Origin of the sequence: Streptomyces sp. NPDC088923, from assembly GCF_044749745.1 — a bacterium.
In the GTDB taxonomy this organism is placed as follows: Bacteria; Actinomycetota; Actinomycetes; order Streptomycetales; family Streptomycetaceae; genus Streptomyces.
Window position 1 is genome coordinate 860995 of the sequence record NZ_JBIVIO010000001.1, and the last position, 444091, is coordinate 1305085.

Consider the following 444091-nt stretch of genomic DNA (forward strand, 5'->3'; position numbering starts at 1 on the left):
TGCCGAAGGGCACCGCCGCGCCGGGGTAGGTGTTCCCCTCGTTCTCGGTGCCGATGAACGGGTTGACGAGGTCGGTGAGGTGGTCCCGCCCCGGCGCGTGCCCGGCGACCGCCTGCGCGGAGGGCGCGAGCAGCACCCCGCCCACGAGCGTTCCGGCGAGCAGCGCGACCGCGCCCCGCCTGCGGAATCGATGAGGCCATGACATGTGGGGAATGCCCTCCAGCCGCTGAGACAACGTTGTCAGCGGGTCATTCTTCGACGGGGCGGGGGAGGGGTCAAGGGGGCGTGCCGAAGCGGGAGTTGCGGGAGCGGAACCGGCGTTCGAGGAGCGGGGCCCGGTCAATCCCAGCGGGGCCGATCAATCCAGCGGGGCGCGATCAATCCAGCGGGGCGCGGTCAATCCCAGCGGGGCGCGATCAATCCAGCGGGGCGCGATCAATCCAGCGGGGCGCGGTCAATCCCAGCGGGGCCGATCAATCCAGCCCCTCCGGCGTTTGAGGAGCGGGGGCTCGGGGGCGGAGCCCCCGAACAGGGCACCCCCGCCGGACGGCGAACCCGCCCCCGCCCCCACCAGGAGCTTCGCTACCGTCTCCGTATGCCCTGCCCCCGCACCCCCCTCCCCGCCGAAGCCCCCCTCCCGCACGCCCCCGCCCTCTTCTCCCGGGAGTTCGCCGCCCACCCGTACCCCTCCTACGCCTGGCTGCGCGCGCACGAGCCCCTCGCGTGGACGCGGCTGCCCAGCGGGGTCGAGGCGTGGCTCGTGACGCGGTACGAGGACGCGCGGCGGGCGCTCGCCGAGCCCCGGCTCTCCAAGAACCCGGCGCACCACGCGGAGGGCGCCGGGGCGCGCGGGAAGACCGGGATTCCCGGGGAGCGCAAGGCCGAGCTGATGACGCACCTGCTCAACATCGACCCGCCCGACCACACCCGGCTGCGCCGTCTCGTCTCGAAGGCGTTCACGCCGCGCCGCGTCGCCGCCTTCGCGCCGCGCGTCACGGAGCTGACGGACCACCTCATCGACGGCTTCGCCGCGCGCGGCAGCGCGGACCTCATCCACGAGTTCGCCTTCCCGCTCCCCATCTACGCCATCTGCGACCTCCTCGGCGTCCCGCGCGAGGACCAGGACGACTTCCGCGACTGGGCGGGCATGATGATCCGGCACGGGCAGGGCCCGCGCGGGGGAGTGGGACGCGCCGTCGGCAAGATGCGCGGCTACCTCGCCGAACTCATCCACAGGAAGCGCCGCGACCTAGGCGACGACCTCATCTCGGCCCTCATCCAGGCCGCTGACGAGGGCGAGCACCTCACCGAGAACGAAGCCGCCGCCATGGCGTTCATCCTCCTGTTCGCGGGCTTCGAGACGACCGTGAACTTGGTGGGAAATGGGTGCTTTGCCCTACTTCGGCACCCCGGGCAGCGTGCCATGCTCCACGACGCCCTCCAGGGCCCCGACCACGGCGAAGCCCTCCTCACCACCGGCATCGAGGAACTCCTCCGCTTCGACGGCCCCGTCGAACTCGCCACCTGGCGCTACGCCACCGAGTCCTTCGACCTCGCGGGCCGGCACATCCGCTCCGGCGACCCGGTCCTCGTCGTCCTCGCCGCCGCCGACCACGATCCCGCGCGCTTCCCCGACCCCACCACGCTCGACCTCACCCGCCGCGACAACCAGCACCTCGGCTACGGCCACGGCATCCACTACTGCCTCGGCGCCCCGCTCGCCCGCCTGGAGGGAAAGACCGCCCTCACCCGCCTCTTCACGCGCCTCCCCGGCCTCGCCCTCGACGCCGACCCCGAAGAACTGCGCTGGCGCGGCGGCCTCATCATGCGAGGCCTGCGCACCCTTCCCGTCCGTTTCACCCCCTCTGCGCAGGGATGTGAGCAGTCGTGAACTGAATGCGCGTCAATAATGTGATGTTCGCGTGATCAGTGCTGCATCGACTTGTGACGAGCGTTCGAATCCCGCTACGTTCACGTCGGATCATCTGTCCCACCAGCTGACCCTCAGCTCTTGCGAAAGGCACCGCATGCTCTCCGGGAACGGTCGCCACCGACGCCCCCGCCAGGCCCCGGCCCTTGTCGTCGCGGCCGGGGTCACCGGCTCCGCCATCGCCATCCCCCTCCTCGGCGCGGGGACCGCGAGCGCCGACCAGGGTCCCTGGGACCGCCTCGTGGAGTGCGAGACGGGCGGTGACTGGGCGGCCGACAGCGGCAACGACTACTACGGCGGCCTCCAGCTCTCCGACGAGGAGTGGGAGGCGCACGGCGGTCTCGACCTCGCGCCCCGCGCCGACATGGCGACGCCCGCCCAGCAGATACAGGTGGGTCAGCGCATCCTCGCGGCCCAGGGTCCCTCCGCCTGGCCCGGCTGCGCCCTGACCGCCGGGCTCACCACGGAGGACGGCTCGACGGCCTCCGCGCCCGCCCCCGAGGGCACGCCGAGCGCCACCGCGCCGGGCGAGAAGCAGACGGACAAGAAGGACAAGAAGGAGAAGAAGGGCGAGGGGAGTTCGTCCTCGGCGAGCGCCGACCCCTCCGCCTCGAAGACACCCGACGCGGAAGCCTCCACCGGGACCCCGTCCTCCGACGCCTCCGCGAGCCCGTCCGGCAAGGACGAGGACGCGGCCGCGGGCGCGGGCGCGGACGCCACCACGGGCGAGAGCGGCGCCACGGGGCACAGCCGCGGCAAGCACGCGAAGCCCGCCCCCTCCGGCTCGCCCTCCGAGGCCGCGGAACCCTCCGGCTCCGCCTCGCCCTCCGAGTCGACCACCGTCCCCGGCAGTGACCTCTCCGGCGAGACATCCGCCACTCCCGGCGACGGCCGCGACTCCGGAGCCGACCGTTCCGCTCCCGGCGGCCGCCACGCGGCCACGGACACGGAGGGTCAGAAGGGTGCGGACGGGGCGGACAAGGCCGATCCGTACAAGGTGCGCGAAGGGGACAATCTCTGGAGTATCGCCGAGGCGCACAAGCTGGCCGACGGCTGGACCGGGCTCTACGAGCAGAACAAGAAGATCGTCGGCGCCGACCCGGACCTCATTCTTCCTGGCCAGAGCCTGGATCTTGGTGCGGAATCAGGGCGATAACCGGACAAGCGGTTGACCGCATCTGTCCGTTATTGTCCGGTAGGGGTCGAGTGAGACATGAGTCTCAACCGCCCTGATCGTCTTTGAAGTTCCGCTGATTTCTTGCTTAACGTCGTGCTCGCTTCCCCACCGGGAGGCCCCGACGGTCGTCACGCCGAATCCTGCCGGCGCCCGTTTCGGGACAGTCGTCGCGTCACGCGCCGAAGGCAGGAGCGGGGGACCCAAGGTTTGCGTCCCAGCCGGCGTCCGGGAGACCGGGCGCCGGCCCGGGGCTAGGGGTGAAGCCGGGCGGCAGCCGCCGTCCGGCCGGGCAACTCACGGGCCCGAACCCGACAGCTCACCTCGCAGGCGTCGGTGAGGAGATACTCCATGCTGTTTTCCGGCAAGGCCAAGCACCGTCGCCGTCGTACCACCCGCATCGTCGCGTTCGCCGGTGTCACCGGCGCCGCGATCGCCGTCCCGCTGATGGCGAGCGGCAGCGCCTCCGCCGCCTCGACCGCCACCTGGGACGCCGTCGCCCAGTGCGAGTCCGGCGGCAACTGGTCCATCAACACGGGCAACGGCTACTACGGTGGCCTCCAGTTCAACCAGTCCTCCTGGGCCGCCGCCGGTGGCACCCAGTACGCCCCGCGCGCCGACCTGGCCACCAAGGACCAGCAGATCGCCACCGCCGAGCGTCTCCTCGACATGCAGGGCCCGGGTGCCTGGTCCTGCGCCGGCGCCGGCAACCTCACCAACGACGGTGTCGACCCGGGCGTCAACCCCAATGGTGGCGGCCAGCAGACGCAGGAGCGCTCCTCCAGCGACCAGAGCGCCTCGCGCAGCCAGCAGCGCCAGGCCCCCCAGCAGCAGCACACCACCCCGAAGTCGACCACCGGCACGGTCAAGACCGACACCGGCATCACCGTCCCCAAGGGCGACGGCGAGTACAAGGTCGTCAAGGGCGACAGCCTCAGCGAGATCGCCCAGAAGCACCACGTCTCCGGCGGCTGGAACAAGCTCTTCGAGCTGAACAAGGACATCGTCAAGGACGCCGACCTCATCTACCCGGGCCAGCAGCTCCACCTCAGCTGACCCCCTCCGGGACGACCGGGCCCCGCGCCCGTGGCGTTCCCCCGCAGGACCGCCCCGCCCCGCCGCGTTCTCCCCCGTACGCGGCGGGGCGGGGCTTTTCCCTGCCGGACGGGACTCCCGCCCCGCACCTCACCCGCGCACACCCCCGCTCACCAGCGCGGCTCACCTGTCACCCCCTCGGCTCAGATGCCCCGTTCGGCCCCGTTCCGCCCACCCGATTCGCCCTATTCACCGGCTCTGTCCCCCTGATTCCGACCGAGTCCCGGGCGTAGGCCGACCCCGGCCCCCCGGCCGGTTAGGCTCATGCAGCGGAAGGCCCCGCAAGGGCCCCCGCAGACCTGCTCCACATCCCAGAAGGAGATGCTCGTGCCGTCCATCGACGTCGTCGTAGCCCGGGAAATCCTGGACTCCCGAGGCAACCCCACGGTCGAGGTCGAGGTCGGCCTCGACGACGGCAGCACCGGCCGTGCTGCCGTGCCCTCCGGTGCGTCCACCGGTGCCTTCGAAGCCATCGAGCTGCGTGACGGTGACGCCAACCGTTACCAGGGCAAGGGCGTCGAGAAGGCCGTCCTCGCCGTGATCGAGCAGATCGGCCCGGAGCTCGTCGGCTACGACGCGACCGAGCAGCGCCTGATCGACCAGGCGATGTCCGACCTCGACGCCACGCCCGACAAGTCCTCGCTCGGCGCCAACGCCATCCTCGGCGTCTCGCTCGCCGTCGCGCACGCCGCCTCCGAGGCGAGCGACCTCCCGCTCTTCCGCTACCTCGGCGGCCCCAACGCGCACCTGCTCCCGGTGCCGATGATGAACATCCTCAACGGCGGCTCGCACGCCGACTCCAACGTGGACATCCAGGAGTTCATGATCGCGCCGATCGGCGCCGAGTCGTTCTCCGAGGCCGTCCGCTGGGGCGCCGAGGTCTACCACACCCTCAAGAAGGTGCTCAAGGAGCGCGGCCTGTCCACCGGCCTCGGCGACGAGGGCGGCTTCGCGCCCAACCTCGACTCCAACCGCGCCGCGCTCGACCTCATCGTCGAGGCGATCAAGGAGGCCGGTTACGTCCCCGGGCGTGACGTGGCGCTCGCGCTCGACTGCGCCGCCTCCGAGTTCTACAAGGACGGCAAGTACCGCTTCGAGGGCCAGGACCGCACGGCCGCCGAGATGACCTCCTACTACGAGGAGCTCGTCGGCGCCTACCCGCTCGTCTCCATCGAGGACCCGCTCTTCGAGGACGACTGGGAGGGCTGGGCGACCGTCACCGAGCGCCTCGGCGACAAGGTCCAGCTCGTCGGCGACGACCTCTTCGTCACCAACCCCGAGCGCCTCCAGCGCGGCATCGACGAGAAGTCCGCGAACGCCCTGCTCGTCAAGGTCAACCAGATCGGCTCGCTCACCGAGACGCTGGACGCCGTCGAGCTGGCCCAGCGCAACGGCTTCAAGTGCATGATGTCCCACCGCTCCGGCGAGACCGAGGACGTCACGATCGCCGACCTCGCCGTCGCCACCAACTGCGGCCAGATCAAGAGCGGCGCCCCGGCCCGCTCCGAGCGCGTCGCCAAGTACAACCAGCTCCTGCGCATCGAGGAGATCCTCGACGACGCGGCGGTGTACGCGGGCCGCTCGGCGTTCCCGCGCTTCAAGGGCTGAGCCGCCGCTCGAAGGGCTGACGCCCGCACGGGCTGAGCCTCCGCACGCCCCCGCACCCGGTCCCGTACCGTGTGCGGGGGCGTACGCGTGTGTGCCGTACGCCTGTGCGCACCACCCGTACGAGGGGGAGAGCCGGGATGGCACGGAAGAACGACGGCGAGCGTTTCTCGACCGCGACCCGCCTGCGCGTCCTCGGCGAGCAGACGGCGGCCCGCGTCTACCGCTCCCAGTCCCGCCGCCAGGCCCGCCGTTCCCGCCTCACCGGGCGCGCCGCGATCCTCGTCCTCGTGCTGTGCGCGCTGATCGTCGCGCTCGCGTACCCGATGCGGCAGTACATCGCCCAGCGCGACGAGATCGCGGAACTCCAGCGCGAGCTGAAGACCCACCAGAACGACGTCGAGCGGCTGCGCGACGAGAAGGCCCGCTGGCAGGACCCCGCCTTCGCCCGCCAGCGCATCCGCGAGCGCCTGCACTACGTCCTGCCCGGCGAGACCGGTTACACCGCCCTCGTCCCGGGCGCCGCGAGCGCGGGCCCCGCACCGCAGGACGCGGCGGCCACCCGCCCCTGGTACACCAACGTCCTCGGCGGCATCGACGAGGCCGACCGCGCGGCGGCGCTGCGCTGAGGCGGGCGGCGGGCGGCGGGCGGCGGGCGGTGGGCGGCGGGCGGCGGGCGGTGGGCGGCGCCAGGCGGGTGGCGGGCGGGTGGCGCGCCCGTACGGGGATACTGGAAGCCGTACGCGCGTACGCGCCCCCGCCCCCGACCGGAAGCCCGAAGCCCTCCATGCACACGCCCCCGCCGACCACCGCGCCCACCGAGCCCACCGAGGCCGACGTCGAGGTCTTCCGGCTCCAGCTCGGCCGGCCGCCGCGCGGACTGCGCGCGATCGCGCACCGCTGCCCCTGCGGGGAGCCCGACGTCGTCGAGACCGCCCCGCGCCTGCCCGACGGCACCCCCTTCCCGACGCTCTACTACCTGACGTGCCCGCGCGCCGCCTCGGCGATCGGCACCCTTGAGGCGAACGGCGTCATGAAGGAGATGACCGAGCGGCTGGCCCGCGACCCGGAACTCGCCGCCGCCTACCGCGCGGCGCACGAGGACTACATCGAGCGCCGCGACGCGATCGAGGAGCTGACCGGCTTCCCGAGCGCGGGCGGGATGCCCGACCGCGTCAAGTGCCTGCACGTCCTCGTCGCGCACTCCCTCGCGGCAGGCCCCGGCGTCAACCCGCTCGGGGACGAGGCGCTCGCGATGCTGCCGGAGTGGTGGCAGAGGAAGCCGTGCTCGGAACTGTGTGCTCAGGAGGACGCGAAGTGACCCGCGTGGCAGCCGTGGACTGCGGCACCAACTCGATCCGCCTGCTCGTCGCCGACGTGGACCCTGTGACCGGCTCGCTCGTGGACCTCGACCGCCGTATGGAGATCGTGCGCCTCGGCCAGGGCGTGGACCGTACGGGCCGCCTGGCCCCGGAGGCGCTGGAGCGCACGTTCGCGGCCTGCCGCCAGTACGCGGCGGCGATCGCGGAGCACGAGGTCCCGGCGGGCAACATCCGCTTCGTGGCGACCTCGGCCTCGCGGGACGCCTCGAACCGCGAGGACTTCGTGAACGGCGTACGGGAAATCCTCGGTGTCGACCCCGAGGTGATCACCGGCGCCGAGGAAGCCCGCCTCTCCTTCACGGGCGCGACGCGCGAACTGGGCGAGGACACGTACCTGGTCGTGGACATCGGCGGCGGCTCGACGGAGTTCGTCCTCGGCACGAAGTCCCCCCGCGCATCGCGCTCGGTGGACATCGGCTGCGTCCGCATGACGGAACGCCACCTGACGACGGACGACGGCACCCTCCTGGACCCACCCCCGGCGGACCGCGTGGCGGCCATCGAGAAGGACGTGGAAGCGGCCCTGGACGAGGCGGAGTCGGAGGTCCCCCTCGCGGAGGCATCCACCCTGGTCGGCCTGGCGGGCACGGTGACGACGCTGGCGGGAATCGCCCTGGACCTCCCGGCCTACGACTCGCGGGCGATCCACCACAGCACGTTGACCCGCGCGGACGTGGACACCCTGACCACCCGCTTCCTCACCTCGACGCACACCGACCGCGCGGCGATCCCGGTCATGCACCCGGGCCGGGTCGACGTGATCACGGCGGGCACGCTGATCCTCCGCGCGATCATGCGGAGGACGGGGGCGGAACAACTGGTCGTGAGCGAACACGACATCCTGGACGGAATCGCTTGGAGCGTGGCGGGGGAGTAAGGGGCATCCGCCGGGGGAAGTCATCGCGCGTGCGCAGCGAAGACGGCGATCAGTACAACGAGTTCAGCGGCGAGGGACACGGGCCCGTCTTCCAGTTCCGCAACTGGTACGGCGACTACCGGCCCCTCGCCGCTTCTCCGAAGCCCACCGTGGACGCACGCGCCGTGGCGGCCCGCCGGGCGCGGCAAGCTCGCGCTCGACGCAGGTTTCTGTGGCTGACGGTCTCCTTGGGCGCCGTGACCCTCCTCTTTCTCCTCGGGATCTTCCTTCTCTGCGGACTGCCTTTGCTGGATTCGTTCGCTGCCGGACTTCTCAGGGTGCCCCCGCCGGACGAGGATTTCCCTTGGAAGGTGGGCACCCTCCTCGTCAGCGGCGGGTTCGTCCTTGTCCCTCTCGGCGCCGCGAGGGAGCGGGCACGCCATGAGGCCGAGCACGGCACGAGGCTGTCGTGGCGCCAGGCGCTGGTCCCACCCGAGCGACGCCGCTGATTCAACGGACGGTCCCCGGCCCTTCGGTACCCATCACCGTCGCAAGCATCTCCGCCATCCCCACCGTCGCTCCGCCCTCGGCGAGTACGGCCCGTGCCTCCCGTGCCAGCGCTCGATCGGCGGCCTCCTCGCAGGCAGGGCACTCCTCGGCGTCCGCGGGTTCGTCGTGTTGTTCCACGCGCGCAGCGTATGCGAACTGTTCCTTCACCACCGCCGCGCCGCCCTCTCCGGCAGGAAGTACTCCCGCACCCGGTGCTCTGCCCACAGCCGGGCCACCCGCGCGGGGTCGGGGTTGGAGGCGTAGCCGGGGCAGATACGGCAGCCCTCGGCGTGCGGGGGCGGTACGTCATCGGGGTGGTCCTCCACGAGGTGCGCGGCGAGCGCGAGTTGGGCCCGTACGGCCCCGTCCCCGACCCGCGCCTCCCGCAGCACCCCCGCGTACAGCAGCAGGCACGACGTGCACCCCCACATGAAGGGCGGCGGCACGAGCGTCACCGCACGACCTCTGCCCACACGGCCTTGCCGAACGGTGTGTCGTAGCAGCCCCACTGCCCCGGGCACAACGCGTCGAGCAGCAGGAGCCCGCGTCCGCGCTGCCGGTCCTCGGACTCGGGACGCCGACGCGGGCGGCGCCGGACCGGGTCGCGGACCTCGACGCGCGTACCCGTCTCGCCGGTCAACACGATCACGGCGAAGGAATCACCGGGTTCGGTCCCGTAGCGGATCGCGTTGGTCACGAGCTCCGAGGCGACGAGTGCCACGTCGTCAAGGTGGGCCTCGGTGGCACCGGGGTCGAGCAACTGTGCCTCCCTGCGGACGTGTTCCCGGGCGAGCCGGGCCGCCTGTGGTTCGCCGGGCAGTACGAGGAGTTCCGAGGCGTCCTCTACGCGACGCCGAGCCGTGTCCATGCGGGGCCCTCTCAACGGGAAGTGCCGTGCACGACAAGCGACATGGAGTGTTGACGCGCGCACAGGCGGTGGCAATCACACGCTGCCCGGAGCATGAGGCGCCGTGCAAGACTTCACGGCGGTGTCTCCCTGCAAGAGTGTCGAACGGATGTTTCCGGCTGCGCGCTGAGCGACTTTCCGCTTTCATCGTGAAAGACGAACGGCCCGCATACTGAGGGCACGGACAGGGGGACGCATGGCGGAGGGCATGACGGGATCGACGGTCCCGCGTCGTCAACTGGGCAGGAATCTCAAGGCGCTTCGCAATAATGCGCACCTGACGGTCCGCGCGGCGGCGGTCGAGCTGGAGTGGTCCGAGGCGAAGATGTGGCGCATCGAGACGGGCCAGACCCCGCTGCGCAGCCTCGACGTACAGGCGATGTGCTTCGTGTACGGGGCTCCGCCGGACCTGACCAAGGCGCTGATGGAACTCGCGAAGGAGACGAAGGCGCGGGGGTGGTGGCAGGCGTACGGAGAAGCGATGCCGGAGGGCTTCGACATCTACGTGGGTCTCGAAGAGGCATCCGTGAGCCTGGACTTCTATGAGAGCGATCTCGTGTCCGGCCCCTTGCAGACCGCGGGTTACGCGCGTGAGGTCATCCGCACGCACATTCCCGAACTCGACGAGGCGAGCCTCGAAGGTCGTGTGCGCCTGCGCATCGCAAGGCAAACGCTCCTGTCACGGAGCATTGATCCACCGGAACTGCGGATTGCGCTGAGCGAGGCAGTGATCCGCCGCCCGGTGGGCGGAAGCGAGGTGATGGCGCACCAGCTTGCGCATCTCATCTACGTCTCGGGACTCCCGAACATTTCGCTCCGAGTGGTCCCCTTCAGCGCCGGTATGAACGTGGGTGTCGTAACGGGACCCTTCGTCATTCTGCGGTTTCCCGTGAACGGTGATGGGGTCGCAATCGAGCCGCCCACCGTCTTCGCCGACGGCTACACCGGCGGGCTTTACCTGGATAAAGATCGGGAGGTGGGGCAGTACGACGACGCCTTTCACCGCATCTGGAACGCATCACTTGATGAGGAGGCGTCCCGGCGTCTCATCTCGGAAGCAGCAAGGAGCTATGAAAGTGCACGAGGCTGAGTGGTTCAAGTCCAGCCACAGCAACGGGAACGGTCAATGCGTCGAGGTCGCGTACCTCCCCGGCGCGGTGGCCATGCGCGACAGCAAGGAAGCGGCCGGCCCCGTCCTGAACAGCACGTACGAGGGCTGGCATGTCTTCGTCGGCAGCGTGGCCGAGGGCCGGATGTAACGCGGCTTGCGCGTCGCGCAGCGAATGCGCCCCCGTACGCCCCCTCGTGGGGAGCCTACGGGGGCGCGACCATGTTCCTGATCGGACCGGCTTCCGCGCTGTCGCGCGCGCATCGCACAGACAGGGAACACCCATGATTCGTGACGCCTCCCGTCTTCCCGTGACGTGGTGGAAGTCCTCGGCAAGCGGTACGCAAGGCGACTGCGTCGAGTGCGGAGGGCTCGGCGCGCGGGCCGTGGCCGTACGGGACAGCAAGCGGCCCTCGGGCCCCGCCCTCGTCGTGAGCCCCGCCGCACTCACCGCCTTCGCCACGGCGGCCGGCGCCGGAACGCTCGGCGCCTGACCCGGCCCGAGAGCCGCCCGTCCGCCCCGCACCGGGGTGGACGGGCGGCTCTTTCGTGTGCCCGCGAGAGCCGCCCGTCCGCCCCTGACCGACGGTCGCGGCCCCAGGCCCACGGTGACCACGCGTTCGTCCTCTTCGTGGACGTTCCGCACGATGCGCGGCGCGTCGAGTGGCGTGGTCCGTTCCCCTGTTCGCGAGGTGGCCGCCCTTCGTCTCTCTCGCGCCCGCGAGTGCCCCTGGGGTGAGTGAGTGCTCACCCACCTCGCAGGACACCTTCCGGGCCCGCGCTCCACGCGTTCTCGCGGGGTGCGGGACGCGGGCGGTGGGCACCGCCTCGGGCAGGACCTGGAGGCGGCGGCCCCGGTCGTCCGTGGCCGTCGCCCCTCGACGCCCGGCCCGCCCGCCAGAGCCCGGCCCGGGCTCACGGTGTCCACGCGTTCGTCCTCGTCCCGGACGTCCCGCACGGCGACCGCCGCATCGAGCGGCGTGCCCCGTTTCCCCGTACGCGAGGTGGCAGTCCGTCCTCCCAGGTGAGTGAGTGCTCACCCACCTCGCAGGACACCTTCCGGGCCCGCGCTCCACGCGACCGCGTTCTCGCGGGGTGCGGGACGCGGGCGGTGGGCACCGCCTCGGGCAGGACCTGGAGGCGGCGGCCCCGGTCGTCCGTGGCCGTCGCCCCTCGACGCCCGGCCCGCCCGCCAGAGCCCGGCCCGGGCTCACGGTGTCCACGCGTTCGTCCTCGTCCCGGACGTCCCGCACGGCGACCGCCGCATCGAGCGGCGTGCCCCGTTTCCCCGTTCGCGAGGTGGCCGTCCGTCCTTGCGGGCCCGCGCCCCACGCGACCGCGTTCTGCTGTCAGGGCCGTAGGCACTCGCCGCCGGGTGCCGCCGTGCGTCGGGCCGGACGGGCAAAGCGTCGGTGCTCCCGCCGCGCCCGTCGCATCAGTCGCCCGCCGTGCGACGTGCGAGCGTTCGCGCGGCCGGGACGCGAGCGGAGGGGGGACTACTCCACCGGGAACGTCACTCCCGTCAGCTCTTCCGACACCGTCCACAGCCGTTCCTGGACGGCCTCGTCGTGGGAGGCGGGGCTGGACGTGACCCGTTTCGGGGTGCCGCGGAGTTCGCCCGTGCCGCCGGGGCCGTAGTAGTCGCCGCCCGTCGCCGTGGGGTCGGTCGCGGCGCGCAGGGTGGGCAGGGCGCCCATCTCGGGCTTCTGGGTGAGCAGGGGGGCGAGCCAGGTGACCGGGAGGCGGAGCGGGGCGGGGGTGTTGCGGATGAGTTCGGTGTTGGAGACGCCGGGGTGGGCGGCCGTCGCCACCGTCGTGCCCTGCCGTGCGAGCCGGCGCTGGAGCGCGTACGTGAACATCAGGTTGGCGAGCTTGGACTGGCCGTAGGCGCCCGTGCGGCTGTACGCACGCTCCCATTGCAGGTCGTCGAAGTGGATGGCGGCCCGGATGCGGTGGCCCGTGCTGCTGACCGTCACGACACGGGAGCCGGGGACGGGGAGCAGCCGGTCGAGGAGCAGGCCGGTGAGGGCGAAGTGCCCGAGGTGATTGGTGCCGAACTGGAGTTCGAAGCCGTCGGCGGTCGTCCGCTTCGGCGTGTACATCACGCCCGCGTTGTTGATCAGGAGGTCGATGCGCGGGTGGGCCGCGCGCAGCTCGGCCGCGGCGGACCGTACCGAGTCGAGCGAGGTCAGGTCGAGGGTCTGGACGGTGACGTCGCCCGGCATGCGGGCCGCCGCCTGCTTCCCCTTCCCTGCGTCGCGGACGGCCAGGACCACCTTCGCCCCGCGTGCGGCGAGCGCCCTGGCGGTCTCGAAGCCGAGCCCGGTGTTGGCACCGGTCACGATCGCCACCCGTCCGTGCTGACCGGGGATGTCCTGCTCGGTCCAGTTGTCACTGCTCATGTCGCGCTCCCAAGAAACCGGCGGTCTGTTACGAGGAACATAAAAGACCGGCGGTCTTCTGTCAAGGAACCGGCGGTCTCTAAGCTAGGCTGGCGGGCGTGACATTTCAGCGAGCGCGCAGCGAGGAGCAGCGGGAGATCCGCCGGCGGGCGATCCTGGAGACGGCCGCGGCGATGCTCGACGAGATGCCCGTGGTCGAGGTGAGCCTCAACGAGCTCAGCAGGCGGGTGGGCCTCGCCAAGTCGAACGTCCTGCGGTACTTCGAGTCGCGCGAGGCCGTGCTGCTCGAACTCCTCGACGACTTCCTGGGGGGCTGGCTCGCCGTACTGGCGGACGAACTGGCCGAGGGCATCGGGGCGGAGGCGGCGCCGGAGGTGCGGGCGGAGCGGCTGGCGGAGATCCTCAGCCGCTCGCTGGCGAGCCGCAAGGTGCTGTGCGACCTCTTCGGCGCGCAGGGCGGCGTCCTTGAGCACAACGTCTCGGTCGAGGTGGTCAAGCGGCACAAGCGCTCGTCCCTCGCGAAGCTCGCGGGGATGGTCGAGCTGGTCCGCCGTCACGTGCCCGAACTCGGCGAAGGCGCGGAGATGTTCTGCCTGACGAGCCTGATCTCCGCGGGTGCCCTGGCGGCGTACGTCCCGCCGCCGCCCAGCCTCCTCGCCGCCTACGAGGACGAGCCCGCGCTCGGCGTGCTCCACCTGGACCTGCGCGAGGCCCTGCGGATCTCGCTCACCTCGGCGCTCCTGGGTGTCCTGCCGCGCGCCTGACCGCCGCCGGGCGCCGCGCGGGCAAGCCGCGCCCCGGCCGGCCCGCCCCGGGGGCCGAACGGCCCTGGCCGGGTCCTCGCCGCGGGGTGTCTCCTGAAGGGGTGCGCCGGAGGTTGCCGGTCATCGCTCGGGCTGTCCCCTCCATGTCCCCAACCGCCCCCGGAATCCCGGATTCCGCCCCTCTCCCACGCCCTCTCGCGCTCCCCGGCGCGGAAAGTTCGTGATTTCCTTCACAAGGAAAACGGCCCCTGCGGGCGAGGTCCGGGCCGCCGGTGTGATCCAGGAGGCACTCAGGCGGGCGGCGCCGGGCGCGGATGAGGGTTTCGGGGGGATTGCGGCGCGGTGTCGCGCGCGGTGGTACGCGTACCCCGTCCGCGCTGAGGCGCTGCTCACAGGGGGTGCGGAACGCCTCGCGAGGTCGAGTGGTTCCCCCTGCGCGACATGACATGGATCACGTGGGCGGCGCAGTGTAGCAGAGGGGTGGGGGAAGCTTGTGAAGGGGCGCACGAGGTACCTGTGCGGGGCGGGTGGATACTCGATCCCATGAGCACCACGGAGCGTCCCCGAATCCTCGTAGTGGGTGGTGGGTACGTAGGACTGTACGCAGCACAGCGCATCTTGAAGAAGATGCGCTACGGCGAGGCGACCGTGACGGTCGTGGACCCCCGCTCGTACATGACCTACCAGCCCTTCCTCCCGGAAACCGCCGCCGGCAACATCTCGCCGCGCCACGTCGTCGTCCCCCTGCGCCGTGTCCTGAAGAGGGCCGAGGTCCTCACGGGCAAGGTCTCCTCCATCGACCAGGACCGCAAGGTCGCCACGATCGCCCCCCTCGTGGGCGAGTCGTACGAGCTGCCCTTCGACTACCTCGTCATCGCGATGGGCGCGGTCTCCCGCACCTTCCCGATCCCGGGTCTCGCCGAGCAGGGCATCGGCCTGAAGGGCGTCGAGGAGGCCGTCGGTCTCCGCAACCACGTCCTCGCGCAGATGGACAAGGCCGACTCGACCCACGACGAGGCGATCCGCCGCAAGGCCCTCACCTTCGTCTTCATCGGCGGCGGCTTCGCCGGTGCCGAGACGGTGGGCGAGCTGGAGGACATGGCCCGCGACGCGGCCAAGGACTACCCGAACGTCTCCCGCGAGGACATGCGCTTCCTCCTCGTCGACGTCGCGGACAAGATCCTGCCCGAGGTCGGTCCCAAGCTCGGTGAGTACGGGAAGAAGCACCTGGAGTCGCGCGGCGTCGAGGTCTACCTCAAGACCGGCATGGACTCCTGCGTGGACGGCAACGTCAAGCTCAACAACGGCCTTGAGGTCGAGGCCGGGACGATCGTGTGGACGGCGGGCGTCAAGCCCAACCCGGCCCTCGCCGGCTTCGGCCTCCCGCTCGGCCCGCGCGGCCACGTGGACGTCAGCGCCAAGCTGCAGGCCACCGGTACGGACTACATCTGGGCCGCGGGCGACAACGCGCAGGTCCCGGACATGGTCGGCCGCAAGGCCGGCAACCCGAACGTCTGGTGCCCGCCCAACGCGCAGCACGCGCTGCGGCAGGCGAAGGTCCTCGGCGACAACGTGGTCTCCGGGATGCGCGGCTTCCCGCAGAAGGACTACGAGCACGCCAACAAGGGCGCCGTCGCGGGCCTCGGCCTCCACAAGGGCGTCGCGATGATCGTCATGGGCAAGATGAAGATCAAGCTCAAGGGCCGTCTCGCCTGGTACATGCACCGCGCGTACCACGGCATGGCGATGCCGACGTTCAACCGCAAGATCCGCGTCTTCGCCGACTGGACGCTCGGGATGTTCCTCAAGCGCGAGGCCGTCTCGCTCGGCGCCGTCGAGACCCCGCGCGGCGAGTTCTACGAGGCCGCCAAGCCGGCCCCGAAGCCCGCGCCCGTCGCGGAGGTCCCCGCCCCCAAGGCGGAGGCCGCCAAGGGCGAGTCCGCCGAGCCCGCGAAGGCCGGCTGACACAGCGACACCGGGACCGACAGGTCCGACGCCACCGGGTGCGCGGTGCGGTTCCCTCCGGGGGCCGCACCGTCCCCGTAACGGCGTACCGGAAGGGGCGTCCGCCATCCGTGGGGCGGGCGCCCCTTCCGTATGCCCAGGCGCTTTTCCCGCATTCCTCATTCCGCCCGCGGCGGAAAAGGATGGCGCCACCACGGATTATCCGCTTCCCTTGCGGTGACTACTTCTACGTTGTACGTGGGACTGCGCGAACACCCGCCCGGTGTTTACGTAGGGGAGAGACGTCATGGCCCGCGCCCCTGACGCGCTCCCCGCGCCCAGCGGAACTCCCTCGGAGGTGTGCGCCATGCAGGACGCCGCGTCGCGGCTCACCGACCTCGCCCACGAACTGCTCGGGGCCCCGCTGCCGGTCCGGGTACGGGCCTGGGACGGCAGCGAAGCGGGTCCGCCGGGCGCCCCCGTCCTCGTCGTCCACCACCGCCGCGCCCTGCGCAGGCTCCTCTTCAAGCCGGGCGAACTCGGTCTCGTGCGGGGCTGGGTGGCGGGCGAGCTGTCGGTCGACGGCGACCTCTACGACGTACTCGACCGGCTCTCCTCGCTCGTGTGGGACCGGGGCGAGGACGACACCGCGCCGAAGAGCCTGTTCCAGGCCGTGCGCCGCCCCGAGGTCCGTGCCGCGGGCCGCGCCCTGCTGCGCCTCGCGGGCCCCGGGCTGCCGCCGTCCCCGCCGCCCGAGGAGATGCGCCGCCCGGGCCGCGGCCACCTCCACACCAAGGGCAGCGACCGCCAGGCGATCAGCCACCACTACGACGTCGGCAACCCCTTCTACGAGCTGGTCCTCGGCCCCTCGATGGTCTACTCCTGCGCGTACTGGACCGAGGGCGGGACGCTGGAGCAGGCGCAGCGCGACAAGCTCGACCTCATCGCCACCAAGCTCGACCTGCGCCCCGGGCAGCGGCTCCTGGACGTCGGCTGCGGCTGGGGCTCGATGGCGCTGCACGCGGCGCGCGAGTACGGGGTCGAGGTCGTCGGCGTCACGCTCTCGCGCGAGCAGGCCGCGTACGCCCGCAAGCGCGTCGCCGAGGAGGGCCTCGGCGACAAGGTCGAGATCCGCGTGCAGGACTACCGCGACGTCCGCGACGGCCCCTTCGACGCCATCTCGTCGATCGGCATGGCGGAGCACGTCGGCGCGGCGCGGTACGAGGAGTACGCGCACGACCTCTACGCCCTCCTCAGGCCGGGCGGCCGCCTCCTCAACCACCAGATCGGCCGTCGGCCGCTGCGCGACGAGAGCGCGTACACGATCGACGAGTTCATCGACGCGTACGTCTTCCCGGACGGCGAGCTGGCCCCCATCGGGACGACCGTCTCGCTCCTGGAGCGGGCCGGTTTCGAGGTGCGGGACGTCGAGGCGCTGCGCGAGCACTACGAGCGCACGCTACGGGCCTGGGTGAGCAACCTGGAGGCGCACTGGGAAGAGGCCGTCCGGCTCACCTCGCCGGGGCGGGCCCGGGTGTGGCGCCTGTACATGGCGGCCTCCGCGCTCTCCTTCGCGCGCAACCGCATCGGCGTCAACCAGGTGCTCGCGGTCCGCACCCCGGACTCCGGCGAGGCCGGGCTGCCGCCCCGTCCGCGTACCTGGCACAACTGACCCGCCGCGCGCTGTCGCGCAACTGCCCAGGAATCCACCCGTACCGGACCGGAACCACGACCGCCCCGCGGACCGTCTTGACCGACGCGACCGCGGGGCGGTCGCCGTGCGGCGGCCCGTGCGCGGGCCCGGTCGCGGCGTCTCACGGAGAGGACAGTGAATTCCCGTCATTTACCGCCGCGCCCCGTGCGGGCCGGTGGCGGGCAAAGCCCTGCCCCGAGATCTGACGGAGTGTCAGGCGGCAATAAAATAAGACAGGATGCAGTCTCCGTTCGCCCGTGCGGACGGAGCGCCCCCGATAGGCTGCGAGACGGCAACGGGGTGCATGGCCTGCCCGGATGGTGGAATGCAGACACGGCGAGCTTAAACCTCGCTGCCCTTCTCAGGGCGTACCGGTTCGAGTCCGGTTCCGGGCACCACCCACTGACCCGCTGACCTGCGGACGCACACCGTCGCGGCGAGGCTCGCGCCGAGGTCCCCCGCACGCCGAGGGCCCGCGCACGCCGAGGGCCCGCGCACGCCGAGGGCCCGCCCCCGCGGCGAGCGGAGGCGGGCCCGTACCCGCGGGGCTGCCGGACGTCCTCAGCCGAAGTTCGCCGCGATCCTGTCCCCCACCGCCGGGTCGATGTTGCGCCAGTACTCGAAGGCCCGCTCGCGGACCTTGACCGAGACGCCGTTGTCGAGGTGGCGGGTCACGTTGCCGACGAGGCGGTCGCGCTGGGCGTCGTCCATCACGTCGCGGACGAGGGAGCCCGGCTGCGAGAAGTCGTCGTCGGCCTGGTGGAGCGTGTACGCCGCGCGGACCATCTCGGCGGAGTCCACGAGCCAGCCCGCCGGGTGGTTCCAGCGCTCCTCGTCGGCCGTCGGGCCACCGTAGGAGTTGGGCGCGTACGGGCGGGCCACGTTCGGCTCGTAGAAGCGCATCGCGCCGTCCTTCGCGTACGAGCGCACCTCGTTGACGGCGCGGTTCGGCGGCAGCTGCGTGTAGTTCGTCCCGATGCGGTACCGGTGGGTGTCCGCGTACGAGAACAGCCGCGCCTGGAGCATCTTGTCCGGCGAGGGGCCGATGCCCGGGACGAGGTCCGAGGGGTCGAACGCCGCCTGCTCGATGTGCGTGAAGAAGTCCGTGGGGTTGGTGTGCAGCGTCATCCGCCCGACCTCGATGAGCGGGTAGTCGCTGTGCGGCACCGTCTTCGTCACGTCGAAGATGTTGAACCGGTACGAGGGCGCGTCGTCGTAGGGGATCGTCTGTACGTACAGCGTCCACGAGGGCGCGTCGCCGCGCGCGATCGCGTCGAAGAGGTCGCGCCGGTGGTGGTCGGCGTCCTCCCCGGCCATCGCCGCGGCCTCCATGTCGGTCAGGTGGTCGACGCCCTGGTCCGAGTGGAAGTGGTACTTCACCCAGGTCCGCTGACCGGCCCCGTTGACCCACAGGTAGGTGTGCGAGCCGTAGCCGTTCATGTTGCGGTACGTCTTCGGGATGCCCCGGTCGCCCATGAGGTACGTGACCTGGTGCGCCGACTCCGGGGACAGCGTCCAGTAGTCCCACTGCATGTCGTTGTCGCGCAGCCCGCTCGGGATCGTCCGCTTCTGCGAGCGGATGAAGTCCTGGAACTTGTTCGGGTCGCGCATGAAGAAGATCGGCGTGTTGTTCCCGACGAGGTCGTACACGCCCTCCTGCGTGTAGAACTTCAGCGCGAAGCCGCGCGGGTCGCGCCACGTGTCGGGCGAGCCCTGCTCCCCGGCCACGGTCGAGAAGCGGGCGAGCATCTTGGTGCGGCGCCCCGGCTGGAAGACGTCGGCGCGAGTGAACTGCGAGACGTCGTTGGTGACCTCGAAGGTGCCGTAGGCGCCGCTGCCCTTCGCGTGCACGACCCGCTCGGGGACCCGCTCCCTGTTGAACTGCGCCATCTTCTCGATGAGGTAGTTGTCCTGGAGCAGGACCGGTCCGTCGGGGCCGACCGAGAGCGAGTACTGATCGCTCTCGACCGGGATGCCGGTGTTGGTGGTGGAGTTCGGGTCGGCCACTGCGGGTCTCCTTCGCGCTTCGCGGTGGGGCGCGGCGGACGGGGTCCGCGTGCGCCCCAGGTGCGGGAGCCGCTCGGGTGCCCGGCGAAACCCGGCGCACACGTCACGCGGCGTGAGCGGCCGGGTTCGTTCGGTACGGCTCCCGCTCAGCCTCGGGGCGCGCACCCGGGGCGGCAACCCGGGGCCGGGAGCGCCTTCACCCACTCGGGTGAGAAGCGGGGCGGAAGGGCGACGGGCGGGGGCGACGGCGGGTGACACTGCGGGTCTCCCGCCCGACCCCCGCGCCCGCCCGCGTCCCCCGGCCCCCGCCGCCTCCGCCCCCGCCTCCCCCGAGGAGTCCCCTTGCCCCGTACCGCCGCGCTCCTGCTCTGCGCCCTCCTCGCCGCGCCCGCCCTGACCGGCTGCGGCAGCGGCGGTACGGGAGCGTCGCGCGCCGGGCTGTACGCGGACGACGACGAGGCCGCGTCCGCGTCCCCCGCGCCGCTCGCCTCGCTCCCGCCCGTGGCGCAGCCCGCCGTCTCGCTCCCCTCCCTCTCCCTCCCCTTCGCGGCGGGCACCCCCGTACCCGCCCTCGGCCGCCGCGTCCTCGCGACGGTCCGCGGCGGTTCCGACCGCTTCCTCGTGTACGTGGCGGCCGACGGGCGCTGCGGCGTCGTCGGGCGGCGTACGGGCTCGGCGCGGCCGCTCGTCGACCTGCGCACCGAGATCCCGCCCGCCGGCGAACCCGTCGAGTACCCGCTCGGCCCCTACGCGCGCACCCCCCAGGGCCCGGTCTTCGCGGAGATCTGGTGCGGGCGCGAGACGGTGCTCGTGCGGTACGGGCTCGGCCCTGGCGCGGGGCGGCCGCGGATCACCGGCGAGGCGGACGCGGCGCCCGGACCGGGACACACGCTGACCATGGCCGTCGGGGCCGCGGAGGCGCGTGGTGAAGTGCTGCGGACGGCGGTGGGGTGAGCGGGAACACACATCGCGTACGGCTCGTTTCCCCTGCGCGGGGAGGAAAGATCCTCCCCAAGCACTAGAGTCTTCCTTTTGCCTAAGCATTACTCTGGAGCGCAAGGCCACACAGGGTGGCCATGGAGGAGTGAGATGAGGAGCAGCAACCCGGTCTTCTCGCGACGGGGCTTCAGCCGCGACAACGGTTCCGCGGGCTTCAACGCCGCGCCGCAGGCCGGGGGAGCAGCAGTCGGGACCGTCCCGGGCCCGGTCACGGGAAACCCGTACGCGGACGCCCCGGCGGCCGATCCGTACGCGAACAACCCCTACGCGCAGGCGGACGTCCAGTACGGCGTCCCGCAGGCCCCGCCCACCGCCGACCGCATGACGATGGACGACGTCGTCACCCGCACGGCGGGCACCCTCGGCACGCTCATCGTCTTCGCCGCGCTCGCGTGGGCGGTGCTGCCGGTCGACGAGGCGAACCTCGGCAAGTCCTACGGCATCGCGATCGGCGCGGGGCTCGTGGCGATGGTCCTCGGGCTCGTGCAGTCCTTCAAGCGCAAGGCCAGCCCGGCGCTGATCCTCACGTACGCGGCGCTCGAGGGTGTCTTCCTCGGCGTCGTCAGCAACGTCGTGGACACGCACATCGCCGACGGCGCGGCCATGCAGGCCGTCATCGGCACGATGGCGACGTTCGTCGCCGTCCTCGTGGCGTACCGGACGGGCCTGATCCGGGTCAACCGGCGCTTCGTGGGCTTCGTGATGGCCGCCGCGATGGGCTTCGTGCTCCTCATGGCGGTCAACCTGCTCTTCGCCGCCTTCGGCGGCGGCGACGGGCTGGGCTTCCGCAGCGGCGGCCTCGGCATCCTGTTCGGGATCATCGGCATCGTGCTCGGCGCGCTCTTCCTCGCGCTCGACTTCAAGCAGGTCGAGGACGGCATCCGGTACGGGGCGCCGAAGCAGGAGTCGTGGCTGGCGGCGTTCGGGCTGACGCTGACGCTGGTGTGGATCTACATGGAGTTCCTGCGGCTGATCGCGATTCTCCAGGGCAACGACTGACCGCCTTCGGCGGGGCGGGAGGGGCTGTCACCTTGCGGGGTGGCGGCCCCTTCCGCGTGCCGGGCGTCTTCCTGGGGCTCCGCCCCAGACCCCGCTCCTCAAACGCCGGAGGGGCTGTTTTTTCGGCTGGGGTCAGAGGCCGGCTTCCCCGCGAGCCTCCGCGACGCGTGCTGCTGCGTGCTCCACCTCTGCGTCGTCACGCAGGACCTGTGCCAGATCGTGTGCTGTCACCGTCAGCTGGTCCGCGACCGCGAACATGCCCGCGTCCGGCATCGTGCGGGGTTCGGTGCCTGGTTCCTCGCGTTTCTGTGCGCGCGTTGCGAGCTCCTGGGCCAGGGCCAGCGCACGCGCGGCGGCTCCTCGTTGGAGGCGGCTTTGCGGGGCGGCGCGAAGGCGGTCGGCGAACTGCTCGACCGCACTGAGGAACGGGGACGTATCCAGCATCCTCCGAGCGTAGCGGGCGCCGACTACTCAGCCCCTCCGGCGCTTGAGGAGCGGGGTCCGGGGCGGAGCCCCCGGGGGTGGCTCACGTCGAGGTGATCACGCGGTCCGCCAGGAGGTACACGTTCCGCTCGCCGCAGCCGAACGTCAGGGCGAACGCCCCGGACACGCCCGAGCCGCCCAGCAGGAAGGGCTCGCGCCCCTCCCGTACCGCCTCCGCCAGGAGCTCCGCGGTCTCCCGGTGCCCCGGCGTCGCGCAGAGCGTCGTGCCGTCCACGAAGACGTAGACGTCCAGCGTCCCGAGCGGGCCGGGGCGGACGTCCGCCAGCGTCGTCCGCGCGGCGGCGAGCGCTTCGAGGCGCGCCACCGTCGCCGCGTGGTCGCCGATCGGGTTCGGCTGCGAGGGGACGAAGTCGGGGTGCGAGGGGTGGCGGCGGCGCGCGGCGGCCAGCTCGGCGGAGTCCTCCGGGTACTCGGGCTCCGGCTCGGACTCCTCGTCACGGCTGCGCGCGAGCAGCTCGTCCAGCTCCGCGAGGTCGAAGCCCGTACCGAGGCCGTGGACCTCCGCGAAGGCGTCGAGGCCCGCGACATCGGCGGGGCGCGGCGCGTACAGGTCCTCGGCGCCCGCCGGGAGACCGCCGCCCGGCTCGCCGCTCTCCCGTACCTCCTGCGCCGCCCAGAAGGCGCGCGCCTCGGCGAGCTCGCGCTCGCGCTCCTCGGCGAGGGCGTCGGCGACGGCGGCCCTTATCGTGTCGGCGTCCGTACGGGCCGGGGGGATCTGCGCGGGTACGCGGGGGGCGCTCCGCACCAGTTCGGCGCGGAGGGCCGCGAGTTCGCGGCGCAGCGCCTGGGCCACGCGCAGCGCGACGAGCCCGACGACGACGGCGGCCGCCGTGACGATGAGCAGGGCAAGAGGCAGGGCGCTCACTGGCGTTACTCCTGATTCAGACGGGACCCCCGAACTGTCCACCCACAGCTTGGCGCCTGACAGGGCCCGCTGTCAGTGCCGAATGTCACCAGTTGGGTGGATATGCACCCTCGATGCTTGCCGGTTCAACCATGCTGACCTGCGCAAAGAGTTCTCCCCCGGGATTTGTGTCACATCCCGGGGGAGATCGGGTCACGAATTGATCAGGTGCGCGCGGGGTGTTGGAGCGTACGCGGAGCGTGCGGAGCGCACGGCGCGTACGCGGGCGCGGGGCGCGCGGGGGCGGTCAGCTCAGGCGCTCGATGACCATCGCCATGCCCTGCCCGCCGCCGACGCACATCGTCTCCAGGCCGAACTGCTTGTCGTGGAACTGGAGGCTGTTGATGAGCGTGGTCGTGATGCGCGCGCCCGTCATGCCGAAGGGGTGGCCGACCGCGATCGCGCCGCCGTTGACGTTGAGCCTGTCCAGGTCCACGCCGAGCTCGCGGTAGGAGGGGATGACCTGCGCGGCGAACGCCTCGTTCATCTCGACGAGGTCGATGTCGTCGATGCCGAGCCCGGCGCGCTTCAGCGCCTGCTTGCTCGCCTCGACGGGCCCGAGGCCCATGATCTCGGGGGAGAGGCCCGAGACGCCGGTCGAGACGATGCGGGCGAGCGGGGTCAGGCCCAGCTCGGCGGCCTTCGTGTCGCTCATGATGACGAGGGCCGCGGCGCCGTCGTTGAGCGGGCAGCAGTTGCCGGCCGTGACGCGGCCGTCCGGGCGGAAGACGGGCTTGAGGCCCTCGACGCCTTCGAGCGTGACGCCCGCGCGCGGCCCGTCGTCCTTGCCGACGACCGTGCCGTCCGGGGTCGTGACGGGGGTGATCTCGCGCTCCCAGAAGCCCTTCGCGATGGCCTGCTCGGCGAGGTTCTGCGAGCGCACGCCGAACTCGTCCATGTCGCGGCGCGTGACGCCCTTGAGGAGGGCCAGGTTCTCGGCGGTCTGGCCCATCGCGATGTACGCGTCCGGGAGGAGCCCGTCCTCGCGCGGGTCGTGCCACTCGCTCGCGCCGCTCTCGGCGACGGCGGCGGTACGGGCCTCGGCCTCGGCGAAGAGCGGGTTGCGCGTGTCGGGGAGGCTGTCGGAGTTGCCCTTGGCGAAGCGCGAGACGGTCTCGACACCGGCCGAGATGAAGACGTCGCCCTCGCCGGCCTTGATGGCGTGCAGCGCCATGCGGGAGGTCTGGAGCGAGGAGGAGCAGTAACGGGTGACGGTGAGGCCCGGTACGTAGTCCATGCCGAGCTGTACGGCGACGATGCGGCCCAGGTTGTTGCCCTGCTCCCCGCCGGGCAGCCCGCAGCCGAGCATGAGGTCGTCGATGTCGTGCGGGTCCAGCTCGGGCACCTTGTCGAGCGCGGCCCGCACGATGGTCGCGGTGAGGTCGTCGGGGCGCAGGTCCTTGAGCGACCCCTTGAACGCCCGCCCGATCGGGGAGCGGGCGGCGGAGACGATGACGGCTTCGGGCATGGCGGGCTCCTCGGACAGCGGCGGCGACGACGGCAGTGCTTGTGAAGCTACCGCCACGTAGAGCGGGGGTCACGGGGTGGGGCGTGTGACACGGGCCGCATTTCTAAGCGCTTGCTCATAGGTGGGGCGGGGGCGGGGTGGCCGTGGGCCGGGGCCTTCTGGGGCTCCGCCCCAGACCCCGCTCCTCAAACGCCGGAGGGGCTGGATTGACCAGGACCGGAAACTCTTAGCCCCTCCGGCGATTGAGGAGCGGGGTTCGGGGCGGAGCCCCGCCTGCGCAGGAGGGCGAGGGGGCTTCGACGCCCCCCGTGCGAGGGCATCGCGGCCACCTCCGTACCCCCCGAGGCGGCAGCCTCCACCGCCGCCTTCGCCACCGGCAGCACGCCCTCGTCCGCCGTCAGATCCTCCGGCCACACCCCGAGCGCCGCGCACAGCGTCGGCAGGACCGCCATCGCCGCCGTCGCGTACCCCTCCACGGACGGGTGGTACTTGTCCGGGCCGAACATCTCCCGCGGGTTCGCCTCGAACTCGGGGCCGAGCAGGTCGCTCAGCGACACCGTGCGGCCGCCCTGCTCCACGACCCCGATCGTCTGCGCCGCCGCGAGCTGCCGCGAGACGCGCCGGGCCAGCCACCGCAAGGGCTGATAGACGGGCTCCACCGTCCCGAGGTCGGGGCACGTGCCCACGACGACCTCCGTCCCGGCGGTGCGCAGCCTCCGTACCGCCGCGTTGAGCAATTGCACGGACCGCATGGGCGGCATGTGGTGGGTCACGTCGTTCGCCCCGATCATGACGCAGCACACGTCGGGGACCCCGTCCGGGTCCGAGACGACGAGCGAGACCTGCCGGTCGAGGTCGTCCGAGCGCGCGCCCGGCAGTGCGATGTTCCGCAGCTCCACGGGCCGCTCCGCGACCGCCGCGAGTCCCGAGGCGAGCAGCGCGGCGGGCGTCTGCCGGGCCCTGCGCACCCCCTGCCCGGCCGCGAGCGAGTCGCCCATCATCGTGAAGCGGATCGGGGGCCGCTCCGCCCCGGGGCCCTCGGCCGCGAGCGTGCGCCCGTAGCGGCCGTCCGCGTGCGGCGGCACCACCATCTCGCCCACGCCCACGTTCCGCTTCGCGAGCTGGACCTCCGCCAGGAGCAGGCCCACCCCGGCGACCCCGAGCAGCCCGATGCCGCTTCCGCCGTACGCCGCGCCCGCGGCGATCCTCCGTGCCACCCTCGCCCTCGACGACATGCGACGCAGCACCTCCTCGTAAGCCGTACACCCACTCAATGCCCCGCGAGCCGGGTGTGCCAATCGCGCATACGGAGGACGGGGCACGGCGGCGGCCACGCCCCGTAGGCTGTCGTGACTCGGAACGGGCTGAACGAGCCCCCTAGACGCGCAGGCCGGAGACAACGGTGCACATCCACGACTCGATGATCGACCTCGTCGGCAACACCCCGCTGGTGAGGCTGAACCGCGTGACCGAAGGCATCCAGGCGACCGTCCTGGCGAAGGTCGAGTACTTCAACCCCGGCGGTTCCGTGAAGGACCGCATCGCGCTGCGCATGATCGAGGCGGCCGAGGAGAGCGGGGCACTGCGGCCCGGTGGCACGATCGTCGAACCGACGAGCGGCAATACCGGGGTCGGGCTCGCGATGGTGGCCCAGCAGAAGGGCTACAAGTGCGTCTTCGTGTGCCCCGACAAGGTCTCCACGGACAAGATCAACGTGCTGCGCGCCTACGGGGCCGAGGTCGTCGTCTGCCCCACCGCCGTGGACCCCGAGCACCCGGACTCGTACTACAACGTCTCCGACCGCCTCGTGCGCGAGATCCCCGGCGCCTGGAAGCCCGACCAGTACTCCAACCCGAACAACCCGCTCTCGCACTACCACTCCACGGGCCCCGAGCTGTGGGAGCAGACGGAGGGGCGGATCACGCACTTCGTCGCGGGTGTCGGCACCGGCGGCACGATCTCGGGCACGGGCCGCTACCTCAAGGAGGTCTCGGACGGGGGCGTACGGATCATCGGCGCGGACCCCGAGGGCTCGGTGTACTCGGGCGGCTCCGGGCGCCCGTACCTCGTCGAGGGGGTCGGTGAGGACTTCTGGCCGAGCGCCTACGACCGCACCGTCACGGACGCCATCGTCGCCGTCTCCGACAAGGACTCCTTCCAGATGACCCGCCGCCTCGCCAAGGAGGAGGGTCTCCTCGTCGGCGGCTCCTGCGGGATGGCCGTCGTCGCGGCGCTGGAGGTGGCGCGCGAGGCCGGCCCCGACGACGTCGTGGTGGTGCTGCTCCCCGACAGCGGACGCGGCTACCTCAGCAAGATCTTCAACGACGAGTGGATGAACGACTACGGCTTCCTCGACCAGCCGGGGGAGCACCCGCGCGTCGGCGACGTCCTCAAGTACAAGGAGGGCCCGCTGCCCTCGCTCGTCCACATGCACCCCGAGGAGACCGTGGGGCAGGCGATCGAGGTGCTGCGCGAGTACGGGGTCTCGCAGATGCCCATCGTGAAGCCGGGCGCGGGGCACCCGGACGTCATGGCCGCCGAGGTCGTCGGCTCCGTCGTGGAGCGGGAACTCCTCGACGCGCTCTTCGCGCAGCGCGCCTCGCTCGGTGACCCGCTCGACAAGCACATGTCCGCGCCGCTCCCGCAGGTCGGCTCCGGTGAGCCCGTCGCCGACCTCATGGCGGTGCTCGGTACGGCGGACGCGGCGATCGTCCTCGTGGAGGGCAAGCCGACCGGCGTCGTCAGCAGGCAGGACCTGCTCGCCTTCCTGGCGCGCGAAGCGGGGAAGTAGGCGAAGGAGCGGGGCCGCGGGAGTCGCCGGGGAAGTGGTACGAGGCCGTCACGTGGGCGCAGCGCGTCGTTAACACGGGTCCGGCAGATTATGGGGTGTCGGCAGGGAGGGAGCGGCTCCCCTCCCGGGCCGGCGACCGATACGGCGTTTTGGACCTCCGGAGCGGCTCCCGGACCTCCAACGCCAGTGGGACGTGGCCCGGGCCTGACCCGGGCGCGCGTTCTCCGCGGGGACCGCCGTCGTCCCGCCCCCCGGCCATGCGGCTGGGGGTGCGGCGGTCCTCGCGCTCGGTCGTGGCCGGGGCTCCGCCCCCGGACCCCGTTTCGGGCTTCGCCCGTCTCGTGGGGCTCCGCCCCACACCCCGCTCCTCAATCTCCCCCAGCCTACGGCCGGGAGGTACCCCCAGAGGGGCTGGAATTTTCCTGGCCCCCGTACGTCCGCGCCGCCACGTTCACTCCCACGATCCCCGCCCAGGCCACGATCAGCCCCGCCGTGCCGCCCTGGGCCGCGGCGATCGCGGAGAGGGGGATGGCGAGGACCAGGGAGATCAGGGCGAAGGCGTACTGGCGGAACCAGGTGTTGCCGTGGAAGCGGGGGGCGTGCGGGGACGCGCCCCGGGCCACGACGACCTGTTGTTCGGCGAGGCCGCGGCGTACGCGGCGGTCGATCGACTCGTCCACGCGGCGCTCCACCTTCTCCAGGAAGGAGTCGATCAGCGCCGCGTCGTACTCCTCGCCCAGTTCGCGACGGGCCTGGAGGGTCGCGTCGAGTTCCTTGCGCAGTTCCCGGTCAGAGGTCTCCATACCCCAGGAGCGTAAGGAGCGGCGGGCCACCGCACACGGGGGGAATCCCCCCTCTTCGCACGGTGGCCCGCCAGCCCCACCCCTCAGCTCTGGGGCCTGCTGCCGTGGTTCGCCGCGTGCTTGCGGCGGGCCTTCTTCTTGCGGCGTCGCTTGGAGGACATGCGCGCTCCTTTCGGGCTGTACGGGCGGTTCGTACCCGTTCGTATCCTTGCCGCCGGGGCGCCTGCCCGCATCCCGAAGCCCGCAATCCCCGAGCCCGTAATTCCTGGAGGGTGGGGCCGATTTCCCCGAACCGCATATATCCATGCAGCCGTCTGCTTAACTGAATGGCATGAGCGAGAGTGCCGCCGCACGGCTTCAGGCCCTGTTCGACGGGAAGCGCCTCACGCCGACGCAGCGCCGCATCGCGCACTGCATGGTGCGCGGGGCCGCGGAGGTGCCGTACCTCTCCAGCGTCGAGCTGGCCGAGCTGGCGGGGGTGAGCCAGCCGTCCGTGACCCGCTTCGCCGTCGCGCTCGGCTTCGACGGCTACCCCGCGCTCCGCCGCCACCTGCGCGAGAGCACCCCGGCGAGCGAGTCCACCGCGCCCGGGACCGAGCCCAACGAGTACCAGCAGGCCGTCGCGGGCGAGATCGAGAACCTGCGCCGCCTCGCCGACCTCCTCGCGGACCCGGCCCCCGTGGAGCGCGCGGGCGCACTCCTCGCCGCCTCCCGTCCGCTGCCCGTCCTCGGGCTGCGCGCGGCCGCCTCGCAGGCCTTCGGCTTCTCGTACTTCGCCGCGAAGGTGCACCCCGACGTCCGGCTGCTCGACGAGGGCGGCACGATGCTCGGCGACCGGCTCGACGCCGCGCGCCGCGCCGGGGCGAGCACTCTCCTGTGCTTCGCGCTGCCGCGCCACCCGCGCGAGGTCGTCGACGCGCTCGCGTACGCCAAGAGCCTCGGCCTCACCGTCGTCACCGTCGCCGACTCCTCCTTCGCCCCCGTCGCCGCCCACTCCGACCTCCTCCTCCCCGCCGCCGTCGGCACCGGCCTCGCCTTCGACACCGCGTGCGCCCCGATGCTCCTCGGCCGCGTCCTCCTGGAGGCGATGGCCGACCACATCCCGGGCGCGGAGTCCCGCCTGGAGGAGTTCGACACGCAGGCCGCCGCGCGCGGCCTCTTCGCGGACTGAGCCCGCCCCCGCTCTCAGCCTCTCCTCATCAAGCCCCGTTAGCGTCGCTGCCCGCACAGGCGCACGGCTCGCGGGAAGGGGACGACAGTGGCGAGAGGCGGTACGGGGCGGGGCAGGCGCGCGCTCGTGCGGGTCGCGGTGGTGGTCCGCGCGGGAGCGGCGCCGCTGTGGTGGTGCGGCCTGTTCGCGGCGGCGGCCGGGCTCGTCCCGCCCGGGCTCACCGGGCGGCGGATCGGGCTGTACGGGGGCGTGCTCCTGTACGTACTGGCCGCCGCGCTCATCGCGTACCCCCGCCGCGCCCGCTACCGCGCCGGGCGGGCGGGCGCCGTGCGGGCCGCGCGGGAGGACATCCTGCGCGATCGCGCGGTGACGGTACGGGCCTGGCGGCGCGGGCACCGCTGGTGGCTCCTGCTCGCCGTGCTCGCGGCGCTCGGCAGCGCCTTCGCGGTCCCGGCGGCCGGGGGGCTCGTCCTCGCGGGCTGCGGGACCGGGCTGTGGCTCAAGGCGCGGTGGCTCGGGCAGGCGGAGCGGCGCGCGGAGTCGCTGTACTGGCTGCCCGCGGACCGGCTCGACGGGCGCGGGGGCGGCCCCGTCTCCGGTACCACCGCGGGCTGGGCCACGACGGGGACCGGGGCGGGCGACGCCGCGCCCGGCGGGGCGCGGCGTCACTGATCCCGAGCTGATCCCGAGCTGATCCCGAAGTGCCGTACTCAGACCTCCAGTTCGGCCTCGATCTTCTTCAACTGGTGCCGCGCCATCGCGAGGTTGGCGCGCGTGTTGTCGAGGACGAGGTACAGGAAGAGGCCGTTGCCGCCCTTCGCCTTGAGCAGGCGGATCATGTGGTACTGGGTGCCGAGCGTGATGAGGATGTCCTCGATCTGGTCCTGGAGCCCGAGGTGTTCCATCGTGCGGAGCTTGGCGCGGACCACGTCGGTGTTCCCGGCGGCGGCGACCTCCAGGTTGAAGTCCTTGCCGCCGCCCATCGTGCCGAGTGCCATACCGCTCGTGTAGTCGACGAGGGCGACTCCGACAGCCCCGTCGATCGATGCCATCGCGTCCTTGAGGGAGGCTTCGGTGTTGGCCATGAGTCGCTACATCCTTTCCGTGGCCGGCCTCGGTGACCGGACCGTCTCTCGCTGGTCGGCGCCGCGTTCCAGCGCCGCGTCGACCAGTTCGCCGATCCGGCTGGCGGATCGGCGTCCTTCCAGGTGGAGCCTGCCGACGTTGACGCGCGCGTCGGCCAGGAGTGTCAGCACGGCGGCACCGCCCGCGGCGTAGGTCGCCACGTAGCCGCGCTCGCCGCGCACGAGGAGTTCGCGCAGACCGCCGCGCCCGGTGGCCTCGGCCATCCGCAGCGCGACGCCGAGCGAGGCGGCGGTGAGCGCGGCGAGACCCTCCGCCTCGACGCCCGGGGTGTCCTGGGCGAGTACGAGCCCGTCCACACTGCCCGCGAGCGCCCCGGTCAACTGCGGTACGCGGGCCCGCAAGCGGTGCAGTTCGTCGAGGACTTCGGCCTCCGCCGACATGAGTTGTCTCCTTTCGGCGCGTTGTCTCAGCCCACGGATCACAGCGCGGCCTCCAGCGCGTCGCGCAGTCGGCGCAGCAGGGCGATGTCGGGGTCCTGTACACGCGGCAGCAGCCCGCCGCCGAGGCGGGGACGGGACGCGGCGAGGGCGCCGGGCGGGGTGCCGGGGGCGACCGGGGGACCGGGCGCGGGGGTACGGGGGGCGAGCGGCGCGCCCGGGGCCGCCGCGTGCCGGGGCCGCTCGGCGCGGCGCGGGGCGCGTACGGGCCCGACGAGCCCCGCCGCCGCGAGCCGCCGCAGGTCCACGAGCGTGTGGTACGCGGGCCTGCCCAGCTCGCGGGCGATCTCGGGCGCGGTGCGGTGGCCGTCCACGAGCGCGAGGACGGGGCGGCGGCGCGCGCTCACCGCGACCGGGCCGCCCGTCGCGAGGCGCCGCAGCGGCGCGTGGTCGAGCACGTCGCAGGGGTGCAGCCGGTCGAGGAAGGCGCGGCGGCGCAGGCACTCGCGCTCGACGGCGCCCGCGTCCACGGGATGCGCGACCGCGAGGGGGTGCGCGCTCCCGTAGCGGAAGCGCGCGGGGGCGCCCGAGGGGGCGAGCGTGAAGTACGCCGCGTCGTGCAGCGCCCCGAGGTGGCACAGCTCCAGCGTTCCCGCGCCCACGAGCCCGGCGGCGAGGAGACCGCGCACGACCTCGCCCGTGTCGCCGCCCCCGGCGCGCGCGGCGGCGAGGGCGCTCGCGGGCAGGGTGCTCCCGGTGGTCAGGAGCACGTCGAGCGGCGGCGAGTCGGGGGCCTCGGCGTGGACGATCCTTCCGTCCACGAGGTGGAGCCGGCCCCGGTCACGGCTCAGGGTCCCGGTCGCGCCCTCCTCGGCGAGGCGGCGCAGGAGCGGGGAGACGGTCACCGTCCCGGTCGTGAGCGTGTCCACGGTCACAGCACCAGCCGTTCGGCTATCTCACCGACGCGGATGCGGGCGAGCGCGAGATTGCCCTCGTCGCGGTCGAGCCACAGGTGCAGGAAGACGCTGCTGTCGAAGGTCGTCCGCACGAAACGGATGAGGTGGTAGCTGTCCCGGTTGGTGACGATCACGTCCTCCACGGGCAGCAGTTGATCCACCTGCCCGGCCTGCCCCGGCTGTCCGGCTCCGGCTGTCCGGGAGGCGGGCACCTGTGTCGTCGCCGCGAAGGCGCGGTGCTCGGCGGCCATGCGGGCCAGTTCGGCGGCCTCGGCCGCGGTCGCCTCGTGATCGCCGTTGGGGGATTCGCCGATCGTGCCGAGGGCGAGCCCGCTGATCCAGTCGACGACACCGGCACCCCGCGCACCCGGGAGCCTCATGGCGTCCAGCAGACACTCGTCAATTCCTGGCACGCGGAACGTCACCTTCCCCGACCCGAAGTACGGCTTGTGAGCACGAGGTTACGCAAGGACTCACCCGCTTGGGGGAGTTCTGGCATTTTCCAGCGGAACATGCGCGCGGCCCCTATCCTCACGCCGAAACCCATGGAGAGAGCGTGCGGGGGCGAGGGATGGGCAGGGGGCGGTAAGGGGGAAAAGGGAGCGGGAACGGGGGAGTTCGGGTATTTTCCGCGCGGAGCCGGACGGTGGACGGCGGGCGTCCCCTACTTCTCGTCCCGCACCCAGGGCCCCAGCTTCTCCGGGTTGCGGATCACCCAGATCCGACCCACGCGGCCCGCCTTCGGCTCGAAGGCCGCGACCGTCCGTACGCCCCCGTCCTGTGAAGCCGCCAGCCCTGGAAGGCCGTTGACGTCGCACAGCCGGAGCGAGAGCCCCGGCGCCCGGTCGGCGATCGCGACCATGTACCGGGCGATCGCGGCGGCGCCCTCGACGGGGTGGAGCGCCGCGCCCGCCATGCCCCCGCCGTCCGCCGTCATCACGGCCGCCGGGTCGAGGAGGCCGACGAGCGCGGGGATGTCCCGCGACTCCCACGCCTCCTTCACGCCCCGCACGACGGCCGCGCGCTCGGCGAGCGGGGCCGGGTCCGCGTTCCGGGCGGCACCGAGCCGCCGCCGTCCCGAGGAGGCGAGTTGCCGGCACGCGGCGGCGCTGCGGCCGAGGACGTCGGCGATCTCGGCGAAGGGGTAGCCGAAGACGTCGTGCAGCACGAAGGCGACCCGCTCGGCGGGCGTCATCGCCTCCAGGACCACGAGGAAGGCCATCGACACGGACTCGTCGAGCACGATCCGCGCGGCCGGGTCGGCGGCGTCGGGCGCCTCGGGGAGCGGCTCGGGCAGCCACGTACCGACGTACCGCTCCCTGCGCGCCCGCGCCGAGCCGAGCACGTCGAGGCACACCCGGGCCGTCACGGTGGTGAGCCACGCGCCCGGCCGGAGCACCGCCGCCCGTCGCGCGGGCGCGAGCCCGTACCAGCGCGCGTACGCCTCCTGCACGGCGTCCTCGGCCTCGACCAGTGAACCGAGCAAGCGGTATGCCACGTTGAGGAGTTGACCCCGCTCCCCGGCTGTCCCGGTATCCGCCCCCGCTGCCATGCCCCGTCCCCCGCCTCACGTTTCGCGGGCCCGTTTCGTCGGACCGGTGAGACCTTACCGACCGGCATGCCGAAGGGGACCGACATGAGCGCCCAGACGATGGCCGCACCCACCTCCCACGAGCGCTTCCTGCGCCTGGCGATAGCCCTCCAGACCCTCACGATCTTCTTCCAGGCGGTGTCGGCGGGCCTCCTCCTCACCGCCCCCTACGGCGAGACGCTGCACAGCGTCGGCGCGCGCGTCATGTACGGAGCGGCGATGCTCTACGTGCTCGCGGCGGTCCTCGCCTGGAGGCCGGGCGGCGCATCGCCCCGCCAGATCTGGTACGCGACCGGCTTCCTCGTCCTCGCCTCGGCCCAGGTCGTCCTCGGCATCAAGCACGTGAGCGAAATCCATGTCCCGCTGGGCGTCACGATGTTCGCGTTGAGCGTGCTGGCACTGGCGTTCCGTTTCGTCCGCACCGAATCAAGCCGCAGCTAAAAATCCGCCCCAACCAAATCCAGCCCCTCCGGCGATTGAGGAGCGGGGGTTCGGGGGCGGAGCCCCCGAAAGCGGCCCGACCGGTCACAGGTCATCGGTCAACGCCCGCGTATGCGCCGCCCCCGACTCGGCCACGAATTCCCCCAGCGCCTGCGCATCCCGCACCGTCGCGAACCGCATCCCCTCACCCCCCGCGGGAGCAAAGCCGTGAATCCCCGGCCGGGTCAGGCTGTCGTACGCCTGGTGCCGCGCGAAGCCGTACGCCCCGGTGTCGAGCACCGCGAGCCAGTCGCCCTGTTCCAGCTCGGGCAACTCGGCGCCGGAGGCGAGGAGTTCGCCGTCGAACTGGGCGGGCCCCGCGAGGTCCTGGGCGAGCGCGGGGCCCTCCTTGGGCCGCCCCTGCGCGTCGTACGCGGCCAGCCGCCGCCCGCACGCGTGCCCCGCCAGCCGCGTCCCGGCGTGCGTCACCGCGAGCCGCCGCCCGCCCATGGCCCGTACGTACTCCACCCGCGCGAGCAGGAAGCCGTGGCCCGCGAGCAGCGAGCGCCCGAAGCCCGTCACGAGCGCGTACCGCCCGTCGAAGAGCCCCGGCACCGTCTCCTTGAGCAGCGCCGCGTACCCCGCGAAGTCCGCCCCGTCCCCGTCCCCGGTGTCCCCCTCGCGCGCGCCCGCCGCGAGCCCGCCGCCGAGCGCGAGCGTGTCGACCTGCCGCCGTCCGGCCGCCGCGTTGATCTCCTCGGCCAGCTCGTACACCTTCCGCACCCCCTCGGCGAGCCGCTCGGGGGCCACCGCGCCCGCGTTCTTCACCTCCGAGTGCGCGTGCAGCCGCGTCAGCCAGGTCCGCTCCGCGAACGCCGAGCGGACCCACTCGCGCGCGCCCTCGTGCCCGAGCGGCACCCCGAAGACCGCCCGCCTCCCCTCGCCCGCGTGCGGATCGACCCGCACCCCGAACGTGGAGGTCGCCGCGGCCTCGCCGCGCAGCGCGTCGAGCCGCTCCAGCTCCTGCGCGTCGTCCACGTCCACGAGCACCCCGCTGCCCAGCGCCTCGCGCAGCTCGGCGACCGTCTTCGTCGGCGAGTCCAGCACCGTGTGCCCCGGCTGCACCCCGGCGGCCCGCGCGAGCGCCAGCTCGGCCGCGCTCGCCACCTCGGCGCCGATCCGGTCCTCGTACAGCAGCCGCAGTACGGGCACGAGCGGCGTCGCGCGCACGGCGAAGGTGTGCCGCACGGCGGGCCCGCCCTCCGCGACGAGCGGCGCGAAGGCGGACTGGAGCGCGCGGGCGGTGCGGCGGATGCCGGTCACGTCGAGCAGCCCGGCGAGCGGCCGTTCCTCGCCGACGATCCCCTGCACGACGGCGGCCCGCACGGCCCGCTCCCGGCGCAGCTCGCCCTCGGAAGGACCGCCCGTACCGGAGGGACCGCCCGTACCCTCCTCCGGTGCGGCTTCGCTCATGCCGTCATCAGACCACCGGGGGCGGCGGGGCGCGAAAATTGGTGGACCGTGCGGGGCGCGGTTGATGGGGTGCTCGCCATGACGCCGGACGCACGCACGACCCCCGAGCCCCTTCTCCCGCCCCCGCCCCCCGACCCCGCGATCGACTTCTGGACCGGCGACCGCGTACGCCTGCGTGCCGTCGAGCCGGAGGACTGGCCGCACTTCATGCGGTACGGGCAGCACTCGGCCCACGTGCGCCTCGGGGACCGCCTGGAGGTGCCGCGATCGGCCGAGCGCCATCGCACGTGGCTCAAGGAGGAGGCGGCGAAGAAGGCGGAGAACGACACCTTCCACCTCGTCGTGGAGGACCGCGAGACCGGCGCGTGGGCGGGCACGGTCAGCACCCACCACGTCGAGCTGGGGCAGGGGAACTTCGCGTACGGGATCGAGATCGACCCCCGCTTCCAGGGCCGCGGCTTCGCGCGCGAGGCCGTCACGCTCGTCCTGCGCTTCATGTTCGAGGAGCGGCGCTACCACAAGGCGGTGGCGGAGGCGTGGGCGCACAACACGGCGTCGGTCGCGCTGCAACGCGGCCTCGGTTTCGTCCAGGAGGCCCGGCTGCGGGAGCACGACTACACGGAAGGGGCGTACCGGGACGTCCTCCTCTTCGGTCTGCTGAAGGACGAGTTCCGACGCATGGATGCGGGGAACAAGGACTGAGCGGGCGCGCCCGGGGCACACTGCTCTACACACGTGTAGTAGAGCGTGGTGCCAAGCGGTCCGGCACCGCCACGCACCGAGCCGGCCACCGCGCCCGTCACCGCGACAACGGAGGAAGCAGAAGCCATGGAGATCTCAGGGTTCATCAGCGCCGTCATCATCGGCATCGTGATCGGCATCCTGGGCCGCCTGGTCGTCCCCGGCCGCCAGCGCATCGGCATCATCTGGACGATCCTGGTCGGCATCGTCGCCGCCCTCGTCGGCACGTTCATCGCCGCGGCCTTCGACGTGGCGGACACGGACGGCATCGACTGGATAGAACTCGCGATCCAGGTCGTCCTGGCCGGTGTCGGCGTGGCGGCCCTGGACCGCGCCAGGTCCCCCCGCCGCTGACCCCGGCCGCCGACCCCGGCCGCGAGCGGCGAGGCCCCTGTCCGTACGTACGGGCGGGGGCCTTTTCCTGCCCGGGGGGCTCAGTCGTACGTCCAGCCGAAGGTGCCCATGGCCGTGTCGAACCACTCGACGAGCGAGGCGCCCAGCGGCTGCGCCACCTCCAGTACGGAGAACACCACCACGCACCAACGCCCGCGCCCGCCCGGCACCCGCACCGCGTACTCGACCCGCCGCCCCGGCACCGGCAGCCGCTCAAGTTCCGCCACCGGCCGCTCCCGCCGCACGGCCGCCCCGCCCGCCACCTCGGCGGCCTCCCACCCCGTCCCCGGCACCCCGTCCCCCAGCCCCACGACGAGAGCGGCGGGCACCCCCGCCCCCGCGGCGGGCCGGTAGACGTCCACTCCACCGGTGACACCCGCGAAGGCGCCCCACTCGGCGCTGTCCTCGGCGGAGACCTTCTCCCAAGGGGCGGTGAGGAAGAGGCGGTACCCGGTGACGGGCCGACCGGGAGCCACCCGCCTCTCCCTCCCCTCCCGCCCCATCAGCCGCCCCCCGTCCTCATCCGGTCCTTCGTCTCCCCGTACGCACCGCCCGACACGACGTTCCCGCCCTTGTCGCCGAGGTCCAGCACCGTGCTCCCCGCCCAGGAGCCCCGCATCTCCCGCAGCCTGCGCCGGGCCTCCGCTGCGCCCGCCCGCAGTTCCTCGTGGTCCGGGTGCCGCGCGCTCAGATCCCGTACGTCCTTGGCCCGGCGGCCCATCTCCACGTCCCCCAGGGCGAGCCCCCGCTCGCGGCGGGTGAGCTCCGGGAGCGGGGCCGCGTGGATCTCCTCGCCCGCGCGCAGTCCGGCGCGGCGGACCCGCTCCTCCAGCCGCAGGCGCCTCGCCCGGGCGGCGCGCCGCCCCGTACCGGAGACGCCCCCGCCCCGCCGCCGCGCCCGCCGCGCGGCAGCGCGCCGCGCCCCGCTCGTGGCGTTCCCCGCCCGCGCCTCGGCCACGCCCGCGGCGAGCCCGGCCGCTGTCGTGCGGGCCGAGTCCTGGAGCGCTTCGACGGCTCGGGCCGCGCGCACGCCGTCGCGGGCGAACTTGAGGGCGGCGACGTCGAGGACGACGTCGAACCAGGAGCACGCCCCCGCCCCGGCCTGCGCGAGGTGGAGGGCGCCGACGGAGAGGCCCGTGCCGAGGGCGAGCGGGCCGAGGGCGGGGAAGAACACCGCGCCGAGACCGGCGAGGGTCGCCGTCCAGCCGAGCGCGTCGACGAGGTCGTCGAGGCTGCCGGAGGCGAGCACGCGCGAGACGAACGCCGCTGCGGGGAGGGCGAAGTCGTCGTAGAGGGAGTCGGTGAGGGCGTCGTCGACGGCGGTACGGACGAGGCGGGCGTGGTGGGCCGCCTCCTCCTCGTACTCCTCGGTGAGGCGGGAGAGCCGGGCGCGGAGCGCGGCGAGTTCGGGCTCTCCCGCGGCGCGGGACTCGGCGAGGAGGCGGGCGGCGGCGGAGCGGAGGTGCTGGAGGGCGCCGGCCCAGGCGGCGAGTTCGCGGTGGACGCGGGCGTAGCGGGTCGCGGCGGTGGCGAGCCGGGCGGCGAGGTCGTGGGTGTGCTCGCGCAGGGAGTCGGCGTACCGGCCGCGCAGGACGTCGTCGTCCCCGATGAGGCGCAGCGCCTCGGCCTGTTCCTGAAGGCGCTCGGCGACGGTACGGAGGTGGGCGGCCTCGGTGCGCAGGGCTCCGGGGTCACCGGGGAGGGGGTCGTGGGCGCACAGCGGGTGCCAGCCGGTGGGGGAGGGGGGCACGGGCGTCAGGGGCGCGGGGCGACGCGGGCGAGGCGGGCGTCGTGGGCAGGGGCGAGGCCGTGGGCGAGACCGGCGCCCTGGGCGAGGTCTGCGTCGTGGGCGCGGAAGGAGTCGCGGCTGTGGGTGAGGAGCCGCCCCACGGTGTCGAGGGAGGTGAGGAGGCGGCTGCGGTTGTCGTCCCAGTTGGTGGCGAATTCCCGTACGGCGGCCGCGAGTTCGGCGGAGCCCACGAGCCGGGCGAGGTCGTCGGCGCGGTCGTCGATATCGCGGAACTCGCGGCGCAGCCGGGCGAGCCGATCGGCGGACCGGCCGAGCAACGCGAGATCGACACGGAGGTCGGTCATGCGCGGCACGCTAGCCGAGCCACCCGCCTCCGCCCGCCGCCCCGGCAGCCGCCCCCCCCCCCCCGCAAGGCCCCGCCCCACCGCGCCTCACCCGAAGGAGTGAGGCGCCGCCGCACCCCCTCACTCCCCCTTCGGGAAGTCCGCCGAGCGGCTCAGGTCCTCCCACTTCGCGTCCTCGGCGACGCGGCCCGACCAGGCGGCGCGCCCGTACTCGTAGGCGTCGCTGCCGAGCAGGAGACGGACGGGGGGCTCGTCGAGCGAGGCGACGGTCAGGACCGCCTCGGCGACGCGGACGGGGTCGCCGGGCGCGCGGGTGTCGAAGTCGGTCCGCAGCTTCGCGGCGCCGGCCATCAGCTCCTGGTACGGGCCGCTGGCCTCCGGCACCTTCATCGACCCGGCACCCCACTGGGTCCGCATCCCGCCCGGCTCGACGACCGTGACCTTGACGCCGAACGAGGCCGTCTCCGCCGCGAGCACCTCCGAGAAGCCGCCCACGGCCCACTTCGCCGACTGGTACGCCCCGAGCCCCGGGCTCGCGACGCGGCCGCCGACCGAGGAGATCTGGATGATGTGGCCGCCGCCCTGCTCGCGCAGCACGGGGAGCGCCGCGCGGCTCGTGTACACGACCCCGTAGAAGTTCGTGTCCATCTGCCGGCGGAAGACGTCGATGTCGGTGTCCTCGATCGTGACGAGGTCCGCCTGCCCCGCGTTGTTGACGAGGACGTCGAGCCGCCCGAAGCGCTCGACCGCCTCGGCGACGACGCGCTCTGCGGAGGCCGGATCGGTCACGTCGTGCCGCGTGGTGGCGAGCGCGTCCCCGTACGAGGCGCGCAGGTCGTCGAGCGTACGGGGATCGCGCGCCGTGGCGAGCACGCGGTGACCGGCCCGGAGCGCGGTCTCGACGAGGGCGCGGCCGAGACCGCGCGAGGACCCGGTGACGAGGAAGACCTGGGACATGGGAGGAGCCTCCGGAAGAAGGGGAGTTGTAACGCAATGGGATTGCGTTATCTGCCTCCACGGTACACCGCGTCGGCGTTTAACGCACGCGGCACGCGTTAAATGGGTCCCGCGTCGCCCGGACGCTAGATTTGGGTCCATGCCCACCCACCGCCGCGCCCGCTCCCAGGAGGCCAAGCAGCAGCGTGCCGAGGACCTGCTCGACGCGGCCCGCAGGCTCGCGGCCGAGACCGGGGGAGTGCGGTACCTCACGCTGGCGGCGGTCACGGAGACGGCCGGACTCCACCCCTCGGCGATCCGCCGCTACTTCGACAGCAAGGAGGAACTCCTCCTCGAACTCGCCGAACGCGAGTGGGTGGACTGGCGCGAGGAGGTGCTCCGCCGCGCGAAGGCCGCCACCGACCTGAGCCCGGAGGAGACGGCGGAAGTGCTCGCCACGGGCCTCCTCGCGCGCCCTCTGCTGTGCGACCTCTTCACGCACATCCCGCTGAGCCTGGAGGGCGAGGTCCCCCTGGAACGCGCCCGCCGCTACAAGGAACTCTCCGTCACCTCGGTCGCGGCGATGTCGGTCGCGCTCGCCGAGGCGGGCACGATGACGGCCCCCCAGGTCGCCGACCTGATCGCCGCCACAGCCGCCCAGACCGCCCACGCCTGGCAGATCGCCCACCCCACGGCCACCCTCGCCACCCTCTACGCACAGCACCCCGAGTGGGCCCACACGGCCTACGGCATGGGGGAGAGGGTGACGCGGCTGCTGAAGGCGACGGCGCGGGGGCTCGCGCACCCGTAAGCGGGGCGCGGGGTGGTCGCGGAGCGGACGCGGCCATCATCTTTTCTTCACTTTTCCTGATGGCTACGATCACTTGTCGTACGCAGGTGATCGATTTTGGGGAGTGGACACAGTGCGAGGACGCCGTCTCGGCAGGTGGGGGGCTCTGGCCGGTGCGGTGGTGCTCGGCGGCGCGCTCCTCGGTACGGGGCCCGCGAGCGCGGCCGAGGAGGCCCCCGAGATCGTGGAGGGCGTGGACATGGGCACGCAGGGGCCCTTCGCACAGAGCGGTACGGACGCCGTGGCGACCCGCGCCGCGGCGACGACGACGGCCGCCCCCTCCTGCGTCGGCACGACGGCCGCCTACGGCTCGACCGCCTGCTTCGTTCCGTACGGCGACGTGGTCTGGGTCCTCGACACGAGGAAGGACGGCATGTCGGCGGCGGGCGGCGTCTACACCGACTACGGCCGCGCCTCGCGCGTCTGCGTCAACAAGGCGGGCGTGAACCACTGGGTCAAGTGCGACTACGACTACTGGGAGAAGGGCAACATCCAGCTCCGCGCCCTGCGCTACGACTCCGGCACCGGGAAGTTCTACGTCCCGGACGCCTGGTCCGACTGGATACCGGTCGATGGCAAGTACTGAGCCCGCCAGGGGCGGCGGGCTCGGGGGCGGGCTACTGGGGGCGGGCGAAGACCTCGGCGAGTGTGGTGGCGGTCAGAGCGTTGTCCGTCCATGTGTCGAGATAGGCGGCGGCGATCGCGTCGGCCTGCCAGGCCAGGGCGTAGAGGGTCTTGTCCTGGAGGAAGACCCGGTGCAGGGCTTCGTGTGGTGCGGTGACCGTGATGTCACGCTAAGTGGTCCGCACGTCGATCACATCGGCATATGCCAGATCTTCGCCGGTACGAGCGGCATGCGGCCATTCGGTTGACTTCGCCGCCCGGTCGGCCCCCTTCCGCTTCCCCCGGTCGGCCGAGCGACCCGCACCCCCGTTTGAACCCCGCCCCCGCGGGGGTAAGCTGTCCGGCCCGATTGGCTAGCAGCTCGCTTCGTGTGGCACACTGACCAGGTTGCTCGGTTGAGTGCCGATGCTGCGCGCCTCCCGCCGGGAGGACCGGAAGCGAGTCCCACGGTACTCGTCGGCCCTGTTGAGGGCCGGACGTACGGGAATCTTCCGGGAAGCAAGGCGCGGTGCCGACCAGGCGCCCTGGTGGAGGCTCCTCCCCGAATCCCGCGGTCACGATCGCAAAACCCCAGCGGTTCGCTGTTGGCGGCAATGCGACACGCCCGACCGCGTGTGCCGGAGAGAAGCGGACAGGAATCCCCGGGGCCGCAAGAGCGTGACGAGAGACAGGACTACCAAGTAGCCATGGCGGGACAGAAGATCCGCATCCGGCTCAAGGCCTACGACCACGAGGTCATCGACTCCTCGGCGAAGAAGATCGTCGAGACGGTGACGCGTACTGGTGCGTCGGTCGCGGGCCCGGTGCCGCTGCCCACTGAGAAGAACGTGTACTGCGTCATCAAGTCGCCGCACAAGTACAAGGACTCGCGCGAGCACTTCGAGATGCGTACCCACAAGCGCCTGATCGACATCCTCGACCCGACGCCCAAGACCGTTGACTCCCTGATGCGACTCGACCTCCCGGCCGGTGTCGACATCGAGATCAAGCTCTGAGGGCCGGTGATCTGAGAATGACGAAGCAGATCAAGGGCATCCTGGGCGAGAAGCTCGGCATGACGCAGGTCTGGGACGACAACAACCGCGTTGTCCCCGTGACCGTCGTCAAGGCCGGTCCCTGCGTCGTGACCCAGGTGCGTACGAACGACAGCGACGGCTACGAGTCGGTCCAGATCGCCTTCGGCGAGATCGACCCGCGCAAGGTGAACAAGCCCCTCAAGGGCCACTTCGCCAAGGCCGACGTGACCCCCCGCCGCCACCTCGTCGAGATCCGTACCTCGGACTCCTCCGAGTACACCCTCGGCCAGGAAGTCACCGCCGAGACCTTCGAGTCGGGCGTGAAGGTCGACGTCACCGGCAAGAGCAAGGGCAAGGGCTTCGCCGGTGTCATGAAGCGTCACAACTTCAAGGGCCTCGGCGCCGGGCACGGCACCCAGCGCAAGCACCGCTCGCCCGGTTCCATCGGTGGCTGCGCCACCCCGGGCCGCGTGTTCAAGGGCCTGCGCATGGCGGGCCGCATGGGCAACGAGCGGGTCACCACCCAGAACCTGACCGTCCACGCCGTTGACGCGGAGAAGGGTCTGCTGCTCATCAAGGGCGCCGTCCCCGGTCCGAACGGCGGCCTCGTCCTGGTCCGCACCGCGGCCAAGGGGGCCTGAGGTAACGATGAGCACTGTTGACATCCTTTCGCCCGCGGGCGACAAGGCCGGGACCGTCGAGCTCCCCGCGGAGATCTTCGACGCGAAGGTCAGCGTTCCGCTGATCCACCAGGTCGTCGTCGCTCAGCTGGCCGCTGCCCGCCAGGGCACGCACAAGACGAAGACGCGTGGCGAGGTCCGCGGCGGCGGCAAGAAGCCGTACCGCCAGAAGGGCACCGGTCGCGCCCGCCAGGGCTCGACCCGCGCTCCGCAGTTCGCCGGTGGTGGCGTCGTGCACGGTCCCGTGCCGCGTGACTACTCGCAGCGGACCCCGAAGAAGATGAAGGCCGCCGCCCTGCGCGGTGCCCTCTCCGACCGGGCCCGCAACGCGCGCATCCACGTCGTCTCCGGCGTGATCGAGGGCGAGGTCTCCACGAAGGCCGCGAAGACGCTGTTCGGCAAGATCTCGGAGCGCAAGAACCTGCTCCTGGTCGCCGAGCGCTCCGACGAGGCCGCGTGGCTCTCCGCCCGCAACCTGCCCCGGGTGCACATCCTGGAGCCGGGCCAGCTGAACACGTACGACGTTCTCGTCTCGGACGACGTGGTCTTCACCCAGGCCGCTTTCGAGTCCTTCGTCGCCGGCCCGCAGGCCAACGACAAGGAAGGGAGTGACGCCTGATGGCCACGCGTCACCCGAGCATCGCCTCGAAGGCGGCCAAGGCCGCCAAGGCCGCGCGCGTCGCCAAGGCGCGCCGCCACGAGGCCGAGGGCAAGAACACCGTCGAGACGCCGCTGAGCAAGAGCTTCACGGACCCCCGTGACGTCCTCCTGCGTCCGGTCGTCTCGGAGAAGAGCTACGCGCTGCTCGACGAGGGCAAGTACACCTTCATCGTCGACCCGCGGGCCAACAAGACCCAGATCAAGCAGGCCGTCCAGGCGGTCTTCGAGGTCAAGGTCACCGGGGTCAACACGATCAACCGCCAGGGCAAGCGCAAGCGCACCCGCACCGGCTTCGGCAAGCGTGCGGACAGCAAGCGCGCGATCGTGACCCTCGCCGAGGGCGACCGTATCGACATCTTCGGCGGTCCGACCTCCTGACGGAGGTCCGGATCGTTCGATATCGGACGAGGACTTAAGAATGGGTATCCGCAAGTACAAGCCGACGACTCCGGGCCGTCGTGGCTCCAGCGTCGCCGACTTCGTCGAGGTCACGCGGTCCACGCCGGAGAAGTCGCTGGTCCGCCCGCTGCACAGCAAGGGCGGCCGTAACAACGCCGGTCGTGTGACCGTTCGCCACCAGGGTGGCGGACACAAGCGCGCCTACCGAGTGATCGACTTCCGTCGTCACGACAAGGACGGCGTGCCGGCGAAGGTCGCGCACATCGAGTACGACCCGAACCGCACCGCGCGCATCGCGCTGCTGCACTACGCCGACGGCGAGAAGCGCTACATCATCGCGCCGCGCGGCCTCCAGCAGGGCGACCGGGTCGAGAACGGCCAGGGCGCCGACATCAAGCCCGGCAACAACCTGCCGCTGCGCCACATCCCGGTCGGTACGACGGTGCACGCGATCGAGCTCCGCCCCGGTGGCGGCGCCAAGTTCGCCCGCTCCGCCGGTGCCTCCGTGCAGCTGCTCGCTCGCGAGGGCGCCATGGCGACCCTGCGTATGCCGTCCGGCGAGATCCGCATGGTGGACGCGCGCTGCCGCGCCACCGTCGGTGAGGTCGGCAACGCCGAGCAGTCGAACATCAACTGGGGCAAGGCCGGCCGCAAGCGCTGGCTGGGCGTGCGCCCGACCGTTCGCGGTGTGGCGATGAACCCGGTTGACCACCCCCACGGTGGTGGTGAGGGCAAGACCTCCGGTGGTCGCCACCCGGTCAGCCCCTGGGGTCAGAAGGAGGGTCGTACTCGCTCTCCCAAGAAGGCGAGCAGCAAGTACATCGTCCGCCGCCGCAAGACGAACAAGAAGCGCTAGGAGCGGGTTTAGATGCCGCGCAGTCTCAAGAAGGGGCCCTTCGTCGACGACCACCTCATCAAGAAGGTGGACGTACAGAACGAAGCCGGCACCAAGAACGTCATCAAGACCTGGTCCCGTCGCTCGATGATCGTCCCGGCCATGCTCGGCCACACGATCGCGGTGCACAACGGCAAGACCCACATCCCGGTGTTTGTCACCGAGTCCATGGTCGGCCACAAGCTCGGCGAGTTCTCGCCGACGCGCACCTTCCGGGGTCACGTCAAGGACGACCGGAAGTCGAAGCGCCGCTAAGGCGGGGTGAATGACCAATGACAGACACTGAAGGGACAACCATGGAAGCCAGGGCCCAGGCGCGGTACATCCGCGTCACGCCCATGAAGGCCCGCCGTGTGGTGGACCTCATCCGTGGCATGGACGCCACGGAGGCCCAGGCGGTCCTGCGCTTCGCCCCGCAGGCCGCGAGTGAGCCCGTTGGCAAGGTGCTGGACAGCGCCATCGCCAACGCCGCGCACAACTACGACCACACCGACGCCTCCACGCTGGTCATCAGCGAGGCGTACGTCGACGAGGGCCCGACGCTCAAGCGTTTCCGTCCGCGCGCCCAGGGCCGCGCCTACCGGATTCGCAAGCGGACCAGCCACATCACCGTGGTCGTCAGCGCCAAGGAAGGAACCCGGTAATGGGCCAGAAGGTAAACCCGCACGGGTTCCGGCTCGGCATCACCACCGACTTCAAGTCGCGGTGGTACGCCGACAAGCTGTACAAGGACTACGTCAAGGAAGACGTCGCCATTCGTCGCATGATGACGAAGGGCATGGAGCGCGCCGGTATCTCGAAGGTGGAGATCGAGCGCACCCGTGACCGCGTCCGCGTCGACATCCACACCGCCCGGCCGGGCATCGTCATCGGCCGTCGCGGCGCGGAGGCCGACCGCATCCGCGGCGAGCTGGAGAAGCTCACCGGCAAGCAGGTCCAGCTGAACATCCTCGAGGTCAAGAACCCCGAGGTCGACGCTCAGCTCGTGGCCCAGGCCGTCGCCGAGCAGCTCTCCAGCCGCGTCTCCTTCCGGCGGGCCATGCGCAAGAGCATGCAGTCCTCCATGAAGGCCGGTGCCAAGGGCATCAAGATCCAGTGCGGCGGTCGCCTCGGCGGCGCCGAGATGTCCCGCTCGGAGTTCTACCGCGAGGGCCGTGTGCCCCTGCACACGCTCCGCGCGAACGTGGACTACGGCTTCTTCGAGGCCAAGACGACCTTCGGCCGTATCGGCGTGAAGGTCTGGATCTACAAGGGCGACGTCAAGAACATCGCCGAGGTTCGCGCCGAGAACGCCGCGGCCCGCGCCGGTAACCGTCCGGCCCGTGGCGGCAACGACCGCCCGGCCCGTGGTGGCCGCGGTGGCGAGCGTGGCGGTCGCGGTCGTAAGCCGCAGTCGACGCCGGCTGCCGAGGCCCCCAAGGCCGAGGCTCCTGCCGCCGCGTCCGCTCCGGCCGAGAGCACCGGAACGGAGGGCTGACCCATGCTGATCCCCCGCAGGGTCAAGCACCGCAAGCAGCACCACCCCAAGCGCGATGGCATGGCCAAGGGTGGTACGGAGGTCACGTTCGGCGAGTACGGCATCCAGGCCGTCACTCCCGCGTACGTCACCAACCGCCAGATCGAGGCGGCCCGTATCGCGATGACCCGCCACATCAAGCGTGGCGGCAAGGTCTGGATCAACATCTACCCGGACCGCCCGCTGACCAAGAAGCCTGCCGAGACCCGCATGGGTTCCGGTAAGGGTTCGCCGGAGTGGTGGATCGCGAACGTCAAGCCCGGTCGGGTGATGTTCGAGCTCTCCTACCCGAACGAGAAGATCGCTCGTGAGGCGCTCACCCGCGCGGCTCACAAGCTCCCGATGAAGTGCCGGATCGTGCGGCGCGAGGCAGGTGAGGCGTGATGTCGGCCGGAACCAAGGCGTCCGAGCTGCGCGAGCTGGGCAACGAGGAGCTTGTTGCCAAGCTGACCGAGGCCAAGGAAGAGCTGTTCAACCTCCGCTTCCAGGCGGCGACCGGGCAGCTTGAGAACCACGGCCGGCTGAAGGCCGTCCGCAAGGACATCGCCCGGATCTACACCCTGATGCGTGAGCGCGAGCTGGGCATCGAGACGGTGGAGAGCGCCTGATGAGCGAGAGCAACGTGACTGAAGAGACCAAGGCCGCACGCGGCCAGCGCAAGGTCCGCGAGGGCCTTGTCGTCAGCGACAAGATGGACAAGACCGTCGTCGTCGCTGTCGAGGACCGCGTCAAGCACGCGCTGTACGGCAAGGTCATCCGCCGTACGCACCGCCTGAAGGCTCACGACGAGCAGAACTCCGCCGGTGTCGGCGACCGCGTCCTCCTCATGGAGACCCGGCCGCTGTCCGCCGGCAAGAACTGGCGCATCGTCGAGATCCTCGAAAAGGCCAAGTAAACCCCTCCGAGGGGCGGTTCGTCCCCTCGGACCAGTTCCGCCAGGCTCCGGGGGCCCTGCTTACGGGCACGGCCCCCGGGGAACCGGCAGACGATCAGGAGACAGACGTGATCCAGCAGGAGTCGCGACTGCGTGTCGCCGACAACACGGGTGCGAAGGAAATCCTCACCATCCGTGTTCTCGGTGGCTCCGGTCGCCGCTACGCGGGCATCGGTGACGTCATCGTCGCCACCGTGAAGGACGCGATCCCCGGCGGCAACGTGAAGAAGGGTGACGTCGTCAAGGCGGTCATCGTTCGCACCGTCAAGGAGCGCCGTCGCCAGGATGGCTCGTACATCCGCTTCGACGAGAACGCCGCTGTCATTCTCAAGAACGACGGCGACCCCCGCGGCACCCGTATCTTCGGCCCGGTGGGCCGTGAGCTGCGCGAGAAGAAGTTCATGAAGATCATCTCGCTCGCGCCGGAGGTGCTGTAAGCATGAAGATCAAGAAGGGCGACCTGGTCCAGGTCATCACCGGTAAGGACAAGGGCAAGCAGGGCAAGGTCATCGCGGCCTTCCCCCGCGAGGACCGCGTCCTGGTCGAGGGTGTCAACCGGGTCAAGAAGCACACCAAGGCGAACCAGCCCGGGCAGGCCTCGCAGGCCGGTGGCATCATCACCACCGAGGCGCCGGTCCACGTGAGCAACGTGCAGCTGGTCGTGGAGAAGGACGGCAACAAGGTCGTCACCCGCGTCGGCTACCGCTTCGACGAGGACGGCACCAAGATCCGCGTTGCCAAGCGGACGGGTGAGGACATCTGATGACGACCACCACAGCCCCCCGCCTGAAGCAGAAGTACCGCGAGGAGATCGCGGGCAAGCTGCGTGACGAGTTCAAGTACGAGAACGTCATGCAGATCCCCGGTCTCGTCAAGATCGTGGTCAACATGGGTGTCGGCGACGCCGCCCGTGACTCGAAGCTGATGGACGGCGCCATCCGCGACCTCACCACGATCACCGGCCAGAAGCCGGCCGTGACGAAGGCCCGGAAGTCCATCGCGCAGTTCAAGCTGCGCGAGGGCCAGCCCATCGGCGCCCACGTCACGCTCCGCGGCGACCGCATGTGGGAGTTCCTGGACCGCACCCTGTCGCTCGCGCTCCCGCGCATCCGCGACTTCCGCGGTCTGTCCCCCAAGCAGTTCGACGGCCGTGGCAACTACACCTTCGGTCTCACCGAGCAGGTCATGTTCCACGAGATCGACCAGGACAAGATCGACCGCACCCGGGGTATGGACATCACCGTGGTGACCACGGCGACCAACGACGAAGAGGGCCGTTCGCTCCTCCGTCACCTCGGCTTCCCGTTCAAGGAGGCGTGAGCCGTGGCGAAGAAGGCTCTCATCGCAAAGTCCGAGCGCAAGCCGAAGTTCGGCGTGCGCGCGTACACCCGCTGCCAGCGCTGCGGGCGTCCGCACTCCGTCTACCGCAAGTTCGGCCTGTGCCGCGTGTGCCTTCGTGAGATGGCCCACCGCGGCGAGCTGCCGGGCGTGACCAAGAGCAGCTGGTAGTCAGCCCTTTCAGGGTGACTCCAGCCTCTCGGTAAGCATCGGGGCGTCGGGACCCCCGCCTTCCATGGCTTAGTCTTGGAGGGTTGGGCGTCCCGCCGCCCTGGACCACTGGCGGGCACACGCCCGCAGTCAACGCTTACTACGCCGTAGGTCCCCGCGCCGCACCCGTCCCGTCCCGGATCGGGGAGAGGGATGGCGCACATAGGAAACCACGGCGAGAAAGGCCCAAGGCCAATTCATGACCATGACTGATCCCATCGCGGACATGCTGACGCGTCTGCGGAACGCCAACTCGGCGTACCACGACTCCGTGTCGATGCCGCACAGCAAGATCAAGTCGCACATCGCGGAGATCCTCCAGCAGGAGGGCTTCATCACCGGCTGGAAGACCGAGGACGCCGAGGTCGGCAAGAACCTCGTCATCGAGCTGAAGTTCGGCCCGAACCGTGAGCGCTCCATCGCGGGCATCAAGCGGATCTCGAAGCCGGGCCTGCGGGTCTACGCGAAGTCCACCAACCTGCCGAAGGTGCTCGGCGGCCTGGGCGTGGCGGTCATCTCCACGTCGCACGGTCTGCTCACCGACAAGCAGGCGTCGAAGAAGGGCGTGGGTGGGGAAGTCCTCGCCTACGTCTGGTAGTCGGGAACGGAGAAAAGCAACATGTCGCGAATCGGCAAGCTGCCCATCACGGTTCCCGCCGGCGTGGACGTCACCATCGACGGGCGCAAGGTTGACGTGAAGGGCCCCAAGGGCACCCTCAGCCACACCATCGCCGCCCCGATCGACATCGCCAAGGGCGAGGACGGCACCCTTTCGGTGACCCGCCCCAACGACGAGCGTCAGAACAGGGCTCTGCACGGCCTGTCCCGCACGCTGGTGGCGAACATGATCACCGGCGTGACCCAGGGTTACGTGAAGAAGCTCGAAATCAGCGGTGTCGGCTACCGCGTCCAGGCGAAGGGCTCCAACCTGGAGTTCGCCCTGGGCTACAGCCACTCCATCACCATCGAGGCGCCCGAGGGCATCTCGTTCAAGGTGGAGAACCCCACCCACTTCTCGGTCGAGGGCATCGACAAGCAGAAGGTGGGCGAGGTCGCCGCGAACATCCGCAAGCTGCGCAAGCCTGACCCGTACAAGGCCAAGGGCGTCAAGTACGAGGGCGAAGTCATCCGGCGCAAGGTCGGAAAGGCGGGTAAGTAAGCCATGGCATACGGTGTAAAGATTGCCAAGGGCGACGCCTACAAGCGCGCCGCCATCAAGCGGCGTCACATCCGCGTCCGCAAGCACGTCTCCGGTACGCCGGAGCGTCCGCGCCTGGTCGTGACGCGTTCCAACCGCCACATGGTCGCCCAGGTGATCGACGACATCAAGGGTCACACCCTGGCGTCGGCGTCCACCCTGGACAGCTCGATCCGCGGCACCGAGGGCGACAAGAGCGCCCTGGCCAAGCAGGTCGGCGCGCTCGTCGCCGAGCGTGCCAAGGCCGCCGGTGTCGAGGCCGTCGTGTTCGACCGTGGTGGCAACAAGTACGCGGGGCGCATCGCCGCCCTCGCGGACGCCGCCCGCGAGGCCGGGCTCAAGTTCTGAGCCGCCCGTCGCACAGCGACGTCAAGTCGCTGCGTAGCTAGCGGAAAAGAGAGAGGTAATCCAATGGCTGGACCCCAGCGCCGCGGTAGCGGTGCCGGTGGCGAGCGGCGGGACCGGAAGGGCCGTGACGGCGGAGCTTCCGCTGCCGAGAAGACCGCGTACGTCGAGCGCGTCGTCGCGATCAACCGTGTCGCCAAGGTAGTCAAGGGTGGTCGCCGCTTCAGCTTCACCGCGCTGGTCGTGGTGGGCGACGCGGACGGCACCGTCGGTGTCGGCTACGGCAAGGCCAAGGAGGTGCCGGCCGCCATCGCCAAGGGTGTGGAGGAGGCCAAGAAGCACTTCTTCAAGGTCCCCCGTATCCAGGGCACCATCCCGCACCCGATCCAGGGCGAGAAGGCCGCCGGCGTCGTGCTCCTGAAGCCGGCGTCGCCGGGTACCGGTGTGATCGCCGGTGGTCCCGTGCGTGCCGTCCTGGAGTGCGCCGGCGTGCACGACATCCTGTCGAAGTCGCTCGGCTCCGACAACGCGATCAACATCGTTCACGCGACTGTGGCGGCCCTCAAGGGCCTCCAGCGTCCCGAGGAGATCGCGGCCCGCCGCGGTCTGCCCCTCGAGGACGTGGCCCCCGCGGCCCTGCTCCGTGCGCGTGCCGGGGCGGGTGTCTGATGGCCCGCCTCAAGATCACGCAGACGAAGTCGTACATCGGCAGCAAGCAGAACCACCGCGACACCCTGCGTTCGCTCGGGCTCAAGCGCCTGCACGACACGGTTGTCAAGGAGGATCGTCCCGAGTTCCGCGGCATGGTGCACACCGTCCGCCACCTCGTGACGGTCGAGGAGGTCGACTGACATGAGCGAGCAGAAGCCGCTCAAGGTCCACAACCTCCGGCCTGCCCCGGGCGCCAAGACCGCCAAGACCCGTGTGGGTCGTGGTGAGGCGTCGAAGGGTAAGACCGCTGGTCGTGGCACCAAGGGCACCAAGGCCCGCTACCAGGTTCCGGAGCGCTTCGAGGGTGGGCAGATGCCCCTCCACATGCGGCTCCCGAAGCTCAAGGGCTTCAAGAACCCGTTCCGCACCGAGTACCAGGTCGTCAACCTCGACGCGCTGGTCGCCCTCTACCCCGAGGGCGGCGAGGTCACCGTCGAGGACCTGGTCGCGAAGGGCGCGGTCCGCAAGAACAGCCTCGTGAAGGTGCTCGGCCAGGGCGAGCTCTCCGTGGCGCTGACGGTGAAGGTCGACAAGGCCTCCGCCTCCGCCAAGGAGAAGATCACCGCCGCCGGCGGCACCGTCACCGAGCTCGTCTGAGCCTTCGGGTCTCGGACGCGTGAAGTGCCCCCACCGTGAGGCACTTCGGCGACGCACACCCCACCGGGGACACTCCAGGGTTCTTCCCTGGGGTGTCCCCGGTGGTCGTTGTGGGGGGTGTGCGCCGGTGTGTGGTGCTGTGGCCGCCGTTTCTGGCGCGCGCTCCCCGTGGCCGGTCGTTCCCCAGGGACAGGGAGCGCCGGTAAGGTGGCGTCGACTGTGCCGCGTGGCGTGTCCCTGTGGGGTGTCACGCGGTTGTCTCTGTGAGAACAAAGCAGTACCGCAGTAGTCCCGTAGTAGTTCCGTCAGTTCCGTTACCGCCGAACCTCAAGACCGTCACCTCTGGCGCAGTAGCGCGGGGGTCGCAGGAGGCACCGTGCTCACCGCGTTCGCCCGAGCGTTCAAAACGCCCGACCTGCGCAAGAAGCTGCTCTTCACGCTGGGCATCATCGTGATCTACCGGCTCGGTACGCACGTACCGATCCCGGGGGTGAACTACAAGAACGTCCAGACCTGTCTCGACCAGGCCAACACCAACTCCGGCCTCTTCGGCCTGGTGAACCTGTTCAGTGGCGGGGCGCTGCTCCAGATCACCATCTTCGCGCTGGGGATTCTCCCCTACATCACGTCGAGCATCATTCTCCAGCTGCTCACCGTCGTGATCCCGCGACTCGAAGCCCTCAAGAAGGAGGGCCAGTCCGGTACGGCGAAGATCACCCAGTACACCCGTTACCTGACGGTCGCCCTCGCGGTGCTCCAGGGCACCGGGCTCGTCGCGACCGCGCGCAGCGGCGCGATCTTCCAGGGCTGCTCGGTCGCCGGGGACATCGTCCCGGACCAGTCGATCTTCACGACCGTCGTCATGGTCCTCACGATGACCGCCGGTACCGCCACCGTCATGTGGCTCGGTGAGCTGATCACCGACCGCGGCATCGGCAACGGCATGTCGATCCTGATGTTCGTCTCGATCGCGGCCGGCTTCCCCGGCTCGCTCTGGGCGATCAAGAAGGGCGGCGACCTCGCCGACGGCTGGATCGAGTTCGGCACCGTGATCCTGGTGGGCCTCGTCATGGTCGCTCTGGTGGTCTTCGTCGAGCAGGCCCAGCGCCGTATCCCGGTCCAGTACGCGAAGCGCATGATCGGCCGCCGTTCCTACGGCGGGACGTCCACGTACATCCCGCTCAAGGTGAACCAGGCGGGCGTGATCCCTGTGATCTTCGCCTCGTCGCTCCTCTACATCCCGGCGCTGATCGTCCAGTTCACCGATTCGCAGGCGAGCTGGGCCACCTGGATTCGCGACAATCTGGCCGATACCTCCGCGTGGCCGCACGTGGTTCTGTACTTCTTGCTCATCGTCTTCTTCGCGTTCTTCTACGTGGCCATCTCGTTCAACCCCGAAGAAGTCGCGGACAACATGAAGAAGTATGGTGGGTTCATCCCGGGCATCCGGGCTGGCCGACCGACCGCCGAGTACCTGAGCTACGTACTCAACCGGATCACCTGGCCGGGCTCGCTGTATTTGGGGCTGATCGCGCTGGTGCCGACGTTGGCACTGGCGGGCTTCGGGGCTAATGGCAACTTCCCGTTCGGCGGGACGAGCATCCTGATCATCGTGGGTGTGGGTCTGGAGACCGTGAAGCAGATCGAGAGCCAGCTCCAGCAGCGCAACTACGAAGGGTTCCTCCGCTGATGCGTATCGTCCTCGTCGGGCCGCCTGGGGCGGGCAAGGGAACGCAGGCCGCGTTCCTCGCCAAGAAGCTGTCGATCCCGCACATCTCCACCGGAGACCTGTTCCGGGCGAACATCAGCCAGGGCACCGAACTGGGGAAGCGCGCGAAGTCCTACATGGACGCGGGCAACCTGGTTCCGGACGAGGTCACCATCGGGATGGCGAAGGACCGCATGGAGCAGGAGGACGCCGCGAACGGCTTCCTGCTCGACGGCTTCCCCCGCAACGTCGGCCAGGCCGAGGCGCTGGACGGCATCCTCAAGGAGTGGGGTGTGGGGCTCGACGCGGTCCTGGACCTGGAGGTCCCCGAGGACGAGGTGGTCAAGCGCATCGCGGGCCGCCGCATCTGCCGCAACGACTCCAGTCACGTCTTCCACGTCACGTACAGCAAGCCGAAGCAGGAGGGCGTCTGCGACGTCTGCGGCGGCGAGCTGTACCAGCGGGACGACGACAAGGAGGAGACGGTCCGCAAGCGCCTGGAGGTCTACCACACGGAGACCGAGCCGATCATCGACTTCTACCGGGCGCAGGACCTCGTCAGGACGATCCCCGCGCTCGGCAAGGTGAACGAGGTCACCGAGCGGGCGCTGGCGGCGCTGGAGGGCTGAGGCCCGGCCTCTCCCCTCGTGGCGCGCTGTCGTCGCTCATGTCGTACGTGCTACGGCCGTACCCCTTCCCGGGGGTGCGGCCGTAGTGTTGTGTGCGAGTTCTTTTCAGGTCCACCAGGACAGATCCACCAGGAACGGGAGCCGTGAAGCATGGGCGTGGTCGAGATCAAGACCCCGGAGCAGATCGCGAAGATGCGTGAGGCGGGTCTTGTCGTCGCCGCCGTGCACCGCGCGACGCGGGAGGCGGCCGTGCCGGGCGCCACGACGCGCGACCTCGACCAGGTGGCGCGCAAGGTGCTCGCCGAGCACGGCGCGAAGCCGAACTTCCTCGGGTACGGGGGCTTCCCCGCGACGATCTGCACCTCGGTGAACGACGTCGTGGTGCACGGCATCCCGGACGACGAGACGGTCCTCAAGGACGGGGACCTCATCTCGATCGACGCGGGGGCCATCGTGGACGGCTGGCACGGGGACGCGGCCTTCACCGCCTTCGTGGGCTCGGGTCACGCTCCGGAGCTGGTCGAGCTGTCCCGGGTGACCGAGGAGTCGATGTGGGCCGGGATCGCCGCGATGAAGCTCGGCAACCGCCTCGTGGACGTTTCGCGCGCGATCGAGACGTACATCCGCCGGCAGCCGAAGCCGGGCGGCGGCAAGTACGGGATCATCGAGGACTACGGCGGGCACGGCATCGGCACCGCGATGCACATGGACCCGCACCTGCTGAACTACGTCGAGCGGCGGCGCGGCAAGGGCCCGAAGCTCGTGCCCGGCTTCTGCCTCGCCATCGAGCCGATGGTCTCGCTGGGGTCGCCGAAGACGGAGGTGCTGGAGGACGAGTGGACGGTCGAGACGATCGACCACTCGTGGTCCTCGCACTGGGAACACTCGGTGGCTCTGACCGCTGAGGGGCCCATTGTCCTGACGGCCGAGGACGGCGGGAAGGCGAAGCTCGGGGCGATGGGGATCACCGTGGCGCCCGATCCGCTGGGCTGACCTTTTGTCCTCAATCGCCGGACAGGCTGGAAAACCAGCCTGTCCGGCGATTGCTGGTTGAGAGGGGCCGTCCGTGGGCAGACATAGGCGATTCGTGTTTCTTCGAGGGGTGACGTAGACTCGGTCGTCGGCTCTCGTGTATCGGCATGTCCGCGACACGGAGTCGGCCAAGGTAGTCGATTCGAAGGGCGAAGCGTGGCCAAGAAGCAAGGTGCCATCGAGATCGAGGGCACTGTCGTCGAGTCTCTGCCGAACGCGATGTTCAAGGTCGAGCTCCAGAACGGCCACCAGGTCCTGGCACACATCAGCGGCAAGATGCGCATGCACTACATCCGCATCCTCCCTGACGACCGGGTCGTGGTGGAGCTCTCTCCGTACGACCTGACGCGTGGCCGGATCGTCTACCGGTACAAGTAGATCTGACCCCGCCCGCCCCCCGGCTCCCGTGGAGCGGGCACTGACCCGGAGAACCTCACCGCAATGAAGGTCAAGCCGAGCGTCAAGAAGATCTGCGACAAGTGCAGGGTGATCCGCCGTCACGGCCGGGTCATGGTCATCTGCGACAACCCGCGCCACAAGCAGCGCCAGGGCTGACCCAGATCCCTCCCCGCGTTCGCAGTTCTCTCGCGTGACGTAGCAAAGTACATATACGCAGGACCCGTCCCTCTTCTTCGCGCCCATGGAGTGATCCATCGGTCCGAGGAGGGCGACACCCCCGGCGCGGAGGCCGGGGACCCAGTCCGTACCAGGCCCGTAGGCGGCCTCGGCGGGTGGGAGCGGTGCTGCGGCAGACCTCCGAAGCATTCACAGGAGCCTTGAATGGCACGCCTTGAAGGTGTGGACCTCCCGCGCGACAAGCGCGTCGAGGTCGCCCTCACGTACGTGTTCGGTATCGGCCGGACGCTGTCCAAGCAGACGCTGGCCGCGACCGGTGTCGACCCCAACACCCGCGTCCGCGACCTTGCCGAGGAAGACCTCGTCAAGATCCGCGAGTACGTGGACGCCAACATCCAGACCGAGGGTGACCTCCGTCGCGAGATCCAGGCCGACATCCGCCGCAAGGTGGAGATCGGCTGCTACCAGGGTCTTCGCCACCGTCGCGGCCTTCCCGTCCACGGCCAGCGCACCAGCACGAACGCCCGTACCCGCAAGGGCCCGCGTCGCGCGATCGCCGGCAAGAAGAAGCCGGGCAAGAAGTAGTCCTCAGCAGTCGACCGTCGATCGACAGCGTCGCGCTGTAGGACCGACCACCTCCACGGGAGTAATACATGCCTCCGAAGGGCCGTCAGGGCGCTACCAAGAAGGTGCGCCGCAAGGAAAAGAAGAACGTCGCTCACGGGCACGCCCACATCAAGAGCACGTTCAACAACACGATCATCTCGATCACCGACCCGACCGGGAACGTGATCAGCTGGGCCTCCGCCGGCCACGTCGGCTTCAAGGGCTCGCGCAAGTCCACCCCCTTCGCCGCGCAGATGGCCGCCGAGTCGGCCGCCCGCCGCGCGCAGGAGCACGGCATGCGCAAGGTCGACGTCTTCGTCAAGGGTCCCGGCTCCGGCCGTGAGACCGCGATCCGCTCGCTCCAGGCCACCGGCCTGGAGGTCGGCTCGATCCAGGACGTCACCCCCACGCCGCACAACGGCTGCCGTCCCCCCAAGCGCCGCCGCGTTTGAGTTGACTGCCGGGACCGCCGGTCCCGGATCGCCGTGAGGTGCCGTACGGCCCAGGGGTGCTCACCCCCGGGCCGTACGGCCGCCTCCGGCCCCCGTAGGGCGTCAAATAGTGGTCGCCCACGACAGAAGGAAAGACACGCATGCTGATCGCTCAGCGTCCGTCGCTGACCGAAGAGGTCGTCGACGAGTTCCGCTCGCGGTTCGTCATCGAGCCGCTGGAGCCGGGCTTCGGTTACACCCTCGGCAACTCCCTGCGCCGCACGCTCCTCTCCTCGATCCCGGGTGCCGCCGTCACCTCGATCCGGATCGACGGCGTCCTGCACGAGTTCACCACCGTGCCGGGTGTCAAGGAGGACGTGACCGACCTCATCCTCAACATCAAGCAGCTCGTCGTCTCCTCGGAGCACGACGAGCCCGTCGTGATGTACCTGCGCAAGCAGGGTCCGGGTGTCGTCACCGCCGCCGACATCGCGCCCCCGGCCGGTGTCGAGGTGCACAACCCCGACCTCGTGCTCGCCACGCTCAACGCCAAGGGCAAGCTGGAGATGGAGCTGACCGTCGAGCGCGGTCGCGGCTACGTCTCCGCCGTCCAGAACAAGCAGGCGGGCCAGGAGATCGGCCGTATCCCGGTCGACTCCATCTACTCCCCGGTGCTCAAGGTCACGTACAAGGTCGAGGCGACCCGTGTCGAGCAGCGCACCGACTTCGACAAGCTCATCGTCGACGTCGAGACCAAGCAGGCCATGCGGCCGCGTGACGCCATGGCGTCCGCGGGCAAGACGCTGGTCGAGCTCTTCGGCCTCGCGCGTGAGCTGAACGTCGACGCCGAGGGCATCGACATGGGCCCGTCCCCGACGGACGCCGCGCTCGCCGCCGATCTCGCGCTGCCGATCGAGGAGCTGGAGCTCACGGTCCGCTCGTACAACTGCCTCAAGCGGGAAGGCATCCACTCGGTCGGCGAGCTCGTCGCCCGCTCCGAGGCCGACCTGCTCGACATCCGCAACTTCGGTGCGAAGTCGATCGACGAGGTCAAGGCGAAGCTCGCGGGTATGGGCCTGGCGCTGAAGGACTCGCCTCCCGGGTTCGACCCGACGTCGGCGGCCGACACCTTTGGTGCGGATGACGACGCGGACGCGGGGTTCGTGGAGACCGAGCAGTACTGAGTTCCGCGGGGCGGGGGCGGGATCTCTGGTCTCGCCTCCGGCTCGGGTGTCCTCAAGCGCCGGACGGGCTGGATTTTGTTCGGCGGGACTTCGGGTGCGGGTGCGTGATCGCGCTTTGCGCTCGTCCTCAAACGCCGGACGGGCTGGATTCTTTTCCGCCCGTACCGGATTCCGGACCTCGGGCCGGATCTCCGTCGGGGGTTTCCCCGCGCGGACACTGTCGTCGGTACCTCGTACGGCCGGCGCAGACACACTAGGAGTTGGATATGCCCAGGCCCACCAAGGGTGCTCGTCTCGGCGGCGGTGCCGCGCACGAGAAGCTGCTGCTCGCGAACCTCGCCAAGGCGCTGTTCGAGCACGGCAAGATCACCACGACCGAGGCGAAGGCGCGGCGGCTGCGGCCCTACGCCGAGCGTCTGGTGACCAAGGCGAAGAAGGGTGACCTTCACAACCGCCGCCAGGTCCTCCAGGTCATCACCGACAAGAGCGTCGTCCACACGCTCTTCACGGAGATCGGCCCGCGGTACGAGAACCGCCCGGGTGGCTACACCCGTATCACCAAGATCGGCAACCGTCGTGGCGACAACGCGCCCATGGCGGTCATCGAGCTGGTGGAGGCCCTGACCGTGGCCCAGCAGGCCACCGGCGAGGCCGAGGCCGCGACGAAGCGCGCGGTCAAGGAGGACGAGGCGAAGACCGCCGAGTCCACCGAGGAGTCGAAGGACGCCTGAGTCCCCGGACTCGAATGACAGCGGGCCCGTCCCTCCGGGGGCGGGCCCGCTGCCGTACCACCACAGAAAGGGGCGGCCCCCGTGCGGCTGCGGCTGGACTTGAGTTACGACGGCACCCAGTTCCACGGCTGGGCCAGGCAGCCCGGCGGGCGGCGCACGGTGCAGGAGACGCTGGAGGAGGCGCTCCGGGTCGTCACGCGCGCCCCGGAGCCGTACGAGCTGACCGTCGCGGGGCGGACGGACGCGGGCGTGCACGCGCGCGGGCAGGTCGCGCACGTCGAGATGGCGGACGAGGTGTGGGCCGAGCACGGCGAGAAGCTGCTCAAGCGGCTCGCCGGGCGGCTGCCCAAGGACGTACGGGTGTGGCGCGTCGCCCCCGCGCCCGAGGGCTTCGACGCGCGGTTCTCCGCGATCTGGCGGCGGTACGCCTACCGCGTCGCCGACCAGGCGGGCGGGGTGGACCCGCTGCTGCGCGGCCACGTGCTGTGGCACGACCGGCCGCTCGACCTCGACGCGATGAACGAGGCGGCCGAGGGGCTGCTCGGAGAGCACGACTTCGCCGCGTACTGCAAGAAGCGCGAGGGCGCGACGACCATCCGCGAGATGCAGCAGCTCTTCTGGACCCGGCGCGCGGACGGCGTCCTGGAGGCGACCGTGCGCGCGGACGCCTTCTGCCACAACATGGTGCGCTCGCTCGTGGGGGCGCTGCTCTTCGTCGGGGACGGGCACAGGCCGCCGTCGTGGCCCGCGAAGGTGCTCGCCGCCGGGGTTCGGGACTCGGCGGTGCACGTCGTACGGCCCGTGGGGCTCACGCTCGAAGAGGTCGGGTACCCGGCGGACGAACTCCTCGCTGCGCGCAGCGTCGAGGCGCGGAACATGCGCACGCTCAAGACGGCGGGCGACAACGCGTCGAGCGGGTGCGGGGGTTGTGACTGAGGAAGGGGGACGCTTGACCTCGCGGCCTCCTGGCTCGTATATGCTCGCGAACTCCGGGTGAGTTCTTCGAACGGCTCGCCGAAAGAGTTCGGGGTCCTTGTGGCCCGGGGGTTTGTATGAGCGCCATCAATTCCGCATCGCGCGAGACGCCCCAGCCCAGCCCACCCCAGTCCGGCCGCCGGCGGCGGTCCGGCGGGGGCGCGGCGGAGTGGCGCCGGGCGGTGGCCCACAGCCACGGGCTGCTGCCGCAGCCGCCCGACGACCGCGAGAAGTACTCCTACGCGCAGCGCAACCGCTGGGTCCTGACGGCGGGTTCGTTCATCAGCTTCGCGTGCCTGGGCCTCAGCCAGCTCATGTTCACGGCGTCGAGCCCCTGGTTCTGGGTCATGATGCCGCTGCTCGCCTTCGTCGTCGTCGACTACCTGCTCTCCTTCGTGCTCGACAGTTTCAGCAAGGACTTCGACCTCAAGAAGCACCGCGCGCTCGTGCGGTCCTGGCGGCCCGCCGCGTACCCGAGCGTGGACGTGTTCCTGCCGGTGTGCGGCGAGCCCATCGAGGTGCTGCACAACACGTGGACGCACGTGCGCGCGCTGAGCGGTACGTACGCGGGCCCCGTCGAGGTGCACGTCCTGGACGACGCGGACGACCCGGACGTGGCCCGCATGGCCGCCGACTTCGGCTTCCGCTACCTCGTGCGCCCCAACCGGGGCTGGTTCAAGAAGGCCGGGAACCTGCGGTACGCCTTCGAGCGCACCCGGGGAGAGCACATCCTCATCCTGGACGCCGACTTCGCCCCGCGCGCCGACCTGCTCGACGAACTCCTCCCGCACATGGACGAGGAGAAGGTCGCGATCGTCCAGTCCCCGCAGTTCTTCCGCATCGTGGACCGGCAGAACTGGATCGAGCGCGGCGCGGGCGCGGTGCAGGAGCAGTTCTACCGCTCCGTGCAGACCTCCCGCGAGGACAAGGACGGCTCGATCTGCGTCGGCTCCTGCGCGGTCTACCGGCGCTCCGCGCTCGACGAGATCGGCGGCATCTCGCTCATCGAGCACTCCGAGGACATGTACACGGGCTTCGACCTGCGGGCGCTCGGCTGGAAGCTGCGGTACGTGCCCGTCGCGCTCTCCGCCGGGGTCTGCCCCGACACGGCGGGCGCCTTCCACAACCAGCAGTACCGCTGGTGCATGGGCTCGCTGTCGCTGCTGACGTCGAAGTCCTTCTGGCAGATGGACCTCAAGCTGCTGACCCGCCTGTGCTACGTCTCCGGCTTCCTCTACTACCTCCAGACCGCGCTGCTCACCTTCATCGCCCCGCTCATCCCGCTCTCGCTGCTCCTGCTCCGCCCCGACCTGCTGCGCGCCCAGGCCGGTCTGCTGATCCTGCCGAGCGTCTTCTACGTGACCCTCGTGCTGCCGCTGTGGCACCGCGCCCCCTACCGGCTCGAAGCGTGGGCGGTGCGGATCATGTACGGCTGGTCGCACGTCTTCGCGGTGTGGGACGTGCTGCGCGGGCGGCCCATGGGCTGGAAGCCGACCGGCTCGGACGGCGCGAAGAAGAACGGCATGGGCCGCTACTGGGCCGGGATGATCGGCTGGACCGGCGGCACCGCCGTGCTGTGGGTCGCGGTCTCGGGCTGGCGGCTGCTCACGGGCTACCCGCCGGACTACGCCCTCATGCTCTCGGGCGGGCTCTTCTACGCGGCCGTCGTCGCCCGCGTCCTCGTACAACCGCGTGCCGCCCGGGCGCAGGCCCCGCTGCCGCCCACCCCTCAGGAAGCCCTCGTATGATCTTCTCCCCCCAGGGAGTTCCCGCATGACCTCCCCCCACGCCACGGCGTTCCCGCGCCGGGCCGCGCTCGGCGTTCTCGCGGGCGCCGCCGCGCTCGGCGCCGCCGGCTGCTCCGTCTTCAGCGACGAGGGCAGGTCGCAGTACGAGCGCGCGCAGGGCCACTCGGACGCCACGGCCTCGACGGACGGCGGGGCGACGCCCTCGCCGAAGCCGAGTGAACTCCCGTACGACGTGCGCCCACTGCTCGCCCCGGCGAAGAAGTACTTCGGCGTCGCGCTCGACGGGGCGCCCGCCTCGGTCGCGCCGCTCGCGCGCTTCGCGAAGCAGGCGGGCAAGAAGCCCGACCTCGTCGAGTTCTACTCGGCGTGGGGCGACGCCTACGAGACGCGGCTCGCCGTCAACGCCTGGGACTACGGGGCGCTCCCGTACATCGCCTGGGAGCCCTTCAAGAAGACGCTGCGGCAGATCGGCGCGGGCAAGGACGACACGTACATCCGCGGCTTCGCGCGGGACGTGCGCGATCTCAACCAGCCCGTCGCGATCAGCTTCGCGCACGAGATGAACGGCCACTGGTACCCCTGGGGCAGCAAGAAGGCCACCCCGGCCGAATTCGTGCGCGCCTGGCGGCACCTCCACGAGGTCTTCGCCGACGAGGGCGCGACGCAGGTGATCTGGGTGTGGAGCCCGAACGTGATCAACCCGGTGCCGGACGTGCGGCTGCGCCCGTACTGGCCGGGGGACGCGTACGTCGACTGGGTCGGCGTCATCGGCTACTACGGGGCCGATGGACCGGCCACCTTCCGGACGCTGTACGGGCCGACGATGGACGAGGTACGCGCCTTCACGAAGAAGCCCTTCCTCATCGCCGAGACCGCCGCCGAGGACACCCCGCGCAAACCCGCCGACATCCACGACCTTTTCACCGGGGTCGAGGCGCGCGACGACGTGCTCGGGCACGTGTGGTTCGACTTCGACAAGGAGGCGGACTGGCGCATCGCGAGCGACCCGGCCGCCGAGGCCGCCTACCGCCGCGAGGCGGCGGCGCCCTCGTACGGCTTCGACGTGCGGGCGGCGGGCGGGAAGGGCGCGGCAGCGAGCGGGGGAACGGGCCGCTGATGGACTCCTGGAACACGGCGGGTCCGGGGACGTACGAGGGCGACGCGGCTCCGCGTCCGTACGAGGGGGACACCGCTCCGCGCCCGTACGAGAGCGACGCCGCCCCGTACCCGTACCCCCCGGCCGGCGCCGGCCCCGATCCCGCCCTCGATCCCCCCACCCAGAACTTCGCGCGCGTCCCCGCGCCGCAGGCGGACGCCTTCGACCTCAACCCGCAGCGCGCGCCCGTCGCCGGGTACCGCGTGCCCGAGGTGCCCGAGTCGGCGTGGTCCGTCGACACCCGCAGATCCACGCTCATCAGCCGGGGCGTGCTCCTGTGCGTGCTCCTCGTGCAGGCGGTCCTCACGCTGCGGCTCGGCGGCTCCGTCTTCCAGGACGAGGCGCTGTACATCGCCTCGGGCCACTACGAACTCGCCAACCTGCTCCACGGCACGCCGCTGCCCGTCGACTTCGCCGCCTACTTCTCCGGGCACCCCAAGCTCTACCCGGTGCTCGCCGCGCTCGTCGACGACCACTTCGGGCTCTCCGGGGTCCGCTTCCTGAGCCTGCTCTTCCTCCTCGCCACGACGACGCTCCTGTACGCGAGCACGCGCCGCCTCTTCAACGCGCGCTCCGCGCTGGGCGCCGCCGCGCTCTTCGCCGTCGTGCAGCCCACCCTCACGCTCGGCCGCCTCGCGACGTACGACGGCGCCGCGCTCTTCCTGCTCGCGCTCGGCCTGTGGCTCGTCGTGCGCACCGGGCGCATGCGCGTACCCGCCGTGCTCCTCGCGGCCCCGCCGATCGCGCTCGCGTGCGGCGTCAAGTACGCGGCGGCGCTGTACGTACCGACGCTCGTGCTCCTCGCGGTGCTCACCGCCTACCGGCAGCGCGGCGCGCGCACGCTCCTGCGCGGTGTCGTGCTCGGCGCCGGCGTCCTCGCGCTGCTCGGCATCGGCTACGCGCTCTCCGGGCCGCTCGGCGGCATCACCTCCACGACGACCGACCGCGCCCACGGCGGCGACCCGGCGAGCAGGCTGCTCGACCACAGCGCCCAGTGGGGCGGACTGCTCGTGCTCACGGCGGCGGGCGGCAGCCTCGCGTACGTGCTGCGGGCCCGCATGGTCGAGATGCCGTGGGTACGGGGCAGCACGCCGGGGCGCTGGCGGCGCGCGCTGCTCGGCGTCCTCCTCACGGGGACCGCGTTCCTCGCCCCCGCGTACCAGATCCACCTCCAGACGGAGGTCTCGCTCTTCAAGCACGTCGGCTTCGGGCTGCTCTTCGCCGCGCCGATGGCAGGGCTGGGCATGTCCCGGCTCATCGGGCCGCACTTCCGCAATCCGCAGCTCGGCATCATGCTCTTCGTGCTGACGCTCGTGCTCGGCATGGTGCAGGCGCAGAACGCGTTCAGCTGGCCCGACGCGCGCGGCCCCGCCCAGTACCTGCGCACGGTCGTGGACAAGAAGGGGCTCTACCTCGCCGAGGAGTCCGAGGTGCCCGCGTACCTGCTGCGCGACCGCACCGGGTGGAACCAGTGGGTCAACACGACCTTCTTCCAGTACACGGCGAAGGACGGCAAGCGGTACGAGGGCCCCGACCCGGCCGGGTTCGCGGCGGCCGTGCGCGATGCCCGCTTCGACGCGATCATGCTGCGCGGCGGGGTGACGCCCGAGGTCGACGCGGCGGTCGAGAAGGCGCTGCGCGGCAATCCGCACTACCGGCTGACGGGGCGCTTCCCCACCACGACGAGCAGCGGAGACTCGGTCTACCGGATATGGGTCAAACAGTGAACCGACCGCCGCGGCGGGAGATGTCCTTCGACGGCGAGTCCGAGTCGACCCGCACGATGAGCCTCTTCCTGCCCAGCCAGCAGCGCCGCGCCGCCGACACGGCCGCCGAGGCCGCCGCCCGGACCCCCGAGGCCGTGCGGCCCGCCGTGCCGCGCGAGGACGGGCCCGCCGAGCCGCCCGCCCCGCGCCGCGACCGGGGCGGGTGGCGCACCAGCGCGCCCGTCTTCGCGCTGCCCACGCTGCTCGCGCTCGTCATGCTCCTGCCGGGGCTCGGCGACCGCCAGCTGTGGCGCGACGAGCACGCCACGTGGTGGGCGGCCTCGCTGTCGCTGCACGACCTGAGCGTCCTCACCAAGTCGATCGACATCGTCTTCATCCCGTACTACCTCGGGATGCACGTCTGGATCGCCCTCTTCGGCGACTCCGAGGCGGCCCTGCGCGTCCCCGGCGCGCTCGCCATGGCGGCGGCGGCCGGGCTGCTCGGGCTGCTGGGGCGGCACCTGTTCACCGCGCGCGTCGGCCTCGTCGCGGGGCTCGCCTTCGCGGTGGTCCCGGGGATCACGCGGTACGGGCAGGAAGTGCGCCCGTACGCTGTCGCCGTCGCCGCCGTGCTCGCCTCGACGCTGCTGCTCCTGCGGCTGCTCGAACGCCACGGCTTCAAGGGCTGGTGCGCGTACGCGCTCACCGTGCCGCTCATCGGCTGGAGCCACCTCGCCTCGCTGTGCGTCCTCGCCGCCCACCTCGCCCTCGTCGTCCGCGCCCGCCGCGCGGGGGACCGCATCGCGGGCTGGGCGTGGACGGCCGCCGCGCTCCTCGGGCTGTGCCTCGTACTGCCGATGGCGCTCGCGGGCAGCGGCCAGAGCGGGCAGATCGCGTGGAACAACCCGACCTTCCACGACCTCCAGACCTACCCGGAGCAGCTCTTCGGGAGCTGGGCGGTCGCGGTCCCGGTCCTCGTCCTCGCTGTCGTGGGGGCGCTGTTCGTCCGCGAGTACGTGCTGCCCTTCGCGCTGTGGACGGTGCTGCCGCCGCTGCTCACCTTCGCGACCGCCGCGCAGCTCCACCTCTTCCTGCCGCGCTACCTGCTCTTCACCGTGCCCGCCTGGGTGCTGCTCGCCGCCGCCGCGCTCGGCCGCGCGGGCGGGCGGCTGAACGGCGAGGGGCCGCGCGCGCTGCGTACCGGCGGGCTCGTCCTCGGGCTCGTCGCGGTCGCCGGGCTCACCCTCGCGGCCCAGCCGGGCCTGCGGACCGCGCGCGCCGACATCGCGGGCGAGCCGGACTTCCGGGGCGCCGCCGCGTACCTCCTCAAGCACCAGGAGAAGGGCGACGCGGTCGCGTACGGCGGCACCTTCTCCGAGCGGCGCGCGCTCGACTACGAGTGGCGCGACGCGGCGACGCGGCCCAAGGACGTGCTCGTCTACCGGACCCCGCAGGAGCTCGGGTCCTACGGGGCGCAGGAGTGCCCGCGTCCCGCGAGCTGCCTCGCCACGACGAAACGCCTGTGGCTCGTGACGACCGCGTTCGGCGAGGACCCGTACGGGGACATGCCGCGCGCGAACGCGAAGGCGATCCGCGCCGGCTTCCGCCTCGCGAGCACCAAGAAACTCCACAACGTCAGGGTCCTGCTGTACACGCGCAGCGCGGCGGAGCACGCCCGCGACGACAGCGCCGCCGACCGCGCCGTGCACGCCTCCTGACCTCCCCCTTCCCGTCCCTTTCCGCCGAGGAGCAACCCCGTGAGTCAGTCGTCAGCCGCACCGGGCACACCGGAGAACGCCGCTCAGGGCGACGCCGCGCGCGTCACCGTCGTCATGCCCACGTACAACGAGGCGGCGAACCTGCCGCGCATGGCGGAGGCCGTGCTCGCGCTGCCGCTGCCCGCGCTCCAGCTGAAGATCGTCGACGACTCCAGCCCGGACGGGACGGGCGAGCTCGCCGACGAGCTGGCGGAGAAGTACAACGCGGGCGGCGGCGCGCGCCCCCGCATGACCGTGCTGCACCGCACCGAGAAGGACGGCCTGGGGCGCGCGTACGTCGCGGGGATGAGCGCGGCGCTGGAGGAGGACGCCGAGTTCGTCGTGCAGATGGACGCCGACGGGAGCCACCCGGTCGAGGCCGTGGTGCGGATGCTCGCCGCCGCGCGCGCCGAGGACGCCGGGCTCGTCGTGGGCAGCCGGTACGTCGAGGGCGGGCAGCTCGACGAGGAGTGGGGCCGCCACCGCGTACTGCTCTCGCGCTTCGCCAACGCCTATGCGCGCGCCGTGCTCGGCAGTGACATCCGCGACATCACCGCGGGCTACAACCTGTGGTCGGCCGCGACCCTGCGCGACCTCGACCTCGCGACACTCGACAGCGCGGGCTACAGCTTCCAGGTCGAGCTGAAGTACAAGGCCACGCGCGCCGGGTACCGCGCCGTCGAGGTCCCGATCCGCTTCGAGGAGCGGACGGAGGGGGCGTCGAAGATGACGCTGCGGACGCAGCTGGAGAGCGCGCTCGTGCCGTTGCGGCTGCGGATGCGGGGCGATCGCTGAGGGCCTTACGGGGCGGTCCGGGCGCCGCTTCGGCGTGACCGGTGCCGCTTCCGCGTGGCGGGTGGGGCCTTACGGGGCCGGGGACGCCGCCGCCTTCGAGGCCGCCGCGACGCCGCGGGCGTAGATCTGCCGGAAGGCGTACGTCGACAGCTCGTCGCCCGCCCGGAAGACCTCCGTGTCGGCCTTCGTCACCGCCTTGCCGTCCCGGAAGCCGCCCACCGTGAGGTAGACGTACCGGGCGTAGGCGTTGGTGGTGCTGCGGCACACCGTCGTACGGCAGAAGACGGGCACCCCGGAGCCCGGCAGCGAGGCCACGTTCCCGCGCGCCTGCTCCTTCGCCTTCGCCGCCGCCCCCGCCGAGTCGAAGACCGCGACACCGACCGTGACGGCGACCCCGCCCCTCGTGTACGTCGCGCGCAGCAGCTGCCGGCAGCCGTTCGCCTTCAGCACCCCGCCGAGCGCCCCCTGGGCCGCCGACGCGCAGTCGCCCGTCGCGGCGAGGGGGCCCTTGTCGTACGTACCGGCGTCGAGCCGCAGCTCACCGCCGGGGAAGAGGCCCGCGGCCGTGAGCGGGGCCGTGTCGCGGGCCGCGCTGTTGAGGTACTCGCTGGGGCTCGGGACCGGGCGGGGCGCGACCGAGGAGAAGCGGGGGCTCGCGCTCGTGGAGGGGCTGGGGAGGGTCGCGGTGGGCGGGAGGCTCTTGTGCGCCGCGTCGCTCTTCGTGCCGTCGTCCTTGTTCACCGTGACGAGGACGGTCGCGACGATCGCCGCGACGAGCCCGGTGGCGATGACGCCGAAGGCCGTCCACAGCACGGTCTTGCGGCGCTTGGCGCGGGCGTTCTCCTCCGCGAGCGCGTTCCAGTCCGGGGACTGCCCGCCCGCACCGAAGCCGCCGCCGTCACCGCGTCCGTCACCATGGGGTCCCCCGTGCCCAAAGCTCATGGCGCGCATACTAGTCACACCGCGGGCGGACGGATCTCGGTGCGACGGGGCGGACGATTTTGACCCGTACGGGGACTGGCGGGTAGCCTGGCTCCTCGTTGTGTATTGGCTTGCTCATTCTCACGTGAGGGGCCCTTACACCGGTCCACCAAGCCGATGACCAGCGGTACGCACGCGTTTGCGTCGACGAGTGCGTCCAGGGCTGTCGTGATCGTCCGTGGTGGCCATGTCAGGACCCCCTCCCTGGCCTTCTCGGTCCGGGAGACACCCATCACAGAAGAAGCGAAGGCTACGACCAGTGCGTACGTACAGCCCCAAGCCCGGCGATGTGACTCGCCAGTGGCACGTCATCGACGCCCGGGACGTTGTCCTGGGCCGTCTGGCGTCGACCGCCGCCAGCCTCCTGCGGGGCAAGCACAAGCCGATCTACGCCCCCCACGTCGACACCGGTGACTTCGTCATCGTCATCAACGCCGACAAGGTGCACCTCTCCGGCAACAAGCGGACCCAGAAGCTCGCCTACCGTCACTCGGGTTACCCGGGCGGTCTGCGTTCGGTCCGTTACGACGACCTCCTCGCGAACAACCCGGAGAAGGCCGTCGAGAAGGCCGTCAAGGGCATGCTCCCGAAGAACACCCTCGGCCGTCAGATGCTCTCGAAGCTGAAGGTCTACGCGGGCGAGCAGCACCCGCACGGTGCGCAGCAGCCGCAGCCGTTCGAGATCACTCAGGTCGCGCAGTAAGTCCGGCCACCCCCTAAGACACAGAGAATTCTGAGGAGCATCGTGGCCGAGACCACCGCCGAGCAGCCGATCGAAGAGGCTGTCGACGTCGAGCAGTACACCACCGAGTCCGAGGTCCCCGTCGAGGGTGAGTACACCTCGGAGTCCCTCGCCTCCGCCTTCGGCGAGCCGCAGCCGGCCGCAGGGCTGGGCCGTCGCAAGAACGCGATCGCCCGCGTCCGGATCGTCCCGGGCTCCGGCAAGTGGAAGATCAACGGTCGCACCCTTGAGGACTACTTCCCCAACAAGGTGCACCAGCAGGAAGTCAACGAGCCCTTCAAGGTGCTCGAACTCGACAACCGCTACGACGTCATCGCCCGCATCGCGGGTGGCGGCGTCTCGGGTCAGGCCGGCGCCCTGCGCCTCGGCGTGGCCCGCGCGCTGAACGAGGCCGACGTGGACAACAACCGCGGCGCCCTCAAGAAGGCGGGCTTCCTCCGCCGCGACGACCGTGCCGTCGAGCGCAAGAAGGCCGGTCTCAAGAAGGCCCGCAAGGCCCCGCAGTACAGCAAGCGCTGATCGCGGCCCTCGCCGTATCGCTTGTTCGCCCCGGCGGCACGTTCCGTGTCGTCGGGGCGTTCGCGTTCCCCGGTGGTGCGCGGCGGGCGTGCGAAGGTGCCGGGCGAGCCCGGCGGATGCGCGATGTCCCCGGGGGAACCCGGCCCATGCGGTATGACGTATAACAACTGATGTGCGAAGTGCGGCGGCCCGGTGAACGGCGGGGTCGCTCGTGACAGCGAGCGGGAGGAATCCAGGTGGGACGGCTCTTCGGGACGGACGGCGTACGCGGGGTCGCGGGCGTCGATCTGACGGCCGAGCTCGCGCTCGGGCTCGCGGTCGCGGCAGCACACGTACTGGGGGAGGTCGGGAGCAGGCCGGGGCACCGGCCGACCGCCGTGGTGGGGCGTGATCCGCGCGCCTCGGGCGAGTTCCTGGAGTCCGCGGTCGTCGCGGGCCTCGCGAGCGCCGGGGTCGACGTGCTGCGCGTCGGCGTGCTGCCCACCCCCGCGATCGCGCACCTGACCGGGGTGCTCGGCGCCGACTTCGGCGTCATGCTCTCGGCGAGCCACAACGCCATGCCGGACAACGGCATCAAGTTCCTCGCGCGCGGCGGGCACAAGCTCGCCGACGAGCTGGAGGACCGCATCGAGGCCCAGTACCACCGCCACCGCGAGCCCGGCGCCACCGAGTGGTCCCGGCCGACCGGCGCGGACGTCGGCCGGGTCCGCGACTACGACGAGGGCTTCGACCAGTACGTCGCGCACCTCGTCGCCGTACTCCCCAACCGTCTCGACGGCCTCCGTGTCGTCCTCGACGAGGCGCACGGCGCCGCCGCCCGCGTCTCGCCGGAGGCCTTCGCGCGCGCCGGGGCCGAGGTCATCACGACGATCGGCACCGAGCCCGACGGGCTCAACATCAACGACGGTGTCGGCTCCACGCACCTCGCCCAGCTCCAGGCCGCCGTCGTCGCCCACCACGCGGACTTCGGCATCGCGCACGACGGCGACGCCGACCGCTGCCTCGCCGTCGACGCCGAGGGCCGCGAGATCGACGGCGATCAGATCCTCGCCGTCCTCGCCCTCGCGATGCGCGAGCACGGCACGCTCCGCAAGAACACCGTCGTCGCGACCGTCATGTCGAACCTCGGCTTCAAGCTCGCCATGGAGCGCGAGGGCGTGCACTTCGAGGAGACGGGCGTCGGCGACCGGTACGTACTCGAACGCATGAAGGCGCAGGGGTACGCGCTCGGCGGCGAGCAGTCCGGGCACGTCATCCTCCTCGACCACGCCACGACGGGCGACGGCACCCTCACCGGGCTCATGCTCGCCGCGCGCATGGCCGAGACCGGGCGCTCCCTCGCCGACCTCGCCTCCGTCGTCACGCGGCTGCCGCAGGTCCTCGTCAACGTCCCCGACGTCGACCGCTCCCGCGTCGCCTCGGCGCCCGAGCTGCGCACCGCCGTCGAGGAGGCCGAGCACGCCCTCGGCACCACGGGCCGCGTCCTGCTCCGGCCCTCGGGCACGGAGCCGCTCGTGCGGGTCATGGTCGAGGCGGCGGACATCGAGCAGGCCCGCTCGGTCGCGAGCGGACTCGCGGACGTGGTGAAGTCGACGCTGGGCTGAGGAGCACGCTTTCTCCGCCACCGGCGCGGTGGCGACGACCCGGAGCTGCCGGGTGGTCGCCACCGCTCCGACGCACCGCGGGACGAGATCATCGGCCTGCTCGCGGAGCCGCCGAGGCGGATCAACGTGCACCCGTACGCGGCGGCTCCGGTCGTGGCGGGCTGAGGTTTCGCGGGTGGCGGTGCGGCGAGGGGTGGGGTCGCGGTGCGCGCGGTTCCGCGCCCGTACGATCCCCGCATGCTGCATGTGCGCGTCATCGTCCCGGCCCGCCGCACCGAGGAGTTGCTGGGGCTCCTGCGCGAAAGCGTGGGGGTGACCCACCTCGTCGTGCTGTCCGGCGCCGCCCGCGAGCCCGCGGGTGATCTCGTCGAGTGCGAGGTCGCCCGCGAGGCGGCCGACGAACTCCTCGACCGGCTCCAGGGATTCAGGCTCGGCGAGGACGGCGGGATCACCGCCGGGCACCTCGACCTGACCCTCTCGCAACCCGCCGAGCGGGCCGCGCGCGAGGCGCCGGGGGACGCCGCCGACGCCGTCGTGTGGCAGGAGTTGAGCGACGCGAGCAACGAGGACTCGACGCTCACCGTCACCTACCTCGCCTTCCTCGCCCTCGCGACGATGATCGCCGCGTGCGGGGTCATGCTCGACAACGCGATCCTCGTCGTCGGCGCCATGGCGATCGGTCCCGAGTTCGGGCCGCTCGCCGGGATCTCCACCGCGCTCGTGCGCAGCGCCCCGCGGCTCGCGGCCCGTTCGCTCCTCGCCCTGGTCGTGGGCTTCCTCGTCGCCATCGCGGTGACGGTCCTCTTCAGTCTGCTGATGGACCACTGGAGCCTCTTCAGCCGGGCGCGGCTCGACGGGAAGCGTCCCAACACCGGCTTCGTGTACGCGCCCGACGCGCTCTCCTTCGTCGTGGCCGTCCTCGCCGGGATCGCCGGTACCCTCTCGCTGACCTCCTCCAAGTCCGGCCTGCTCGTCGGCGTGGCGATCTCGGTGACGACGGTGCCGGCCGCGGCGAACGCGGCCGTCGCGCTCTCGTACGGGGAGTTCGGCCAGATGCGGGGCTCTCTCGAACAACTCGGCCTGAACCTCTCCGGCATCGTCCTCGCCGGCACCCTGACCCTCCTCGCCCAGCGCCTGCTGTGGTCGGAGCTGCGCGAGAGGACCGGTGGGGGCGGACGGCGCCGGGTGTGACCCGGGGCGCGGACGACATTGACCGTGCGGCATGCTGGAGGTCTGTCAACTCGCCGTCAGCAGCGTCAGGTTCGCCCCACTAAGGACCGCATTCATGAGTTACGACCCCCGCGTCGACACCAGTAGGCCGCACCCCGCGCGCGTCTACGACTGGCTGCTCGGAGGTGTGGACAACTTCCCCGCGGATCGCGCCGTGGGGGAGGGGCTGCCCGCCGCCGCGCGGCAGAACGCCCGCTGGAACCGGCAGTTCATGCACCGCGCGGCGCGGTACGTGGCCGGGCGCGGCGTACGGCAGTACCTCGACATCGGCACCGGCATCCCGACCGAGCCGAACCTCCATCAGGTCGTGCAGGGCCTCGTACCGAGCGCCCGCGTCGTCTACGCGGACAACGACCCGCTCGTGCTCGCGCACTCCGCCGCGCTCCTCGTCGGCACGCCCGAGGGCGCCACGCACTACCTCGACGCGGACGTGCGCGCCCCGGCCGAACTCCTCGACCGGGTCGGCGACTTCCTCGACCTGGGGCAGCCCGTCGCGCTCTCGCTCGTCGCGCTGCTGCACTTCCTGCCCGAGGACCAGGACCCGTACGGGGTCGTGCGGGCTCTCGTCTCCCGCCTGGCGTCCGGGAGTTACCTCGTCCTGACGCACGGCACCGCGGACGAGCACCCCGAGCTGGAGGAGACGACGAAGGACAGCTACCGGCGCGGCGCGATCCCGCTGCGGATGCGGACGCGCCACGAGGTCGAGCGGTTCTTCACCGGGCTCGACCTCGTGGCCCCCGGACTTGTCACGGCCAACTACTGGTACCAGGAGGGTGACCGGGTGCCGCCGCGGGAACGGAGCGGGTTCTGGGCCGGGGTGGCGCGGGTGCCGTAGAGCCGCTGCCGCCGCGGCCTCTACAGTCCGGCCGTGATCCGCTGCAACGGAACGTACTTGAAGTTCTGGTTTCCGCTGCTGCCCGGCGTCGAGTTGGAGCCGTCCTGGCAGACGAAGAGGCCGTTCGGGAAGGCGGGGCCGAGGGGCTTGTCGCTCGCGTCGATGCCGTCCGTGTCCGAGCAGCCGTCGGTCGCGCTGCCGCTGGCGACGGAGAAACGGCCCTGGTAGGCGCCGCTCGTGCGGTCGTAGACGCTGTAGTCGTCGCTGCCCTGGGAGGACGCGAACAGGTGCGTGCCGGCCGCGGTGATGCCCTCGACGTCGGCGGTGAGGTGGCCGCCGGACGCGGTCGAGTCGAGGAGGGTACGGCTCGTACCGGCGCCGGGCTCGGCCCCGTACTTCCAGATCCCGGTGTCCTCCTCGCCGACGTAGAGCGCGCCGGTCCTCTCGTCCGCGTAGCAGCCCTCGATCTCGTCGCCGACGTCGAAGAGACGCACGGAGGTCGCGGTGACGCTGTCGCCGCTGATCTTCAGCTCCCACTGCTCCAGGCGGCCCGAGGGGGAGTTGGGGTAGGCGTAGAGCTTCCCGGTGGACGGGGAGCGGTACATGCAGATGCCGTGCGCGGTGACCTCGGTGGCGACGTCCTTGAGGTGCGTGAGCCGCCGGGTCGCCGGGTCGATGCGGTAGATGTGCATCGCGCCGTCGCCGTCCTCGGCCTCGTCGTCGGCCGAGACGACGATGTCGTCCCGTACGTCCACGTTGTTGCCGTAGTCGCCACTGATCCGCTGAAGCCGCTTGCCCGCGAGGTCGTACACCTCCAGGGCGCCCTTCTTGTCGGTCGCGACGACGGCCGACTTCGCCGGGTCATCCGGATTGACCCAGATCGCCGGGTCGTCGGCGGCGTCCCCACTGTGCCCGACGGGCTCGGTCTCCACGGACGCGGTGACGGAGAAGGCGGCGGCGGAGGGCGCGGCGGGCGTGGCGGGCGTGGCGGGCGTGGCGGGCGCGGCGGGCGTGGCGGGCGTGGCTCCGAGAGCCGCGGGGGCGGCGGCGAGCGCGGCCGGGGTGAGGAGGGCGAGGGCGGCGGTGGAGACGAGAAGGGGGGCGACGAGGCGTCGGGGGCGCATGGGGGGCCTTCCGGGGGGCGGGTTCCGGGCGGGATACGAGCACCCGGAATCTACGGCCGCGGCGCGGTACGGGGGGCCAACGAGGGGTGAACTTCCCGCGCGCGGGGGCGATATCACGCCACGCGCGGGAAGGCCCTCTGTGCGCCGGCGGCCAGGCGTCAGAGCTTGCGGAGGCGGACGCGTTGGACTTTGTGGTCGGGGCCCTTGCGTATGACGAGGGTCGCGCGGCCTCTGGTGGGGGCCACGTTCTCGATGAGGTTCGGTTCGTTGATGGTGTGCCAGGTCCGGCGGGCGTAGGCGAGGGCTTCTTCCTCGGAGACCTGGGTGTACTTGCGGAAGTACGAGGACGGGTCCTGGAAGGCCGTCTCGCGCAGGCGGCGGAAGCGGTTGAGGTACCACTCGCGGATGTCCTGCGGGCGCGCGTCCACGTAGACGCTGAAGTCGAAGTAGTCCGCGAGGCCGACGCGGGTACGGCCGTCGCTGCCGGGCAGGGCGGGCTGGAGGACGTTGAGGCCCTCCACGATGAGGATGTCCGGACGCGCGACGGTGAGGCGCTCGCCGGGCACGATGTCGTACGTCAGGTGCGAGTAGACGGGCGCGGTCACGTTGTCCTTGCCGGCCTTCACGTCCGCGACGAAGCGGGTGAGCGCGCGGCGGTCGTACGACTCGGGGAAGCCCTTGCGTGCCATGAGGCCGCGCTTCTCCAGCTCCGCCATCGGCAGCAGGAAGCCGTCCGTCGTGACAAGCTCGACGCGCGGATGCTCCGGCCACCGCGCCAGCAGCGCCTGCAACAGGCGCGCGACGGTGGACTTGCCGACCGCGACACTCCCCGCGACACCGATCACGAACGGCGTGCCGTACTGCGTGCCCTGCTCGCCCAGGAAGGTGTTGAGCGAGCCGCGCAGGGCGTCGTTGGCGTCCACGTACAGGTTGAGCAGGCGCGAGAGCGGCAGGTAGACGTCGCGTACCTCGTCGAGGTCGATGACGTCGCCGAGGCCGCGCAGCTTCTCGACCTCGTCGGCCGTCAGCGGCAGCGGGGTCTTGGCGCGCAGCGCGCTCCACTCGTCCCTGGTCAGATCCACGTAGGGAGTCGCCTCCGGCCTGCGGTGGGCGCTCCTCGGGGGTGAGGTGATCACACGTCCCATTGTCGCGCCCCTGTTGCGTGCGGTGGGGGTGGGGTGCGTCACGCGGGGCGGCCGGGGGCGGCGCCCGGGGGACGGCGCGGGGGTGCGCCCGGGGACCGGCAGGGGGCGCGGGACTATGGATTTTCTGTGTGTGCGGCGAGTAGGTTCCGTCGTCGGGGGGTGGCGCGCATGGGGCGTGGATGGTGGTGGCGTCGTGACGGAGTGCGACGGGGACGCGGGGCGGGGTACGGGGGCCGGCGCGAGGAGCGGCTGGCCGCGCTGGTCGAGGACCTGCCCGACGAGGACATAGGGGAGGACCTGGAGGCGCAGGCCGACGCCTACCGCTTCGGCAGCAAACCGCGCTGCGAGGAGGTCGAGTACCTGGAGCTGCTCGCGGAGGCCCGCGAGTGAGGGCGAGAGGCTTCGCGCCCGGACGTGCGCGAAGGAGAACAGGGGGTCGCGCTCACCGAGGCGCGCGAGCGAGGCCGGGTGGCCGCGCTCACCGAGGCGCGCGAATGAGGCTGGGTGGGGCCGCGTCGCTCTCCGGAGGCGGGCACTCCCTCGCCGTACTCTTCCGTTATGTGCGGAATTGTGGGATATGCCGGAACGCAGTCGGCTCTTGACGTCGTCCTCGCCGGGCTGCGTCGCCTGGAGTACCGGGGCTACGACTCGGCGGGCGCCGCCGTGCTCGCGGATGGGGGGCTCGCGACGGCGAAGAAGTCGGGCAAGCTCGCCAATCTGGAGAAGGAGCTGATGGAACGGCCGTTGCCGAGCGCGACGACCGGCATCGGCCACACCCGCTGGGCCACGCACGGCGCGCCCAACGACGCCAACGCCCACCCCCACCTCGACAACGCGGGCCGCGTCGCCGTCGTCCACAACGGCATCATCGAGAACTTCGCCGAACTGCGCGCCGAACTCCGCGCGCGCGGCCACCACCTGGAGTCCGAGACGGACACCGAGACCGTCGCGCACCTCCTCTCCGAGGCGTACGGCTCGCACGGCGATCTCGCGGCGGCGATGCGCCAGGTGTGCGGGCGCCTCCAGGGCGCCTTCACGCTCGTCGCCGTGCACGCCGACGCGCCGGACCGCGTCGTCGGCGCGCGCCGCAACTCCCCGCTCGTCGTCGGCGTCGGCGAGGGCGAGTACTTCCTCGCCTCGGACGTCGCCGCGTTCATCGACCACACGCGCACGGCGATCGAGCTGGGCCAGGACCAGGTCGTGGAGGTGTGGCCGGAGGGCGTGACCGTCACCGGGTTCGACGGGCTCCCGTCGGAGGTCCGCACGTACCACGTGGACTGGGACGCCTCGGCGGCCGAGAAGTCCGGCTACGCCTCCTTCATGCTCAAGGAGATCGCCGAGCAGCCGAAGGCCGTCGCCGACACCCTCCTCGGCCGCGTCGACGAGTCCGGGACGCTGCTCCTGGACGAGGTGCGGGTCCCGCCCGAGGTGCTGCGCGAGACGTCGAAGATCGTCGTCGTCGCCTGCGGGACCGCCTTCCACGCCGGGCTCATCGCCAAGTACGCGATCGAGCACTGGACGCGGCTGCCCTGCGAGGTGGAGCTCGCCAGCGAGTTCCGCTACCGCGACCCGATCCTCGACCACCGCACGCTCGTCATCGCGATCTCGCAGTCCGGCGAGACGATGGACACGCTCATGGCGCTGCGGCACGCCCGCGAACAGGGCGCGCACGTCCTCGCGATCTGCAACACCAACGGCTCGACGATCCCGCGCGAGTCCGACGCCGTCCTCTACACGCACGCGGGACCGGAGGTCGCCGTCGCCTCCACGAAGGCGTTCCTGACCCAGCTCGTCGCCTGCTACCTCGTCGCGCTGTGGCTCGCCCAGCACAGGGGCGAGAAGTTCGGCGACGAGATCGGTGAGGTCGTCTCGGAACTCGCCGGCATTCCGGGCGACCTGGAGCGCGTTCTCGAAACGATGGAGCCGGTACGGGAGCTGGCGCGCTCCCTCGCCGGGCACGACACGGTCCTCTTCCTGGGCCGCCACGTCGGCTACCCCGTCGCGCTCGAAGGCGCGCTCAAGCTCAAGGAGCTCGCGTACATGCACGCGGAGGGCTTCGCCGCCGGCGAGCTCAAGCACGGCCCGATCGCCCTCATCGACCAGGGCCTGCCCGTCGTCGTCCTCGTGCCCTCGCCGCGGGGCCGCTCGGTCCTGCACGACAAGATCGTCTCCAACATCCAGGAGATCAGGGCGCGCGGGGCACGGACGGTCGTCATCGCCGAGGAGGGCGACGAGGCGGTCGCCCCGTACGCGGACCACCTCATCGAGATCCCCGAGGTGCCCACGCTCCTCCAGCCCCTCGTGGCGACGGTCCCGCTCCAGGTCTTCGCCTGCGAGCTCGCGACCGCGCGGGGGAACGAGGTCGACCAGCCGCGGAACCTGGCGAAGTCGGTGACGGTGGAGTGAGGCGTCAGGCGGGGGTGCGGGGCGTGGCGTGGGGGCGGCTCGGGTAGCGGGGGTCCGGGGCCCGGTGGGTAGGGGGTCGCCGGGGCCGGGGCGTAGGTTTTCCCCGGGCCGGGGTTCCGTTCCGGCCGGAGAGGAACGGCTCCCGTGATCATCGGTGTCGGCATCGACGTGGCGGAGATCGACCGCTTCGGGGCGGCCCTGCGCCGGACCCCGCAGCTCGCGGAACGCCTTTTCACCGGGGGCGAGACCACGCTCCCGGACGGCGAACCACGCGGTGTCGCCTCGCTCGCCGCCCGCTTCGCGGCGAAGGAGGCCCTCGCCAAGGCGCTGGGTGCCCCCGCCGGGCTGCGCTGGACCGACGCCGAGGTCTGCGCCGAACCGGGTGGGCGCCCCTACCTGCGCGTCCGCGGTACGGTCGCGGCGCGCGCGGCGGAGCTGGGTGTCCGCCACTGGCACGTCTCCCTGAGCCACGACGCGGGCGTGGCCTCGGCGGTGGTGATCGCGGAGGGCTGAGCCCTCGCCGCGCGGACGCGGAGCGGCCCCGTCGCGCCCGGGCCGCGCGGTCCCGTCCCACCGGACCCCGCGGCACCCGGGCCGCGCGCCCTCGTACCGCCCGGGCCGCGCGCCCCCATACCGCGCCGCCCCGCGCGCCCCCGTGCCGCGTCGCCCCGCGCCGCCGCCCCGTGCCGCCGCACCGCCCGGCCACGCCCCGTGCCGCCGCACCGCCCCGTGCCGCGGCACCGCCCCGCGCCGTCTAAGCCAGCTCCAGCACCGCGATCCCGCCCAGTACCACCGCGCTCGCGACAAGTCGCCACCTCCCCAGTCGTTCCCGGAACACCACCACCCCGATCACCGCCGCGATCACGATGCTCGTCTCGCGGAGCGCGGCGATGCTCGCCAGATCCCCGTACGCCTGCGCCCCGACGACGAGCCCGTACGCCGCGAGCGACAGCACTCCGCCGAGCACCCCCGTCCGCCACCCCACCCGTATCCGCTCGCCGAAGCGGTCGCGCCAGCGGGCCAGGGCGAGGAGCGGCAGGACGGGTCCCTGGAGCAGGAACATCCAGCCGATGTACCCGAGCACGGTCCCCGCGTCCCGCACCCCCGTCCCGTCCACGACGGTGTAGCTCGCGATCATCACCCCCGTACCGAGCGCGGCGGCGAGCGCCGGCCACTGGGCCCGTCCCGGCAGGCCGTCCGCGAGGGCGAGCCCCGCGAGGCCGAGGGATATGACGACGACGCCGAGCGCCTGCCCCGCGGGCAGCGCCTCGCCGAGCACGACCGTCGAGGCGAGCGCGACGAGCCAGGGCGAGGTGCCGCGCGCTATCGGGTACATCTGGCCGAAGTCGCCGAGCCGGTACGCCTGGAGCAGCAGCCACTGGTAGACGGCCTGCAGGAGCGCCGAGGCGATCAGGAACGGCCAGGCGCGCGCCTCGGGCACGGGGGTGCAGCAGGCGATGAGGGCGCCGCAGACCGTGTAGACGAGGTTGATCATCACCGTGCGGGCCGCTTTGTCGGCGGCCGCGTGCGAGAGGGCGTTCCAGATGGCGTGCAGCAGCGCCGCCGTGAGCACGGCCACGGGGACGGCGGCGGGCATAGGGGGCTCCTTCCTGGGATGGGGCTGCTCGGACATGCGGTTCCGTGCGGTGCCGCGCCGTTTCCGGCGCGTTCCGTCCGGCACGGCGAGCGCGGAACCGAATTCCAAGGTACACTACTTTCGTGGAATCGAATTCCGAAAAGAGACCGGCCGACCTCGCCGCGCACATCCGCTCCCACCTCTCGGGGCTGAGCGGCGCCGAGGCGCGCGTCGCGTACACCGTCCTCGACCTGGGGGAACGCCTCGTCGGGCTGAGCGTGAGCGAGGTCGCCGCGCTCGCCGAGACGGCGCCCTCCTCGGTGGTGCGCACCTGCCAGCGGCTCGAATTCCGCGGCTTCCAGGAGCTGAAGATCGCCGCCGCACGGCAGGCGCCGCGAGCGGCGGGGGAACCAGGGACGGCCGGCGAGGCGGATTCCGGGGACGCGGCCGACCCGGCGGCGCGCGCCCTCGCCGCGACGCTCGCCGCGAGCCGAGAGGCGCTCGAAGGGCTGCGCACCACGCTGCCACCCGCGCGGCTCGGCGAGGCCGCGCGGCTGCTGCACGGGGCGAGCAGGGTCCTCGTCGTGGGCGCCGGCCTCTCGCAACCCGTCGTGGCCGACGCCGCGTACCGGCTGCGCGCGGTGGGCCGGGCCGTGGACGCCCCCACCGACCCGCTCACCGCGCAGCTCTCCGCCGGGCTGCTCACCGACAGCTCGGTGTGCCTCGCGGTGAGCCACACGGGTGCGACGCGCTCGACCGTGGACGCGGCCCGCCGCGCCCGCCTCCAGGGCGCCGCCGTCCTCGCCCTGACCAGCTACGTCCGCTCCCCGCTCACCGAGACGAGCGACTGCGTGCTCGTGGCGGGCGGGCAGGACCTCGTTCTCGGTCTGGAGGCCGTCGCGAGCCGCCTCGCCCACCTCGCGGTGATCGACGCGCTCGTGCAGACCCTGCTCGACCTGGGCGGGGACGCGGCCCGCCGGGCCCTCGACGTATCGGCGGAGGTGACGGCCGAGCACTCGTACTGACCGGCCGCGCGGACGGGTGCCGCCCCGGCCGCACGGGCCCTGTGGACCCTGGCTCCTGCGAACCCGTACGGGCTGCCGCGCACCCGGCCGTACGGACCGGCGCCGACCCGCCTGTCCGGACCGGTCCCCGCGGACGTACGGAGCCGGGCGAGGCTGCCCATGCGTACCTGCGGGCGCTGCGGGAAACTCGACATCATGCGTACCGCTCACCGCGTGGAGACCGTACGGGCCGCCGAGAAACGGCTCATGGACCGACTGCCGGACGGGGCACTCATGGCGCGCGCCGCCACGGGGCTCGCGACCGCCGCCGCCGAACTGCTCGGGCGGGTGTACGGCAGTCGCGTCTGCCTCCTCGTCGGCAGCGGCGACAACGGCGGCGACACGCTCTACGCCGGTGCGGCCCTCGCCCGGCGCGGCGCGGGCGTCAGCGCGGTGCTGCTGTCGCCCGAGCGCGCGCACGCGGGGGGCCTCGCCGCGCTGCGCGCGGCGGGCGGGCTCGTCCTCGCAGCGCCCGAAGGGGCCGAAGAGGCCGAAGGCGCCGACGGGTCCGGCGAGGTGACGCGGCGCGTGCGGGAGGCGGACCTCGTGCTCGACGGGATCGTCGGCATCGGCGGCAAGGGCGGGCTGCGGCCCGTCGCGGCACGTCTGGCACGTACCGCGTACGAGGGCCGGCCCGTGATCCTCGCCGTCGACCTGCCGAGCGGTATCGACGCGGACAGCGGCGAGGTGGGCGGGGAGGCGGTGCGCGCCGACGTGACGGTCACCTTTGGCACCTACAAGCCCGGACTGCTCATCGACCCCGGGCGCGAGTACGTGGGCGCGCTGCGGCTCGTACCGATCGGCGTCGAGCCGGGCGCGCCGGATCTGGAGGCGCTCCAGTACGCGGACGTCGCCGCGCTGCTGCCGGTGCCCGGGACGGAGAGCGACAAGTACCGGCGGGGCGTCGTGGGGATCGCGGCCGGTTCGGCGCGCTATCCGGGCGCGCCGGTCCTCGCGGTGACGGGGGCGCTGCGGGGCGGCGCGGGCGCGGTGCGGTACGCGGGACCCGCCGCCGAGGCGGTGACGGCGCGGCACCCCGAGACGCTCGTGTCCTCGGGGCTGCCGTCCGAGGCGGGGCGGGTGCAGGCGTGGGTCGTGGGCCCCGGGCTCGGTGACGGCGACGAGGCGCGCGCCGCGCTCGACGACGTCCTCGCGACGGACGTCCCCCTCCTGATGGACGCCGACGCGCTGAGCCTCGCGGGCCCGGACCGCATCAGCGCCCGTACCGCGCCGACCCTCCTGACCCCGCACGCGGGTGAGGCGGCCAGGCTCCTCGGCGTGGACCGCGCGGAGGTGGAGGCCCGCCGTCTCGACGCCGTGCGCGAACTCGCCGACCGTCTCGGCGCGACCGTGCTCCTCAAGGGCTCCACGACGCTCATCGCCGACCCGGGTGGCACATCCCCCGTACGAGTGAACGCCACCGGCACCTCCTGGCTCGCCACGGCGGGCGCGGGCGATGTCCTCTCGGGCCTCGCCGGCTCCCTCCTCGCCACCGGTCTCCCCCCGCGCGACGCCGCCTCGGCCGCCGCCCACCTCCATGGACTGGCCGCCCGCCGCGCGGCAGGCGGTGGCCGGGGAGGCGCCCCGATCACGGCGTACGACGTGGCCGAGGCGATTCCGGGGGCATGGCGGGACGTGCGGGAGGGGTGAGTGGGGCGCTCGGGCGGGGCGGGGATTGCTCGGGCGGGGCGAGGGATGCCCGGGTGGCGTGAGGGACGTCGCCCGGTCCGTCAACCCCACGCGTCAACCCGCCCCCGCCTGCCCCACCATCATTCACCCGCTGTTACCCCGTTGTTGTGGCACGAGCTCCTCGGCTGTGTCCACAATTCCCCCATGAATCCCCCTCTTCCGCCCCGGGTGCGGGTGGCGGCCTATGTCGTGCGGTACGGGGCGCGCGGGCCCGAGTTGCTGGTGTTCGATCACGTCGGTGTACCCGAGGCCGGTACGCGGGTCCCGGCGGGGGGTGTGGAGCAGGGCGAGGAACTGAGCGCGGCCGTGCTGCGCGAGGTGCGCGAGGAGACGGGCGTCGAGGGCGCCCGCGTCGTGCGGGCCCTCGCCGTCGACCACCGCCCCCACCCGGAGACGGGCGCGCCCCGCCGGACCACGTACTTCCTCCTGCACGCTCCCCGCGGCGGCCCCGACCAGTGGGAGCACCACGCCCCGGCCGCGAACCTCCGCTTCCGCTGCCACTGGCAGCCCCTCCCGCTCACCGACCCGCTCGCCGACCACCAGGACGCCTGGCTCGCCGCGGCGGAACCGACGTGGGGAGCGCGCGTGGGGGCGGGGCGGGGTTGAGCCGGCGGACGGGGGCCGTGTGTTCCTCATGAAGCCCGTCGTCGAGATCCAGGTGGTCGACGAGCCGCTGCCGTGGCCCGTCGCGGAGCTGGAACCCTTCGGCTTTCTCGCCTTGCGCGGCGGGCTGAGCGACGGGGAGATCGGGGCCGTCGTGCTGGGCCTCGCCCGGGGCAACGACCACCAGGGCGACCCGGACCTCCCGCCCCGCCCGGCCGGTCGGCTGCCCGCGCTCCTGCACGGGCTGCTCTCGTACGAGTACCCGAGTGCCGCCGGGGGACTGCTCGTCACCGACGCCCGCACGGGTACCGACTTCACGCCCGGGTGCTGCTGCGGTCTGGAGGACTGGCGGGACTGGTACGACATGCTCGACGGCGACGGCGATGCGCGGCTGTGGTGGGGGCACGGCGGTCAGCCCTCCGGCGACCCGTACGCCGAGCGCGACGGCGCACTCGTGCGGCTCCGCGCCGCGGCCGGGGCGGCTTCCGCGGCCGGGACGGCCTCTGCGGCCGTACCCGTCGCCGAGGTGCGCGCCCTGCTCGCCGGGGTCGAGGGCGCGCTGCGGGACTTCCTCGCGGACGCCGCGGCCTGGGCCGTACGGACCGTGCCCGCGCACGCCGACGCGCTCGGCCCCGCCCTCGCGCGTGCCGTCGCGATCCAGTGAGCGAAGCCGTCCCCGGCGCGCCCCCGCCCTGGCCCCCCGGCCCTTGGCGCCGCCCCCACCCGCCCGCAGTGCGACACTGAGTCACGATGAACACCACCGCACAGGGCCCCCGGGCCGAGATCGATCTTGCCGCTCTGCGGGCCAATGTCCGCCTGCTGAGGGAGCGCGCGCCCGGTGCGGCGTTCATGGCGGTGGTCAAGGCGGACGCCTACGGGCACGGCGCGCTCGCCTGCGCGCGGGCCGCGGTGGAGGCCGGGGCGAGCTGGCTGGGCGTCGCGACGCCCGCCGAGGCGCTCGCGCTGCGCGCCGAGGGCGTCGAAGGCCGCATGCTGTGCTGGTTGTGGACGCCCGGCGGGCCCTGGCGCGCCGCGATCGAGGCCGACATCGACGTCTCCGTGAGCGGGCAGTGGGCGCTCGACGAGGTCGCCGCGGCGGCCCGCGCCGCGGGGCGCGCGGCCCGTGTCCATCTCAAGGCGGACACCGGCCTCGGCCGCAACGGCTGCCAGCCCGGCGACTGGCCCGCACTCGTCGGCAACGCCCTCGCCCTCCAGGCGGAGGGCCTCGTCCAGGTCGTCGGCCTGTGGTCGCACTTCGCCTGCGCCGACGAGCCGGGGCACCCCTCCATCGCCGCGCAGCTCACCCTCTTCGAGGAGATGACAGGGCTCGCCGCGCGCCTCGGCGTCCGCGCCGAGGTCCGGCACATCGCCAACTCGCCCGCCACCCTGAGCCTCCCCGAGAGCCACTACGACCTCGTACGGCCCGGGATCGCCATGTACGGGCTCTCGCCCAGCCCCGCCATGGGCACGCACACCGACTTCGGGCTCCGCCCCGTCATGCGGCTCCTCGCCCCGCTCGCCCTCGTCAAGCGGGTCCCCGGCGGACACGGCGTCAGCTACGGGCACCACTACGTCACCCCCGGCGACACGACACTCGGCCTCGTCCCGCTCGGCTACGGCGACGGCATCCCCCGGCACGCCTCGGGGGCCGGGCCGGTCCTCGTGAACGGCAAGTGGCACACCGTCGCGGGCCGTATCGCGATGGACCAGTTCGTCGTCGACCTCGGCGGCGACACGCCCGCCCCCGGCAGCGAGGCCGTCCTCTTCGGCCCCGGCGACCAGGGCGAACCGAGCGCCGAGGACTGGGCGCGGGCGGCGGACAGCATCGTCTACGAGATCGTCACACGCATCGGCGGCCGCGTGCCACGCGTCCACCTGAACGGGTAAGCACCCCGTACGACCCGCGTACGAGCCGTACGACCCGCGTACGAGCCGAGTCGCCGAGGAGAGCCACGTGGCCGACAGCGCACCTCTCGCCGGGCTCCCCGCCCCGCTCCCGCCCGCGCCCCCCGCCGGGCGCGGGCGGGCCGGGGTCCTCGGGGCCGCCGTCGGCGTGCTCGCCGCGGGCGCAGCGGCCGGAGTCGCCGTCGAACGGCTCACCGTGGGCCGCTCCGTGCGCCGCCGGGCGCGCCTCGCGCTCGACGCCACGAGCCCGTACGGGACGCTGCGCGGCACCCCCGGCGTAGCCCTCGCGACGGACGGCACCCCCCTCGCGTACGAGATCGAAGATCCCTACGCGGACGGAGCCGCCCCCGAAGGAGCCGCCCCGCTCGAAGGAGAGGCCCCCTTCACCGTCGTCCTCTCGCACGGCTACTGCCTCAACCAGGACTCCTGGCACCACCAGCGCGCGGCGCTGCGAGGCCGCGCCCGCGCCGTCTACTGGGACCAGCGCGGACACGGCCGCTCCGGCTGGACGCCGGGCGCGCCGCCACCCGCCATCGACCTGCTCGGCGGCGACCTCAAGGCCGTCATCGACGCCGCCGCGCCCACCGGACCGCTCGTCCTGCTCGGGCACTCGATGGGCGGCATGACCGTCATGGCGCTCGCCGAGCGGTACCCCGGCCTCGTACGCGACCGCGTCGCCGGAATCGGCCTGATCGGCACCTCCGCCGGGCGGCTCGACGAGGTCGCCTGGGGTCTGCCCGCGCCGGGCGCGGAGGCGCTGCGGCGGCTCGCGCCCGGGGTGCTGCGCGCCCTCGGTTCCGCGCCCGCGCTCGCCGAACGAGGGCGGCGCGCCGTCACGGACGTCTTCGGCACGCTCGTGCGGCGCTACTCCTTCGGCAAGGGCGCCGAGACCGATCCGGACCTCGCGCGTTTCGCGACCCGCATGATCGAGGCGACACCGATGGAGGTCGTCGCCGCCTTCTGGCCGGCCTTCGCCGCCCACGACAAGACGGCGGCGCTCCCGCTCCTGAGGGGCCGCCCCGCCTTCGTCCTCGCGGGCACGGACGACCTCATCACCCCGGCGACCCACAGCCGCACCCTCGCCACCGCCCTCCCCGAGGCGGACCTCACCCTCGTCCCCGGCGCGGGCCACCTGGTCCTCCTGGAACGCCCGGAGGAGGTCGACGCCGCCGTGGCGCGGCTGCTGGAAATGGTGGCGGAGCGGTCGACCCCGAGGCCGTGAGGGAGGTCCGGCAGCGGCGGTGGGGCGCCCACGCGCCGACCCCTCGCGTCTCCGAGCCGGTACCGGCCGTCGTACGGGGCCGTGGGGGCCTTGCGGTCCGGTGGGTCGTCCGCCGCCTATTACCGTGCCTCTCATGGAACCGCAGAACACCGCTCTCGTCCTGCCCGCCTTCTCCCTCGCCGGGCCCGGGGAGACCACCGCGCTCGGGCGGCGTCTCGCCGCTGTGCTGCGGCCCGGCGACCTCGTGCTGCTCAGCGGCGAACTCGGCGCTGGCAAGACGACGCTGACGCGAGGGCTCGGGGAAGGGCTCGGCGTGCGGGGCGCCGTCACCTCGCCGACCTTCGTCATCGCCCGCGTCCACCCCCCGCTCGGTGACGGGCCCGCGCTCGTCCACGTCGACGCCTACCGGCTCGGCGGCGGGCTCGACGCGATGGAGGACCTCGACCTCGACGTCTCGCTCACCGACTCCGTCGTGGTCGTCGAATGGGGTGAGGGGAAGGTCGAGGAGCTGACGGAGGACCGCCTCCTCATCCGCATCGACCGCGCCACGGGCGGTACGGCGACCGCGCTCGACCCGGCGGCCGGGGCGGCCGACGACGCGGACCCCCGGCTCGTGACGATCACCGCGTACGGGGCCCGCTGGCAGGACGACCCGTCGGCGGCCGCCGCGCTCCTGAACCTGCGCGAGGCATGAGGGCTTTCCGACACGGTGTCGGCATGATGTTGCGTCCCGTGCCGCCCGCGTGGTCACATGGAGGCCAAGACTTGGTTAGGGCTACCTAACCACGCCTGACGTCAGGAGGCAGCCATGCCGACCACCGCACCCACCACGGAAGCCCTCCGCGCCCAGCCCGCCGCCATCCCCTCGATGCGGGCACTGCTGGAGTCCTGCGCCGCGGCGACCGCCGTCTCGACCCCACCGGCCCCCGCGGGGCGGCGGAGCGAGAGGGACGCGCGCGACGAGGGACACACCCGCGACGAGGGCCACACAGGGGAGCGCGAGGGGTGACGGCGTGCGGGCGGGGGCGCGGTCGTACGTAGCGAGCCGCCGCCCGGCCTACTTGACGACGACCACCTTCGAGCCCAGGTCCGCGAAGTCCCACATGGCGTCCGCGTCCTTGAGGGACTCGCGGACGCCGCCCGTGCGGGAGCCCGGGTCCGGCTGCGGCGTCGAGCCGTCCGCCGCCGCGCTGAAGCCGATCGCGACGCCCTCGGTGACCGCGAAGCGCACGACCTTGACGATGCGCACCCCGTCCGAGCCGAGGACGCCCACCGCGCGCGACGTCACCGAGTAGGTGCCGGGCGCCGGGTCGACGGTGCTCGGCGTGACCTCGAAGGTCCTGCTCGCCTTGCCGCTCTCGTCCACGAGCCACACCCGCTTCGCGCCGAGCGCGTACACGACCCGCTTGCCCGTGCCGGAGTCCGCCGGGACCGCCGCCTCGGCCTTCTTGCCGCCGTTGCCCTTCTTCCCCTGACCGCCGGAGCCGCTCGCGCCGGCGGAGGGAGAAGGGGAGGCGCTGGGGGAGTGGGGGGCCTTCGCGAGGTGGTCGGGGGCGCTCGCGTTCGCCTGGAAGGTGAGGAAACCGATTCCGGCCAGGGCCGCCGCTGTCAGCCCGGCCACGATCCCGGAGCTCCTGCCTGCCACTGTGCCGCCTCCTGTGCGTCAAGCCCTGCCGGGCCCCGGCCCTGCGCCGCGCACCGTGACGTTAGCAGCCGGGCGGGAAACCGGCCTCCGGAGTGGGTGAGTGCTCACTCACCTCGGAGGGCCCGGCCGCCTTCGGCGTCGCCGCACTCCGCGCCGTAGGCTGTCGGCGTGCTTCTGCTCGCTCTCGACACCGCGACACCCGCCATCACCGCCGCCCTGCACGACGGGGAGCGGGTCCTCGCCTCCGACAGCCGTGTCGACGCCCGGCGCCACGGCGAACTCCTCCTCCCCGCCGTGGACCGCGTCCTCGCCGCCGCCGGGGCCGCACTCCGCGACGTCACCGCCGTCGTCGTCGGCACCGGCCCGGGCCCGTACACCGGGCTGCGCGTCGGCCTCGCGACGGCCGACACCTTCGGCCTCGCGCTCGGCATCCCCGTCCACGGCCTGTGCACGCTCGACGGACTCGCCTCCGCCACGGGGCGTACGCCCGAGGAGGGACCCTTCCTCGTCGCGACGGACGCGCGCCGCAAGGAGGTCTACTGGCGGCGGTACGCGGACGCCACGACGCCCCTCGGCGAACCCGCCGTCGACCGTCCCGGCGAGATCGCCGCGCAGGTCAGCGGCGTTCCCGCGTACGGCGCCGGGGCGCACCTCTACCCCGAGGCCTTCGACGGCGCCGTGCCCGAGGGCCCCGGCAGCCCCCTGCACGCCGACGCCGAAGCCCTCGCCGCGCTCGCCGCGCACCGCCTCGCCGCCGGCGAGGAACTCGGCCCTCCGCGCCCCCTCTACCTGCGCCGCCCCGACGCCCAGGTCCCCAAGAACTACAAGGTGGTCACGCCGCGGTGAGCGCCGCCGAGCCCGCGACCGCTCCGGAGGAGGACGGCTTCCCCCGGCTGCGCGAGATGCGCTGGTGGGACATCGACGCCGTCCTCGTACTCGAACGCACCCTGTTCCCCGACGACGCCTGGTCGCGCGGCATGTTCTGGTCCGAACTCGCGCACGCGCGCGGCCCGGGCGCGAACCGCCACTACGTCGTCGCCGAGGACGCCGAGGGCACCCTGCTCGGATACGCGGGCCTCGCGGCCTCCGGGGACCTCGCCGACGTGCAGACCATCGCCGTCTCGGAGGCGGCCTGGGGCCACGGCCTCGGCTCCCGCCTCCTCACCGACCTCCTCGGGGCCGCGACCGCCTTCGAGTGCGCCGAGGTCATGCTGGAGGTGCGCGTCGACAACGTCCGCGCCCAGCGCCTCTACGAGCGGTACGGCTTCCAGCCGATCGGCGTCCGTCGCGGGTACTACCAGCCCGGCAACGTCGACGCCCTCGTGATGCGCCTCACCGATCCCGCGAACCCGGTCGCCCCCACCCCCCGTACCCCAGAAAGCGAACCCCCCGGCCATGCCTGACGCCCCCCTCGTCCTCGGTATCGAGACCTCCTGCGACGAGACCGGAGTCGGCATCGTGCACGGCACGACGCTGCTCGCCGACGCGGTCGCGTCGAGCGTCGGCGAGCACGCGCGCTTCGGCGGCGTCGTCCCGGAGATCGCCTCGCGCGCCCACCTGGAGGCGATGGTCCCGACCATCAGCCGCGCACTGAAGGAGGCCGGGGTCAGCGCGAAGGACCTCGACGGCGTCTCGGTGACGGCGGGCCCCGGGCTCGCGGGCGCGCTCCTCGTCGGCGTCTCGGCGGCGAAGGCGTACGCGTACGCGCTCGGCAAGCCGCTCTACGGCGTCAACCACCTCGCCTCGCACATCTGCGTCGACCAGCTCGAACACGGCCCGCTCCCCGAGCCGACGATGGCGCTCCTGGTCAGCGGCGGGCACTCCTCGCTCCTCCTCTCGGCGGACATCACCTCCGACGTCCGGCCGCTCGGGCAGACCATCGACGACGCGGCGGGCGAGGCGTTCGACAAGATCGCGCGCGTCCTCGACCTCGGCTTCCCCGGCGGCCCCGTCATCGACCGCTACGCGCGCGAGGGCGACCCGAAGGCGATCGCGTTCCCGCGCGGGCTCACCGGGCCGCGCGACGCCGCCTACGACTTCTCCTTCTCCGGGCTGAAGACGGCCGTGGCGCGCTGGATCGAGGCCAAGCGCAGGGCGGGCGAGGAGGTGCCGGTACGGGATGTGGCGGCGTCCTTCCAGGAGGCCGTCGTCGACGTGCTCACCCGCAAGGCGGTACGAGCCTGCAAGGACGAGGGCGTCGACCACCTGATGATCGGCGGCGGCGTCGCCGCGAACTCCCGCCTGCGCGCCCTCGCGCAGGAACGCTGCGAGCGCGCGGGCATCCGGCTGCGCGTCCCGCGCCCGAAGCTGTGCACCGACAACGGGGCGATGGTCGCCGCGCTGGGCGCCGAGATGGTCGCCCGGAACCGGGCCGCCTCCGACTGGGAACTCTCGGCCGACTCCTCGCTCCCGGTCACGGAGCCGCACGTGCCGGGCCACGACCACGGCGACTCGGACACGGACGGCGGCCACGGGCACGCGCATGGGCACGGTCGCCACGGCCACGACCACGTGCACGAGGTGTCCAAGGAGAACCTGTACAAGTGAGCGTCACGACGCTGATGTGGGAGGCCCGCGCCCGCGAGGGCCGCGGCCCCGACCTCCTCGCCTGGACCCGCGCTCAGCCCCTGGCCGCCACCCCCCTGCGCCGCGAGACCTTCACCGCCCCCCAGGACCGCGTCCTCGTCCTGACGTGGTGGGAGGGCGAGCCGGACGCCGACCACCCGGAACTGGCGGAGCCACCGGAGGAGTTGGTGACGCGGGCGGTGCACAGGTGGCGGTTCGCTTCGGTGGATGTGTCACAGGGACGGGACGGCGTTCACCCGATGGGCTGAGACGGACGAAAACGGCTCGTTACGCTGGCGCCGTGGTTACAGGATGCCGCCCATGGGAGAAGCCATGACCGTCGGTGCCTCGGACACGCCTCTGATCCCCCAGCCTCCCGCCTCGATCCCGGCGTTGCAGCAGGCCGTGCGCCGGATCGCGCCCGCAGCGCTGCCCGCGTTCACGCGTGAGCTGCAAGAGGCGGCGGAGAGCGCGCGTGCGGGGTCGGATCTGGCGCCGCTGAGTCAATTCACCGTTCACTGGTCCGTTTACGTGTACATCCAGCGCCACCCGCGCCTCGCGGGCAGGCTGCGACGTCTCGAAGACGCGGCGGAGCGGGGAACGGCAGAGGAAGCCCGTGAGGCTGCGACCGGGATCGGAAAGCTCCTGGACGAGGCACTGGCCGCAGTGCGGGGTGGGGGCACGCCTTGAGCGACCGCTGGCGCTGGGAGTACGACCCGGACCGTGCCCACGTCGCCGATGGCCTGCCGCCGAGGGTCGTGCACGAGGTGGAACGCCTCGCGGATCATCCCGCCGTTCGGCGCACTGTGACCGGCACGGCCCCGTCCGCAGACGGGAAGCGCGCGCACCGCGCCGACATGCCCGTCGAGGACTTCGAGGAACTGGCGGCCCGCGCCCCCGAGACCGTGTGGCTCGAGTTCCTGGACGGGCGGCTGTTGGTGAAACCGCCTTCGGACGGGGCGCACGGCGAGTTGCTGCGCGAGATGACGGGCCTCTTCCTGGACCTGAGCCCTGACCTGTGGCTGTACCCGTGGCGGGGACTGCGGCTGGGGGACAGCCGCCTGCGCCCGGACGGGACGCTCGCCCCGCGGCGGCACTTCCGGGGAGCGGGCGAGTGGGCCGCCCCGGCGGGAGCGCTCCTGACCCTCGACGTCGTCGCCGCGCCCTCGCCGGCCCGCATCCGCGCACACGCCGCCGCCCGCCTTCCCCTGCACCTCCTCGTCGAGCGCGAGCGTCGCACGCTCACCGTCTGCGCGGAGCCGCACGACGACGGCTACCGCGGCGTCACCACCCGCCCGCTCGGTGTCCCCGCCGAGCTGCCCGCGCCGCTCGGGCTCAGCCTGGACACCGTCACCCTGGCCGCCCTCACACCCCCCGCCCCACCAGCATCACCGGCGCCCCCAGCGCCCGCGTCATGAACACCACCGCCGCGTTCGGGCCCTTCGGTTTCACCTGGCGGCGCAGTTCCTCGGGCTCCATCGCCGAGCCCCGCTTCTTCACCGTCAGCGTGCCGACGCCGCGCTCGCGCAGGAGGGACTTCAGGCGCTTCACGCCGAAGGGGAGGACGTCCGTGATCTCGTACGGGCGCGCGTACGGGGTCGGGGTCAGGGTGTCCGCCGTGAGGTACGCGAGCGTGTCGTCGATCAGGGTCGCGTCCAGGTCGCGGGCGACCTCGGCGACCAGGTGGGCGCGGATCACGGCCGCGTCCGGCTCGTAGAGGTAGCGGGCGACGGGGGCCGCCGGGGGGTTCGGGAGCCCGGTGCCGCGCAGCCGGTGCGGGCCCGGGAGCAGGGTCGCCGTCGTCCCCGTCCCCGTCCCCGTCCCGAACCACAGCACAGCCTCCTTCAGCTCGCCGCCGTCCGAGACCCACTCGCCCGCCGCGTCGGCGGGGATGGCCTCGTGCGGCACGCCCGGCGCGACCTTCAGGGCGCCGAGCCGCCCGCTCCGCGCCGCGCCGATCGCCCAGCTCAGCGGCGGCGAGTACGCCTCCGGGTCGAAGATCCGGCCCCGGCCGCCGCGCCGCGCCGGGTCGGCGAAGACCGTGTCGCAGTCGCCCGCGTCGACCTCCGTCACGTCCGCGCACTCGACCTCGATCAGCTCCGCGAGCCCCAGCGTCTGCGCGTTCGCCCGCGCGACGGCCGCCGTCAGCGGATCGCGGTCCACGGCCCGTACGGCGATCCCGGCGCGCGCGAGCGCGAGCGCGTCGCCGCCGATCCCGCAGCACAGGTCCGCGACGCGCCGCGCGCCGAACTCCTTCAGGCGCTCGGCGCGGTACGCGGCGACCGGGGCCCGCGTCGCCTGCTCCACGCCACCGGGCGTGAACCACATCCGCGCCGCGTCCTCGGCCCCGAACTTCGCGACGGCGCGGTCCCGCAGCCGCGCCTGCGCGAGCGCCGCGGTCACGAGCGCGGGCGGGTGCGCACGCCGCAGACGGGTCAGGGCCGCCAGCTCGTCGGCGGGCCGCAGCCCCCGCAGCTCGGCGAGGAGCGCACTGCCCTCGGGGGTGCGGAGGGCAAAGAGATCGTCGAGGTCCACGCGGCCATTGTCGGGGGCGGGCGGGAGGGGGGCGGTACGGGGGAGGGGCGACGGCGCCCGCGCGGCGTGCGCCGTACCGCTGTGCGCGTGGCAGTGGTGGGCCGCTCGGCTGACGGCTCGGCGTGGTGCGGGCGCGGGGGCCGGGGCGGGGGAGTGTCAGGGCATGGGAAAGATACGGTTTACCGCCACGAACCCGCGCAACTCCGGCGTCGGCCCGGCTCTCGCCCGCTCCGTCGCCCTCCTCGGCGCCGCCCTGCTCCTCGCGGGCTGCGCGGGCGCGGAGATACCGTCCCGTACGAACTCCGCGCCCGGCGGACCGGCCTCCGGGGCCCCCGCCTCCGGGGCCCCCGCCTCCGGGGTCACCGCCTCCGAGGCCCCCGCCCTCGGCGCCCCCGGTCCCGCCGCTCCGCGCGGGCTCGCCGAGGAGGCGCGGCAGGGGGCCGAGGCGGTACGCGGGGCGGTCGAGGCGGAGGCGCGCGAGGCGCAGGCGCGCAAGGCCGCGCTCCTCGCCGCGGCCCACCGCTGGGGGCTCCCGCGGGTTCCGCTTCTCGCGCCGCCCCCGCCCCGTACGAAGGTCCCGCCGCCCACCCGGCGCGGGTTCGAGGTGAGCGGGCCCCGTACGGAGGCGCTGCCGCCCGTCTTCACGCGCGTCCCGACCAGCGACCGCGTGGTCTTCCTCACCATCGACGACGGCGTGAACCAGGACCCCGAGACGCTCCGCATGCTGCGCGAACTCCACGTCCCGTACACGGCCTTCCTCAGCGACGACGCCGTGGACGGCGGCTGGGAGTACTTCCGTACGGCGCGGGAGCAGGGCGCGTCCCTCCAGAACCACACGTTGCTCCACCGCTACCTCCCGGGCCTGGACCGCGCGACCCAGCGCCACGAGATCTGCGGCATGCAGGACAAGCTGCGCCGCCACTACGGGCGGGGCGCCACGCTCTTCCGGCCGCCGTACGGGAGCTACAACCGCGACACGCTGGAGGTCGCCCGCTCCTGCGGCATCCGCGCGATCCCGCTGTGGGAGGCGGAGGTCTTCCCCGGCAAGGTCGTCTACCGCGACAGCGATCTGCACCCCGGCGACCTCGTCCTCACGCACTTCCAGGGACGCGCCCAGTGGAACGGCTCGATGGCCGACGCCCTTCGCACGTTCCTGCGCACCGTCACCGAGAAGGGGTACGCGGTGGCCCGCCTGGAGGACTACATCTGAGTCCAGAGGGGGAGAGGGGCCTTCCGGGACGTCGTCCGGAAGGCCCCTTTTCCGCTTCGCGCGGCACTCGCCTGGCACTCCGCTTGACCGAGTGCTAATCGCGGTCATAGTCTCGCCTCTGGCACTCCCCACCGGAGAGTGCCAAACAGCGACGGGCAGTCCGGCACCCGCGACGACGGATTACCGGTCGCCACCCAATGACTTATTCACCCCGTGATCTCCGAAGGGGGAGGTCGGATCGTGACGACCGCCAGCTCCAAGGTTGCCATCAAGCCGCTTGAGGACCGCATCGTGGTCCAGCCGCTCGACGCCGAGCAGACCACGGCCTCTGGCCTGGTCATCCCGGACACCGCGAAGGAGAAGCCCCAGGAGGGCGTCGTCCTCGCCGTGGGCCCGGGCCGCTTCGAGAACGGCGAGCGCCTGCCGCTCGACGTCAAGACCGGCGACATCGTGCTCTACAGCAAGTACGGCGGCACCGAGGTGAAGTACAGCGGCGAGGAGTACCTCGTCCTCTCGGCCCGCGACGTGCTCGCGATCATCGAGAAGTAAGCAACACCCCGGTCGTTTCCGGGTCTTTCCCGGACCACCCGGCTTTCGCAACGAGCCGCGCCCCCGGACCCCGTCCTCTTCGACGCCGGGGCCACCGGGGGCGCGGTCGTTGTGGTCACCCACGACTTTCCCGAGTTTTTCCCGAGAGGGCTGAATCGCTGCCATGGCGAAGATCCTGAAGTTCGACGAGGACGCCCGTCGCGCCCTTGAGCGCGGCGTCAACAAGCTGGCCGACGCGGTCAAGGTGACGATCGGCCCCAAGGGCCGCAACGTCGTCATCGACAAGAAGTTCGGCGCCCCCACCATCACCAACGACGGTGTGACCATCGCCCGTGAGGTCGAGGTCGAGGACCCGTACGAGAACCTCGGCGCCCAGCTCGTCAAGGAGGTGGCGACCAAGACCAACGACATCGCGGGTGACGGCACCACCACCGCGACCGTGCTCGCCCAGGCGCTCGTGCGCGAGGGCCTGCGCAACGTCGCCGCCGGCGCGTCCCCGGCCCTGCTCAAGAAGGGCATCGACGCCGCCGTCAAGGCCGTCTCGGAGGACCTGCTCGCCACGGCCCGCCCGATCGACGAGAAGTCCGACATCGCCGCCGTCGCCGCGCTCTCCGCGCAGGACCCGAAGGTCGGCGAGCTGATCGCCGAGGCGATGGACAAGGTCGGCAAGGACGGTGTCATCACCGTCGAGGAGTCCAACACCTTCGGCCTGGAGCTGGACTTCACCGAGGGCATGGCCTTCGACAAGGGCTACCTCTCCCCGTACATGGTCACCGACCAGGAGCGGATGGAGGCCGTCCTGGAGGACCCGTACATCCTCATCAACCAGGGCAAGATCTCCTCGATCCAGGACCTCCTGCCGCTCCTTGAGAAGGTCATCCAGGCCGGTGGCTCCAAGCCGCTCCTGATCATCGCCGAGGACGTCGAGGGCGAGGCGCTCTCCACCCTCGTCGTCAACAAGATCCGCGGCACCTTCAACGCGGTCGCCGTCAAGGCGCCCGGCTTCGGCGACCGCCGCAAGGCCATGCTCGGCGACATCGCGACCCTCACGGGCGCGACCGTCATCGCCGAGGAGGTCGGCCTCAAGCTCGACCAGGCCGGTCTGGACGTGCTGGGCTCCGCCCGCCGCGTGACCGTGACGAAGGACGACACGACGATCGTCGACGGTGGCGGCCAGCAGGCCGACATCGACGGTCGCGTCGCCCAGATCAAGGCCGAGATCGAGACGACGGACTCCGACTGGGACCGCGAGAAGCTCCAGGAGCGCCTCGCGAAGCTCGCCGGCGGCGTGTGCGTCATCAGTGTCGGTGCCGCGACCGAGGTCGAGCTGAAGGAGAAGAAGCACCGTCTGGAGGACGCCATCTCCGCGACCCGCGCCGCGGTCGAGGAGGGCATCGTCTCCGGTGGTGGCTCCGCGCTCGTCCACGCCTCGAAGGTCCTCGCCGACTCGCTCGGCAAGACCGGCGACGAGGCGACCGGTGTCGCGGTCGTCCGCGCCGCCGCCGTCGAGCCGCTGCGCTGGATCGCGGAGAACGCGGGCCTCGAGGGCTACGTCATCACCTCGAAGGTCTCCGAGCTCGACAAGGGCCAGGGCTTCAACGCCGCGACCGGCGAGTACGGCGACCTCGTGAAGGCCGGCGTCATCGACCCGGTCAAGGTCACCCGCTCCGCCCTGGAGAACGCCGCCTCCATCGCCTCGCTGCTCCTGACGACCGAGACCCTCGTCGTCGAGAAGCCCGCCGAGGAGGAGCCGGAGGCCGGTGGCCACGGCCACAGCCACAGCCACTGAGGCCTGCGGCGGCAAGCGGCGGGCGGCGATAGGCACGGCCGCGCCGGCCGGTGAACTCCGGCCGCCCGCCGCTCCCGCCGCTCCCGCGGCCGTAAGGCCGCGCTGTCCCTCCGCGTGACAGCGAAAAGGGCCGGTCCCCTCGGACGAGGGGACCGGCCCTTCGGCGTGGGGCGTCGAACGGGGGCGGGGCGCCCCGCTTCCCGGCCTCCGCCGTCCGCTCAGACGCTGCCCCGTCCCGCTCGCCCGCGGGCGCGGGCGTGGCGGCGCGGGGCCGTCGCCGTCGCCGCCCGTACCGCCTCCTCCTCCGGCTCCGCGGCCGGTTCCGGCCAGGCCGGTTCCACGAAGAGGTCCCGCCACTGGGGCCGCTGCGGCGAATCGTGGTCGGGGGCTTGTGACATCGCGTACTGCTCCTGTGGAAGACGGTGAGCGGCGCCCGCCGGGAGCGGGCCCACCTCCCGCCTGCCCCCGGCCAGGCGCCTCACGCCGACAAGTGCAGCCCCTCCGCCGCCACCGGCTCCGCGAACGGCTCGCCCCGCGTCCAGCGTTCGATCTCGTCGAGCGCGTGGTCGGCCATGCGGTGCACCTCGTTGCCGAGGGAACCGGCGACGTGCGGGGTGAGCAGGACGTTCGGGAGGGTGTAGAAGGGGGAGCCGGGCAGGGGCGGTTCGGGGTCGGTCACGTCGAGGACGGCGGAGAGGCGGCCGGAGGCCAGCTCGTCGAGGAGCGCGTCCTCGTCGATCAGCGAGCCCCGGGAGGTGTTGATCAGCGTCGCCCCGTCCGGCATCGCGGCCAGCTCGGCGGGCCCGATCAGGTGGCGGGTGCTGGGGAGTTCGGGGGCGTGCACCGAGACGACCGAGCTGCGCGCGCACAGTTCGGCCAGCTCGACGGAGCGGGCGCCGAGGGCCGCCGCGTCCGCCCCGGACACGTACGGGTCGTGCAGCAGCACCTCGAAGTCGAAGGGTCGCAGGAGTTCCAGCACCCGGCGCCCCACCCGCGAGGCGCCCACGAGCCCCACGACACGGCGGTAGTTCCCCGCCGCGCGCAGCTCGCGGTGCCAGTCGTGGCGCCCGCCCGGCTCGCGGGCGCCGCGCGCCGAGTCGAGCACCTTCTTGCCGGAGAAGAGGATCGCGGCGAGCGTGTACTCGGCGACGGGGAGCGCGTTGGCGCCCGCGGCCGAGCTGACCTGGATGCCGCGCTCCCAGCACGCGTCGGTGACGAAGCCCTTCACGGTGCCGGCCGCGTGCACGACCGCGCGCAGCCGAGGTGCCCGCGCGAGCACGTCGGCGGTCAGCCGCGGCACGCCCCAGCAGCTGAGCAGCACCTCCGCTTCGGCGAGCGCGGCGGTAAGGGCCGGACCGGGGTCGGTGAAGTCGCTCGCTATCAGGCCGGGATCGGTCCGTACGAGGCGGCCCAGTCTCTCGTGATGGGCCGGCGTCAGCAGTTCCTCCGCGACCTGGGGGGCCATGGCGAGCAGGGCCCGGGGACGTCGGTCGGTGGCCTCGTGCATGGTGATGCGAGTACTCCTCACACGGTGGGGGTGGGTGCGGTACGGGGGGTGGGCCCGCCCGTACCGCCGTACGAAAGGGGCTACTTGACCCCGCCCGCCGTCAGCCCCGCCTTCCAGTGCCGCTGGAGCGTCACGAAGGCGATGATGAGCGGCAGGACGGCGAGCAGTGAGCCGGTGACGACCATCGGGTAGAACTCCGGGTTCGCGTTGGCGCTGCTGTGCCAGTTGTAGAGGCCGAGGCTGAGCGGATAGAGCTTCTTGTCCGAGAGCATGACCAGCGGCAGGAAGAAGTTGTTCCACACGGCCGTGAACTGGAAGAGGAACACCGTCACGAAGCCCGGCATGATCATGCGCAGGCCGATCGACCAGAAGACGCGCAGCTCGCTCGCCCCGTCGATACGGGCCGCCTCCAGCGCCTCGTTCGGGATGTACCCGGCGCTGAAGATCCGCGAGAGGTAGACGCCGAAGGGGTTCACCAGGACGGGGATCAGGACGGCCCAGTAGGTGTTGACGGTGTGCGTCTTGACGGCGAGGAGGTAGAGCGGCAGCGACAGAGCGGTCGAGGGCAGCAGCACCCCGAGCAGCACCATCGCGAAGAGCTTCTCCTTGCCCTTGAAGCGGTACTTGTCGAAGGCGTACCCGGCGGCGACGCTCACGAGCGAGCAGCCGAGCGCCCCGACGCCCGCGTAGATCAGCGAGTTGAGGTACCAGCGGAAGTAGAGACCGCCCTCGTAGTCGGCGAGCGCCGAGAGGTTGTCGCCGAGGCTGAAGCCCTCGGAGGAGAAGACGTTGCCGCCGAGGATGTTCCCGGCGTCCTTCGTCGCGGCCGTCACGAGCCAGACGAGCGGGAAGAGCGCGTAGACGGCGGCGATGAGCAGGACGACGTTGACGGCGACGCGCGAGGTCCAGCGGCCCGACCTCCTGCCGCCGCGGGTCGCGACGGGCGCCCGGCGCGGGGTCTTGACCGTGGCCGGTTCGCCCGGTGTGCCTTCGCCGGGTGCGGTGAGGAGTGGCGTGGTCATGCCTGGGCCCCCTTCCGGTTCGAGAGGCGGGTGACGAGGAAGGAGAGGACGGCGGCGACCAGCGCGATGAGCACGGAGGCCGCGGCGGCGCGCCCGTAGTCGTTGATCTGGAAGGCCTCGGAGTAGGCGTACATATTCGGCGTGTATGTACTCGTGACGGCGGAACCGGAGCTGGACAGGAGCAGCGGCTCGGTGAAGAGCTGGAGCGAGCCGATGATCGTGAAGAGCAGCACCAGGAAGACCGAGGAGCGGATGAGCGGCAGCTTGATCGAGAAGGCGACGCGCCAGTTGCCCGCCCCGTCCACGGCGGCGGCCTCCAGCATCGAGCGGTCGATGGCCTGGAGCGCCGCGTAGAAGATGACGAGGTTGTAGCCGAGCCACTCCCACACGGCGATGTTCACGATCGAGGGGAGCGCGCCGTCCGGGCCGAAGAAGTCGAAGCCGAGGCCGCCCGACTCCATCGCCTTGACGACCGGGGACAGGCCGGGCGTGTAGAGGTAGATCCAGATGAGGCCCGCGATGAGCCCGGGGATCGCGTGCGGCAGGAACAGCGCGAGCTGGAAGAAGCGGCGGGCCCGCGCGAGGGCCGTGTCGAGCAGCAGCGCGAGGGCGAGCGCGCCGCCCATCATGATCGGGATGTAGAGGACGACGTACTTGGCGAGGACCCAGAAGCCGTCGCGGAAGGCTTCGTCCTTGAGGACGTCGAGGTAGTTGCCGAGGCCGTCGAAGACGCTGTGCGGCCCGTCGAAGCCGAGCCCGGAGAGCTTGTCGGTGAACAGGCTCAGCCAGATCGCGTACCCGACGGGGAGCAGCATCGCGAGGGCGAACAGGACGAAGAAGGGGGTCAGGAGCGTCGCGGCGGCGAGTCCGGTACGGCCCGAGGCGGAGCCCCTGCGGCGGGGCGGGGGCGCGGGTGCGGTGGCCCCTGGAGCCGGGGCCGGCTGTGTTCTCGTACCGCTCATGAGCCGTCCTCGACCTTCAGTCCGCTCTTGCGCAGGGCGTCCACGGTGGCGCGCTGGGTGGTGGCGACCGCCCCGGTGAGGGACTTCTCGCCGGAGACGACCGCTTGGAGCTGGTCGCGCAGGGTGTTGTTGGCGGCGGCGGTCGGGCCCCACAGCCAGTCCGGGTTGATCGTCGCGGCCGACTTCGCGTAGAGCCCGTAGAGGTCGGCGCCGCCGTAGAAGCTCGTGTCGATCGCCTTGCGCGCGACGGGCACGAGGGCGCGCGCGGCGGGGAAGGCGGTCGACGTGCTCGCGGTGACGCGCGCCTTGATGGAGTCGGGCGAGGTGGACATCCAGAGGATGAACTCCATCGCCGCCTTCGTCTTCCCGCTGTCCTTGGAGATCGCGAAGGTGGAGCCCTGGCTCATCCCGGAGCTGGGGTGCGCCGCGTCCCAGCTGGGCATGGGCATCGCGGCCCACTTGCCCTTCTGCTCGGGCACGATCCCGGCGAGCGTCCCGGCGCTCCAGGAGGCGCCGAGGTAGCCGAGCGTCGTGCCCGCCTTGAGTGAGGAGGTCCACTCGGGGCTGTAGGAGGGGGCGGTCGAGACGAGCCCGTCCTTGATCATGCCCTGCCAGTACGTGGCGACCTTCTTCGTCGCGGGGTCACTCGTGTCCACCTTCCAGGAACCGTCCTCGGTGGAGAACCACTGGGCGCCCGCCTGCCACGCCATCGTCTGGAAGAAGGAGGGGTCGTCGGCGAAGAAGGTCGCGATCCGGGCCTTCGGCGCGGCTTTCCTGACCTGCTGGGCCGCCGTGCGGAAGTCGGCCCACGTCTTCGGCGGCTCGACCCCGTACTTCTCGAAGAGGTCCTTGCGGTAGTAGAAGACCTGCGGCGCCGCGTCCGAGGGGACGGCCCAGTTCTTGCCGCCCATCGTCGTCAGCTCGATGGTCTGCGGCAGGAACTTCTTCTTCACGTCCGGGGTCAGGTAGGCGCTGATGTCCTTGAGCGAGCCCTGACTCACGAACTGCGCGAGCGAGGGGTACTCGATGGAGAGGACATCGGGCGCGATACCGGCCTTGAGGGCGTTGGTGATCTTCGGGTAGCCCCCGAGACCGCCGGAGGGTATCTCCTCGAACTTCACCTTGATCGTGTCGTGCGTGCGGTTGAACTCGTCCGCCACCTGCTGGGAACCCTTGGTCCAGGCCCAGAAACTGACGGTGACGGGATGGGCCCTCGTGCCTTCGGCGGGCGCCTCCGTGCTCGGGCCTCCGCAGGCCGCGGTGGCGGCGAGCGAGGCGAACGCGGCGACGGCACCCACGAGGGCGCGCGAGGACCGGAACCCATGGCGGCTCACGGCGCTGCTCCTCTTCGCTGGGGGACAGGCGGTCGCGGTGATGTTTCGGCGCCCGGTGAGCGAAGTCAAGATCGAATGGTTGATTGATCGAAAAATGATCGAAGGTGAGGCGGGAAAGCGGGAGGAAAAGGGCGCACGAAGCGAAATTTCAGCCCCTCTGGGGGTCCCCCCGGCCGAAGGCTGGGGGAGGTTGAGGAGCGGGGTCCGGGGCGGAGCCCCGCGAGGGCACCTCGCAGAGCCTCGACCGACTCGCGGACAGGGCCCCCTACCCCACCGCTCCGCAGGACCCCCGCACCCGCAGCGCGGGCAGCAGCTCCACGTGCCGGCGCGGCTCCCCCTCGCCCCCGCCGCCCTCCGCGAGGCGTTCCGTCAGGAGTTCCACCGCCGCCCGGCCGACCGCCCGCTTCGGCGGGGCCACGGCCGTCAGCGGGGTCTCGGCGAGGGCGGCGACCTCGTCGTCGTACGTCACGAGCGCCAGGTCACCGGGGACCCGTACGCCCCGCTCCGCCAGGTCCCGTACGAGCCGCGTCGCGTCCTCGTCGTTGTGCGCGAGCACCGCCGTCGTCCGGCCCTCGCGCACGAGCCGGGCCAACTCGTCCACGGAGGCCGCCGGGCTCCCCGAACCGGGCTTCTCGGGGGCCGAGTCGAGGACGGGGAGGCCCGGTTCCAGGCCCAGGATCTCCACCGCCCGCCGGTACCCCGCCCGTACCGCCTCCGCCGTCGGGCTGTCCGTGCGCGCCACGAGCACGGGGGAGCGGTGGCCGAGCCGGGCCAGGTGGCGCAGGCCGACGAGCACGCCGTGCGCGTGGTCCGAGCCGACCCGGTCGAGCGCGTCGAGCGGCCCCGCCGGGTCCCCGCGCCGCTCCACGAGCACGGCCGGGACCGGCAGCCGCGCGATCCACTCCGTGTACAGCGACTGGTGCTCGGGCCGCGTCCAGCTCGGGATCACGAGCAGGCCCCGCGCCCCCGCCGCGAGCAGGCCGGCCGCGTGCGCCGCGTCGTCCTCGGGCCGGTAGTCCGAGACCCGCAGGACCAGGCGCGCCCCGAGCCGCGCCGCCGCCTCGTGCGCGCCGCGGATGATGTCGGCGAAGTAGTAGCCGGCCGCGGGGGCGAGCATCCCGAGCACCGGACTGCCCGCCCCGGGACCGGTCCCCGCCGGGCCGTTCCGCTCCGGCCACGACACCGCGCCGTGCACCCGGTCCAGCAGCCCGCGCGAGGCGAGCGCCTCCGCGTCCCTGCGCGCCGTCACCGCCGAGACCCCGAGCAGCCCCGCGAGATCCGCGACCCGCACACTGCCCCGCTCCCGCACCAGGTTCAGCAGCCGGTCATGCCGCTCCCCGACCCCTTCGCGCATGCCGCGGCCCCTCCCTCGCCCGCCGTCTCCCACCGAGAGCGGGAAACGATCATTCGATCACTCTACAGACGTGTCCGGAGCGCCCTTCGTCTCGGGGGCGGGCTTCGGCTTGGTCGTGGGCTTCGCCTTGGTCGCGGGCTTCGGCTCGGCGGCGGCCTTCGTCCTGGGCGCCGACTTCTCCGTACGGTCCGGCTCCCGCCCCTCCGTGCGCACCGGCTCCGCGCCCGCCTCCCCCGTACGGTCCCCGGACTCCGCCCCGCCCTCCGGGAGTTCGCCCACCGCGCCGTCCTCGCCGTGCGCGGGCCCGTACTTGCGCCCCGCGCGCGAGGAGATCCCGCCGAGCAGCCCGCGCGGCGCGAGCCTGGCCGCGCCCATGAGCGCCTTGTAGCGCGGGTCGGGGATCGAGAGGGTGCGCCCGCGCGCGAGGTCGGCGAGCGCCGCCGTGACGAGTTTGTCCGCGTCGAGCCACATCCACTTCGGGATGTTCCCCGTCCCCATCCCGGCCCGCTCGTGGAACTCCGTCCGCACGAACCCCGGGCACAGCGCCATCAGTCGCACCCCGCTGCCCGCCAGGTCCTTCGCCACACCCTGGGTGAACTGGACGACCCACGCCTTCGACGCCCCATACGTCCCGCGCGGCAGGAACGCGGCGACGGACGCGACGTTGACGATCCCGCCGCGCCCCCGCTCCCGCATGGGCTTCGACGCCGCGACCGTCAGCCGCAGCACGGCCTCGCAGTGCACCTTGAGCATCGTCAGCTCGTCGGTGAGGGGCACGTCGAGGAAACGGCCCTTGTGCCCGAAGCCCGCGTTGTTCACGAGCAGGTCCACCGGCTGCCGTACGTCGGCAAGGCGCCGTTCCACGGCCGCGATGCCCGCGTCCGTCGCGAGGTCGGCGCGCAGCACGGTCGCCTCGACGCCGTGCCGGTCGTGCAGTTCGGTCGCCTGGCGGCGCAACCGCTCCTTGTCGCGCGCCACCAGCACGAGGCTGTACCCGTCGGCGGCGAGCCTGCGCGCGAAGGCCGCGCCGATACCCGCGGTGGAACCGGTGATGAGAGCCGTAGTCATGCGCCAAGGCTAGTGATCCGGGCGGGCCCTCCGAACCCCCGGACCAGCGGCTGACACAGGCTCAGGAGGACTGCCGGGACCCGACGTAGGCGCGCGCGGCGGCCAGTGCCTCGGGGTGCAGCGCCCGCGCGGCGGGCAGCAGGCGCGGCAGCAGCGCGCGCTCCGTCGTGTTCGCGCGGAACGCCATCGCCGCCGTCACCCCGTGCTCCGGCACGAACTCCCGTACGACGGGGTCCCCGGCTCGCACGGGGCCCGCTTCGAGCACCCGCAGGTACGCGCCCGTCTCGGCGCGCTCCGTGAAGCGCTTCACCCACCGGGGCTCCCCGACGTGCCCCGCGAAGGTGCGGCAGGGAACGCGCCCGTCCGTCACCTCCAGGAGCAGCCGCTCGCCGATCCGCCAGCGCTCCCCGATGAGCGCGTGGCTCACGTCGAGGCCCGAGGTCGTCAGGTTCTCGCCGAAGGCACCGTTCGCGAGCGGGCGCCCCAGCTCGCGTTCCCACGCGTCCAGGTCCTCGCGCGCGAAGGCGTACACGGCCTGGTCGTCCCCGCCGTGGTGCCGCAGGTCCGCCACGACGTCCCCCTCCACCCCGCTCCCACCGGTCCCCTTGGGCCCGGGCGCGCTGACGTGCAGCGGCCCCGCGACGGGCCGCTTGTCGATCCCCGTACCGCCGCGGGGGGCGTCGGAGTGGGGGACGGGAGTGAGCCGGCCGACGTTGAGGGAGAGCACGTACGGGGTCGTGGCCGCGCCGTTCGAGGGGTCCATGCCACGCAGGGTAGGCCGGGACGCCCGCGTGCCGCCGCCCCTTTTCCGCGCGGGGGAGCGGCGCCCCCGCGCGGGCGGTGGACGCGCCACGTGACTCAAAGCACCAGCCGAAAAATGCCGCTCGCCCCCAAGCCTGCCTTATCGCGGCTTATCCTCTGACCCATGATCGAGGCCCGCCACCTGCGCGTCCTGCGCGCCGTCGCGACGACAGGTTCCTTCTCCGCCGCCGCGCGCACGCTCGGCTGCACGCAGCCGGCCGTCAGCCAGCAGATGAAGGCGCTGGAGGGCGCGGCGGGCACGCCGCTGCTCGTGCGTACGGGCCGCGAGATGCGGCTCACGGAGGCGGGCGAGGCGCTCTCCCGGCACGCCTCGGGCATCCTCGCGGGACTCACGGCGGCGGAGGAGGAGGTCGCGGCGATCGCCGGGCTGCGCGCGGGGCGGGTGCGCCTCGTCTCCTTCCCGAGCGGCAGCTCCTCGCTCGTGCCGAGCGCCCTCGCCGCACTGCGCCGGGACCACCCCGGCACGCGCGTCTCGCTGGAGGAGGCCGAGCCGCCCCGCTCGGTCGAACTGCTGCGCGAGGGCGATTGCGATATCGCGCTCGCTTTCCGCTACGGGACCGGCGCGGACGACGGCGCGGAGGAGTGGGAGGGCCTCGTCGTACGGCCGCTGCTCCGCGACCGGCTCGTCGGTCTCGTCCCCGAGGGGCACCGCCTCGAAGGCCGCGACGGCCCGGTCGGCATCGCCGAGTTCGCGCGCGAGTCCTGGATCGCGGGCTGCCCCCGCTGCCGTACGCAGCTCGTCGAGGTGTGCGCGGCGGCGGGCTTCGCGCCGCGCATCGACTTCGCGACGGACGACTACCCGGCGGTCCACGCCCTCGTCGCGGCGGGCCTCGGCGTCGCGGTCCTCCCCGCCCTGGCCCTCGAATCCGTCCGCCCCGAAGGCGTCCGCACCCTCACCCTGACCCCACCGGTCCGCCGCGAGATCGTCGCCCTGACCCTCCCGGACCTGGCACAGGTCCCCACGGTCTCGGCCACGCTGGACCGGCTGGAACGGGCGGCGAGGGAGATAAGCCTCCCCGGCGCTTGAGGAGCGGGGCCCGGGGCGGAGCCCGCGAGGCTTGCCCCGCAGGAGCAGAAACGATTCGCCGAGAGCGCGCCCCTACTCCTCCGCCCCCTCCCCGGAGGCCGTCCGTACGAGCCGATGCCGCGCCCGCCCCATCAGCTCCTCCCGCTCATCCTCGGTGAGCCCTCCCCACACCCCGTACGGCTCCCGCACCGCCAGCGCGTGCGCCGCGCACTCCGCCCGCACCGGGCACCGCATGCAGACCTCCTTCGCCGAGGCCTCCCGCGCGCTGCGGGCGGCGCCCCGCTCTCCCTCCGGGTGGAAGAAGAGGGAACTGTCCACGCCACGGCAGGCGGCGAGCAGTTGCCAGTCCCACAGGTCTGCGTTGGGGCCGGGAAGGCGGGAGAAATCTGCCATTGCTTGTCCCCTTGCTTGCCGTTTCTGAGCGATCTGAGCCGTGAGGTGCTGCCGACCGTATATCTACCCTCATAGAAGATGAAAATATGACTCATGGGAAATCTAGCGGCAAACACTGACAAAGGGGATCAAAAGGCGCTAAATGGGGCATGGCTCTCTCTGGGCGTGTGATCACCCGGAGCTCAAGGCGCCCTCACGTAGAGTGCCGAGAGCGACAGTCCGGCCGTAACTCTTTCGGGTGACCGTCGTTGAGAGGGCTGTGGCGGTTGACGCGATAAGCGCTCGGGCAGATGTCCGAGGGTGTCCACCGCTCAGGTGACGATTCCGTACCAGCCTGGAGGCTCAAGGTGACGCGCAACAGCTGCGAGAGCTGCGAGGGGCAGTCATGACTTCCGTCCTCGTCTGTGACGACTCCCCGCTCGCCCGGGAGGCGCTCCGCCGTGCGGTCGCGACCGTGCCCGGCGTCGAGCGGGTGACCACGGCGGCCAACGGCGAGGAAGTCCTCCGCCGCTGGGGTGCCGACCGTTCCGACCTGATCCTCATGGACGTGCGCATGCCGGGGCTCGGGGGGGTGGAGACGGTGCGGAGGCTGCTCTCCGCCGATCCCGGCGCCCGGATCATCATGCTCACGGTCGCCGAGGACCTCGACGGCGTCGCGCTCGCGGTCGCCGCCGGAGCGCGCGGGTACCTGCACAAGGACGCCTCGCGCGCCGAACTGCGGGCGACCGTCACCCAGGCACTCGCCGACCCCACGTGGCGGCTCGCGCCACGCCGGCTGCGCTCGGCCGAGATGGGTGCGGCCCCGACGCTCACGGCGCGTGAGATCCAGGTCCTCGAAGGCATGAGCCACGGCCGTTCCAACGCGGAGATCGGGCGCGAGCTCTTTCTCTCCGAGGACACGGTCAAGACCCACGCCCGGCGGCTCTTCAAGAAGCTCGGAGCCTCCGACCGCGCGCACGCCGTGGCCCTGGGCTTCCGCTGGGGGCTGGTGCGCTGAGGCCCCCGGGCCCCGGCCAAGTGTGTTCCCCGAGCGGCACCGGCCGCGCGGGAGGCCGCCCGCCTCCCGCACGCGGCAGGGGCCACCGCCGTGCACCCCGCGAGACCACGCGGCTCCGGCGCGTACCCGAGCCTCCCGTTCCGCTTCCTCCCCGGCCCCGGCCGGGGACCCGCCGTCCGGACCGGGGCCCGAGCACCGCTCCCGCGCCCTCGCCGCCCGCCGCCCCACCCCAGGGGCGGCGGCCCTCCTCACCTCACACCCGCGACACACCGCCGCGCCGGGGAGGCCCGTACGAGCAGGAGCGATCCCGGGCTCGGCCGCGCGGGAGCACCCGGGGCCGCGCGAAGCGGGTGCCGTGCGGCGCACGGCTGCCCGCTCCCTTCGCCCGCCGGCCCGGTCCGCCGGAGCTCCGGCGGGCGGGACGCGGCGGGGTTCGCGCGGACCCGTACCGGGAGCGTGCGACGGGCGGCGCCCTGGTCCCGTGCCGCAAGCGTGCGACGGGCGGCGCCCGCATCCCGTACCGGAACCGTCCGGAAACCTCCGCGACGTGCCGCCGGCTTGGGACCGGAGCCGCGCGCGGGCGTGCGCGTGCCCCGTACGTGCCCTCGCCGCCGCTCCGCGACGGGCCGCCGTTCGCGTTTCGGCGGGGGCGGGGCGGCTGGGAAGCGGTCCTGAAGGGTACGAGCTTTGCGTACGGGTGCTCGCGCGGGCGGGCTGTGCCGGTTACCCGCGCGATGCCGCATCCTTGAGGGTGTGGATTTCCACGGGGACGATTCGGCCGATCCGGAGGGGAGGGCGCAGGGCATGAGTTCCGGCGCACCCACTCCCGAGGGCGGGGAGGGCGCGGAGACCGCTCGGCGGACCGCAGGGCACCATGGTCGGATGCGTGACGAGGAGACGACCGAGATCGGGGCTCTCGTCCACCGTGCCGTCGACGGCGAGCAGCAGGCCGTGCACGACCTGCTCGCCCGGGTCCACCCGCTCGCGATCCGCTACTGCCGCACCAGGCTCTCCCGGTTGCCCGGTGACGCCCGCCACTTCGTCGAGGACCTCGCGCAGGAGGTCTGCGTCGCCGTGCTCCTCGCGCTGCCCCGTTACAAGGACACGGGCCGCCCCTTCGAGGCGTTCGTCTTCGCGATCGCGGGCCACAAGGTCGCCGACCTCCAGCGCGCCGCGATGCGCCACGGCTCCACGGCGGTGCCCTCGGACGAGATGCCGGAGCGCCCCGACGACTCCCTCGGCCCGGAGGAACGCGCCCTCCTGAGCAGCGACGCGGCCTGGGCGAAGAAGCTCCTCGCGTCCCTCCCCGAGAACCAGCGCGAGCTCCTCCTCCTCCGCATCGCGGTCGGCCTCACCGCCGAGGAGACGGGACAGATGCTCGGCATGTCCCCGGGGGCGGTCCGCGTGGCCCAGCACCGGGCGCTGAGCAGGCTGAGAGCGCTGGCGGAGCAGCCGTAGAAAGCCTCCGCGGCGTTCGCGGAGCGGGGGACGGGGGCGGAGCCCCCGAGCAGGCCCACCCGTGGAAACGGCGACTTGGGAATGAACGCCCACCCGCTCCCGTTACCATGGACACCCGTAACGAGCAAGACCATTGGAGACCGTGTCATGGCCAACATCGACGGAGTACCCGAGAAATTCGCGACCCTCGGGCTGACCTACGACGATGTCCTGCTCCTGCCCGGCGTCTCCGACATGACCCCGGACGCGATCGACACCTCCACGCGTCTCTCGAAGAACGTGCGGCTGAACATCCCGCTCGTCTCCGCCGCCATGGACAAGGTCACCGAGGCCCGCATGGCGATCGCGATGGCCCGCCAGGGCGGCGTCGGCGTCCTGCACCGGAACCTCTCGATCGAGGACCAGGCCAATCAGGTCGACCTCGTCAAGCGCTCCGAGTCCGGCATGGTCACCGACCCGATCACGGTCAACCCGGACGCGACCCTCGAAGAGGCCGACGCGATCTGCGCGAAGTTCCGCATCAGCGGCGTCCCGGTCGTGGACGGCTCCGGCAAGCTCCTCGGCATCGTCACCAACCGCGACATGGCCTTCGAGACCGACCGCTCCCGCAAGGTGCGCGAGGTCATGACCCCGATGCCGCTCGTCACCGGCAAGGTCGGCATCTCCGGCGTCGACGCGATGGGCCTGCTGCGCCGCCACAAGATCGAGAAGCTCCCGCTCGTCGACGACGCGGGCGTCCTCAAGGGCCTCATCACGGTCAAGGACTTCGTGAAGGCCGAGAAGTACCCGAACGCGGCCAAGGACTCCGAGGGCCGCCTCCTCGTCGGTGCCGCCGTGGGTGTCGCGGGCGACGCCTTCGAGCGCGCCCAGGCCCTCGTGGGCGCGGGCGCCGACTTCATCATCGTCGACACCGCGCACGGTCACTCCCGCCTCGTGGGCGACATGGTCGCCAAGATCAAGTCGAACGCTCCCGGTGTCGACGTCATCGGCGGCAACATCGCCACCCGCGAGGGCGCGCAGGCGCTCGTGGACGCGGGCGCGGACGGCATCAAGGTCGGCGTCGGCCCCGGCTCCATCTGTACGACGCGCGTCGTCGCGGGCGTCGGCGTCCCGCAGGTCACCGCGATCTACGAGGCCGCGCTCGCCGCGAAGGCGGCGGGCGTCCCGGTCATCGGCGACGGCGGCCTCCAGTACTCCGGCGACATCGCGAAGGCCCTCGTCGCGGGCGCCGACACGGTCATGCTCGGCTCGCTCCTCGCGGGCTGCGAGGAGTCCCCGGGCGAGCTGATGTTCATCAACGGCAAGCAGTTCAAGTCGTACCGGGGCATGGGCTCGCTCGGTGCCATGCAGACGCGCGGCGACCACAAGTCGTACTCGAAGGACCGCTACTTCCAGGAGGGCGTCGCCTCCGACGAGAAGCTCATCCCCGAGGGCATCGAGGGCCAGGTCCCCTACCGGGGCCCGCTCTCCGCCGTCGTCCACCAGCTCGTCGGCGGCCTGCGCCAGTCGATGTTCTACGTGGGCGGCACGACGATCCCCGAGACGCAGGACCGGGGCCGCTTCGTCCGCATCACCTCCGCCGGTCTCAAGGAGTCGCACCCCCACGACATCCAGATGACCGCCGAGGCCCCGAACTACAGCCGCCACTGAGCGGCCCGCCGCCCTCCGGGGCGGCACCGGCGCGCGTCGAGACGGCGCGGGGCCCGTATCCGTACGGGCCCCGCGCCGTCGCCGCGTGTGCGCCGGACCCCCGGCAGGACGTGTGCCGGACCCCCGGCAGGACCGGTGGGGGCCGGTGCGGGGGATACTGGACCAGCAAGTACGACGGAGCGGGAAAGGCCAGCCAGGTGACTGAGATCGAGATCGGACGCGGCAAGCGCGGTCGGAGGGCGTACGCCTTCGACGACATCGCCGTCGTCCCGAGCCGCCGCACCCGCGACCCGAAGGAGGTCTCGATCGCGTGGCAGATCGACGCCTACCGCTTCGAACTGCCCTTCCTCGCGGCCCCCATGGACTCGATCGTCTCCCCGGCGACCGCGATCCGCATCGGTGAGCTGGGCGGCCTCGGCGTCCTCAACCTCGAAGGACTGTGGACCCGGTACGAGGACCCGCAGCCCCTCCTCGACGAGATCGCCGAGCTGGACGCGGCCACCGCCAACAAGCGGCTCCAGGAGATCTACGCGGCGCCGATCAAGGAAGAGCTGATCGGGCAGCGCATCAAGGAGGTGCGCGACTCCGGCGTCGTCACCGCCGCCGCGCTCTCCCCGCAGCGCACCGCCCAGTTCTCCAAGGCGGTCGTCGACGCGGGCGTCGACATCTTCGTGATCCGGGGCACGACGGTCTCCGCCGAGCACGTCTCCTCGGCCGCCGAACCGCTCAACCTCAAGCAATTCATCTACGAACTCGACGTGCCCGTCATCGTCGGCGGCTGCGCGACCTACACCGCCGCGCTCCACCTCATGCGCACCGGCGCGGCCGGTGTCCTCGTCGGCTTCGGCGGCGGCGCCGCGCACACCACGCGCAACGTCCTCGGCATCCAGGTCCCGATGGCCACCGCCGTCGCCGACGTCGCCGCCGCGCGCCGCGACTACATGGACGAGTCCGGCGGCCGGTACGTGCACGTCATCGCGGACGGCGGCGTCGGCTGGTCCGGCGACCTTCCGAAGGCCATCGCCTGCGGTGCCGACTCCGTCATGATCGGCTCCCCGCTCGCCCGCGCCACGGACGCGCCCGGCCAGGGCCACCACTGGGGCATGGAGGCCGTCCACGAGGACGTGCCGCGCGGCAAGAAGGTCGACCTCGGCACGGTCGGCACGACCGAGGAGATCCTTCTCGGCCCCTCGCACACCCCGGACGGCTCGATGAACATCTTCGGCGCCCTGCGCCGCGCGATGGCCACGACCGGCTACAGCGAGCTGAAGGAGTTCCAGCGCGTCGAGGTCACGGTCGCGCCCTCGCGCCACGACCAGCGCTGACCCCTGCTCCCGCAGGATTGAGTTGCCCCGGTGCCCCCTCCGCCCCGCGCGAGGGGGCACCGGCGTGTCCGGGGCCCGTCGGCCGCGCGTCAGGCGCCGCGCGAAACGGTGCGGGACGCCCGTGTCCCGCGGAGACGGCGCGAGGCGGCCGGGTCCCTACAAGCGGTACGCCGCCCCCGCCGGCGTGGCCCCCCGCGTGTCCAGCAGCAACTGCGCCTTCACCGCCAGCCCCTGCAGGTCGTACGTCCTGTGGTGTTGCAGCAGCAGGGTCAGGTCGGCCGCAGCCGTGGCCTCGTAGAGGGTGTCGGCGCGGGGGACCGGGTGGCCGAGGACGCGCCAGTGGGGGACGTGGGGGTCGTGGTAGCTGATGGTGGCGCCCATGCCGGTGAGGCGGGTGGCGATCTCCTCGGCCGGGGAGCCCTCCTGGTCGGCCACGTCCGGTTTGTAGGTGATGCCGAGGAGCAGGACGCGGGCGCCGCGTACCGACTTGCCGTGCTCGTTGAGGAGCGTCGCGGCGCGCTGGATGACGTACGCGGGCATCCGCTGGTTGACCTCGCGGGCGAGGCCGACGAGGCGCAGGGGGTGGCCGGGGGTGCGGTGCGGGTGGGGGAGGTGCTCGGGGTCGGGCGGGAGGCCGTGGCCGCCGACGCCCGGGCCGGGGCGGAAGGCCTGGAAGCCGTACGGCTTCGTCTCGGCGCAGCGGATGACGTCCCACAGGTCGACGCCGAGGTCGTGGCAGAGGACCGCCATCTCGTTGACGAGGGCGATGTTGACGTGGCGGTAGCTCGTCTCCAGGAGGTGGACGGTCTCCGCCTCGCGGGGCCCTCTGGCCCGTACCACCTTGTCCGTGAGCCGCCCGTAGAAGGCCGCTGCCGACTCGGTGCAGGCCGGGGTCAGCCCGCCGATCACCTTGGGGGTCGCGTGGTAGGGGTACGCGCGGTTGCCCGGGTCCAGGCGGGCCGGGGAGTACGCGAGGTGGAAGTCGCGGCCCGCGCGCAGGCCGGAGCCCTGTTCCAGGATCGGGCGGAGCAGATCCTCGGTCGCGCCGGGATGGACGGGGGACTCCAGGATGACGGTCGTGTGCGGGCGCAGGCGCGCCGCGAGGGTGCGGGCGGCGGTGACCACGCCGCTGAGGTCGGGGGAGCGGTCGCCCGTCGGGTTCGTCGGGGCGCAGATGACGGCGGTACGGACCCGGCCGAGTTCGGCGGGGTCGGCGCTCGCGCGGAAGCCGCCCGCGAGCATCCGGCGCAGTTCGGAGGCGCTCAGCGCGGCCTCGCTGCCCCGCGGTGGCCTGCCGAGCGCGAGTTCGCGCACCCTCGCCTGCTCGTCGTGGCCGACGGTGGCGATGCCCGCGGCGACGGCCGCGCGGGCGAGCGGGAGGCCGAGAGGGCCGAGGCCGACCACGGCGAGGTCTGCGGGCATGGGGGTGGGTCCTTCCTGGCGAGCGCACTGTCAGACTACGAGTAAATATGACCGTTATGTGGTATTGGCACGGTGATTCTCGGGCGTGTACGCGGGGCCAGGGCCGCCCGGCCGGGTAGACGCCTGGCGACACCGGAGCGAGGCACTCCACTCCGGCCCAGCCCATCCCGACCCCAGCCCCACCCCCAGGAGGCAGCAGTGAGGACAGCGACACTCGGCCCGGAGCAGCGCGCGCAAGCGCTCGCGGACATGGCGGAACGCGAACTCGACGTGCTCGTGGTCGGAGGTGGCGTGGTCGGTGCGGGCACCGCGCTCGACGCCGTGACCCGGGGGCTCGCCACCGGCATCGTCGAGGCCCGCGACTGGGCCTCGGGGACGTCGAGCCGGTCCAGCAAGCTCATCCACGGCGGCCTGCGCTACCTGGAGATGCTCGACTTCGCGCTCGTGCGCGAGGCGCTCAAGGAGCGCGGACTGCTCCTCGAACGCCTCGCCCCGCACCTCGTCAAGCCCGTCCCCTTCCTCTACCCCCTCCAGCACCGCGTCTGGGAACGCGCCTACGCGGGAAGCGGCGTCGCCCTCTACGACGCGATGTCCCTCGCCCGCGGGCACGGCCGCGGCCTGCCGGGCCACCGCCACCTCGGCCGCCGTCACGCCCTGCGCGTCGCCCCCTGCCTGCGCAAGGACGCCCTCACCGGCGCCCTCCAGTACTACGACGCGCAGGTCGACGACGCCCGCTACGTCATGACCCTCGTGCGCACCGCCGTCGACTACGGCGCCACGGCCGCCAACCGCGCCCGCGTCACCGGCTTCCTCCGCGAGGGCGAACGCGTCGTCGGCGCGACGGTCGAGGACGTCGAGGCCGGTGGTACGTACGAGATCCGCGCCAAGCAGGTCGTCAACGCGAGCGGTGTGTGGACCGACGACACCCAGGGCCTCGTCGGCGAGCGCGGCCGGTTCCACGTCCGCGCCTCCAAGGGCATCCACCTCGTCGTGCCGCGCGACCGCATCAACTCCAGTACGGGCCTGATCCTCCGTACCGAGAAGAGCGTCCTCTTCGTCATCCCGTGGGGACGGCACTGGATCGTCGGCACCACCGACACCGACTGGGACCTCGACAAGGCGCATCCCGCCGCGTCCAGCGCCGACATCGACTACCTCCTCGACCACGTCAACTCCGTCCTCGCCGTCCCCCTCACGCGCGACGACGTGCAAGGCGTGTACGCGGGGCTGCGCCCCCTGCTCGCCGGGGAGTCCGACGCGACGAGCAAGCTCTCGCGCGAGCACACCGTGGCCCACCCGGTGCCCGGGCTCGTCGTCGTCGCGGGCGGCAAGTACACGACGTATCGCGTCATGGCGAAGGACGCCGTGGACGAGGCGGTGCACGGCCTCGACCAGCGCGTCGCCGAGTGCGTCACCGAGGAGACGCCGCTGCTCGGCGCGGAGGGCTACCCGGCGCTGTGGAACGCGCGCGCCCGCACCGCCGCACGCTCCGGACTGCACGTCGTACGCATCGAGCACCTCCTCAACCGGTACGGGTCCCTCACGGGCGAGGTACTCGACCTCGTCGCCGCGGACCCGAGCCTCGGACGGCCGCTCACCGGCGCCGACGACTACCTGCGCGCCGAGGTCGTCTACGCCGCCTCGCACGAGGGCGCGCGTCACCTCGACGACGTCCTCACCCGCCGCACCCGCATCTCCATCGAGACCTTCGACCGCGGCACCCGCAGCGCCCGCGAGGCCGCCGAACTCATGGCGCCCGTGCTCGGCTGGGACGCGGCGCAGGTGGAACGCGAGGTCGAGCACTACGAGAAGCGCGTCGAGGCCGAGCGCGAGTCCCAGCGCCAGCCCGACGACCTCACCGCCGACGCCGCCCGGCTCGGCGCCCCCGACATCGTCCCGCTCGCCTGACGGCCCGTCGCCCACCCGCCCGGTCGTGGACCGCCCGGGCCCCCTGGCCGAGGACCGCCCCCGCCCGCCACCCCAGGGCGCCGGGCGGTTCCGGCGTGAGTGACAATGGATGCTCTGTCAGGGCGGGTTGCAGAGGGGACGCATGTCGGAATCGGAGCAGGCGCGCGCATCCCAGGGACGTCTCCTCGCGGGGCGGTACCGCCTCGCGGAGGTCCTCGGGCGCGGCGGCATGGGGACGGTGTGGCGGGCCACCGACGAGACCCTCGGGCGGACCGTCGCGGTCAAGGAACTGCGTTTTCCGAACAGCATCGACGAGGACGAGAAGCGCCGGCTGATCACCCGTACGCTGCGCGAGGCCAAGGCCATCGCCCGGATTCGCAACAACGGCGCGGTCACGGTCTTCGACGTCGTGGACGAGGACGACCGGCCGTGGATCGTCATGGAACTCATCGAGGGCAAGTCCCTCGCCGAGGTCGTGCGCGAGGACGGGCTCCTCGGCCCGCGCCGCGCGGCCGAGGTCGGGCTCGCCGTGCTCGACGTGCTGCGCGACGCGCACCGCGAGGGCATCCTGCACCGCGACGTGAAGCCGTCCAACGTGCTCATCGCGGGCGAGGACGGCCGCGTCGTCCTCACCGACTTCGGCATCGCGCAGGTCGAGGGCGACCCCTCCGTGACCTCGACGGGCATGCTCGTCGGCGCTCCCTCGTACATCTCGCCCGAGCGCGCCCGCGGCCACAAGCCGGGCCCCGCCGCCGACCTGTGGTCGCTCGGCGGGCTGCTCTACGCCGCCGTCGAGGGCGTCCCGCCGTACGACAAGGGCTCCGCGATCGCGACGCTCACCGCCGTCATGACGGAACAGGTCGAGCCGCCCGCGCACGCCGGGCCCCTCACACCCGTCATCCTCGGACTGCTCGCCAAGGACCCGGCCCAGCGCCTCGACGACGCCCGCGCCCGCGCGATGCTCCAGGAGGTCATCGCCGCACCCGAGGCCAAGCCGCTCGACGCGACCCGCGTCGTCCCGCTCCCGCCCACCCCGGCCGAGGAGAAGGCGCAGACGACCGGCTGGTCGACCCCGCGCACCGGCGGTTTCGCCCGCTCCTCCCGTACGGGCAGCCCGGCGGCCGGCGCCACGCGCACGGGCGGCGGTACGACGAGCACGCCCGCGGCCGGCACCCCCTCGGCCCCCGCCCCCGCCCGCTCCCGCGCCTCCCTCACGGACGTCGTCCCGCGTCGCACCCTCGTCGTCATCGCGGCGGTCGTCGTCCTGGCCGTCATAGCGACCGTCGTGTTCCTCGTCGCCAACAACGGCGGCGACGAGGACAAGCAGGGCGCCAAGGCCGCCACGACCCCCTCGGCCTCCGCGACGGGTTCCTCCGCCACCCATGGCGACGGCGGCAAGGAGGAGAGCCCGCGGACCTCCCCTTCCGCCGAAGAGTCCGCCAGCTCGGCGAAGGGTGACGAGAGCGAGGACGAGGGCAAGAAGGAAGAGGGCAAGGACGACAAGGAGAAGGAAGGGGAGAAGGACAAGGGGAAGGGCGAGGACCAGAGCGGGGCCCCGCTCGACGCCACGACCCATCAGGACCCCAGCGGCTTCTCCATAGGACTGCCCGACGGGTGGAAGCGCGTCTCCTCCGGTGCCGCCGGGGTGCGATTCGCCGGGCCCGCCGGGCAGCGGCTCCTCATCGGCACGACCACGAATCCGAAGAACGACGCCGTCGCCGACTGGGAGCGGCAGGAGCGGAGCATGGTCCGCCCGAACTACCACCGCGTCGCGATCAAGCGCGTCGACTACCGGGGCTGGGAGACCGCCGACTGGGAGTTCACGTACACCGACGGCGGCACGCGGATGCACAGCGTCGACCGGGGCACGGTCGTCAACTCCCACCGTGGCTACGGGATGATGTTCACCACCAAGGACGCGGACTGGGACGGCAAGCTCGCCCGCCAGACCTGGCAGACCTTCACGGAGACCTTCAAGCCGGCCTCCTGAGGCCGACGGGCGTCGGTCCGCCCCTCTGGGAATCCTGACGCCACCATGGGCGTTCCGCCCCTCCGGGGATCCTGACGCCACTTCTCACGCCACTTCCCACGCCACGTCGCGCGTTTCGCCCCTTCTGGGAATCCTCACGCCACCTCGCGCGTTGTGGGCCCCAGGGGGGCGAACCCGCATGTAAGGGGCACCCCTAGGGGACTTCCCCCACCCTCTCGCCCCCACCCCTCTGCCCCCACCCCCGCCCCCCTGCGCTCCCCCGCGACTCCCCGTGCCGCGTTCCGAGGGTTGAGCGGCCTCCGGGCCGGGCACGAACGAGATCAGGGCCACCCGGCCGTCACCGGAGCCCCCCACGTACCGGTGGCAGGTGGCCGGGAGGAGCTGCGGCGAACTCGCCCAACTCCCCCGGAAAACCCGGCCTCGGCACGTATCGTGAAAGAACGGGGACCGTACCGGACGGCTCGGGACCCGAAACGGACACAGGTGATCACGGTGGGGGGCGTTGTGGACGACTACGCGGGGCGTGTGCTCGCCGACCGCTACCGGTTACCGCTGGACGCCTCCGCCGAGGAGGGCGCGGGCCCGGTCGCCGCGGGGCGCGCCTTCGACACGTACAGCGGTCAGGAGGTCAGCCTCCAGCGCATTCCGCTGCCCGACATCGTCGAGGGCGAACTCCCGGGCGAGGGACCGGCCGCGGGCACCGGCGACCCCTCCGGCGATCCCCTGGTGCGCCGTGCGCTCGACGCCGCGCGCGCGGCGGCGCAGGTCCCCGATCACCCGCGTCTCAACCAGGTCTTCGACGTCTTCGCCGAGGGCGACGCGCTGTGGATCGTCAGCGAGTACGTGCCCGGGCGGGCCCTCGGCAGCCTCCTCGCCGAACGCCCCCTCAACCCCTACCGCGCCGCCGAGGTCGCCGCCGACGTCCTCACCGCGCTCCGCGCCCTGCACGCGGGCGGCTGGGTCCACCGCAACATCACGGAGCACACCGTCCTCCTCGCCGAGGACGGCCGCGTCGTCCTCGCGGGCCTCGCGGCCGGCGCCGCCCAAGAGGCCTTGTGCGGCTACGACCCCGTCCCCCCGCGATCCGCCGTCGAGGACGGCGCGGGCCCCGAGGGCCCCAGGCCCCGCGGTGTCATAGACGCCTCCCCGTACGGGGGCGGTTGGGGGAGCGGGGCCATGACGACCGGTCCCGGCCGCCCCACGGCAGCCGGTTCCGGCGGACATACGGGTACGGGCACGGGGCCCGGCGGCGGTGCGCCCGCCCCCAGGGCCGGGGGCGCCCCCGGCGCCGTACCGCCCGCCTTCGTGAACCGTCCCGCGACGCCGGCGGCCCCCGCGCTCGCCGCCGGGTCCACCGATCCCCGCGCCGCGCGCGCCGGGGCCATCGCCGCCTACCGTGCCGGGGCCAGGGCCGCCGCGCGCGCCCAGGCCGAGGGCGGGCCGGGCGCCGCGAGGCCCGCACCCGGGCAGCCCGCCGAGCCCACGGGCGCGACCGCGCCCGAGCCCGAGGCCCCGGGCCGGATCAGCGACCCGTACGGGGTGCGCGAGCGGCAGAGCGCCACCAGCCCGCACGAGCAGCCCCCCAGGCTCCCGGCCGACCCGCGGAACCCGCGGAACCCGCAGACCTCACAGAACCCGCAGGCCTCTCAACTCCCGCCCGCGCCCTGGCACGGCGCCGCGCCCCGCACCGGGAACGCACCCGGAGCCGCACCCGGGGCCATCCCGGGGCCCGCCCCCGAGGCCGTACCCCCGCTGCCCCTGCCGCCCGAGTACCGGCGCGGGCCCGCCATGGGCCCGAGCGCCCCCGTACCCCAGCGCCTCACCCCGCAGCCCCGGCCCCACCAGGCACCGGACGGACTGTCGTCGAACGACCCCGGGGCCCTGGCCCCGTACGCGTCCGCGCAGTCCGCCGCGCCCGTTCCCGACCCGCCCACCGTCTCCTCGCCCGCCTGGGATTCCCCCGTGTCCGGGTACGGGCCCGGCAACGCCGTCGAGGCGGAGCGGGCGCGGCAGGTGCGGATGGTGGTGGTCGGGCCCGTCACCGAGCGGTGGGCGCCCGAGCAGGCCGGGCCCGTGCGCGGGACGTGGCAGCTCGCGGCCCCCGTCGGGCCCGCGACCGACCTGTGGGCGCTCGGCGTGCTGCTCTTCCGCGCTGTGCAGGGGCACGGCCCGTACCCGGAGGAGAGCACCGCCGAGCTTGTCCACATGGTGTGCGCGGAGGCGCCCGCGTTCGCCGAGGAGTGCGGCCCGCTGCGGCCCGTCGTGGAGTCGCTGCTGCGCCAGGACCCGACCGAGCGGCCCGACTTCGAGGAGTTGCGGGGCTGGCTGCGTTCTCTCGTACGGTCCGCGCCCGAGCCCGACGCGGGTGCGCACCTGGTGCCCGCGCCGGCCTTCGACCCGGCCGCGCTGCCCATCAAGCGGCGGCGCGGAGAGCTGGTACGGCGCAAGCGGCGCCCGAAGAAGGCGGCGAAGAAGGCCGCGAGGGAAGCGGTGGCGCCCGCCGAGCCCGCGAGGCCGAAGCCCGTGCCGCCCGTCCCGCGCAGCCATCGCAGGGCGCGTGAGGCCGAGGCGGCCGATGAGACGACGCCGCTCTACGGTCTCGCCGCCGCGTACTCCCCTCCCGAGCCACCCGGCAGCGCCCGCACCGCCTCGCGCGGTGCCCGTGGCCGGGGTGCGGGCCGCACTCGTCAGACGCGGCCCCCCGCCCGCGACAACAGGCGTCCGCGCGCGCCGCGTTCGCTCGGCCGCACGCTGCTCGTCGCCGTGTTCGTGCTGGTCGCGGGCACGATCGTGTACGCCATGGTCTTCCTGCCGAAGGCCGACGAGAGCGACCAGGCGCGGACGGGCACCGAGCTGAGCCACGCGCCGGGCTCCCTGGAGAAGCCCGCGCCCACCTCCGCGCCACCCGCCTCCTCACCCGCCGCGTCGCCCGAGGAGAAGCCGAAGGACGAGGCGCCCGAGAAGGAGAAGAAGCCCTCCGGGCCGAAGCTCCCCGCCGGTTTCGTCCTCTACAAGGACCCGGCCGGTTTCCAGCTCGCCGTGCCCCAGGGCTGGACCCGGCATGCGCGCAACCCGCAGGGACAGGTGCGGTGGACGCAGGGCAGCTACGAGCTGATCGTCGTCCCCGGGCGCGACTCGGTGACCGAGTTCGGCAACGACCTGCTGCGCTACCAGCGCGAGTCCGAGCCCGAGACGCGGCCCTTCCGCGAGTCGAGCTGGGTCACGTCGACGGGGATGCGCGAGATCGAAGAGGGCGGGAGGAAGATGGCCGAGGGCCAGTTCACCTGGCCGGGCGACGACGGTGACACCTTCGCGAGGAACATGGTCATGGCCGTCAACGGCAAGTACCACGTCCTCCAGGTCCGTGGACTCGACGCGAACCGCGACGACGTGAGCCGCTACTACGAGCAGGCGCTCGCCACGTATCAGGTGAAGTGAGCCGCGAGGGGCCTCTCGTCGGGGTCTGTGCCGGGCTTCCCGTCCGGCTCCCCGCCGTGGCTTCCCGTCCCGCTCCCCGCAGGGGCCCCCGCGCCGTGCCACACGGTCGGGGGAACTTCGGTGCCGTTTCGCGCGAACAGGGAACTTCCGGTCGCTTGCGCGCGTTGTCGGCCCCAGGGGGGCGAACCCCCATGTAAGGGACACCCCTAAGGGATTCCCCTCACAGCCCGCTCCCCCCCAGCTCACCCCCCACCCCGCCACCACCCACTGGCAGAATCGTGGAAGCCCCGTGGAAAGTGTTACCGGCGGGTACCCAAGACCGGCCCGAAGTCGTACGCTCACGCCCATGACGGACACGCACGCCTCGGCGGCACCCACCGGCCCCGCGCCGCAGACCATCGGTACGAACCCCCCGGCCCCCGTACCCGAGGGCGTCCGCACGGCGGCCGACGTGGTCACCCCCGAGGTGCTCGCGCGGCTGCTCAGGGGTGTCGGCGGCTCGGGACGTACCGCGAACCACACGCCGTTCGGCGGGGGCGTGCTCGCCGAGCTGCCCGAGGCGGGTCCCGAGGACGTCGAAGCGGCCTTCGCGCGCGCTCGTGCCGCACAGGTGCCGTGGGCCGCGACGCCCGTCCGCGAGCGCGCCGCCGTCCTGCTCCGTTTCCACGACCTCGTCCTCCAGCGCCAGGCCGAGATCCTCGACCTCGTCCAGCTGGAGACCGGCAAGGCGAGGCTGCACGCGCACGAGGAGCTGCAAGCCGTGGCGATGGCCGCGCGCCACTACGGTCTCAAGGCCCCCGCCTACCTCAGGCCCAAGCACCACCTCGGCGCCGTGCCCACCCTCACCCGCGTCACCGAACACCGCGTCCCGCGCGGGGTCGTGGGCCAGATCGCCCCCTGGAACTACCCCTTCGAGCTGTCGGTCGGCGACGCGCTGCCCGCCTTCGTCGCGGGCAACGCGGTCGTCATGAAGCCCGATACGGAGACCGCGCTGAGCGCCCTGTGGGCCCGCGAACTCCTCATCGAGGCCGGGCTCCCGGCCGACGCCTTCCAGGTCGTACTGGGTGAGGGACCCGCCGTCGGCCCCGAGGTCGTCTCGCGCGGCGACTACGTGTCCTTCACGGGCTCGACGCGCACGGGACGCGAGGTCGCCCGAAGCGCCGCGGGGCGGCTCGTCGGCTTCTCGCTCGAACTCGGCGGCAAGAACCCGATGTTGGTCCTGCGCGACGCCGACGTCGAGAAGGCGGCGGCCGGAGCGGTCCGCGCCTGCTTCGCCTCCGCCGGTCAACTGTGCATCTCCATCGAGCGGTTGTACGTGCACGAGTCGGTCGCCGACGCCTTCACGGAGCGCTTCGTGGCACGCGTCAAGGCCATGCGCCTTGGCACGTCGCTCTCCTACGGGGCCGACATGGGCTCGCTCGCGGGCCCGCGCCAACTCGCCGCCGTCACCGCGCACGTGGACGAGGCCGTCGCGAAGGGTGCCCGCGTCCTCGCGGGCGGTGTCGCGCGACCCGACCTCGGCCCGTACTTCTACGAGCCGACCGTGCTGACCGACGTCGAGCCCGGCATGGCCGTGTGCGCCGACGAGACCTTCGGGCCCGTCGTCTCGCTCTACCGCTTCACCGACGAGGACGAGGCGATCACGCGCGCCAACTCCACGCCGTACGGGCTCAACGCGAGCGTCTGGACGAAGGACGCGAAGCGCGCCCTCGCCGTCGCCTCGCGACTGCGCGCGGGCACCGTCAACGTCAACGAGGGCTACGCGCCCGCCTACGGCAGCGTGCGTGCTCCGATGGGCGGCATGAAGGAGTCCGGGGTCGGCCGTCGGCACGGCTCCGAGGGTTTGTTGAAGTACACCGAGCCTCAAACCATCGCGCAGCAACGCCTGTTGCCCATGGGACCGTCCCTCGGCATGGACGACGCCGCCTACGCGGCCTTCATGAGCCGCAGCCTGAAGGTGATGAAGGCACTGCGGCTGCGCTGAGCGCACCCCAACCACCGTTCCACCAGCGGCTTTCGACGAGGAGGGTCCATGTCAGGGGAGAACTCCGCCCAGAAACGGAACGCGGACGCGGACGCGGAGCACGACGGCCCCGGCGGCAGCCCCGGCTCCGGCCCCGGCACGGGCTCTGGCCCCAGCTCAGGCCCCGGCTCCGGCTACGACTACGACGTCCTCGTCATCGGCTCGGGCTTCGGTGGCGCGGTCAGCGCCCTGCGGCTCACCGAGAAGGGTTACCGGGTGGGCGTCCTGGAAGCCGGCCGCCGCTTCGCCCGCGACGAACTGCCCCGCACCTCGTGGGACGTGAAGAACTACCTGTGGGCGCCCGCGCTCGGCCTCTTCGGCATCCAGCGCATCCACCTGCTCGGCAACGTCATGGTCCTCGCGGGCGCCGGGGTCGGCGGCGGCTCCCTCAACTACGCCAACACCCTCTACGTACCGCCCCGCGCCTTCTTCGACGACCCGCAGTGGAAGGAGATCACCGACTGGGCGGGCGAGTTGGAGCCGTACTACGCGCAGGCGCAGCGGATGCTCGGCGTGCGCCTCAACCCCACCGTCACGCCCTCGGACGTGCACCTGAAGAACGCCGCGGAGGCGATGGGCGTCGGCGACTCCTTCCATCTCGCCCCGGTCGGCGTCTACTTCGGGGACGGCGAGGACGGTGACGGCAGCCGCACGGCCGAGCCGGGCGCGGAGGTGCCCGACCCCTACTTCGGCGGCGCGGGACCCTCGCGGCGCGCGTGCACCGAGTGCGGCGAGTGCATGACGGGCTGCCGCCACGGCGCCAAGAACACCCTCAACGAGAACTACCTCCACCTCGCCGAGAAGAACGGCGCCGTGATCCACCCGCTCACCACCGTGCGCACCCTCACCGAGGACTCGCGCGGCGGCTTCGCGGTCGGCACACTGCCCACCGACAAGCCCCGCAAGGGCGCCCACCGCGTCTACACCGCCCGTCACGTCGTCCTCGCGGCCGGCACGTACGGGACGCAGACCCTCCTGCACCGCATGCGCGACAGCGGACTCCTGCCCCGTACTTCGGCCCGGCTCGGCACCCTGACGCGGACCAACTCCGAAGCGCTCGTCGGCGCCCAGACCACCCCGCGCCGCTACCGTTCCGCGCACGGCGCCGAACCCGACTTCACGCGCGGCGTCGCCATCACCTCGTCCATCCACCCCGACGCCAACACCCATGTCGAACCGGTCCGTTACGGCCGCAGGTCGAACGCCATGGGCGGCCTCACGATCCTCCAGGTGCCCTACGCCGAAAAGCTGCCGCGTGTGCTGGGCTGGTTCCTCAACACGCTCAAGCACCCTGTCCAGACGGGCCGTTCGCTCTCCAACCGCCGTTGGTCCGAGCGCACCATCATCGGCCTCGTCATGCAGTCGCTCGACAACTCCCTGACGACGTACCGCCGTCCGCGCGGTCCCGGCAAGGGACTGCTCACCGCGCGCCAGGGCCACGGTGCCCCCAACCCCACACAGATCCGTGCCGCGACCGAGGCCGCCTCGCTCCTCGCCCGCGACATCAACGGCTTCGCCGGCAGCAACATCGGCGAGCTGATGGGCACCCCGCTCACCGCCCACTTCCTCGGCGGCTGCCCCATCGGCTCCGACCCCGACCACGGCGTCATCGACCCCTACCACCGCCTCTACGGGCACCCGGGGATCTCCGTCGTGGACGGCTCGGCGGTCTCCGCGAACCTCGGCGTCAACCCCTCCCTCACGATCACCGCGCAGGCCGAACGCGCCATGTCCCTGTGGCCCAACAAGGGCGAGCCCGACCCGCGCCCCGCGCAGAGCGCGCCCTACGAACGCCTCGCCCCCGTCGCCCCGCGCACCCCGGCCGTCCCCGCGGCCGCCTTCGCGGCACTGCGACTGCCGTTCCTGGGAATGCCGAAGGTGCGGGAAGGAGCGACGGCGGCCCGGGACCAGTCGGCGGGACGGGATGACACGGCCGTACGGGACGAGACCGCCGTACGCGACGAGACGACCTGAGCCGAGGCGGCTCATGGCGAAGGTCACGGCAGCGCTGTGAGATCCGCCACGCCACGGGCCCCCGCGCCCGGAATCCGCGTACGGACAGCGGAAGACCCCGCGGCGGGCGGGGTGCCACGGGGTCTTCGCCTGCGGTGCCGCCAGGGCGGTGGCGGCACCGGGGGAGCGGCGCCGAGGGGGGGATACGGCGTCGCTGGTCTGGAATTGTCGGAGGCCCACGAGGGGCATCCGGTACTCAAGTATGCGCTGTCGGCACGGGACGGTGCCGACCGGGACGTACGAGACCTTAACGGTCCCCTCGCGGGGAGCCGTCGAGGCCCGCCGTGTGCGGCCGGTCCCGGGCGTCCCCGGAACCGGCCGCCGCGTGACCGGGCCGGCTGTCCCCTGCCGTCCGGTCACCGCGCTGAAGCGAGGTCCCACGACGTACCGCACAAGGCGGACGTCTCATCGCTCCAGCGAAGCCACGCGTGGTGTTGCGGTCCCGCACCTGGCCGATGCGGTCAACGGGACAACGACGCCCACGGCCGACTGGTCACGCACCGGTGACGGCCAGTTCGCCAGTTCCCACGCCGGGGCGCGCGGTCGCCGCGTCTCAGACCCGCCCCCGGCTCAGTTCCAGCAGCGTCATCGCCAGCGCGGTGCCCTGCTTCCCGAGCGCGTCGCGGTAGTGGCTCAGGACCTCCATCTCGCGCGACAGGTTCACCCGCCGCCCGCCCGCCTCCACACGCGCCTTCTGCACGACGGCCGAGACGGCGGAGCGCTCCTGGATGAGCCCGATGATGCGGTCGTCGATCGCGTCGATCCGCTCCCGGGCGTCGGTGATCATCCGCTCGTGCTCGGGAATGGACCCGGTGGGCGCGGTGGACGGCTTGCGCGCCCAGCCCTGCGGCGTGGCAGGAGTGGCGGGAACCGCGGAAACGGCGGGGACGTCGGGGACGGCGGCGGTGCCGGGGGCGGCGTCGTCGGCAGCCGTGTCCGTACCGGCCGTATCGGTCGTCGTCGTCTCGGGGAGGCTGGTCATGGCGGAGGCTCCTTCGGTGCCGGGGCGGGTGGGCCCTGGGTGCGGGGGACGGATCGTCCGTGTCGTCTGGTCGGGGTCGGTCGGGTGAAGGGCCCCGGGGCGACCAGGTCCGCAAACGCAGAGCGCCCCGGGCCTTGTCGGCCCGGGGCGCCTGGTTACGTCGCTGTGCTCAAGCAGCACGACCATGGCAGCCGGCGAGCCGGATGCCATACGTAAAGAGGACGTCGTGGTGCGTGATCACGGAGCCAGTATCCCCCTCCTACCCGGCCCCCGGAACGCGGGGTCCGGCACCCGCCTGATCTGCGGCGGAATGGGTGACATCCGTCCCCCGTTAGACTCAGTGACGAGGCACCGTGCCGTCCGGGCGGAACCCGGTGGGCCCGCCCCGGGCGCCGCCCGGGACCCGTACCCCGTGCACCGGCGCCTTGTCCCGACTCCGCATCCCCGCCGGAAGGCCGCCGCAGTGCCCGTGTCCCCCGCGTCCGACGCCGCCCCCGACACCGTTCTGGTCGTCGACTTCGGCGCCCAGTACGCCCAGCTCATCGCCCGCAGGGTCCGCGAGGCCCGGGTCTTCAGCGAGATCGTCCCGAGCGACATGCCCGTCGCCGAGATGCTCGCCAAGAACCCGGCCGCGATCATCCTCTCCGGCGGTCCCTCCTCCGTCTACGCCGAGGGCGCGCCCTCGCTGGACGCCTCGCTCTTCGAGGCCGGCGTCCCGGTCTTCGGCATGTGCTACGGCTTCCAGCTCATGGCCACGGCGCTCGGCGGCACCGTCGACAACTCCGGTGCGCGCGAGTACGGCCGTACGGAGCTGAACGTCAGCAAGGCCGCCTCGACCCTCTTCGAGGGCACCCCCGAGGAGCAGCAGGTCTGGATGTCGCACGGCGACGCCTGCTCCGCCGCCCCGGCCGGCTTCGACGTGACGGCGTCGACCTCGGTCGTCCCCGTCGCAGCCTTCGAGAACGACGAGAAGAAGCTCTACGGCGTCCAGTACCACCCCGAGGTGATGCACTCCACCTACGGCCAGCAGGTCCTGGAGCACTTCCTCTACCGCGGCGCCGGCATCGAGCCGAACTGGACGACCGGCAACGTCATCGACGAGCAGGTCGAGGAGATCCGCGCCCGCGTCGGCACGAAGCGCGCGATCTGCGGCCTGTCCGGCGGCGTCGACTCCGCTGTCGCCGCCGCGCTCGTGCAGCGCGCGATCGGCTCGCAGCTCACCTGCGTGTACGTCGACCACGGCCTCATGCGCAAGGGCGAGACCGAGCAGGTCGAGAAGGACTTCGTCGCGGCGACCGGCGTCCAGCTCAAGGTCGTCGACGCCTCCGAGCGCTTCCTCGACGCGCTCGCCGGGGTGAGCGACCCGGAGCAGAAGCGGAAGATCATCGGCCGCGAGTTCATCCGCGTCTTCGAGCAGGCGCAGGCCGAGATCGTCGCGGAGAACGCGGCGGACGGCGCCGACGTCGCCTTCCTCGTGCAGGGCACCCTCTACCCGGACGTCGTCGAGTCGGGCGGCGGTACGGGCACGGCGAACATCAAGTCCCACCACAACGTGGGCGGACTCCCCGAGGACCTGGAGTTCGAGCTCATCGAGCCGCTCCGCAAGCTCTTCAAGGACGAGGTCCGCGCGGTCGGCCAGGAGCTGGGCCTGCCCGAGGAGATCGTCCAGCGCCAGCCCTTCCCGGGCCCGGGGCTCGGCATCCGCATCGTCGGCGACGTCACGCGCGAGCGCCTCGACCTGCTGCGCGAGGCCGACGCGATCGCCCGCGAGGAACTGACGGCCGCGGGTCTGGACCGCCAGATCTGGCAGTGCCCCGTCGTCCTCCTCGCGGACGTCCGCAGCGTCGGCGTCCAGGGCGACGGCCGCACGTACGGCCACCCGATCGTGCTGCGCCCGGTCTCCTCCGAGGACGCGATGACCGCCGACTGGTCCCGCCTCCCCTACGAGACCCTCGAACGCATCTCGACCCGCATCACCAACGAGGTCGCCGACGTCAACCGCGTCGTCCTCGACGTCACGAGCAAGCCGCCGGGGACTATCGAGTGGGAGTGAACCTCTGAGCGCCGGAGGGGCGAGGATCAGCCTCTCCGGCGCCTGAGGAGCGGGGTGTGGGGCGCAGCCCCACGAACACCCGCGGCCGGGCCCGGTTACCGCCCGAAGTCCGCCCCGAACCGTGCCCCCTCGTTCCCCGTACGCCCCAGGTCCCCCGGGTTCACCGCCCAAGCGCCGCTCGCCGCCCCCCGCGGCAGCACCCACGCCGCGCCCGAGTCCTCGGCGTCCGTGTCCTCACCGGGCGCCCCCACGACGAGCGAGGTCCGCCCGTCCGCGGCGGTGTCCCGCAGGGAAACCGCCTGGCCGAAGCCGTCACCGGCCTCCGAGACGCCCGGTACGCCCTTCGTGTCCTGGGTGACAGCCGTCGCGCCCTCCCCGGTGAGCCCCTTCCAGGAGCCCTTGAGGAGCACGACGGACCCCGCGTCCGCCAGGTTCTTGCCGCCACGCTCCAGCGCCTCGCCCGGCACTCCCACCGCGACGTCCGCGCACCCGTCCCCGTCCACGTCCCCCACCGCGAGCGAGGCGCCGAACGCGTCACCGTCCTCGTTGACGCCGGGCACGCCCTTCGTGTTCTGCGTGATGGTGCTGACCGGCTTGCCCGGCCCCGTCTCGGACCCGTACAGCACCTGTACGGTCCCGTGGTCGAAGTCCAACTCCTCGACCAGCCCGTCCGGCACGGCCCGGATGACGAGGTCGTCGACGCCGTCCCCGTCCACGTCCCCCGCGGCCATCGCGCCGGCGATGGCGAGTTCGCGCGAGGTGGTGCCGAGGCCCTTCGTGCTCCCGGTCCACAGCTGGCTCGGGTGACCGGCCTCCTCGAAGGAGTGCTCGGTGACGACGTCGTCCTTGCCGTCCCCGTTGAAGTCCCCGGAGACGACCTCGTCGGGCGCGAACGTCTCCTTCGTGTCGAGCTTCGCGGTCCGCGCCGGGGCGCCGTCCCGCTTCAGCGGCCCGTACGCCACCGCCAGTCGCACGTCGCCGGGCCCCTCCGGCCCCGCGGCGATCAGGTCCACGTGCCCGTCCCCGTCGAAGTCGCCCGCCGTGAGACCGGAATCGAGAGCGGCGCCCTTCACCTCGGTGGGCTCGGCGGCGTAACCGGAGTCCGTGCCCCAGTACACGGCGACGCCCCCGCCGTCCTCGTCGTCCCGCTGCACGGCGAGATCCTTGCGGCCGTCGCCGTCCAGGTCGCGCACGACGGGCCGCGCGCCCGGCAGCTCGCGGTGCCGCCCCGGGTCGCCCTTCGCGAGCACACTCACGTAGTCGCCGCCCGGCGCCGTGACAACGATGTCCCCCGGGAGCGCGGAGGCCGCCTTCGGCGCCGCGCCCGCGGCAGGGGCGAGGACCAGCGGGGCCGTGAGCAGCGCGGCGACGGAGGCGCAGCGCAGGGCGAAAGGGAGCCGGACGGACATGGGTTCCTCCAGGAGCGAGGCGGTTTCCCGCGGACGGGATGCGTCGTACGTAACTTCAGATGCGCGGCGGACGGCAGAAGTTGGGGAGGAAATGTGCCTCTTGGGTGGTGTTCGGGTGACGCCGGGGGCGTGCGGCGCTCCGAGTGCGCCCGATGGTGGTGCCCGGGTGCGGCCCCGGGAGGGCCCAGCTGCCTCACGTAAGGCACAATTCCCGTACATCACAGCAGAGTTCGGCGCACCCGCCAGGCGGCGGGACGGGGGGCCCGTGGCCGCGTACCGGCGGGGGCTCGCGAGTAGGGACGGGGACGGGCCGGTGGCCGTACAGCAGGACACGAGCCGGGAGCGGCACGAGGGTGGCTGCACCTGCGCGGACTGCCCCGCGGGCGCCCGCAACGGACACCAGCGCGCGGTCGCCGCGTTCGTCCGGCGGCGCGAGGAACTCGCGGACGGCAGGGGCCTCCCGGCCGCCGTCGCGCACTCCGCGGGCGCGAGCCGCCAGTGGGTCTCCGACGAACTCGCCGAGTCCGCGCGCCTCGTCGCCGAACGGGGCCGGAGCGAACGCCTCTCCTGGCTCCACCGCCTGCGCCCCGCGACCCTCGTCGCCCTCGGCGCGATCCTCCTCGTGCTTCTCCTCGTGCAGGGCCTCACCGCGCTCGGCGCCGGGTGGACCACCGCCCGCAGCGCGGGTCTCGTCGCCGCCGTCCTCCTCGCCGCGCTCCTCGCCGTCGCCGCCCACTTCCACCGCGCGCGCGGCGGCGTCCTCGCGCCCGTCGTCGGCGAGGACCAACGCCTGTCCACCTCGCGCACCGTCGCCGCCTGCTGGATCGTCTTCAGCGTGTACGCGGTCCTCGTCCTCGCGGGCGAACTCGCCGGCGCCTCCGGCCACGACCGCCGCGCGGAACTCCTGGACGGACTCGAACTCGGACGCGGAGTGGGCCTGTTGACGGTCCTGGCGGCGAGCTGCGCGGTCGCCGTGCTCGTGCACTACACGGTGGGAGTACGAGTACGGGGGCGGCGCCTCCAGAAGGTGCGCGCCGACCGGCCGCGCGCCGCCGACCTCCTCACCGACGACTCCGGGCACGGCAGCTTCACCGACAGCCAGTACGTGCTCGTGCACGCCGCCGCGCTCGTCTTCTGCGCCGTCCGGCTCGCCCGCCGCCCCGAACAACTCCCCGATCTGCCCTGGGCGCTCGCCGTCCTCGCCCTCGTCTCCGCCGCCACCTACCTCGCGGGCAAGGCCACCGAGGGCGGCGGCCCCGTCATCCACTCCGTCGTCCGCACGCGCGAGGCGGGCGACCTGGACGCGCCGATCCGCACCGGCGACGACATCGAGATCCGCGGCGCCGGCTTCCTCCCGGCGGGCGCCGAAACCCCGCAGGCCCTCGTCCGCATGGCGGTCCGTATCGGCCAGGTCCAGGTGCACGTCCCGCTCATCCCGGTCCCGGGCGGCTTCACCAACCCGACCGACACCCTCCTCACCGTTCCCATCCCCGCCGAGGTCGAGCCGGGGCGCGTCACCGTTCAGGTCATCACGGCGGCGGGCGTGGAGAGCAACGAGGCGGGCATGGACCTGGTGGACTGACGCCCCCCCGCGCACGGGCGGTAACCGGAATTCCCGCCGCGGCGCGGGTCAAGTGGTTGCGTACGGCGGCGATTCGGACACAAGCCGAACGCCGAACTCCCTCAAGGGAGTTACGCTCAGTGGCGTGAACGCCGACACGGACCACGCCCTCCTGGAGTGGCGCGCCAACACCAGCACGAACGCCGCCGCCTTCCCCATCCGCCTGCGCGCGACCACGAGCCCCGGCACCTGGGACGCGACCCTCACCGACCCGGAGGAGGACACGGCAGAAGTCCTCACCTTCCTCCTGGACACGGACCCCTGGTTCACCCTGCTCCGCCCCGACACCCCGCCGACGGAGGCCAGGGTCACGTCCTTCGACGGCGTTGACGGGCTTCGTCTGACGACGGGGGGAGCTGAGGGGTGAGGCGGGGGAGGGGGTGGGGGTAGGGGGTAGGTGCGGGACGGGTGGGGACGGGCTGAGGTGGGGGCGGGTCATGGGGTGCGGTGGGGCCATGGGGTGAGGTACGGGGTGGGTTGGGGGCGGGCTGGCCGAGGTGGTCGGAGTGGTCGGGCGAGCCCGGGGTGGCTCATGGTTGAGCCCGGCTCGGGCCCCGGGGGTGTGGAGGTCGGGGGCGTGGGGCCTGGGAGCTTGGGGCTGCAGTGGCTCTGCGTCCGGCTTGCGCCGTGGTCCCGGTCCTGATGGCGGCTTTGGCCCTGGCTGTGGTTCGGCGGCGGGGGTGTTTTCGTGAGCTGGTGGCTGGTGGCTGGTGGCTGGTGGCTGGTGGCTGGTGGCTGGTGGCCGGTGGCCGGTGGTTTGTGGCCGGTGGTTTGTGGCCGGTGGCCGGTGGCCGGTGGCCGGTGGTTTGTGGCCGGTGGTTTGTGGCCGGTGGCCGGTGGCCGGTGGCCGGTGGTTTGTGGTTTGTGGCCGGTGGCCGGTGGCCGGTGGCCGGTGGCCGGTGGCCGTTGGTTTGTGGTCGGTGGGTCGGCGGTTTGTGGGTCGGTGTGTCGATGGCGCGCGTTGTGGGGTGAGGTGGCGGTGCGGTTCGGCCCCGGTGGGGCGACGCCACCGGTATCCCGGTATCTGCCCAGTAGGGCAACCCGGAGCGGTGGAGTCTCCCGCCCGTGTTGTGCGCGGCATGCGGGCCGTGGCCGTCGAGAGGTGTCGGACGGCGACCGCCGTTTCCGCGATCCGCCCACTCCCAGGACGATCAACCTCCCGCGACAATCAGGAACATGACTGCCTCCTCTTCCGGCTGGACGACCGTGGCACGGCTCGACGCGGGACGGCTGGTGGACGCCCTGCGCGCGCGGGGAGTACGGCTCGTGAGGGAGGGGCCCTGCCCGGGCGGGCAGGTCGGGGCGGCGTACGTGCGGTGGGAGGAATACGGCCGGCGCGGGGTGCTCAAGTGGCGGCCACGCAGTTCCGTCAGGGCGGCACGGGCCGGAGCGCTCGCCGTTGTCGAGGCACTGCGGGACATCGGGTATCCCGCCCCCGCCACCGACCTCGTCGCACAGCTCGGCGACGCCGTCGTCACCGTGCAGGAACTCCTGCCCGGTACGAGCCCCGACCGCCTCACAGCGACGCACCTCGACCAACTGTTGCGCCTCAACGACTCCCAGGCAGACCGCCTCACCGGCCATCCCCGCATTCCCGCCGCCGCCCTCCACCTGCGCGAGGACGGCCCCGGCTTCTGCCTGCACGACCCGCTGCGCCGCCACAGTCCCCGCACCGCCGCGCTCGAACGCCGGATCTCCGCCCTCGCCGAGCGCTACCCGCCCCTGCTCCCCGGCAACGACGCCGTCCACTACGACTTCCACCCCGGCAACCTCCTGGCCACAGGCCCGGACATCACCGGTGTCATCGACTGGGACGGCGCCGCACGCGGCGACCGCCGCTTCGACCTCGTCACCCTCCGCTTCGGCCTCCACGCCGCGAACGAGTCCCCCGCCGTCACCGACCGCCTCGACGCCGTCCTCGCCACTCTCCCCGACCACGTCCTCACCCCCGCCTGGGCCCACATGAGCCTCCGCCTGACCGACTGGACCATCCGCCACCCCACCCCCTCCGGCCCCACCCCATGGCTTGACCTGGCCGACCGTCACCTCCCCTGACCACGCCCCACACCGCCCGTCGGCCGAGCCGCTCCCCACCGGTCCGGGGCCCCGCCGAAGCTGGTTGCTCTCGGCGGGCCCGCGCTCTTTCTGCCTCTGCCCCGCCCTCACGGCTGGTCAGGTGCGCCCCGTCGGCGGGCCACGCTCTGCCCGGGGCCTGGGCTTCCCGCCTTCAAGGCGTGCCCCGTCTCAGGACACACACCGTGCCCCCACCAACCAACTGGCACGGTCTCTCGTCGACTGCCCAGGTCCTCCGCCCCGCCCTCCCCGGCAAGCACCCGCTCTGCCCCGGTCCGCCCGGCTGCCCCGGCCGGGCGGACCAGCTGCTCCGGATGCCCGGCCGACCACCCAAGTCCGTCCGTCCGCCGGGCCGATTGCCCCGGTCCGCTCGCCTGCCCCGGCCGGGCGGACCAGCTGCTCCGGATGCCCGGCCGACCACTCAGGTCCGTCCGGACGCCGGGCCGACCACCCAGGCCCGTCCGGACGCCGGGCCGACCACCCAGGTCCGTCCGGACCGCCCGGCCGATTGCTCCGGCCGCCCGGTCCGCCCGGTCCGCCCGGCGGCTGGAGCGGTCCGCCCGGCCACCTGGCGCCGCCTGTCCCCCCAGGGCGAGAGGGGCGCCCACCCCGTTCTCTCCGCCCGCCCGGCAGCCGGACAGCCTCCGCCCCGCCCGGTCGAGAGTCCCCCATGGGTGCGTAGGGTCGAACGCGGTGGGCTGCGGGGCGTGAGGTTCCGGCGGTCACCCTTCTGTTTCCTCCCGTGTCCCCTCCGAAAGGCGGCGAACCGATGACCTCCGGTACTCCCCTGCTCCCGTCCGGCCCCGGTGGCGGGGTGGGCAATCTGCCGGACGGCGGCCTGCGGGCGCGGCTCGGGCGGTACTCCCTCCTTCCGCTGCGGGTGTTCCTCGGCGTCACCTTCGTCTACGCCGGTATCGACAAGCTCACCGACAGCGCCTTCCTCTCGTCTTCGGGCAACGGTTCGCTCGGAGACCTCCTGCGGTCCGTGAAGGGGAGCGCCGGCGTACCTGCACTCGTTGATCTCGCTCTGCACAGCCCGGTCGGCTTCGGCTACGCGCTCGCCATCGGGGAACTCCTCGTCGGTCTTGGCACCCTCCTCGGCGTCTTCGGCCGCGTCGCCGCTCTCGGTGGCGCGGTGATCTCGCTCTGCTTGTGGCTCACGGTGAGCTGGTCGGCCACGCCCTACTACTACGGCAACGACCTCGTCTACCTCATGGCCTGGCTCCCGCTTTTGCTCGCCGGGGCCCCGTACTTCTCCTTCGACTCCTTCCGCTCCGGTCGTCGCAGGGCCGTCTTCCGCCACGGCGGCTTCGGCAACACGTGGAAGCGCTGAGCCGCCCCCGCGTTCAGCCCGCCGGTGGTGGGTCGTCCGCCGGGTCCGCGCGGCGCGACCGGGCGCGCCGTACTCCGTACCCGAGCAGGCCCGCCACTGTCGCGAGGATCAGGGCGCCGCCGGCGAGCGGCAGTACCGTCCACCACGGAATGTCGTTATTGCCCGCGAGGTCCGCGAGGTAGAGCCCGGCGGCGAGCAGGAAGGCCAGGCCCAGTACGAGCCGCGCGGGGCGAAAATCAGTGCGCACGGTTCACCACCAGCTCTCCCAGTTCCACCCGTGCCCGCAGTACGAGGGTCCCCTCGCCCGGGGCGCCTTTGCGGGCTGGGAGTGTCCGGGTCCGTTGCTCATCGACGGCGCCGTGGACGCGGTCCCTCGCGTAGTCCGGCAGGCGCAGACCGCCGAAGCCGATGTCGGAGCGCAGCTCCACCGTCGTGCCCGCGGGGACGAGCACTTCGAGCCGGCCCGCTTTGACCTCGACGTCAGTGCGCACCGTGTCGTCCTTTCCGAAGGGCACGTCCCGCAGGTCGAGCGAGGCCGTGCCCGTTCCCACGCGGTACTCGGCGCGAACCCCGGCGACCGAGGTGGGCCGCCAGTCCGCCGTCTCCCACTGTGTCGTGATGTCCTTCGGGAGCACCGCCGAGGCGGCGAGGAGCCCGCAAGTGATCAGGGCGAGGACGACCGTGCCGCCGCCGATCCGTCCCACGAAGGCCCCCACCGCGAGCCCGATCCCGAACACCGCGAGGGCCAGCGAGAGACCGAGCACGAGGCTGGACCTCAGTGGTTCGCCCTCCCACGTGGACGCCGCTCCGGCGACACCCGCGATGAGCGCGGCCAGGAACGTCCAGCCTCCGATCCCGTACCGTCGCGCACGCGGGCCGGCGTCGCCCGGCTTCTCCGGGGGCTTGGGCCCGGCTGGTCCCCGGCGGTCGTCCCCGCCCGTTCGCGGCGTCTCCGTATCGCTCGTCGCTGTCCCGTCGTCCTTCGTGAGCGAGACGTACACGTCGGGGGCGTATTCAGGCGGCCCCCACAGGTACACGCGCGCGGCGAGCGCCTCCTCCGCGGGCGTCGGCGCCTGCTCACGCCACCAAGCCGGCGCCATTCGCACCGGCGGAGCCTGCGTCTCCGGTGGTGCGTCCGCCGCGACACGCTCGGTCGGGGCGTCGTGCCCGGCCGCGCCCTCGCGTCGCCGCGACCAGTACCCCGCGCCCGCCGTGAGGACGAGCACCAGGGCGGAGAAGAAGAGGACGTCACCGTCCCCGAGCGTCGAGAGGAAGACACCGCAGCCGACCAGGACGGAGAGCAGCGCGGCGAGTCCGGGCCCGGCGACCTGGCCGGTGAGCATTCGGCGGCCCTCGCTCTCCTCCCCGTCGTCGAAGGGGAGGACGAGCCATACGACGCCGTACACGATCAGCCCGATGCCCCCCGCGACGGCCAGGACCGAGAGCACGACGCGGAAGATCACCGGGTCGACTCCGCACTGTCGGCCCAGGCCCGCGCACACGCCGCCCAGCACCTTGTGCCGGCGGTCGCGGCGGAACCCCTGCCAGAAAGGCGGTGACCCTCCCGCCTCGGTGGGCGGGGGCGGCGGCTGAGCGCCGGTCCGGGAATCTGTCATGGGTTCATGGTGACGGCCCGGAACCCCCTCGGGCATCAGGGATCACCCTGAAAGAAACCCTGAGACGACCCTGATACGGCCCCCTTCGCGGCGCCGCTTGGCCGAAGGGGTTGGAGGGTGTCAACTCCTCCCCAGTGCAACGGAGATGGATGCCCCGGTGGCGGGGTGCTGATTTCTGCCGCTTCTAGGGGAGATCTCAGGGTTGTTCTAGGGGAGAACCCTGATGTCAGGCGTGTTTCCGCGTGTGAGGATCGAAGCATGTCGGAAGCCACCTCGGTACCCAGCGCACCGGACCGGCCTCCGCGCAAGCTCTATCGCAGCGGTGAGGGTCGCCTGCTGGGAGGAGTGGCGCGGGGTCTCGCCGGACACCTCGGGCTGCCTGTCTTCTGGGTGCGCGCCGCCTTCATCGGTCTGCTCCTCGTCAACGGGCTCGGTGCCCTCCTCTACGCCGCCTTCTGGTTCTTCGTTCCGCTCGGCGTCGGGGGAGTCGGCGAGACCGGCGAAGCCGGGACGCGCGACCGGGTCCCCTGGCTTGCGCGGGTCGCGAAGAGCACCGCGCGGGACCGGGGCCAGCTGATCGCCCTGGCCCTGATGCTGATCGTCGCGCTCGCCTACGCCGCGCGGACGGACATCGGGGAGACGGCGCGCGGCTATCTCGTCCCCGGTGTCCTCGTCGGTGCGGGCGTCGCGCTCGTGTGGCGGCAGGCGGACAACGCCCGGCGTGCCCGTTGGGTCGAGATCGGCAGCCGGCGCCGCACCCTCAACGTGCTGCGTGCGGCCGCCGGCGTCGTACTCGTCGGCACGGGCGTCTCCGTGATCATCGTGCTCCAGGGTTCGGCGCAGCACCTCGGCTCGGCCTTCCAGGCGGCTCTCGCCGTCCTCGTGGGCCTTGTCCTCCTCGTCGGTCCGTACCTCATCCGGATGACCCAGGACCTCTCCGAGGAGCGCCTTATGCGGATCAGGGCGCAGGAGCGCGCCGAGGTCGCGGCGCACGTCCACGACTCCGTCCTGCACACGCTCACCCTGATCCAGCGTCATGCCGAACGACCACAGGAGGTACGGCGGCTGGCCCGGGCCCAGGAGCGGGACCTGCGCGAGTGGTTGCGGCGCCCGGAGGGGAGCGGGCGGGACGCGGAGGAGCCGACGCGGCTCGCCGACGCCGTGCGCAAGGTGGCAGCCGAAGTGGAGGACAAGCACGGTGTGCCGCTGGAGGTCGTCATCGTCGGGGACAGTGAACTCGACGAGGCGCTCTCCGCGATGATGCAGGCCGCGCGGGAGGCCATGGTCAACGCCGCCAAGTACGGTGGCGGCGGCGAGGTGCAGGTGTACGCGGAGGCGGAGGCGGGGCAGGTATTCGTCTCCGTGCGGGACCACGGTCCCGGCTTCGACCCGGAGGCGGTGCCGGCGGACCGCATGGGGGTCCGGGAGTCGGTCATCGGCCGGATGCGGCGCAACGGAGGACGGGCGAAGATCCGTCCGGCGCCGGGCGGGGGAACAGTGGTGGAACTGGAGATGGAAAGGCTGCGGGATGAGTGAACCGACGGAGACGGGCCCCGGCCAGGAACGGGACGCGGGTGTGGTGCGCGTCTTGCTCGTGGACGATCACCGGATGTTTCGCGCGGGGGTACGGGCGGAGATCGATCATCCAGGGGAGCACGGTGTCACGGTGGTCGGGGAGGCCGCCGACGCGGACGCGGCGGTGCGGGGCGTGCGTGAGCTGATGCCCGATGTGGTGCTGCTCGACGTGCATCTGCCGGGCGGTGGAGGGCTCTCGGTCCTCCAGCGGTGCGTGGACCTCGTCACGGACATCGAGCGGCCGGTCAGGTTCCTCGCGCTCTCGGTCTCGGACGCCGCCGAGGACGTCATCGGAGTCATCCGGGCGGGCTCGCGTGGCTATGTCACCAAGGCGATCAACGGCACCGAGCTCGTCGCGGCGATCCATCGTGTGAAGGAGGGCGACGCCGTTTTCTCGCCGCGGCTCGCGGGCTTCGTGCTCGACGCCTTCTCGAACAACACGGTCCCGCCGATCGACGAGGAACTTGACAAGCTCACCCAGCGTGAACGCGATGTGCTGCGGCTCATCGCGCGCGGCCACTCGTACAAGGAGATCGCCAAGGAACTGTTCATTTCGGTGAAGACGGTCGAGTCGCACGTGAGCGCGGTGCTGCGCAAGCTCCAGCTCTCCAACCGGCACGAGCTGACCCGCTGGGCCGCCGCCCGCCGCCTCGTCTGACCGCCGAAGGACCGACGCGAACCGACGCCCTGCTGGCCGACTCGCGGGCTGGCGAACGGAGCCTTGCCAGGGCGAGCGACCTGCTGGGGCGAGCGAGGGGACGGGCGCGGCGGCATTCTGCGGTGGTTCGCGCATGGCCCCCTCGCGTCGGGGCCGGCTTGTGTGTGGGGGGTGCGTTCCACCCGGCCGCGAGTGCTCCGGGGGGTCCGCATAGGCTCGCCGTCATGGACGTCCTCATCAATGTCTTCGTGGGCCTGCACATCATCGGGATCGGCGCGCTGCTCGGCGGGTTCCTCACGCAGATGAAGGCGATGGGCGCCGGTACGGCCCGGTTCACGCCCGCGATGCTGCATGGCGCGCTCACGATGCTCGTGACCGGGGCGGTCCTCGTCGGTCTCAACCAGGCTCAGGGCTACTCGCTCAACAACACGAAGATCGGCATCAAACTCGCGTTCCTCATTGTGATCCTGGCGCTCGTGTACGTGAAGCGCGACGACGAGCGCGTCCCGAAGCCGCTCTTCGGCGTGGTGGGTGCGCTCACCCTCGCCAACATCTTCATCGCGGTCACCTGGCACTGAGACGCGACCGGCTGTCAGTGGCGGTCCGTACGCTCGCGCCATGACCGCTGACGACCTCCGCACGGGCGGCCGCCCTACGGACGACCGCACCTCGAGCGACCGCCCCACGGACGACCGCACCTCGAGCGACCGCCCCACGGACGACCGCCCCCGGGCTCCCGCCTCACGGACGGTCCCACAAACGGTCTTCTCGCCGTGGACCGTGAGTTCCCCTCCGCGCTCGGCTTCGGGGCTTTTGGCTGTTTCGCGCCGATTGGGTGGATACGGCCTCACTGCTCGGTCGGGGAGTTGTGCCGTTGACCTCGCCGCGTGACCGGGACCCGGACCGGGACCGCGACCGGGACCGCGACCGTGGCCGTGACGACGGCGGGGCCTCGGCCGAGTTGGTCGAGCGGGTGGACGAGTACGACCGCGTCGTGGGGGTGGTCGAGCGGGGCGAGGCGGTGCGGCGGCGGTGGTTGCACCGGATTGGGGGGAGTGTGTGCCGTGATGCCGGGGGGCGGTATCTCGTGCACCGGCGGGCTGAGGGGCTCGACCGGTTCCCGGGGCTGTACGACTGTGTGGTCGGGGGCGCCGTGGCGGTGGGGGAGGGGCACCAGGACGCCGCGGCGCGGGAGCTCGTGGAGGAGCTGGGGGTCGATGCGGTGCCGCGGCCTGTGGTCAGGTACCTGTGCCGGAGCGGGCTGAGTCCGTACTGGCTCGGGCTGCACGAGGTGCTGGTCACCGGGGCACTCGTGGCCGATCCTGCCGAGGTCGCCTGGTGCGGCTGGCTCACGGAGGCCGAGATGTGCGAGGCGGTGCGCGGTGCGGACTTCGTGCCGGACGGGCGGGAGGCCTTCGGCCGGTACCGGGCGGCCGGTCAGGCGGGGCGGACGACTCCGTAGACCGGCATGTAGTAGATGGACTCGACGCGGACCGAGGCGCCCGGCTTGGGGGCGTGGATCATCTCGCCGTTGCCGATGTAGAGGCCGACGTGGCTGATGTCGTCGTAGAAGAAGACGAGGTCGCCGGGGACGGCGTTGTCGACGCTGACGCGCGTGCCGACCTCGACCTGGTCCCAGGTTGTGCGCGGCAGGTCGATCCCCGCGGCCTTCCAGGCGGCCTGGGTGAGTCCGGAGCAGTCGTACGAGCCTGGACCCGTCGCGCCCCACACGTACGGCTTGCCCATCTGGGCGCGGGCGAAGGCGATCGCCTTCTCGGCCTTCGCGGTGTACGAGCCGGAAGCGGCGCCCGTACTCGTACCTGTCCCCGTGCCCGCACTCGTCCCCGTGCCCGCGCTCGTCCCCGTGCCCGCGCTCGTCCCCGTGCCGCCGTCCGTCGTGGCCGGGCCCTTCTTGGCGGCCTCGGCGGCCGCGGCCTGCTCCGCCGCGGCCTTCTTCTTCTGCCGGGCAGCCGCCTCCTGCGCCTTCTTCTTCGCCTCCGCCTCCTTGCGGCGTTCGAGTTCGGCGAGGCGGGCCTTCTCCTCAGCGGTCAGGCGGGTGAGGAGTTCGCGGGCCTCGGTGAGCTTGCCCTGCACCTCGGTCTTGCTCGTGCGCAGGTCCTGCTGTGCGGCGGTGAGCTGGTTCAGGCTCTCCTGGGCCTCGGTGCGCTTACGGGCCGTGGCGGCCTGCTGGTCGCGGAACTCCCGTACCTTCGTGTGCTGGTCGGCGGCGAGGCGGTCGAGCACGTACTTCTGGTCGAAGAAGCTCTGCGGGTCGTCGGCGAGGAGCATCGTGGCGGTGCCGGCGAAGCCGCCGCTGGCGTCGCGGTACTGCGCGGCGGCGTAGCGGGCGAGGTCCTCGCGGGAGTGGTTGAGGTCCTCGGTGGAGGAGGCGAGCGCGTCGATCAGGCCGTTGGCCTGCGTGCGCTGCTGGTCGGTGCGCTCCTTGGCCGCGTTGTACTTCTGCGTGGCGGTCCCGGCCTCGCGGTAGAGGCTGTCGACCTTGCGCTGGACGTCCTCGACCGAGGGCCGGGCGGCGGCCGGATCGGCGCCGGCCTGCGGGGCGAGCAGGACGACGGAGGTGAGGGCGGCGGTCGTCACGCCGAAGCCGGTACGGGCCAGGGCGGGGTTCGCGCGGCGGGGCTTGCGGTGTGCGGGGGTCCGGCGGGCGGGGACGCGGGGGGCGGCGGCGCGCGGGGGCACCTCGGAAGTGGGGGGCACGCTCGACGTCACGCCGCACGCTCCTTTCGGTCGGGCAGGCGGTGGGGGTCGCGCCCGGCACGTTAGCCAAGGCGGGGGGCGCGGGGGAAGGACCGCAGGCGATATGCCCGATAGATTTTCGGCCGGTCCACCCGTGGTGATCCGCCCGCCCGTGCCAGGCCCGCCGCCACGGTCCGCTCCCGTCCCTGCCAGGCCCGCCCGCCACGTTCGCTCCCGCCCTGGTCCGCCCCGCCACGGCCCGCTCCCGCGCTGGTCGACCCCCCGCACGGCCCGCACGGCCCGCCCGCCCCCGCCCGCGCGAGCCCGCCCCGCCAGTCCGCATCCCTCACCCCGCGCGCCCCCCCCAACCCCGCGCCCTCCTCCCTCACTCCTCACCCTCCTCCCCACCCCGATCCCCCGACCGCCCCCGGTTGTCGGTGGGGCCGCCTAGACTCGGGAGGCGATGAGCAGCCTCTTTGACGACAGCTTCCTGGCGGACATGGCCTCCTCCCCGGCATCGGGCGAGGAGGAGCCCCCTCCGCCCCCCGAGGACGGGGTCCCGGCCGAGGAGATCCCGGCCGACCTGTTCGGCGGGAAGTTCGACGCGCCCCCACCCCGGGACGCCCATTACCGGGACGGCGCGCCACGCCCCGTGATCGACCCGGCGGCGCTGCTCACCGGGCTCAACCCGGAGCAGGCCGCCGCCGTCGTGCACAGTGGCTCGCCGCTGCTCATCGTCGCGGGCGCGGGCTCGGGCAAGACCCGTGTGCTCACGCACCGCATCGCGTACCTGCTCGGTCAGCGCGGTGTGCACCCGGGCGCGATCCTCGCGATCACCTTCACGAACAAGGCCGCGGGCGAGATGAAGGAGCGCGTCGAGCAGCTCGTCGGGCCGCGTGCCGGGGCGATGTGGGTCTCGACCTTCCACAGCGCCTGCGTGCGCATCCTGCGCCGCGAGTCGAAGAAGCTCGGCTTCACCTCCTCCTTCTCGATCTACGACGCCGCCGACTCCAAGCGGCTCATGGCGCTCGTCTGCCGGGACCTGGACCTCGACCCCAAGCGCTTCCCGCCGAAGTCGTTCACGGCGAAGATCTCGAACCTCAAGAACGAGCTGATCGACTCCGAGGCGTACGCCGACGAGGTCGCGGGCGAGGCCGCGGGGGCTTTCGAGAAGACGTTGTCGCAGGCGTACACGATGTACCAGGCGCGCCTGCGCGAGGCGAACGCGCTGGACTTCGACGACATCATCATGACGACGGTCCACCTCCTCCAGGCGTTCCCCGACGTCGCCGAGCACTACCGCCGCCGCTTCCGGCACGTCCTCGTCGACGAGTACCAGGACACCAACCACGCGCAGTACACGCTGGTCAAGGAGCTGGTCGGGCCCGCCGACGGGGGTGCGGGGTACGACGGCGGCCCGGCGCCCGAGCCCGCCGAGCTGTGCGTCGTGGGTGACGCGGACCAGTCGATCTACGCCTTCCGCGGCGCCACGATCCGCAACATCCTCCAGTTCGAGGAGGATTACCCGAACGCGACGACGATCCTCCTGGAGCAGAACTACCGCTCCACGCAGACGATCCTCTCCGCCGCCAACGCCGTCATCGAGCGCAACGAGAACCGCCGCCCGAAGAACCTGTGGACCGAGGCGGGCAACGGCCCGAAGATCACCGGCTACGTCGCCGACACCGAACACGACGAGGCGCAGTTCGTCGCCGACGAGATCGACCGGCTGACCGATGCGCGCGACGCGAAGCCGGGAGACGTCGCCGTCTTCTACCGGACGAACGCGCAGTCCCGTGTCTTCGAAGAGGTCTTCATCCGCGTCGGCCTGCCGTACAAGGTCGTCGGCGGCGTCCGCTTCTACGAGCGCCGCGAGGTCCGCGACGTCCTCGCCTACCTGCGCGTCCTCGCCAACCCCGAGGACAGCGTGCCCCTGCGCCGCATCCTCAACGTGCCCAAGCGCGGCATCGGGGAGCGCTCCGAGGCGATGATCGACGCGCTCTCGCAGCGCGAGCGGATCACGTTCCCGCAGGCGCTCCAGCGCGTCGACGAGGCGTACGGCATGGCGGCCCGCTCCGCGAACGCGATCAAGCGGTTCAACACGCTGATGGAGGAGCTGCGCACGATCGTCGAATCCGGCGCGGGCCCCGCGGTCGTCCTGGAGGCTGTTCTCGAACGGACCGGGTACCTGGCCGAGTTGCAGGCCTCGACCGACCCGCAGGACGAGACCCGCATCGAGAACCTGCAGGAACTCGCCTCCGTGGCGCTGGAGTTCGAGCAGGAACGGAGTGACGAGGAGGGTACGGGGACGCTCGCGGAGTTCCTGGAGAAGGTCGCGCTCGTCGCCGACTCCGACCAGATCCCCGACGAGGAGGACGGCGACGGAGTCATCACGCTGATGACGCTGCACACCGCCAAGGGCCTCGAATTCCCCGTCGTCTTCCTCACCGGCATGGAGGACGGCGTCTTCCCGCACATGCGGGCGCTCGGGCAGGTCAAGGAGCTGGAGGAGGAGCGGCGGCTCGCGTACGTGGGCATCACGCGCGCCCGCGAACGGCTCTACCTCACCCGCTCCACGCTGCGCAGCGCGTGGGGCCAGCCGCAGTACAACCCGCCGTCGCGCTTCCTGGAGGAGATCCCCGCCGACCACCTGGAGTGGAAGCGGACGGGCGCGGCGCCCGCGAAGGTCGCGGCGGGTCCGGCCGCCGGGATCGCCGCCTCGCTCTCCTCCTCGCGCGCCCGGCGCGGCGCGCCCGCGTTCGCGACGCGGCGGGCGGAGGAGAAGCCGGTGGTCGCTCTCGCGATCGGGGACCGGGTCACCCATGACCAGTTCGGGCTGGGGACGGTTGTCGGGGTGAAGGGGGCGGGGAGCAACGCGGAGGCGACGGTTGACTTCGGGGGGGAGAAGCCGAAGCGGTTGTTGTTGCGGTATGCGCCGGTTGAGAAGTTGTAGCGCGGGGGGCCGTGTCTGCGGGGGAGTGTGGGGCTCCGCCCCACGCCCCGCTCCTCAAGCGCCGCAGGGGCTGGATTCGGGTGCCGCGCCTCTTGGTCGCCGGCTGTCTACGTCGGGTCGAGGCCGTGGCTTCGCAGCCAGGGCAGGGGGTCGATCGCCGCGCCGGCGCCGGGGCGTACCTCGAAGTGCATGTGCGGGCCGGTCGAGTTGCCGGAGTTTCCCGAGTGGGCGATCACCTGGCCGGCCTTCACCGCCGTGCCGCTCGGGAGCGTCGTGCTGGAGAGGTGGCAGTACCAGGTCTGCGTGCCGTCCTTGGCGGTGAGGATCGCCATGTTGCCGTACGCGCTGTTCCACTGGCTCCGCACGGTCCCGTCGGTCGCGGCCATGACGGGCGTGCCGTAGGCGACGGGGAAGTCGATGCCGGTGTGCTGCGACATCCAGTTGACGCCCGCCTGCCCGAAGTAGGCGCTGAGGCCGCGCTGTGTGACGGGGAGGACGAACTTGGGGCGCTCGCGCTCCTTGCGCGCGGCCTCGGCGACGGCGGCTTTGTGCTGCGCCTCCTTCTTCGCCTTGAGGTCGATGCGCTCCTGGGTGCGGCTCGCGCGGTCGGCGACGTCGTCGGCGGCGCGGGAGAGGTCGGCGAGCTGGGTGTCGAGCTTGTTGTTCGCGGCGGCGGCCTTGACGGGCGAGGACGGGGCGCTCGCCGTATTGGCGTTGGCGCTGTCGCCGCCGAAGTCGCCGACCGAGGCGGCGGCGACACCCGCGACGCCCATGACGCAGGCGGAGGGCACGGCGATGGTGAGGAGCGCCGAGCGCTTGGCGGGGCGGCGTCTGCCGCGCCCGCGCGCCGCCTCGGCCTGCTCGCCCGGCTCGTGCGCAGGCGCGTCGGCTCCGACGACGGGGAGCGTGTCGGCTCCGACGACGGGGAGTTCGCCCGTGTCGCTCGCCGGGGGCTCGGGGGTGTCCTCGCGCGCCTCGGCGGCGGGCGGGGCGAGGAACGGGGTGCCGTGCGGAGGCGTGCTCAGGTCGGGGTGGCCGGGCGCCGCCGCGTTCCACGCGGAGGCGTCGTACGTGCCGGTGTCGGCGCCCGAGTGGCCCAGCCCCTCGGACGCGCCGCCCTGCGCGGGCATCGCTCCGGGCAGGTGAGGGAGCGGGCCGCTGTCGTAACCGTCCCCGTTCCAGGGGGAGTTGGCGTAGGTCTCGGCGGGGTAGGCGTGCCCGCCCTCGTAGGCAGGGTAGCCGTAGTCGTAGGCGGGGGGCTGCGGTACGGCGTACGGATCGGCGGTGTACGCGCTCGTCTCGGCGGGGAACTGCCACTGCCCGCTGTCGTGCGTGCCGGGGGTGAAGGCGCCGGGGGCGTACGTGCCCGTGTCGTAGGAGCCCGTGGCGTACGGGTCGTAGCCGCCGTACGCGGCGAAGCCCGCGCCGTCCGTGCCGGGGCCCGTGCCGCCGTCCTGCGGGTAACCGCCGTAGGCCGGGGCGGGCTGGGGCTGCGCGGCGTAGCCGCCGGGGTCCTGGTACGAGGAGTGCGAGGCGTACGAGGACTGCGAGGCGTACGGGTCCGGGGTCTGCGTGCCCCAGTCGTACTCACCGCCGTGCCCCGCTCCGTCCCCCTCGGGCCCCGAATACTCCGCGTACACGGTGGGGGCGGAACCGGGGGGCGAGACCGGGGAACTGGTCCCCGAGGGGTGACGGTCGTTCACCAACATCTCTTTCGCCTCGACGGCAGGGCTGGGAATAGAGATCCCCGGGCGGAACTGGCCGCGACTGTACCCGCCGGTTCGTGCGGCCGACAATCTTCCCGGGGGTTTCGCCGCCGGGGAAAAGGGCATTCGGCTGGGTTTTGGGGAAGAGCGGGCGCGGTGACGGAGAGTTGTTCGGGACGTTTTCGATTCGCCCGTCGCGCCGCGTCCGGTCATGGCCCACGCCTGGCGGCGCGGTGCGGTGCCGTGTGTCGCGTGGTGGGGGCGGAAGGCCGCAGGTGGGCGGCCGGAGCGGGCGGGAGAGGGGGGAGCGGGGTGGTGCGGGGATTCCGCGCGGCGCGTACGAGGCGCGAAGACACCCCTTTCGCGCCATGTGTCCTCGGCGGGGCGGGCGTGTCGCGGGAGGCGGCGCCCGGTCGCGAGGGCGGCCGAAGCGCGGGAGGTGTGGGAGAAGTGTGCGGATGTCGCGAGGTGGCCGCGCCACCGTGCCGTGCGGCTGACGGCGCGGTGGGCGGCGGCCTCGGAGCGGCTCCGTTTCTCGCCGGGAGTTTCCCCGGGCGAGGGGTCGGAAACGGCGATGCCTACGAGGGGCGGTGCTCCTGGTGTTCCGCCCATACGTATGTGTGAGGGAGCAATTCGCGTACCGGCACGCCACGCACCCCGCCCCCGTCCCCCGGCACGAGCACCTCGATCCCCGGCCACAGGTCGAGCAGCGCCTGCCGGCAGCGGCCGCACGGCGGCAGCACTCCGCGCCCGCGGTCACCGACGGCGACGATCCGTACGAGTGGCCCCGCCCCCTTTGCCACGGCGGCGCCGAGCACGACGAGTTCGGCGCAGGGGCCGCCGGTGAAGTGGTACACGTTCACGCCGGTGACGACGCGTCCTTCGGCGTCGCGGGCCGCCGCCGCGACCGTGTGGTTGTCGTCCGTGCCGAGTCGCGCGGCGAGCTCGGTGGCCGCCCGGACCAGGGCGGGATCTGGGTTCTCCGTCATGGGTGCGACGCTACGGGGTGTCCGTCAGCGACTCGCCGTCCAGTTCGGCGCGCATCCGCGCGCGCAGGCGCAGGGTGGCGAGGAGGCGGTGGAAGACGTCGGTCCAGTACAGGCCCGCGACGGGTTTGCCGTCCTCGTTCTCCTCGAAGGAGCCGATGAGTTTCTCCAGGTGGGGGGCCTCCGCCGGATCGAGACAGCGTTCGGCCAGGCCCATGACGCCGCTGAAGCTCCACGGGTAACTGCCCGCGTCGCGTGCGATGTTCAGCGCGTCCACGACCGCACGGCCCAGCTCGGCCGGCCACGGTGTCGCGCAGCCGCTGAGGAGTTGGAACGCCTCCGCCAGCCCGTTGGCGGCGAGGAAACCGGCCACCCACGCCGCCCGTTCCCCGGCGGGCAGCGCGGCGAGCAGCCTGGCCCGCTCCGCGAGCGCCGTCGCGCCCTGCTCCCCGCCGACCGGCGAACCGAGCAGCGCCCGCGACCACTCCGCGTCCCCCTGCCGCACGGCGGCCCGGCACCAGGCGGCGTGCAACTCCTCGCGCCAGCCTTCCGCGACGGGCCGCGCGACGAGTTCCGCGGGGGAGGCGCCGCCGAAGTGCTCCGGCCACACCGCGAGCGGCGCGGCCTCGACGACCTGCCCGAACCACCAGGCGCGCTCCCCGCGCCCCGCGGGCGGCTTCGCGACGACGCCGTCGTGCTCCATCGCGGCATCGCACGCGCGCGGCGTCTCGATCGTGAGCGACGTGTCCGCGGCGGGCCGCACGCAGGCGCGGGCCCGCTCCGCCATGCGCGCGGCGAGCGCGGAACCGGTGAGGGAGGAGAGGAGTTCGGCGGCCAGCGCGCGGACATTGCGGCTGCGGTCGTCGAGCGCGGCTTCGAGGAACGGCTCGTCGGCCTGCGAGAGCCCGGGCCGCAGGCAGTCGAGGAAGAGCAGCCGGTCCTCGGCCCGCTCCTTGGCCCACGTCGTGCCGAGCAGCGCGAGCGCCCGCGCGGGCTCGCCCTCGCGCACCCGGGCGAGCAGGGCGACCCGCTCGGCGAACAGGCCTTCGCCCCACAGCCGTTCATCGTCCCCGGGAGCGCTCGCCGCCGCCCCGTGCGCGGGGGGCGCCATGACCGTACGGCGTACGAAGGACCACTCGCGGTTCTGCTCGGCGAGCCACCGCCCCCGGACCCCGGCGAAGGCGAGCACGGCGGGGCGCAGGTCGGTACGGCCCCTGGCCGCGTCGAGCAGTGCGGGGAGGTGCTCCGGCGGGGACGCGAAGCCGTGCGCGTTCGCGCGCTCCAGCCACTGCGGGAGCAGCTCGGTCAGGTCCGGGGCGCTGCCGCGCTGGTCCCCGCGCGCGCTGAGCAGTTGCCCGAGCCGCTGCCGCGCCGCCTCGGGGAGCGGCGGCCGCGCCTCGGCCGCCACGGGTGCCGGCAGGGGCGCGGCGGCGGCGGGCAGCAGGCCCGCCCGGCGCCGTACGGTGCGCAGCGCCGCCTCGTCGAGCAGCGCGCCGGGACCGTTCGCGCCGCCCGCGCCCGCGAAGGGCCGCCGGTCGGTGCCGAGGAGGGCCGTCGTGACCAGTTCCTCCCAGCCGGGGCCGGACTCGGCGGACCGGGGGGACGGGTCGGAAGAAGGGGAGGTGTCGGTGACGCTCATGAGGTCTCCAGGTCGGGGGAGTTCAGCGCAGGGCGAGGGGCGGGGCGGGTGTCCGTGGGTGAGCGCTGGCCCGGCCCGTACCGGCCACGTGCTCGGGACCGGCCACGTGCTCGGGACCGTCCGCGTGCTCCGCCCCGTCCGCGTGCTCCGCGCCGTCCGCGTGCTCGGCGCCGTCGGGCTCCCAGGCCGCCAGAGGGTGGAAGCCTCGGTGTCCGCACTCGCCGAAGACGCGCAGGGGGCGTCCGCCCGAGGCGGCCAGGAGGCGCCACAGGCCCGAGGTGCTGGTGAAGGAGCGGGGGAGGGGGAGCGCGGTCCCGGTCGACGGCTCGGCGAGCTGCCAGCCGTCCGGGCCGCGCACGGGTATCACGCCGTCGAGCGTGACGGGCCAGGTGTCGAGCCACGGGTCCTCGACGAGCAGCGCCCCGTACCGCTCGGCCGCCTGCGCGACGGAGATCCCGGGCGGCCGTTCCGCGACCGGCACCGGGGGGCCGAAGCGCTCGCCGAGCGTCGCGCGCGGTCGCGCCGGGTGGGGGCGCAACTCCGCGTCCAGGCCGAGGCCCACGGGCAGGCTCACCTCGGGCGCCGAACCGGCGGCCCCGTACGAGAGGAGCAGCGCGGTGCGCCCCGTGCGCGTGCCGTGGAGCCAGATCCGGCGCGTCGTCAGGGTGCCTTCCTGCGTGTCGTACTGGGCGAGGACGAGCCACAGATCGCGCGCGCCCTCGGGCGGGGGCACGGTCTCGGGGAGGCCGAGGCGGCGCGCGACCGTCGCGGCGAGCGGCGCGGGCAGCGCCTCGCGGTGCGCCCAGCTCCGCACGAGCAGGTGGAGCAGCGCGCTCTCCTCCAGGAGCCGTACGGGCCAGCCCGCCCCGGAGCCCGGTATCGCGCCGAGTTCGCGGACGCGCGTGGCGAGGCCCTTGGCCTGCGCGTCGACCATGCGTGCGGCGGTCTCCTCCCACATCCCGTACCCGGCCCGTTCGGCGGAGGCGAGCCCGCCGCGCAGCAGGTCGGCGAGGCGTTGCTCCAGCTCGCGCGCCCCGGCCGTGACCCGCTCGGCCCGCCGTTCCGCGCGTTTCCGCGCGGCCTCCGGGTCCGCCTTCTCGGCGGAGGCGGTGCCGGACGCCGTTCCCGTGCTCTTCGCCGCCCGCTCGCGCCGCTTCTCCAGCCACTGCCCGGCCCACTCCGGCGGCTCCCCCCGCGGCACCGCCTCAGGCCCGGCCGACCAGAGCAGCAGCAGCCCGAGCACGTGCTTGCACGGGAACTTGCGGCTCGGGCACGAGCACGCGTACGCCGGGCCCGAGACATCGGCCAGCGCCTGGTACGGCTTGCTGCCGCTGCCCGCGCACAGCCCCCAGACCACTCCCTCCTCGGTCGTCCCCGTCCCCGACCACGGTCCCGCCGTGCCGAGCTTGCTTCCCGCCTTGCGCGACGGCGCGTCCGGTGCCAGCGAGAGCACCTGTTCCGCCGTCCAGCGAACCCCCTGCGAAGTCATGCCGCCCAACGTAGGACGCACCACTGACAATCCGTCATCACCGCAGGTCAGGGCGATTGTCAGTGGGGTGGTGCAGGGTGGAACACGCATCCGAACCGAAGGGGGAATCGGCTCCATGACCCTGCCCGCACAGCGGAGCGCCGAAGAGCGCCCGGACACCGCGCAGACCACCACGACCGGCACTGCGGACACCACCGCAACCGGCACCGCGGACACCACCGCGCAGGACCCGCCGGCCGACGCGCCCGAGGCCCTGCGCCCGCACGCCGAGGACGCCTTCGCGGACGAACTCGCCGCGCTCGCGGCCCAGGACGACCGCCCGCGCCCGGCCCGCTGGCGCCTCTCGCCGTGGGCCGTCGCGACCTACCTCCTCGGTGGCACGCTGCCCGACGGCACCGTCATCACGCCCAAGTACGTGGGCCCGCGCCGCATCGTCGAGGTCGCCGTCACGACGCTCGCGACCGACCGCGCCCTCCTCCTGCTCGGCGTGCCCGGGACCGCCAAGACGTGGGTCTCCGAGCACCTCGCCGCCGCCGTCAGCGGCGATTCGACCCTCCTCGTGCAGGGCACGGCGGGCACCTCCGAGGAGGCCATCCGGTACGGGTGGAACTACGCCCAGCTCCTCGCGCACGGCCCCAGCCGCGACGCCCTCGTGCCGAGCCCCGTCATGCGCGCCATGTCCGAGGGCATGACCGCGCGCGTCGAGGAGCTGACCCGCATCCCGGCCGACGTGCAGGACACGCTTATTACGATCCTCTCGGAGAAGACCCTGCCCATCCCGGAGTTGGGCACCGAGACGCAGGCCGTGGGCGGGTTCAACCTCATCGCCACCGCGAACGACCGCGACCGGGGCGTCAACGACCTCTCCAGCGCGCTCCGCCGCCGTTTCAACACGGTCGTCCTGCCGCTCCCCGAGAGCGTCGAGGCCGAGGTCGACATCGTCTCGCGCCGCGTCGACCAGCTCGGCCGCTCCCTCGAACTCCCCGAGGTCCCGGCGGGCGCCGAGGAGATCCGGCGCGTCGTCACGGTCTTCCGCGAGCTGCGCGACGGGATCACGGCGGACGGCCGCACGAAGGTCAAGACGCCCAGCGGCACGCTCTCCACGGCCGAGGCGATCTCCGTCGTCACCGGTGGCCTCGCCCTCGCCGCGCACTTCGGGGACGGGGTGCTGCGCCCCTCGGATGTCGCCGCCGGCATCCTCGGCGCGGTCGTACGGGACCCGGCGGCCGACCGCGTCGTGTGGCGCGAGTACCTGGAGGCCGTCGTCCGCGAGCGCGAGGGGTGGCAGGACTTCTACCGGGCCTGCCGCGAGGTGAGCGCATGAGCCGCGCTCAGGCCGCGCCGCTGCTCCTCGGTGTGCGGCACCACGGTCCCGGCTCCGCCCGCGCGGTGCGGGCCGCGCTCGACGCGGCGCCTCCCGCCGTCGTCCTGATCGAGGGCCCGCCCGAGGCCGACGCGCTCGCCCCGCTCGCCGCCGATCCGGGCCTGCGCCCGCCCGTCGCGCTGCTCGCCCACGTCGTCGACGAGCCCGCGCGCTCGGCTTTCTGGCCCTTCGCCGCCTTCTCGCCCGAGTGGACGGCCCTGCGCTGGGCCGCCGACCACGAGGTCCCCGTCCGCTTCATCGACCTCCCGGCGGCGAACAGCCTCGCGATGCGGGAGGGGGAGGGGGAGGAGGGGGAGGTACGGGAGGACGCGGCGGACGGCGGCACGGACGAGGACGCGGGCCCGGCCGCCGTACGGATCGACCCCGTCGCGGTACTCGCCGAGACCGCGGGGTACGACGACCCGGAGCGGTGGTGGGAGGACGTCGTCGAGCACCGGGGCGGCCCCTTCGACGGGGACGAGGCGTACCCCTTCGGAGCCTTCGCGGCCCTCGCGGAGGCGATGACGGCACTGCGCGAGCGGTACGCGGACGGCGGGCACCCGCGGGACGCGGTGCGCGAGGCGCACATGCGGCTGTGCCTGCGCGCCGCCGAGAAGGAATACGGGCCGCAGGCGGTCGCCGTCGTGTGCGGCGCCTGGCACGTACCCGCCCTCGCCACGCGCGTCCCGCTCGCCACCGACCGCGCGGCGCTGCGCGGGCTGCCCAAGGCGAAGACCGCGCTGACGTGGGTGCCGTGGACGCACCGCAGGCTCGCGCGGGCGAGCGGTTACGGCGCGGGAATCGAGTCGCCCGGCTGGTACGGGCACCTCTTCGCCGCGCCCGACCGGCCCGTCGAGCGGTGGCTCACGAAGGTCGCGGGGCTGTTGCGCGAGGAGGACAAGCACGTCTCCTCGGCGCACGTCATCGAGGCGGTACGGCTCGCCGAGACGCTCGCCGTCATGCGCGGGCGCCCGCTCGCGGGGCTCGGCGAGACGATGGACGCCGTGCGCTCCGTCATGTGCGAGGGCTCCGACGTGCCGCTCGCGCTCGTGCACGACCGGCTCGTCGTCGGCGACGTGCTCGGCGAAGTCCCCGACAGCGCGCCCGCGATGCCGCTCCAGCGCGACCTGACCCGCCTCCAGCGCGGCCTGCGCCTCAAGCCCGAGGCGCTGGAGCGCACCCTCGAACTCGACCTGCGCAAGGACAACGACGTCGCCCGCAGCGCCCTCCTGCACCGGCTGCGCCTGCTCGGCGTCGACTGGGGCGTCCCGGCCGCCTCGCACGGCAGCACGGGGACCTTCCGCGAGACGTGGACGCTGCGCTGGGACCCCGAACTCGCGGTGCGGGTCGCCGAGGCGGGCATCTGGGGCACGACGGTCCTCGGCGCCGCCGAGGCACGCGCGAGCGCGCGTGCGGCGGAGGCGAAGCGGCTCGGCGAGATCACCGCGCTCGTCGAGGCGTGCCTGCCCGCCGCGCTGAGCGAGTCGCTCCCGCACGTCATGCGCGCGCTCGCGGACCTCGCCGCGCTCGACACGGACGTGGCGCGCCTGGCCGAAGCGCTCCCGGCACTCGTGCGCACACTCCGCTACGGGGACGTGCGCGGCACCGACACGGGCGCGCTCACCGAGGTCGCGGCGGGCCTCGCCGAACGCGTCTTCGTCGGCCTCCCGCCCGCCTGCGCGGGCCTGGACGAGGAGGGCGCCAAGGCGGTGCGGAAGCAACTGGACGCCGTGCACGGGGCGGTGGGGCTGCTGGCGGACTCGCTGGAGGCGGGGCAGCCGGCGGCGAAGGACGCCCCGGGAACGGGGGCTCCGGCAGGGCCCGTCCCGCACGCCGGTCTGCGGCAGCGGTGGTACGGGGTGCTCCGCCGGATCGCCGGGCGGGACTCGGCGGCGGGCGTGGTGCGCGGGCGGTGCGCGCGGCTGTTGCTCGACGTGGGGGAGTGGGAGCGCGAGGAGGCGGCGCGGGTCATGGGCCTCGCGCTCTCGCCGGGGACGGCCCCGGCCGAGGCGGCCGCGTGGATCGACGGTTTCGTCGGCGGCGGGGCGCCGGGCGGCGGGCTGCTGCTCGTGCACGACGAACGGCTGCTCGCCCTCGTGGACGAGTGGCTCGTACGGGTGCCTTCGTCCGCGTTCACCGATGTGCTGCCGCTGCTGCGGCGCACGTTCTCCGCGTACGAGCCGGCCGTGCGCCGCTCGCTCGGCGAGCTGGTGGGGCGCGGGCGCGGTCCCGGCGGCGGGGCGCGGGACGGCGGCGGGTCCGTGGCGAGTGGGACGGTGCCGGGCTTCGGGACGGGGCTCGACGAGGCGCGTGCGGCGGCCGTCGTCCCCGTCGTGCTGCGGCTGCTGGGGCGGGCGGCGTGAGGAGCGGCGCGGGCACGGAGGGACGGGCGTGACGGTGCGGGACACGGAGACGGAGAAGGGGCGGAAGGCATGACGGGCCATGAGGTGGGCGAGGTCCTTCCCGAGGGGGAGCGCTTGCGGCGCTGGCGCCTCGTGCTCGGCGGGGACCGGGGCGCGGAGGGCACGGGGGCCTCGCTGAGCGGGCGTGACCTCGCGATGGACAAGGCGCTCGCCGCGCTCTACGGGGGACGGGACGGCGCGGACGGGCAGGCGCGGGGCGGGCGGCGGCAGGGCGGGCTCGGCGGTTCGGCACCTGACGTGGCGCGCTGGCTGGGCGACATCCGTACGTACTTCCCGACCTCCGTCGTCCAGGTGATGCAGCGGGACGCGATCGAACGGCTCGGGCTCTCCGCGCTGTTGCTGGAGCCGGAGATGCTGGAGGCGGTCGAGGCGGACGTGCACCTCGTCGGCACCCTGCTCTCGCTCAACAAGGCGATGCCCGAGACGACGAAGGAGACCGCGCGGGCCGTCGTCCGCAAGGTCGTCGAGGGGCTGGAGAAGAAGCTCGCGGCGAAGACCCGGCAGACCGTCACGGGCGCGCTCGACCGCGGCGCCCGCGTGAGCCGCCCCCGGCACCAGGACATCGACTGGAACCGCACGATCGCGGCGAACCTGAAGAACTACCTGCCCGAGTACCGCACCGTCGTGCCCGAGAAGCTCATCGGGTACGGGCGGGCCGCACGCGGCGTCAAGAAGGACGTCGTGCTCTGCATCGACCAGTCGGGCTCGATGGCCGCCTCCGTCGTCTACGCCTCCGTTTTCGGCGCGGTGCTCGCCTCGATGCGCTCGCTCGCCACCCGCCTCGTCGTCTTCGACACGTCCGTCGTCGACCTCACCGACCAGCTCGACGACCCCGTGGACGTCCTCTTCGGGACGCGGCTCGGCGGCGGTACGGACATCAACAGGGCGCTCGCGTACTGCCAGTCGAAGATCACCCGGCCCAGCGAGACGGTCGTGGTGCTCATCAGCGACCTCTACGAGGGCGGCATCAAGGACGAGATGCTGAAGCGGGTCGCGGCGATGAAGGCGGCGGGTGTGCAGTTCGTGACGCTGCTCGCGCTCTCCGACGAGGGCGCCCCCGCCTACGACCACGAGCACGCGGCGGCCCTCGCGGCCCTCGGAGCCCCCGCCTTCGCCTGCACCCCCGACCTCTTCCCGGAGATCATGGCCGCCGCCATCGAGAAGCGCCCCCTGCCGGTCCCGGACCCCGAGACGACCCCCTCCGGGCAGGGCCCGCGCTGAGCGGAACGGCGGTGCGGGGAGCCCGTAAAACCCCAGCTCAGAGCCCCCGCGGGGGCGGCACCCCGTGCCAGTGCGGGGGGCACGCTGTGACAGGTATCACCGCTGCGCCCGTACCTCGCGATTTAGAGACCACGGCGGGACGGCGATAGCCTGGCAGGCGGACATGCCGCGTACCCGGAACAACGACGTGTGCGCTTCTCTCAGTGACGAAGGCCAGCTGTCACGCCGCCCTGTCGCGGCACGCCCACGGATTGACAGACCGCACAGCGGCAAGATCACGGAGTAGGGACGGACGCGCGTGGACCTGTTCGAGTACCAGGCGAGGGACCTCTTCGCCAAGCACGGTGTACCGGTGCTGGCCGGTGAAGTCATCGACACGCCTGAGGCGGCGCGCGAGGCGACGGAGCGACTGGGCGGCAAGGCCGTCGTCAAGGCGCAGGTCAAGGTGGGTGGCCGTGGCAAGGCCGGTGGCGTGAAGCTCGCCTCCGACCCGGCCGACGCGGTCGAGAAGGCCGGTCAGATCCTCGGCATGGACATCAAGGGCCACACGGTCCACAAGGTGATGCTGGCCCAGACCGCGGACATCGTGGAGGAGTACTACGTCTCCTTCCTCCTGGACCGCACCAACCGCACCTTCCTCGCCATGGCCTCCGTCGAGGGCGGCATGGAGATCGAGGAGGTCGCCGCGACGAAGCCCGAGGCGCTCGCGAAGATCGCCGTCGACGCCAACGAGGGTGTGACCCCCGAGAAGGCGCGCGAGATCGTCGACGCCGCGAACTTCCCCGAGGACGTCAAGGACGGCATCGCCGAGGCGCTCCAGAAGCTGTGGACCGTCTTCGTCAAGGAGGACGCCCTCCTCGTCGAGGTCAACCCGCTGATCAAGTCCGGTGACGGCAAGATCATCGCGCTCGACGGCAAGGTCTCGCTCGACGAGAACGCCGACTTCCGCCAGCCGGAGCACGAGGCGCTGGAGGACAAGGCCGCCGCGAACCCGCTGGAGGCCGCCGCCAAGGCGAAGAACCTCAACTACGTGAAGCTCGACGGCGAGGTCGGCATCATCGGCAACGGCGCGGGTCTCGTCATGAGCACCCTCGACGTCGTCGCGTACGCCGGTGAGAACCACGGCGGCGTGAAGCCCGCCAACTTCCTCGACATCGGCGGCGGCGCCTCGGCCGAGGTCATGGCGAACGGCCTGGAGATCATCCTCGGCGACCCCGACGTCAAGTCGGTCTTCGTCAACGTCTTCGGCGGCATCACCGCCTGCGACGAGGTCGCCAACGGCATCGTGCAGGCCCTCGAACTGCTCAAGTCGAAGGGCGAGAACGTCAGCAAGCCGCTGGTCGTCCGTCTCGACGGCAACAACGCGGAGCTGGGTCGCAAGATCCTGTCGGACGCCAACCACCCGCTCGTGCAGCGCGTGGACACCATGGACGGCGCGGCCGACAAGGCCGCCGAGCTCGCGGCTGCGAAGTAAGGGAACGGGTCACCACACCATGGCTATTTTCCTGACCAAGGAAAGCAAGGTCATCGTCCAGGGGATGACCGGCGCCACCGGCATGAAGCACACCCGCCTCATGCTCGGCGACGGCACCAACATCGTCGGCGGCGTGAACCCGCGCAAGGCCGGCCAGAGCGTCGACTTCGACGGCACGTCCGTCCCCGTCTTCGGCTCCGTCGCCGAGGCGATCAAGGAGACCGGCGCCGACGTCAGCGTCATCTTCGTGCCGCCGGCCTTCGCGAAGGCCGCCGTCATCGAGGCGATCGACGCCGAGATCGGCCTCGCCGTCGTCATCACCGAGGGCATCGCCGTGCACGACTCGGCCGCCTTCTGGGCGTACGCGCAGAGCAAGGGCAACAAGACCCGCATCATCGGCCCGAACTGCCCCGGCCTCATCACGCCCGGCCAGTCGAACGCCGGCATCATCCCGGGCGACATCACGAAGCCGGGCCGCATCGGCCTGGTCTCGAAGTCCGGCACGCTGACGTACCAGATGATGTACGAGCTGCGCGACATCGGCTTCACCTCCGCCGTCGGCATCGGTGGCGACCCGGTCATCGGCACCACGCACATCGACGCCCTGGCGGCCTTCGAGGCCGACCCGGAGACCGACCTCATCGTCATGATCGGCGAGATCGGCGGCGACGCCGAGGAGCGTGCGGCCGACTACATCAAGGCCAACGTCACCAAGCCGGTCGTCGGCTACGTCGCGGGCTTCACCGCGCCCGAGGGCAAGACGATGGGCCACGCCGGCGCCATCGTCTCCGGCTCCTCCGGCACCGCCCAGGCGAAGAAGGAGGCCCTGGAGGCCGCCGGTGTCAAGGTCGGCAAGACCCCGACCGAGACCGCCAAGCTCGCCCGCGCCATCCTCAACGGCTGACACCCCCCGAGGCCCCGAGGGAGCGCCCGCTCGTTCCGCCCGCGCCCCGTCCCCGCACCGCGATGCGCTTCGCGTGTGGGGGACGGGGCGCGGGCGTTTCCCGTACGGGCTTCCGCGAGGACGGCGGGCGTTTCGCGTACGGGGCCCGGGACGGGCGTTTCGCCTACGGGGCCCGGGACGGGCGTTTCGCCTACGGGGTGGGACAGGCGCCCGCCGCACGGAACCCGCGCGCCCGGTGGCACCGGACCGGCTCCCCGCCCGCCGCCCCCTTCACGCCACCACACTCCACACCCCCGCCCCCACGAGCACGACCGCGAGCCCGCGCCGCGTTCCGCGCCCCGCCGCCCGCCGGGACCCCCGCCGCGCGAGCCCGGCCCAGCCGAGCAGCCACGCGGTGAGCAGGGCCGCGTGCAGGGTCGTCAGCGCCAGTACGCGCGCGCTCACCCGTCCGTGGGGATCGACGAAGCGGGGGAGCAGCACGAGGTAGAGCGAGAGCGCCTTCGGGTTCAGGACGTTGGCGATCAGCGCCCCGAGGCCGAGCCGCCACCCGGCCCGGACCGAGCCCCTGCGATCCCGCGCCCCGCCCTCCCCCACACGCCACAACCGCACCCCCAGGAACGCGAGATACCCCGCCCCCGCCAGACGCAGCGCCAGCAGCGGGCCCGGGTGGGCGGTGAGCAGCGTGGCGAGGCCCGCCGTGACGAGCGCCGCGTGCGCGTACAGGCCGCTCACCGTGCCGAGGACGACGGGGACCACGCGGCCGGGGTTTCGCGTCACGAGCGCCAGGCTCGCGCCGGGGGTGACGACGAAGGGCAGGACCGCGAGCGCGAAACCGGCGAGCGCGGCCGGGGTGCTCACGCCGCGACGCGGAAGTGGGTCGTCAAGTGCCGCTCGCCCGGGGCGAGTACGTGGTAGGCGAGGCCGGGCGGCTGGGTGTCGTCGGCGTGGCCCTCGCCCTCCCAGGGCAGGCGCAGGGTGTACGTGACGGCCGGGGCCGAGCGGAGCGCGACGCCCGCGAAGCTCGTCGCCGCGGCGGTGTGCGCGTGGCCCGTCAGGAGGGCGAGGACGCGGGGGTGACGGGCGAGCAGGTCCGCGAGGTCCTCGGGGCGGGTGAGGCGGAGGCGGTCGGGGAGCGGGTGGTGCAGACGGGCCGGGGGGTGGTGGAAGGCGAGGACGGCGGGGACCTCGTCCGGCAGCGCGGTCAGGCTCGACTCGATCCAGGCCGACGTCTCGGGGCTCAGCGCGCCCGCGCTCGCACCGGGAATGCTGGAGTCGCACATGAGGACGGCGAGCGCGGGCGCGCCGTCCCGCCGCAGGACGTGCAGCTCGTCGACCGGCCCGTCCCCCGTCGCCCCGTCCCGCAGCACCTTGCGGTAGGCGCGGCGCTCGTCGTGGTTGCCGGGGCAGGTCAGTACGGGGAAGGGCAGCCCGGCGAGGAGCGCGGCCACCTCCTCGTACTCGCTCTCGGCGCCGTGGTCCGCGAGGTCGCCGGTGACGAGGAGCGCGTCCACGGCGTCCCCCGCCGCGCGGACCCGGTCCAGGGCGGCACGGGCGCGGGCGGCGGCGTGCTCCGTTCCGTCGAGGTGCAGGTCACTCAGGTGTGCGAGAAGCATGGGTCCCCCTCCGGCTCGCGGGCGGCGGCGCCGCGATGGACGTCGCGCCCCGAACGTTCTAACGGTTAATATTTCTTTTGGCGTGAGGAAACGTAGGGGGTCTCCGGATGAGCGGTCAAGCGCGCCCGCATGATGGAGGGATGACCGAGCAACCGGAGGAACCCCGCTGGGCCGCGCTCTCCCTCGCCAGCACGATTCGCCACGACGGCGACGGCGGGGTCGCCGACGACCTGGACACGCTCGACGGGCTCCGGGCGTGGCTCGACGAGGCCGCACCGCTCCTGCCGGGCGCGCCGAGGTGGGAGGCGTCGGAGGCGCTGCGGGGCGAGGTCAGGGCGCTGCGGGGCGCGGTACGGGCGCTGTTCGCGCGGGGCGTCCGGCCCGGCCCCGTCAGCTCGGCCGACGCCGACCGCCTCCAGCCCGCCGACGAGGCGCTGGCCCTGCTCAACGCCACCGCCGCGAGGGTCCCCCTGCGCCAGGTGCTCGACTGGCCAAAGGGCGCGGCCCCCGCCGTACGCCTGGAGCCGGACCCCCGGACGGACACGCTCCCCGCCTCCCTCGCCCGCGCCGCGCTCGACTTCCTCGCGGCGCCCGACTTCGCGCGTCTGCGCGCCTGTACGGCACCCCGCTGTGTGCGGTACTTCGTGCGGCGGCACGGCAGGCAGGAGTGGTGCAAGCCCTCCTGCGGCAACCGGGCCCGCGCTGCCCGCCATTACCGGAGGCACCGGGGTGAGCGCGACGGGACGGAGGGCGCGGGCTGAGGGGCCCCCGCTCAGCCGCCCAGGGGGAAGAGCCGCCCCGGGCCCGTTCCCGGGCCCTTCGCGGGGGGCCGGTCCTGTGCGGTGGGCGGGTGCGGGGGGCCCTGGGCCGGGGTGAGGGTGCCGTCCACCTCGGTCGCGGGGGGCGGGGGTGGGGTGCTGTCCGTGGTGGCGACGGCGTAGAGCGTCGTCGCGGCGAGGAGGCCTGCGAGGGTCAGCGCCGCGCCGGTGCGGGCGCGGCCCGCGAGACGGACGTCGGCGAGTGCCGTTTCGGCGGAGGGGGGCGTGGGGCGTCCCGGGACCTCGCCCTCCGCGAGGAAGGCGCGCAGGCGGGCCGTCAACTGCTCCGGTTCGTCAACGAGTTCGGGAAGGTGGGCGGTCAGGGCCTCGCGGGCGTGCAGCAGGCGGCGCGCCGCTGCCGGGGTGCTCGCCTCCACCTCCGCCGCCGTCTCGGGCAGGTCGAGCCCCACCCCCTCGTGAAGCAGCACCACCCTGCGGTGCGGCGGGCGCAGGCGCAGCAGCGCCTCCGCGAGCGCCGCCTGCCCCGCGTCGGCGGGCGCCGCCCTGCGCCCCCGGCCACCGAACCCGCGCCAGGGCGACAGCGCCGATTCGTGCACCACCGCCCGCACCCACCCCTCCGGGTCCGGATCGCCCGCCACCTCCGGCCAGCGCTCCCACGCCTGCCGGAAACCGCTCAGCACGGCGACGAGCGCCACGTGCGGGCGGCTCGTCAGGAGGTACGCCTGACGCAGCAGGCCGGGCGCGGCCCGCGCGTAGAGCGCGGCGAAGGCCGCTTCCGGGGGGCCGGGGAGCGGGAGCGGCCCGGCGGCGGGCAGGGCGTGCGCGATATCGGGGATCACGGGGGGCGCCTCGACGGGGCGGGGGATGCCTGGGGGACGTGCCGCCTCCTCGCCGGTGGATTGACGTGCCGTCTCCTCGTCGGTACGGGGCGCCTCCCCGGTCCGCGTCGGCTCCTCGCCGGCAGGCGTCCCCTCCCCGGTACGCGCCGACGCCTCCTCCGTACGCCCCGCCTCCTCGCCCGTACCTCCCGCCCCGCCCTCCGCCGTGAGCCCGGCCGCCAGTTCGGTGAGCAGTCCCGCGTATGCCGCCAGCCGTCTGCCGTGCGGGCGGGTGCGGCCCCGTTCCCAGGCGCGCAGCGTCTGCGGGCTCACGCCGAGCCGTGTCGCCGCCTGAGCGCGGGTCAGGCCCGCGCGCTCGCGCAGCAGGCGCCGGTCGGTGGCGGGTGGCAGGGCGTGGGTCACCGGCTCCGACGCCACGTCGGAACCGCGTTCGCCGTGGTGGGCGGACGGGCCGGGGATCATCGCGCACCCCCGTGGTGAGGGGTTCCCTGACGGCACGGGGCGTCGCTCCGTACGTAAGATCGCATAGTCGTATATTGGGCGACACCTCCGGTACGCGCTTCTTGCGCGGGTATCGACTGGGTCATTGGGAGCATGGCCCGGTGACCGAGATGACCGATCCGCCCGGGGCCGCCACGTCCCCGCCCCAGGGCACCCCCGCCGCCCCGCCCGTCGCCGCCCGCCTCGGCAGACGGCTGCCCGCCTTCATCGCCTCGCTCCTCGGCGGGGCCTTCGCCGCCGGGCTCGGACTCGGCGCGCTCGCGGTCCTCGTCATGGTGCTGTGGGTCAGTTCGCCGTTCCCCGACAGCGGTCCCGGCGGCGCGCTGCGGCTCGCCGCCTCGCTGTGGTTCCTCGGGCACGGCGCGACGCTCGCCCGCTCCAGCCTCGTCACCGGCGAGTCCGTCCCGCTCGGCCTCGTCCCCCTCCTGCTGCCGCTCCTGCCGCTGTGGCTCCTGCACCGCGCGGCGCGCGAGGCGGCCGAACCGGAGGAGCGGGGCGCGCTCCTGCCGGTACGGGCCAGGGGGTGGCTCGGCGGACGCGGGGCCGCCGTGGCCGGTGTGTGCGCCGGCTACCTCCTCGTCGCGGCCGCCGCGCTCCTCTACGCGCGGGGCGGCGACCCGGCGCCCGAACCGCTGAGCGCGCTGCTCCACGTACCGCCGCTCGTCGCCGTCGCGGTCGCCTCGGGCGTGTGGGCGGCGCACGGGCGGCCCGACCCGCTGCCCGCGCTCTCGGTGCGGCTCGGGGCGCGGCGGGAGGTCCTGACGACGGTCCTGCGGGCCGCGACCGCCGCCGTGCTCGGCCTCGTCGCCGGCGGCGCGCTGCTCCTCGTGACGACCCTGAGCAGCCATGCGGACGCCGTGCGCGCCGCCTTCGACCGCGTCACCGACGACTGGTCGGGCCTCGCCGCCGTACTCCTCCTCGCCGTCACCCTCGTCCCCAACGCGGTCCTGTGGGCGGCCTCCTACGCGCTCGGCACCGGTTTCCTCGTGGGTACGGGGCACTTCGTGGCGCTCTCCGGAGCGGCGCCGCTCGCCGGGCTGCCGCCCTTCCCGCTCCTCGCCGCCCTCCCGGCGAACGGCGACCCGGCGCCCTCGACGTGGACGGTGCTCGTGCTGCCGCCTGCCGCCGCGCTCCTCGGGGGTCTCCTGGTGGGTCGCGTCGCCGCGCCCGTACGGCCCGGGGAGGTGGACGAGTCCGCGGTGTGGTCGCGTGGCACGACAGCCCTGACGGCGGCCTGCGCGGCCCTCCTGGCGGGCCTCGTCGTGGGAGCACTCGCCACGGCCTCGGCGGGCGCGCTCGGCACGGGCCCGCTGCGGGACTTCGGCCCGGTGGGCTGGCTCGCGGGGGCGGCCACCTTCGTCTGGACGGCCTTCCTGGGCGTCCCGGCGGCGCTCGGGCTGCGGGCGTGGCGGCTGCGGGGGACGGTGCCGGAGCCGGCGGCGGACGGTGCGCCGCCCGTACCGGCGGCCGGGCCGGCCGCGTCCTCGCGGGAGGTCCCCGGGCTCGTGTCCCCGCCCGGCCGCTGGTGGCTGCCGCGGCGCGACCGCGAGACGGGGGCGGCCGAGGCGGTGGGCGGGGCCGAGGCGGTGGTGCCTGCTGAGGTGGTGGCGGTCGAGCAGGAGCCGGCGGCCTCGGGCGCCGGTGGGGCGGACGGTGCCAGCGAGGGGGCGGACGCGTCCGGGGTGGCCGAGGTGGCTGCGACGCCGGGGGCGGGCGGGGAGCCCGGGGTGGACGCGGCGGACGCGGCGGACGTCGAGGCCGGGGAAGGAGCGAAGGCCCGGGAAGGCGCGAGCGGCGGGGAGGGCGCGGAGGACGGGATCGCCGAGGAGATCGAGACGCTTCTGGCGGAGGCGGACCCGGGGGCGGCGCGTGGGGAGGGTGACGCGGGGGAGGGACGTGCGGAGGACGGGGGAAAGTAGTGAGGGGTGCGGGGTAGGTATCCGGTGGCCCCGCCCCCCTCCGAATCGCCCCGAGCGCCGGTTTCCTGACGGCCGGTCCGCCTCGCCCCCCTCCCCGGGCTACTCGGCCAGGAGCGGGCGGAGTTCCTTCGGGAGGAGGTTCTCGCAGGCGTCGCGGGACTGGTGGGTGGCCGCGTCGTCGACGCAGGTGAAGTAGTCGCTGTAGACGCCGTGGAAGACGAAGACGCTGGCGACCGCCATGATGCTCAGGGCCGAGGTCACGATGCCCGTGACCGCCGAGGGGACCTGGGGGCGGGTCCGGGTGACGGGGCGGCCGTACGGCGTGGGGGGCGCCGGGGACGGGTGCTTCGCCGCCTCCTCGCGCGCCCTCGTGGCGGCCTCCTCCGGGTCCTTGCCCTTCGCGACCGCGCGCAGCGCCGCCTCCGACTCCTGCGGGGTGCGGGCCCGGCCGCGCAGCGCCGAGATGCCCCAGTAGAGGCCGAGGGCGCCGAGGAGCAGGGCGAGATAGGTCCAGCCGAGGAAGAGTCCGAGGACGAGACCCCAGGTCCCGGCCATCAGCGCGTAACGGGCGTGCCGCTGCACCGGGTCGGTGGGGTCCCAGCGGGGGATACGGGGGAACGGGCCGCCCGGACCACCGTCGCCCTTGCCGTTGCCCGGACCCTGGCCGGGGCCTTGGCCGGGCCCCTGCCGCGGCCCACCCTGACCAGGTCCCTGCCAAGGTCCCCGCTGCCCCCGGCCCTGAGATCCCTGCCCCTCCGGCCCCTGCCCCTCCGGTCCCTGGCCGCCCTGCGGCGGGGTGTCCGGACGGTTGCCCCAGCCGCCGCCGCGCCACGGCTCCGGCTGCCGGCCGCTCCAGCGCGTACCGCCGCCCTCGGGAGCGCGCGGGCGCCAGGGCTGGTCCGGCCGGTCGGCGGGCGGGGCGGCGAAGGGATTGTCCGGCTCGCCCTGCGCCTCGGGCCCGCCCCGGGTGCCGGGCGCCTCCCGCTCACCGGAGCCGGGCGCCGAACCCGCACCGGAAGAGCCCGTACCGGCGGACTCCGTACCGGAAGAGCCCGTCCCGGAAGAGCCCGCACCGGAGGGCCCCGTCCCGGAAGAGCCCGTACCGGCGGACCCCGTACCGGAACCCTCCGCCCCCGAGGAATCGCCCCCCTCCCGCAGCGCGAACAGCGGCCACCCCGCGCTCTCGCGGCCTTCGTCGCCGGGGCGGAAGGAGGTGGTGGGGAGCACGCCGAGCGGGGCTCCGGCGGCGGCGCCCGCGGGGGCGACGGTGCGGAGGCGGGGGCGGGCGGATCGGTCCGGCATCAGGAGGCGTCTTCCCCTTGCTGTGCGGCCGTCACGGGCGGGTGCGGGCGGCCTGGACTGACGAAAGGCGGCGGTGGGCGGGCGGCGGGCGCCCGCGCGGACACCCTTGACGCTACCTGCCGCTCGCCGCCCCTTCGGGGCTGGCCCTGCCCCCGGGAGCCCTCGGGGCCGTCCGAGTGCCCGAACGGGGGCCGGTATCGTTGCTGACGGTCGGCGGCTTCGTAGAGTTCCCCGTATCGCGTGACGCGCCACCTTCGTGCGAAGCCACAAAGGGGCGGACGCGTACGGCCCGCCGGGGTGAGTCGCGTCACACCGTGGTGGCGTTCCCGGTCCCCGCCGCCTGCCGCCCGCCCCGCGAAACACCGCGGTCCCGCGCCCCGGCGCCGTACCGCCCCCGTCCAGAAAGGGCCGCTCGTGGCCTCCGCACCGCCCCCCGACCACGCCCCCGGCGTCAAGCGCCTCGTCGTCCTCGTCTCCGGCACCGGCAGCAACCTCCAAGCTCTCCTCGACACCATCGAGGAGCGGGGTCCGGAGCGCTACGGGGCACGCGTCGTCGCCGTGGGCGCCGACCGTGAGGGCATCACGGGCCTGGAGCGGGCCCGCGCCGCCGGTATCCCCACCTTCGTGTGCCGCGTCAAGGACCACCCGGACCGGGCCGCCTGGGATCTCGCGCTCGCCGAGGCCACCGCCGCGCACGCCCCGGACCTCGTGGTCTCGGCCGGTTTCATGAAGATCGTCGGCAAGGAGTTCCTGGACCGTTTCGGCGGGCGCTTCGTCAACACCCACCCCGCACTGCTGCCCAGTTTCCCCGGCGCCCACGGCGTCAGGGACGCCCTCGCCTACGGGGCGAAGGTCACGGGCTGCACCGTCCACTTCGTCGACGACGGCGTCGACACCGGACCGATCATCGCCCAGGGCGTGGTCGAGATCCGCGAGGACGATTCGCCGGAGGGCGAGGCCGCCCTCCACGCACGTATCAAGGACGTCGAGCGCGCACTGCTCGTCGAGGTCGTGGGGCGCCTGGCCCGCCACGGCTACCGCATCGAGGGACGAAAGGTACTGGTTCCGTGACGACCGAGTCCACGACCACCCACACCGACACCGACACCGCCGAGGCGGGCCGCCGCCCGCTGCGCCGCGCGCTCGTCAGCGTCTACGACAAGACCGGCCTCGAAGACCTCGCACGCGGACTGCACGAGGCCGGCGTCCAGCTCGTCTCGACCGGCTCCACCGCCGGGAAGATCGCCGCCGCCGGGGTCCCCGTCACCAAGGTCGAGGAGCTGACCGGCTTCCCCGAGTGTCTCGACGGCCGCGTCAAGACCCTCCACCCCAAGGTCCACGCGGGCATCCTCGCCGACCTGCGCCTGGACGCGCACCGCGCGCAGCTCGACGAGCTGGGCGTCGAGCCCTTCGACCTCGTGATCGTCAACCTCTACCCCTTCCGCGAGACGGTCGCCTCGGGCGCGACGCCGGACGAGTGCGTCGAGCAGATCGACATCGGCGGCCCCTCGATGGTCCGCGCCGCCGCCAAGAACCACCCCTCCGTCGCGATCGTGACGAGCCCGGAGCGGTACGGGGACGTGCTCGCCGCCGCGCGCGAGGGCGGCTTCGACCTCCGTACCCGCAAGCGCCTGGCCGCCGAGGCCTTCCAGCACACCGCCGCGTACGACGTCGCGGTGGCCTCCTGGTTCGCCGACGACTACGCCGCCGCCGACGACAGCGGCTTCCCCGACTTCACGGGCGCCACCTACACCCGCTCCCACGTGCTGCGCTACGGCGAGAACCCGCACCAGGGCGCCGCGCTCTACGTGGACGGCACGGGCGGGCTCGCGCAGGCCGAGCAGCTGCACGGCAAGGAGATGTCGTACAACAACTACACGGACACGGACGCCGCGCGCCGTGCCGCGTACGACCACGCCGAGCCGTGCGTCGCGATCATCAAGCACGCGAACCCGTGCGGCATCGCGATCGGCGCGGACGTCGCCGAGGCGCACCGCAGGGCGCACGCGTGCGACCCGCTCTCGGCCTTCGGCGGCGTCATCGCCGTCAACCGGCCCGTGAGCCGGGAGATGGCCGCGCAGGTCGCCGAGATCTTCACCGAGGTCATCGTCGCCCCGGCGTACGAGGACGGCGCCGTCGAACTCCTCGCGAAGAAGAAGAACATCCGCATCCTCGTCGCGCCCGGCGCCCCCGCCTCGCGCACCGAGACGAAGCAGATCGACGGCGGCGCGCTCGTCCAGGTCACCGACCGGCTCCAGGCCGAGGGCGACGACCCGGCCAACTGGACGCTCGCGACGGGTGAGGCGCTCGACGCGGCGGGGCTGCGCGAGCTGGAGTTCGCCTGGAAGGCCTGCCGGGCCGTCAAGTCCAACGCCATCCTGCTCGCCAAGGACGGCGCCTCGGTCGGCGTCGGCATGGGCCAGGTCAACCGCGTCGACTCCGCGAAGCTCGCCGTCGAGCGCGCGGGCGAGGAGCGCGCGGCCGGTTCCTTCGCCGCCTCCGACGCCTTCTTCCCCTTCCCCGACGGCCTGGAGGTCCTGACGGCCGCCGGGGTCCGCGCGGTCGTCCAGCCGGGCGGTTCGGTACGCGACGAACTCGTCGTCGAGGCCGCGAAGAAGGCCGGCGTGACGATGTACTTCACGGGGACGCGACACTTCTTCCACTGAGGCCGGACGACCGGAGGGCCCTCGTCGGCGCGCGTGCCTGCGCGTCAGCGGGGGCCCTCGGCTCGGTGCGCCGCGATCCGTTCAGCCGCGTGGCCTGTTGAACCAGGCGGCGCCGTCGGACTTGCCGACGAAGACGGCCACCAGGATGCCCAGGACCAGGTGCGGGATGCCGACGAACACGAACGGGAAGAGGCCCAGCACCGCCGTCACGATGGCGAAGACGAGCGTGGTGATCCTGACCCCGTTGCCGCCACCGCGCACCTGGAGGGCCAGGACGGCGGCGCCGATCGCCCAGACGAGGGAGAAGACGGCGATGCCCCAGGCGATACCGGCGTTCTGCGAGTCGCTGAGCGAGGACTCGAAGCCGCTGAAGTCGTCGTCGTTGGAGGCAGCCGCGCCCAGGCTGTAGAGGACGGTGCCTATCAGGCACAGCCCGACGATGACCCACAGCATGACCCGCGCCGCCTTCACGCCGCCCGGCATCTGCGCCGGGTAGCCCGGACCGCCGTACCCGTATCCGTAGCCGTACGGCGCGTTGGGGTCGACGGGCGGGGCCTGCGGGTAGCCGTAGCCGGGCTGCTGCGGGTAACCGGGCAGGTCTCCCTGCGGGTTGCCGGGCGGCTGGCCGCCGGGCGGGCCGTACGGGTTGTTCGGGTCGCCGTGACTCATCGGGTTCCTCCGTGGGGACCGTTGGGGACGGTGCGCACCGTGGACGGAGGAACGAGCGCGTCGTGATCCCCCGGCACAGCCCGCGCGTAGGGGAACCATCCTTCGTGTGGGGGACGCGAAGTGTCCAGGTGTTGACGAAGGGCGTTGCCCAAGTGAGACGCGCGGACCCTTGCCGTCGCGCCGGTACGGGGGCTCGTGGCACGGCTCGTCAGGGGCCCCGGGCCCGTACCGGCACCCGGATTCGTTCCGCACCCCCCGCATCGGCGAAGATGTGCGGTATGAGCGCGCAGATTCTCGACGGCAAGGCCACCGCGGCACAGATCAAGTCCGAGCTGAAGGAGCGGGTCGCGGTGCTGCGCGAGCGCGGCCTCGTGCCCGGGCTCGGCACCCTCCTCGTCGGCGAGGACCCGGGGAGCCAGAAGTACGTGGCGGGCAAGCACCGCGACTGCGCACAGGTCGGCATCGCCTCGATCCAGCGCGAACTGCCCGCGAGCGCCACGCAGGAGGAGATCGAGGACGTCGTCCGCGAGCTCAACGCCGACCCCGCGTGCACCGGTTACATCGTGCAGCTCCCGCTCCCCAAGGGCATCGACGAGAACCGCGTCCTCGAACTCATGGACCCGGACAAGGACGCCGACGGCCTCCACCCGATGAACCTCGGCCGCCTCGTCCTCAACGAGCCGGCCCCGCTGCCCTGCACCCCGTACGGCATCGTGCGCCTCCTGCGGCAGCACGGCGTCGAGCTGAACGGCGCCGAGGTCGTCGTCGTGGGCCGCGGCGTCACGATCGGCCGCCCGATGCCGCTGCTGCTCACGCGCCGCTCCGAGAACGCGACCGTCACGCAGTGCCACACCGGCACCCGCGACCTCTCGGCCCACCTGCGCCGCGCCGACATCATCGTGGCCGCCGCCGGGGTGCCGCACCTCATCAAGCCCGAGGACGTCAAGCCCGGCGCCGCGGTGCTCGACGTCGGCGTCTCGCGCGACGAGAACGGCAAGATCGTCGGCGACGTGCATCCCGGCGTCGCCGAGATCGCGGGCTGGCTCTCGCCCAACCCGGGCGGCGTCGGCCCGATGACCCGCGCCCAGCTCCTCGTCAACGTCGTCGAGGCGGCCGAACGCGCCGCTGTCTGAGCGGAGTTCCGCGGGTCGCGAGGGGCGGGGGCGCGTCACCGGCGGTACGGGGGCGGTCGCGCCTCGCCGGGTGGGCGCTCCGTACCGGGGTACGTGGCGGATCGCGCCCCCACCCGCGTACCGCCCCGCGTCCGCCCGTACCGACCTTGGCCGCTCCGGGCGGCTCCGGGCCGTCCCCGACCGCTCCTGATCGTCCCCGACAGTCCCTGACCGTCACCCCGCCTCATCCTGATCGCCGCCCGCCGACGAAAGGCACCACCCGTGGCCGGAGAGCCGAACGAGAGCCGCACCCCCGCGTCCGCCACGGACCACCCGGACCGCACGGAACGCACGGACCACCCGGAGCGCACGGACCGTACTGACGGCGGTGGGGCCGCGCGTCCCGAGGGTGGGCGGCAGCCGAAGCGCGAGGCGCACGGGGCCACCGCCGTGACCGTGCCCGAGGCGCCGGAGGCGGCGGGCGAGGCCGCGGACGACGAGGAGGCCCCCGTGGTGACCGAGGTGGTCAGCGCGCCCGGGCCCGACGGGCAGCCGATGCGGACCACCCGCGAGGTCAGCGGGATCACGCGGGACACCGCCCGCCCCGAGGGCGGCGGGCGCGCGGCCCCCGCCGACGCCCCCGCGCCCGCGCGGCAGTGGCCGATCATCAGCGTCCTCGCGACCACGGGCCTGGGACTCCTCGTCACCGGGCTCGGTTTCTTCCGGGTCGGCACGCTGCTCGTGGGGCTCGCGCTGCTGCTCGGCGCGGTGCTGCGCTGGACCGTGAGCGCGGTGGGGATGCTCGCCGTGCGCTCGCGCTTCACGGACACGCTCACCTACGGGGTGCTCGGCCTGGTCGTCTTCTTCCTCGCGCTCATGGTCCAGCCGAAGCCCTGGCTCGTGATCCCCTTCCTCGACGAGATCCTCCACTTCACCGTCGACTGACGGCCCCCGCACGACGGCCCCCGCACGACGGCCCCCGCACGACGGCCCCCGCGCGACGGCCGCCTCGTACGACCCCTCGTGAACCCTGGGACCCCTGCGATCACTTGTGCGCGAATGATGCCCGGAATGGTGCGTTCACTGACACGCTCCGCGCATTTCGCCGCCTTCACCCTTCGCGTCCTGTTGCCGCCTGATTGAGTGGACGTGTCGATGCCCGGCGTGCGACGGTGCGTCCTCCCGTTCCGAATGCTCCCGTGCGCCCCCCTTCGGTGGAACTGTCGCTCTTGGCGGGAGCGTTCTCGTGGGTAGGCCAGGACGGGGCCCGGCAGGGCCGGTCCGGGCGGGCGGGGCCGGCTCGCGGGCCGGGGGAGAGCAGGCACAGGGGGAAAGAGGGGGAGACGATGCCGCGTTGGAAGGCGCTGCCCGAAGGGCTCGATCCGCAGATCCGCGAGTTCACCGGGCAGTTGCGCCGACTCGTGGACCGCGCCGGGCTCAGCGTCGCGGCGCTCGCGGACCGTACGGGCTACAGCAAGACATCCTGGGAGCGGTATCTCGGCGGCAGGCTGCTCGCGCCCAAGGGCGCGGTCATCGCGCTCGCCGAGGTGACGGGCGCCCAACCGCACCACCTGACGACGATGTGGGAGCTGGCCGAACGCGCCTGGAGCCGCGCCGAGTCGCGCCACGACCTGACGATGGAGGCCGTGCGCGTCTCGCAGGCGCGCGCGGCGCTCGGCGAGCGGCCCGCCCCGGCCCGCGCGGCGACGGCCACGTACCCGGGACGGAACCCGGGACCGGTCCGCGAGGAGCCGGAGCGCGACGTGCGGGGGGAGCCGTTACGGGGCGGGCCGCCGGTGGGCGAGCGCGAACCGGCGCGGGACGGGGCCGCGCCACCCGGCGCCCGGCCGCCGGGGCGGCCGTCCGGGGCCTCGCCCTCGCGCGGGCGGCGGCGCGCGACGCTGTTCCTCGCCGGGGTGACGGGCGCGCTTCTCGTGCTCGCCGCGATCGTCTTCGTCCCGCGACTGCTCGACCGCGACGACACGAACCAGCGCGCCGCACCCAGGAGTTCGCCCTCGGTACGGGCCGCCGAACTGCCCGAGGGGGTGCGGTGCGCGGGCGCGGACTGTGCGGGCGAGGACCCGGAGGCGATGGGGTGCAGCGGTGAGCTGGCCCGGACGACGGACCGCGCCGCCGTCGGCACGCGGCTCATCGAGGTGCGGTACAGCGAGGTGTGCGGTGCCGCGTGGGCGCGGATCACGCGGGCGGGCCCGGGGGACACGGTGACGGCCAGGGCGGGCGGGCGCACCCAGCGGGTCACGGTCGCGGACACGGGCGACGCCTATACACGGATGCTCCCCGTCGCGGGGCCGGGCCGGACGCGGGCCTGCGCCGAGGTCGGCGCGGGGACGAGAGGCTGCGCGGGGGCGGACTGAGCGCCGGGGCGAGGGGCCGCCGACGGTTCTCCGCCGGGCCGATGACCGGTCGCCCCTGCGCTCGGATCGTCGGCGCGCACGAGGAGTGGGGGAGCGGCCCCGGAGAAATTCTCCGCTGACCGCGCATACCCCGCCGGACTCCGGGAAGACGCGGTCATACCCCCCACGGGAGAATCCCCCTCCCGGCGAAGGCCGCCGCAGCACCTTGCCGCTCGGCGGCCTTCGCCGTGAGCGGGCCCGCGCGGCTGTGGGCCCCGCCACACCCGCCCTGCGGTCGCGCCCCCCACCGGCGCGATAGCCTGAGCGGCGGATCTCTCTTGACGCCAAGAGATCGATCATCCGGCGTCGGGTCCCAGATCCACCCCTTGGGGCAGGGAACCCCACCGCCAGTCGTCTGATGGAGATCGTCATGACCCGCACTCCCGTGAATGTCACCGTCACCGGCGCGGCCGGCCAGATCGGCTACGCGCTGCTCTTCCGCATCGCCTCCGGCCAGCTCCTGGGCCCGGACGTCCCGGTGAACCTGCGACTTCTGGAGATCACCCCGGCCCTCAAGGCCGCCGAGGGCACCGCGATGGAGCTCGACGACAGCGCGTTCCCGCTGCTCAAGGGCATCGAGATCAGCGACGACCCGAACGTCGCCTTCGACGGCGCCAACGTCGCCCTCCTCGTCGGCGCCCGCCCCCGCACCAAGGGCATGGAGCGCGGCGACCTCCTGGAGGCCAACGGCGGCATCTTCAAGCCGCAGGGCAAGGCGATCAACGACCACGCCGCCGACGACATCAAGGTCCTCGTCGTGGGGAACCCGGCGAACACCAATGCCCTCATCGCCCAGGCCGCCGCCCCGGACGTACCGGCCGAGCGCTTCACCGCGATGACCCGCCTCGACCACAACCGCGCCCTGACCCAGCTCGCGAAGAAGGCCGGTGTCACCGTCGCCGACATCAAGCGCCTGACCATCTGGGGCAACCACTCCGCGACGCAGTACCCCGACATCTTCCACGCGGAGATCAACGGCAAGAACGCCGCCGAGGTCGTGGGCGACGAGAAGTGGCTCGCCGAGGACTTCATCCCGACCGTGGCCAAGCGCGGTGCCGCCATCATCGAGGCGCGCGGCGCCTCCTCCGCCGCCTCGGCCGCCAACGCCGCCATCGACCACGTGTACACGTGGGTCAACGGCACCGACGAGGGCGACTGGGCCTCCATGGGCATCCCCTCGGACGGCTCCTACGGCGTCCCCGAGGGCCTCATCTCCTCCTTCCCGGTCACGGTGAAGGACGGCAAGTACTCCATCGTCCAGGGGCTGGAGATCAACGACTTCTCGCGCGCCCGCATCGACGCCTCGGTCAAGGAGCTGGGCGAGGAGCGCGACGCGGTCCGCTCGCTCGGCCTCATCTGAGACCTCCCGGTCCCTCGCGGGACGTACGGGCGCCGCGCGCGGCCCTTCAGGGAAAGCGGCCCTCACGGGAAGCGGCCCTCACGGGAAGCGGCCCTCACGGGAAGCGGCCCTCACGGGAAGCGGCCCTCACGGGAACGGGTCCGAACTCACCTGCCGGTCAGGTCAGTTCGGGCCCGTTTTTCGTGCGCGGGCCGGAGGGCGGGTGTCGTACAGTGTTGCCCCCGTCGCGCCCTGTGTCCTGGCGCGTCCCCCTGCCCGCGCACGCCGCGTCCGTCCCGGAAGGCCCGAGGTGACCGAGCAGCCGCCCCCGCAGCCCGAGCCGATCCCCCCGCAGGCGGCGGGCCCGCCGGACCCGAGCGCCTCCCCCGCCCCGCCCGCGCCACCCCGCACCCCGCCGCCCCCGCACGCCCCGCCGCCCGCCGGCTCCCGGGCCCCCGTCCCGCCCGCCGCGAGCGAGGCGACCCGCCTCCTCTGCGTCGGCGCGCACCACGACCGGGCCTTCCGCGAGGCGGTGCTCGACGAGCTGTACGTGCACGAGGAGCGTTTCACCGCGCCCTCGACCGGCATCGACGCGGGCCGCGTCCTCTCGCACGCCGTCCGCGCCAGGAACCAGGACGTCGCCTGGGCGGCGGGCATCCTCGGCCTGTGGCTGCTCGGGCTCGTCGTGACCGGCGGGCTCCTTCTCCTGGCGCTCCTCGGCAGCGTCGGTCTCGTCGTCGCCCGCTGGATCAGGGGCACGGGCCCCCTGGACTCCGGAGTCGCCCTCGCCCGCCGGGTGCTGGCCTTCTGGGTGCGCTGGATGTCGCGCCTCTACCTCGCCTACGTCCTCTTCACCCTCGTCCTGGTCGCCCTCGTCCTCGGCGGCACGGCCTTCTCCGCAGGGACCCTCTTCTCGCAGACCCTGACCGTCGCGCGTCTCTCCGCCGTCCTCACCCTCTGCGTGCTCGGCGGCATCGTCGCCTGCGTCGCCCTGCGGCGCGGGCAGTTCGCCCGCGTGGTGAGCGAGGAACTCTCCCCGCTCCGCTTCCCCCACGCCCCCGGCGACCCCGCCGAGACCGGCGCGGGCGAGCGCCTCGTACGCCTGCGCGCCAGGCTCCGCGCCGAACAGCACCAGCCGCTCGTGATGTACGAGGAGGACTGGCCCTTCCGCGGCTTCGGCACCCCCTACCGCACGTGGTCGCTCGCCATCGAGCTGCGCCCCCGCGGCGACAGGGAGCCCGTGCCGCTCGACAACGGCGAGATCCTGCGCCGCATCGTCCCGCTCGTCGAGGCGCTGCGCGTGCCCTCGCCGCGCCGCAACCCGGCGATCGCGGGCGCCGTCATCGACCGGCTGCGCGAACTGCGGCTGGACGAGTGCGTGTTCCTGCCCGCCGACGGCATCGAGGTCCGCGCGGCGGCACCGTACGCGCCGGAGGCCTTCGAGGCGCACCGCGCGGCAGCCCTCGAAGAGGGCGGCGAGGCGCGCCGGCACTTCCTGCGCATCCGCGTCGGCGGCTGGGACGAGGAACTCGTCGTGACCGTCTTCGTACGGGTGCACACGCAAGGCGGCATGCTCATGGCCGAGTTCGCGCCGCACGTCCTCCAGCCGGTGCGGCGCGCCTACCGCCTCGCCGAGCGCGAAGCGCGCCGCCACCGGGCCCTGCACCGGGTGGGGCACGTCGCCTGGGCGATCGTGCACACCCCGGCCTCCTTCGGGCACGCCGTGCGCACGCTCGGCGGCTGGGTGCGCGGCGAACTGCTCCGCCTCCTCGCCGGATACGCGGGCGCCCCGGCCGAGGGGCCCTCGGCGGCGGTACGCGAACTCGGCACGGACGAGGACCTCTCGCTCTTCCAGGAGATGGACCTCGACCGCTACCTCAAGACGATCCAGGACCGCGTGGCGGGCGGGGTGCGCACGGCGCTGCGCGAGGCCGGCTGGGCCACCGACGAGTTCGACCAGAAGATCGTCCACGTCGCGAACGGCGGCGTCTACATCGACTCCGCCAGGGACAGCGCCATCGGCATCGGCGACGACAACACGATCAGCCACACGGCGGCCGGCAAGGGGGACAAGAGGAAATGACCGAGGCAGCGGAGCAGGGGCAGGACAGGCGGGGCGTCCACATCGGTTCCGTCGAGGGCAGCGCCTTCGCGATCGGTGACGGGAACAAGGTCTCGTACGTACGGGGCGGGGCCGCGCCCGCCGACCAGGCACAGGCCGCGCTGCTCGCCGCGGTCACCGCGCTGCGCGCGGACCTCGCGCGCTTCACGGCGAGCCCGGAGAACGCGGCGCTCGACACCGAACTCGCCTCCGTCGAGGGCGAGATCACCACGGAGGGCGCCGCCTCGCGCGGCCGGCTCGCGCGGCTGCGCGAGGCCGTCGACGTCGCCGGGCCGCTCGTCGGCGCGCTCGCCTCGGGGGCCGCCGTCGTCGAGTCGCTCCTCGCGCTCCTGGGGGGCTGAGCCATGCCGCCCGCGATGCCGCGCTGGAACGCGTCCGCGCAGCGCTGGGAGCACGGCGCGGCCACGGCCGCGTACCCGCCGCCGGTCCCGGATGCGGCCCCGTACGTGGTCGCGCCGGGGCGGGAGGACGCGCCTCCCGGACCGGCGGCGGCGCCGTACGAGACCGTGCTCCCCTCCGTCACCTGGGACCCCGCGCCGCCGCCGTCGCCGACCGGGGGCCCGTCCCGGTGGCGCGACAAGCGCGCGCTCACGCTGGCGGCGGCCGTCGTGGTGGCGGCCGGAGCCGTCGCGCTGACGTGGACCCAGCTCGGCTCGGGGGACGACTCCGCCGAGGCGCACAAGTCCGCCGGGGTCTCCGCCGCGCCGGAGCCGACCATGGGGGAGGAGGGCGACCCCTCCGCCCCGGACCCGGCCTCCGGGACCACGTCGGACGGGCCCTCCGACGATCTGTCCGGCGAGACCTCCGAGGAGCCCTCGGCCGACCCCTCCGCGCTCCCCGAGGGCTTCGCCACCGCCGAGGACCCGGCCGGGTACACCCTCGCCGTGCCGGAGGACTGGGAGCGCAGCGAGAAGAACGGCAGCGTGTTCTACACCTCGTCCGACGAGCTGAGCCTCCTCCAGATCTTCGAGATCACCGACGCCGGCCTCACCCCGGAGCAGGCGGTGACGGGCGCGTCCGAGGACCTGCGCGGCCGCACCGAGCGGTACGAGCAGATCACGCTCGGCCCGGCCCGGAGCGGCCCGGAGAACCCGGAGGGGGACGCCGCGGAACTCGTCTACTCCTACGAGAGCGAGAAGGTCGGCGGCACCCGGCTCGGCATCGAACGCGCCTTCACCGCCACGGACGGCAAGCGCTACGCCTTCCTCGCCGCCGCCCCCGACACGACGGAGAAGGCGCAGCGCGAGGTCCTGGAAACGGCGTTGGCCCACTTCGAGCCGCCGGGGGAGTGATCTACGCTGTGCCCGGTCCGCGCACTCTGGGGGAAGCATGACAAGCAGGTTCACCGAGTTGACCGTCGACTGCCACGACCCGGAGAGGCTCGCGGAGTTCTGGTGCGCGGTCCTGGACTTCGAGGTGATCGACCGGGGCGAGGGGCAGGTCGAGATCGGCTCCTGGGTGCCGACCGCCGAGGAGATCCGGGCCCGGCAGATGCCGCCCACGCTGGTCTTCATCCGCGTACCCGAGGGCAAGGCCGTCAAGAATCGGCTGCACCTCGACGTCAGCCCCGTCGACCGCACCACCGAGGCCGAGGTGACCCGCCTGCTCGCCCTCGGCGCCACCCGAGCGGACGTGGGCCAGGGCCCGGACCGGAGCTGGGTCGTCATGGCCGACCCCGAGGGCAACGAGTTCGACGTCGTCCGCACGCTGGCCTCGTAGGGCTAGGCCGTGTCCGGCACCACGCCGCGCGCCGCCGCGACGTACGCGTAGACGGCCTCCCGCGAACGGGCGCGCGGCTCCGCCAGCTCCTCGCGGGTACGGGCCAGGTCCATGCGGTCCGTGTCCTTCAGCGCCCGCCGCCCGGCCGCAGCCAACTCGGCCGAAGCGGTGAGGAGTTCAGCGCGGAACATCGCCTCCAGGGCGACCGCCCGCAGCCGCGCCGCCTCGCGGCGCCGCTCCTCCGCGCCGGGCTCCTCGCGGTGCCGCGCGTACCAGTGGTCGAGCTGCCCCCTGCGGTAGTCGGCGAGCGCGCCCGCGAAGGAGCTGAACGCGGCGACGCGCTCCTGGCGCAGGCGCTCCTCGCGGGCCACCGCCTCGGCGCGCAGCGCGTTCCGGCGCTGGAAGACGTGGGTGAGGGCGGCCCCGAGGACGGTGCCCAGGACCGCCACCAGACTCGTCGCGACAGCCTCCACCCGGCTCAGCGAACCAGCCGGCCCCGCCCCCGGCAGCCCCTGGGGCCCACCCCATTCCCCGCGTGGGCCCCAGGCCCCCCGTACCGCCGGGCCCGCAGGGGTGCCTCCCGAGGTGAGTGTGCGCTCACTCACCTCAGAGTTCCTCCTCAGCCCGCGTGGTCGCCCGGCGTGTAGTGGCCCGGGACGTTGCGGCACGTCACGCTGAGGCGGTTCCACGCGTTGATGACCGTGATCGCGCCGACCAGCCCGGCCAGTTCGCGTTCCTCGAAGACCTCCGCCGCCTTCTCCCAGACCTCGTCGGGGACGAAGCCGTCGGTGAGGACCGTGACCGCCTCGGTCAGTTCGATCGCGGCGATCTCGCGCGCCGTGTAGTAGTGCTTCGACTCCTCCCAGGCGCTCAGCTGCACGATCCGCTCGATCGACTCGCCCGCCGCGAGCGCGTCCTTCGTGTGCATGTCGAGGCAGTACGCGCAGTGGTTGAGCTGCGAGGCGCGGATGCGGACCAGCTCGGCGAGCGCGGGCTCGACGCCGTCGTGCGAGGCGGTCTCCAGGCGGATCATCGCGCGGTAGAACTCGGGTGCGAGCTTCGCGAAGTTCAGGCGGGGGGTGTGCTCGGGGAGGCGGGTGGTGGCCGCGGTGTTCTCGTTCGTCGTCATGCGTCCACCGTAGAAGCCCGGCGGCCCAGGAGTATGGTCCATTCCCGTGGCGAACGAGTGGGCCAATCAGGGCCTCGACCTGCATCTGGACACCGGCCCGGGCGTGCCGCGCGGCACCGTCCGGGCCCGGCTCATGGACGCGCTGCGCGAGGCGGTACGGGGCGGGCGGCTCGCGCCCGGCACCCGGCTGCCCTCCTCCCGGCAGCTCGCCGCTGATCTCGGCCTCGCGCGCAACACCGTCGCCGACGCGTACGCGGAGCTCACCGCCGAGGGCTGGCTCACCGCCCGGCAGGGCTCGGGCACCCGCGTCGCGGCCCGCACCGCGCCCGTACCGCGCAAGGCGGCCCGCCCGGAGCGCCCCGCCGGACTCCCCCTGCACGATCTGCGCTCGGGCAGCCCCGACCTGACGGCGTTCCCGCGCGCCGCGTGGCTCAAGGCCGCCCGCCAGGCCATCGACCAGGCCCCGGCGAGCGCGTTCGGCTGGCCGGGCACGGGCCGCGAGGAACTGCGTACGGCGCTCGCCGAGTACCTGCCCCGGGTCCGCGGCGTGCGGGCCGAGCCGGACCGCGTCCTCGTGACGGCCGGATTCACGCAGGGGCTGCGGCAGCTCCTCCTGCGGCTGCGGGAGCGCGGGGTCCGTACCGTCGCGGTCGAGTCGTACGGGCTGTGGGTGCACTGGGAGATCCTGCGCGAGACCGGGATGCGGGTCGTCGTGCTCCCGTTCGACGGCGACGGCACCGTCCCCGTACCGCCGCCCGGCACCCACGCGGTGCTCCTCACGCCGAGCCACCAGTTCCCCACCGGGGGCGCGCTGCTGCCCGCGCGCAGGGCCGCGCTCGTGGACTGGGCGCGGGCGAGCGACGGGCTGATCCTGGAGGACGACTACGACGGAGAGTTCCGCTACGACCGGCAGCCCGTGGGGGCCTTGCAGGGGCTCGACCCGGAGCGGGTCGTGCACCTCGGCACGACGAGCAAGTCCCTCGCGACCGGGCTGCGGCTCGGGTGGGCGGTGCTGCCCGCCGCGCTCGCGACGGGGTCCCTCGCGCCGAACGGGGGCTGGGGCGGCACGACGTGGGGGCCGGGGGTCATGGACCAGCTGACCTTCGCGGCGTTCCTGCGCTCCGGCGCGTACGACCGGCACGTACGGGCCATGCGGCTGCGCTACCGGCGCCGCAGGGACGCCCTCGTCGCCGCCGTCACCGCGCGGGCCCCCGAGGTCCGCGTGAGCGGCATCGCGGCCGGACTCCACGCCGTCCTGCGCCTGCCCCCGGGTACCGAGCCCGTCGTCCTGCGTGCCGCCACCTGGGAACGCCTCGCCCTCACCGGCCTCGCCCAGTTCCGCCACCCCGACGCCCGAATCCCCCCGACGGACGCCCTGGTCGTCGGCTACGCCACCCCACCGGACCACGCCTGGCCCGCCGCCCTGGAGGCGCTGTGCAGGGTGCTGCCGTGACGGAAGAGCGAACGCACGGCGCCGGCCCGACACCGGCTCCGGGCCGACGAGCACCGCGGCTGCCGACGAGGACGCACACCGGCACGGTCGCCCGGGACCGCCCCTTGCCGCGCCGGAGCCGATCCCTCTCCGAGGGCGTAGCCTTTCGCCTCCCGAGGGGGAGAGGAACTCCCCGCGCGGTCCCCGCCCTTGATGCGATCACCGCGGATCGGTACGACTTCGACCGCGTCCAGGAGAACCGGCCATGCCCCTCAGCCTCGACAAGATTCCCGCCCCTCTCGTCTCCCTCACCAAGAGCGCCGCCGTCAGTCTCGACAAGCACGGCCTCACCGGGCAGCGCGCCGCGGTCTACCTCGTCCTCGACCGCTCCCGCAGCATGTCCCGCTACTACCGCGACGGCAGCATGCAGCACCTCGCCGAGCAGACCCTCGCGCTCTCCGTGAACCTCGACGACGACGGCATCGTCCCCGTCGTCTTCTTCGACACCGAGGCCCGCCCCGCCACGGAGCTCAGCCTCACCGACTACGAGGGGCGCATCGGCCGGCTGCACGCCTCCTACGGGCGGATGGGCACGACGAACTACGCCGACGCGATGAACGAGGTCATCGACCACTACCTCGACACCGGGACCGAGGTCCCGGCCCTCGTGATCTTCCAGACCGATGGAGGGCCGGATTCGAGGCGGGCCGCCGAGCAGACCCTCTGCCGGGCGGCGAAGCTGCCCCTGTTCTGGCAGTTCATCGGCTTCGGCCCGGACCGTTTCGACTTCCTGCGCAAGCTCGACGACCTCGCCGTGCCCCGGAAGCGGATCGTCGACAACGCGGGGTTCTTCCCCGCGGGCGCGGACCCGCGGGGGATGCCCGACGACGCGTTGTACGGGGCCCTGCTGGAGGAGTTCCCGCAGTGGCTCGCGTCGGCGCGGCAGGCGGGTGTCCTGCGGTGAGCGCGGGGGCGCGTCCTGGTGCGTCTTCCGTGCGGGGCGGCCGCTCCTGTCCGCCTTCGCCGGGTGGACAAGGCACAGCCCAGGTGGGCCGCCCCCTCACTTCCGCCGCCCCCTCACCCCCGCCACCCCCTCACCCCCGCCACCCCCCGTCCCCCGCCAGCTCCGCCACCTGCGACAGGGTCAGCGGCGGGGTGGTGGTCGTCGCCGGGCCGTGCTTGGTGTCCTTCGCGTTGGCCGCCGTGACCACGACGCGGGTCGCGTCGGGGCGCAGCGCGTCGGCGGTGCGGATCACCAGGGAGCCCTGGTGGGTCTCGTAGCGCAGGAGGAGGGTGCCGTCCTCGAGGTTCTCGGCCTTGCAGGAGGTGACGTCCTCGGTGCGGTCGCGGAGTCCGGCGCAGGAGTAGAGGCGGGTCAGGGCGGCCTTGTCCGGGGCCACGAGCTTCTTCGCCGCGCTCGCCCTCTTCGACTGGGCGCGCGCCTCGTCCTTGCTCAGCGGCGCGCTCCACCCCTTGCCGGACCTCTTGGGGTCGTCCGCCTCGCGCGCCAGCTTGCGCTCGACGTCCTTCGTCCGCGCCTCCACGTCGCTGTACGCGAAGTCCCGCTGGAGGTTCACCGTCACCTCGCCGCCTCGCACGAGCACGTGGGCCCCCGCGTCCCTGGCCTGCTCCCACTCCCCGGCCCGCTCCCCGTCGGGCACCAGCTTGCGCAGCCGGTCCACGACCTCGTCCCCGCTCGGCGCCGCCGCCCCGCGCACCGAGGCGACCGGCGCGAAGCGCGGCAACGAGACCGCCCCGCCACCCGCGACCGCCGCCCCGCCCGAGCCCCCGGCCCCGCCCGCGCCCCCCAGCACCGCCGCCACCGTGATCCCCGCGACCGCCGCGAACCCCCCCGTCGTCCACAGCGCCCGCCGCCGCGCCCTCGCCCGCCGCCCCCGCGCCAGGCCCCCGGCCACGAGCGGCTCCGTCGCCGGCAGGGGCGCCTCGGCCACGTACCGGTCGAGCAGCTCGCCGATCCGCTCCCCGTACTCGCGTTCGTCCATCACTCCCACTCCTCGTCTCCTCACCGTTCGCTGAGCGCCTCGCGCTCGTCCGCGAGTGCCGTCCGCAGTTTCGCCAGCGCCCGCAGGCTGCGGACGCGGACGTTGCCCGCGCTGATCCGCAGCTCCCTCGCCGTCTCCTCGACGTCCCTGTCCTCCCAGTACCGCAGGACCACGACCGCCCGCTCCTTCGGCGTGAGCCGCGCGAGGGCCTGCGCGAGCGCGAGGCGCAACGCCGGTTCCTCCGCCGGGGCCGCCCGCTCGGGCAGCTCGGCGACGGGCCGCTCGCGCGTCCTGCGCAGCCGTACGTGGGAGAGGTACGTACGGGTCAGGACGGCCCGCGCGTACGCCTCCGGGTGGTCCGCGCGGCTGACCCGCGCCCAGGAGACGTAGAGCTTGCCGAGCGCGGTCTGCACCAGGTCCTCGGCCAGGTGGTGATCGCCGCACAGCAGCAGCGCCGTGCGGAAGAGCCGTGGGCTCACCCTCCGCAGGAACTCCTCGGCCTCCGCCTCTCGGCGTGCCCGCCCTCTCATCGATCCCGCTCCTCCCCGTCTCTCCCCGTGCACTCCCTGGACGCCGCACCCCCCGCCCGGCGTTACACGCCCCGGGGAACCGATGTGCGCCGACGGTGGCGCGAACCGACGCCCGCTTCTAGGCTGTGCGGTGATTTCGGGGTACACGCGTACGGGTGCCGCAGAGGTGCCCGTACGCGGCAGCACACACGGGGGACCACCATGACCACGACTGATCCGACGCCCGCGCCCGCGGAGGCCCTCCGCCCCCGCAGGCTGCGTTCCACCACCGTCGTCCTCGGCGGCATGGGCCTGCTCGCCGTCGCCCTCTCCGCCTGCGGCTCCGACCCGGACCGCCGCTGCGTCGACCGCGACAGCTACACCATCGACGGCTACAAGGTGCTGGCCGACAAGAACTGCCGTACGACGAGCGGCGGTTCGGCGGCCAAGAACAAGGCGGGCGCGAGCAACGGGGCGGGCGCGAGGAGCGCCACGGCCGTCCGCCCCGCCTGGTACTACGACTCCGAGGCCAAGAGCGGTCGCGCCGACTACGGCACCTTCTCGCAGGACAGCGCGATCCAGCGCGGCGGCCTCGGCTGCGACGACGACGACAACGACGGCGGCGGGTACGGGGGCTGAGCCGGACCGGACGCGCACCGATCATGGAACGCCGCACCATCGAGCCCCGCCCCAACTGGCAGGAGACCGTCGAGGAACAGGGCCTCATCTACCCGCTGACCCGCTACCCCGACGGCGAGTTCCGCCCCTACTGGGACGAGAGCGCCTACTACGTCTTCACGCTGCCCGAGGTAGAGGCGCTGGAGGAGACGGTCGAGGAACTGCACGAACTGTGTCTCGCGGCAGCCGAGCACATCGTCTCCCACGACCGCTTCGCCGACCTCGGCCTCACCGACGCGCGCCAGACGGAGCTGATCGCCGAGTCCTGGCGCCGCCGCGCCGAACTCCCCTCCCTCTACGGCCGCTTCGACCTGCGCTACGACGGCCGGGGCCCCGCCAAGCTCCTGGAGTACAACGCGGACACGCCGACCTCGCTCGTCGAGGCGGCGAGCCCGCAGTGGTTCTGGATGGAGGAGCGCTTCCCGGGTGCCGACCAGTGGAACTCGCTCCACGAACGCCTCGTCGACGCCTGGCGCAGGCAGGCGAAGCTCCTCCCGCCGGGACCCGTGCACTTCGCGCACTCGGTCTCGGACATCCTCGGCGAGGACCTCATGACCGTCGCCTACCTGCGCGAGACCGCCGCGCAGGCCGGGCTCGACACCGAGGCGATCGCCGTCGAGGACCTCGGCTGGGACCCGCTCTCGCGCCGCTTCGTGGACCTCAAACTCCGGTTCGTACGGGCCTGCTTCAAGCTCTACCCCTGGGAGTGGCTCGCGAAGGACCGCTTCGCGCCGCACGTCCAGGAGACGCTGGACAACGGCGGCGGCACGGGCTCGACGATGTGGATCGAGCCCGCGTGGAAGATGCTCCTGTCCAACAAGGCGCTCCTCGCCATCCTCTGGGAACTCTTCCCCGGCCACCCGAACCTGCTCCCCGCCTACCTCGACGGGCCGCGCGAACTCGCCACGACGGGCGGGTACGCGGCGAAGCCGCTCTTCGGCCGCGAGGGCGCGGGCGTCACGCTCCACGAGCCGGGCGCCCCGCCCCGTACCCGTACGGAGGGCGAGGACCCGCTCTGCTACCAGGCCCTCGCCCCGCTCCCCGACTTCGACGGGAACAAGGTCGTGCTCGGCGCGTGGGTCGTCGAGGACGAGGCCGCCGGACTCGGCATCCGCGAGTCCTCGGGCCTCGTCACCGACGAGTACGCGCGCTTCCTGCCGCACGTGATCCTGTAGGTCCTGTAGGTCCTGTAGGAACGACAGTCAGTGGCAGTGCCCCTGCCGCCCCAGCGTCGTCACCGGCTCCGCCCCCGGCCGCGTCCACTGCGGTACGGGGCGGCTGGTCTCCCCCCACCCGGCCACGCCCTCGGCGTCCGTGCGCCAGTACCAGCACGGCTCGCGGCCCTCGGGCCATCCCGCCGGGTTCTCCTCCCACGCCTCGCCGCGCCCGTACGGCGTCCGGTCGAGCAGCGCGAACGAGCCGCTGAACGCCTCGTTGCCGCGCCCCGTCGTCGTGTACGTGAGGAAGACGCGGTCCCCCTCGCGCAGGAACGCCGACAGGTTGCCCATGCCGCCGCCGAGGGGCACGCCGGTGTCGCGCAGGGAGTACCACGGCTGCTGGTACCCCATGAAGTCCGCGTACGGGCCCAGTTCGTCATAGGCCCCGGACGCGAGGAAAGCGAAGGAGACGCCGCGCGCCTCCAGGTAGGGCGTCGTGACCTTGAGGTGCCAGGCCGCGTTCGTACAGCCCTCGCACTGGCCCTGCGACGGCGCGCCGTCGTACCACATGTGCTGGTAGGTGAGCAGTTCGTTCCGTCCCTCGAAGAGGTCGACGAAGGCCACGGGTCCCTCGGCGCCGACGACTTCGGCCCTCCCATCGATCTCGGTCATCGGCAGTCGGCGCCGTGCCGCCGCGAGCGCGTCGCCCTCGTGCGTGTACGCCTTCTCGCGCACGAGGAGCGCGTCCCGGGCCTGCTGCCAGGTCTCCCTGTCCACGAGGGGCGGCTGAGCGGGGGGTGTCGTCATGGGTTTCCTCCGTAGGGGTTCTGCGGGGTGGACGGGTCGAGCGCGCGGAACTCATCGGCGGAACGGGTACGGACACCCGGACCGCCCCCTATCCGTACCGCGGTGCCGCTCCTCAGCCGACGATCGCCGCGAGCTGGTCCAGCCCCCAGTCCAGGTCCTCCTCGCTGATCACCAGCGGCGGCGCGAGCCGGATCGTCGAGCCGTGCGTGTCCTTCACGAGCACCCGCCGGTCCATGAGCCTCTCGGACAGCTCGCGGCCCGTGCCGAAGGCGGGGTCCACGTCCACGCCCGCCCACAGCCCGCGCCCCCGTACCTCCCTGACCGCCCCGCCGTCCGCGACGAGTTCCGCGAGCCGCGCGTGCATCCGCGCGCCGAGCCGCGTCGCGCGCGCCTGGAACTCGCCGCTCTCCAGGAGCGCGATCACCTCGATCGCGACCGCGCACGCGAGCGGGTTCCCGCCGAACGTCGAGCCGTGCTCGCCGGGCCGGAGGACGCCGAGCACGTCTCAGTCGGCGACGACGGCCGAGACCGGCACGACCCCGCCCCCGAGCGCCTTGCCGAGGATGTACACGTCGGGGACGACGCCCTCGTGCTCGCACGCGAAGGTACGGCCCGTGCGGCCCAGACCCGACTGGATCTCGTCCGCCATGAACAGCACCCCGCGCTCCCGCGTCAGCTCCCGCACCGCCGGGAGGTAGCCCTCCGGGGGCACCAGGACACCCGCCTCGCCCTGGATCGGCTCGATGAGCACGGCGACCGTGTTGTCCGTGATCGCCTCGCGCAGCGCGGTGAGGTCCCCGTACGGGACGAGGTCGAAGCCCGGCGTGTACGGGCCGAAGTGGTGGCGGGCCTCATGGTCGCTGGAGAAGCTGACGACCGTCGTCGTACGGCCGTGGAAGTTGTTCCGCGCCACGACGATCTTCGCCGTGCCCTCGGGCACGCCCTTGACCTCGTACCCCCACTTCCGCGCCGTCTTCACCGCCGTCTCGACCGCCTCCGCGCCCGTGTTCATCGGCAGCACGGCCTCCTTGCCGCACAGCGCGGCGAGGCGCGTGCAGAACTCGCCGAAACGGTCGTGGTGGAAGGCGCGGGAGGTGAGCGTGACCCGGTCGAGCTGGGCCTTCGCGGCGGCGAGGAGACGGGTGTTGCCGTGGCCGAAGTTGAGCGCCGAGTAGCCGGCGAGCAGGTCGAGATAACGGACGCCCTCGATGTCCGTCATCCAGGCGCCCTCGGCGGAGGAGACGACGACGGGGAGCGGGTGGTAGTTGTGGGCGGCGTGCCTTTCGGCGGCGGCGATGAAGGTGTCCGTCTGGCTGCTCATGAGGGTCTCCGTCCGTCCGGCGATACGGGTACGCCTCTCTGTACCGCCACGGACGGGCTCAGTGCCGCAACTTCGCCGGAATTCACCCCACCCGGTACCCCGGCACCGACGGCCACCGCACCGTCAGGACCACCGACTCCTCCTCCGCGATCCACGAGTGGTCCACGCCCCTGCCCCACACCACGTAGTCGCCCTGCTCCTCCAGCAGCACGCTGCGGCCCGGCAGTTCGACGCGGAAGCGGCCGCTGATGAGGACGAGCAGCGCCTCGCGCACCTCGCCGCGCACCCACTCCGCCCGCGTGTCGCCCGGCGGGTGCACGCCCCACTTGATCTCCACGGCCTCGCTGTGCCGGGGGTCGCCCGCGGGCTTGAAGTGGCCGAGGAGCCAGCCGCGGTCGAGGGCCGCGTCCTTGCCCGCCTTGCCCACGTAGACCGTGTCGCCGGTCGTGGGGACGTTCTCGTCGTTCATGGCCCGGGACGTTACCGGCGGCCCCGCCGCCACCCGCGCCCGCTCCCCCGTAACCTGCTCCCGTTTCCCGCCCCGTACCTGAGACAATGGGCCGCATGGCCTCTGAACGTTCTCGTGTGCTCTCCGGAATCCAGCCCAGCGCGGGCTCGTTCCACCTCGGCAACTACCTGGGCGCCGTCCGCCAGTGGGTGTCCCTCCAGGAGTCGTACGACACGTACTACATGCTCGCCGACCTGCACGCGATCACGGTCACGCAGGACCCCGAGGCGCTGCGCACCAACACCCGGCTCTCGGCGGCCCAGATCCTCGCCGCCGGGGTCGACCCCGAGCGCGGCGTGCTCTTCGCGCAGAGCCACGTGCCCGAGCACGCCGAGCTGGCCTGGGTCATGAACTGCCTCACCGGCTTCGGCGAGGCGTCCCGCATGACGCAGTTCAAGGACAAGGCCGCGAAGCAAGGCGCCGAGGGCACGACGGTCGGGCTCTTCACGTACCCCGTCCTCCAGGTCGCCGACATCCTCCTCTACCAGCCCCAGCAGGTCCCGGTGGGCGAGGACCAGCGCCAGCACGTGGAGCTGACCCGCGACCTGGCCGAACGCTTCAACGCGCGCTACGGCGAGACCTTCGTCGTCCCCGAGGCGTACATCCTCAAGGAGACGGCGAAGATCTACGACCTCCAGGAACCGACCGCGAAGATGAGCAAGTCGGCCGCCTCGCCCAAGGGCCTCGTCAACCTCATGGACGAGCCGAAGGCGACCGCGAAGAAGATCAGGAGCGCCGTCACCGACACCGGCAGCGAGATCCGCTTCGACCGCGAGAACAAGCCCGGCGTCAGCAACCTCCTCAACATCTACGCCAACCTCACCGGGCTCACGGTGCAGGCCCTGGAGGAGAAGTACCAGGGCAAGCTGTACGGGGCGCTCAAGACCGACCTCGCCGACGTCGTCGTGGACTTCGTCACGCCCTTCCGCGACCGGACGCGGGAATACCTCGACGACCCGGCCACGCTCGACAAGATCCTCGCCGCGGGGGCCGAGAAGGCGCGCGAGGTCGCCTCACCGACGCTCACCGCCGCGTACGACAAGGTCGGCTTCCTGCGTCCGGCACGCTGAACTGCGCTTTTCCGCGGCGCTCCGGACGCTCGACGCCCTCTCGCCCCCCGGACCCCGGCCCCGCGCGGGGCCGGGGACGGCGTGCGCGGGGGACGCGCACGCGGGCGGTGGGGGAGCGCGGCGCGACGGCTCGCGCGCGGAGCGCGTGCGGCGCACGGGCGGCGCGTGACACCAGGCACACACCGGGGGCCTTGGCCGTGCCGGGTGCGGGCGCGACACTTGCCGTACCGGACCGGGACCGTACAGACCGCGCACAGCGGACACACCGCGCGGGCGACTGTCGCGGACCCGGCGGTGGAGACTCACACGAGGAGATGGGAGTGGACGTGGGCTCGGTCACGCTCGGCGTTTCGATCGCGGTCCCGGAGCCTCATGGCAGCCGCCTCCAGCGACTGCGCGCGGACTTCGGAGACCCGGCCGCGCACGGTATCCCCACCCACATCACGCTGCTTCCGCCCACCGAGGCGCCCGCCGACGCGCTGCCCGCCGTCGAGCGGCACCTCGCCGAGGTCGCCGCGAACGGCAGGTCCTTCCCGCTCCGCCTCGAAGGCACCGGGACCTTCCGCCCCGTCTCGCCCGTCGTGTACGTGCGGGTCGTCGAGGGCCCGGACGCGTGCGCCTGGCTCCAGAAGCAGGTACGCGACGCCTCGGGGCCCGTCGCGCGTGAGCTCCAGTTCCCGTACCACCCGCACGTGACGATCGCGCACGGCATCACCGAGGAGGCGATGGACCGCGCGCAGACCGAGCTGGCCGACTACGAGGCGGCCTGGGACTGCACGGGCTTCAGCCTCTACGAGCAGGGCCGCGACGGCGTGTGGCGCCGCCTGCGCACCTTCTCCTTCGGCGCCGGCGCGGTCCCGAGCCAGCCCCTTCGCCCGGACGAGGCCCCGCACCCGATCGGCTGACGGGCCCCGGGGTGCCCGATCGGCTGACGGGGCCCGGGTGCCCGAGCGGCTGAGCGGGGCCTTCGCCCCCGTCCGTACGGGGCTCAGACCGGGAGCCGCCGGAAGAGCGGGCGCGGGAGGTGCCGCAGCCCCGCCATGACCGGGCGCAGCGTCGCCGGGACCCACACCGTCTCGCTGCCGCGCCGCAGGCCCCGCTCCACCGCCTCGGCGACCGCCTCCGGCGTCGTCGCGAAGGGGCCGTCGACGCCGAACACCCCGCTCGCGTACTCCTCGGGGACGGCCTGCCCCGGGCGGCGGCTGCGCACCACGCCGGGGCGCACGACCAGGACGCGCACGCCCGTCCCGTACAGCGCGTCGCCGAGACCCTGCGCGAAGGCGTCGAGCCCCGCCTTCGAGGAGCCGAAGATGAAGTCCCCGCGCCGCACGCGCTCGCCCGCGACCGAGGAGAGCACGACGAGCGCCCCGTGCCCCTGCGCCTGGAGCCCCATCCCGCACACGAGTCCCGCCGAGACGGCGCCCGTGTAGTTCGTCGCGGCGACGCGCGCGGCGGCGGCCGGGTCGGCCTCGTCGTTGAGCTGGTCGCCCGCGAGTCCGAAGGCGAGGAGGACGAGGTCGACCGGGCCCTCGGCGAAGACCTTGCCGAGCACCTCGGCGTGCGAGGCGGGGTCGAGCGCGTCGAAGTCGACGGTGTGCGTGCGCGCGCCGAGGGCGCGCAGTTCGGCGGCGGCGGCGTCGAGCGCGGGCCCCGCCCGGCCCGCGAGCCACACGGTGCGGGTGCGGCGGCCGATCATGCGGCGCGCGGTGGCGAGACCCAGCTCCGAGGTGCCGCCGAGCAGCAGCAGTGAACGGGGCGGTCCGATCGGGTCCTGCATGGCGTACTCCTCGGGGCTCAGGGGTGGGCGCGCGGTGACCGTATCGCCCACCGCATACCGAATACGCCCAAATCGATCGAAAACTCACCGTATCGGGCTACGGTGCGCGTCCGTTCCCGCCCCGCCGGACTGCGCGGGCCCGTCCCGGGGCACATGGTGGCCAGACGGTACGGCGCGGCGCTCGGGAGGGCGGACACACACCCATGGACTGGCTCACGAGACTCCCGGTGCTCGGCCCCTGGTTCGCGCGGCTCATGCGCACCCGCGCCTGGCGTTGCTACGAGCGGCTCGACGAGGTGCGCTGGGCGCGGCTCGCCGCCGCGATGACCTTCACGAGCTTCCTCGCCCTCTTCCCGCTGCTCACCGTCGCCGTCGCCGTCGTCGCGGGCGCCTTCGGGCAGGACCGCGTCCACGACCTCGAATCCCGCGTCAAGGAACAGGTCCCCGGCATCGCCGACCAGCTCGACCTGCAAGGACTTGTCGACAACGCGGGCACGGTCGGGCTCGTCGCGGGGGCGGCGCTGCTCTTCACGGGCATCAACTGGGTCGGCTCGATGCGGGAATCGCTGCGCGCGGTGTGGCGGCTGCCCGAGGACCCGGGAAACGCCATCATGGCCAAGGTGCGCGACGCGGGGGTCCTGATCGGCCTCGGCGCGGCGGGCGTGATCACCGTCGTCGCCTCGGCCGCCTCGACGACGGCGATCGGCTGGACGGCCCGCCACATCGGCATCGCCGAGAACGGCGCGGGCGGCGTCCTGCTGCGCGTCCTCTCCTTCGCCGTCGCGGTCGGCACCGACTTCCTGCTCCTGCTCTACGTCCTGAGCCTGCTGCCCCGCGTGCACCCCCCGCGCCGCCGCCTCGTCTTCGCCGCGCTGATCGGCGCGATCGGCTTCGAGCTGCTGAAGCTGCTGATCGGCGGCTACATCTCGGGCGTCGCCTCGAAGAACATGTACGGCGTCTTCGGCGTCCCGATCGCGTTGCTCCTGTGGATCAACTTCACCGCGAAGCTGCTCCTGTACTGCGCGGCGTGGACGGCGGTGGAGGGGCGCGCGGAGACGGCGGAGAGCGAGCGGGCCGAGGAGGCCGAGGCGGCGCGGCTCACGACGGCGACGCAGCCCCCGGCGGGCCGGGGCGGCAGGTTCCGCAAGCGCGGACGGCCGGGGGCGACGCGGGCGGCGGGAGACTCCGGGGGCTGAGCGGGACCGGCACCGGGGGCCCGGTACGTACGGGGGCGGGGCCCGAGGAGCGCGTGTCCTCGGGCCCCGCGCTGCCGGCGTGCGGGCTGCCCGGCGGGTCAGTCGCGGTGAGGGGTGTCCGGGCCCGTACCGGTGGCGTCGGGGGTCGTACCGATGCCGTCCGGGTCCGTACGGGTGCCGTCGAGGTCTGTACGGGTGCCGTCCGGGACCGTCCCGGCGGCCTCCGCGACCGTCCCGGTGGTGTCCGGGCCCGTGCCGGTGGTGTCCGGGCCCGCCGGGAGGGGGCGTCGGCGGCGGACGACGAGGACGACGCCCGCGAGGACGACGAGGACGCCACCGCTGACCGCGAGCGCCGTTCCGAGGCCGCCGGAGCCCTCGTCGGCACCCGCCGCGCTCGTCGGGCCCCCAGTGCCCTTGCCGCCGGCCGCCTGCTTCGCGTCGGCGGCCTCCTTGCTCGCCTTGGCGCGCTCGGCCACGACACTGCGCGGAGGGACCAGTTCGCCGACCGGTGTGACCTTGCCGTCGGCGGCGAAGCCCCAGTCCAGCAGGCGCGCGGCCTCGCGGTAGACGGCCTGGGTCTCGTCGTAGTCGGGGTGCATGACGGTGACGAGCAGCTTGCGGTCGCCGCGCTGCGCGTACGCCGTGTAGGTCGCGCCCGCGTTGGTCGTGTTGCCGTTCTTGACGCCCGCGATGCCCTGGTAGGGCTTGAGGTCGTAGGTGCCGGTGAGGAGCCGGTTGGTGTTCTGGATGCCGAAGTGCTCGCGGGGGCGCTCCTCGGGCCCGGCCTGCCCGTCCGTCGCCTTCTTCTTGTCCTTGTCCTTCTTCTTCTTGGCGAACTCGCCGGGGAACTGCGCCTCCGCCGTGGAGCAGTACTCGCGGAAGTCGGGGTTCTTGAGGCCGTCGCGGGCGAAGAGCGTGAGGTCGTACGCGCTCGACACCTGCCCCTTCGCGTCGTAGCCGTCCGGCGTGACGACGTGCGTGTCGTTCGCCTGGAGCTCGTGGGCCCGCGCCCGCATGTCCCGCACGGTCTGCGCGACGCCGTTGTTCATGGCGGAGAGGACGTGCACCGCGTCGTTGCCCGAGCGCAGGAAGACGCCGAGCCAGAGGTCGTGCACCGAGTAGGGCAGGTCCTCCTTGATGCCGACGAGGCTGGAGCCCTCGCCGATCCCGTCGAGGTCCTTGAGCGTGACCTGGTGCACCTTGTCCTTCGAGAACTTCGGCAGCAGCGTGTCCGCGAAGAGCATCTTCAGCGTGCTCGCGGGCGCGAGCTTCCAGTGCGGGTTGCGCGCCGCGAGGATCTCGCCGGACTCGGCGTCGGCGACGACCCAGGAGCGCGCGGTGAGCTTCTTCGGCAGCTTGGGCGCCCCGGCGCCCGGCGCGACCTGCGTACCGGGCAGCGCGAGCCGCGCCCCGCCCGTCGTGGAGGTGCGCGCGGGCGGACGGGGGCTCGCGGAGCCTTCGCCCGAGTCGGCCAGGGCAGGGCTCGCGGCCACGGAGAGGGACAGGGCGGCGGCGGCAGCGCAGGCGGTCAGGGAGAGCACCGGTACGCGCTTTTTCGTAGCGGACACGTTCAGGAACGTACCTGTGCTGTCACGGGGGGCAAGCGGGGAGGGGGCGGAGGAGGGGGCCGATCGGGGGAGAGGGGAAGCGGCGGAGCCTCGGCCGTTCGGGCGGTCCGGGGCGGTGGCGGCGGCGCGGGGGCTTGCGCTCCCGGGCTCCTCGCGCCCGTCTCGTCCGCTCCCGGGCGTCTTGTCCGCACCCCGGCGCAGGGCGCGGCGGGCCCGGCGCGATACTGGGCCCATGAAGCTCAGCCGCCCGGTCTCCTGGTTCCTGCTCGCGTTCGGGGTGTGGAGCTGGATCATCTGGATCACTTTCGCCAAGAATCTGTGGAAAGACGGCAGCGGTCTCGCTTTCGACGACGCCGGCGACCCCACCACCTACTTCTGGGTCCACCTGCTGCTGGCGATCGCCTCCTTCATCCTGGGGACGGTTGTAGGCGGCATCGGGTTCCGGGGACTGCGTGCGCTGCGGAAACGTGATCTTCCCGTGTGATTGCGCGAGCCCTACGGGAACCGGGCGCGGGTGACGGGCCGTTGACGCGGCATGGTGATCCTCTTCGGCGTGGCCCTGCTGCTCGTGCTCGCGCTGCTCGGCCTGGCCCACTGGTATCTGTGGCGCCGCCTCGTCCGCGACACGACGCGCGGCCCGGGACCGGCCCGCACGCTGGGCACGGCCTTCTTCGTCGCGGCCCCCGTGCTCATGCTCGCCGCCTTCGCGGGCTCGCGCGCCCTCCCCTTCGGGGTGCTGCGCGTCGTGGCGTGGCCGGGGTACCTGTGGGCGGCGGTCGCGCTGTACCTGCTCATGGCGGTGGCGATCGGCGAGTTGCTCCGCCCCTTGCTCTTTCGGGTGATACGGGGGCGGTACGGCCGGGAGGGTGAGGGGGCCGTGCCGGTGGCGGCGCCTGCGGAGGCGGAGCGGACGGCGGATCCCGTACCCGCCCCGGTGCCGGGCCCCGTACCCGCCCCCGTACCCGCCTCGGAGCCCGCCCCGGTCGAAGCACCGCGTCCCGCGCCCTCCCGCCGCCTGTTCGTCTCGCGGATCGTCGGCGGCGCGGCGGGCGCGGCGGCGCTCGGGACGGTCGGCCACGGCGCGTACGGCGTGCTGCGCGGCCCGCGCCTCAAGCGCGTGACGATCCCGCTCGCCAAGCTGCCGCGCTCCGCGCACGGCTTCCGTATCGCGGTGGTGAGCGACATCCACCTCGGCCCGATCCTGGGCCACGCGCACACCCGGCGGATCGTGGACACGATCAACGGGGCCCAGCCGGACGCCGTGGCGGTGGTGGGCGACCTGGTGGACGGCTCGGTGGCGCAGCTCGGTCACGCGGCCCAGCCGCTGAGCGACCTGCGGGCGCGGCACGGCGCGTACTTCGTCACGGGGAACCACGAGTACTACTCGGGCGCGGACGAGTGGATCGACGAGGTGCGCGAGCTGGGGCTGCGCCCGCTGGAGAACGCGCACGTGGAGCTGCCCGGCTTCGACCTGGCGGGCGTCAACGACATCTCCGGCGAGGACCACCACGCCGCCCCGGACTACGCCAAGGCCCTCGGCGACCGCGACCCCGCCCGCGCCTCCGTCCTCATGGCCCACCAGCCGGTGATGATCCACGAGGCCGTCAAGCACGGAGTGGACCTCCAGCTCTCCGGCCACACCCACGGCGGCCAGCTCTTCCCCGGCAACCTCCTCGCCCGCGCCGGCAACCCCACGGTCGCGGGCCTCGACCACTACGGCGACACGACGCTGTACGTGACGCGCGGAGCGGGGGCGTGGGGCCCACCCGTCCGGGTGGGCGCGCCCTCGGACATCACGGTGGTGACGCTGGCGGCGGCGGGGGCGTGAGGAGCCTTGACCCTGACGCTGCCTTGACCCTGACGCTGGCGGCAGGGTCGCAGAGTGCGGGCATGACGACACCTGAGAAGCCCGCCCCCCGCGCCCGCACCGTCCTGATCACCGGAGCCGGAACGGGCATCGGCCGCTCCGCGGCCCGCGCCTTCGCTGCCGAGGGGGCGCGGGTGTGGGCGGTGGGCCGCCGTCCCGGACCGCTCGCGGAGACGGCGGAGGGGACGGGCGGCCGCGTCGTGCCGCTCGCCGTGGACGTCACGACGCCGGACGGGCCCGCGCGGATCGCGTCGGCGCTGGCGGCGGAGACCCCGTACCTCGACGTCCTCGTCCACAACGCGGGCATCGTGCGCTCGGCCGCGCTCGCGGACCTCGACCCGGCGGCGGTCCGCGCGCAGACGGAGACCAACCTGCTCGCCCCGGCCTTCCTCACCCAGGCGCTCCTGCCGTCGCTGCGGGCGAGCCGGGCGGGCGTCGTCCTCAACGTCACGACCTCGGCGGACGGCCGTGCCTGGCCGGGGAGTTCGGTGTACGCGGCGACGAAGGCGGGCCTGGAGAGTCTGACGCGCAGCTGGGCGGTCGAGCTGGCCCCGCACGGCATCCGCGTGTGCGCGGTGGCCCCCGGCGCGGTGGACACGCCGATCGGTGAACACCAGGGACTGAGCGCGGAACGGCGGGAGGCCGTGCGCGCGTGGCAGCTCGCGCACACCCCGCTGGGGCGGGTCGGGCGCCCGGAGGAGATCGCGTGGGCGCTGACACGACTGGCGGGGTGCGAGGCGGGGTTCGTGACCGGCGTGGTGTGGGCGGTGGACGGTGGGGCGGTGGTGGCGTGAGGGAGGAGCGCGGGATGCGGATCGGTGAGGTGGCGCGGCGGACGGGCGTGAGCGTGCGGGCGTTGCGGCACTACGAGTGCGCGGGGCTGCTGACGTCCCGGCGCGAGGCGAACGGGTACCGCGACTACGCGGACACGGCGCTCGTTCGCGTACGCAACATCCGCCACCTCCTGGACGCGGGCCTGACCCTGGACGACGCGCGGGCCTTCCTCCCGTGCCTCGACGGCGACGTCCTCACGGCACCCCCGTCCCCACGCCTTCTCGCCCTGGCGCGCGAGCGCCTGGCGGTCCTGGAGCGCCGGATCGAGCGACAGGAACGCATGCGGGACCGGCTACGGAAGGCGCTGGGGGACGAGGTCCGGGCTTCGGCCGAGGACGCGTCGCCGCGCACGTGAGGCGCGGCACGTGAAGGAGCGGGCGTGGCGGGCCCGGACCCGCCGCGGGACGGCTCGGTGCGCGGCCGCCTCGGAGGAAGACGCTGCGGGGATGGGGCGTCGGGCGCTGTCCGGCTCAGGCCGCCCGCTCCGTACGGGGGGCGAGCTGGGAGACACGCTGGTAGGAGATGCCGAGCATGCGGGCCGTGTCGCGGACGCTGATGCCGCGCCTGGTGAGGGCGCGGGCCGACGCGGCAAGTGTGTTCCGGCGGGCTTCTTCCGCGCGGGCGGCCTCGCGCGCCGCGTCCTCGGCGTCGCGGATCGCGCGGTGGACGGCCTTGGAGGGCGGAGGCCCGTCGGTCTCCGCCCTCCAGATGATCCCAGGGGGCGCCCCCGGAGGCCATCACGTCACTTCATCGCGCCCAGCGTCACGGCACGATGTTCAGGAGGCGGTTCGGGCTGCCGGAGCCGGGGCTGGTGACGACGCCCGTCGAGGCGCCCGCGACGAGGGCCGAGGAGACCTGGGCCGGGGTCGCCGAGGTGTGGCCCGCGAGGTAGACGGCTGCCGCGCCCGTCACGTGCGGGGTCGCCATCGAGGTGCCGTTGATGGTGTTGGTCGCGGTGTCGCCCGTGCCCCACGCCGAGGTGATCGACGAACCGGGCGCGAACAGGTCCACCACCGAACCGTAGTTGGAGTAGCTGGCCCTCGCGTCCGTGCTCGTCGTCGCGCCAACCGTGAGGGCCTCCGTGACGCGCGCCGGGGACTTGGTCGAGGCGTTCGTCGACTCGTTGCCCGCCGCCACCGCGAACGTGACGCCCGAGGAGATGGCGCGGCGCACGGCCGCGTCGATCGTCGAGTCGGCGCCGCCGCCGAGGCTCATGTTCGCGACGGCCGGCTTCACGGCGTGCGCCGTGACCCAGTCGATCCCGGCCACGACCTGCGCGGTCGTCCCGGAGCCCGCGTTGTTGAGCACGCGGACGCCCACGACCCTCGCCTTCTTCGCGACGCCGTACGACGTCCCGGCGATCGTCGCGGCCACGTGGGTGCCGTGCCCGTTGCCGTCCTGCGCCGTGTTGTCCTTGTCCACGGCGTCGTAGCCGTAGGAGGCCCGGCCGCCGAAGTCCTGGTGCGTGATCCGCACACCGGTGTCGATGACGTACGCGGTGACGCCCTGCCCGGCCGAGTCCGGGTAGGTGTAACTTCGGTTCAGCGGAAGGGACTTCTGGTCGATGCGGTCCAGGCCCCAGGAGGGCGGGTTGGATTGGGTCGCCTCGGCCGTGAAGACGCGGTCCTGGGTGACCTTCGCGACCGCCGGGTCCGCCGCGAGTCTCTTCGCCGCGCTCTCGTCGAGGCGCAGCGCATAGCCGTTGAGGGCCGCCGCGTACGTACGGTCGATGGTGGCGCCGTACTTCTTCGCGAGCGCCTTGCCTGCCGCCGAACCTGCTTTCGGCGCACCGAACTTGAGGGTCACGACGTAGCTTCCGGAGACCGAGCCTGCCACTCCGGCGTTCTCGATCACGCCCTCGGGGGCCGCCGAGGCGGGCAGCGCGACGACGGTGCTGAGCGCGAGCGCGGCGACGGCCGCCGCACTCAGCCCGGCCAGGGTGCGGCGGGTGGTGCGGGGGCGGCGATCTGTCTGAGGTGCCATCTGAAGGGTTCTCCTCGTGGATGGTGGGGTGGGGGTGCGGGCGCGAACGCGAGTCAGTCCCTGTTGTGTGCATGACAAACCAGCATCCGGGCGGCCCGGTACGTGCCGTGCCGGGCCCCGCCGCACGGAATACTCCCGACCGCCACCACCTCCGCACAAGACCGTCCCGCCCTGCTTGGCCGGATGTCATGCGACAGTCATTTCGCGGCAACAGGCAGCCATACAAGGGGAGTTGAGCCAACGGCCAGATTCGTCGCGGGTGCGCCGATGAGCTTCGCCCCCGGGCGCGGTCATCCCTCCGTACGGCACACCGCCACGAAAGGACGCACGTCATGAGCACCGCACCCGTCCCGCCCGCCAAGGGCCCCGCCTCCTACTTCCCCTCCATCGAGCGCACCTACGGCCGCCCGGTCACCGAATGGCTCGCCCTCGTCCGGGCCTCCCCCCTCACCCGGCACGGCGAACTCGTGACCTGGCTCAAGACCGCTCACGGAATGGGCCACGGCCACGCGAACGCGGTGGTGGCGTACGTGCGGAAGGAGGACGGGGCCGGAGGGGCGGCGTGAGGCCCGCTTCCGCCCAGCCCAGGCCCACTTCCCGCCCGCACCCCGGTGCCCCCTCCCGGCGGGCACCGGTCGTGCGGGCGGAGTCACGAAGCGCTCACACACCCGCACCCGCTCCTCCACCGTTACCGCCGGTAAAGTCCATCCCGCCGCCCTACTCTGACCCCGCTGACCTGTGCCGACGCGGGTCGCGCGGCAGAGAGTGGGAGAGCGTGGAGCCGGGATTCATGACTGTGGACTACGGGGTGCGGCCCAAGGCCGCCCGCGCCGAATCCGATGCCGGGCCCAACCGGCTCGCCGTCGCCGGGCTCGTTTTCGGCTTGCTCGGGCTGCTTCCGCTGCCGGTGCTCGGTCCCGTGCTCGCGCTGTGCTTCGGCGTCGCGGGCGGACGCAAGGCGGACCGGGGCGAGGCCGGCGGGCGCGGGATGGCGACGGCGGCGATCGTGCTCGGGATCGTCGGCTGCGTGTGCGCGGTGCTCGGGCTCGTCGTCGTCTTCATCCAGCTCACCGGCTCGCGCGGCGTCTAGGCCAGGCGCCTTCGGGGGCCGTCTCCTCCGGCCGGCTCCCGGCCCCGGTCGCCCGCCCCCGCCGCTACACGCTCAGCGACCGCGCGTAGTTCACCTGCTGCATGACCTGGTGGAAGCTCCACGGCCCGAGCGCCGGGACCATGGTGGAGTGGTGGCGTCCCGCGCTCGTCACGGTCACCTGGATGAAGCCGCTCGTCTTCCGCTCCTTCATGAGCAGGAAGAGGAGACCGAGGCCGCAGAGCAGGATGCCGAAGATGATCGCGAGGATGATGCCGGTCTGGCTGATCTTCTCCTCGGTGCGGGACATGTCGCTCGCGTTCCACACCGAGCCCTTGAGCGGCATCGTCCCGGCGGGCGTGGTGATCTCCGCCTGCGTCACGATGATGTCGCCGATCGCCAGCAGGGGAGCGGGCCCGCCGTACTGCGGAACACCCCCCGGCGGCGGGAAGCCGTATCCGGCGGGCGGCTGCTGCGGGTACCCGTACCCGGCCGGGGGCTGCTGCGGATAGCCGTACCCGGGCGGCTGCCCCGGAGCGCCGTACCCGGGCGGCGGACCCCACTGCGGCCCCTGCGGACCGCCCGGCCCCGGCACCCCGTCCTGCGGCGGCACCCCCTGCGGCGGCACCCCCTGCGGCCCCGCGGGCCCCTTCGTGAACGGGTCGCTGCGGTCGGGACCGGGCGGCGGTGTGGTCATCGGTACTGTCCCCCATACGGGTGAGTCGGAGACGAGCATCGTGACATACGACGAGGCCGCCACCCCGGCGAGGGGTGACGGCCTCGTACGTACGAGAGCCCCGCGACGAATCCGCCGGAATCCCCGTGCGGCTCGTGGGGCCCCGTCAGGACCTCAGTAGCGGCGCGTGATCAGCGCCCGCTTGACCTCCTGGATCGCCTTCGTCACCTCGATGCCGCGCGGGCAGGCATCGGTGCAGTTGAAGGTGGTGCGGCAACGCCACACGCCGTCGCTGTCGTTGAGGATCTCGAGCCGCTGGCTGCCCGCCTCGTCGCGCGAGTCGAAGATGAAGCGGTGCGCGTTGACGATCGCCGCCGGGCCGAAGTACTGGCCGTCGTTCCAGAACACCGGGCACGAGGAGGTGCACGCGGCGCACAGGATGCACTTGGTGGTGTCGTCGAAGCGCTCGCGGTCCTCGGCGCTCTGGAGCCGCTCACGGGTCGGCTCGTTGCCCGTCGTGACGAGGAACGGCATGACGTCGCGGTACGCCTGGAAGAACGGGTCCATGTCCACCACGAGGTCCTTGAGGACCGTGAGGCCCTTGATGGGCTCGACCGTGATGGGCTTGGCGGGGTTCAGGTCCTTGATGAGCGTCTTGCACGCGAGGCGGTTCTTGCCGTTGATCCGCATCGCGTCCGAGCCGCAGATCCCGTGCGCGCATGAACGGCGGAACGTCAGCGTGCCGTCCTGCTCCCACTTGATCTTGTGGAGGGCGTCGAGAACGCGCTCCTTGGGGTCCATCGGGAGCTGGAAGTCCTGCCAGACGACATCGGCGGAGACCTCCGGGTTGAACCGGCGGACGCGCACGGTGACCGTGATGAGGTGGTCCGAGGCGGCCCCGGCCTCCTCCACCTTGTCCATGATCGCGGTAGTCATCAGTACTTACGCTCCATCGGCTGGTAGCGGGTCTGCACGACCGGCTTGTAGTCGAGGCGGATCGCCTCGGTGCCGTCCGCCGAGACCTCGCGGTACGCCATCGTGTGGCGCATGAAGTTGACGTCGTCGCGCGTGGGGAAGTCCTCGCGGTAGTGACCGCCGCGCGACTCCTTGCGGGCGAGCGCCGAGGTGGCCATGACCTCGGCGAGGTCGAGCAGGTTGCCCAGCTCGATCGCTTCGAGGAGGTCGGTGTTGAAGCGGCGGCCCTTGTCCTGGATCGCCACGTTCTTGTACCGGGCGCGCAGTTCGGCGATCTTCTCGACCGCCGTCTTGATCGTCTGCTCGGTACGGAACACCATCACGTTGGCGTCCATGCACTCCTGGAGCTCGTTGCGCAGCACCGCGACCTTCTCGGTGCCCGTCGAGTTCCGCAGGCGCTCGACCTGCGTGACGACCTGCGCCTCGGGCTCCTCGGGGAGCGGCACGAACTCGTTGGCGTGCGCGTACTCGGCCGCCGCGATGCCCGCCCGGCGCCCGAAGACGTTGATGTCGAGCAGCGAGTTGGTGCCGAGCCGGTTGGCGCCGTGCACCGACACGCAGGCGACCTCGCCCGCCGCGTACAGGCCCGGCACGACCGTCGTGTTGTCGGCGAGGACCTCGCCCCGCACGTTGGTCGGGATTCCGCCCATCGCGTAGTGCGCGGTCGGCTGGATCGGGATCGGGTCCGTGTACGGCTCGATGCCGAGGTAGGTACGGGCGAACTCGGTGATGTCCGGGAGCTTCGCGTCCAGCTGCTCGGGCGGCAGGTGCGTGAGGTCCAGGTAGACGTGGTCGCCCTCGGGGCCGCAGCCGCGGCCCTCGCGGATCTCGGTGTAGATCGAGCGCGAGACGACGTCGCGCGAGGCGAGGTCCTTCATGACGGGCGCGTACTTCTCCATGAAGCGCTCACCGTCCTTGTTGCGCAGGATGCCGCCCTCGCCGCGCGCGCCCTCGGTGAGCAGGATGCCCATGCGCCAGATGCCCGTCGGGTGGAACTGGAAGAACTCCATGTCCTCCAGCGGCAGCCCGCGCCGCCACACGGCCGCCTGGCCGTCGCCGGTCAGGGTGTGCGCGTTCGACGTCACCTTGAAGAACTTGCCGGTCCCGCCCGAGGCGTAGATGACCGACTTCGCCTGGAAGACGTGGATCTCGCCGGTCGCCAGCTCGTACGCCACGACCCCGGCCGAGCGCTGGACGCCGTCGACCTCGGTGAGGAGCTGGTCGAGCACGTAGAACTCGTTGAAGAACTCCACGCCCTCCTTGACGCAGTTCTGGTACAGCGTCTGGAGGATCATGTGACCGGTGCGGTCCGCCGCGTAGCACGAGCGGCGCACGGGCGCCTCGCCGTGGTTGCGGGTGTGCCCGCCGAAGCGGCGCTGGTCGATCGTGCCGTCCGGGGTGCGGTTGAACGGCAGGCCCATCTTCTCCAGGTCGAGGACCGAGTCGATGGCCTCCTTCGCGAGGATCTCGGCGGCGTCCTGGTCGACCAGGTAGTCACCGCCCTTGATCGTGTCGAAGGTGTGCCACTCCCAGTTGTCCTCCTCGACGTTGGCGAGGGCCGCGGCCATGCCGCCCTGCGCCGCGCCGGTGTGGGAGCGGGTGGGGTAGAGCTTGGTCAGCACGGCGGTACGGCTGCGCTTGGTCGCCTCGATGGCGGCACGCATGCCCGCGCCACCGGCGCCGACGATGACGGTGTCGTACTTGTGGATCTTCAGCTTCATGATTCTCGTGGCCCCGGCTCTAACGGATGTTCGGGTCGAAGGTGAAGATCACCAGCGTGCCCAGCAGGACGGTGAAGATGGTCGCCGCCCACAGCAGGCCCTTGAGCCACATGCGGGTCATGGGGCGCTCGGCGTAGTCGTTGATGACGGTGCGCAGGCCGTTGCCGCCGTGCAGCATCGCGAGCCACAGCATCAGCAGGTCCCAGCCCTGCCAGAACGGCGAGGCCCAGCGCCCGGCGACGAAGGCGAAGCCGATCTTCTGCACTCCGCCGTCCAGGAAGAGCTGGATGAGCAGGTGCCCGAGGACGAGGACGACCAGGACGATGCCCGACAGGCGCATGAACAGCCAGGCGGCGAGTTCGAAGTTGCGCTGTGGGCTCTTCTTCGTCTTCTTGGTGCGCTGCCGGGGCGGCTCGATGACCGGCGCCGGGTTGTCGACGTCGTAGAGCGAGGCGCCCTCGACGGGGCCGATCGCGGAAGAGGCCGCGGAGGAGGTCTCGGTGGACATCGCGTCAGCTCCCGAACAGTTGACGTGCGGCGTGGCCGAGGACGGAGTAGAGCGAGCCGAGCATCAGCACGACCCACACGACGAGGACCGTCCACAGCATCTTCTTCTGGTGGCGGGGGCCCTGCGACCAGAAGTCGACGGCGATGATGCGCAGGCCGTTGAGCGCGTGGAAGAGGATCGCGGCGACGAGGCCGTACTCCAGCAGCGCGACGACCGGATTCTTGTAAGTGGCGACGACGTCGTCGTACGCCTCGGGGGAGACACGCACGAGCGCGGTGTCCAGGACGTGTACGAACAGGAAGAAGAAAATGAGGACGCCGGTGACTCGATGAGCCACCCAGGACCACATTCCTTCCCGGCCGCGGTACAGCGTTCCAGCCGGCACGGAAGAACCCTCCGGGGAAAGGATTGGGAGCCTGCCGCGATCCATTCCTGTCGACGGTCGGCCCGGCCGGGTACGGTCCACCGGCCCCGGCCATCGTAGTCACGGGCGGGGGTCCGCCCCGCACGGGGGCATGCGGTGTGATCAAACTGGCACGTACGGGCGAAGGAGTCGGCCAAAAGGGTGTGTTCAGGCGTCCGATCAGGGCGGATGCCTGGCGATATGGGGCCCGGCGACGCCCGTTCGGCTCCCTTCACGCGGCTGTGCGCGCGCTGTGCCGCGCGTGTCGGGCAGGGCCGTACGGGGCAGGCGCGCCCGGCGGGACGGTCCCGGCGAGGCCCGGTGTCATCCGAACGAGGGGCCGGGCCCCGGGAATGACACCGTGTCGGCCGCAGCGGGAAGAGGTCTCGTACGGCAGTACAGCGCACCCGAGCAACGAGGACGTGACCCGTGGCCGAGCACCGCCGTCAGCACTTCCCCGACACGGGCGGGCGGCGCCGCCGCGCCGCGTGGGCCTCGATCGCGGCCCTCGTCGTCGCGGCGGCCGTCGCGCTCGGGCTCACGGTGTGGCCTGGCGGCGACCACCGCGGGGACAGGGGCGGTCCGGGCTCGGCGAGCGGCGGCGACGCGCTCACCGTCTCACCGACGCCCGCCGCCTCGTACCCGGTCTCGAAGCCCCCGCGCACGATCCCCTCCGTACGCGACTTCGACGCCGCGCGCGGCCCCGGCTGGAAGCCCGCGAAGTCCGCGCGGGTCCTCGCCGGGGACGAGGGGCTCGCGGACGAGGCCAAGCTCCTCGCGGGCGAACTCGGCATGAGGTACGGGGGCGACGCGGACCCGGAACGCGGGGACGTGTGGCTCGGGCTCGACGAGAAGGCGAAGGACGGGGACGCGGACGGCGGCGAGGAGGCGTACACCCTGCGCGTCGCCGCGGGCCAGGCGCGTATCACGGCGGCGGGGCAGGACGGGGTGTGGTGGGGCACCCGGACGCTGAAACAGGCCGTGCGCGCGGACGGCACGGTGCCCGAGGGCACCGTGCGCGACCGGCCTGAGAAACCGCAACGCGGGTTCATGCTCGACATCGCCCGCAAGTGGTACGACGAGGCGTGGATCAAGGCGCGGATCGCGGAGATCGCGGACCTCAAGTACAACCAGTTCGGCCTGCACTTCTCCGATGACCAGGCCTTCCGCGTCGAGTCCTCCTCGCACCCCGAGATCGTCTCGGCGCAGCACCTGACGAAGGCGCAGGTCCGCTCGATCGTCTCCTACGCGGCGGCCCGGCACGTCACCGTCGTCCCCGAGATCGACTCGCCCGGCCACCTCGGCACCGTCATCAAGGCGCACCCGAAGCTCCAGTTGCGGGACGCGGCGGGCAAGCCCGTCGAGGGCGCGATCGACATCGGGAACCCGGACTCGGCCCGTATCGTCGACGACCTCCTCAAGGAGTACGCGAGCCTCTTCCCCGGGCGGTGGTGGCACATCGGCGCCGACGAGTACCAGGCCCTCGTGCGCTCCGACCCCGAGGCGTCCTTCCCCCGGCTGGCCGCGCTCGCCCGTAAGAGGTACGGCGCGAAGGGGCGCGTCCAGGACCTCGCCCAGGCGTGGCTGAACGACCGCGCGAAGACGGTGCGGGACGCGCGCGAGGGACGGATCGCGCGGGCGTGGAACGACGGCTTCTTCGCCGAGGGCCAGGTCGTCGCCGACCGGAAGGTGGAGGTCGTCTACTGGACGGGCAAGGAACTCGGCGCCCGCTCGCCCGCCGACTACCTCGCCGAGGGCCGCCAGGTCCTCAACTACAACGACGAGTTCCTCTACTACGTCCTCGGCCAGCCCAACACCTTCACGTACCCGACCGGACAGCGCATCTACGAGTCCTGGACCCCCCGCGTGCTGCGCGGCACGCGCGCGGTCCCGGCGAGCTACGACCACCTCATCGAGGGCGGCGGCTTCGCGGTCTGGGGCGACTTCCCGAACGCCCAGACCCAGGACCAGGTCGCGACGGGCATCCGCATGCCGCTCCGCGCCCTGACCGAGAAGCTCTGGCCGGCAGCGGCGAAACCGGCCCGGAGCTGGACGGACTTCCAGGCGGTGTCGCGGGCGATCGGCTGAGGGAGGGACGGAGACGGGGGCGCGCGCCCGCCCGGTACCGCCTCGGCGGTCGCCTGCCCCTCGCCGCGACGGGCGTCGGCCTCGGCCTGCGCGCCTTCGCTTTCGCCCGCGCTCCAGGACCAGCTCATCGCCGCGTACGAGCCCGGCCGGGGCCACGACGACACCCGCACCCCCGCTGAGCTGCGCCGCCTCCTCGCCGAGATCCGCCGCGCCGACCACGCGGAGGGCGCCCGGACCCGCCCGTGGCCGGTGAGCACGGTGGCGGCCCCGGTCCGCGACGGCACGTCGGTCGTGGCGGCCCTCTCGGTGGGCCCCCGCGAGGGCTTCTCCGGCGCGGGCTTCACGCCGGCGGTGTGCGCGACGGCCCGTGCGATCTCCCGGGCGCCGCGGGGGGACGAGGCGGGGGCAGTGGGTGCGGGCCGGGCGTGAGGGTACGGGGTCGGCGGGCCTCGCGCGGGCGCTCCGCGACCTCAACGAGGTGCGTCCCACACCGTCATGGTGCCGGTGTAGTTCCCGCTGTCCTGGTCGAACGCTCCGGCGGTGACCACGGCGACGCGCCCCCGCCCGGACTTGACGCAGTACCGCTTGCCGGCGGTGACGGGCAGAGTCTCCGAGCCCTGCGTGGTGATCAGCTCCGCGCACTGTTGCCGAGTCGGCTTCGCGGGAGCGTCCCAGCGGGCGACGGTCGGCGTGCTGGTGAACAGTCCCCCGCCCAGTCCGTACATCTCGTCCTCGCGGACCTCGCCGGTCTGGTCGTAGTGAATCCAGAAGCTGGCTCCGGTGTTGCTCGACAGCACGGACGGTGGGTCCGAGTCGAGGTTGATGTACGTCAGTCTCACCCTGCCCGACCACAAAGGAGTGTCCGTCCGGGGACTCGGGGATTCCACGGCCTTCGACGCGCTTGCCGGTGGCGCGGCGGCCGTCGGTGAGGCTGTGCCGTCGGACCGCGCCGAGTCGCCGGGGAGTGCTGATCGACGGCTCTCCGTACCACCCGCCGTCGGAGCCCCGGCGAACTTGACCACGACCGCCACGACGACGACGACCAGCACGACACCGACAAGAATCATGACCTGGATCATCGGGTGGCGGAAGACCCTGGCCTGGTCCGCCGCGTAGTGATGGTGATGTTCGGTGTGCTGGTCGATCCGCTGGTCGCCACCCGCTTGGTTGACTTGCCCGTGCCCGGACGCGCGTCCTTGGCTGCTCACCGACTCCGCGAGGCGCTTTCCTCGCCCTTCCGGCCGCGGCGGGCTCATCGCTCGGTGATGTGCTGGTCGCGCCCTGCCTGGTACACGCGGCCCTTTCCGGTCGCGCGGCCGATCATCCGCACCTCTCCGACATCCGCGCTTCCGCGCGAGGATTCCGGCTGCAGTTCGTCGAGGAGCTCACGAAGCGCGGCGGCGATGTCGGGTCTGTCCCTGAGCAGGCGACGTACACGCCCCTGCCACTCCGCACGCAGTTCCGCCTCGGACAGCTCATCGCCGTTCTCACGGGAAGCGAGCAAATCCGCCCGCCCGGCGTCGAGTTCGGCCGCGATGGTTTCGGCGCGTTCGGGATGGGCGCGCTGCCACAACGCGATGAATCCGTCCCGCGCACAGCCCCAGGCGTCTGATGCCATCGCGCCGACGAGCGTCACTCCAGCCGTTCGCGCCAATTCCACAGCCATGTCCAGGCCCATCACGCCCCCTGTCCTCGGTAGCGCTACGTCGTACGGTCGACATCGTCGATGAGAAATATAAGGCGTATTCGCTCTGCGGGAGCGGGAGTTGACCTAGTGGAGCCGGGGCCCGACAGCAGCGTGCCGGTTACCGTGCCGGCCTTGAACCCCTCCAGAACGGCCGAAACCTCCCTGGAGCGGTCCCGACCGCGCCGGGTGGTACGGGAAGCTCTGGCCGCGACGGTGGTCATGCGGCCCGGCGTCCAGCATCGTTGTCTCTGGTCGCGGCGCCACGCACAGGCGAACGGCCGGGTCGCCACCCCCCACAGGAGAGACCCGGCCGTCGCACGGCACGGGCCGTTGGAGGGCCCGTACTTCCTACAGCGCCATGGTCTCCCGAGACGTCACACCCGGACGGTCACGTGTCGGTAACGCTTCGTGGTGCGCGGGGCAGGGGCTGAAGGTCCGGCTCGGCCTGAAAGGGTGGAGTACTGGCCAAGTGACCGGTAGCGTGCTGATTCGCGCCGGACCGGACACGGGCCCGGTGGTGACGCGAGTGGGGGCAGGCTGAGGGGTGCTGGGGGACGACGCGGAGCTGACCGCCGCGGTACTCGCGGCTCAGCGGGGGGACGAGGCCGCTTTCCGTACGGTGTACCGCGAGGTGCAGCCGCGCCTGCTCGGCTACATCAGGACCCTCGTCGGCGAGGGCGAGGCCGAGGACGTCGCCTCCGAGTCCTGGCTCCAGATAGCGCGTGACCTGGGCCGTTTCGACGGGGACGCGGACCGGTTCCGGGGCTGGGCCGCGCGGATAGCGCGCAATCGCTCCCTCGACCACATCCGGATGCGGGGCCGCCGCCCCGCCGTCGGCGGCGACGAGTCCGAACTCACCGTGCGCCCGGGGGACTCCGACACGGCGGGCGAGGCCATCGAGGCCCTCGCGACCGGCGAGACCCTCGCCCTCATCGCACGCCTCCCGCAGGACCAGGCCGAGGCCGTCGTCCTCCGCGTCGTCGTGGGCCTCGACGCGAAGAGCGCCGCCGCGACCCTCGGCAAACGTCCGGGCGCGGTACGCACGGCGGCCCACCGGGGACTGAAGAAACTGGCCGAACTCCTGGGCGGCCGCGAGGCGGACGGGACACACGGCATGGGCGGGACGACCGGCGGCGGTAGCGGTATCGCCGACGCGGGCGAGGGCCCGGGGCCGGCCGGGTCCGTGGCCGGGAGCGGCCCCGACGGCCCGGCCGGGCCCGGGGGCACCGGAGGAGCGGGCGGCGCGAGCGGCCCCGGCGGGGCCGGGACGCCCGGCGGCGTACGCGGCGCGGGGGGACGGCTGCCCGGCGGCCCGCGCGGCACGACGGGCGCGGTGCGCGACAGCGTCACGGGCGGCACGGGGCGCCCGGCGGGCGAGGACGAGCGCGCGCACGAGCGCGGCGGGGCACGTACGTTTGGGGACGCGCTCTCGTCCGGGAACGCGCTCTCGCACGAGGGCGAGCGGGCCTCCGGCCGTCCGTACCCGGTGGCCACCGGCCCCTCGAACCCGGAGCCGAGCCCGAGCCCGAGCCCGAACCCCGCGCACCCCGCCTCCGCGCACCCCGCCTCCGCCCAGCCCGCGCGTCGTGCCGCCGTGCCCGCGCAGCGGCGGGGCGAGGGGCAGGGCGCGCGGCGGTCGGTGCCCGCCGGGGCGACGCCCTGCCCGGCCGCGGCGCGGAAGGAGGCGTGATGGCGGAGGAGTCCGGCGGACGCCGCCCGAACGCGGCGCCGCCCGGTGGCCGTCCCGCGCGCACCCCGCGCGCCCTCGCCCGTACGGCCCGGGCCGCGCTGCTCGCGGAGCGCCCGTACGAGACGCTCGACCCCCGCGCGCGGACCGAGGCCCGCCGCCTCGAAGCCGCGCTCGGCACTTTGACGCGCCCCGTGCGGCCGTCCGGCCCCCCGGAGCCGCCCGCCGAACTGCTCGCGGCGTTTCGCGCGGGCGCGGCTCGTGACACCCGCGGCGCGGAGATCCCCGCGAAGGCGCGGTTCGGGGCGCGGCGGGCGCGGCTGCTCGCCGCCGGGGTGCTGAGCCTCGGCATGGTCGGCGGGGTGGCCGTCGCGGGCGGCACCGGGGCGCTCACCCCCTTCCCGAGCCTCCCCGGTGCTCCGAGGACGGTCGACCCACCCGGCCACGGCACTCCCTCCGAGGAGCCCCGCACCCCCGCGGGCCCGGTCCCGGGCGCCACTTCGTTCCCCGACCCGGCAGACGAACTGCTCGCCCCCTCCGCCCCCCAGCGGCCCGAGGCGTCCCCCAGCCCCTCGCCGAGCGGCACGCCGCGCGGCTCCAGCACCTCCTCCGGCACCGCGAACGCCTGCCGCGCCCACCTGCGCGGGCACCCCGAGCGGGTGGTGGAGCGGCGGCTCGCGGCGCTCGCGGGCGGAACGGGGCGGATCGAGGCGTACTGCGCGTCGCTCCTGCGCGAGGGGACCCCCGTCCCGCTCCCCGAGCCGTCCGCCCCCGCGCTCCCCCCGCTCACCCTCCCGGACCTCCCGGGCCTCCCCACCACGTACCCGACCTACGGCTTCGAGGAGCCCTCGGGGAGCCCGGCCCCCTCGCTCTCCTCGCCCGCGGAGGGGGAGCCGGGCGGCAGCGGATCGCCGACGTGGGGCCCGCACGAGACCACGCCGGTTCCGCCCACGGACGGCCCGTCAGCTTCCCCCGACGCTCCCCAGTCCCCGGCCCCGCCCGAGACCCCGGCGCCTTCCGGACCGTCGCCCGCCGGGGACCTCCCGGTCCTCCCGGACCCCTCCTGAACCCGCCGCGCGGGGGCGGGTGCGAACGGGGTGTGACACTTTTCGCGCCCTCGGCGCAGAGATAAGTGAGCCGACTGGTCATCGGCTGTCGCACGAGCCGGGGTTCCCCCCGTACCACCGGCTCGTTGCCACCGGCGCGGGCGGGACACGTTCCCCCGGTCCCGTCCGCGCCTCGGCGGCATACTGAGCGGCCGTTCAGTACACGATCACCTTGTCCCCCGTACGCACCGTGTCGAAGAGCGCGGCGACCTTCGCCCTGTCCCGTACGTTGACGCAGCCGTGCGAGGCGCCCGCGTAGCCGCGCGCGGCGAAGTCGGGGGAGTAGTGCACGGCCTGGCCGCCGCTGAAGAAGAGCGCGTAGGGCATGGGCGTGTGGTAGAGCGTCGAGACGTGGTCGCGGGACTTCCAGTACACCTTGAAGGTGCCGTCACGGGTCGGCGTGTACGCGGAGCCGAAGCGGACGTCCATGACGGAGACGACGCGCCCGTCCACCATCCACGAGAGCGTGCGGCTCTTCTTGCTGACGCACAGTGCGCGCCCGCTGAGGCAGCGGGGATCGGGTCTGCCGGGCGGCAGCGTCGTCTCCGGATACAGCTCGGCCTTCGTCGGCGCGGGCCCCGCCGCCCGCAGCCGCGCCCACGTCGCGCCGTCGAGCACGCCGCTCGCCCCGAGCCCCAGGTCCCGCTGGAACGCGGCGAGCGCCCGCGCGGTGACGTCCCCGAAGTACCCCGTCGACCGCTGCCGGAAGAACCCGAGCGACCAGAGCCGGGCCTGGAGGGCACGCACGTCGGCGGTGCGCTGTCCCTTGCGGGGGAGGGCGGGGGCGGTGGTACGGGGCGGGGCGCTCGGGCGCGGGGCGCCGGTGCGGGGCGCGGGGCTCGTACGGGCGGGCGCGGGGTGCGTACGGACCGGGGCCGGGCTCGTGGCAGCGGGAGCCGGGCTCGTACGGGCCGGAGCGGGCGACCCGAGGCCGCCGGGCGCCTTCGCATCGCCGGAGACCCCGGCCCCGGCCACCCCCTCCACCCGGCACCCGGCGAGCACGAGCACGCCCAACACCCCCGCCGCGACTGCCGATCCGTGTCGCATCCGCATCCCCCTCGTTGTCCGGACCCCTTGTGGTTTCCCCGGACAGGACGGGACGAACCGTCCGTGAGAATGGGGGGATGTGCCGCCACCGAACGAAAGGGCCCGCTCCCGTGAGGAACGCCCCGCTGACGTTGAGCGAAGCTGCCGACCTGCTTGAGCGAGGGCTGCCCGGTCACCGTGTGGAGATTCTCCAGGGGAGGCTCACTGTGACACCGCCGCCGGACGGTTCGCACGCGCTGTCGTTGACCAAGATCGGCAGGGCGTTCGACCGCGCGGGACTGGAGGAAGCCGGACTCGAATACGTCCAGGGCCTCGGCCTCTGGCTCCCCACCCGTCCCGACGACTTCGCCATCCCGGACTTCTCGATCGTCGACGCCCACTTCCGCGATGCCCTCGTGCGGCGCAGCTGCTACGCACCCGAGGTCTTCCGGCTGGTCCTCGAAGTGACGTCGAGCAACTGGTCCGACGACCTGGGGCCGAAGGTCGAGAGCTACGCGGCAGCCGGGGTGCCGGTGTACGTCGTGGTGGACCGCAAGCACGACGAGGTGCTGCTGCACCGCGACCCCGAGGACGGGGTGTACACGCGGGTGGAGCACTTCAAGCGGGGCAGCTTCGTGCCGGTCCCGGAATCGGTCGGGGTGGCGCTCGACCTGCCGGTGGACACGCTGCTCGACGGCGACTGAGACGGCGGCCCCGGCGGGGCCGTCCCGCTGCCGGAAAGGGGGTGTTCGCGTGGGTACGCGCGTGCGACACTGCCGCCATGTTCGGCGTCATAGATCTCCCCACGTACCTCGCGGGCGTGGCCCTCATCGTTCTGCTGCCCGGCCCCAACTCGCTCTACGTGCTCTCCGTGGGGGCGCGGCGCGGGGTGCGGACCGGGTACAAGGCCGCCGCCGGGGTCTTCCTCGGGGACACGGTGCTCATGACGCTCTCGGCCGCGGGGGTCGCCTCCCTGCTCCAGGCGAACGAGATGCTGTTCTCGATCGTCAAGTACGCGGGTGCCGGTTACCTGACCTGGCTCGCGTACGGGATGATCCGCTCCGCGCTCGCGCTGTGGCGCACGCGCAGGGAGCGGGCCGCCGAGGCGGCGGGCGAGGAGGTGCCCGCCGGGCGCGAGCGCCCCTTCCGCAGGGCCTTCGTGATCAGTCTCTTCAACCCGAAGGCGATCCTCTTCTTCATCGCCTTCTTCGTGCAGTTCGTCGACCCGGCCTACGCCCACCCGGCGCTCTCCTTCGTCGTGCTCGGCTTCTTCGCCCAGCTCGCCAGCGCCCTCTACCTCAGCGTCCTCATCTTCACCGGCACCCGCCTCGCCGCCGCCTTCACCCGCCGCCGTCGCCTCCGCGCCACGGCCACCTCGGCCGCCGGAGCCCTCTTCCTGGGCTTCGCGGTGAAGCTCTCGCTGAGCGGGGTGTAGCCGGGACCGGGTGGGCTTCCCCGCTCAACCCGCCGCGCCCGTCGGGCCCTCCTCCTCTCGCACCGTCGCCCCCATGCGCCGCGCCGCGAGCAGGAGTTCGCCCGGGGACGCGGGGGGAAGAAGACGCACGCGGAGCGCTTCCGCGGCGGGGGTGGCGGGGGTGAGGACGAGGGCGCCGGTGTCCTTGCCCGTCCCCTCCGCGAAGGCCAGCTCGGTCCACGGACGCCGCCACAAGCGCGCGGAGCCGTGCCAGTACTCCACGGCGTGACTCGTCGTGCGCAGACAGCGGGTACGGCCGAAGAGCGAGGTGCTCCCGCCGTCCGGCCGGCGCACGTCGTACAGGCCGAGTTCGTGCTCCCCGGGCGAGAGGCCCGCGCGGCGGGCCTTGGCCACACGACGGGCGCGCACGGTCGCGAGGATGCCCGGCAGGGCGAGGACGAGCACGGCGGTGCCAAGGGCTCCGCGCCCCCACACCCCGAGAACGACGCTCGAAGTGAAAGTAGCGACGAAGTACCACAGCCAGTCCCGGCTTATTCCCGGCCGTTTCCCCCGCCGTTCGTCCCTCGCCATGTGCGCCCCCGTTCGCTTCCCCGCCGCGTACCCGCCGGCCCCCGCTTCACGCCGGGGGCGCCACCGGCTCCGCGTGCGCCACCGGCTCCGCGTGCGCCGCCGCGCCCAGATGCCGCACCAGCCACCGCACCGCGCCCTGCGGGTCCAGCCCCTCGCCCGTGCCCGCCCAGGCGACGTAGCCGTCCGGGCGGATGAGGTAGAGGCCGCGGCCGTAGGGGGCGTAGGCACTGACGGCATGGGTGCGGACGTGTTCGGGAAGGCCGGTGACGAGGGGGAGTGCCACCTCGTCGGGAGTGCGGCCCAAGCCCACCGCGAGGTAGGTCCAGTGCGGCCCCCGGTAGATGTCGAAGAGGCGCTCCACGCCGGAGGGGCCGTCCGGCGCCCGGTCCCCCGCGTGGAGTGGGGCGTCTTCGGGGAGGTTGTGCTCGCTCAGCGTCGAGAAGCGGTAGTTGAGGCCCAGTTGGCGGGTCTCCTTGCCCCTGCGGGTCTCGCCCCTGTGCACGCGGGTCGAGAGGTCGAGCATCCCGGCGGCGACCGCCCGGCGCTCCTCCTCGTAGGTGGTGAGCAGTGCCTCGGGCGCGCCCGCGAGCACCGCGCCGAGCTTCCAGCCGAGGTTGTAGGCGTCCTGGATGCTCGTGTTGAGGCCCTGGCCCCCGGCCGGTGAGTGGACGTGCGCCGCGTCCCCCGCGAGGAAGACGCGGCCCTCCTGGAAGCGGTCGGCGAGCGCGGCGCGCGCGGTGAAGGCCGAGGACCAGGCCACGGCGGTGACCTGTCCGGGCGCGAGGTGCGTGCGCGCGGCGATCGTCGCCCGTACGGCCTCCGGCCCCGTCTCGACGGTGGTCCCCTCGGGGAAGGCCGTCATGAACTGGAAGTCCTCCGTGCCCGCGAGCGGGCACAGCGCCGCGAAGGCGCCGGAGTCGTCCGCCCCCGGGAAGACGTGCCAGTGCGTCCGGGGCAGCGCGCCCTCCGCGAGCCGCACATCCGCGACGAGCATCGGCCTCGGGTCCACCGTCCCGCCCGTCATCCCGATCCCGAGCAGCCGCCGCACCGCGCCGCGCGCCCCGTCCGCGCCGACGACGTACCGGGCCCGTACGGTCCCCGCGCGCCCCGCGAAGCGCAGGCTCACGCCGTCGGCGTCCTGCTCCAGCCCCGTCAGCTCGTGCCCGTAGGAGACCTCGCCGCCCAGCTCCACGAGCCGCTCGCGAAGGAGCCGGGCCGTGCGCCACTGCGGCAGCATGAGCGAGCCGCCGTACGGCTCGCTCTCCGTGGCCTCCGTCTCCTCGACCATGCGGAACTCGTCCCCGGGCGTGCCGCCCATCCACCGCAGGTTGGGCGGGTAGGGGCCGCCCGCCGCCAGGAAGCGGCTCGCGAGGCCGAGGTCGTCGAGCACTTCGAGGGTGCGGGACTGGATGCCCTTGCCGCGCGAGCCCGCGAAGAGGTCCGTGCCGCGCTCGGCGAGCAGGACTCGCACGCCGCGCCGCGCGAGGTCCACGGCCAGGGTCAGCCCGGTGGGGCCCGCGCCGATCACGGCGACGTCGAGGACGGGGGAGGTGTCGTGGCTTGGCATGCTCGCTCCTTAACGATGTTAAGCGCTGGTGCCCGCAAGGATGCGCTTAACGGTGTTAAGGAGTCAAGCGTCGCAGCTCGCGGCCGTCTACATTGGGGGCGTGCCCAGCAAGAATCAGACGCCCCGGCTCGACCGGGCCCAAGTCGTGGACACCGCGCTGCGACTGCTCGACGAGGTCGGTCTCGACCGGCTCAGCCTGCGGCTCATCGCGGGTGAGCTGGAGGTGAAGGCGCCCGCGCTCTACTGGCACTTCCGCGACAAGCGCGAACTGCTCGACGAGATGGCCACGGAGATGTACCGCCGGATGACGGCGGCGGGCGACGAACCGCCCGGCTTCGCCGCCGACGACTGGCGCGGGCGGCTCACCGCGACCGCGCACGGGCTGCGCGCGGGCCTGCTCTCCTGGCGCGACGGGGCCCGCGTCTTCTCGGGCACGCGCTTCACGGGCGACGAGCACGGCCGCGGCATGGAGGCCCAGCTCGCGAACCTCACCGCGGCCGGCTTCACCTTCCCGCAGGCGGTGACGCTCGCCACGGCGCTCTTCACGTACGTCCTCGGCTTCGTCACCGAGGAGCAGGGCATGATCGCGTACGCCGACGACCCCCGCCCCGCACTCGACATGGCCGAGCGCGAACGCCGCCTCGCCGCGACCCCCCTCGCCGCCGAGGCGGGCCCCCTCGTCTTCGGCGACTACGACACACGCTTCACGGAGGGGATCGCGCTGCTCGTGGCGGGGGCGGGGGCGCGGTACGGGGTGGGGTGAGGCCGGCGCGTACGGGTACGGGGCGCGCCCCTCGCGTACGGGACCGGGCGCCGCCTCCGTCCCCCGTAATGACCTCAGCGCCCCGTCCGCGCCTCCGTCACCCCCCGCGCCACCGCCCGCCGCAGCTTCGGTGTCAACGGCCGTTCCACGAACCGGTGCAGGAGCCAGGCGAGGAGCAGCATCACGCCGATCGTCGCGGGGAACGTGACGGCGGCGGGGACGCCGAGCGAGACGTGCAGGGCGTGCACGACGACCCAGCCGAGGTGCTCGTGGACGAGGTAGAAGGGGTACGTGAGCGCCCCCGCGACCGTCAGCCAGCGCCAGTCGACGCGGTCGAGCCAGCCCACGGCGATCGCGGCGACGGCCGCGAAGCCCAGCGTCACGATCGCGATGATCACGACCGTCGAGCGGTACGAGAAGGCGTCGGGCCCGTCCGGGTGCCACAGGTCGCCGACCGCGTAGTGCTGGCCGAGGAGCAGCCCGAGCACCGCGAAACCCCAGCCGAGGACGTCGCGGCGGTCGCGGTGCACGAGGTAGAGGCCGACGCCGCCGACGAAGAACGGCGCGTAGCTCGGCATGAGGACCTGGTCGAGCAGCGCCGAGTCCGCCGCGTCGCCGAGCGCGGCCGCGAACGTCCACAGCGCGCAGAAGAGGACGACCCTGCGCCGCGTCGCGCCGGGCAGGACGACGCACACCGCGAAGAGCGCGTAGAAGCGGACCTCCGCCCACAGCGTCCAGCACACCCCGAGCACGCGGGGCGCGCCGAGCGGCATCTGGAGCAGCGTCAGGTTGAGGAGCGTGTCGCTCGGCGAGAGGGCGTGCCACAGCACCCACGGCAGCGCGAACACACCGCTCACGAGGAGGATCGCGACCCAGTACGCGGGCATGAGGCGCGCCACGCGCGAGGCGAAGAAGTCCGTGAGGCTCCGCCCCCAGCCGCTCATGCAGATCACGAACCCGCTGATGACGAAGAAGATCTGCACGCCGAGCGGGCCGTAGGCGAACCACTCGTGCAGGCGCGGGAACTGGGCGGCGGGCGAAGCGCCCCAGGCCCGCGTGATGTCGCCGCCCCGGCCGCCGTAGTGGTAGCACGCGACCATCAGCGCGGCGAGGAGCCGCAGGCCGTCGAGGGCGCGCAGGCGCGGACGCCGGGGCCGTACGGGCGCGGCCGCCACCGGCGCGGGCGGCGCTGTCTCGGTGGGGAGCGCGCGGTGGAGCGGGGCCACGCGGACGGGCTCGGCGGGTGCGGACATGCGCGCCTTCCTCGGGGCTGGGTGACGACCTTCGGGACGGGGTGACGACGAGGCCGCCGTTCCCTGTCGGGGGCCGCCGTTCCCGGTCGGGGGAGCTACGGCGGCCTTGGCAGCGTAGGGAGCGCGAGAGCGTCCCGTACGGTCCAGACGGCTCCGTTCGCCAGGTCTTCGGCGAGAGTTCACCGGCGACCCCCGTGCACGGCGATCGCCGAGGGAAGGGGATTCGCCACCCCTTCGCCCCCCGTTCACCTTCGCGTGGCGGCGCTTTACCCCGCGCGCCGAAGACTGCCGCACGCCCCCCGTCCGCGACCACGCGCCCCGAGGGGGGACGGACTTCGCGCCCGTGGCGCACCGCACGTCCGCACCACCGAACCGCCAGGAGAGCCATGCCGAGAAGCCGAGCCCTCAGCCCGCAGGAGGAGCCGGGTGCCGTCGAAGAGGCGCCGCCCGCCCTGGAGGAGTGCCTGCGGGCCTGTGCCACGCACAGCGGCAAGCTCGTCGCGGGCCTCGACCGGCGGCGCGGTGAACTCGCGGAGGCACTACGGGCCTTGCTCGCCCTGCACGCCTCGCGTGCCCTCCCCGCCGGAGCGCCGCGCGCCGAACGCGGCCCGGTCTCCGCGCTGTTGCGCCGCGCCCAGGCCACCGCCTCGGCCCAGGCCGCCGCCGGCCCCGGACCGCTCACGCTCGACAACCCGCTCCTGGACGCGCTCCTCGCCGTCGGCGGCAAGGCCCTCGACTGCGGGTACGAGGACGAGCGGGCCCTCGCGGACGTCGTCTCGCGCTGCCTGGTCGCCCTGCGCAAGGGCTCCCGCGCCGCCTGGCGGCTGCGCGGGCGCGTACTGGAGGCGCAGGGCGCGTACGCGGAGGCGGCCGACGCCTACGACGAGTACCTGTCCAGGACCGAGGAGGACGGCTTCGGGGTCCGGGCCCGCGTCGCGGGACTGCGGCTCGCGGCGCAGCGCGAGCGCGACCTCGCCGGGCTGCTCGCCACCGCCCGCCCGGGCGCCGGGGCGTTCCGCGCGGAGCCCCTCACGGAGACCTGGTTCGACGGCCTGGAGCATGTCGCGCGCGGTGAACTCGACGGCGCGCACGACCGGTTCGCCGGGGCGCTGCTCGGTCTCGCCGACCGGGGCGAGTGGCGCGAGTTCCAGGACGCCCTGGGCCGCACCCTCGACGTGAGCCTCCACGACCTCGACAGCCGCGTCACGGACCCGGGGCCCGACGCGCCTGTCTCCCGCGGCGCGGACGGCGATCCCCGCACCGCGCTCAACGCCCTCCTCGCCCACTACGCCGACCTCGCCCGCTCGCGGCAGCGCGGCCCCGTCGAGGAGCCCACCTTCGGCGGCGCGAAGTGGCTCTCGCTCGGCGAGTTCCGCAACAGGATCGCGGGCAGGTCGATCTGCCTCGTCGCCAACTCCGGCCGCTTGGGCACGGGTTCGCTCGGCGCGGAGATCGACGCCTACGACCTCGTGGTGCGCTTCAACTCGTACCGCATCGACCCGCGGGCGACCGGCGCGCGCACCGACATCCACGTCACGATCCACAAGCACGCCTTCAACTGGGACCAGCACGTCGACACCCGCCTCGTCTTCGGCGGCGACGTGGGCGCCTGGCGGTCCTCACTGCGCAACCGGCTCGTACCGGGGGCGCAGACGCACCTCGGTGACGACTCGCTGCGCTGGCCGCTGCGCGAGATCGGCAAGGTGGGCCCCGCGCAGTGGCCCGCGATCCCGACCACGGGCTTCAACACCCTCTTCCTCCTCGACTTCCTCGACGTGAACCCCGTCATCGACCTCATCGGCTTCGACTTCTACGAGAGCGGCGCCTACCGCACGAGTGAGGCCATGCGGATGCCGGTGACCTCGGTCCACGAGTACGCCGACGAGAAGACGTGGGTGCTCGACCGCGCGACGAAGGTGACCGAGCACCTGATCAGCCTGCGCTGAGCCCCCGTCGGCACCCGTAGACCCCGTACTCTCTCGCAGACTTGAGGACACCACCCCGCCATGTCCCGTACCACCGCCTCCGCCGCCCCGCCCGCCGTCCACACCCCCGCAGCGCCCGTGCGCGAGGCCGCGGGGGACGACGTACGCGACCTCACGGGCAAGCGCCGCGTCGCCTTCGCGAGCTTCGTCGACGAGAACTACCTCCCGGGCTTCCTCGCCCTGCTGCGCTCCCTCGCGCTGAGCAACCCGGAGGTCTGCGAGGACTTCCTCGTCCTCCACGACGGCCTGCGCCCCGCCTCCCTCGCGCGCATCCGCGCCCTGCACCCGCGCATCAGGCCGCGCCGCGTGGACGCCGCCCGCTACGACGCCTACGCCAAGGGCGACCAGAACAACTACCTCGTCCGCAAGGCGTACTTCCTCCTCGACGTCTTCCGCGTCCGCGACTACGACACGATCATCACGCTCGACACGGACATGGTCGTCCTCGGCGACCTCTCCGAACTCCTGCGCCTGCGCGAAGGACTCGCCGCCGTACCGCAGTTCTTCTACGGCACCCACAAGCTCAACAGCGGACTCCTCGTCATCCAGCGGGAGTTCCTCTCGGACGCCTTCTGCGAACGCGTCGACGAGACGGGCCTCGCGGGCACCTACGAACTCGACAAGCACGACCAGGGCATCCTGAACGCCGTGCTCGACGGGGACTTCGTGCGCCTGCCCGCGCGCTACAACTTCGTCAAGCGCCGCCTCTCCGGCGACAAGCCCGTCCCCGAGGACACCGCCGTGCTCCACTTCACCGGGCGCCACAAGCCCTGGCAGGGCGGCGAGAACGGCTACGCGGAGGCCGAGGCGCGCTGGCGCGAATTCCACCTCACCGAGCGGGAGTTCCAGGACGCGTACCTCGCCCTCCCGGGCGCGAAGCACCCCGACCTCCTCGTGCACCTCGGCACCCCGTACGTCCACCGCACCGGCGACGTCGACGCGGCCCGCAGGATCGCCGCCGCGCACATCGGTGCGGGGCACTTCGAGGAGGCCGTCGAGATCCTGCGCGCCGTCCGCGTCCCCGTCCACGACGCCTGGCCGCACGAGGTGCTCGGCCACGCCCTGCTCAGCGTCTCGCGCTACGCCGAGGCCACGAGCCACCTGCTCCTCGCGGCCACGTCACCGAACCGCGCCCCGACCGCGTACAGCCGCCTCGCGCAGATCGCCTGGATACACCACCGCGACGAGGAGGCCCACACGTACGCCGAGAAGGGCCTCTCCGTCGATCCCACGCACCGCGCCTCGCGCATCTGGCACCAGCGCACCCGCCACGCGGCCCCGGGCGCCTCGCTGCCGCACCAGCCCGAAGGCCCCGCGCACGAGCAACTCGCCCACGTCGCCTTCTACATGGAGGGGCAGGGCAACGCGGGCGACAAGGTGCTCCCCGAGTCGGTGCGCCTCGCCCTCGACCCCGACCCCTCCGCGCGCCGCTGGCACTCCCTGCACGCGCACCGCCTCTTCGACCGCGAGGCGCTCGCCGAGGTCAACCGGCGGCGCGGGCTCGTCATCGGCGGCGGCGGCCTCTTCATCCCGGACACCGCGCCGAACGGCAACAGCGGCTGGCAGTGGAACGTACCGCCCGAGCACCTGCGCGCGATCGACGTGCCCGTCCTCGTGCACGCGGTCGGCTTCAACGCCTTCGACGGCCAGTCCTACCGCCACCGCCGCTTCCACGAGAGCCTCAGGCTCCTCGTCGAGCAGTCCTCGTTCTTCGGCCTGCGCAACCATGGTTCGGTCGAGAAGGTACGGGCGCTGCTCCCGCCGCACCTGCGCGAGCGCGTGCGCTGGCAGCCCTGCCCGACGACGGTCACCCGCCACCTCGTGCCCGGCTGGACCGACCCCGTCGCGCGCGAGGACACGATCCTCCTCAACGCCGCCTACGACCGCGCGGGCCTGCGCTTCGGCCACGACTACCCGTACTTCCTCGACCAGATGGCGCGCGCCGTACGCGGCCTCGGCGCCCTCGCCCAGGTCAAGATCGCCGCGCACGCGCTCGACGACGAACGCCTCGGCCACGACCTGCGCCGCACGCACGGCATCTCGCTGCCGGTGCTGCCGATGTACGACTGGGACAACGACGAGATCCGCACGGCGTACGCGGAGACCCGCCTGGTCATCGGCATGCGCGGCCACGCCGGCATGATCCCCTTCGGCTGCGGCACCCCGATCCTCAGCCTCGTCTCGCACCCGAAGATGGCCTACTTCCTCGCCGACATCGACCGCCCCGAGTGGGGCATCAGCGTCCACGACCGCCACCTGGCCGACCACCTCACGGAGGCCGCCCGCACCCTCCTGTCCGACCACGCGGCGAGCGTGGCGGACGTGCACGAGCGGCAGCGGGCGCTGTGGGAGGTGACGCGGGGGAACGGGGCGGACATCAGGGCGGTGCTGGCCTGAGGGGGCGGAGGGGCCGGGGCCGGGGCGGCCCGCCGGAGGGGGCGTGCGGCGGGCCGCCCGGCGACAACCCCGCCCCCGCCCGGCGGCAACCCCGCCCCCGCCCGGCGACAACCCCGCCCCCGCCCGGACCGCCCCACCCCCTCCCCCCTACTTCCTCCGCCCCACCCGTGACCGTAGCGCCCGCGTCCGCCGTGCCACCTTCCGGACCGTCGCGTTGCGCGGCAGGAAGCCGAGTTGCTGGGGCATTCCGCCCGGAAGGCCCAGCGTCGTCAGGCGCTTGCGCTTCACGTAGCGGCGGGCCGTCTCCTCGCCGCACTCCGCCAGGTGGGCCTCCGCGCGCGCCCGCAGTCCCGGGTGGATCTTCGGCTGCATCGCGAAGCCGACGGCGACGAGGAGTTCCTGCGTCGCGGGGCTCGCCGCGAGGTCCTGGGCCGCGACCGCCTCGGCGTCTTCGAGGTCCGGGAGGAGGGCGTCCACGAGGGTCACGGGGACGCGGTTGCTGTTCTCGAACGGCGTCAGGCGCTCCAGGAGACGGCCCGTACCGGTCCGCGCGACCGGCAGCCCGTAGAGCGTCGCCGCCGTGAGCAGCGCCGTCGAGAAGCAGCCGACGACGAGCGCCGGCTTCAGCGCCGGATACAGCGTCTCGGCGAGCAACGGCACGTCGAGCACCAGGAGTTCGGCGCCCAGTCGCTCCGCTTCCGCCTCCATCAGGCGCGCCCAGCGGGCCGGCGCCGTCGGGTGCGGTTTGAAGACGAGACTCCGGTGGCCGAGCGCGACCGCGCCGCGCACCATGTCGGCGTGCAGCGTCTCCTCCTCCTCGGGGGTGAGGATGCCGAGCGCGGAAAGGTACTGGCCGAGGAGCAAGGCCGGTCGCGAGGACGGCAGTTCGGGCAGCTCGGGTGATTCCTCGGCCACCTCCGCGAGCACCCGCACGAACGCCTCCGCGTCCACGACCTCCCGCCGCACCCCGAACTCGCTGAGCAGCAACGGCTCCAGGCCCGGTACGAGGTCCAGGTGCAGCAGCCGCTCGATGCGGGTGCCGAGGAGCGGGTCGAGCTTGTTCCGGGTCGGCCCGTAACTCATGAGCCCGTCCGCGTACACGTCCACGCGCGCGCCGGTGAAGATCGTGGTGACGGCGAGCGCGGGCACGACCTGGATCGACTCGACGACGAACTCGACCTCCTCCTCGGCCCCGAGCCCCCACAGCAGGCGCAAGTACCGTTCCCACAGCGGCACATCGTCGGGCGCGGGGTCCCACGCGCCCGGGTGGAAGGGGGCGATGGCCTCGTTCCAGTGCCGTACCTCGTCGAAGCGGGTGCGAAGGCGCGAGAAGCCCGCGAGCGCGTCCGGGCCGGGCGTCGTCTCGGGGTTCGCCGCGTTGTTGCTGAGCAGCAGGATCGTTCGGTCCACGGGCGCGAACTGCCCCGCGTCGATCGCGGCGGCGAGCGTCGCCGTGCCGTACAGCGTGGAGGCGAGGAGGATACGGGTGCTCACGCGGCCACCCCCGCGGCGGGACGACGCCGCAGGCGGCGCAGCAGGGCCGCGCGTTCGACGTCCATCGAGGAGAGCGCGGCGGCGAGCACGTCCTGCGGCAGCCGCCGCAGCGCGGAGGCGCTCCGCGACTTCAACTCCCTGGCCACGGACGGCTGGAAGTATTCGATGCGCCCCAAGTGGTGGGCGATGATCGCGCAGTAGGTGCGTACGGCCTTCGGCAGCAGCGCGGCGGCCTCGGGGTCGGCGGAGGTCTCCGCCACGACCTGGTCGAAGGCGGGCAGGAAGTCGAGCTGGCGCATGTCACCGACCTGCGTCAGCGAACTCCCCACGCCCCGCCGGTAGAAGTAGCCAAGCGTGTTCACCGCCGCGCAACTCTCCGCCTCCCGGTGCAGCCGCCAGATCCACGGCCGGTCCTCGGCGGTGTGCAGCCCCTCGGGAAAATCGAGCAACCCCCGTTCGAGGAGCCGCCGGTGATACAACCCGGCCCAGGAGTACGGGTAGTCGACGGACGTGGACCGCTCGGCCGGAAGGATGAGCGCGCGCGGATCGAGCACGACCCCGCGCCGCCCGATCGGCGCCCGGTACACGGACCGCGCCCGCGCGGTGCACCGCACGTGGTCGACGCGCAGGAAGTCCACACCGAGCCGCTCGGCATCGGTGACGAGCCGTTCGAGATACCCGGGGGCGAGCCAGTCGTCCCCGTCGAGGAACGTCAGCCACTCCCCGCGCGCGGCGGCGAGCCCGCTGTTCCTGGCCGTCCCGATACTGCTGTTCACCTCGTGCCGCACCACTCTCGCGGGCGCCCCGAGCCCCCCGAGGGCATCCGCCACCACCTCCCCGGTCCCATCGTCGGAACAGTCGTCCACGAAGACGAACTCGTAGTCCGGCCGGGCATTGGCGCGCAGCGAACGCAGCGCCTCGGACACATAGGGCCGCACATTGTGGAACGGCACGATGACGGAGAGCTTGAGCACGGCCGCGACGCTAGGGCTAGCGACGAGCGGGGGCCTGAAGGGCGGGCGTACGGGAGGTGAAATCAGGGGGGCGGTGCGGTGGAGAGCCCCGGACACCCCCTGCTCAGGCCCGGGGCACCCCCCGAGCCCCGGGGCGGAGCCCCGAGAGGGTGCCGGCGGCGCCCCGTTGGGCCGCCCGGGTGACTCGCACCAGCCCCCTCTTTCATTCGCTCCTCGCTGTTCACCCCCCGTTGCCGTCACGTTCGGTGTCCCCTCGGAAACGGTTCCTAGCGTCCGGGGTGTGTCGATAAGCAAGTCGAAGTCCCTGCGCGTCGCGGTGCTCGCCGACTCGGACACGCGGTGGAAGTGGGGGGCCCTCACTGCGGCCCGCGTCGCCGGGTGCGAGGAGCCGGACGGGTTCCTGCTGCGCGGCCGCGCGACCCCCACCGCGCGGCAGCTCCGCGAGGTCGGGGTGCGCGCCGCCTCGCTGCGCGAAGTGACCGCGAACGGGTTCGTACGGGCCATGGGCGAGACGGAGTACGACGTCGTCGTGCTCGCCCTCGTCGGCGGCGGCGTGCAGGCCCTCGTGCACGGACTGCGGTACGCCTGGCAGGAGGCCGCCAAGCGGCCCGTCCTCGTCACCGGATACGTCGGAGTCGTCTACGAGAAGCTCGCGGACGGGCTCCTGCTGCGGCACGGCGCCGACGTCGTGCTCGCCAACTCGCGCGACGACGCCGAGCGCTTCCGGGCCGTGTACGAAGGGGTCGGCGCCGACAGCGCGAGCGTCGTCGAGTGCGCGCTCCCCTTCCTCCAGGGCGAGCCCGCCACGGGCAAGACCGAAGGCCCCGTCGTCTTCGCCGTACAGCCCTCCGTCCCGGAGCGCCGCGCCGACCGGCTCTACCTCCTGCGCCGCGCCGCCCAGCACGCCCGCCTCCACCCCGGCCGCGAGGTCCTCGTCAAGCTCCGCTCCCGCCCCGGCGAGCACACGACGCACATCGAGGAGCAGCCGTACCAGAAGCTCGCCCGCTCGATCGAGCTGCCGCCCAACTGCCGCCTCGAATACGGGCACATGGGCACCATCCTCGACACCGCGAGCCTCCTCGTCACGGTCAGCTCGACGGCCGCCCTGGAAGCCCTCCACCGGGGCGTGCCCACGGCGGTCCTCACCGACCTCGGCATCCGCGAAGCCCTCGGCAACCACGCCTTCCTCGGCTCCGGGTGCCTCACCTCCTGGGACGCGCTCGACGCCGGGCACCTCCCGAAGGCCGATCCCGCCTGGGCCGCGCGGCAGGGCGTCGCGAGCGACCGCCCGTACGAGAGCGCCTTCGACGCGGCCCGCGCCCGCATCGCCGCCCTCCTCGCGCGCCCCCAACTGCCGCCGCTCGCCCCGTACTACACACTCGCGACCGCGCCCGGCTACCTGCCCGGCATCCTCGCCCGCCACCACCTCGCCCCCGACGGCTCTCCCCTGCCGGGCGCGCCGAGCGACACGCGCCCGCCCGGGCCGCTCAAGCAGGTCGTGCGGCAGGCCGCGCGCGGCGCCTACCGGCACGGCGTCCAGCGCGTCGCGCCCGTCATCCGCCGCATGGGGGAGCTGTGACCACCGGAACCGCGACCACCACCAGCGAAGGCCCCGCAATGACCCCTCGTGTCCTCGCCGTCATCCCCGCCCGGGGAGGCTCCAAGGGCGTGCCCGCGAAGAACCTCGCACCCGTCGGCGGCGTCCCGCTCGTCGTCCGCGCCGTGCGCGAGTGCCTGGCCGCGCGGCACGTGACCGACGTGCACGTCTCGACCGACGACCCCGCGATCTCCCACGCGGCCCGCGAGGCCGGGGCCGCCGTCGTGCGCAGGCCCGCCGAGCTGTCGGGCGACCTCGCGAGCAGCGAGGCCGCGGTCCTGCACGCGCTCGACACGTACGAGGAGCGGCACGGCGCCGCGCCCGACGTCGTCCTCCTCGTCCAGTGCACGAGCCCCTTCCTCCTCGCCTCCGACATCGACGCGGTCGCGCAGGCCGTCGTGGACGGCGGCGCGGACTCCGCGCTCACCGCCGCGCCCTTCCACGGCTTCGTGTGGCGCGAGGACGACGAGGACGGCGCGCGCGGCGTCAACCATGACCGCCGCACCCGCCCGCGCCGCCAGGACCGCCCCGAGGACCTTGTCGAGACTGGCGCGGCCTACGCGATGGACGTCGCCGGGTTCCGTACCCACAGGCACCGCTTCTTCGGCCGTACCGCACTCGTACGGACCGACGCCGCACGGGTGTTGGAGATCGACGACCCGCACGAGCTGGAGCGCGCCCGCCTCCTCGCCCCGCACTTCGACGCGCACCGCCCCGGCGCGCTGCCGACCCGCGCGGACGTCGACGCCGTCGTGCTCGACTTCGACGGCACGCAGACCGACGACCGCGTCCACATCGACGCCGAGGGCCGCGAACTCGTCTCCGTGCACCGCGGCGACGGCCTCGGCATCGCCGCGCTGCGCCGCTCCGGGCTCGCCCTGCTCATCCTCTCCACCGAGCAGAACCCGGTCGTCGCCGCGCGCGCCCGCAAACTCCGCGTGCCCGTCCTGCACGGCATCGACCGCAAGGACCTCGCGCTCAAGCAGTGGTGCGAGGAGCAGGGCATCGCGCCCGAACGCGTCCTCTACGCGGGCAACGACGCCAACGACCTGGCCTGCTTCGGCCTCGTCGGCTGGCCCGTCGCCGTCGCGAACGCCCACGACGCCGTGAAGGGCGCCGCGCGCGCCGTCACGACCGTGCCCGGCGGCTCCGGGGCGATCCGCGAGGTGGCCGGCTGGCTCCTCGGCGGCGACCTCGGCACGCGGGGCGCCTCCGGGGGCCCGGCGGCACGGGACGCCCTTACGGACCAACTCACCCCGGAACCAACCGACTCCACCCGAACCCCCCACACCCACCAGCACTGACCCAAGGACCCGCAATGAGCAACGTCACCACCACCCCTCGCCTCCGCGCCTTCGGCTCCCGCGAGGTCGGCCCCGGGCGGCCCGTCTACGTCACCGGCGAGATCGGGATCAACCACAACGGCGAGCTGGACAACGCCCTCGCCCTCATCGACATCGCCGCCGACGCCGGTTGCGACGCCGTGAAGTTCCAGAAGCGCACGCCCGAGATCTGCACCCCCCGCGACCAGTGGGACATCGAGCGGGACACGCCGTGGGGCCGCATGACGTACATCGACTACCGGCACCGCGTCGAGTTCGGCGAGGACGAGTACCGCGCGATCGACGCGCACTGCCGCGAGCGCGGCATCGACTGGTTCGCGTCCCCGTGGGACACCGAGGCCGTCGCCTTCCTGGAGAAGTTCGACCTGCCCGCCCACAAGGTCGCCTCGGCCTCCCTCACGGACGACGAACTGCTGCGCGCGCTGCGCGCCACGGGCCGCTCCGTCATCCTCTCGACGGGCATGTCCACGCCGCGCCAGATCCGGCACGCGGTCGAGGTGCTCGGCAGCGACAACATCGTTCTCTGCCACGCCACCTCGACCTACCCGGCGAAGGCGGAGGAGCTGAACCTGCGGGTCATCCACACCCTCCAGGCCGAGTTCCCGAACGTCCCGATCGGCTACTCCGGCCACGAGACCGGGCTCCAGACGACGCTCGCCGCCGTCGCCCTCGGCGCGACCTTCGTCGAGCGGCACATCACCCTCGACCGCGCCATGTGGGGCTCGGACCAGGCCGCCTCGGTGGAACCGCAGGGCCTCGCGCGCCTCGTCCGCGACATCCGCACGATCGAGCACTCGCTCGGCGACGGCGTCAAGAAGGTGTACGAGTCGGAGCTCGGCCCGATGAAGAAGCTGCGCCGGGTCCCGGGCGTCGTCGCGGAAGCCGAGGAGGCGGTCCTGGCGGCGGACGAGGCGGCGGACGAGGCCGCGGCCTCGGCCCGCGTCTGAGCGCGGTCAGCCCGATGACGATCCCGGGGGCGGCGGGCCCGGACGCGGGCGGGCCCGCCCCCGCCGCCACCCCGGCGGCGGGCACCCCGCCCCCCGCCCCCGCCACGCTCGCCTTCGTGGAGAGCCCCGTCCAGCTCCTCAACGTCCTCGAATGGGCCCACGTCACCCCCGGCGCCGTCCCCGCCGACGTGCTGCTCGTCGTGCTCTCGCCCACGGACCCCATGTCGCGCGGCCAGTTGCGGCGCATGGCCGAGTTCGGGCGCGCGGCGGGGATGCGGCTGCGCTGGGAGGAGGCGCGCGGCGGCAAGGCGGCGCCCGTGCACACGGTGCGGGGGCTCGCGCCGCTGCTGCGGGGCGCGCGGCGGATCGTCATCGGCGACCCGTTCTCGCGGTACGTGCAACTGCTGCTGACGCTGGCCCGCGCGCGGGAGCTGGTCGTGGTGGACGACGGGACCGCGACGATGGAGTTCATCGCGCTGCTCGCGCGCGGCGAACCCCTCGTGCGCTGGCACCGGGGCGGTCGCGGCGGCCCCCGCGACCTCGCCTTCGCGCCCTTCGCGCGCACGGCACGGCGCAAGCTCACGCCGGGCCCGGGGCGCCGGGTCGCCCTGTTCACGTGCATGCCGGTCGAAGGCGTCCCCGAGGGCGTCACCGTCACGACGCACGACTTCGCCTGGACCCGTACGGCCTTCGGCCCCCCGGCGGTACGCGCGGGCGCCGACCTCGTCGGCACCTCGCTCGTCGAGACGGGCGTGGTTGCCGAGGACCACTACGTGGCGGCGGTCGACGCGCTCGTGCGCCACCACGGCGCCGTCCGCTACTTCGCGCACCGCAGGGAGAACACCACCAAGCTCCACCGCCTCGCCGTGGAGACGGGCCTCCAGATCGTCCGCCCCGACCTCCCCCTCGAACTCATCGCCCGCCGCGGCCCGATCGGCGCGACGATCCTCAGCTTCCCCTCCACGGTCGTCCACACCCTCCCCCTCGCCCTGACCGGCACGGGCGTCCGCGTCGCGGTCTGCGACATCGACCCCACCTGGCTCACCCCCCACGCCTCCCCCCGCGCCCCGAGCTTCCTGGCGGACGTGACGGGCACGGCGCGAGGGGTGCGGCGGATAGGGGTGGGGGGCGGGTGAGGGGGCGGGGCAGGACCCGGACGCCGTGAGTACGGCGCCGATGACCGGCGAAATAGGGCATGCTGGTGCCATGAGCAGGTATGCGGAGGCGCGGCTGTACGTGCTGCCGGAGTCGCTGGAGGAGCTGGAGGGCCCCACGGAAGGCGCCGTTCGGCTGCCGCGGCACATCGACTGGGGACCCGCGTACGAGTACGAGCTTGCGGAGGCGAGCGATCTCGCGGTGATGTACGAGCGGGTTCTGCGTGAGGCCCGCTCGCGGGAGGATCTGCGGGCGCATCTCGACGGCACTATGTTGCGGCGGCTGTGGGGCCGGCTTGTACTGCCTGCCCCGCTGAGGACGCTGTGGGAGCGCCGTTTCCCCGAACTGGCGGCTCAGCGATCGGCAGCGGCGTAGTGCACGATCTGCACCTGAGGCTGATCCGTCTGGGCCTGGAAGCACTGGGCGGCGACTTCGGGTTCGCGCTGGCCGGTGGGTACGCCGTTCAGGCCCATCGCATCGTTCAGCGGCTCAGCGACGATGTGGACCTGTTCGCTCCGTTCGAGCGTCGAGGAGAGATGCCCGCAGCCACGGAGCGGATCGTGGCCGTTCTGGGCGACAACGGATACGACGTGGAAATTCTCCAGCAGGCGGACACCTATGTCCGGCTCATGGTCTCGGACCCGGTGAGCGGGCAGGAGACCAAGATCGAACTGGTCGCGGAGTTCCTCAGACGCTCGCCCGTGGACTCCGAATGGGGACCGGTGCTGCATCGGGACGATGTGGCGGCGGGCAAGATGGAAGCCCTGTTCTCCCGGGCTGAGGCGCGTGACTTCATCGATGTCGACGCCCTCATTCGGGCCGGGTACTCCCGGGAGGAGCTGATCGGACTCGCGGCCCAGCGGGATGCGGGTTTCGACAGAGCCGTCCTGGCCCAGATGCTGGCTGGTGTCGCCCGATTCAGTGACCGGCAGTTCCTGGTGTACGGCGTGGACCAGAACCGCGTCGACGGCATCCGCGCACAGTTCGAAGACTGGCGGCGACAGCTCTGAGGCCGGGGCGGACGGCGCGTGAGCGACGAGCCCCGAACAACGCTGCACGGCACACCGCCGCGGAGCGCCCGCGCGGCGAAATCCCGTTGCCGCGGTACGGGGCCGGGGCCGACGATCGGCGCATGCCCCCCGCTCCCACGCCCTCGGACGGCCGCGCCGGTATCGATGCCGCGCTCGTCCGCCGCCTGCTCGCCGCGCAGTTCCCGCAGTGGGCCGGTCTGCCGCTCGCGCCCGTTCCGGTGGAGGGCTGGGACAACCGGACGTACCGGCTCGGCGACGCGCTCACCGTGCGGCTGCCCACCGGGCCCGGCTACGTGCCCGCCGTCGCCAAGGAGAACACCTGGCTGCCCCGCCTCGCCCCGCACCTGCCGCTGCCCGTACCGCAGGTGCTCGGGCAGGGGGAGCCGGGCGAGGGGTACCCGTATCCGTGGTCGGTACGGCGCTGGCTCGACGGCGAGACGCTGCTCGGCGCGGAGCCCCGTTCCCGTACCGCCCTGGCCCGTGAACTCGCCCTCTTCGCCCGCGCGTTGTGGGCGGCACCGGTCGACGGGCCCGCCGCCGGGGAGCACAGCTGGTACCGGGGCGCCTCACCCGCGCACTACGACGAGGAGACCCGCGCCTGCCTCGCGGCGCTCGGAGGCGTCGTGGACACCCGCGCCGCGGCCGAGGTCTGGGACGCCGCGCTCGCCGCGCCCTTCACGGGTCGCCCCGGCTGGTTCCACGGTGACCTGGCCCCCGGCAACCTCCTCCTGCGCGAGGGCGAACTCGCCGCCGTCATCGACTTCGGCACCTCGGGCGTCGGCGACCCGGCCTGCGACCTCGTCCCCGCCTGGAACATGTTCGAGGGCCCGGCCCGCGCAGCCTTCCGCGAGACGGCGGCGATGGACGAGGACACGTGGGCACGAGCGCGCGGCTGGGCCCTGTGGAAGGCGCTCCTCGTCCTGACGGAGCGCCCACGGGAAGGCGACCCCGTACGGCGGGACTGCTCGCGGATCGTACGGGCGGTGCTCGACGACCACGCGGCACGAGGCTGACCCAGGGCGCCGGCACCACGTGGGCGGGGCCGCCCCGCCCGTCACCCCGTGCGGGAAGCCGCGCCCAGCGCCGCCACGTCCAGTCCGCCGCCCGCGCCCCCGTCCGCCGCCGCGTACCGCGCGAGCAGGCCGGCCGCCGCCTGCGCGACCGGCAGACCGGGCGTCTGCGAGGCGACGAGCCGTAGGTCCTTGGCGAGCGCCGCGACCGTGAAGTCGGCGTGCCCGTACTCCTCTCGCGCCAGACGCTCGCCCTTGGCCACGACGAAGGGGGCGAGGTGGCCGGCGGCGAGGGTGGCGATGACGTCCGCACGGGGCACGCCCAGCGCGGCGCCGTACGCGAGCGCCTCGCGCAGCCCGGCGGCCGCCAGGCCGAGACCGAGGTTGGCGACGAGCTTCAGTGCTGTCGCGCTCCCGACGGGTCCCGTACGGCGCAGCTCACCCGTACGCGACCACACCCGCAGGACCCGCCCCGCCTCCGCCACGTCTGCGGGCGCCCCGCCCGCCAGGATGCGCAGCCCGCCCTCCCGTACCTTCGGCACCGAACCGATCAACGGCGCCTCCACGTACCGCAGTCCGCCCGCCTCCGCCTCGTCCGCCAGCGCGCGGGACTCACCGGGAGCCACGGTCGCGCAGTTGACGACGAGCGTGCCGGGCGTGGCTCCTTCGCGCACCTGGGCGAGTACGTCGTGCGAGGCCGCCGCGTCGAAGAGCACCAGGACCACGATCCGCGCTCCGCGCGCCGCTTCGGCCGGGCTCGCCACCGCCCCGGGACGCGGGGTCCTGTTCCACATGACCGGGGCCGTGCCCGCCCTCGCCAGCGCCTCGGCGAGCGCCGTGCCCATCCGCCCGAGCCCGCACACCGCCACCTCGGCCGCGCTCATGCCCGCGCCGCCTCGTCCTCGGGGACGACGGCGAGGGCCTCCACCTCGAGGAGGAGATCGGGGCGGAAGAGCGCGGCGACCTGCACCGCCGTGCTCGCCGGGGGCTCCGTGCCGCCGAGGAAGGCGTCACGGGCCTTGCGGACGGCGGGCAGGTCGCCGATGTCCGTGACGAAGTAGGTCAGTTTGACGAGGTCGGCGGGGCGGGCGCCCTCGGCGGCGAGACACCGCCCGATGTTGCGGAAGACCTGACGCGCCTGCGCCGAGGCGTCACCCGCCCCGACGAGACCCCCGTACTCGTCGAGAGCGATCTGTCCCGCGACCGCCACCAGCCGCCCCCGCGCCGAGACGACCTGCCGGTACCCGGCCCCCGGCGCGACCCCGGCGGGGCCGCGCGAGTGCCCGTGCGCCGCCGCCGTCCCGGGCGCGCGGGAATCCCTGTGTGTGCTCGTGCTGCTGTGCATGCCCCAGATCCTGCGCGCCCCGGGGCACTTCCACCAGCGCATGTCCCGCAGGGCAGCCATGCGCGAAACGCAAGGCCTGCCGCCACGTCCTAGGGTCCGTCCGGCGTCGCGCGGCAGACGGGGATTGCCGGACAGACCCTAGGCTCGCCCGCATGGACCCGCTCGCCGGTATGGACCTCACCGCGCTCCGCTCCTTCAGGGAGGTGCACAGGCGTGGGGCGATCGGGCTCGCCGCCGCGGCGCTCGGCTACACGCAGTCCGCCGTCTCGCGACAGCTCTCCGCCCTGGAGGCCCGCCTCGGCGTGACCCTCCTGGAGCGGCACGCGCGCGGTGTCCGGCTCACCCCCGCGGGGCACGCGCTGCTTCCGCACGCTGTCGCGCTCCTCGCCCGCGCCGAGCGCGCCGCGCGCGAGGTCGCCGCGCTCGCCGGGCGCGACATGCCGCCGCTGCGGGCCGGGGCCGTGCCCAGCGTGTCGGCCGCGCTGCTGCCCGCCGCTTTCACCCGGTACCGGGAAGCGCGCCCCGGCGCGCGCGCCGTCTTCGCGGAGGACACGACCCCGCACCTGCTGCCGCGCGTCCACGACGGGGAACTCGATCTCGCCGTCGTCACCGACTACCCGCCGGGGCTGCCCGCCCACTCGGGGCTCACCGTCACGCACCTCTTCGACGAGCCCCTGTGGTGCCTGCTCCCCACGGGCCACCCGCTCGCCGCACACGCCGTCGCCGACCTCGCGGCACTCGCGGACGAGCCGTGGGTCGAGGACTACGAGGGCGCGGCCTCCCTCCTCACGGCGGCGGCGGCGCGGGCCGGGTTCACGCCGCGCGCGGGCGTCGAGTGCGGCGGCTGGCTCGGCAAGCAGGGCTTCGTCGCCACCGGGCACGGCGTCGCGCTCGTCCCGCGCTCCCTCGTCCCGGCGCTGCGCCCCGGACTCGTCGCGCGCCCGCTCACCGACCCGCCCGTGCGCGCCGTCCACGGGGCGGTGCGGGCGGGGGAGCGGGGCACGGCGGTACGGGCATTCCTCGACGCCGTGCGGGAGGCGGGGCGCGGGGGCGGCCCGGCGGGCGGCGGCGGTGGGAGCGGAACCGGCGAGGCGGGCGAACCCGGCGGGTCCCCTGCTCCCCGCGCGGCGGGGAACGCGGACGTTCCGGCCGATCCGAACACGCGAGCGTAAACACGAGTAAAGGCGAGGCATACCCATCGGGGGCGTCCACTATGCGGGACCGGACGAATTTTCTTACGTCAATCCCGGTGAACTTTCGCGTTTGACCGGATAGTTGCCCCCTGCATCGCCTTACCCTTCGAAGGGTGAGCCACCTCGAAGCGCCCGAGACCGATGCCCCCGCCCCCACTCCCGCCTCTGCCCCCACGGATGTCGCCCCGGCCGGACCCGCCGCCGCTCCCGGGGCGGCCCTGCCCGGCGCGGCGGCCGATTTTCCCGCCGGGCTGTGCGAGGAGCTGATCGCCTTCCGGCGCGATCTGCACGCGCACCCCGAGCTGGGCAACCAGGAGGTCCGCACGACCGGGGCGATCAAGGCCAGACTGGAGGAGGCGGGGCTGCGCCCCCGCGTGCTCGCGGGCGGCACGGGGCTCGTCTGTGACATCGGCGCGTGGGACGGGGGGCGCCCGATGCTCGCGCTGCGTGCCGACATCGACGCGCTGCCCATCCCGGACACGAAGGTCACCACGTCCTACCGCTCCACGGTCCCCGGCCGCGCGCACGCCTGCGGCCACGACGTGCACACGACCGTCGTGCTCGGTACGGGCCTCGTCCTCGCCGATCTCCTGAAGCGCGGCCTGCTGCCGCGCCCGGTCCGGCTCGTCTTCCAGCCGGCCGAGGAGGTCCTGCCCGGCGGCGCGGCCGACGCGGTGCGCGACGGGGTGCTGGAGAACGTGGGCCGCATCCTCGCCGTGCACTGCGACCCGAAGGTGGACGCGGGCCGCATCGGGCTGCGCCACGGTCCCATCACCTCGGCGTGCGACAGCCTCAAGATCTCGCTCGACGGCCCCGGCGGCCACACCGCGCGCCCGCACCTGACGACCGACCTCGTCACGGCCGTCGCCAAGGTCGCCACCGAGGTCCCCGCGCTCGTCGGCCGCCGCGTCGACACCCGCGCCGGGCTCGCGATCACCTGGGGCCGCATCGAGTCCGGGCACGCCACGAACGTCATCCCGCAGCACGCCGAACTCGCCGGGACCGTACGGTGCCTGGACCAGCGCACGTGGGAGACGGCGCCCGACGCGGTGTACGCGGCGATCGACGAGGTCGCGGCGCTGTACGGCGCGAAGACGCAGATCACGTACGTGCGCGGGGTGCCCCCGGTCGTCAACGAGGCGAGCGCCGCCGACCTGTTGCGCGACGCGATGACCGCCCGGCACGGCGCCGAGTCCGTCGAGAGCACCGAACAGAGCCTGGGCGGCGAGGACTTCTCCTGGTACCTCCAGCACGTCCCGGGCGCGATGGCCCGGTTGGGTGTCCGCACCCCGGGCGACCGGCTCTCGCGCGACCTGCACCAGGGCGACTTCGACGTGGACGAATCCGCGATCGCGGTCGGCGTGGAACTCTTCACGGCGGCGGCGCTCCTGGACGCGGCGGAGGACCGGACGAGCTGACCCCTCCGAGGGCGGGGCGGGCCCTTGTGGGGCTCGCCCCACACCCCGCTCCTCAATCTCCCCCAGCCTTCGGCCGGGAGGTGCCCCCCGGAGGGGCTGGATTTTTGGGCTGAGGTTTTCGGCCTGGCGCCCAAATCCCCCCTTCGTCACCCTCGTTCACCGGCCCGTAACGGCCCGTTGGCACGAATGGGTAACGCCTCGCCGAAGCCCTTCAGCCCCCGCTTCTACGCGCGTTACTGTGCGGCGCGTTGGAGAGCGCCGACGATCGCGTCGAACAAGCGCCTGGAGAAGGGGAGTTCCCCGTGGGTCACAAGTCGAGGTTCACCCGGGTCGCCGTGGGAGTCGCCGCGCTGGCGCTCGCCGCCACCGCCTGCGGGAAGACGAGCGGTGAGGCCGAGAAGGACGACGCGAAGAAGGGCGGCGACTCCTCCGCCTCGGCGTCCAAGGGCATCGGCCTGGCGTACGACGTCGGCGGGCGCGGCGACCAGTCGTTCAACGACGCCGCGTACTCGGGCTTCGAGAAGGCCCGCAAGGAGTTCAAGCTCGGCGGTCAGGCCGTGGAGCCGCAGGACGGCGAGTCCGACGCGGACAAGGTCGCGCGCCTGACGCAACTCGCCAAGAACGGCTACAACCCGATCATCGGCGTCGGCTTCGCGTACGCGCCCGCCCTGAAGGAGGTCGCGCCCAAGTACCCGAAGCTCACCTTCGGCATCGTCGACGACGACACGGTCAAGGGCGACAACGTGGCGGACCTCGTCTTCCACGAGGAGCAGGGCTCCTACCTCGCGGGCGTCGCGGCGGCGAAGGCGACGAAGAAGAAGCACGTGGGCTTCATCGGTGGCGTCGACGTACCCCTCATCCACAAGTTCGGCGCGGGCTTCAAGGCGGGCGTCGCCTCCGTCGACCCGAAGATCGAGGTCGAGGAGCAGTACCTCACCGAGAAGGCCGAGGACGGCGGCTTCTCCAGCCCGAACCTGGGCAAGGAGGCCGCGAAGGGCCAGCTCGACAAGGGCGCCGACGTCCTCTACGCGGCGGCCGGGCTCTCGGGCCAGGGCGTCATCGAGGAGGCCGCCGCCGCGAAGAAGTGGGCGATCGGCGTCGACTCCGACCAGTACAACCAGAAGCCGCTGGCGAAGTACCGGAAGTACATCCTGACGTCGGTCCTGAAGGACGTGGGCGGCGCGGTCTACGACCTGACGAAGTCGGTCGTGGACGGCTCCCCGAAGACGGGCGAGACCCGCTTCGACCTCGCCTCGGGCCGCGTGGGCCTCTCCGAGTCGAACCCGGCCTACGGGAAGATGACGGAGCTGACGGCGGCGGTCGAGAAGGCCGAAGCGGACATCAAGGCGGGCAAGATCGACGTCCCGACGTCTTGACGCGGTAGTGATGAGGAGGGGCTGGAACGTAAAGGTCCAGCCCCTCCGGCGTTTGAGGAGCGGGGTCCGGGGCGGAGCCCCGAAAACGGCCCGCCCCTGCGGGGCACAGGTGGATAACGGGTGACCTGCGGGGGTTTTCCGCGCGTTCTACGCGCGTTACGCTGCGGCGGAACCAGCGCCCCATCCGGGTGCCGCCACACAAGGAGTCCCGCTCATGCGCCGCCTGTCCCGAATCGCTGCCGCAGGCATTGCGACCGCCGCTCTCGCCGTCTCCGTCACCGCTTGTGGCGGTACCTCCAGCGACGCCGCCGCCGACAAGGACAAGGGCGGCGACGCCAAGGCCAAGGGTCTCGCCCTCGCCTACGACGTCGGTGGCCGCGGCGACCAGTCCTTCAATGATGCCGCGCACGCGGGCATGGTGAAGGCCGAGCAGGACTTCAAGCTCACCGGCAAGGACGTCGAGCCCACCGACGGCGAGTCCGACGCCGACAAGGTCGCCCGCCTCGACCAGCTCGCCAAGCAGGGCTACAACCCCGTCATCGGTGTCGGCTTCGCGTACGCGCCCGCCATCAAGGAGGTCGCGGCCAAGCACCCGAAGACGACCTTCGGCATCGTGGACGACGAGACCGTCCAGGAGAAGAACGTCGCCGACCTCGTCTTCCACGAGGAGCAGGCGAGCTACCTCGCGGGCATCGCCGCCGCGATGACCAGCAAGAGCGACCACATCGGCTTCGTCGGCGGCGTGGACGTCCCCCTCATCCACAAGTTCGAGGCCGGGTACGTCCAGGGCGCCCAGTCGGTCAACCCGAAGATCAAGATCGAGAAGCAGTACCTCACCGAGAAGGCCGAGGACGGCGGCTTCTCCAGCCCGAACCTGGGCAAGGAGGCCGCGAAGGGCCAGATCGACAAGGGCGCGGACGTCGTCTACGCCGCCGCCGGTCTCTCGGGCCAGGGCGTCATCGAGGCCGCCGCCGCCGCGAAGAAGTGGGCGATCGGCGTCGACTCGGACCAGTACAACCAGAAGCCGCTCGCGAAGTACAAGGACCACATCCTCACCTCCGCCACCAAGGACGTCGCGGGCGCGGTCTACAACCTCGTGAAGTCGGTCCAGGACGGCAAGCCCGCGACCGGCGTCGTCCGCGCCGACCTCGGCTCCGACGGTGTCGGCCTCGCCGACTCCAACCCGGAGTTCAAGGGCGACGCCAAGGTCCAGAAGGCGATCGAGAAGGCCAAGGCCGACATCGCCGCGGGCAAGATCAAGGTCAAGACCACCAGCTGAGCGGCGCCTCGGGCCCGGCCGGCGCGTATCGTCCGGGCCACGCGCGCGTACGGCGGTACGGGGCCGAGCGAAGCCCGTAGCAGGGGCCGAGGGGAGCCCGTACCGCCGCGGGCGGTCCCGTACCGCCACAACTGAACCAGTGGACACCGCCACGAAACGGTGCCGTCACCGGCCCCGGGGAGGCTGAACCGGCCCCGGGGCCGACCGGCACCCGCCCCGCACCACCCCTCCCGCACACGTCCGGGCCGCCGCACGCGGGCCCCCTTCCGAGGAGAATGCGCCATCAACGCGTCTCAAAGCCCCCCGTCCGGCGGCCAGGCGCCCGCGGTCGAGCTCCAGGGCATCACCAAGCGCTTCCCGGGCGTGGTCGCCAACCACGACATCCACCTCAGCGTCCGCAAGGGCACCGTGCACGCGCTCGTCGGCGAGAACGGCGCGGGCAAGTCGACGCTCATGAAGATCCTCTACGGGATGCAGAAGCCCGACGAGGGCACGATCCGCGTCGACGGCCAGGAGGCCGCCTTCGGCTCCCCGGCCGACGCCATCGCGCGCGGCATCGGCATGGTGCACCAGCACTTCATGCTCGCCGACTACCTCACCGTCCTGGAGAACGTCGTGCTCGGCAGCGAGAAGCTGCACGGCATCGGCGGGGCCGCGCGCCGCAGGATCGTCGAGCTGTCCGAGCGCTACGGGCTCGGGGTCCGCCCCGACGTGCGCGTCGAGGACCTCGGCGTCGCCGAGCGGCAGCGCGTCGAGATCCTCAAGGTCCTCTACCGGGGCGCGACGACGCTCATCCTCGACGAGCCGACCGCCGTGCTCGTCCCGCAGGAGGTCGACGCGCTCTTCGGCAACCTGCGCGAGCTGAAGGCCGAGGGCCTCAGCGTCATCTTCATCTCGCACAAGCTCGGTGAGGTCCTCTCCGTCGCCGACGACATCACCGTCATCCGGCGCGGTACGACGGTGGGCACCGCCGTCCCCGCCGAGACGACCCCCAAGCAGCTCGCCGAGCTGATGGTCGGCAGCGAACTGCCGACCCCGGAGACCGCCGAGTCGACCGTGACGGACCGCGCGCTGCTGAGCGTCGAGGAGCTGCGGCTGTGCGTGGACGGCGGCCGTCCCGTGCTCGACGACATCAGCTTCACGATCCACGAGGGCGAAGTCCTCGGCATCGCGGGCGTAGAGGGCAACGGTCAGACCGAGCTGATCGACGCGCTCATCGGCCTCAAGGGCGCCGACTCGGGCCGCATCCTCCTCGCGGGCGAGGAGATCACGCCGTGGCCGACGCGCAAGCGCCGCGAGCACGGCGTCGGCTACATCCCCGAGGACCGCCACCGCCACGGCCTCCTCCTCGACGCGCCGCTGTGGGAGAACCGCATGCTCGGGCACGTCACCGAGGAGCCCGCGGCGAAGGGCTTCTGGCTCACGCCGAAGGCCGCGCAGGAGGACACGCGCCGCATCGTCGAGGAGTACGACGTCCGTACGCCCGGCATCGACGTGACGGCCGGCTCGCTCTCCGGCGGCAATCAGCAGAAGCTCATCGTCGGCCGCGAGATGAGCCACAAGCCGCGCTTCCTCATCGCCGCGCACCCGACCCGGGGCGTGGACGTCGGCGCGCAGGCGCAGATCTGGGACCAGATCCGCGAGGCGCGCCGCGAAGGGCTCGCCGTCCTCCTCATCTCCGCCGACCTCGACGAACTCATCGGCCTCTCGGACACCTTGCGGGTCATCTACCGGGGTCGCCTCGTCGCGGACGCCGACCCCGCGCACATCACGCCCGAGGAACTGGGCTCCGCGATGACGGGGGCGAGCAGCGGCCACCTGGAGGAAGCGGCGCCGCCCGCGAAGGACGCCGCGAAGAAGCCCGTACCCCCGCAGAAGTCGCCCGCGACCTCGAAGGCCCCGCAGGAGAAGGACACCCCCCGATGAGCAACCTCTCCGCGAAGAAAACGGACGAGTCCCCGAAGACGGCCACGGCACCGCACGGCCCCTCCGGCAAGAAGTGGGACTCCGAGCGCCTGATCCTGGCCGCCGCCGGGCCCGTCATCGCCCTCGTCCTCTCCCTCGTCGTCACCGGCGTCGTCCTGCTCGCCTCCGGCAAGAACCCGATCGAGCCCTTCCAGCTCATGTTCGAGCAGATCGGCTACTCCGACCAGCAGGTCCTGATCATCAACCAGGCGGGCGTCTACTACCTCGCCGCGCTCGCGGTCGCGGTCGGCTTCCGCATGAACCTCTTCAACATCGGCGTCGACGGCCAGTACCGCCTCGCCGCCTGCGTCACCGCGATCGCCGGTTTCCACCTCGCGCTGCCGCAGGTCCTCCAGATCCCCGTGCTGCTGATCATCGCGATGCTCACGGGCGCCCTGTGGGCCGGCATCGCGGGCGTCCTGAAGGTCACGCGCGGTGTGAGCGAGGTCGTCGCGACGATCATGCTCAACTCGATCGCGACCGCGCTCATCGTGTGGCTGTGCCTCACCGACAACTTCGGCGTCCCCGTGGGCAACAACCAGACGACGGGCGCCATGGACAAGGCCGGCTGGTTCCCCGGCATCGGCATGGGCGACGCGGGCGAGATCTACGGCTTCGTCTTCGTCGCCGTCCTCGCGGGCCTCGTGTACTGGCTCGTCCTCAACCGCACCCGCTTCGGCTTCGACCTGCGCGCCTCGGGCGCCTCCGAGGAGGCCGCCGCCGCGAGCGGCGTCAGCGCCAAGCGCATGACCCTCACCGCGATGCTCCTCTCCGGCGCCGTCGCCGGCCTCGCGGGCCTGCCGATCCTGCTCGGCGACACGCACACGTACAGCCAGAGCTTCCCGAGCGGCCTCGGCTTCACCGGCATCACGATCGCCCTGCTGGGCCGCAACAACCCGCTCGGCATCGCCGCGGCCTCGCTCCTGGTCGCCTTCCTCGACAAGGCGAGCTCCGTACTCGACTACAACGGGTACGAGAAGGAGATCGCGACGATCATGCAGGGGATCATCGTGATCGCCGTCGTCGTCTCCTACGAGCAGGTACGCCTGTGGGGCCTGCGCCGCCAGCAGCGCCGCGTCGGGCTCGAACTCGCGGCAGCCGCTGCCGCCGCCACCCCGTCCACCGAGGTCAAGAAGGAGGCGGCGGCCCGATGAGTACGCCCACCACCACCGCACCGGAGAAGGCGCAGGCCGCGCCGCCCCGCCCCCGTACGAAACTCACCTGGCCCGTCGCGCTGCTCCTCGTCGCCGGGCTGCTGATCATCGTCTCCGCCGTACGCCTCATCACCGGCGCGGACGGCATCACCTCGACCGGGCAGATGTCCGCCGCGCTGCGCCTCGCCGTGCCGATCGGCCTCGCCGGGCTCGGCGGGCTGTGGGCCGAGCGCGCGGGCGTCGTCAACATCGGCCTCGAAGGCATGATGATCCTCGGCACCTGGTTCGGCGCCTGGGCCGGTTACCAGTGGGGCCCCTGGGTGGGCATCCTGCTCGGCGTCGTCGGAGGCGCGATCGGCGGGCTGCTGCACGCGATCATCACGGTGACGTACAACGTCAACCACATCGTCTCCGGTGTCGCGATCAACATCCTCGCCCTCGGCGTCACCCGCTACCTCTCGATCTTCACCTTCGCCGAGGCGGACGGCGGCACCTCGAAGCAGTCCCCACCGATCGACTCGCTCGGCACCTGGACCGTGCCAGGCATCGCGGACGGGCTCGGCGATCTCGCGGACAAGCACTGGTTCCTGATCTCGGACCTCGCCGGCCTCATCGGCGGCGTCCTCACCGACCTCTCGCCGCTGACCCTGATCGCGCTGCTCCTCGTGCCGTTCACGTGGTGGGTGCTGTGGCGCACGAGCTTCGGCCTGCGGCTGCGCTCCTGCGGCGAGAACCCGGTCGCCGCCGAGTCGCTCGGCGTGGACGTCTACCGCTACAAGTACCTCGCGGTCATCATCTCCGGCGGTTTCGCGGGCCTCGGCGGCGCCTTCCTCGCGCTCGTCTCCTCCAACATCTACCTGGAGGGCCAGACCGGCGGGCGCGGTTACATCGGCCTCGCCGCGATGATCTTCGGCAACTGGATGCCGGGCGGACTCGCCCTCGGCGCCGGGCTCTTCGGCTACACCGACTCGCTGCGCCTGCGCGGCGGCGGCGAGAACGTGCACGCGGTCCTTCTCCTCCTCGTCATCCTGCTCGCCTTCGCCGTGGCGTGGCTCGTGTGGCGCAAGAAGTGGCTCGCGGCGGGCATCACGACGGTCGTCGGGGCGCTCCTGCTCGTGTGGTACCTGTTGAGCGACGAGGTCCCCTCGCAGTTCGTCTCCATGACGCCGTACGTCGTGACGCTCCTCGTGCTCGCGCTCTCGGCGCAGCGGTTGCGGATGCCGAAGGCGGACGGGATGCCGTACCGGAAGGGCCAGGGCGGATGACGCGTACGGAGGCGGGTACGGCCGGGGCGGACGCGGACTTCGACTGGGACGGGCTGCGCGAGCTGGCCCGGACCGCGATGCTCGCCGCGTACGCGCCGTACTCCGGCTACCGCGTCGGGGCCGCCGCGCGCGTCGCCGACGGCCGCACCGTGAGCGGCTGCAACGTCGAGAACGCGAGCTACGGGCTCAGCCTGTGCGCCGAGTGCGGGCTCGTCTCGCAGCTCCTGCTCTCGGGCGGCGGCCGGCTGACCCACTTCACGTGCGTGGACGGCGAGGGCCAGGTGCTCATGCCGTGCGGGCGCTGCCGCCAGCTTTTGTACGAGCACGGGGGCGACGCGCTGCTCCTGGAGACGGCGGCGGGCATCCGCACCCTCGCGCAGCAACTGCCCGACGCCTTCGGGCCGCACAAGCTCTGACCCGTAGCGGGTATCAGTCACGACGGGCCCGGCGCACGCGCCGGGCCCGTACCGTTTCACACTCTTTGGGAGCCGTAAGTGGACGTCATCTCCGTCATCCGTACGAAGCGCGACCGGGGGGAGCTGAGCGAGGCGCAGATCGACTGGGTCGTCGACGCGTACACGCGGGGCGTCGTCGCGGACGAGCAGATGTCCGCGCTCGCGATGGCGATCCTGCTCAACGGCATGACGCGCCGCGAGATCGCGCGCTGGACCGCCGCGATGATCGCCTCGGGCGAGCGCATGGACTTCTCCTCGCTCAGCCGCCCGACCGCCGACAAGCACTCCACGGGCGGCGTCGGCGACAAGATCACGCTGCCCCTCGCCCCGCTCGTCGCGGCGTGCGGGGCGGCGGTGCCGCAGCTCAGCGGCCGGGGCCTCGGCCACACGGGCGGCACGCTCGACAAGCTGGAGGCCATCCCCGGCTGGCGCGCGAGCCTCACGAACGCCGAGCTGATGGACGTACTGGACTCGACGGGCGCGGTCATCTGCGCGGCGGGCGACGGCCTCGCCCCCGCCGACAAGAAGCTGTACGCGCTGCGCGACGTGACCGGGACGGTCGAGGCGATCCCGCTCATCGCCTCCTCGATCATGTCGAAGAAGATCGCGGAGGGGACGGGCTCGCTCGTCCTGGACGTGAAGTGCGGGTCCGGGGCCTTCATGAAGAACGCGGCGGACGCGCGCGAACTCGCCGAGACGATGGTGGGGCTGGGGACGGACCACGGCGTACGGACCGTCGCGCTGCTCACCGACATGTCCACGCCGCTCGGCCTGACGGCGGGCAACGCGCTGGAGGTTCGCGAGTCGGTGGAGGTCCTGGCGGGCGGCGGCCCGGCGGACGTGGTCGAACTGACGCTCGCGCTGGCGCGGGAGATGCTCGACGGGGCCGGCCTGACGGACGCGGACCCGGCGAAGGCGCTCGCGGACGGCTCGGCGATGGACGTGTGGCGGCGGATGATCGCGGCGCAGGGCGGCGACCCGGACGCGGAACTGCCGGTGGCGCGCGAGACCCACGTGGTCACGGCCCCGCGCGACGGCGTCCTGACCCGCCTGGACGCCTACGACATCGGCGTGGCCGCCTGGCGCCTGGGCGCGGGCCGCGCCCGCAAGGAGGACCCCGTGCAGGCGGGGGCGGGCGTCGAACTCCACGCGAAGCCGGGGGACTCCGTCAGGGCGGGCCAGCCGCTGCTCACCCTCCACACGGACACACCGGACCGCTTCGCCTACGCGCTGGAGTCGGTGGAGGGCTCGTACGAGATCGAGGAGACGGGGGGCCTGATGGCCCGCCCGATCGTCCTGGACCGGGTGGCGGCGGGCTGACCTCCCGGCGGGGCGGGTCCCCGGCCCGCCCCGCAGTCACGGCACCTCCGGCCCGGCCCCGCCGGTCTCGTACCACTCCGTGCCGAGCAGCCGCCCCCGTGCGTCCTCCGCCATCGCCGCGAGCCGGCCGGGGGCGGCTCCTCGCTCCACCTCGCTCGCGTGCGCGAGGATCGCCGCGCACTTCCGGTCCAGCCAGGGCCGTACGTCCAGCCGCAGGTCCGCCCGCTCCTCCGGCAGGACACGCGGGGACTGTCCCGGGCGCAGGAGCGCGCCCCAGTCCCGCAGCGCCGACGGCGGGTGCGTCGCGCTCCACAGCGGGACGCCCGCCGCCTCGGCCGCCCCGGCGGCGACCTCGTGCGTACGGGCGTGGTCGGGGTGCCCGGTCAGGCCGCCGAGCGCGTCGTGCGTGACGATGACGTCCGGAGCGAACTCGGACACGTACCCGCCGAGCCGCGCCACGGCGTCTTCGAGCGCCGCGTCGAGCAACCGCACCTCCCCCGGCGCCGACTCCGGTACCTTCGCGTCGGCGTACCCGAGAAAGCGGGGCGCCCCGGCCCCCAACACCCGCAACGCCTCCGCGAGTTCGGGCTCCCGATGCGTCCCCGCCGTCCACGTGGCGGTCACGACCCCCGTATGCCACCCGGCATCGGCGACCCGCGCGAGCAACCCCCCGGCGGACAGCGACTCGTCATCGGGGTGGGCAAAGACGGCGAGGAGGGCGGGCATGGGGGCAGCGTACGGGCCGGTGGAAGTCCGGCCCGCGCTCACACGGCCGCCTTCGCCGCCACTTCTTCACGTCCCGCCACAACCGCGCCGTCCGTACTGGTGCGCGATCGGGAGGGAGACGGAGGCTCGCTTGTTCGCATAGATTAGACTTAGTCATTCGGGTACGTTAGACAATGGGCGTGAAGAAGAGAGACCTCATCAGGACGCTGGCGAAGATGGCATCCGGGAAAGGGGTCCGCTTCGGTCTCGAACGGCAGGGAAAGCACGAGGTCTGGTACTTCGGAACGCTTCCCCTGGTGATTCCGAGACACACCGAGATCTCCGAACCGACGGCGAAGGAGATCATCCGGAGGGCGGAAGGCACGTGACTTCCGCCCTCCGGGGCGTCCTTTCGCCTCCAGAAGTGGAAGGGATCACGATGCGCGACTACACGGCCACGGCCACCCGCAGCGGCAACTGGTGGGCCGTCGAGGTGCAGGGGCTGCCGGATCAGTACGTGAACGCGACGCAGGGTGCCACCTGGGCCGAGGCTCAGGAAATGGCCGAGGATCTGGTCCGACTCACCCACGAGTTCGCCGGGATCGACGAGGACTACACCGTCATTCTCCGGCCCGGTGACGAGCGGGTCAGCCATGCCCTGGAGGATCTCGCCGCAGCCCGCGAGCGGCAGAAAGCCGCCGATGCCGCCGAGGACGAGGCGCTCCGGCGTGCCGCACGGGCCCTCACTCGTCACGGCTTCACGGTCCGGGACGCGGCGAAGCTCCTCGGTATCTCCTATCAGCGGGTTTCCCAGCTCGCGCCGCGCAGGACAGCGGCCTGACGGCCGTCGGCGGGCCGCCGAGGGCCTGCGTGAGGACATCGCGACGCCCGGTGCGGGCAGGAAGCCGATGAGGGCGCTGGGCGGCGGGTATCCGTGCCGGAACGCGGGGCTCAGGCGGCCCCGGAGTCCGCTGTCCTCGGCTCCGGCGCCTGCTGGGTCCGCCGTTTCCGGTCCATCTCGCGCCACTCCGGGAGGAGGCCCGCCAGGCTCGTCGTCAGGAAGTAGGCGCCGCCGAAGATCAGGAGGGCCGGGACGAGGGCCGTCGCGCCGAGCAGGCCGCCCGCGACGAGGCCGCCGAAGGGGATGCCCGCCCAGGCGAAGGCGGTGACGAGGCCGGTCACGCGGCCGAGAAGGGGGCGGGGGACGCGTTCGATCTGGACGGCTCCGAGGATCGGGTTGAGGAAGCCCGCACCGAGGCCGGAGATGACGAAGACCGTGACGACGCACCACAGGGGCACGTCCAGCGCGAGGACCGCGTAACGCGGCGCGCCCGTGAGGAAGTAGCCCACGAGGAAGACGGGGCGCCTGCGCAGCCGGTGCGCGTACACCGCCGCGATCACGCTCCCCGCGACCCCGCCGATCCCCATCGCCGCGCCCACGGCCCCGATCGCCCCGACCCCGCCGCCCGAGTCCCGCGCCCACACCGGGATCAGCACGCTGGTCGTGGCCGCGTCGAGCAGGTTCGTCACGCCGACCACGACGGCCACCGCGAGCAGCAGCCGGTCCCCGCGCAGGAAGCCCGCGCCCTCGCGGAGCCGCCGCCAGTAGCCCTCGGCCTCCGGGACGTCCGCCCCGGCGGCCGTCGCCTTGCGCGGCAGCGTCGTCAGCACGACGAGCGAACCGAGGGCGAAGAGCGCCGCCATGACGGTGAGCGAGGTCAGCGTGCCGAGTGCGGCCACGAGCGCGCCGCCGCCCGCGAGGCCCAGCGTGCTCGCGAGCCGTTCGATCGTGCCGGACAGCCCCGTCGCCCGCTCCATCGGTACGCGGGCCAGATCGGCGGCCTCCGGGACCATGACCTCCTTGGCCAGGTCACCGGGCCCGCGCGCCGTGCCGATCACGGCGACGAGCGCGAGCAGCACGCCGGTGTTCAGGACCTCGCCGGCGTGCAGCAAGGGGATCGCGAGCGCCGCGAGCGCGCTCACGAGGTCGGTCGTCCCGGAGACCGTACGCGCCCCGAGCCGGTCGACGAGCGGCCCGCCGAAGGTCTGCGCGAGCACGTACGGGCCCATCTCGCAGAACGCGACGAGACCGGTCCGTGTCGCGCTCCCGGTCGTGGCGAGTACGTACCAGGGCAGCGCGATCGCGGATATGCGGGTCGCGGTCTGCGCGACCCCGATGGCGAGCAGGACGCCGATGAGGGGGCGCGGGGAGCGGGGGGAGGGAGGCATGACGGCTCACTCCTCGCCGGAGGCGGTCGGCGGACGCTCGTCCATCTCGGGGATGACGTGCACGATCATCGAGACGCGCCCGGTGCCCCCGGGCGCCTCCTCCGCGCCCGCCTGCCGGTAGCGCGCGATGACCTCGCGCACCTCCTCACCGAGCCGCAGAGCCTCCTCGGGCGAGAGCCACAGCGAGTAGTCGCTCATGTCGGAGACCTCGCGCCACTCGGCGGGGAGCGTCGCGTACTCGTTGACGGCGTCCTGCATCCGGCGGGCGTGCGCGGCGGCGACGGCCTGGTGGTAGAGGAAGGTCGCCTCGGGTTCCCGCTCCACGTACGTACTGGAGTCGAAGAGCGTCTCGATGTGCGCGGCCCGCCACCACCGCTCGCGGTTGTTGCCCCGCTCACTGTCCTCGACGACGAACCCGGCCCCCGCGAGTTGCCGCAGGTGATAACTCGCGGTCCCCGAACTGACCCCGAGCCGCTGCGCGAGCGCGGTCGCGGTCGAGGCCCCGAACCGCCGCAGCGCGCCGAGCAGTTGCACGCGTACGGGGTGGGCGAGGGCGCGCAGGCCCTTGGCGTCGAGGGCGACGGAGGGGAAGGCGGACGGGGGAGTGGGCCGGTCTGCGGTGCTCATGGGGGCAGCGTAGACCGCCAAGAGTTCTTCGCAAAGAGTCCTTCGCGAAGAAGTCTTGGTGATTCACGCACCTGCTCAAGAGCCGCGAGAACGCGCGGCGCCTGCTCGCGTCGATCGAGCGGCTGGAGAGCGGTGGCGGCGCACCCCGGGAGCTCGCCGAGTGAAGTTCGTCTTCGACGAATCCGCCTGGGAGGACTACCTCTGGTGGCAGACCCAGAACCGCAAGGTGCTCAAGCGCATCAACATGCTCCTCCAGGAGATCGCCAGGGACGGCGATGAGGGCAGGGGCAAGCCCGAGCCGCTCAAGCACGGCTTCCACGGGTACTGGTTCCGGCGGATCACCGACGAGCACCGGTTCGTCTACAAGATCGTGGAGGACGAGATCCGCGTAGCGGCCTGCCGCTACCACTACGGACGCTGAGCCCCTCAGGGTCCTCTCCCTACCCCAGCGCCCGCGCCACCGCCCTCGGCATCGTCGTCGTGATCTCGTCGCCCAGGCGTTCGAATTCGCGGTGGAGGACGGGCGAGGCGAGGGCGCTGAGGCCCTTGAAGCGGATCGTGGCGTGGTAGGTGATGACGGTGCTGCCCGCGCCGGGCGTGAAGCTGAGGTCGTCGGTCGTCTCGGCGGTCTGGCTGACGCCGGAGAAGACGAGGCGGTCGGGGGTGTACGTGTCGAGGCGGTACGTCAGTTCGGTGCGCCGCCCCCGGAACTCCGTGACGTTGTGCCAGCGGGAGCCCTCGCCGACCGTCCCCTCGCCCAGGCGCTCGCACGAGACCGTGCCGGGGTCCCACTCCTCGGCGTGGGCGAAGTCGGCGAGGTAGGCGATCACCTTCGCCTGCGGGAAGGGCACCGCGAGCGTGCGGGTGACATGGATCATGGCGGCTCTCCTCGTACGAGGGCGGCGGGGAGGCGGGGTACGGGCACGGGCCCGCCGCTCACCGTGGAGTGCACCCCTTCCCCGTACCGCCCCCCGCCACACTCACCCCAGTACCGCCGCCACCCCCACGAGCACCGGCACCGAAAGCACCGTCGAGAGCAACACCGATTCGCGGGCCAGGCGTTCGGCGACGCGGTACCGCACCGCGTACGTGTAGAGGTTCTGCGCGGCGGGCAGCGCCGAGGTGACGACGACCGCGAGGAGGTCGTGGCCCCGCAGCCCGAGGACGCACGCCGCGAGGAACCAGGCGATGAGCGGCTGGCCGAGCGCCTTGAGCCCGGCCGAGAGCAGTACCTGAGCGGCCTCGGGGCCCCGGGCCGGGAGCGACGATCCGCGCAGCGAGATGCCGAAGGCGAGCAGCACGGCGGGCACCGACATGTTGCCGACGAGCGTGAGCGGGTCCAGGACCGGACCCGGCACGCCCACCCCCAGCGCCGCGACCGCCACCCCGCTCAGCGAGCCGACCGCGACCGGGTTCCGCAGCGGCGTGAGGACCTGCCCCACCAGGCCGCCCTTCGTCCGGTCCGGGCGGCGCAGGTCGAGGATCGTGAGCGCGACGGGGGTCGCCACGATCTGCTGGAAGAGGAGCACGGGCGCGACGAGCGAGGCGTCGCCGAGCACGTACACGGCGATCGGGATGCCGAGGTTCCCGGCGTTGACGTAGCCCGAGCACAGCGCGCCGATCGTCCCCGGCCCGACCCCCCAGCCGCGCACGGCTGCGACGACCCCGTACACCGCCCCGACCGCCACGACGCTCCCCGCCGTGACCAGCAGTTTCGCCGAGAGCAGCACCCCGAGGTCGGCGTCGGCGAGCGTCGTGAAGAGCAGCGCCGGCGTCGCCACGTGGAACGCGAGCCGCGTCAGCGTCTCGCGCCCGCCCTCGCCGAGCCGCCCGCTGCGCCCGAGCACGTACCCGGCGGCGATGACCGCCGCGATGACCCAGAACCCGGTCAGCACCCCGCGCACGGGTTGACTTTCGCGGCGGGGGCGGGGGAGAGGGCGGCGGAGAGGGAGAGCGACGGGACGGGTATCGGGCCCGGGGAATCAGTGGTGGGTGCAGCCATGTGGACATTGTCGGAGGTGGGGGCGACCCGTCCGGAGGCGGGCCCGTGCCGCCGCGATGAGTCGCGCCCGGCTTTTCGGTCACCCCTCCGTGGACCCAGAAACGAGCACCCCCGCGGAGCCTCGACCCGCCGCCCCCGTCCTGCGCCTCAGGAGCCCCGCCGACCCGGCCGCCCTCCACCGTCAGGTCGCCGCGCTCGCCAGGTCCGCCGGGACGCTCGTGATCGACCTCGGCGGGTTCGCGGGGGAGGGATTCGCGGCGGTCGAGTTGCTCGCGCGGCTCGCGCTCACGGCGCGGCGGCACGGGGGCCGGGTGCGCTTGCGGGGCGTCCCGGACGAACTGGGCGCGCTGCTGGCGGCCTTGGGGCTGGCGGACGCGCTCGGTGTCAGTCCGCCAGACCCGGGCACCTCACACGGTCGGTGAGCGCGGCGGGCGTGCCGGGGACGCTGACGCGGGCCGCGGTGAGGTGGGGCACGGGGACGGCCGCGCCCCGGTCGTGGGCGGCGGTGGCGCCCGGCAGCGCGGTCGGCGCGGTGCCCACGGGCGCGTTGAGGAGGGCCGTGCAGGCCAGTTGGCGGCTCGCGCGCGCGGAGAGCCGGGGCGTCCCCTTCGGGAAGCGGAGGTCCAGGGTCGTGGCCCTCATGGCGAGGCTCGGGAGGGGAAGGTGCTCCGGGAGCGCCGTCATCAGCGTCGTACGTTCCGTGCGCGAAGGGCCCTTGAGGAGCGCGCGCAGCGCGCCGCGCGCGGAGGCGTCCGGGCGGGGCGCGGCGCGGAGGGTGTCCGGCTCGTCCCGTACGAGGAAGTAGACGCCCTGCGTCAGGCGCAGGCCCGTCGCCGGGGCGCCGACCTCGATGACGCCCGTGGGTGGGACTCCGCAGGCGGCGAGGAGGCCGGCGGCGGCGAGGGCGAGGGCGGCGCGCCGGAGCGTGCGCGCGGAGTGGCGCCGCCTCATGCCCGCGCCTCGGGGCCGGTGGTCCGCGCCTCGGGACCGGCTGCCCGTGTGTCCCGTGTCCCCCTGGCCTTCGCCGGGTTCTCCGGTGGTGTGCGGGGCAGCCGGACGGTGAAGACCGCGCCGCCGTCCGGGCGGTTGGCCGCCGTGACGACGCCGCCGTGCAGGCGGACGTTCTCGTGCGTGATCGCGAGGCCCAGGCCGCTGCTCTCGCTGCGGGTGCGGGCCGCCCCGGCCTTGAAGAAGCGGTCGAAGAGGTGCGGGAGCGCGGCCGGCGGGATGCCGGGGCCCCGGTCGCTCACCTCGATCTCCACGCCGCCCGGGGCGGGCAGCGGGCGCAGCGCGAGACGGACCGGTGCGGTGCCGTGCTTGAGGGCGTTGCCGACGAGGTTCGCGACGACGACGTCGAGGCGGCGCGGGTCGACGCGGGCCCGTACCCCTTCCGGGAGTTCCGTCTCCACCCGGCTCGTCCACCCACGGGTGGAAAGCGTTTGGCGCAAGGACTCCGCGAGGTCGAGATCGTCGGCGTGCAGGGCGACGGCCCCGGCGTCGAAACGGGAGATCTCCATCAGGTCCTCCACGAGGCGCGCGAGGCGCATCGTCTCCTCCGTCACGAGGCGTACCGCGTCCGCCGTGTCCTTGTCGAACCGCGGTGCCTCCTCGGCGAGTACGTCCGTCACCGCCGTCATCGCGGCGAGCGGCGTACGCAGTTCGTGCGAGACGTCGGCGGCGAAGCGCCGCGCCCGCGCCTCCATGAGGCGCAACTCCGCGACCGACTTCTCCAGGGCCGCCGCCGTCTCGTTGAACGCCCCCGCGAGCCCGGCGAGTTCGTCCGAGCCCTGCACCTTCAGCCGGGTCCCGAGGTCTCCTTCGGCCATCCGCCGCTGCGCCCCTCGCAACTCCCGTACGGGCCGCAGCACTCCGCGTGCGAGCAGCAGCGCGAGCAGCACGGCGAGCCCGAGCGCGGGCAGCGCGGCCCGCTCGACGGCGCTCACGAGCGCCGCCACGTACGCCTCCTCGCTCGACTGCGAAACGACGAGGTAGACGCAGAGGCCGCTCAGGGCCCGGGAATCGCCCGCGTACGTGACGGGCAGGCCGACGACGAGGACGGTCCCGCCGCTCGCGCGCACCCGCTGGAAGACCGCGACCGAGTGCGTCTCCACCCGCCCGCGCAGCTCCCGTCCGATCAGCCCGGGCGCCGGCCCGCTGCCGGCGTCGGCCCGCAGGCCCCCGTACGTGGCGACGACGCGCCAGCTCTGCGCGCGATGCCCCGAGACGAGGTGGCTCGCGAGCTCTTGCAGCGTCTCCTGGTTGGCGGGCGTCGGGAAACCGGGCACCACCTGCCCGACCTCGTCCCTGAACTGGTCCACCACGCTGTCCTGGCTCCGCTGAAGCACCCCGTTCCGCGCCTCGCGGAAGGTCAGCGCCCCGGTCCCGAGCGCGCTGACGACGGCGACGAGCGCGAAGGCGAGCACCATGCGGCCCCGGAGCCCGCCGAAGGAGGGGCGGCGGGGGCGGCCGCGGCGGGGAGCGGCCTGCCCGGGGACCGGCGCGGCCGCCTCCCCACGGGCGGCCCCCGCCTCCGTACGTCCGCCCGGCCCCCGTACCTCCGCGCTCCGCGAGCCCGCGCCCCCCGTGCCCGCACCCCCCGAGCCCCGGCCCTCCGCCCCCTTCGTCCCGTTCATCCCGCGCTTCCCCCGCGGAAGCGGTAGCCGAAGCCCCGGACCGTCTCGACGCGGTCCGCCGCCGCGGCGAGTTTGTTGCGCAGGCGCTTCACGCAGGCATCCACCAGGCGGATGTCGCCGTGGTAGCTGTGCTCCCAGACCGCCTCCAGGAGTTGCTGGCGGCTGAGGACCTGGCCTGGGGAGGCCGAGAGGGTCAGCAGGAGGCGGAGTTCGGAGGGGGCGAGCGGGACCGGGGTGCCCTCATGGGCGACGCGGAGGCCCGTGCGGTCGATGGTGAGGGGGCCGTGCGTCTCGGGCGGCGGGGTACCGGGCGCGTCCAGGCGGCGCAGGACCGCGCGGATGCGCGCGTCGAGCACGCGGGCCCGCACCGGTTTGACGACGTAGTCGTCCGCACCCGCCTCCAGGCCCACCACGACATCGATATCGTCGCCCCGCGCGGTCACGATGAGCAGCGGCACGTGCGCCCGCTCGGGCGTGCGCAGCCTCCGGCACACCTCCAGGCCGTCCATGCCGGGGAGCATCAGGTCGAGCACCACGACCTCGGGCACGGCACTGGCGAAAGCCGCGAGCCCCTCCTCGCCGCTCGCCGCCGCCCGCACCTCGTGCCCCTGACGCCGGAGCCCGAGGGTGACGGCCCGGCGGACGGACTCGTCATCCTCGATGAGCAGTACGCGGGACATGCGCCCAGTATGCGTGTGCGGAGGTCGATCATCCGTTCGGGTGCGGGGGTGTGCGCGACGGTTGTTACGGAACGGTCTTACGGGCGGCCCAGCACGGTGACGCCCGCTGTGCAGCCTGGAGCGGCCCCGTCGCCGACACCGAGGAACCCGGCCCGCCCCATGCGCCACACGAAATCCGCCGCCGGCGGCTCCCGCTCCGCCCGCCGCGCCGAGCGCCGCAAGACCACGAGCCGCAGGCAACGCCTGCTCGGACTCGCCGCGCTCGCCGTCGTGACCCTGCTCGCCGCCGGTCTCGTCGCGCGCGGCGGCCACGGCGGCGACGGGGGTGCGCGGGCGCGGACGGCGGACACGTCCCGTACGAGCCCTTCGCCGGAGGCGGTCCGCACCGAGGCGCGCGGCAGGCCGAGCGCCTCGCCCGGGGCGAGCGAATCCGCGAAGGCGAAGCCGTCCACGTCCCCCAAGGCGTCTCCCGAGGCCCCCGAATCCCCGGACCCCGGACCGAAGAGCGGCACCGGCCTCTTCACCACCGCCTCGGCGAGCGGCGGGCTCGTCGGGCACGGCGCCACCGTGCGCCGGTACACCGTGCAGGTCGAGGGCGGCAGCGGCATAGCGGCGAACGAGGCGGCGCGCCAGATCGAGCGTGTGCTCGCCGACCCGCGCGGCTGGACGGCCGACGGCCGCGACTCCTTCCAACTCGTCGGCTCGGGGCCGCACGACTTCGACGTGAAGATCGCGACGCCCGACACGGTGGACCACCTGTGCGGACAGGCCGGGCTCGACACGCACGGCGAGGTCAACTGCGACGTCGGCAGCCAGGTCATCGTCAACCTCAAGCGCTGGCTGACCGGTTCACCCGAGTTCTCGGGCCCGGTGGAGGAGTACCGCGCGCTGATCATCAACCACGAGGTCGGCCACCGCATCGGCCACGGCCACGAGACCTGCCCCGGCCCCGGACGTCCCGCGCCCGCGATGATGCAGCAGATCTACGGCCTCAAGGGCTGCGCGCCGAACGCGTGGCCGTACGACAGGAACGGGACGTACCTGGGCGGCCCCTCGGTGCCGTGACCCGGACGGGCCCGTACGAGCCGGGCGCCCCTTACGAGCGGGCCCCGCGCCGCGCACGAGCCGGGCCGCCCCGCACCCCGTACCCCCTGCCCCCTCAGCCCGCGACTCCCCTCCCCTCCGCGTCGAGCCGCGCTGGGAGCCCGAAGAGCGGGAACCAGCGGGCCGTGTCCAGGAAGCAGTGCACGCCCTTGATGCGGCCGGCGTCCAGGTCCATGACCTGCACCGCCCACGGCGAGAAGCCCGAGCCGTCCGGCTCCGGGTGGTAGTGCGCGAAGGCGGGGGCGCCGTTCGCGACGGTCGGGACGAGGCGCGAGTCCCGGCAGACGGAGCCGGTGCCGAGCATCCAGCCCGTGAAGTTCTCCGGGCCGACGAGCCACAGGTCGTACGGGGGCATGGACATCACGACGTCCTCGTGGAGCAGCGCCGTGAGGGCCTCCATGTCGTAGCCCTCGAAGGCGGCCACGTACCGGTCGAGGAGCGCGCGCTGCGCGGCGTCGAGCGGGGCGACGGGGTCGCTGGGCCGCACGGGGTGCTCGGCGAGGGTCGCGCGGGCGCGCTGGAGGGCGCTGTTGACGCCCGCGACCGTCGTGTCGAGCAGCTGGGCGACCTCCTGCGCCCGCCAGGCGAGGACCTCACGCAGGATGAGCACCGCGCGCTGCTTGGCCGGGAGGTGCTGGAGGGCGGCGACGAAGGCGAGGCGCACGGAGTCGCGGAGCGCGGCGGTCTCCGCCGGGTCGGCCGGATTGGCCGGGAGCACCTTCGCGTCGGGCACGGGCTCCAGCCACGTCGGTTCGGGGCGCGCCTTGAGGACGGCGCTCGCCGCGGGCTGCGGCGAGGTGAGGTCCATGGGGAGCGCGCGCCTCTTGCCGGCGTTGAGCGCGTCGACGCAGACGTTGGTGGCGATGCGGTAGAGCCACGAGCGCAGCGAGGAACGGCCCTCGAAGGAGTCGAGCGCCTTCCACGCCCGCACCATCGTCTCCTGCACCGCGTCCTCGGCCTCGAAGGGCGAACCGAGCATCCGGTAGCAGTAGCCCGTCAACTCCCTGCGGTACTCCTCAAGACGCGCGTCCGTCACGGTCGCCCCCGCCTCGCCCACGACATACCCCCGGCTCGGAAAAAAGCATGTGGAAGACCCGCCCCCGCACCGGCGCGACGACGGTCCTGCGGACGCTACAGGAGCCCACTGACAACGGCCCTTGTTCGCACGAATTCCGGTGCGGGGGACGGGAGGTGGGGTACGGAGCTGCGGGTACGGGGCACCTGCGGCACGGGTACGGGGCGGCCTGCGGTACGGGTACGGGCCCCGCGCCGGTCCGCCCCCCGCCGGTCCGCCCCGCGCCGGTCCGCCCCGCGCCGGTCCGCCCCGCGCCGGTCCGCCCCGCGCCGGTCCGCCCCGCCCGGTCCCGTCGCTCACCCCCGCCGCGCCGCCACCGTCCCCAGCAGCGTCACGCCCACGACGCCCGCCACCGCGAGCAGCCCGAGGAGCACCGTGCCGCCCCACCCCGCCGCGTGGTACGCGCTCGCGCCGAGCGTGCCGCCGAGGCTGGAGCCGAGGTAGTACGCGGACTGGTAGAGCGCGGACGCCTGGGCGCGGCCCGTACGCGCCGTGTCGCTCACGGACGAGGAGGCGACCGCGTGCCCGGCGAAGAAACCGGCCGTCACGAGCACGAGCCCCGGCAGCACGCACCACAGCGGGCCGCCGAGCGAGACGAGGAGCCCGGCCGCCGTCGTGCCCGCCGCGAGGTAGAGCGCGCCGCGCCGCCCGGTGCGCCGCACGAGCCGTCCGGCGGCGGCGGAGGAGCCCGTACCGACGAGGTAGACGAGGAAGACCGAGCCCACGAGGCCCTGCGGGAGCGCGAGCGGCGGGGCGGCGAGGCGGTAGCCGATGACCGTGTAGACCGCGCCGAAGACGGTCATGAAGAGCCCGCCGATCGCGTACAGCCGCAGCAGCAGCGGGTTCGCGAGGTGGCCGCGTACGGTCCGCAGGAGCGCGCGCGGTGCGAGCGGCGCGGGCGCGAAGTGGCGGGGCGCGGGCAGCAGGGCGCGGAAGGCGAGGGCGCAGCCGAGCGCGAGGACCGCGACGGCGCCGACCGCCGCGCGCCAGCCCCACAGTTGCGCGACCCAGCCGGTCAGGACCCGGCCGCTCATGCCGCCGACGCTGTTGCCCGCGACGAAGAGCCCGATCGCGGCGACGAGCGCCTTGGGCCGTACTTCCTCGGCGAGGTAGGCCATCGCGGAGGCGGGCAGCGCGGCGAGCGCGGCGCCCTGCACGGCGCGCAGGGCGATGAGGGCGCCGAGGCCGGGAGCGAAGGGGGCGAGGAGCGCGAGCGGTACGGCGACGCAGAGCGCGGCGGTCATCATCGTGCGCCGCCCGAAGCGCTCCGAGAGGGCGCTGAGCGGTACGACGGCGAGTGCGAGGGCGCCGGTCGCGGCCGAGACGGTCCAGCTCGTGTCGCTCGCGCTCGCGTGGAAGCCGGCGGAGAGGAGCGGGAGCAGGGCCTGCGTGGCGTAGAGGAGCGCGAAGGTCGCGACGCCCGCGAGGAAGAGCGCGAGCGACATCCGCCGGAAGCCGGGGCCGCCGGGGTGCAGACGGCGGTCGGGGGAGTCGGCGGGGGTGAGGGGGCGGAGGGCGTCCGGGCGCGGGGCCGCGGGCGCCTCGGTACTGACGGCGGGCATGAGCCGAACGTACGGAGCTTCGCACTCATGCGTCCAATGCATGGAAACGCGGAAAACGATCCATGGCAGCATGACTGCAGGCAGGGGCCGGTACGGGGCAGTGCCGGCCACGGACGTATCCCCGGCGCACCCCTGCCGAGACCCTGCCCGACCCCATCCCTGGCGTACCCCTGCCGAGACCCTGCCCGACCCGTGCCGCATCCCTCTGCGAGGACACCTGTGACCAGCCCGCCCCCGCTTCCCCCGCTGCCACCCCCGCTTCCCCCGCCCCCCGATCCGCCCTCCCGTCCCGTCGCCGCGCTCGACCCCGAGTCCTGGGCCACCGTGCTCGCCCCGCGCCTCGCGCACTTCCTGGGCGTGGCGCGCAGTGAGCACGTGACGCGGGCCGCGCACGAGATGCGCATGCCGCAGTCGACGCTGTCGCGTTCGCTCGCGCGCCTCGAAGAGGACCTGGGCGTCGCGCTGTTCGCGCGGCGCGGCAGGACGCTGGCGCTCACGCCCGCCGGGCGGACGTTCCTGACGGGCGTGGAACGGGCGCTGGGCGAGGTGGAGCGGGCGGCGGACGAGGTACGGGCCGACGCGGACCCGGCGGCCGGCAAGGTCGCCTTCGGCTTCCTGCACACGCTCGGCCCCGAGACCGTCCCCGGACTCCTGCGCGCCTTCCGCGCCGACCACCCGGGCGTGCGCTTCTCCCTCGTGCAGAACTACGGCGAGGCGATGCTCGAACGCCTGCGCGCGGGAGAGCTGGACCTGTGCCTGACCTCGCCCGTCCCGCGGGAGGCCGGTCTCGTCGCCCGCCGTATCGACGAACAGCGCCTGCACCTCGTCGTCCCCGACGACCACCCCCTCGCCACGCGCCGCCGGGTCCGGCTCGCGGAGGCGGCCGGGGAGACGTTCGTGACACTCGAACCGGGCTACGGGCTCCGCCGGATCACGGACGACCTCTGCGCGGAGGCGGGCTTCCGGCCCCGTATCGCCTTCGAGGGGGAGGAGGCCGAGACGCTGCGCGGACTCGTCGCCGCGGGCCTCGGCGTGGCCCTGCTGCCGCCGCCCGCCGTGCCGCGCCCGGGGGTCGTCGAGCTGGGCATCGCCGCGCCCCGCGCCGTCCGCGAGATCGGCCTCGCCTGGCGCGAGGGCGCGCCGGACACGGCGCCCGTCGCGGCCTTCAAGCAGTTCCTCCTGGGCAGGCGGGGAAAGCTGCTGCCGAGGGGGGAGGGGTAAAGAGGGCGGGCCGTTGGGACAATGTGAGTGTCACAACGGACGTCCTCAATGGCGAGGGGGGCCGTCGGCGCCCCCGGGACGGGGCGCCTCCACACGCGCGATGCCGATCCACGGAAGGTTGCCCGTATGACTCTCGTCGAGCCGCTGTACGCCGAAATCCTCCGCCGCAACCGCGGCGAACACGAATTCCACCAGGCGGTACGAGAGGTCCTGGAGACGCTCGACCCGGTACTGGAACGGCGGCCCGAGCTGGTCGACGCGCGGATCATCGAGCGGCTCTGCGAGCCGGAGCGGCAGATCGTCTTCCGGGTGCCGTGGATGGACGACTCCGGCGACATCCACGTCAACCGGGGTTTCCGCGTCGAGTTCAGCAGCGTGCTCGGCCCGTACAAGGGCGGACTGCGCTTCCACCCCTCGGTGAACCTCGGCATCGTGAAGTTCCTCGGCTTCGAGCAGATCTTCAAGAACGCGCTCACCGGGATGCCGATCGGCGGCGGCAAGGGCGGCTCGGACTTCGACCCGAAGGGCCGCTCGGACGCCGAGATCATGCGGTTCTGCCAGTCGTTCATGACCGAACTGCACCGCCACATCGGCGAGTACACCGACGTCCCCGCGGGCGACATCGGCGTGGGCGGCCGGGAGATCGGCTACCTCTTCGGCCAGTACCGGCGCATCACCAACCGCCACGAGTCCGGCGTGCTCACCGGCAAGGGCGTCACCTGGGGCGGCTCCCAGGCCCGCACCGAGGCGACCGGGTACGGCTGCGTGCTCTTCACGGCCGAGATGCTGCGCACCAAGGGCGAGTCGCTCGACGGGCAGACGGTCGCGGTCTCCGGCTCGGGCAACGTGGCGATCTACGCGATCGAGAAGGCCCAGCAGCTCGGCGCGACCGTCCTGACCTGCTCCGACTCGGACGGCTACGTCGTGGACGAGAAGGGCGTCGACCTCGCCCTGCTCAAGGAGATCAAGGAGGTGCGGCGCGGCCGGATCTCCGAATACGCGGAGCGCCGCGGCGCGCGTTTCGTCCCCGGGACGGGTGTGTGGAACGTGCCCTGCGACGTGGCGCTGCCCTGCGCGACGCAGAACGAGCTGACCGAGGAGGACGCGCGCACGCTCGTGCGGGGCGGCGTGAAGGCGGTCGCCGAGGGCGCCAACATGCCGACGACACCCGAGGCCGTCCGCGTCTTCCAGGAGGCGGGCGTCGCCTTCGCCCCCGGCAAGGCGGCCAACGCGGGCGGCGTCGCCACGAGCGCCCTGGAGATGCAGCAGAACGCCTCCCGCGACTCGTGGACCTTCGCCTACACGGAGGAGCGCCTGGCCCAGATCATGCGCCACATCCACGACTCCTGCCACACGACCGCGGAACGCTACGGCGCCCCGGGCAACTACGTGGTCGGCGCGAACATCGCGGGCTTCGAACTGGTGGCGGACGCGATGCTGGCCCAGGGCCTGATCTGACCCAACTCCCCGCGCCGGTCGACCTGCTGGGGGCCCGGCGCGGGGAGCCCACGAGGGGCTGGCCCGCCCGCGCCTACGCGGGCTCGCGGGGCGGGTGCCGCGGATGCCGCTTGAGGAGTACGCGGCAGTCCACGGCCCGCGAATAGTCCCCGACAGCTTCGGCAGCGACCTCCTGCCGCCTCAACTCGGCACAGCGGGGGCACTCTTCACGGGGCGGGATGCTCATGCCCGCACCTCCGCCCAGACGCGCTTGCCCCACGGCTTCGGCTCCGAGCCCCAGCGTTCGGCGAAGGCGGCGACCAGGAGCAGCCCGCGTCCAGTGAGTGCGTCCGGGGCAGGAGTGCGGCGGACGGGGCGGGCGCGCGAGGAGTCGGAGACGGCGATCTCGACTCCGCCGCCGTCGAGCCGCGTCACGGCGACGCGTACGACCTCGCCGCACGCGTGGGTGACCGCGTTCGCGACGAGTTCCGAGACGACGAGCGTGGCGGGCCCGGTGAGCGGGCGGCGACCCCAGGCGGCGAGCGCATGCCGGACGAGGCGTCTGGCGACCTCGGCCGACTCCTCGGTGCGGGGCAGGATCTCGTGATACGCGGGCGGGCCCACGCCGGAGGCGCCTACGGGGTGGTGGTTCAGCAGGGTTTCGCGCTGGGGCATGGGTGTCCGGTCCCGTGAGAGCTGACGAAGTCGGGGTTACTCACGAGAGGTAACCGTCTGATGACCCTGCGGCGGTACGGTGGTGGGGCCGCGTGACCGTGAACACCGTGAACGCCCTACTTCCGCGGGGAGTTGAGCATGGCTCGTAAGCAGCGCATCCCGAGTACGCGACTGGCCGCCCTGATCGCCGAGGCCCAGTGGACGCGGACACAGGTGGCGCGTCAAGTGAACCGGCTCGGTCCGCAGGCGGGCCTGGATCTCACGTACGACCGCACGGCCGTCGCGCACTGGGTCGCGGGAACGCCACCGAGGACCGAGGTTCGCCCGCTGATCGTGGAGGCGCTGTCGGCACGGCTCGGCAGGCCGGTGACGCACGAGGAGGCCGGGCTCGAACCCCGTTCCGGCCCAGTTGACTTGCCGTCCGACCCGATCGAGGCGCTGATCGACCTGAGCCGCGCCGACATGGACCCGTCCCGCCGCGCGGTCCTCGCGACCACCCTCTTCTCCGCCGCGCTCGCCGTCCCCGCCTTCCAGCAGAGCGCGCACGCCTCCACGGCGGGTGCCGCCGCGACGGCCCGCATCGGCCCCGCCCAGGTCTCGGCCGTACAGAGCATGACGAGTCGCATCGCCGACATTCTCGACGAGTTCGGCGCGGGCCACGCACGCCCCATGGCGGCGGCGTTCCTCGTCAACACGGTCGGCCCCTGGCTGCGGGCCGCCGGCCCCGAGTCCGTCCGGCGCGACATGCTCGCCGCCGCGTCCGACCTCACGTACCTCACCGGCTGGATGGCGATGTACGAGAACGCCCACGGCCTGGGCCAGACGTACTACGTGAGGGCCCTCGGCCTCGCGGAAGCCGCCGACGACCGGCTGACGTACAGCCGCACGCTACGGGGCATGTCGCTCCAGGCGTCCAGCCTGCGCCACGGCCAACTCGCCCTCGAACTGGCCGACTCGGCCGCCGAAGCGGCTCCCTCCGCAGGACCCCGCCTTCTCGCCTTCCTGCGCGGCCAGCAGGCGCACGCCGCCGCCCTCACCGGCGACCGCCACCGCGCCCACACCCACCTCCACGCGGCGGAAACCGCCCTCGCGCGCGCCGACAACCGCCGCGATGCGATCGGCGGCTACGACCGCACGGCCTACCTCTTCCACGTCGCCCACGTCCTGGCCGAGGAGTCCGACTGGACGGGCAGCATCACGGCGCTCGAACAGTCGATCGCGGTCCAGCCCCCGCAGGAACGCCAGTCAAGGGCCCACGCCTACGCCCTGCTCGCCCAACGTCAGTACCGGCTCGGCCACTTGGACGCCGCCTGCACCTCCTGGTCCCACTTCCTCGACACGTACGCACACGTCTCCACGGCCCGGGGCGACGAACACTTCGCGACCCTCCGCCGCCAGTTGAAGCCGCACGCGCGGGTGCGGGCGGTCAGGGAGCTGGGAGTGCGGGTACGGGAGGTGGCGGCGGCGAAGTGGTGGGGGCGCGGAGGCGGCGTCTTTCGTGGGCGGCGCTTATCCGCCGTGGTGGAAACGGTTGGACATGCTGCGCAAGCGCTCGCGGGTGGCCGCGCGTTCGGCGTGGACGATGGTGCGGAGGGTCGCGCGGGCGAGGGGGTGGTTGCGGATGAGCTGGGGGGCGAGGCGCTCGGCCGTCTCCAGTTCGCGCAGCGCGTTGTCGCGGTGGCCGTCCCACATCCACGCGCGGGCGAGGTCCATGTGGTGGTGGCCCCTGCGGGAGTGGGGGAGGGCTTCGAGGAGGGCAGGAGGGGTGCGGCGGTTTATGGCCAACGCCCTTGTGTGATCGCCCATTTCCATCGCGACGCTGATCGCGTGCAGGTGCACGTTGCCCGCCGAGAAGGTGAGTGAGTGGCGGTCGTGGACGGGGCGCGCCACACCCGCATCCAGTCCGTCACGGCGGGAAGCACGGGGTCCCCCGAGCGGGCCGCCGCCCAGGCCGCGCGCTCGCACGTCATGGCGATCAGTTCGGGGTGCCCGAGCGCGTGCGCGGCCGTGTGCGCGAACTTGCAGGCGACCGCGTACACGCCGTACGCCTCCTCGCGCTCCCGGCCGTCACTGACCTCGGCCAATGCCCTGGCCTCCCGCAGGAGATCGGGCAGTACGCGGAGGATCGACGTGTTCGCCGCCGCGTCCCGCAAGCGGTGCAGCCGGGCCGTCTCCTCCCACAGGCGGGCGGCGTCGCGCGGCGTGCCGTCGAAGACGGGGGCGAGGTCGTAGCGGCGCAGTTCGCGCAGGATGGACGCGGCGGCGGCCTGCCACTGGTTCTCGGCGGGCGAGGTGTTGTACGGGCGGCCGATCAAGTCGTTGGGGTGTACGTGGAGTTCTGCCGCGATGTGATGGAGCAGGCTCACCCGGTCCAGCTCGATGTGTCCCCGCTCGACCCGCGAGACCCAGCCCTGCGTCTTCCCGAGCGCCGCCGCGAGATCGGCCTGCGGCATCCCGAGCCGCAGTCGCGCCCGCCGCACGCGCCGGCCGATCTCCTCCGCTTCGTCGAGCATCACGCCACGTCCCTTTCGCCACTCAGAGCCGAAGAGTCGCGGCGACACGAATCATGACGGGCCGCCGCACTCACGACGGTACCGGCCCGTCAGGAGCACGCGGAACGCCTCCCCGTCGAGTGGGCTCGGCGGCGGCGTCCGCGCCCGAGGGCAGGCCGACCTCGCGCGGCCACGGCTCCGGGCCCGCCCGCTTCAGCGTTCCGCCGCGAAGAACTCCGCCGCCGTGTCGATGAAGCGGTCGTGCGCCGTACGTGACCGTTCCTGGGCCGCGTCCAGTTCGGCGGGTGTGGTCGCGTCCACCATGTCGTACGTCGCCGTGATCATCGCGTCGGCCGTTGCCCTCACCCCCGGGTCCGGGACGAGGAGGCGTACGAGGGTGTACGGGCGCTTCGTGGCGGCCCTCGTGACGTGCGAAGCCGTGCGCAGCTCGAACAGTTCGGCGTCGGCCGCCGTGCCAAAGAGCTTGGCCTCCAGGCGCGTGTGCAGCGCCTGACGATGTGCCGAGTCGGCCGACGCGAGGTCCGCCACCGCGTCGAGCGCGTCCTGTCTCGACCGCGCGCGGGCCGCCGAGCGCTCCGTACGGCCCGCCGCCAAGTGCTGGAAGACCCCCGTCACCGTCGCGCCGAGGAGCGTGCCGAGGACCGCGAGCGCCGTCGTCAGCACAGGTGTCACCCCCGCAGCGTCTCCCCGAACCCCGCCGCCAGCGGCATCCGCAGGCCCAGCGGCGGTGGAGCCGCGAGCGCGTCCTCGACCGTGCGGGCGTAGGGCAGGCCGCACAGGGAGCCGAGGGTGAAGTCGCAGGACAGGGCGAGGATTTCGGAGCGGTAGCGGCGCAGGGAGTGGCCGTCCGTATGGGCCTCGAAGCGGCACACGTCGCGGTTCGCCTTCTTCGCGCGCTCGGCGAGGCGGAAGGAGAGTTCGGGGTCGGTGCGGCGGTCGTCGGTGCCGTGGACGAGGAGGACGCGGCGGCCCGCGAGGTGCCTGACCGGCTCGGGCTCCGCCACCGGGTCGTCGTCCTCGGGGAGGCGGGGCGCGAGCGCGAGCACCGTCGTGACCGCCTCGTGCCCGGCCGCGCGCAGCGCCGCGCGCGCCCCCGTCCCCGCGCCCGCGAGCGCGAGCGGTACGTCTCCGTGCCGCCGCACGCTCTCGTCCGCCGCCCACCGCGCCGCCCGCTCCACGGAGTCCACCGGGTCCCCGCCGCCCGGCACCCGCACGGTGTACGTGGCGAGCCCCGCGCTCGCGCCGCGCCGCGCGAGCGCCCGCGCGAGGCGCCGCACCGTCGCCCCCGTACCGAAACCGTCACCGGCCCGTCCCGTCCGCGAGGGCAGCACCAGGACGACGGCGTTCACCGCCTCCGGGCCCGCTCCCGTCATCCGCCCCAGGCGGGGTTCGTCCTCGGGCGTCGTTCGCTGTGCCATGGATGAACCTTGACAGAAACGAGACCGGAGGCTGCCCGTCCGCACGGTCACTGTTGGATATCGGCGCACGTTTCCGGCCCTTCGTCTACGCGCGTAGGCGAGGGGCGGTTAGAGTGCCGCCATGACACGCCCCAGCCCTACCGGCACCCCGGGCGCGGCCACCGACCGTGCCGTCAAGGCCGCCCGCGCGCTGCCCACAGCCGACCAGATCCTGCGCGCCCCCAAGGTGCTGCTCCACGACCACCTGGACGGCGGACTGCGGCCCGCGACCGTGGCCGAACTCGCGCGCCAGGCCGGGTACTCGGGGCTCCCCGAGACCGATCCCGAAAAGCTCGGCATTTGGTTCCGCGAGGCCGCCGACTCCGGCTCCCTGGAGCGGTACCTGGAGACCTTCGCGCACACGACCGCCGTCATGCAGTCGCGCGAGGCCCTCTTCCGGGTCGCGTCCGAGTGCGCCCAGGACCTCGCCGCCGACGGCGTCGTGTACGCCGAGGTCCGGTACGCGCCCGAGCAGCACCTCGAAGGCGGGCTCGGCCTCGAAGAGGTCGTCGAGGCCGTCAACGACGGTTTTCGCGAGGGCGAACGCCTCGCCGCCGCCGAGGGCCACCGCATCAAGGTCGGCGCGCTGCTCACCGCGATGCGGCACGCCGCCCGCTCCCTGGAGATCGCGACGCTCGCCAACACCTACCGCGACCGGGGCGTCGTCGGCTTCGACATCGCCGGCGCCGAGGCGGGCTTCCCTCCCACCCGTCACCTCGAAGCCTTCGAGTACCTCAAGCGCGAGAACAACCACTTCACGATCCACGCCGGTGAGGCCTTCGGCCTGCCCTCGATCTGGGAGGCCCTCCAGTGGTGCGGCGCCGACCGGCTCGGCCACGGCGTCCGCATCATCGACGACATCACCGTGGCCGACGACGGCACGGTCTCGCTGGGCCGGCTCGCCTCGTACGTACGCGACAAGCGCATCCCGATGGAGCTGTGCCCCACCTCCAACCTCCAGACCGGCGCCGCCAGTTCCTACGCCGAACACCCCATCGGCCTGCTGAGCCGCCTCAAGTTCCGCTGCACCGTCAACACCGACAACCGCCTCATGTCGGGGACGACGATGAGCCGCGAGTTCGGGCACCTCGTCGACGTCTTCGGCTACACCCTCGACGACCTCCAGTGGTTCACGGTCAACGGCATGAAGTCCGCCTTCCTCCCCTTCGATCAGCGCCTCGCCATGATCAACGAGGTCATCAAGCCGCGCTACGCCGAACTGCGCGCGGAATGGCTCTTCCAGGGGGCCTGAGGGGCCGCGCGGAGCCCGGGGGAGAAGGGGGGCGGCTGAGTGGGTGAGTACTCACTCACCCGCGAGGTCCTCGGCGGGTCGCCGCAGGGGCCCGCCTCCGACACAGGGTGCCACCGGGAGTACGAGCGCTTGCGCGCACTGGGCTCGCTCGCTCACGTTCCGTAGCCGCCCCCGGCTGTCCCGCCGCCGCTCTCGCCCGCCCGGAGTCGCCGCCCCACCGGAGGCGCACCCCGAACGGCCGGGGACGTGCTTCCCTCGCCGCGCCGCGCGCCTCACCATGCCGGGTGCGCTCCGCCGCTCGCCTTCTTCTCGCTCGGGAGCAGGACCCACAGGGCCAGGTAGACGATGAACTGGGGGCCGGGGAGGAGGCAGGACGCGACGAAGACGACGCGCATCGTGGTGGGGGACATGCCGAAGCGGTGGGCGAGGCCGGCGCAGACGCCGGCGATCATGCGGCCCCGCGTGGGGCGGACCAGGGGTGTGTTGCTCATGGTGGGCTCCTCCGTGAAAGGTACGGAGCCGTCGACCGGCCCCGGCGGGGACGCGTCCGCGTCCCCCGACACCTTCCACGCTACGGGGACGAAGCGGGACGAGCATCCCCCTAAGGTGCCGTACCGACCCTGGGAATTCTCGGGGTCGAACCCTGAGAAAGCCCTCCGGGACACCCCTGGGAGTACTCAGGGATCTCCTCCTCGGGGCGGAGGGGAGGGGGTACCGCGGAGGGAGTGCCGCGCCGGTTCCTGGTCCTGCGACGGACGGCCGGTACGACCAGGAGATGAGCCGTCGCCGTTCCCGCGATCGCGAGCAGTACCGAGTCGATGTCCACGGTCTGCCCCGGCACTCCTGTCTGCGCGATCTCCAGGAGCATCGCGAGTACCCCGGCCGCCAGCGTCGTCCGGCACAGCGAGGCGAAGGCCGAGACCGCGACGCGGCCCCCGACGAGCGGCAGCAGCACCCCGAGCGGGGCGAGCAGCCCGAGACCGGCGGCCAGCGGCCGCACCGCGCCCGGGAAACCGAGCGCCAGGTCGGCGCGGACCGTCGCGAACGGCGTCGTGTTCGGCGCGCTCACCCACGGCACGTCGAGCGGCCGCAGCGCGTACCAGCCGACGAACACCAGATGCGCGACGAGGAGTACGACTCCCGCCGCGCGGTAATGAGCGGTCCGCGCCCCGCCGTCCGGCCCTGGCTGCTCCACGCCTCCAAGGACGCGCCCCCGGCCTCGCCCGGTTCCGGCCCACGTCCCGGCGGCCGTGTGGGCGTCCTCACGCGAGCACCCGCCCCATCGCGGGAACCGCCCCCGATACGCGGCCCGCCACGAGCCTCTCAGGACGCAGCCGGCACGCAGCCAGCACGCAGTCAGGACGCCGTCCGCACGCCGTCGGGACGCCGTCCGCACGCCGTCGGGACGCCGGCAGGCCGCGCCAACAGGCGCCCCGCGCGAGCCCCCGCTACGGCACCGGCACCGTCGGCACCGGTGTCCGCGCCGGATTCCCGCGCAGCTCGCGGTCGCACTCGTACGCCCGTACCGGACTCTCCCCGGGGCCCCCGAGCAGCACCGTGCCCCGCGCCGTGGCCGCCGCGCTCTCGCCGAGGGTGCACACGAGCTGGGCGAGCCCCGGGCCCGTGAGGGCGGCGGGGTCGACGGTGAGGCGCAGGGTGCGCGCGGGGTCGCCCGGACGCGGCCCGGAGAGGGCCGTGCCGCTCGGCACGGCGGAGGTGAAGTGGGCGAGCCGCTCGGCCCCGGAGGGCTGCGGGAGGAGCTGGTCGAGCAGCTGCCGCGCCACCGGGAGCGGGCCGGGGCCGGACGGCTCGGAGAGGTATCTGTTCACGACCACGAGCTGTGCCCCGCACACGAGATAGACCTTCGCGGGCGTCGTGCCCGGCGGCTGCGAGACGCTGTCCTCGTCGAGCACGCAGGGCAGCCGCGAGGGGGCCGGTCCGGCGTCCGTCGGTACCTCGGTCGGCCTGATGCCGCACCCGGCGAGCAGCAGCCCGAGCCCGGCGAGCACGCCGCAGGAGCGCACGACGGCGGTACGGGACCGGCGCGGCGCCCCGGGGGGAGCGCTCCCCGCGGGGTCAGCGCCCCGCCGCACGGCCACCGCCGCCCTTGCCGCCCGCCCCACCGTGGTCCACCCCGTGCCCCGCACCCGCCGCGCCGCTCCTCGACTCCGCACTCGTCCCCGCGCCCGTACCTGTATCCGTGCCCGCATCCGCGTCCCCGTCGTCGACGCCGTCCACGAGGTTCGCGGGGCCGCCGTCGTCCGCGCCGTCCTCCGGGTCCGCCTCGCCGCCGTCCCTCGGCAGCCGCAGCGTGAACACCGCGCCTCCGTAAGGAGAGTTGGCCGCCGTGATGTCGCCGCCGTGGATGTGCGCGTTGGCCTGCGCGATCGAGAGGCCGAGGCCGCTGCCCTCCGAACGGGGGCGCGAGGCACTGGCCTTGTAGAAGCGGTCGAAGACGTGCGGCAGGACGTCCTCCGGGATGCCGGGGCCGTGGTCCCGTACCCGGATCACCAACGAGGGTCCCTCGACCCGCACCGAGACCCGCACCGGGGAACCGCCGTGCTTGAGCGCGTTGCCGATGAGGTTGGCGAGGATCACGTCGAGGCGGCGCGGGTCGACGCGCGCCATGATGCCGCGTTTGGCGTCGAGTTCGACCGCGTCGAGCCAGGCGCGCGCGTCGACGCAGGCGGTGATCTGGTCGGCGATGTCGACGTCGTCGAGGACGAGCCGCGCGGTGCCCGCGTCGAAGCGGGTCACCTCCATCAGGTTCTCCACCAGCGTGTTGAGCCGCCGCGTCTCGCTCACCACGAGCCGTACCGCGGGCTCGATCATCGGGTCGAGCGTGTCGATCTCTTCCTCAAGGACCTCGGTCACCGCGGTGATCGCCGTGAGCGGGGTGCGCAGTTCGTGGGACATGTCGGCGACGAAGCGGCGGCTCGCCTCCTCGCGCGCGCTCATGTCCGCGACACGCTGTTCCAGGGCCGCCGCCGCGTCGTTGAACGTACGGGACAGCTCGGCGAGTTCGTCGGTTCCCGAGACCCGTAGCCGTGTGCTGAGCTTGCCCTCGCCGAGCCGCTTCGCCGCGATCCCGAGGCGGTGCACGGGCTTGAGCACGGTCGTGGCCGCCGCCTGCGCGAGGAGCGCCGCGACGAGCAGCGCGAGCGTCGTCGCGATCCCCAACGACCAGGCGAGGGACTCCAGATCGTCCGCCTCGGAGCTGAGCGACTTGCGCAGGTAGCCGGTCGGGCCGCCGTCGCTCACCTCGGCGCCCGCGATGAGGTACGGGGTGCCCTGCGCATCGACCCGCTGCCAGTACAGGTGCGAGGAGGCCTTGTTGGTCGCCGTGAGCTTCTGCTTGCGCGCGACGGCTTCCTTCAGCGTGTCCGGTACGTCACCGAGCGAGAACGAGCCCGGCGCCGAACTCCCGGTGACCGTATGGCCCTTGGCGTCGAGATCGACGAGTACGACGTCGTAGTGCTGCCCCGAGCGGGACATCGCGCGGGCCGTGCGCGCCAGGTCCTCGCGCGTCGGGCCGGGCGGCACCGTCCGGTCGGGGCTCGCCAGTTGCTCCTTGAAGTCGTCCAGCGTGTTGTCCTGGGTACGGGTGAGGACCGCCTCGCGGTTGAGCCAGTACGCGATGCCCGAGGCCGAGACGGCGGCGGTCAGCGCGACGAGGCCGAAGACGAGGACGAGCCGCAGGCGCAGGCTCGTGAACCGCACGCCCGAGCCGGGAAACCGCCGCGACCGGCCGTTCCCGGGCGCGCTCCCGACCTCCTCCCGCCGCCCCGCGCTGTCGTCCCGTCGCCCCGCGTCTTCCTCCCGTCGTCCCGCCCCGTCGTCCCGCCGTGCGCCGTCGCCTCGCCTCACTGCGGCGCGTCCAGCCGGTAACCGACCCCGCGCACCGTGCGGATGAGCTTCGGCGAGGACGGGACGTCCTCGACTTTGGCGCGCAGCCGCTGCACGCACGCGTCCACGAGGCGTGAGTCACCGAGGTAGTCGTGCTCCCAGACCAGGCGCAGGAGTTGCTGCCGTGACAGCGCCTGCCCCGGGCGGCGGCTCAGTTCGAGCAGGAGCCGCAACTCGGTAGGGGTGAGCTGGAGTTCGGTGCCGTCCTTGGAGACCGTCATCGCCGAACGGTCGATGACGAGGTTCCCGAAGACCGCCGAGTCGCTCGACTCGCGCTCCCCGCGTCGCAGCACCGCGCGAATCCGCGCGTCCAGGACCCGCCCCTGCACCGGCTTGACCACGTAGTCGTCGGCCCCGGACTCCAGGCCCACCACCACGTCGATGTCGTCGCTGCGCGCGGTGAGCAGGATGATCGGCAGCTGATCGGTGCGGCGGATGCGACGGCACACCTCGAAGCCGTCGATTCCAGGCAGCATGACGTCCAGAACGATCAGGTCCGGTCGCTCTTCGCGCAGTTTCGTCAGCCCGTCCTCGCCCGTGGCGGCGGTGGCCACGCGGTGCCCCTGGCGGGTCAGGGACAGCTCAAGGGCCGTACGGATGGCGTCGTCGTCCTCGATCAGCAACAGGGAAGGCACCCGGTCATTCTGTCCCACGACCGCCCGGACTTCGACCTCCGGGTCCCGGGACGCGGGGCCTGTGCCCAGGGGGGCGCGCGTGCCTGCCCCTCCGTACGGCCCGAGCGGCACGCGCGTACGCGGGAGCCTTGTGGACGCGCGTGCGAGAAGGCGCTGTGACAGGTCTGTGACAGTCGGCGGACACGGTCATGAACTGGGGTTGGCAGTCTTCTTGGCACACGGGGCGCACCGGCCGGCCGCAAGGGCGGCGGAACGCCTCGCGGCAGAACCACTCACACCTCAGGACGGAGGCGCGCGATGAGCACTCGGCACAGCACCACGGGCGGTGCGGTGATCACCCGGCTGCACGACTACGCCGCGCGGACTGAGACCTCCGGTGCCGCGACCGTGTCCTTGTTCGAGCGGAGCCATGAGCCCGGGGGCGCACGAGGACGAGGCCGCGGGACCGGTCGTGCACCGCATCCCCTGCTGGGGACGCCGGTGGACGTGGCTCCGGTTCCCCGCGGGGGAAACGAGGCGGACCGGAGCGTCGCGTACGGGGAGAGCACGGGGGACTCGGGGGAGCGCACCCGGGCGAACGAGGCGGAGTTCACCGCCTACGTCCAGGAGCGCCGGGCCTCCCTGTACGCGACGGCCTACCACCTGACCGGGGACCGCTTCGAGGCCGAGGACCTGCTCCAGAGCGCCCTCTTCTCGACGTACCGGGCCTGGGACCGCATCACCGACAAGGCCGCCGTCGGCGGCTACCTGCGCCGCACCATGACGAACCTGCACATCAGCGCCTGGCGGCGGCGCAAGCTCAACGAGTACCCGACCGAGGAACTGCCGGAGACGGCCACCGACACGGACGCGATGCGCGGCACCGAACTGCGCACCGTCCTGTGGCAGGCGCTCGCCCGGCTGCCCGAACTCCAGCGCACGATGCTGGTCCTCCGCTACTACGAGGGCCGCACCGACCCGGAGATCGCGAAGATCCTCGACATCAGTGTCGGCACGGTCAAGTCGAGCATCTGGCGCAGCCTGCGCCGGCTGCGCGACGACGAGGCGCTCAGCCGCGACCGTGACCGCGAGGAGTCCTTCGGCGAACTGGTCGCCTGAGGACTGCGGGGGGAACGGGGGAGGGAAGAGGGGGAGGAACGGGGGGAACCGGGGGAGGGTCCGCCGCACGGGGGAGCCCGGGGCACGTACGGGGGAGTACGGGTCCGGGACGGGCGGCGGACACGGGGGAGGCACGGGGCGCCACGGGGGTGGCGTCGCGACCACGGGGGTGGTTGCCGTACCGGGACCGGAGGGCTGGGGGGCCTTCCGGTCCCGCCGCCGTTTCCGGGGTCGTTTCCGGGCCCTTTCCGGCGTCGGCGGCTCTCCCGCTGCAGCCGTTCCCTCACGTGCCCCTCGGCCGGAAGCCGCGGATGCCCCGGTACAGGCTCAGCCCGCGGTCCGCGCCGCCCCCGGTTCCCGTACCACCGGGCCCACCGGCCCCCGCGCGCAGGCCGCCGCGGCCAGCCGTCCCAGCGCCTCCTCCTTGCCGCAGGGATGCGCGCCGAGCGCCGCCTGCCGCTGGACGATCGCCCGCTCGGAACGCATCAGCCGGAAGCCCCTGCGCAGCAGGAACGGCACGGACTTGCGGCCTTCGCGCAGATCCCGCAGGAGCCGCCGCCGGAACGTCGTGCTCGGGCGTCCGCGCAGGCACAAGGCGTCGGCGAGCACGCCGAGTTCACGGCAGCGGTTCACGATGTCGGCGGCGAAGATGCCCTCGGCGATGAAGAGGGGCGTGGTGCGGTCGAGCGTGAGCGTCTCCGTGCCCGTACGGGTGCTCTCGGCGATCGAGTAGACGGGGACCTCGGTCGACCGGGTGCGGCACAGCTCGCCGATCGCGGTGAGCGCCCGCTCGCGGTCCCAGGACAGCGGCGAGTCCCAGTCGATGTCGCGCTGCGGGCCCTGGCCCGCGACGAGCGGCAGGGTCGGGTCGTCGGCGTCCTTGTAGAAATCGTCCAGGGACAGGACGGGCAGACCGGAGGCGGCGGCGAGGGACGACTTGCCCGAGCCCGAGGGCCCGGCGAGCAGGACGACCCGGACCGGTACGGCGGGATGGGGACTCACGAGGAACCAGTGTGCGGCATGCACCCGTCGGCCCGACCCGCCGGGGCGCGCTTTGGTACCCGACCGACACCTCGCCTACGCTGCGTGCGCACACGCTCACGTAACGAACCGGCAGGTGGCAGTCATGGCAGCAGCACGACACGCAAAGACCTCGTCCTCCTCGCGCGCCCTCCTGCGAGCCGGACTCGGTATCGCCGTCGCCGGCGCGGCACTCGGCGGCGCGGCCGCGAGCGCGAGCGCGGCGGCCCCGGACCTGGGCACGGTCGCTCCCGACCTGGGCTCGCTCGCCCCCGGCCTGGGCAAGCAGCTCGACACGCAGGCCGCGCTGGGCGGCGCGAGCCAGGGCCTGAAGGCGGCGACCACGTACGGCCTCGGCGGCGTCACGAACCTCCAGCTCGACCCCCTCGCGGGCACCGGCACCGACCCGCTCGCCAACGGCGTCGGCACGCAGGTGGCCGACTTCAAGCCGGTCGGCACGACGGACCTCACGGGTCCGGTCACGAGCGGCGCGAGCCTGGCGGAGCTGCCGGTGGCGGGGGAGGTCGTGCACACGCTGGGGATCGGGGGCTGAGGGGGGGATGGGTGGGGCTGGGCGGGGGCGGTGAGGCTGGTCGGGGGCGGTGGGGCGGGTCGTGCGGGACGGGGTTTGGTTGCTGGGGGGAGCCGCTGGGGGTGACCCTCACAAGACAGCCCCCGCCCTCCCAGGGGGGCACCCCACAACAAGTCTTTCGCGTTTTCGTGCCTCCACCGCCGCTTTCCGCCCCCTCCGCCCGAATCTGTGGACAACTTCGCGAAACTCGTCACGGTCGCCACTCGGAAGAGTGAGACGTTTTCTGTTTCGATGGCGCAAAGCGGGGTTATCCACAGGCTGACGTGGTGCGGAGAGTCAGGTTCTGCGGGAGGGTGAGTGCTCACTCACCTCGCGGAGGCCCGGCTTGCTCCCGCCCGCGCCCCGGCACCCCCGCGTTGACGTATGGCTGTGCGGGCCGTCCCCAGGTCGGGGCCGGCCCGCACAGGGGCGGACGCGCGGTCCGCGGGGCTCAGTACGAGGAGCCCGCGACCCCCAGGGAGCCGGTCGGGTGCCACACCGTCTTCGTCTCCAGTACGGAGGTCATGCGGCGCAGGCCGGGTGTCGCGGCCCAGTCCTCGGCGGGCGCCGAGGGGCGCAGGACCCGCTTCAGGTTGTCCGCCGCCGCGATCTCCAGGTCCACGGCCTCCTGGCCTTCCGCGCCCGTGAGGTCGATCGCGTTGACGTCCTGGTGCGAGGCGAGCGTCGGGCCGAGGTCGGCGATCCGGCCGCTGAGGATGTTCGCCGTGCCGCCGGGGACGTCCGACGTGGCGAGGACCTCACCGAGCGAGAGGGCGGGCAGCGGGCGCTCCTCGCTCGCCACGACGACCGCCGTGCATCCCGTCGCGAGCACGGGCGCGAGCACCGAGACGAGACCGAGCAGCGAGGACTCGCGCGGCGCGAGCACCGCGACGACCCCGCTCGGCTCGGGCGTCGACAGGTTGAAGAACGGCCCCGCGACCGGGTTCGCGCCGCCCACGACCTGCGCGAGCTTGTCGGTCCAGCCCGCGTACCAGACCCAGCGGTCCACGGCCGCGTCGACCTGGGCGCGCGCGGCGTCCCGGTCCAGGCCCTCCGCCTCGGCGACCTCGCGCGCGAACTGCTCGGCGCGCCCCTCCAGCATCTCCGCGACGCGGTACAGGACCTGGCCCCGGTTGTACGCCGTCGCGCCCGACCAGCCCGCGAACGCCTTGCGCGCCGCCGCGACCGCGTCACGCGCGTCCTTGCGGGTCGAGCGCGGGGCGTTGGCCAGCCACTCGCCGTGCGCGTCGCTCACCTCGTACACCCTGCCGCCCTCACTGCGGGGGAACTTCCCGCCGACGTACAGCTTGTAGGTCTTGAAGACGCCGAGCCGGGGCGCCGGGGCGCTCGCCTTCGGGGCGGTCCTGTGGCCGCCCTTCGCCTGCTTCTCCGTCTTCGTGGACTTCTCAGACATCGAGGTACGCCTCCAGGCCGTGCCTGCCGCCCTCGCGGCCGTAACCCGACTCCTTGTAGCCGCCGAAGGGCGAGGTCGGGTCGAACTTGTTGAAGGTGTTGGCCCACACGACGCCCGCGCGCAGCTTCTCGGCCACGGCGAGGATGCGGGAGCCCTTCTCGCTCCAGATGCCCGCCGAGAGCCCGTACGGCGTGTTGTTCGCCTTGGCGACGGCCTCCGCCGGGGTGCGGAAGGTGAGGACGGAGAGGACGGGGCCGAAGATCTCCTCGCGGGCGACGGTGTGCGCCTGCGTGACGTTCGTGAAGACGGTCGGCGCGAACCAGTAGCCCGAGCCCGGGAGTTCGCACGGGGCGCTCCAGCGCTCGGCGCCCTCCGCCTCGCCCTGGCCGGTCAACCGCGTGATGCGGTCGAGCTGTTCGGCCGAGTTGATCGCGCCGAGGTCGGTGTTCTTGTCGAGCGGGTCGCCCACGCGCAAGGTGGTGAGGCGCCGCTTGAGCGCGTCCACGACCTCGTCGTGCACCGACTCCTGCACCAGCAACCGCGAGCCCGCGCAGCACACTTGGCCCTGGTTGAAGAAGATCCCCGTCACGATGCCCTCGACGGCCTGCTCGACGGGCGCGTCGTCGAAGACGATGTTGGCGCCCTTGCCGCCGAGTTCGAGCGTCACGCGCTTGCGCGAGCCCGCGACCGTGCGGGCGATCTGCTTGCCGACCGCCGTCGAGCCCGTGAACGCGACCTTGTTCACGTCCGGGTGCGCGACGAGGGCCGCGCCCGCGTCCCCGTACCCGGGAAGGATGTTGACGACGCCCTTGGGCAGACCGGCCTGCCGGCAGATATCGGCGAAGAACAGGGCACTCAGCGGGGTCGTCTCGGCGGGCTTGAGGACCACCGTGTTCCCCGCCGCGAGCGCGGGCGCGATCTTCCACGCGAGCATGAGCAGCGGGAAGTTCCACGGGATGACCTGGCCCGCGACCCCGAGCGGCTTCGGCGCCGGGCCGAAGCCCGCGTGCTCCAGCTTGTCGGCCCAGCCCGCGTAGTAGAAGAAGTGGGCGGCGACGAGCGGAATGTCCGTGTCGCGCGTCTCCTTGATGGGCTTGCCGTTGTCGAGCGTTTCCAGGACGGCGAGTTCGCGCGCCCGTTCCTGCACGATCCGCGCGATGCGGAAGAGGTACTTGGCGCGCTCGGCTCCCGGCAGCGCGGCCCAGCCGGGGAAGGCGCGGCGCGCGGCGGCGACCGCGCGCTCCACGTCCTCCTCGCCCGCTTGCGCGACCTCCGAGAGGACCTCCTCGCTCGCGGGGGAGACGGTCTTGAAGACCTTGCCGGAGGCGGCGTCGGTGAACTCGCCGTCGATGAACAGCCCGTAGGAGGAGGCGAGTTCGACGGCGGCGCGCGACTCGGGCGCGGGCGCGTAGTCGGTGAAGGCCGGAGCGGGCCCGGCGGAAGGGGTCTCGTGTGCCATGAGTTCAGTCCACCGTCACGTAATCGGGGCCGGAGTAGCGGCCCGTGGCCAGCTTCTGGCGCTGCATGAGCAGGTCGCCGAGCAGCCCCGAGGCGCCGAAGCGGAACCAGGCGTTGCTCAGCCAGTCCTCGCCCGCCGTCTCGGCGACGAGGACGAGGAACTTGATCGCGTCCTTCGTGGTCCGGATGCCACCGGCCGGCTTCACCCCGACCTGTTCCCCGTGCGCGGCGCGGAAGTCCCGTACCGCCTGGAGCATGAGCAGCGTGTTCGCCGGGGTCGCGTTGACACCGACCTTGCCCGTCGAGGTCTTGATGAAGTCCGCGCCGCCGAGCATCCCGAGCCACGAGGCGCGCAGGATGTTGTCGTACGTGGACAACTCCCCGGTCTCGAAGATGACCTTGAGCCGGGCGCGGGCCCCGATCGCCTCGCGCACGGCGATGATCTCCTCGTACACCTTCGCGTAGCGGCCCGCGAGGAAGGCGCCGCGGTCGATGACCATGTCGATCTCGTCGGCACCCGCCGCGAGCGCGGACTCGACGTCGGCGAGCTTCACGGCGAGCGGGGCGCGCCCGGCCGGGAACGCGGTCGCGACCGAGGCGATACGGACTTCGCTCCCGGCGAGCGTCTCCTTCGCCGTCGCGACCATGTCGGGGTAGACGCAGACGGCGGCGACGCGGGGCGCGGAGCGGTCGGTGGGGTCCGGGTGCAGCGCCTTCGCGGCGAGCGCGCGGACCTTGCCGGGGGTGTCGGCGCCTTCGAGCGTCGTCAGGTCGATCATCGAGATCGCCAGATCGATCGCGCGGACCTTCGCGGCCGTCTTCACGGACCGCGTCCCGAGCGCGGCGGCACGCGCCTCCAGACCGACCGGGTCGACCCCGGGCAGTCCGTGCAGGAAGCGCCGCAACGAGGCGTCGGAGGCGCTCACTTCGGCGAACGCGGCCCCTGCGGCGACCCGTGGCGCGGGGGAGGGGGCGGGGGGAGTCGTGGGCATGCTCACCAGGGGAGCATATCTACGCGCGTAGCGGTCTGTACAGGGGGGTGTGGGGGCTCGGGAGGGGCGGGCAGCGGGGTCCGCGCGGGGGTGTGACGCCCGTGTCCGGTGGGGAGCCCGAGGGCTTGTGCGTCCGGTGGGGGAGAATCGGGGTATGACGACCCCCGACCCGGCTGCTCCAGAGCCCTCGCCGGCCGCGCCCGAGCCCTCGCCGGCCGCTCCCGACCGGATCTACCGCTCGCCCGCCGGCATCGCCGCCGGTGTGTTCCTGCTGATCCTGGGCGGCTGGCTGGGCGCCGATGCCATCGTGCTGGGCGAAGGCCGCACCCCGTGGATCGCGATCGCCGCGCTGCTGTGCGTGATCCCGCTGATCATCGCCTTCACGCTGCGGCCCGCCGTGTACGCGAACACGGAGCGGTTGCGCGTCCGCAACCCCTTCCGCACGATCGTGCTGCCCTGGAAGGCCGTCGCCACGCTCCGTTCCGGCTACTCGAACGAGGTCGTCGACGCGGACGGCAAGGTCTTCCAGCTGTGGGCGCTCCCGGTCTCGCTGCGCGGCCGCAAGCGCGCGGCCCGCGCCGAGGCCCGGGCGATGAGCCGGGGGGAGAAGGCGGGGCACACCGCCACCACGGCGCGCGAGATCCGCCACCCGCAGGGCGATGTGGCGCTCGGCGAACTGCGCGAACTGGCGGGCGACACGGACTCCCCGCGCAAGGGCCTCACCGAGGCCCGCTGGTGCTGGCCCGTCATCGCCCCGGCAGCCGCGGGCGCGCTCCTGCTGATCGTGCTGCTGCTGGTCTGAGCGCGGCGGTGCGGGACCCGCGGGGGCGTCCGCGCCTCCCGCCCCGCGAGCCCCGCCGCCTCAGCCGCGCGCACCGGAGCCGAGCTCAGCCGCGCCTGCCGGAGCCGAGCTCAGCCGCGCGTACCCGAGCCGAGCTCGGCCGCGCCCACCGGAGCCGAGCGCGTACCGGAGCCGAGCGCGTACCGGAGCCGAGCGCCCACCGGAGCCGAGCTCGCCGCCCCGGCCGCGCGCATCGAAGCCGTCCTCCGCGAGCCCCGCCGCCTCGCCGCCTCGCCGCCCCGCCGCCTCGCCGCCCCGCCGCCCCGCCGCCTCGGAGGCGCGTACCGCCCCCGGCGGGCCCCGCCGCTTCAGCAGCGCGTGCCGAAGCCGCCCTCCGCGAGGCCCGCGCAGAAGGCCGCGCGGGCGCCCGGCGACTGGGAGAGGCGGCCGTCGACGAACCAGGACGAGCTCGGCGGGAAGTCGAAGCCGCCGTCGTCGATCCCGTCCCAGCCGTAGCGGAAGTCGAGGTCGATGTACGTGACGGCCGTGATGACGTCCGAGAGGTCGTAGCTGCCGGACTCGTTCGGGATCGGGCCGGAGTAGTGCAGCAGCCCGAAGAGCCGCCGCACCCACAGCGTGCCGCGGTCCGGCTCCTTGCCGCTCGTGTCGGAGCCGTCCGCCGTGAAGTTCATCATCCCGCCCTCCGAGACGATCATCTTCTTTCCGTGGTCCTTGGCGAACTTCATCATCTTCAGGACGTTGCCGTCGTAGTCCCAGTTCTTCCACACGGCGGCGTCGTTGCCCGAGGAGTCCTTGCCGATGTAGGCGTTGCGGCACTGGAGGGCCGCGGTGTCGTAGTGGTCGGGCGGCGTCCCGTTGTAGAGGTAGCCGTTGTCGTACATCGGCAGGCACAGCTCGTGCGCGAAGAGCGAGACGCCGACGCGGTCCACGACCGCGTCGCCCGGGTACATCTGCGCGTAGCTGCCGCGCACGGGGTGGAAGACGTACTGGACGTTGCCGTGCGTGCGTCCGTCGATGAGGGCGCGGATGCGGGCGAAGGCCTTCTTGTACGAGTCGCAGCTCTCGTCCGTGCAGTGGTAGTACGGGCTCACCTCGTAGTCCAGGCGCAGCAGGAACGTCGCCGCCGGGTGCGCGTTGGCGAAGTCGATGAGCGTCGTGAAGCGGTCCGCGTACTGCCCTTCGCCGAGTTCCCGCGTCACCTCGCGCGAGCGCGCGGCCTTCGCGGCCTCGTCGCCGCCGGTGAAGCCGGGCGGGTTGTCCTTCCAGCTCACGCCGACCTGGATCGTCGCGCCCCGGTCGGCGAGGAAGGAGGCGTAGGCGGCGTGGTTCGCGCCGACCCACGTGCCCGAGGCCACCTCGTAGTAGACCGAACCCCCCGCCGGGTCCTGCCCGAACGACGTCCAGTCGTCCCAGGCGGCCTTGCTCGACTGACCGATCAGCAACTGCCGCTCTCCCGCGGCGGCGGGGGTCGAGGCGGCGGGCGCCGGGGTGGCCGCGTGGGCCGTTCCTCCCGCGAGCCCCAGCAGGGGCAGCAGGCAACACAGGGCGAGAAGCAGGGGGAAGGAGCGCGAGGGCGGGGCGTATGTCCTGTGCATGACAGTTCTCCGTACGGGTGGGGGTGCGGCCTGACCGCGGGTACGTCCGCACGCATCCTGGGGAACCGGAAGAGCCCCGTCAACGGATCGCGCAAGTTTCGAAGGAGAGGGCAGCTCACGGGCGCGTGAGCGAAACCCCGGAGGGGCACTTCGCGGGCGCCCGAGACCGGGGCGAGGGCGCTGACCATCCGTGGCGCGGGAACAGGGCGGTGACGGAGCGGCGAAACTTTACGAAACGTATGGGCGCTCCGGTACGGGAAATTTCGTGCGGGAGGGCTGCCGCTGCCCGGGTGCTCGCCCCCTCACCCCGCCCCCGCGCGGAACAGCAGGGACACCCAGGAGCGGTACGGGCGCCACCCGGCCGCGACGGGGGCGAGCGCGTCGGGCGTCTCCGCGCGGCCGTACGCCTCCGCCATCGCCGCGTGCAGCCGGTGCTCCGCGCGGGGGAACACGTCCGGGTGGCCCGCGCCCCTGATGAGGATCAGCTCCGCCGAGAAGGGGCCGATGCCGGGCAGTTCCCGAAGGCGGGCGAGGGCATCCTCCGGCGGCAGGGCGCGGAGTGCCGCCGCGTCGAGACGGCCGTCCAACGCCGCCTCCGCGAGGGCGTGCAGCCGTTCCGTCTTGACCGCGCTCACGCCCGGCACGGAATCGAGAGCGCGCAGCACCGCCGGGAGGGGGAAGGCGTGCCTCTCCCGGCCCGCGACCGTCAGGGCCTCGCCGTACGTCCGGGCCAGCCCGTCCTTCACCGCCGCCGCGCGCGTCATCCGCAGCCGGTTGCCGATCACGGTCCACGCGGCGGCCTCGTACGGCGAGTAGAAGCACACCGGGCGCAGGCCCGGGAACTCCGACTGGAGCCGTCCCACCCGGGAATCGGCCCGGCCGACGGCCGGGAAACCGCTCCCGTCCACGTCGAGCGACAGGACGCGCGCCACCTGGGCCCGTACGGCGGCGGGGCCGGCCCCGTCCGACGACCACTCGACGCGTACGTCCCCCGCGTCGCCCGGCTGCCGCACCGCGCAGCCGACGACGTGCAGGCCGTCGTCCGCCGGGAAGGCGAGCCGCAGAACGCCGTCGTCCTCGGGGGGATACGCGGCGGGCGTGAAGTCCGCGAGGAAGCGGAGGGCGGCGGAGAGGGCGAAGGGCCCCTTCGGGGTCAGCGAAAACGTGGGCATGGCGCTCGCCTTCCGGAGCCCCGCACGCGGGCGGCCCCACGACCGACGTTGCCACGGCGGGCGGGAGACGGCACGGCGACGGCGGGGCCCGGCCTACGGCGCCGGGCGTCCGGCCCTCGCGTCGAGCCCCCGCGTACGGCGCCGGGCGTCCGGCCCTCGCGTCGAGCCCCCGCGTACGGCGCCGGGCGGTCGGCCTTCGCGTCGAGCCCCCGCGTACGGCGCCGGGCGTCCGCCACCCGCCTCCGAGCCCCCGTCGCCCCCCGAGCCTCAGAGACCCGCCGCCGCCCCCACGTCCCGCTTCAGCTCCGCGAGCAGTCGCGCCGCGCGCTCCCGGGCCGCCGCCACCGGCAAGCCCGCCGGGAGGACGATCTCCAGGTAGCATTTGAGCTTCGGTTCGGTGCCGCTCGGGCGGACGACGACCCGGCCCCGGGTGGCCAGTCCGTCGAGGTCCCCCTCCAGGACGTACCGCAGTCCGTCCGTGGGGGGAAGGCCGTCCTTCGGGAGGCTGAGATCGTCGGCCGCCGTGACCGCGAGGCCCGCGAGGCGGACCGGGGGGCTGGTGCGGAGGCGGTCCATCGCGGCGGGGATGAGGGAGAGGTCGGCGACGCGGGCGGAGAGCTGGGCCGTCGCGTGCACGCCGTGCTCGTGCGCCAGTTCGTCGAGCGCGTCGGAGAGCGTGCGGCCCTCCTCCTTGAGTGCCGAGGCGTACTCCGTGATGAGGAGCGCGGCGGTGACGCCGTCCTTGTCGCGCACGCCCTCGGGGTCCACGCAGTAGCCGAGCGCCTCCTCGTACCCGTACCGCAGCCCGGGGACGCGCGAGATCCACTTGAAGCCCGTCAGGGTCTCCTCGTGCGGGACCCCGGCCGCGCGGGCGAGGGTGCCGAGGAGCGTCGAGGAGACGATCGACTCGGCGAAGACGCCGCGCTCGCCGCGCCGCAGCAGGTGCGTGGCGAGGAGCGCGCCGACCTCGTCGCCCGTGAGCATCCGCCAGCCCGCCGCCGAGGCGTCCGGCACCGCGACGGCGCAGCGGTCCGCGTCGGGGTCGTTCGCGACGATCAGGTCCACGCCCTCGTGTGCCCGCGCCGTCGCGAACGCGAGGTCCATCGCGCCCGGCTCCTCCGGGTTGGGGAAGGCCACGGTCGGAAAGTCCGGGTCGGGCGCGGCCTGTTCGGCGACCGGTACGGGCGCGGGGAACCCGGCCCGCGCGAAGGTGGCCGTGACGGTCTCGGTGCCGACGCCGTGCAGCGCGGTGTGCACGATACGGGCGGTGCGGGGCGAGCCGGGCGCGAGCACGGAGACCGCGCGCTCCACGTACGCCTCAAGTACGTCGTCCCCGAGTACCGTCCATCCGTCCTCGGCGCGCGGCACCTGGTCCAGCGCGTCGACCGCCTCGATCCCCGCGGCGATCTCGGCGTCCGCCGGAGCGACGATCTGCGAGCCCGCGCCCTCGCCGGGCTCCGGGTAGCCGAAGCCGAGGTAGACCTTGTAGCCGTTGTCGCGCGGCGGGTTGTGGCTCGCGGTGACCTCGACCCCGGCGACCGCGCCGAGGTGCCCGATCGCGAAGGCGAGGACGGGCGTGGGCAGCGGCCGGGGCAGTACGGCGGCGCGCAGCCCCGCGCCGGTCAGCACGGCGGCGGTGTCGCGCGCGAAGTCCGCCGACTTGTGGCGCGCGTCGTACCCGACGACGACGAGCCCGTCCCCCCTGCCGTGCTCCCGCAGGAAGGCCGCGAGCCCCGCCGCCGCCCGGATCACGACGGCCCGGTTCATCCGCGAGGGACCCGCCCCCAGCTCACCGCGCAGGCCCGCCGTGCCGAAGCGGAGCAGGCCGGCGAACCGGTCCCGCAGCGCGTCGAGGTCCTCCGCGTCGAGCAGCGCGGCCAGTTCGGCGCGCGTGTCCGGGTCGGGGTCCTCGGCCAGCCAGCGGCGAGCGCGGTCGATGAGGTCCTTCGCGTCGTCCTTGTCCACCACGGTGGTCGTGCCTTTCTCGGCTTCGGTACGGCAGCTTCACGGCTCGGGGGCGGGGGGCAATCCCGCGCGCGGTCTCCCCCGGAGGTCGTACGGGGACACGTACCCCGTACGAGGGAGGGTCCCTCAGATGCGGTCGAGGACCTGACCGAGCAGCGCCCCCATGTGCGCGGCCGAGTCGCGGCCCGCCTGGAGGACCTCCTCGTGGTTGAGGGGCTCACCCGTGAGGCCGGCCGCGAGGTTGGTGACGAGCGAGATGCCGAGCACCTCGGCCCCCGCCTCGCGCGCCGCGATCGCCTCCAGGACCGTCGACATGCCCACGAGGTCCCCGCCCATCGCGCGGACCATGCCGATCTCGGCGGGCGTCTCGTAGTGCGGGCCGGGGAACTGCACGTACACGCCCTCTTCGAGCGTGGGGTCGATCTCCTTGCACAGCGCGCGCAGGCGCGGCGAGTAGAGGTCGGTGAGGTCCACGAAGTTCGCGCCGTGGATGGGCGAGGTCGCCGTGAGGTTGATGTGGTCGCTGATCAGCACCGGCTGCCCGGGCCGCATCCCGGCGCGCAGCCCGCCGCAGCCGTTGGTGAGCACGATCGTCTTGCACCCGGCGGCGACCGCCGTGCGCACGTTGTGCGCGACCGCGTCCACCCCGCGGCCCTCGTAGTAGTGCGTGCGGCCGAGGAAGACGAGGGCGCGCTTGCCGCCGAGTCCGCCGTACGAGCGGATGCGGCCCGCGTGGCCCTCGACGGCGGGCGGCGGGAAGCCGGGCAGGTCCGTGAAGGACAGGTCGTGGTCCGCCGCGCCGAGCGCCTCCGCGGCGGGCACCCAGCCCGAGCCCATCACCAGGGCCACGTCGTGTGTCTCGGCCCCCGTCAGCTCACCGAGCCGCGTGGCGGCGGCCCGAGCGGCGGCGAAGGGGTCGCCCTGGATGTCGTCCGGAATAACTGATGCGTTCACGCGAATGAGCGTAACCGCTCACAGCCTACGCGCGTAGACGTCGCTGATAACGACCTGATGTTGACTTGCCGGTAGGCGGGAACGGGCGCGTTCGGACGCGGAGCGGCCTGGTCAGGGCGTCGGGGGACAGGGAGCGGCGCTTGTCGTGCGGCCCGGCGTCCTTGGCGCGAACCAGGCCCTCGCGGAGCCGGTTCCGCCGCGGCACGGACCGGCACCCGCGGTCTCGGGCACCCGCGGCCCCGGGCACCCGCGGTCTCGGGCACCCGCGGCCCCGGGCGCGCGCTCAGCAGGGCCGCTTGCGCAGTTCCATCACGTAGTCGTGCGGGGCCCCCGCCGATTCCGCCGCGTCGGCGATCTCGCCGAGGTAGCGCGCGGAGGGCAGGCCGCCCTCGTACCCGTTGAGTACGTAGAGCCACGAGGACTCCGTGCCTTCCAGGGTGTGGACGCGGACCCGGGCGCGGCGGTAGATGCCGAGGCCGACGCCCTCCCAGCCGTCCATCGCCTCCTCGTCGGGGGGCGCGATGTCGTACAGCGCCACGAAGACCTGCGAGGCCGGGTCCTCGACGACCGTGGCGAGCGCGCCTTCCCAGCCCATGTGCTCGCCGCCGAAGGTCAGCCGCCAGCCGTCGAGCCAGCCGGTGGCCCGCAGCGGGGAGTGCGGGGCACGGCGCGTCATCAGCCGCGCGTCGAGATTTCCTGCGTACGCAGCGTAGAGCGACATGGGGTCGAGAGTACGGCAGACGGCGCGGGGAGGCGGGGGAGTCGCAGGAGGCGGACTCGTACGGGAGGGGGACGGGTGGCGGAGTGACCCGTCGCACACCCCGGACGGTGGGCCCGGGCGCGAAGCAATTCGGCGCGTGCGGGACAATGAAGTACGTGACTCGGATCGTGATTATCGGTGGCGGACCCGGCGGATACGAAGCGGCCCTCGTGGGCGCCCAGCTCGGCGCGGAGGTGACCGTCGTCGACTGCGACGGCCTCGGCGGGGCCTCGGTGCTCACCGACTGCGTGCCTTCGAAGACTCTCATCGCGACCGCCGAGGTGATGACGACCTTCGACTCCTCGTACGAGGAACTCGGCATCCTCGTCGCCGACGACACCCCTTACATAGACCGCCCGGCGCGCGTCGTCGGGGTCGATCTCGGCAAGGTCAACCGCCGCGTCAAGCGACTCGCGCTCGCGCAGTCGCACGACATCACCGCCTCCGTCACGCGCGCCGGGGCCCGCGTCCTGCGCGGCCGGGGCCGCCTGGAGGGCCAGCAGGGCAGCGACGGCTCCCGCACCGTCGTCGTCACCGCGGCCGACGGCTCCGAGCAGCGCCTCACCGCCGACGCCGTCCTCATCGCGACCGGCGGGCACCCGCGCGAGCTGCCCGACGCCCGCCCCGACGGCGAGCGCATCCTCAACTGGACGCAGGTCTACGACCTCGACGAGCTGCCCGAGGAGCTCATCGTCGTCGGCTCCGGTGTCACGGGCGCCGAGTTCGCGGGCGCCTACCAGGCGCTCGGCTCGCGCGTCACCCTCGTCTCCTCGCGCGAGCGCGTGCTGCCCGGCGAGGACCCCGACGCCGCCGCCGTCCTGGAGGACGTCTTCCGCCGCCGCGGCATGAACGTCATGGCCCGCTCGCGCGCGCAGGCGGTCAAGCGCGTCGGCGACCGCGTCGAGGTCACGCTCGCGGACGGCCGCGTCATCACCGGCTCCCACTGCCTCATGGCGGTCGGCGCGATCCCGAACACGACGGACATCGGCCTGGAGGAGGCCGGGGTCAAGCTCAAGGACTCCGGGCACGTCAAGACCGACAAGGTCTCCCGCACGAGCGCCCCCGGGATCTACGCGGCCGGCGACGTCACCGGCGTCTTCGCGCTCGCCTCCGTCGCCGCGATGCAGGGCCGGATCGCGATGTACCACTTCCTCGGCGACGCGGTCACCCCGCTCAACCTCAAGGCCGTCTCGTCGAACGTCTTCACGGACCCCGAGATCGCCACCGTCGGCTACAGCCAGGCGGACGTGGACGGCGGCCGGATCGACGCGCGCGTCGTCAAGCTCCCGCTGCTGCGCAACCCGCGCGCCAAGATGCAGGGCATCCGCGACGGCTTCGTCAAGATCTTCTGCCGCCCGGGGACGGGCGTCGTCGTCGGCGGTACGGTCGTCGCCCCCCGCGCGAGTGAACTCATTCACCCCATCTCGATCGCTGTGGACAACAATCTGACCGTGGAACAGATCGCTAACGCGTTCACTGTGTACCCGTCGCTGTCCGGTTCGATCGCCGAGGTGGCCCGTCAGCTCCACACCGTCAAGCGCGCGGAGGAGCAGGTCTGAGGGGGCCGTACGCTCTCAACTTCCCTGCTCGGTGGGGATATCGGGCCATCGCGGCGACGCGGTGGCCCGTTGCCGTGACCGCCCCTGGCCGCCGTGCGCGACCCCGTATACCACTTTCGCGGCCTCGACATGGACAACTTCCGTAACTCGGCGGAAAGTGGTGAACGCGGACAGTCATGCGCGTTACCGTCTGTTCTGTGTTCGCTGCTGAACGTCGTCAAATGATCCTAGAAATGGTGCGCGCCAACGGAGCCGTCTCGCTCCGGGAACTGGCCCGCGTCGTCCAGACCTCTGAAGTGACCGTACGGCGGGACGTGCGGGCGCTCGAAGCGGAAGGGCTGCTCGACCGCAGGCACGGGGGCGCCGTGCTCCCCGGTGGCTTCGCGCGTGAGACCGGCTTCCCGCAGAAGACCCATCTCGCGTCGGCCGAGAAGGCCGCGATCGCCGAACTCGCCGCCGAGTTCGTCGAGCCCGGCGAGGCCGTCGTGATCGGCGCCGGGACCACGACGCAGGAGCTGGCCCGCCGCCTCGCGCGCGTCGCCGGTCTCACCGTCGTGACCAACTCCCTCCTCGTCGCCCAGGCCCTCGCGCACGCCAACCGTGTCGAGGTCGTCATGACCGGGGGCACCCTGCGCGGCACCGACTACGCCCTCGTGGGCAGCGGGGCCGAGCAGTCCCTCCAGGGCCTGCGCGTCTCGCGCGCCTTCCTCTCGGGCAGCGGTCTCACCTCAGAGCGCGGCCTGTCCACCGCCAACATGCTCTCGGCGAGCGTCGACCGCGCGCTCGTCCAGTCGGCCGCCGAGGTCGTCGTCCTCGCGGACCACACGAAGCTCGGCACGGACACGATGTTCCAGACCGTGGCGCCCGACCTCATCACCCGCCTCGTCACCGACGAACCGGCCCCTGGCGAGGAACGCGCCGCGACCGAACTCCAGGCCCTCGCCGACCAGGGCGTCCACATCTCCCTGGCCGGGCCCCACGCCCCGGCCCCCCGCCCCCGCACCCGCGACGTCGGCCTCCCCGGCCAGCGCCGCGCCCAGCCCCCGACCCGCCCGCACGCCCACCGCCCGCCGGGCACGGCGGGCCCGCTGAGCGCCGAGCAGGGCGGTCCGGGCCAGGGCGAGCGGGGCAGGACGGCGGACGCGCACCGGCGGTGAGCGGACCTGACGGTCGCTCGTACGGGGGCGGCGGTACGGGCTCGGGGCGGCGTCGTCCCCGTACCGTACGGCCCGCCCCGTAGCGTCCGCCGGGTCCCCGGACGGCGGCCGCGCCCGCAACCGTGACGGGCCGCGCCCGCAACCGCTCGCCCTCGTGGGGGCGTCTACGCCGACAGCCGTTCCACCGTCCCCCACCGAGGAGCGCTTCATGAGCTTCGCCCTGTCCGGCAGCGCCGCCGCCCCCCGATTCGTGCGGGTGGTGCCCCGTGCGCGGTTCGCGGTCGGGGCTCTCGGCGCGGTGGTGCTCGCGCGGCTCGTGTTCCTCGTCTGGGAACTGCGCCTCCACGCGGGCCCACGCCCGCCCGCGCCGCCCGGTGAGCCGGAGGACGGGTACCACCGCGTCCCCACCGCGCTGGAGGAGCAGTACCACTACCTCGGCGATCTCACGGTCCTGACCCTCGTCGTCTGCGTCCTCGGCCTCGTGTACTGGCTCCAGGCGATGCGGGACAACGCGGACGTCCTCGCCCCACGGGTGCAGCGCCACGCGCGCCCGTGGGTCTGGTTCTCCTGGATCGTCCCCGGGATCTCCCTCTGGTTCCCGCGCGACGTCGTCGTGGACGTCTGGCGCGCGGCGGCGCCCCCGGACGAGGACCCGGCCGAGCGCCGTACCCCCTGGTGGATCAACGCGTGGTGGCTGTTCCTCCTCGGCGCCGTCGCGATGCTCCTCGTCACCGAGAACCTGGGCGACGACGGGCAGCCCGAGGCGGAGGCGGTCTACGACGCCTTCCGCGGCATGCTGGCCGCGGACTTCTTCCTCGTCGCCGCCGCCGTTCTCACGAGCGTGCTCGTGCTGCGGATGACGCGCGATCAGGAGGAGCGGACAGGGGGCTGAAGCCCGTCCAGCAGGCTGTCGAGGAGCTGCGCCCGCGCTTGCGGCCGTTCGCTCAGCCACCGGCCGAGCGCGTGCCCCGCGCCCGCGAGCCGCAGGACCGAGAGGTCCGCGCGCGCCGCGAGGGCGGTCTGCACGAGCCAGGTGACCTCCTCGGGGATGACCTCGTCCCGCTCGGGTACGACGAGCAGCGCCCGTCCCGCGAAGGACCCGTACGCCTGAAGGGCCCGGCTGTCGCGCCAGCTCGCCGGGCGCCGGATCAGTTCGGTGAACCCGTCCCCGAAGGGCACGTCCCACGCGGCACGCCCGTAGATCCCGGGCGCGCACAGCGCGAGCGCGGCGACCCGGGGCCCGTACCGCGCGAGGAGATCGGCGACCGTCTGCCCGCTCATGCTGAACCCGACGAGCACGAGCGGCCGCCGCGCCCCGAACACCTCGGCCACGACCGCCGCGGCCTGATCGCGCCGCCGCCGCAGGCTCAGCTCGGCGAGGTGCCCCGTGCTCCCGCCGTGCCCGGAGAAGTCGAGCGCGAGCGCGTGGTGGCCCCGCGCGGCGACGTCCTGGGCGAGCGGGAGGCACCGCTCCTTGTCGCCGTCGCCCGCCCCGTGCAGCAGCACGACGCCGTACGCCCCCCGGAGCTCCCGCCCCGGCGTCACGGTGTACGCGCTCAGCCGCTCGCCGTCGACGGCGAGCACGCTCTCGCGCACGGTGGTGCGGGCGGGGTGGCTCATCGCGCCTCCGGGACGGCGAACGGGCGGGACCCTCAGGGGGTGTCCCGCCCGGTACCGTACCGCCGCGTCGCCGCGTCAGTCCTTGATCTCGCAGATGACCGTGCCCGAGCTGAGCGAGGCGCCGATCGCGACGTCGAGGCCCTTGACCGTGCCGGAGCGGTGGGCCGTGAGGGGCTGCTCCATCTTCATGGCCTCCAGGACCACGATCAGGTCGCCCTCCTTGACCTCCTGGCCCTCCTCGACGGCGACCTTCACGATCGTGCCCTGCATCGGCGAGGCGAGCGTGTCGCCCGAGGCGGCCGGGCCGCTCTTGCGGGCCGCGCGGCGCTTCGGCTTCGCGCCGGCCGCGAGGCCCGTCCGGGCGAGGGACATGCCGAGGCGGGCCGGGAGGGAGACCTCCAGGCGCTTGCCGCCGACCTCGACGACGATGTTCTCGCGGTCCTCGTCATCGGCGGAGCCGTCGGCCGGGGCGGCGAAGGGCTTGATCTCGTTGACGAACTCGGTCTCGATCCACCGGGTGTGGATCGTGAACGGGTCGGTGGAGCCGGTCAGTTCGGGCCCGAAGGCCGGGTCCTTGACGACGGCGCGGTGGAAGGGGATCGCCGTCGCCATGCCCTCGACCCGGAAGTCCGCGAGGGCGCGCGCGGCGCGCTCCAGGGCCTCCTTGCGGGTCCGGCCCGTGATGACGAGCTTCGCGAGCAGCGAGTCCCAGGCGGGGCCGATGACGGTGCCCGACTCGACGCCCGCGTCCAGGCGCACGCCCGGACCGCTCGGCGGCGCGAAGAGCGTGACCGTGCCGGGGGCGGGCAGGAAGCCGCGCCCCGGGTCCTCGCCGTTGATGCGGAACTCGAAGGAGTGGCCGCGCAGTTCGGGATCGCCGTAGCCCAGCTCCTCGCCGTCGGCGATACGGAACTGCTCGCGCACGAGGTCGACGCCCGCGACCTCCTCGGTCACCGGGTGCTCGACCTGGAGGCGCGTGTTGACCTCCAGGAAGGAGATCGTGCCGTCGTTGCCGACGAGGAACTCGACGGTCCCGGCGCCGACGTACCCGGCCTCCTTGAGGATCGCCTTCGACGCGCTGTACAACTGAGCGACCTGGTCCTCGTTCAGGAACGGCGCGGGCGCCTCCTCGACGAGCTTCTGGTGGCGGCGCTGGAGCGAGCAGTCACGCGTGGAGACGACGACGACGTTGCCGTGCTGGTCGGCGAGGCACTGGGTCTCGACGTGCCGGGGGCGGTCGAGGTAGCGCTCGACGAAGCACTCGCCGCGACCGAAGGAGACGACGGCCTCGCGCACCGCCGAGTCGTACAGCTCGGGGACCTCGTCGAGCGTGCGGGCGACCTTGAGGCCGCGACCGCCGCCGCCGAAGGCCGCCTTGATCGCGATGGGCAGCCCGTGCTCCTCGGCGAAGGCCACGACCTCCTCGGCGCCCGAGACCGGGTCGGGCGTGCCCGCGACGAGCGGGGCACCGGCGCGCTGCGCGATGTGGCGCGCGGCGACCTTGTCGCCGAGGTCGCGGATCGCGGCGGGGGGCGGGCCGATCCAGGTCAGCCCGGCGTCGATGACGGCCTGGGCGAACTCGGCGTTCTCGGAGAGGAAGCCGTACCCGGGGTGCACGGCGTCCGCGTCGGACTCGGCGGCGGCGTGCAGCACCTTCGCGATGTCGAGGTAGCTCGTCGCGGGCGTGTCACCGCCCAGCGCGTACGCCTCGTCGGCCGCGCGCACGTGCGGCGCGTCCCGGTCCGGCTCCGCGTACACCGCGACGCTGCCGATGCCCGCGTCGCGGCAGGCCCGGGCGACCCGGACGGCGATTTCACCGCGGTTGGCGATGAGCACCTTGCGCACGATGGCTCCCTTTTCTCGCTCTTCGTCCCTGGGGGTGGGCCCCGACGCGTACGAACACGCCGAGTTTAGGGACAGCCGACACGAGGCGCCGGAGGCGGCCGAGTGGTGAGTTTGCCCACACCGCTTGCCCCGCGACCCCAGGCGACCGGACGAAAGTCCATGTACAGGGCCCTGAACCACTTCAGCGTAGCTCTGTCCCACGGGCGGGGTCTCTGTCCGCCCGCGCCGCGAGGGGCGGGGTTTCTTTGTGGGGATTCGACTAAAGGGGGCGGGATTCTTTGAGCGCCGCCGGGCCCGGTGTCCCGCGCGAACCCTTGCCCGGTCGCCTACTCGTCAGTAGCGTGCTGGAGAGCCATGCGTACCCCCGGTAACAGCGGCTCGGGGGCGGAACGGAAGCGGGTGTGCCGAGGATGACGCGGACCGTGGCGGCCTGGGCGACGGGCTTCGTGCTGGTGCTGGAGACCTTCGGGATCGTTCTGCTGTGCCTCACGCTGGGCGCCGTCGTCGACAACCAGTCCATGTCCCTCGCGGGCACCGACCCCGACGCCGTCGTCACCGGCTCGTACGTCCTCGCCGTCGTCGCCGGGCTCTTCCTCTGCGCCTGCGCCTTCGTCGCCTTCCGCTGCGCGCTGCGCCGGCACGCTCCCGGGCGCGCGGGCCAGGTCCTGCTGATCGTCGCGGCCGTCGTGCACGGCGTCCTCGCGGCGGTCTCCCTCGCGCTCATCGGACTCGCCGCCTTCCTCGGCCTGCTCGTCGTCCTCGCGCTGCTCGTCCTCATACTGGTGAGCCCCGACGCCTCGCCCGCGCGCCCGCGCGCCGAGGTCAGTCCTTCCACAACTCCGTGATGCCAACCCCCAGTTCGCGCAGCAGCGCGCGCAAGGTGGGCAGCGAGAGGCCGAGTACGTTCCCGTGGTCGCCCTCGATGCCGTCCACGAACGGGGCCGAACGCCCGTCGAGCGTGAACGCCCCCGCCACGTAGAGCGGTTCACCGCTCGCCACGTACGCGGCGAGCTCCGCGTCGTCCGGCGTGCCGAACCGCACCGTCGTCGAAGCGGTCACCGAGGCGCGCGCGCCCGACTCGGTGTCGATCACGCAGTGCCCGGTACGGAGCACCCCGGCCCGCCCGCGCATCGCCTTCCACCGCGCCGTCGCCTCCGCCGCGTCGGCGGGCTTGCCGTAGGCGACGCCGTCGAGGTCGAGCACCGAGTCGCAGCCGATGACGAGCGCGCCCTTCGCGTCCTCGCGCCCGGCCACCACCGCGGCCTTCGCCTCCGCGAGCACGAGCGCCAGCTCGCCCGGCGTCGGCGCGCTGATCGCCTCCTCGTCCACACCGCTCACGATCACCTCGGGATCGAGCCCGGCCTGCCGCAACAGGCCGAGCCGCGCGGGGGACTGCGAGGCGAGGACGAGGCGACGGCGGGGGGCGGGCGAGGGCGAACCGAGTGCGGACATGGGAGTGATCGTAGGCCGTACGCCGTGCGCGCTCACACGTATCCGCCGAGCCCGAGGAGCAGCATCGCGAGCACCATGACGCACGCGAGGAGCACACCCGCGCGGTGCAGCTTCTTCTGCGCCGCCCGCCACTCCTCGGGCGGCTCCTGTTGATCCCGATCCGACCACAGCATGGGTTCCAGGCTGCGGCCGCCGGGGCCCCGCGCGCCTGAGTACGCGTACCTAAGCGGGCGGGGGCCCGGCGGGGAGGTCTGTGAAGCGTGGTGGGGTAGGGGCATGAGCAACCCGTACTCCGATCTCGACCGTCCCCCGCTGCACGCCACCGCGCTGCGCCGCGCGCTGCTGCGGCCCGGCGGGCTGTGGACCGCGCTCGACGTCGTGCCCCGTACCGGCTCCACCAACACCGACCTGCGCGAACGCTCCGCGGGCACCCCCGAGGGCGCGGTCCTCGTCGCCGAGGAGCAGTCCGGGGCGCGGGGCAGGCTCGACCGGCGCTGGAGCGCCCCGCCGCGCTCCGGGCTCTTCTTCTCCGTCCTGCTGCGCCCCGAGGTCCCGCCCGCGCGGCTCGGCTGGCTGCCGCTGCTCGCCGGAGTCGCCCTCGCCACCGCCCTCTCGCGCGCCGCCGGGGTGGACACGGCCCTCAAATGGCCCAACGACCTCCTCCTCACCGTCGACGGCGAGGAGCGCAAGGCGGCCGGCATCCTCGCCGAGGCCACCCAGGACGGCGCCGTCGTCCTCGGCATCGGCCTCAACGTCTCGCTGCGCGCCGACGAGCTGCCCGTTCCCACCGCCGGTTCCCTCGCCCTCGCCGACGCCATCACGCTCGACCGCGACCCGCTGCTCCGCGCGGTCCTGCGCTCCCTCGCCGACTGGTACGAGCGCTGGCGCGAGGCGGACGGGGACCCGGTCGCCTGCGGGCTCCAGGCCGCCTACGCGGCCGGGTGCTCGACGCTCGGTCGGCAGGTGCGGGCGGAGCTTCCCGGGGACGCCGAGCTGATCGGCGAGGCCGTCGCGCTCGACGGGGACGGGCGGCTCGTCCTCGTGACCCCGGGGGGCGCACAGGAGTCCGTGGGGGCGGGGGACATCGTCCATCTGCGCCCCGTCCCGCCCCCGGAGGAACGACAGGGCGGCTCGGGCGGCGAGTGAGCCAGGGCACACCTGCCGTATCGTGGAGCGCGGTCGTGGCGTTGGCCCGCGGCAGAGGGGAAGGGCGCAGGCAGTGACCGTCGACGACACCGGTTCGGGCGCGGGTGGCTCGGCCTCACCGGGCGGCGGACGGCGCGCCCCCAAGGGGGCGGGCGACCCCGCCGGCACCCCTCCCGCACCCAACGACGCCGACCCCGACCCCGCACCGGAACCGGACGCGGCGGCCCCCGACGGACCGGGGCGCCCCGAGGGCCGTACCGAAGGCTCCGCTCGCGCGGAGGGCTCCGGGGGCTCGGGCGGCTCCGAGGACTCCGAGGACTCCGAGGACGCGGGCGGCTCCGACGACTCCAGCCACCCCGGTCGCTCCGGCGACTCCAGCCACTCCGGCCGCTCCGAGCGCGAGCACCTCGTGGAGTGGACGCAGGACCGCGCGGTGGACCGGGGCGGGGAACCCGAGCGCGCCGACCACGGGCCCTCCGTCCCCGGCGCGCCCCGCGACGAGCCGCCCGAGGACGACCCCCTCGCGCTGCGCCTCGAAACGCTCATCCTCGGTGCCGAGCGCCGCTACACCCCCTTCCAGGCCGCCCGCACCGCCGGTGTCTCGATGGAGCTGGCCTCGCGTTTCTGGCGGGCCATGGGCTTCGCCGACATAAACCAGGCCAAGGCCCTCACCGAGGCCGACGTCCTCGCCCTGCGCCGCCTCGCCGGTCTCGTCGAGGCCGGGCTGCTGAGCGAGGCGATGGCGGTCCAGGTCGCCCGCTCCACCGGGCAGACCACCGCGCGGCTCGCCGAGTGGCAGATCGACTCCTTCCTCGAAGGGCTCACCGAGCCCCCCGAGCCGGGGATGACCCGTACCGAGGTCACGTATCCGCTGATGGAGCTGCTCCTGCCCGAGCTGGAGGAGTTCCTCGTCTACGTGTGGCGGCGCCAGCTCGCGGCGGCGACCGGGCGGGTCGTGCAGGTCAGCGACGACGAGGAGATGGTGGACCGCAGGCTCGCCATCGGCTTCGCCGACCTCGTGGGCTTCACGCGCCTCACGCGCCGCATGGAGGAGGAAGAGGTCGGCGAACTCGTCGAGGCCTTCGAGACGACCTCGGCCGACCTCGTCGCCGCGCGCGGCGGGCGCCTCGTGAAGACCCTCGGCGACGAGGTGCTCTTCGCCGCGGACGACGCCGGAGTGGCCGCCGAGATCGCGCTGCGCCTCATCGAGACCCTCTCGGGCGACGAGACGATGCCCGAACTGCGCGTCGGCATCGCCTTCGGCACCGTCGCGACGCGCATGGGCGACGTCTTCGGCACCACGGTGAACCTCGCCTCCCGGCTCACCTCGATAGCGCCCCGGGACGCCGTCCTCGTCGACTCGGCCTTCGCCGAGGAACTCATCCGCACGGGCGAGGCCCCCGCCTCGGAGACGGTGGCGGCGGAGGAGACGGACCGCGCCGCGAAGGAGGGCGAGCCGCCCCCCGCCTACCGCTTCGCCCTCCAGCCCATGTGGCAGCGCCCGGTCCGCGGCCTCGGCGTGGTCGAGCCGTGGCTGCTGACGCGGCGGACGCCCAAGGCGGACGAGGACTGACCCGGCGGCGCGGAGTGGGGCTCGGCCGACTGCCGAAGCCCCCTGCCGATAACGGTCGTTAACATCGGCGGGACCGCAGTCGGGTAACCCACCGAGACCGGAGGCCGCCGTGCCCGTATCCCCCGAGAACCCCGAAGCCCCCGCCGCCGGGCGCCGCTACGGCACCGACATCCTCGTCCGCCGGCACGAGGACGGGCGCCTCGCCGAACTCGTCCTCGACCGCCCGCGCGCCCTCAACGCCCTCGCGACCGCGACCGCCGAGGCGCTCCGCGCGGCCTGCGCGGATCTCTCGGCCGATCGCGAGGTCCGGGCCGTCGTGCTCACCTCCTCCGCCGAGCGCGCCTTCTGCGTGGGCGCCGACCTCAAGGAGCGGAACTCCTTCACGGACGCGGAACTCATGCGCCAGCGCCCGGTGACCCGCGCCGCGTACACCGCCGTGCTCGACCTGCCGGTGCCCGCCCTCGCCGCCGTGCACGGCTTCGCGCTCGGCGGCGGGTACGAGATCGCGCTGGCCTGCGACCTGATCGTGGCCGACCCGAGCGCCGTCGTGGGCCTGCCCGAGGTCTCCGTCGGTGTCATCCCGGGCGGCGGCGGTACGCAGCTGCTGCCGCGGCGTGTCGGCGCGGCCCGCGCGGCCGAACTCGTCTTCACGGCCCGTCGCGTCCCGGCCGCCGAGGCGAAGGAACTGGGCCTGGTCGACGTACTGGTGGGCGAGGGCGAGGCCCGTACGGAGGCGCTCGCGCTCGGCGCCCGTATCGCGGGGCACTCGCCCCTCGGCCTCCGTGCCGCCAAGCGCGCCCTGCGCCTCGGTCAGGGGCTCGACCTCCGCGCGGGCCTGGAGGTCGAGGACGCGGCCTGGCGCTCGGTGGCCACGTCGGGCGACCGTGCGGAGGGCGTGGCGGCCTTCAACGAGAAGCGGAAACCGCGGTGGCCGGGGGAGTGAGGGTCGGGACGGGGCGCTGGTCCCGTAGCGCCGGACACTGCGGCCCTGTGCTCACTCTCCGTAGCCGCCCATCCGGCAAACCCCCCCGCCACCTGCCTAAAGTGGCCGAATGAGCGACGGAGCGGAGGACGCCCGGTTGCGGGCGGTCGTGGAGCTGGCGCAGGCCATGGCCGCGGCGCGGTCCGCTCGGGAGACGTGGCGGGCGGCGGCGCGGGGGGCGCGGCGGGCGCTCGGCGGGAGTTTCGCGGCGCTGTCGGCCTGGGAGCGGGGGCCCGGGCGGCTGCGGGTGCTCGTCAACGAGGGGGAGCGGGCGCCGGGCGAGGAGGAGTTCCCCGAGGACGAGACGTACCCCGTGCACCGGTTCCCGGAGATCACCGAGTTCCTGCACGAACGCTGGGCGCGCGGCGGAGCCCCGCACGCCTGGGCCGAGACCGCCGAGGGTCCGGCCGGGGGCGAGGCGGGGTACTGCCACCAGCGGGTCGCGGCGCTCCGGCGCCGGGGGCGCGGCGCGTGCGTCGTCGCGCCGCTGGTGCTCGACGGGCGCGCGTGGGGCGAGCTGTACGTGGCACGCCCCGTGGGGGCGCCGGTCTTCGGGCCGGCCGACGCCGGGCTCGCGACGGTGCTCGCCGCCGTCGTCGCGGCCGGTCTCGCCCAGCTCCACCGCCTGGAGGAGGCCCGCAGGCTCGCCTTCACCGACCCGCTCACCGGGCTGGCCAACCGCCGCCTGGTCGACCAGCGCCTGGACGAGGCCCTGGAGCGGCACCGCGAGGAAGGGCTCGTGCTGAGCCTGGTCGTGTGCGACCTGAACGGCCTCAAGCACGTCAACGACACGCAGGGGCACGCGGTCGGCGACCACCTGCTCGAACGCTTCGGCTGCGTGCTCTCGCGCGGCGCGGCCCGCCTCGGTACGGGCACACTCGCCGCGCGCCTGGGCGGCGACGAGTTCTGCCTCCTGGCCGTGGGGCCCGAGGCGGACGAGGTCGTCGCCGTGGCCGAGGAGATCTGCACGGCCGCGTACGCGCTCGACGCGGGCGAGGGCGTCGCGTGCGGGGTCGCGTCGACGGGCGACCCCATCGGCCCCCTCGCCTCGGCGCGCCGCCTCTTCCGCCTCGCGGACGCGGCACAGTACGAGGCGAAGGGCCTCGCGGCCAGACGCCCGGTGGTGGCGGGCCGCGACGACCCGGTGATCCGCCTGGCCGACGCGGTACGCGCGGACTCCGCCACCACCCGCGACCTCCCGGACGACGTGGCACCCCCCACCGAACGCCGCCGCATCCGGGGGCGGCGGCGCCGCGGGACTCCCGGCGGTCCTCCGGCGCGTGAGTGAGTATTGGCTCCCGTACCGCTACTCCGGGCCTTCGGCCCTCAGCGGATACCTGTTCGCTAGGAGCCGCGCCGGACGGACACCCGCCACTCGAAGGGCGGGTAGGGGGCTGGGCGTCACGGCGCGCGTGGCGGCGCGGTCAGCTCAGGGATTCCATGACGTCAGAGATAGTCGGTCGATTTCGGGGATCGCGTTCCAGCATGGCGTGAATTATCTCTCCGAGCTTTCCGGTTACTGCGACAGGCGCACCCGGTCCCTTCGCGACGGCTTCGCGTTGGATGGTGCGGGACGCTTCATCCGGGTATCTCACGTGTCGCTTCCCCGTGGCGCTGAGTAAAAGGGAAGCCCCCAGGGCGTAGACGTCTGACGCGTATGAAGGGGTGGCCGTGCCCCCTTCGAGCACTCTGCGCGAAATCTCCGGTGCCTCGTAGTGGACAAGGCATCCCCGGTAGGGGAAGTCGTACGCCTCGGAAACCTCGCCACCGTGTGCCAGGGCTACGTCGATCAGGTGCGTCAACGTCCCGTCCAGAATGAAGTGCGAAGGCTGGATGTCGCCGTGAGCCCACCCCTTTGCGTGCAAGCGGGCGACGGCAGCGGCGCACGCGCGAGATTGTGCAAGGGCCCGGCTTGACCGAGCCACCCCCTCCCGCAAGGGTGCCCACAATTCGTAGAGGCTTTTACCCTTCCGCCAGGGTTGAGCGCCCCACGTTCCCCGTTCCCATTCCCCGCTGAGGATGAGTTCGCCGGTTATGGTCCTGAGGATTTCTGCCTCGCGTGCGGGTGCAAGGGCGGTCCACGAGTGTGTCTTCGTGGGGTAACCGACTTTCACCGCGTAACCGCCTCGGTCCGTTCCAAGCTTCCATACGGACGAACCGCGTCTGTCGAGTACCAGTGCCATGCTCTGCGGCGGCAGCAATTCGAGCGCGTCAGCGGGCGGCGGGTACGGGCCCGAGTGTTCCACGTCTTCACCTCCGTCAGCGGGGCCGGCCCCCAGCATGGAAGCCGACCCCGCACACGTTCAACGACCGGGACTAGATCGCGTAATCGCGGCCGTCGTCCGAGTCGCACTGAGCGGCGCTCTCGCCGTTCACGGTCCAGAGGTCATCGAGGACCACGAAGCCCGCCGCCTTCATGGCATGGGCGGACGCCCGAACGGCGTCCAGGCTCCGGCCACCGCTGCCCGGACGCGGGTTGTGATGGACGAAACGCCCCACGTGGGACTGGCAGAAGTCCGCATAGTCCCGTGTGTGAAGGATGAAGGCGTGAAACGCGTGGTCCACGTCGTCACTCGGAACCATGGGCGCGGCGGTGTCGGCCATCGCGGCGACGAAGGCCAATGCCTGGTCCGTCTGCCGCTCCGCCCGCTCCCGGGTCTGCCCGAACTGGGTGACACCGAAGTCCACGATGGATCGGAAGAGTTCCGGGGCAACAAGGCTCTGCCCGGTCCTCAGGCCGTTCGCTACTGCGGTCATACGCTTTCCTTTCTCTGTGAGTGCTGTCGCACTCGCTGGCCCACCCCGCCTGCCGACCGTCCCCACGATGCGCAGGCGGGGTGGGGTACTACTCCGCTTCCGGCTGTTGGTCGTTGCCTCGCCTCTCTGGGTGAAGGCGGCAACGAACCGGCACGAGGAGGAGGATCTGCTCGTGCTCTCTCCGCGCCTCGGAAGCGGAAGCTGTTTTCTCGGGGCCGACCGGCCGGGGTGGCGCCCCGTCGTCGCCGAGGCTCTTTGCGCATGTCGTGCTCCGAACCCTGGCTACCGGCGAGGTGGCTGTCTCCAGTCACCTCAACCATTGCCGGAAGGACGACTCGGGTACACGGTCCGTGTGGTACCAACTACCCTTCGGTACCAGAGGATGTGAGGTGTGACCAGGCATGGGGCTTGACCTCGAAGAGCAGGAGCAGCCCGCCTCACCAGCGGCAATGCTGAAGGCGCGAGCCATCCGGCATCGCGAGAAGGCGGGGCTGTCGTTGAGGGCTGCCTCCGGCAAACTGGGATTTCCGCACTCGTACCTCAGCCGGGTCGAGTCCGGGGCCCAACTTCCGTCCGAAGCGCTGGTGAAGGCCATGGACGATCTCTACGAGACCGATGACTTGTTCGTTGACATGCGCGCCGTGGCCGTCGCGGCGGCCGCTGAGGCGCCGAAGTACGGGCACCAGGTCTTGGAGGCCGAGCAGCGCGCCGCGCGCATCCAGGTGTTCAACGCCAGCGTCATCCCTGGTCTGCTCCAGGCGGAGTCGTACACCACGGCCCTGTACACGGAGTCGATGCCCGGCAGGGATGCCGAACACATCGCGTTCCTCGTGGCGAAGCGCGCGCACCGCAGGGAAGTACTGGACGGCCCCAAGCCGCCGCTGTACTGGGCGATTGTTGATGAGGCGGCGCTGCGCCGGCCCGTTGGCGGCTCCGCCGTCATGGCCGAGCAGATGAGGCACATACTCCGGCTCATCGAGGGGAACAGCGCCGTCAAGCTTCAGGTCGTCCCGTTCGCCAGCGGGGTCCATCCACTCCTGGGCGGTAGTTTGAGCGTACTCACCCTCCGAGACGGCGCGACCTTCGCCTATGTCGAATCCTTCGCGACGGGCGTGTCCATCGAGACACCGGAAGAGGTGGCGGAGCTGTCGACCCTCCTGGATATCGCGAGGACGAAGGCTCTCAACACCCGGGCGAGCGTCGGACTGCTGAACGAGTGCCTGAAAGAGTATGAGGATGACTGCTAACCAAACCGCCCTCGTGTGGATCAAGAGCACCTACAGCAACGGCCAGGCTGCCGAGTGTGTCGAGTGGGCGCCGCGACACGCCGCTGCGACCGGGGAGTTTCTTGTGCGCGACAGCAAGTGTCCCCAAGGGCCGAGCCTGATTCTCGGTGAGGGTGGCTGGCGTTCGCTGGTGGCCCTGGCCAAGCTCCACTGACTGTGGCTGCCGAGCCCCGGTCGTAAGAGGGCGAGTGCGTGCTGGGGTGCGAGGTGCCGCAGGCGCCCGGTGTCCGGCGCCGGTCCCACCCCGGTCGCCCACCCGGGCTCCGCCCTGTCTTCCTCTCGATTCATTCCGTACGCTCATGAATATGGATATGCACACTGTGGTGCTCGGTTCGAGCGGTGTCACCCCGGCCGAGACCCTCGCCGTGGCCCGGCGCGACGCGCGGGTGGAGCTGGGTGCCGAGGCGCGCGAGGCGCTCGCGAAGGCGCGGGCGACGATCGAGGCGCTCGCCGAGAAGCCGGAGCCGGTCTACGGCGTCTCGACGGGGTTCGGGGCGCTCGCGAGCCGGCACATCGCCCCCGAGCTGCGCGCCAGGCTCCAGCGCAACATCGTGCGCTCGCACGCGGCCGGGATGGGGCCGCGCGTCGAGCGCGAGGTGGTGCGGGCGCTGATGTTCCTGCGGCTGAAGACGGTGTGCTCGGGGCACACGGGCGTGCGCCCCGAGGTGGCGCAGTCGATGGCCGACCTGCTCAACGCCGGGATCACCCCCGTCGTCCACGAGTACGGCTCGCTCGGCTGCTCCGGCGACCTCGCCCCGCTCAGCCACTGCGCCCTGACCCTCATGGGCGAGGGCGACGCGGAGGGCCCGGACGGTGTCGTCCGGCCCGCCGGGGAACTCCTGGAGGCGCACGGGCTCCAGCCCGTCGAGCTGCGCGAGAAGGAGGGGCTCGCGCTCCTCAACGGCACGGACGGCATGCTCGGCATGCTCCTCATGGCCCTCGACGATCTCGCGCGCCTCTACACCTCGGCCGACATCACCGCCGCGCTCTCGCTCGAAGCGCTCCTCGGCACGCGCAAGGTCCTCGCGCCCGAGCTCCAGGCCGTCCGCCCCCACCCGGGCCAGGCCGCGAGCGCCGCGAACATGCTCAAGGTCCTGGAGAACTCGGGGCTCACCGGGCACCACCAGGACGAGGCCCCGCGCGTCCAGGACGCCTACTCGGTGCGCTGCGCCCCGCAGGTCGCGGGCGCGGGCCGCGACACGCTCGCCCACGCCCGTACGGTCGCCGAGCGCGAACTCGCCGCCGCCGTGGACAACCCCGTCGTCCTGGCGGACGGTCGCGTCGAGTCGAACGGCAACTTCCACGGCGCCCCGGTCGCGTACGTGCTCGACTTCCTCGCGATCGCCGCCGCCGACCTCGCCTCGATCGCCGAGCGCCGCACCGACCGGCTCCTCGACAAGAACCGCTCGCACGGCCTGCCGCCCTTCCTCGCCGACGACGCGGGCGTCGACTCCGGGCTCATGATCGCCCAATACACGCAGGCGGCGCTGGTCAGCGAGCTGAAGCGGCTCGCCGTCCCGGCCTCGGTGGACTCGATCCCGTCCTCGGCGATGCAGGAGGACCACGTCTCCATGGGCTGGTCGGCGGCGCGCAAGCTCCGTACGGCCGTCGCGAACCTGACGCGGGTCGTGGCCGTCGAGCTGTACGCCGCGACGCGCGCGCTGGAGATCCGTACCGCCGACGGCGGCCCGAGCGCCTCGGACGGCGGGCGCGCGGCGCTCGACGCCGTACGGGCCGCCGGGGTGCTCGGCGCGGGCCCCGACCGCTTCCTCGCGCCCGACCTCGCCGCGGCGGAGGCCTTCGTCCGCGAGGGCGGCCTCGTGCGCGCCGTCGAGGCGGCCGTGGGACCGCTGGCCTGAGCCCGGGGCGGCTTCCCGGCGGGCACCGCGTCCCGCCGGGAAGGCCCGTTCTCGTCCGGGGGCCCTGCCTCCGTACGGGGAAGGGCCGCCTCGTCCGCGTACTAGGGCCTGTCTGACAATTCCCGTCGTCGCCCGGAGGGCGGCCGTGCGGCGTCAGGTGCGTGCTCTCGGCGTGCCGCCCCCAGGCCCTCGTACTGGACGTACTTGGGTCTGGGGGCGGTGCGGCGAGAGTGCGTGCATGGCGTCGCACGGCAGACGGGAATTGTCAGACAGGCCCTAGAGCGCCGCCGCGTCCTCCCAGGGCTCGCGGCGACCGCGCCGGACCGCGACCGTGACGCAGGCCGCGCCGATACCGAGGGAGGCGAGGCCGCCGACGAGGTACGGGGTGGTGTCGACGCCTCCCGTGTCGGCGAGGTGGTGCTCGTCGGTCGTCGTGGGGGTGGTGGCCGCTGCGGCGATCCGCGTGTGCGCGGGTGCCGCCGCCGCTTCCGGGGCCGAGGGCACGAAGGACAGCGCGCAGAGCACGGCCGCCGAGGCCGTGGCGGTCAGGAGGGACCTGCGGGCGACGGAGGACATGAGGGGCATCTCCCTTGACGCACGGGGACGATGGGGGACGGCGGGGGGACGGGGACGGCCGGTGGTTCCCGGGGCGCTCCTGGGCGCGATGCTAGTGAGGGACGGCCGGTGCGCGAAAGCCGTTCGCCCGACCCGCTGGGTCCGCCGGACGCGATTCGTACGCATCGGGTCCCCGACGTGGGGGAAAACGTCCCGGAAGGACGGCAACCGCTTGGCCGCGATCCTCGTCTCAAGGGGAAACAGTGGTCCCCGAGCCCGCCGGGACGTGGCATTGCCCACATTCCCGGGGACGTGCCATCGGACCGGTCGAACGGTTGTTGTAGACAGGGAAGAGGCATGGCTGCCGTCGGCGGCCGTGCGCCTTGTGCACGTTCCGGGGGCACTGCGGGATTCGGCGACGATGGAGAAGCGAGTGATGACGGTCAGCAAGCGGCGCAAGGCTCTTGCCGCCGCCTCCGCCGTACTGGGCGGAGTGCTGGTGCTCTCCGCCTGCGGCGGTGGCGACGACGACGGCGCCAAGGCGGACGGCAAGAACGGCGGCGGTTCGTCGTCGCAGGTCGACAAGTCCGCCGCCGAGAAGGCGTCGGCCGCGCGAATAAAGATCGCCCCCGCGAACGGCTCCAACGCCGCCAGCATCAACAACGCGGGCCAGGTCTCGGTCAGCAAGGGGTCGCTCACCGCGGTCTCGCTGACCGCCTCGGACGGCACCAAGATCGCGGGCGCCTTCTCGGCGGACAAGACGAGCTGGAAGCCCTCCGCCCAGCTGGAGCGCGCGACGACCTACAAGGTCAACGCGACGGCGAAGGACGGCGACGGCCGCGTCGCGCACGAGAACGGCACCTTCACCACCGTCTCGCCGCAGAACAGCTTCATCGGGAACTTCACGCCCGAGGACGGTTCGACGGTCGGCGTCGGCATGCCCGTGTCGATCAACTTCGACAAGGCCATCACCGAGAAGGACAAGAAGGCCGTCCAGGCGGGCATCAAGGTCTCCAGCAGCTCCAACCAGGAGGTCGTCGGCCACTGGTTCGGCAACCAGCGCCTCGACTTCCGGCCCGAGCAGTACTGGCAGGCCGGCTCGACCGTGTCCCTGAAGCTCGACCTCGACGGGGTCGAGGGCGCGGACGGCGTCTTCGGCGTCCAGCAGAAGACCGTCACCTTCAAGATCGGCCGCAGCCAGGTCTCCACCGTCGACGCCCAGTCGAAGACGATGAAGGTCGAGCGGGACGGGAAGGTCGTCAAGACCATCCCGATCTCGGCGGGCTCGCCCGACAACAAGACCTACGAAGGCCAGATGGTCATCTCGGAGAAGTACAAGCAGACCCGGATGGACGGCTCCACCGTCGGCTTCACCGATGACGACGGCAAGGGCGAGTACGACATCAAGGACGTGCCGCACGCCATGCGGCTCTCCAGCTCCGGCACCTTCATCCACGGCAACTACTGGGGCTCGCCCTCGATCTTCGGGAGCGTCAACACCAGCCACGGCTGCGTGGGTCTCCAGGACGCCAAGGGTGCCAACAACCCGAACACCAACGGCGCCTGGTTCTACGACAATTCCATGATCGGTGACGTCGTCGTGGTCAAGAACACCGGCGACAAGACGATCTCGCCGGACAACGGCCTCAACGGCTGGAACCTCGGCTGGGACCAGTGGAAGCAGGGCTCGGCCGTCTGAGCCCACCCGCCACCGTCGCCGCGGTACGTACGAGGGCCCGCCCCCAGCGGATGGGGGCGGGCCCTCGCCGTGTCCCGGGCCGCCGGGATTCGCGCCCGGTCTCTCCGCCTCTTCTCACGTTCCTCTTATCCGCTCCTTAACCGACCGTCACAAGCGCCTCCTACGGTCGCCCCATGTTCTTCACCTGTCTGAGGCGCGAGCTGCGCCGCCGCAGAAAAGCGGCCCTCGTCGTCGCCTCCGGGCTCGCTCTGGGCATCGCCCTCGTCATCGTCGTCAACTCGGTCGCGGCCGGGATGAACAAGGCCCAGGACAAGGTCCTCCAGTCGCTGTACGGACTCGGCACCGACCTCACCGTCACCAAGGCCGCCGCCGCGCCCAAGGAGGGCGGCACCGGAGGCCGTCCGCGCTTCGACTTCGACGCGAAGGACAGCGACGACGACAGCGAGCAGAGCAGCGACCGCGTCATGGTCCAGGGCTTCCAGACCCTCGCCTCCTCGACCGTCGCCAAGGTCGCGGACCAGGACGGGGTCGCGCAGGCGGTCGGCGGCCTCAGCCTCCAGGTGATGAAGGTCAACGGCCAGTTCAAACGCGGGGAGTTCAAGCAGGACGAGAGCAGCGGTTCCGGCTCGGGCCGGGGCGGCTTCGGCGGGGGCAGCCAGCCGCCTGGCGGTGAAGTCCGGGGCGGGGGCGCGCAGTTCGACGTCGACTCGTACTCCGTCTACGGCACCGACGTCGCCCACCCGACGCTCGGCCCCCTCACCTCCTCGAAGATCACCAAGGGCCGCACCTTCACGACGGGCGAGACGAACGCGAAGCTCGCCGTCGTCGACAGCGCCTACGCCAAGGAGAAGAAGCTCTCCACGGGCGACGAACTCACCGTCCACGGCACCAAGTTCAAGATCATCGGCATCGCGACCGCCGACAGCGGCGACGCGGCGGCCAACGTGTACGTGCCGCTGAAGCAGGCGCAGACGCTCGGCGACTCGAAGAACAAGGTCACGACGGTCTACGTGAAGGCCGCCGACTCCAAGAAGATCGACTCCGTCAAGTCGGCCGTGCTCAAGCAGGTCCCCGGCACCACCGTGACGACCTCGGCCGACCTCGCCGACACCGTCTCGGGCTCGCTCTCCACCGCGTCCTCGCTCGCGACGGGCGTCGGCCGCTGGCTCTCCGCCGTCGTCCTCGCGGCCGCCTTCCTCGTCGCGGGGCTGCTCACGGTCTCCGCGGTGGGCCGACGGGTACGGGAGTTCGGCACCCTCAAGGCGCTCGGCTGGTCCAGCGCCCGCGTCAACCGGCAGGTCGTGGGCGAGGCCGTCGTCAACGGGCTCATCGGCGGCGTCCTCGGTATCGCCGTCGGACTCCTCGGCGCGTGGATCGTGAGCCTCGCGGGCCCCACGCTCACGGCAGAACTCGGCTCCTCGGCGGCGCGCGGCGCGGGCGGCATGGGCGGCGGCTTCGGCGGCCCCGCGCGGCAGGCGGCGCAGAAGGCCCTGACCGTCTCGCTCGAAGCGCCGGTCTCGGCGACCACGGTGATCCTCGCGGTGGTCCTGGCGCTCGGCGGCGGCCTCGTCGCCGGTGCCTTCGGCGGCTGGCGGGCGACCCGGCTGCGCCCGGCGGACGCGCTGCGCCGCGTCGAGTAGCCCGTACGCGGGCGGGGCGGCCTCTCCGTACGCACGCCGCCCCGCCCCGTCCCGCCCCCTCACTTCCTCCAGGCCGCGTGCCGGAAAGCAGCAACCATGTACCAGCTCCGCGAGGTCACCAAGCACTACCAGAGAGGCAAGGACACCGTGCGCGCCCTCGCCGGGGTCGACCTCGATCTCGACGACGGGGAACGCCTCGTCGTACAGGGCCCCACCGGCGGCGGCAAGTCCACGCTGCTCCAGCTCCTCGGCGGTCTCGACCGGCCGAGCGCGGGCAGCGTCTCGCTCGACGGCACGGACTTCGCCCGCCTCGGCGAGGCGAAGCTCACCCGGCTGCGCCGCGACCACATCGGCTTCGTCTTCCAGAGCTTCAACCTCATCCCGACGCTCACCGCCCAGGAGAACGTCGAGACCGCGCTCGTCCCGCTCGGCACGAGGACCGCCGAGCGCCGCGAGCGGGCCGCCCGGGCGCTCGCCTCGGTGGGCCTCGGTGAACGCGGCAAGCACCTGCCCTCCGAGCTGTCCGGCGGCCAGCAGCAGCGCGTCGCGATCGCCCGCGCCCTCGTCAAGGCCCCCAAGGTGCTCCTCGCCGACGAGCCCACCGGGAACCTCGACGAGACGACCCGCGACGAGATCATGGACCTGCTCGAAGGACTGTGGGCGGAACAGAAGTTCACCTTCGTCATGGTCACGCACGACAGCGCCCTCGCCCGCCGCGCACCCCGGCTCATCACCCTGCGCAAGGGGAAGATCGCCGACGAGAAGACGGCGAAGCGGGTCTGAGCCGAGCGGGCCCCCGGACACGTGCGCGTGTCCGGGGGCCACGGCCGCCGGGACACGCGTCCGGGAGCGTCGTCACCGTACCGCCCCTGCCTACCCCCGTACCGCCGTCGCGTCCTGTCCCCAACTGCCCAGCAGCCGCAGGGCTTCCGCCGAGGCCGAACCGGGCTCCGCGTGGTAGACGAAGAGGCTCTGTCCCGGATCGTCGGGCAGCCGCAGCGTCTCGTACGAGAGGGTCAGTTCGCCGACCAGCGGGTGGCGGAACGCCTTCGTGCCGTGGCCCAGGTCCCGCACCTCGTGCGCCGCCCACAGCCGCCGGAAGTCCTCGCTGTGCAGCGACAACTCGCCGATCAGTCCGGTCAGTTCGGTGTCCTCGGAGCAGTAACCGGCGTAGACGCGCAGCGCCCGCACCGTCTCGGCGGCCTTCGCCTCCCAGTCCACGAAGCGGTCGCGGAGCGCCGGTTCGAGGAAGACGAGGCGCGCGAAGTTGCGGCGGTGCGGCGGGAGGCCGCCGAAGTCGTGCAGGAGGGCTGCGGCGAGCCGGTTCCAGCCGAGGATGTCGGTGCGGCCGTCGAGGACGTAGGCGGGTACGTCGAGCGAGTCGAGGAGGGTACCGAGCGCGGGGCGCAGCGTGGTGGGGCAGCCGCGCTTCTTCTTGCGGCCCGGGCGGGCGCGCGCGAGGTGGAGCAGGTGCTCGTGCTCGGCGTGGCTCAGCCGCAGTGCCCGGGCGACCGCGTCGAGGACCTCGGCCGAGACATTGCCCGCGTTGCCCTGTTCGAGCCGTGTGTAGTACGCCACGGAGACGCCCGCGAGCTGCGCCAGCTCCTCGCGCCGCAGCCCCGGCACCCTGCGCTGCCTGCCCAGCTCGGGCAGCCCCACGTCGCGCGGCTTGAGCCCGGCCCGGCGCAGCCGCAGGAACTCGCTCAGCTCCGCCTTCGGGTCGAGGGCGCCGGGCACCGCGCGGCCGTCGGATGTAGTGCTCATCCTTCCAGTATCCGCCGGACGTCGCGGAGCATTCCCGTGAGCCTGTCCCCGCTGGTGGTACGCACGGCAGGCGTACGTCCAAGGGGGATCTGGGCCACCGCCCCGGGCACCCGCACACTGGACGACGGCCCGCACCCGCCACGCGGGAACCCCCACACGGGCCGCGACGAACTACCACGGAGAGTGTTTCCCCGTATGACCAGCACGACCAGCCTGACCGCCGTCCCCGCCTACGCCGCACCCGCGCCCAAGGCGCCCCTGGAGCGCACCACCATCGCGCGCCGGGAGGTCGGCGCGCACGACGTGCTCATCGACATCAAGTACGCGGGCATCTGCCACTCCGACATCCACCAGGCCCGCGAGGGCTGGGGCAAGGGCATCTTCCCGATGGTCCCGGGCCACGAGATCGCGGGCGTCGTCACCGAGACCGGCTCCGCCGTGACCAAGTACGCGGTCGGCGACCGCGTCGGCGTCGGGTGCTTCGTCGACTCCTGCCGCGAGTGCGAGTACTGCGAGCAGGGCCTTGAGCAGTACTGCGTGAACGGCACCGTCGCCACGTACAACGGCCGCGAGAAGAACGGCGAGCCGACCTACGGCGGCTACTCCACGCACCTCGTCGTCGACGAGAAGTACGCCCTGCGCATCCCCGAGGGCATCGCGCTCGACGAGGCCGCGCCGCTGCTGTGCGCCGGCATCACCACGTACTCGCCGCTGCGGCACTGGAACGCGGGCCCCGGCAAGCGCGTCGCCGTCGTCGGGCTCGGCGGCCTCGGGCACATGGCCGTCAAGCTCGCCGCCGCGATGGGCGCCGAGGTCACCGTCCTGAGCCAGTCGCTGCGCAAAAAGGAGGACGGGCTGCGGCTCGGCGCCGCGCACTACTACGCGACGAGCGACGAGGCGACGTTCAAGGAGCTGCGGAGCAGCTTCGACCTGATCATCTGCACGGTCTCCGCGCCGCTCCCGATCGACGCCTACCTGGGCCTGCTCCGCGTGGACGGCGCCTTCGTCAACGTCGGCGCCCCCGAGGAGCCGAACGCGGTCAACATGTTCTCGCTCATCGGCGGCCGCAAGACCCTCGCGGGCTCCGCGATCGGCGGCATACCCGAGACGCAGGAGATGCTCGACTTCTGCGCCGAGCACCACCTGGGCGCCGACATCGAGCTCATCCGCGCGGACCAGATCAACGAGGCCTACGAGCGCGTCCTCGCGAGCGACGTCCGCTACCGCTTCGTGATCGACACGGCGACGATCTGACGCGGCGGGGGAGGGGCGGGCAGGGGCCCCAGGACCCCGCCCGCCCCTCCCGGCCTCACCGCGTCAGCGTCGCCGGGTTGCCGCCGTTCGCCTCGTAGCCCGCGACCGCGAGGGCCCGGTAGACCGCGTACTCGGCGGCCGGGTCCTCGCTCAGGGTCCAGGGGAGGGCGCCCACGTAGCCGTCGACGCGGACGACCTGCTCCATGGCCTCGCCCCACCGCCTGCCCTGGACGAGGAAGCGCAGCAGGAGGTGGTTGACGAGGGGGGCCGCCGGGTCGTCGTGGCGGGCCGAGCGGACCGCGTACAGCGCGCCGTGCAGGGCCCGCTTGACCACCGCCGTGTCGTGGAAGTCCTGGACGAGGACCACGTCGTCCAGGTGGTCGAAGAGCGAGAAGAGCGGCAGCGCGGCGAGCAGCGAGCCCCGCGGGGCGCGCGCGGCGGCGGCCTGCGCGAAGGAGTCGGCGAAATCGGCCGAGCCGTGCCACTTCCCGCTCCAGTACGACAGCGCCGTCAGGTGCGCGCCCAGGTGCGCGGGCGCGACGTCGAGGATCTTCAGCCACAGCTGCTCGAAGTCCTCGTGGCTCTCGCCGAGCCCGCGCGCCACCGCGAGCCGCGTGATGTGCGGCACCGGGTCGCCGGGCGCGAGGAGCGCCGCCTGCTCGCAGGCCGCGCGCGCCTCCTCCAGGATGATCCGGAACTCGTCCGTGCCGACCGTCGAGGTCCGCCACGCCTGCTGGACGAGGAACTCCGCGTGCACCGCCGCCGCCCCCGCGTCCTTCGGCGCCTGTGCGCGCCACGTCCGCAGCCAACGCCCGCCCTCGCCCGGGTGGCGCGCCAGCTCCAGCGAGGCCGCCCCCGCGAACGCCTGTACGCGCTGCCAGCGCAGCTCCCCGTGCTTGTCCGTGCCCGCGAGCAGCCGCGCCGCCGCCTGCCAGTCCTGCCCGCCCTGCACGAGCCGCAGCGTGCGCAGCAGCTCGTCGTCGGGCCCCGGCAGGCGTACGTCCAGCTCCTCCTGCCGCACGAAGCCGTACGCGGCCGGGTCGGCGGCGTCCGGGTCGCCGGGCTGCGCCAGGCGGATACCGGTGGCCCCGCGCCTGCGCAGCACGGAGGCCACGACGGCACCGATCAAGAGGACCCCGAACAGGGACCAGAGAATCTCCATACCCCCAGCGAACCAGACCCCGAGACGAATTGGCCAACCTCACCTCAAGAACGTGCCAAGGCGGCGTCAAGTGCCCGTATCCGCGCCTCTTCCCGAAAACGCTGCCGGACCCCCGCCCGGCGCCCGCACCGTCGCCGGGGCACTACGCTCGGTGCGCATGACCGACAGGTACAACAACTTCGAGACCGTGGCGATCCATGCGGGGAACACCGCCGATCCCCTCACCGGGGCCGTGGTCCCGCCGATCTACCAGGTGTCGACCTACAAGCAGGACGGCGTCGGCGGGCTGCGCGGCGGCTACGAGTACAGCCGCAGCGCCAACCCGACCCGCACCGCCCTGGAGGAGAACCTCGCGGCCCTGGAGGGCGGCCGGCGCGGCCTCGCCTTCGCCTCCGGGCTCGCCGCCGAGGACTGCCTCCTGCGCACCCTCCTCGCCCCCGGCGACCACGTCGTCATCCCCGACGACGCCTACGGCGGCACGTTCCGCCTCTTCGCGAAGGTCGTGAGCCGCTGGGGCGTCGACTTCTCGGTGGCCGACACCTCCAACCCGTCCGCGGTGCGCGCCGCGCTCACCGACCGGACGAAGGCCGTGTGGGTCGAGACCCCCTCGAACCCGCTCCTCGGCATCACCGACATCGCCGCCGTCGCGGCCGTCGCGCAGGAGGCCGGGGCGAAGCTCGTCGTCGACAACACCTTCGCGAGCCCCTACCTCCAGCAGCCCCTCGCGCTCGGCGCCGACGTCGTCGTGCACTCCATGACGAAGTACATGGGCGGCCACTCCGACGTCGTCGGCGGTGCCCTCGTCGTCTCGGACGAGACCCTCGCCGAGGAACTCGCCTACCACCAGAACGCGATGGGCGCCGTCGCCGGGCCCTTCGACTCCTGGCTCGTGCTGCGCGGCATCAAGACCCTCGCGGTGCGCATGGACCGGCACAGCGAGAACGCCGCCCGCGTCGCCGAGATGCTCACGCGCCACCCCAAGGTGACGCGCGTCCTCTACCCGGGCCTGTCCGAGCACCCGGGCCACGAGATCGCCGCGAAGCAGATGCGTTCCTTCGGCGGGATGGTGTCCTTCCAGGTCGCGGGCGGCGAGGAGGCGGCGGTCGCGGTGTGCGACCGCGCGAAGCTCTTCACGCTGGGCGAGTCCCTCGGCGGCGTCGAGTCGCTCCTGGAACACCCCGGGCGCATGACCCACGCCTCGGCAGCCGGCTCCCCGCTGGAGGTCCCGGCCGACCTCGTGCGCCTCTCGGTGGGCATCGAGAACGCCGACGACCTCCTCGACGACCTGCGCCAGGCCCTGGGCTAGCCGCCCCCGGGTGGCCACTCCCTCACCAGCGCGGGGTACGAGTCCCTCACCAGCGCGGGTACGGGGGAGTGGTCACCTCCTCGGGCACGGTCCACGGCCGCGTCCTGGCCGCCCACACCGCGAGGACGAGCACCGCGCCGCACAGCAGCACCCACCCCGCCCGCCGCAGTCGCGCCCGCCGCCGCCGCGCGCCGCGCCCCCTGCGCGCCGCCTCGGCCGCCAGGCCCGAGGGCGCGAACGGCACGGCCAGCCCGGCGAGCACCTCCCGTACCGCCGCCTCCTCGCGGTCCGCGAGACTCACGGCGCCGCCCCGGAGGCGGGCGGGTGCAGGACGAGGTGCACTCCCCGCGCGCACAGCAGCCGCACCCGGTCCACGGAGAGCCCGAGCAGCGCGGCCGCCTGCTCCTCGGCGACGCCCTCGTACAGCCGCAGCACGAGGACGAGCCGCACCCGCGCGGGGAGCGCGGCCAGCGGGCCGCGACCGCGCCGCCGCCGGTACCAGGAGGAGCGCAGGAAGAGCGCGAGGAGTTCGGCGCGCGTGTGGTCGTAGGGGTCGGTGCGCTCCAGGCGGTCCCAGACCGCGTAGGTACGGGCGAGGGCGCGGCGCAGGAGCGCGAGGGCGAGCGGGGCGATGGGCTCGCCGCCGGTCGTCTGCCCCGCCTCGCCCGTCAGGAGCGCGGCGGTGCGCAGCAGCCTGGGCGCGGCCCCGTCGACGTACGCCGCGAACTCGCGCGCTCCGTCCGGCTGCCGCGGCCGTGCCGCCCGCCGTCTGGCCGAGGCCACCCGTTCCCCCTTCGCCCGGTCCGGTCCATCACAGGCCCAAGGCGGGACGGGGGTCAAGGGGCGGGCGGGTCCGTACGGGCCCACGGGCTCTCGTGAGGAGCTCGCGCGGCCGCGCCACCGGCCCTCCGGTCGTTCAGGCCCCCTCGGGTGCCGCCCCGTCCTGTGTCGCCGCCTCGCGCGGCGCGGCTCCGTGCTGTCCGGCCTGGCGGCGCAGCAGGGCGCCGTTGAAGCGGCCGAGGAGTTCGGTGAACGCCTCGCGGTCCTCGGGGGTCCAGTCCGCGGTCAGCTCCGCCATCAGCTCGCGCCGCGAGGCCCGTACCTCCGCGAGCCGCGCCTCGCCGCGCGGGGAGAGCCGCAGCACGACCGCGCGCCCGTCCTCGGGGTGCGAGGTGCGCTTGACGAGGCCCGTGTCGACGAGCGGGGCGACCTGGCGGGTCACCGTCGAGGAGTCGATGCCCATGCTCGCGGCGAGCGCCTTGACACCCATGGGGCCTTCGGAGTCGAGCCGGTTGAGCAGGAGGTACGCGGCGCGGTCCATCGAGTTCCGCACCTGCCCCACCCCGCCGAGGCGGGTCTGTTCGGCACGCCGCGCGAAGACCGCGACGGAGTGCTGGAGGGTTTCGAGCAGACCGGATTCGCTCGCGGTCGTCATGTCCGGAGTTGTGGGCATGGCCGGGGCTCACTTCACGCTTGGTGGCTGGTTGGGGGACAGCGTACGCGGCTCCGCCCCCACAGTGACCGGGGGTGCGTAAACCAAAGAGAGGTCATTTTTTGCTTATGGGACCTTGATCCGGTGCATCCGCCGGGCAAATTGGTGCATACGCCACGTACCGCCGTCGGGCCCGTACCGGCGCTGTCCCGGCCCCCGTTCGCCGCACCCGCCGTGCGCACCTTCGCACGCCCGGTGATGCTGGGCGGGACGGTATGGAGCGGACGGGGGAGCGTGTGAGCGGAGTCGTGCACGCCGAAGGGCTCGTGAAGACCTTCGGCTCGGTGAAGGCGCTCGACGGCGTCGATCTCGACGTGCCCGAGGGGACTGTACTCGGACTGCTCGGCCCGAACGGAGCCGGGAAGACCACCGCGGTCCAGTGCCTGACGACGCTTCTGCGCCCCGACGCCGGCACGGCGACGGTCGCGGGCTTCGACGTCGTCGAGCGGCCGAACGACGTGCGCCGCGTGATCGGGCTCTCCGGGCAGTTCGCCGCCGTGGACGAGTACCTGACCGGTCGCGAGAACCTGGAGATGGTCGGCAGGCTCTACCAGCTGAGGGCGAGAGCGGCGAAGGCGCGCGCCGCCGAACTCCTCGAACAGTTCCACCTGGCCGGGGCGGCCGACCGCACCGCCAAGACGTACAGCGGCGGGATGCGCCGCCGCCTCGACCTCGCCGCCGCGCTCGTCGTCAAGCCGCCCGTCATGTTCATGGACGAGCCGACGACCGGCCTCGACCCGACCAACCGGCAGGAGTTGTGGGACGTCATCCAGGACCTCGTCGCGGGCGGCACGACGATGCTGCTCACGACGCAGTACCTGGAGGAGGCCGACCACCTCGCGCACGACATCTGCGTCATCGACCACGGCCGCGTGATCGCGCGCGGCACCTCGGACGAGCTGAAGGCGCAGATCGGCGGGGAGCGCGTGGAACTCGTGGTGCACGACCCCGCGCGCATGGAGGAGGCGGCCGAGGTCCTCTCGCGCGTCGCCGTCCCCGAGGCCGGCGAGGACGCGGTGACCCGCGAGGCGCACACGCGCGGGCTCACGGTGCCGGTACGGGGCGGGGCGAGGCTCCTCGTCGAGGTGATCCGGGAACTCGACACGCGGGGCATCGAGATCGACGACGTCGGCCTGCGCCGCCCGACCCTCGACGACGTCTTCATCAGCCTGACGGGACACGTGGCGGAGGGGGACGTGGTGGAGGGTGACGCCGGGGGCGGGGAAGCGGGGGCGGGCGAAGGTGACGCCGACGGCAAGGAGCAGAGCCCATGAGCGCCGTGTCCGACTCGCTCGTCATCGCCCGGCGGAACCTGATCAGGATGACCCGCATCCCGGAAGTGGTGCTGTTCAACATCATCCAGCCGGTGATGTTCGTGATCCTGTTCACGTACGTCTTCGGCGGCTCGATCAAGATCGGTCCCACCACGAGCCAGGAGGTCTACAAGAACTTCCTGATGGCGGGCATCTTCGCGCAGACCGTCACCTTCGCCACGGCGGGCTCGGCGGCCGGCATCGCGGACGACATGCAGAAGGGCATCGTCGACCGTTTCCGGTCACTGCCGATGACACGGGGCTCGGTGCTCACGGGACGCACGGTCGCGGACCTCGTGCAGACGGCGGTGACCCTCGCCGTGCTCGCGGCGGTGGGCCTCGCGGTGGGGTGGCGGCCCGGTTCGGCCGAGCCGACGAACATCGGCAAGATCCTCGCCGGTTTCGGGCTGCTGCTCTTCTTCGGCTACGCCTTCACGTGGATCGGCGCGCTCATCGGCCTGTCGGTACGGACCCCGGAGGCGGCGACGTCCGGCGGCATCATCTGGCTCTTCCCGGTCACCTTCGTCTCGAACGCCTTCGTCGACTCGCGCCAGATGACCCCGTGGCTGCGCCACATCGCCGACTGGAACCCCTTCAGCGCGACGGTGCAGGCCTGCCGCCAGCTCTTCGGCGACCCGGGGGTCTCGCCCTCGTCCGCGTGGCCGATGCAGCAGCCGGTGTGGGCCTCGCTGCTCTACTCGGCGCTCATCGTCGTGGTCTTCCGCACCCTGGCGGTGCGCAAGTTCCACCGGGCCGACGGCTGAGGCACCACGACGAAGGCCCGCCCCGCGCCGTCCGTACGGCGGCGGGGCGGGCCCTGTGCGGGGGTGGGCGTCAGCCCTTGTACGGCTTGGCGTCGAGGATCTTCACCGACGCCTTCTTGCCGTTGGGCAGCTCGTACTCGGCGGTGTCGCCGACCTTCTTGCCGTTGACGCCGGTGCCGAGGGGCGACTGCGGGGAGTACGTCTCGATGTCGGAGCTGGCGTACTCGCGCGAGGCCATGAGGAAGGTGAGGGTGTCGTCCTCGTCGCCGTCGAAGGCGATCGTGACGACCATGCCCGGCTCCACGACGCCGTCGTCGGCGGGGGCCTCCCCGACCTTCGCGTGCTGGAGCAGCTGCGTGAGCTGGCGGACGCGCAGCTCCTGCTTGCCCTGCTCCTCCTTGGCCGCGTGGTACCCGCCGTTCTCGCGCAGGTCGCCCTCCTCACGCGCTTCCTCGATCTTCTTCGCGATCTCGGTGCGCGCCGGACCAGACAGGTACTCCAGCTCCTCCTTGAGCCGGTTGTACGCCTCCTGGGTCAGCCAGGTGACGTTTTCGCTCGTCTGGGTCACAGGTGCTCCTCGTAGGTACTGGGAATACAAATCAACGCCCTACCAGAAGGATGTTCCTTCACGGACGGGCGAAACCACGAGCCTAACAATTCAGACGCCAGAGCGGGAGGACATTCCTGGGGGACTTGTGCCCCGAGGGAAGGGCCCGCAGGTGGTGGGGCCGCGCCGCGCGCGGGGGCCTAGTCGGCGTGGCAGCCGATCAGCTCGGCGGTCGTGCCGCGCGAGGTGGTGCGGAGGGTCACGACCTTGTCCACGCGCTTGGCGGACTCCTCGAAGCGGAAGTCGGCGCGGCCGACCTCGGCGCCGTCGGCGGACTGCGAGCGGACGGTGCAGGAGCCGTGCGCGTCCTTGTCCTTGCGGACTTCGAGGTGCACCTTGACGTGCTGGTCCGAGGAGACGTCGAAGGAGATCACCTGGGCGCTCAGCTTCTGTCCCGCGATGTAGCTCCAGCCGAGCCAGCCCACGAGGACGAGGAGGAGGACGCCGAGCACGGCGCCGGCGGTCTTGAGCTGCTTGTCCGTGCGCTTGTCGCGCCCGTAGCGGCTCGCGAACGCGCGGGCGGCGTCGGCGTCGGCGTCGGCCGTGCCGGGTGCGGTCGCCGTCATGATCGTCCCTTCGCCCGAGTCCTCGGTGCGTGTCGCCCGTGGCCACCGGTGCGCGCCGCCCCACGCGGCGTGTTCCCGATGCGCGGAAGCCGGAATTTTCCGCCTGCCGGTTCCGTCACTATAGAAGCCCCTGCCCGGCCGGCCGGACCCCGCCCCCAGGCCGCGCGCGGCGGGATCAACGGCAGGATCGCGGTCGTCGCGACGAATACCTGAGGAACGAGTCTTGACTGAGAAGCTGCGCCTGATGGCCGTGCACGCCCACCCCGACGACGAGTCCAGCAAGGGCGCCGCCACGATGGCGAAGTACGTCGCGGAGGGGGTGGACGTGCTGGTCGTCACCTGCACCGGGGGCGAGCGCGGGTCCATCCTCAACCCGAAGCTCCAGGGTGACCCCTACATCGAGGAGAACATCCACGAGGTCCGCAGGAAGGAGATGGACGAGGCCCGCGAGATCCTCGGCATCCGGCAGACCTGGCTCGGCTACGTCGACTCCGGCCTCCCCGAGGGCGACCCGCTGCCGCCGCTCCCGGAGGGCTGCTTCGGGCTCGTGGACGTCGAGGAGGCGGCCGGGCGGCTCGTGCGCGAGATCCGTTCCTTCCGTCCGCAGGTCATCACGACCTACGACGAGAACGGCGGCTACCCGCACCCCGACCACATCATGACCCACAAGATCAGCATGGTGGCCTTCGAGGGCGCGGCCGACGCCGAGCGCTACCCGGAGGCCGAGTTCGGCCCGGTCTTCCGGCCCGCGAAGCTCTACTACAACCAGGGCTTCAACCGGCAGCGCACCGAGGCCCTGCACGAGGCGCTCCTCGCGCGCGGCCTGGAGTCCCCGTACGGCGACTGGCTCAAGCGGTGGGAGGAGTCGGGCCACAAGGAGCGCACGCTGACCACGCACGTCCCGGCCGCCGACTACTTCGAGATCCGCGACAAGGCGCTCATCGCGCACGCCACCCAGATCGACCCGGACGGCGGCTGGTTCCGCATCCCGATGGAGATCCAGAAGGAGGTCTGGCCGACCGAGGACTTCGAGCTGGCGAAGTCTTTGGTCGAAACGTCCCTCCCCGAGGACGACCTCTTCGCGGGCATCCGTGACAATGGCTGAATGAGCGGAAGCGCGAGCGCAGGCCAGGCCATGATCCACTTCGTCCCCCTCGCCGAAGTCGACGCCGACAAGGTGACCCCCGGTCTCCTCGGCTTCGTCGTCTTCGCGGTCATGGCGGTGGGAGTCTGGGCCCTGATGAAGTCCATGAACAAGCACATGCGGAAGGTCGACTTCAAGGAGCCGGAGGAGCCGGGCACCCCCGAGGAGAGCCCCACGTCCTCGAAGGCGGAGGCCGGCTCGGCCCGCCGGGGCTGAGGGCCCGCGGGGGCCGGTACGGCCCGGGCCGGAGTCGTCCGTGCGGCGGGGCGCGGCGGTACGGGCGGTACGCGCCCGAGCGCCGCGCTCCGCGGGCGTACCGCCCTGCCCCGGCCCGGGGACGCGCGCCCCGTTCACCACCCCGCCCGCGTCGCCTCCACCCCCATGACCTCCCGCGCGTGCCGGCCCGGGATCATGCCGAGGCGCCAGCCCTGCCAGCCGTCCTCGGGTACCGCGCCCCGGCCGAGCAGGAGCCGGTAGCTCTCCACGTAGCCGCCGAGCGCCTCGTCGCGCGCCGGGTGGGCCGCCGCCGCGAGCGCGGTCAGCTCCTCCTCCGCCACCACCGAGCCCACCTCGAAGCCGCCGGCCGACGCGTACGGGAGCAGCGAGGCGTGCAGGAAGCGCGCCCAGTCCTCGCCCCTGCGGTCCCCGTACGAGCCGAAGAGCCGGTCCGCCTCCTCGGTCAGCTCGACCGCCTGCGCGAGCCGCGCGTTCCCCGCGTCGATGACCGCGAGTTCGAGACACGTCCACGCCTCGCCGTGCGCGAGCGCCATGCGCTGGAAGTCCGCGCGCGCGTCCATCAGGAGCTGGCGCGCGAAGCCGCTGTTGCGCAGCGAACCCGTGCGGACGGCGCGGTGGTCGCGGGTGAGGCGCGCCGAGTGGTGCCGGGAGCAGGCGAGCCCGTACACGTCCCGCATCCGCGAGAACATCGTGCGCGCCCGTTCCAGTTCGCGCAGCGCCGGGTCCCCGACGCCCTCCGCGTCGAGCGCCTGCCCCAGGTAGTACCGCGTCCACGCCTCGCCGCGCGCGTCCTCGTTCTCGCGGTGGCGGCTCAGCGCGGCACGCAGCCCCTCGACGGCCGCGGCCGAGTCCCCGGCGACGAGTTCACCGCGCGCGAGCTGGGTCAGCGCCCACGCCTCGCCGCGTCCGTCGCGCGTGCGCCCGTACAGCTCCAGCGCCTCCCGGAGCGCCTCGGAGGCCCGCGCGACCTCGTCGAGCCGCAGCCACACCTGCCCCAACTGGTAGTGCGCCCAGGCGAGTCCGTGCACCGACTCGTTCTCGCGGTGCAGGTCGAGTGACTCGCGAAGCAGCGTGAGCGCCTCGCCCGGGTACCCCCGGTCGCGCTCCACGGCGGCGAGGGCGTGCAGGGTCCAGCCCCGGTCGCCGCCGAGCGCGGGGCCGCTCTGGAGGGCCACCGCCTCGCGCAGCTTCTCGGCCGCCTCGGGCAACCGTCCCTGGTGGTGCAGGGTGATGCCGAGCGAGCCGAGCGCGCGCGCCGTGCCGGGCTCGTTGCGCGCCTCGCGGTAGAGGTCGACGACGGAGGCGAGCGTCGTACGGGCCGTGTCCAGCTCGCCGAGCTGCCGCGCCGCGATGCCCTTGCGCCACTGCACCGAGCGCCCGAGCAGCCCCTTGTCCACGGCCTCCGTCAACTCGCTGATCTCACCCAGGCGGTAGAGGTCCCCGCGCAGCAGGCAGTAGTCGCACAGCGCCCCGAGCAGATCGAGCACCGCCCGCTGATCCACCCCCTCCGCCTGGCGCAACGCCGCCGTGATGAAGCTGGATTCCTCGTCCAGCCACCTCAACGCCGCCTCCAGCGAGGCGAATCCGTGCGGACCGGGCGCACCCACACGCGAGGAGGTCTTGCCGTCCACGAGCCGGATCACCGCGTCCGCCAGCTCGCCGTACTCGACGATCAGCCGCTCCAGCGCGGCCGTCCGCTCCGCCGCCTCCTCCTCGTCCGCGAGCCGGGTGCGCGCGAACGCCCGTACGACGTCGTGGAGTCGGTACCTGTCCCCGCGTACGTGGTCGACGAGCCCCGCCGCCGCCAGCTCGGCGAGCAGCCGTGTCGCCGTCCGCTCCGGCACGTCGAGCAGCGCGGCCGCCGCGCCCGCGCCGAGCGAGGCCCGCCCCGCGAGCGCGAGCCGCCGCAACAGCCGCTGACCCTCGGGCGGGAGGTCCGTGTACCGCAGCCACAGCGCCCGCTCCACGGGCGCGACGGGGCCGTACGCGGCGAGGCCGGCGACGAGTCCGCGCGGGCCGCGCGCGGCGAGCGCCGAGCCCGCGAGCCGCAGCGCGAGCGGCAGCCCACCGCACAACTCACCTATCTCGTCCATCGCTTCGGCGTCGTACGGCCCCGGCAGCGGCCCCGCGCTCGCCCGTACGACCTCCTCCGCACCCGCCGCTTCGAGCGCCCCCACGGGGAACTGGTGCACCCAAGTGCCCTCGTCCGTCTCGGAGTCCGCGTGCTCGTCCACCAGGTCCAGCGGTTCGCGCGCCGTCACCAGGACGAGGCTGTCGGAGTGCTCGGGCAGCAGCGCGCGTACCTGCGCCGCGTCGAAGGCGTCGTCCAGGATCACCGCGACCGGCAGCCCGTGCAGGTGCTTGCGGTACAACTCCGTGAGTTTCCGCACCTGTTGCTCCGGGGAGCTGCGGTCCCGGAAGAGGAGTTGCTCGCGCGGGGCACCGAGGCGGTTGAGCAGGTGCATGAGGGCGTCGCGGGTCGGGAGCGGCGGGGTCTCCGGGCTGCCGCCGCGCAGGTCCACGACGCACGCGCCCTTGAACTGGTCCCGCAGCGCGTGCGCGGCCCGCACCGCGAGCGTGGTGCGGCCCGAACCCTGCTCCCCGTGCAGCACCACGACGACCGGCCGCGTCCGCGTCGCCGCGCGCGCGGAGCGCACGAGCCGCTCGATCTCGGCGAGTTCGGCCCGCCGTCCGGCGAAAACCCCCTCCGCCTCGGGCAGATGGGAGAAGGACCGCTCCAGTACCGAGCGCCGCCGCGCCGCCGCGCCCCGATCCGTCGTGCGGACGAGCCCGGAGCGCCGCCCGGTGCTCCCGCCGCCCGCGCCCGCCGCCACGCTGCGGGCCAGCAGGCGCTGGCGGTCCAGGTACGGGCGGATGCCCCGTACCTCCAGCGCCGTGAGCCACTGCAAGCGGGCCTGTTCGAGGCCGCCGGGCTGCCCCAGGGCCCCGGCCCGGTGGTGCGCGGCGGGCCAGTACCCCGCCGTCGCCCTCACGAAGGTCGTCGCGGCGCCCGCCGCGGCGACCGTGGCCCCGGCACCGACCGCGGGCCCGACCCCCGTGCCCAGCACCACGTCCGCGACGAAGGCGGCGGCCGTCGCCGTCGCCGTGACGAGCAGCGGGCCGCCGAGCGCGCGGGGCGAGAACGCCGTTGACATGCTGACCGCGCCCGCCGCCGCCTCGTCGAGCGCGGCCGTGTACGCCGCGTACTCCTCCGCCGCCGGGGCCGTCCACTCGTCCATGGCCGCCAGCGCCCGCCCGAGCAGCACGCTCGCGTCGAGCTTCCCGCCGCCGCGCCGCACCTCCTCGTCCACGGAACGCGTCAACAGCCGCTCCGCCTCGGCCCGGTGCTCGTTCCGCAGCCCCACTCGCCCCGCCAACTCGCGCGCCATGCCGACCCCTTCCCGTCCCCCGCGTCTCCCCCGTGCCTCTACCACGGTCGTCGCACACAGATGCGAGAACGGTTCCCAGAACTGGAGCTGTTCGCACCTTCCGGCGGGCGGGGAGGGGGCCTTGGCGCGGTACGGGCGCAAGCGCGGGAGCGGACCGCCGTCAGTCCGTGTACCCCACGGCGGCGCGGGAGCGGACCGCCGTCAGTCCGTGTACCCCACGGCCTTCAGCGCCTCCTCGACCTTCGCCCGGTGTTGCGCCTCCCAGTCGTCGAGCGACTGCGTCTCCTCCTTGGCCAGCCGCTCCCGGGCCGCGCGCAGCACCTCGGCCGCCCGTCCGGCGGGCGTCACGACGACGCCTTCCTCGTCCGCGACGACGATGTCCCCCGCCCGTACGCCCACGCCCCCGCAGCGCACCTCCTTGCCGAGCGAGCCGAGCCCCTTCTTCGTCCCCGGCACCGGCACGATCCCCCGCGCGTACACGGGGAATCCGGCCTCGCGCACCTCGCCGAGGTCGCGGATCACGCCGTCCACGACGAACCCGGCGATGCCGCGCCGCCGCGCCACGGCGCACACGTTCCCGCCCGCCAGCGCGTACTTGAGGTCCCCGGACTCCACGACGACGACCGAGCCGGGCGCCGCCCGGTAGATCGCCGCGTGCAGCATGAGGTTGTCCCCGGGCACGCACCGCACGGTGTACGCGGGCCCGGCGAGCCGCGGCCCGGGCCCCCACAGCGGCCGTATCCCCAGGTCCATGACCTGCGCCCCGCCCAGCACCTCGGCGAGCGTGGTCGACGGCACCTCCCCGAACTCCCCGAACCCCGCGGACTCGACGACGTCACTCATGCGCGCTCTCCTTCTCGGTGTGGCCACCACGGATCATGCCACCGGCGCGGGCGGGGCCACCTGTGACGTGCGCCGGAGTGCGGGCACGCCACAAGGCGCGGGGGACGGTCCGCCGTGCGCCGCCGCGGTGGGCGCCCAGTCCGTCAGAGGTGGAGCTTCCTGCCCTCGGCGAGCATCGCGACGAACTTCTCGATCCGGGCCGCGCGGGTCTGCGGCCGCTTGGCGTCCTGGACGCGGTAGAGGATTCCGAAGCGGTTGGCGCTGTCGAGTGTGCCGAAGAACTCGGCGGCGGCGGGGACGGCGTCCAGCGCGGCCCGGAGGTCCTCGGGCACCACGGCCTTGCTCGGGCTCGCGTACGCCGCGTCCCAGCGGCCGTCCGCCCTGGCCCTCTCGACCTCGGCCAGCCCCGGCGCGCGCATCCGCCCCTCCTCGATGAGGCGGGACGCCTTGTCCCGGTTCACCTGGGACCACTTGCTCGTGGGCCGCCGGGGGCTGAAGCGCTGCAACCAGTGCCGTTCGTCCAGCTTCTTCTTGTGTCCGTCGATCCAGCCGTAGCAGAGCGCCGATTCCAGGGCCGTGGCGTAGTCGACGCCGGTGAGTCCGGAGCCCTTCTTCGGGATGCGCAGCCACAGCCCCTTGGCCGCGGAGTGGTTGCGCTCCAGCCACTCCTCCCAGTCCGCCTGCGTGGCGAAGCCGAGAACGGGGTCCAGCGCGCTCGATGGTTCAGCCATACGCGGTATCCAAGGCCACCCGCCGGACGCGGGTCAATGACGTGCCCCCGAGCGGTCGTCGCCCCTGCCCGCGCCGGATGGCCGAAACCGCACCCTCGGAGGCTTCCGCGCGGGAGCGGTGGCCGTACATTCTTTGAACTCTGTACGGCACTTTTGTACGGTCGCCCCATGGACACGCAGCGAGCGCGCGAGGCCGGCCAGGAAGCGGATCTGCCGACGAACTGGGGGCGGTGGGGCGACGACGACCAACTCGGCACCCTCAATCTCATCACCGACGACGTACGGGCGCGGGGCGCCGCCGAGGTGCGGACCGGCCGCACGGTGTCGCTGGCCCGGCCGGTGGAGCCCACGCCGGTGGCGGCCGGGCCCTTCGCCCCGGTCACCCAGGCGGCCTCCGCCGTGACCCTGGTCATGATGGACACCGGCAGCCACGGGGCGGCCTCGGCGGACGTCATGACGGTCACCAACCACCACCCCCGCTCCACGCACCTGGACGCCGTGGCGCACATGGCCCACGAGGGACGCGTCTATCCCGGCCGGTCCCGGCGGGAGAGCGTCACGCCGACCGGTGTACGGCACGGTTCCACCACGGCGTTCGCCGCGGGCATCGCCACCCGCGGTGTCCTGCTCGACCTCGCCGCCGACGGATCGCTCCCGTCCGCTCACGCGGTGACCGGCGCGGACTTCGAAGCGGCCGAGGAGCGTCAGGGGGTCCGCCTGGAGCCCGGCGACGCGCTGGTGGTGCGGCTGGGTTGGGCGCCGGGCCCCGACCCCGAGCGGCGGCCGACCCCCGGTATCAGCCTCGACGCCGTGCGCTGGATGCACCGGCGCGGCGCCTCCCTCTACGCCGGTGACGCGGGCGAGGCGTATCCCCCGCTCGACCCCCGCCACCCCCTGCCCTTGCACCAGGTGGGGCTGGCCTTGACCGGCATGCCCCTCGTCGACGCGGCGGAGGTCGACGAACTGGCCGCCGTGTGCGCGGAGCTGGGCCGCTACGCCTTCTTGCTGACGCTGGCGCCGCCGCGCATCCACGGGATGACCGGAGTGCCGGTCAATCCGCTCGCGGTCTTCTGAATGGCGGCGGCCGCGACTGCTCGCGACGGGGAAGGGCGACGCGGGGCCCGCGACGGGGAAGGGCGACCCGGGGGCCTGTGACCGGGGCGGCGGCCGGGCGGCGTGCGACGCTCTTGCGGTGGGGGCGTCCGCGGTGCCGGGCCGCGGTCGGCCGCCCCCGGAACGGAGAACGCCCATGACGCAACCCACGTCCCTGGACGTCGAGACCATCCTGTCGGCCACCGAGGAGGTGCTGCGCCGCCACGGACCGGCCAAGGCCACGGTCCTGGACGTGGCGCAGGTGCTCGGCGTGAGCCACGCCAGCGTCTACCGGCGGTTCAGCTCGAAGGCCGCGCTGCGCGAGGCCGTCACCCGGCGCTGGCTCCGGCGCATCACCGACGCCCTGGCCCCGGTGGCGGGGGACACCCGGACCCCTCCCGCCGAGCGGCTGCGCCTCTGGCTCTCCCGCTTCTTCATCGAGATGCGCGCCCGTACCGGCGACGACCCGCAGCTCTTCGCCACGTACCGCATCCTGACGGCCGAGCACAACGAGGCCGTCGCCGACCACCTCGCGGACCTGCTCGGCCAGCTGCGCGGCATCATCGAGGACGGCATCGCCGACGGGGAGTTCACCGCCGCCGACCCCGCCGCGACGGCCGGGGCCGTGTTCGACGCGACCGCCCGCTTCCACCACCCCCTGCTCGCCGCCGAGTGGGCCCGCCCCGGCACCCGGGACGCGGCGGAGGCGGTCTCCGCCCTCGTCGTCAGGGGGCTGCGCGGCCGGTGAGCGGCGGACGGCCCGGTCCGGGCGGGCCGGTGGCGGGGGTGCGTTGAGCCCTCCCGGCGCGGACGCGTCCGCGTCCGCGCCACCGCGTACGCGTTCAGCGCGGCCACGCCCGCGTCAGCGCCGCCACCCCCGCTTCGGCTTCGCCCCCGTCACCGTTGCCACGCCCGCGCCAGCGTCTCGCGCAGTTCCTCCAGCGTCCCGGGGCCCAGCCGTTCGCCGAGTTCCCGTTCCAGGTCGCGGAGGATTCCCAGCGCGAGGTCGCGGCGCCGGGTGCCCGCCGCGGTCAGCCCGATGAGGGTGCTGCGCGGAAAGCCCGGCCCGGGTGTGCTGCTCAGGAGGCCCTCGTCGATGAGTTGCGTGACGGCGCGGTGCATCGTCTGGCGGCTGACCCCGGAGCGGCGGGCGAGTTCGGCGATGCTCAGTGCCGTGTCCTGGCTCAGGTGCGCCAGCACGGTCGTGTGCGCGGGGGTGGTCGGGGCCACGTCCGCCGCGTCGAGGCGTGCCACGAGCTCGTCGGAGAACCACCGCTGGCCGCGTTGCAGGAGCAGCGGCAGCGGCAGGTACGCGGTGCGGCGATCTTCGGCCGTCATGGCTCACACCTCTCCTCGCCCGGGCGTTCCGGGAGTTACAGTCCCAGTGTCAGCAAAGCTAACACTGGGAGCGTGGTCGCATGACAGGCTATGACGTCGACGTCTTGGTGGCGGGAGCCGGACCGGTCGGACTGATGGCCGCCTCACGGCTGGCACAGTCGGGTGTGTCGGTCCGCCTGGTGGACGCCGCGGCCGGTCCCGCGACGACCAGCCGCGCACTGGGTGCCCACGCGCGGAGCCTGGAGATCTACGACCAGCTCGGGATCGTCGGTGAGATCGCGCCGCACGGCACGAGGATCAACACCTTCGTCCGCCACCAGGGCGGGCGCGGGACGCGGCTCGACTTCGACTTCGCCGGACTGCCGACCCGGTTCCCGTACATGTTCAACGTCGACCAGGTGATCATCGAACGCGTGCTCCGCGCCTCGGCCGCCTCCGCCGGGGTCGCGGTGGAGTGGGACACGAGGCTGGAGTCGTTCGAGCAGGACGAGGACGCCGTCACGGCCGTCCTGTGCGGCGGTGACGGTCCGGACGCGGAGCGGGAGACCGTACGCGCCCGGTACCTGTGGGGCTGCGACGGCGGGCACTCGACCGTCCGCAAGGCGCTGGAACTGCCCCTGAAGGGCGAGGCCGCCCACACCTGGCTGATCGCCGACGCGGTCGTACGCACCGATGTCGACCGCGACGGCGTGCACTGGCTGTTCCCGCCGGGCGGCGCGCTGATGCTGTTCCCGTTCCCGGAGCCGGGCAAGTGGCGGCTGCTCGACACGAGCGGTGAGGGGCGGCCGGAGGACCCCGAGCAGATCGCCCGGCAGTTCAGCACCAAGCTGTCGCGGGCCCTGGAGCGCGACACCGTGGTCGAGAACCCCACCTGGGCGTCGAAGTTCACCATCCAGCAGCGGGCGGTACCCGCGATGCACGTCGGGCGGTGCTTCGTCTCGGGCGATGCCGCCCACGTCCACTCCCCGGCGTCGGGGCAGGGCCTCAACACCGGGGTCCAGGACGCCTACAACCTCGCCTGGAAGCTGGCCATGGTCGTCCACGGCCAGGCGGACGCGACCCTGCTCGACACCTACGACGCCGAACGCGTCCCCATCGGCCAGGCCCTGCTCGCCTCCACGAGCGAGGTCATGGGCACCGTCATGGTCGACACCGCCGGCGGGAAGGCCCCGGAATCCGCCGAGTCGATGCGCGCGTTCCAGCACGAGCTCATCCGGAACATGTCCGGACTGGCCATCGCCTATCCCGACAGCCCGCTGACCGTCCCCGAGGACGAGCCGGGCGAGGGCCCGCGTCCCGGCGAGCGGCTCACCCGGATCTGGGCGGCCGACGCCCAGTCACCCGGGTGGACAAGCCTGCGCGCACGGCTCAGGACCCCGGCCTGGCACCTGCTCGTCCTCGCCGGGGATCAGGACGCCGGGGCGGACGACGTCACCGCCGCCGGACTCCCGGACTGGGTGGAGCCCGTGAAGATCAGCCGCCACCGTCCGGACGACGAGCGCGGCGTGTGGGACCCGGACGGCGTGGTCCGCGACACGCTCGCGGCGGGCGACGGGGACTGGCTCCTCGTACGGCCCGACGGCTACCTCAGCGCCCGCGGCGCCGGTACCGCCCGCCTCCGCGCCGCCCTGGACCGGCTGACCGGCCTGCACACGTCTCCCCCGGCGCGGCACTGACCCCCGGCCGGGGGCCCCGACGACGACCGAGCCCGTGCGCGGGCGCCCCCGGCCCCGTACCCCAAGGCGCCTACACCGCCTCCGGGGCTGCCGTCGCGCTCGCCGAGAGCGGCGAGGACGCGTCAACGCCCGCCGTCGAGCAACTCACCGACGACGGACACCGGGCGCTCGCGCTGATCTGCGACGCCGCCGACGAGAGCGTCGAGCGGTTCGACCCCGTCCAGGGCGTCAACCTGCGGGGCGCGGTCCGTGCGGTCGGTGGTTGCCGCCCCGGGCGGGCGGAGCGGCCTGCCGGTACCGGTGACAGCAGCACTTCCGCACGCCTGTGAGCTGCCGTTTCACCGGCGGTGGCAGCGGAGCCGTCCGGTCCGGCAGATGGTGGAACCCCTCTACGGATGCTGCCCGGCCCGGTTGGGCCGATGGTGAGAGGTACCGCGTCCCGTGTCCGAACCATCGTGGGGAGCCAGGTCATGGCGAAGTAGACCGCGCGGGGGGTTTCGCGGCACAGAAAGGAAGGAACGAGATGGCTGACAACGGATTCGATCAGATCTTCCCCTCGGGAAGCGTACCCGTCAGTAACGTCTCCTTCGAGCCGGGCTGCCGCAACAACTGGCACATCCACCACGGCACGGGCGGCGGCGGTGACCAGGTCCTGCTGTGCGCGGCGGGCAGCGGCTGGTACCAGGCCGAGGGCGAGGACCGCGTGAGCATGGAGCCCGGCACCGTGATCCGCGTCCCGGCGGGCACGAAGCACTGGCACGGCGCGAAGGCCGACTCGTGGTTCTCCCACATCGCCTTCATCACCCCGGGCGAGGACGTCGGCAACGAATGGCTGGAGCCGGTCACCGACGAGGTGTACGGGCGGCTGCCGAAGAACGGAGCGACCGCATGAGCATCCTGAACGAGCACTACGTCCTGTCGAACGGCGTCAAGATCCCCCGACTCGGGCTGGGCACCTGGTTCATCGACGACGACAAGGCGGCCGACGCCGTCCGCGCGGCCGTCGAGATCGGCTACCGCAACATCGACACCGCCCAGGCGTACGGCAACGAGCGAGGCGTCGGTGAGGGAGTGCGCACCTCGGGCGTGCCCCGCGAAGAGCTGTTCGTCTCGACCAAACTCGCCGCGGAGATCAAGGACTACGACCAGGCGCTCGCCGCGATCGACGGTTCCCTCGAGAAGCTGGGTCTGGACCGCGTCGACCTGATGCTGATCCACAGCCCGCAGCCGTGGGACGACTTCCGCGGCGGCGACTACGCCGAGGGCAACCGCGCGGCATGGCGTGCCCTGGAGGACGCCTACCGGGCCGGCAAGATCCGCTCCATCGGCGTCTCCAACTTCCAGCAGCACGACGTGGAGAACATCCTGTCGAGCGCGAGCGTCGTCCCGCACGTCAACCAACTGCTCGTGCACGCCGGCAACACCCCCTCCGACCTGCTCGCCTACTGCGAGAGCAAGCAGATCCTCGTCGAGGCGTACTCGCCGATCGCCCACGGCGCGATCCTGAAGAACGCCGAGGTCCAGGCGATGGCCGCGCGGTACGGCGTGTCCGTGCCCCAGCTGTGCGTCCGCTACACCCTTCAGCTGGGCACGGTGTCGCTGCCCAAGACGGCGAACCCCGCGCACATGCGGTCCAACGCCGAGGTCGACTTCGAGATCTCCGGCGACGACATGGACGTACTGCGAGACCTGCGCGACGTGGACTACGGCGAACACACCGCCTTCCCCGTCTACAGCGGCAAGTGACACCGCACGAGCGCCACCCCGCCCACCCGGGCGGGCCATGACGAACCGGGCCGGAGCACCCGGCGCCGACGGTGTCGACGCCGGGTGGAGAGGTTCCCCGGGCGCGGACGGGGCGGAAGAACGCGCGGTCCCCTCGCCGAGCGGTCCGAGCACGCCCGGGATGTGCGGACCACCACGCTGAGGGAGACGTGCGACGATGGCGGCATGAACCGACTGGCTGACGAGCAGTCGCCCTACTTGCTCCAGCACGCCTCGAACCCAGTGGACTGGTGGCCCTGGGGAGAGGGGGCGATGACAGAAGCCGAGCGGCGCGACGTCCCCATCCTGCTGTCGGTCGGTTATGCCTCTTGCCACTGGTGGCAGTGACTAGCACTTTATCCATGAGTCTGCGGACATCTCTACTATCGGGGGAGTCGGTCTCATGCGGTGGTAATTCACAGGATGACCGCCCCTCCGACTTCGATCTCCGTCGGGTCGAGCGTTCGACGCGAGACCTGCGCGAGCCGTTGGGGCGGGGCGTGTTCGCCAACCAGCTGCATGGCGAGATGACTGAGCGCTGGCCTCCGGCAGCCACGGACATGGTGGCGAGCGTAGGGAAGAGTTGTCTCTATCCGCCGAGGGGCCCGGGGCCAGGGCGGCGCTGGGGAGGGTGCGAGGGCTGCCGCGGTGGTCGTCGGCGCGGTGAGAAGGCGAGCCGTCGGTCCTCGCCGCGGAGGGCACACGCTGCTCGTCGGTGCTTCAGTCGCCGCTTGCCCTGACGTAACTGCCGGACCGGGAAGAGGACACCAGCCCCGAGAGGTTGGACGTGCGTCTGCGCACGCACATCATCAGGAAGCTGGCGGACTGCCTCAACCGGTATCTGGCTCTGCTGGATCTTCCTGAAGTAGAGCGGCGCATCGATCCGGAGTCGTGGAGTCAGCTGGCTTGGCTGGACAGCGAGGATGCGACCGGGGAGACCTTCCGGTAGGCCATCGTGGGCCATGGAGACTACCGTGCTGCCGCGCGCCCTGTGCAGGAGAACGTCAACTTCTACGAGCAGGTGAACGAACTTCACAAGCTGGCACACCTGCTGTGGGGCGGTTACGCGTTCCACCTGAGCGTGTACGCGGACTGGCAGAGCGAGTACCTCGGGGCGATGGAATCGGGCACCTGATGATCCCGATTCTCCTGCCGTTACGGTGTCGGCTTCTTGTGCCGGGCGAGTAGCTCGGTGAAGAAGTCAGAGATGATTTGTGAGCCGTTCGGCCGGGTGAGTTCCCAGCCACCGAAGCGGTAGATCTCGTAGTCGGCCAGGCGCAAGCGCCGGTCTTCGGCGACCATCTCCGAGTAGAGCTCGGGCGAGGCGGTGTACGTGCTACGGCCTTTCGTGTCGGGCTTGTTCTTGGTTCCGTAGTGGTGGGCTCCGTCGACCTCGATGACGATGCGGGAGCGGTCGGGGGGCAGCAGGAGGAAGTCCATGCGCTGCCGGTACAGAGAGCCGCTGTGTGCACCGCTCTTGCGGGTGTAGGGGTCGTAGTGCAGGTAGACCTGAGGGATCAGCGCGGGCAGCTCGAACCCGGCCGGCTCGGCGTAGCGGGCGCAGTACGTGTGCAAGACCGTTTGCTCGGGCAGGGAATCCAGCGAACGGTAGAGGTGCCGGTACAGGGCGTCGGCAGCCGTGCGTTCATCGGCGGACGGCATGCGGTCTGCCCGCCACCAGCGGACCAGCTGGCGCCAGGTCAGGCCATGTGCAGAAAGCGGGTCGCTGTACACGAGGCAGTTGTGCGCGTTCTGGACGATCTCCACATCGTTGTTCACCGCGTCCCGCAGCACGATCTTCGGTTTCGGACCGACGGCCGCGAAGATGAGGTTCTTGAAGGTTCATCGGGGGCCGTTCTTGAACCGCTGCTCGTACTCGATCTCCCGCAGCTCATCCAGTGCCTCCCGGGTGGGACCGAGCAGCTCTTCGATGCAGTCACGGCGGGCCTGCCAGCTGCCGGACATGTCGTTCTTGCGCCAGTAGTCGAAGAACCCGCTGTGGTGCCGGAACGGCAGTTTGGGCGGTTCTACCCCCAGTCGGTCGAGGACTGCCCGATGTGCTTTGACGGCGAGGGCCACTTCCTCGTCGTTCATGCGCTCGTCGTGGTGGGTGCCTCGGGAGACGAAGTCTTCGTGTAGCAACCGTGTCAGGGACAGGGCCACGTCCAGGTCGGGCCGGGAGGGCAGCGGGCCGAACCGTAGTTCCTCCATCAGCTCGACGTTGAGCTCCCAGAGCTGGCACACCCACTCACCCGGCCGGAAGTGGGACCACTCCACGATGGCTTCGGGCGTGCCGCGAAAGAACTCGTCCGTGTCCATGCAGTTCTCCCCCGGGTGGGCTGATGCTGTGTGTGCAGAATTGTCGCCGAGGCCACTGACAGGTGGAAGTCGTTGCGTATGTGGAAGATTCTCGGGCGCCGCACGCAAGCGCGCCCGAGGGGCCGTCAGGAGAGTAGGTCGGTGATCTGCCGGGCGGCGTCGCGGGCGGGGCGGCCGACGCCGATGAGGGTGGCGGAGGCGGGGCCGATCCAGTCGCCGTAGCCGAGCAGGTGGAGCCGTGGTTCGCCCGGTGCGCGTGTGCCGTGGGCGGGGATGTGCCGGCGTAGGCCGCGCAGGTTTAGGGGACGAGGGGGCGAGTGCGGGGCGGAAGCCCGTGCACCACATGACGGCGTCGGCGTAGCTGTGGTTGCCGTCGGCTCACTGGACGCCGTCGGTGGTGAGCCGAGCGAACATCGGCTTCGCATGCAGCAGTCTGGCGTCGCGGGCAGCGCGAGCAGCGCGGACCGGCGGGACGGCCACGATGTCGCCAAGAGCGGCCATACCGCCCGTGTTGGACCTGCCGATGTCGAGGGTGCGGCGGCGGGCGGTGGCGACGTCGAACAGGGCGAGCGCGGCCGTCGATGTCGTCGGCCAGGAACCGCGGGGGCCGCTGGGTTACCGAGAGGACGTGGGGACGGTCGTCGAGGGTGAGGCCGGCGGCGATCTGCGCACCGGAGTTCCCGCCGCCGACCACGTTCACGCGCCGTCCGGTGAAGTCGGCCGGTGAGCGGTAGTTCACCGTGTGGAGCTGCTAGCCGGCGAATGCCGTGCGGTCGGGGACCGCGGGAAGGGAACCGGGACCCGGCGCCGGTCGCGGAGATGACCCCGCGGCCGGCCAGGTGCCGGAGCCTGTTTCGGCCGGGAACCGGTCGCCGTCGCGGTGTACGGCGTGCACACGAACCCCGTGCTGGACGGGCAGGTCGTAGCGCTGCTCGTAGTCGGTGAGGTAGTCCACCACGTGTCCGGCGTCCGTGCAGGACTGGCCGGGCTGGGCAGGCGTGAGCCGTCCGGGTAGCGAGGAGTGATCGGCCGAAGCCCCACATGTGCTGCCAGGACCTGCCCGGCGCCGGGTCTGCGTCCACGACGACGAAGCCGAGTCCTTGGCGGCGGAGGTGGTAACCGGCGGCGAGCCTGCCTGGCCGCCGATCACTGCCGCATCCGCACGGTCGGTTACGGGGCTGTGGTCACCGCGTCGGGGCGAACCTGCGGCGCCAGGCGACTGCGACGGACACGAGCCCGATCAGGGCCGAGACTTCGATCAGCGGGCTGATGACGCCGGACACGGCCTTGCCGGAGGTGACGCCGAACGTGGCGATGGCGACGGCGATGGCCAGTTCGAAGTTGTTGCCGCGAAGGTGAACGCGAGTGTGGCCGCGTGGTCGTAGGCGAGGCCGAGGCCCTTGCCGAGGAGGAGCGTCCCGGCGAACATGATCGCGAAGTACACCAGCAGCGGCAGCGCGATTGGCCTCGCGCTCTCATGAAGCGGACTGCCCGACGGTGGTCAGGTAAGCGAATAATTCCTCTGACCAGCAAGAATGAGGTTTGTCGAGGTCCTTGTTGCTGCCACTGCTGGAGGCGCACTTTCCGGGTGAAGACTCTCGCGTCCTATCCCCGTCTCAGGCGGTGGCATGTGCTGGACCAGGGCTTCGGCGTAGTCGCATGGAGCCCTGGTCGTGCCACCATTGAATAGGGCTCGCGTCAGGAGTCCTGCTGCACGGCCAGGTTGTCGATCAGTCGGCGTAGTTCCGTACTGGAAACGTGCATCGTGTACGGCAGATACACCACTTCGACGCCGACCGCGGCGAACTCCCGTTCCCACTGATCGCCTCGCGGGGTCCCCCTCCAGTCGTCCCCTTTGAACAGCCGGTGAAATCCGACCTGGCGCCAGGCTTCCATTTTCTCCAAGGTCGTGTCGACTATCGCCTCATCGACGTAAGTCATCGACCGCACGATCTCCAGCCGCTCATGGAGCGGCACGAAAGGAGGATGTCCCTTGTGCGCTGCGACCTCATCGGTCAGTACGCCCGCGACGAGGTAGTCGCACTGAGCACGGGCGTGCTTCAGGATGTTGACGTGCCCCACATGAAAGAGGTCGAACACACCCGACGCATATCCGATAACACGAGACATGTTTTCTTCCAATCACTCGAACGCCCGGATTTCTGCAGAAACTCTTCGCATGGCGTCCTGCTCCGCGTTGCGGTGAAGCAGGACGCCGTGCGAAGCAAACGACGGGACTCGGGGGCTTCGGGGCGGTCAGCCCATGGCTGACCCGAAAGCGCCGCCGGCCGCCGGCAGACCCCCCTGGCCCGGCCTGAATGCCGTGGCCGTGCCGGTGGTTCCGCTGCGGCCGGCGGTGACGTTGCCCCACGGGAGGGCGTAGGCGGCGCCGTACTGGGCGGTTTTCGGAACCCCGACGTAGAGCCGGGTGGCCGTGCCGGCCAAGTTCTCACCGACCGCGTGACCGGCAGTTGGCGTGCCACCGAGTCCTGAAGCGTCCCCAGCCTGGAGCCAGCTGTCGGTGGCGCCAGGAGCGTCGAACGGGTAGAAGGTCTGCACCGCGCCCGCGCCGCTGATGGCGCCGATGTCCTTGCCCGGTATGCCGATGGCCAGGTTCAGCGTCTGCGCACTGCCCGAGGTGCCCGCGTCGAGATTCGTGAGAACAAGGCTCTGCCCGAACCTGTCACCAGCTGCCGCGGAGCCGTCTACGTTCGTGACCTCGGCGTTGATGCTGGACACCTGACTCACCTGGCCCGCCGAAGTGATCCTGAACGCCTGCACGGTGCCGGCCTCGGTGACGTCGGTGGTGCCCACCGTGAGTGCCTCGCCCGGCGAGCCCACCGCCATGATCGTGTCGGTTGCGGACGTCGCACCCGTCGGCATGTAAGCGACAGCAGCCACGGCCGCGCCGAACTGATCGCCGGCCTCCGCGGCGCCGCTGACGGCCTTGCCGTCCTGGTGGAGCCCAGCGATCGGGGCCGGGATTCCGCTGCTGTTCAGGCCATGCTGAAATACCTGGACGCTACCGGCATTCTTCAGGGTGCCCACCGCCTCGCCAGGCGCGCCGATGACGATGTGATGCGCCGAGCCGGCGAGGGAGGCGCCGAACAGGTCTCCCTCCTCGGCGGGCCCCTGTGTCCCCGGAGTGTTCTGGTTGATGGCGACGTTGACGTTGCCCCGGAGGTAGTAAGCGACGCCCGCGTCCACGACGGTCCCGAGGTCCTCGCCCGGTGCGCCGATCACCAAGTAGGGCTCACCCTGGGCCGTGTGCCCGGCGGCGATGGCGGCACCGAAGCGGTCACCCGCTTCCGGAGTCGTGGCCTTGATGGCCCCCTCCCCGGTGCCCTGAATGAGGTTGAGAGCCGCCGGGCCGGTTCCCAGGCCGCCGGGCGCTCCGTGGAGCACCTGGACCGACCCGGCGTCAGGGCTGCTGTCGATGTCCTCACCGGGGGTCCCGACGACGAGGTCCGTGCATCCGTCCTGGTCGTGGTCGAAGGTGGCGAGCTTCTCGCCGTACATGTCTCCGGGCTCGGCGTCGCCCGGGACGGCGGCAAGGTCTTGGTGGAGTTCCGCTGTGCCCTTGCCTCCGCCGTATACGACGCGGACGAGGCCAGCTTCCGCGTCGCCGCCGACGCTCGCCCTGGGGTCTCCGATGACGGTGTCCTCGACACCATCGCAGTTGAAGTCCGTGATCATGCCGGTCCGGGGAGGCTCCGTCAGGACGATCTGGAGGCGCGGTGTGGTGGCGCCGGTGTAGGTGATTGCCTTGCCCGTGCCTTTCAGGAGGGTCTCTAGCGCGGCGATCGGCTTATCGGGGAAGGTCTGTTTCAAGATCGCCAGGCGCCGGTGACATGGGGCGTGGCCATGGAAGTTCCGTTCATCGAGCCGTACTTCCCGCCGGGAAGTGAGGACACGATGCTGGTGCCGGGGGCGAGGAGGTCCACGAGCGGCCCGCGGTTGGTGAAGGTGGCGAGCTGGTCGTCGTCCGTGCTGGCGCCCACCGTGATCGCGGACGGTACACATCCCGGTGCATTGACGGCGTCGGCGTAGCCGTCATTTCCGGCCGCGACCACCGTGGCGACGTCTGCGGCGCGCAGGCTGTCGATAATCGCCGCGCGGACATCGGTGGAACAGGGGGTGGTCCAGTTTCCCCCGCCCAGGCTCAAGTTGGCCGCGACGACGGGTGTCCCGGCCTTCTTGAGGGCCAGGACCTTTTCCAACCCCTTGATCTGGGAACTGGTGAAGCTGAGCACACAGGGGTTCAGCCCGGGTCCGCAGAAGTCCTCGGAGTCGAACTTGGAGAACACCTGGACAGCGATGATGTCTGCACCGGGCGCCACACCGCGTTTCGGCGCCCCGCTGATGCCCGTCCCATTGCCAGCGGCGATGCCAGCGACGTGGGTGCCGTGGGCGCACGCGGAACCGATGGCCGCGCAGGGGCCGGTTTCGGAGTCGGCGCTTGCGGAGCCTTCTTGCTGGGCGGTGCCGTTGGGACACAGGCTGGTGGCACCGTAGCTCTCATCGTTGACGGAGAAACACGCTTGGGCCTTCACCCGGCCGGAGAGGAACGGGTGCTTGACGGCAACGCCGGTGTCGAGTATCGCGACAGCGGAACCAGCTCCGGTCTTCCCTGCCGCGACGGCCTGGTCACTGCCGATCTTGACCGTGGACTCGTTCAGTGTGGGCGGAACCGGGACGTCTTCGGTGACACTGATGACGCCGGGCTTGGTGTTCAGTTTCTGGAGACCCCGCGCGTCCACGCGAAGGGTGACCATCGGCAAGGTGTCGTAGGACACGAGGGTTTGGCCCGCCGCGGAGGCGGAGTCCAGATCGGAACGCTGATCGGTGACGACATTGACGCGAACAGTGCCGCCGTCCTGGGTACTGTCGAATAGCGGGCGGTCGACGGGCCCGGGTTCCGCAGCCCGGGCGGTGGCCCCGGACAGAGGGCCGCCCCCTCCAGGTATCGCGGTGACCGCCAAGGCTGCCGCTGCCGCGACCACCAAGGCTCGTATACGTGTTTTCACGCATTACTCCGTGGGAAATAGGGCTGGCATGAGCTGAAGCAGGTTCGGTTATGGCTTGAGCTGCGCCCCCGACGCCCTGCTGAATCGGGTGATAGGGCGCCGGAAAAGCGCCAAGACGGATCACCTGGGTCGGGCCGGGAGCGGAAGAAATTCGCTCCCGGCCCGTTGGCCGAGCTCTCACGCGCGCTCGACTTGCCGCGCGGTGCGGGCACGGTTCCGGTCCTACTTGGTGGCGTTGGCGCCGTTCTTCGGCTGGCCGCCCCACTTCTTGTTGCTCACGGCCTTGTAGTATGTCCACGCGAAGGAGCTGCACATCGGGCGCGTGAAGATGTTGTATTTCTGGCAGGTGTGCTTGTTCATCGTGGTGTAGAAGGCTTTGTCGACATTCGACTTCTTGTGCTTGTCGAGGTAGTACACGTAGCCCTTGTACGCGTTGCCGATCAGGCCGTAGCCGTAGTCGTGCATGTCGCACGGGACACGGAAGTCGAAGCCGCCGGGCCTGCTGATATTGGGGCCGGGCGTGCTGCAGTGGTCGTAATTGATGCCCACGACGCGCTTACCGGTCTTCGTGTGCATGAACCAGGGCTGGTGCCAGCCGTAGTGCGCGACCCAGGCCGAACAGCCCGCCTCGCGGTAGTAAAGCCAGTCCGTGGCACGGTCGCAGTGGCGCGGATATGCCTGGGGGTCGGTGATTTCTCCGCTGACGAAGTCGCTCGCGGGCGGCGCGGTCGCCGAGGTACCGATTCCGGCTGCGCCTTCGAGCGGCGCGTCGAGGCCAGGGCTTGGCGCTCCCACAGGATCGACGACCGGGGAGGCAGAACCGGCCGGGAACGCCAGGTCCCACGCACCGTCGGTGGGCGAGACGAGATCGGAAACGCGTCCGGTGGAGTCGTAGGAATACGAGGACACCACCTCGCTTCCCTCGGCAGGGTTGGCGACGGAACGAAGCAGACCGGAGGTGTCGTAGGAGTATCGGGCGAGTGTCTGTGTCGTGGCGCCGTCGGTGAGGGTGATCTCTCTCGCTCGGCCCGTGAACTCCCCCGGAGCCGTACTCGTCGCCGTCGTGGCCGTCGAGTACTTGACCGACAGGCGCTGGGACGTGGTCTCCCCGATCTCGGTGTCCTCGATGGTGGAGATGCGACCCTTGGTGTCGTATACGACCGAGGAGAGACCACTGTCGGTGTCGGTGCCCACATCCGTGACGCGCCACTTGTCGGTCCCGGAAGCGACCTGCTTCCAGGTGTAGGTGGGCGTCAGCTCGCTGAGTTCGAGAGAGGTACCGGCGTCGGCGTCGCCGGACAGATCGGCGTCCGGTACCGACGTTGCCGCGTTGATGGCTTCCAAAGCGGTGGACACCATCGTGCCGCTCGCTTCGTCGAACCTGGTGGTTTCGGTGAGTGTGTCCCCCTGAGAGGACGCGTACTTCTTGACGCCTCCCCCATTCGGGTAGTCGATACTGCTCTTCAGGGCGTAAGTGAGGGCAACGCCCTCGTTGAGGTCGGTGACGACGACGGAGTCGGCGTTCTGCTTCAGCTGGCGGTTGAGCTGGCCGCCCAGGAACTCGGCCTGCCAGCCCGGGCCGAAGGCCCCCATGTCGGCGCGGGACGCGGGGGCCGACTCCGGCTTCGATACGCCCCCCGCCTGGGCGGCGACAGTGTGGCTACGGCCCATGACGCCCTCCGCCACGTCCGTTTCGTAGACCTCGAAGGTCTTGTCCGAGGTCGAGTACACGCCCGGGCCCACCTGCTCGATCTCGCCGTCCGCCAGAGGCGGATCGACGACCGCGGCCGGCGCGGCGGACGGCGGGTCCACAGGCGCCGCTACGGCCATACCCTCCGAAAGCACGAGGGAGAGGGACAGGATTACTAACACAGGAAGCGCACTTTTGCGCACAGATTCCCCCCACGAGAATGAAAACGTGAATGATCCGAATAGATCAAGCCGGAACAGTAAGCGACACCCGGTCGATTCCACAAGCACCAAAAAACGGAACCCCACCCCCCATTTTTCGCGCCGCCTTTTAGCTTTAAAGGCCAACGAGAATTTACGTTACAAGGCCACGTGAATTCTCACCGGCAACATGAGTACGCGTACTCATGTGTGCCCCGGTTACTTATGAGCAGGGATGGCCGCCAGGCGGGTACTGATTTTCATGAGTAGCAGTACTCATGACGACCCCATGGCCGCATTCGGAGACTGTTCCCATGACACGAGACCGCGCCCTCCGCAGCGCCTTCGCGCACGTTTCCCGCCCGCTGGCTCTGGGCGGCTTAGCCGCTTTCACGGCTTTCGCCATTGCCGCCTGCGGTACGGAAGAACTCAGTGGTGTACGCCCTCAGGGCGGGCCTGAGGCGAGCGCCGATTCGGCGGTGAGCGCCCCGGCACCGTCCGCGCAGCAGGCGGCCTTCACGGCCATGCTCGACGAAATGGCCCGGTCGTGCCCTTCCCCCGGCGGGGGCCCGCTCGCCACGAAGCCACCCGTCCATCAGCGGGAGCGCCGTATCGCACCAGGTGAGACGCCTCCGGCCGAACCGATCGAGCCACTCAGCCCCACAGGTCCCGAGACCGTACTGACCGCCCGCGAATGGTGCGCGAGCGTCCGCCACGAACACCGCCTTCTGCTCGCGCTTCAAGCGATCCCGGAGCCCACTCCTGCCAAGGTCCGCCGGGTCCTGAACGAACTCGGATACATCGACGCGCACATCCATGACCTCGCACAGGACGGCGAGCGCACCCGCTTCCACCTCGACCTGCGCCAGGAGGGCGGCACCCTCTGCGAGACGGGAACAGCAGCCGGCGCGGAGTCGGACGTGGCGCCGTGTGCCGCCCGGGCCACAGGAGCGTTCACGGTGGAAGTGGAGTAGTAGGGCCCTGGGCAGGGGAGCGCGCTCACGCCCTCGGTGCGTCACACCCGGCACCTTCGCCGGGTGTGTATCTGCCCCACGCCTACGCCGCAGTGGCAGCCACAGCCACGCTGGCCCTCACCCGGCGTCCCTGTGAACCTCAGACTTCCATGGGGTGGGCTGTCCGAACTGATCGAAAATGCAAGAAGTACTACTGACCTGGAACGATAGGCCTTGCCGAGGGTCCAGATCGTGCCGTGAAAGAAGCGCTTCTCGGGTGAAGAAGCGTACGGAGTCGTACCCGCGTGTCCGCGTCGCGGGCGGTAGTCTCGCAGGCCCAGGGCATGTTGCGGGCCGAGGCCGGCCGCCTTGGAGTCGGTGGCCTCGGAGCCGACGGTTTCCCTACTCATCGACACCCTCGCCGCTGCCGGCGGCGCCAGACCCTGATCCGCTCGGTGGGCCCACGACTTCGTGGCCTGGCTCGCCCAGCGCGACCGGTGGCTGTCCCACTCGGTCGGGATGGTGATCACCGAGGCGACGTGCTGGAGTTCCGGCATCGGCCTGGACGGCGGGGGTCGAACCGGGCGGCAAGATCCGGGGCGGCAACTGAGTCCCCGAACTCACCGGCGATGTCCTCACCGGCTGGTCGAAGGGTATGCGGCTGATCGTCCGCAAGGAACGGCCGCACCCCGGAGCTTAATTGCGCTTGACCGACGCCGACGGTCTGCGGGTCACCGCGTTCGCTACCAACACCACCGGCGATCCGATCGCCGCGCTTGAACGATGGCACCGCCAGCGCGCGAGGACCTCGCAGAACGCATCGGCCACGGTACTTCCGTTCACGTGGTCGCTGTCCGCGAGATGCTGAAGTCCGAAGACGACGTCGCCCGGCAGCTCCAGTACCTCGCAGCATCACACGCCTGCGCAGCCGTCACGCCGCGCAACCAACAGCCGGAGGCTGAGGAACAGCCCTCACCCGCAACTTGTGAGCAGCAGCCCGACCCCTGACGAGCATCGGCGGCCTCACCAAATCTGATGCTCCCCAGGCATCGATGCCGGGTGACGGTGCGCTCTGGGTGCTATGCGGTATCGGGAACTGGCCCCGGACCCCGGGAAGGCGGTTGTGGCATGGACGAGTGCTCGGTGCTCGTGGTGCCGCCCGTCGCGATGCGGAACGCTACCGGTGCCGCGCCCGCAGCGCGTAGGGCCACCCGTCCCGGGTGGGGCCGTGCAACGATGGCGGCATGAACAGACTGGCTAACGCACAGTCGCCCTACCTACTCCAGCACGCCTCCAATCCAGTGGACTGGTGGCCATGGGGAGAGGAGGCGATGGAAGAAGCTAAGCGGCGGGACGTGCCCATCCTCTTGAGTGTGGGCTATGCGTCCTGCCACTTATGCTTCTGCTGATTTACTGGTGTCACGTCATGGCGCACGAGTCCTTCGAGGACGTGGAGACCGCCGCGTACATGAACGAGCACTTCGTCTGCGTCAAGGTGGACCGCGAGGAGCGGCCCGACGTGGACGCCGTGTACATGGAGGCCGTGCAGGCGGCCACCGGGCACGGGGGGTGGCCCATGACGGTGTTTTTGACGCCTGAGGGGGAGCCCTTCTACTTCGGTACGTACTTCCCGCCCCGCCCGCTGCACGGCACGCCCGCCTTCCGGCAGGTCCTCGAAGGGGTACGGGCCGCCTGGGCCGACCGGCGTGCGGAGGTCGCGGACGTGGCCGCGCGGGTCACGGCCGACCTCACGGGGCGGGGGCTCGGGCTGCCCGCGGACGCCGCGCCGCCCGGCGCCGACGCGCTCGGCGCGGCCCTCCTCGGCCTCACCCGGGACTACGACTCACGCTACGGCGGCTTCGGCGGCGCGCCCAAGTTCCCCCCGTCCATGGTCCTGGAGTTCCTGCTCCGCCACCACGCCCGCACCGGCGCCGAGGGCGCCCTCCAGATGGCCGCCGACACCGCCGAGCACATGGCCCGCGGCGGCATCTACGACCAGCTCGGCGGCGGCTTCGCCCGCTACGCGGTGGACCGCGAGTGGATCGTGCCCCACTTCGAGAAGATGCTCTCGGACAACGCCCTCCTGTGCCGCTTCTACGCCCACCTGTGGCGCGCCACGGGATCGGCCCTCGCCCGGCGGATCGCCCTGGAGACCGCCGACTTCCTCGTCCGCGAACTCCGCACCCCCGAAGGCGGTTTCGCCTCCGCGCTCGACGCGGACAGCGACGACGGCACGGGCCGCCACGTCGAGGGCGCCTACTACGTGTGGACCCCGGAGCAACTGCGCGAGGTGCTCGGCGACGCGGACGCCGCCCTGGCCGCCGCCCACTTCGGCGTCACCGACGAAGGCACCTTCGAGCACGGCAGCTCCGTGCTCAGGCTGCCCCGCACGGACGGCTACGACAGCCCGCCCGTCGACGCCGCCCGGCTCGACCGGGTCCGGCGCGCCCTGCTCGCCGCGCGCGACACCCGCCCCGCCCCGGGCAGGGACGACAAGGTCGTCGCCGCCTGGAACGGCCTCGCCGTCGCGGCGCTCGCCGAGACCGGCGCCTACTTCGACCGCCCCGACCTCGTCGAAGCCGCGCTCGGCGCCGCCGACCTCCTCGTCCGCGTCCACCTCGACACCCACGGCCGTCTGAGCCGCACGTCCCGCGGGGGACTGCCCGGCGCCAACGCCGGCGTCCTGGAGGACTACGCCGATGTCGCCGAGGGCTTCCTCACCCTCGCCTCCGTGACCGGCGAAGGCGTCTGGACGGACTTCGCCGGGCTGCTGCTCGACCACGTCCTCGGCCGCTTCCGCGACGAGAGCGGAGCCCTGTACGACACCGCGGCCGACGCCGAAACCCTCATCCACCGCCCCCAGGACCCCACCGACAACGCGACCCCTTCCGGCTGGAACGCCGCGGCGGGCGCCCTCCTCACCTACGCCGCCCTCACCGGCTCCACCCCCCACCGGGCCGCCGCCGAACAGGCCCTCTCCGTCGTCCGCGCTCTGGCTCCCCGCGCCCCCCGCTTCGTCGGCCACGGCCTCGCGGTCGCCGAGGCCCTCCTCGCGGGCCCCTACGAGGTCGCCGTCGTCGGCGCCCCCGACGACCCGCGCACCCGCACCCTCCACCGCACCGCCCTCCTCGCCACCTCCCCCGGCACGGTCGTCGCCGCGGGCCCCCCTTCCGCCGAGCCCGAGTTCCCGCTCCTCGCCGACCGCCCGCTGGTCGACGGAGCCCCCGCCGCCTACCTGTGCCGAGGCTTCGTCTGCGACCGCCCCGCAACGGACCCGGACGAGGTCGCGACGCGCCTGGGCAGCCACGAGGCGTAGTCCCGGCGGGGTGACGACCGCAGGGAGGGGGCGGGGCCGCGAGGCGAAGTCCCGGCGGGGTGACGGCCGCAGGGAGGGGGCGGGGGCTCGGGACGGAGCGGACCCGGTGCGCTCGGGGCGCACGGACCAGGCCCGCCGAGGCCCGCGACGCGGACGCGGGGTGCGCCCGGGGCGCGCGGACGGGACGCTTCGGACCGGAGGGTCGGGCCGCTTCGGGTACGGGGCCGGCTGCGCCGCTCCGCGAGTGCGCCGCGTTCAGGGCGGGCCCCCTGGCCGGGGGCGTCGTGCGGGATCTCCAGGACGCGTACCGCTCCGCCGTGAGCAGTGCGGGCCGGCGCAGACCGCTTGGCGACCCGGTCCACGCCCTCTCCCGGTTCTCCCGCGCCGCCCCGATGGTGACGGCTCTCGCTTCCCTGCCCGCCGGAGGGGAGTGGGGCTTGGTGGCCGGTACAGCCGGCTCGCCGTGAAGAGCGGGAAGAAGCCGTGCGGCGCGAGGTCGAGCACGGCGTAGCTGTCCTCCACCGTGGCCCCGGGCGCGGAGGTGTCGATCGCGGCGAGGACCGTGGCGGGGGATACCTTGGGGGCTCAGCGTCACCGCGTCGGGGTAGTACGGCGGCGGGCGGCGCGGCACGGACCACAGGGTGGCGCCGAGCACCCCCGTAACGCCGTGCGTGGCGCACACCCTCGCGCACCACGTGGCGTTGTCGCGGATGGTGGGAGCGAGCGGGTCGGACGTCAGGGGGCCACCTCCGTCTCCGGGGCTTGGCCGACGGTCGCGAGGGCGTCGGCCACGACGCGGGCGAGGCGGTCGTGGTGGGCGCCGCGCCAGTAGACCCGGCCGCAGCCGGGGCATTCCGCGTAGACGTCGTACGTGGTGCGGGTGCCGGCGTCGATGCGGTCGGCCACGTCAGCCAGGGTGGCGGGGCGCAGGGGGGTGTTGCAGGCGGTGCAGCGGGTCCACGGGTGCAGGCGGGGGCGGAACCTGTCCAGGATGTCGGGGAGTTGTTCCTCGGGGCGGTGGCTGTACACGTACGCCCCGGCCCACAGTTCGCGGCGGCGCAGCAGTCCCCGGTCGCGGCTGAGCAGCACCCTGTGTTCGGCGGCCGACCGGGTGGCGAGTGCGGGGTCGCCCGGATCGTCCCGCTGGTAGGCGGTGTCCACTCCGAGCAGGCGCAGGCGGCGGGCGAGCGTGCCGAGGTGGACGTCGAGCAGGAAGCGGAGCGGCGCGCCCGGTACCCGCTGGGGACGGTCGACGGGAGCGACGACGATGTGCTCACCGCCCTCCGGTATGAGGGAGGACGGCACGGGGGTGCCGTCGCGGGTGAGGCCGCCCACCTCGGTGAGCGGCACGCCGAGCGACTCCACGAGGTGGCCCAGCGTGGAGACGCCGTCCGCGCGCGAGGTCAGGGTCAGGCGGCCCCGCGGCAGGAAGGTCTCCAGGCCGGGCGCGAAGGTGAGAGCGAGGTCGGTTCCGTTCACGCCCACAGACTTGCACGGGCTCCGGACGGGCCGCCGAACTTCATCCACAGGCGCTGTGGATCGTCAGCTCATCACACCGCCTGCCGCGCGGCCCGCCTCTCGCGTCCGCAACCCGCACCCCGGCTCCCGCACCCGCCCCCGCCCCTCGCCCCGCCCTCACCCGTGCTGGTACGCCACCAGCGAGATCCCCACGTAGTGCACGACGAACGCCGCGAGCGTGAGGGAGTGGAAGACCTCGTGGAAGCCGAACCAGCGCGGCGACGGGTTGGGGCGCTTGATTCCGTAGATCACACCGCCCGCGCTGTAGAGCAGGCCGCCGACGAGCACGAGGACGAAGACCGCGACGCCGCCCGCGCGCATGAAGTCCGGCAGGAAGAAGACCGCCGCCCAGCCCATCGCGATGTAGCAGGGCGTGTAGAGCCAGCGCGGGGCGCCCACCCAGAAGACCCGGAAGGCGATGCCCGCCGCCGCGGCGGCCCAGATCGCCCACAGCAGCCACGTGCCCTTGCCGCCGGGCAGGAGGAGCAGGGTCAATGGCGTGTAGGTGCCCGCGATGATCAGGAAGATGTTGGCGTGGTCCAGCCTGCGCAGCACCGCTCCGGCGCGCGGACCCCAGTTCCCCCGGTGGTACAGCGCGCTCACGCCGAAGAGCAGGCATGCCGTCAGGACGTAGATCGCGCAGGCGACGCGCCCTCTGCCCGAGTCCGCGAACGCGGTCAGGACGAGACCGGCCACCACCACCGCGGGGAACATCCCCGCGTGCAGCCAGCCGCGCATCCGTGGCTTGACCAGGGCCGGGAGGGCGAGAGCGGGGGGCGCGGAGGCCGCCTCCGCCGTCGTCCCGGAGGGGTCGGGAGCGGGCGTGGAGTCGTGCGTCGTGGTCATCTGCCGCGTGTCCTTCGAGCCGGTTTCCGGGAGAGGAGGGGTGTGCGCGTGCCCGTCCCGCGTGCGCGACGGCGGAGCCGGGGGAGACGGGGGAGTCGGGGACGTGGAGGAGAGGCGGGGCGAGGGCCGGGGCGGTCCGCCCGGCCGGTCGGGCGAAGCCCGCGTCGCGTCGGAAGCGGGCGCGGTCATACCGGCATCGTAGCGAGGCCGGGTGAACGCCCCGCCTCCCGCCCGCTCAAGGACGCACGACGCCCGCGAGCGCGCCGGTACGGGGTACACACCCGCGCGTCCACGGGGACGACGCACACGCCTGTCCGACCCCCACCCCTCCCACCCCTCCCACCCCCGCCGTGTCCCGCATCACCCCGCTCACATGGGCGGCCCCCTGGACAGATGCGCGGGAAAGGCGCAGGATCATATGAGTGCGGTCGGCACCGGATGAGCGGCTACGAGAGCGTCCGGGTCGCGGCCCCCACGGGGCAGACAGACTTCTCACCCTCGTTTAGGAGCAATTCGTGGCGCGCGACATCGCGGCTCCCCCGTCCTCCGACACCCTCGGCACGGCCAACGGCATCCCTCACCCCGGAACCGCTGCCGACACCCCGCCGACCAGGCACGCGGAACTGCGCGCCTGGGTCGCGGAGATCGCCGCCCTCACCGAGCCGGACCAGGTGGTGTGGTGCGACGGCTCCGAGGCGGAGTACGACCGGCTCGCCGCCGGGCTCGTGCGCCAGGGCACCTTCCGCAAGCTCGACGCGACGCTCCGCCCGAACTCGTACTACGCCGCCTCGGACCCCTCCGACGTCGCGCGCGTCGAGGACCGGACCTTCATCTGCTCCGAGAAGGAGGCGGACGCGGGCCCCACGAACCACTGGCAGGACCCGGCCGTCATGCGCGAGACCTTCCAGGGCAGGGACGGGCGCGGGGGCGTCTTCCGCGGCTCGATGCGCGGGCGCACGATGTACGTCGTGCCGTTCTGCATGGGGCCGCTCGGCTCGCCGCTCTCCGCGATCGGCGTCGAACTGACCGACTCCGCGTACGTCGCCGTGTCGATGCGCACCATGACGCGCATGGGGCGGGCCGTGCTCGACGAGCTGGGCGAGGACGGCTTCTTCGTCAAGGCCGTGCACAGCGTCGGCGCCCCGCTCCGGGAGGGCGAGGCCGATGTGCCGTGGCCCTGCAACCCCACCAAGTACATCTCGCACTTCCCCGAGGACCGCGAGATCTGGTCGTACGGCTCCGGCTACGGCGGCAACGCGCTGCTCGGCAAGAAGTGCTACGCGCTGCGCATCGCCTCGGTCATGGCGCGTGACGAGGGCTGGCTCGCCGAGCACATGCTCATCCTCAAGCTGACTCCGCCGCACGGTGAGTCGAAGTACGTCGCCGCCGCCTTCCCGAGCGCCTGCGGGAAGACGAACCTGGCGATGCTGGAGCCGACCGTCAAGGGCTGGACCGTCGAGACCATCGGTGACGACATCGCCTGGATGCGCTTCGGCGAGGACGGCAGGCTCTACGCGATCAACCCCGAGGCGGGCTTCTTCGGCGTCGCCCCCGGCACGGGTGAGCACACCAACGCCAACGCCATGAAGACCCTGTGGGGCAACGCCGTCTTCACCAACGTCGCGCTGACCGACGACGGCGACGTCTGGTGGGAGGGCATGACCGAGGAACCGCCCGCGCACCTCACCGACTGGCGCGGCGAGGAGTGGACCCCGGCGAGCGACACGCCCGCCGCGCACCCCAACGCGCGCTTCACGGTGCCTGCCGCGCAGTGCCCGATCATCGCGCCGGAGTGGGAGGACCCGAAGGGCGTGCCGATCTCCGCGATCCTCTTCGGCGGGCGCCGCGCGAGCGCCGTACCGCTCGTCACCGAGTCCTTCGACTGGAACCACGGCGTCTTCCTCGGCGCCAACGTCGCGAGCGAGAAGACCGCCGCGGCCGAGGGCAAGGTCGGTGAGCTGCGCCGCGACCCCTTCGCCATGCTGCCCTTCTGCGGCTACAACATGGGCGACTACATGGGGCACTGGATCGACGTCGCCAAGGGCAAGGACCCGGAGAAGCTGCCGAAGATCTACTACGTGAACTGGTTCCGCAAGGACGGCAGCGGGCGCTTCGTGTGGCCCGGCTTCGGTGAGAACAGCCGCGTCCTGAAGTGGATCGTGGACCGGCTCGACGGCCGCGCCGAGGGCGTCGAGAGCCCCATCGGCGTCCTGCCGGCGAAGGGCGCGCTCGACACCGAGGGCCTCGACCTCTCCGCCTCCGACCTCGACCACCTGCTCACGGTCGACAAGGACGTCTGGCGCGAGGAGGCCGCGCTCGTCCCCGAGCACCTCAACACCTTCGGCGAGCACACCCCGAGGGAGCTGTGGGACGAGTACCGGGCGCTGGTGCGGCGCCTGGGATGACGGCGGTACGGGTGGTACGGGGCCTGCGGGGGCCGGTGCGGCGCCCCGGCTGTCGGCGCCGGTGATACCCCAAGGGGCGGGGCCCCTCGCACAAAGGCGTGCGAGGGGCCCCGCCCCTTGTCCGCGGCGCTGGTCGGTCCTGGTCCCCTCGCGTCGTACGTACGGCTCAGGCCGCGAGGGCCGCGGGCTGTACGGAGCCGGTGGGGCCGGCCGCCGCCGCGTGGGCCTCCATGCGGCGGGCGGCCAGGATCGCGGCGCCCGTGTCGGCGCGCGAGGCGGCGACGACGAGAGCGCGCCCGGCGAGCGCGTGGGCGCGGCGGTGCAGGGAGGCGAGGTCGCTCCCGCGGAGCGCTCCGGCCGCGGCGCGTACGGGGCCGGAGCCGCCGCGCAGCCTGCGGAGGTGGTCGCTCAGTTCCCGGCCCGCTTCGCCCAGCGCGGCCGCCTCGTCCGCGGGGGAGAGCGCGCGCAGTTCGTCGGTGAGCGCGAGCAGCGCCGCGAGGTGTCCGGCGAGCTGGATGTCCAGCTCCTCCTCGCGCGAGTGCCGGGGGAAACGGGACTGCTCACCGGAGGTGGAATGGATGGATTTGCTGCGGATCGGCTCGTACACGAAGGACCTCCAGGGTTGCCTGAGAGCATCCTACCTTGGAATCCGTCTAAGTTAGAATCCGTCCAGAGAAGGAATCGTCCGCGAAGGGCGCGCGACGCCTCGTTGAGGGTTCAGCTCTGCCCGTATCCGCTCAGGAAGTGGCCGATCCGGCCCACGGCCTCCGTCAGATCCTGCACGCTCGGCAGCGTGACGATCCGGAAGTGATCGGGGTCGGGCCAGTTGAAGCCCGTTCCCTGCACGACCATGATCTTTTCCTTGCGGAGCAGATCGAGGACCATCTCGCGGTCGTCCTTGATCTTGAAGACCTTCGGATCGAGGCGGGGGAAGAGGTAGAGCGCGCCCTTGGGCTTGACGCAGCTCACGCCGGGGATCTGCGTGAGGAGTTCGTACGCGGTGTCGCGCTGCTCGCGCAGCCGCCCGCCCGGCAGGACCAGCTCGTTGATCGACTGCCGTCCGGTGAGCGCGGCGACGACGCCGTGCTGGCCCGGCATGTTGGCGCACAGTCGCATGTTCGCCAGGATGTTCAGCCCCTCCAGGTAGGAGGTGGCGTGGGCGCGCGGCCCGGAGACGACCATCCAGCCGACGCGGTAACCGGCCACGCGGTACGCCTTCGACATGCCGTTGAAGGTGAGCGTCAGCAGGTCGGGAGCGAGCGCGGCGGTCGGGGTGTGCGTGGCGCCGTCGTAGAGGATCTTGTCGTAGATCTCGTCGGAGCAGACGAGCAGGTTGTGGCGGCGGGCGATGTCCGCGAGCCCGCGCACCATCTCCTCGTCGTAGACGGCCCCCGTGGGGTTGTTCGGGTTGATGATGACGAGCGCCTTGGTCCGGTCGGTGACCTTGCGCTCGACGTCGGCGAGATCCGGCATCCAGTCGGACTGCTCGTCGCAGCGGTAGTGGACGGGGGTGCCCCCGGAGAGCGAGACGGCCGCGGTCCACAGCGGGTAGTCGGGCGAGGGGACCAGGACCTCGTCCCCGTCGTCGAGCAGGCCCTGCATGGCCATGACGATCAGCTCGGATACCCCGTTGCCGATGAAGACGTTCTCGACATCGGACTCGACGCCGAGGGTCTGGTAGTGCATCGTGACCGCGCGGCGGGCGGCGAGCAGGCCCTTCGCGTCGCCGTAGCCGTGCGCCGAGGAGACGTTCCGGAGGATGTCCTCCAGGATCTCGGGCGGGGTCTCGAAGCCGAAGGCCGCCGGGTTCCCGGTGTTGAGCTTGAGGATGCGGTGGCCCGCCGCCTCCAGTCGCATCGCCTCGTCGAGCACCGGGCCGCGGATTTCGTAACAGACATTGGCGAGCTTCGCCGACTGGATCACCTGCATGCCGGTCACCTTACGGCCGTGTCAACCGCCCCGCATGACGTATACGGCCGGGCTGCCGTGGACCGCGCGGGCGGCGGCTTCCATTCGTACGTGCCGGGCGCCGAAGGCCGTGGCTCTGCGGGGCGACGGCAGCTTTACGGCTTGGATTCCCGCCTATGAGGGATGAATTTCACCTGTACGGGTGAGTTCGGACACCCGCGGGCTCTCGGCCGGGGACCACCTCCAGCCCTCAGGAGCCTCCACGAGCCCTTCCGTGCCCTCACGAGGAGGAGGTGGTCCAGCCCGGACAGCGCCCCGTGGTCTCCAGGAGTACCCCGATCCGCTCGGCCGGTACGGGGCGCGAGTAGAGGTAGCCCTGCCCCATGTCGCAGCCCATCGCCCGCAGCCGCTCCGCCTGGCTCCTGGTCTCCACGCACTCGGCCGTCACGGTGAGACCCAGGCGGTGGGCCAGGCCGACCAGGGCCTCCACGATCACCTCGTCCGCCGGTCGCCCCTCGGCGGTGGTGGCCCGGGCGGGCCCGCCCGCGATCACGGTCGCCGCCGTCCGGTCCCTGGAGCCGGGGACGGCGGGGGAGCCGGGGGCGGCGGGGGAGCCGGGGGCGGCGGCCGTCGTGGTCGCCGGGGTCTCCGCTTCCGGGGCGGAGCCGGAGAAGGGGAAGCCGCGCACGAAGGAACCGTCCAGCTTGAGGACGGAGACGGGGAGGCGACTGAGGTAGGAGAGATTGGAGTAGCCGGTGCCGAAGTCGTCGATGGCGATCCGCACCCCCATGTCGCTCAGTTCCTGGAGGGCCCGCAGGGGACGGCCGGTCTGCCCGACCACCTCGGACTCGGTCAGCTCCAGTTGCAGCAGGGACGGCGGCAGCCGGGTCTCGGCGAGCACCTCGGCGACGTCGCCCACGACATCGGAGTCCCACAACTGCCGCACGGTGACGTTGACGCTCACGTACGGGGGCCGCGCTCCCGGGCGGGCGAGCTGCCAGCTGCGGGCCTGGGCGCAGGCGGTACGCAGGACCCAGCGGCCCAGCTCGACGATGGAGCCGTCCCGCTCGGCGACGTCGATGAAGCGGTTCGGGGCGAGCCTGCCGAAGCGGGGGTGCCGCCACCGCACCAGGGCCTCGACGCCGTGCAGGGTGCCGTCGGCGAGGGCGACGAGGGGCTGGTACTCCAGCTCGAACTCGCCGTCGCGCACGGCGGGCCGCAACGCGGTGGCGAGCAGGTCCTGATGCGCGCCGTCCTCGCTGCGGGCGCGGTCGAACAGGGCCCACCCGCCCCTGCCCTCTGCCTTGGCCCAGCCCAGCGCGGTGGTGACGGCGCGCATCAGCTCGGCGGGACTCGTCTCACGGGCAGGCAGCTCGGCGACCCCGGCGGAGGCGGAGACGGAGAGGCGGCGCCCCGCGATGTCGTACGGCTCGCGCAAGGCGCGCAGCACGGTCGTGGCGAGTTCGGCGAGCTGCCCGGGTTCCGTCGTCTCGCGGCCTTCGCGGCCTTCGCGGCCTTCGCGGCCTTCGCGGACCTCGCGGACGAGGAGCGCGAACTCGTCGCCGCCCAGCCGGGCGAGTACGGGGGCCTCGCCGTGCGCGGACGCCAGAAGCGGGGCGAGGCGGGCGAGGCGGGCGGCCACCGCGCGGAGCAGGTGGTCGCCGACGGGGTGGCCGTGGGCGGTGTTGACGTGCCGGAAGCCGTCCAGGCCGAGGACGCACAGGCCGACGCGCCCGCGGCCGCCGCGCAGCCCGTGCTCCTCCAGCGTGTCCGCGAGGCGGTCGAGGAAGTGGGCGCGGCTCGCGAGCCGGGTGAGCGGGTCCTCGCGTTCGGCGCTGCGCAGCCGGGCCCTGAGCTCGTGGCCGAGGCTCGTGTCGCGGACCGTGAGGAGGGCGCCGCGCGCGGGCGCGAGGTGTTCGAGGCGGAGTTCGGCCCAGGACTCGCCACCCTGGGGCGAGGCCAGCCGCCGGGTGCAGACGAGGTGGTGACGACGACCGCTGAAGACCTCGGGGAGTCCCGGGGTGGTGTGCGGGGTGAGGCCGAGGGCGGTGAGGTGGGTGAGGGGGCGGCCCGGGAGCGAGGCGGCGGGGAGGGCGAGGTACTGGTGCAGGGCGGGGTTGGCCGCGGTGATGGTGCCCGTCTCGTCGACGAGGGCCATCGGCAGCGGGGCCGCGTCGAAGGCGGCGCGGTGGGTGGTGGGGTCGGGGGGCGCGGGTGCTTGGGCGGGCGCGGGTGCTTGGGCGGGGGTGTGGTGTGCGGGTGCCCGGGAGGCGGGGGAGGGGGAGGCGGAGTCCGGGTGCGGCGAGTCCTGGCCCGAGGTGCCGGAGGGTGCGGGGGGCCGGGGCGCGGAGACCGGTGGAGGGGTGGTCCGGGGCGCCGGGCCGGGTGGTGGGGCGTCCTCGGGAGAGGGGACGGGGGGTGCGGTGTGCCGGGGGGTGGACTCGGCGGGTGCGGTGGAGGAGGGGGGGACGGGGTTTTGCGGAGGGGGGACGGGGCTTTGCCGCGCGGCGCTCCCGGCGGGGGCGGGCGCCGGTGGCGGGGGGATCGCGCGACCGGTGGCGGAGCCGGGAGGGGGGACCGTCCCGGGTGCGGGGGGCGGGAGCGGTGCGGGGGGAGGGGTGCGGTCCTCGGGGTGGGGCCGGGCCTGGGTGCGTGGGAGGGGGTGGACCGGGAGGAGGGGGAGGCCCTCGGCGAGGACGGTGAGGTGGCGACCGGCGCCGAGGCGTTCGCGGGGGGCCGCGTGGCGGGGACGGGCGGGGCGGTGCCCGGAGTGCGGGGACGGGTCCCGGCGGGGCGCTTCGGCGGCGGGCCGGGCCGGGGCCTCGCGCTCGTAGGGGTGCGGCGGCTGGAGCGGGGCCGGGGTGCGCGCGCGGGAGGTGGCCGGCAGTGGGGCGGAAAGCGGCCACCAGGAGGACGTGGCCTCGGCCCGGGCCGGTTCCGGGCCGAGGCCACGCACCGTCCCGCAGGCCGGTTCCGCCGGACGGTACGCGGCCTCGTGGCGGGCGGTGTCGTGGTACGTGGCCTCGCGCTGCCCGGCCTCCCGGTGCGCGGTGGCCTCGCGGTAGGCGGTGGCCTCCCGGTGCGCGCCGGCCTCGCGGGGGCTCGCTGGCTCGGCGTCCGCCGCCGGGGGCGGGTGGTGCGCAGCCTGGTCGCAGGCGGGTGGGGCGGAGGGGTGGGACGTGCCCGCTCGGGTGGGGGCTGGAGGTTGTTCGGGGGGTCCGTTCACCGCTCGCTCCCGCCGTTGGCCAGGGTGTCCGTGCTGGAAAGTGTGCCGATCATAGATGCGGGTCAGAGGCTGTCGCAGCGGCCATTCGGGGGTGCCACGCGGCAGGCGACCGGAGTTGAGCGCTTTCCTTTCGCTCCCGTTTCTTCTGGTGGAGGTGGAGGGCGGAAGTGTGCGTTCAAGGCGCGTAGACGACGCTGCGTGAAGCTTGAACTTTTACCGCATCGTTGGTCGCGTCCCCGGGCGCGCCCCCACCGCGACTCACGCGCCCCCGGCCGCCACGACTCCGGCCCCGCGCCCGCTGCCCCCGCACGGCCTGGGCTCCCCCCGCCGGGTCCCCCGGACGGCGGTGGGTGAAGGGCCGAGCGGGTGGCCCTTCGCTCACGTAGATCAGACAAACAGTGCATATGTACTTATGACGCCGCAGGGTGAGTGGCGTGTTTCGCCACCGACCACGCCCAGAACACCGCGTCCCCCGGCCCCGGGCCCCGCAGACCGCCGCGAGCGGCGCGTGGTGGGGCGCGGGCGGCGGGCGCGGCGGCGTGGGGCTTTCGTGGCGCATGCGGTTCGGGGCGGCCACGACCGCCTTTCTCGCGCTCGTCTCGGGCGCCCTCGTCCTCGCTCCGGCGCCCGCGCTCGCCGGGCTGCGCTCCGGTCCCTGCGTACTGCCCCGCACGGGCGTGCACCACTCGGAGGGCCTCGACACCTGGAACACCGCCTACCCCCGTCCGGCCGGGCGGCTCGACGCGGTACTCGTGTACCTCTCGTTCCCCGGCGCGACGCCGCACGCGACGCCCCGCGAACTGAGCCGGGACTACTTCCCCGCGACGACGGACTTCTACGCGCGCGCCTCGTACGGGCGCATGCGCCTCGTCCCGCACGTGCGGCCCGGCTGGGTGCGGATGCCGCGACCGGCGAGCGCGTACGCGATAGAGCGGGACTGGGGCGACGGCGGGCGTTCGGCGTACTTGCGGGACGCGCTCGCCGCCGCCGACCCCGGGACGGATTTCAGCAAGTACGACGTCGTGTACCTCGTCGCCGACCCGGACGCGCCCGGGGTGAACTCGGACGCGACGAAGGTCGTCAATCTCGGCACCCCGCTGCGCGCCGACGGGACGGATCTGCGCCGCTTCGTGACCGTCTTCGAGCAGCACCCGCCGGACCACAACGTGCTCGCCCACGAGACGGGGCACGTCTTCGACCTGCCCGACCTCTACCGCCGCCCGGCGGACGGCAAGGGGGACTGGGACACCCACGTCGGGGACTGGGACCTCATGGGCAGCCAGTTCGCGCTGGCCCCGGAGTTCTTCGGCTGGCACAAGTGGAAGCTGGGCTGGCTCGACAGCGCGCACGTCGCCTGCCTGCCCGCGGGCGGCGACAGCCGCGTGGACCTCGCCCCGCTCGCGGCCCCGCTGCCGCGGGGGATGCGCGGCGCGCCGCGGCTCGCCGTGGTCCGTACGGGCGCGTACCGGGCGCTCGCGATCGAGGTGCGGACGGCGCGCGGCAACGACGCGACGACGTGCGCCGAGGGGGTCCTCGTCTACGAGGTGCGCACCGACACGGCCTCGGCGCAGGGCCCGGTCAAGGTCTACGACGCGCACCCGGGCACGGAGGGCTGCGCGAGCCGCTCCGTCCAGCCCGGCCTGGCCGACGCGCCGCTCGGCGTGGGCGAGACGTACACCGTTCCAGGGCGCGACCTGAGGATCACGGTCGAGGCGAAGACGCCGGACGCCGAGTGGACCGTCCGCGTCCGCCCCTCCTGACCCGGGAGCCCCCGCCGAAGGCCCTGGCGAGCGCGACGAAAAGGCCCCCCGATCGCTCGGGGGGCCTTCTCCGTCTGTGCGCCGCCAGGGACTCGAACCCCGGACCCGCTGATTAAGAGTCAGCTGCTCTAACCAACTGAGCTAGCGGCGCCTGCTGACGTCGTAGACATTAGCACCCTGGTCGGCGGGGTGCGAAATCGATATCCGCACACCTGTCCGGGCCGCCCACAGCAGGACCTCCGGGCCCGGGAGCCAGGGGCACGTGCCCTTCGGGGGCACCAGCCAGCGGTCCCGGCTCGCGCCCGGAAGCGCGCGTTCCAGGGGCGGCAGGCTCGCGAGGTCGCCGCGGCCGTGGCAGAGCAGGGGTGGGAGGGGGTGACGGGGGCTGCCGCCCCACTGCTCCCAGCGCAACAGCGCGGCGAGGCGGTCGGCCGTGCCGGGACGCGCGAGCAGCAGGAGGCGGTCGCCGCGCTCGGCGAGGGGGCCGCAGCCGGGGCCCTCGGCCCACAGCCGCTCCACCATGCGGCGCCCGAAGAGCAGGGGAGCGCTCACGAGGTCGAAGGTGGTGCCGCAGGGGAGGCGGAGCGGGGCGTGCGGCTGAGCGGACCAGGTCCGCAGCGTCGCCTCCGGGTCGGGCGTCGCACGCGCGAGCCAGCGGACCCCGTCCGAGTCCCGCACCGCCTCCGCCGCTCTCGTGCCGCCGCGCCGCTCCCGCTGTGCGCGCGGCTCCCGCTCCGTTTTCCGCTCCCGCTCCGCGCTCCGCTTCCACTCCGTGCTGCTCGTCGTCATGCCCCCACGGTCACCCGGTCCGCTCTCGTGGCGGACGGAGTTCGCGGAAACGGGGACAAGACCTGCCGTACGGGCGTACCGTGCCCTGTCACTCGGCATATGCCCCGCACTCGTGCACCCGCCGACCCCCGTGACCCGGCCCCCGCGCGGGAGATGTCACCCCTCCTCCGGCTCCCCCTTGAGCAGGTCCCGCCCGAACTCGATCATCTTCCGCGCGTAATCCTCCGTCCACTGCGCCCGCTCGCCGATCGAGGCCGCCGAGAGGCGGTCGAAGCGGCGCGGGTCGGCGAGTTGCGCGGCGGCGATGGCCTGGTACTCGATCGCGCGGTCGGTGGCGGCGCGGAAGGCGTGGCTCAGCTCGGTCGCCCGGTCGAGCAGCCGGCGCGGGTCCTCGATCGCCTCCAGGTCGAAGAAGTGCTCGGGATCGGCCGCCACCTCCTTCGGCTCGTGGAGCAGCGGCGCGGGACGCAGCCGCGGTCGCCGTTCGGGCTCCGCCATAGAAAGTTCCTCCATCGCACGTACGGGTAACCCATTGTCCCCCGCCCCACAACCCCCGTGCCTGCGCATCCCCTCACCCTGGGGCGGAGCCCCATAAGCGGCCCGCCCCTTCACAGGCTCACCCGATGCCGCCCCCATTCATGGAGCACCGCGTGATGCGCCTCCCACCCGTCCGGAAACCGCAGCTCGACCCCCAGCCGCACCGGCTCCGTCGAAGGGTGCGCGTCCAGCAGTTCGGCCACCCCCGCCCTGCACACCACGAGGCACGCGTGCCGGTGCCGCGAGGCGAGCACGCACAGGCGGCCCGTCTCCAGGTGGAAGGCGGTCGCGTCGGGGCGGCCCGAGAGCGGGTGCAGGACGACGGTCACGTCGTACTCGCGGCCCTGGAGCCGGTTCGCCGTGTCCACGGTGACGTCCCTGACGTCGAGCGCCGCGAGCGCCTCGCGTACCGCCGCCGCCTGGTCGCGGTGCGCCGTGCCGACCGCGATCCGCGCCGCCGTGAGCGGCACCGCGTCCTCGCCGGGGGAGACCGAGGTGCCCTCGCGGTCCAGGAGCCGCCGCACGAGGCGCGCGATCGCGCCGACGGCCTCCGGGTCGGTACGGGGCGTGAGCTTCGCGGGCAGTTCGAGCAGCCCCCAGCCGCTCGCCGCCGCCTCGTCGATCACGGCGTCGTACGAGGAGCCGTCGCCGGGCCCGGCGAAGCCGAGGTGCCGCTCGCCGGGACCCGTACCGCTGCGGAAGGGCGTGTACGGGTAGAAAGCGGCGCTGACCAGCGGCGCGGCCGAGGCGGGCAGTCGCCAGGAGACCGGGAGGCGGTGCTGCGGGAGCTCCGGGTTGTGGGCGAGGAGGGCCGCGACGGCGGAGGCCGAGGGGTCGTGGGCGAGGCCCGCCCACTGGTCCGCGCCCACGAGCGCGAAGGGGTCGAGCTGTCCCGGGTCCCCGACGAAGAGGGCGCGCTCGAAGAGGCCCGCGACGGCGAGGAGCGCGTCCGAGCGCATCTGGTACGCCTCGTCGACGATCGCGTGCGGCCACGGCTCGACGTCCCGCACGTGCGCCCACTTCGCCGCCGTCGACACGACGACCGGCAGCTCCGCGAGGTCCCCGGCCCGGCTCGACTTCACGACCTGCGGGAACGCGTCGAGCGCGGCGTCGTAGGCGTCCTGGTCGCTGCTGTGCAGGCGCCCCACGGGCAGTTCGGGGTCCTTCGCCACGAGCCGCAGCACGAGGTCGTCGACCTGCGCGTTCGTCTGCGCCACGATCATCAGCCGCCGCCCGGCCGCGACGAGTTCGCGCGCGGCGCGCACGACGAGCGTGGACTTGCCCGCGCCGGGCGGCGAGTCCACGACGACACCCCGGTGCGTCCCGTGCAGCGTGTCCGCGAGGATCGCCTCGGTCGCGCGCGCCGCCTCCGCCCCGGGATCGAAGGTCTTCTCGTCCGTCCCCGCCCCGGGAGCGAAAGTCTCGGCGTCCGTCACAGCACGTCCTCCTCGGTCACCGCGTCCGGTGTCTCGGCCACGGGCGCCCCGCCCGGCGGGCCCCCGTGCGTCCACGGCGTCGCCTCCGCGTCCGGCAGTCCGGGCCCCGGCCGCTGATCGTGCGGGAAGAGCGTGAAGCACAAGGTTTCCCCGGCGGCCGGCACCGACCCCGCGTCCGGCTCCGCGCCGCGCCCCATCCGGTCCCGCACGGTGAGCAGCAGCGCCCCGTCCTCGGTGCGCCCCGTGAAGTCGGCGGTCTGCGGCTTGCCTTCGAGCACCCGGAACACCGGTGCCCGCTCGGCGAGTTGGGGCAGGTCCTCGGTGCGTACGGTGAGCACGGGCCGGGGGCGCGGCCTGCGCCCCTCGGTGTACGTCATCTCGACGGACTCGACGTACCCGTGGAACGCCTCGCCCGCGAGCCGCCGTTCGGCCATGACGAGCGGGTCGTCGAGCGCTTCCTGCGCGTCGAGCCGCGCCTGCTCGCGCTCGCGTGCGGCGAGTTTGCGCGCGGCGGTCACGGCGTCGTCGCGGCGCGGCTGCGGCGGCTCGCCCGCGGCGAGGCGGTCGCGGTGGCTCGTGTACGAGAGCCGGTCGCGCGTCCAGCGCTCGGCCGCGTACGGGGCCTCGGGCAGCGTACGGAGCAGGTCGAGCCCCTGCCACACGGCGTCCCACGTGGGCCGGGTCGCGCGCAGGACGAGCCGGCCGATCGCGTGCTCGGCCTCGTGCAGGGCGGCGAGGAGCGCGTCGGCCCGCTCGGGGTCCTCGGCGGCGGCGAAGTGCGGGCGGGCCGCGTCGTAGCGCTCGATCGCGGGGGCGAGGAGTTTGTTGTCGAAGGCGGGATCGGTCGCGGGGCCCGCCGGCGGGTGCCGCAACTGCCCCTGTTCGTCCCGCTCCAGCTCGGCGGCGAGCGCGGCGGCGGCGCCGTCGCTCCCCTCGGGCGGGTCGAGCCAGCCGAGGAGCGCGCCGAGGTGCTGCTCCTCCATCCGGCTCTGCCCCGTCGCCCAGTGCCGCCCGAGCAGCCCCGTCATCGGCAGCAGCAGCGCGGAGCCCGGCACCCGCGCGCGCTCCGCGAAGTGCGTGAGCCACCGCCCGAGCAGGGGCACCCGCGCGGGCGCCGGATACGGCTCGTCGGGGTCCTGCTCGGCGGTCCGCCGGAACCGCATCGAGCGCCCGAGCAGCCGCACGAACTCGATGCCCGCCGTACTCGGTACGAGCAACTGCGGCGCGTCACGGCACAGTTCGGCCTCGACCGTGACCTTCTTGCCGGTCTCCGGCTCGGTCTCCTTGCGCTCGACCGTCTCGACGTCGCTCGCGAACGACTCGACGTACGGGAGGACTTCGGCCGCGAGCGCCGCGAGGAAGCCGAAGCGCAGCTCGCGGTCGCGCGGCTGCGGCACGTACAGCAGCCGGGGGCGCTCGCGCTCGGTCCCGACGAGCGCGCCGAGCGGGGCGCCCGTCTCACCGGCCGTGGTGAGCGGGACGAGGACGAGCGGCCGGTCCGACAGGTGCCGGTGCAGGCGCGTGGCGAGCGGCTGCGCGCGGCCCGCGCGCACCGCTTCGAGCCGCGCCAGAGTGGCGATGAGTGACATCAGGCGGCCTCCCCGGCGCGGACGCCGCCGGGCGCGGTACGGGGCGCCGCCACCGGAAGGGCACCGCGCGCCTCCGCAGCCGTACCGCCACCGACGCCGCCCAGCGCCTCCCCCCGCAGCCGGTGCGCCCGGCGCAGCGCCGCGACCGCCGGGTCCGCCGGGTCGCCCGTCTCGCCGTGGGCCGCGGCGAGGACCGCGCCGACCGTCGCGAGCCCGCCCAGCTCGCCCCGTACCGCCCGCCCCAGCGCCGTCACCTCGTCGCCCGAGCGGGCCGAGGCGCGGCAGTGGAAGGCGAGTTCGCACGCGGAGAGGCACTCCGGGGCGTACGCGGCGGGCACGGCGGCGACCGCCGAGCGCAACTCCTCGGCGGGCAGCGCCGGGTCGAGGACCGTGCCCTCGGGGAGGGCGGCGAGCAGGTCGGGGACGCGCGTGAGCCGCGTGAGCTGGCGGCGCGTGACCGAGAGCTGCTTGCGGACGTCGACGGGGGCGCCGGTGGGGAGGTTGGAGAAGTCGCGCGGGCAGACGAGCAGCACGCTCTCGCGCACGCGCGCCGCGGGAACCGCCTCGGCCAGCCCCTCAAGGGCCAGCACGTACACCGCCGACTGCCGCGCCGCCGCGCCCACCTTCGCGGGATCGGCCGCGCCGTCGATCATCGGGAACGACTTGATCTCGACGACCGTCCACGTGCCGTCGGGGGCCACGACGACCGCGTCCGGCTCCAGGTACGCGGGCGAGCCCGCCACGTCGAGGGCGAGCATCGGGTGGTCGAGCAGCGTCCACCCCTCGCGCCCGGCCGCCTCGCGCAGCGCCCGCGCCGTCCGCTCCGTACGCGCCTCGGGGCCCCGCCCGGCGAGATCCGGTACGTGCCGGGACACGGACGTCGGCTCGGGGCCGCCGCCGAGCAGCGCGTGCGTCAGGCGCAGGAGTTCGGCGCCGCCGTCCGCCTTGACGCGCGCCTCGAAGGCGTTGCCGCGCATGAACGCGAACTGGGACTGCCCGGCGTCCGAGGGCGCGCCGAGCGCGGTGGCGAGGGCGTTCTTGTCGATGCCCGCGCCGTCGAGCAGGGCGCGGCGGTCGCAGCCCGGGTTGGCGGCGAGCGCCGCGAGCGCGCGGGCGTCGAGCGGGCGTGGCGCCGTCCCGGGTCCGCGCAGCTCAGCGAGCCGCCGCCGCAGCCCCGCCGGGGCGCTCGGCGGGGAGCCGGTGCGGGGGTCGTTGCTGGGGTATTCGCTCACCCGGCGAAGTCTCGCATCCCCCACTGACAACACCCCCACCGACGACACCCTCGCCGCCCGCGCCCATGGCCACCGTGTACGCGGTCCCGCCCGCGAGCAGTACGGGGCGCAGCCGCCGCGGCAGCCGGGACCGCAGCCACTCCCGCCCCCGGGCCGCGCCGCGCAGCACCGGGCGGGTCAGGAGCGCTCCGGCGCCCATCACGGCCGCGCCCGCGAGCGCGTCGAGCAGGTAGTGGTTCGCCGTCCCCATCACGACGAGCGCCGTGATCGTCGGGTACGCGATGCCCGCCGCCCGCATCCAGCGCGTACGCGCGTGGCGCCACAGCAGGAAGCCGCACCACAGGGCCCAGCCGACGTGCAGGCTCGGCATCGCCGCGTACTGGTTCGTCATGCCGCCGAGGCCGCGCGGCGCGCTCGCCTCGCCGCCCCACCAGCCCCAGTCGCTGAACTGCGCCATGGTGTCGACGAAGCCGTGCCCCGCCGCGAGCAGCCGGGGCGGGCACGTGGGCAGGAACGTGAAGCCGATGAGGCCGATGAGCGTCGAGGTCATCAGCCAGGTGCGGGCGGCGCGGTAGACGGTGTGCCGGGCGCGGAAGAGCCAGATCAGCACGAGCGGGGTGACGAGGTAGTGCAGCGAGGCGTACCAGAAGTCGGCCGGGATGCCGAGCCAGGGCTCGCGGGTGAAGAGGCGGTTGAGCGGGTGTTCGAGGTTGATGTGGAAGAACTTCTCCACGCGGAGCACGGCGAGGCCGTGGCCTATCGCGTCCCGCACGTCGCCGCGGGCGAAGAGGCGGCCCGCCGAGTAGACCCCGTACAGGAGCGCGAGCAGACAGATCTCGCTCCACCAGCGCAGCCGCACGGGACGTGCGGGTGGCGGGGGCTCGGCGGGTATACGGGGGCCCGCGGGTACGGCGGGGTCCGCGGATGTCGCCGAGCCCGCGGGTATCGCGGGGTCCGCGGTGGCGGACGCTCCTTCCGGCTTCCGGCGTACAGGGCCGGGCCCGAGAGGGGCCGGGGCCTCCGTCTGCTGCATCCGCTCGTTCTCCTCGCTCCGCCGCTTCCAGGCCGGGTGCCCGCGCCCGCCGCACCCAGACCTCGCTTTGGCGCGGCGGCCCACTTTACGTACGGATGCGGCCTTGTGACGGGGGTGGCCCCCGTGACGTGCGATCCTCGCGCGCCACGTGGGCTTTCAGGGCGGTTCTCCCGGGGTTTCCCCGAAAAGATCACGCGGTCCCCGAAGAACACGGGCACCCCGCCCAAGCGGGACGAACCCGCGCGGAGCGGGCGCCGGGGACTGCGCGATGATGGGGCGGCGCGCCGTCGAGCCGTACGCCCCGCGCCCCGTCCCGCACTCGTACAGGAGAGACCCCGTCATGTCATCGTCGCCCGCCGCCCGCGTCCTGCTCGTCCGCCACGGGCAGACCGCCTGGTCCCGCTCCGGGCAGCACACCGGGCGCACCGACATCCCGCTGCTCGACGACGGCCGGCGGGACGCGGCGCTGCTCGGCAAGCGGCTGCGCGGGGAGCCCTTCGCCGGGCTCACGGACGCGGTGGTGCGGACCTCCCCGCTCGCGCGCGCCGCCGAGACCTGCGAGGTCGCCGGGTTCGGCGGGCGCGCCGAGCCGTGGAACGCGCTCATGGAGTGGGACTACGGCGAGTACGAGGGACTGACGCCGGCCCAGATCCAGGAGCGCGACCCCGGCTGGTTCCTGTGGCGCGACGGGGCGCCCGGCGGCGAGTCGGTCGCGGAGATGACGGACCGCGTGGACTCGGTCGTGGAGTGGGCGCGGGCCGTGGGCGGCACGGTGGTGCTCTTCGCCCACGGCCACGTACTGCGCGCGGTGTGCGCGCGCTGGCTGGGGGAGCCGCTGGACTTCGGGGCCCGGATCAGGCTGGCACCGGCGTCGCTCTCGGTACTGGACTGGGCGTACGGGCGCCCGGCGATCGACACGTGGAACGACTCCTCGCACCTCTTTTGATGGCGTCGGCTTCGCCTCCGGGAGCGCCCGTGCCGGTGTCGAGTCACCCGACGTGCTCGGTCACTCGTTCCTCGCGACCTGCGCGCGACGGGCGCCTCGACACCGTCGCGCTCCCTTCGGCTCTGCCGACGCTGCTTGGGCCTGTGGGGCTCGGGTGGCTCAGGCCGCCGCCAGGAAGTGCGCCACCTCCCCGCTTCCCCCGCCCCCGTACCGCGCCAGGCGCCCCCGTGTCCTGCGGAGCATGTCGTCGACGCGGGAGGAGCGGACCTGGCGGTCGAGGAGGCGGAGGACGGCGCGGCCGGTGGTCGCCGCCTCCTCCGGGTGGTCGGCCGCGCTGAGGTTCTGGGCGAGTTCGGCGGTGTAGAGGGCCTGGTTGCGGGTCAGGTGCGGGGTGCGGGTCGCGGCGTGGGACGCGGCGCGGCGGGCGTGGGCGATCGCGCGGGGCCAGTCGTCCAGGCTGCTCCAGCACTGCGCTTCGAGCCAGTCGAGTTCCGCCTCGCTGTAGAAGCAGAGCAGCCACTCGGGGTCGTCGGGCCCCGGCCCCTTCGCGTACAGCCGGTGGGCGCGCGCGAGCGCCTCCTCGCAGGCCGCGCGGTCCGCGAGCCCGGCGCGCCCGCTCGCCTCGCGCAGCGCGAGCAGCGAGAGGAGGTGCGGTGCGGCGAGCCGCCGCGCGGCCCGCGCCCCCGCCTGCGCCGCGCGCACCGCCTCGCGCGGGTGTCCCGCGTCGCGCGCGAGGAAGGCGGAGTTGCAGAAGGCGTGCGCCTCCAGGCCCGCGTCGTCCGCGAGGCGGGCCGCCGCGAGCGCTTCGCCGTAGTGGGAGCGCGCGTCGGCGTAACGGCCCGAGTCGTGCGCGAGCCATCCCACCGAGATGGACAGCTCGCCCGCCGCCGCGTGCAGTCTGTCGCTCGTGGACTGCCGCGCGGTGCCCGCGTCGAGGAACGCGTGGGCGCTGCGGAGCGCTCCGGCCGCGTGCTGGAAGATCCGGCCCGCGCCGTGTCTGTCGTCGAGGCGCCTGATCTCCCGTACGGCCTCCTCGACGGCGGCGACCTCCCGCTCGCCCGCCCGCTGCCCCGGAAGCGCCGGGATGCGCGGCACGGCCGCCGCCGCCCCGCCCGTACCGAGGAGTCCGGCCGCGAGCGCGCCGGCCGTCGCCGCCCCTGAACCGATGAATGCGCGACGGTGCACGTCGCTCTCCTCGTCGTGTCGGTACGGCTCGCCGTCGCCGGGCGCGTACCGGTGCCCGGTCGGCTGCGGCGCGCCCGGTCGCGGCGGCGCGTACGGCGGGTGCTGGTCGGGGGGCGCGGGGCGTGCCGCTCTGCGTCCCCGTACCGTCTCGCGCGGAGCGAAACCGAGGTCACTGAGTGTGTGCCCGGGAAACAGGTGCAGGAACACTCGTTCGTAGGCGTAATTCGGGCAGCGGATCTCTCCGGCCTCGACGCGCCCGATGTACCGCGCGTCGCACGAGACCGCTTCGCCGATCTCCCGTCCCGCCCGTCGCACCCGCGCCGCGAACTCCCCGGGCGAGAGCCGCCCGCGCAGGGCGCGGAAGGCCGTGTTGGGCCGTGGAACGCGCTGCTCCGGCACCTGTGGGGGCGAGTTCGGCACCTGTGGGAGCGAGGTGGCGCCCCGCTGCGCGGCAGGCTCCTGGGACGAAAGCGGCTGCGGTGCCGACGAGGTCATGACCGGCCTTTCGTGCGGTACGGGGTCGGGGCGTGGCGCCCGGAGAGCCGGGGCCACGCGTGTTCCGACGGAGCAGAAAGATACCCGCTGTGACCGAATCGACACAGGCGGTTCGTGACAGAGGAGGGGCGGGCCGTGATCCGCCATGAAATGCCATGCTTCCCGGTGGTGTCGTGCCGTAGCCCCTGACGGGGTGTGCGCGTTGGACGGTGCGGGGAACGAGGAGCCCGCCCCCGGCCTGGCGGCCGGGAGGTGCCCCCAGGCTTCGCAGCGACCAAGGAGGGGTTCCCGTGCCGGAGTCCACTGCGTCCACCGATCCGATGTCCGCCCAGCCGCCGATGGGCCCGCCTCCCGCCTGGGACCTCGTCACGGTCCCCGTGCGCCAGGGGCTGGAAGCGGTCGACATTCTGCGCCGCAGCACACCGCTGCTCGGCCCCGTCGTGCACGACGCCCCGTGCGAGACGCTCGGCTTCGTCGTCCCCGAGGGGACCGCGCGCGGCTGGGACGTCCCGGGCAGCGCGTGTACGGAGACCGCCGGGCGCGGACTGCGCCTCACGACCCCGCCGGACGCCTGCGGGCACACGGGCAACGCGACGGGTACGTGGCTGCTGCCACCCGAGGAGAGCGGCGAGTCCACGGACCCCGCGGTCCTGCGCCACGCGCTGGGCGAGGCGGCCCGCACGATCGAGGCGGCGGACGGCAGGAGCTGACCCCGCGGAGGGCCGTCGACCGCGCGGGCCCGGGACGCGGGCCCTCGGCCGGACTTCGGACGACGGCGACCGGTCCCCGACCCGACGGCAGTCGGACCCCGTCCCAGCGGCACCGGGCCCCCACGGAACGCTTCAGCTCCCGAACGCCTCAGTCCCCGAACGCCCGCTCCCCGCTCCGCCCGGGGCCCGCTCCCCGCTCCCCCGCGTCCCGACCCCGCTCGGCCCGGTCCCCTGCCGCCCCTACTGAGCGAACACCCCGTCCGGCGGTGCCGGTGACCGTTTCGCCGTGTCGTCGCGTACCGTCGCGGCGCCGCCCGTGAAGTCCCGCAGCGCGCGGCCGTGTTCGACCCGGCCCGGGTGGGGGTCGGAGGCGACCGCGCGGGTGTAGGGGGCGAGGGGGAGCGGGGCGGCCGAGGCGGCGAGGACCGCGTTGCCGAAGTGTCTGCCGCGCAGCACGGCGGGGTCGGCGGCGAGGGCGAGTTCGGGGAAGACCTCCGCCGCCGTCGCGATCTGGCCGCGCAGGAAGGCGAGCGGCGGGCCGTCGGTCAGGTTCGCGACGTACGTGCCCGCCGGGGCCAGGACGCGGCGGATCTCACCGAGGTACTCGACGCTCGTGAGGTGCGCGGGCGTGCGGGCGCCCGCGAAGACGTCCCCGATGATCAGGTCCGCCCACTCCTCGGGGAGCTTCCCGAGCACCTCGCGCGCGTCGGCGGCCCGTACCCGTACCCGCGCCTGCGGGTCGAGCGGCAGGTGCTCGCGCACGAAGGCGGTCAGCGCCGCGTCCACCTCGGCGACCTGCTGCGTCGAGCGCGGGCGGCTCGCGGCCACGTACCGCGCGAGCGACAGCGCGCCGCCGCCGAGGTGCAGCACCCGCAGCGGGCGACCCGCCGGGGCGATCAGGTCGGCGAGGTGGCCGATGCGGCGCTGGTAGGCGAAGTCGAGGTGCCGGGGCGCGTCGAGATCCACGTACGACTGCGGCGCCCCGTCCAGCGTCAGCGTGAAGGCCCGCGCGCGCCCGCGCTCGGGGACCAGCTCCGCGCGCCCGCCGGCCACCTCGGCCGTGAGCCGCCCGGCCTCGTTCCTCTTCCGTGCCATCCGGGCATGGTACGGGGACGGCGCCGAGCCCTCGCAGGTCACGGGCGTCCCGCACCGGCGGCCCCCCCGTCCTTATCGCGCCAACCACTCACCCGCTAGGGCCGTTTGGGCCCTTTCGGGGTCCCCCCGCCCGCCGCATGGGCTACCGTCCCTGCCTATGGCGCGTGTGCTCGTGGTGGAGGACGACCCGTTCGTGCGTTCGGCCCTGATCCGGCACCTGTCGGAGGCCGCGCACGCGGTGCGCAGCGTGGGCACGGCCCTGGAGGCGCTGCGCGAGGTCGCCCAGCACGAGGTGGATCTCGTCGTCCTCGATCTGGGCCTGCCCGACCTCGGTGGGGCCGAGGCGCTGCGGATGCTGCGCGGCCTCACCAATGTGCCCGTCATCGTCTCCACGGCCGGCGAGGACGAGGCGGAGATCGTCCGCCTCCTCAACGACGGCGCGGACGACTACCTCGTCAGGCCCTTCTCCGCCGTCCACCTCCTCGCCCGCATGACCGCTGTGCTGCGCCGCTCCCGGCCGATCCGCGAGGAGCCCGCCGGGGTCCTCACGGTCGGCGGGCTGCGCATCGACCCCTTACGCCGTCGAGCCGAACTCGACGGCCTGGTACTGGAGTTGACGCGCCGCGAGTTCGACCTCCTCGCCTTCCTCGCGGGCCGTCCGGGGGTGGTCGTCCCGCGCCGCGAGCTCCTCGCCGAAGTGTGGCAGCAGTCCTACGGCGACAACCAGACCATCGACGTGCACCTGTCCTGGCTGCGGCGCAAGCTCGGCGAGACGGCGGCGACCCCGCGCTACCTGCACACGCTGCGCGGGGTCGGCGTGAAGCTGGACCCCCCCGTGCGCGAGCCGAAGCCCGCACCGCCCCTGCCCGTACCGCCCCCGCCGCCGACCCTGCCCCTGCCGCCGCGCGCTTGACCCGCCCGCGAGATACCGCCAGGGCCGCCCGCGAGATACCGGCCGCCGTCGCGCGCCCCGACGCCCCCGGCGCACCCGCCCGGTGGGACGGCTCCACCCCGTGGACGGGACCGCCGGAGGATTTCCGCGGACGCGCGGGTTTTCCCTCGCGAACCACGGGCACCCGGCTTGTGACGGAACTTACTGGACCAAACGGACGGAGCGCGACATGGCCGCGGACGACAAGACCCAGGCGAAGACCGAGCAGGCCAAGGGCAAGGTCAAGGAGACGGCTGGTCGCGCGGTCGGCAACGAGCGGCTCACCGCCGAGGGCCGCGCCGACCAGGTCAAGGGCGATGCCCGCCAGGCCAAGGAGAAGATGAAGGACATCGCCAAGGACTGACGCCGCCTCGTGTCCGGCCGGTTCGTCCGGCCGGACCGAGGGAAGCGCGGAGCGCCTGGCGGTCCCGCTCGCGGGTGGTGGCCCCGGAGGACTCTTCCGGGGCCACCACCCGTTTCCCGTATGCCCCGCCCGCCCGCCTGCTGGCCGGCGTCAGTCCTTCGCCTGCTGCCACTCCTCGTAGTACTCGTCGAAGACGGCCCGCACGTAGTGCCCGATCCGCAGGTAGTCCAGGTCGTCCAGGTTCGCGAGCGAGACCCGTACCGACCACTCCGGGCCGTCGAAGCCGCCGCCGTTGAGGAGGACGACGCCGGTCTGCTCGGCGAGGCGGAAGAGCGGGTCGATGGGCTCGTAGGTGTCCTGGAGGTAGCGCGCGAACTCGGGGCCGCGCGTGCGCTCGGCCTCGGCGAGCAGGTCGAGTTCGATGTAGTACCCGGCCCGCAGCGGGTCCTCGGCGATCTTCATCTCCGCTCCCTCCAGAAGGAGCCGGAGCCGGTCGGCGACGATGCGGCGGATGCGGTGCTTGTACGCCTGGCCCTCGTCGAGCAGGTCGAAGAGCGAGAACAGCGTCATGAGGACCTGCTGCGGCGTCGAGAGCCCGGCCGTGTGGTTGAGCGCGACGTCCCGCGAGTCGGCGACCATGCGGTCGATGAACCGCATCTTCCCCGGTTCGAGGGTGAGCGTCCCGTACCGCTTCGCGAGCCGGTCCTTCGCCTCCTGCGGCAGCGCGGCGATCCTCTTGTCGATCACGTTGTCGTCGTGGAGCGCGATGACGCCGAGCCGCCAGCCCGTCGCCCCGTAGTGCTTCGAGTACGAGTACACGAGCAGCGTGTTGTGCGGGAGGTCGGAGGCGAGCGAGACGAAGCCCTCGACGAAGGTCCCGTACACGTCGTCCGTCACGACGACGAGGTCCGGGTTCGGCCCCGCGACGATCTCCTTGAGCTGGTTCCTGACCCGCTCGCTCAGCGCGAGGGAGGGCGGGTTGCTCGGGTTGACGAGGCACACGAGCCGGATCGAGGGATCGGCGAGCTTCGCGACCTCCTCCTCGGGGTAGCGCCACTCGCGCACCCCCTCCTCCGCGAACATGCTCGCGCGCACGAGGACGACATCGAAGTCGAAGGTGTCCAGTTCGGGGATCTCGATGTACGGCGTGAAGACCGGCACCATGAGCGCGATGCGGTCGCCCTTCTTGACGACGTCGTTCTTCAGGAGCGAGTCGAAGATGTAGCACATCGCGGCCGTGCCGCCCTCGGTCGCGAAGAGGCTCACGTTCCCCTCGGGCAGCGTGCCCCCGTACATCTCCTCGCCGAGGTATCCGCGGATGATCCGCTCGGCGCACGGCAGGATGCGGTCGGGCACGGGGTAGTTGTCGGCCGTGATGCCGTCGGCGAGTTCGTGGACGAGGGTGTCCTCGTCGAGCCCGAAGCGCCGCAGCGCCTCCTCGACACACCGTTCGAGCAGTTCCACGCCCGGGAGTTCGGGGTGGCGGCGCAGGAACGAGCCGAAGCGTTCGCCCGCTCCGCGCGCCTCCGGCATCCCGCCGAGGTTGTCGGCCGTCCACACGCGCTTGGACTCCTCCAGCGCGAAGTAGCCGAGCGCGTGAAAGGCTTCGCGCGGCCCGGTCGCGACCCAGTTCGGGTTGCCGCGGCCCGCGTTGAGCATCTGCGTCTGCGAGGTGCCCTTCTGGCCCGGCTCGTCCTCCTGCTTGTGCTGGGCGAGGTCGACGAAGACGTTCTTCAGCTCGAACGGGCTGAGCTGCCCGTACCGCCGGATCTGCTCGCGGCTGTAGCCGGAGGAGTGGTCGACGGCGCGGGATGCGGGCTGGTTCATGCGTACGACTCCTTGGTTCTTCTCAGTGATTGAGCAGGACGATGACCGCGCCCCAGATGGTCAGCAGCACGTTGCTGAAGGCGTACGGCACCGTGTAGCCGAGCGTCGGCACCTGGTTCTTCGACGCCTCGTTGACCGCGCCGATCGCGGCCGTCGTGGTCTGGCCGCCCGCGAGCACGCCCATGAGGATCGGGAAGCGCAGGTGCTGCACGTAGTGGCCGAAGAAGAAGCCGACGAGGAGCGGCACGAGCGTCGCGATCGCGCCGAAGAGCAGCAGCCCCCACCCGGCCTCCGCCAGGCCGCTCGTGAAGCTCGGCCCCGCGTTGAGGCCGACGACGGCGATGAAGAGGCACAGCCCGAGCGTGTCCATGAACCACTGGGCGCCGGGCGGCACGTTCCCGAAGGTCGGGTAACGGCCCCTGATCCAGCCGAAGACGAGCCCCATGATGAGCGCCCCGCCCGAGGTCGAGAGCGAGATCGGCACGCCGCCGAGGGTCAGCGCGGGAATCCCGATGCAGCCGCCCAGGAAGATGCCGAGCCCGACCCAGACCATATCCGTCGCGAAGCTCGTGGGAACCGGCTTGCCGATCGCCCGCCCGGCGGCCGGCACGAGCCGCTCGGGACCCTTGAGGACCAGCGTGTCGCCCCGGCTCAGCTTCGTCGCGAGGCGGTACGGGTACGGCGCGCCCGAGCGGTACATCTCGTCGATGTACACGCCGACCATGAAGCGCTCCTCGCGCAGGTCCGCGATCGTCTTCCCGATCTGCTCCTTCTCCGAGACGACGACGTGCAGCGACTCGGTGTCGTAGTGCAGGAGATCGGCGTCGTCCGCCTCGGGGCCGATGTGCGTGCGGGCGTCGAAGTCGACGAGCGCGCCGCGCAGCGCGCTCACGGCGAGCGTGTCGTCGTGCTTGAGTTTCAGCTCCTGGTCGTGCGGGAGGATCTTCCCCTCGCGCCTCACCCGCGTGAGGTAGATCCGGTGGCCTAGGTGGTCCTGCTGCCGCTCGAAGTCCTCGATCGTGCGGCCGACGAGATCGGGCCGCTCCAGGCGGTAGGCGCGCAGGACGATCTCCTGGTAGCCCTCGCCGAGATCCGGGTTCTCGTTGGGCGCGTCCAGCTCACGGGCGAGCCGCGCCGCCTCGTCCGCCATGCTGACGCGGTAGATCCTGGGGAGGATGTTCGCCAGCAGGAGGGCGCACAGGATCGTGCCGAGCGGGTACGTCACCGCGTACGCGATCGGGACGAGGTCGGACTGCTCCTTGAGCTGGCTTTGCGAGAGGCCGGGCAGGTGCGAGATGGCGTCCTGCGCGACCCCGATGACGGCCGACTGCGTGAGCGCCCCGCCGAGCAGCCCCGCGCCGAGCCCGGGCCCGTACCCGAGCATTTTCGCGAAGGCCCACGTGATGCCGAGCCCCGAGAGGCACACGAGGAGCGCGTTGAGCACCTGCGGCAGCCCGTCCTTCTTCAGGCCGCGGAAGAACTGCGGCCCGACGCGGTAGCCGAGCGCGAAGAGGAACATCGTGAAGAACAGGTTCTTCACCGTCTGATCGATGGCGACCTTGAACTGGGCGCCGAAGAACAGCCCGACGATCAGGCAGCCGGTGACGCTGCCGAGAGCGATCGCCTTGTATCGCAGTTTGCCCACGAAGAAGCCGAAAGCGACCGTGATGAAGACAAGCAGCTCCGGATAGGGCCGGAAGATGTCGCGGTTGAGGAAATCGATCATCGGGACCCCAGGACTCCCACGAGGATCGGCCCGGTGAGGGGGAGGAGGAAGTTGGAGAGGGTGTAGGTGATGGTGTAGCCGATGAGCGGTACGGAGCTCTTCGAGACCTGCGTGATCGCGGTGATCGCCGGGGTCGAGCACTGCTGGCCCGCGATGGCCCCGATGAGCAGCGGCTTGTCGAGCTTGAGCAGCTTGAGCCCGACGAAGAGCGAGAGGCAGGCCGGGATGAGCACCATGAGAATCCCGGCGACGGGCAGCAGCGCCCCGTACTGCTTGATGAGCGGCCACGCCTGCGGCCCCGAGTCGAGCCCCGTGCAGGCGATGAAGACCGCGAGGCCGAGGTCCTTGAGCGTGCTCGCCGCCTGGGGCGGGAAGGCGCCGAAGGTCTGGCTGCGGTTGCGGAACCAGCCGAAGATCAGCCCCGAGACGAGACAGCCGCCGCCCGTGCCGAGCGAGAGCGGGATGTCGCCGATCCGCACGATGACCTGCCCGAGGAGCGAGCCGAGCGCGATGCCGAAGCCGATGTAGATGAAGTCGGCGCTCGAGTTCTTGACGACCGAACCGAGCTTCTTCGTCAGCTTGTCGAGCCCGGAGCGCGCCCCGACGAGGGTCAGCACGTCCCCGCGCCTGAGCACGGTCTCCGCGGCGGCGGGCAGGTCCTGATCGCCGCGTACGACATCGGTGACGTATACCCCGTCCCGCAGGAACTCCGGGTGGTCGTGCTGGAGCTGATCGACGGTCTTGCCGGTCGTCGCCTTGTCCGTGAGCGAGATCTGCCGGGTCGCGAGCGGCGAGTCGAGGCCCGGCACGGAGCCGGTCTCGGGGCCGATGTGCCGCCCCGCCTCGATCGTCGGCTCGCGGCGCCCGACGACGAGGAGGAGATCGGAGAGCGTGAGCCGCAGACCGGGATCGGGCGTGAGGATCTTGCCGCCGCGCTTGACCCGTTCCACCGTGACCCGCTGCCCGCTCGCCTCCTCGATCTCGCCGACCGTCCTCCCGTCCGCGTGCGTGACGAGGTACGTACGGCCCACCGTGGATGGCAGCGCCTCGCGCTCGTCCGATTCCAGCGCCGGCACGTCGCCGCGCATCTTCGCCCACAGCTCGCGCGAGGCGTCCGCGAGGTTGATGCGCATCAGGATCGGCAGGATCTGGCTCGTGAAGAGCACGATCGTGATGAGGCCGAAGAGGTAGCAGACGGTGTACGCGGTCGCCACGTGCCCCTGATACTCGCTGATCTGGTGCTGCGTGAGCCCGGAGAGCTTGCCGATCGACTCGGTCGCCGTGCCGACGACCGCCGATTCGGTCGCGGCCCCGGCGAGGATGCCGGAGGCGGTGCCGATGTCGAGGTCGAAGAGCTGCGCGATCAGGTAGGCGATGACGAGCACCGTCACGAGCTCGATGAACGAGAGCACGCCGTAGCGCAGCCCGCGCCGGTTGAGGTTGGCGAAGAACTGCGGGCCCGCCATGTAGCCGAGCGCGAAGATGAAGATCGCGAAGAAGATGGTCTTGACGTCGTCCCCGACCGAGACGTGCCGCGTGCCGAGCAGCAGCGAGACGATGAGCGTCCCGCAGATGCCGCCGAGCGTGATCGGCCCGACGCGCAGCTTGCCGAGCAGATAACCGACGGCGAGGCACAGGAAGAGGGCGAGTTCGGGATGGTCGCGGATGATCCCCATACGCTCAGCCGGGGCAGTTGAAGGATGATTCGGGCATAAGGGAGAAATTAGCAGCGCGGGGCGAGGGAGCCCGGGGGCGCGCGGGGCGGAAGGATGTACGGGGACGGGGGGCGGGGGCGCCGCTTGTACGGGGCGGAACGTCCCGACGCGGTGCCCTCCTCGCCCTGACGCGGTGCGCCGAATGTCCCGACGCGGTGCGCTGCTCGCCCTGACGCGGTGTGTTCACCGTCCGGGCCCCCCTCCCACCGCGCGCGCCCCATGCGCACAATGGGCGCGCGGGTGTCCGGTGGCGGACACCCCGTACGGCAGGGCGCGTGGCCCGGCAGGGCGAGTGAGCCCGTACGGCAGGGAGAGTGCGATGACGCGGGTGAAGCGGGGCGCGGGACGGCCGACCCTTGAGGAGGTCGCGAGCCGCGCGGGCGTGGGACGCGGCACGGTCTCGCGGGTCATCAACGGCTCGCCGAAGGTCAGCCCCCGTACGCGTGCCGCCGTCGAGGCCGCCGTGCGCGAACTCGGCTACGTGCCGAACACCGCGGCGCGCGCGCTCGCCGCCAACCGCAACGACGCGATCGCCCTCGTCGTCCCCGAGCCGCAGACCCGCTTCTTCGCCGAGCCGTACTTCTCCGACATCGTCCTCGGCGTCGGCAGCGCGCTCGCCGACACACCGCTCCAGCTCCTGCTGACCTTCGCGGGCGGCGAACTCGAACGGGGCCGCCTCGCCGGCTATCTCGACGCGCACCGCGTCGACGGCGTCCTCCTCGTCGCCGTCCACGCCGACGACCCGCTCCCCGACCGCCTCGCCGAACTCGGCATGCCCGCCGTCATCAGCGGCCCCCGCTCCGCCGCCGAGACGCTCCCCTCGGTCGACTCCGACAACTACGGCGGCGCGGTCGCCGCCGTCCGCCACCTCCAGAGCCGGGGCCGCCGCCGCATCGCCCACATCACCGGCCGCCTGGAGGTCTACGGAGCCGAACGCCGCCTCGCCGGCTACCGCGCCTCGGTCGCGAACGAACCCCTCATCGCCGAGTCGGACTTCACGGAGGAGGGCGGCCGCCGCGCGATGGCCGAACTCCTCGGCCGCGCCCCCGACCTGGACGCCGTCTTCGCCGCCTCCGACGTCCTCGCCTCCGGCGCCCGCCACACCCTCCGCGCCGCCGGCCGCCGCATCCCCGAGGACGTCGCCCTGATCGGCTTCGACGACAGCGCGATCGCCCGCCACTTGGACCCGCCCCTGACGAGCGTGAGCCAGCCCATCTCCGAAATGGGCCGCGTGATGACCCGCATGCTCCTCGACGAGATCGCCGCGAGGGGAGAGGGCGGTGGCCGCCCGCCGGCGGAAGCGGGCGGCCGCCAGACGGTACTGGCCACACGGCTGGTGGTACGGGAGTCGAGCTGAGCGGGGGCCGCGAGCCCCGCCCACCACGGCCCGCACTTCACTAACGTCCTCCGCATGACGCGAAGGATGCTGGTTCTGGACGGCTCGTGGTTCCTCGGCCGGGCGGTGGTGGAGAAGGCGCTCGCGCGGGGCTGGGAGGTGACCACGTTCACGCGCGGGCGCCGCGCGAGGTCCGCAAGGCCCACGACGTCCGTCAGTGGACCGAACTCCCGCTGTGGCGCACGCATGCGGGAGTGTGGCAGGTCGACCCCGCCCGCGCCGTGACCGCCGGCCTCCACTGCCGCCCGCTCACGCAGACCATCGCCCAGACGTGGGACTGGATGCGCGAGGGCGGCACGGCCATCCCGTACCCGCGCGCGGCGGAGCACGGCATCTCCCCGGAACGAGAGACGGCGGTGCTCGGCGCGGGCTCGGCGCCGGTGATCAGCGCGTAGGGGAACACCCGCGTGCGGCAGGCATACGTCAGGTGGCGAGGCCCGTCCGCTTGGCCATCGTCATGAGCTTGGGGCGCGCTCGTTGGTGCAGGACGAAGAGAACGCGTACGACCTCGCGCGCCATCGGGTGCGCCTCGGCCATTTGCGGAGCGACCGCGAAGGCCCGGTCGAGCGCCTCTTCCGCGCCCTCGTGATCCTTCATGTCCAAGCGCGCCCGAGCGATGTCGATGTACATGCGTCCCAGGCGGCTCGGCATGAGGAACGTGGGCGGCGTCTCGACGAGCGGGCTGGCGATCTCCGCCGCCCGGTCGGGCTTGCCGAGTTCGATGTGGGCCGCCAGCTCGTAGAGCGCGGTGTTGCCCTGCCCGAAGGTGAGGTTGTGCCAGAGCACGTCCTTCGGGATGTTCGTGGCGTGATACCGGGCTTTGGCGAGGTGGTCCGCTGTCGCCTGCTTGTCCTTGTTGCGTGAAGCCAGCACGATCCCCCGCAGGTGCAGCGAACCCAGGGACATGGCCCGGTGCGGAGCGTCTTGCCCCGCGGCCGTCTCGTACTTGGAGATGGCCCGCTCGATGATCGCGAGGCCGTCGTCGTACTGCCCGGCCGACTGGTACGTCCCGGCCTCGTTCCAGGCGGCGGCGACCTCCGCCTCGGGGTTCCACGTCTGCTGTGCCGCCCAAGCCTGCCGCGAGACGATCATGTCCGCGAGGTCGGAGTGCGCGAGGCGGTGCGCCGCCGCGTAGGCGCATCCGTACACATCGGCGACCTGTGTCCAGGCGCCCGCCTCGCCCGGGGCCGAGGACAGCGCCGTCGCCGTGACCTGGCCCAAGAGCTTCGGGAGCATCGTGAGCAGTTCCAAGTACTTCGCCTGCGCGCGTAGTTCCATGGCCGTACGGACATCGGCCGACACTTGGGCCGGGTCGGGTACGTCCTCGCGGGGGAGCGTGTACCTGCGGACCGCCCTGCGCAGGTCGTCGAGCAACGCGGCCTGCTCGCTGGGGCCCAAGAAGGGCTGCCCGTAAATCCGCTGGGTCGGCACCCGCATGGCCTTCGCGAGCGCGGCGACCACGGGAGGGGTGACCGGCCGCGTACCGATCTCGATCTTGCTGAGGTAGGACACCGAGATACCGGCCGCCCTGGCAAGTCCGGCCTGCCCAAGACCTCGCGCTTTGCGCAGTACGGCGATGTTCTCGCCGGGTGCGGGGGTGTTGTCCATGGCCCCCACTGTCCCACCTCGCAATGGTGTTGGCGCGTCAGATCTGTCGTGTGGGAACGGGCCTGTGCATCAGTTGTGCCAACTGATCTTGAGTCCTCGTAGTTGTCTGGTTACCGAAAGCGAACAGAGAGGGGCCGCGGTGAAAGTGACCGAGGAGAGGCGGCACGAGCGCCCTGACGCGTCCATCGAGCCGGAGGTGATCGCGGATGCCGTGGACGATGTCCTCGGCATGGAGCTCGGCAGGTCGACGAGGGCCGACATCGACAGGCAGACGGTGCGAGTGCTCGTGCACCTCAACCTGCTCCTGTCGGGGCGTCTTCAGGCAACTCGGGACGAGGAGGTTCGCGCGTTGATCCGGGTGACCTTCCGGTTGCTCGACCTCGCGAAGCGGCCCACGCATGACACCCCGGCCTTCGAAGCGTTTGCCTACGCGCAGCAGGTGGCCGCCTGTACACGTGACGCACTCGCCTACTGGTGGGGCGGGAAGGGGACGGTCGGCGGATGAGAAGCATCGGCCACGGCATCACTTACGTGACGTCCGCAGCCCCGGGCCGCGCGATGACCTGGGACGTGATCTGCGTGACGAGCGAGGGCGAGGAATGCGGTGCGCGCTCCCGCGAGGTGAACGACGAGGCGGAAGGGGTGCTGTGGATGGTCAATCACACGGCGTGGACCGGACACACGCGCTTCGAGCGACGCCGGAAGGACTACGCGGTGGTGGAGCCGTTCCTGCGGGACAGCACCTCGTAGCCCGCCTCCTCGCCTGGACAGGGCGCGGTGCCAGTTCATGAGACTCCCGTTCCGGCCCCGCTGATACCGGGGCCGGAACGGGGCAGGAACCGCCGTCCGCCGCACGTGTTCAGGGCGTGGCGGACGGCGGAGACCCCAGCACACAAGGAGGAAGGGTCCGACGATGACACTACTGCTGGAATCCCGGGGCGACACACGGCTCCGGGACCCCAAGGCAATTCTCGACCGCATCGGTGAGGCGAATCCAGCGCTCACGCCCGACGCGGGTGTCGGGCTGTGGGAGCGGGAGGTCCGGCTGTTGCAGCGGGACGCGGTCCGTGTCCGCAGCCTCGCCGAGCGCATCCTCGGCCAGGGCATCGCCTACCTGGTCACCGCGATGGAGAAGCCGGGCAACGACATGGGCCCCGGCTTCGAGGTCGACCAGGGCGTCCACCAGATCATCCTGGACACGCCCGTGTACTTCGCCCTCTGCGAGACGTACAACGGCGGCCGCTACAAGCACCACGCCCCGCTCATCGAGCGGCGACGCGACGGCATCGTCCTGCGGACCGCCGACCTCATCGCAGCCAACGGCTTCGCGGTGGACAGGGAGTTGTGGGAGGTCGACGCCTCCGACTGCGGGCCGTGCGACGACAAGGTGCCGGACTCCCACTGACGGGAGGATGACGTAAGGAAGGTGCCCCCGCTCCCGTCTTGGCCGACGGGAGCGGGGGCGCCCGAACGAGGTGAGGAGCGCGATGAGTACGTCCGTACCGCATGACCACAGGATGGAGGCGGAGGTGTGGGACGCCTACGCGGAGTCCGCCTTCGATCCGGCCGCCGCGCCCCGGTTCCGGTGGACGCAGTACGAGGGGCATGGGCCCGGGGTCGAGGTGCTGGGGGAATCGCCTGGGCGGACGCTGGAGTTGGGGTGTGGGACGGGGCGGGCCGTGGCGTATCTCGCGGGGCTCGGGGTGGAGGCGTACGGGCTGGACCTGTCGGCCGTCATGGTGGAGAAGGTCCGGGAGCGGTGGCCCCGAGGGCGGTTCTTCCAGGGGGAGGTGCTGGAGTTTCTGGGGGCGCACGAGGGGACGTACGACGCCGTGTACTCCGTCTTCGGGTGCGCCTGGTTCGCCGATCCCCGTCTCCTCTTCCCGCTCGTGCGGGCGCGGTTGAGGGACGGGGGTGTCTTCGCGTTCTCGCAGCCGCCCGCCATCCCGGGGGCCTACGGGGCGCAGGGGATGTACAAGGGAGGCTTCGCCGGGCCGCCCCTGTACACGTACCGGTACAGCTATCCGCCCGATACGTGGGCACAGTTGCTGCGCACGGCCGGGTTCGGGGAGGTTTCCGTACGGGTCGTCGAGGCGCCCGTCGCGGGGGACTGGGGGACGCTCATGGCGACGGCGGTAGCGTGAGCGGATGGGCGTGGAAGAGCTGGTCTGGGACATGGACGGCACGTTGCTCGACACCACCGTCGTGGTGCCCGCGGCGTTTGTGCGGACCGTGCGGGCGCTGGGCGGGCCGGAGGTGGGGGCGGACGAGGCCGTGGAGGCCTATTGGCGGGGGACGCCGGAGGTGATTCTGGAGCATCTCGTCGGCCGTCAACTGACAGCGAAGAAGGCGGAGTTCTACTACCGGGAGCTGGAGGCGGCGCGTCCCGTGGTGTATCCCGGGGTGCGGGAGGTATTCGAGACGTTGCGCTCGCGGGGGCGGGTGCGCGCTGATTTCACCGGAGCCAGCACCCGGGCGGCCTCGATGCTGCTGAGAGCCGCTGGTTTGGAGGCCGACCTCGTCCTCGGCGGGGACCAGGTCGCGCGCCCCAAGCCGGCGCCCGACGGCATCCTTCTCGCGGCGGAGCGGCTGGGCGCGGAGGCGGGCCGGCTCGCGTACGTCGGCGATTCCCCGCTGGATCTGCGTGCCGCCCGGGCGGCGGGCAGCCACAGCGCGGCGGCCGGCTGGGGGCACATGTACGACGCGACGGAGCCCGCGCACTCGGTCCTGGACCGGCCGCAACAGGCCCTGGACCTGCTGGCGGAACACGTCCCCGGGTGACGGGGCCGCGGTGGCGGCCCCGGACGACGTCCCCTGCGTGTTACTCGGGAAAGCCCAGGCGGTCGAGGAGGGTGGGGAGGTGTTCTTCGGCGAAGTCCTCCTTGGCGCGGAGGAGCTGTTCGATCGGGGCGGTTTGTGGCGGGGTGGGGACGCCCGCCGTTGTTGCCCAGGCTGCGGCGGCTCGGGCCGCTTCGGGAATTTCGGCGTCGAGTTCCGCTCGCTCGCGGGCCAGGGCTGCAGGGAACTCCGGGGATTCCAGCCAGTCGAGGTCGTCTTCGATGTCCTCGGGGCGCTCGATCAGCAGTCCGGCGGCCTGGTCCGGGTTGAGCCAGGTCTCCCAGGTGCGCCCCTCGCCGTCCAGTCCCCGTACGAACGCCGTGTCGCTGTCAGCGACTTGGGCGACGAGGGCCGGGGCGCCGCTCCACTCGACCAGCGAGGGCAGGAAGTCCTCGTCCCACTCCGCGCGGTGGAGCGCGAGCAGTTGCCAGCCACCTTCCCGTTCCTCCCACGTCTCCGCGTCGTCTTCCAGGTGTGCGAAGACGGGTGCTTCCCGCAACGGGCTGTCGCTGCGCGCGAAGACCAGCTGACCCCAGAAACCCATGGTGGTTCCCTTTCCGAGATGGTGGCCGCACCTTAAGTGCCGCCACTGACATCACGGTTGGGGCGCTCGTCAGCCCGCATGCTCCCGTACGTCGTCCACCACCTTCTTGTCCAGCGCCGCCCGTACCAGCGCTGCCGCGAACGTGGCCGGGTCGTCGGTCAGGCGGGCGAGGCGCTGGGGGTCCTTCGGGAGGCCCAGGCGGTCGGCTCCCTGGAGGGCCTTCGCGTCGAAGTGGGGGGCGTATTCCGGCCAGACGTCCTGGGCCTCGCGGAGGAAGATGTCGACTCCCGCCGGGCCGATGCCCGGGAACTCGCGCAGCTCCGACGCGAGTGCCCCTTCGTCGCCGTCCGCCTTCTCGCGGATCTTGCGCAGGTCGCCCGACCACTCCTCGCGGACCAGGTCGGCGCCCTCGCCCAGCTGGGTCGCCGTGCGTTCGTCGTAGCGCCGGTAGTGGCCCTCTCCCAGCGCGTCCACGCGCTCCTGCCAGCTCGCCTCCTCCATCGCCTTCGGTGAGCGCAGGCCGTGCGCGAAGAGCGCGCGGGCCGCCGCCGTCGCCACGTCCGCGCGGATGCGGGCCGACAACAGCAGGCTCAGCACGAGGAGTTGGTAGAGCGGTTGCGGGGTGTCGCGGAGGGTGATGTCCGCCTCGGTCGCGTAGGTCGTGCCGTGGCGGTCCAGGAGGGTCGCCGCCGTGCGGGTCTGGGTCACTGCTCTCAGTCCTCTCCGTCTCAGTCCTCTTCTTCGGCCACCTGCCCCAGCGTGCGGCCCGTGCGGGCCGAGCGGGCGCGGTGCGGGTTCGGGGTGCCGTGACCCTCGCCGGGGCGTACCCCCTTCTCGCGGGCCTTGATCAAAAGCCACGCCTCCTCGCCCTTGCCGCCCGTGCGGAAGCGCGTGAGCGCGTACTCGCCGTGGAGCTTGTCGCCCTCCAGGCGGAAGGTCGCGTGGCCGGATTCGAGCGCCTCGTCGAAGGGGAGCGGGTGCCCGCGCTTGTCGTGGCTCAGCGGCTCGTACGTGCCCTGATCCCACACGAGGACGGTCCCGCCCCCGTACTCGCCCTTCGGGATCACGCCCTCGAAGGTCCGGTACTCCATGGGGTGGTCCTCCGTGGGGACCGCGAGGCGCTTGTCGCGCGGGTCGTCCGAGGGGCCCTTCGGCACCGCCCACGACTTCAGGACCCCGTCGACCTCCAGGCGGAAGTCGAAGTGCATCCGGCGCGCGTCGTGGATCTGGACGACGAAGCGCGGGTGCGCCTTGGCGTCCGCCGCGAGCGAGCCCGTACCGGACGGCTCCCTGGTGCGGGCGAAGTCGCGCCGGTGGCGGTACGTGCCGAGCGGTTCCATGGGCGGGTCCCTTCCGGCGGAGGCGGCGGTACGTCTCCCGGGCGAGTTGCCCGGGGGTGGTTCCCGGTCGTGTCGTGTTCCCCGGTCGTGTCCCCCGTGTGTGTGGTGCGTGGTCCCCGTTGTCCGTGTGTTCCCCGTTGTTCCAGCATGACGCGCCCCGGCCGCCCCCGCCTCCGGGAAGACACCGCCCGGAGGCGGGGGCGGCCGGGGCGCCGCGGTCTCGACCCGCTCACGCTCGGCGATCTCGTGGAGGCGCCCACCGGCCCCGTCCTGCTCCGGATCGGCGAGGCGCCGCCGGAGGAACGATCCGCCTGAAGGCGAATCACAGATGCGTATTCAGCGTTCCGAGGAGAGTGTCATGCTCGGCCCGCAAGCCACCCCGGTCGTCCGTGCCACGCTGCCCGTCGTGGGCGCGCGCATCGAGGAGATGGCCCGGGTCTTCTACCAACGCCTCTTCGCCGCGCACCCCGAACTCCTCCGCGACCTCTTCAACCGCGGCAACCAGCACAGCGGCCAGCAGCAGAAGGCCCTCGCGGGCTCCCTCGCCACCTTCGCGACCCTCCTGCTCGACCGGCCCGAGGCGCGCCCCGACGCGATCCTCGCCCGCATCGCCCACAAGCACGTCTCGCTCGGTGTCACGCCCGCGCAGTACGAGGTCGTGCACACGCACCTCTTCGCCGCGATCCGTGAGGTGCTCGGCGAGGCCGTGACGCCCGAGGTCGCGGCCGCCTGGGACGAGGTGTACTGGCTCATGGCGCACGCCCTCATCGCGCTGGAGAAGAACCTGTACGCCCGGCACGGCGGCCGGGTCTGGCGGCCCATGGAGATCACCGGGCGGCGCGACGAGGGGGAGGGTGCCGTCTCCTTCACGCTGCGGCGCACGGACGGGACGCCCGCGGGAGCGTTCCGCGCCGGGCAGTACGTGGGCGTACGCACCGCACTCCCGGACGGCGCTCACCAGATACGGCAGTACAGCCTCGCCTCAGCGCCCGGCGAGAAGGAGTGGCGGATCACCGTGCGCCGGGACGGGGAGGTCTCGGGGCACCTGCACGGCACCGCCCGCGTCGGGCACGTCCTCGATGTGTCGATGCCGTGCGGGGACGTCGGCCTGGATGAGGGCGCGGGCGGGCCGCTGCTGCTGGCCTCCGCCGGGATCGGCGTGACGCCCATGCTGTCGATGCTCGGGAGCCTCGCGGCGAACGGGAGCGGGCGGCCGGTCCTCGCGCTGCACGCGGACCGGTCCCCGGCCCATCACGCGCACCGGGAGGAGCAGGCGGAGCTCGTCGCCGCGCTGGCGGGGGCGGAGCTGGTCACGTGGTACGAGGACGGGGCCGAGGGTGCGGCGTCGCGCGCCGGGCGGATCGAGAGCCTCGACGGGCTTGACGTGCGGGAGGGCGTGACCGCGTATCTGTGCGGGCCCGTGCCGTTCATGCGGGGGGTGCGGGGGCTTCTGCTGGAGCGGGGGGTTCCGGCGGCGGACATCCACTACGAGGTGTTCGGGCCGGATCTGGGGCTGGACGTTCGCTGAGGGGTTCGGCGTGCGCGCGGGGTGTGTGGGGCCCTGCCCCACGCCCCGCTCCTCAATCGCCGGAGGGGCTCACAAGACGGCGATCGGCGGAAGGGTTCCCCAGGGTGGTCAGGGCCGCGGCCACGACCTGCCGCTCAGCCTCTCGATGTCCGTGTTGAAGCGGCGGAGGTAGGAGGCGAAGGCGGCGATGTCCTCCTCCGGCCAGTCCTCCATCACGCGGTCCAGCGAGGTGATCAAGCCGTCCCGCTCCTCCGCGAGCTGGCGCTCGCCCTCCCGCGTGAGCCGGAACTTGCGGGCCATGCCGCCGGCCGGGTCGGGGATGCGCTCGATCAGGCCCGCGCGGGTCGCCGCGGCCGTCTGGCGGTTGAGGGTCGAGGCGTCGAGGCCGAACGCCTCGCTCAGTTCGCCGATCGACATGGGCGCGTCCTGCACCGCGATGCGGCTCAGCAGGAGGTAGGCGCTGCGGTCCATGAGGCCGTCCTGGCGGCGACCGCCGCCCCGGGCCAGGTAGCCGTGCCTGCTCAGGAGCAGCTGCTCGTACTCGACCTCGGCCGTGGGCCGCACGTGTCACCTCCGCACGTCACGTGGGCCTCCATCCTTCCACGGGCGCCGCGACCGGCTCGCGACCGCCCGAATGTGCACGATACATAAGGCGTGTACGATGCACGCTCATGACTACCGTGGACACCGTCCAGCCCCCGCCCCACAGCAAGGGCGTCGTCGCCACCCTGGCCTTCGCCGGGATCGTCGCCGCGATCATGCAGACCCTCGTCACCCCGCTCCTCGCCGACCTGCCGCAGATCCTGGACAGCACCCCCGGCAACACCGCGTGGGTCATCACCGTGACCCTGCTCACAGGCGCCGTCTGCGTCCCGGTCGTGGGGCGGCTCGGCGACCTCGTCGGCAAGCGGCCGATGCTGCTCATCTGCTGCATACCGCTCATCGCCGGGTCCGTCGTCTGCGCGCTCTCCTCCTCCGTCCTGCCGATGATCGTCGGGCGCGCGCTCCAGGGCATGGGCATGGGCGTCGTGCCGCTCGGCATCGCGCTGCTCAGGGACGTCGTACCCGCCGAGCGGCTGTCCTCCTCGATCGCGCTGGTCAGCGCCTCGATGGGGATCGGCGGCGGGCTCGGCCTGCCGATCGCGGCGGCCGTCGCGCAGTACGCGAACTGGCGCGTCCTCTTCTGGGGCTCGGCGGTTCTCGCCGCCGCCGTCACCGCGCTCCTGTGGACCCTCGTCCCGAACGTCCCCGCCGGGGCGCGCGGCCAGCGCTTCGACCTGCTGGGCGCGCTCGGCCTCGGCGCGGGGCTGGTGTGCCTGCTGCTCGGCATCTCCAAGGGCGCCGACTGGGGCTGGGGCTCGGCCACGACACTCGGGCTGCTCGGCGCGGCGGTCGTCGTGCTGCTGCTGTGGGGCGTGTGGGAGACCCGTACGAAGGACCCCGTCGTCGACCTGCGCACGACCGCGCGGCCCCGCGTCCTGCTCACCAACGCCGCGTCGATCTTCACGGGCTTCGGCATGTACGCCTCGATGCTCGTGCTTCCGCAGCTGCTCCAGTTCCCGAAGGAGACCGGCTACGGGCTCGGGCAGTCGATGCTCGCGGCGGGGCTGTGGATGGCGCCCGGCGGCATCATGATGATGTTCGTCTCGCCGCTCGGCGGGAAGCTCTCCAACGCGCGCGGACCGAAGTTCACGCTGGTCAGCGGCGTGCTCGTGATCGCGGCCGGGTACGGGCTCTCGCTGGGGCTCATGGGCTCGGCCTGGGGCGTCATGGTCGCGCTGATGGTCATCAACAGCGGCGTCGGACTCGCGTACGGGGCGATGCCGGCCCTCATCATGGGCGCCGTGCCGCCCTCCGAGTCGGCCGCCGCCAACGGTTTCAACGCGCTGATGCGCTCGCTCGGGACGTCGATCGGGGCCGCCGTCGTGGGGGTCGTGCTCGCGCAGCTCACGACCGACTTCGGGGGGCACGCGCTGCCCTCGGAGAACGGGTTCAGGACCGGGCTCCTCGTCGGCTGCGGGGTCGCGCTGCTCGCCGGGCTCATCGCGGCGGCCATCCCGTACCGGCGGGAGACGGAGGGGCCGCGCGACGCGGCCGCCGTGCGGGTCGAGAGCCGGGAGGCGGCCATGGAGGGATGAGGCGGCGGGGGCGGTGGGGGCGGCTGTGGAGGGCTGAGGCGCCGGGGCGGCGGAGGTGGCCGTGGAGGGCTGAGGCGGCGTGGCGGCACTGCGGTACTCCCCGCCGGTCCCGCTCAGCCCCACACCACCCGCGCCACCATCAGCCCGATCGCCACCGCTCCGAGCCCCGAGAGCACCGTCGACGCCGCGCTGCCCGCCGCCCGGACCACCTGCCCCGTACGGGCGAGGTGGACGGTCTCCCACGAGAAGGTCGAGTACGTGGTGAGCGCCCCGCACAGGCCCGTCGCGACGAACTCCTCGTACCGCGTGCCGCCCTCGCCCGACATGAGCGCGCCCGTGAGGACGCCGAGGAAGAGGCAGCCGAGCGTGTTCGCCGTGTAGGTCCCCCACGGGAACTCGGTGGACTGGCGGCGCTGCACCGCGCGGTCGACGAGGAAGCGGAAGGGCGCGCCGAGCGCGCCGCCGAGCACGACGAGCAGCCAGTTCACCGGGCCCCCGCCCCTCGCGCGAGGGCGAACCGCCGCGTGAGCGCGGAGGTGAGGGCCACGGCCGCGAGCGCCGCGCACAGCGTGCCCGCGTAGTAGGCGAGCGCGATGCCCGCGCGATCGAGGCGCGCGAGCCGCTCGGTGTCGGCCGCGTACGTGCTGAGCGTCGTGAAGCCGCCGAGGAAACCGGTGGCGAGGAAGGGCCGGACGAGCGGCGGCGCCTGCCACACCTCCATGAGGAGCACGACCACGATCCCCATGACCGCGCAGCCGACGACGTTCACGGTGAAGGTGGCCCAGGGGAAACCGTCGGGCGCGGCGCGCCAGTGGTGCTCGACCGCGTACCGGGCCGTGGCGCCCAGCGCGCCGCCGAGCGCGACGACGGCGACGGTCGGAAGGAGCGCGAGGACGGACGAGCGCCGGTCGCGCGCGGCCACGTCCATGTCGGTGGGGAGCAGCCGCTCCCCGTCGTGGGACGGCGGGGCGGGGGAGGCGGAGGAGGGGAACCGGGAGCCCTCGCGCCGGACTTCGTGCGGGTCGTCTTCGTGCGGGTCGTCGGCGTGCATCGCGGGCCTTCCGGGTGGGGGCGAGGGGCCTACGGAGGTACGGGGCGTACGCGGACGGGGCGGGCCGCCACGGCGAAGGGCGGGTGCCCCCCGCCCGGTGAACGCCCGCCCCGCCCCGTACCGCCGCGGCCCCCGCCGGCCGCTACCGCCCCCGCCGTCTCACTTCGCGTCGGCGGACGGCAGCTTCCAGTTGGGCCGCGGGAAGTGGCACGTGTAGCCCTCCGGGTAGCGCACCAGGTAGTCCTGGTGCTCCGGCTCGGCCTCCCAGAAGTCGCCCTCGGGCTCGACCTCGGTCACGACCTTGCCCGGCCACAGGCCGCTCGCGTCGACGTCCCTGATCGTGCGCTCGGCGGTCTCGCGCTGCTCGTCGTTCGTGTAGTAGATCGCGGAGCGGTAGCTCGACCCGATGTCGTTGCCCTGCCGGTCCTTCGTGGACGGGTCGTGGATCTGGAAGAAGAACTCCAGCAGGTTCCGGTAGCTGGTGCGCTCGGGGTCGTAGAGGATCTCGATCGCCTCGGCGTGCCCCTCGTGGTTGCGGTACGTCGCGTTCGCGACCTTGCCGCCGGTGTAGCCGACCCGGGTCGAGACGACCCCGGGCTGCTTGCGGACCAGGTCCTGCATCCCCCAGAAGCAGCCGCCCGCGAGGACCGCCTTCTCCGTCTGCGCCATGCCGTCATCCCTCTTCAGTCGTAGCCGAGCCGCGCACGGCACACCGTCCGCGGCTTCCACCTTGCCGTCCCGCGCGCGAGCCCGCACACCAGGGCCCACCGGGGGCATGCTCTGACGGAACACCACGACCACCACCGTGTATGCCCCGGCAGAAGACTTGAACATGTTCAAGAAGGGGGCTACCTTCATCGACGACGGCACTTTTGAACGCGTTCAAGTGTTCAGCCGGTTCGTGGAAAGAAGGGTGGGGCAATGGACCTCACGGTTGTCACGTACGTCGTGTACCTGGCCATCAGCGTCGGGCTCACGGTCTGGGTGGCGCGGACGCTCAGCAGCAACGGACGGGTCTTCCTCGCGGACGTCCTCAAGGGGAACGAGCCGCTCGCCGACGCGGTGAACCGCCTCCTCGTCGTCGGCTTCTACCTCGTCAACCTCGGTTTCGTGGCGCTCTACCTGCGCTCCGACAAGGCGGTTCGGGACGCCTCGGGCATCTTCGAGGCGCTCTCGGTCAAGCTCGGTGTCGTCCTGCTCGTGCTCGGCTTCCTGCACCTGGCGAACGTGTACGCGCTCAACAAGATCCGCCGCAGGGGCGTCATGGAGCGCGACCAGCGCCCGCCGGTGCCCCCGCAGCAGTGGCTCGCCCCGGGCGCCGGGGCGTGAGCGGGGCGGCCGGGGGCGGGGCCGCCCGGGGTGGGGCGCTCGGGGGCGGGCCGGTCGGGGGGCCGGCCCGCCCCGGGGGCGAGGCGGCCCGGGTCCTGGGCCTCACCGTCCTCTTCGACGCCGAGTGCCCCCTCTGCTCGTACGTACGGAAATGGCTCGGCCGCCGGCCCCAGCTCGTGCCGCTCACCTTCGCCCCCGCCGGGTCCGCCGAGGCGGCGGCCCGCTTCCCGGGCCTCGACCAGGCCGCGACGCTCGCCGAGATCACGGTCGTCGGGGACGGCGGGCAGGTCTACCGGGGGGCCAACGCCTGGATCGTGTGCCTGTGGGCGCTGCGGGAGTACCGGCCGCTGGCCCTCCGGCTGAGCACCCCGGCGGGCGCGCGGCTCGCCCGTTCGGCGGTGCTGCGCGCGGCGAAGTGGCGCGAGTCGCGGCGGCAGCACGAGGGCTGGGGCGCCGGGGTCTACCGGCGCGCGGACGGCTGGGAGTACCTGCCGGACCGGGGCTGGGTGCACAGGGGCGCGGGGCCGGACTGCGGGGGAGGGTGCGAGGTGGCTTAGGGTCGGGTGTCGTGGTGACCAGCGAAGAGGGGCGGGGTCCGGAGCCGGAGGGCGCGGGCCCCTCGCCGCGTGCCAGGAAGACCGGGAAGGCCGGGAAGACCGGGAAGGCCGGGAAGGCTGACCGGTCGGGGAAGGCTGACGGGCCTGGGCGGGCCGACGGGCGCGGGAAGACCGACGGGCCCGGGCAGGCTGACCGGGCCGGCGCGGCCGGGGGTCCCGTCCGGCAGAAGAACCCTCCCAAGGGTGAGCAGACGCGGGCCCTCATCATCGAGACCGCCCTCCGTCTCTTCCGTGAGCGCGGATACGACAAGACGACCATGCGGGCCATCGCGCAGGAGGCCGGGGTCTCGGTCGGCAACGCCTACTACTACTTCGGCGGCAAGGAACACCTCATCCAGGGGTTCTACGACCGCATCGTCGCGGAGCACGCGGTGGCGGTGCGCCCGGTGCTCGACGGGGAGCGCGACTTCGAGAAGCGCTTCCGGGGCGTCCTCGCGGCGTGGCTCGATGTGGCGGCCCCCTACCACGAGTTCGCGAGCCAGTTCTTCAAGAACGCGGCCGACCCGGAGAGTCCGCTGAGCCCCTTCTCGCCGGAGTCCGAGTCGGCGCGGCGCGTCTCGCTCGACATCCACCGCGAGGTCCTCGCCGGTTCCAAGGCGAAGGTATCGCCGGAACTGGCCGACGCCGTACCCGAGTTGATGTGGCTCGCGCAAATGGGGCTGGTCCTGTACTGGGTCTTCGACCGCTCGGAGGGCAGCGAGAAGACGTACCGCCTCGCCGAGCGCGGCGCCCGTCTCACCGCGCACGGCGTCCGCCTCTCCCGCTTCCGCCTCCTGCGCCCCCTCGTCAACGAAGTGCACGACCTCTTCAAGGACTTCCTGCCCGGCATGGCCGAGACGGTCGCCCGCCGGGCGGCCTCGCGCGACACCAGGTCCGCGCGTGGGGACGCACCTCCGCGCGACCCCGCCGACTGAACTCGCGGCCTCCTGCGGGCCCCCGCCTCCGACCCGCGCCCCCTCAGCGGTTGACCGACTGGATCTCCCGGACCGTGACGTCCTGTTCGGCTCCGAACCTGCCGTCCGGGAGCGGTTGCGGCGCGGTGACGCCCGTACCGGTCCAGTGGATCTTCCAGGTGAGCGTGGCGCGCAGCGGGAAGGTGGTGTCGCCCGAGGAGCGCAGGTAGGTGACGCCGCAGGGCGGGGTGCGGTTCGCCTTGCCCGCCGCGTACGGCTCGCCGATGCGCCCGTCCACGAGGGGGCAGGCACCGGAGGCGGGCAGGGTGCGGGCGTCGGGCGTACCGGGTTCGATCGCGAGCGAGTCGGCTCTCGCCGTCGTCGTCGCCGAGATGTGGAGCAGCGGTACGGAGGCCGTGACGGACACCGGCGCGACGTCGCCCGCGTCGAGCCAGGCCCACGTCGGCAGATTGACCTTCGAGGCCGCCTCGGGCGCGAGCCGCACCTTCGTCGAGGGCACGCGCACCTCCGCGTACGCGAGGCGCGCGAGCATCTCGGGGGTGATGGCCTGCGGGGCGTCGGCGGGCGGGGCCTCGCCGTTGTCGACCCAGAAGATCTGCTTGTCGCAGTCGAGCGCCCCGGGCTCGCCCTCACGCCCGGGAGTGACGTACGAGTCCCACCAATACCCCTTGCCGGTCTTCTCCTTGTTGAAGTCCGGGTAGTCGCCGTCCACGTAGTACGCACGCTGCTTCGCGTCCCACTCGTAGCCGGTGGAGTCGACCGCCCAGATCGGTTCGAGGTGCGCCTTGAGCTGGGCGGGCGTGTACTTCGGGGCGTAGTAGCAGGCGGGGGGCGTCCAGTCGGAAGCGGCGGTGACGGGGCCGGCTTTGGCACCTGAGCCGTTGTGCGAGTAGTCGAAGACGACGGCACCGGCGGTGGCGGAGACGGAACCGCCGCCGGAGTCGTCGGACTTGGCGCCGCCGCCGACGTGGGTTTGATCCCCGCCGAAGTCATCGCCCGTACCGGCGTACGCGGGCGCGGTCGTGAGAAGGAGCGCGCCCGCCACCAAGGGCAGAACGGCCTGTCTCGTCCTTATGGCTGGCACTGCGCGCTCCCAGCGTCGGAGATGAGCTTTTCGGTGACCCACACGCCCTTGTCGTTGCGTCGCAAGTGCGTGTTGTAAAGGACGTAGTCGTCCTTTGAGCCCTGGGTGAGTTTCGTCTTCCCTGTCTTGACGCTCTTGCGGTACGCCTTGCTCTGGTCCTCGCAGTAGACGAAGCCCGCGGTGCCGTCCGCGTTGAGTTTCAGGTTCGGCTTCGAGTAGCGCACGGTGCCGGTGACGCGGTCGCCGGTGTCCACGAAGCGCTGTACGTACGCCTGGACGTTGGCGGCGGCTTCCCCCGAGGAGTAGAAACGGAAGCCGGGGTCCGTGGGCTTCTGCCGTGCGACGGCCGTCTGGAGCGACTGGATGAACTGCTCCGTGTCCCGGTAGACGGCGTCCTTCTTCGCGTCCCCCGTGTCGGCCCAGTCGAAGGTGAGCTTCAAGTCCGCCGGCAGCTCGATCTTCGGCCGCTCCGCCCCCGCCTTGCTCGCGCTCGGCGAAGGACTCGCCTCCGCGCTGGTCTTCGCGGGCTCCGCGCCCTTGACGGCCTCGTCGTCCTTCTCCTTGCCGGAGTCGTCGCTCCCGCAGGCGGTGAGGGACGCGGCGAGCGTGAGGGCGAGACCGGTCGTCAGGATGGACGCGGTACGGCGATTCACGGACAACTCCCTTTGTACGAACCAGCTCATGACACGCTCGCCCACCGTACTGAGATCGCCGCGCCCGCACCACAGAACACAGCGCTTCGTGACCGGCTTGGCACGTACCTGGCCCCCGCGCGAAAACCCCGTGGCGCGGAAGGCCTTGGCCGCCGAAGATGAAGCCCTCTTTTCACCTGGGGAGTTGCCAGTGATCGTCGTGACCGCCGCCACCGGGCAGTACGGACGGCTCGTCGTCGAAGGACTGCTCGCGCGGGGCGCGCGTGTCGCCGCCGTCGTCCGCGGTCCCGAGCGGGCCGCCGGGCTCGCCGCCTCGGGTGCGGAGGTGCGGTACGGGGACTACGACGACGCGGACTCGCTGCGCGCGGCCTTCGCCGGGGCCGAGCGGCTGCTGCTCGTCTCCTCGCCCGAACTGGAGACCGGGCGGCGGGTGGCGCAGCACGTCACGGCGGTGGACGCGGCGCGCGCGGCGGGCGTCGGGCTGCTCGCGTACACGAGCTTCCTCGGTGCGGGCACGCGGCCCGAGGGGGTCACGGCGGCGCACCACGCGACGGAACGGTACATCGAGGCGAGTGGGCTCCCGCACCTGCTGCTCCGGCACCCGTACTACAGCGACGCCTTCCTCCACGCGGGACTGCGCGAGGCCGTCGCGGCCGGTGTCCTGGAGGACGGGACGGGCGGTCGCGGGCTCAACACCGCGTCACGCGCCGACCTCGCGGAAGCGGCGGTACGCGCCCTGACCAGTCAACAGGAGCGCGGTTTCTACGACTTGACGGGCGACTCGTGGACGTACCGCGACCTCGCCGAGACCCTGACGCGGGTGAGCGGCGCGACCGTCGCGTACGCCGAGCGGACCGCTCCCGTGCCGGGCCCCACCGGGTGGCTCGATGCCCAGATCCGCGCAGGTGCCCTGGAACACTGGACGGACGACCTCGCCCACCTCCTCGGCCGCCGCCCGACGTCGCTGGAGGAGGCGGTACGGGCGGTGCTCGCGAAATGAGCCGCCCCTTCGATCGGGCACCGGGCTCGGGCCCACCCTCCCGCATCCAGTCGTTCCGCTCCGCGCTGACCGACTGGATGGGAGGGAACGCTCCGCCTCCGGCGGACCACGGATTCCGCGCCGCCGTCCTCGTCGAGGGCCTGAGCGACCTCGCCGCCATCGAGAGCCTCGCGGCGTGCCGGGGCCGTGATCTGGCCGCCGAGGGGACCGCCGTCGTGTCGATGGGTGGCGCCATGAGCATCGCCACGTACGCGGAGGCACTCGGCCCGCACGGACTGGACCTGCGCCTGACAGGGCTGTGTGACACGAACGAAGCGCCGTTCTACGTGAGGGGGTTCGCGCGCGCCGAGGTGCAAGTCCCCTCCCTCCATGTGTGCGTGGCGGATCTGGAGGACGAACTCCTGCGCGCGCTCGGCGCGGACCGGGCCGAGGAGGTGATCACGGCGGCGGGTGAGGAGCGCCGCTGGCGGAGCTTCCGCCACCAGCCCGCCCAACTGGGCCGCCCCCGCCACGACCAGCTCCGCCGCTTCCTCGGCACCGCGAGCGGCCGCAAGATCCGCTACGGCACCCTCCTGACCCAAGCGCTCGAAGCCGACCGCGTACCGGCACCGCTGGCGGCACTCCTCGCGAGCCTGTGACCGCCCCGGCACGTCCCCGCGGGGTCCCGTATGTCTGTCCCCGCACGTCCCCCCGTCTCCCGCACAGATCGGAAAACCCATGCCCCTACGCCTCGACGCGCTCTGCCTCTCCGCGCAGGACCCGGCGCGCCTCGCCCGCTTCTGGCACGAACTGCTCGGCGGCGGCGCAGTACGTGAACGAGCGGACGGGGAGCGCGAGTTCATCCCGGCCACCAACCCGGGACTCCCGCTCCGTTTCCGCCCCGGCGCCGCGCCCAAGACGACCCAGAACCGTCAGCACTTCGACCTGACGAGCGAGTCGCCCGAGGACCAAGAGGCCACCGTCGCCCGCGCGTTGTCCCTCGGCGCGCGCCACACCGACGTGGGCCAGCTCCCGGAGGAGGGGCACCGGGTCCTCGCGGACCCCGAGGGCAACGAGTTCTGCGTGATCGAGCCGGGCAACAAGTTCCTCGCGGGCTGCGGCAGGATCGGCGCGCTCGCGTGCGACGGCAGCCACGCGGTGGGGGTCTTCTGGAGCGGGGCGCTCGGCTGGCCCCTGGTGTGGGACGAGGGCGAGGAAACGGCGATCCAACCCCCGGACGGGGGAACGAAGTTCACGTGGGGCGGCCCACCGCTGATGCCCCGCACCGCACCCGACCGCCTCACCCCGGACCTCGTCCCGGAGGCCCCGGCCGCGTACGAGTCGGAAGCGGCCCGCCTCCAGGCCCTCGGTGCCCGCCTCCTCACCCACGAGCCCGGACACACGGTCTTCACGGACCCGGACGGCAACGAGTTCCGGCTGCTCGGCGGAACGGCGTGACGGAGGCCTCCCGCGAGTGACACCGGGAGACCCAAGTGCTCAGCCCGGAAGCCGAGTTGTCGCGGGTACGCATCCGCCGAGGTGCCCGGGAAAGAGCCCGCACGGCTGCGGGCCGCGTCCACCCCGGCGCATACTGGCGGCACCGCTGACCTTCGGCGAAGGGAACGGTATGGCGGCTCAGTGCCTCCGCTGGCTCAAGTCCTCCTACAGCGGCCAGGGCGGTGATTGCGTCGAGGTCGCGACCGGCCTCGTTCCCCTCGTCGGCGCGGTCCGCGTCCGCGACAGCAAGCGTCCCGGAGGCGGCGTGGTCGCGTTCGGCCGTCACGCCTTCACCGCTTTCCTGGGTGCTGTCCGCCAGTGCTGAGCGCGTGGGAGCCCCGTCCCGGCGGCTGGCCGAGGGGTGGCGGCCCGGCTGTCGGTGCGCGGTGAGCGGCGTCGGCCTCACCGAGGGCAAGCGGCTCTCCGGCCGCGCGTGAAAGCGGGGGGACTCGGTGAGGTAACGGGTCACTCGTCCCCGGCGGCCCCGGCCTGGAGGCGGAGGCCGGAGAGGGTCAGTTCCAGTGCGGCGAGGAACTGGTCCCTGTCGTCGTGCCCCTCGAATTCCTCGGCGATCTGCTGTACGAAGGGGAATTCCGCGCTGTCGAGCGATCGCCACTGCTCGGCGAAGCGGCCGAGATACGCGTCGCGGTCCACGTCGCCTTCGCGCAGTTCCCGCGGGAGTTCGCCGCCGAGGTCGGCGGCCGTGCCGACGACGACGCCCGTGATGGCCGACACCGCGTGGAAACGCTGTCGCGGCGTGAGGTCGAGCCGGAGGGTCTGCCGGCCGAGCTTCTCGTACAGCCGCAGTGAGTTGCCCTGCACGTCCGTGTTGCGCATGAAGTACGCCGCGAGCCACGGCCGGTCGATGATCGCGTCGAACAGCGCGACGGCCATCGCGCGGAGGTCGGCGATCGGGTCGTCGCTCTCCGGCTGCTCCTCGACGGCGGCCAGGACCCCGCCGATCGCGTGGTCGGTGGCGCGGTCGAGGAGCTCGTCCTTGTTCGAGACGTACCAGTAGATGGTGCCGACGCCGGTGCCGAGACGCGCGGCGAGCGCGCGGAAGGTCAGGGCCGGTGCGCCCGCCTCGTCGAGCAGGGCCACGGCCGCGCCGAGAACCGTCTCCAGCGAATGCGAACCGCGCTTGCGCCCACGGGGGAGGCGTTCGGTGGGGTGTGTGCGCGGGCCTGTCATGAGGTCCATCCAACCACGGCTTGGCGAATATCGAACGACGTTCTACCATCGAACCTCGTTCCATTATCGAACGTCGTTCGTTGCGGTGTTCGGAGAATTCAGAGAGCAGGCCGGTCATGACCGTCGTCCCCGACTCCGCCGCACCGCCGAGTCGCACCTATCCCTCGCTGCGCGCGGCCTGGATACCCCTGGCCGCGCTCTGCCTCGCCTTTTTCGTCGAGATGGTCGACAACACGCTGCTCTCGATCGCGCTGCCCACGATCGGCCGCGACCTCGGCAGCGGCACGACCGCCCTGCAATGGGTCACCGGCGCGTACTCGCTGACCTTCGGCGGCCTCCTCCTCACGGCGGGATCGCTCGCCGACCGGCTCGGGCGGCGGCGGGTGCTGCTCGTCGGCCTCGCCGTGTTCGGGCTGCTCAGCCTCTGCGTCGTCGCCGTCGACTCGGCGGGGCAGCTCATCGCCCTGCGCGCGGGGCTCGGCATCGCCGCCGCCGCCATGGCGCCCATCACCAATTCGCTCGTCTTCCGGCTCTTCGGTGACCAGGCGCTGCGCATGCGCGCGATGAGCCTGATGATCGTCGTCGGCATGTCGGGCTTCGTCCTCGGCCCGCTGCTGGGCGGCACGGCCCTCGCCCACGTGCGCTGGGAGTGGCTGCTCGTGGTCAACGCGCCGATCGCGCTGATCGCGGCCATCGGCGTACGCCTCGGGGTGGCCGCCGACAAGGCCGAGGACCTGACCAGGGACCGGCTCGACCTGCCGGGTGCCGTCCTGAGCGTGGTGACCATCGGCCTGGCCTGCTACTCGCTGACCAGCGGCGTCGAGCACGGCTGGCTCTCCGCCGCCACCCTCGCCTCGATCGTCGGCGCCGTGGTGGCGGGCGTCGGGTTCGTGTGGCGCGAGCGCCGCAGCGCCGCGCCCATGCTCGACCTCAAGATCTTCTCCAGCGGCACCGTGCGCGGCGCGGCCATCGCCCAGATCGGCACGTCCATCGCGATGGCCGGCGTGATGTTCGGGCTGATCATCCACTTCCAGTACGCCTACGGCTGGAGCCCCGTGCGCGCGGGCCTCGCGAACCTGCCGCTCATCGTGACCATGATCGTCGCGACGCCGCTGTCGGAATGGCTCGGCAAGCGCTTCGGGCACCGGATCGCCTGCCTCGTCGGCGCGGCCTGTCTGGCCGCCGCCCTCGCCGGTCTCGCCTGGGGCGTCGACCACGGGTACGCGGTCATCGCCGCCTCCATGGTCGTGATGACGATCGGGCTGCGCACCGTGATGACGATCTGCGCGATCGCGCTGGTCGACGCGGTGCCCGCCAACCGCACCTCGCTCGGCACCGCCCTCAACGACACCGCCCAGGAGGTCGGCACCAGCGTCGGCACCGCCCTCGTCGGCACCCTGATCGCGACGCTGGTCACCACCCGACTCCCCTCCGGGGTGTGGAGCGGTGACCTCGTACGGTCCTTCTTCCACGGCGAGCGGATCACGTACGCCGTCCTCGCGGCGATCGTCGGCCTGATCGCGGCGGGGGGCGCGCTCACGCTCACCGACTCCCACTCCGTGGAGGAACCGGCCTGAGCCCTCGGTGGCGGCGCCGCCGCGTCACACTGTCGCCATGAGCCCTGCCCTCCGCACCCCCCGTCTCCTCGTCCGCCGCTTCCGCCCCGAGGACGCGGCCACCCTCGCCGCGTACCGGTCCGTGCCGGAGGTCGCGCGGTACCAGGGGTGGAGTGCTCCGGTGACGGACGAGGAGGCGCGGCGGCTCGTCGCCGAGTTCGCCGCCGGTGACCCCGCGGCCCCTGGGTGGTTCCAGTACGCCGTCGAGGAGCGGGAGTCGGGGGCGCTCGTGGGGGACGTCGGGGTGCGGCTCGACGAGAACCGGATGCAGGCCGATCTCGGGTTCACCCTCCCGCCCGACGCGCAGGGGCGCGGGTACGCCACCGAGGCCGTACGGGCCGTGCTCGGGGAACTGTTCGCCCGGCCGGGGATACGGCGCGTGTCCGCCGTGTGCGACGTGCGGAACCTCGCCTCCGCCCGGCTGCTCGAACGGGTCGGGTTCCGCCGGGAGGGTCTGCGGCCCGCGTACACGTGGCTCAAGGGCGAGTGGACGGACGACCTGCTGTACGGACTCCTCGCCGACTGGTGGCTCACGCCCACCGCGCCGCGGACGTAGGCGCAAACGCAGGCGAACGTGGCCGGAAGCTGACGGCTCGTCATCACCTAACGTCAACACCCGTGACGCATGGCGACAGTTCTGTCCCGGCCGTTGACAAATCTTTAACCTGTCAGAAATCTGTTTTCAAGTGACTGCAAAAAATTGACTAGTTCACTAAAAAGACAGAGGACAGCATGAGACGGAAGCCATCCGTCCGGCGGGCCATCACCGGGCTGCTCGCGGCCTGCCTGATCCCCCTCGGACTGCTCCCCGCGACCGCGCACGCCGCCGCGTCGGCCGCGCCAGGACCCAACCTCGCGCTCGGCCGCCCCGCCACCGCGAGCGGCGCCAACGGCCAGTACGGCGCGGGCAACGTGACCGACGGCAACCAGAGTTCGTACTGGGAGGGGCCCGGCGCCTCGTTCCCGCAGTGGGTGCGCGTCGACCTCGGCGCCACCACCTCGGTCGACGAGGTGACGCTCAAGCTTCCGACCACGTGGGAGGCGCGCGACGAGACGCTGACCGTCCAGGGCAGCACGGACGGCAGCACGTGGAGCACGCTCTCCGCCTCGGCGAAGCGCACCTTCACGCCGAACTCAGCGAACGCCGTCACGGTCGGTTTCGCCGCCGCGGACGTCCGGTACGTGCGCGTGCAGGTGACCGCGAACACCGGCTGGCAGGCCGCCCAGCTCAGCGAGTTGGAGATCCGGGGCGAGGACGACGGAGGCACCGATCCCGGCGACCCCGGCACGCCGCCCGTCACCGGCACCAACCTCGCCAAGGGCAAGCCCGTCGAGGCGAACGGCTACGTCCACACCTTCATGCCCGCCAACGCCAACGACGGTGACACGAACACCTACTGGGAGTCCGCCGGGCTCCCGGGCCAGCTCACCGTGAAGCTCGGTGCCGACGCCGACATCTCCGGCGTCGTCGTCAAGCTCAACCCCGGGACGGACTGGGGCTCCCGCACCCAGGCGATCGAGGTGCAGGGTCGGGGCCAGAACGCGAGCGGCTTCTCCACCCTCAAGGCCCGCGCCGACTACGCCTTCAACCCGGCGGGCAACAAGAACACGGTGACCATCCCGGTGACCGGCCGCGCCGCCGACGTACGGCTCAACATCGCCGCCAACTCCGGTGCGCCCGGCGGCCAGGTCGCCGAGATCGAGGTCGTCGGCACCGCCGCGCCCAACCCCGACCTCACCCTCACCGACCTCAACTGGACGCCCGCCACACCGTCCGAGAAGGACGTGGTGACCGTCAAGGCGACCGTCCGCAACGCCGGTACGGCCGCCTCCGCCGCCACGACCGTGGACGTCAGCCTCGACGGCACCGTCGCGGGCAGCGCCTCCGTCGGCGCGCTCGCCGCCGGTGCCTCGCAGACCGTCTCGGTCGACGTCGGCAAGCGCCCGCAGGGCTCGTACACGGTCTCGGCCGTCGTCGACCCGAAGGGCACCGTCGTCGAGCAGGACGACAGCAACAACAGCCGCGCGGGCGCGAGCAAGCTCGTCGTCTCGCAGAGCCCCGGCCCCGACCTCCAGGTCACCGGCATCGCGACCAACCCGGAGAACCCGGCGGCCGGCGCGAACGTCAGCTTCACCGTCGCCGTCAAGAACCGCGGCACGACGGCCGTCCCGGCCGGGAGCGTCACGCGCCTGACCGCCGGTACGGCGACCCTCAACGGCACGACCCCCGCCGTCCCGGCCGGTGCGACCGTGCAGGTCCCGGTCTCCGGTACGTGGAAGGCCACCGACGGCGGCGCGACGCTCACCGCGACCGCCGACGCGACCAACACCGTCACCGAGACCAACGAGGACAACAACACCTTCGCCCGCTCGATCGTCGTCGGACGCGGCGCCGCCGTCCCGTACACCGAGTACGAGGCCGAGGACGGCACGTACACCGGCACGCTCCTGACCGCCGACGCGAAGCGCACCTTCGGCCACACCAACTTCGCCACCGAGTCGAGCGGCCGCAAGTCCGTCCGCCTCAACAACACCGGCGAATACGTCGAGTTCACCTCCACGACGCCCACCAACTCGATCGTCGTGCGCAACTCCATCCCGGACGCCGCGAACGGCGGCGGCCAGAACGCGACCCTGAGCCTGTACGCGGACGGCAAGTTCGTCCGCAAGCTCGACCTCAGCTCGAAGCACTCCTGGCTCTACGGCACCACCGACGACCCCGAGGGCCTCACCAACACCCCCGGCGGTGACGCCCGTCGGCTCTTCGACGAGGCCAACGCGCTGCTCACGCAGACCTATCCCCAGGGCACCAAGTTCCGTCTCCAGCGCGACGCGGGCGACAACGCGAGCTTCTACATCGTCGACCTGATCGACCTGGAGCAGGTCGCCCCGGCGAAGAGCAAGCCCGCCGAGTGCGCGTCCATCACCGAGTACGGCGCCGTGCCCAATGACGGCATCGACGACACCGACGCCATCCAGCGCGCCGTCATGGCCGACCAGAACGGGCAGATCCCCTGCGTCTGGATTCCGGCGGGGCAGTGGCGCCAGGAGCAGAAGATCCTCACCCCCGACCCGCAGCACCGGGGCCAGTACAACCAGGTCGGCATCAGGAACGTGAGGATCGTGGGCGCCGGCATGTGGCACTCGCAGCTCTACACGCTCACCGAGCCGCAGGACGCGGGCGGCATCAACCACCCGCACGAGGGCAACTTCGGCTTCGACATCGACGACAACACGCAGATCTCCGACCTCGCCATCTTCGGTTCGGGACGCATCCGCGGCGGCGACGGCAACGACGAGGGCGGTGTCGGCATCAACGGCCGCCTCGGCAAGGACACGAAGATCTCCAACGTGTGGATCGAGCACGCCAACGTCGGCGTCTGGGTCGGCCGCGACTACGCCAACATCCCGGAGTTGTGGAACCCGGGCGACGGCCTGGAGTTCAGCGGGATGCGCATCCGCGACACCTACGCGGACGGCATCAACTTCACCAACGGCACGCACAATTCGACCGTCTACAACTCGTCCTTCCGCAACACCGGCGACGACTCGCTCGCCGTCTGGTCGAGCAAGTACGTCAAGGACCCCTCGACGGACGTCGGCGCGAACAACCACTTCCGCAACAACACCGTCCAGCTGCCCTGGCGGGCCAACGGCATCGCGGTCTACGGCGGTTACGGGAACACCATCGAGAACAACGTCGTCTCCGACACGATGAACTACCCGGGCATCATGCTCGCCACCGACCACGACCCGATCCCCTTCAGCGGCCAGACGCTCATCTCGGGCAACACGCTGCACCGCACGGGCGGGGCCTTCTGGAACGAGGACCAGGAGTTCGGCGCCATCACGCTCTTCGCCCAGGGCGCGAGCATCCCCGGCGTCACGATCAAGGACACGGACATCCTCGACTCGACGTACGACGGCATCCAGTTCAAGACGGGTGGCGGCACGTACAGCGGGGTGAAGATCTCCAATGTCCGCATCGACAAGTCGAACAACGGCTCCGGCATCCTCGCGATGAGCGGCGCCCGGGGCGACGCGACCCTCTCGAACGTCACGATCTCCAACTCTCGTGACGGGGACGTGTTCACCGAGCCGGGATCGCAGTTCACCTTCACCGGCGCCCCGACGAAGGCCGCCGCCAAGCGCTGACCCTCGCGGGACGAGGCACCCGCGCGCGCCGGGGCCCGCCCGCTCCCCCCACACCGGGGGAGCGGGCGGGCCCTTCGTGGTGATACGGGTCTCTTCTCGTGTTTTTCCGGTTGATCGGGGCTTCTCGTTAGGATCGGAGCACAGTGATCGGGGGAACCGATCAATCGCCGACGTCAGCAGTACGGATCTCTTCTTCGTGAGCACGGAACACGTCCTCGCCGCCGACGGTCGCGCGCGGCAGCCCACCCTCGCCCAGCTGCGGGCCTTCGCCGCCGTCGCCGAGCACCTGCACTTCCGGCAGGCCGCCGCCGTCCTCGGCATGAGCCAGCCCGCCCTCTCCGGAGCGGTCTCCGCCCTGGAGGAGGCGCTCGGGGTCACGCTCGTCGAGCGGACCACGCGCAAGGTGCTGCTCTCGCCCGCCGGGGAGCGGCTCGCGGTACGCGCCAGGGGCGTGCTCGCCGAGGTCGCGGGGCTCCTGGAGGAGGCCGAGACGCTGCGGGCGCCGTTCACGGGGACGGTGCGGCTCGGGGTGATCCCGACCGTCGCCCCTTACCTGCTGCCCACCGTCCTCGACGTGTGCGCGCGCCGCTACCCCGACCTCGCGCTCGAAGTGCACGAGGAGCAGACCGCCGCGCTCAGTGAGGGCCTCGCCGCCGGGCGGCTCGACCTGCTGCTCCTCGCGCTGCCGCTCTCGACGCCCGGCTTCACCGAGATCCCCCTCTTCGACGAGGACTTCGTGCTCGTCACGCCGCTCGGGCACCGGCTCGGCGGGCGGGAGGGGCTGCCGCGCGACGTGCTCACCGAGCTGCCGCTCCTGCTGCTCGCGGAGGGGCACTGCCTGCGCGACCAGGCGCTCGACGTGTGCAGGGACGCGGGACGCGGGGAGGCGAAGGCCGTCACGACGACCGCGGCGGGGCTCTCGACGCTCGTACAGCTCGTGGCGGGCGGCCTCGGCGTGACCCTGCTGCCGAGGACCGCCGTACCGCTGGAGACGGGGCGCAATCCGCGCCTGGACACGGCGTACTTCGCCGATCCGGCGCCCCGCCGCCGGATCGGGCTCGTGCTCCGGGACGGCTCCGCGCGGGCGGGGCAGATGGCGGAGCTGGGGGAGGAGCTGCGGCGGGCGTTCGCGGGGCTGCCGGTACGGGCGGCGGGCTGAGCCCCGAGCGGCGCCCCCGCGGGGCCTCCGCCGGACAGGGCCTAGGCCACGACCGAGCCGTTCGTCACCGGGATGTCCGGCCACACCTCGCGCTCAAGGCGCCTGCGCTCCGCCCTCGTCCGGGCCGCCGCCTGCTGATCGGCCATGCTGCCGTCGAGGGCGGGGGCCGCGTGGACGGCACGGGCCGTACGGGCACGGGCGCGGCCGCGATCCGTACGCGACGAGGCCGCCGCGCGCGAGGGCCCCGCGTCCAGCGGGACGGACTCGCCGCCCGAAGCGGGGATGCCCGCCTTGTCCGCGCCCCGCTGGAAGAAGCGCAGCAACTCCACGGGGAACGGCATGACGAGCGTGCTGTTCTTCTCCGCCGCCACGTCCACCACCGTCTGCAGCAGCCTCAGCTGGAGCGCGCCCGGCGTGTCCGCCATCGTGCTCGCCGCCGAGGTGAGCTTGCGGGCCGCCTGGGCCTCGCCGTCCGCCGCGATGACCCGCGCGCGCCGCTCGCGCTCCGCCTCGGCCTGCTTCGACATGGACCGCATCATGTCCTGCGGCAGCGCGATGTCCTTGATCTCGACCCGCTCGACCCGTACCCCCCAGGGGTCCTCGGTCGGCGCGTCCATCACGGTGCGCAGTTCGGCGTTGATGCGGTCGCGGTCCGAGAGCAGCGTGTCGAGATCCGCCCGTCCGATGACGGAGCGCAGGGAGGTCTGCGCGATCTGCGAGACCGCGGAGGGATAGTCGCTCACGTTGACGAGCGCCTTGACCGGGTCGATGACGCGGAAGTAGACCACGGCGTCGACCGTGACGGTCACGTTGTCGTTGGTGATGGCGCCCTGCGGTGAGACGCCGAGCACCTCGGTCTGGATGGAGACCCGCTCCATGTGGTCGCCGACGGGCCGGATGAGACGCAGTCCGGGCTGCCTGAGGTGCGGCAGGAGGCGGCCGAAGCGGAAGACGACCCCGCGCTGGTACTGCTGCACGTTGCGCACGCTCAGCCCCAGCAGGATCACCACGAGAAGCGCCACCAGGACGATGGCGATGACGAGTCCGGTCATGAGTACCAACCCCAGGGCACGAGACATGGATGTGCCCGCACCTCCCACGGTAGGACTGTTCCGGTACGGGCGCGAACGGCCGCGTACCGGAACAGTCCCGCCGAAAAGGGTCGCCAGGAGGGGCCGCTACTCCGTGCGCAGCCCCGTCGCCCGCATCGTGCGGTGCAGCGCCGGGAGCGTCAGGAGCGTCACGAGGAGCATCGTGCCCGCGCCCGCGGCGACGAGCGGCAGGAAGACGAACCAGTCCACGACCTGCTTGTTGATGAGCCGCACCAGCGTCCAGCCGAGCGCGAGCCCGCCCACCGTCGCGACGCACAGCCCGAGCGCGACCGGGATCGCCGTCTGCCACAGCAGCGACCAGGCGAGCGAGGAGCGCTTCGTGCCGAAGGCCGCGAGCGCCGCGAGCAGCCGCTTGCGCTCGCGCAGTTGCTCCAGGAGCGAGACGAGCAGCGAGGCGCCGATCAGGAGCGTCGTCATGATCGCGCCCGCCGCCAGGCCGTGCCGCACGCTCGCGTACGTGGCGTCGCGGTGCGAGCTGGTGTACGCCCACATCCGCACGCTCGGGTCGACGGCCATGACCGCGTTGCGCGCCTGGTCGATCGCCTGCGCGTCGTCCTGGTCCGTCTTGACTCGCACGTTGGTCGAGCCGCCGCCCTTGCCGAGCATGCTCGCGTCGATGGCGCCCGGCGTGACGAGGAGCCCTGAGCCCTCGTCGCCCTCGGGGGTGCGGATGCCCTTGACGTCCCTGACCTCGCGCGGGAGCCGCCACAGCCGCCCGTGCTTCGTGTCCGGGGCGACGTCGATCTCCTGCCCCGCGCGGGCCACCTGCCACGTCTGGGTGTTGACGTCCTTGTCCCACTCCTCGTGGACCGTCTGCCGGGCCCGGAAGACGTCCCCGTCCGCGCACGAGGGCAGCTTCGCCTTCTCGCGCAGCGTCGCGCAGTCGCCGACCGTGATCCACACGGTGAGCGGCTCGCCGTCCTTGTCGAGCTTCCGGCCGGGGCGCGGTGTCTGGGCGTACCCGGTGATCTCCGCCGTCACCCGGTCCGCGCCGGGCGCCTTCACGGCCGCCGCGCGCAACCGCTCCGCGAGTTTCCAGTCGGTGATGTTGCTGGACACGCCGAGGGTCGCCCGGGTCGGGTCCTGTCCGGTCATCTTCTCGAAGTCGTCGCCGACCGAGCCGACCATCATCTGGAGCGCGATCGCGCCCGCCACGGCCACCGTGATCCCGCCGACCGCGCGGGCCGCCGTACCCCCGCTGAGCTGGAGCCTGCGCACGGCGAGCTGCCAGGGCACGGTGCCGCCGCGCAGCCGCCGCACCGCGAACTCGACGAGCCAGGGCAGCAGGGTCGCGAGCCCGATGAGGGCGAGCGAGGCGCCGCCCGCGAGGCGGTAGGGGTCGATGCTCTGCGCCTCGCGCTCGGCGGGCGTCGCGCGCAGCCGCTCGTCGGAGAGGAGCAGCGCGAGCCCCACGAGCGTGATGAGCAGCCGCCACCACAGCCTGCGCCTGCGTGGCGCGGACTGCCGGAAGACGCCGAGCGGTTCGATGCTCACCGCGCGCAGTGAGAAGAGCGTCACGGCGACCGCGCACACGGGCACGGCGAGCGCGACGAGCGCGGCGATCCCGGGCACGGGCGTGATGTCGTGGGGGAAGGCGCTGGTGCGCGTGATGCTCACGTACGGGGCGAACTGCCGCCCCACGAGGAGGAACACCACCCCCAGCACGAGCCCGAGCACCGCGGCGGCGAGCGCCTCGCCCGCCGCGATCCTGCGCGTACCGGCCGCGTCCGAGCCGACCAGGCGCAGCGCGGCGAGCCTGCGGTCGCGCCGCTCGCCGCCGAAGCGCACGGCGGTGCCGATGAAGAGCACGACGGGGATGAGCAGCACGACGCAGATCATGACGATGAGCGCGACGAGCAGCGGGTCCATCTCCTCGTGCAGGTTGAGGCGCTTGCCCCAGCCGTTCGCGTGCTGGAGGTCGCTGTGCGGCTTCGTCGCGAGGTCGCCGGGGTTGCCGTAGAAGTACAGCTCGCTCGGCTCGTCGAGGCCGCTCCCGCCGATCGTCCCGACTTCCTTGTACGGGGCGAAGCGGGCCTTCAGGACGGCGTCGCCCGAGCCGTGGAGCCGGTCGTGCAGCTCGGGCGAGACGAACATCTCGCCGGCCTTCGGGAAGCGGGCGAGTCCGGGCGGCGGGCTCGCCTCCTCGCCCTGCGCGGCGACCAGGAAGCCGCCGATCGTGACGTCCTGGTACTCGCTGGAGCCGTCCGAGATCAGGAAGGCGCGCGGCGACTTCTTCGCCGCGGCGGCCGAGAGCTTCGTCGGGCGGCGGTCGTCGAGGCGCTGGTCCTTGTTGGCGAGGAAGGTCGGCACCGAGGCGGCGACGAGGAGGAGCAGCACGCCGAGGCCGATGCCGACCGCCGTAAGCGCCGTCCGCGTCCAGCCCTCGCGGCCTCCCGAGACGGCGAAGCGCACGCCGAGGAGCAGGTCGCGCGCCCAGGTGGCGAGGCGGCCCGTCGCGGTGGGCGCGGGCGGGGGCGGGGGAGCGGCGTCCGCGTGCCTGTCGAGCGTGAGGGGGCTGGTCATACGAGGCGCTCCATATCCCGGGAGCGGCCGTCCCGTACGACGACCTCGCGGTCCGAGTACGCGGCGACGCGGGCCTCGTGCGTGACGAGGACGACGGCGGCGTTGGTGACGCGCGCGGCCTCGGTGAGCAGTTCCATGACGCGTTCGCCGTTGAGCGAGTCGAGCGCCCCGGTCGGCTCGTCGGCGAAGACGACGCGCGGCCCGGTGACGAGCGAACGGGCGACGGCGACGCGCTGCCCCTGCCCGCCTGAGACCTCCCCGGGCCGCTTGGCCGCCAGGTCCTCGACCTCCAGTCGCTCCATCCAGGCGTACGCGGCCTTCTCGGCCTCCTTGCGCTTGACGCCGTTGAGGCGCAGCGGCAGCGCCACGTTCTCGACGCAGCTCAGCTCGGGCACGAGCTGGCCGAACTGGAAGACGAAGCCGAAATCGCTGCGGCGCAGGGCGCTGCGGCGGCTCTCGGGGAGCGCGCTCAGCTCGGTGCCGCCGTAGTGGATCGTGCCCGCGTCCGGCGGGACGATCCCGGCGAGGCAGTGCAGCAGCGTGGACTTGCCGGAGCCGGACGGCCCCATGATGGCGACGACCTCGCCCGCGTGGATGGAGAACTCGGCTCCGTCGAGCGCGGTCGTGGGGCCGTAGGACTTGCGCAGTCCCTCGGCGGAGAGCAGGGAGCCCGAGGGGATCATCCGGTCACTTCCTTGGCGAGCTTGCCGAGCCTGGCGGTCGCCAGCTCCAGCCAGCGCAGATCGGCTTCGAGGTGGAACAGTGCGTGGTCGCAGATGAGCTGGTCGGCGAAGTCGCCCTTCCGCTTGCGTTCGGTGAGCGAGCGCATCAGGCGCAGGTGCTCGGAGCGCTGCACGTCCATGACGTCGTGCGCGTCCCGCTTGGTGAGCAGTGCGAGGACGACCTTCGTGTACAGCGTCGACTGGAGGTACGGCTCGGGCTTCTCGGGCGTCGCGAGCCACTGGGCGACGTCGGTGACCCCGGCGTCCGTGATCGCGTACCGCTTGCGCTCGGGGCCCTCGCCCGCCTCTATCCCGTCGACCTCGACGAGGCCGTTCTTCAGGAGGCGGGACATGGTCGAGTAGACCTGGCCGTAGTGCAGCGGCTTGTCGTGCCCGAACTTCTCGTCGAAGGCGCGCTTGAGGTCGTACCCGTGGCGTGGCCCCGTTTCGAGGAGGCCGAGGAGTGTGTGACCGATGGACATGGCGAGGACTATACACAGGGGGTATACGCGGTGGGTATACGTGGGGTGTATAGCTGCGCGGAAAGAGGGCCGGCCCCCTGGGGGACCGGCCCGTGACCTGCGGTGACGTCTCAGTCGTGCGTCTCCCGCGCCTCGTCTTCGGCGGGCCGCCCCGGCGGCCGTCCCCTGCGAGGGATCGGGGCCGCCGAGGACGGCAGCCGGCCCGCCTCGGCGAGGGCGCGGCGGAGCAGGTACTCGATCTGCGCGTTGCTGCTGCGCAGTTCGTCGGCCGCCCAGCGGGCCAGGGCGTCGTGCACCTTCGGGTCGAGGCGCAGGAGCACCTGCTTACGGGCCGGGCGCGCCGTTCGCCGCGTACGCTCCCGCTCGCCGGAGGCGGACCCCTCGTCCGCCGCGCTGTCGTTCATCTCCGCCTCGCCCCTCGACCGTGCTGTCAGGGTGTGCTCGTCAGTAGAGGGTGCCCGCGTTCACGACCGGCTGGGTGGCCCGGTCCCCGCACAGCACGACGAGCAGGTTGCTCACCATGGCCGCCTTGCGCTCCTCGTCCAGCTCCACGATGTCCTCCTGCTGGATGCGGGCGAGGGCCTGCTCGACCATGCCGACCGCGCCCTCGACGATGAGCCTGCGCGCGTCCACGACCGCGCCCGCCTGCTGGCGCTGGAGCATCGCGGAGGCGATCTCGGGGGCGTACGCGAGGTGGGTGAAGCGGGACTCGACGATCTCGACGCCCGCCGCCTCGACGCGCGCGTGCAGTTCGAGCGCGAGCTTCTCGGTGATCTCCTCGGCGTTCCCGCGCAGCGAGAGGCCCTCGTCCTCGTGGGCGTCGTACGGGTACTCGATGGCGATGTGCCGCACGGCCGCCTCGGTCTGCGTCGCGACGAACTCCAGGAAGTCGTCGACCTCGAAGCTCGCCTGCGCGGTGTCCTCGACGCGCCACACGACCACGGCCGCCAGCTCGATCGGGTTCCCGTAGGCGTCGTTGACCTTGAGGACGGCCGTCTCGTGGTTGCGCACGCGCGTGGAGATCTTCGTGCGGCTCGTGAGCGGGTTGACCCAGCGCAGCCCGTCGGTGCGGATCGTGCCCCGGTAGCGGCCGAAGAGCTGGACCACGCGGGCCTCGCCGGGCGCGACCATGTTGAGCCCCGCCATGGCGAAGATCGAGGCGATGGCGAGGAGGATGCCGACGACGATGAGCACCGCCTTGGCGCCCGTCGAGTCGACGGCGCTCGCGAGCGCGGCGAGCCCGATGCCGACGACGAGGCCGAGCAGCCCGAGGAGCAGGGCGAGCCCGCCGCCGATGCTCTTCGCGGTGAACTCCGTCACGCGCGGCTTCGGCATCTCGGTGAGCTGACCGGCCGCGAGCTCGTCCCCGCGCGGGGTCTCGGGTGTGGGGTGGGTGGACATGGGTGGTTCCCCCGTTCTGTCGCGGATGGGGCGGCGGCGACGGTGGTGACCGCTGGGACACACCGCCCCTGACCTGGGGCGGCGCGCTCGCGCACCGGGGGCCGACAGGCTCCCGTACCGCCGCTGCCGCGCTCTCAAAGTGATATCAGATTACCCCGGATGGCAACCATCCACACCTCCGTGGAGTCGGTTTCAGTACGGGACGGTGCTGATTGTCACGTCCGGAAAAGACACGATCGGAAGCCGTTTGTCCAAGAGCGCGGTGTTAGCTTTCAAAGCTGATCGAGCCACGGTGCGCGCGACGGAGCGAGCCGCCGTGGACCGCGACGCACACCACTGAGAAGGAGCGGCCGTCGACATGGGGCGAGCGGACGAGAGGCGAGCACGTCGCGGGGGCGGCGACTCGCGCGGGCGTGTGCGCCGCCTGTTCACGTGGAAGAAGCTGCTCGGCACCTTCTTCGGGCTGTGCCTGCTCGGGATAGCCGGCTTCGTCGGCCTCTACCTGTACGTCGACGTGCCCGAGGGCAACCCCGACGCGACGCAGCAGGCCAACGTCTACAAGTTCAAGGACGGCACCGTCCTCGCCCGCACCGGCGAGCGCAACCGCGAGATCGTCAGCCTCGACCGCGTCCCGAAGGACGTCCAGCACTCCTTCGTCGCCGCCGAGAACAAGAGCTTCTACAAGGACAAGGGCGTCGACCTCAAGGGCACCGCGCGCGGCCTGCTCAACACGGTCACCGGCAAGGGCAAGCAGGGCGGCTCGACGATCACCCAGCAGTACGTGAAGAACTACTACCTCACCGCCGACCAGACCGTGAGCCGCAAGCTCAAGGAACTGGTCATCTCGCTCAAGGTCGATCAGAAGTACTCCAAGGACGACATCCTCGCCGGGTACATCAACACGAGCTACTACGGCCGGGGCGCCTACGGCATCCAGGCCGCCGCCCAGGCGTACTACGGCATCGACGCCGACCAGCTGAACGTCACCCAGGGCGCCTACCTCGCCGCCCTCCTCCAGGCCCCGAGCCAGTACGACTGGTCCGTCGCGACGCCCACCGGCAAGGCCCTCGTCACGAAGCGCTGGAACTACGTGCTCGACAACATGGTCGACCAGCACTGGCTCGGCGCCGGGGAGCGCGCGGAGCTCAAGTTCCCCGTCCCGCACAAGGAACAGCGCGACGCCGGGCTCACCGGGCAGAAGGGCTACCTCCAGACCGCCGCCCGCAACGAGCTCATACGCACCGTCGCCAAGAACGACGACCTCTCGCTCGACGACGCGAAGGCCAAGGTCGACGCGGGCGGCTACACCGTCACGCTCAACATCGACCCGAAGAAGCAGGCCCGGCTGGAGAAGTCGGTCAAGAACCGCCTGACCTCGAAGCTCGACCCCAAGAACCGCACCGTGGACGCGAACGTGCAGGCCGGAGCCGCCTCCGTCGACCCGAAGAACGGCAAGGTCCTCGCCCTCTACGGCGGCAAGGGCTGGCCGGACCACTACACCGACAACGCGACCCGCACCGACTACCAGGTCGCCTCCACGTTCAAGCCGCTCATCCTGACCGCCGCCCTGGAGAACGGCGCGACGACGCAGGACGGCAAGCCCATCACCGCGTCCACGATCTACGACGGCACGAGCAAGCGCCCGGTCAAGGGCAGCGACATCGCCTTCGACCCGCCCAACGAGGACGGCGTCGACTACGGGCCGATCAACGTCCAGACCGCGATGAACAAGTCCGTGAACTCCGTCTTCGCGCAGATGGGCGTCGACGTCGGGATGGACGAGGTCATGAAGACCGCCGGCAAGCTCGGCATGGACGTCGAGAACGAGCAGGCCGTGCCCGCGCAGACCCTCGGCTCGATGGGCGCGAGCCCGCTCCAGATGGCCGGCGTGTACGCGACGCTCGACCACCACGGACGCAAGGTCACCCCGCAGATCCTCAAGTCCGTCACGTACGGCGGCGCCGACGTCAAGCTGCCGAGCGCGATCGGCGACCAGGTCGTCAGCCGCCAGACCGCCGACTCGGTCACCTCGGTCCTCACCGGCGTCGTCGACGACGGCACCGGCAGCGCGGTCCGCAACAGCCGCCAGCCGGTCGCGGGCAAGACCGGTACGTCCGACGACAACAAGTCGGCCTGGTTCACCGGCTTCACCCCGGACCTCGTCACCTCGGTCGGCGTCTTCGGCGAGGCGGGCAAGGACGGGACGACGTCGGACGGCACCACGTACAAGAAGGGCGCTCAGGTCACGCTGAGCGGCGCGGCGGGCGGCGGCCGGGTCAACGGCGGCGGCTTCCCCGCGCAGATCTGGGCCGACTACACCTTCGCGGTCGTGGGCGCCCCCGAGAAGTTCGACCTCGACACCGACATGGGCGCGGCCACCACCCCGACCGTCGACCCCACCCCCTCGGACACACCGACCCCCTCGGACACCCCGTCCCCGTCCACATCGGCCCCCGAGGAACCGACCCCGGACCCGACCACCGAGTCCCCGGACCCCGACCCGACCACCCCGAGCCCCGACCCCACGGACACGGGCGACGGCGGCCTCCCCACGAACAGCCCCGACCCCGGCGACCCGGGCGAGGGCGGGCCCTCCTTCCCGCCCCTGCCCGGCCAGGGCGGGCAGGACCCCGGCGGGGACGGCAACGGCTTCTGACGGCGAAAGGTGCCCCCGGCCACGGAACGGAACCGTGGCCGGGGGCACCGGCGTACGTGCGCGGCGGCGATGCGCGTACGAAGGCGCGCCCCCCTACGCGGGCGCCTCTGCGCACGCCTCCTGCGCACGCGCCCCTACGCGTCCAGCTCGAACCACACGACCTTCCCGTTCCCGAGCCGTGTCGCGTCCCACCTGCGCGCGAGCCGCTTCACCAGGAACAGCCCGCGCCCGCCCTCGTCCGTCGTCCGCGCGTTCCGCACCCGGGGCAGCTGCGGCACGTCGTCGCCGACCTCCACCCGGAGCACGTCGGTGCGCAGCAGCCGCAGCGTGACGGGGCGCGTGGCGTACCGGATCGCGTTCGTCACGACCTCGCTCACCAGCAACTGCACGGTGTCGATGTGCCGCTCCAGGCCCCACCGCTCCAGCGCCTCCCGCGCGAGGCGCCGGGCGCGGGAGACGGCGCGCGGCTCCGCGTCGAGGAACCAGAAGGCGACGTCCTCCGGCGCGATTCCCTGGAAGCGCGCGGCGAGCAGCGCGATGTCGTCGTCGCGGTCGCTCGGACCGAGCACGTCGAGCACCGAGTCGCACAGCGCCTCCAGCGGCGGCGCGTGGTCGGCGCCCGTGAGCCGCGCGGTCTCGGCGAGCTTCTCGGTGAGCTGCTCGATCCCCGTCCACACGTCCCGCAGCCGCGATTCCACGAGCCCGTCCGTGTAGAGCAGCAGCGTCGCCCCCGAGGGCGCGTCCAGCTCGACGGCCTCGAAGTCCACCCCGCCCACCCCGATCGGCGCCCCCGGCGGCACGCTGAGCACCTCGGCGCGCCCGTCCATGTGGAGCAGGAGGGGCGGCGGGTGGCCCGCGTTGGCGACCGTGATGCGGTGCGAGACGGGGTCGTAGACGACGTACACGCACGTCGCCATGCGGTCGCTGCCGAGCCGCTGCGCCTGCTCGTCGAGGTGGTGCAGGACCTCGGTCGGCGGCAGGTCGAGCCCGGCGAGGGTCTGCGCGGTGGTCCGCAACTGGCCCATGATCGCCGCCGAGGTCATCGAGTGGCCCATGACGTCGCCCACGACGAGCGCGACGCGCGAGCCCGGCAGCGGGATCGCGTCGTACCAGTCGCCGCCGACGCGCGCCGTCTCGGCCGCCGGAAGGTACCGGCTCGCGAGCCGCACCCCGGTCGCGTTGGGCAGCGTCTCGGGGAGCATCATGCGCTGCAACTCGTCCGCGATGTACGCCTCGCGCCCGTAGAGCACCGCCTTGTCGACGCCGAGCGCGGAGTGAGTCGCGAGCTGCGCCGCGACGAGGAGGTCGTCGGGCGCGAAGGGCACCCGCTCGGGGGCGCGCAGGAAGACGGCCGCGCCGATCACCCGGCGGCGCCCGCGCAGCGGGGCGAGGATCGCCCGCCGCCCGTCCACCCCGTCGAGCGGCGGTACGGCGTCGGCGCCGAGCAGTTCGGGGAGCGCGGCCCGCGCCGCCTCCGAGCCGCCGAAGAGCGGCCGGACCCCGCGCAGCACCTCGGCGAGCGCGCCGTCCGGCTCGACCTCGCACGTCTGCGCCCCGCGCACCGAGCCGTCCGGGAGCGGCGTCGCGGGCAGGAGCGCTCCCGAGAGCGTGTACTGCCCGGTGAGCATCCCCGGGTCGGGGATGCGGTCGGTGCGGCGCAGCCGCAGCACCAGGGGACCGGTGGGGCGTTCGTCGCCGACCGGGAGCGGATCGCGGAGGTAGACGAGGATCGCGTCGGCGAAGACCGGCACGCTCGCCCGGCACAGGCCCATGACGATCTCGTCGAGGTCGATGCCGCGCGCGATCCGGCGCGTCGCCGCGCCGACGAAACGCAGTCGCTCGCCCTCGGCGCGCTCGCGCTCCTGTTCGCTCGGGTGCGCGGGGGCCTCCTCGTTGAAGGCGCGCGGCGCCGAGGTGCCCCCGGCGGGCGCGGGCGCGGTGTCGGCGCGCGGCCGGACGGGCTCGGCGGCGTCGGGCGCGTCGCCGCCCCCGGCGTCCCGGGCGTGGCCACCGCCCTCGGCGCGCTCGCGCTCCTGGCCGGGCGGCGCCGCGTGCGCGGCGGGGACCTGCGGCGCGGGCAGGGGCTGCCCCGCCGCGCCGTGCGCGGCGTGCAGCAGGCCGCCCGGCGCCTGCGGGTGGGGGGTGGGTTGCTCGGTCACGCGTGTCGAATCCGTCCGTCCGGCTGAGCGGCCCGCGCTCAGACGCGCCGGCAGTTCAGGAAGAGCTGGAACTCGGGAGGGGTGTCGGTGCTGGCGGGGGCGTACGAGTACGCGTCCTCGCCAACGATCTCGAACCCGGCATCCCGCACGGTACGGCGCAACTCCTCGCGGAGGTAGCCCGATACCCGGATCTCGTGCCCCAGGAACGGAATCGCCGCGTCGTCGAGGTCGGCCTCGACCATCGAGAGGGCGAGCAGCCCGCCGGGGACGAGCAGGGAGTGCAGGGAGCGCAGGGCGTGCGGGATCTCCGGGCGCGGCAGCATGAGCAGGGTGAAGAAGCACGTGATGCCGTCGAAGCGGCCGAGCCCGTCCGGGCCCTCGGCGCGCAGCGAGGCCACGTCGCGCCGCAGGAACCGCGCCCCGGGGACGTGCGTCGTGGCCAGTTCCACCATCCCGGGCGAGAGATCGACCCCGGTGACGTCGAACCCGGCCTCGACGAGGCTCTTCGCGGTCGGCAGCCCCGTACCGCTGCCCACGTCCAGGACCCGGGCCCCGGCCGGCAGCTCCTTCGCGAGCCACTCACCGGCCGCGAGCTGGCCCTCCTTGTGCGGGAAGGCCTCGTCGTAGCGCTGTCCGATGGCGTCGAACGCCGCCGCCTGCCCCGCGCGGTCCGGCGCACCGGCCCCGTATCCCTCGTACCCCACGCTCACGTACTGTCCGCCCCTCGTTGACTCTCCGTCAACCTCCGTGCGCGTCACGGCGGTTGCGCCCCACAGCGGGCCGTCTCGCGGAGCTAGATCCTACGTTTGCCCCTCCGGGGGGCGGCAAGAGTCTCATGCACCCGGCTCGACCGCCCCGCACCAGGGCACGGCGGCCCCGCGCCCTGGCACGGCGCTCCCGCGCCCCCGCCCGGTGCTCTCATGCCGTCAGCTCGGCGGGCAGCCGGTCCCAGTCGGCGGGGAGCGGCGGTACGGGCCAGGAGGGCTCGGGCCGCCACTGGGCCCACGGCTCGCTGAACGGGGCGCCCCAGGACTGGATGAGGGCAAGCGCCGCGCGCCCCGCCTCGCGTACCCCCGCCGCCGTCTGGGCGCTCATCAGCCCGTCCGCGCACGCCTGCGCGAACTCGTCCTCGTCCCGCCAGGACCAGGAGCGGTCCCGCTGGACGTCGATGTCGAGGAAATGGTCCACGGAGTCCACGCCCGCCGGGTGCCTGCGCAGCGGCTGCTCCAGATTCACGTACCAGTTCCTGAAGGTCCAGTCCTCGTCCCACCACAGCCACACCGACCACGGTTCACCGGCACGGGCGAGCTTGAGGACCCCGTTTCCCCACCAGGGCTCACGCCCGGTGGTACGGGGGCGCGTGTACCGGCTCGCGAGGGGCTCGGCGTGCACCGGGGTCCCGTCCGCGAAGACCGGCCGGACGCACTCCGTACCCGGCGCGAGCCAGGCCACGAGCCGGTCCCCGGTGTCCTCCACGACCGTCATGGGGCGGCAGATGTGCACGCCTTCGTCGCCACGGGTCCCGTTGGCGCGGTAGCGCCAGAGGATGGGGGTGCCGGGGGACCAGCGGGGGGCGGCGGTTTCGTGGGGCATGCGCGGATTTTACGCCCGGCTCCGGTCGTCCCCGCCGCCCGCTTCAGCGCCCGCTGATCACGGCCTGGTCATCCGCAGGACGTCCAGCGCCTCGTCCAGCTGCTCCACCGTCAGGGCCCCGCGCTCCACGTACCCGGACTCGATCACGACCTCCCGGATCGTCTTCCGCTCGGCGAGCGACTTCTTCGCGACCTTCGCCGCCTCCTCGTAGCCGATGTACTTGTTGAGCGGCGTCACGACGGACGGCGAGGACTCCGCGTACTCGCGCGCCCGCTCCGCGTTCGCCGTGATGCCGTCGATCGTGCGGTCCGCCAGGAGCCGCGAGACGTTGGCGAGCAGCCGCACCGACTCCAGCACGTTCTTCGCGAGGACGGGCAGCATCACGTTCAGCTCGAAGTTCCCCGCCGCCCCCGCCGCGCCCACGGTCGCGTCGTTGCCGACGACCTGCACGGCGACCTGGAGCACCGCCTCGGGCAGCACGGGGTTGACCTTGCCCGGCATGATCGAGGAACCGGGCTGGAGGTCGGGCAGGTTGATCTCCGCGAGACCCGTACGCGGCCCGGAGGACATCCAGCGCAGGTCGTTGGCGATCTTCGTGAGCGAGCCCGCGATCGTACGGAGCTGCCCGGACGTCTCCACGAGCCCGTCGCGCGCGCCCTGCGCCTCGAAGTGGTCGCGGGCCTCGGTGAGCGGCAGCCCGGTGACGCGGGCGACCTCGGCGATGACGGCGGCCGAGAAGCCCGGCGGCGTGTTGATCCCCGTACCGACCGCCGTGCCACCCAGCGGCAGCTCGGCGAGCCGGGGCAGCGAGGCGCGCAGCCGCTCGATCCCGTACCGCACCTGCGCCGCGTAGCCGCCGAACTCCTGGCCGAGCGTGACGGGCGTGGCGTCCATGAGGTGGGTGCGGCCCGACTTCACGACGTCCGCGAACTCCTCGCCCTTGCGCGCGAGCGCGGCGGCGAGGTGGTCGAGCGCGGGGATCAGGTCGTGCGTGACGGCGGAGGTCGCGGCGATGTGGATGGAGGAGGGGAAGACGTCGTTGGACGACTGCGAGGCGTTGACGTGGTCGTTCGGGTGCACGTCGGCGCCGAGGCGCTCCGTGGCGAGCGTGGCGAGGACCTCGTTCGTGTTCATGTTCGAAGAGGTCCCCGAGCCGGTCTGGAAGACGTCGACGGGGAAGTGCTCGTCCCAGCGGCCCTCGGCGACCTCCTCGGCGGCCGCCCGGATGGCCCGCGCGCGCTCCGCGTCGAGCACCCCGAGTTCGGCGTTGACCTTGGCCGCCGCCGCCTTGATCTGGGCGAGAGCGCGGATGTGCGCGCGCTCCAGGTGCTGGCCCGAGATCGGGAAGTTCTCGACCGCGCGCTGGGTCTGAGCGCGGTACTTCGCGTGCGCGGGCACCCGCACCTCGCCCATGGAGTCGTGCTCGGTACGGAACTCGGGCGCGGCGGCCTCGGGGGTCGCGGACCTCTCGGACCTCTCGGACATGGAACGGCGCTCCTCTCCATCGGGGACCCGCGCGGGGGTGTCGCACGGGGACTCTATGGAGGCAGCGGCGGGGCGGGGGCGGATATTCCGCCCCCGCCCCGCGAGGGCTCAGCCGAGGCCGGGGCCCCGGACCGGGATGCTGGTGAACGTCGGGGCCGGGGCGGGCTCGGTGAAGAAGTCGTTGCCCTTGTCGTCCACGACGACGAAGGCGGGGAAGTCCTCGACCTCGATGCGCCAGACGGCCTCCATGCCCAGCTCCTCGTACTCGACGACCTCGACCTTCTTGATGCAGTCCTGCGCCAGGCGCGCGGCCGGGCCGCCGATGGAGCCGAGGTAGAAGCCGCCGTGCGTGGCGCAGGCGTCGGTGACCTGCCGCGAGCGGTTGCCCTTGGCGAGCATGACCTTGGAGCCGCCCGCGGCCTGGAACTGCTCGACGTAGGAGTCCATGCGTCCGGCGGTCGTCGGGCCGAAGGAACCGGAGGCGTAGCCCTCTGGGGTCTTGGCGGGGCCCGCGTAGTAGACCGGGTGGTCCTTGAGGTACTGCGGCAGGCCCTCGCCCGCGTCGAGCCGCTCCTTGAGCTTGGCGTGCGCGATGTCGCGCGCGACGACGAGCGGGCCGGTCAGCGAGAGGCGGGTCTTGACGGGGTACTTGGTCAGCTCGGCGAGGATGTCGTCCATGGGCTGGTTGAGGTCGATGCGGACGACCTCGTCCGCGCCGTCCTCGGAGAGGTGCTCATCCGTCGTCTCCGGCAGGAAGCGGGCCGGGTCGGTCTCCAGCTGCTCCAGGAAGACGCCCTCGGCGGTGATCTTCGCGACGGCCTGGCGGTCGGCGGAGCAGGAGACGGCGATGGCGACGGGGCAGGAGGCGCCGTGCCGGGGCAGGCGCACGACCCGTACGTCGTGGCAGAAGTACTTGCCGCCGAACTGCGCGCCGATGCCGATCCTCTGCGTCAGCTCGAAGACCTTCTCCTCCAGCTCCTTGTCCCGGAAGCCGTGCCCGAGCGGGGAGCCCTCCTCGGGCAGCTCGTCGAGGTAGTGCGCGGAGGCGTACTTCGCGGTCTTGAGCGCGAACTCGGCGCTCGTGCCGCCGACGACGATCGCGAGGTGGTACGGCGGGCAGGCGGCCGTGCCGAGCGAACGGATCTTCTGCTCCAGGAACTTCATCATGGAGGACTCGTTGAGGACGGCCTTCGTCTCCTGGTAGAGGAAGGACTTGTTGGCGCTGCCGCCGCCCTTGGCCATGAAGAGGAACTTGTAGGCGCCGCCGTCGGTCGCGTACAGCTCGATCTGCGCGGGGAGGTTGGAGCCGGTGTTCTTCTCCTCCCACATGGTCAGCGGGGCCATCTGCGAGTAGCGCAGGTTGAGCTTCGTGTACGCGTCGTAGATGCCGTGCGCGAGCGCCTTCTCGTCCTCGCCCGAGGTGAGCACCTGCTGACCGCGCTTGCCCATGACGATCGCGGTGCCGGTGTCCTGGCACATGGGCAGGACGCCCGCGGCGGCGATGTTCGCGTTCTTGAGCAGGTCGAGGGCGACGAACTTGTCGTTCGAGCTGGCCTCGGGGTCGTCGATGATGCGGCGCAGCTGGGCGAGGTGGGCGGGGCGCAGGTAGTGCTGGATGTCGTGGACCGCCTCGGCGGCGAGCGTGCGCAGCGCCTCCGGATCGACCTTGAGGAAGGTCCGCCCGTCCGCCTCGAAGGTGGAGACCCCCTCCGAGGTCACCAGCCGGTACGGCGTGGTGTCCTCTCCGGTGGGCAGCAGATCGGTGTACGCGAACTCCGGCATCGTGACGCTTCCTCGTGTGGGTGACGCGGGGCGGACGGTGTGGGTCGCCCCGGGCCGCCCGCGACCCGGCTTCCTGGCTCCTGGGCGGCGCCATTCAGGTTAGAACCCCGGGGGTGCGGGGTGGTGGTGAGGTAGGGCTCAGTGGGGGGTGGGGGGGCGGGGGGCTGTCGTCGCGGGGTCTGTGGTCGCCGGGGTGGTCGTCGCTCGGTGGTGGCTGCTGGGTTGGTCGTCGCCGGGTCTGTTGTCGCTTGGTGGTTGCTGCCGGGTTGGTCGTCGCTCGGTGGTGGCTGCTCGGTCTGTCGCTGTCGGGTTGGTCGTCGCTCGGCGGTTGCCGTCCCACCTGTAGCGCCCGGCAGTTGGCGCCTCGCGCGGAGGAAAGCGTCTGTCGCGAGGGGTATCGCGATCTATCGCGTTTCGGTACGCTGCGTCGGTGGACCTCGACAAGCGCCCCCAGACCGCCCAGCGCCCCACGACGACCGCGCCGGACGGCGCGGGCGGCAGCCCCGCCCTGCGCGCCTCGGACGCCGACCGCGACCACTACGCGGCGATCCTGCGCGAGGCGCTCGCCGAGGGCCGCCTGACCGCCGAGGAGCACGCGGAGCGCGTCGAGGCGGTCTTCACCGCCCGTACGCACGCGGACCTCGAACCCCTCGTCGCCGACCTCCCGCGCGCCGGCACGACACCGGGCGCGACCGCCAGCACCGCACCCGCCGCGCCCGCGCCGCAGGCCGGTCCCCAGGAGGACCTGTACGCGGTCTTCTCGCAGGCCGTGCGCCGGGGCCACTGGCGCCCTGCGGCCCTCATCCGCGCGTACGCGATCTTCGGGAGCGTCGAGATCGACCTCAGCGAGGCGATCTTCGAGCACCGCCGTGTCACGATCCGCGCCTTCTCGCTCTTCGGCAGCGTCGAGATCCGCGTCCCGGAGAACGTGACGCTGCACGGCGGCGGAAGCGGAGTCCTCGGCCAGTTCGAGGTCGAGGGCCTTCAGGCGACCGACCCCGAGGCCCCGTCCGTCGACGTCGAGGGCCTCGCGATCCTGGGCAGCGTGGAGGCGGCGCCGAAGCGGGGGCGGCTGATCCGGGAGCTGTCGCGGCACTTGCGGAGGCGGCTCGGGTGAGCAGCGGGCAGCCCCCGCCCTCCCAGGGGGGCTCCCCGTAACAAGTCTTTCGCACCTCCGCGCCCCTCAGTCCCCATTTCCGCCCTCTCGGTCCGAATCTGTGGAAAACCTCGCGAAACTCGCCATGGTCGCCACCTGAACGGGTGAGACGATTTCTGTTTCGACGCGGAAATTGGCGGTTATCCACAGGCAACCCCGGCACGGAGAGTCATGCCCTGCGGGTGAGTGAGCACTCACCCACTTCGGGGGTACCCCCCAGCCGGCGGCCCCGCACCCCGCCTCGCACGCCGCCCCACCCCGCCCCTCCCGACGCCGCATCCCCACGCAGTGCATAGGCGCGCGCACAGCGGGTAGAGCTTGCTCCATCGCTCGTCACACGTCGCTCGCGTAGCCGTTAGCCGTCGTCAGGAGTAGACCGTGCTGTACTCGCCGCGTCAGTCCCTCCCGATCAGCGCCATCCCCCAGCAGCGGTCCCCCGAGCCGGAGCGCCGGCGCGACACGAGCACCCCACCCCGCCCCACCGCGAGCGCCCCGTCCCGCGACAAGGACACCCCCTGGCACGCCGAGGCCGTCTGCCGCCGCGACGAGGCGGGCCTCTTCTTCGCCCCCTCCAAGGAGCCCACGGCCGCGCGCCTCTCCCGCGAGGACGCCGCCAAGCGCGTGTGCGCCGGTTGTCCGGTACGGGTCGAGTGCCGCGAGCACGCGCTGGTCCAGCCGGAGCCGTACGGGGTGTGGGGCGGCCTCACGGCGGCGGAGCGACGTGTCCTCCTGGCCCGCCGCCGACGCCGTGCGGTCGCCAGGGCCCGCTGACGCGGGGGCCGCCACGCCGACGCGGAGCCCGGACCGATCGGTGCCGCCCCGAGTTGCGCCCCCCGCCACCCGTACGAGCCTGGAAGGGTGAACGCACTCACCCCCGGCTTCCACGGAAAGCCCCGGCGGCTCACCGACCGGCTGCCCCCGGGCCAGTACCCGACGGAGATGTTCCCCGTCCTCTCCGCCGGGCCCACCCCGCGCCTGCGCACCGAGGCGTACACCCTCACACTCACCTCCGAGACGGGCGAGCGGCACACCTGGGACTGGGGCGGTCTCCTCGCACTCCCGCAGGAGGAGGTCACCACCGACATCCACTGCGTGACCCGGTGGTCCAAATTCGACACGCGGTGGAAGGGTGTCGCCCTCGACACCCTCCTCGAAGCCGCGGGCGGCGCCGGGCCGCGCGCCCGGTACGTCGTCGCCGAGTCCCACGGCGGCTACACGACGAACATCCCGCTCGCCGAGGTCACCGGCGGGCGCGCCTGGATCGTCCACGAGTACGACGGGTTCCCCGTCTCACCGGAGCACGGCGGCCCGCTGCGGCTGCTCGTACCGCGCCTGTACTTCTGGAAGTCCGCGAAGTGGCTCAAGGGCATCCGCCTCACGGTCGAGGACGAGCCCGGCTTCTGGGAGAACGCGGGCTACCACAACCACGGCGACCCCTGGCGCGAAGAGCGCACCTGGAGCGACTGACATGGCCGCCCCCGCCGCCCGCCGCGGCGGCGCCCCGTACCAGCACTGGGCCCGCGCGACCCTGCTCGCCCGCACCCCGGAGACCGGCACCGCGCGCACCCTCGTGCTCCGCGCCTCCGGCTGGCCGGGTCATCTGCCCGGCCAGCACATCGACATCCGCCTCACCGCCGACGACGGCTACCAGGCCGCCCGCAGCTACTCGCTCGCCGCGCCCGGCAAGGGCGAGCACCTGGAGGTCGGCGTCCAGCCGGTGGATGCCGGCGAGGTCTCGCCCTACCTCGCCGAGGAACTCCCCGTCGGCGCCGACGTGGAGGTACGGGGACCGCTCGGCGGCTGGTTCGTGTGGCGCCCGGAGCGCGCCACGGCCCCCCTCCTGCTCCTCGCGGGCGGCTCCGGCGTGATCCCGCTGATGGCGATGCTCCGCGGCCACCGCACCTCGGGGGCCCGCGTCCCCGCCCGCCTCGTCTACTCCGTACGCGATCCGGCGCAGGTCTGGTACGGGGCCGAACTGGCCGCCGTGGCCCCGCCCGTGTCCGTACGGCTCCTGCACACCAGGACCGCGCCGCCCGGCGACCCGCGCCCGCCGGGCCGGATCGCGAGCGCCGATCTCCCCGAGGCCGGCGGCCCCTTCGCACCCGGCGTCCCCGACGTCTTCGTCTGCGGCCCGACCGGCTTCGTCGAGTACGCGGCCGACCTGCTCCTCCTCGCGGGCCACCCCGCGGAGCGCATCCGCACCGAACGCTTCGGCTGACGCGCCGACACACGCCAGGAGTTGACCCCCATGACCAGCGCATACCTCGACGGCAACGCCCTCGCCGGCCCCCTCGCCCCGATCCTCGCGGTCGACCCCACGACCGCCTGGCGCCACTGCCCGGACTGCGGCCTGCGCGGGCCGCTCGCGGGGCTGCACGTCTACGGCCCCGAGCCGGGCCTCACCGCCCGCTGCCCCGGCTGCGAGGCGATCGCCCTCCGTGTCATGGCCGAGGGCCCCTTCACCTGGCTCTCCCTCGGCGGCCCGGACGGCGCCTTCCGCTTCCGGACGGGGTGAGGCGAGCGGCGCACGGGAAGTTGCAGAGACTTCTCTGCACAGAACCCTGTGCAGAGAAGTCTCTGTAACCTATGCTCCCCTCATGACAGAGCCTTCCGGCAGTCCCCGTCCCGCCCGCCGCATCGACGCCCGCAGCCTGCGCGGTATCGCGCACCCGCTGCGCATGAGCCTGCTCGAAGCGCTCAGCCTCGACGGCCCCGCGACCGCCACCGTCCTCGCGGCCCGCCTCGGCGAGAACACCGGCACGGTGAGCTGGCACCTGCGCCAGCTCGCCGAGCACGGCTTCATCGAGGAGGAGACCGGCCGCGGCACGAAGCGCGAGCGCTGGTGGCGGCGCACCGAGGCCAAGAACGACCTGCGCACGGCCGACTTCCGCGAGGACCCGGAGAGCCGGGGCGCGCTCTCGGTCTACCTGCACGAACTCGTACGGCAGTACTTCCAGCGCGTGGCCACGTACGTGGCCGAGGACTGGGACGACACCTGGCGCGGAGCGGGCACGCTCTCCGACTGGTCCGGCATGCGGCTGACCCCCGACCAACTCCGCGCGCTGAACGCGGAACTGATCGAGGTCATCGCGCGCCACAGCCCCGCGCCCGACGCGGAGCCCGGCCCGGACGCGCTGCCCGTCGTCGTACAGCTCCAGTCCTTCCCGCGCGCGCCCAGGGACGGGCGATGAGCCGCCGGGGCGGACCCCCGCACGCGAGCGGCCGGGGCGGACTCCTGCGCACGCACGGCGACTTCAGGCGGCTGTGGTGCGGCGAGACGACGGGGAAGTTCGGCGCCTCCGTCACGAGTGTGTCGATGCCGCTCATCGCCGTCGCGACCCTGAACGCGGGGCCCTTCACCGTGGGGCTGCTCACCGCCGCTTCCTGGGCCCCCTGGCTGCTCATCGGATTGCCCGCCGGCGCCTGGGTGGACCGGCTGCCGCGCCGCCCGGTCATGCTCGCGGCCGCGGCGGTCTCACTCGTCCTCTTCGCCGCGCTCCCGCTCGCCGCGTCGACGGGCAGGCTGAGCGTTCCGCTCCTGCTCGCCGTGGCGCTCCTCACGGGTACGGCCGCCGTCTTCTTCCAGACCGCCTACACCGCCTACCTCCCCACCCTCCTCGCCCCCGAGGAACGGGCCGAGGGCAACGCCAAGCTCCAGGGCAGCGCCTCCGCCGCGCAGATCGCGGGCCTCGGCACCGGCGGCCTGATCGCCGACCTCGCGGGCGCCGTCAACGCGATGTACGTCAACGCCGCGACCTTCCTGGTCTCGCTGCTGTGCCTGGGACGCATCCGGCACCGCGAGCCGCGCGGCACGGCGAAGGCCGCCCGCACGACCTCGCTCGTGGGCGAGGTCGCCGACGGGCTGCGCCTGGTGGCCCGCGATCCCTGGCTGCGCCCGCTCACGCTCTTCGGAGCCGCGTCCAACCTCGCCCTCATGGGCTACCAGTCGATCCAGGTCGTCTTCCTGGTCAGGGGGGTCGGCGTGGGTCCGGGCGGCGTCGGGGTCCTCGTCGCCGCCACGAGCGTGGGCGGCGTGGCCGGGGCCTTCCTGGCCCGCGGGGCGGTCGACAGGTTCGGTACGGCCCGCGCCCTCCTGCTCTTCGAACTGGGCTTCGCCATACCGGCGTTGCTCATGCCGCTCGCCTTCGGCGGGGCCGGGCTCGCGCTCTTCGTGGCGGGCGGCTTCAGCGTCACGGCGGGCGTCGTCGCGGGCAACGTCATCGCCTCCGGCTTCCGGCAGCGCTACTGCCCCCCGGAGCTGCGCGGCCGGCTCGCGGCGAGCGCGGCCTTCCTCGCGTACGGGACGATCCCGCTCGGCGCCCTGCTCGGCGGCACCCTCGGCAGCGTCCTCGGCCCGCGCGCGGCGCTCGCGCTCACCAGCGCGGGCGTCCCGCTCGCCGCGCTGATCCTCCGCTTCTCGCCGATCGGCCGCACCCGGGACCTCCCCCTGGGCCGCGAACGGACCGCGGACGGACCCGCCCCGGCGGCGGCGTCGTAGCGCCTTCCGCACCGCCGGCGGGGGCACGGGTGACCTGCATCCCGTACCCCCGTCGCCTCCGGGCGCCCCGGCGTCAGTTGGCCCGGTCGAAGTCCACGCTCGCGTAGGCGCGCAGCTTCGAGAGCCGGTGCGTCGAGTCGATCTGGCGGATCGTGCCCGACTTCGAGCGCATCACGAGGGACTGCGTCGTCGCCGTCTCGGCGCGGTAGCGGACGCCGCGCAGGAGTTCGCCGTCCGTGATGCCGGTCGCGACGAAGAAGACGTTCTCGCCGGAGACCAGGTCGTCCGTGGACAGGACGCGGTCGAGGTCGTGGCCCGCGTCGACCGCGCGCTGCCGCTCGGCCTCGTCCTTCGGCCACAGCTTGCCCTGGATCACGCCGCCGAGGCACTTGATCGCGCAGGCGCTGATGATGCCCTCGGGCGTGCCGCCGATCCCCATCAGCAGATCGACGCCCGTGCCCTCGCGCACCGCCATGACCGAACCGGCCACGTCGCCGTCCGAGATGAACTTGATACGGGCCCCCGTCTCGCGGATCTCGCGGACGATGCCCTCGTGCCGGGGCCGGTCGAGCACGACGACGGTGACGTCCTCGGGCGTCGAGTGCTTCGCCTTGGCGACCCGGCGGATGTTCACCTCGACGGGCGCGTTGATGTCGACGAAGTCGGCTGCCTCGGGGCCCGTCACGAGCTTGTCCATGTAGAAGACGGCGGACGGGTCGAACATCGTGCCCCGGTCGGCGGCGGCGAGCACCGCGATCGCGTTCGGCATGCCCTTCGCGCAGAGGGTCGTGCCGTCGATCGGGTCGACCGCGATATCGCACTCGGGTCCGGTCCCGTCGCCGATGCGCTCCCCGTTGAAGAGCATCGGCGCCTCGTCCTTCTCGCCCTCGCCGATCACGACGACACCGCTCATGGAGACGGTCGAGACGAGCGAACGCATCGCCCGCACGGCGGCACCGTCCGCCCCGTTCTTCTCGCCGCGCCCGACCCAGCGCCCCGCGGCCATCGCGGCGGCCTCGGTGACCCGGACGAGTTCGAGGGCGAGGTTGCGGTCCGGGGCCTCCGGGGACACGTCGAGGGGGCCTGGCAGGTGGTGTTCGGGGTGCTCAGAACTCATCGGGGCTGCACCTTCCTGATGCGAGCGGCGGCCCCGCGCGAACGCCCGAGGGGACGGGGCGACGGCCCGGGACCGGAATCGAGGGTTGTTATCGATTTTATCCGCCAGTACGACAAAATGAGCAGTGGGCCCCACGGATGAGCGGATGGCGGGCCGGGCGAGGTGTGCGCGAGGTCGGGGCGGAGGTGGATGCCGAGGTCGGTGCCGAGGTCGGTGCGAGGTCCGCGCCGAGGTTCGTTTCGAGGTCCGTGCGAGGCCTTAGTGCCGGGGCCGCGCACGAGGAGCGGCGCGGGTCTGGGACGATGGGCGCGTGGCAGGCAAGAGGGGCAAGCAGACGGTGCGGGACATGATCCTGTCGCTCGGCGTGATCGTCGCGATCGCGGCCGGCATCTGGATCTTCGTCCCGCACGACGATTCCAAGGACCCGGTCGAGCGGGTCGACTACCGCGTCGAGCTGGCGACCGCGCAGCGCGCGGCGGCGTATCCGGTGGCGGCCCCCGAGGGCCTGCCGAAGACGTGGAAGGCGACCTCGGTCAGGTACCGCGCCCAGGACGGCGACGCCTGGCACCTCGGGTACCTCGACCCGCACGAGAAGTACGTGGCGGTCGAGCAGTCCACGAAGGACCCGGCCGAGTTCATCGAGAACGTGACGCGGCAGGCCAGGAAGTCGGGCGCCGCGACGCGCGTCAACGGCCGCGACTGGCAGCCGTACAAGGGCGACCGCTACGACGCGCTCGTGCTGCGCGAGGGCAGGTCCACGACCGTCGTGACCGGCTCGGCGGGCCTGGCGCAGCTCAAGGCCTTCGCCGCGGCCCTGCGCACCGCGGACGCCGCCGTGCCTTCCGCGTCGGCGGACCCGAGCCCGCGGAACGCCTGAGCCGCGCCGGTGCGGGCCGCGTACCGCTCCGTACGCTCCCCGCGGTGCGAAGCCCCTGCGGTGCGCGCCGCCCCCCTGCGGTGCGCGCCGCCCCCCTGCGGTGCGAGCCGCCCCCCTGCGCGCGAGGCGCCCCCACCGCGGCGCAGGACGCGGCACAGAGCCCCGGGAACGCCGTTGTTCCCGGGGCTCGCTGTCTACGTGCCCGCTGCCGGGCGCCCCGCTCAGACGGTGGTGACGACCTCGTCGAAGGCCAGGCGCGGCAGGCGCGGGAAGGGCGCGGCGTCGTCGCCCTGCTTGCCGATGTTGATGATCATCAGCGGGGTGTGGTCCTCGTCCAGGAACTCCTTCTGGACGCCGGGGAAGTCGAAGCCGGTCATGGGACCCGCGGCGAGCCCGGCGGCGCGGATGCCGATGATGAAGTAACCGGCCTGGAGGGTCGCGTTGATCGGGGCGACCTGCTCGCGGACGACGCGGGCCGAGAAGTAGGCGTCGGCGATGCCGGGGGCGTGCGGGACGAGCTTGGGCAGCTCCGCGTGGAACTCGTTGTCGGTCGACAGGATCGCGACGAGCGGCGCCGTGGCGGTCTTCGCCTGGTTGCCCTCGGCCATGAGCGGCACGAGGCGCTCGCGGGCCTCGGGGGAGCGGACCAGGGTGATGCGCAGCGGCGACTGGTTGAACGCGGTGGGGCCGAACTTGATCAGGTCGTAGACGGCCTGGATCTGCTCGTCGGTCACCGGCTCATCGGTGAAGGTGTTCGCCGTGCGGGCCTCGCGGAAGAGGAGGTCCTGGGTGGCTGCGTCGAGAACGAGCGACATGCGGTGGTACCTCGTGAAGGGGAAGGAGCCCTGGTGGGGGCCTGAACGGAACCCACGCTACGTCGCCCGACGTTGAAGTTTCAACAAAAAGGGGAGCGACGTGATCCGCCTAACAGCGCGGTCGCGCTCACTCCTTGCGGAAGACCTGCCGCGAGCCGCCCTCGGGCCCGGCTTCCGCCTCTTCGGCCGGTACGAAGCCGAGCCGCAGGTAGAAGGCGCGCGCGCCGCTCTCCCCGGCCCCCGGGTGGTCCGCGCCGAAGGTCACGACCTCGACCCTCCCGGGCCCGAGCCGCCGCAACGCCTCCGCCATGAGTTCCCGGCCCACCCCCGCGCCCCGCGCGCGGGCGGCCACGACGAGCCAGTGCACGTGGTGCGGCCCGCCCTCGCCACCGGGCCCGAGCAGGATGCCGCCGAGCGGCCCGTCGCCGTCCTCCACGAGCAGTGCGGCCCCCGCGGCGACGTGGGAGCGCAGCGCCGCGTGGAACCCGGGTTCGGCGACCATCGGGCCGAACCAGTGCTCGACCTCGGCGGCGAGCGCGAGGAAGGCGGGTATGTCGGAGGGCGTCGCGGGACGCGGGGGCGCGGGGGTCACCGGCGGATTCTCGCAGTCGGCACACGCGGGCCGCCGCACCCCCGCGGCCCGCTCCCGCCCCCTCAGTCCTCCTCGCCCGCCCCGGCCCCCTCCGCCTCGCCCTCGCGCTCCGCGAGTGCCGCGTCGAGCCGGGCCCTCGCGCCCTCCAGCCACGTACGGCAGATGCCGGCCAGTTCCTCGCCGCGCTCCCACAGCGCGAGCGACTCCTCCAGCGTCGCGCCGCCGGATTCGAGCCGGCGTACGACGTCGACCAGCTCGGCCCGCGCCTCCTCGTAACCGAGCGCGGGGCTCTCGGCGGCCTTCGTCGCTCCCATGTCCTTCACCCTTCGTCGTCCTCCCGGCGCTCCGTGCGCCGTACCGTGAACTCGCCCTCCGCGACCCGGGCCCGCAACTCCTCGCCCGCCGCGACCTCCTCGGGGACGCGGACCACGGCGCCGTCCGCGCGCTGGAGCACCGCGTACCCGCGCCGCAGGGTCGCGGCGGGGGAGAGGGCGACGACGCGTGCGAGCGTGTGGACCAGGTCGGAGTCGGCGCGGTCGAGCAGATGGCCGACCGTGCGGCGGGCCCGGTCGATCTCGGCGCCGATCTCCTCGTCCCGCCCGGCCACGAGCCGGTACGGATCGCGCAGCGCCGAGTGGGCGAGCGCCTGCTCCAGGCCGTGCGCCTCACGGTCCACGAGCGCGCGGATCGCGTGCCGCGCCCGGTCGCGGGTCTGGCGCACCCGCTCCAGTTCCTCGCCGACGTCCGGGACGACGCGCTTGGCCGCGTCGGTCGGGGTCGAGGCGCGCAGGTCGGCGACGAGGTCGAGGAGCGGCGTGTCCGGCTCGTGGCCGATGGCCGAGACGACCGGGGTGCGGCAGGCCGCGATCGTACGGATCAGCTCGGCGTCCGAGAAGGGCAGCAGGTCCTCCACGCTGCCACCGCCGCGCGCGACGATGATCACGTCCACGTCCGGGTGCGCGTCGAGTTCCCTGACGGCGCCGACGACCTGGGAGACCGCGTGGACGCCCTGGACGGCCACCTCGCGGGTCTCGAAACGGACGGCGGGCCAGCGCGCCTCGGCGTTCTTGATGACGTCCCGCTCGGCCGCCGAGGCGCGCCCCGTGACGAGGCCGATGCGGCGCGGCAGGAACGGCAGCGGGCGCTTGCGGTCCGCCGCGAAGAGACCCTCGGCGGTCAGCTCCTTCTTGAGCCGCTCCAGCTTGACGAGCAGCTCACCGATGCCGACCGGGCGGATCTCGGAGGCGCGCAGCGAGAGCGAGCCGCGTCCCTGGTACCACTCCGGCTTCGCCCGTACGACGATCCGCGAGCCCTCCGTGACGACGTCGGCGACCGCGTCGAAGACGGGCCGGAAGCACGTCAGCGAGATCGAGACGTCGTGCGAGGAGTCGCGGAAGGTGAGGAAGACGACGCGGGCCCCAGGCCGCCGCGAGATCTGCGTGAGCTGCCCCTCGACCCACACCTCCCCGAGCCGCGAAACCCAGTCCCCGATGAGCCGCGACACCTCCCGCACGGGGAGGGCGGCTTCAGGGGTGGTGGTCACAGGCATGCCCCGAGCGTAACGGCCACCGCTGACAGGGCCACAAAGTCCAGTGCGCCCAGATCCAGCCCCTCCGGCGCTTGAGGAGCGGGGTCCGGGGCGGAGCCCCGAGGGGGCCGCCCCGGCGCAATGGCCGTCTACCGCACCACCCGCCACTGCGTCACCAGCACCACCAACCCGGCGGCCAGCCAAATCGCCCCCACCACCTGCGCCGAGTGCGTCGCCTCCACGATCACCGCCACCGTGATCGCCGCCCCCACCACCGGAATCAGCACGTGCCGCCACCAACTCGGCCTTCCGCTGCCCCGCTGGACGGCGAACCAGCCGACCACGCTCGCGTGCAGCAGCGTGAACGCGCTCAGCGCCCCCACGTTCACGACCGAGCTGAGGTCGTCCAGCCCCGTGTCGCGGTTCGCCGCCCACAGGGCCGCCGCACACGTGATGACCGCCGAGACGAGCAGCGCCACGCGCGGGACGCCCTCCCACGTACGGGCCAGAAGGCGCGGCAGCCGCCGGTCGCGGCCCATCGCGAAGAGCAGCCGCCCCGCCGCCGCCTGCCCCGCGAGCGCCGCGAACGCCGCCCCGATCGCCTTGCTCACCGCGACGAGGTCGTGCAGCCAGCCCCCCACCGACGTGTCCACCGCGTCGTAGAAGGCCGAGCCCTGGGCCTCCGGGTGCGAGGCCAGGTGCGCGGACGAGACCGGTTCGAGGAGCGCCACCAGGTACGTCTGGAGGATGAAGAGCACGCCCGCGAGCGCGAGGCAGAACAGCAGCGCCCGCGCCACCTTCGCCGAGCCGCCCGTCGTCTCCTCGGCGAACGTGGCGATCGCGTCGAAGCCGAGGTAGGAGAGCACCGCGACCGACACAGCCCCGACGACCGCCGAGACCGCGAACGTGCTCGTGTCCCCGGTGAACGGCGACCACCAGTCCCGCGCCGCCCCGTCCCGTACGAGGATCACGACCGCCGAGACGCAGAAGACGAGCAGCACCACGATCTCCATCGCGAGCACCGCGAAGCCGACCCGCGCGGCGGCCCGCACCCCCCACAGATTGAGGGCGGTCGTGATGACGACCGCCGCCGCCGTCCACACCCAGCGCGAGACGTCCGGCACGAGCGAGTTCATCGCGATGCCCGAGAAGAGGTACGCCACGGCCGGGATCAGGAGGTAGTCGAGCATCACCATCCACCCGGCGACGAACCCCGCCTGCCGCCCGAGCCCCGCCCGCGCGTAGGCGAAGACGGAGCCCGCGTGCGGCACGACCCGCACCATGAGCGAGTAGCTGTACGCCGTGAAGGCCATCGCGATCGTCGCGACGACGTAGACGAGCGCGACCGCGCCGTGCGACTTCGCGTCGAGCGTGCCGAAGATGCCGACCGGGGCCATGGGGGCGATGAAGAGGAGCCCGTACACGACGAGATCGCGGAAGCCCAGCTCCCGGTGGAGCCGCCCCGAACCGGGCACCGGCGGCGGCGCCCCCGGATCGACGGCGGGACTCGCCCCCTCGCCCGGCTCGGGTCCCTCGTGCCTCGCGCGCTCGTCGCTCACCCGTGCTCCTCCTGCCTCGCCCGGCCGTCCTCGTCACCTGCGTGCCGCCACGGAGCGCACCGCCGCGTCCGCGCGAGCGCACCGCTCCGTTCGTGTACCCGCCAGTCTGGGCGAGGTGCGCCCCCGGGTCCCGCCCGACACGGCCGTACGATGGGCGGCATGACTGCTACGCCCAGCCCGACGCCCGACCGGACCCCCGGAACGCAGGCGGCGCCGCGCGCAGGCAAACGCGTGCTGCTCGCCGCGCCGCGCGGCTACTGCGCCGGCGTGGACCGTGCCGTGATCGCCGTGGAGAAGGCCCTGGAGCAGTACGGCGCCCCGGTCTACGTCCGCCACGAGATCGTCCACAACAAGTACGTCGTGAAGACCCTGGAGAAGAAGGGCGCGATCTTCGTCGAGCAGACCGAAGAGGTCCCCGAGGGCTCCATCGTCATGTTCTCCGCGCACGGCGTCGCGCCGACCGTGCACGAGGAGGCCGCCGCGCGCAGGCTCGCGACGATCGACGCGACCTGCCCGCTCGTCACCAAGGTGCACCGCGAGGCCGTGCGGTACGCGAACGAGGACTACGACATCCTCCTCATCGGCCACGAGGGCCACGAGGAGGTCATCGGCACCTCCGGCGAGGCCCCCGACCACATCACCCTCGTCGACGGCCCCGAGGACGTCGCGAACGTCGAGGTCCGCGACGAGAAGAAGGTCGTGTGGCTCTCGCAGACGACCCTCTCCGTCGACGAGACGATGGAGACGGTGGACGCGCTCAAGACCAAGTTCCCCGGCCTCGTCTCGCCGCCCAGCGACGACATCTGCTACGCCACGCAGAACCGCCAGACGGCCGTCAAGCAGATGGGCGCCGACGCCGACCTCGTCATCGTCGTCGGCTCGAAGAACTCCTCGAACTCGGTCCGCCTCGTCGAGGTCGCCAAGGGCGCGGGCGCGCGCGACGCGCACCTCGTGGACGAGGCCGCCGAGATCGACCCGTCCTGGTTCGACGGCGTCGAGACGGTCGGCGTGACCTCCGGCGCCTCGGTCCCCGAGGTCCTCGTCGACGGCGTCCTCGCGGACCTCGCGACGCGCGGCTACGAGGACGTCGAGATCGTCAAGGCGGCGGAGGAGTCGATCACCTTCTCGCTGCCGAAGGAACTGCGCCGCGACCTGCGCGCGGAGGCGGCAGCGCTCGCGGCCGGCGCGCGTACGGCGGGCTGACGCCGCGTCGAGGAGCCCCCGGCCGCCGCGTAACGCGGGTCAGGCGCGGGGGGTCCGTCGTACGGTGGTCCCCATGCAGATCTTCGGCGTGGACATCGGCGGCTCCGGCATCAAGGGCGCGCCCGTGGACCTGGACCTCGGCGACCTGGCGCAGCCGCGCCACAAGGTCCTCACCCCCCACCCGGCGACCCCCGAGGGCGTCGCGGAGAAGGTGAAGGAGGTCGTGGACCACTTCGGCTGGCAGGGCCCGGTCGGGGTCACCTTCCCCGGGGTGATCACGGACGGCACGGTACGTACCGCCGCGAACGTGGACAAGAGCTGGGTCGGTACGCACATCGAGGGCCTCCTCGGTGACCGTCTCGGCTCCGGCTGCCCCGTCACCGCGCTCAACGACGCGGACGCGGCGGGCCTCGCCGAGATGCGCTTCGGCGCGGGCAAGGGCCGCACCGGCACCGTGATCGTCCTGACCTTCGGCACCGGCATCGGCTCCGGGCTCTTCACGAACGGGGTGCTCGTGGCGAACACCGAGCTCGGGCACCTGGAGCTGGACGGGCACGACGCGGAGAAGCGGGCCTCGTCGAAGGTCAAGGAGGACCACGACATGAGCTACGCGCACTGGGCGAAGCGGGTCGAGAAGTACCTCGCCCACGTCGAGATGCTCTTCTCGCCAGAACTCCTCGTCATCGGCGGCGGAGTGAGCCGCAAGTCGGAGAAGTTCCTGCCCCACATCGAGGGAATCCGCGCCGACCTGGTCCCGGCCCAGCTCCAGAACAACGCGGGGATCGTGGGGGCGGCGATGAGGGCGGCGGAGCGCGGCTGAGCCGGCCGGGGCCGGCCGTCCCTCACCCCGGCGGCCGGCCCTTTCCCCGTGCGGAGGCCGCGGCCCGCCTCCGTACCATCCGCACCTTGCGCGCCATCACCAGCGCCACCGCCAGCGCCGTCCCCGCGTACAGCCACCCCGCGTGCACCGCGAGCGCCGTGACCACCCCCACCGCGTGCCCCGCGAGCCCGCCGTCGCTCTCGGCGAGCGGCGTGAGGCCCACGGCGAAGGCGATCGGCACGGCGACGGGAGCCGCGAAGAGGTCCGCGGGCCGCACCCACAGCGCGGTGAGCAGGCTCACGGGCAGGAAGAGCAGCCCGTACACGAGCACCGAGGACCCGGCGGCGAGCGCGATGCCGGAGGCGAGCAGCATCGCCGCGGCGGCGAAGAGCCCGGTGCCGAGCCCGGTGAGCCGGGGCCCGGGGATTCGGGAAGGGGTACGGGTCGCACCCGAGGCGGTACGGGGACGGCCCGGCGGACGGGGACGGCCCGGCGGACGGGGACGGGCCTCGCGCCCCTGCGCGCCCTGCGGCGGCAGCGGGCGGCGGGCGGGACGGGCGGCGGGGGGACGGGGGGACGGCCTGTCGGGCGGCCGGCGCGTACTGGGTTGCTCCACCGCACCAACGTAGGCGCCGGGCCCCGTGCCCTCCGGTCCGGGACACGCGCTTTTGCCCACGGCGCCCCTGCTGCCGTACGGTGCCGGGTCGGCCCCGTACCGCCTCCCTGTACCGTGAAGGGCCACCTTCGGATTCGCGAGCGGACTTAGTTAGAGAGCCATGAGCACAAGCATCGGTATCGTCGGCCTGCCCAATGTCGGCAAGTCCACCCTCTTCAACGCCCTCACGAAGAACGACGTGCTGGCCGCGAACTACCCCTTCGCGACGATCGAGCCGAACGTGGGCGTCGTGGGCGTGCCGGACCCCCGGCTGCCGAAGCTCGCCGAGCTCTTCGGCTCGGCCCGTGTCCTTCCCGCGACGGTGGACTTCGTGGACATCGCGGGCATCGTGCGCGGCGCGAGCGAGGGCGAGGGCCTGGGCAACAAGTTCCTCGCGAACATCCGCGAGACCGACGCGATCTGCCAGGTGATCCGCGCCTTCAAGGACGACAACGTCGTGCACGTCGACGGCAAGGTCTCCCCGAAGGACGACATCGAGACGATCAACACCGAGCTGATCCTCGCCGACCTCCAGACGGTCGAGAAGGTCCTCCCGCGCCTCGCGAAGGAGGCCAGGATCAAGAAGGACGTGGCCCCCAAGCTCGCGGCGGTCGAGGAGGCGAAGGCGATCCTGGAGGCGGGCGACACGCTCTTCTCCAAGGGCATCGCGCAGGGCACGGAGAAGGCCGCCCCCCTCCACGACCTGCACCTGCTGACGACCAAGCCCTTCCTCTACGTCTTCAACGTGGACGAGGACGAGCTGACGGACGACACCTTCAAGGCCGAGCAGCGCGCGCTCGTCGCCCCGGCCGAGGCGATCTTCCTCAACGCGAAGCTGGAGGCGGACCTCGCCGAACTCGACGACGAGGAGGCCCTCGAACTCCTCCAGTCCGTCGGCCAGGACGAACCGGGCCTCGCGACCCTGGCCCGCGTCGGCTTCGAGACGCTCGGCCTCCAGACCTACCTGACCGCAGGCCCCAAGGAAACCCGCGCCTGGACCATCGACAAGGGCGCGACGGCCCCCCAGGCGGCCGGAGTCATCCACACCGACTTCGAACGCGGCTTCATCAAGGCCGAGATCATCTCCTTCGACGACCTCGTCACCACCGGCTCCGTATCCGACGCCCGCGCGGCGGGCAAGGCCCGCATGGAGGGCAAGGACTATGTGATGCGGGACGGGGATGTGGTGGAGTTCCGGTTCAACGTGTGACGGGCTGACGCCGTGATCGGCCGAGGTGCTGGTCAGGCAGCAAAACCCCAGGTCAGGGGCCAGACCTTCGGGTCTGGCCCCTTCCTGTTTTCTCCGGCTGGATCAGCCTGTTTCCTGGCCCTGTGCTGACTTGGTGCTGACTCTCGGGGTGAGTCTGTACGTGCTTTGAGCTGGGGTTTCCGGGGTGCCGTGTGAGGCCGGACAGAACGAGGGGCGCACCTGGGGAGGGGCACGGGAAACCCGGTACGCATGGGGAAGGGGCGCCGGGCAGGATGGGGGAGTGGCTGCTGACCTGCTGTGGGATGACGTCAGAGGGTTCTTCGACCCTGAGCTGATGGGTGCGCTGCCGGACGTGCTCGTTCCTGGGGCCTCGGTCGAGGACTGGCAGGCTGTCCTCGACCTTGTTGATGTGAGCGGATGGAAGCGCCAGTACTCCGAAGGAGAGTCGGTGCTTCCCGTGCCTCGGGCGGAGGCAGTTCTGTCCCGCCAGGCTGATGAGGAATGTCCGCAGCTGAGGGTCTGGCTGGCTCCCGAGGTGCTGGTGATATTCCGCTTCTACTCGGCAGACGAGATCGACTTTGATGTCGACCTGCGGGAACTCCAGGGGCAGGAGCGGCTCGACCTGTTCTGTGAGTTCCTCACGGCTATCGGACGGCGGTTGGGGAAGCCGGTGCTGATGGATGCCGAGGGCGGCGACGGCAGCCATCCCGTACTTGGATTCGAGGTCGAGAGCGATCGTGTTGTGCTGTTGGCGGAGCGGTTCGTGCCCTGACCGCTGTTGCCTCGGGCCTCGGGAACGGCCCCTCTTTATGCGACAACGCGAATATTCGCGTGACCGCATGGACGGCGAGGGCGCCCCCTCCGTACGGTCGTGATGCCGTCCCACGAGGGGGCGCGGGACTGGGGGTTTCACCATGGCTCGTGAGGAACTGACCCGGCTGACCGGCAACGGGAACGGCGAGTGCGGCAAGGACGACTGCCCGAACGTCTACCGGACCGCGTCCGGCTCCTTCGTCGTCCAGGGCGACGTGTCCAATGCGTTCACCGCTCCCGAAGGGGAAGGGCTCGTGGAGATCCCGGAGGAGACGTTGAGGGAGGCTTTCCGTGCTCTTGGCTGGTGAGGCGTGGGCGGCGCGGTTCGAGCGCTTCACGCAAGAGGCGTGGCGTCTTGAGACGTTGCCGCAGTACCTCATGCCGCAGGAGGATGAGGAGTTCGCGGCGTTCCGTTCCGGGGCCCGTATCGACCCGGAGACCGTGGCGAACGAGTACACGGATCGGCTACGCCGACAGGCGGCAGAGGGGCGCACGCAGGGCCGCGTTCACGTCGTGACCCGCCCTCTCTCTGAATACCTGCGGTTCGAGTTCCACCACTACTACAAGGCCCATGCCTTGGCCGGTGAGCAGATCCGCATCCTCGATGTGACGGACAGGCTCAATCCCCTTGAGGGCGCCCACGACTTCTGGATGTTCGACCACTCTGAAGTGGTTCTTATGAACTACCACCCGGACGGTAGGCAGATCAGCCGCGAAGTGTACGACGGCGATACGGCGCCGTTCGTCGAATACCAGAGGATCGCTGTAGCCGAGTCGGTTCCCTTTGAGGAGTACGTGAAGGGCCTTGACCTTTGAGCCAGAAGCCCTAGGTCAATCCAGGTCAGACCTAGCGGCGGTCCTGAAGAACGAGCGCAAGCGGGCCAGCTGGACTCAAGTCCGGCTCGCGAAGCGCTGCAACATGAGCCAGACAAAGATCAGTAATATCGAGAGCGGGAAGCTCACCCCCGCCATAGTCGACGTAGAGCTGATCCTTGATGCCCTCGGAGCGGAAGGGCCATTGGCGGCTGAGATCCTTGCTCTCGCCCGCTCCGCGAACACGGAGTGGCAGGACCACTGGAGCTCACGCCGCAGGGGCCTGGACAAGAAGCAGAACGAACTGGCCAGGCTTGAGGCGATCTCCACGGAGTTCCGCTACTTCCTGCTCTCCATGATTACCGGCCTGCTCGCCACGCCTGAGTACGTGCGTGCGAGCATCGCTGACGTTCCTGGAGACCAGTCCAAGACCATTGCGAAGAAGTTGGAACGGCAAAGCGTCCTGGTCAATCCAGAGAAGCGGTTCACGTTCCTGCTGACGGAACAGGCTGTCAGGTGGCCGCTGCTTCCGCCTCTGGAAATGGCCATGCAGATGGACCGACTTGTGTCCGTGTCACGTATCCCGAATGTGCGGTTGGGCGTGATCCCCTTGGGTGGACACATTCCAGAGCGCCCCCTCAACACGTTCACTGTTTATGACCGCCGCCTGGCCACCGTGGAGACAGGAACAGGGGCCCTGATGCTCCGGGACCACCGGGACGTGGACGTGTACCGGGAGGATTTCGAGCGATACGAGGGATACGCCGTGTGGGGTGACGACTGCCGGTCACTCCTGAACGACTGGGCCGTGATCTTTACCCGACAACGCCAATAAACCTGGGCCCCTCCGACTCGGCCGATGAAACTGGTTGCTCGCTCGGGACATTCGGTCGGGGAGGCGGCAAGCGTGAGTAATCCGAGAACGACGATGAGCGGCCCGGTGTATTTGTCTCTGCCTCGGACTCCGCCTGACCCTGCACCCGGCTGCGGGGTGTGCGCGGCGTTGGTCTCGCAGCGCCAGGCGGCCCGGGACAGGGGCGACCTGTCGGCAGCGACGGACGCGGACGTGGAGATCCGCAACCACCCGCACCGGACACGTGGTCGGAGGAGGCCGTGAGCCGCTCTGTCCTGCGCTACGTAGAGCACCGGATTACTCAGCACCCGGGCACGGACGTGACGTTCGAGGCGGAATGCCTGGCCTACGAGTGCGGGTGGTCGGCGCAGCCGTCGGCGGCCGGTGCCGCCGTGGACGTGGAGTGCATGAGCCATATCGGTCGGACAGGGCACGGGAGCTTCCGGCGCGTGTGTACGTCGTTCGCCTTGGTGGTGCGGACCGCGTGAGCCATCACGGATACCTGATGGTCGAACTGATGCCCCTATTCCGAGATCCACGGAGATGAGGGCGACCCGTCCGGGTCCAGCCCGTACTGCCACCTTCCGTGGCCCAACAGCGAGCGGATGTGGCCGGCGTCAGCGGCGTGCCGGTAGAGGGCGTCAAGGCCCTTCTCGTCCCCGGCCTCGTCCCGCATTCGCTCCAGGTCGCGCAGGATGTAGAAATCACCGGCATCGGCAGCCTTCAAAGCAAGGGATTCGGCGCCTTCTCGGTCCCCGGCCTGCTCCCGCGTTCGTGCCAAGTGGGCCGGGGTGGGTCCGCCGTTGGCCTCAGCGGCCTGCCGGAAGGCAGATTTGGCGCCCTCCAAGTCGCCGCCGTCAAGCCGCGATCGCCATAGCTGCAACAGAGGGAGAATGTTCCCGGCGTCGGCGGCTTCCCGGGCGATGGCTTCGGCGCTTTCCCAGTCCCCGGCTTCATCCCGCATTTCCGCGAGGATCTCGAAGCACAAGGTATCGCCAGCGTCGGTGGCTTCCCGGGCGATGGCTTCGGCATCGTCCCGGTCTCCGGCGTGCTCCCGCATCATCATCAGGTTGGACAGGGAATTGAGGTCGCCAGCGTCGGCTGCCTGCCGATACAGGGCTTCGGCACCATCTAAATCTCCAACCCGTTCCCGCAGCCGTGCCAGACCGCGTATCGCATCTGGGTCGCCGGCGTCGGCGGCCCGCCGGTAATAGGCCGCGGCGCCCTCCCAGTCCCCGGCCGTCTCCGGCCCGTAGCCCAAGAACTTCAGACCTCTTGGGTCCCCAGCGTCCGCAGCCTGCCGGAATAGGGACTCGGCACCCTCAGGGTCCCCGGCGCGCTCACGTACCCAGGCGACTTTGATCAGGGCATCAGGGTGACCAGCCCCGGCTGCTCGGAGGCGGAGGTGGTGGGCCCATTGCGAACGGCCCATGTCCTCGGCGGCTTGAGCAAGGTTGTTGAGATCGCCAGGGTGTGCGAGATGGGTGTGAGCTGCGTGCCAGAAGGATGCCGGTGGGCAGAGTAGACGGCGGGTGCTCCTCCCGTGCTGTTCGAGATAGTCAGCGAGGCGGAGCATAGGACCCGTTGGCGGGGTTGCAGCACTTGCCGGCGTCGGATCGATCGGAGGACGACGCGAGGGGCGAGGGTTTGTCCGGCCGAGCGGGACCTGCTTGCCGTGGACGGGGCGGGCGAGGTCCGCGTAGGCGGCTTCTGCCCAGTCGTTGGTGAGTCGGTCCCAGTCGTCGTCAGTGAGATAGTCGGCGGCGGCGTCAGTGACGAACGCTTGGGGAAGGTGGAGCCCCACCCCGAGACGGCGGGCATCCATCGCGGTTTCCAGCAGTGCCCGAACGGCCGGGGCGCCATGCTCGTAGCGACGCAGGAGTTCGGGGGCGCCAGCGAGGTCTTGCGCGACGCGGCCGTGAGTGCCAGCACGGGAGAGGGCATCCGCCAGCAGCCGGTCACCGTCTTGGGCGAGGATCGTGGCTCTTCGGAGTGCGTCCTGATTGAAGGTGTCGGGGACAGCCACTGTGCGGCCAGCGAGCAACTCGCGGGCTCGGCTGTGCGGGTCTGGGCTGCCAGGTCTGGGCATGGCGGTGTATTGGCCCTCGTACTCGGGCCAGAGGGTTCCGAGGATGAGGACCGGTCCGCAGCTGGAGTCGGTAAGGAGGGTGTGAAGGGCGGCTGCGATGCGCTCGCCTACTTGAGGGTGACCGAGGTAGTGCTGGGCTTCGTTAAGCCACACCACCGTGAGCGGCACGACACGTTCGAGGTCGGCGAGCGCCGCTTCTGCGCGGGTTGGGTCGTAGGGGTGCCAGAGCTGCCACCCCTCGTCAGCAAGCGGCTGAGCAGCCTCCCAGCACGCCCGTGTTTTGCCTGTGGATGACGAGCCGACCAGGACCAACATCCGGCTGCGGCCCTCCATGACCTCGCTCACCGCCTCAGCCAACACCTGGTCGTGCGCACGCCGGACGTAGCCGGACAACGCCCGAACCGAGCTGGCCGCTGTGGCGGATCCGGATGGATGAACCTCCAGATCGTGCGGATCCCACTGTCCGATCGGCCTGCCAGGTCCCTCGCTGCGCCTGGGCACCGAACCGATTGGGTGCGCGGCAGCCCTACGCCGCAGATCCAGCAGCTCCGCTTCTGACACCCCGAGCACTCGGGCCAGCGCCACGACTGTTTCGGCTGACGGGACAGCTCCATCCACCCGGAACGCTTCCTGGATGGTCGTGCGACTCAGCCCTGACTGGGTAGCGAGCTGCGTCTTAGTCAGCCTTTTGTGAGCCAGTCCATCGCTGAGCTTGTCACGCAGCTTGGTCAGCGGGCTTTCCCCTCCACCGGGCTTCTCGCTAGGCATCAGGCCCCCAGTCGCACGTGTTCGCCGATGTTCATCATTGTCCGGCCGAACCACGGCGAACATCGCTTCGGCGAACTTTGGTCACATCAACATCTCACCGTCTGCAGGGAGATCGTCGTGACCCATGTCGCCGTCGTCCTACTGGCCGTCGCCGTGACCGTTGTGTTCGCGCTCCTGGCCGCCGCTGCCACGGGCACACTGGCCCGCCTCGATGGCGCCACCTACCCGGCCGCTTTGATGCGTGCAGCCGCCGCTTTCGCCGCTGTGATCACCCTGGCCGTTGCCGTCGCCGACGTGTTCACCCAGTACCTCACCTGAACAGGAGTGAACGATCACCAACGGGTGTGCCCCCAGTTGTCAGACCCTCGAACTAGCATCCGCCTGTGAATCCTGAACTCCTCGCCTCCCTAGATGGCCAGCTCCCGAAGGGCCGGATGACTACCTCTGATGAGGGTGACGGCGACAGGCAACCGCTGTGGCTGAGTGATACCCCGGCTTCCGCCGAGTTGTGGGCCCACCTGTGCGCCGAGCACAGCGCCTCGGGTCTGTGGCCTCTCCTTCTTGACGCCGAGGACCCGAACGACGGCGCATTCCGGCCCTGGGCGTCCGGAGAGCTGTCTCCCGAGCGGATGTCCTCACCCGACGCGCACGACCCGGCGGTTCTCCTGGCGCAGTGGTGGAAGGTGTACACGAGTACCGACGACGACGATGACCTCCTCACGCCCGAGAAGCGTCTCGCAGTCACCGCGCCGTTCGGCCTGGCCTGGCCAAGTCCCGCCCGCAGCCAAGAGCCCGTGACAGGTGCTGATGAGATGGCCGCAGAGTACGCGCGGGTCTTCGTCGATCAGCATCCTCGGTCGCGGCTTGGGCTCGTCGCCGCTGCCTGCGGTGCGGACGCACTTACCGCCGTCGGCTGGAACGGTCCCGCCAACTACGACAACGACACGGCCAAGTTCTCCGCCGTCGTACGCGACTGGGAGCGCCGCTTCGGTGCGCGCGTCGTGGCTGTCGGCTTCAGCACCCTCCATCTCAGCGTCGCGGCACCTCCGATGACTACCGAGGATGCCCTCCTGGCCGCCGCCGAGCACTTCGCCTTCTGCCCGGACAACATTTGGCAGGGCTCGCGTCCCTACACCCTGGCCGCCTACGCCGAGCGCATCGTCGGCATGAATTGCTGGGACTTCTGGTGGGATTGACCTCAGCGGCGAGGCACAGGAACGGTCACCGGGCCTCCGGTCGGATGGCGGGGGAGGCGCACGCGAGGAATGGTCCAGCCGCCTTGCTCCACGACTCGCCTCGCGCGAGAGCGGCTGCCCCTTCTGTGCGCAGAGACTCGACCACGGGTGCCAAGAAATCAGTCCGCCACTGCCTCACGGTCTCCGGCTTCATGCCGCTGGACTCGACCGCTGTCCCCACCTTGGCTTCGAGAGCGGCGGCGCCCTGCGCCAAGTTGTCGCCGGTCCACTCGTCTACGTGCTCGGCCACCAGGGCCCACGACAGCTTGATCATGCGCGGATCGTAGAGGCGACGGCGAAGAGCAGGAAGAGAGCGGAGGGGGTGGGGTATGACCCCTGAAGTCCACCCTCCCCGACCGCCTTGTCTTAGCAGCTCGGATCCTGCCACGGTTCCAGAGGTCGTTTGCCCTCGGCCGGCGGGGCGTCATGCGGAGTATCCGCAGGTCAATGGCCTGAACGGATGGCATGCGGCGGCGGGGTGGTGCAAAGCACCGAGGGCATGCGGCCCTCCCCGCAGCGAGCAGGAAGGGGCGTGCCGAATGGTCACGCAGCGCTGGCGTCGACCTTCATGCCGGGGCGATCGTGGAGGTAGGACCAGTAGACGGCCAAGGTGGACGACTCCTTCGCCGCCGGATTGACGCGCAACCGCGTTGTCGTCTCCCTGTCGAACCGCCGATGGCACTTAAGGCACAGGGGCACGTAGTGCATCGGGTCTGTGCTGTAGTGGATGCCTGCATGCCTCCCCTTCTCGTCGCGTGACTCGTTGGAGTCCAGATGGCCGTACGCCCATTCGGCGCCCTGCTTGCCGCAGTCTCGCCAGCAGGGGCGGGCGCTCGCCTTCCCGCGCTCCATGCGGACGATGCGGTGAGCCTCGACGTACGACATGGGGGCGCGATGCGCCGGACCGCCGCAGGTCTTCGTTCGTCCGCTGGCGAAGTTGCTCATGTCGACGTCCTTCACTTCGCCGCAGGCACAGAGGCACAGGAGACGGCGCGGACGACCTTCTACGCGGCAGATGAAGGTCAGCATTCCCCGGCGCATACCGAGCTCGTACGTCGGACGCGACGGCGCCCCAGCGGGGGAGCGGCGGCGAGAGGGAGAGTTCGTCATCGACTTGCTCAAGAGGTAGAGCCTCCTTGCAGGCTTGCTTGATCTACTGGCTTGCAATGTGGCGGCCCTGATGGGCCGCACCTGGGCTAGCGCTAGCGGGCTTACGACTGGGCCGAGCGAGGCTCGGCTGCACCGGGCGCAGATGCCATGTCGCCAGCGCTGACGCTCTTCCGCCGCTGCCCTAACTAGATAGAGAGGCAGCGAATGTTTCCCCAGGTCAGAGCTGGTTTCGGTACATGTCGCGCCTGTACTCGGTACAGGTTTGCGCTGTATCTGTGCGCTAGAGCCGCTCGGAATGCGTGCGGCAGGGCGACGGTGCGCCCTTCTACTTCTGGAACACGTGACTGCCGAGCACGAGGCAGGCCGCTGATGAACGCGGCGATACGAGGTCGAGGCGCTTCGCGCTGGCGACGGCGCCGGTCGTGCTCTGCTTGCTGAGCCGTGTGCCGTTCCTCGACAGGATGGCCGCGAGCGCGTTGGGCCCGAACGGTGCGTGCCCATGCCTGTCGGCCCAGCCGAGTGCGGCGAAGTGCACGCGGTGCGCGAGAGCGAAGCGCTCATCACGTGCCATGCGCCGGTACTCATGTTGCGAGACGGCGCCCCAGGGTTTGCCCAGCCCGAAGTTGATAGCCACTCGACGTGGCCCCCTTTCCTTCCTTGTCCGGCGCGGTGCGCCGGCGACCCCGCCGGATGGCGGGACATGTGCCTCCCTTCGGTGGCTGTGAGTAATGGGGATGGGCTGGTCATGCCGACGCGGGGCACTCCCGGTCAATCCAGTGGTCAACCTCTGACAGTCGGAAGCGCAGGCTGCCGCCGACTTTTCGGGACGGGATGCCGAGTGCCCGGTGGTTGTTGTAGATCCACGCGGGCTTCTTACCCAGGTACTCGGCCAGCTCGTCAACGGTCATGAGGCGGTGGTGGTGCAAAGGCGGACTCCTGTCGATGGAAGGGCGGGACTTCCACATCCTGAGCGCATCAGTTCGCCACGGTCAAGTCCGGATCTGTCCCATCCGGACTTGCCCGGGGTGTGTCACCTGCTTACGGTGCATCCATGAACTCGACACCTCAGTCACCAGGCGACGAACCGCGAGATGGCGTGACCGTCATCAAGCGCATGGGCGCATGGGTCGTGACCATGTACTGGACCGAGGGCACCAGCGGATCGGTGGGACCGCGCGAGATCTACGTCGTTCCTGCTGACGACGCTGATCCGCAGGAGGTCGCACGCGGTATCTCCAGCACTGTTCTACGGCGGATCAACACCACGCCGAGTGAGGACTTCGCTGCGATGCGGTCACTTGCGGAGGCTGCCGACCTGGAAATTCGCGAGCTCGGCGAGCGGCTGGCTTCCCTCTCGGGCGGCCTCACAGATCAGCGGCTGGCGGTGCTGTCTGCCCTCTACGTGCACTTCGTTGATGCGGGAGAGCGCGCCCCGGCGCAGCGTCTGGCGGCGGGGTTCGATCTGAATCCGGCCACTGTGAAGGGGCACCTGCGTGCTGCGCGACAGCGGGGCTTCCTGACCAAGGTCGAAGGCAAGGCGGGCGGGCAGCTCACGGGCAAGGCAGTGCAGACACTCCAGGGGATGAAGCGTGGCGCAGGTACTGAAGAAGTGTGACTGCCGGAATAAGACCCGGTGCGCGCACCTGTGGACTGTCCGCTACCGCGAGCCCGGCGGGCGGACTGGGCGCCAGCGGGAGAAGTCGTTCCCCACGAAGAAGGAAGCCGAGAGCTTCGGCGTCAAGGCGGAGAACGACAAGCGGGCCGGGGTCTACATCGACCACCAGCTTGGGCAGATCTCCATGCGCAGGTGGGCGGAAGAGTGGCTTGCGCAGCACCAGGTGAACGAGTCGACCCGACGGAACTACCAGGGCTTCATATCGAACCATCTGCTTCCCGCGCTGGGCGCGCGCACCCTCGCCAGCGTCACCGTCCCGGACGTGAAGAAGCTCCAGGCCGTCATGGTGAACGGCGGGTTGGCGGCATCGACGGTCAATGACCGCATGAACATCCTGCGCGCCATGATGGCGACGGCCGTCAAGGAACGGCGCATACCCGAGAGCCCGTGTGACGGCGTACCGCCGATCAAGACGGCGGGCTCGGCTGTCGACCCGGACGAGATACCGACACTGGCGGACGTATACGCCATCGCCGCCGCCATGTCCGATCAGTACCGGCTCACGGTGTGGCTCCAGGCGGGCGCTGGGCTGCGTATCAGCGAGGCTCTGGGGCTCACCTCCGACTGTCAGCGGGAAGGCTTCCTGCGGCTGCGTAGGCAGATCAGCGCCAAGGCGAACCAGGGCGACTGCGTGACGCGGTTCGTGCCGCTCAAGCACCGTACGGCAGACGAGTACAGGGACGTTCCGACACCGACGTTCCTGGGTCAGGAGATCGGCAACCACCTGAAGCGCTGGGGCGCGGTCGAGGTCGACGGCGTAGAGGTCCTGTTCGCACCGCGCGAGCGGGGCAAGGGGAAGATGCCCACAGCCTCGACGTACGGCTACCACTGGCGGAAGGCGTGCACCGCGGCGGGCGTGGTGGCCCCGGAGGGGAAGCCGAAGTACACCCCTCACTCGCTGCGCCACTTCTTCGCCTCGACGGCGCTTGCGAACGGTGTCCCGATCCACGAAGTGAGCCGCTGGCTCGGGCACCGGAACATCAAGACGACCGTCGACACGTACGGGCATCTTGTGCCGGAGGCGTGGGACCGGTGCCGGGACGTGATGCAGCAGGCGCTTCGACCGTCGACGGTGCGCGCCGTCACCATGGCGGCATGACGTGCTGACTGATCGACACGGTGCTGACTTGGTGCTGACCCTGGGCCCCTTCGAGGGGCAGAAACCATTGGGAATACTGGGAAGGAAGGGGTTCCATGAACGTTCCAGTTCAACGTGTAGCGGGTGACATAAACCCACGTCGCTGAACCGGCACACACGCAGGTCAGAGAGGGTCCGACTCTTCGGGGTCGGGCCCTTCGCGTTTTCCCGTGCTGGGATGGGATGGGGGTGCCAGTGCTGGGATTTGTGTGAGCGGGACGCTGGCCGAGCCGTGAAGGTAGTGCGGACGTGGCGCTTTTCCTACTCGTTTGACACAATCGGGGGCATGGCTGAGGCGACGTACAGCATCGGGGAAGGGCCAGCGACGCGGGTGAGCTTGTCGCTGCCGGAGGGGACCGCCGAGGCGATCCGGGCTCGGGTGGGCAAGCGGGAGTTCTCCGCGTTCATCGCCGACGCGGTCGAGCGTGAGCTGCGCGGGCAGGTCCTGGACGAGTACCTGGCGGACTACGAGAGCCGCAAGGGGCCGGTCTCCGAGCAGGCTCGTCAGCGGGCGCGGCAGGTCTTCGACGAGGTGTTCGCCGAGGAGGCCGAGTGGCCCGCCGCAGGCTGAGTCACGAGGGGACGCTCGTCCTCGACAGTGAGGGACTCTCGAAGCTGCTCGCTGACGAGGAACAGGTGGTGGCTCTGATCGCTGAGGCGCGCTCGCGCGGCATGGAGGTCGTGATCAGTGCGCTCACCATCATCGAGGCCGTCCACGCCCGTACGAACAAGCCACGCCTGAACTGGGTGCTTTCCGGGCTGCGGGTCGTCCCGGTCGGTGACGAGGAGGCGAAAGCTGCCTCGAAGTTGCTGATGAACACCGGGTTGCACGGGCACAAGTACGCGATCGATGCGGCTGTCGCCGAGGCCGCGCTGCGACAGCACCGCCCGGTGGTCATGCTGACTTCCGATATTGACGACATGGCCAAGATGTGCGGCGGGCGGGTCCGGCTCGTGGTGGTGTGATTTCCTCTGGTCCGGCTCAGTAGGAGCGGGGTCCGTAGGGGCTCCAGTGACCGAGGAAGGGCTTGAGGTCGTCGCCGCTGGGTTTCGGCGGCGTGGGCAGTTTCGGCGCTGAAACCGATTCGGTGCGGTTTTGGAGGTGCGCGTCCGCGAACGCGAGCCACGCCTCGACCTCGGTCCGCTCCTGCCCGGGCGGAGTGATGTGGCATGGACGCCTACTGGTGCGACGTATTCGGTCAGGCGGCTGGCCTGGTACCAGGTGTCTGCCTGTTCTCCGAGGTTTTGACGCGGTAGGCGTGGGCGTAGGCGGCGTGAGCTTCCTGCATGGCGGCTTCCCAGCGCTTTTGCTGTACCTCTCTGGCTTGCTGGTCTGCAAGGCGTTCGCGTTCTGCGGCCTCGCCGCGGAGTCCGACCGCCTGCACGATCTCGGCGAGTTGTTCTCCCAGAGGCCGGTCGGGGAGATCTGCCCATTCGCTTGCACGGTGCGGGCTGCCGCCGCGGAGTATGAAGCGTGGGCAGTTGGAGGGGGTGTAGTCGAAGCGGGGGATAAGGGGACAGGTCCCGGGGGGGGGCACCCGCAGCGTGAGGCGGATGGGCGGAACGTGGCGCAGCTCAGTATTCACGTCGGTTCACCCCCGCAGCGCGGGGCGGATGACAGCAGCCACGCGCCGACCTCGTCACCGGACGGCTCACCCCCGCAGCGCGGGGAAAATCAGGTGTCGATCAGCTCGGTCGAGCAGTGGACCGGCTCACCCCCGCAGCGCGGGGAAAACGGGCCAGGGTGATGCCTGTACGACCTCGCCACGACTCACCCCCGCAGCGCGGGGAAAACACGAGCGCGTGCGTGGCGGTCGGCGCGGACAGCGGCTCACCCCCGCAGCGCGGGGAAAACGTCCTGCTCAACAGCCGCACCGGCGAGCTGGCCGGCTCACCCCCGCAGCGCGGGGAAAACACCAGCCCGGTGCGGATGGCCTGGGACGCCGCCGGCTCACCCCCGCAGCGCGGGGAAAACATGTTGACGTCGATGACGGCGTCGGCGATGGCCGGCTCACCGCCGCAGCGCGAGGAAAACTCCTGGAGGAGCTGGAGGCTCGCGCGGACCAGCGGCTCACCCCCGCAGCGCGGGGAAAACCTCATGTCTGCTCTCGCGCCTTCTGCCGTCGCCGGCTCACCCCCGCAGCGCGGGGAAAACTACCTGAAGGCCGCGAACCAGTACGTCAACGCCGGCTCACCCCCGCAGCGCGGGGAAAACGGTTCCATGTGGATGAGGACCAGGTCGGCCACCGGCTCACCCCCGCAGCGCGGGGAAAACCACAGGCAGGCCCCAGGTGAGGAGCCGGGTAGCGGCTCACCCCCGCAGCGCGGGGAAAACGGAGAGGCGGGGCTGGTCGATCATCACGTGCCCGGCTCACCCCCGCAGCGCGGGGAAAACAGCTGGTCCTCTCCCGCCGCGAGGCCGCCGACCGGCTCACCCCCGCAGCGCGGGGAAAACCCCCACCACCAGACGGCGACGTCGGCGGTGCGCGGCTCACCCCCGCAGCGCGGGAAAACCCGGGTGGGGCGTTCCCTCCCGACACCACAAACGGCTCACCCCCGCAGCGCGGGGAAAACTTGGCGAGGACCGGCAGCGTGATCGCCGCAGCCGGCTCACCCCCGCAGCGCGGGGAAAACGGGCCCTCCAGGGACAGCCTGCCGCCGGGCTGGCTCACTTCCGCAGCGCGGGGAAAACCCTGTGGCGGGATTCGCTCTGGCGAAAGACCGGGGCTCACCCCCGCAGCGCGGGGAAAACATGACCAAGAGCACGAAGACCGTGCAGGCCACCGGCTCACCCCCGCAGCGCGGGGAAAACGACAGCGAGTCGCCGATCCGCAGGAGCATCGCGGGCTCACCCCCGCAGCGCGGGGAAAACGGGGCGAGGGTGGCACCAATCTTGGGGGTGGACGGCTCACCCCCGCAGCGCGGGGAAAACACCTCCCGGGTCGTCACCGCCCACGTCCTCGGCGGCTCACCCCCGCAGCGCGGGGAAAACTCGCTCGTGATGGCTCTCGGCGGATGGATGGCCGGCTCACCCCCGCAGCGCGGGGAAAACTGCACGAAGTGCCGGTCGAAAGCGGCGGCCATCGGCTCACCCCCGCAGCGCGGGGAAAACCTCCCTCTCCTCTCCTGTTACGTCTGTTAAGCCGGCTCACCCCCGCAGCGCGGGGAAAACCCCCGCAGTTCGGGGCGCAGGGCTCGGTGTGGCGGCTCACCCCCGCAGCGCGGGGAAAACGGAGGACGCAGTCCTCGACGTCTGACCAGCAACGGCTCACCCCCGCAGCGCGGGGAAAACCTGCCCTGTCGATTCGCACCAAGGCGCGTCGGCGGCTCACCCCCGCAGCGCGGGGAAAACTTCTTCGCGGAGGCGGTCGCCCCGTCGGCGGCCGGCTCACCCCCGCAGCGCGGGGAAAACCTTCTCCGACTCGCGGGCGAAGCGCGAGGTGACGGCTCACCCCCGCAGCGCGGGGAAAACGACGCCGACGAAGACGCGCTGGAGTGGGCGGCCGGCTCACCCCCGCAGCGCGGGGAAAACCAGGGCCTGTGCAGGCCCGTCGAGCACCTGTCCGGCTCACCCCCGCAGCGCGGGGAAAACGTCTGGCGGGCGGCGCGCTGGGCGTCCTCGGCCGGCTCACCCCCGCAGCGCGGGGAAAACGCCTCCTCCGGATCGGTGCCGTCGTTGATCCGCGGCTCACCCCCGCAGCGCGGGGAAAACAGCCAGGCCAGGATGGAGCGGTGGCTGCGCGACGGCTCACCCCCGCAGCGCGGGGAAAACCGCGTCAGAGGTTCCCCGCTCTGCGGGGGTGGCGGCTCACCCCCGCAGCGCGGGGAAAACTCCGGGGTGGCCGGGGCGGCCACAGCGGCCCCCGGCTCACCCCCGCAGCGCGGGGAAAACGGGATGCCTGAGCGGAACATCGAGTTCGGCGCCGGCTCACCCCCGCAGCGCGGGGAAAACAGGGCTCAGGCCGGCTTCTTCCGGCTCGTCTTCGGCTCACCCCCGCAGCGCGGGGAAAACGGCGGCCGGTGCTCGGCCTTCGCCTCGATGAGCGGCTCACCCCCGCAGCGCGGGGAAAACTCCTCGCGCTGCTCGACCGCCTCGCGGCGTTCCGGCTCACCCCCGCAGCGCGGGGAAAACACTTCCTGACCTGCAACGCAGCAGCCCCGTTACCAATTCGCAATCTCAAAGGTCATCGTTCACGCCTTCGACCGCGCCCCCCGCTGTCAGTGGCTCATGATGTCATCCGCTCATGATGAAGAAGAGCCCGCCGCTTGCCCTGGCGACAGAGCTCCCGTGTCGTCACCTGTGGGGCAAAGAGGACGGGTTGGACGGGGCATACCCGCTGGTCTGTCACCTGCTCGACACCGGTGCGATGGTCGGCGCGCTCTGGGACGGGTGGATCGGCCGGGAACAGGCTGGGCGGTTGGCGGCAGCGACGGGCATGGAGCCGGGCGAGTTTCGGTCGCTGCTGTGCTTCTGGGCTGCACTGCATGACATCGGCAAGATCAGCGTGCCGTTCCAGAAGAAGGTCACCTCGCTGTTCGATCAGCTGCTGGCACAGGAGAGCGGCGCCCGGACGACGGCGGACGAGGATTCGGACTCCTTCCACCACTCGGCCGGCTCGCACTGGATTCTTCCCGCACTGCTTGCCGAGATCGGTTATCCGGCGGATGGCCGGGCCCGACGACATCTCGGCCATCACGTCGCGCAGCTCCTCGGTGGGCATCACGGCACATTCCACGAGGAGATGGACCGACGCTTTCTGGAGGATCCTCGGGGCTTGGCTCCAGGGCTCGGTGGCGGTTTCTGGGAGGAGCAGGCCCGTCGGCACGTTCGTGCCGCGCTGCGGGTGACGCAGCCGGTGGCGCCGCTCGCGGAGATGCTGCCGGCGGAGACGGCGGTCGTCGTCTGCGGTCTGATCGTGTTGGCGGACTGGCTCGCCAGCCAGGCCGACTTCATCAAGTCCCGCATGCCGGCCGCCTCGTGGCTGGCGACGGAAAGCGCTCTCGACGAGCACTGGCGCTCCGCCGTGGCCGCAGCGCCGGCGGTACTGGCGGAGGCCGGGCTGCGGCCGGCCGCGTTCAAGGGCGCGTCGTTCGCGGAGATGTTCGCGTTCCAGCCGAACGACCTGCAGTCCTCCCTGCTGTCCGGGCTGCCGGACGAGCTCACTGGTCCCGGGATGATTCTGCTGACGGCCCCGACCGGCGACGGCAAGACCGAGGGTGCGCTGACGGCCGCGGTCGGACTGGCTCGCGCCAGCGGGGCGACCGGGCTCGGTGTCGTCCTCCCGACGATGGCCACCACCGATGCGGCCCACCGGCGCGTGGCGGCCTTCTGTACGGAGGCCTTCGCGCAGGACGGCGCGGTGACGAAGGTGCACAGCATGGCGTGGCTGTCGAGGGACGCCGAGGTCGACGCCGCCACCGCCGGGACGGACGCGACGATGGGCGCCCGGGCGGACGTCGCCGCACCGGCGTGGTTGTCCGGTCGCTACCGTCCGCACCTCGCGCCGGCGTTCGTGGCGACGATCGACCAGGTCCTCAGCGCCGTCCTGCCGGTGCGGTACAACGTGCTGCGGCATCTCGCCGTCTCCGGCAAGGTCCTGGTGATCGACGAGGCGCACGCCTACGGACCCTGGATGCACGCTCTGTTGCTGCGGCTGCTGGAGTGGCTGGGGGCCCACCGCGTTCCGGTGGTCGTCATGTCGGCGACGCTGGCCGGCGAGACGGCGTCGTCGTTGCTGCGGGCCTACCGCAGGGGCAGTGCTCCGGGCCTTCCGGCGCCGGCGGACGACGAGTGCGCCGTGCCCTACCCCGGGTGGCGTTTCGTCGCCGCTGACGGCCGGATCGGCGCGCCGCACCCCTTCACCACCCCGCGTCGGCACACCCTGCAGATCCGGACGCACGCCGTCCCCTTCGCCGACGACCCGTCAGCTCCGCGGTTGGCGAAGCTGCGGAAGTTGCTGGAGCCGGTGTTCCGCGACGGGGGCAACGCCCTTATCGTGTGCACCACGGTGGCGGACGCGCAGGACACGACGAAGGCACTGCGGGAGTACGCGAAGGAGCAGCAGGGCGACCGGCCCGATCCGGTACCGGTCAAGACGCTCCACTCCCGGTTCGCCGCGCACGACCGGTTTCGCATCTCCGCGCGGTGCGAGGCCGACTACGGGCCGCGCCGCCCGAGGGACGGTTCGCGCACCGCTCGGCCGACGGCTTCGATCCTGGTGGCGACACAGGTCGTCGAGCAGTCCCTGGACCTCGACTTCGACATGCTGATCACGGATCACGCACCGCTCGCGCTGCTGCTGCAGCGCGCCGGCCGGTGTTGCCGGCACGCGATGCTCGGCGACGACCCGCACGCGGCGCACCGGCCGTCGTGGTGGTCGGCGAACTCGTCCGGCGGCCTGACGGAGGTCCGCATCGAGGTCCTGGACCTGGTCGGCAAGAAGGGCGGGTTCCCGGGGGCCGCGAGGTCTGTCTACGGCGATGGCCCGCTGCTGCGGACCCGGAATCTGCTGGCCGCACGGGCCGGCGCGCCGCTGCGGGTTCCGGAGGACGTGCAGGGGGCGATCGACGACGTCTACGCCGATGACTTCTCCGACCGCCTGGGCCTGACGGCTGCAGCTACCGAGCAGGTCGAGATCGCGGACATGGAGAGCAAGGCCGGCGAGGCGGTGGAGACGCAACTCGCCGGCATGGTGGCGATCAGCGGTCCCGCCGATGTGGGCCCGGACCTGAGCGAACTGAGCCGCACCCAGGCCGAGGTGTCGGACGACCTGATCGCCACCCGGTTCGGCGCCGACTCCGGCCGCGTCGTCTGCGTCTACGACGTCGACGGCCGCTGGTTCCTCGACGCGGCCGGCACGGTGCCGGCCCCGGGCATCGAGGGACGGCGGCCCCTGACGCGGGACCAGGCCAGGGTGTTGGCCGAGCACGTCATCCCCGTCTCCGGGGGACTCCTCGCCGGCGAGCTGCCGGATCTGCTGGAGACCCCGCCGGCCTGGCAAAAGAACGCCACCGTCCGGGCATGGCGCCCCCTGGCGATGCGCCGCGCCGACCACGCCCAGCACACCGCCCGACTCACGCGCATGACGGTCGCCTACGCCGCGGACCTGGGGCTGTACGCCGTCGAGCGGGACTGACCCACGGCCCTCCCGAACTGGCGGGACGCAAACCAGACGGAGCCGATTCGGGACGAAGTGGGTGGTCGGCGAACCGATTTACTCGATCTGCCGCACAGTGACCACTTTCTGCCCTACCGTCACCATCAACCCGCCCGTCATTCGTCCCGTCCGGACCACCGTCCGGCCGATGTCCAACGACCGCCCACAGGAGCCGCGTTGACCGCAACGTTCGACGACTCGCTCGTCACCGGCGAGTTCTTCCCCGTCCGCCTCGTCGAAGCGGCGGACGCGGTGCCCGTCAAGTACGGCCTGCGTCGGCTGCTCGTCGAGGCCGGCTCGATCGCCTCGCTCGCGGTGACCCCGCCGCCCGCGCAGGCGGCGCTGCTGCGGATCCTCTACGTGGTCACGGCACGCGTCAGCGGCCTGGACAGGCCGGCGGCGTCGCCGTCCGCCTGGCTGGATCGCCGTGACGAGGTGGCCGCGGAGGGTCTCGATCCGGAGCGCGTCGACGCCTACCTGGCCGAGCACGCCGAGCGGTTGCACCTCTTCGGTGCGCGGCCTTTCCTGCAGGACCCGCGGCTCGCCGAGGAGTGCTCAAAGAAGGCGGGCGTGAACAAGCTGGTCTTCGGGCGTCCGGCCGGCAGCAACCAGGTGTGGTTCGGCCACCACCTCGATGCCGACCCGCGCCCGGTACCCGCCGACGAGGCCCTGCTGCACCTGCTGATGTGGCTGTACTACGGCGCGTCAGGGCGATGCAGCACCCGGACCGTCGGGTCCCTCTCGGCCGCGAACTCCCGGTCCGGACCGCTGCGCGGCAGCCTCTCCTACCACCCGGAGGGTCCGACCCTGCTCCACACCCTGGTCGCCGGTATCCCCCGGCCCGGCAACGGCACCGACCCGGCGACGGACCGCTGCCCCTGGGAGTTGCCGGAGCTCCCCGACCCGCTGCATCCCAGCACCGCGAACGTCGGACCGATGTCGCAGCTGACCGCCGGCTGGCAGCACGCGCTGCTCCTGCAGGAAGGCGCGCAGCCCGGCACCGTCGACGACGCGTACATCACCTGGGCCGCGCGCGACAAACTACCCCGTCCCGCAGACCCCTTCCTTGTGATGCAGTTGAGCCAGGCCGGCAACATCTACGCCCGGTACGCCGACTCCGCCCGGGGTCTGTGGCGCGACATCGACGCGCTGCTGATCCAGGAGCCGTACGGCACCGCGAAGCCGCGCCGGCCGGCTGCCTTCCGCGGGGTCCTCGAACTCGATCCGGAGGACGGCGGACCGCTGCGGGTGCGGGCGCTCGGCTTCGAGCAGGACGACCAGACCAAGGACATCCAGTACGTCTCCGGCACCACCCCCCCGGTCCTGGACCTCATCGAGGAGCGCGAGCCACGGCTCAGCGGCCGGCTGCGGACGATGCGGGTGGCCGGCGAGCTCTACGGGCGGCGGCTCGACTTCGCCGTCCGGCAGGCGTGGCGTGAGCTGGTGAACAACTCCGACGCCGTCGGCCCGTGGGGCGAACTGGCCGCCGTGGACTACTGGCCGGCCGCCGAGCGGGAGTTCTGGCGTCGCGTCAGCGCACGGGACATGGACCAGCCGTGGCAGTCCTTCCGGCTGCTGGCGTACCGGGCGTTCGACGAGGCGACCGCCTCCGCACCGCCCACGATGCGCGCGGCCCGCGCCGTGCAGCGAGCCCGGCTGGCCATTGCCGGCGGCCGCCGCAAGAAGACGTGAAGCATCCGCCCTCAGCACCCTGCCCGTCGCTGCCCGGCCGTCCGACCGGCGCTTCCGCGACCGACCCGTGCCACCAGGAGAACCATGACCACATCGGCGACCCCCAGTACCGGGTCCGACGCCCCCTCCTCCACGACCGGCAACCCGGACAGCACGCCGTACGAGTCGGCGCGCACCTTCGTGGCCCTGGTGTGGCGGC

The 444091-nt window shown here is 72.7% G+C and carries 421 protein-coding genes, 2 tRNA genes, 13 pseudogenes, 1 CRISPR repeat array and 1 riboswitch (2 of these 438 running past the window's edge); of the genes and pseudogenes, 255 read left to right on the top strand and 181 right to left on the bottom strand.

Features of this window, described 5'->3' with window-relative positions; genetic code table 11:
• Positions 1–205, bottom strand: the beginning of a protein-coding gene (locus tag ACIP4O_RS04015) for a GH92 family glycosyl hydrolase (RefSeq protein ID WP_401571228.1). 2165 nt of this gene lie to the left of the window's left edge; 205 of the gene's 2370 nt are visible here — the first part of the coding sequence; the start codon lies at positions 203–205; the stop codon falls past the left edge of the window.
• Between the two features lie 390 nt (positions 206–595).
• On the opposite strand from ACIP4O_RS04015, the gene ACIP4O_RS04020 reads away from it, so the two are divergent.
• The 8 genes from ACIP4O_RS04020 (at position 596) to ACIP4O_RS04055 (ending at position 8551) form a co-directional block, all read left to right on the top strand.
• Positions 596–1891 (top strand): cytochrome P450, encoded by a 1296-nt coding sequence (locus tag ACIP4O_RS04020; RefSeq protein ID WP_401571230.1) that lies wholly within the window; start codon positions 596–598, stop codon positions 1889–1891.
• 136 nt (positions 1892–2027) lie between these two features.
• Positions 2028–3086, top strand: coding sequence for a transglycosylase family protein (locus ACIP4O_RS04025; protein WP_401571233.1), 1059 nt, complete (start codon positions 2028–2030; stop codon positions 3084–3086).
• 188 nt (positions 3087–3274) lie between these two features.
• Positions 3275–3452, top strand: a riboswitch (cyclic di-AMP (ydaO/yuaA leader).
• Positions 3453–3455: 3 nt separating this feature from the next.
• Positions 3456–4160: a transglycosylase family protein gene (locus tag ACIP4O_RS04030; RefSeq protein ID WP_401571235.1), complete on the top strand. Its 705-nt coding sequence runs from the start codon at positions 3456–3458 to the stop codon at positions 4158–4160.
• 360 nt (positions 4161–4520) lie between these two features.
• The gene (gene eno / locus ACIP4O_RS04035; RefSeq protein ID WP_009066343.1) at positions 4521–5807 is read left to right on the top strand and encodes a phosphopyruvate hydratase; all 1287 of its coding nucleotides are present in this window, start codon (positions 4521–4523) and stop codon (positions 5805–5807) included.
• A gap of 137 nt (positions 5808–5944) precedes the next feature.
• Entirely contained in the window at positions 5945–6433 is a 489-nt protein-coding gene (locus ACIP4O_RS04040; protein WP_401571238.1) for a septum formation initiator family protein, read from the top strand.
• A gap of 158 nt (positions 6434–6591) precedes the next feature.
• Positions 6592–7125, top strand: coding sequence for a DUF501 domain-containing protein (locus tag ACIP4O_RS04045; protein ID WP_401571241.1), 534 nt, complete (start codon positions 6592–6594; stop codon positions 7123–7125).
• On the top strand, positions 7122–8063 hold the full coding sequence (locus tag ACIP4O_RS04050) for an exopolyphosphatase (protein WP_401571243.1): 942 nt from the start codon (positions 7122–7124) through the stop codon (positions 8061–8063). Before ACIP4O_RS04045 ends, ACIP4O_RS04050 begins: the two co-directional genes overlap by 4 nt.
• Before the next feature lie 29 nt (positions 8064–8092).
• Positions 8093–8551, top strand: a complete 459-nt coding sequence (locus ACIP4O_RS04055; RefSeq protein ID WP_401571245.1) for a hypothetical protein — start codon at positions 8093–8095, stop codon at positions 8549–8551.
• Position 8552: 1 nt separating this feature from the next.
• Here ACIP4O_RS04055 and ACIP4O_RS04060 read toward each other — a convergent pair.
• From ACIP4O_RS04060 to ACIP4O_RS04070, 3 genes and pseudogenes are all read right to left on the bottom strand, one after another.
• A pseudogene (locus ACIP4O_RS04060) lies at positions 8553–8687 on the bottom strand (prevent-host-death protein); the annotation flags it as partial.
• Positions 8688–8755: 68 nt separating this feature from the next.
• The gene (locus ACIP4O_RS04065) at positions 8756–9046 is read right to left on the bottom strand and encodes a hypothetical protein (RefSeq protein ID WP_401571247.1); all 291 of its coding nucleotides are present in this window, start codon (positions 9044–9046) and stop codon (positions 8756–8758) included.
• Positions 9043–9459 (bottom strand): ATP-binding protein, encoded by a 417-nt coding sequence (locus tag ACIP4O_RS04070; protein ID WP_401571249.1) that lies wholly within the window; start codon positions 9457–9459, stop codon positions 9043–9045. Before ACIP4O_RS04070 ends, ACIP4O_RS04065 begins: the two co-directional genes overlap by 4 nt.
• A 235-nt stretch (positions 9460–9694) precedes the next feature.
• On the opposite strand from ACIP4O_RS04070, the gene ACIP4O_RS04075 reads away from it, so the two are divergent.
• The 3 genes from ACIP4O_RS04075 (at position 9695) to ACIP4O_RS04085 (ending at position 11100) form a co-directional block, all read left to right on the top strand.
• The gene (locus tag ACIP4O_RS04075; RefSeq protein ID WP_401571252.1) at positions 9695–10588 is read left to right on the top strand and encodes a helix-turn-helix domain-containing protein; all 894 of its coding nucleotides are present in this window, start codon (positions 9695–9697) and stop codon (positions 10586–10588) included.
• Complete coding sequence (locus tag ACIP4O_RS04080; protein WP_401571254.1) at positions 10569–10757, top strand: DUF397 domain-containing protein; 189 nt, start codon at positions 10569–10571, stop codon at positions 10755–10757. Before ACIP4O_RS04075 ends, ACIP4O_RS04080 begins: the two co-directional genes overlap by 20 nt.
• A gap of 133 nt (positions 10758–10890) precedes the next feature.
• The gene (locus ACIP4O_RS04085) at positions 10891–11100 is read left to right on the top strand and encodes a DUF397 domain-containing protein (protein ID WP_401571257.1); all 210 of its coding nucleotides are present in this window, start codon (positions 10891–10893) and stop codon (positions 11098–11100) included.
• A gap of 1002 nt (positions 11101–12102) precedes the next feature.
• Here the strand turns inward: ACIP4O_RS04085 and ACIP4O_RS04090 are convergent.
• Positions 12103–13008, bottom strand: coding sequence for an SDR family NAD(P)-dependent oxidoreductase (locus ACIP4O_RS04090; protein ID WP_401571260.1), 906 nt, complete (start codon positions 13006–13008; stop codon positions 12103–12105).
• 98 nt (positions 13009–13106) lie between these two features.
• Here ACIP4O_RS04090 and ACIP4O_RS04095 point away from each other — a divergent pair, with 98 nt between their 5' ends.
• From ACIP4O_RS04095 to ACIP4O_RS04110, 4 genes are all read left to right on the top strand, one after another.
• Positions 13107–13772 (top strand): TetR/AcrR family transcriptional regulator, encoded by a 666-nt coding sequence (locus tag ACIP4O_RS04095; RefSeq protein ID WP_401571262.1) that lies wholly within the window; start codon positions 13107–13109, stop codon positions 13770–13772.
• 543 nt (positions 13773–14315) lie between these two features.
• Positions 14316–15737 carry an NAD(P)/FAD-dependent oxidoreductase gene (locus ACIP4O_RS04100; protein WP_401571264.1) on the top strand — a complete coding sequence of 474 codons (1422 nt, stop codon included), beginning with the start codon at positions 14316–14318 and terminating at the stop codon, positions 15735–15737.
• 346 nt (positions 15738–16083) lie between these two features.
• Positions 16084–17388 carry a class I SAM-dependent methyltransferase gene (locus ACIP4O_RS04105; RefSeq protein WP_401571267.1) on the top strand — a complete coding sequence of 435 codons (1305 nt, stop codon included), beginning with the start codon at positions 16084–16086 and terminating at the stop codon, positions 17386–17388.
• Between the two features lie 332 nt (positions 17389–17720).
• A tRNA-Leu gene (locus ACIP4O_RS04110) sits at positions 17721–17807 on the top strand.
• A gap of 163 nt (positions 17808–17970) precedes the next feature.
• Here the strand turns inward: ACIP4O_RS04110 and ACIP4O_RS04115 are convergent.
• Positions 17971–19416, bottom strand: a complete 1446-nt coding sequence (locus ACIP4O_RS04115) for a catalase (RefSeq protein ID WP_361320306.1) — start codon at positions 19414–19416, stop codon at positions 17971–17973.
• Between the two features lie 342 nt (positions 19417–19758).
• Here ACIP4O_RS04115 and ACIP4O_RS04120 point away from each other — a divergent pair, with 342 nt between their 5' ends.
• Positions 19759–20370, top strand: coding sequence for a hypothetical protein (locus ACIP4O_RS04120; RefSeq protein ID WP_401571270.1), 612 nt, complete (start codon positions 19759–19761; stop codon positions 20368–20370).
• Positions 20371–20505: 135 nt separating this feature from the next.
• The gene (locus ACIP4O_RS04125; RefSeq protein WP_401571272.1) at positions 20506–21414 is read left to right on the top strand and encodes a Bax inhibitor-1/YccA family protein; all 909 of its coding nucleotides are present in this window, start codon (positions 20506–20508) and stop codon (positions 21412–21414) included.
• A gap of 132 nt (positions 21415–21546) precedes the next feature.
• Here ACIP4O_RS04125 and ACIP4O_RS04130 read toward each other — a convergent pair whose 3' ends face one another.
• The 4 genes from ACIP4O_RS04130 to ACIP4O_RS04145 all read right to left on the bottom strand — a co-directional run bounded on the left by ACIP4O_RS04130 (position 21547) and on the right by ACIP4O_RS04145 (position 25525).
• A complete protein-coding gene (locus ACIP4O_RS04130) occupies positions 21547–21858 on the bottom strand; it encodes a hypothetical protein (RefSeq protein WP_164289874.1) in 312 nt (103 codons plus the stop codon).
• Positions 21859–21940: 82 nt separating this feature from the next.
• Positions 21941–22783 (bottom strand): hypothetical protein, encoded by an 843-nt coding sequence (locus tag ACIP4O_RS04135; RefSeq protein ID WP_401571275.1) that lies wholly within the window; start codon positions 22781–22783, stop codon positions 21941–21943.
• Between the two features lie 286 nt (positions 22784–23069).
• A complete protein-coding gene (locus ACIP4O_RS04140) occupies positions 23070–24290 on the bottom strand; it encodes an acetyl-CoA C-acetyltransferase (RefSeq protein ID WP_401571278.1) in 1221 nt (406 codons plus the stop codon).
• A gap of 185 nt (positions 24291–24475) precedes the next feature.
• Positions 24476–25525 (bottom strand): SGNH/GDSL hydrolase family protein, encoded by a 1050-nt coding sequence (locus tag ACIP4O_RS04145; protein WP_401571280.1) that lies wholly within the window; start codon positions 25523–25525, stop codon positions 24476–24478.
• Between the two features lie 167 nt (positions 25526–25692).
• Between ACIP4O_RS04145 and ACIP4O_RS04150 the strand changes: the two genes are divergently transcribed.
• Complete coding sequence (locus ACIP4O_RS04150; protein ID WP_401571282.1) at positions 25693–27081, top strand: cystathionine beta-synthase; 1389 nt, start codon at positions 25693–25695, stop codon at positions 27079–27081.
• A gap of 383 nt (positions 27082–27464) precedes the next feature.
• Here the strand turns inward: ACIP4O_RS04150 and ACIP4O_RS04155 are convergent, their stop codons facing one another.
• A complete protein-coding gene (locus ACIP4O_RS04155) occupies positions 27465–27884 on the bottom strand; it encodes a hypothetical protein (RefSeq protein WP_401571285.1) in 420 nt (139 codons plus the stop codon).
• A 331-nt stretch (positions 27885–28215) separates the two neighbouring features.
• Between ACIP4O_RS04155 and ACIP4O_RS04160 the strand changes: the two genes are divergently transcribed.
• On the top strand, positions 28216–29055 hold the full coding sequence (locus ACIP4O_RS04160; protein ID WP_401571288.1) for a MurR/RpiR family transcriptional regulator: 840 nt from the start codon (positions 28216–28218) through the stop codon (positions 29053–29055).
• Between the two features lie 87 nt (positions 29056–29142).
• Positions 29143–29727 carry a hypothetical protein gene (locus tag ACIP4O_RS04165; protein WP_401571290.1) on the top strand — a complete coding sequence of 195 codons (585 nt, stop codon included), beginning with the start codon at positions 29143–29145 and terminating at the stop codon, positions 29725–29727.
• A 38-nt stretch (positions 29728–29765) separates the two neighbouring features.
• On the opposite strand, the gene ACIP4O_RS04170 is transcribed toward ACIP4O_RS04165, so the two are convergent.
• The 5 genes from ACIP4O_RS04170 to sigJ all read right to left on the bottom strand — a co-directional run bounded on the left by ACIP4O_RS04170 (position 29766) and on the right by sigJ (position 33086).
• Positions 29766–30140: a hypothetical protein gene (locus ACIP4O_RS04170; RefSeq protein WP_401571292.1), complete on the bottom strand. Its 375-nt coding sequence runs from the start codon at positions 30138–30140 to the stop codon at positions 29766–29768.
• A gap of 6 nt (positions 30141–30146) precedes the next feature.
• Entirely contained in the window at positions 30147–30581 is a 435-nt protein-coding gene (locus ACIP4O_RS04175; protein ID WP_361320332.1) for a roadblock/LC7 domain-containing protein, read from the bottom strand.
• A 38-nt stretch (positions 30582–30619) separates the two neighbouring features.
• On the bottom strand, positions 30620–31507 hold the full coding sequence (locus ACIP4O_RS04180) for a transcriptional regulator (protein WP_401571295.1): 888 nt from the start codon (positions 31505–31507) through the stop codon (positions 30620–30622).
• Positions 31508–31509: 2 nt separating this feature from the next.
• On the bottom strand, positions 31510–31947 hold the full coding sequence (locus ACIP4O_RS04185) for a hypothetical protein (protein WP_401571298.1): 438 nt from the start codon (positions 31945–31947) through the stop codon (positions 31510–31512).
• 251 nt (positions 31948–32198) lie between these two features.
• On the bottom strand, positions 32199–33086 hold the full coding sequence (gene sigJ, locus ACIP4O_RS04190) for an RNA polymerase sigma factor SigJ (protein ID WP_401571301.1): 888 nt from the start codon (positions 33084–33086) through the stop codon (positions 32199–32201).
• An 84-nt stretch (positions 33087–33170) separates the two neighbouring features.
• Between sigJ and ACIP4O_RS04195 the strand changes: the two genes are divergently transcribed.
• Positions 33171–33566 carry a hypothetical protein gene (locus ACIP4O_RS04195; RefSeq protein ID WP_401571304.1) on the top strand — a complete coding sequence of 132 codons (396 nt, stop codon included), beginning with the start codon at positions 33171–33173 and terminating at the stop codon, positions 33564–33566.
• Positions 33567–33650: 84 nt separating this feature from the next.
• On the opposite strand, the gene ACIP4O_RS04200 is transcribed toward ACIP4O_RS04195, so the two are convergent.
• Positions 33651–35018, bottom strand: coding sequence for a diaminopimelate decarboxylase (locus ACIP4O_RS04200; protein ID WP_401571306.1), 1368 nt, complete (start codon positions 35016–35018; stop codon positions 33651–33653).
• A gap of 78 nt (positions 35019–35096) precedes the next feature.
• Between ACIP4O_RS04200 and ACIP4O_RS04205 the strand changes: the two genes are divergently transcribed.
• Together ACIP4O_RS04205 and ACIP4O_RS04210 are read left to right on the top strand one after the other, a co-directional pair.
• Positions 35097–35720 (top strand): GNAT family N-acetyltransferase, encoded by a 624-nt coding sequence (locus ACIP4O_RS04205; protein WP_401571309.1) that lies wholly within the window; start codon positions 35097–35099, stop codon positions 35718–35720.
• 126 nt (positions 35721–35846) lie between these two features.
• A complete protein-coding gene (locus tag ACIP4O_RS04210; protein ID WP_361320346.1) occupies positions 35847–36113 on the top strand; it encodes a GlsB/YeaQ/YmgE family stress response membrane protein in 267 nt (88 codons plus the stop codon).
• Between the two features lie 80 nt (positions 36114–36193).
• On the opposite strand, the gene ACIP4O_RS04215 is transcribed toward ACIP4O_RS04210, so the two are convergent.
• The 4 genes from ACIP4O_RS04215 to ACIP4O_RS04230 form a co-directional block, all read right to left on the bottom strand.
• On the bottom strand, positions 36194–36628 hold the full coding sequence (locus ACIP4O_RS04215; RefSeq protein WP_401571312.1) for a hypothetical protein: 435 nt from the start codon (positions 36626–36628) through the stop codon (positions 36194–36196).
• 26 nt (positions 36629–36654) lie between these two features.
• On the bottom strand, positions 36655–37902 hold the full coding sequence (locus ACIP4O_RS04220) for a hypothetical protein (protein ID WP_401571315.1): 1248 nt from the start codon (positions 37900–37902) through the stop codon (positions 36655–36657).
• A 5-nt stretch (positions 37903–37907) separates the two neighbouring features.
• A complete protein-coding gene (locus ACIP4O_RS04225; protein WP_401571318.1) occupies positions 37908–38246 on the bottom strand; it encodes a hypothetical protein in 339 nt (112 codons plus the stop codon).
• A 120-nt stretch (positions 38247–38366) separates the two neighbouring features.
• A complete protein-coding gene (locus ACIP4O_RS04230) occupies positions 38367–39203 on the bottom strand; it encodes an SDR family NAD(P)-dependent oxidoreductase (protein ID WP_401571320.1) in 837 nt (278 codons plus the stop codon).
• Between the two features lie 139 nt (positions 39204–39342).
• Between ACIP4O_RS04230 and ACIP4O_RS04235 the strand changes: the two genes are divergently transcribed.
• The 38 genes from ACIP4O_RS04235 to ACIP4O_RS04420 all read left to right on the top strand — a co-directional run bounded on the left by ACIP4O_RS04235 (position 39343) and on the right by ACIP4O_RS04420 (position 66189).
• Complete coding sequence (locus ACIP4O_RS04235) at positions 39343–39993, top strand: TetR family transcriptional regulator (RefSeq protein ID WP_401571323.1); 651 nt, start codon at positions 39343–39345, stop codon at positions 39991–39993.
• Positions 39994–40150: 157 nt separating this feature from the next.
• On the top strand, positions 40151–40618 hold the full coding sequence (locus ACIP4O_RS04240) for a hypothetical protein (protein ID WP_401573813.1): 468 nt from the start codon (positions 40151–40153) through the stop codon (positions 40616–40618).
• A 724-nt stretch (positions 40619–41342) separates the two neighbouring features.
• A complete protein-coding gene (gene rpsJ, locus ACIP4O_RS04245; RefSeq protein WP_003948644.1) occupies positions 41343–41651 on the top strand; it encodes a 30S ribosomal protein S10 in 309 nt (102 codons plus the stop codon).
• Positions 41652–41668: 17 nt separating this feature from the next.
• Positions 41669–42313, top strand: coding sequence for a 50S ribosomal protein L3 (gene rplC / locus ACIP4O_RS04250; RefSeq protein WP_007825980.1), 645 nt, complete (start codon positions 41669–41671; stop codon positions 42311–42313).
• A 7-nt stretch (positions 42314–42320) separates the two neighbouring features.
• Positions 42321–42971 carry a 50S ribosomal protein L4 gene (rplD, locus tag ACIP4O_RS04255; RefSeq protein WP_007825982.1) on the top strand — a complete coding sequence of 217 codons (651 nt, stop codon included), beginning with the start codon at positions 42321–42323 and terminating at the stop codon, positions 42969–42971.
• A complete protein-coding gene (gene rplW, locus ACIP4O_RS04260; protein ID WP_007825983.1) occupies positions 42971–43390 on the top strand; it encodes a 50S ribosomal protein L23 in 420 nt (139 codons plus the stop codon). The genes rplD and rplW overlap by 1 nt, the downstream gene beginning before the upstream one ends.
• A 40-nt stretch (positions 43391–43430) precedes the next feature.
• Complete coding sequence (gene rplB, locus ACIP4O_RS04265; RefSeq protein WP_008747478.1) at positions 43431–44267, top strand: 50S ribosomal protein L2; 837 nt, start codon at positions 43431–43433, stop codon at positions 44265–44267.
• A 12-nt stretch (positions 44268–44279) separates the two neighbouring features.
• Entirely contained in the window at positions 44280–44561 is a 282-nt protein-coding gene (gene rpsS, locus ACIP4O_RS04270) for a 30S ribosomal protein S19 (protein ID WP_003948639.1), read from the top strand.
• A 41-nt stretch (positions 44562–44602) separates the two neighbouring features.
• Complete coding sequence (rplV, locus tag ACIP4O_RS04275; protein WP_010266243.1) at positions 44603–44950, top strand: 50S ribosomal protein L22; 348 nt, start codon at positions 44603–44605, stop codon at positions 44948–44950.
• Positions 44950–45783, top strand: coding sequence for a 30S ribosomal protein S3 (rpsC, locus tag ACIP4O_RS04280; protein WP_007825986.1), 834 nt, complete (start codon positions 44950–44952; stop codon positions 45781–45783). Before rplV ends, rpsC begins: the two co-directional genes overlap by 1 nt.
• Positions 45784–45786: 3 nt before the next feature.
• On the top strand, positions 45787–46206 hold the full coding sequence (gene rplP, locus ACIP4O_RS04285; protein WP_007825988.1) for a 50S ribosomal protein L16: 420 nt from the start codon (positions 45787–45789) through the stop codon (positions 46204–46206).
• Positions 46206–46430: a 50S ribosomal protein L29 gene (rpmC, locus tag ACIP4O_RS04290; RefSeq protein WP_007825990.1), complete on the top strand. Its 225-nt coding sequence runs from the start codon at positions 46206–46208 to the stop codon at positions 46428–46430. The genes rplP and rpmC overlap by 1 nt, the downstream gene beginning before the upstream one ends.
• Entirely contained in the window at positions 46430–46717 is a 288-nt protein-coding gene (gene rpsQ / locus ACIP4O_RS04295; protein ID WP_007825995.1) for a 30S ribosomal protein S17, read from the top strand. Before rpmC ends, rpsQ begins: the two co-directional genes overlap by 1 nt.
• A 107-nt stretch (positions 46718–46824) precedes the next feature.
• Positions 46825–47193 carry a 50S ribosomal protein L14 gene (gene rplN / locus ACIP4O_RS04300; protein ID WP_003966950.1) on the top strand — a complete coding sequence of 123 codons (369 nt, stop codon included), beginning with the start codon at positions 46825–46827 and terminating at the stop codon, positions 47191–47193.
• A 2-nt stretch (positions 47194–47195) separates the two neighbouring features.
• Positions 47196–47519, top strand: coding sequence for a 50S ribosomal protein L24 (gene rplX, locus ACIP4O_RS04305; protein ID WP_361320363.1), 324 nt, complete (start codon positions 47196–47198; stop codon positions 47517–47519).
• A complete protein-coding gene (gene rplE, locus ACIP4O_RS04310) occupies positions 47519–48076 on the top strand; it encodes a 50S ribosomal protein L5 (protein ID WP_030994300.1) in 558 nt (185 codons plus the stop codon). The genes rplX and rplE overlap by 1 nt, the downstream gene beginning before the upstream one ends.
• Before the next feature lie 3 nt (positions 48077–48079).
• Complete coding sequence (locus tag ACIP4O_RS04315) at positions 48080–48265, top strand: type Z 30S ribosomal protein S14 (RefSeq protein ID WP_008747480.1); 186 nt, start codon at positions 48080–48082, stop codon at positions 48263–48265.
• Positions 48266–48503: 238 nt separating this feature from the next.
• Positions 48504–48902 (top strand): 30S ribosomal protein S8, encoded by a 399-nt coding sequence (gene rpsH, locus ACIP4O_RS04320; protein ID WP_007826000.1) that lies wholly within the window; start codon positions 48504–48506, stop codon positions 48900–48902.
• Positions 48903–48923: 21 nt separating this feature from the next.
• Positions 48924–49463 carry a 50S ribosomal protein L6 gene (gene rplF, locus ACIP4O_RS04325; RefSeq protein WP_009066249.1) on the top strand — a complete coding sequence of 180 codons (540 nt, stop codon included), beginning with the start codon at positions 48924–48926 and terminating at the stop codon, positions 49461–49463.
• 3 nt (positions 49464–49466) lie between these two features.
• Complete coding sequence (rplR, locus tag ACIP4O_RS04330; protein ID WP_007826004.1) at positions 49467–49850, top strand: 50S ribosomal protein L18; 384 nt, start codon at positions 49467–49469, stop codon at positions 49848–49850.
• Between the two features lie 63 nt (positions 49851–49913).
• Positions 49914–50516: a 30S ribosomal protein S5 gene (rpsE, locus tag ACIP4O_RS04335; protein ID WP_008747483.1), complete on the top strand. Its 603-nt coding sequence runs from the start codon at positions 49914–49916 to the stop codon at positions 50514–50516.
• A complete protein-coding gene (rpmD, locus tag ACIP4O_RS04340; RefSeq protein ID WP_056701158.1) occupies positions 50516–50698 on the top strand; it encodes a 50S ribosomal protein L30 in 183 nt (60 codons plus the stop codon). Before rpsE ends, rpmD begins: the two co-directional genes overlap by 1 nt.
• Position 50699: 1 nt before the next feature.
• The gene (gene rplO / locus ACIP4O_RS04345) at positions 50700–51155 is read left to right on the top strand and encodes a 50S ribosomal protein L15 (RefSeq protein WP_164285246.1); all 456 of its coding nucleotides are present in this window, start codon (positions 50700–50702) and stop codon (positions 51153–51155) included.
• A gap of 376 nt (positions 51156–51531) precedes the next feature.
• Entirely contained in the window at positions 51532–52845 is a 1314-nt protein-coding gene (gene secY / locus ACIP4O_RS04350) for a preprotein translocase subunit SecY (RefSeq protein ID WP_361320368.1), read from the top strand.
• Positions 52845–53492: an adenylate kinase gene (locus tag ACIP4O_RS04355; RefSeq protein ID WP_401571330.1), complete on the top strand. Its 648-nt coding sequence runs from the start codon at positions 52845–52847 to the stop codon at positions 53490–53492. Before secY ends, ACIP4O_RS04355 begins: the two co-directional genes overlap by 1 nt.
• Positions 53493–53648: 156 nt before the next feature.
• On the top strand, positions 53649–54485 hold the full coding sequence (gene map / locus ACIP4O_RS04360) for a type I methionyl aminopeptidase (protein ID WP_401573815.1): 837 nt from the start codon (positions 53649–53651) through the stop codon (positions 54483–54485).
• A gap of 195 nt (positions 54486–54680) precedes the next feature.
• On the top strand, positions 54681–54902 hold the full coding sequence (gene infA / locus ACIP4O_RS04365; RefSeq protein ID WP_003948620.1) for a translation initiation factor IF-1: 222 nt from the start codon (positions 54681–54683) through the stop codon (positions 54900–54902).
• A 63-nt stretch (positions 54903–54965) separates the two neighbouring features.
• Positions 54966–55079, top strand: coding sequence for a 50S ribosomal protein L36 (gene rpmJ, locus ACIP4O_RS04370; protein ID WP_003974245.1), 114 nt, complete (start codon positions 54966–54968; stop codon positions 55077–55079).
• 225 nt (positions 55080–55304) lie between these two features.
• Positions 55305–55685, top strand: a complete 381-nt coding sequence (gene rpsM, locus ACIP4O_RS04375; RefSeq protein ID WP_030994294.1) for a 30S ribosomal protein S13 — start codon at positions 55305–55307, stop codon at positions 55683–55685.
• A gap of 68 nt (positions 55686–55753) precedes the next feature.
• Positions 55754–56158 (top strand): 30S ribosomal protein S11, encoded by a 405-nt coding sequence (gene rpsK / locus ACIP4O_RS04380; RefSeq protein ID WP_008747488.1) that lies wholly within the window; start codon positions 55754–55756, stop codon positions 56156–56158.
• Between the two features lie 140 nt (positions 56159–56298).
• Positions 56299–57321, top strand: a complete 1023-nt coding sequence (locus ACIP4O_RS04385; RefSeq protein ID WP_007826018.1) for a DNA-directed RNA polymerase subunit alpha — start codon at positions 56299–56301, stop codon at positions 57319–57321.
• A 266-nt stretch (positions 57322–57587) separates the two neighbouring features.
• A complete protein-coding gene (gene rplQ, locus ACIP4O_RS04390) occupies positions 57588–58052 on the top strand; it encodes a 50S ribosomal protein L17 (RefSeq protein ID WP_164285252.1) in 465 nt (154 codons plus the stop codon).
• Between the two features lie 81 nt (positions 58053–58133).
• Positions 58134–58988, top strand: coding sequence for a tRNA pseudouridine(38-40) synthase TruA (gene truA, locus ACIP4O_RS04395; RefSeq protein ID WP_361320374.1), 855 nt, complete (start codon positions 58134–58136; stop codon positions 58986–58988).
• A 221-nt stretch (positions 58989–59209) separates the two neighbouring features.
• Entirely contained in the window at positions 59210–60775 is a 1566-nt protein-coding gene (locus ACIP4O_RS04400) for a glycosyltransferase family 2 protein (RefSeq protein ID WP_401571334.1), read from the top strand.
• A 25-nt stretch (positions 60776–60800) separates the two neighbouring features.
• On the top strand, positions 60801–61892 hold the full coding sequence (locus tag ACIP4O_RS04405; protein WP_401571337.1) for a glycoside hydrolase family 26 protein: 1092 nt from the start codon (positions 60801–60803) through the stop codon (positions 61890–61892).
• Positions 61892–63658 (top strand): glycosyltransferase family 39 protein, encoded by a 1767-nt coding sequence (locus tag ACIP4O_RS04410; RefSeq protein WP_401571339.1) that lies wholly within the window; start codon positions 61892–61894, stop codon positions 63656–63658. Before ACIP4O_RS04405 ends, ACIP4O_RS04410 begins: the two co-directional genes overlap by 1 nt.
• On the top strand, positions 63655–65355 hold the full coding sequence (locus ACIP4O_RS04415) for a glycosyltransferase family 39 protein (protein ID WP_401571342.1): 1701 nt from the start codon (positions 63655–63657) through the stop codon (positions 65353–65355). The genes ACIP4O_RS04410 and ACIP4O_RS04415 overlap by 4 nt, the downstream gene beginning before the upstream one ends.
• 39 nt (positions 65356–65394) lie before the next feature.
• Positions 65395–66189 (top strand): polyprenol monophosphomannose synthase, encoded by a 795-nt coding sequence (locus ACIP4O_RS04420; RefSeq protein WP_401571344.1) that lies wholly within the window; start codon positions 65395–65397, stop codon positions 66187–66189.
• Positions 66190–66258: 69 nt separating this feature from the next.
• Here the strand turns inward: ACIP4O_RS04420 and ACIP4O_RS04425 are convergent, their stop codons facing one another.
• Positions 66259–67131, bottom strand: a complete 873-nt coding sequence (locus tag ACIP4O_RS04425) for a hypothetical protein (RefSeq protein ID WP_401571346.1) — start codon at positions 67129–67131, stop codon at positions 66259–66261.
• 298 nt (positions 67132–67429) lie between these two features.
• Between ACIP4O_RS04425 and rplM the strand changes: the two genes are divergently transcribed.
• From rplM to ACIP4O_RS04450, 5 genes are all read left to right on the top strand, one after another.
• Positions 67430–67873 (top strand): 50S ribosomal protein L13, encoded by a 444-nt coding sequence (gene rplM / locus ACIP4O_RS04430; RefSeq protein ID WP_361320388.1) that lies wholly within the window; start codon positions 67430–67432, stop codon positions 67871–67873.
• A 42-nt stretch (positions 67874–67915) separates the two neighbouring features.
• Positions 67916–68431, top strand: coding sequence for a 30S ribosomal protein S9 (rpsI, locus tag ACIP4O_RS04435; protein ID WP_007826038.1), 516 nt, complete (start codon positions 67916–67918; stop codon positions 68429–68431).
• A 236-nt stretch (positions 68432–68667) separates the two neighbouring features.
• A complete protein-coding gene (glmM, locus tag ACIP4O_RS04440) occupies positions 68668–70035 on the top strand; it encodes a phosphoglucosamine mutase (RefSeq protein ID WP_401571349.1) in 1368 nt (455 codons plus the stop codon).
• A gap of 237 nt (positions 70036–70272) precedes the next feature.
• Entirely contained in the window at positions 70273–71226 is a 954-nt protein-coding gene (locus ACIP4O_RS04445) for a DUF389 domain-containing protein (RefSeq protein WP_401571352.1), read from the top strand.
• A gap of 94 nt (positions 71227–71320) precedes the next feature.
• Positions 71321–72100, top strand: coding sequence for an SAM-dependent methyltransferase (locus ACIP4O_RS04450; RefSeq protein ID WP_401571354.1), 780 nt, complete (start codon positions 71321–71323; stop codon positions 72098–72100).
• A 20-nt stretch (positions 72101–72120) separates the two neighbouring features.
• On the opposite strand, the gene ACIP4O_RS04455 is transcribed toward ACIP4O_RS04450, so the two are convergent.
• Together ACIP4O_RS04455 and coaA are read right to left on the bottom strand one after the other, a co-directional pair.
• Positions 72121–73224 carry a phytase gene (locus ACIP4O_RS04455; RefSeq protein ID WP_401571356.1) on the bottom strand — a complete coding sequence of 368 codons (1104 nt, stop codon included), beginning with the start codon at positions 73222–73224 and terminating at the stop codon, positions 72121–72123.
• Between the two features lie 158 nt (positions 73225–73382).
• Positions 73383–74369: a type I pantothenate kinase gene (gene coaA, locus ACIP4O_RS04460; RefSeq protein ID WP_401571359.1), complete on the bottom strand. Its 987-nt coding sequence runs from the start codon at positions 74367–74369 to the stop codon at positions 73383–73385.
• A gap of 201 nt (positions 74370–74570) precedes the next feature.
• Between coaA and ACIP4O_RS04465 the strand changes: the two genes are divergently transcribed.
• The 3 genes from ACIP4O_RS04465 to ACIP4O_RS04475 all read left to right on the top strand — a co-directional run bounded on the left by ACIP4O_RS04465 (position 74571) and on the right by ACIP4O_RS04475 (position 77288).
• Positions 74571–74759 carry a hypothetical protein gene (locus tag ACIP4O_RS04465; protein WP_401571360.1) on the top strand — a complete coding sequence of 63 codons (189 nt, stop codon included), beginning with the start codon at positions 74571–74573 and terminating at the stop codon, positions 74757–74759.
• Between the two features lie 168 nt (positions 74760–74927).
• Positions 74928–76775: a glutamine--fructose-6-phosphate transaminase (isomerizing) gene (gene glmS / locus ACIP4O_RS04470; protein ID WP_401571363.1), complete on the top strand. Its 1848-nt coding sequence runs from the start codon at positions 74928–74930 to the stop codon at positions 76773–76775.
• Positions 76776–76919: 144 nt separating this feature from the next.
• Positions 76920–77288: a holo-ACP synthase gene (locus tag ACIP4O_RS04475; RefSeq protein WP_030994280.1), complete on the top strand. Its 369-nt coding sequence runs from the start codon at positions 76920–76922 to the stop codon at positions 77286–77288.
• Between the two features lie 241 nt (positions 77289–77529).
• On the opposite strand, the gene ACIP4O_RS04480 is transcribed toward ACIP4O_RS04475, so the two are convergent.
• Entirely contained in the window at positions 77530–78372 is an 843-nt protein-coding gene (locus ACIP4O_RS04480; protein ID WP_361320404.1) for an EamA family transporter, read from the bottom strand.
• A gap of 122 nt (positions 78373–78494) precedes the next feature.
• On the opposite strand from ACIP4O_RS04480, the gene ACIP4O_RS04485 reads away from it, so the two are divergent.
• The 8 genes from ACIP4O_RS04485 to ACIP4O_RS04520 all read left to right on the top strand — a co-directional run bounded on the left by ACIP4O_RS04485 (position 78495) and on the right by ACIP4O_RS04520 (position 85843).
• Positions 78495–79376 (top strand): MurR/RpiR family transcriptional regulator, encoded by an 882-nt coding sequence (locus tag ACIP4O_RS04485; RefSeq protein WP_401571367.1) that lies wholly within the window; start codon positions 78495–78497, stop codon positions 79374–79376.
• 195 nt (positions 79377–79571) lie between these two features.
• On the top strand, positions 79572–81065 hold the full coding sequence (locus ACIP4O_RS04490) for an NAD(P)H-hydrate dehydratase (RefSeq protein ID WP_401571370.1): 1494 nt from the start codon (positions 79572–79574) through the stop codon (positions 81063–81065).
• A 183-nt stretch (positions 81066–81248) separates the two neighbouring features.
• The gene (locus ACIP4O_RS04495; RefSeq protein ID WP_401571372.1) at positions 81249–81710 is read left to right on the top strand and encodes an NUDIX domain-containing protein; all 462 of its coding nucleotides are present in this window, start codon (positions 81249–81251) and stop codon (positions 81708–81710) included.
• A gap of 28 nt (positions 81711–81738) precedes the next feature.
• Complete coding sequence (locus ACIP4O_RS04500) at positions 81739–82371, top strand: hypothetical protein (protein WP_401573817.1); 633 nt, start codon at positions 81739–81741, stop codon at positions 82369–82371.
• Positions 82372–82457: 86 nt separating this feature from the next.
• Positions 82458–83594, top strand: a complete 1137-nt coding sequence (alr, locus tag ACIP4O_RS04505; protein WP_401571375.1) for an alanine racemase — start codon at positions 82458–82460, stop codon at positions 83592–83594.
• A gap of 67 nt (positions 83595–83661) precedes the next feature.
• Positions 83662–84834 carry an alpha/beta fold hydrolase gene (locus ACIP4O_RS04510; RefSeq protein WP_401571377.1) on the top strand — a complete coding sequence of 391 codons (1173 nt, stop codon included), beginning with the start codon at positions 83662–83664 and terminating at the stop codon, positions 84832–84834.
• A gap of 133 nt (positions 84835–84967) precedes the next feature.
• On the top strand, positions 84968–85528 hold the full coding sequence (tsaE, locus tag ACIP4O_RS04515) for a tRNA (adenosine(37)-N6)-threonylcarbamoyltransferase complex ATPase subunit type 1 TsaE (RefSeq protein ID WP_401571379.1): 561 nt from the start codon (positions 84968–84970) through the stop codon (positions 85526–85528).
• 114 nt (positions 85529–85642) lie between these two features.
• A complete protein-coding gene (locus ACIP4O_RS04520) occupies positions 85643–85843 on the top strand; it encodes a hypothetical protein (protein WP_361320418.1) in 201 nt (66 codons plus the stop codon).
• A 48-nt stretch (positions 85844–85891) separates the two neighbouring features.
• Here the strand turns inward: ACIP4O_RS04520 and ACIP4O_RS04525 are convergent, their stop codons facing one another.
• Positions 85892–86479, bottom strand: coding sequence for a hypothetical protein (locus tag ACIP4O_RS04525; RefSeq protein ID WP_401571383.1), 588 nt, complete (start codon positions 86477–86479; stop codon positions 85892–85894).
• A gap of 168 nt (positions 86480–86647) precedes the next feature.
• Between ACIP4O_RS04525 and tsaB the strand changes: the two genes are divergently transcribed.
• The 6 genes from tsaB to ACIP4O_RS04555 are packed head-to-tail and all read left to right on the top strand — an operon-like array spanning position 86648 to position 90462.
• Positions 86648–87325 (top strand): tRNA (adenosine(37)-N6)-threonylcarbamoyltransferase complex dimerization subunit type 1 TsaB, encoded by a 678-nt coding sequence (gene tsaB / locus ACIP4O_RS04530; RefSeq protein ID WP_401571386.1) that lies wholly within the window; start codon positions 86648–86650, stop codon positions 87323–87325.
• On the top strand, positions 87322–87882 hold the full coding sequence (rimI, locus tag ACIP4O_RS04535) for a ribosomal protein S18-alanine N-acetyltransferase (RefSeq protein WP_401571389.1): 561 nt from the start codon (positions 87322–87324) through the stop codon (positions 87880–87882). Before tsaB ends, rimI begins: the two co-directional genes overlap by 4 nt.
• Positions 87875–89026, top strand: a complete 1152-nt coding sequence (tsaD, locus tag ACIP4O_RS04540; protein ID WP_401571392.1) for a tRNA (adenosine(37)-N6)-threonylcarbamoyltransferase complex transferase subunit TsaD — start codon at positions 87875–87877, stop codon at positions 89024–89026. The genes rimI and tsaD overlap by 8 nt, the downstream gene beginning before the upstream one ends.
• Positions 89027–89040: 14 nt before the next feature.
• Positions 89041–89313: a hypothetical protein gene (locus ACIP4O_RS04545; RefSeq protein WP_401573819.1), complete on the top strand. Its 273-nt coding sequence runs from the start codon at positions 89041–89043 to the stop codon at positions 89311–89313.
• 52 nt (positions 89314–89365) lie between these two features.
• Entirely contained in the window at positions 89366–89734 is a 369-nt protein-coding gene (locus ACIP4O_RS04550) for a hypothetical protein (RefSeq protein ID WP_401571395.1), read from the top strand.
• A complete protein-coding gene (locus ACIP4O_RS04555) occupies positions 89731–90462 on the top strand; it encodes a Uma2 family endonuclease (RefSeq protein ID WP_401571397.1) in 732 nt (243 codons plus the stop codon). The genes ACIP4O_RS04550 and ACIP4O_RS04555 overlap by 4 nt, the downstream gene beginning before the upstream one ends.
• Here ACIP4O_RS04555 and ACIP4O_RS04560 read toward each other — a convergent pair.
• A complete protein-coding gene (locus tag ACIP4O_RS04560; protein WP_401571400.1) occupies positions 90410–91579 on the bottom strand; it encodes a methyltransferase in 1170 nt (389 codons plus the stop codon). The two genes, ACIP4O_RS04555 and ACIP4O_RS04560, sit on opposite strands and share 53 nt — an antisense overlap.
• Positions 91580–91742: 163 nt before the next feature.
• Between ACIP4O_RS04560 and ACIP4O_RS04565 the strand changes: the two genes are divergently transcribed.
• The 3 genes from ACIP4O_RS04565 (at position 91743) to groL (ending at position 95127) form a co-directional block, all read left to right on the top strand.
• The gene (locus ACIP4O_RS04565; protein WP_401571402.1) at positions 91743–92789 is read left to right on the top strand and encodes a polysaccharide deacetylase family protein; all 1047 of its coding nucleotides are present in this window, start codon (positions 91743–91745) and stop codon (positions 92787–92789) included.
• A gap of 240 nt (positions 92790–93029) precedes the next feature.
• Positions 93030–93338, top strand: coding sequence for a co-chaperone GroES (gene groES, locus ACIP4O_RS04570; RefSeq protein WP_008747517.1), 309 nt, complete (start codon positions 93030–93032; stop codon positions 93336–93338).
• A 163-nt stretch (positions 93339–93501) separates the two neighbouring features.
• Entirely contained in the window at positions 93502–95127 is a 1626-nt protein-coding gene (gene groL, locus ACIP4O_RS04575) for a chaperonin GroEL (RefSeq protein WP_007826083.1), read from the top strand.
• A gap of 218 nt (positions 95128–95345) precedes the next feature.
• On the opposite strand, the gene ACIP4O_RS04580 is transcribed toward groL, so the two are convergent.
• The 8 genes and pseudogenes from ACIP4O_RS04580 to ACIP4O_RS04615 form a co-directional block, all read right to left on the bottom strand.
• The gene (locus tag ACIP4O_RS04580) at positions 95346–95525 is read right to left on the bottom strand and encodes a hypothetical protein (RefSeq protein WP_401571404.1); all 180 of its coding nucleotides are present in this window, start codon (positions 95523–95525) and stop codon (positions 95346–95348) included.
• Positions 95526–95605: 80 nt separating this feature from the next.
• A complete protein-coding gene (locus tag ACIP4O_RS04585; RefSeq protein ID WP_401571407.1) occupies positions 95606–96634 on the bottom strand; it encodes a hydroxyacid dehydrogenase in 1029 nt (342 codons plus the stop codon).
• An 80-nt stretch (positions 96635–96714) separates the two neighbouring features.
• A complete protein-coding gene (locus ACIP4O_RS04590) occupies positions 96715–97656 on the bottom strand; it encodes a carbohydrate ABC transporter permease (RefSeq protein ID WP_361320437.1) in 942 nt (313 codons plus the stop codon).
• Entirely contained in the window at positions 97653–98618 is a 966-nt protein-coding gene (locus ACIP4O_RS04595; RefSeq protein ID WP_401571410.1) for a carbohydrate ABC transporter permease, read from the bottom strand. Before ACIP4O_RS04595 ends, ACIP4O_RS04590 begins: the two co-directional genes overlap by 4 nt.
• Positions 98615–99952 (bottom strand): ABC transporter substrate-binding protein, encoded by a 1338-nt coding sequence (locus ACIP4O_RS04600; RefSeq protein ID WP_401571412.1) that lies wholly within the window; start codon positions 99950–99952, stop codon positions 98615–98617. The genes ACIP4O_RS04595 and ACIP4O_RS04600 overlap by 4 nt, the downstream gene beginning before the upstream one ends.
• Before the next feature lie 265 nt (positions 99953–100217).
• Positions 100218–101306 (bottom strand): substrate-binding domain-containing protein, encoded by a 1089-nt coding sequence (locus ACIP4O_RS04605; RefSeq protein ID WP_401571415.1) that lies wholly within the window; start codon positions 101304–101306, stop codon positions 100218–100220.
• Between the two features lie 300 nt (positions 101307–101606).
• Positions 101607–102374 (bottom strand): annotated as a pseudogene (locus ACIP4O_RS04610) (SDR family NAD(P)-dependent oxidoreductase); the annotation flags it as partial.
• Between the two features lie 61 nt (positions 102375–102435).
• Positions 102436–103137 (bottom strand): MOSC domain-containing protein, encoded by a 702-nt coding sequence (locus ACIP4O_RS04615; protein WP_401571418.1) that lies wholly within the window; start codon positions 103135–103137, stop codon positions 102436–102438.
• 162 nt (positions 103138–103299) lie between these two features.
• Between ACIP4O_RS04615 and ACIP4O_RS04620 the strand changes: the two genes are divergently transcribed.
• Positions 103300–104223, top strand: coding sequence for a LysR family transcriptional regulator (locus ACIP4O_RS04620; protein WP_401571420.1), 924 nt, complete (start codon positions 103300–103302; stop codon positions 104221–104223).
• Between the two features lie 72 nt (positions 104224–104295).
• Here ACIP4O_RS04620 and ACIP4O_RS04625 read toward each other — a convergent pair whose 3' ends face one another.
• On the bottom strand, positions 104296–104616 hold the full coding sequence (locus tag ACIP4O_RS04625) for a WhiB family transcriptional regulator (RefSeq protein WP_401571422.1): 321 nt from the start codon (positions 104614–104616) through the stop codon (positions 104296–104298).
• 385 nt (positions 104617–105001) lie between these two features.
• On the opposite strand from ACIP4O_RS04625, the gene ACIP4O_RS04630 reads away from it, so the two are divergent.
• The 4 genes from ACIP4O_RS04630 (at position 105002) to ACIP4O_RS04645 (ending at position 110046) form a co-directional block, all read left to right on the top strand.
• Positions 105002–105613, top strand: coding sequence for a response regulator transcription factor (locus ACIP4O_RS04630; RefSeq protein WP_003948568.1), 612 nt, complete (start codon positions 105002–105004; stop codon positions 105611–105613).
• Positions 105614–106495: 882 nt separating this feature from the next.
• Positions 106496–107071 carry a sigma-70 family RNA polymerase sigma factor gene (locus ACIP4O_RS04635; RefSeq protein WP_008747530.1) on the top strand — a complete coding sequence of 192 codons (576 nt, stop codon included), beginning with the start codon at positions 106496–106498 and terminating at the stop codon, positions 107069–107071.
• 147 nt (positions 107072–107218) lie between these two features.
• Positions 107219–108721, top strand: a complete 1503-nt coding sequence (gene guaB, locus ACIP4O_RS04640) for an IMP dehydrogenase (protein ID WP_361320450.1) — start codon at positions 107219–107221, stop codon at positions 108719–108721.
• A 197-nt stretch (positions 108722–108918) separates the two neighbouring features.
• Entirely contained in the window at positions 108919–110046 is a 1128-nt protein-coding gene (locus ACIP4O_RS04645) for a GuaB3 family IMP dehydrogenase-related protein (protein ID WP_361320453.1), read from the top strand.
• 156 nt (positions 110047–110202) lie between these two features.
• On the opposite strand, the gene ACIP4O_RS04650 is transcribed toward ACIP4O_RS04645, so the two are convergent.
• Positions 110203–111468 carry a nucleotide sugar dehydrogenase gene (locus ACIP4O_RS04650; protein WP_361320455.1) on the bottom strand — a complete coding sequence of 422 codons (1266 nt, stop codon included), beginning with the start codon at positions 111466–111468 and terminating at the stop codon, positions 110203–110205.
• A 198-nt stretch (positions 111469–111666) separates the two neighbouring features.
• Here ACIP4O_RS04650 and ACIP4O_RS04655 point away from each other — a divergent pair, with 198 nt between their 5' ends.
• The 5 genes from ACIP4O_RS04655 (at position 111667) to ACIP4O_RS04675 (ending at position 122801) form a co-directional block, all read left to right on the top strand.
• A complete protein-coding gene (locus ACIP4O_RS04655; RefSeq protein WP_401571427.1) occupies positions 111667–113376 on the top strand; it encodes a glycerol-3-phosphate dehydrogenase/oxidase in 1710 nt (569 codons plus the stop codon).
• A gap of 142 nt (positions 113377–113518) precedes the next feature.
• On the top strand, positions 113519–115366 hold the full coding sequence (locus ACIP4O_RS04660) for a serine/threonine-protein kinase (RefSeq protein WP_401571429.1): 1848 nt from the start codon (positions 113519–113521) through the stop codon (positions 115364–115366).
• A gap of 504 nt (positions 115367–115870) precedes the next feature.
• On the top strand, positions 115871–118804 hold the full coding sequence (locus ACIP4O_RS04665) for a protein kinase (protein ID WP_401573821.1): 2934 nt from the start codon (positions 115871–115873) through the stop codon (positions 118802–118804).
• Positions 118805–119150: 346 nt separating this feature from the next.
• Positions 119151–120788: a succinic semialdehyde dehydrogenase gene (locus ACIP4O_RS04670; protein WP_401571432.1), complete on the top strand. Its 1638-nt coding sequence runs from the start codon at positions 119151–119153 to the stop codon at positions 120786–120788.
• A 48-nt stretch (positions 120789–120836) separates the two neighbouring features.
• Positions 120837–122801 carry a GMC family oxidoreductase N-terminal domain-containing protein gene (locus tag ACIP4O_RS04675; RefSeq protein WP_401571435.1) on the top strand — a complete coding sequence of 655 codons (1965 nt, stop codon included), beginning with the start codon at positions 120837–120839 and terminating at the stop codon, positions 122799–122801.
• 592 nt (positions 122802–123393) lie between these two features.
• Here the strand turns inward: ACIP4O_RS04675 and ACIP4O_RS04680 are convergent.
• The gene (locus ACIP4O_RS04680; protein WP_401571437.1) at positions 123394–123822 is read right to left on the bottom strand and encodes a chorismate mutase; all 429 of its coding nucleotides are present in this window, start codon (positions 123820–123822) and stop codon (positions 123394–123396) included.
• Positions 123823–124291: 469 nt separating this feature from the next.
• Here ACIP4O_RS04680 and guaA point away from each other — a divergent pair, with 469 nt between their 5' ends.
• Positions 124292–125875, top strand: a complete 1584-nt coding sequence (gene guaA / locus ACIP4O_RS04685) for a glutamine-hydrolyzing GMP synthase (RefSeq protein ID WP_361320936.1) — start codon at positions 124292–124294, stop codon at positions 125873–125875.
• A gap of 95 nt (positions 125876–125970) precedes the next feature.
• On the opposite strand, the gene ACIP4O_RS04690 is transcribed toward guaA, so the two are convergent.
• Complete coding sequence (locus tag ACIP4O_RS04690) at positions 125971–127284, bottom strand: FG-GAP-like repeat-containing protein (RefSeq protein WP_401571438.1); 1314 nt, start codon at positions 127282–127284, stop codon at positions 125971–125973.
• A 313-nt stretch (positions 127285–127597) separates the two neighbouring features.
• On the opposite strand from ACIP4O_RS04690, the gene ACIP4O_RS04695 reads away from it, so the two are divergent.
• The 4 genes from ACIP4O_RS04695 to ACIP4O_RS04710 all read left to right on the top strand — a co-directional run bounded on the left by ACIP4O_RS04695 (position 127598) and on the right by ACIP4O_RS04710 (position 132311).
• Entirely contained in the window at positions 127598–128866 is a 1269-nt protein-coding gene (locus ACIP4O_RS04695; protein ID WP_401571440.1) for a hypothetical protein, read from the top strand.
• A gap of 124 nt (positions 128867–128990) precedes the next feature.
• Positions 128991–129272, top strand: a complete 282-nt coding sequence (locus ACIP4O_RS04700; RefSeq protein ID WP_401571442.1) for a hypothetical protein — start codon at positions 128991–128993, stop codon at positions 129270–129272.
• 809 nt (positions 129273–130081) lie between these two features.
• Entirely contained in the window at positions 130082–130960 is an 879-nt protein-coding gene (locus ACIP4O_RS04705) for a phosphotransferase enzyme family protein (protein WP_401571445.1), read from the top strand.
• A gap of 787 nt (positions 130961–131747) precedes the next feature.
• Positions 131748–132311: a DoxX family membrane protein gene (locus tag ACIP4O_RS04710; protein WP_401571448.1), complete on the top strand. Its 564-nt coding sequence runs from the start codon at positions 131748–131750 to the stop codon at positions 132309–132311.
• Between the two features lie 13 nt (positions 132312–132324).
• Here ACIP4O_RS04710 and ACIP4O_RS04715 read toward each other — a convergent pair whose 3' ends face one another.
• Both ACIP4O_RS04715 and ACIP4O_RS04720 read right to left on the bottom strand, forming a co-directional pair.
• On the bottom strand, positions 132325–132558 hold the full coding sequence (locus ACIP4O_RS04715) for a hypothetical protein (protein WP_401571451.1): 234 nt from the start codon (positions 132556–132558) through the stop codon (positions 132325–132327).
• The gene (locus ACIP4O_RS04720) at positions 132548–133927 is read right to left on the bottom strand and encodes a PspC domain-containing protein (protein WP_401571454.1); all 1380 of its coding nucleotides are present in this window, start codon (positions 133925–133927) and stop codon (positions 132548–132550) included. Before ACIP4O_RS04720 ends, ACIP4O_RS04715 begins: the two co-directional genes overlap by 11 nt.
• 258 nt (positions 133928–134185) lie before the next feature.
• Here ACIP4O_RS04720 and ACIP4O_RS04725 point away from each other — a divergent pair, with 258 nt between their 5' ends.
• From ACIP4O_RS04725 to ACIP4O_RS04740, 4 genes are all read left to right on the top strand, one after another.
• A complete protein-coding gene (locus tag ACIP4O_RS04725) occupies positions 134186–135463 on the top strand; it encodes a PspC domain-containing protein (protein ID WP_401571456.1) in 1278 nt (425 codons plus the stop codon).
• Positions 135456–136160, top strand: coding sequence for a response regulator transcription factor (locus ACIP4O_RS04730; RefSeq protein WP_361320481.1), 705 nt, complete (start codon positions 135456–135458; stop codon positions 136158–136160). Before ACIP4O_RS04725 ends, ACIP4O_RS04730 begins: the two co-directional genes overlap by 8 nt.
• Before the next feature lie 224 nt (positions 136161–136384).
• Entirely contained in the window at positions 136385–136738 is a 354-nt protein-coding gene (locus tag ACIP4O_RS04735; RefSeq protein WP_401571459.1) for a hypothetical protein, read from the top strand.
• Between the two features lie 383 nt (positions 136739–137121).
• Complete coding sequence (locus tag ACIP4O_RS04740) at positions 137122–137622, top strand: NUDIX hydrolase (protein ID WP_401573823.1); 501 nt, start codon at positions 137122–137124, stop codon at positions 137620–137622.
• On the opposite strand, the gene ACIP4O_RS04745 is transcribed toward ACIP4O_RS04740, so the two are convergent.
• Positions 137598–138890, bottom strand: coding sequence for an NlpC/P60 family protein (locus ACIP4O_RS04745; protein ID WP_401571462.1), 1293 nt, complete (start codon positions 138888–138890; stop codon positions 137598–137600). The genes ACIP4O_RS04740 and ACIP4O_RS04745 overlap by 25 nt on opposite strands.
• 430 nt (positions 138891–139320) lie before the next feature.
• On the opposite strand from ACIP4O_RS04745, the gene pcrA reads away from it, so the two are divergent.
• Complete coding sequence (pcrA, locus tag ACIP4O_RS04750) at positions 139321–141810, top strand: DNA helicase PcrA (RefSeq protein WP_401571465.1); 2490 nt, start codon at positions 139321–139323, stop codon at positions 141808–141810.
• Positions 141811–141917: 107 nt separating this feature from the next.
• Here the strand turns inward: pcrA and ACIP4O_RS04755 are convergent, their stop codons facing one another.
• From ACIP4O_RS04755 to ACIP4O_RS04770, 4 genes are all read right to left on the bottom strand, one after another.
• Positions 141918–143519 (bottom strand): peptidoglycan DD-metalloendopeptidase family protein, encoded by a 1602-nt coding sequence (locus tag ACIP4O_RS04755; protein WP_401571468.1) that lies wholly within the window; start codon positions 143517–143519, stop codon positions 141918–141920.
• 575 nt (positions 143520–144094) lie between these two features.
• A complete protein-coding gene (locus ACIP4O_RS04760; protein WP_401571470.1) occupies positions 144095–144505 on the bottom strand; it encodes a cytidine deaminase family protein in 411 nt (136 codons plus the stop codon).
• A gap of 10 nt (positions 144506–144515) precedes the next feature.
• Positions 144516–146141 (bottom strand): DUF5691 domain-containing protein, encoded by a 1626-nt coding sequence (locus ACIP4O_RS04765; RefSeq protein ID WP_401571472.1) that lies wholly within the window; start codon positions 146139–146141, stop codon positions 144516–144518.
• 22 nt (positions 146142–146163) lie between these two features.
• The gene (locus ACIP4O_RS04770; RefSeq protein WP_401571475.1) at positions 146164–147630 is read right to left on the bottom strand and encodes an SWIM zinc finger family protein; all 1467 of its coding nucleotides are present in this window, start codon (positions 147628–147630) and stop codon (positions 146164–146166) included.
• 115 nt (positions 147631–147745) lie between these two features.
• Between ACIP4O_RS04770 and ACIP4O_RS04775 the strand changes: the two genes are divergently transcribed.
• The 5 genes from ACIP4O_RS04775 (at position 147746) to sucD (ending at position 155015) form a co-directional block, all read left to right on the top strand.
• On the top strand, positions 147746–148954 hold the full coding sequence (locus tag ACIP4O_RS04775) for an AAA family ATPase (RefSeq protein ID WP_401571478.1): 1209 nt from the start codon (positions 147746–147748) through the stop codon (positions 148952–148954).
• Positions 148951–151356: a DUF5682 family protein gene (locus ACIP4O_RS04780; RefSeq protein WP_401571481.1), complete on the top strand. Its 2406-nt coding sequence runs from the start codon at positions 148951–148953 to the stop codon at positions 151354–151356. The genes ACIP4O_RS04775 and ACIP4O_RS04780 overlap by 4 nt, the downstream gene beginning before the upstream one ends.
• A 69-nt stretch (positions 151357–151425) precedes the next feature.
• Positions 151426–152637 carry a VWA domain-containing protein gene (locus ACIP4O_RS04785; protein WP_401571484.1) on the top strand — a complete coding sequence of 404 codons (1212 nt, stop codon included), beginning with the start codon at positions 151426–151428 and terminating at the stop codon, positions 152635–152637.
• 298 nt (positions 152638–152935) lie between these two features.
• Complete coding sequence (gene sucC / locus ACIP4O_RS04790) at positions 152936–154111, top strand: ADP-forming succinate--CoA ligase subunit beta (protein WP_401571487.1); 1176 nt, start codon at positions 152936–152938, stop codon at positions 154109–154111.
• A gap of 19 nt (positions 154112–154130) precedes the next feature.
• Complete coding sequence (gene sucD, locus ACIP4O_RS04795) at positions 154131–155015, top strand: succinate--CoA ligase subunit alpha (RefSeq protein ID WP_361320503.1); 885 nt, start codon at positions 154131–154133, stop codon at positions 155013–155015.
• 270 nt (positions 155016–155285) lie between these two features.
• Here the strand turns inward: sucD and ACIP4O_RS04800 are convergent, their stop codons facing one another.
• Together ACIP4O_RS04800 and ACIP4O_RS04805 are read right to left on the bottom strand one after the other, a co-directional pair.
• Complete coding sequence (locus ACIP4O_RS04800) at positions 155286–155873, bottom strand: LysE family translocator (RefSeq protein WP_401571490.1); 588 nt, start codon at positions 155871–155873, stop codon at positions 155286–155288.
• Positions 155870–156628 (bottom strand): metallophosphoesterase, encoded by a 759-nt coding sequence (locus tag ACIP4O_RS04805; protein ID WP_401571493.1) that lies wholly within the window; start codon positions 156626–156628, stop codon positions 155870–155872. The genes ACIP4O_RS04800 and ACIP4O_RS04805 overlap by 4 nt, the downstream gene beginning before the upstream one ends.
• Positions 156629–156768: 140 nt before the next feature.
• On the opposite strand from ACIP4O_RS04805, the gene ACIP4O_RS04810 reads away from it, so the two are divergent.
• On the top strand, positions 156769–157389 hold the full coding sequence (locus ACIP4O_RS04810) for a CGNR zinc finger domain-containing protein (RefSeq protein WP_401571496.1): 621 nt from the start codon (positions 156769–156771) through the stop codon (positions 157387–157389).
• An 11-nt stretch (positions 157390–157400) separates the two neighbouring features.
• Here ACIP4O_RS04810 and ACIP4O_RS04815 read toward each other — a convergent pair whose 3' ends face one another.
• Positions 157401–158708, bottom strand: coding sequence for a helix-turn-helix domain-containing protein (locus ACIP4O_RS04815; protein ID WP_401571499.1), 1308 nt, complete (start codon positions 158706–158708; stop codon positions 157401–157403).
• A 149-nt stretch (positions 158709–158857) separates the two neighbouring features.
• Between ACIP4O_RS04815 and ACIP4O_RS04820 the strand changes: the two genes are divergently transcribed.
• A complete protein-coding gene (locus tag ACIP4O_RS04820; RefSeq protein ID WP_401573825.1) occupies positions 158858–160666 on the top strand; it encodes a DUF6350 family protein in 1809 nt (602 codons plus the stop codon).
• A 99-nt stretch (positions 160667–160765) separates the two neighbouring features.
• On the opposite strand, the gene ACIP4O_RS04825 is transcribed toward ACIP4O_RS04820, so the two are convergent.
• Complete coding sequence (locus ACIP4O_RS04825; RefSeq protein WP_401571501.1) at positions 160766–161968, bottom strand: hypothetical protein; 1203 nt, start codon at positions 161966–161968, stop codon at positions 160766–160768.
• A 414-nt stretch (positions 161969–162382) separates the two neighbouring features.
• On the opposite strand from ACIP4O_RS04825, the gene purN reads away from it, so the two are divergent.
• Together purN and purH are read left to right on the top strand one after the other, a co-directional pair.
• Positions 162383–163039 carry a phosphoribosylglycinamide formyltransferase gene (purN, locus tag ACIP4O_RS04830; RefSeq protein WP_401571504.1) on the top strand — a complete coding sequence of 219 codons (657 nt, stop codon included), beginning with the start codon at positions 162383–162385 and terminating at the stop codon, positions 163037–163039.
• On the top strand, positions 163036–164634 hold the full coding sequence (purH, locus tag ACIP4O_RS04835; protein WP_401571507.1) for a bifunctional phosphoribosylaminoimidazolecarboxamide formyltransferase/IMP cyclohydrolase: 1599 nt from the start codon (positions 163036–163038) through the stop codon (positions 164632–164634). Before purN ends, purH begins: the two co-directional genes overlap by 4 nt.
• A gap of 81 nt (positions 164635–164715) precedes the next feature.
• Here purH and ACIP4O_RS04840 read toward each other — a convergent pair whose 3' ends face one another.
• Positions 164716–165303: a hypothetical protein gene (locus ACIP4O_RS04840; protein ID WP_401571510.1), complete on the bottom strand. Its 588-nt coding sequence runs from the start codon at positions 165301–165303 to the stop codon at positions 164716–164718.
• Between the two features lie 278 nt (positions 165304–165581).
• Here ACIP4O_RS04840 and ACIP4O_RS04845 point away from each other — a divergent pair, with 278 nt between their 5' ends.
• The 8 genes from ACIP4O_RS04845 (at position 165582) to ACIP4O_RS04880 (ending at position 174009) form a co-directional block, all read left to right on the top strand.
• Positions 165582–166436 carry a bifunctional methylenetetrahydrofolate dehydrogenase/methenyltetrahydrofolate cyclohydrolase gene (locus ACIP4O_RS04845; RefSeq protein WP_401571513.1) on the top strand — a complete coding sequence of 285 codons (855 nt, stop codon included), beginning with the start codon at positions 165582–165584 and terminating at the stop codon, positions 166434–166436.
• 261 nt (positions 166437–166697) lie between these two features.
• Positions 166698–167360: a DUF3017 domain-containing protein gene (locus ACIP4O_RS04850; protein WP_401571516.1), complete on the top strand. Its 663-nt coding sequence runs from the start codon at positions 166698–166700 to the stop codon at positions 167358–167360.
• A gap of 401 nt (positions 167361–167761) precedes the next feature.
• On the top strand, positions 167762–168790 hold the full coding sequence (locus ACIP4O_RS04855; RefSeq protein WP_401571518.1) for a helix-turn-helix domain-containing protein: 1029 nt from the start codon (positions 167762–167764) through the stop codon (positions 168788–168790).
• Positions 168791–169199: 409 nt separating this feature from the next.
• Positions 169200–170189 carry a malate dehydrogenase gene (locus ACIP4O_RS04860; protein WP_401571520.1) on the top strand — a complete coding sequence of 330 codons (990 nt, stop codon included), beginning with the start codon at positions 169200–169202 and terminating at the stop codon, positions 170187–170189.
• 289 nt (positions 170190–170478) lie between these two features.
• On the top strand, positions 170479–172251 hold the full coding sequence (locus ACIP4O_RS04865) for a hypothetical protein (RefSeq protein ID WP_401571522.1): 1773 nt from the start codon (positions 170479–170481) through the stop codon (positions 172249–172251).
• Positions 172248–172631, top strand: coding sequence for a hypothetical protein (locus tag ACIP4O_RS04870; protein ID WP_361320530.1), 384 nt, complete (start codon positions 172248–172250; stop codon positions 172629–172631). Before ACIP4O_RS04865 ends, ACIP4O_RS04870 begins: the two co-directional genes overlap by 4 nt.
• A gap of 3 nt (positions 172632–172634) precedes the next feature.
• On the top strand, positions 172635–173582 hold the full coding sequence (locus ACIP4O_RS04875) for a hypothetical protein (protein ID WP_401571525.1): 948 nt from the start codon (positions 172635–172637) through the stop codon (positions 173580–173582).
• 37 nt (positions 173583–173619) lie between these two features.
• Positions 173620–174009, top strand: coding sequence for a VOC family protein (locus ACIP4O_RS04880; protein ID WP_401571527.1), 390 nt, complete (start codon positions 173620–173622; stop codon positions 174007–174009).
• Positions 174010–174011: 2 nt separating this feature from the next.
• On the opposite strand, the gene ACIP4O_RS04885 is transcribed toward ACIP4O_RS04880, so the two are convergent.
• Entirely contained in the window at positions 174012–174482 is a 471-nt protein-coding gene (locus ACIP4O_RS04885) for a hypothetical protein (RefSeq protein WP_401571530.1), read from the bottom strand.
• A gap of 146 nt (positions 174483–174628) precedes the next feature.
• The gene (locus ACIP4O_RS04890) at positions 174629–175138 is read right to left on the bottom strand and encodes a carboxymuconolactone decarboxylase family protein (RefSeq protein ID WP_401571533.1); all 510 of its coding nucleotides are present in this window, start codon (positions 175136–175138) and stop codon (positions 174629–174631) included.
• A 46-nt stretch (positions 175139–175184) separates the two neighbouring features.
• Here ACIP4O_RS04890 and ACIP4O_RS04895 point away from each other — a divergent pair, with 46 nt between their 5' ends.
• Both ACIP4O_RS04895 and ACIP4O_RS04900 read left to right on the top strand, forming a co-directional pair.
• A complete protein-coding gene (locus ACIP4O_RS04895) occupies positions 175185–176591 on the top strand; it encodes a PLP-dependent aminotransferase family protein (RefSeq protein ID WP_401571536.1) in 1407 nt (468 codons plus the stop codon).
• Positions 176592–176835: 244 nt separating this feature from the next.
• Positions 176836–177534 (top strand): VWA domain-containing protein, encoded by a 699-nt coding sequence (locus ACIP4O_RS04900; RefSeq protein WP_401571539.1) that lies wholly within the window; start codon positions 176836–176838, stop codon positions 177532–177534.
• Between the two features lie 130 nt (positions 177535–177664).
• On the opposite strand, the gene ACIP4O_RS04905 is transcribed toward ACIP4O_RS04900, so the two are convergent.
• A complete protein-coding gene (locus ACIP4O_RS04905; protein WP_401571542.1) occupies positions 177665–178573 on the bottom strand; it encodes a hypothetical protein in 909 nt (302 codons plus the stop codon).
• A gap of 20 nt (positions 178574–178593) precedes the next feature.
• Positions 178594–179103 (bottom strand): SigE family RNA polymerase sigma factor, encoded by a 510-nt coding sequence (locus ACIP4O_RS04910; RefSeq protein WP_401571544.1) that lies wholly within the window; start codon positions 179101–179103, stop codon positions 178594–178596.
• A gap of 201 nt (positions 179104–179304) precedes the next feature.
• Here ACIP4O_RS04910 and ACIP4O_RS04915 point away from each other — a divergent pair, with 201 nt between their 5' ends.
• Together ACIP4O_RS04915 and ACIP4O_RS04920 are read left to right on the top strand one after the other, a co-directional pair.
• Entirely contained in the window at positions 179305–179721 is a 417-nt protein-coding gene (locus tag ACIP4O_RS04915) for a hypothetical protein (RefSeq protein ID WP_401571547.1), read from the top strand.
• Between the two features lie 23 nt (positions 179722–179744).
• Positions 179745–180935, top strand: coding sequence for a glutathionylspermidine synthase family protein (locus tag ACIP4O_RS04920; protein WP_401571550.1), 1191 nt, complete (start codon positions 179745–179747; stop codon positions 180933–180935).
• Positions 180936–180962: 27 nt separating this feature from the next.
• Here the strand turns inward: ACIP4O_RS04920 and ACIP4O_RS04925 are convergent, their stop codons facing one another.
• From ACIP4O_RS04925 to ACIP4O_RS04935, 3 genes and pseudogenes are all read right to left on the bottom strand, one after another.
• Entirely contained in the window at positions 180963–181724 is a 762-nt protein-coding gene (locus ACIP4O_RS04925; protein WP_401571552.1) for a DUF899 family protein, read from the bottom strand.
• A gap of 112 nt (positions 181725–181836) precedes the next feature.
• Positions 181837–183045, bottom strand: a pseudogene (gene rocD / locus ACIP4O_RS04930) (ornithine--oxo-acid transaminase).
• Between the two features lie 82 nt (positions 183046–183127).
• Positions 183128–183514, bottom strand: coding sequence for a signal peptidase I (locus tag ACIP4O_RS04935; RefSeq protein WP_401571554.1), 387 nt, complete (start codon positions 183512–183514; stop codon positions 183128–183130).
• Between the two features lie 95 nt (positions 183515–183609).
• Here ACIP4O_RS04935 and trpS point away from each other — a divergent pair, with 95 nt between their 5' ends.
• Together trpS and ACIP4O_RS04945 are read left to right on the top strand one after the other, a co-directional pair.
• Entirely contained in the window at positions 183610–184623 is a 1014-nt protein-coding gene (gene trpS, locus ACIP4O_RS04940) for a tryptophan--tRNA ligase (protein ID WP_401571557.1), read from the top strand.
• Between the two features lie 320 nt (positions 184624–184943).
• Positions 184944–185528, top strand: a complete 585-nt coding sequence (locus ACIP4O_RS04945) for a 2'-5' RNA ligase family protein (RefSeq protein WP_401573827.1) — start codon at positions 184944–184946, stop codon at positions 185526–185528.
• Between the two features lie 83 nt (positions 185529–185611).
• On the opposite strand, the gene ACIP4O_RS04950 is transcribed toward ACIP4O_RS04945, so the two are convergent.
• Complete coding sequence (locus tag ACIP4O_RS04950; protein WP_401571560.1) at positions 185612–186400, bottom strand: SDR family NAD(P)-dependent oxidoreductase; 789 nt, start codon at positions 186398–186400, stop codon at positions 185612–185614.
• A gap of 203 nt (positions 186401–186603) precedes the next feature.
• On the opposite strand from ACIP4O_RS04950, the gene ACIP4O_RS04955 reads away from it, so the two are divergent.
• The gene (locus tag ACIP4O_RS04955) at positions 186604–187596 is read left to right on the top strand and encodes a YihY/virulence factor BrkB family protein (protein WP_401571563.1); all 993 of its coding nucleotides are present in this window, start codon (positions 186604–186606) and stop codon (positions 187594–187596) included.
• 98 nt (positions 187597–187694) lie between these two features.
• Here ACIP4O_RS04955 and ACIP4O_RS04960 read toward each other — a convergent pair whose 3' ends face one another.
• Positions 187695–189137, bottom strand: coding sequence for a D-alanyl-D-alanine carboxypeptidase family protein (locus ACIP4O_RS04960; protein WP_401573828.1), 1443 nt, complete (start codon positions 189135–189137; stop codon positions 187695–187697).
• 259 nt (positions 189138–189396) lie between these two features.
• Between ACIP4O_RS04960 and ACIP4O_RS04965 the strand changes: the two genes are divergently transcribed.
• From ACIP4O_RS04965 to ACIP4O_RS04980, 4 genes are all read left to right on the top strand, one after another.
• Entirely contained in the window at positions 189397–189648 is a 252-nt protein-coding gene (locus ACIP4O_RS04965; protein ID WP_361320562.1) for an SCO4848 family membrane protein, read from the top strand.
• A gap of 51 nt (positions 189649–189699) precedes the next feature.
• A complete protein-coding gene (locus ACIP4O_RS04970) occupies positions 189700–190992 on the top strand; it encodes a metallophosphoesterase (protein WP_401571566.1) in 1293 nt (430 codons plus the stop codon).
• A 62-nt stretch (positions 190993–191054) separates the two neighbouring features.
• Entirely contained in the window at positions 191055–191825 is a 771-nt protein-coding gene (locus tag ACIP4O_RS04975; RefSeq protein ID WP_401571568.1) for an SDR family NAD(P)-dependent oxidoreductase, read from the top strand.
• A gap of 14 nt (positions 191826–191839) precedes the next feature.
• Entirely contained in the window at positions 191840–192220 is a 381-nt protein-coding gene (locus ACIP4O_RS04980; RefSeq protein WP_401571571.1) for a MerR family transcriptional regulator, read from the top strand.
• A gap of 407 nt (positions 192221–192627) precedes the next feature.
• On the opposite strand, the gene ACIP4O_RS04985 is transcribed toward ACIP4O_RS04980, so the two are convergent.
• Positions 192628–193848 carry a S8 family peptidase gene (locus tag ACIP4O_RS04985; protein ID WP_401571574.1) on the bottom strand — a complete coding sequence of 407 codons (1221 nt, stop codon included), beginning with the start codon at positions 193846–193848 and terminating at the stop codon, positions 192628–192630.
• Between the two features lie 332 nt (positions 193849–194180).
• Here ACIP4O_RS04985 and ACIP4O_RS04990 point away from each other — a divergent pair, with 332 nt between their 5' ends.
• Entirely contained in the window at positions 194181–194414 is a 234-nt protein-coding gene (locus ACIP4O_RS04990) for a DUF4287 domain-containing protein (RefSeq protein WP_401571577.1), read from the top strand.
• A 224-nt stretch (positions 194415–194638) separates the two neighbouring features.
• The gene (locus tag ACIP4O_RS04995) at positions 194639–194938 is read left to right on the top strand and encodes a DUF4190 domain-containing protein (protein ID WP_361335232.1); all 300 of its coding nucleotides are present in this window, start codon (positions 194639–194641) and stop codon (positions 194936–194938) included.
• 64 nt (positions 194939–195002) lie between these two features.
• Here the strand turns inward: ACIP4O_RS04995 and ACIP4O_RS05000 are convergent, their stop codons facing one another.
• The 5 genes from ACIP4O_RS05000 to sdhC form a co-directional block, all read right to left on the bottom strand.
• Complete coding sequence (locus ACIP4O_RS05000; protein WP_401571579.1) at positions 195003–195632, bottom strand: hypothetical protein; 630 nt, start codon at positions 195630–195632, stop codon at positions 195003–195005.
• 153 nt (positions 195633–195785) lie between these two features.
• Complete coding sequence (locus tag ACIP4O_RS05005; RefSeq protein WP_361335226.1) at positions 195786–196547, bottom strand: succinate dehydrogenase iron-sulfur subunit; 762 nt, start codon at positions 196545–196547, stop codon at positions 195786–195788.
• Entirely contained in the window at positions 196547–198301 is a 1755-nt protein-coding gene (gene sdhA, locus ACIP4O_RS05010) for a succinate dehydrogenase flavoprotein subunit (RefSeq protein ID WP_401573830.1), read from the bottom strand. The genes ACIP4O_RS05005 and sdhA overlap by 1 nt, the downstream gene beginning before the upstream one ends.
• A gap of 25 nt (positions 198302–198326) precedes the next feature.
• Entirely contained in the window at positions 198327–198815 is a 489-nt protein-coding gene (locus ACIP4O_RS05015; RefSeq protein WP_164287240.1) for a succinate dehydrogenase hydrophobic membrane anchor subunit, read from the bottom strand.
• A gap of 4 nt (positions 198816–198819) precedes the next feature.
• On the bottom strand, positions 198820–199200 hold the full coding sequence (gene sdhC / locus ACIP4O_RS05020) for a succinate dehydrogenase, cytochrome b556 subunit (protein ID WP_008747624.1): 381 nt from the start codon (positions 199198–199200) through the stop codon (positions 198820–198822).
• 447 nt (positions 199201–199647) lie between these two features.
• Between sdhC and ACIP4O_RS05025 the strand changes: the two genes are divergently transcribed.
• Entirely contained in the window at positions 199648–201306 is a 1659-nt protein-coding gene (locus ACIP4O_RS05025; protein WP_401571584.1) for a glycoside hydrolase family 20 protein, read from the top strand.
• A gap of 470 nt (positions 201307–201776) precedes the next feature.
• Here ACIP4O_RS05025 and ACIP4O_RS05030 read toward each other — a convergent pair whose 3' ends face one another.
• Both ACIP4O_RS05030 and ACIP4O_RS05035 read right to left on the bottom strand, forming a co-directional pair.
• Complete coding sequence (locus ACIP4O_RS05030) at positions 201777–202514, bottom strand: hypothetical protein (protein ID WP_401571586.1); 738 nt, start codon at positions 202512–202514, stop codon at positions 201777–201779.
• Between the two features lie 44 nt (positions 202515–202558).
• Positions 202559–202984 (bottom strand): hypothetical protein, encoded by a 426-nt coding sequence (locus ACIP4O_RS05035; RefSeq protein WP_401573832.1) that lies wholly within the window; start codon positions 202982–202984, stop codon positions 202559–202561.
• 553 nt (positions 202985–203537) lie between these two features.
• Here ACIP4O_RS05035 and ACIP4O_RS05040 point away from each other — a divergent pair.
• Together ACIP4O_RS05040 and ACIP4O_RS05045 are read left to right on the top strand one after the other, a co-directional pair.
• Positions 203538–204683: an RNA polymerase sigma factor gene (locus ACIP4O_RS05040; protein ID WP_401571589.1), complete on the top strand. Its 1146-nt coding sequence runs from the start codon at positions 203538–203540 to the stop codon at positions 204681–204683.
• Positions 204683–205747, top strand: a complete 1065-nt coding sequence (locus ACIP4O_RS05045) for a hypothetical protein (RefSeq protein WP_401571591.1) — start codon at positions 204683–204685, stop codon at positions 205745–205747. Before ACIP4O_RS05040 ends, ACIP4O_RS05045 begins: the two co-directional genes overlap by 1 nt.
• A gap of 195 nt (positions 205748–205942) precedes the next feature.
• Here ACIP4O_RS05045 and ACIP4O_RS05050 read toward each other — a convergent pair whose 3' ends face one another.
• Positions 205943–206833, bottom strand: coding sequence for a L,D-transpeptidase family protein (locus ACIP4O_RS05050; RefSeq protein WP_401571594.1), 891 nt, complete (start codon positions 206831–206833; stop codon positions 205943–205945).
• A gap of 77 nt (positions 206834–206910) precedes the next feature.
• On the opposite strand from ACIP4O_RS05050, the gene ACIP4O_RS05055 reads away from it, so the two are divergent.
• Together ACIP4O_RS05055 and leuE are read left to right on the top strand one after the other, a co-directional pair.
• Positions 206911–207516 (top strand): Uma2 family endonuclease, encoded by a 606-nt coding sequence (locus ACIP4O_RS05055; RefSeq protein WP_401571597.1) that lies wholly within the window; start codon positions 206911–206913, stop codon positions 207514–207516.
• Between the two features lie 77 nt (positions 207517–207593).
• The gene (gene leuE, locus ACIP4O_RS05060; RefSeq protein ID WP_401571599.1) at positions 207594–208247 is read left to right on the top strand and encodes a leucine efflux protein LeuE; all 654 of its coding nucleotides are present in this window, start codon (positions 207594–207596) and stop codon (positions 208245–208247) included.
• A 24-nt stretch (positions 208248–208271) separates the two neighbouring features.
• Here leuE and ACIP4O_RS05065 read toward each other — a convergent pair whose 3' ends face one another.
• Positions 208272–208817, bottom strand: coding sequence for a hypothetical protein (locus tag ACIP4O_RS05065; protein WP_401571602.1), 546 nt, complete (start codon positions 208815–208817; stop codon positions 208272–208274).
• Between the two features lie 46 nt (positions 208818–208863).
• Entirely contained in the window at positions 208864–210384 is a 1521-nt protein-coding gene (locus ACIP4O_RS05070; protein ID WP_401571605.1) for an FAD-dependent oxidoreductase, read from the bottom strand.
• Between the two features lie 100 nt (positions 210385–210484).
• Between ACIP4O_RS05070 and ACIP4O_RS05075 the strand changes: the two genes are divergently transcribed.
• Positions 210485–211147 (top strand): TetR/AcrR family transcriptional regulator C-terminal domain-containing protein, encoded by a 663-nt coding sequence (locus ACIP4O_RS05075; protein WP_401571608.1) that lies wholly within the window; start codon positions 210485–210487, stop codon positions 211145–211147.
• 74 nt (positions 211148–211221) lie between these two features.
• Here the strand turns inward: ACIP4O_RS05075 and ACIP4O_RS05080 are convergent, their stop codons facing one another.
• Complete coding sequence (locus ACIP4O_RS05080) at positions 211222–212400, bottom strand: acyltransferase family protein (RefSeq protein ID WP_401571611.1); 1179 nt, start codon at positions 212398–212400, stop codon at positions 211222–211224.
• A 386-nt stretch (positions 212401–212786) separates the two neighbouring features.
• Here ACIP4O_RS05080 and ACIP4O_RS05085 point away from each other — a divergent pair, with 386 nt between their 5' ends.
• Both ACIP4O_RS05085 and ACIP4O_RS05090 read left to right on the top strand, forming a co-directional pair.
• Entirely contained in the window at positions 212787–214346 is a 1560-nt protein-coding gene (locus tag ACIP4O_RS05085; protein WP_401571614.1) for a hypothetical protein, read from the top strand.
• A 60-nt stretch (positions 214347–214406) separates the two neighbouring features.
• A complete protein-coding gene (locus ACIP4O_RS05090; protein ID WP_401571616.1) occupies positions 214407–216782 on the top strand; it encodes a glycosyltransferase in 2376 nt (791 codons plus the stop codon).
• 147 nt (positions 216783–216929) lie between these two features.
• Here the strand turns inward: ACIP4O_RS05090 and ACIP4O_RS05095 are convergent, their stop codons facing one another.
• Both ACIP4O_RS05095 and ACIP4O_RS05100 read right to left on the bottom strand, forming a co-directional pair.
• Positions 216930–218276, bottom strand: a complete 1347-nt coding sequence (locus ACIP4O_RS05095) for a polysialyltransferase family glycosyltransferase (protein WP_401571617.1) — start codon at positions 218274–218276, stop codon at positions 216930–216932.
• The gene (locus ACIP4O_RS05100) at positions 218273–219250 is read right to left on the bottom strand and encodes a glycosyltransferase family 2 protein (protein WP_401571620.1); all 978 of its coding nucleotides are present in this window, start codon (positions 219248–219250) and stop codon (positions 218273–218275) included. Before ACIP4O_RS05100 ends, ACIP4O_RS05095 begins: the two co-directional genes overlap by 4 nt.
• A 280-nt stretch (positions 219251–219530) precedes the next feature.
• Between ACIP4O_RS05100 and ACIP4O_RS05105 the strand changes: the two genes are divergently transcribed.
• The 7 genes from ACIP4O_RS05105 (at position 219531) to ACIP4O_RS05135 (ending at position 226336) form a co-directional block, all read left to right on the top strand.
• The gene (locus ACIP4O_RS05105) at positions 219531–220829 is read left to right on the top strand and encodes a DUF6716 putative glycosyltransferase (protein WP_401571623.1); all 1299 of its coding nucleotides are present in this window, start codon (positions 219531–219533) and stop codon (positions 220827–220829) included.
• A gap of 38 nt (positions 220830–220867) precedes the next feature.
• Entirely contained in the window at positions 220868–222151 is a 1284-nt protein-coding gene (locus ACIP4O_RS05110; protein ID WP_401571626.1) for a cytidylyltransferase domain-containing protein, read from the top strand.
• A gap of 14 nt (positions 222152–222165) precedes the next feature.
• Positions 222166–223137, top strand: a complete 972-nt coding sequence (locus ACIP4O_RS05115; protein ID WP_401571628.1) for an N-acetylneuraminate synthase family protein — start codon at positions 222166–222168, stop codon at positions 223135–223137.
• 14 nt (positions 223138–223151) lie between these two features.
• Complete coding sequence (locus ACIP4O_RS05120; RefSeq protein ID WP_401571631.1) at positions 223152–224273, top strand: hypothetical protein; 1122 nt, start codon at positions 223152–223154, stop codon at positions 224271–224273.
• A 70-nt stretch (positions 224274–224343) separates the two neighbouring features.
• Positions 224344–224667: a hypothetical protein gene (locus ACIP4O_RS05125; protein ID WP_203606180.1), complete on the top strand. Its 324-nt coding sequence runs from the start codon at positions 224344–224346 to the stop codon at positions 224665–224667.
• A complete protein-coding gene (locus tag ACIP4O_RS05130; RefSeq protein ID WP_164281926.1) occupies positions 224667–225302 on the top strand; it encodes a nucleotidyl transferase AbiEii/AbiGii toxin family protein in 636 nt (211 codons plus the stop codon). The genes ACIP4O_RS05125 and ACIP4O_RS05130 overlap by 1 nt, the downstream gene beginning before the upstream one ends.
• Before the next feature lie 122 nt (positions 225303–225424).
• A complete protein-coding gene (locus ACIP4O_RS05135) occupies positions 225425–226336 on the top strand; it encodes an aminoglycoside phosphotransferase family protein (protein ID WP_401571635.1) in 912 nt (303 codons plus the stop codon).
• 41 nt (positions 226337–226377) lie between these two features.
• Here ACIP4O_RS05135 and ACIP4O_RS05140 read toward each other — a convergent pair whose 3' ends face one another.
• Both ACIP4O_RS05140 and ACIP4O_RS05145 read right to left on the bottom strand, forming a co-directional pair.
• Positions 226378–227217, bottom strand: coding sequence for an NAD(P)-dependent oxidoreductase (locus ACIP4O_RS05140; protein WP_401571638.1), 840 nt, complete (start codon positions 227215–227217; stop codon positions 226378–226380).
• Positions 227214–227738 carry a RidA family protein gene (locus tag ACIP4O_RS05145; RefSeq protein ID WP_401571641.1) on the bottom strand — a complete coding sequence of 175 codons (525 nt, stop codon included), beginning with the start codon at positions 227736–227738 and terminating at the stop codon, positions 227214–227216. Before ACIP4O_RS05145 ends, ACIP4O_RS05140 begins: the two co-directional genes overlap by 4 nt.
• Before the next feature lie 92 nt (positions 227739–227830).
• Between ACIP4O_RS05145 and ACIP4O_RS05150 the strand changes: the two genes are divergently transcribed.
• The 9 genes from ACIP4O_RS05150 to ACIP4O_RS05190 all read left to right on the top strand — a co-directional run bounded on the left by ACIP4O_RS05150 (position 227831) and on the right by ACIP4O_RS05190 (position 239103).
• Positions 227831–228850 carry a LysR family transcriptional regulator gene (locus ACIP4O_RS05150; protein WP_401571643.1) on the top strand — a complete coding sequence of 340 codons (1020 nt, stop codon included), beginning with the start codon at positions 227831–227833 and terminating at the stop codon, positions 228848–228850.
• 134 nt (positions 228851–228984) lie between these two features.
• A complete protein-coding gene (locus tag ACIP4O_RS05155; protein WP_401571644.1) occupies positions 228985–230289 on the top strand; it encodes an amidohydrolase in 1305 nt (434 codons plus the stop codon).
• Between the two features lie 302 nt (positions 230290–230591).
• Positions 230592–231665, top strand: a complete 1074-nt coding sequence (locus tag ACIP4O_RS05160) for a BMP family protein (RefSeq protein ID WP_401571646.1) — start codon at positions 230592–230594, stop codon at positions 231663–231665.
• 214 nt (positions 231666–231879) lie between these two features.
• On the top strand, positions 231880–232944 hold the full coding sequence (locus tag ACIP4O_RS05165; protein ID WP_401571648.1) for a BMP family protein: 1065 nt from the start codon (positions 231880–231882) through the stop codon (positions 232942–232944).
• 363 nt (positions 232945–233307) lie between these two features.
• A complete protein-coding gene (locus ACIP4O_RS05170; RefSeq protein ID WP_401571650.1) occupies positions 233308–234870 on the top strand; it encodes an ABC transporter ATP-binding protein in 1563 nt (520 codons plus the stop codon).
• On the top strand, positions 234867–236063 hold the full coding sequence (locus tag ACIP4O_RS05175) for an ABC transporter permease (protein WP_401571653.1): 1197 nt from the start codon (positions 234867–234869) through the stop codon (positions 236061–236063). The genes ACIP4O_RS05170 and ACIP4O_RS05175 overlap by 4 nt, the downstream gene beginning before the upstream one ends.
• On the top strand, positions 236060–237328 hold the full coding sequence (locus ACIP4O_RS05180) for an ABC transporter permease (protein ID WP_401571656.1): 1269 nt from the start codon (positions 236060–236062) through the stop codon (positions 237326–237328). The genes ACIP4O_RS05175 and ACIP4O_RS05180 overlap by 4 nt, the downstream gene beginning before the upstream one ends.
• Positions 237325–237744 carry a cytidine deaminase gene (locus ACIP4O_RS05185; RefSeq protein ID WP_401571659.1) on the top strand — a complete coding sequence of 140 codons (420 nt, stop codon included), beginning with the start codon at positions 237325–237327 and terminating at the stop codon, positions 237742–237744. The genes ACIP4O_RS05180 and ACIP4O_RS05185 overlap by 4 nt, the downstream gene beginning before the upstream one ends.
• A 78-nt stretch (positions 237745–237822) precedes the next feature.
• A complete protein-coding gene (locus tag ACIP4O_RS05190; RefSeq protein WP_401571660.1) occupies positions 237823–239103 on the top strand; it encodes a thymidine phosphorylase in 1281 nt (426 codons plus the stop codon).
• Positions 239104–239139: 36 nt separating this feature from the next.
• Here the strand turns inward: ACIP4O_RS05190 and ACIP4O_RS05195 are convergent, their stop codons facing one another.
• Positions 239140–239829, bottom strand: coding sequence for a PIG-L deacetylase family protein (locus ACIP4O_RS05195; protein ID WP_401571663.1), 690 nt, complete (start codon positions 239827–239829; stop codon positions 239140–239142).
• Between the two features lie 179 nt (positions 239830–240008).
• On the opposite strand from ACIP4O_RS05195, the gene ACIP4O_RS05200 reads away from it, so the two are divergent.
• A complete protein-coding gene (locus ACIP4O_RS05200; protein ID WP_401571665.1) occupies positions 240009–240197 on the top strand; it encodes a hypothetical protein in 189 nt (62 codons plus the stop codon).
• 50 nt (positions 240198–240247) lie between these two features.
• Positions 240248–240649 carry a type II toxin-antitoxin system HicB family antitoxin gene (locus tag ACIP4O_RS05205; RefSeq protein ID WP_401571668.1) on the top strand — a complete coding sequence of 134 codons (402 nt, stop codon included), beginning with the start codon at positions 240248–240250 and terminating at the stop codon, positions 240647–240649.
• A 110-nt stretch (positions 240650–240759) separates the two neighbouring features.
• Here ACIP4O_RS05205 and ACIP4O_RS05210 read toward each other — a convergent pair whose 3' ends face one another.
• The gene (locus tag ACIP4O_RS05210; protein ID WP_401571671.1) at positions 240760–242037 is read right to left on the bottom strand and encodes an MFS transporter; all 1278 of its coding nucleotides are present in this window, start codon (positions 242035–242037) and stop codon (positions 240760–240762) included.
• 6 nt (positions 242038–242043) lie between these two features.
• Positions 242044–242664 (bottom strand): ArsR/SmtB family transcription factor, encoded by a 621-nt coding sequence (locus ACIP4O_RS05215; RefSeq protein WP_401571673.1) that lies wholly within the window; start codon positions 242662–242664, stop codon positions 242044–242046.
• Positions 242665–242738: 74 nt separating this feature from the next.
• Between ACIP4O_RS05215 and ACIP4O_RS05220 the strand changes: the two are divergent.
• Positions 242739–242828: pseudogene (locus tag ACIP4O_RS05220) on the top strand (type II toxin-antitoxin system prevent-host-death family antitoxin); the annotation flags it as partial.
• Complete coding sequence (locus ACIP4O_RS05225) at positions 242825–243085, top strand: Txe/YoeB family addiction module toxin (RefSeq protein ID WP_401571676.1); 261 nt, start codon at positions 242825–242827, stop codon at positions 243083–243085. The pseudogene ACIP4O_RS05220 and the gene ACIP4O_RS05225, both read left to right, overlap by 4 nt.
• 19 nt (positions 243086–243104) lie before the next feature.
• Here the strand turns inward: ACIP4O_RS05225 and ACIP4O_RS05230 are convergent, their stop codons facing one another.
• On the bottom strand, positions 243105–243542 hold the full coding sequence (locus ACIP4O_RS05230; RefSeq protein WP_361331352.1) for an SRPBCC family protein: 438 nt from the start codon (positions 243540–243542) through the stop codon (positions 243105–243107).
• A 102-nt stretch (positions 243543–243644) separates the two neighbouring features.
• Positions 243645–244568 (bottom strand): AEC family transporter, encoded by a 924-nt coding sequence (locus ACIP4O_RS05235; protein ID WP_401571679.1) that lies wholly within the window; start codon positions 244566–244568, stop codon positions 243645–243647.
• 187 nt (positions 244569–244755) lie between these two features.
• Between ACIP4O_RS05235 and ACIP4O_RS05240 the strand changes: the two genes are divergently transcribed.
• Positions 244756–245088, top strand: a complete 333-nt coding sequence (locus ACIP4O_RS05240) for an STAS domain-containing protein (protein WP_401571681.1) — start codon at positions 244756–244758, stop codon at positions 245086–245088.
• Here the strand turns inward: ACIP4O_RS05240 and ACIP4O_RS05245 are convergent.
• The 3 genes from ACIP4O_RS05245 to ACIP4O_RS05255 form a co-directional block, all read right to left on the bottom strand.
• Positions 245051–245617: a hypothetical protein gene (locus tag ACIP4O_RS05245; RefSeq protein WP_401571684.1), complete on the bottom strand. Its 567-nt coding sequence runs from the start codon at positions 245615–245617 to the stop codon at positions 245051–245053. The two genes, ACIP4O_RS05240 and ACIP4O_RS05245, sit on opposite strands and share 38 nt — an antisense overlap.
• On the bottom strand, positions 245614–247092 hold the full coding sequence (locus ACIP4O_RS05250) for a sensor histidine kinase (protein WP_401573834.1): 1479 nt from the start codon (positions 247090–247092) through the stop codon (positions 245614–245616). The genes ACIP4O_RS05245 and ACIP4O_RS05250 overlap by 4 nt, the downstream gene beginning before the upstream one ends.
• A gap of 203 nt (positions 247093–247295) precedes the next feature.
• Positions 247296–247979 carry a response regulator transcription factor gene (locus ACIP4O_RS05255; protein ID WP_401571687.1) on the bottom strand — a complete coding sequence of 228 codons (684 nt, stop codon included), beginning with the start codon at positions 247977–247979 and terminating at the stop codon, positions 247296–247298.
• Positions 247980–248138: 159 nt separating this feature from the next.
• Between ACIP4O_RS05255 and ACIP4O_RS05260 the strand changes: the two genes are divergently transcribed.
• Positions 248139–249044, top strand: coding sequence for a DUF3152 domain-containing protein (locus tag ACIP4O_RS05260; protein ID WP_401571690.1), 906 nt, complete (start codon positions 248139–248141; stop codon positions 249042–249044).
• 94 nt (positions 249045–249138) lie between these two features.
• Here the strand turns inward: ACIP4O_RS05260 and ACIP4O_RS05265 are convergent, their stop codons facing one another.
• Positions 249139–250140, bottom strand: a complete 1002-nt coding sequence (locus ACIP4O_RS05265; RefSeq protein WP_401571692.1) for a sigma-70 family RNA polymerase sigma factor — start codon at positions 250138–250140, stop codon at positions 249139–249141.
• Between the two features lie 314 nt (positions 250141–250454).
• On the bottom strand, positions 250455–251720 hold the full coding sequence (locus ACIP4O_RS05270; protein ID WP_401571694.1) for an MFS transporter: 1266 nt from the start codon (positions 251718–251720) through the stop codon (positions 250455–250457).
• A gap of 324 nt (positions 251721–252044) precedes the next feature.
• Here ACIP4O_RS05270 and ACIP4O_RS05275 point away from each other — a divergent pair, with 324 nt between their 5' ends.
• Entirely contained in the window at positions 252045–252941 is an 897-nt protein-coding gene (locus ACIP4O_RS05275; RefSeq protein ID WP_361331368.1) for a LysR family transcriptional regulator, read from the top strand.
• A gap of 126 nt (positions 252942–253067) precedes the next feature.
• Positions 253068–254399 carry an NADP-specific glutamate dehydrogenase gene (gdhA, locus tag ACIP4O_RS05280; protein WP_361331370.1) on the top strand — a complete coding sequence of 444 codons (1332 nt, stop codon included), beginning with the start codon at positions 253068–253070 and terminating at the stop codon, positions 254397–254399.
• 222 nt (positions 254400–254621) lie between these two features.
• Here gdhA and ACIP4O_RS05285 read toward each other — a convergent pair whose 3' ends face one another.
• Positions 254622–255053: an ATP-binding protein gene (locus ACIP4O_RS05285; protein ID WP_401571697.1), complete on the bottom strand. Its 432-nt coding sequence runs from the start codon at positions 255051–255053 to the stop codon at positions 254622–254624.
• Between the two features lie 138 nt (positions 255054–255191).
• Here ACIP4O_RS05285 and ACIP4O_RS05290 point away from each other — a divergent pair.
• Positions 255192–256523: pseudogene (locus ACIP4O_RS05290) on the top strand (hypothetical protein); the annotation flags it as partial.
• Positions 256524–256562: 39 nt separating this feature from the next.
• On the opposite strand, the pseudogene ACIP4O_RS05295 reads toward ACIP4O_RS05290, so the two are convergent.
• The 3 genes and pseudogenes from ACIP4O_RS05295 to ACIP4O_RS05305 all read right to left on the bottom strand — a co-directional run bounded on the left by ACIP4O_RS05295 (position 256563) and on the right by ACIP4O_RS05305 (position 258984).
• A pseudogene (locus ACIP4O_RS05295) lies at positions 256563–257566 on the bottom strand (helix-turn-helix domain-containing protein).
• 192 nt (positions 257567–257758) lie between these two features.
• On the bottom strand, positions 257759–258238 hold the full coding sequence (locus tag ACIP4O_RS05300; protein WP_401571700.1) for a hypothetical protein: 480 nt from the start codon (positions 258236–258238) through the stop codon (positions 257759–257761).
• On the bottom strand, positions 258235–258984 hold the full coding sequence (locus ACIP4O_RS05305; protein WP_401571703.1) for an alpha/beta hydrolase: 750 nt from the start codon (positions 258982–258984) through the stop codon (positions 258235–258237). Before ACIP4O_RS05305 ends, ACIP4O_RS05300 begins: the two co-directional genes overlap by 4 nt.
• A 121-nt stretch (positions 258985–259105) precedes the next feature.
• On the opposite strand from ACIP4O_RS05305, the gene ACIP4O_RS05310 reads away from it, so the two are divergent.
• Complete coding sequence (locus ACIP4O_RS05310; RefSeq protein WP_401571706.1) at positions 259106–260275, top strand: adenosine deaminase; 1170 nt, start codon at positions 259106–259108, stop codon at positions 260273–260275.
• Between the two features lie 272 nt (positions 260276–260547).
• Here ACIP4O_RS05310 and ACIP4O_RS05315 read toward each other — a convergent pair whose 3' ends face one another.
• The 5 genes from ACIP4O_RS05315 to ACIP4O_RS05335 all read right to left on the bottom strand — a co-directional run bounded on the left by ACIP4O_RS05315 (position 260548) and on the right by ACIP4O_RS05335 (position 264816).
• The gene (locus ACIP4O_RS05315) at positions 260548–260766 is read right to left on the bottom strand and encodes a PspC domain-containing protein (protein ID WP_401571709.1); all 219 of its coding nucleotides are present in this window, start codon (positions 260764–260766) and stop codon (positions 260548–260550) included.
• 110 nt (positions 260767–260876) lie between these two features.
• Complete coding sequence (locus ACIP4O_RS05320) at positions 260877–261470, bottom strand: VanZ family protein (RefSeq protein WP_401571712.1); 594 nt, start codon at positions 261468–261470, stop codon at positions 260877–260879.
• Between the two features lie 253 nt (positions 261471–261723).
• Positions 261724–262284: a hypothetical protein gene (locus tag ACIP4O_RS05325; protein ID WP_401571714.1), complete on the bottom strand. Its 561-nt coding sequence runs from the start codon at positions 262282–262284 to the stop codon at positions 261724–261726.
• Between the two features lie 67 nt (positions 262285–262351).
• A complete protein-coding gene (locus ACIP4O_RS05330; protein WP_401571716.1) occupies positions 262352–264142 on the bottom strand; it encodes a sensor histidine kinase in 1791 nt (596 codons plus the stop codon).
• A complete protein-coding gene (locus tag ACIP4O_RS05335) occupies positions 264139–264816 on the bottom strand; it encodes a response regulator transcription factor (protein ID WP_030998865.1) in 678 nt (225 codons plus the stop codon). Before ACIP4O_RS05335 ends, ACIP4O_RS05330 begins: the two co-directional genes overlap by 4 nt.
• Positions 264817–265113: 297 nt before the next feature.
• Between ACIP4O_RS05335 and ACIP4O_RS05340 the strand changes: the two genes are divergently transcribed.
• Entirely contained in the window at positions 265114–265914 is an 801-nt protein-coding gene (locus ACIP4O_RS05340) for a SigE family RNA polymerase sigma factor (RefSeq protein ID WP_361331388.1), read from the top strand.
• Between the two features lie 327 nt (positions 265915–266241).
• Here the strand turns inward: ACIP4O_RS05340 and ACIP4O_RS05345 are convergent, their stop codons facing one another.
• On the bottom strand, positions 266242–266940 hold the full coding sequence (locus tag ACIP4O_RS05345) for a uridine kinase (protein ID WP_401571720.1): 699 nt from the start codon (positions 266938–266940) through the stop codon (positions 266242–266244).
• A gap of 100 nt (positions 266941–267040) precedes the next feature.
• On the opposite strand from ACIP4O_RS05345, the gene ACIP4O_RS05350 reads away from it, so the two are divergent.
• Positions 267041–267487, top strand: coding sequence for a hypothetical protein (locus ACIP4O_RS05350; RefSeq protein ID WP_401571722.1), 447 nt, complete (start codon positions 267041–267043; stop codon positions 267485–267487).
• A gap of 469 nt (positions 267488–267956) precedes the next feature.
• Here the strand turns inward: ACIP4O_RS05350 and ACIP4O_RS05355 are convergent, their stop codons facing one another.
• From ACIP4O_RS05355 to deoC, 3 genes are read right to left on the bottom strand one after another with little or no spacing between them, the layout of a single operon-like run.
• Positions 267957–268919 carry an aldehyde dehydrogenase family protein gene (locus ACIP4O_RS05355; protein ID WP_401571725.1) on the bottom strand — a complete coding sequence of 321 codons (963 nt, stop codon included), beginning with the start codon at positions 268917–268919 and terminating at the stop codon, positions 267957–267959.
• Positions 268912–270378, bottom strand: a complete 1467-nt coding sequence (locus tag ACIP4O_RS05360) for an aldehyde dehydrogenase family protein (RefSeq protein ID WP_401571727.1) — start codon at positions 270376–270378, stop codon at positions 268912–268914. The genes ACIP4O_RS05355 and ACIP4O_RS05360 overlap by 8 nt, the downstream gene beginning before the upstream one ends.
• 4 nt (positions 270379–270382) lie before the next feature.
• Positions 270383–271369: a deoxyribose-phosphate aldolase gene (deoC, locus tag ACIP4O_RS05365; protein WP_401571728.1), complete on the bottom strand. Its 987-nt coding sequence runs from the start codon at positions 271367–271369 to the stop codon at positions 270383–270385.
• A gap of 154 nt (positions 271370–271523) precedes the next feature.
• Between deoC and ACIP4O_RS05370 the strand changes: the two genes are divergently transcribed.
• Positions 271524–272171 (top strand): PH domain-containing protein, encoded by a 648-nt coding sequence (locus tag ACIP4O_RS05370; RefSeq protein WP_361331400.1) that lies wholly within the window; start codon positions 271524–271526, stop codon positions 272169–272171.
• 347 nt (positions 272172–272518) lie between these two features.
• Here the strand turns inward: ACIP4O_RS05370 and ACIP4O_RS05375 are convergent, their stop codons facing one another.
• The 5 genes from ACIP4O_RS05375 to ACIP4O_RS05395 all read right to left on the bottom strand — a co-directional run bounded on the left by ACIP4O_RS05375 (position 272519) and on the right by ACIP4O_RS05395 (position 278578).
• Positions 272519–273766 carry a hypothetical protein gene (locus ACIP4O_RS05375; protein ID WP_401571731.1) on the bottom strand — a complete coding sequence of 416 codons (1248 nt, stop codon included), beginning with the start codon at positions 273764–273766 and terminating at the stop codon, positions 272519–272521.
• 302 nt (positions 273767–274068) lie between these two features.
• Entirely contained in the window at positions 274069–274938 is an 870-nt protein-coding gene (locus tag ACIP4O_RS05380) for a DNA-3-methyladenine glycosylase family protein (RefSeq protein ID WP_401571734.1), read from the bottom strand.
• Between the two features lie 267 nt (positions 274939–275205).
• Entirely contained in the window at positions 275206–276906 is a 1701-nt protein-coding gene (locus ACIP4O_RS05385) for a phospho-sugar mutase (protein ID WP_401571737.1), read from the bottom strand.
• A 123-nt stretch (positions 276907–277029) separates the two neighbouring features.
• Positions 277030–277857, bottom strand: coding sequence for a purine-nucleoside phosphorylase (locus tag ACIP4O_RS05390; protein ID WP_361331408.1), 828 nt, complete (start codon positions 277855–277857; stop codon positions 277030–277032).
• Positions 277858–278140: 283 nt separating this feature from the next.
• Entirely contained in the window at positions 278141–278578 is a 438-nt protein-coding gene (locus tag ACIP4O_RS05395) for a gamma-glutamylcyclotransferase (RefSeq protein ID WP_009065914.1), read from the bottom strand.
• Between the two features lie 146 nt (positions 278579–278724).
• Here ACIP4O_RS05395 and ACIP4O_RS05400 point away from each other — a divergent pair, with 146 nt between their 5' ends.
• The 3 genes from ACIP4O_RS05400 to ACIP4O_RS05410 all read left to right on the top strand — a co-directional run bounded on the left by ACIP4O_RS05400 (position 278725) and on the right by ACIP4O_RS05410 (position 282225).
• Positions 278725–280176 carry an NAD(P)H-quinone dehydrogenase gene (locus tag ACIP4O_RS05400; protein ID WP_401571740.1) on the top strand — a complete coding sequence of 484 codons (1452 nt, stop codon included), beginning with the start codon at positions 278725–278727 and terminating at the stop codon, positions 280174–280176.
• A gap of 221 nt (positions 280177–280397) precedes the next feature.
• Entirely contained in the window at positions 280398–281333 is a 936-nt protein-coding gene (locus ACIP4O_RS05405) for a DeoR/GlpR family DNA-binding transcription regulator (protein ID WP_361331413.1), read from the top strand.
• A gap of 208 nt (positions 281334–281541) precedes the next feature.
• Positions 281542–282225 (top strand): DUF4328 domain-containing protein, encoded by a 684-nt coding sequence (locus ACIP4O_RS05410; RefSeq protein WP_401571743.1) that lies wholly within the window; start codon positions 281542–281544, stop codon positions 282223–282225.
• Here ACIP4O_RS05410 and ACIP4O_RS05415 read toward each other — a convergent pair.
• Both ACIP4O_RS05415 and ACIP4O_RS05420 read right to left on the bottom strand, forming a co-directional pair.
• The gene (locus ACIP4O_RS05415; RefSeq protein WP_401571746.1) at positions 282201–282953 is read right to left on the bottom strand and encodes an alpha/beta hydrolase; all 753 of its coding nucleotides are present in this window, start codon (positions 282951–282953) and stop codon (positions 282201–282203) included. The two genes, ACIP4O_RS05410 and ACIP4O_RS05415, sit on opposite strands and share 25 nt — an antisense overlap.
• Before the next feature lie 75 nt (positions 282954–283028).
• Entirely contained in the window at positions 283029–284798 is a 1770-nt protein-coding gene (locus tag ACIP4O_RS05420) for an acetyl/propionyl/methylcrotonyl-CoA carboxylase subunit alpha (protein WP_401571749.1), read from the bottom strand.
• 410 nt (positions 284799–285208) lie between these two features.
• Between ACIP4O_RS05420 and ACIP4O_RS05425 the strand changes: the two genes are divergently transcribed.
• Entirely contained in the window at positions 285209–285643 is a 435-nt protein-coding gene (locus ACIP4O_RS05425; protein ID WP_401571752.1) for a hypothetical protein, read from the top strand.
• On the opposite strand, the gene ACIP4O_RS05430 is transcribed toward ACIP4O_RS05425, so the two are convergent.
• Together ACIP4O_RS05430 and mmpB are read right to left on the bottom strand one after the other, a co-directional pair.
• Entirely contained in the window at positions 285621–286250 is a 630-nt protein-coding gene (locus ACIP4O_RS05430; RefSeq protein WP_401571754.1) for a Maf family protein, read from the bottom strand. The genes ACIP4O_RS05425 and ACIP4O_RS05430 overlap by 23 nt on opposite strands.
• A gap of 32 nt (positions 286251–286282) precedes the next feature.
• Positions 286283–286423: a morphogenic membrane protein MmpB gene (mmpB, locus tag ACIP4O_RS05435; protein ID WP_401571756.1), complete on the bottom strand. Its 141-nt coding sequence runs from the start codon at positions 286421–286423 to the stop codon at positions 286283–286285.
• Positions 286424–286526: 103 nt separating this feature from the next.
• Between mmpB and ACIP4O_RS05440 the strand changes: the two genes are divergently transcribed.
• From ACIP4O_RS05440 to ACIP4O_RS05455, 4 genes are all read left to right on the top strand, one after another.
• Positions 286527–287396, top strand: coding sequence for a biotin--[acetyl-CoA-carboxylase] ligase (locus tag ACIP4O_RS05440; RefSeq protein ID WP_401571759.1), 870 nt, complete (start codon positions 286527–286529; stop codon positions 287394–287396).
• 73 nt (positions 287397–287469) lie between these two features.
• Positions 287470–288969: an adenylate/guanylate cyclase domain-containing protein gene (locus ACIP4O_RS05445; RefSeq protein ID WP_401571761.1), complete on the top strand. Its 1500-nt coding sequence runs from the start codon at positions 287470–287472 to the stop codon at positions 288967–288969.
• A gap of 109 nt (positions 288970–289078) precedes the next feature.
• Positions 289079–289912 carry an enoyl-CoA hydratase/isomerase family protein gene (locus tag ACIP4O_RS05450; protein ID WP_401571764.1) on the top strand — a complete coding sequence of 278 codons (834 nt, stop codon included), beginning with the start codon at positions 289079–289081 and terminating at the stop codon, positions 289910–289912.
• 109 nt (positions 289913–290021) lie between these two features.
• Positions 290022–291239 (top strand): diguanylate cyclase domain-containing protein, encoded by a 1218-nt coding sequence (locus ACIP4O_RS05455; RefSeq protein ID WP_401571767.1) that lies wholly within the window; start codon positions 290022–290024, stop codon positions 291237–291239.
• Between the two features lie 136 nt (positions 291240–291375).
• Here the strand turns inward: ACIP4O_RS05455 and ACIP4O_RS05460 are convergent, their stop codons facing one another.
• On the bottom strand, positions 291376–292233 hold the full coding sequence (locus tag ACIP4O_RS05460; protein ID WP_401571769.1) for a protein kinase: 858 nt from the start codon (positions 292231–292233) through the stop codon (positions 291376–291378).
• A gap of 34 nt (positions 292234–292267) precedes the next feature.
• Positions 292268–292708, bottom strand: a complete 441-nt coding sequence (locus ACIP4O_RS05465) for a glycine-rich domain-containing protein (protein ID WP_401571772.1) — start codon at positions 292706–292708, stop codon at positions 292268–292270.
• A 401-nt stretch (positions 292709–293109) separates the two neighbouring features.
• Here ACIP4O_RS05465 and ACIP4O_RS05470 point away from each other — a divergent pair, with 401 nt between their 5' ends.
• The 3 genes from ACIP4O_RS05470 to hutH all read left to right on the top strand — a co-directional run bounded on the left by ACIP4O_RS05470 (position 293110) and on the right by hutH (position 295853).
• Positions 293110–293955: a helix-turn-helix domain-containing protein gene (locus ACIP4O_RS05470; protein ID WP_401571774.1), complete on the top strand. Its 846-nt coding sequence runs from the start codon at positions 293110–293112 to the stop codon at positions 293953–293955.
• On the top strand, positions 293939–294148 hold the full coding sequence (locus ACIP4O_RS05475; protein ID WP_401571776.1) for a DUF397 domain-containing protein: 210 nt from the start codon (positions 293939–293941) through the stop codon (positions 294146–294148). Before ACIP4O_RS05470 ends, ACIP4O_RS05475 begins: the two co-directional genes overlap by 17 nt.
• 157 nt (positions 294149–294305) lie before the next feature.
• Positions 294306–295853, top strand: a complete 1548-nt coding sequence (hutH, locus tag ACIP4O_RS05480; protein WP_401573836.1) for a histidine ammonia-lyase — start codon at positions 294306–294308, stop codon at positions 295851–295853.
• A gap of 276 nt (positions 295854–296129) precedes the next feature.
• Here hutH and ACIP4O_RS05485 read toward each other — a convergent pair whose 3' ends face one another.
• Positions 296130–296429, bottom strand: a complete 300-nt coding sequence (locus ACIP4O_RS05485) for a tat (twin-arginine translocation) pathway signal sequence (protein ID WP_401571779.1) — start codon at positions 296427–296429, stop codon at positions 296130–296132.
• A 415-nt stretch (positions 296430–296844) separates the two neighbouring features.
• On the opposite strand from ACIP4O_RS05485, the gene ACIP4O_RS05490 reads away from it, so the two are divergent.
• The 3 genes from ACIP4O_RS05490 (at position 296845) to ACIP4O_RS05500 (ending at position 300530) form a co-directional block, all read left to right on the top strand.
• Positions 296845–298107, top strand: a complete 1263-nt coding sequence (locus ACIP4O_RS05490; RefSeq protein ID WP_401571781.1) for an Ig-like domain-containing protein — start codon at positions 296845–296847, stop codon at positions 298105–298107.
• Positions 298108–298280: 173 nt separating this feature from the next.
• Positions 298281–299747: an ABC transporter permease gene (locus ACIP4O_RS05495; RefSeq protein ID WP_401571784.1), complete on the top strand. Its 1467-nt coding sequence runs from the start codon at positions 298281–298283 to the stop codon at positions 299745–299747.
• A gap of 96 nt (positions 299748–299843) precedes the next feature.
• Positions 299844–300530: an ABC transporter ATP-binding protein gene (locus ACIP4O_RS05500; RefSeq protein WP_401571786.1), complete on the top strand. Its 687-nt coding sequence runs from the start codon at positions 299844–299846 to the stop codon at positions 300528–300530.
• A 90-nt stretch (positions 300531–300620) separates the two neighbouring features.
• Here ACIP4O_RS05500 and ACIP4O_RS05505 read toward each other — a convergent pair whose 3' ends face one another.
• A complete protein-coding gene (locus tag ACIP4O_RS05505; protein WP_401571789.1) occupies positions 300621–301511 on the bottom strand; it encodes a helix-turn-helix domain-containing protein in 891 nt (296 codons plus the stop codon).
• Positions 301512–301706: 195 nt separating this feature from the next.
• On the opposite strand from ACIP4O_RS05505, the gene ACIP4O_RS05510 reads away from it, so the two are divergent.
• Positions 301707–302765 carry an NAD(P)-dependent alcohol dehydrogenase gene (locus tag ACIP4O_RS05510; protein WP_401571792.1) on the top strand — a complete coding sequence of 353 codons (1059 nt, stop codon included), beginning with the start codon at positions 301707–301709 and terminating at the stop codon, positions 302763–302765.
• A gap of 55 nt (positions 302766–302820) precedes the next feature.
• On the opposite strand, the gene ACIP4O_RS05515 is transcribed toward ACIP4O_RS05510, so the two are convergent.
• Positions 302821–303927: a hypothetical protein gene (locus ACIP4O_RS05515; protein WP_401571795.1), complete on the bottom strand. Its 1107-nt coding sequence runs from the start codon at positions 303925–303927 to the stop codon at positions 302821–302823.
• A gap of 157 nt (positions 303928–304084) precedes the next feature.
• Between ACIP4O_RS05515 and ACIP4O_RS05520 the strand changes: the two genes are divergently transcribed.
• Positions 304085–305233, top strand: coding sequence for a cystathionine gamma-synthase (locus ACIP4O_RS05520; RefSeq protein WP_401571797.1), 1149 nt, complete (start codon positions 304085–304087; stop codon positions 305231–305233).
• A gap of 46 nt (positions 305234–305279) precedes the next feature.
• Here ACIP4O_RS05520 and ACIP4O_RS05525 read toward each other — a convergent pair whose 3' ends face one another.
• The 3 genes from ACIP4O_RS05525 to ACIP4O_RS05535 all read right to left on the bottom strand — a co-directional run bounded on the left by ACIP4O_RS05525 (position 305280) and on the right by ACIP4O_RS05535 (position 306686).
• Positions 305280–305534, bottom strand: a complete 255-nt coding sequence (locus ACIP4O_RS05525; protein ID WP_401571800.1) for a hypothetical protein — start codon at positions 305532–305534, stop codon at positions 305280–305282.
• On the bottom strand, positions 305531–306016 hold the full coding sequence (locus tag ACIP4O_RS05530) for a siderophore-interacting protein (protein WP_401571802.1): 486 nt from the start codon (positions 306014–306016) through the stop codon (positions 305531–305533). Before ACIP4O_RS05530 ends, ACIP4O_RS05525 begins: the two co-directional genes overlap by 4 nt.
• 133 nt (positions 306017–306149) lie before the next feature.
• Entirely contained in the window at positions 306150–306686 is a 537-nt protein-coding gene (locus tag ACIP4O_RS05535) for a MarR family winged helix-turn-helix transcriptional regulator (RefSeq protein ID WP_401571805.1), read from the bottom strand.
• A 254-nt stretch (positions 306687–306940) separates the two neighbouring features.
• On the opposite strand from ACIP4O_RS05535, the gene ACIP4O_RS05540 reads away from it, so the two are divergent.
• Both ACIP4O_RS05540 and ACIP4O_RS05545 read left to right on the top strand, forming a co-directional pair.
• Positions 306941–307999: an ATP-binding cassette domain-containing protein gene (locus tag ACIP4O_RS05540; RefSeq protein WP_401571808.1), complete on the top strand. Its 1059-nt coding sequence runs from the start codon at positions 306941–306943 to the stop codon at positions 307997–307999.
• Positions 307996–308802 (top strand): ABC transporter permease, encoded by an 807-nt coding sequence (locus ACIP4O_RS05545; protein WP_361331458.1) that lies wholly within the window; start codon positions 307996–307998, stop codon positions 308800–308802. The genes ACIP4O_RS05540 and ACIP4O_RS05545 overlap by 4 nt, the downstream gene beginning before the upstream one ends.
• 70 nt (positions 308803–308872) lie before the next feature.
• Here the strand turns inward: ACIP4O_RS05545 and greA are convergent, their stop codons facing one another.
• Both greA and ACIP4O_RS05555 read right to left on the bottom strand, forming a co-directional pair.
• Complete coding sequence (greA, locus tag ACIP4O_RS05550; protein WP_164291926.1) at positions 308873–309370, bottom strand: transcription elongation factor GreA; 498 nt, start codon at positions 309368–309370, stop codon at positions 308873–308875.
• Between the two features lie 179 nt (positions 309371–309549).
• Entirely contained in the window at positions 309550–309975 is a 426-nt protein-coding gene (locus ACIP4O_RS05555) for a DUF4307 domain-containing protein (RefSeq protein ID WP_401571812.1), read from the bottom strand.
• Positions 309976–310198: 223 nt separating this feature from the next.
• Here ACIP4O_RS05555 and mca point away from each other — a divergent pair, with 223 nt between their 5' ends.
• Both mca and ACIP4O_RS05565 read left to right on the top strand, forming a co-directional pair.
• Positions 310199–311080 carry a mycothiol conjugate amidase Mca gene (gene mca, locus ACIP4O_RS05560; protein WP_361331463.1) on the top strand — a complete coding sequence of 294 codons (882 nt, stop codon included), beginning with the start codon at positions 310199–310201 and terminating at the stop codon, positions 311078–311080.
• Entirely contained in the window at positions 311081–311335 is a 255-nt protein-coding gene (locus ACIP4O_RS05565) for a hypothetical protein (RefSeq protein WP_361331465.1), read from the top strand.
• A gap of 134 nt (positions 311336–311469) precedes the next feature.
• Here the strand turns inward: ACIP4O_RS05565 and ACIP4O_RS05570 are convergent, their stop codons facing one another.
• From ACIP4O_RS05570 to ACIP4O_RS05580, 3 genes are all read right to left on the bottom strand, one after another.
• Positions 311470–314745 carry a tetratricopeptide repeat protein gene (locus ACIP4O_RS05570; protein ID WP_401571815.1) on the bottom strand — a complete coding sequence of 1092 codons (3276 nt, stop codon included), beginning with the start codon at positions 314743–314745 and terminating at the stop codon, positions 311470–311472.
• Between the two features lie 201 nt (positions 314746–314946).
• A complete protein-coding gene (locus ACIP4O_RS05575; protein ID WP_401571818.1) occupies positions 314947–315588 on the bottom strand; it encodes an RraA family protein in 642 nt (213 codons plus the stop codon).
• 143 nt (positions 315589–315731) lie between these two features.
• Positions 315732–316319: a YdeI family protein gene (locus tag ACIP4O_RS05580; RefSeq protein WP_401571821.1), complete on the bottom strand. Its 588-nt coding sequence runs from the start codon at positions 316317–316319 to the stop codon at positions 315732–315734.
• Between the two features lie 168 nt (positions 316320–316487).
• Here ACIP4O_RS05580 and ACIP4O_RS05585 point away from each other — a divergent pair, with 168 nt between their 5' ends.
• Positions 316488–317393, top strand: a complete 906-nt coding sequence (locus ACIP4O_RS05585) for a cyclase family protein (RefSeq protein WP_401571824.1) — start codon at positions 316488–316490, stop codon at positions 317391–317393.
• A gap of 175 nt (positions 317394–317568) precedes the next feature.
• Positions 317569–318159 carry a TetR/AcrR family transcriptional regulator gene (locus tag ACIP4O_RS05590; RefSeq protein WP_401571827.1) on the top strand — a complete coding sequence of 197 codons (591 nt, stop codon included), beginning with the start codon at positions 317569–317571 and terminating at the stop codon, positions 318157–318159.
• A gap of 149 nt (positions 318160–318308) precedes the next feature.
• Here the strand turns inward: ACIP4O_RS05590 and ACIP4O_RS05595 are convergent, their stop codons facing one another.
• Positions 318309–318749 carry a MarR family winged helix-turn-helix transcriptional regulator gene (locus ACIP4O_RS05595; RefSeq protein ID WP_401571829.1) on the bottom strand — a complete coding sequence of 147 codons (441 nt, stop codon included), beginning with the start codon at positions 318747–318749 and terminating at the stop codon, positions 318309–318311.
• An 80-nt stretch (positions 318750–318829) separates the two neighbouring features.
• On the opposite strand from ACIP4O_RS05595, the gene ACIP4O_RS05600 reads away from it, so the two are divergent.
• The 6 genes and pseudogenes from ACIP4O_RS05600 to ACIP4O_RS05625 all read left to right on the top strand — a co-directional run bounded on the left by ACIP4O_RS05600 (position 318830) and on the right by ACIP4O_RS05625 (position 323324).
• A complete protein-coding gene (locus ACIP4O_RS05600; RefSeq protein WP_401571832.1) occupies positions 318830–320425 on the top strand; it encodes an FAD-dependent monooxygenase in 1596 nt (531 codons plus the stop codon).
• A 523-nt stretch (positions 320426–320948) separates the two neighbouring features.
• Positions 320949–321317 (top strand): cupin domain-containing protein, encoded by a 369-nt coding sequence (locus tag ACIP4O_RS05605; protein WP_401571835.1) that lies wholly within the window; start codon positions 320949–320951, stop codon positions 321315–321317.
• Positions 321314–322171, top strand: a complete 858-nt coding sequence (locus tag ACIP4O_RS05610) for an aldo/keto reductase (RefSeq protein WP_401571837.1) — start codon at positions 321314–321316, stop codon at positions 322169–322171. The genes ACIP4O_RS05605 and ACIP4O_RS05610 overlap by 4 nt, the downstream gene beginning before the upstream one ends.
• Before the next feature lie 204 nt (positions 322172–322375).
• Positions 322376–322528: pseudogene (locus ACIP4O_RS05615) on the top strand (DUF255 domain-containing protein); the annotation flags it as partial.
• Between the two features lie 448 nt (positions 322529–322976).
• Entirely contained in the window at positions 322977–323138 is a 162-nt protein-coding gene (locus tag ACIP4O_RS05620) for a hypothetical protein (protein WP_401571840.1), read from the top strand.
• A 6-nt stretch (positions 323139–323144) separates the two neighbouring features.
• Positions 323145–323324 (top strand): hypothetical protein, encoded by a 180-nt coding sequence (locus tag ACIP4O_RS05625; RefSeq protein WP_401571843.1) that lies wholly within the window; start codon positions 323145–323147, stop codon positions 323322–323324.
• A gap of 20 nt (positions 323325–323344) precedes the next feature.
• On the opposite strand, the gene ACIP4O_RS05630 is transcribed toward ACIP4O_RS05625, so the two are convergent.
• From ACIP4O_RS05630 to ACIP4O_RS05665, 8 genes and pseudogenes are all read right to left on the bottom strand, one after another.
• Positions 323345–323983 (bottom strand): hypothetical protein, encoded by a 639-nt coding sequence (locus tag ACIP4O_RS05630; RefSeq protein WP_401571845.1) that lies wholly within the window; start codon positions 323981–323983, stop codon positions 323345–323347.
• A gap of 48 nt (positions 323984–324031) precedes the next feature.
• Positions 324032–324508 (bottom strand): hypothetical protein, encoded by a 477-nt coding sequence (locus ACIP4O_RS05635; protein WP_401571847.1) that lies wholly within the window; start codon positions 324506–324508, stop codon positions 324032–324034.
• A gap of 125 nt (positions 324509–324633) precedes the next feature.
• Positions 324634–325658, bottom strand: a pseudogene (locus ACIP4O_RS05640) (NAD(P)-binding domain-containing protein).
• Between the two features lie 34 nt (positions 325659–325692).
• Positions 325693–325970, bottom strand: a pseudogene (locus tag ACIP4O_RS05645) (arsenic resistance protein); the annotation flags it as partial.
• A gap of 236 nt (positions 325971–326206) precedes the next feature.
• Entirely contained in the window at positions 326207–326638 is a 432-nt protein-coding gene (locus ACIP4O_RS05650) for an adenylyltransferase/cytidyltransferase family protein (protein WP_401571850.1), read from the bottom strand.
• Positions 326639–326764: 126 nt separating this feature from the next.
• A complete protein-coding gene (locus ACIP4O_RS05655; RefSeq protein ID WP_401571852.1) occupies positions 326765–328339 on the bottom strand; it encodes an esterase in 1575 nt (524 codons plus the stop codon).
• Positions 328336–329511 carry a S8 family peptidase gene (locus tag ACIP4O_RS05660; RefSeq protein WP_401571855.1) on the bottom strand — a complete coding sequence of 392 codons (1176 nt, stop codon included), beginning with the start codon at positions 329509–329511 and terminating at the stop codon, positions 328336–328338. Before ACIP4O_RS05660 ends, ACIP4O_RS05655 begins: the two co-directional genes overlap by 4 nt.
• 246 nt (positions 329512–329757) lie before the next feature.
• The gene (locus ACIP4O_RS05665) at positions 329758–331365 is read right to left on the bottom strand and encodes a phospholipase A2 (RefSeq protein WP_401571858.1); all 1608 of its coding nucleotides are present in this window, start codon (positions 331363–331365) and stop codon (positions 329758–329760) included.
• 374 nt (positions 331366–331739) lie between these two features.
• Here ACIP4O_RS05665 and ACIP4O_RS05670 point away from each other — a divergent pair, with 374 nt between their 5' ends.
• The 3 genes and pseudogenes from ACIP4O_RS05670 to ACIP4O_RS05680 all read left to right on the top strand — a co-directional run bounded on the left by ACIP4O_RS05670 (position 331740) and on the right by ACIP4O_RS05680 (position 335694).
• On the top strand, positions 331740–332399 hold the full coding sequence (locus tag ACIP4O_RS05670; RefSeq protein WP_401571860.1) for a hypothetical protein: 660 nt from the start codon (positions 331740–331742) through the stop codon (positions 332397–332399).
• Between the two features lie 395 nt (positions 332400–332794).
• A pseudogene (locus ACIP4O_RS05675) lies at positions 332795–333204 on the top strand (IS1380 family transposase); the annotation flags it as partial.
• Positions 333205–333622: 418 nt separating this feature from the next.
• Positions 333623–335694 (top strand): annotated as a pseudogene (locus ACIP4O_RS05680) (thioredoxin domain-containing protein).
• 735 nt (positions 335695–336429) lie between these two features.
• Here ACIP4O_RS05680 and ACIP4O_RS05685 read toward each other — a convergent pair.
• Together ACIP4O_RS05685 and ACIP4O_RS05690 are read right to left on the bottom strand one after the other, a co-directional pair.
• On the bottom strand, positions 336430–337173 hold the full coding sequence (locus tag ACIP4O_RS05685) for a Mut7-C RNAse domain-containing protein (protein ID WP_401571863.1): 744 nt from the start codon (positions 337171–337173) through the stop codon (positions 336430–336432).
• Between the two features lie 156 nt (positions 337174–337329).
• The gene (locus tag ACIP4O_RS05690) at positions 337330–337950 is read right to left on the bottom strand and encodes a hemolysin III family protein (RefSeq protein ID WP_401573838.1); all 621 of its coding nucleotides are present in this window, start codon (positions 337948–337950) and stop codon (positions 337330–337332) included.
• A gap of 623 nt (positions 337951–338573) precedes the next feature.
• On the opposite strand from ACIP4O_RS05690, the gene ACIP4O_RS05695 reads away from it, so the two are divergent.
• Positions 338574–340463, top strand: coding sequence for a phosphoenolpyruvate carboxykinase (GTP) (locus ACIP4O_RS05695; RefSeq protein WP_401571866.1), 1890 nt, complete (start codon positions 338574–338576; stop codon positions 340461–340463).
• Between the two features lie 166 nt (positions 340464–340629).
• Here ACIP4O_RS05695 and ACIP4O_RS05700 read toward each other — a convergent pair whose 3' ends face one another.
• The 3 genes and pseudogenes from ACIP4O_RS05700 to ACIP4O_RS05710 form a co-directional block, all read right to left on the bottom strand.
• A complete protein-coding gene (locus ACIP4O_RS05700; RefSeq protein ID WP_361331510.1) occupies positions 340630–341070 on the bottom strand; it encodes a hypothetical protein in 441 nt (146 codons plus the stop codon).
• Positions 341071–341180: 110 nt separating this feature from the next.
• Positions 341181–342392, bottom strand: a complete 1212-nt coding sequence (locus ACIP4O_RS05705; RefSeq protein ID WP_401571869.1) for a pyridoxal phosphate-dependent aminotransferase — start codon at positions 342390–342392, stop codon at positions 341181–341183.
• 259 nt (positions 342393–342651) lie between these two features.
• A pseudogene (locus ACIP4O_RS05710) lies at positions 342652–344661 on the bottom strand (putative bifunctional diguanylate cyclase/phosphodiesterase); the annotation flags it as partial.
• A gap of 1493 nt (positions 344662–346154) precedes the next feature.
• On the opposite strand from ACIP4O_RS05710, the gene ACIP4O_RS05715 reads away from it, so the two are divergent.
• Complete coding sequence (locus ACIP4O_RS05715) at positions 346155–347357, top strand: M6 family metalloprotease domain-containing protein (RefSeq protein ID WP_401571872.1); 1203 nt, start codon at positions 346155–346157, stop codon at positions 347355–347357.
• A 77-nt stretch (positions 347358–347434) separates the two neighbouring features.
• On the opposite strand, the gene ACIP4O_RS05720 is transcribed toward ACIP4O_RS05715, so the two are convergent.
• The 7 genes from ACIP4O_RS05720 to ACIP4O_RS05750 all read right to left on the bottom strand — a co-directional run bounded on the left by ACIP4O_RS05720 (position 347435) and on the right by ACIP4O_RS05750 (position 353886).
• Positions 347435–347508, bottom strand: a tRNA-Lys gene (locus tag ACIP4O_RS05720).
• Positions 347499–348146 (bottom strand): hypothetical protein, encoded by a 648-nt coding sequence (locus ACIP4O_RS05725; protein ID WP_401571875.1) that lies wholly within the window; start codon positions 348144–348146, stop codon positions 347499–347501. The genes ACIP4O_RS05720 and ACIP4O_RS05725 overlap by 10 nt, the downstream gene beginning before the upstream one ends.
• A gap of 156 nt (positions 348147–348302) precedes the next feature.
• A complete protein-coding gene (locus ACIP4O_RS05730; RefSeq protein ID WP_361331516.1) occupies positions 348303–348644 on the bottom strand; it encodes a hypothetical protein in 342 nt (113 codons plus the stop codon).
• Between the two features lie 110 nt (positions 348645–348754).
• Complete coding sequence (locus ACIP4O_RS05735) at positions 348755–350119, bottom strand: AAA domain-containing protein (RefSeq protein ID WP_401571878.1); 1365 nt, start codon at positions 350117–350119, stop codon at positions 348755–348757.
• A complete protein-coding gene (locus ACIP4O_RS05740; RefSeq protein ID WP_401571880.1) occupies positions 350116–351708 on the bottom strand; it encodes a hypothetical protein in 1593 nt (530 codons plus the stop codon). The genes ACIP4O_RS05735 and ACIP4O_RS05740 overlap by 4 nt, the downstream gene beginning before the upstream one ends.
• Positions 351708–352940: a hypothetical protein gene (locus ACIP4O_RS05745; protein WP_401571883.1), complete on the bottom strand. Its 1233-nt coding sequence runs from the start codon at positions 352938–352940 to the stop codon at positions 351708–351710. Before ACIP4O_RS05745 ends, ACIP4O_RS05740 begins: the two co-directional genes overlap by 1 nt.
• Positions 352861–353886 carry a phosphatase PAP2 family protein gene (locus ACIP4O_RS05750; protein WP_401573840.1) on the bottom strand — a complete coding sequence of 342 codons (1026 nt, stop codon included), beginning with the start codon at positions 353884–353886 and terminating at the stop codon, positions 352861–352863. Before ACIP4O_RS05750 ends, ACIP4O_RS05745 begins: the two co-directional genes overlap by 80 nt.
• Before the next feature lie 427 nt (positions 353887–354313).
• Here ACIP4O_RS05750 and ACIP4O_RS05755 point away from each other — a divergent pair, with 427 nt between their 5' ends.
• Entirely contained in the window at positions 354314–354919 is a 606-nt protein-coding gene (locus tag ACIP4O_RS05755) for a histidine phosphatase family protein (protein ID WP_401571886.1), read from the top strand.
• A 159-nt stretch (positions 354920–355078) separates the two neighbouring features.
• Here the strand turns inward: ACIP4O_RS05755 and ACIP4O_RS05760 are convergent, their stop codons facing one another.
• Positions 355079–356599, bottom strand: coding sequence for a hypothetical protein (locus ACIP4O_RS05760; protein ID WP_401571889.1), 1521 nt, complete (start codon positions 356597–356599; stop codon positions 355079–355081).
• A 320-nt stretch (positions 356600–356919) separates the two neighbouring features.
• Between ACIP4O_RS05760 and ACIP4O_RS05765 the strand changes: the two genes are divergently transcribed.
• The gene (locus tag ACIP4O_RS05765; RefSeq protein WP_361331550.1) at positions 356920–357309 is read left to right on the top strand and encodes a hypothetical protein; all 390 of its coding nucleotides are present in this window, start codon (positions 356920–356922) and stop codon (positions 357307–357309) included.
• Between the two features lie 240 nt (positions 357310–357549).
• Here the strand turns inward: ACIP4O_RS05765 and ACIP4O_RS05770 are convergent, their stop codons facing one another.
• The gene (locus ACIP4O_RS05770; protein WP_401571892.1) at positions 357550–358404 is read right to left on the bottom strand and encodes a spermidine synthase; all 855 of its coding nucleotides are present in this window, start codon (positions 358402–358404) and stop codon (positions 357550–357552) included.
• 157 nt (positions 358405–358561) lie between these two features.
• Here ACIP4O_RS05770 and ACIP4O_RS05775 point away from each other — a divergent pair, with 157 nt between their 5' ends.
• Both ACIP4O_RS05775 and ACIP4O_RS05780 read left to right on the top strand, forming a co-directional pair.
• The gene (locus ACIP4O_RS05775; protein WP_401571895.1) at positions 358562–359317 is read left to right on the top strand and encodes a response regulator transcription factor; all 756 of its coding nucleotides are present in this window, start codon (positions 358562–358564) and stop codon (positions 359315–359317) included.
• Between the two features lie 208 nt (positions 359318–359525).
• Positions 359526–359699: a CsbD family protein gene (locus ACIP4O_RS05780; protein ID WP_164287404.1), complete on the top strand. Its 174-nt coding sequence runs from the start codon at positions 359526–359528 to the stop codon at positions 359697–359699.
• A 150-nt stretch (positions 359700–359849) separates the two neighbouring features.
• On the opposite strand, the gene ACIP4O_RS05785 is transcribed toward ACIP4O_RS05780, so the two are convergent.
• Genes ACIP4O_RS05785 through aspT (ACIP4O_RS05795) form a run of 3 tightly spaced genes read right to left on the bottom strand, consistent with a single transcriptional unit; the run spans position 359850 to position 364928 of the window.
• The gene (locus ACIP4O_RS05785; protein WP_401571899.1) at positions 359850–361526 is read right to left on the bottom strand and encodes a bifunctional aspartate transaminase/aspartate 4-decarboxylase; all 1677 of its coding nucleotides are present in this window, start codon (positions 361524–361526) and stop codon (positions 359850–359852) included.
• 22 nt (positions 361527–361548) lie between these two features.
• Positions 361549–363252 carry an aspartate-alanine antiporter gene (gene aspT, locus ACIP4O_RS05790; RefSeq protein WP_401571902.1) on the bottom strand — a complete coding sequence of 568 codons (1704 nt, stop codon included), beginning with the start codon at positions 363250–363252 and terminating at the stop codon, positions 361549–361551.
• Positions 363249–364928 (bottom strand): aspartate-alanine antiporter, encoded by a 1680-nt coding sequence (gene aspT / locus ACIP4O_RS05795; protein WP_401571905.1) that lies wholly within the window; start codon positions 364926–364928, stop codon positions 363249–363251. The genes aspT (ACIP4O_RS05790) and aspT (ACIP4O_RS05795) overlap by 4 nt, the downstream gene beginning before the upstream one ends.
• Before the next feature lie 358 nt (positions 364929–365286).
• Here aspT (ACIP4O_RS05795) and ACIP4O_RS05800 point away from each other — a divergent pair, with 358 nt between their 5' ends.
• Together ACIP4O_RS05800 and ACIP4O_RS05805 are read left to right on the top strand one after the other, a co-directional pair.
• Entirely contained in the window at positions 365287–366324 is a 1038-nt protein-coding gene (locus tag ACIP4O_RS05800; protein ID WP_401571908.1) for a LacI family DNA-binding transcriptional regulator, read from the top strand.
• Positions 366325–366500: 176 nt separating this feature from the next.
• Positions 366501–366758, top strand: a pseudogene (locus tag ACIP4O_RS05805) (hypothetical protein); the annotation flags it as partial.
• Between the two features lie 28 nt (positions 366759–366786).
• Here the strand turns inward: ACIP4O_RS05805 and ACIP4O_RS05810 are convergent.
• Positions 366787–367971, bottom strand: coding sequence for a helix-turn-helix domain-containing protein (locus ACIP4O_RS05810; protein ID WP_401571911.1), 1185 nt, complete (start codon positions 367969–367971; stop codon positions 366787–366789).
• Positions 367972–368110: 139 nt separating this feature from the next.
• Between ACIP4O_RS05810 and ACIP4O_RS05815 the strand changes: the two genes are divergently transcribed.
• The 5 genes from ACIP4O_RS05815 (at position 368111) to ACIP4O_RS05835 (ending at position 370752) form a co-directional block, all read left to right on the top strand.
• Positions 368111–368476, top strand: coding sequence for a hypothetical protein (locus ACIP4O_RS05815; RefSeq protein WP_401571913.1), 366 nt, complete (start codon positions 368111–368113; stop codon positions 368474–368476).
• Positions 368473–368721 (top strand): hypothetical protein, encoded by a 249-nt coding sequence (locus tag ACIP4O_RS05820; protein WP_401571916.1) that lies wholly within the window; start codon positions 368473–368475, stop codon positions 368719–368721. Before ACIP4O_RS05815 ends, ACIP4O_RS05820 begins: the two co-directional genes overlap by 4 nt.
• Before the next feature lie 163 nt (positions 368722–368884).
• Positions 368885–369376, top strand: a complete 492-nt coding sequence (locus tag ACIP4O_RS05825) for a hypothetical protein (protein ID WP_401571919.1) — start codon at positions 368885–368887, stop codon at positions 369374–369376.
• Between the two features lie 82 nt (positions 369377–369458).
• Entirely contained in the window at positions 369459–370115 is a 657-nt protein-coding gene (locus ACIP4O_RS05830; protein WP_401571922.1) for a class I SAM-dependent DNA methyltransferase, read from the top strand.
• Between the two features lie 4 nt (positions 370116–370119).
• A complete protein-coding gene (locus ACIP4O_RS05835) occupies positions 370120–370752 on the top strand; it encodes an HAD family hydrolase (protein WP_401571925.1) in 633 nt (210 codons plus the stop codon).
• A gap of 40 nt (positions 370753–370792) precedes the next feature.
• On the opposite strand, the gene ACIP4O_RS05840 is transcribed toward ACIP4O_RS05835, so the two are convergent.
• The 3 genes from ACIP4O_RS05840 to ACIP4O_RS05850 all read right to left on the bottom strand — a co-directional run bounded on the left by ACIP4O_RS05840 (position 370793) and on the right by ACIP4O_RS05850 (position 372693).
• A complete protein-coding gene (locus ACIP4O_RS05840; RefSeq protein WP_401571928.1) occupies positions 370793–371353 on the bottom strand; it encodes a hypothetical protein in 561 nt (186 codons plus the stop codon).
• 69 nt (positions 371354–371422) lie between these two features.
• Complete coding sequence (locus tag ACIP4O_RS05845) at positions 371423–372061, bottom strand: endonuclease (protein WP_401571931.1); 639 nt, start codon at positions 372059–372061, stop codon at positions 371423–371425.
• Between the two features lie 20 nt (positions 372062–372081).
• Complete coding sequence (locus tag ACIP4O_RS05850; RefSeq protein ID WP_401571933.1) at positions 372082–372693, bottom strand: DNA polymerase ligase N-terminal domain-containing protein; 612 nt, start codon at positions 372691–372693, stop codon at positions 372082–372084.
• Positions 372694–373051: 358 nt separating this feature from the next.
• On the opposite strand from ACIP4O_RS05850, the gene ACIP4O_RS05855 reads away from it, so the two are divergent.
• Positions 373052–374221, top strand: coding sequence for a globin domain-containing protein (locus tag ACIP4O_RS05855; protein ID WP_401571936.1), 1170 nt, complete (start codon positions 373052–373054; stop codon positions 374219–374221).
• A 108-nt stretch (positions 374222–374329) separates the two neighbouring features.
• Here ACIP4O_RS05855 and ACIP4O_RS05860 read toward each other — a convergent pair whose 3' ends face one another.
• Positions 374330–374785, bottom strand: a complete 456-nt coding sequence (locus ACIP4O_RS05860; protein ID WP_361320570.1) for a MarR family transcriptional regulator — start codon at positions 374783–374785, stop codon at positions 374330–374332.
• Positions 374786–374901: 116 nt separating this feature from the next.
• Between ACIP4O_RS05860 and ACIP4O_RS05865 the strand changes: the two genes are divergently transcribed.
• Entirely contained in the window at positions 374902–376359 is a 1458-nt protein-coding gene (locus ACIP4O_RS05865) for an MFS transporter (protein WP_401573843.1), read from the top strand.
• Positions 376360–376472: 113 nt separating this feature from the next.
• Here ACIP4O_RS05865 and crcB (ACIP4O_RS05870) read toward each other — a convergent pair whose 3' ends face one another.
• The 3 genes from crcB (ACIP4O_RS05870) to msrA all read right to left on the bottom strand — a co-directional run bounded on the left by crcB (ACIP4O_RS05870) (position 376473) and on the right by msrA (position 378079).
• A complete protein-coding gene (crcB, locus tag ACIP4O_RS05870; protein ID WP_401571939.1) occupies positions 376473–376847 on the bottom strand; it encodes a fluoride efflux transporter CrcB in 375 nt (124 codons plus the stop codon).
• Entirely contained in the window at positions 376844–377410 is a 567-nt protein-coding gene (gene crcB, locus ACIP4O_RS05875; protein ID WP_401571941.1) for a fluoride efflux transporter CrcB, read from the bottom strand. The genes crcB (ACIP4O_RS05870) and crcB (ACIP4O_RS05875) overlap by 4 nt, the downstream gene beginning before the upstream one ends.
• Before the next feature lie 159 nt (positions 377411–377569).
• Positions 377570–378079: a peptide-methionine (S)-S-oxide reductase MsrA gene (msrA, locus tag ACIP4O_RS05880; protein ID WP_401571944.1), complete on the bottom strand. Its 510-nt coding sequence runs from the start codon at positions 378077–378079 to the stop codon at positions 377570–377572.
• Between the two features lie 252 nt (positions 378080–378331).
• Here msrA and ACIP4O_RS05885 point away from each other — a divergent pair, with 252 nt between their 5' ends.
• The 3 genes from ACIP4O_RS05885 (at position 378332) to ACIP4O_RS05895 (ending at position 380270) form a co-directional block, all read left to right on the top strand.
• A complete protein-coding gene (locus ACIP4O_RS05885) occupies positions 378332–378739 on the top strand; it encodes a hypothetical protein (RefSeq protein WP_361320578.1) in 408 nt (135 codons plus the stop codon).
• Between the two features lie 95 nt (positions 378740–378834).
• A complete protein-coding gene (locus ACIP4O_RS05890) occupies positions 378835–379296 on the top strand; it encodes a thiol-disulfide oxidoreductase DCC family protein (protein WP_401573844.1) in 462 nt (153 codons plus the stop codon).
• Between the two features lie 14 nt (positions 379297–379310).
• Positions 379311–380270 (top strand): TetR family transcriptional regulator, encoded by a 960-nt coding sequence (locus tag ACIP4O_RS05895; protein ID WP_401573846.1) that lies wholly within the window; start codon positions 379311–379313, stop codon positions 380268–380270.
• 43 nt (positions 380271–380313) lie between these two features.
• Here ACIP4O_RS05895 and ACIP4O_RS05900 read toward each other — a convergent pair whose 3' ends face one another.
• Positions 380314–381354: a hypothetical protein gene (locus tag ACIP4O_RS05900; protein ID WP_401571947.1), complete on the bottom strand. Its 1041-nt coding sequence runs from the start codon at positions 381352–381354 to the stop codon at positions 380314–380316.
• Positions 381342–382007 (bottom strand): hypothetical protein, encoded by a 666-nt coding sequence (locus tag ACIP4O_RS05905; RefSeq protein WP_401571950.1) that lies wholly within the window; start codon positions 382005–382007, stop codon positions 381342–381344. The genes ACIP4O_RS05900 and ACIP4O_RS05905 overlap by 13 nt, the downstream gene beginning before the upstream one ends.
• A gap of 199 nt (positions 382008–382206) precedes the next feature.
• On the opposite strand from ACIP4O_RS05905, the gene ACIP4O_RS05910 reads away from it, so the two are divergent.
• The 4 genes from ACIP4O_RS05910 to ACIP4O_RS05925 all read left to right on the top strand — a co-directional run bounded on the left by ACIP4O_RS05910 (position 382207) and on the right by ACIP4O_RS05925 (position 384808).
• Positions 382207–383007: an NAD(P)H-binding protein gene (locus ACIP4O_RS05910; RefSeq protein WP_401573848.1), complete on the top strand. Its 801-nt coding sequence runs from the start codon at positions 382207–382209 to the stop codon at positions 383005–383007.
• The gene (locus ACIP4O_RS05915) at positions 383004–383645 is read left to right on the top strand and encodes a TOPRIM nucleotidyl transferase/hydrolase domain-containing protein (protein WP_401571953.1); all 642 of its coding nucleotides are present in this window, start codon (positions 383004–383006) and stop codon (positions 383643–383645) included. Before ACIP4O_RS05910 ends, ACIP4O_RS05915 begins: the two co-directional genes overlap by 4 nt.
• A 79-nt stretch (positions 383646–383724) precedes the next feature.
• Complete coding sequence (locus tag ACIP4O_RS05920; protein ID WP_401571956.1) at positions 383725–384444, top strand: VOC family protein; 720 nt, start codon at positions 383725–383727, stop codon at positions 384442–384444.
• A gap of 169 nt (positions 384445–384613) precedes the next feature.
• A complete protein-coding gene (locus ACIP4O_RS05925; protein ID WP_401571959.1) occupies positions 384614–384808 on the top strand; it encodes a DUF397 domain-containing protein in 195 nt (64 codons plus the stop codon).
• A 140-nt stretch (positions 384809–384948) separates the two neighbouring features.
• On the opposite strand, the gene ACIP4O_RS05930 is transcribed toward ACIP4O_RS05925, so the two are convergent.
• Complete coding sequence (locus ACIP4O_RS05930) at positions 384949–385608, bottom strand: TetR/AcrR family transcriptional regulator (protein ID WP_401573850.1); 660 nt, start codon at positions 385606–385608, stop codon at positions 384949–384951.
• A 182-nt stretch (positions 385609–385790) separates the two neighbouring features.
• Here ACIP4O_RS05930 and ACIP4O_RS05935 point away from each other — a divergent pair, with 182 nt between their 5' ends.
• The 4 genes from ACIP4O_RS05935 (at position 385791) to ACIP4O_RS05950 (ending at position 392604) form a co-directional block, all read left to right on the top strand.
• Complete coding sequence (locus ACIP4O_RS05935) at positions 385791–387251, top strand: MFS transporter (protein WP_401571962.1); 1461 nt, start codon at positions 385791–385793, stop codon at positions 387249–387251.
• 37 nt (positions 387252–387288) lie between these two features.
• Positions 387289–387846 carry a GNAT family N-acetyltransferase gene (locus tag ACIP4O_RS05940; protein ID WP_401571965.1) on the top strand — a complete coding sequence of 186 codons (558 nt, stop codon included), beginning with the start codon at positions 387289–387291 and terminating at the stop codon, positions 387844–387846.
• 176 nt (positions 387847–388022) lie between these two features.
• Positions 388023–391445, top strand: a complete 3423-nt coding sequence (locus ACIP4O_RS05945; RefSeq protein ID WP_401571968.1) for a CARDB domain-containing protein — start codon at positions 388023–388025, stop codon at positions 391443–391445.
• A gap of 196 nt (positions 391446–391641) precedes the next feature.
• Complete coding sequence (locus ACIP4O_RS05950; protein ID WP_361320594.1) at positions 391642–392604, top strand: LysR substrate-binding domain-containing protein; 963 nt, start codon at positions 391642–391644, stop codon at positions 392602–392604.
• Between the two features lie 41 nt (positions 392605–392645).
• On the opposite strand, the gene ACIP4O_RS05955 is transcribed toward ACIP4O_RS05950, so the two are convergent.
• From ACIP4O_RS05955 to ACIP4O_RS05980, 6 genes are all read right to left on the bottom strand, one after another.
• Complete coding sequence (locus ACIP4O_RS05955; protein WP_401571972.1) at positions 392646–393656, bottom strand: SPFH domain-containing protein; 1011 nt, start codon at positions 393654–393656, stop codon at positions 392646–392648.
• A 126-nt stretch (positions 393657–393782) separates the two neighbouring features.
• Positions 393783–396239, bottom strand: coding sequence for an FtsX-like permease family protein (locus ACIP4O_RS05960; protein ID WP_401571975.1), 2457 nt, complete (start codon positions 396237–396239; stop codon positions 393783–393785).
• Positions 396236–396922, bottom strand: a complete 687-nt coding sequence (locus tag ACIP4O_RS05965; protein WP_361320600.1) for an ABC transporter ATP-binding protein — start codon at positions 396920–396922, stop codon at positions 396236–396238. The genes ACIP4O_RS05960 and ACIP4O_RS05965 overlap by 4 nt, the downstream gene beginning before the upstream one ends.
• On the bottom strand, positions 396919–397443 hold the full coding sequence (locus ACIP4O_RS05970) for a PadR family transcriptional regulator (protein ID WP_361320602.1): 525 nt from the start codon (positions 397441–397443) through the stop codon (positions 396919–396921). The genes ACIP4O_RS05965 and ACIP4O_RS05970 overlap by 4 nt, the downstream gene beginning before the upstream one ends.
• A gap of 110 nt (positions 397444–397553) precedes the next feature.
• A complete protein-coding gene (locus ACIP4O_RS05975) occupies positions 397554–397847 on the bottom strand; it encodes a hypothetical protein (RefSeq protein WP_401571978.1) in 294 nt (97 codons plus the stop codon).
• A 40-nt stretch (positions 397848–397887) separates the two neighbouring features.
• Entirely contained in the window at positions 397888–398844 is a 957-nt protein-coding gene (locus ACIP4O_RS05980) for an SPFH domain-containing protein (RefSeq protein ID WP_401571981.1), read from the bottom strand.
• A gap of 358 nt (positions 398845–399202) precedes the next feature.
• On the opposite strand from ACIP4O_RS05980, the gene ACIP4O_RS05985 reads away from it, so the two are divergent.
• The gene (locus tag ACIP4O_RS05985; RefSeq protein WP_401571984.1) at positions 399203–401500 is read left to right on the top strand and encodes a transglycosylase domain-containing protein; all 2298 of its coding nucleotides are present in this window, start codon (positions 399203–399205) and stop codon (positions 401498–401500) included.
• A 134-nt stretch (positions 401501–401634) separates the two neighbouring features.
• Here ACIP4O_RS05985 and ACIP4O_RS05990 read toward each other — a convergent pair whose 3' ends face one another.
• The 5 genes from ACIP4O_RS05990 to ACIP4O_RS06010 all read right to left on the bottom strand — a co-directional run bounded on the left by ACIP4O_RS05990 (position 401635) and on the right by ACIP4O_RS06010 (position 408519).
• Positions 401635–403659 carry a SpoIIE family protein phosphatase gene (locus tag ACIP4O_RS05990; RefSeq protein WP_401571986.1) on the bottom strand — a complete coding sequence of 675 codons (2025 nt, stop codon included), beginning with the start codon at positions 403657–403659 and terminating at the stop codon, positions 401635–401637.
• Between the two features lie 38 nt (positions 403660–403697).
• Positions 403698–404369 (bottom strand): class I SAM-dependent methyltransferase, encoded by a 672-nt coding sequence (locus ACIP4O_RS05995; protein ID WP_401571989.1) that lies wholly within the window; start codon positions 404367–404369, stop codon positions 403698–403700.
• A gap of 208 nt (positions 404370–404577) precedes the next feature.
• Complete coding sequence (locus tag ACIP4O_RS06000; protein WP_401571992.1) at positions 404578–405252, bottom strand: DUF402 domain-containing protein; 675 nt, start codon at positions 405250–405252, stop codon at positions 404578–404580.
• Positions 405253–405309: 57 nt separating this feature from the next.
• A complete protein-coding gene (locus ACIP4O_RS06005; protein WP_401571995.1) occupies positions 405310–406737 on the bottom strand; it encodes a class II fumarate hydratase in 1428 nt (475 codons plus the stop codon).
• A gap of 108 nt (positions 406738–406845) precedes the next feature.
• The gene (locus tag ACIP4O_RS06010; RefSeq protein WP_401571998.1) at positions 406846–408519 is read right to left on the bottom strand and encodes a fumarate hydratase; all 1674 of its coding nucleotides are present in this window, start codon (positions 408517–408519) and stop codon (positions 406846–406848) included.
• Between the two features lie 430 nt (positions 408520–408949).
• Between ACIP4O_RS06010 and ACIP4O_RS06015 the strand changes: the two genes are divergently transcribed.
• The 7 genes from ACIP4O_RS06015 to ACIP4O_RS06045 all read left to right on the top strand — a co-directional run bounded on the left by ACIP4O_RS06015 (position 408950) and on the right by ACIP4O_RS06045 (position 414173).
• Positions 408950–409636: a DUF1707 domain-containing protein gene (locus ACIP4O_RS06015; protein WP_361320620.1), complete on the top strand. Its 687-nt coding sequence runs from the start codon at positions 408950–408952 to the stop codon at positions 409634–409636.
• A 417-nt stretch (positions 409637–410053) separates the two neighbouring features.
• Positions 410054–410446 (top strand): WhiB family transcriptional regulator, encoded by a 393-nt coding sequence (locus tag ACIP4O_RS06020; RefSeq protein ID WP_361320622.1) that lies wholly within the window; start codon positions 410054–410056, stop codon positions 410444–410446.
• Between the two features lie 87 nt (positions 410447–410533).
• The gene (locus ACIP4O_RS06025) at positions 410534–411142 is read left to right on the top strand and encodes a molybdopterin-dependent oxidoreductase (protein WP_401572002.1); all 609 of its coding nucleotides are present in this window, start codon (positions 410534–410536) and stop codon (positions 411140–411142) included.
• 1 nt (position 411143) lies between these two features.
• Positions 411144–411893 carry an FAD-binding oxidoreductase gene (locus ACIP4O_RS06030; protein WP_401572004.1) on the top strand — a complete coding sequence of 250 codons (750 nt, stop codon included), beginning with the start codon at positions 411144–411146 and terminating at the stop codon, positions 411891–411893.
• A 30-nt stretch (positions 411894–411923) separates the two neighbouring features.
• Positions 411924–412190 (top strand): DUF6510 family protein, encoded by a 267-nt coding sequence (locus ACIP4O_RS06035; RefSeq protein WP_401572006.1) that lies wholly within the window; start codon positions 411924–411926, stop codon positions 412188–412190.
• A gap of 82 nt (positions 412191–412272) precedes the next feature.
• On the top strand, positions 412273–412866 hold the full coding sequence (locus ACIP4O_RS06040; RefSeq protein WP_401572009.1) for a helix-turn-helix domain-containing protein: 594 nt from the start codon (positions 412273–412275) through the stop codon (positions 412864–412866).
• Positions 412863–414173, top strand: a complete 1311-nt coding sequence (locus tag ACIP4O_RS06045) for an MFS transporter (protein WP_401572011.1) — start codon at positions 412863–412865, stop codon at positions 414171–414173. Before ACIP4O_RS06040 ends, ACIP4O_RS06045 begins: the two co-directional genes overlap by 4 nt.
• Positions 414174–414246: 73 nt before the next feature.
• On the opposite strand, the gene glpX is transcribed toward ACIP4O_RS06045, so the two are convergent.
• Positions 414247–415290 carry a class II fructose-bisphosphatase gene (gene glpX / locus ACIP4O_RS06050; protein WP_361320634.1) on the bottom strand — a complete coding sequence of 348 codons (1044 nt, stop codon included), beginning with the start codon at positions 415288–415290 and terminating at the stop codon, positions 414247–414249.
• Between the two features lie 310 nt (positions 415291–415600).
• On the opposite strand from glpX, the gene ACIP4O_RS06055 reads away from it, so the two are divergent.
• Complete coding sequence (locus ACIP4O_RS06055) at positions 415601–416167, top strand: DUF4245 domain-containing protein (protein ID WP_401572014.1); 567 nt, start codon at positions 415601–415603, stop codon at positions 416165–416167.
• Between the two features lie 221 nt (positions 416168–416388).
• On the opposite strand, the gene ACIP4O_RS06060 is transcribed toward ACIP4O_RS06055, so the two are convergent.
• From ACIP4O_RS06060 to ACIP4O_RS06080, 5 genes are all read right to left on the bottom strand, one after another.
• Positions 416389–416982 (bottom strand): malonic semialdehyde reductase, encoded by a 594-nt coding sequence (locus ACIP4O_RS06060; protein ID WP_401572016.1) that lies wholly within the window; start codon positions 416980–416982, stop codon positions 416389–416391.
• 127 nt (positions 416983–417109) lie between these two features.
• Positions 417110–417574, bottom strand: a complete 465-nt coding sequence (locus ACIP4O_RS06065; protein ID WP_401572019.1) for a GNAT family N-acetyltransferase — start codon at positions 417572–417574, stop codon at positions 417110–417112.
• Between the two features lie 62 nt (positions 417575–417636).
• Positions 417637–417897: an exodeoxyribonuclease VII small subunit gene (locus tag ACIP4O_RS06070; protein WP_401572021.1), complete on the bottom strand. Its 261-nt coding sequence runs from the start codon at positions 417895–417897 to the stop codon at positions 417637–417639.
• Positions 417894–419123: an exodeoxyribonuclease VII large subunit gene (xseA, locus tag ACIP4O_RS06075; RefSeq protein ID WP_401572024.1), complete on the bottom strand. Its 1230-nt coding sequence runs from the start codon at positions 419121–419123 to the stop codon at positions 417894–417896. The genes ACIP4O_RS06070 and xseA overlap by 4 nt, the downstream gene beginning before the upstream one ends.
• 128 nt (positions 419124–419251) lie before the next feature.
• On the bottom strand, positions 419252–420661 hold the full coding sequence (locus ACIP4O_RS06080; RefSeq protein WP_401572026.1) for an APC family permease: 1410 nt from the start codon (positions 420659–420661) through the stop codon (positions 419252–419254).
• A gap of 150 nt (positions 420662–420811) precedes the next feature.
• On the opposite strand from ACIP4O_RS06080, the gene ACIP4O_RS06085 reads away from it, so the two are divergent.
• Both ACIP4O_RS06085 and ppgK read left to right on the top strand, forming a co-directional pair.
• Positions 420812–421864 (top strand): 4-hydroxy-3-methylbut-2-enyl diphosphate reductase, encoded by a 1053-nt coding sequence (locus tag ACIP4O_RS06085; RefSeq protein ID WP_401572029.1) that lies wholly within the window; start codon positions 420812–420814, stop codon positions 421862–421864.
• 73 nt (positions 421865–421937) lie between these two features.
• The gene (gene ppgK, locus ACIP4O_RS06090; protein ID WP_361320648.1) at positions 421938–422684 is read left to right on the top strand and encodes a polyphosphate--glucose phosphotransferase; all 747 of its coding nucleotides are present in this window, start codon (positions 421938–421940) and stop codon (positions 422682–422684) included.
• A 22-nt stretch (positions 422685–422706) separates the two neighbouring features.
• Here the strand turns inward: ppgK and ACIP4O_RS06095 are convergent, their stop codons facing one another.
• Positions 422707–423300 (bottom strand): DUF6542 domain-containing protein, encoded by a 594-nt coding sequence (locus tag ACIP4O_RS06095; RefSeq protein WP_401572033.1) that lies wholly within the window; start codon positions 423298–423300, stop codon positions 422707–422709.
• Positions 423301–423460: 160 nt separating this feature from the next.
• Between ACIP4O_RS06095 and ychF the strand changes: the two genes are divergently transcribed.
• The 5 genes from ychF (at position 423461) to ACIP4O_RS06120 (ending at position 427010) form a co-directional block, all read left to right on the top strand.
• The gene (gene ychF / locus ACIP4O_RS06100; protein WP_401572035.1) at positions 423461–424549 is read left to right on the top strand and encodes a redox-regulated ATPase YchF; all 1089 of its coding nucleotides are present in this window, start codon (positions 423461–423463) and stop codon (positions 424547–424549) included.
• Positions 424550–424883: 334 nt separating this feature from the next.
• Positions 424884–425321, top strand: a complete 438-nt coding sequence (locus ACIP4O_RS06105; protein WP_401573852.1) for a hypothetical protein — start codon at positions 424884–424886, stop codon at positions 425319–425321.
• Positions 425322–425463: 142 nt separating this feature from the next.
• The gene (locus ACIP4O_RS06110; protein WP_283299715.1) at positions 425464–425670 is read left to right on the top strand and encodes a hypothetical protein; all 207 of its coding nucleotides are present in this window, start codon (positions 425464–425466) and stop codon (positions 425668–425670) included.
• Positions 425654–426178: a DUF6879 family protein gene (locus ACIP4O_RS06115; protein ID WP_401572038.1), complete on the top strand. Its 525-nt coding sequence runs from the start codon at positions 425654–425656 to the stop codon at positions 426176–426178. The genes ACIP4O_RS06110 and ACIP4O_RS06115 overlap by 17 nt, the downstream gene beginning before the upstream one ends.
• On the top strand, positions 426168–427010 hold the full coding sequence (locus tag ACIP4O_RS06120; RefSeq protein ID WP_401572041.1) for a Scr1 family TA system antitoxin-like transcriptional regulator: 843 nt from the start codon (positions 426168–426170) through the stop codon (positions 427008–427010). The genes ACIP4O_RS06115 and ACIP4O_RS06120 overlap by 11 nt, the downstream gene beginning before the upstream one ends.
• Before the next feature lie 541 nt (positions 427011–427551).
• Here ACIP4O_RS06120 and ACIP4O_RS06125 read toward each other — a convergent pair.
• Positions 427552–429885, bottom strand: a complete 2334-nt coding sequence (locus ACIP4O_RS06125) for a helix-turn-helix domain-containing protein (RefSeq protein ID WP_401572043.1) — start codon at positions 429883–429885, stop codon at positions 427552–427554.
• Between the two features lie 27 nt (positions 429886–429912).
• On the opposite strand from ACIP4O_RS06125, the gene ACIP4O_RS06130 reads away from it, so the two are divergent.
• A complete protein-coding gene (locus ACIP4O_RS06130; RefSeq protein WP_401572046.1) occupies positions 429913–430203 on the top strand; it encodes a hypothetical protein in 291 nt (96 codons plus the stop codon).
• 65 nt (positions 430204–430268) lie between these two features.
• Positions 430269–431081, top strand: a complete 813-nt coding sequence (locus ACIP4O_RS06135; protein ID WP_401572048.1) for a DUF4253 domain-containing protein — start codon at positions 430269–430271, stop codon at positions 431079–431081.
• 25 nt (positions 431082–431106) lie between these two features.
• Here ACIP4O_RS06135 and ACIP4O_RS06140 read toward each other — a convergent pair whose 3' ends face one another.
• The 4 genes from ACIP4O_RS06140 to ACIP4O_RS06155 all read right to left on the bottom strand — a co-directional run bounded on the left by ACIP4O_RS06140 (position 431107) and on the right by ACIP4O_RS06155 (position 433138).
• Positions 431107–431394, bottom strand: coding sequence for a hypothetical protein (locus ACIP4O_RS06140; RefSeq protein ID WP_401572051.1), 288 nt, complete (start codon positions 431392–431394; stop codon positions 431107–431109).
• Positions 431395–431663: 269 nt separating this feature from the next.
• Entirely contained in the window at positions 431664–432149 is a 486-nt protein-coding gene (locus tag ACIP4O_RS06145) for a hypothetical protein (RefSeq protein WP_401572054.1), read from the bottom strand.
• A 406-nt stretch (positions 432150–432555) separates the two neighbouring features.
• Positions 432556–432801, bottom strand: coding sequence for a hypothetical protein (locus tag ACIP4O_RS06150; RefSeq protein ID WP_401572057.1), 246 nt, complete (start codon positions 432799–432801; stop codon positions 432556–432558).
• A gap of 172 nt (positions 432802–432973) precedes the next feature.
• On the bottom strand, positions 432974–433138 hold the full coding sequence (locus ACIP4O_RS06155; protein ID WP_401572059.1) for a helix-turn-helix domain-containing protein: 165 nt from the start codon (positions 433136–433138) through the stop codon (positions 432974–432976).
• A gap of 143 nt (positions 433139–433281) precedes the next feature.
• Here ACIP4O_RS06155 and ACIP4O_RS06160 point away from each other — a divergent pair, with 143 nt between their 5' ends.
• From ACIP4O_RS06160 to casB, 7 genes are all read left to right on the top strand, one after another.
• The gene (locus ACIP4O_RS06160) at positions 433282–433845 is read left to right on the top strand and encodes a hypothetical protein (protein WP_401572062.1); all 564 of its coding nucleotides are present in this window, start codon (positions 433282–433284) and stop codon (positions 433843–433845) included.
• The gene (locus ACIP4O_RS06165; protein ID WP_401572065.1) at positions 433820–435004 is read left to right on the top strand and encodes a tyrosine-type recombinase/integrase; all 1185 of its coding nucleotides are present in this window, start codon (positions 433820–433822) and stop codon (positions 435002–435004) included. The genes ACIP4O_RS06160 and ACIP4O_RS06165 overlap by 26 nt, the downstream gene beginning before the upstream one ends.
• 325 nt (positions 435005–435329) lie before the next feature.
• Positions 435330–435614, top strand: coding sequence for a hypothetical protein (locus ACIP4O_RS06170; protein WP_401572068.1), 285 nt, complete (start codon positions 435330–435332; stop codon positions 435612–435614).
• Positions 435596–436009, top strand: coding sequence for a DNA-binding protein (locus ACIP4O_RS06175; protein WP_401572071.1), 414 nt, complete (start codon positions 435596–435598; stop codon positions 436007–436009). The genes ACIP4O_RS06170 and ACIP4O_RS06175 overlap by 19 nt, the downstream gene beginning before the upstream one ends.
• 562 nt (positions 436010–436571) lie before the next feature.
• Positions 436572–439175: a CRISPR direct-repeat array (repeat unit 27 nt; unit sequence CGGCTCACCCCCGCAGCGCGGGGAAAA).
• Positions 439176–439287: 112 nt separating this feature from the next.
• The gene (cas3, locus tag ACIP4O_RS06180; RefSeq protein ID WP_401572073.1) at positions 439288–442179 is read left to right on the top strand and encodes a CRISPR-associated helicase Cas3'; all 2892 of its coding nucleotides are present in this window, start codon (positions 439288–439290) and stop codon (positions 442177–442179) included.
• Positions 442180–442377: 198 nt separating this feature from the next.
• Positions 442378–443892, top strand: a complete 1515-nt coding sequence (gene casA, locus ACIP4O_RS06185) for a type I-E CRISPR-associated protein Cse1/CasA (RefSeq protein WP_401572076.1) — start codon at positions 442378–442380, stop codon at positions 443890–443892.
• A gap of 84 nt (positions 443893–443976) precedes the next feature.
• On the top strand, positions 443977–444091 hold the 5' end (the start) of the coding sequence (gene casB / locus ACIP4O_RS06190) for a type I-E CRISPR-associated protein Cse2/CasB (protein WP_401572079.1). Its footprint extends 746 nt past the window's final position; only the first 115 of its 861 coding nucleotides appear in the window; the start codon lies at positions 443977–443979; the stop codon falls past the right edge of the window.

What these genes read in the sequence shown, in the direction of transcription:
- ACIP4O_RS04020 (WP_401571230.1), top strand. Translation starts at nt 596, where the DNA reads ATGCCCTGCCCCCGCACCCCCCTCCCCGCCGAAGCCCCCCTCCCGCAC.
- ACIP4O_RS04025 (WP_401571233.1), top strand. Translation starts at nt 2,028, where the DNA reads ATGCTCTCCGGGAACGGTCGCCACCGACGCCCCCGCCAGGCCCCGGCC.
- ACIP4O_RS04030 (WP_401571235.1), top strand. Translation starts at nt 3,456, where the DNA reads ATGCTGTTTTCCGGCAAGGCCAAGCACCGTCGCCGTCGTACCACCCGC.
- eno (WP_009066343.1), top strand. Translation starts at nt 4,521, where the DNA reads ATGCTCGTGCCGTCCATCGACGTCGTCGTAGCCCGGGAAATCCTGGAC.
- ACIP4O_RS04040 (WP_401571238.1), top strand. Translation starts at nt 5,945, where the DNA reads ATGGCACGGAAGAACGACGGCGAGCGTTTCTCGACCGCGACCCGCCTG.
- ACIP4O_RS04045 (WP_401571241.1), top strand. Translation starts at nt 6,592, where the DNA reads ATGCACACGCCCCCGCCGACCACCGCGCCCACCGAGCCCACCGAGGCC.
- ACIP4O_RS04070 (WP_401571249.1), bottom strand. Translation starts at nt 9,459, where the DNA reads ATGGACACGGCTCGGCGTCGCGTAGAGGACGCCTCGGAACTCCTCGTA.
- ACIP4O_RS04075 (WP_401571252.1), top strand. Translation starts at nt 9,695, where the DNA reads ATGGCGGAGGGCATGACGGGATCGACGGTCCCGCGTCGTCAACTGGGC.
- ACIP4O_RS04080 (WP_401571254.1), top strand. Translation starts at nt 10,569, where the DNA reads ATGAAAGTGCACGAGGCTGAGTGGTTCAAGTCCAGCCACAGCAACGGG.
- ACIP4O_RS04085 (WP_401571257.1), top strand. Translation starts at nt 10,891, where the DNA reads ATGATTCGTGACGCCTCCCGTCTTCCCGTGACGTGGTGGAAGTCCTCG.
- ACIP4O_RS04090 (WP_401571260.1), bottom strand. Translation starts at nt 13,008, where the DNA reads ATGAGCAGTGACAACTGGACCGAGCAGGACATCCCCGGTCAGCACGGA.
- ACIP4O_RS04100 (WP_401571264.1), top strand. Translation starts at nt 14,316, where the DNA reads ATGAGCACCACGGAGCGTCCCCGAATCCTCGTAGTGGGTGGTGGGTAC.
- ACIP4O_RS04105 (WP_401571267.1), top strand. Translation starts at nt 16,084, where the DNA reads ATGCAGGACGCCGCGTCGCGGCTCACCGACCTCGCCCACGAACTGCTC.
- ACIP4O_RS04125 (WP_401571272.1), top strand. Translation starts at nt 20,506, where the DNA reads ATGAGGAGCAGCAACCCGGTCTTCTCGCGACGGGGCTTCAGCCGCGAC.
- ACIP4O_RS04130 (WP_164289874.1), bottom strand. Translation starts at nt 21,858, where the DNA reads ATGCTGGATACGTCCCCGTTCCTCAGTGCGGTCGAGCAGTTCGCCGAC.
- ACIP4O_RS04140 (WP_401571278.1), bottom strand. Translation starts at nt 24,290, where the DNA reads ATGCCCGAAGCCGTCATCGTCTCCGCCGCCCGCTCCCCGATCGGGCGG.
- ACIP4O_RS04145 (WP_401571280.1), bottom strand. Translation starts at nt 25,525, where the DNA reads ATGTCGTCGAGGGCGAGGGTGGCACGGAGGATCGCCGCGGGCGCGGCG.
- ACIP4O_RS04155 (WP_401571285.1), bottom strand. Translation starts at nt 27,884, where the DNA reads ATGGAGACCTCTGACCGGGAACTGCGCAAGGAACTCGACGCGACCCTC.
- ACIP4O_RS04160 (WP_401571288.1), top strand. Translation starts at nt 28,216, where the DNA reads ATGAGCGAGAGTGCCGCCGCACGGCTTCAGGCCCTGTTCGACGGGAAG.
- ACIP4O_RS04170 (WP_401571292.1), bottom strand. Translation starts at nt 30,140, where the DNA reads ATGGCCAACACCGAAGCCTCCCTCAAGGACGCGATGGCATCGATCGAC.
- ACIP4O_RS04175 (WP_361320332.1), bottom strand. Translation starts at nt 30,581, where the DNA reads ATGTCGGCGGAGGCCGAAGTCCTCGACGAACTGCACCGCTTGCGGGCC.
- sigJ (WP_401571301.1), bottom strand. Translation starts at nt 33,086, where the DNA reads ATGGCAGCGGGGGCGGATACCGGGACAGCCGGGGAGCGGGGTCAACTC.
- ACIP4O_RS04195 (WP_401571304.1), top strand. Translation starts at nt 33,171, where the DNA reads ATGAGCGCCCAGACGATGGCCGCACCCACCTCCCACGAGCGCTTCCTG.
- ACIP4O_RS04200 (WP_401571306.1), bottom strand. Translation starts at nt 35,018, where the DNA reads ATGAGCGAAGCCGCACCGGAGGAGGGTACGGGCGGTCCCTCCGGTACG.
- ACIP4O_RS04205 (WP_401571309.1), top strand. Translation starts at nt 35,097, where the DNA reads ATGACGCCGGACGCACGCACGACCCCCGAGCCCCTTCTCCCGCCCCCG.
- ACIP4O_RS04210 (WP_361320346.1), top strand. Translation starts at nt 35,847, where the DNA reads ATGGAGATCTCAGGGTTCATCAGCGCCGTCATCATCGGCATCGTGATC.
- ACIP4O_RS04225 (WP_401571318.1), bottom strand. Translation starts at nt 38,246, where the DNA reads ATGACCGACCTCCGTGTCGATCTCGCGTTGCTCGGCCGGTCCGCCGAT.
- ACIP4O_RS04230 (WP_401571320.1), bottom strand. Translation starts at nt 39,203, where the DNA reads ATGTCCCAGGTCTTCCTCGTCACCGGGTCCTCGCGCGGTCTCGGCCGC.
- ACIP4O_RS04235 (WP_401571323.1), top strand. Translation starts at nt 39,343, where the DNA reads ATGCCCACCCACCGCCGCGCCCGCTCCCAGGAGGCCAAGCAGCAGCGT.
- rpsJ (WP_003948644.1), top strand. Translation starts at nt 41,343, where the DNA reads ATGGCGGGACAGAAGATCCGCATCCGGCTCAAGGCCTACGACCACGAG.
- rplC (WP_007825980.1), top strand. Translation starts at nt 41,669, where the DNA reads ATGACGAAGCAGATCAAGGGCATCCTGGGCGAGAAGCTCGGCATGACG.
- rplD (WP_007825982.1), top strand. Translation starts at nt 42,321, where the DNA reads ATGAGCACTGTTGACATCCTTTCGCCCGCGGGCGACAAGGCCGGGACC.
- rplW (WP_007825983.1), top strand. Translation starts at nt 42,971, where the DNA reads ATGGCCACGCGTCACCCGAGCATCGCCTCGAAGGCGGCCAAGGCCGCC.
- rplB (WP_008747478.1), top strand. Translation starts at nt 43,431, where the DNA reads ATGGGTATCCGCAAGTACAAGCCGACGACTCCGGGCCGTCGTGGCTCC.
- rpsS (WP_003948639.1), top strand. Translation starts at nt 44,280, where the DNA reads ATGCCGCGCAGTCTCAAGAAGGGGCCCTTCGTCGACGACCACCTCATC.
- rplV (WP_010266243.1), top strand. Translation starts at nt 44,603, where the DNA reads ATGGAAGCCAGGGCCCAGGCGCGGTACATCCGCGTCACGCCCATGAAG.
- rpsC (WP_007825986.1), top strand. Translation starts at nt 44,950, where the DNA reads ATGGGCCAGAAGGTAAACCCGCACGGGTTCCGGCTCGGCATCACCACC.
- rplP (WP_007825988.1), top strand. Translation starts at nt 45,787, where the DNA reads ATGCTGATCCCCCGCAGGGTCAAGCACCGCAAGCAGCACCACCCCAAG.
- rpmC (WP_007825990.1), top strand. Translation starts at nt 46,206, where the DNA reads ATGTCGGCCGGAACCAAGGCGTCCGAGCTGCGCGAGCTGGGCAACGAG.
- rpsQ (WP_007825995.1), top strand. Translation starts at nt 46,430, where the DNA reads ATGAGCGAGAGCAACGTGACTGAAGAGACCAAGGCCGCACGCGGCCAG.
- rplX (WP_361320363.1), top strand. Translation starts at nt 47,196, where the DNA reads ATGAAGATCAAGAAGGGCGACCTGGTCCAGGTCATCACCGGTAAGGAC.
- rplE (WP_030994300.1), top strand. Translation starts at nt 47,519, where the DNA reads ATGACGACCACCACAGCCCCCCGCCTGAAGCAGAAGTACCGCGAGGAG.
- rpsH (WP_007826000.1), top strand. Translation starts at nt 48,504, where the DNA reads ATGACCATGACTGATCCCATCGCGGACATGCTGACGCGTCTGCGGAAC.
- rplF (WP_009066249.1), top strand. Translation starts at nt 48,924, where the DNA reads ATGTCGCGAATCGGCAAGCTGCCCATCACGGTTCCCGCCGGCGTGGAC.
- rplR (WP_007826004.1), top strand. Translation starts at nt 49,467, where the DNA reads ATGGCATACGGTGTAAAGATTGCCAAGGGCGACGCCTACAAGCGCGCC.
- rpsE (WP_008747483.1), top strand. Translation starts at nt 49,914, where the DNA reads ATGGCTGGACCCCAGCGCCGCGGTAGCGGTGCCGGTGGCGAGCGGCGG.
- rpmD (WP_056701158.1), top strand. Translation starts at nt 50,516, where the DNA reads ATGGCCCGCCTCAAGATCACGCAGACGAAGTCGTACATCGGCAGCAAG.
- rplO (WP_164285246.1), top strand. Translation starts at nt 50,700, where the DNA reads ATGAGCGAGCAGAAGCCGCTCAAGGTCCACAACCTCCGGCCTGCCCCG.
- ACIP4O_RS04355 (WP_401571330.1), top strand. Translation starts at nt 52,845, where the DNA reads ATGCGTATCGTCCTCGTCGGGCCGCCTGGGGCGGGCAAGGGAACGCAG.
- rpmJ (WP_003974245.1), top strand. Translation starts at nt 54,966, where the DNA reads ATGAAGGTCAAGCCGAGCGTCAAGAAGATCTGCGACAAGTGCAGGGTG.
- rpsM (WP_030994294.1), top strand. Translation starts at nt 55,305, where the DNA reads ATGGCACGCCTTGAAGGTGTGGACCTCCCGCGCGACAAGCGCGTCGAG.
- rpsK (WP_008747488.1), top strand. Translation starts at nt 55,754, where the DNA reads ATGCCTCCGAAGGGCCGTCAGGGCGCTACCAAGAAGGTGCGCCGCAAG.
- ACIP4O_RS04385 (WP_007826018.1), top strand. Translation starts at nt 56,299, where the DNA reads ATGCTGATCGCTCAGCGTCCGTCGCTGACCGAAGAGGTCGTCGACGAG.
- rplQ (WP_164285252.1), top strand. Translation starts at nt 57,588, where the DNA reads ATGCCCAGGCCCACCAAGGGTGCTCGTCTCGGCGGCGGTGCCGCGCAC.
- ACIP4O_RS04405 (WP_401571337.1), top strand. Translation starts at nt 60,801, where the DNA reads ATGACCTCCCCCCACGCCACGGCGTTCCCGCGCCGGGCCGCGCTCGGC.
- ACIP4O_RS04410 (WP_401571339.1), top strand. Translation starts at nt 61,892, where the DNA reads ATGGACTCCTGGAACACGGCGGGTCCGGGGACGTACGAGGGCGACGCG.
- ACIP4O_RS04425 (WP_401571346.1), bottom strand. Translation starts at nt 67,131, where the DNA reads ATGAGCTTTGGGCACGGGGGACCCCATGGTGACGGACGCGGTGACGGC.
- ACIP4O_RS04445 (WP_401571352.1), top strand. Translation starts at nt 70,273, where the DNA reads ATGCTGCATGTGCGCGTCATCGTCCCGGCCCGCCGCACCGAGGAGTTG.
- ACIP4O_RS04450 (WP_401571354.1), top strand. Translation starts at nt 71,321, where the DNA reads ATGAGTTACGACCCCCGCGTCGACACCAGTAGGCCGCACCCCGCGCGC.
- ACIP4O_RS04455 (WP_401571356.1), bottom strand. Translation starts at nt 73,224, where the DNA reads ATGCGCCCCCGACGCCTCGTCGCCCCCCTTCTCGTCTCCACCGCCGCC.
- coaA (WP_401571359.1), bottom strand. Translation starts at nt 74,369, where the DNA reads ATGGGACGTGTGATCACCTCACCCCCGAGGAGCGCCCACCGCAGGCCG.
- glmS (WP_401571363.1), top strand. Translation starts at nt 74,928, where the DNA reads ATGTGCGGAATTGTGGGATATGCCGGAACGCAGTCGGCTCTTGACGTC.
- ACIP4O_RS04480 (WP_361320404.1), bottom strand. Translation starts at nt 78,372, where the DNA reads ATGCCCGCCGCCGTCCCCGTGGCCGTGCTCACGGCGGCGCTGCTGCAC.
- ACIP4O_RS04490 (WP_401571370.1), top strand. Translation starts at nt 79,572, where the DNA reads ATGCGTACCGCTCACCGCGTGGAGACCGTACGGGCCGCCGAGAAACGG.
- ACIP4O_RS04495 (WP_401571372.1), top strand. Translation starts at nt 81,249, where the DNA reads ATGAATCCCCCTCTTCCGCCCCGGGTGCGGGTGGCGGCCTATGTCGTG.
- ACIP4O_RS04500 (WP_401573817.1), top strand. Translation starts at nt 81,739, where the DNA reads ATGAAGCCCGTCGTCGAGATCCAGGTGGTCGACGAGCCGCTGCCGTGG.
- alr (WP_401571375.1), top strand. Translation starts at nt 82,458, where the DNA reads ATGAACACCACCGCACAGGGCCCCCGGGCCGAGATCGATCTTGCCGCT.
- tsaE (WP_401571379.1), top strand. Translation starts at nt 84,968, where the DNA reads ATGGAACCGCAGAACACCGCTCTCGTCCTGCCCGCCTTCTCCCTCGCC.
- ACIP4O_RS04520 (WP_361320418.1), top strand. Translation starts at nt 85,643, where the DNA reads ATGCCGACCACCGCACCCACCACGGAAGCCCTCCGCGCCCAGCCCGCC.
- tsaD (WP_401571392.1), top strand. Translation starts at nt 87,875, where the DNA reads ATGCCTGACGCCCCCCTCGTCCTCGGTATCGAGACCTCCTGCGACGAG.
- ACIP4O_RS04545 (WP_401573819.1), top strand. Translation starts at nt 89,041, where the DNA reads ATGTGGGAGGCCCGCGCCCGCGAGGGCCGCGGCCCCGACCTCCTCGCC.
- ACIP4O_RS04550 (WP_401571395.1), top strand. Translation starts at nt 89,366, where the DNA reads ATGGGAGAAGCCATGACCGTCGGTGCCTCGGACACGCCTCTGATCCCC.
- ACIP4O_RS04565 (WP_401571402.1), top strand. Translation starts at nt 91,743, where the DNA reads ATGGGAAAGATACGGTTTACCGCCACGAACCCGCGCAACTCCGGCGTC.
- groL (WP_007826083.1), top strand. Translation starts at nt 93,502, where the DNA reads ATGGCGAAGATCCTGAAGTTCGACGAGGACGCCCGTCGCGCCCTTGAG.
- ACIP4O_RS04580 (WP_401571404.1), bottom strand. Translation starts at nt 95,525, where the DNA reads ATGTCACAAGCCCCCGACCACGATTCGCCGCAGCGGCCCCAGTGGCGG.
- ACIP4O_RS04585 (WP_401571407.1), bottom strand. Translation starts at nt 96,634, where the DNA reads ATGCACGAGGCCACCGACCGACGTCCCCGGGCCCTGCTCGCCATGGCC.
- ACIP4O_RS04590 (WP_361320437.1), bottom strand. Translation starts at nt 97,656, where the DNA reads ATGACCACGCCACTCCTCACCGCACCCGGCGAAGGCACACCGGGCGAA.
- ACIP4O_RS04595 (WP_401571410.1), bottom strand. Translation starts at nt 98,618, where the DNA reads ATGAGCGGTACGAGAACACAGCCGGCCCCGGCTCCAGGGGCCACCGCA.
- ACIP4O_RS04605 (WP_401571415.1), bottom strand. Translation starts at nt 101,306, where the DNA reads ATGCGCGAAGGGGTCGGGGAGCGGCATGACCGGCTGCTGAACCTGGTG.
- ACIP4O_RS04615 (WP_401571418.1), bottom strand. Translation starts at nt 103,137, where the DNA reads ATGGACCCCTCGAACGGCGCGGCCACGACCCCGTACGTGCTCTCCCTC.
- ACIP4O_RS04620 (WP_401571420.1), top strand. Translation starts at nt 103,300, where the DNA reads ATGATCGAGGCCCGCCACCTGCGCGTCCTGCGCGCCGTCGCGACGACA.
- ACIP4O_RS04625 (WP_401571422.1), bottom strand. Translation starts at nt 104,616, where the DNA reads ATGGCAGATTTCTCCCGCCTTCCCGGCCCCAACGCAGACCTGTGGGAC.
- ACIP4O_RS04630 (WP_003948568.1), top strand. Translation starts at nt 105,002, where the DNA reads ATGACTTCCGTCCTCGTCTGTGACGACTCCCCGCTCGCCCGGGAGGCG.
- ACIP4O_RS04635 (WP_008747530.1), top strand. Translation starts at nt 106,496, where the DNA reads ATGCGTGACGAGGAGACGACCGAGATCGGGGCTCTCGTCCACCGTGCC.
- guaB (WP_361320450.1), top strand. Translation starts at nt 107,219, where the DNA reads ATGGCCAACATCGACGGAGTACCCGAGAAATTCGCGACCCTCGGGCTG.
- ACIP4O_RS04650 (WP_361320455.1), bottom strand. Translation starts at nt 111,468, where the DNA reads ATGCCCGCAGACCTCGCCGTGGTCGGCCTCGGCCCTCTCGGCCTCCCG.
- ACIP4O_RS04660 (WP_401571429.1), top strand. Translation starts at nt 113,519, where the DNA reads ATGTCGGAATCGGAGCAGGCGCGCGCATCCCAGGGACGTCTCCTCGCG.
- ACIP4O_RS04670 (WP_401571432.1), top strand. Translation starts at nt 119,151, where the DNA reads ATGACGGACACGCACGCCTCGGCGGCACCCACCGGCCCCGCGCCGCAG.
- ACIP4O_RS04675 (WP_401571435.1), top strand. Translation starts at nt 120,837, where the DNA reads ATGTCAGGGGAGAACTCCGCCCAGAAACGGAACGCGGACGCGGACGCG.
- ACIP4O_RS04680 (WP_401571437.1), bottom strand. Translation starts at nt 123,822, where the DNA reads ATGACCAGCCTCCCCGAGACGACGACGACCGATACGGCCGGTACGGAC.
- ACIP4O_RS04690 (WP_401571438.1), bottom strand. Translation starts at nt 127,284, where the DNA reads ATGTCCGTCCGGCTCCCTTTCGCCCTGCGCTGCGCCTCCGTCGCCGCG.
- ACIP4O_RS04705 (WP_401571445.1), top strand. Translation starts at nt 130,082, where the DNA reads ATGACTGCCTCCTCTTCCGGCTGGACGACCGTGGCACGGCTCGACGCG.
- ACIP4O_RS04710 (WP_401571448.1), top strand. Translation starts at nt 131,748, where the DNA reads ATGACCTCCGGTACTCCCCTGCTCCCGTCCGGCCCCGGTGGCGGGGTG.
- ACIP4O_RS04720 (WP_401571454.1), bottom strand. Translation starts at nt 133,927, where the DNA reads ATGACAGATTCCCGGACCGGCGCTCAGCCGCCGCCCCCGCCCACCGAG.
- ACIP4O_RS04725 (WP_401571456.1), top strand. Translation starts at nt 134,186, where the DNA reads ATGTCGGAAGCCACCTCGGTACCCAGCGCACCGGACCGGCCTCCGCGC.
- ACIP4O_RS04730 (WP_361320481.1), top strand. Translation starts at nt 135,456, where the DNA reads ATGAGTGAACCGACGGAGACGGGCCCCGGCCAGGAACGGGACGCGGGT.
- ACIP4O_RS04735 (WP_401571459.1), top strand. Translation starts at nt 136,385, where the DNA reads ATGGACGTCCTCATCAATGTCTTCGTGGGCCTGCACATCATCGGGATC.
- pcrA (WP_401571465.1), top strand. Translation starts at nt 139,321, where the DNA reads ATGAGCAGCCTCTTTGACGACAGCTTCCTGGCGGACATGGCCTCCTCC.
- ACIP4O_RS04755 (WP_401571468.1), bottom strand. Translation starts at nt 143,519, where the DNA reads ATGTTGGTGAACGACCGTCACCCCTCGGGGACCAGTTCCCCGGTCTCG.
- ACIP4O_RS04760 (WP_401571470.1), bottom strand. Translation starts at nt 144,505, where the DNA reads ATGACGGAGAACCCAGATCCCGCCCTGGTCCGGGCGGCCACCGAGCTC.
- ACIP4O_RS04765 (WP_401571472.1), bottom strand. Translation starts at nt 146,141, where the DNA reads ATGAGCGTCACCGACACCTCCCCTTCTTCCGACCCGTCCCCCCGGTCC.
- ACIP4O_RS04770 (WP_401571475.1), bottom strand. Translation starts at nt 147,630, where the DNA reads ATGACTTCGCAGGGGGTTCGCTGGACGGCGGAACAGGTGCTCTCGCTG.
- ACIP4O_RS04775 (WP_401571478.1), top strand. Translation starts at nt 147,746, where the DNA reads ATGACCCTGCCCGCACAGCGGAGCGCCGAAGAGCGCCCGGACACCGCG.
- ACIP4O_RS04780 (WP_401571481.1), top strand. Translation starts at nt 148,951, where the DNA reads ATGAGCCGCGCTCAGGCCGCGCCGCTGCTCCTCGGTGTGCGGCACCAC.
- ACIP4O_RS04785 (WP_401571484.1), top strand. Translation starts at nt 151,426, where the DNA reads ATGACGGGCCATGAGGTGGGCGAGGTCCTTCCCGAGGGGGAGCGCTTG.
- sucD (WP_361320503.1), top strand. Translation starts at nt 154,131, where the DNA reads ATGGCTATTTTCCTGACCAAGGAAAGCAAGGTCATCGTCCAGGGGATG.
- ACIP4O_RS04805 (WP_401571493.1), bottom strand. Translation starts at nt 156,628, where the DNA reads ATGCTTCTCGCACACCTGAGTGACCTGCACCTCGACGGAACGGAGCAC.
- ACIP4O_RS04810 (WP_401571496.1), top strand. Translation starts at nt 156,769, where the DNA reads ATGACCGAGCAACCGGAGGAACCCCGCTGGGCCGCGCTCTCCCTCGCC.
- ACIP4O_RS04815 (WP_401571499.1), bottom strand. Translation starts at nt 158,708, where the DNA reads ATGATCCCCGGCCCGTCCGCCCACCACGGCGAACGCGGTTCCGACGTG.
- ACIP4O_RS04820 (WP_401573825.1), top strand. Translation starts at nt 158,858, where the DNA reads ATGACCGATCCGCCCGGGGCCGCCACGTCCCCGCCCCAGGGCACCCCC.
- ACIP4O_RS04825 (WP_401571501.1), bottom strand. Translation starts at nt 161,968, where the DNA reads ATGCCGGACCGATCCGCCCGCCCCCGCCTCCGCACCGTCGCCCCCGCG.
- ACIP4O_RS04840 (WP_401571510.1), bottom strand. Translation starts at nt 165,303, where the DNA reads ATGAGTCACGGCGACCCGAACAACCCGTACGGCCCGCCCGGCGGCCAG.
- ACIP4O_RS04845 (WP_401571513.1), top strand. Translation starts at nt 165,582, where the DNA reads ATGAGCGCGCAGATTCTCGACGGCAAGGCCACCGCGGCACAGATCAAG.
- ACIP4O_RS04855 (WP_401571518.1), top strand. Translation starts at nt 167,762, where the DNA reads ATGCCGCGTTGGAAGGCGCTGCCCGAAGGGCTCGATCCGCAGATCCGC.
- ACIP4O_RS04860 (WP_401571520.1), top strand. Translation starts at nt 169,200, where the DNA reads ATGACCCGCACTCCCGTGAATGTCACCGTCACCGGCGCGGCCGGCCAG.
- ACIP4O_RS04870 (WP_361320530.1), top strand. Translation starts at nt 172,248, where the DNA reads ATGACCGAGGCAGCGGAGCAGGGGCAGGACAGGCGGGGCGTCCACATC.
- ACIP4O_RS04875 (WP_401571525.1), top strand. Translation starts at nt 172,635, where the DNA reads ATGCCGCCCGCGATGCCGCGCTGGAACGCGTCCGCGCAGCGCTGGGAG.
- ACIP4O_RS04880 (WP_401571527.1), top strand. Translation starts at nt 173,620, where the DNA reads ATGACAAGCAGGTTCACCGAGTTGACCGTCGACTGCCACGACCCGGAG.
- ACIP4O_RS04890 (WP_401571533.1), bottom strand. Translation starts at nt 175,138, where the DNA reads ATGACGACGAACGAGAACACCGCGGCCACCACCCGCCTCCCCGAGCAC.
- ACIP4O_RS04900 (WP_401571539.1), top strand. Translation starts at nt 176,836, where the DNA reads ATGCCCCTCAGCCTCGACAAGATTCCCGCCCCTCTCGTCTCCCTCACC.
- ACIP4O_RS04905 (WP_401571542.1), bottom strand. Translation starts at nt 178,573, where the DNA reads ATGGACGAACGCGAGTACGGGGAGCGGATCGGCGAGCTGCTCGACCGG.
- ACIP4O_RS04910 (WP_401571544.1), bottom strand. Translation starts at nt 179,103, where the DNA reads ATGAGAGGGCGGGCACGCCGAGAGGCGGAGGCCGAGGAGTTCCTGCGG.
- ACIP4O_RS04915 (WP_401571547.1), top strand. Translation starts at nt 179,305, where the DNA reads ATGACCACGACTGATCCGACGCCCGCGCCCGCGGAGGCCCTCCGCCCC.
- ACIP4O_RS04920 (WP_401571550.1), top strand. Translation starts at nt 179,745, where the DNA reads ATGGAACGCCGCACCATCGAGCCCCGCCCCAACTGGCAGGAGACCGTC.
- ACIP4O_RS04925 (WP_401571552.1), bottom strand. Translation starts at nt 181,724, where the DNA reads ATGACGACACCCCCCGCTCAGCCGCCCCTCGTGGACAGGGAGACCTGG.
- ACIP4O_RS04935 (WP_401571554.1), bottom strand. Translation starts at nt 183,514, where the DNA reads ATGAACGACGAGAACGTCCCCACGACCGGCGACACGGTCTACGTGGGC.
- trpS (WP_401571557.1), top strand. Translation starts at nt 183,610, where the DNA reads ATGGCCTCTGAACGTTCTCGTGTGCTCTCCGGAATCCAGCCCAGCGCG.
- ACIP4O_RS04950 (WP_401571560.1), bottom strand. Translation starts at nt 186,400, where the DNA reads ATGCAGGACCCGATCGGACCGCCCCGTTCACTGCTGCTGCTCGGCGGC.
- ACIP4O_RS04955 (WP_401571563.1), top strand. Translation starts at nt 186,604, where the DNA reads ATGGACTGGCTCACGAGACTCCCGGTGCTCGGCCCCTGGTTCGCGCGG.
- ACIP4O_RS04965 (WP_361320562.1), top strand. Translation starts at nt 189,397, where the DNA reads ATGAAGCTCAGCCGCCCGGTCTCCTGGTTCCTGCTCGCGTTCGGGGTG.
- ACIP4O_RS04970 (WP_401571566.1), top strand. Translation starts at nt 189,700, where the DNA reads ATGGTGATCCTCTTCGGCGTGGCCCTGCTGCTCGTGCTCGCGCTGCTC.
- ACIP4O_RS04975 (WP_401571568.1), top strand. Translation starts at nt 191,055, where the DNA reads ATGACGACACCTGAGAAGCCCGCCCCCCGCGCCCGCACCGTCCTGATC.
- ACIP4O_RS04980 (WP_401571571.1), top strand. Translation starts at nt 191,840, where the DNA reads ATGCGGATCGGTGAGGTGGCGCGGCGGACGGGCGTGAGCGTGCGGGCG.
- ACIP4O_RS04985 (WP_401571574.1), bottom strand. Translation starts at nt 193,848, where the DNA reads ATGGCACCTCAGACAGATCGCCGCCCCCGCACCACCCGCCGCACCCTG.
- ACIP4O_RS04990 (WP_401571577.1), top strand. Translation starts at nt 194,181, where the DNA reads ATGAGCACCGCACCCGTCCCGCCCGCCAAGGGCCCCGCCTCCTACTTC.
- ACIP4O_RS04995 (WP_361335232.1), top strand. Translation starts at nt 194,639, where the DNA reads ATGACTGTGGACTACGGGGTGCGGCCCAAGGCCGCCCGCGCCGAATCC.
- ACIP4O_RS05000 (WP_401571579.1), bottom strand. Translation starts at nt 195,632, where the DNA reads ATGACCACACCGCCGCCCGGTCCCGACCGCAGCGACCCGTTCACGAAG.
- ACIP4O_RS05005 (WP_361335226.1), bottom strand. Translation starts at nt 196,547, where the DNA reads ATGACTACCGCGATCATGGACAAGGTGGAGGAGGCCGGGGCCGCCTCG.
- ACIP4O_RS05015 (WP_164287240.1), bottom strand. Translation starts at nt 198,815, where the DNA reads ATGTCCACCGAGACCTCCTCCGCGGCCTCTTCCGCGATCGGCCCCGTC.
- ACIP4O_RS05035 (WP_401573832.1), bottom strand. Translation starts at nt 202,984, where the DNA reads ATGGGCCTGGACATGGCTGTGGAATTGGCGCGAACGGCTGGAGTGACG.
- ACIP4O_RS05045 (WP_401571591.1), top strand. Translation starts at nt 204,683, where the DNA reads ATGGCGGAGGAGTCCGGCGGACGCCGCCCGAACGCGGCGCCGCCCGGT.
- ACIP4O_RS05050 (WP_401571594.1), bottom strand. Translation starts at nt 206,833, where the DNA reads ATGCGACACGGATCGGCAGTCGCGGCGGGGGTGTTGGGCGTGCTCGTG.
- ACIP4O_RS05055 (WP_401571597.1), top strand. Translation starts at nt 206,911, where the DNA reads ATGTGCCGCCACCGAACGAAAGGGCCCGCTCCCGTGAGGAACGCCCCG.
- leuE (WP_401571599.1), top strand. Translation starts at nt 207,594, where the DNA reads ATGTTCGGCGTCATAGATCTCCCCACGTACCTCGCGGGCGTGGCCCTC.
- ACIP4O_RS05065 (WP_401571602.1), bottom strand. Translation starts at nt 208,817, where the DNA reads ATGGCGAGGGACGAACGGCGGGGGAAACGGCCGGGAATAAGCCGGGAC.
- ACIP4O_RS05070 (WP_401571605.1), bottom strand. Translation starts at nt 210,384, where the DNA reads ATGCCAAGCCACGACACCTCCCCCGTCCTCGACGTCGCCGTGATCGGC.
- ACIP4O_RS05080 (WP_401571611.1), bottom strand. Translation starts at nt 212,400, where the DNA reads ATGTCCGCACCCGCCGAGCCCGTCCGCGTGGCCCCGCTCCACCGCGCG.
- ACIP4O_RS05085 (WP_401571614.1), top strand. Translation starts at nt 212,787, where the DNA reads ATGCCGAGAAGCCGAGCCCTCAGCCCGCAGGAGGAGCCGGGTGCCGTC.
- ACIP4O_RS05090 (WP_401571616.1), top strand. Translation starts at nt 214,407, where the DNA reads ATGTCCCGTACCACCGCCTCCGCCGCCCCGCCCGCCGTCCACACCCCC.
- ACIP4O_RS05110 (WP_401571626.1), top strand. Translation starts at nt 220,868, where the DNA reads ATGACCCCTCGTGTCCTCGCCGTCATCCCCGCCCGGGGAGGCTCCAAG.
- ACIP4O_RS05115 (WP_401571628.1), top strand. Translation starts at nt 222,166, where the DNA reads ATGAGCAACGTCACCACCACCCCTCGCCTCCGCGCCTTCGGCTCCCGC.
- ACIP4O_RS05120 (WP_401571631.1), top strand. Translation starts at nt 223,152, where the DNA reads ATGACGATCCCGGGGGCGGCGGGCCCGGACGCGGGCGGGCCCGCCCCC.
- ACIP4O_RS05125 (WP_203606180.1), top strand. Translation starts at nt 224,344, where the DNA reads ATGAGCAGGTATGCGGAGGCGCGGCTGTACGTGCTGCCGGAGTCGCTG.
- ACIP4O_RS05135 (WP_401571635.1), top strand. Translation starts at nt 225,425, where the DNA reads ATGCCCCCCGCTCCCACGCCCTCGGACGGCCGCGCCGGTATCGATGCC.
- ACIP4O_RS05140 (WP_401571638.1), bottom strand. Translation starts at nt 227,217, where the DNA reads ATGAGCGCGGCCGAGGTGGCGGTGTGCGGGCTCGGGCGGATGGGCACG.
- ACIP4O_RS05145 (WP_401571641.1), bottom strand. Translation starts at nt 227,738, where the DNA reads ATGGCTGCCCTGCGGGACATGCGCTGGTGGAAGTGCCCCGGGGCGCGC.
- ACIP4O_RS05150 (WP_401571643.1), top strand. Translation starts at nt 227,831, where the DNA reads ATGGACCCGCTCGCCGGTATGGACCTCACCGCGCTCCGCTCCTTCAGG.
- ACIP4O_RS05165 (WP_401571648.1), top strand. Translation starts at nt 231,880, where the DNA reads ATGCGCCGCCTGTCCCGAATCGCTGCCGCAGGCATTGCGACCGCCGCT.
- ACIP4O_RS05175 (WP_401571653.1), top strand. Translation starts at nt 234,867, where the DNA reads ATGAGCAACCTCTCCGCGAAGAAAACGGACGAGTCCCCGAAGACGGCC.
- ACIP4O_RS05180 (WP_401571656.1), top strand. Translation starts at nt 236,060, where the DNA reads ATGAGTACGCCCACCACCACCGCACCGGAGAAGGCGCAGGCCGCGCCG.
- ACIP4O_RS05185 (WP_401571659.1), top strand. Translation starts at nt 237,325, where the DNA reads ATGACGCGTACGGAGGCGGGTACGGCCGGGGCGGACGCGGACTTCGAC.
- ACIP4O_RS05195 (WP_401571663.1), bottom strand. Translation starts at nt 239,829, where the DNA reads ATGCCCGCCCTCCTCGCCGTCTTTGCCCACCCCGATGACGAGTCGCTG.
- ACIP4O_RS05205 (WP_401571668.1), top strand. Translation starts at nt 240,248, where the DNA reads ATGCGCGACTACACGGCCACGGCCACCCGCAGCGGCAACTGGTGGGCC.
- ACIP4O_RS05210 (WP_401571671.1), bottom strand. Translation starts at nt 242,037, where the DNA reads ATGCCTCCCTCCCCCCGCTCCCCGCGCCCCCTCATCGGCGTCCTGCTC.
- ACIP4O_RS05215 (WP_401571673.1), bottom strand. Translation starts at nt 242,664, where the DNA reads ATGAGCACCGCAGACCGGCCCACTCCCCCGTCCGCCTTCCCCTCCGTC.
- ACIP4O_RS05230 (WP_361331352.1), bottom strand. Translation starts at nt 243,542, where the DNA reads ATGATCCATGTCACCCGCACGCTCGCGGTGCCCTTCCCGCAGGCGAAG.
- ACIP4O_RS05245 (WP_401571684.1), bottom strand. Translation starts at nt 245,617, where the DNA reads ATGAGGCGGCGCCACTCCGCGCGCACGCTCCGGCGCGCCGCCCTCGCC.
- ACIP4O_RS05250 (WP_401573834.1), bottom strand. Translation starts at nt 247,092, where the DNA reads ATGGTGCTCGCCTTCGCGCTCGTCGCCGTCGTCAGCGCGCTCGGGACC.
- ACIP4O_RS05255 (WP_401571687.1), bottom strand. Translation starts at nt 247,979, where the DNA reads ATGTCCCGCGTACTGCTCATCGAGGATGACGAGTCCGTCCGCCGGGCC.
- ACIP4O_RS05260 (WP_401571690.1), top strand. Translation starts at nt 248,139, where the DNA reads ATGCGCCACACGAAATCCGCCGCCGGCGGCTCCCGCTCCGCCCGCCGC.
- ACIP4O_RS05270 (WP_401571694.1), bottom strand. Translation starts at nt 251,720, where the DNA reads ATGCCCGCCGTCAGTACCGAGGCGCCCGCGGCCCCGCGCCCGGACGCC.
- gdhA (WP_361331370.1), top strand. Translation starts at nt 253,068, where the DNA reads ATGACTCTCGTCGAGCCGCTGTACGCCGAAATCCTCCGCCGCAACCGC.
- ACIP4O_RS05285 (WP_401571697.1), bottom strand. Translation starts at nt 255,053, where the DNA reads ATGCCCCAGCGCGAAACCCTGCTGAACCACCACCCCGTAGGCGCCTCC.
- ACIP4O_RS05305 (WP_401571703.1), bottom strand. Translation starts at nt 258,984, where the DNA reads ATGGCACAGCGAACGACGCCCGAGGACGAACCCCGCCTGGGGCGGATG.
- ACIP4O_RS05310 (WP_401571706.1), top strand. Translation starts at nt 259,106, where the DNA reads ATGACACGCCCCAGCCCTACCGGCACCCCGGGCGCGGCCACCGACCGT.
- ACIP4O_RS05315 (WP_401571709.1), bottom strand. Translation starts at nt 260,766, where the DNA reads ATGAGCAACACACCCCTGGTCCGCCCCACGCGGGGCCGCATGATCGCC.
- ACIP4O_RS05340 (WP_361331388.1), top strand. Translation starts at nt 265,114, where the DNA reads ATGAGCACTCGGCACAGCACCACGGGCGGTGCGGTGATCACCCGGCTG.
- ACIP4O_RS05350 (WP_401571722.1), top strand. Translation starts at nt 267,041, where the DNA reads ATGGCAGCAGCACGACACGCAAAGACCTCGTCCTCCTCGCGCGCCCTC.
- ACIP4O_RS05355 (WP_401571725.1), bottom strand. Translation starts at nt 268,919, where the DNA reads ATGTCTGAGAAGTCCACGAAGACGGAGAAGCAGGCGAAGGGCGGCCAC.
- ACIP4O_RS05360 (WP_401571727.1), bottom strand. Translation starts at nt 270,378, where the DNA reads ATGGCACACGAGACCCCTTCCGCCGGGCCCGCTCCGGCCTTCACCGAC.
- deoC (WP_401571728.1), bottom strand. Translation starts at nt 271,369, where the DNA reads ATGCCCACGACTCCCCCCGCCCCCTCCCCCGCGCCACGGGTCGCCGCA.
- ACIP4O_RS05370 (WP_361331400.1), top strand. Translation starts at nt 271,524, where the DNA reads ATGACGACCCCCGACCCGGCTGCTCCAGAGCCCTCGCCGGCCGCGCCC.
- ACIP4O_RS05375 (WP_401571731.1), bottom strand. Translation starts at nt 273,766, where the DNA reads ATGCACAGGACATACGCCCCGCCCTCGCGCTCCTTCCCCCTGCTTCTC.
- ACIP4O_RS05380 (WP_401571734.1), bottom strand. Translation starts at nt 274,938, where the DNA reads ATGCCCACGTTTTCGCTGACCCCGAAGGGGCCCTTCGCCCTCTCCGCC.
- ACIP4O_RS05395 (WP_009065914.1), bottom strand. Translation starts at nt 278,578, where the DNA reads ATGTCGCTCTACGCTGCGTACGCAGGAAATCTCGACGCGCGGCTGATG.
- ACIP4O_RS05400 (WP_401571740.1), top strand. Translation starts at nt 278,725, where the DNA reads ATGAAGTACGTGACTCGGATCGTGATTATCGGTGGCGGACCCGGCGGA.
- ACIP4O_RS05405 (WP_361331413.1), top strand. Translation starts at nt 280,398, where the DNA reads ATGATCCTAGAAATGGTGCGCGCCAACGGAGCCGTCTCGCTCCGGGAA.
- ACIP4O_RS05410 (WP_401571743.1), top strand. Translation starts at nt 281,542, where the DNA reads ATGAGCTTCGCCCTGTCCGGCAGCGCCGCCGCCCCCCGATTCGTGCGG.
- ACIP4O_RS05415 (WP_401571746.1), bottom strand. Translation starts at nt 282,953, where the DNA reads ATGAGCCACCCCGCCCGCACCACCGTGCGCGAGAGCGTGCTCGCCGTC.
- ACIP4O_RS05425 (WP_401571752.1), top strand. Translation starts at nt 285,209, where the DNA reads ATGACGCGGACCGTGGCGGCCTGGGCGACGGGCTTCGTGCTGGTGCTG.
- ACIP4O_RS05430 (WP_401571754.1), bottom strand. Translation starts at nt 286,250, where the DNA reads ATGTCCGCACTCGGTTCGCCCTCGCCCGCCCCCCGCCGTCGCCTCGTC.
- mmpB (WP_401571756.1), bottom strand. Translation starts at nt 286,423, where the DNA reads ATGCTGTGGTCGGATCGGGATCAACAGGAGCCGCCCGAGGAGTGGCGG.
- ACIP4O_RS05440 (WP_401571759.1), top strand. Translation starts at nt 286,527, where the DNA reads ATGAGCAACCCGTACTCCGATCTCGACCGTCCCCCGCTGCACGCCACC.
- ACIP4O_RS05455 (WP_401571767.1), top strand. Translation starts at nt 290,022, where the DNA reads ATGAGCGACGGAGCGGAGGACGCCCGGTTGCGGGCGGTCGTGGAGCTG.
- ACIP4O_RS05460 (WP_401571769.1), bottom strand. Translation starts at nt 292,233, where the DNA reads ATGCTGGGGGCCGGCCCCGCTGACGGAGGTGAAGACGTGGAACACTCG.
- ACIP4O_RS05465 (WP_401571772.1), bottom strand. Translation starts at nt 292,708, where the DNA reads ATGACCGCAGTAGCGAACGGCCTGAGGACCGGGCAGAGCCTTGTTGCC.
- ACIP4O_RS05470 (WP_401571774.1), top strand. Translation starts at nt 293,110, where the DNA reads ATGGGGCTTGACCTCGAAGAGCAGGAGCAGCCCGCCTCACCAGCGGCA.
- ACIP4O_RS05475 (WP_401571776.1), top strand. Translation starts at nt 293,939, where the DNA reads ATGAGGATGACTGCTAACCAAACCGCCCTCGTGTGGATCAAGAGCACC.
- hutH (WP_401573836.1), top strand. Translation starts at nt 294,306, where the DNA reads ATGCACACTGTGGTGCTCGGTTCGAGCGGTGTCACCCCGGCCGAGACC.
- ACIP4O_RS05485 (WP_401571779.1), bottom strand. Translation starts at nt 296,429, where the DNA reads ATGTCCTCCGTCGCCCGCAGGTCCCTCCTGACCGCCACGGCCTCGGCG.
- ACIP4O_RS05490 (WP_401571781.1), top strand. Translation starts at nt 296,845, where the DNA reads ATGACGGTCAGCAAGCGGCGCAAGGCTCTTGCCGCCGCCTCCGCCGTA.
- ACIP4O_RS05495 (WP_401571784.1), top strand. Translation starts at nt 298,281, where the DNA reads ATGTTCTTCACCTGTCTGAGGCGCGAGCTGCGCCGCCGCAGAAAAGCG.
- ACIP4O_RS05500 (WP_401571786.1), top strand. Translation starts at nt 299,844, where the DNA reads ATGTACCAGCTCCGCGAGGTCACCAAGCACTACCAGAGAGGCAAGGAC.
- ACIP4O_RS05505 (WP_401571789.1), bottom strand. Translation starts at nt 301,511, where the DNA reads ATGAGCACTACATCCGACGGCCGCGCGGTGCCCGGCGCCCTCGACCCG.
- ACIP4O_RS05510 (WP_401571792.1), top strand. Translation starts at nt 301,707, where the DNA reads ATGACCAGCACGACCAGCCTGACCGCCGTCCCCGCCTACGCCGCACCC.
- ACIP4O_RS05515 (WP_401571795.1), bottom strand. Translation starts at nt 303,927, where the DNA reads ATGGAGATTCTCTGGTCCCTGTTCGGGGTCCTCTTGATCGGTGCCGTC.
- ACIP4O_RS05520 (WP_401571797.1), top strand. Translation starts at nt 304,085, where the DNA reads ATGACCGACAGGTACAACAACTTCGAGACCGTGGCGATCCATGCGGGG.
- ACIP4O_RS05535 (WP_401571805.1), bottom strand. Translation starts at nt 306,686, where the DNA reads ATGCCCACAACTCCGGACATGACGACCGCGAGCGAATCCGGTCTGCTC.
- ACIP4O_RS05540 (WP_401571808.1), top strand. Translation starts at nt 306,941, where the DNA reads ATGGAGCGGACGGGGGAGCGTGTGAGCGGAGTCGTGCACGCCGAAGGG.
- ACIP4O_RS05545 (WP_361331458.1), top strand. Translation starts at nt 307,996, where the DNA reads ATGAGCGCCGTGTCCGACTCGCTCGTCATCGCCCGGCGGAACCTGATC.
- ACIP4O_RS05555 (WP_401571812.1), bottom strand. Translation starts at nt 309,975, where the DNA reads ATGACGGCGACCGCACCCGGCACGGCCGACGCCGACGCCGACGCCGCC.
- ACIP4O_RS05565 (WP_361331465.1), top strand. Translation starts at nt 311,081, where the DNA reads ATGAGCGGAAGCGCGAGCGCAGGCCAGGCCATGATCCACTTCGTCCCC.
- ACIP4O_RS05570 (WP_401571815.1), bottom strand. Translation starts at nt 314,745, where the DNA reads ATGGCGCGCGAGTTGGCGGGGCGAGTGGGGCTGCGGAACGAGCACCGG.
- ACIP4O_RS05575 (WP_401571818.1), bottom strand. Translation starts at nt 315,588, where the DNA reads ATGAGTGACGTCGTCGAGTCCGCGGGGTTCGGGGAGTTCGGGGAGGTG.
- ACIP4O_RS05580 (WP_401571821.1), bottom strand. Translation starts at nt 316,319, where the DNA reads ATGGCTGAACCATCGAGCGCGCTGGACCCCGTTCTCGGCTTCGCCACG.
- ACIP4O_RS05585 (WP_401571824.1), top strand. Translation starts at nt 316,488, where the DNA reads ATGGACACGCAGCGAGCGCGCGAGGCCGGCCAGGAAGCGGATCTGCCG.
- ACIP4O_RS05590 (WP_401571827.1), top strand. Translation starts at nt 317,569, where the DNA reads ATGACGCAACCCACGTCCCTGGACGTCGAGACCATCCTGTCGGCCACC.
- ACIP4O_RS05595 (WP_401571829.1), bottom strand. Translation starts at nt 318,749, where the DNA reads ATGACGGCCGAAGATCGCCGCACCGCGTACCTGCCGCTGCCGCTGCTC.
- ACIP4O_RS05600 (WP_401571832.1), top strand. Translation starts at nt 318,830, where the DNA reads ATGACAGGCTATGACGTCGACGTCTTGGTGGCGGGAGCCGGACCGGTC.
- ACIP4O_RS05605 (WP_401571835.1), top strand. Translation starts at nt 320,949, where the DNA reads ATGGCTGACAACGGATTCGATCAGATCTTCCCCTCGGGAAGCGTACCC.
- ACIP4O_RS05610 (WP_401571837.1), top strand. Translation starts at nt 321,314, where the DNA reads ATGAGCATCCTGAACGAGCACTACGTCCTGTCGAACGGCGTCAAGATC.
- ACIP4O_RS05635 (WP_401571847.1), bottom strand. Translation starts at nt 324,508, where the DNA reads ATGGACACGGACGAGTTCTTTCGCGGCACGCCCGAAGCCATCGTGGAG.
- ACIP4O_RS05650 (WP_401571850.1), bottom strand. Translation starts at nt 326,638, where the DNA reads ATGTCTCGTGTTATCGGATATGCGTCGGGTGTGTTCGACCTCTTTCAT.
- ACIP4O_RS05665 (WP_401571858.1), bottom strand. Translation starts at nt 331,365, where the DNA reads ATGGCCGTAGCGGCGCCTGTGGACCCGCCGTCCGCCGCGCCGGCCGCG.
- ACIP4O_RS05670 (WP_401571860.1), top strand. Translation starts at nt 331,740, where the DNA reads ATGACACGAGACCGCGCCCTCCGCAGCGCCTTCGCGCACGTTTCCCGC.
- ACIP4O_RS05690 (WP_401573838.1), bottom strand. Translation starts at nt 337,950, where the DNA reads ATGCGCGGCTGGCTGCACGCGGGGATGTTCCCCGCGGTGGTGGTGGCC.
- ACIP4O_RS05705 (WP_401571869.1), bottom strand. Translation starts at nt 342,392, where the DNA reads ATGCAGGTGATCCAGTCGGCGAAGCTCGCCAATGTCTGTTACGAAATC.
- ACIP4O_RS05715 (WP_401571872.1), top strand. Translation starts at nt 346,155, where the DNA reads ATGCGGTTCGGGGCGGCCACGACCGCCTTTCTCGCGCTCGTCTCGGGC.
- ACIP4O_RS05725 (WP_401571875.1), bottom strand. Translation starts at nt 348,146, where the DNA reads ATGACGACGAGCAGCACGGAGTGGAAGCGGAGCGCGGAGCGGGAGCGG.
- ACIP4O_RS05730 (WP_361331516.1), bottom strand. Translation starts at nt 348,644, where the DNA reads ATGGCGGAGCCCGAACGGCGACCGCGGCTGCGTCCCGCGCCGCTGCTC.
- ACIP4O_RS05740 (WP_401571880.1), bottom strand. Translation starts at nt 351,708, where the DNA reads ATGTCACTCATCGCCACTCTGGCGCGGCTCGAAGCGGTGCGCGCGGGC.
- ACIP4O_RS05755 (WP_401571886.1), top strand. Translation starts at nt 354,314, where the DNA reads ATGTCATCGTCGCCCGCCGCCCGCGTCCTGCTCGTCCGCCACGGGCAG.
- ACIP4O_RS05760 (WP_401571889.1), bottom strand. Translation starts at nt 356,599, where the DNA reads ATGACCTCGTCGGCACCGCAGCCGCTTTCGTCCCAGGAGCCTGCCGCG.
- ACIP4O_RS05765 (WP_361331550.1), top strand. Translation starts at nt 356,920, where the DNA reads ATGTCCGCCCAGCCGCCGATGGGCCCGCCTCCCGCCTGGGACCTCGTC.
- ACIP4O_RS05770 (WP_401571892.1), bottom strand. Translation starts at nt 358,404, where the DNA reads ATGGCACGGAAGAGGAACGAGGCCGGGCGGCTCACGGCCGAGGTGGCC.
- ACIP4O_RS05775 (WP_401571895.1), top strand. Translation starts at nt 358,562, where the DNA reads ATGGCGCGTGTGCTCGTGGTGGAGGACGACCCGTTCGTGCGTTCGGCC.
- ACIP4O_RS05780 (WP_164287404.1), top strand. Translation starts at nt 359,526, where the DNA reads ATGGCCGCGGACGACAAGACCCAGGCGAAGACCGAGCAGGCCAAGGGC.
- ACIP4O_RS05785 (WP_401571899.1), bottom strand. Translation starts at nt 361,526, where the DNA reads ATGAACCAGCCCGCATCCCGCGCCGTCGACCACTCCTCCGGCTACAGC.
- aspT (WP_401571902.1), bottom strand. Translation starts at nt 363,252, where the DNA reads ATGATCGATTTCCTCAACCGCGACATCTTCCGGCCCTATCCGGAGCTG.
- aspT (WP_401571905.1), bottom strand. Translation starts at nt 364,928, where the DNA reads ATGGGGATCATCCGCGACCATCCCGAACTCGCCCTCTTCCTGTGCCTC.
- ACIP4O_RS05800 (WP_401571908.1), top strand. Translation starts at nt 365,287, where the DNA reads ATGACGCGGGTGAAGCGGGGCGCGGGACGGCCGACCCTTGAGGAGGTC.
- ACIP4O_RS05810 (WP_401571911.1), bottom strand. Translation starts at nt 367,971, where the DNA reads ATGGACAACACCCCCGCACCCGGCGAGAACATCGCCGTACTGCGCAAA.
- ACIP4O_RS05820 (WP_401571916.1), top strand. Translation starts at nt 368,473, where the DNA reads ATGAGAAGCATCGGCCACGGCATCACTTACGTGACGTCCGCAGCCCCG.
- ACIP4O_RS05825 (WP_401571919.1), top strand. Translation starts at nt 368,885, where the DNA reads ATGACACTACTGCTGGAATCCCGGGGCGACACACGGCTCCGGGACCCC.
- ACIP4O_RS05830 (WP_401571922.1), top strand. Translation starts at nt 369,459, where the DNA reads ATGAGTACGTCCGTACCGCATGACCACAGGATGGAGGCGGAGGTGTGG.
- ACIP4O_RS05835 (WP_401571925.1), top strand. Translation starts at nt 370,120, where the DNA reads ATGGGCGTGGAAGAGCTGGTCTGGGACATGGACGGCACGTTGCTCGAC.
- ACIP4O_RS05840 (WP_401571928.1), bottom strand. Translation starts at nt 371,353, where the DNA reads ATGGGTTTCTGGGGTCAGCTGGTCTTCGCGCGCAGCGACAGCCCGTTG.
- ACIP4O_RS05850 (WP_401571933.1), bottom strand. Translation starts at nt 372,693, where the DNA reads ATGGAACCGCTCGGCACGTACCGCCACCGGCGCGACTTCGCCCGCACC.
- ACIP4O_RS05855 (WP_401571936.1), top strand. Translation starts at nt 373,052, where the DNA reads ATGCTCGGCCCGCAAGCCACCCCGGTCGTCCGTGCCACGCTGCCCGTC.
- crcB (WP_401571941.1), bottom strand. Translation starts at nt 377,410, where the DNA reads ATGCACGCCGACGACCCGCACGAAGACGACCCGCACGAAGTCCGGCGC.
- msrA (WP_401571944.1), bottom strand. Translation starts at nt 378,079, where the DNA reads ATGGCGCAGACGGAGAAGGCGGTCCTCGCGGGCGGCTGCTTCTGGGGG.
- ACIP4O_RS05885 (WP_361320578.1), top strand. Translation starts at nt 378,332, where the DNA reads ATGGACCTCACGGTTGTCACGTACGTCGTGTACCTGGCCATCAGCGTC.
- ACIP4O_RS05915 (WP_401571953.1), top strand. Translation starts at nt 383,004, where the DNA reads ATGAGCCGCCCCTTCGATCGGGCACCGGGCTCGGGCCCACCCTCCCGC.
- ACIP4O_RS05920 (WP_401571956.1), top strand. Translation starts at nt 383,725, where the DNA reads ATGCCCCTACGCCTCGACGCGCTCTGCCTCTCCGCGCAGGACCCGGCG.
- ACIP4O_RS05925 (WP_401571959.1), top strand. Translation starts at nt 384,614, where the DNA reads ATGGCGGCTCAGTGCCTCCGCTGGCTCAAGTCCTCCTACAGCGGCCAG.
- ACIP4O_RS05935 (WP_401571962.1), top strand. Translation starts at nt 385,791, where the DNA reads ATGACCGTCGTCCCCGACTCCGCCGCACCGCCGAGTCGCACCTATCCC.
- ACIP4O_RS05940 (WP_401571965.1), top strand. Translation starts at nt 387,289, where the DNA reads ATGAGCCCTGCCCTCCGCACCCCCCGTCTCCTCGTCCGCCGCTTCCGC.
- ACIP4O_RS05945 (WP_401571968.1), top strand. Translation starts at nt 388,023, where the DNA reads ATGAGACGGAAGCCATCCGTCCGGCGGGCCATCACCGGGCTGCTCGCG.
- ACIP4O_RS05955 (WP_401571972.1), bottom strand. Translation starts at nt 393,656, where the DNA reads ATGACCGGACTCGTCATCGCCATCGTCCTGGTGGCGCTTCTCGTGGTG.
- ACIP4O_RS05960 (WP_401571975.1), bottom strand. Translation starts at nt 396,239, where the DNA reads ATGACCAGCCCCCTCACGCTCGACAGGCACGCGGACGCCGCTCCCCCG.
- ACIP4O_RS05965 (WP_361320600.1), bottom strand. Translation starts at nt 396,922, where the DNA reads ATGATCCCCTCGGGCTCCCTGCTCTCCGCCGAGGGACTGCGCAAGTCC.
- ACIP4O_RS05970 (WP_361320602.1), bottom strand. Translation starts at nt 397,443, where the DNA reads ATGTCCATCGGTCACACACTCCTCGGCCTCCTCGAAACGGGGCCACGC.
- ACIP4O_RS05975 (WP_401571978.1), bottom strand. Translation starts at nt 397,847, where the DNA reads ATGAACGACAGCGCGGCGGACGAGGGGTCCGCCTCCGGCGAGCGGGAG.
- ACIP4O_RS05980 (WP_401571981.1), bottom strand. Translation starts at nt 398,844, where the DNA reads ATGTCCACCCACCCCACACCCGAGACCCCGCGCGGGGACGAGCTCGCG.
- ACIP4O_RS05985 (WP_401571984.1), top strand. Translation starts at nt 399,203, where the DNA reads ATGGGGCGAGCGGACGAGAGGCGAGCACGTCGCGGGGGCGGCGACTCG.
- ACIP4O_RS06000 (WP_401571992.1), bottom strand. Translation starts at nt 405,252, where the DNA reads ATGCCCCACGAAACCGCCGCCCCCCGCTGGTCCCCCGGCACCCCCATC.
- ACIP4O_RS06005 (WP_401571995.1), bottom strand. Translation starts at nt 406,737, where the DNA reads ATGTCCGAGAGGTCCGAGAGGTCCGCGACCCCCGAGGCCGCCGCGCCC.
- ACIP4O_RS06010 (WP_401571998.1), bottom strand. Translation starts at nt 408,519, where the DNA reads ATGCCGGAGTTCGCGTACACCGATCTGCTGCCCACCGGAGAGGACACC.
- ACIP4O_RS06030 (WP_401572004.1), top strand. Translation starts at nt 411,144, where the DNA reads ATGGCCGCCCCCGCCGCCCGCCGCGGCGGCGCCCCGTACCAGCACTGG.
- ACIP4O_RS06035 (WP_401572006.1), top strand. Translation starts at nt 411,924, where the DNA reads ATGACCAGCGCATACCTCGACGGCAACGCCCTCGCCGGCCCCCTCGCC.
- ACIP4O_RS06040 (WP_401572009.1), top strand. Translation starts at nt 412,273, where the DNA reads ATGACAGAGCCTTCCGGCAGTCCCCGTCCCGCCCGCCGCATCGACGCC.
- ACIP4O_RS06045 (WP_401572011.1), top strand. Translation starts at nt 412,863, where the DNA reads ATGAGCCGCCGGGGCGGACCCCCGCACGCGAGCGGCCGGGGCGGACTC.
- glpX (WP_361320634.1), bottom strand. Translation starts at nt 415,290, where the DNA reads ATGAGTTCTGAGCACCCCGAACACCACCTGCCAGGCCCCCTCGACGTG.
- ACIP4O_RS06060 (WP_401572016.1), bottom strand. Translation starts at nt 416,982, where the DNA reads ATGTCGCTCGTTCTCGACGCAGCCACCCAGGACCTCCTCTTCCGCGAG.
- xseA (WP_401572024.1), bottom strand. Translation starts at nt 419,123, where the DNA reads ATGCCTGTGACCACCACCCCTGAAGCCGCCCTCCCCGTGCGGGAGGTG.
- ACIP4O_RS06085 (WP_401572029.1), top strand. Translation starts at nt 420,812, where the DNA reads ATGGGCGGCATGACTGCTACGCCCAGCCCGACGCCCGACCGGACCCCC.
- ppgK (WP_361320648.1), top strand. Translation starts at nt 421,938, where the DNA reads ATGCAGATCTTCGGCGTGGACATCGGCGGCTCCGGCATCAAGGGCGCG.
- ychF (WP_401572035.1), top strand. Translation starts at nt 423,461, where the DNA reads ATGAGCACAAGCATCGGTATCGTCGGCCTGCCCAATGTCGGCAAGTCC.
- ACIP4O_RS06105 (WP_401573852.1), top strand. Translation starts at nt 424,884, where the DNA reads ATGGGTGCGCTGCCGGACGTGCTCGTTCCTGGGGCCTCGGTCGAGGAC.
- ACIP4O_RS06110 (WP_283299715.1), top strand. Translation starts at nt 425,464, where the DNA reads ATGGCTCGTGAGGAACTGACCCGGCTGACCGGCAACGGGAACGGCGAG.
- ACIP4O_RS06125 (WP_401572043.1), bottom strand. Translation starts at nt 429,885, where the DNA reads ATGCCTAGCGAGAAGCCCGGTGGAGGGGAAAGCCCGCTGACCAAGCTG.
- ACIP4O_RS06130 (WP_401572046.1), top strand. Translation starts at nt 429,913, where the DNA reads ATGTTCATCATTGTCCGGCCGAACCACGGCGAACATCGCTTCGGCGAA.
- ACIP4O_RS06140 (WP_401572051.1), bottom strand. Translation starts at nt 431,394, where the DNA reads ATGATCAAGCTGTCGTGGGCCCTGGTGGCCGAGCACGTAGACGAGTGG.
- ACIP4O_RS06145 (WP_401572054.1), bottom strand. Translation starts at nt 432,149, where the DNA reads ATGCTGACCTTCATCTGCCGCGTAGAAGGTCGTCCGCGCCGTCTCCTG.
- ACIP4O_RS06150 (WP_401572057.1), bottom strand. Translation starts at nt 432,801, where the DNA reads ATGGCACGTGATGAGCGCTTCGCTCTCGCGCACCGCGTGCACTTCGCC.
- ACIP4O_RS06155 (WP_401572059.1), bottom strand. Translation starts at nt 433,138, where the DNA reads ATGACCGTTGACGAGCTGGCCGAGTACCTGGGTAAGAAGCCCGCGTGG.
- ACIP4O_RS06160 (WP_401572062.1), top strand. Translation starts at nt 433,282, where the DNA reads ATGAACTCGACACCTCAGTCACCAGGCGACGAACCGCGAGATGGCGTG.
- ACIP4O_RS06170 (WP_401572068.1), top strand. Translation starts at nt 435,330, where the DNA reads ATGGCTGAGGCGACGTACAGCATCGGGGAAGGGCCAGCGACGCGGGTG.
- cas3 (WP_401572073.1), top strand. Translation starts at nt 439,288, where the DNA reads ATGATGAAGAAGAGCCCGCCGCTTGCCCTGGCGACAGAGCTCCCGTGT.